Origin of the sequence: Flavobacterium swingsii (assembly GCF_900111965.1) — a bacterium.
GTDB classification, from domain to species: domain Bacteria; phylum Bacteroidota; class Bacteroidia; order Flavobacteriales; family Flavobacteriaceae; genus Flavobacterium; species Flavobacterium swingsii.
Genome location: NZ_FOJT01000004.1, coordinates 1 through 437,658, shown reverse-complemented (window position 1 = coordinate 437,658; position 437,658 = coordinate 1). Strand labels below are relative to the sequence as shown.

General features: G+C 33.2%; 373 protein-coding genes, 8 tRNA genes and 1 pseudogene. 179 read left to right on the top strand and 203 right to left on the bottom strand.

The window, feature by feature from the left end:
- The first annotated feature begins 609 nt into the window (after nt 1-609).
- The 12 genes from BM053_RS09090 (at nt 610) to BM053_RS09030 (ending at nt 11,366) form a co-directional block, all read left to right on the top strand.
- Nucleotides 610-1,335 carry an Abi-alpha family protein gene (locus BM053_RS09090; protein WP_091476623.1) on the top strand — a complete coding sequence of 242 codons (726 nt, stop codon included), beginning with the start codon at nt 610-612 and terminating at the stop codon, nt 1,333-1,335.
- Nucleotides 1,336-1,497: 162 nt separating this feature from the next.
- Nucleotides 1,498-2,880, top strand: a complete 1,383-nt coding sequence (locus BM053_RS09085) for an AAA family ATPase (protein ID WP_244148517.1) — start codon at nt 1,498-1,500, stop codon at nt 2,878-2,880.
- 3 nt (nt 2,881-2,883) lie between these two features.
- A complete protein-coding gene (locus tag BM053_RS09080) occupies nt 2,884-3,504 on the top strand; it encodes a DUF4276 family protein (RefSeq protein ID WP_091476619.1) in 621 nt (206 codons plus the stop codon).
- 290 nt (nt 3,505-3,794) lie between these two features.
- A complete protein-coding gene (locus tag BM053_RS09075; RefSeq protein ID WP_091476616.1) occupies nt 3,795-4,334 on the top strand; it encodes a hypothetical protein in 540 nt (179 codons plus the stop codon).
- A gap of 253 nt (nt 4,335-4,587) precedes the next feature.
- Nucleotides 4,588-4,896 (top strand): helix-turn-helix domain-containing protein, encoded by a 309-nt coding sequence (locus tag BM053_RS09070; protein ID WP_034098013.1) that lies wholly within the window; start codon nt 4,588-4,590, stop codon nt 4,894-4,896.
- A complete protein-coding gene (gene dcm, locus BM053_RS09065) occupies nt 4,886-6,172 on the top strand; it encodes a DNA (cytosine-5-)-methyltransferase (RefSeq protein ID WP_091476613.1) in 1,287 nt (428 codons plus the stop codon). The genes BM053_RS09070 and dcm overlap by 11 nt, the downstream gene beginning before the upstream one ends.
- The gene (locus BM053_RS09060) at nt 6,156-7,556 is read left to right on the top strand and encodes a Sau3AI family type II restriction endonuclease (protein ID WP_091476611.1); all 1,401 of its coding nucleotides are present in this window, start codon (nt 6,156-6,158) and stop codon (nt 7,554-7,556) included. Before dcm ends, BM053_RS09060 begins: the two co-directional genes overlap by 17 nt.
- A 172-nt stretch (nt 7,557-7,728) precedes the next feature.
- Nucleotides 7,729-8,127: a hypothetical protein gene (locus tag BM053_RS09055; RefSeq protein WP_091476608.1), complete on the top strand. Its 399-nt coding sequence runs from the start codon at nt 7,729-7,731 to the stop codon at nt 8,125-8,127.
- Between the two features lie 283 nt (nt 8,128-8,410).
- Nucleotides 8,411-8,815 carry a hypothetical protein gene (locus BM053_RS09050; protein WP_091476605.1) on the top strand — a complete coding sequence of 135 codons (405 nt, stop codon included), beginning with the start codon at nt 8,411-8,413 and terminating at the stop codon, nt 8,813-8,815.
- 35 nt (nt 8,816-8,850) lie between these two features.
- The gene (locus tag BM053_RS09045; protein ID WP_091476601.1) at nt 8,851-10,017 is read left to right on the top strand and encodes a transglutaminase domain-containing protein; all 1,167 of its coding nucleotides are present in this window, start codon (nt 8,851-8,853) and stop codon (nt 10,015-10,017) included.
- Between the two features lie 24 nt (nt 10,018-10,041).
- Nucleotides 10,042-10,707, top strand: a complete 666-nt coding sequence (locus BM053_RS09040; protein ID WP_091476599.1) for a hypothetical protein — start codon at nt 10,042-10,044, stop codon at nt 10,705-10,707.
- Between the two features lie 287 nt (nt 10,708-10,994).
- Nucleotides 10,995-11,366: a hypothetical protein gene (locus tag BM053_RS09030; protein ID WP_091476595.1), complete on the top strand. Its 372-nt coding sequence runs from the start codon at nt 10,995-10,997 to the stop codon at nt 11,364-11,366.
- A 459-nt stretch (nt 11,367-11,825) separates the two neighbouring features.
- Here BM053_RS09030 and rpoN read toward each other — a convergent pair whose 3' ends face one another.
- The 3 genes from rpoN to BM053_RS09015 all read right to left on the bottom strand — a co-directional run bounded on the left by rpoN (nt 11,826) and on the right by BM053_RS09015 (nt 17,414).
- Nucleotides 11,826-13,292 carry an RNA polymerase factor sigma-54 gene (rpoN, locus tag BM053_RS09025; protein ID WP_091476593.1) on the bottom strand — a complete coding sequence of 489 codons (1,467 nt, stop codon included), beginning with the start codon at nt 13,290-13,292 and terminating at the stop codon, nt 11,826-11,828.
- 81 nt (nt 13,293-13,373) lie between these two features.
- Entirely contained in the window at nt 13,374-14,807 is a 1,434-nt protein-coding gene (gene asnS, locus BM053_RS09020; RefSeq protein ID WP_091476591.1) for an asparagine--tRNA ligase, read from the bottom strand.
- 189 nt (nt 14,808-14,996) lie between these two features.
- Entirely contained in the window at nt 14,997-17,414 is a 2,418-nt protein-coding gene (locus BM053_RS09015) for an efflux RND transporter permease subunit (RefSeq protein WP_091476588.1), read from the bottom strand.
- Between the two features lie 174 nt (nt 17,415-17,588).
- On the opposite strand from BM053_RS09015, the gene BM053_RS09010 reads away from it, so the two are divergent.
- Entirely contained in the window at nt 17,589-19,859 is a 2,271-nt protein-coding gene (locus BM053_RS09010) for a cation:proton antiporter (RefSeq protein ID WP_091476585.1), read from the top strand.
- A 2-nt stretch (nt 19,860-19,861) separates the two neighbouring features.
- On the opposite strand, the gene BM053_RS09005 is transcribed toward BM053_RS09010, so the two are convergent.
- The 8 genes from BM053_RS09005 to BM053_RS08970 all read right to left on the bottom strand — a co-directional run bounded on the left by BM053_RS09005 (nt 19,862) and on the right by BM053_RS08970 (nt 30,210).
- Nucleotides 19,862-22,114: a DUF5686 family protein gene (locus tag BM053_RS09005; RefSeq protein ID WP_091476583.1), complete on the bottom strand. Its 2,253-nt coding sequence runs from the start codon at nt 22,112-22,114 to the stop codon at nt 19,862-19,864.
- Nucleotides 22,115-22,216: 102 nt separating this feature from the next.
- Nucleotides 22,217-23,023: a hypothetical protein gene (locus tag BM053_RS09000; RefSeq protein ID WP_167357329.1), complete on the bottom strand. Its 807-nt coding sequence runs from the start codon at nt 23,021-23,023 to the stop codon at nt 22,217-22,219.
- Nucleotides 23,024-23,189: 166 nt separating this feature from the next.
- Nucleotides 23,190-24,428 (bottom strand): MDR family MFS transporter, encoded by a 1,239-nt coding sequence (locus tag BM053_RS08995; protein ID WP_091476580.1) that lies wholly within the window; start codon nt 24,426-24,428, stop codon nt 23,190-23,192.
- An 82-nt stretch (nt 24,429-24,510) separates the two neighbouring features.
- Nucleotides 24,511-25,593 (bottom strand): Ppx/GppA phosphatase family protein, encoded by a 1,083-nt coding sequence (locus tag BM053_RS08990; protein ID WP_091476578.1) that lies wholly within the window; start codon nt 25,591-25,593, stop codon nt 24,511-24,513.
- Between the two features lie 155 nt (nt 25,594-25,748).
- Nucleotides 25,749-26,312: a ribosome recycling factor gene (gene frr / locus BM053_RS08985; protein ID WP_091476576.1), complete on the bottom strand. Its 564-nt coding sequence runs from the start codon at nt 26,310-26,312 to the stop codon at nt 25,749-25,751.
- A 104-nt stretch (nt 26,313-26,416) separates the two neighbouring features.
- On the bottom strand, nt 26,417-27,124 hold the full coding sequence (gene pyrH, locus BM053_RS08980; RefSeq protein WP_091476573.1) for a UMP kinase: 708 nt from the start codon (nt 27,122-27,124) through the stop codon (nt 26,417-26,419).
- Nucleotides 27,125-27,368: 244 nt separating this feature from the next.
- A complete protein-coding gene (locus BM053_RS08975) occupies nt 27,369-28,016 on the bottom strand; it encodes a queuosine precursor transporter (protein ID WP_091476572.1) in 648 nt (215 codons plus the stop codon).
- A 79-nt stretch (nt 28,017-28,095) separates the two neighbouring features.
- A complete protein-coding gene (locus BM053_RS08970) occupies nt 28,096-30,210 on the bottom strand; it encodes a response regulator (protein ID WP_091476569.1) in 2,115 nt (704 codons plus the stop codon).
- A gap of 189 nt (nt 30,211-30,399) precedes the next feature.
- Here BM053_RS08970 and BM053_RS08965 point away from each other — a divergent pair, with 189 nt between their 5' ends.
- Entirely contained in the window at nt 30,400-31,476 is a 1,077-nt protein-coding gene (locus BM053_RS08965) for a T9SS type A sorting domain-containing protein (protein ID WP_091476567.1), read from the top strand.
- A 75-nt stretch (nt 31,477-31,551) separates the two neighbouring features.
- Here BM053_RS08965 and tsf read toward each other — a convergent pair whose 3' ends face one another.
- The 10 genes from tsf to BM053_RS08915 all read right to left on the bottom strand — a co-directional run bounded on the left by tsf (nt 31,552) and on the right by BM053_RS08915 (nt 43,086).
- Nucleotides 31,552-32,376, bottom strand: a complete 825-nt coding sequence (gene tsf / locus BM053_RS08960) for a translation elongation factor Ts (RefSeq protein ID WP_091476565.1) — start codon at nt 32,374-32,376, stop codon at nt 31,552-31,554.
- Nucleotides 32,377-32,475: 99 nt separating this feature from the next.
- Nucleotides 32,476-33,276 carry a 30S ribosomal protein S2 gene (gene rpsB / locus BM053_RS08955; RefSeq protein WP_091476562.1) on the bottom strand — a complete coding sequence of 267 codons (801 nt, stop codon included), beginning with the start codon at nt 33,274-33,276 and terminating at the stop codon, nt 32,476-32,478.
- Nucleotides 33,277-33,415: 139 nt separating this feature from the next.
- Entirely contained in the window at nt 33,416-33,802 is a 387-nt protein-coding gene (rpsI, locus tag BM053_RS08950; protein WP_091476560.1) for a 30S ribosomal protein S9, read from the bottom strand.
- Nucleotides 33,802-34,257 (bottom strand): 50S ribosomal protein L13, encoded by a 456-nt coding sequence (gene rplM, locus BM053_RS08945; protein WP_091476558.1) that lies wholly within the window; start codon nt 34,255-34,257, stop codon nt 33,802-33,804. Before rplM ends, rpsI begins: the two co-directional genes overlap by 1 nt.
- A 252-nt stretch (nt 34,258-34,509) precedes the next feature.
- The gene (locus BM053_RS08940; protein WP_091476555.1) at nt 34,510-37,362 is read right to left on the bottom strand and encodes a T9SS type A sorting domain-containing protein; all 2,853 of its coding nucleotides are present in this window, start codon (nt 37,360-37,362) and stop codon (nt 34,510-34,512) included.
- An 87-nt stretch (nt 37,363-37,449) separates the two neighbouring features.
- Entirely contained in the window at nt 37,450-37,902 is a 453-nt protein-coding gene (locus tag BM053_RS08935) for a GNAT family N-acetyltransferase (protein ID WP_091476552.1), read from the bottom strand.
- 9 nt (nt 37,903-37,911) lie between these two features.
- The gene (locus BM053_RS08930; protein ID WP_091476550.1) at nt 37,912-38,502 is read right to left on the bottom strand and encodes a hypothetical protein; all 591 of its coding nucleotides are present in this window, start codon (nt 38,500-38,502) and stop codon (nt 37,912-37,914) included.
- 148 nt (nt 38,503-38,650) lie between these two features.
- Complete coding sequence (locus BM053_RS08925; RefSeq protein ID WP_091476548.1) at nt 38,651-41,074, bottom strand: ribonucleoside-diphosphate reductase subunit alpha; 2,424 nt, start codon at nt 41,072-41,074, stop codon at nt 38,651-38,653.
- A gap of 216 nt (nt 41,075-41,290) precedes the next feature.
- On the bottom strand, nt 41,291-42,268 hold the full coding sequence (locus BM053_RS08920) for a ribonucleotide-diphosphate reductase subunit beta (RefSeq protein ID WP_091476545.1): 978 nt from the start codon (nt 42,266-42,268) through the stop codon (nt 41,291-41,293).
- 248 nt (nt 42,269-42,516) lie between these two features.
- Nucleotides 42,517-43,086, bottom strand: a complete 570-nt coding sequence (locus BM053_RS08915; RefSeq protein ID WP_091476542.1) for a DUF3109 family protein — start codon at nt 43,084-43,086, stop codon at nt 42,517-42,519.
- A 319-nt stretch (nt 43,087-43,405) separates the two neighbouring features.
- Between BM053_RS08915 and BM053_RS08910 the strand changes: the two genes are divergently transcribed.
- From BM053_RS08910 to BM053_RS08900, 3 genes are all read left to right on the top strand, one after another.
- Complete coding sequence (locus tag BM053_RS08910) at nt 43,406-43,984, top strand: MarC family protein (protein WP_091476539.1); 579 nt, start codon at nt 43,406-43,408, stop codon at nt 43,982-43,984.
- A 130-nt stretch (nt 43,985-44,114) separates the two neighbouring features.
- Nucleotides 44,115-44,315, top strand: a complete 201-nt coding sequence (locus BM053_RS08905; RefSeq protein WP_091476536.1) for a hypothetical protein — start codon at nt 44,115-44,117, stop codon at nt 44,313-44,315.
- Nucleotides 44,316-44,317: 2 nt separating this feature from the next.
- Nucleotides 44,318-44,926 (top strand): FAD-dependent oxidoreductase, encoded by a 609-nt coding sequence (locus BM053_RS08900; protein ID WP_091476534.1) that lies wholly within the window; start codon nt 44,318-44,320, stop codon nt 44,924-44,926.
- 24 nt (nt 44,927-44,950) lie between these two features.
- Here the strand turns inward: BM053_RS08900 and BM053_RS08895 are convergent, their stop codons facing one another.
- The 4 genes from BM053_RS08895 to BM053_RS08880 all read right to left on the bottom strand — a co-directional run bounded on the left by BM053_RS08895 (nt 44,951) and on the right by BM053_RS08880 (nt 48,658).
- On the bottom strand, nt 44,951-45,523 hold the full coding sequence (locus BM053_RS08895; protein WP_091476531.1) for a hypothetical protein: 573 nt from the start codon (nt 45,521-45,523) through the stop codon (nt 44,951-44,953).
- Nucleotides 45,524-45,612: 89 nt separating this feature from the next.
- Nucleotides 45,613-47,187 (bottom strand): S41 family peptidase, encoded by a 1,575-nt coding sequence (locus tag BM053_RS08890; RefSeq protein ID WP_091476529.1) that lies wholly within the window; start codon nt 47,185-47,187, stop codon nt 45,613-45,615.
- Between the two features lie 105 nt (nt 47,188-47,292).
- Nucleotides 47,293-47,721: a deoxycytidylate deaminase gene (locus BM053_RS08885; protein ID WP_091476526.1), complete on the bottom strand. Its 429-nt coding sequence runs from the start codon at nt 47,719-47,721 to the stop codon at nt 47,293-47,295.
- A gap of 343 nt (nt 47,722-48,064) precedes the next feature.
- On the bottom strand, nt 48,065-48,658 hold the full coding sequence (locus BM053_RS08880; protein ID WP_091476523.1) for a HupE/UreJ family protein: 594 nt from the start codon (nt 48,656-48,658) through the stop codon (nt 48,065-48,067).
- Between the two features lie 148 nt (nt 48,659-48,806).
- On the opposite strand from BM053_RS08880, the gene BM053_RS08875 reads away from it, so the two are divergent.
- A complete protein-coding gene (locus BM053_RS08875) occupies nt 48,807-49,238 on the top strand; it encodes a tellurite resistance TerB family protein (protein ID WP_091476684.1) in 432 nt (143 codons plus the stop codon).
- 79 nt (nt 49,239-49,317) lie between these two features.
- Here the strand turns inward: BM053_RS08875 and BM053_RS08870 are convergent, their stop codons facing one another.
- Nucleotides 49,318-50,142, bottom strand: coding sequence for a universal stress protein (locus BM053_RS08870; protein ID WP_091476521.1), 825 nt, complete (start codon nt 50,140-50,142; stop codon nt 49,318-49,320).
- A 174-nt stretch (nt 50,143-50,316) separates the two neighbouring features.
- On the opposite strand from BM053_RS08870, the gene rimP reads away from it, so the two are divergent.
- From rimP to BM053_RS08825, 9 genes are all read left to right on the top strand, one after another.
- Nucleotides 50,317-50,781, top strand: coding sequence for a ribosome assembly cofactor RimP (rimP, locus tag BM053_RS08865; protein WP_091476519.1), 465 nt, complete (start codon nt 50,317-50,319; stop codon nt 50,779-50,781).
- 15 nt (nt 50,782-50,796) lie between these two features.
- The gene (gene nusA / locus BM053_RS08860) at nt 50,797-52,038 is read left to right on the top strand and encodes a transcription termination factor NusA (RefSeq protein WP_091476516.1); all 1,242 of its coding nucleotides are present in this window, start codon (nt 50,797-50,799) and stop codon (nt 52,036-52,038) included.
- Nucleotides 52,039-52,091: 53 nt separating this feature from the next.
- Nucleotides 52,092-54,968 carry a translation initiation factor IF-2 gene (infB, locus tag BM053_RS08855; protein ID WP_091476512.1) on the top strand — a complete coding sequence of 959 codons (2,877 nt, stop codon included), beginning with the start codon at nt 52,092-52,094 and terminating at the stop codon, nt 54,966-54,968.
- Between the two features lie 239 nt (nt 54,969-55,207).
- Complete coding sequence (map, locus tag BM053_RS08850; RefSeq protein WP_091476508.1) at nt 55,208-56,026, top strand: type I methionyl aminopeptidase; 819 nt, start codon at nt 55,208-55,210, stop codon at nt 56,024-56,026.
- Entirely contained in the window at nt 56,026-56,799 is a 774-nt protein-coding gene (locus BM053_RS08845; protein ID WP_091476506.1) for a class I SAM-dependent methyltransferase, read from the top strand. Before map ends, BM053_RS08845 begins: the two co-directional genes overlap by 1 nt.
- A 58-nt stretch (nt 56,800-56,857) precedes the next feature.
- Nucleotides 56,858-58,111: a type IX secretion system plug protein gene (locus tag BM053_RS08840; protein ID WP_091476505.1), complete on the top strand. Its 1,254-nt coding sequence runs from the start codon at nt 56,858-56,860 to the stop codon at nt 58,109-58,111.
- Nucleotides 58,112-58,181: 70 nt separating this feature from the next.
- Nucleotides 58,182-58,568, top strand: coding sequence for a Co2+/Mg2+ efflux protein ApaG (gene apaG, locus BM053_RS08835; protein ID WP_091476503.1), 387 nt, complete (start codon nt 58,182-58,184; stop codon nt 58,566-58,568).
- 358 nt (nt 58,569-58,926) lie between these two features.
- A complete protein-coding gene (pruA, locus tag BM053_RS08830) occupies nt 58,927-60,552 on the top strand; it encodes an L-glutamate gamma-semialdehyde dehydrogenase (protein ID WP_091476502.1) in 1,626 nt (541 codons plus the stop codon).
- Between the two features lie 131 nt (nt 60,553-60,683).
- Nucleotides 60,684-63,755 carry a T9SS type A sorting domain-containing protein gene (locus BM053_RS08825; protein ID WP_091476500.1) on the top strand — a complete coding sequence of 1,024 codons (3,072 nt, stop codon included), beginning with the start codon at nt 60,684-60,686 and terminating at the stop codon, nt 63,753-63,755.
- Nucleotides 63,756-63,796: 41 nt separating this feature from the next.
- Here the strand turns inward: BM053_RS08825 and rsmG are convergent, their stop codons facing one another.
- Nucleotides 63,797-64,426 carry a 16S rRNA (guanine(527)-N(7))-methyltransferase RsmG gene (gene rsmG / locus BM053_RS08820; RefSeq protein WP_091476497.1) on the bottom strand — a complete coding sequence of 210 codons (630 nt, stop codon included), beginning with the start codon at nt 64,424-64,426 and terminating at the stop codon, nt 63,797-63,799.
- A 105-nt stretch (nt 64,427-64,531) separates the two neighbouring features.
- Between rsmG and BM053_RS08815 the strand changes: the two genes are divergently transcribed.
- The 12 genes from BM053_RS08815 to BM053_RS08760 all read left to right on the top strand — a co-directional run bounded on the left by BM053_RS08815 (nt 64,532) and on the right by BM053_RS08760 (nt 72,244).
- Complete coding sequence (locus tag BM053_RS08815) at nt 64,532-65,629, top strand: fatty acid desaturase family protein (RefSeq protein WP_091476494.1); 1,098 nt, start codon at nt 64,532-64,534, stop codon at nt 65,627-65,629.
- 67 nt (nt 65,630-65,696) lie between these two features.
- Nucleotides 65,697-66,884, top strand: coding sequence for a pyridoxal phosphate-dependent aminotransferase (locus tag BM053_RS08810; RefSeq protein WP_091476493.1), 1,188 nt, complete (start codon nt 65,697-65,699; stop codon nt 66,882-66,884).
- A gap of 50 nt (nt 66,885-66,934) precedes the next feature.
- Nucleotides 66,935-68,098: a formate-dependent phosphoribosylglycinamide formyltransferase gene (purT, locus tag BM053_RS08805; protein ID WP_091476490.1), complete on the top strand. Its 1,164-nt coding sequence runs from the start codon at nt 66,935-66,937 to the stop codon at nt 68,096-68,098.
- A gap of 162 nt (nt 68,099-68,260) precedes the next feature.
- Nucleotides 68,261-68,581 (top strand): DUF6370 family protein, encoded by a 321-nt coding sequence (locus tag BM053_RS08800; protein ID WP_091476487.1) that lies wholly within the window; start codon nt 68,261-68,263, stop codon nt 68,579-68,581.
- Complete coding sequence (locus tag BM053_RS08795; protein WP_091476484.1) at nt 68,581-69,156, top strand: Crp/Fnr family transcriptional regulator; 576 nt, start codon at nt 68,581-68,583, stop codon at nt 69,154-69,156. The genes BM053_RS08800 and BM053_RS08795 overlap by 1 nt, the downstream gene beginning before the upstream one ends.
- A 78-nt stretch (nt 69,157-69,234) precedes the next feature.
- Nucleotides 69,235-69,951, top strand: a complete 717-nt coding sequence (locus BM053_RS08790; RefSeq protein ID WP_091476682.1) for a pirin family protein — start codon at nt 69,235-69,237, stop codon at nt 69,949-69,951.
- 5 nt (nt 69,952-69,956) lie between these two features.
- A complete protein-coding gene (locus BM053_RS08785; RefSeq protein WP_091476480.1) occupies nt 69,957-70,241 on the top strand; it encodes a GNAT family N-acetyltransferase in 285 nt (94 codons plus the stop codon).
- A 2-nt stretch (nt 70,242-70,243) separates the two neighbouring features.
- A complete protein-coding gene (locus BM053_RS08780; protein WP_091476477.1) occupies nt 70,244-70,651 on the top strand; it encodes an OsmC family protein in 408 nt (135 codons plus the stop codon).
- A gap of 2 nt (nt 70,652-70,653) precedes the next feature.
- Nucleotides 70,654-70,881 (top strand): (4Fe-4S)-binding protein, encoded by a 228-nt coding sequence (locus BM053_RS08775; protein WP_091476473.1) that lies wholly within the window; start codon nt 70,654-70,656, stop codon nt 70,879-70,881.
- Nucleotides 70,881-71,288: an AtaL-like protein gene (locus BM053_RS08770; RefSeq protein WP_091476468.1), complete on the top strand. Its 408-nt coding sequence runs from the start codon at nt 70,881-70,883 to the stop codon at nt 71,286-71,288. The genes BM053_RS08775 and BM053_RS08770 overlap by 1 nt, the downstream gene beginning before the upstream one ends.
- A complete protein-coding gene (locus tag BM053_RS08765; RefSeq protein ID WP_091476465.1) occupies nt 71,288-71,809 on the top strand; it encodes an NADPH-dependent FMN reductase in 522 nt (173 codons plus the stop codon). The genes BM053_RS08770 and BM053_RS08765 overlap by 1 nt, the downstream gene beginning before the upstream one ends.
- Nucleotides 71,810-71,827: 18 nt before the next feature.
- Complete coding sequence (locus BM053_RS08760; RefSeq protein ID WP_091476463.1) at nt 71,828-72,244, top strand: OsmC family protein; 417 nt, start codon at nt 71,828-71,830, stop codon at nt 72,242-72,244.
- Nucleotides 72,245-72,287: 43 nt separating this feature from the next.
- Here the strand turns inward: BM053_RS08760 and BM053_RS08755 are convergent, their stop codons facing one another.
- A complete protein-coding gene (locus tag BM053_RS08755; protein ID WP_091476459.1) occupies nt 72,288-73,916 on the bottom strand; it encodes a hypothetical protein in 1,629 nt (542 codons plus the stop codon).
- Nucleotides 73,917-74,014: 98 nt separating this feature from the next.
- Between BM053_RS08755 and fabD the strand changes: the two genes are divergently transcribed.
- Complete coding sequence (fabD, locus tag BM053_RS08750) at nt 74,015-74,887, top strand: ACP S-malonyltransferase (RefSeq protein WP_091476455.1); 873 nt, start codon at nt 74,015-74,017, stop codon at nt 74,885-74,887.
- A 54-nt stretch (nt 74,888-74,941) separates the two neighbouring features.
- Here fabD and BM053_RS08745 read toward each other — a convergent pair whose 3' ends face one another.
- From BM053_RS08745 to BM053_RS08735, 3 genes are all read right to left on the bottom strand, one after another.
- On the bottom strand, nt 74,942-75,847 hold the full coding sequence (locus BM053_RS08745; protein WP_091476452.1) for a DMT family transporter: 906 nt from the start codon (nt 75,845-75,847) through the stop codon (nt 74,942-74,944).
- 72 nt (nt 75,848-75,919) lie between these two features.
- Nucleotides 75,920-76,933, bottom strand: a complete 1,014-nt coding sequence (gene galE / locus BM053_RS08740) for a UDP-glucose 4-epimerase GalE (protein WP_091476450.1) — start codon at nt 76,931-76,933, stop codon at nt 75,920-75,922.
- A 61-nt stretch (nt 76,934-76,994) separates the two neighbouring features.
- Nucleotides 76,995-78,125, bottom strand: coding sequence for a DegT/DnrJ/EryC1/StrS family aminotransferase (locus tag BM053_RS08735; protein WP_091476447.1), 1,131 nt, complete (start codon nt 78,123-78,125; stop codon nt 76,995-76,997).
- Between the two features lie 140 nt (nt 78,126-78,265).
- Here BM053_RS08735 and BM053_RS08730 point away from each other — a divergent pair, with 140 nt between their 5' ends.
- The 3 genes from BM053_RS08730 to BM053_RS12175 all read left to right on the top strand — a co-directional run bounded on the left by BM053_RS08730 (nt 78,266) and on the right by BM053_RS12175 (nt 82,163).
- Nucleotides 78,266-79,495 (top strand): 3-deoxy-D-manno-octulosonic acid transferase, encoded by a 1,230-nt coding sequence (locus tag BM053_RS08730; protein ID WP_091476444.1) that lies wholly within the window; start codon nt 78,266-78,268, stop codon nt 79,493-79,495.
- 69 nt (nt 79,496-79,564) lie between these two features.
- Entirely contained in the window at nt 79,565-81,706 is a 2,142-nt protein-coding gene (locus BM053_RS08725) for a S46 family peptidase (protein WP_091476440.1), read from the top strand.
- A gap of 202 nt (nt 81,707-81,908) precedes the next feature.
- Nucleotides 81,909-82,163: a hypothetical protein gene (locus tag BM053_RS12175; protein ID WP_167357328.1), complete on the top strand. Its 255-nt coding sequence runs from the start codon at nt 81,909-81,911 to the stop codon at nt 82,161-82,163.
- A 271-nt stretch (nt 82,164-82,434) separates the two neighbouring features.
- Here the strand turns inward: BM053_RS12175 and BM053_RS08715 are convergent, their stop codons facing one another.
- The 4 genes from BM053_RS08715 to mutS form a co-directional block, all read right to left on the bottom strand.
- On the bottom strand, nt 82,435-82,800 hold the full coding sequence (locus BM053_RS08715; RefSeq protein ID WP_091476438.1) for a DUF1508 domain-containing protein: 366 nt from the start codon (nt 82,798-82,800) through the stop codon (nt 82,435-82,437).
- Nucleotides 82,801-82,949: 149 nt separating this feature from the next.
- A tRNA-Leu gene (locus BM053_RS08710) sits at nt 82,950-83,034 on the bottom strand.
- Between the two features lie 44 nt (nt 83,035-83,078).
- A tRNA-Gly gene (locus BM053_RS08705) sits at nt 83,079-83,151 on the bottom strand.
- Nucleotides 83,152-83,291: 140 nt separating this feature from the next.
- Nucleotides 83,292-85,892 carry a DNA mismatch repair protein MutS gene (gene mutS / locus BM053_RS08700; RefSeq protein ID WP_091476436.1) on the bottom strand — a complete coding sequence of 867 codons (2,601 nt, stop codon included), beginning with the start codon at nt 85,890-85,892 and terminating at the stop codon, nt 83,292-83,294.
- 147 nt (nt 85,893-86,039) lie between these two features.
- Here mutS and BM053_RS08695 point away from each other — a divergent pair, with 147 nt between their 5' ends.
- Nucleotides 86,040-86,576, top strand: coding sequence for a DUF1573 domain-containing protein (locus BM053_RS08695; protein WP_091476435.1), 537 nt, complete (start codon nt 86,040-86,042; stop codon nt 86,574-86,576).
- Nucleotides 86,577-86,642: 66 nt separating this feature from the next.
- A complete protein-coding gene (locus BM053_RS08690; protein ID WP_091476432.1) occupies nt 86,643-87,185 on the top strand; it encodes an RNA methyltransferase in 543 nt (180 codons plus the stop codon).
- 8 nt (nt 87,186-87,193) lie between these two features.
- On the opposite strand, the gene folK is transcribed toward BM053_RS08690, so the two are convergent.
- Nucleotides 87,194-88,330: a 2-amino-4-hydroxy-6-hydroxymethyldihydropteridine diphosphokinase gene (gene folK, locus BM053_RS08685; protein WP_091476430.1), complete on the bottom strand. Its 1,137-nt coding sequence runs from the start codon at nt 88,328-88,330 to the stop codon at nt 87,194-87,196.
- 124 nt (nt 88,331-88,454) lie between these two features.
- On the opposite strand from folK, the gene sppA reads away from it, so the two are divergent.
- From sppA to BM053_RS08670, 3 genes are all read left to right on the top strand, one after another.
- Entirely contained in the window at nt 88,455-90,218 is a 1,764-nt protein-coding gene (gene sppA / locus BM053_RS08680) for a signal peptide peptidase SppA (RefSeq protein WP_091476428.1), read from the top strand.
- Between the two features lie 159 nt (nt 90,219-90,377).
- Nucleotides 90,378-92,993, top strand: coding sequence for an AsmA-like C-terminal region-containing protein (locus BM053_RS08675; protein WP_091476425.1), 2,616 nt, complete (start codon nt 90,378-90,380; stop codon nt 92,991-92,993).
- Nucleotides 92,994-93,017: 24 nt separating this feature from the next.
- Nucleotides 93,018-93,803: a hypothetical protein gene (locus BM053_RS08670; protein ID WP_091476422.1), complete on the top strand. Its 786-nt coding sequence runs from the start codon at nt 93,018-93,020 to the stop codon at nt 93,801-93,803.
- 34 nt (nt 93,804-93,837) lie between these two features.
- On the opposite strand, the gene BM053_RS08665 is transcribed toward BM053_RS08670, so the two are convergent.
- A complete protein-coding gene (locus BM053_RS08665; protein WP_091476679.1) occupies nt 93,838-94,632 on the bottom strand; it encodes a DUF2797 domain-containing protein in 795 nt (264 codons plus the stop codon).
- A 101-nt stretch (nt 94,633-94,733) separates the two neighbouring features.
- Here BM053_RS08665 and BM053_RS08660 point away from each other — a divergent pair, with 101 nt between their 5' ends.
- The 3 genes from BM053_RS08660 (at nt 94,734) to BM053_RS08650 (ending at nt 98,718) form a co-directional block, all read left to right on the top strand.
- Nucleotides 94,734-96,242: a GH3 auxin-responsive promoter family protein gene (locus tag BM053_RS08660; protein ID WP_091476419.1), complete on the top strand. Its 1,509-nt coding sequence runs from the start codon at nt 94,734-94,736 to the stop codon at nt 96,240-96,242.
- Between the two features lie 195 nt (nt 96,243-96,437).
- Entirely contained in the window at nt 96,438-98,000 is a 1,563-nt protein-coding gene (locus tag BM053_RS08655; protein ID WP_091476415.1) for an OmpA family protein, read from the top strand.
- Nucleotides 98,001-98,319: 319 nt separating this feature from the next.
- On the top strand, nt 98,320-98,718 hold the full coding sequence (locus BM053_RS08650) for a hypothetical protein (protein WP_167357327.1): 399 nt from the start codon (nt 98,320-98,322) through the stop codon (nt 98,716-98,718).
- Here BM053_RS08650 and BM053_RS08645 read toward each other — a convergent pair.
- The 9 genes from BM053_RS08645 to BM053_RS08605 form a co-directional block, all read right to left on the bottom strand.
- Entirely contained in the window at nt 98,713-99,399 is a 687-nt protein-coding gene (locus BM053_RS08645) for a porin family protein (RefSeq protein WP_091476408.1), read from the bottom strand. The genes BM053_RS08650 and BM053_RS08645 overlap by 6 nt on opposite strands.
- Before the next feature lie 82 nt (nt 99,400-99,481).
- Entirely contained in the window at nt 99,482-101,287 is a 1,806-nt protein-coding gene (locus BM053_RS08640) for a cytochrome c oxidase subunit I (protein ID WP_091476405.1), read from the bottom strand.
- A 30-nt stretch (nt 101,288-101,317) separates the two neighbouring features.
- Nucleotides 101,318-102,490 (bottom strand): cytochrome c oxidase subunit II, encoded by a 1,173-nt coding sequence (locus BM053_RS08635; protein ID WP_091476402.1) that lies wholly within the window; start codon nt 102,488-102,490, stop codon nt 101,318-101,320.
- A gap of 18 nt (nt 102,491-102,508) precedes the next feature.
- Nucleotides 102,509-103,984 (bottom strand): cation-translocating P-type ATPase, encoded by a 1,476-nt coding sequence (locus BM053_RS08630; RefSeq protein ID WP_091476399.1) that lies wholly within the window; start codon nt 103,982-103,984, stop codon nt 102,509-102,511.
- A 25-nt stretch (nt 103,985-104,009) separates the two neighbouring features.
- Nucleotides 104,010-104,555 (bottom strand): c-type cytochrome, encoded by a 546-nt coding sequence (locus BM053_RS08625; RefSeq protein ID WP_091476395.1) that lies wholly within the window; start codon nt 104,553-104,555, stop codon nt 104,010-104,012.
- Nucleotides 104,556-104,563: 8 nt separating this feature from the next.
- Entirely contained in the window at nt 104,564-105,088 is a 525-nt protein-coding gene (locus BM053_RS08620) for a DUF3341 domain-containing protein (RefSeq protein WP_091476392.1), read from the bottom strand.
- A gap of 6 nt (nt 105,089-105,094) precedes the next feature.
- Complete coding sequence (gene nrfD, locus BM053_RS08615; protein WP_091476388.1) at nt 105,095-106,501, bottom strand: NrfD/PsrC family molybdoenzyme membrane anchor subunit; 1,407 nt, start codon at nt 106,499-106,501, stop codon at nt 105,095-105,097.
- 93 nt (nt 106,502-106,594) lie between these two features.
- Nucleotides 106,595-109,624: a TAT-variant-translocated molybdopterin oxidoreductase gene (locus tag BM053_RS08610; RefSeq protein WP_091476386.1), complete on the bottom strand. Its 3,030-nt coding sequence runs from the start codon at nt 109,622-109,624 to the stop codon at nt 106,595-106,597.
- Between the two features lie 33 nt (nt 109,625-109,657).
- The gene (locus tag BM053_RS08605) at nt 109,658-110,977 is read right to left on the bottom strand and encodes a c-type cytochrome (protein WP_091476384.1); all 1,320 of its coding nucleotides are present in this window, start codon (nt 110,975-110,977) and stop codon (nt 109,658-109,660) included.
- A 217-nt stretch (nt 110,978-111,194) separates the two neighbouring features.
- Between BM053_RS08605 and BM053_RS08600 the strand changes: the two genes are divergently transcribed.
- Nucleotides 111,195-111,584 (top strand): SPOR domain-containing protein, encoded by a 390-nt coding sequence (locus BM053_RS08600; protein ID WP_091476383.1) that lies wholly within the window; start codon nt 111,195-111,197, stop codon nt 111,582-111,584.
- Between the two features lie 4 nt (nt 111,585-111,588).
- Here BM053_RS08600 and BM053_RS08595 read toward each other — a convergent pair whose 3' ends face one another.
- The 3 genes from BM053_RS08595 to trmB are packed head-to-tail and all read right to left on the bottom strand — an operon-like array spanning nt 111,589 to nt 113,241.
- Entirely contained in the window at nt 111,589-111,921 is a 333-nt protein-coding gene (locus tag BM053_RS08595) for an MGMT family protein (protein ID WP_091476380.1), read from the bottom strand.
- A 3-nt stretch (nt 111,922-111,924) separates the two neighbouring features.
- Nucleotides 111,925-112,566, bottom strand: a complete 642-nt coding sequence (locus BM053_RS08590) for a lysine transporter LysE (protein WP_091476377.1) — start codon at nt 112,564-112,566, stop codon at nt 111,925-111,927.
- Nucleotides 112,567-113,241 (bottom strand): tRNA (guanosine(46)-N7)-methyltransferase TrmB, encoded by a 675-nt coding sequence (gene trmB / locus BM053_RS08585; protein ID WP_091476375.1) that lies wholly within the window; start codon nt 113,239-113,241, stop codon nt 112,567-112,569. It abuts the gene before it with no gap.
- Between the two features lie 120 nt (nt 113,242-113,361).
- Here trmB and BM053_RS08580 point away from each other — a divergent pair, with 120 nt between their 5' ends.
- Nucleotides 113,362-114,186: a UDP-2,3-diacylglucosamine diphosphatase gene (locus BM053_RS08580; protein WP_091476373.1), complete on the top strand. Its 825-nt coding sequence runs from the start codon at nt 113,362-113,364 to the stop codon at nt 114,184-114,186.
- On the top strand, nt 114,186-115,241 hold the full coding sequence (locus tag BM053_RS08575; RefSeq protein ID WP_091476370.1) for a glycosyltransferase: 1,056 nt from the start codon (nt 114,186-114,188) through the stop codon (nt 115,239-115,241). The genes BM053_RS08580 and BM053_RS08575 overlap by 1 nt, the downstream gene beginning before the upstream one ends.
- Before the next feature lie 42 nt (nt 115,242-115,283).
- On the opposite strand, the gene phoU is transcribed toward BM053_RS08575, so the two are convergent.
- The 8 genes from phoU to BM053_RS08535 form a co-directional block, all read right to left on the bottom strand.
- Nucleotides 115,284-115,949 carry a phosphate signaling complex protein PhoU gene (gene phoU / locus BM053_RS08570; protein WP_091476367.1) on the bottom strand — a complete coding sequence of 222 codons (666 nt, stop codon included), beginning with the start codon at nt 115,947-115,949 and terminating at the stop codon, nt 115,284-115,286.
- 50 nt (nt 115,950-115,999) lie between these two features.
- Nucleotides 116,000-116,758 carry a phosphate ABC transporter ATP-binding protein PstB gene (pstB, locus tag BM053_RS08565; protein WP_091476363.1) on the bottom strand — a complete coding sequence of 253 codons (759 nt, stop codon included), beginning with the start codon at nt 116,756-116,758 and terminating at the stop codon, nt 116,000-116,002.
- A 24-nt stretch (nt 116,759-116,782) separates the two neighbouring features.
- Nucleotides 116,783-117,730 carry a phosphate ABC transporter permease PstA gene (gene pstA, locus BM053_RS08560; RefSeq protein WP_091476359.1) on the bottom strand — a complete coding sequence of 316 codons (948 nt, stop codon included), beginning with the start codon at nt 117,728-117,730 and terminating at the stop codon, nt 116,783-116,785.
- Nucleotides 117,731-117,733: 3 nt separating this feature from the next.
- Nucleotides 117,734-118,915 (bottom strand): phosphate ABC transporter permease subunit PstC, encoded by a 1,182-nt coding sequence (gene pstC / locus BM053_RS08555; RefSeq protein WP_091476358.1) that lies wholly within the window; start codon nt 118,913-118,915, stop codon nt 117,734-117,736.
- A 59-nt stretch (nt 118,916-118,974) separates the two neighbouring features.
- Complete coding sequence (locus tag BM053_RS08550) at nt 118,975-119,808, bottom strand: phosphate ABC transporter substrate-binding protein (RefSeq protein ID WP_091476355.1); 834 nt, start codon at nt 119,806-119,808, stop codon at nt 118,975-118,977.
- Between the two features lie 31 nt (nt 119,809-119,839).
- On the bottom strand, nt 119,840-121,132 hold the full coding sequence (locus BM053_RS08545) for a porin (RefSeq protein WP_091476352.1): 1,293 nt from the start codon (nt 121,130-121,132) through the stop codon (nt 119,840-119,842).
- Nucleotides 121,133-121,259: 127 nt separating this feature from the next.
- A complete protein-coding gene (locus tag BM053_RS08540; RefSeq protein WP_091476349.1) occupies nt 121,260-122,318 on the bottom strand; it encodes a sensor histidine kinase in 1,059 nt (352 codons plus the stop codon).
- Entirely contained in the window at nt 122,318-123,004 is a 687-nt protein-coding gene (locus tag BM053_RS08535; protein WP_091476346.1) for a response regulator transcription factor, read from the bottom strand. Before BM053_RS08535 ends, BM053_RS08540 begins: the two co-directional genes overlap by 1 nt.
- A 180-nt stretch (nt 123,005-123,184) precedes the next feature.
- Here BM053_RS08535 and BM053_RS08530 point away from each other — a divergent pair, with 180 nt between their 5' ends.
- The 3 genes from BM053_RS08530 to BM053_RS08520 all read left to right on the top strand — a co-directional run bounded on the left by BM053_RS08530 (nt 123,185) and on the right by BM053_RS08520 (nt 127,873).
- Nucleotides 123,185-125,959, top strand: coding sequence for a TonB-dependent receptor (locus tag BM053_RS08530; RefSeq protein WP_091476344.1), 2,775 nt, complete (start codon nt 123,185-123,187; stop codon nt 125,957-125,959).
- A 175-nt stretch (nt 125,960-126,134) separates the two neighbouring features.
- On the top strand, nt 126,135-127,304 hold the full coding sequence (locus BM053_RS08525) for a hypothetical protein (protein ID WP_091476340.1): 1,170 nt from the start codon (nt 126,135-126,137) through the stop codon (nt 127,302-127,304).
- A 221-nt stretch (nt 127,305-127,525) separates the two neighbouring features.
- Complete coding sequence (locus BM053_RS08520; protein ID WP_091476337.1) at nt 127,526-127,873, top strand: toxin-antitoxin system YwqK family antitoxin; 348 nt, start codon at nt 127,526-127,528, stop codon at nt 127,871-127,873.
- Between the two features lie 98 nt (nt 127,874-127,971).
- Here BM053_RS08520 and BM053_RS08515 read toward each other — a convergent pair whose 3' ends face one another.
- The 3 genes from BM053_RS08515 to BM053_RS08505 all read right to left on the bottom strand — a co-directional run bounded on the left by BM053_RS08515 (nt 127,972) and on the right by BM053_RS08505 (nt 130,168).
- Nucleotides 127,972-129,120, bottom strand: a complete 1,149-nt coding sequence (locus BM053_RS08515) for a cystathionine gamma-synthase (RefSeq protein WP_091476334.1) — start codon at nt 129,118-129,120, stop codon at nt 127,972-127,974.
- A 145-nt stretch (nt 129,121-129,265) separates the two neighbouring features.
- Nucleotides 129,266-129,721 carry a DinB family protein gene (locus BM053_RS08510; RefSeq protein ID WP_091476331.1) on the bottom strand — a complete coding sequence of 152 codons (456 nt, stop codon included), beginning with the start codon at nt 129,719-129,721 and terminating at the stop codon, nt 129,266-129,268.
- A gap of 9 nt (nt 129,722-129,730) precedes the next feature.
- Nucleotides 129,731-130,168: an acyl-CoA thioesterase gene (locus BM053_RS08505; RefSeq protein WP_091476327.1), complete on the bottom strand. Its 438-nt coding sequence runs from the start codon at nt 130,166-130,168 to the stop codon at nt 129,731-129,733.
- Nucleotides 130,169-130,291: 123 nt separating this feature from the next.
- On the opposite strand from BM053_RS08505, the gene BM053_RS08500 reads away from it, so the two are divergent.
- The 9 genes from BM053_RS08500 to BM053_RS08460 all read left to right on the top strand — a co-directional run bounded on the left by BM053_RS08500 (nt 130,292) and on the right by BM053_RS08460 (nt 138,514).
- Nucleotides 130,292-130,648 (top strand): arsenate reductase family protein, encoded by a 357-nt coding sequence (locus BM053_RS08500; RefSeq protein WP_091476324.1) that lies wholly within the window; start codon nt 130,292-130,294, stop codon nt 130,646-130,648.
- Entirely contained in the window at nt 130,641-131,522 is an 882-nt protein-coding gene (locus BM053_RS08495) for a DMT family transporter (protein WP_091476321.1), read from the top strand. The genes BM053_RS08500 and BM053_RS08495 overlap by 8 nt, the downstream gene beginning before the upstream one ends.
- 58 nt (nt 131,523-131,580) lie before the next feature.
- A complete protein-coding gene (locus BM053_RS08490) occupies nt 131,581-132,441 on the top strand; it encodes a YicC/YloC family endoribonuclease (RefSeq protein WP_091476319.1) in 861 nt (286 codons plus the stop codon).
- 14 nt (nt 132,442-132,455) lie between these two features.
- On the top strand, nt 132,456-132,953 hold the full coding sequence (locus BM053_RS08485; RefSeq protein ID WP_091476316.1) for a MepB family protein: 498 nt from the start codon (nt 132,456-132,458) through the stop codon (nt 132,951-132,953).
- 21 nt (nt 132,954-132,974) lie between these two features.
- Nucleotides 132,975-133,547, top strand: a complete 573-nt coding sequence (gene gmk / locus BM053_RS08480) for a guanylate kinase (RefSeq protein WP_091476312.1) — start codon at nt 132,975-132,977, stop codon at nt 133,545-133,547.
- A 103-nt stretch (nt 133,548-133,650) separates the two neighbouring features.
- The gene (locus BM053_RS08475; RefSeq protein ID WP_091476309.1) at nt 133,651-134,829 is read left to right on the top strand and encodes an acyl-CoA dehydrogenase family protein; all 1,179 of its coding nucleotides are present in this window, start codon (nt 133,651-133,653) and stop codon (nt 134,827-134,829) included.
- Nucleotides 134,830-135,093: 264 nt separating this feature from the next.
- Nucleotides 135,094-135,432, top strand: a complete 339-nt coding sequence (locus tag BM053_RS08470; RefSeq protein WP_091476306.1) for a nucleotide pyrophosphohydrolase — start codon at nt 135,094-135,096, stop codon at nt 135,430-135,432.
- Entirely contained in the window at nt 135,429-137,621 is a 2,193-nt protein-coding gene (locus BM053_RS08465; protein WP_091476302.1) for a DNA/RNA helicase domain-containing protein, read from the top strand. The genes BM053_RS08470 and BM053_RS08465 overlap by 4 nt, the downstream gene beginning before the upstream one ends.
- Nucleotides 137,622-137,899: 278 nt before the next feature.
- The gene (locus BM053_RS08460; RefSeq protein WP_091476299.1) at nt 137,900-138,514 is read left to right on the top strand and encodes a hypothetical protein; all 615 of its coding nucleotides are present in this window, start codon (nt 137,900-137,902) and stop codon (nt 138,512-138,514) included.
- An 80-nt stretch (nt 138,515-138,594) separates the two neighbouring features.
- Here BM053_RS08460 and BM053_RS08455 read toward each other — a convergent pair.
- Nucleotides 138,595-138,676, bottom strand: a tRNA-Leu gene (locus BM053_RS08455).
- A gap of 176 nt (nt 138,677-138,852) precedes the next feature.
- On the opposite strand from BM053_RS08455, the gene BM053_RS08450 reads away from it, so the two are divergent.
- On the top strand, nt 138,853-140,241 hold the full coding sequence (locus BM053_RS08450; protein ID WP_091476296.1) for a dipeptidase: 1,389 nt from the start codon (nt 138,853-138,855) through the stop codon (nt 140,239-140,241).
- A gap of 12 nt (nt 140,242-140,253) precedes the next feature.
- Nucleotides 140,254-140,805 (top strand): class I SAM-dependent methyltransferase, encoded by a 552-nt coding sequence (locus BM053_RS08445; RefSeq protein WP_091476294.1) that lies wholly within the window; start codon nt 140,254-140,256, stop codon nt 140,803-140,805.
- A gap of 50 nt (nt 140,806-140,855) precedes the next feature.
- On the opposite strand, the gene BM053_RS08440 is transcribed toward BM053_RS08445, so the two are convergent.
- Nucleotides 140,856-141,671: a hypothetical protein gene (locus BM053_RS08440; protein WP_091476291.1), complete on the bottom strand. Its 816-nt coding sequence runs from the start codon at nt 141,669-141,671 to the stop codon at nt 140,856-140,858.
- Between the two features lie 250 nt (nt 141,672-141,921).
- Here BM053_RS08440 and BM053_RS08435 point away from each other — a divergent pair, with 250 nt between their 5' ends.
- Entirely contained in the window at nt 141,922-143,022 is a 1,101-nt protein-coding gene (locus BM053_RS08435) for a DUF4407 domain-containing protein (protein WP_091476288.1), read from the top strand.
- Nucleotides 143,023-143,080: 58 nt separating this feature from the next.
- Here BM053_RS08435 and BM053_RS08430 read toward each other — a convergent pair whose 3' ends face one another.
- Genes BM053_RS08430 through ruvC form a run of 7 tightly spaced genes read right to left on the bottom strand, consistent with a single transcriptional unit; the run spans nt 143,081 to nt 147,553 of the window.
- Complete coding sequence (locus BM053_RS08430) at nt 143,081-143,803, bottom strand: PH domain-containing protein (RefSeq protein ID WP_091476285.1); 723 nt, start codon at nt 143,801-143,803, stop codon at nt 143,081-143,083.
- A gap of 56 nt (nt 143,804-143,859) precedes the next feature.
- Complete coding sequence (locus BM053_RS08425) at nt 143,860-144,225, bottom strand: MmcQ/YjbR family DNA-binding protein (protein ID WP_091476283.1); 366 nt, start codon at nt 144,223-144,225, stop codon at nt 143,860-143,862.
- A 4-nt stretch (nt 144,226-144,229) separates the two neighbouring features.
- The gene (locus BM053_RS08420; RefSeq protein WP_091476281.1) at nt 144,230-144,631 is read right to left on the bottom strand and encodes a GNAT family N-acetyltransferase; all 402 of its coding nucleotides are present in this window, start codon (nt 144,629-144,631) and stop codon (nt 144,230-144,232) included.
- Nucleotides 144,628-145,380, bottom strand: a complete 753-nt coding sequence (locus tag BM053_RS08415) for a cyclase family protein (protein WP_091476279.1) — start codon at nt 145,378-145,380, stop codon at nt 144,628-144,630. The genes BM053_RS08420 and BM053_RS08415 overlap by 4 nt, the downstream gene beginning before the upstream one ends.
- A gap of 54 nt (nt 145,381-145,434) precedes the next feature.
- Complete coding sequence (locus BM053_RS08410; protein WP_091476276.1) at nt 145,435-145,812, bottom strand: GxxExxY protein; 378 nt, start codon at nt 145,810-145,812, stop codon at nt 145,435-145,437.
- 50 nt (nt 145,813-145,862) lie between these two features.
- Nucleotides 145,863-146,996 carry a radical SAM family heme chaperone HemW gene (gene hemW, locus BM053_RS08405; RefSeq protein ID WP_091476274.1) on the bottom strand — a complete coding sequence of 378 codons (1,134 nt, stop codon included), beginning with the start codon at nt 146,994-146,996 and terminating at the stop codon, nt 145,863-145,865.
- Nucleotides 146,997-146,998: 2 nt separating this feature from the next.
- Nucleotides 146,999-147,553: a crossover junction endodeoxyribonuclease RuvC gene (gene ruvC / locus BM053_RS08400; protein WP_091476271.1), complete on the bottom strand. Its 555-nt coding sequence runs from the start codon at nt 147,551-147,553 to the stop codon at nt 146,999-147,001.
- 54 nt (nt 147,554-147,607) lie between these two features.
- On the opposite strand from ruvC, the gene BM053_RS08395 reads away from it, so the two are divergent.
- Nucleotides 147,608-148,534 carry a lysylphosphatidylglycerol synthase domain-containing protein gene (locus BM053_RS08395; protein ID WP_091476269.1) on the top strand — a complete coding sequence of 309 codons (927 nt, stop codon included), beginning with the start codon at nt 147,608-147,610 and terminating at the stop codon, nt 148,532-148,534.
- Complete coding sequence (locus BM053_RS08390; protein ID WP_091476266.1) at nt 148,522-149,634, top strand: glycosyltransferase family 2 protein; 1,113 nt, start codon at nt 148,522-148,524, stop codon at nt 149,632-149,634. The genes BM053_RS08395 and BM053_RS08390 overlap by 13 nt, the downstream gene beginning before the upstream one ends.
- Nucleotides 149,635-149,769: 135 nt before the next feature.
- Here the strand turns inward: BM053_RS08390 and BM053_RS08385 are convergent, their stop codons facing one another.
- Nucleotides 149,770-150,243 (bottom strand): hypothetical protein, encoded by a 474-nt coding sequence (locus BM053_RS08385; protein ID WP_091476263.1) that lies wholly within the window; start codon nt 150,241-150,243, stop codon nt 149,770-149,772.
- A 69-nt stretch (nt 150,244-150,312) separates the two neighbouring features.
- Here BM053_RS08385 and BM053_RS08380 point away from each other — a divergent pair, with 69 nt between their 5' ends.
- On the top strand, nt 150,313-150,819 hold the full coding sequence (locus BM053_RS08380; protein ID WP_091476262.1) for a DUF456 domain-containing protein: 507 nt from the start codon (nt 150,313-150,315) through the stop codon (nt 150,817-150,819).
- A 277-nt stretch (nt 150,820-151,096) separates the two neighbouring features.
- Here the strand turns inward: BM053_RS08380 and BM053_RS08375 are convergent.
- The 7 genes from BM053_RS08375 to BM053_RS08345 form a co-directional block, all read right to left on the bottom strand.
- Nucleotides 151,097-151,170 (bottom strand) — tRNA-Asp (locus tag BM053_RS08375).
- A gap of 86 nt (nt 151,171-151,256) precedes the next feature.
- A complete protein-coding gene (locus BM053_RS08370) occupies nt 151,257-152,183 on the bottom strand; it encodes a DUF58 domain-containing protein (RefSeq protein ID WP_091476260.1) in 927 nt (308 codons plus the stop codon).
- 82 nt (nt 152,184-152,265) lie between these two features.
- A complete protein-coding gene (locus BM053_RS08365; RefSeq protein WP_091476255.1) occupies nt 152,266-153,579 on the bottom strand; it encodes an OmpA family protein in 1,314 nt (437 codons plus the stop codon).
- Nucleotides 153,580-153,590: 11 nt separating this feature from the next.
- A complete protein-coding gene (locus BM053_RS08360; protein ID WP_091476252.1) occupies nt 153,591-154,055 on the bottom strand; it encodes a hypothetical protein in 465 nt (154 codons plus the stop codon).
- A gap of 6 nt (nt 154,056-154,061) precedes the next feature.
- Nucleotides 154,062-154,625, bottom strand: a complete 564-nt coding sequence (locus BM053_RS08355) for a hypothetical protein (protein ID WP_143076477.1) — start codon at nt 154,623-154,625, stop codon at nt 154,062-154,064.
- A 10-nt stretch (nt 154,626-154,635) separates the two neighbouring features.
- Nucleotides 154,636-155,412 carry a hypothetical protein gene (locus tag BM053_RS08350; RefSeq protein WP_091476242.1) on the bottom strand — a complete coding sequence of 259 codons (777 nt, stop codon included), beginning with the start codon at nt 155,410-155,412 and terminating at the stop codon, nt 154,636-154,638.
- Between the two features lie 213 nt (nt 155,413-155,625).
- Entirely contained in the window at nt 155,626-156,213 is a 588-nt protein-coding gene (locus BM053_RS08345) for a hypothetical protein (RefSeq protein WP_091476241.1), read from the bottom strand.
- A gap of 157 nt (nt 156,214-156,370) precedes the next feature.
- On the opposite strand from BM053_RS08345, the gene BM053_RS08340 reads away from it, so the two are divergent.
- On the top strand, nt 156,371-157,075 hold the full coding sequence (locus tag BM053_RS08340; RefSeq protein ID WP_091476240.1) for a LytR/AlgR family response regulator transcription factor: 705 nt from the start codon (nt 156,371-156,373) through the stop codon (nt 157,073-157,075).
- A complete protein-coding gene (locus BM053_RS08335) occupies nt 157,072-159,144 on the top strand; it encodes a tetratricopeptide repeat-containing sensor histidine kinase (protein WP_091476239.1) in 2,073 nt (690 codons plus the stop codon). Before BM053_RS08340 ends, BM053_RS08335 begins: the two co-directional genes overlap by 4 nt.
- Nucleotides 159,145-159,197: 53 nt before the next feature.
- Here the strand turns inward: BM053_RS08335 and trxA are convergent, their stop codons facing one another.
- The 6 genes from trxA to BM053_RS08305 all read right to left on the bottom strand — a co-directional run bounded on the left by trxA (nt 159,198) and on the right by BM053_RS08305 (nt 167,137).
- Nucleotides 159,198-159,515: a thioredoxin gene (trxA, locus tag BM053_RS08330; protein ID WP_091476238.1), complete on the bottom strand. Its 318-nt coding sequence runs from the start codon at nt 159,513-159,515 to the stop codon at nt 159,198-159,200.
- Nucleotides 159,516-159,727: 212 nt separating this feature from the next.
- Nucleotides 159,728-160,369 carry an ABC transporter ATP-binding protein gene (locus BM053_RS08325; protein WP_091476236.1) on the bottom strand — a complete coding sequence of 214 codons (642 nt, stop codon included), beginning with the start codon at nt 160,367-160,369 and terminating at the stop codon, nt 159,728-159,730.
- Nucleotides 160,362-161,258 (bottom strand): hypothetical protein, encoded by an 897-nt coding sequence (locus tag BM053_RS08320; RefSeq protein WP_091476233.1) that lies wholly within the window; start codon nt 161,256-161,258, stop codon nt 160,362-160,364. Before BM053_RS08320 ends, BM053_RS08325 begins: the two co-directional genes overlap by 8 nt.
- Nucleotides 161,258-165,784: a DNA polymerase III subunit alpha gene (gene dnaE / locus BM053_RS08315; RefSeq protein WP_091476230.1), complete on the bottom strand. Its 4,527-nt coding sequence runs from the start codon at nt 165,782-165,784 to the stop codon at nt 161,258-161,260. Before dnaE ends, BM053_RS08320 begins: the two co-directional genes overlap by 1 nt.
- Before the next feature lie 160 nt (nt 165,785-165,944).
- Nucleotides 165,945-166,343, bottom strand: a complete 399-nt coding sequence (locus BM053_RS08310; protein WP_091476227.1) for an RNA recognition motif domain-containing protein — start codon at nt 166,341-166,343, stop codon at nt 165,945-165,947.
- A 119-nt stretch (nt 166,344-166,462) separates the two neighbouring features.
- The gene (locus BM053_RS08305) at nt 166,463-167,137 is read right to left on the bottom strand and encodes a DUF6252 domain-containing protein (RefSeq protein WP_091476225.1); all 675 of its coding nucleotides are present in this window, start codon (nt 167,135-167,137) and stop codon (nt 166,463-166,465) included.
- 189 nt (nt 167,138-167,326) lie between these two features.
- Here BM053_RS08305 and BM053_RS08300 point away from each other — a divergent pair, with 189 nt between their 5' ends.
- The 3 genes from BM053_RS08300 to BM053_RS08290 are packed head-to-tail and all read left to right on the top strand — an operon-like array spanning nt 167,327 to nt 169,205.
- Nucleotides 167,327-167,896, top strand: coding sequence for a 30S ribosomal protein S16 (locus tag BM053_RS08300; RefSeq protein ID WP_091476219.1), 570 nt, complete (start codon nt 167,327-167,329; stop codon nt 167,894-167,896).
- A gap of 17 nt (nt 167,897-167,913) precedes the next feature.
- The gene (rimM, locus tag BM053_RS08295) at nt 167,914-168,438 is read left to right on the top strand and encodes a ribosome maturation factor RimM (protein WP_091476216.1); all 525 of its coding nucleotides are present in this window, start codon (nt 167,914-167,916) and stop codon (nt 168,436-168,438) included.
- 59 nt (nt 168,439-168,497) lie between these two features.
- A complete protein-coding gene (locus BM053_RS08290; RefSeq protein WP_091476212.1) occupies nt 168,498-169,205 on the top strand; it encodes a tRNA1(Val) (adenine(37)-N6)-methyltransferase in 708 nt (235 codons plus the stop codon).
- Between the two features lie 51 nt (nt 169,206-169,256).
- Here BM053_RS08290 and BM053_RS08285 read toward each other — a convergent pair whose 3' ends face one another.
- Nucleotides 169,257-169,913, bottom strand: a complete 657-nt coding sequence (locus tag BM053_RS08285) for a T9SS type A sorting domain-containing protein (RefSeq protein WP_091476207.1) — start codon at nt 169,911-169,913, stop codon at nt 169,257-169,259.
- Nucleotides 169,914-170,000: 87 nt separating this feature from the next.
- Nucleotides 170,001-171,317 (bottom strand): adenosylhomocysteinase, encoded by a 1,317-nt coding sequence (ahcY, locus tag BM053_RS08280; RefSeq protein ID WP_091476204.1) that lies wholly within the window; start codon nt 171,315-171,317, stop codon nt 170,001-170,003.
- 226 nt (nt 171,318-171,543) lie between these two features.
- Here ahcY and BM053_RS08275 point away from each other — a divergent pair, with 226 nt between their 5' ends.
- The 5 genes from BM053_RS08275 (at nt 171,544) to arfB (ending at nt 175,572) form a co-directional block, all read left to right on the top strand.
- Nucleotides 171,544-172,185: a 4'-phosphopantetheinyl transferase family protein gene (locus BM053_RS08275; protein ID WP_091476201.1), complete on the top strand. Its 642-nt coding sequence runs from the start codon at nt 171,544-171,546 to the stop codon at nt 172,183-172,185.
- A gap of 12 nt (nt 172,186-172,197) precedes the next feature.
- Nucleotides 172,198-172,914 carry a phosphoglycerol geranylgeranyltransferase gene (locus BM053_RS08270; RefSeq protein ID WP_091476198.1) on the top strand — a complete coding sequence of 239 codons (717 nt, stop codon included), beginning with the start codon at nt 172,198-172,200 and terminating at the stop codon, nt 172,912-172,914.
- 62 nt (nt 172,915-172,976) lie between these two features.
- Complete coding sequence (gene pnuC, locus BM053_RS08265) at nt 172,977-173,609, top strand: nicotinamide riboside transporter PnuC (RefSeq protein WP_091476197.1); 633 nt, start codon at nt 172,977-172,979, stop codon at nt 173,607-173,609.
- Complete coding sequence (locus tag BM053_RS08260; protein WP_091476195.1) at nt 173,561-175,168, top strand: DUF4301 family protein; 1,608 nt, start codon at nt 173,561-173,563, stop codon at nt 175,166-175,168. Before pnuC ends, BM053_RS08260 begins: the two co-directional genes overlap by 49 nt.
- Nucleotides 175,168-175,572, top strand: coding sequence for an alternative ribosome rescue aminoacyl-tRNA hydrolase ArfB (gene arfB / locus BM053_RS08255; protein WP_091476191.1), 405 nt, complete (start codon nt 175,168-175,170; stop codon nt 175,570-175,572). The genes BM053_RS08260 and arfB overlap by 1 nt, the downstream gene beginning before the upstream one ends.
- Nucleotides 175,573-175,575: 3 nt before the next feature.
- Here arfB and BM053_RS08250 read toward each other — a convergent pair whose 3' ends face one another.
- The 3 genes from BM053_RS08250 to BM053_RS08240 all read right to left on the bottom strand — a co-directional run bounded on the left by BM053_RS08250 (nt 175,576) and on the right by BM053_RS08240 (nt 177,851).
- Nucleotides 175,576-176,343 carry an enoyl-CoA hydratase/isomerase family protein gene (locus BM053_RS08250; RefSeq protein WP_091476188.1) on the bottom strand — a complete coding sequence of 256 codons (768 nt, stop codon included), beginning with the start codon at nt 176,341-176,343 and terminating at the stop codon, nt 175,576-175,578.
- 72 nt (nt 176,344-176,415) lie between these two features.
- Nucleotides 176,416-177,165, bottom strand: a complete 750-nt coding sequence (locus tag BM053_RS08245; protein ID WP_091476677.1) for a uroporphyrinogen-III synthase — start codon at nt 177,163-177,165, stop codon at nt 176,416-176,418.
- A 20-nt stretch (nt 177,166-177,185) separates the two neighbouring features.
- Entirely contained in the window at nt 177,186-177,851 is a 666-nt protein-coding gene (locus BM053_RS08240) for a DUF4271 domain-containing protein (protein ID WP_091476184.1), read from the bottom strand.
- Nucleotides 177,852-177,949: 98 nt separating this feature from the next.
- On the opposite strand from BM053_RS08240, the gene BM053_RS08235 reads away from it, so the two are divergent.
- The 3 genes from BM053_RS08235 to BM053_RS08225 are packed head-to-tail and all read left to right on the top strand — an operon-like array spanning nt 177,950 to nt 180,480.
- On the top strand, nt 177,950-178,675 hold the full coding sequence (locus BM053_RS08235) for a polyprenol monophosphomannose synthase (protein WP_091476183.1): 726 nt from the start codon (nt 177,950-177,952) through the stop codon (nt 178,673-178,675).
- A 34-nt stretch (nt 178,676-178,709) separates the two neighbouring features.
- Nucleotides 178,710-180,047, top strand: coding sequence for a dihydroorotase (locus BM053_RS08230; RefSeq protein ID WP_091476181.1), 1,338 nt, complete (start codon nt 178,710-178,712; stop codon nt 180,045-180,047).
- Nucleotides 180,048-180,051: 4 nt separating this feature from the next.
- Nucleotides 180,052-180,480: a DUF4296 domain-containing protein gene (locus BM053_RS08225; protein WP_091476177.1), complete on the top strand. Its 429-nt coding sequence runs from the start codon at nt 180,052-180,054 to the stop codon at nt 180,478-180,480.
- Here BM053_RS08225 and BM053_RS08220 read toward each other — a convergent pair.
- Nucleotides 180,477-181,463 carry an NAD-dependent epimerase/dehydratase family protein gene (locus BM053_RS08220; protein WP_091476173.1) on the bottom strand — a complete coding sequence of 329 codons (987 nt, stop codon included), beginning with the start codon at nt 181,461-181,463 and terminating at the stop codon, nt 180,477-180,479. The genes BM053_RS08225 and BM053_RS08220 overlap by 4 nt on opposite strands.
- Nucleotides 181,464-181,551: 88 nt before the next feature.
- On the opposite strand from BM053_RS08220, the gene tyrS reads away from it, so the two are divergent.
- Nucleotides 181,552-182,847 (top strand): tyrosine--tRNA ligase, encoded by a 1,296-nt coding sequence (tyrS, locus tag BM053_RS08215; RefSeq protein WP_091476171.1) that lies wholly within the window; start codon nt 181,552-181,554, stop codon nt 182,845-182,847.
- Between the two features lie 30 nt (nt 182,848-182,877).
- On the opposite strand, the gene BM053_RS08210 is transcribed toward tyrS, so the two are convergent.
- Nucleotides 182,878-182,957 (bottom strand) — tRNA-Leu (locus BM053_RS08210).
- 256 nt (nt 182,958-183,213) lie between these two features.
- Here BM053_RS08210 and BM053_RS08205 point away from each other — a divergent pair.
- The 8 genes from BM053_RS08205 to BM053_RS08170 all read left to right on the top strand — a co-directional run bounded on the left by BM053_RS08205 (nt 183,214) and on the right by BM053_RS08170 (nt 191,457).
- A complete protein-coding gene (locus BM053_RS08205; RefSeq protein WP_091476169.1) occupies nt 183,214-184,155 on the top strand; it encodes a ribose-phosphate pyrophosphokinase in 942 nt (313 codons plus the stop codon).
- Between the two features lie 30 nt (nt 184,156-184,185).
- Nucleotides 184,186-184,797, top strand: coding sequence for a 50S ribosomal protein L25/general stress protein Ctc (locus BM053_RS08200; protein WP_091476168.1), 612 nt, complete (start codon nt 184,186-184,188; stop codon nt 184,795-184,797).
- 135 nt (nt 184,798-184,932) lie between these two features.
- Nucleotides 184,933-186,579, top strand: coding sequence for a glucose-6-phosphate isomerase (gene pgi, locus BM053_RS08195; protein WP_091476167.1), 1,647 nt, complete (start codon nt 184,933-184,935; stop codon nt 186,577-186,579).
- Nucleotides 186,580-186,638: 59 nt separating this feature from the next.
- A complete protein-coding gene (locus BM053_RS08190; RefSeq protein ID WP_091476166.1) occupies nt 186,639-187,115 on the top strand; it encodes a hypothetical protein in 477 nt (158 codons plus the stop codon).
- Between the two features lie 195 nt (nt 187,116-187,310).
- Entirely contained in the window at nt 187,311-188,132 is an 822-nt protein-coding gene (gene blaOXA, locus BM053_RS08185; protein WP_091476674.1) for a class D beta-lactamase, read from the top strand.
- A gap of 79 nt (nt 188,133-188,211) precedes the next feature.
- The gene (gene nadD / locus BM053_RS08180) at nt 188,212-188,793 is read left to right on the top strand and encodes a nicotinate (nicotinamide) nucleotide adenylyltransferase (RefSeq protein ID WP_091476164.1); all 582 of its coding nucleotides are present in this window, start codon (nt 188,212-188,214) and stop codon (nt 188,791-188,793) included.
- 244 nt (nt 188,794-189,037) lie between these two features.
- On the top strand, nt 189,038-190,204 hold the full coding sequence (locus BM053_RS08175; RefSeq protein ID WP_091476161.1) for an iron-containing alcohol dehydrogenase: 1,167 nt from the start codon (nt 189,038-189,040) through the stop codon (nt 190,202-190,204).
- Nucleotides 190,205-190,461: 257 nt separating this feature from the next.
- On the top strand, nt 190,462-191,457 hold the full coding sequence (locus BM053_RS08170; protein ID WP_091476160.1) for an NAD(P)H-dependent glycerol-3-phosphate dehydrogenase: 996 nt from the start codon (nt 190,462-190,464) through the stop codon (nt 191,455-191,457).
- A 189-nt stretch (nt 191,458-191,646) separates the two neighbouring features.
- On the opposite strand, the gene BM053_RS08165 is transcribed toward BM053_RS08170, so the two are convergent.
- Nucleotides 191,647-192,993 (bottom strand): DUF5689 domain-containing protein, encoded by a 1,347-nt coding sequence (locus tag BM053_RS08165; protein ID WP_091476671.1) that lies wholly within the window; start codon nt 192,991-192,993, stop codon nt 191,647-191,649.
- Between the two features lie 12 nt (nt 192,994-193,005).
- The gene (locus tag BM053_RS08160) at nt 193,006-195,765 is read right to left on the bottom strand and encodes a carboxypeptidase-like regulatory domain-containing protein (protein WP_091476157.1); all 2,760 of its coding nucleotides are present in this window, start codon (nt 195,763-195,765) and stop codon (nt 193,006-193,008) included.
- Nucleotides 195,766-196,097: 332 nt separating this feature from the next.
- On the opposite strand from BM053_RS08160, the gene BM053_RS08155 reads away from it, so the two are divergent.
- The 3 genes from BM053_RS08155 to BM053_RS08145 are packed head-to-tail and all read left to right on the top strand — an operon-like array spanning nt 196,098 to nt 198,196.
- Complete coding sequence (locus BM053_RS08155; RefSeq protein WP_091476153.1) at nt 196,098-197,201, top strand: endonuclease/exonuclease/phosphatase family protein; 1,104 nt, start codon at nt 196,098-196,100, stop codon at nt 197,199-197,201.
- Nucleotides 197,202-197,224: 23 nt separating this feature from the next.
- Nucleotides 197,225-197,635 (top strand): hypothetical protein, encoded by a 411-nt coding sequence (locus tag BM053_RS08150; RefSeq protein WP_167357326.1) that lies wholly within the window; start codon nt 197,225-197,227, stop codon nt 197,633-197,635.
- A 27-nt stretch (nt 197,636-197,662) separates the two neighbouring features.
- Entirely contained in the window at nt 197,663-198,196 is a 534-nt protein-coding gene (locus tag BM053_RS08145; RefSeq protein WP_091476146.1) for a 3-hydroxyanthranilate 3,4-dioxygenase, read from the top strand.
- A 17-nt stretch (nt 198,197-198,213) separates the two neighbouring features.
- Here BM053_RS08145 and pbpC read toward each other — a convergent pair whose 3' ends face one another.
- Both pbpC and BM053_RS08135 read right to left on the bottom strand, forming a co-directional pair.
- Entirely contained in the window at nt 198,214-200,589 is a 2,376-nt protein-coding gene (gene pbpC, locus BM053_RS08140) for a penicillin-binding protein 1C (RefSeq protein WP_091476143.1), read from the bottom strand.
- 58 nt (nt 200,590-200,647) lie between these two features.
- Nucleotides 200,648-206,302: an alpha-2-macroglobulin family protein gene (locus BM053_RS08135; RefSeq protein WP_091476142.1), complete on the bottom strand. Its 5,655-nt coding sequence runs from the start codon at nt 206,300-206,302 to the stop codon at nt 200,648-200,650.
- A 333-nt stretch (nt 206,303-206,635) separates the two neighbouring features.
- Between BM053_RS08135 and BM053_RS08125 the strand changes: the two genes are divergently transcribed.
- The 18 genes from BM053_RS08125 (at nt 206,636) to BM053_RS08040 (ending at nt 221,937) form a co-directional block, all read left to right on the top strand.
- On the top strand, nt 206,636-207,001 hold the full coding sequence (locus BM053_RS08125; protein ID WP_091476137.1) for an NADH-quinone oxidoreductase subunit A: 366 nt from the start codon (nt 206,636-206,638) through the stop codon (nt 206,999-207,001).
- Nucleotides 207,002-207,064: 63 nt separating this feature from the next.
- Nucleotides 207,065-207,613 (top strand): NADH-quinone oxidoreductase subunit B, encoded by a 549-nt coding sequence (locus tag BM053_RS08120; protein WP_091476134.1) that lies wholly within the window; start codon nt 207,065-207,067, stop codon nt 207,611-207,613.
- Nucleotides 207,614-207,617: 4 nt separating this feature from the next.
- Complete coding sequence (locus tag BM053_RS08115; protein WP_091476132.1) at nt 207,618-208,139, top strand: NADH-quinone oxidoreductase subunit C; 522 nt, start codon at nt 207,618-207,620, stop codon at nt 208,137-208,139.
- A 24-nt stretch (nt 208,140-208,163) separates the two neighbouring features.
- The gene (locus BM053_RS08110; protein WP_091476130.1) at nt 208,164-209,402 is read left to right on the top strand and encodes an NADH-quinone oxidoreductase subunit D; all 1,239 of its coding nucleotides are present in this window, start codon (nt 208,164-208,166) and stop codon (nt 209,400-209,402) included.
- 5 nt (nt 209,403-209,407) lie between these two features.
- The gene (locus tag BM053_RS08105) at nt 209,408-209,938 is read left to right on the top strand and encodes a complex I 24 kDa subunit family protein (protein WP_091476127.1); all 531 of its coding nucleotides are present in this window, start codon (nt 209,408-209,410) and stop codon (nt 209,936-209,938) included.
- Nucleotide 209,939: 1 nt separating this feature from the next.
- Nucleotides 209,940-211,307, top strand: a complete 1,368-nt coding sequence (gene nuoF / locus BM053_RS08100) for an NADH-quinone oxidoreductase subunit NuoF (protein WP_091476125.1) — start codon at nt 209,940-209,942, stop codon at nt 211,305-211,307.
- 18 nt (nt 211,308-211,325) lie between these two features.
- On the top strand, nt 211,326-212,375 hold the full coding sequence (locus BM053_RS08095) for an NADH-quinone oxidoreductase subunit G (protein ID WP_091476123.1): 1,050 nt from the start codon (nt 211,326-211,328) through the stop codon (nt 212,373-212,375).
- Complete coding sequence (nuoH, locus tag BM053_RS08090) at nt 212,368-213,399, top strand: NADH-quinone oxidoreductase subunit NuoH (protein ID WP_091476120.1); 1,032 nt, start codon at nt 212,368-212,370, stop codon at nt 213,397-213,399. Before BM053_RS08095 ends, nuoH begins: the two co-directional genes overlap by 8 nt.
- An 8-nt stretch (nt 213,400-213,407) precedes the next feature.
- Nucleotides 213,408-213,959 carry a NuoI/complex I 23 kDa subunit family protein gene (locus tag BM053_RS08085; protein ID WP_091476118.1) on the top strand — a complete coding sequence of 184 codons (552 nt, stop codon included), beginning with the start codon at nt 213,408-213,410 and terminating at the stop codon, nt 213,957-213,959.
- Complete coding sequence (locus BM053_RS08080) at nt 213,959-214,471, top strand: NADH-quinone oxidoreductase subunit J family protein (RefSeq protein WP_091476116.1); 513 nt, start codon at nt 213,959-213,961, stop codon at nt 214,469-214,471. Before BM053_RS08085 ends, BM053_RS08080 begins: the two co-directional genes overlap by 1 nt.
- A 1-nt stretch (nt 214,472) precedes the next feature.
- Nucleotides 214,473-214,793, top strand: a complete 321-nt coding sequence (gene nuoK, locus BM053_RS08075; RefSeq protein ID WP_091476113.1) for an NADH-quinone oxidoreductase subunit NuoK — start codon at nt 214,473-214,475, stop codon at nt 214,791-214,793.
- Nucleotides 214,794-214,799: 6 nt separating this feature from the next.
- Entirely contained in the window at nt 214,800-216,683 is a 1,884-nt protein-coding gene (gene nuoL / locus BM053_RS08070; RefSeq protein ID WP_091476111.1) for an NADH-quinone oxidoreductase subunit L, read from the top strand.
- A 12-nt stretch (nt 216,684-216,695) separates the two neighbouring features.
- Nucleotides 216,696-218,144, top strand: a complete 1,449-nt coding sequence (locus BM053_RS08065; RefSeq protein ID WP_091476110.1) for a complex I subunit 4 family protein — start codon at nt 216,696-216,698, stop codon at nt 218,142-218,144.
- Between the two features lie 41 nt (nt 218,145-218,185).
- Nucleotides 218,186-219,556 carry an NADH-quinone oxidoreductase subunit N gene (locus tag BM053_RS08060; RefSeq protein ID WP_091476108.1) on the top strand — a complete coding sequence of 457 codons (1,371 nt, stop codon included), beginning with the start codon at nt 218,186-218,188 and terminating at the stop codon, nt 219,554-219,556.
- Nucleotides 219,557-219,593: 37 nt separating this feature from the next.
- Nucleotides 219,594-220,181 (top strand): hypothetical protein, encoded by a 588-nt coding sequence (locus BM053_RS08055; protein ID WP_091476106.1) that lies wholly within the window; start codon nt 219,594-219,596, stop codon nt 220,179-220,181.
- Between the two features lie 212 nt (nt 220,182-220,393).
- Nucleotides 220,394-221,053, top strand: coding sequence for a 50S ribosomal protein L21 (gene rplU / locus BM053_RS08050; RefSeq protein WP_091476105.1), 660 nt, complete (start codon nt 220,394-220,396; stop codon nt 221,051-221,053).
- Nucleotides 221,054-221,083: 30 nt separating this feature from the next.
- Nucleotides 221,084-221,344 (top strand): 50S ribosomal protein L27, encoded by a 261-nt coding sequence (gene rpmA / locus BM053_RS08045; RefSeq protein WP_091476103.1) that lies wholly within the window; start codon nt 221,084-221,086, stop codon nt 221,342-221,344.
- Nucleotides 221,345-221,484: 140 nt separating this feature from the next.
- The gene (locus BM053_RS08040; protein WP_091476102.1) at nt 221,485-221,937 is read left to right on the top strand and encodes a 6-pyruvoyl trahydropterin synthase family protein; all 453 of its coding nucleotides are present in this window, start codon (nt 221,485-221,487) and stop codon (nt 221,935-221,937) included.
- 57 nt (nt 221,938-221,994) lie between these two features.
- Here BM053_RS08040 and BM053_RS08035 read toward each other — a convergent pair whose 3' ends face one another.
- Nucleotides 221,995-222,606, bottom strand: coding sequence for a hypothetical protein (locus BM053_RS08035; RefSeq protein WP_091476100.1), 612 nt, complete (start codon nt 222,604-222,606; stop codon nt 221,995-221,997).
- Nucleotides 222,607-222,810: 204 nt separating this feature from the next.
- Between BM053_RS08035 and lepA the strand changes: the two genes are divergently transcribed.
- Nucleotides 222,811-224,607, top strand: a complete 1,797-nt coding sequence (gene lepA / locus BM053_RS08025; protein ID WP_091476097.1) for a translation elongation factor 4 — start codon at nt 222,811-222,813, stop codon at nt 224,605-224,607.
- Between the two features lie 203 nt (nt 224,608-224,810).
- Nucleotides 224,811-225,857 (top strand): thiamine-phosphate kinase, encoded by a 1,047-nt coding sequence (gene thiL, locus BM053_RS08020; protein WP_091476096.1) that lies wholly within the window; start codon nt 224,811-224,813, stop codon nt 225,855-225,857.
- Between the two features lie 61 nt (nt 225,858-225,918).
- Here thiL and trpS read toward each other — a convergent pair whose 3' ends face one another.
- Nucleotides 225,919-226,893, bottom strand: a complete 975-nt coding sequence (gene trpS, locus BM053_RS08015) for a tryptophan--tRNA ligase (protein WP_091476668.1) — start codon at nt 226,891-226,893, stop codon at nt 225,919-225,921.
- A 132-nt stretch (nt 226,894-227,025) separates the two neighbouring features.
- On the opposite strand from trpS, the gene BM053_RS08010 reads away from it, so the two are divergent.
- Nucleotides 227,026-227,772 (top strand): lysophospholipid acyltransferase family protein, encoded by a 747-nt coding sequence (locus BM053_RS08010; RefSeq protein ID WP_091476094.1) that lies wholly within the window; start codon nt 227,026-227,028, stop codon nt 227,770-227,772.
- Nucleotides 227,773-227,810: 38 nt separating this feature from the next.
- On the opposite strand, the gene BM053_RS08005 is transcribed toward BM053_RS08010, so the two are convergent.
- From BM053_RS08005 to BM053_RS07990, 4 genes are all read right to left on the bottom strand, one after another.
- Nucleotides 227,811-228,218 carry a hypothetical protein gene (locus tag BM053_RS08005; RefSeq protein WP_091476092.1) on the bottom strand — a complete coding sequence of 136 codons (408 nt, stop codon included), beginning with the start codon at nt 228,216-228,218 and terminating at the stop codon, nt 227,811-227,813.
- 115 nt (nt 228,219-228,333) lie between these two features.
- Entirely contained in the window at nt 228,334-229,338 is a 1,005-nt protein-coding gene (gene recA, locus BM053_RS08000; protein WP_091476091.1) for a recombinase RecA, read from the bottom strand.
- A 132-nt stretch (nt 229,339-229,470) separates the two neighbouring features.
- Nucleotides 229,471-231,786: a T9SS sorting signal type C domain-containing protein gene (locus tag BM053_RS07995; RefSeq protein ID WP_091476089.1), complete on the bottom strand. Its 2,316-nt coding sequence runs from the start codon at nt 231,784-231,786 to the stop codon at nt 229,471-229,473.
- Nucleotides 231,787-232,065: 279 nt separating this feature from the next.
- Complete coding sequence (locus BM053_RS07990; RefSeq protein WP_091476088.1) at nt 232,066-237,579, bottom strand: T9SS sorting signal type C domain-containing protein; 5,514 nt, start codon at nt 237,577-237,579, stop codon at nt 232,066-232,068.
- A gap of 229 nt (nt 237,580-237,808) precedes the next feature.
- On the opposite strand from BM053_RS07990, the gene BM053_RS07985 reads away from it, so the two are divergent.
- Entirely contained in the window at nt 237,809-238,279 is a 471-nt protein-coding gene (locus BM053_RS07985) for a regulatory protein RecX (protein ID WP_091476086.1), read from the top strand.
- 47 nt (nt 238,280-238,326) lie between these two features.
- Here the strand turns inward: BM053_RS07985 and BM053_RS07980 are convergent, their stop codons facing one another.
- From BM053_RS07980 to surE, 7 genes are all read right to left on the bottom strand, one after another.
- Nucleotides 238,327-239,517, bottom strand: a complete 1,191-nt coding sequence (locus tag BM053_RS07980; RefSeq protein WP_091476085.1) for a beta-ketoacyl synthase N-terminal-like domain-containing protein — start codon at nt 239,515-239,517, stop codon at nt 238,327-238,329.
- Nucleotides 239,518-239,650: 133 nt separating this feature from the next.
- Complete coding sequence (bioA, locus tag BM053_RS07975) at nt 239,651-240,922, bottom strand: adenosylmethionine--8-amino-7-oxononanoate transaminase (protein WP_091476084.1); 1,272 nt, start codon at nt 240,920-240,922, stop codon at nt 239,651-239,653.
- A gap of 61 nt (nt 240,923-240,983) precedes the next feature.
- On the bottom strand, nt 240,984-241,616 hold the full coding sequence (gene bioD, locus BM053_RS07970; protein WP_091476080.1) for a dethiobiotin synthase: 633 nt from the start codon (nt 241,614-241,616) through the stop codon (nt 240,984-240,986).
- Between the two features lie 180 nt (nt 241,617-241,796).
- On the bottom strand, nt 241,797-242,276 hold the full coding sequence (locus tag BM053_RS07965; protein ID WP_091476077.1) for a hypothetical protein: 480 nt from the start codon (nt 242,274-242,276) through the stop codon (nt 241,797-241,799).
- A gap of 27 nt (nt 242,277-242,303) precedes the next feature.
- Entirely contained in the window at nt 242,304-243,425 is a 1,122-nt protein-coding gene (lpxB, locus tag BM053_RS07960; RefSeq protein WP_091476075.1) for a lipid-A-disaccharide synthase, read from the bottom strand.
- A gap of 14 nt (nt 243,426-243,439) precedes the next feature.
- Nucleotides 243,440-243,712: a hypothetical protein gene (locus BM053_RS07955; RefSeq protein WP_091476074.1), complete on the bottom strand. Its 273-nt coding sequence runs from the start codon at nt 243,710-243,712 to the stop codon at nt 243,440-243,442.
- 3 nt (nt 243,713-243,715) lie between these two features.
- Complete coding sequence (surE, locus tag BM053_RS07950) at nt 243,716-244,489, bottom strand: 5'/3'-nucleotidase SurE (protein WP_091476072.1); 774 nt, start codon at nt 244,487-244,489, stop codon at nt 243,716-243,718.
- 150 nt (nt 244,490-244,639) lie between these two features.
- Between surE and BM053_RS07945 the strand changes: the two genes are divergently transcribed.
- The gene (locus BM053_RS07945; RefSeq protein ID WP_091476069.1) at nt 244,640-246,820 is read left to right on the top strand and encodes a carboxy terminal-processing peptidase; all 2,181 of its coding nucleotides are present in this window, start codon (nt 244,640-244,642) and stop codon (nt 246,818-246,820) included.
- A gap of 122 nt (nt 246,821-246,942) precedes the next feature.
- A complete protein-coding gene (locus tag BM053_RS07940; RefSeq protein ID WP_091476067.1) occupies nt 246,943-248,976 on the top strand; it encodes a ComEC/Rec2 family competence protein in 2,034 nt (677 codons plus the stop codon).
- Here BM053_RS07940 and BM053_RS07935 read toward each other — a convergent pair.
- From BM053_RS07935 to BM053_RS07915, 5 genes are read right to left on the bottom strand one after another with little or no spacing between them, the layout of a single operon-like run.
- Nucleotides 248,971-249,525: a thioredoxin family protein gene (locus BM053_RS07935; protein ID WP_091476064.1), complete on the bottom strand. Its 555-nt coding sequence runs from the start codon at nt 249,523-249,525 to the stop codon at nt 248,971-248,973. The two genes, BM053_RS07940 and BM053_RS07935, sit on opposite strands and share 6 nt — an antisense overlap.
- Before the next feature lie 60 nt (nt 249,526-249,585).
- Nucleotides 249,586-250,041, bottom strand: a complete 456-nt coding sequence (locus tag BM053_RS07930; RefSeq protein WP_167357325.1) for a thioredoxin family protein — start codon at nt 250,039-250,041, stop codon at nt 249,586-249,588.
- 37 nt (nt 250,042-250,078) lie between these two features.
- Nucleotides 250,079-251,827: a peptide MFS transporter gene (locus tag BM053_RS07925; protein WP_091476061.1), complete on the bottom strand. Its 1,749-nt coding sequence runs from the start codon at nt 251,825-251,827 to the stop codon at nt 250,079-250,081.
- A gap of 11 nt (nt 251,828-251,838) precedes the next feature.
- Nucleotides 251,839-253,344, bottom strand: a complete 1,506-nt coding sequence (locus BM053_RS07920) for a peptide MFS transporter (RefSeq protein ID WP_091476059.1) — start codon at nt 253,342-253,344, stop codon at nt 251,839-251,841.
- Between the two features lie 20 nt (nt 253,345-253,364).
- Nucleotides 253,365-255,536: a S9 family peptidase gene (locus tag BM053_RS07915; RefSeq protein WP_091476057.1), complete on the bottom strand. Its 2,172-nt coding sequence runs from the start codon at nt 255,534-255,536 to the stop codon at nt 253,365-253,367.
- A gap of 169 nt (nt 255,537-255,705) precedes the next feature.
- On the opposite strand from BM053_RS07915, the gene BM053_RS07910 reads away from it, so the two are divergent.
- Together BM053_RS07910 and BM053_RS07905 are read left to right on the top strand one after the other, a co-directional pair.
- The gene (locus BM053_RS07910; protein ID WP_091476055.1) at nt 255,706-257,022 is read left to right on the top strand and encodes a hydroxymethylglutaryl-CoA reductase, degradative; all 1,317 of its coding nucleotides are present in this window, start codon (nt 255,706-255,708) and stop codon (nt 257,020-257,022) included.
- Nucleotides 257,023-257,081: 59 nt separating this feature from the next.
- On the top strand, nt 257,082-257,993 hold the full coding sequence (locus BM053_RS07905) for a GYDIA family GHMP kinase (protein WP_091476052.1): 912 nt from the start codon (nt 257,082-257,084) through the stop codon (nt 257,991-257,993).
- Between the two features lie 74 nt (nt 257,994-258,067).
- On the opposite strand, the gene BM053_RS07900 is transcribed toward BM053_RS07905, so the two are convergent.
- The 5 genes from BM053_RS07900 to BM053_RS07880 form a co-directional block, all read right to left on the bottom strand.
- Entirely contained in the window at nt 258,068-260,173 is a 2,106-nt protein-coding gene (locus tag BM053_RS07900; protein WP_091476050.1) for a peptidylprolyl isomerase, read from the bottom strand.
- 95 nt (nt 260,174-260,268) lie between these two features.
- The gene (locus BM053_RS07895) at nt 260,269-260,463 is read right to left on the bottom strand and encodes a hypothetical protein (RefSeq protein WP_091476048.1); all 195 of its coding nucleotides are present in this window, start codon (nt 260,461-260,463) and stop codon (nt 260,269-260,271) included.
- Nucleotides 260,464-260,477: 14 nt separating this feature from the next.
- On the bottom strand, nt 260,478-261,035 hold the full coding sequence (gene lptC, locus BM053_RS07890) for an LPS export ABC transporter periplasmic protein LptC (RefSeq protein WP_091476046.1): 558 nt from the start codon (nt 261,033-261,035) through the stop codon (nt 260,478-260,480).
- A 9-nt stretch (nt 261,036-261,044) separates the two neighbouring features.
- Nucleotides 261,045-262,292 (bottom strand): BamG family beta-barrel-assembly machinery protein, encoded by a 1,248-nt coding sequence (locus BM053_RS07885; RefSeq protein ID WP_091476044.1) that lies wholly within the window; start codon nt 262,290-262,292, stop codon nt 261,045-261,047.
- Nucleotides 262,285-263,019 (bottom strand): type III pantothenate kinase, encoded by a 735-nt coding sequence (locus tag BM053_RS07880; RefSeq protein WP_091476041.1) that lies wholly within the window; start codon nt 263,017-263,019, stop codon nt 262,285-262,287. The genes BM053_RS07885 and BM053_RS07880 overlap by 8 nt, the downstream gene beginning before the upstream one ends.
- Before the next feature lie 100 nt (nt 263,020-263,119).
- Between BM053_RS07880 and BM053_RS07875 the strand changes: the two genes are divergently transcribed.
- Nucleotides 263,120-263,192 (top strand) — tRNA-Phe (locus BM053_RS07875).
- Nucleotides 263,193-263,303: 111 nt separating this feature from the next.
- Nucleotides 263,304-263,990, top strand: a complete 687-nt coding sequence (locus tag BM053_RS07870; protein WP_091476039.1) for a hypothetical protein — start codon at nt 263,304-263,306, stop codon at nt 263,988-263,990.
- A 164-nt stretch (nt 263,991-264,154) separates the two neighbouring features.
- Here the strand turns inward: BM053_RS07870 and BM053_RS07865 are convergent, their stop codons facing one another.
- Complete coding sequence (locus tag BM053_RS07865) at nt 264,155-265,696, bottom strand: glycine--tRNA ligase (protein WP_091476036.1); 1,542 nt, start codon at nt 265,694-265,696, stop codon at nt 264,155-264,157.
- A gap of 226 nt (nt 265,697-265,922) precedes the next feature.
- Nucleotides 265,923-266,783, bottom strand: a complete 861-nt coding sequence (locus tag BM053_RS07860; protein WP_091476033.1) for a hypothetical protein — start codon at nt 266,781-266,783, stop codon at nt 265,923-265,925.
- 71 nt (nt 266,784-266,854) lie between these two features.
- Between BM053_RS07860 and BM053_RS07855 the strand changes: the two genes are divergently transcribed.
- Together BM053_RS07855 and BM053_RS07850 are read left to right on the top strand one after the other, a co-directional pair.
- Entirely contained in the window at nt 266,855-267,538 is a 684-nt protein-coding gene (locus BM053_RS07855) for a ComF family protein (RefSeq protein WP_091476030.1), read from the top strand.
- 87 nt (nt 267,539-267,625) lie between these two features.
- A complete protein-coding gene (locus BM053_RS07850; RefSeq protein ID WP_091476027.1) occupies nt 267,626-269,227 on the top strand; it encodes an Ig-like domain-containing domain in 1,602 nt (533 codons plus the stop codon).
- Between the two features lie 54 nt (nt 269,228-269,281).
- On the opposite strand, the gene BM053_RS07845 is transcribed toward BM053_RS07850, so the two are convergent.
- Nucleotides 269,282-269,950, bottom strand: coding sequence for a hypothetical protein (locus tag BM053_RS07845; protein ID WP_091476024.1), 669 nt, complete (start codon nt 269,948-269,950; stop codon nt 269,282-269,284).
- 84 nt (nt 269,951-270,034) lie between these two features.
- Between BM053_RS07845 and BM053_RS07840 the strand changes: the two genes are divergently transcribed.
- The 3 genes from BM053_RS07840 (at nt 270,035) to BM053_RS12170 (ending at nt 272,123) form a co-directional block, all read left to right on the top strand.
- Nucleotides 270,035-270,847, top strand: a complete 813-nt coding sequence (locus BM053_RS07840) for a DNA/RNA non-specific endonuclease (RefSeq protein WP_091476020.1) — start codon at nt 270,035-270,037, stop codon at nt 270,845-270,847.
- Between the two features lie 366 nt (nt 270,848-271,213).
- Nucleotides 271,214-271,882: a hypothetical protein gene (locus tag BM053_RS07835; protein ID WP_091476017.1), complete on the top strand. Its 669-nt coding sequence runs from the start codon at nt 271,214-271,216 to the stop codon at nt 271,880-271,882.
- Between the two features lie 64 nt (nt 271,883-271,946).
- Complete coding sequence (locus BM053_RS12170; RefSeq protein ID WP_167357324.1) at nt 271,947-272,123, top strand: hypothetical protein; 177 nt, start codon at nt 271,947-271,949, stop codon at nt 272,121-272,123.
- A gap of 464 nt (nt 272,124-272,587) precedes the next feature.
- Here BM053_RS12170 and rodA read toward each other — a convergent pair whose 3' ends face one another.
- Genes rodA through purH form a run of 6 tightly spaced genes read right to left on the bottom strand, consistent with a single transcriptional unit; the run spans nt 272,588 to nt 279,735 of the window.
- Entirely contained in the window at nt 272,588-273,844 is a 1,257-nt protein-coding gene (rodA, locus tag BM053_RS07825) for a rod shape-determining protein RodA (RefSeq protein ID WP_091476010.1), read from the bottom strand.
- Nucleotides 273,845-275,785, bottom strand: a complete 1,941-nt coding sequence (mrdA, locus tag BM053_RS07820) for a penicillin-binding protein 2 (RefSeq protein ID WP_091476007.1) — start codon at nt 275,783-275,785, stop codon at nt 273,845-273,847.
- The gene (locus BM053_RS07815; protein ID WP_091476004.1) at nt 275,782-276,288 is read right to left on the bottom strand and encodes a rod shape-determining protein MreD; all 507 of its coding nucleotides are present in this window, start codon (nt 276,286-276,288) and stop codon (nt 275,782-275,784) included. Before BM053_RS07815 ends, mrdA begins: the two co-directional genes overlap by 4 nt.
- Nucleotides 276,281-277,111, bottom strand: coding sequence for a rod shape-determining protein MreC (mreC, locus tag BM053_RS07810; RefSeq protein WP_091475999.1), 831 nt, complete (start codon nt 277,109-277,111; stop codon nt 276,281-276,283). Before mreC ends, BM053_RS07815 begins: the two co-directional genes overlap by 8 nt.
- Nucleotides 277,112-277,120: 9 nt before the next feature.
- Entirely contained in the window at nt 277,121-278,149 is a 1,029-nt protein-coding gene (locus BM053_RS07805) for a rod shape-determining protein (RefSeq protein WP_091475996.1), read from the bottom strand.
- A 53-nt stretch (nt 278,150-278,202) separates the two neighbouring features.
- Nucleotides 278,203-279,735, bottom strand: a complete 1,533-nt coding sequence (gene purH / locus BM053_RS07800) for a bifunctional phosphoribosylaminoimidazolecarboxamide formyltransferase/IMP cyclohydrolase (RefSeq protein ID WP_091475993.1) — start codon at nt 279,733-279,735, stop codon at nt 278,203-278,205.
- A 290-nt stretch (nt 279,736-280,025) separates the two neighbouring features.
- Here purH and BM053_RS07795 point away from each other — a divergent pair, with 290 nt between their 5' ends.
- Nucleotides 280,026-281,276, top strand: coding sequence for an ABC transporter permease (locus tag BM053_RS07795; protein WP_091475990.1), 1,251 nt, complete (start codon nt 280,026-280,028; stop codon nt 281,274-281,276).
- Between the two features lie 174 nt (nt 281,277-281,450).
- Here the strand turns inward: BM053_RS07795 and BM053_RS07790 are convergent, their stop codons facing one another.
- Nucleotides 281,451-281,930, bottom strand: coding sequence for a hypothetical protein (locus tag BM053_RS07790; protein WP_091475986.1), 480 nt, complete (start codon nt 281,928-281,930; stop codon nt 281,451-281,453).
- A gap of 165 nt (nt 281,931-282,095) precedes the next feature.
- Nucleotides 282,096-283,331 carry a GTPase HflX gene (gene hflX / locus BM053_RS07785; protein ID WP_091475984.1) on the bottom strand — a complete coding sequence of 412 codons (1,236 nt, stop codon included), beginning with the start codon at nt 283,329-283,331 and terminating at the stop codon, nt 282,096-282,098.
- Between the two features lie 176 nt (nt 283,332-283,507).
- Between hflX and BM053_RS07775 the strand changes: the two genes are divergently transcribed.
- From BM053_RS07775 to BM053_RS07765, 3 genes are all read left to right on the top strand, one after another.
- Entirely contained in the window at nt 283,508-289,528 is a 6,021-nt protein-coding gene (locus tag BM053_RS07775) for a fibronectin type III domain-containing protein (RefSeq protein ID WP_091475978.1), read from the top strand.
- Between the two features lie 66 nt (nt 289,529-289,594).
- On the top strand, nt 289,595-290,509 hold the full coding sequence (locus tag BM053_RS07770; protein ID WP_091475975.1) for a PorP/SprF family type IX secretion system membrane protein: 915 nt from the start codon (nt 289,595-289,597) through the stop codon (nt 290,507-290,509).
- Between the two features lie 17 nt (nt 290,510-290,526).
- Nucleotides 290,527-292,401, top strand: coding sequence for an OmpA family protein (locus BM053_RS07765; protein ID WP_091475971.1), 1,875 nt, complete (start codon nt 290,527-290,529; stop codon nt 292,399-292,401).
- A gap of 337 nt (nt 292,402-292,738) precedes the next feature.
- Here BM053_RS07765 and BM053_RS07760 read toward each other — a convergent pair whose 3' ends face one another.
- From BM053_RS07760 to greA, 4 genes are all read right to left on the bottom strand, one after another.
- Nucleotides 292,739-293,926, bottom strand: a complete 1,188-nt coding sequence (locus BM053_RS07760) for a C1 family peptidase (RefSeq protein ID WP_091475968.1) — start codon at nt 293,924-293,926, stop codon at nt 292,739-292,741.
- Between the two features lie 126 nt (nt 293,927-294,052).
- Complete coding sequence (locus BM053_RS07755) at nt 294,053-295,954, bottom strand: S9 family peptidase (protein ID WP_091475966.1); 1,902 nt, start codon at nt 295,952-295,954, stop codon at nt 294,053-294,055.
- A gap of 63 nt (nt 295,955-296,017) precedes the next feature.
- A complete protein-coding gene (locus BM053_RS07750; protein WP_091475963.1) occupies nt 296,018-296,404 on the bottom strand; it encodes an HIT family protein in 387 nt (128 codons plus the stop codon).
- A gap of 57 nt (nt 296,405-296,461) precedes the next feature.
- Nucleotides 296,462-296,938 carry a transcription elongation factor GreA gene (greA, locus tag BM053_RS07745; protein ID WP_091475959.1) on the bottom strand — a complete coding sequence of 159 codons (477 nt, stop codon included), beginning with the start codon at nt 296,936-296,938 and terminating at the stop codon, nt 296,462-296,464.
- Nucleotides 296,939-297,102: 164 nt separating this feature from the next.
- Between greA and BM053_RS07740 the strand changes: the two genes are divergently transcribed.
- Nucleotides 297,103-297,531 (top strand): Rieske (2Fe-2S) protein, encoded by a 429-nt coding sequence (locus BM053_RS07740; RefSeq protein WP_091475956.1) that lies wholly within the window; start codon nt 297,103-297,105, stop codon nt 297,529-297,531.
- Nucleotides 297,532-297,751: 220 nt separating this feature from the next.
- A complete protein-coding gene (locus BM053_RS07735) occupies nt 297,752-299,284 on the top strand; it encodes a hypothetical protein (RefSeq protein ID WP_167357323.1) in 1,533 nt (510 codons plus the stop codon).
- A gap of 200 nt (nt 299,285-299,484) precedes the next feature.
- Here BM053_RS07735 and BM053_RS07730 read toward each other — a convergent pair whose 3' ends face one another.
- The 4 genes from BM053_RS07730 to BM053_RS07715 all read right to left on the bottom strand — a co-directional run bounded on the left by BM053_RS07730 (nt 299,485) and on the right by BM053_RS07715 (nt 304,714).
- Nucleotides 299,485-301,620 (bottom strand): TonB-dependent receptor, encoded by a 2,136-nt coding sequence (locus BM053_RS07730; protein WP_091475951.1) that lies wholly within the window; start codon nt 301,618-301,620, stop codon nt 299,485-299,487.
- A 220-nt stretch (nt 301,621-301,840) separates the two neighbouring features.
- Complete coding sequence (locus BM053_RS07725) at nt 301,841-302,593, bottom strand: UDP-2,3-diacylglucosamine diphosphatase (protein WP_091475948.1); 753 nt, start codon at nt 302,591-302,593, stop codon at nt 301,841-301,843.
- 139 nt (nt 302,594-302,732) lie between these two features.
- Nucleotides 302,733-303,203, bottom strand: a complete 471-nt coding sequence (locus BM053_RS07720; RefSeq protein WP_091475946.1) for an Lrp/AsnC family transcriptional regulator — start codon at nt 303,201-303,203, stop codon at nt 302,733-302,735.
- A gap of 140 nt (nt 303,204-303,343) precedes the next feature.
- Nucleotides 303,344-304,714 (bottom strand): saccharopine dehydrogenase family protein, encoded by a 1,371-nt coding sequence (locus tag BM053_RS07715; protein ID WP_091475943.1) that lies wholly within the window; start codon nt 304,712-304,714, stop codon nt 303,344-303,346.
- A gap of 84 nt (nt 304,715-304,798) precedes the next feature.
- Between BM053_RS07715 and BM053_RS07710 the strand changes: the two genes are divergently transcribed.
- A complete protein-coding gene (locus BM053_RS07710; RefSeq protein WP_091475939.1) occupies nt 304,799-305,185 on the top strand; it encodes a DUF423 domain-containing protein in 387 nt (128 codons plus the stop codon).
- A 70-nt stretch (nt 305,186-305,255) separates the two neighbouring features.
- On the top strand, nt 305,256-306,881 hold the full coding sequence (gene pckA / locus BM053_RS07705; protein WP_091475935.1) for a phosphoenolpyruvate carboxykinase (ATP): 1,626 nt from the start codon (nt 305,256-305,258) through the stop codon (nt 306,879-306,881).
- Nucleotides 306,882-307,026: 145 nt separating this feature from the next.
- Here the strand turns inward: pckA and rnpA are convergent, their stop codons facing one another.
- The 7 genes from rnpA to pdxA all read right to left on the bottom strand — a co-directional run bounded on the left by rnpA (nt 307,027) and on the right by pdxA (nt 312,566).
- Complete coding sequence (gene rnpA, locus BM053_RS07700; protein WP_091475932.1) at nt 307,027-307,401, bottom strand: ribonuclease P protein component; 375 nt, start codon at nt 307,399-307,401, stop codon at nt 307,027-307,029.
- Between the two features lie 106 nt (nt 307,402-307,507).
- Complete coding sequence (accC, locus tag BM053_RS07695; protein ID WP_091476665.1) at nt 307,508-308,854, bottom strand: acetyl-CoA carboxylase biotin carboxylase subunit; 1,347 nt, start codon at nt 308,852-308,854, stop codon at nt 307,508-307,510.
- Nucleotides 308,855-308,942: 88 nt separating this feature from the next.
- On the bottom strand, nt 308,943-309,422 hold the full coding sequence (gene accB / locus BM053_RS07690; RefSeq protein WP_091475929.1) for an acetyl-CoA carboxylase biotin carboxyl carrier protein: 480 nt from the start codon (nt 309,420-309,422) through the stop codon (nt 308,943-308,945).
- Nucleotides 309,423-309,501: 79 nt separating this feature from the next.
- Complete coding sequence (locus BM053_RS07685; RefSeq protein ID WP_091475927.1) at nt 309,502-310,503, bottom strand: beta-ketoacyl-ACP synthase III; 1,002 nt, start codon at nt 310,501-310,503, stop codon at nt 309,502-309,504.
- A gap of 161 nt (nt 310,504-310,664) precedes the next feature.
- A complete protein-coding gene (rpmF, locus tag BM053_RS07680) occupies nt 310,665-310,859 on the bottom strand; it encodes a 50S ribosomal protein L32 (protein ID WP_011964469.1) in 195 nt (64 codons plus the stop codon).
- A 9-nt stretch (nt 310,860-310,868) separates the two neighbouring features.
- Nucleotides 310,869-311,432, bottom strand: coding sequence for a YceD family protein (locus BM053_RS07675; protein ID WP_091475924.1), 564 nt, complete (start codon nt 311,430-311,432; stop codon nt 310,869-310,871).
- Between the two features lie 84 nt (nt 311,433-311,516).
- A complete protein-coding gene (pdxA, locus tag BM053_RS07670) occupies nt 311,517-312,566 on the bottom strand; it encodes a 4-hydroxythreonine-4-phosphate dehydrogenase PdxA (RefSeq protein ID WP_091475921.1) in 1,050 nt (349 codons plus the stop codon).
- Nucleotides 312,567-312,623: 57 nt separating this feature from the next.
- Between pdxA and BM053_RS07665 the strand changes: the two genes are divergently transcribed.
- Entirely contained in the window at nt 312,624-313,220 is a 597-nt protein-coding gene (locus BM053_RS07665; protein ID WP_091475918.1) for a riboflavin synthase, read from the top strand.
- 83 nt (nt 313,221-313,303) lie between these two features.
- On the opposite strand, the gene BM053_RS07660 is transcribed toward BM053_RS07665, so the two are convergent.
- From BM053_RS07660 to BM053_RS07635, 6 genes are read right to left on the bottom strand one after another with little or no spacing between them, the layout of a single operon-like run.
- Nucleotides 313,304-314,257: a DUF3078 domain-containing protein gene (locus BM053_RS07660; RefSeq protein ID WP_091475914.1), complete on the bottom strand. Its 954-nt coding sequence runs from the start codon at nt 314,255-314,257 to the stop codon at nt 313,304-313,306.
- A 54-nt stretch (nt 314,258-314,311) separates the two neighbouring features.
- Nucleotides 314,312-314,818 carry a DUF2480 family protein gene (locus BM053_RS07655; RefSeq protein WP_091475911.1) on the bottom strand — a complete coding sequence of 169 codons (507 nt, stop codon included), beginning with the start codon at nt 314,816-314,818 and terminating at the stop codon, nt 314,312-314,314.
- A gap of 1 nt (nt 314,819) precedes the next feature.
- Nucleotides 314,820-315,143: an iron-sulfur cluster assembly protein gene (locus BM053_RS07650; RefSeq protein ID WP_091475910.1), complete on the bottom strand. Its 324-nt coding sequence runs from the start codon at nt 315,141-315,143 to the stop codon at nt 314,820-314,822.
- Between the two features lie 6 nt (nt 315,144-315,149).
- On the bottom strand, nt 315,150-315,569 hold the full coding sequence (locus BM053_RS07645; protein ID WP_091475907.1) for a SufE family protein: 420 nt from the start codon (nt 315,567-315,569) through the stop codon (nt 315,150-315,152).
- Nucleotides 315,569-316,072 (bottom strand): hypothetical protein, encoded by a 504-nt coding sequence (locus BM053_RS07640; RefSeq protein ID WP_091475904.1) that lies wholly within the window; start codon nt 316,070-316,072, stop codon nt 315,569-315,571. The genes BM053_RS07645 and BM053_RS07640 overlap by 1 nt, the downstream gene beginning before the upstream one ends.
- 18 nt (nt 316,073-316,090) lie before the next feature.
- Nucleotides 316,091-317,305: an aminotransferase class V-fold PLP-dependent enzyme gene (locus BM053_RS07635; RefSeq protein ID WP_091475901.1), complete on the bottom strand. Its 1,215-nt coding sequence runs from the start codon at nt 317,303-317,305 to the stop codon at nt 316,091-316,093.
- 196 nt (nt 317,306-317,501) lie between these two features.
- On the opposite strand from BM053_RS07635, the gene BM053_RS07630 reads away from it, so the two are divergent.
- On the top strand, nt 317,502-318,845 hold the full coding sequence (locus BM053_RS07630) for a serine hydrolase domain-containing protein (protein WP_091475899.1): 1,344 nt from the start codon (nt 317,502-317,504) through the stop codon (nt 318,843-318,845).
- 34 nt (nt 318,846-318,879) lie between these two features.
- Here the strand turns inward: BM053_RS07630 and sufD are convergent, their stop codons facing one another.
- The 5 genes from sufD to BM053_RS07605 form a co-directional block, all read right to left on the bottom strand.
- Nucleotides 318,880-320,196 carry a Fe-S cluster assembly protein SufD gene (gene sufD, locus BM053_RS07625; RefSeq protein WP_091475895.1) on the bottom strand — a complete coding sequence of 439 codons (1,317 nt, stop codon included), beginning with the start codon at nt 320,194-320,196 and terminating at the stop codon, nt 318,880-318,882.
- Nucleotides 320,197-320,282: 86 nt separating this feature from the next.
- Nucleotides 320,283-321,023, bottom strand: coding sequence for a Fe-S cluster assembly ATPase SufC (gene sufC, locus BM053_RS07620; protein ID WP_091475892.1), 741 nt, complete (start codon nt 321,021-321,023; stop codon nt 320,283-320,285).
- A gap of 9 nt (nt 321,024-321,032) precedes the next feature.
- Complete coding sequence (locus BM053_RS07615; protein ID WP_244148516.1) at nt 321,033-321,536, bottom strand: flavodoxin family protein; 504 nt, start codon at nt 321,534-321,536, stop codon at nt 321,033-321,035.
- Nucleotides 321,529-322,977: a Fe-S cluster assembly protein SufB gene (sufB, locus tag BM053_RS07610; RefSeq protein WP_091475888.1), complete on the bottom strand. Its 1,449-nt coding sequence runs from the start codon at nt 322,975-322,977 to the stop codon at nt 321,529-321,531. The genes BM053_RS07615 and sufB overlap by 8 nt, the downstream gene beginning before the upstream one ends.
- 52 nt (nt 322,978-323,029) lie before the next feature.
- Entirely contained in the window at nt 323,030-323,359 is a 330-nt protein-coding gene (locus BM053_RS07605; RefSeq protein ID WP_091475885.1) for a HesB/IscA family protein, read from the bottom strand.
- Between the two features lie 277 nt (nt 323,360-323,636).
- Here BM053_RS07605 and BM053_RS07600 point away from each other — a divergent pair, with 277 nt between their 5' ends.
- The 5 genes from BM053_RS07600 to BM053_RS07580 all read left to right on the top strand — a co-directional run bounded on the left by BM053_RS07600 (nt 323,637) and on the right by BM053_RS07580 (nt 330,210).
- The gene (locus BM053_RS07600) at nt 323,637-324,605 is read left to right on the top strand and encodes a YjgN family protein (protein ID WP_091476659.1); all 969 of its coding nucleotides are present in this window, start codon (nt 323,637-323,639) and stop codon (nt 324,603-324,605) included.
- Between the two features lies 1 nt (nt 324,606).
- On the top strand, nt 324,607-325,680 hold the full coding sequence (locus BM053_RS07595) for a M48 family metallopeptidase (RefSeq protein ID WP_091475882.1): 1,074 nt from the start codon (nt 324,607-324,609) through the stop codon (nt 325,678-325,680).
- Between the two features lie 48 nt (nt 325,681-325,728).
- A complete protein-coding gene (locus BM053_RS07590) occupies nt 325,729-326,589 on the top strand; it encodes an MBL fold metallo-hydrolase (protein WP_091475879.1) in 861 nt (286 codons plus the stop codon).
- Between the two features lie 71 nt (nt 326,590-326,660).
- The gene (locus BM053_RS07585) at nt 326,661-328,268 is read left to right on the top strand and encodes a S8 family peptidase (protein WP_091476657.1); all 1,608 of its coding nucleotides are present in this window, start codon (nt 326,661-326,663) and stop codon (nt 328,266-328,268) included.
- 79 nt (nt 328,269-328,347) lie between these two features.
- Entirely contained in the window at nt 328,348-330,210 is a 1,863-nt protein-coding gene (locus BM053_RS07580; protein WP_091475876.1) for a M1 family metallopeptidase, read from the top strand.
- Between the two features lie 34 nt (nt 330,211-330,244).
- On the opposite strand, the gene BM053_RS07575 is transcribed toward BM053_RS07580, so the two are convergent.
- Entirely contained in the window at nt 330,245-330,574 is a 330-nt protein-coding gene (locus BM053_RS07575) for a 2Fe-2S iron-sulfur cluster-binding family protein (RefSeq protein WP_091475874.1), read from the bottom strand.
- A 62-nt stretch (nt 330,575-330,636) separates the two neighbouring features.
- Here BM053_RS07575 and BM053_RS07570 point away from each other — a divergent pair.
- Nucleotides 330,637-330,710 (top strand) — tRNA-Ala (locus BM053_RS07570).
- A gap of 37 nt (nt 330,711-330,747) precedes the next feature.
- On the opposite strand, the gene BM053_RS07565 is transcribed toward BM053_RS07570, so the two are convergent.
- From BM053_RS07565 to BM053_RS07545, 5 genes are all read right to left on the bottom strand, one after another.
- The gene (locus BM053_RS07565; RefSeq protein ID WP_091475871.1) at nt 330,748-332,832 is read right to left on the bottom strand and encodes a PAS domain S-box protein; all 2,085 of its coding nucleotides are present in this window, start codon (nt 332,830-332,832) and stop codon (nt 330,748-330,750) included.
- A gap of 104 nt (nt 332,833-332,936) precedes the next feature.
- Complete coding sequence (locus BM053_RS07560) at nt 332,937-336,407, bottom strand: efflux RND transporter permease subunit (RefSeq protein ID WP_091475868.1); 3,471 nt, start codon at nt 336,405-336,407, stop codon at nt 332,937-332,939.
- 84 nt (nt 336,408-336,491) lie between these two features.
- The gene (locus tag BM053_RS07555) at nt 336,492-337,634 is read right to left on the bottom strand and encodes an efflux RND transporter periplasmic adaptor subunit (RefSeq protein ID WP_091475865.1); all 1,143 of its coding nucleotides are present in this window, start codon (nt 337,632-337,634) and stop codon (nt 336,492-336,494) included.
- Between the two features lie 17 nt (nt 337,635-337,651).
- Nucleotides 337,652-338,995, bottom strand: a complete 1,344-nt coding sequence (locus BM053_RS07550; RefSeq protein ID WP_091475862.1) for a TolC family protein — start codon at nt 338,993-338,995, stop codon at nt 337,652-337,654.
- A 10-nt stretch (nt 338,996-339,005) separates the two neighbouring features.
- Entirely contained in the window at nt 339,006-339,599 is a 594-nt protein-coding gene (locus tag BM053_RS07545; protein WP_091475859.1) for a TetR/AcrR family transcriptional regulator, read from the bottom strand.
- Between the two features lie 143 nt (nt 339,600-339,742).
- Here BM053_RS07545 and BM053_RS07540 point away from each other — a divergent pair, with 143 nt between their 5' ends.
- Together BM053_RS07540 and BM053_RS07535 are read left to right on the top strand one after the other, a co-directional pair.
- Nucleotides 339,743-340,717 carry a polyprenyl synthetase family protein gene (locus BM053_RS07540; protein ID WP_091475855.1) on the top strand — a complete coding sequence of 325 codons (975 nt, stop codon included), beginning with the start codon at nt 339,743-339,745 and terminating at the stop codon, nt 340,715-340,717.
- Between the two features lie 78 nt (nt 340,718-340,795).
- Nucleotides 340,796-341,149, top strand: a complete 354-nt coding sequence (locus BM053_RS07535) for a hypothetical protein (RefSeq protein WP_091475851.1) — start codon at nt 340,796-340,798, stop codon at nt 341,147-341,149.
- Here BM053_RS07535 and BM053_RS07530 read toward each other — a convergent pair.
- A complete protein-coding gene (locus tag BM053_RS07530) occupies nt 341,146-341,718 on the bottom strand; it encodes a hypothetical protein (protein WP_091475848.1) in 573 nt (190 codons plus the stop codon). The genes BM053_RS07535 and BM053_RS07530 overlap by 4 nt on opposite strands.
- A gap of 84 nt (nt 341,719-341,802) precedes the next feature.
- On the opposite strand from BM053_RS07530, the gene BM053_RS07525 reads away from it, so the two are divergent.
- From BM053_RS07525 to BM053_RS07515, 3 genes are all read left to right on the top strand, one after another.
- Entirely contained in the window at nt 341,803-344,574 is a 2,772-nt protein-coding gene (locus BM053_RS07525; protein ID WP_091475842.1) for a 2-oxoglutarate dehydrogenase E1 component, read from the top strand.
- Between the two features lie 38 nt (nt 344,575-344,612).
- On the top strand, nt 344,613-345,827 hold the full coding sequence (gene odhB, locus BM053_RS07520; protein WP_091475838.1) for a 2-oxoglutarate dehydrogenase complex dihydrolipoyllysine-residue succinyltransferase: 1,215 nt from the start codon (nt 344,613-344,615) through the stop codon (nt 345,825-345,827).
- Nucleotides 345,828-345,906: 79 nt separating this feature from the next.
- Nucleotides 345,907-347,133, top strand: coding sequence for a TCR/Tet family MFS transporter (locus tag BM053_RS07515; protein WP_091475834.1), 1,227 nt, complete (start codon nt 345,907-345,909; stop codon nt 347,131-347,133).
- An 87-nt stretch (nt 347,134-347,220) separates the two neighbouring features.
- Here the strand turns inward: BM053_RS07515 and BM053_RS07510 are convergent, their stop codons facing one another.
- The gene (locus BM053_RS07510; protein WP_091475830.1) at nt 347,221-347,904 is read right to left on the bottom strand and encodes a zinc metallopeptidase; all 684 of its coding nucleotides are present in this window, start codon (nt 347,902-347,904) and stop codon (nt 347,221-347,223) included.
- A 94-nt stretch (nt 347,905-347,998) separates the two neighbouring features.
- Nucleotides 347,999-350,998 carry a leucine--tRNA ligase gene (locus BM053_RS07505; RefSeq protein WP_091475826.1) on the bottom strand — a complete coding sequence of 1,000 codons (3,000 nt, stop codon included), beginning with the start codon at nt 350,996-350,998 and terminating at the stop codon, nt 347,999-348,001.
- Between the two features lie 288 nt (nt 350,999-351,286).
- Between BM053_RS07505 and BM053_RS07500 the strand changes: the two genes are divergently transcribed.
- Genes BM053_RS07500 through BM053_RS07475 form a run of 6 tightly spaced genes read left to right on the top strand, consistent with a single transcriptional unit; the run spans nt 351,287 to nt 354,975 of the window.
- The gene (locus tag BM053_RS07500; RefSeq protein ID WP_091475823.1) at nt 351,287-352,162 is read left to right on the top strand and encodes a cell division protein FtsX; all 876 of its coding nucleotides are present in this window, start codon (nt 351,287-351,289) and stop codon (nt 352,160-352,162) included.
- A 43-nt stretch (nt 352,163-352,205) separates the two neighbouring features.
- Nucleotides 352,206-352,439 (top strand): DUF3098 domain-containing protein, encoded by a 234-nt coding sequence (locus BM053_RS07495; protein ID WP_091476653.1) that lies wholly within the window; start codon nt 352,206-352,208, stop codon nt 352,437-352,439.
- Between the two features lie 7 nt (nt 352,440-352,446).
- The gene (locus tag BM053_RS07490) at nt 352,447-352,926 is read left to right on the top strand and encodes a hypothetical protein (RefSeq protein ID WP_091475820.1); all 480 of its coding nucleotides are present in this window, start codon (nt 352,447-352,449) and stop codon (nt 352,924-352,926) included.
- Between the two features lie 6 nt (nt 352,927-352,932).
- Nucleotides 352,933-353,742 carry an undecaprenyl-diphosphate phosphatase gene (locus BM053_RS07485; protein ID WP_091475817.1) on the top strand — a complete coding sequence of 270 codons (810 nt, stop codon included), beginning with the start codon at nt 352,933-352,935 and terminating at the stop codon, nt 353,740-353,742.
- A gap of 6 nt (nt 353,743-353,748) precedes the next feature.
- Entirely contained in the window at nt 353,749-354,450 is a 702-nt protein-coding gene (truB, locus tag BM053_RS07480) for a tRNA pseudouridine(55) synthase TruB (protein ID WP_091475814.1), read from the top strand.
- Nucleotides 354,451-354,975, top strand: a complete 525-nt coding sequence (locus BM053_RS07475) for a hypothetical protein (RefSeq protein WP_167357322.1) — start codon at nt 354,451-354,453, stop codon at nt 354,973-354,975.
- Here BM053_RS07475 and BM053_RS07470 read toward each other — a convergent pair.
- A complete protein-coding gene (locus BM053_RS07470) occupies nt 354,965-355,594 on the bottom strand; it encodes a thioredoxin family protein (protein WP_091475811.1) in 630 nt (209 codons plus the stop codon). The genes BM053_RS07475 and BM053_RS07470 overlap by 11 nt on opposite strands.
- 73 nt (nt 355,595-355,667) lie before the next feature.
- Between BM053_RS07470 and BM053_RS07465 the strand changes: the two genes are divergently transcribed.
- Entirely contained in the window at nt 355,668-356,222 is a 555-nt protein-coding gene (locus tag BM053_RS07465; RefSeq protein WP_091476649.1) for a DNA-3-methyladenine glycosylase I, read from the top strand.
- Nucleotides 356,223-356,320: 98 nt separating this feature from the next.
- Here BM053_RS07465 and aat read toward each other — a convergent pair whose 3' ends face one another.
- The 3 genes from aat to BM053_RS07450 all read right to left on the bottom strand — a co-directional run bounded on the left by aat (nt 356,321) and on the right by BM053_RS07450 (nt 358,336).
- On the bottom strand, nt 356,321-356,953 hold the full coding sequence (aat, locus tag BM053_RS07460; protein ID WP_091475808.1) for a leucyl/phenylalanyl-tRNA--protein transferase: 633 nt from the start codon (nt 356,951-356,953) through the stop codon (nt 356,321-356,323).
- 126 nt (nt 356,954-357,079) lie between these two features.
- On the bottom strand, nt 357,080-357,457 hold the full coding sequence (locus tag BM053_RS07455; protein WP_091475806.1) for a DUF3127 domain-containing protein: 378 nt from the start codon (nt 357,455-357,457) through the stop codon (nt 357,080-357,082).
- 3 nt (nt 357,458-357,460) lie between these two features.
- Nucleotides 357,461-358,336 carry a flavin reductase family protein gene (locus tag BM053_RS07450; protein ID WP_091475803.1) on the bottom strand — a complete coding sequence of 292 codons (876 nt, stop codon included), beginning with the start codon at nt 358,334-358,336 and terminating at the stop codon, nt 357,461-357,463.
- A gap of 104 nt (nt 358,337-358,440) precedes the next feature.
- On the opposite strand from BM053_RS07450, the gene BM053_RS07445 reads away from it, so the two are divergent.
- From BM053_RS07445 to BM053_RS07405, 8 genes are all read left to right on the top strand, one after another.
- Nucleotides 358,441-359,586 carry a sensor histidine kinase gene (locus BM053_RS07445; RefSeq protein WP_091475800.1) on the top strand — a complete coding sequence of 382 codons (1,146 nt, stop codon included), beginning with the start codon at nt 358,441-358,443 and terminating at the stop codon, nt 359,584-359,586.
- The gene (locus BM053_RS07440; RefSeq protein WP_091475797.1) at nt 359,583-360,695 is read left to right on the top strand and encodes an NAD(P)/FAD-dependent oxidoreductase; all 1,113 of its coding nucleotides are present in this window, start codon (nt 359,583-359,585) and stop codon (nt 360,693-360,695) included. Before BM053_RS07445 ends, BM053_RS07440 begins: the two co-directional genes overlap by 4 nt.
- Nucleotides 360,695-361,438 carry a monofunctional biosynthetic peptidoglycan transglycosylase gene (gene mtgA, locus BM053_RS07435; protein WP_091475793.1) on the top strand — a complete coding sequence of 248 codons (744 nt, stop codon included), beginning with the start codon at nt 360,695-360,697 and terminating at the stop codon, nt 361,436-361,438. Before BM053_RS07440 ends, mtgA begins: the two co-directional genes overlap by 1 nt.
- 237 nt (nt 361,439-361,675) lie before the next feature.
- Nucleotides 361,676-363,313, top strand: coding sequence for a S41 family peptidase (locus tag BM053_RS07430; protein WP_091476646.1), 1,638 nt, complete (start codon nt 361,676-361,678; stop codon nt 363,311-363,313).
- A 687-nt stretch (nt 363,314-364,000) separates the two neighbouring features.
- Complete coding sequence (locus tag BM053_RS07420) at nt 364,001-364,261, top strand: hypothetical protein (RefSeq protein ID WP_143076475.1); 261 nt, start codon at nt 364,001-364,003, stop codon at nt 364,259-364,261.
- 87 nt (nt 364,262-364,348) lie between these two features.
- Entirely contained in the window at nt 364,349-365,071 is a 723-nt protein-coding gene (locus tag BM053_RS07415) for a hypothetical protein (RefSeq protein ID WP_091475784.1), read from the top strand.
- 155 nt (nt 365,072-365,226) lie between these two features.
- On the top strand, nt 365,227-365,502 hold the full coding sequence (locus tag BM053_RS07410) for a protein tyrosine phosphatase (protein WP_091475780.1): 276 nt from the start codon (nt 365,227-365,229) through the stop codon (nt 365,500-365,502).
- A gap of 20 nt (nt 365,503-365,522) precedes the next feature.
- Nucleotides 365,523-366,350, top strand: coding sequence for an OmpA family protein (locus tag BM053_RS07405; protein WP_167357321.1), 828 nt, complete (start codon nt 365,523-365,525; stop codon nt 366,348-366,350).
- Here BM053_RS07405 and BM053_RS07400 read toward each other — a convergent pair.
- The 12 genes and pseudogenes from BM053_RS07400 to BM053_RS07340 form a co-directional block, all read right to left on the bottom strand.
- Nucleotides 366,347-366,466, bottom strand: a pseudogene (locus BM053_RS07400) (GNAT family N-acetyltransferase); the annotation flags it as partial. The gene BM053_RS07405 and the pseudogene BM053_RS07400 sit on opposite strands and share 4 nt — an antisense overlap.
- Nucleotides 366,467-366,651: 185 nt before the next feature.
- On the bottom strand, nt 366,652-370,170 hold the full coding sequence (locus BM053_RS07390) for a T9SS type A sorting domain-containing protein (RefSeq protein ID WP_091475776.1): 3,519 nt from the start codon (nt 370,168-370,170) through the stop codon (nt 366,652-366,654).
- A 24-nt stretch (nt 370,171-370,194) separates the two neighbouring features.
- A complete protein-coding gene (locus tag BM053_RS07385; RefSeq protein ID WP_091475773.1) occupies nt 370,195-371,100 on the bottom strand; it encodes a hypothetical protein in 906 nt (301 codons plus the stop codon).
- Between the two features lie 124 nt (nt 371,101-371,224).
- Nucleotides 371,225-371,677: a GNAT family N-acetyltransferase gene (locus BM053_RS07380; RefSeq protein ID WP_091475770.1), complete on the bottom strand. Its 453-nt coding sequence runs from the start codon at nt 371,675-371,677 to the stop codon at nt 371,225-371,227.
- 188 nt (nt 371,678-371,865) lie between these two features.
- Nucleotides 371,866-373,968, bottom strand: a complete 2,103-nt coding sequence (locus BM053_RS07375; protein ID WP_091476640.1) for a LysM peptidoglycan-binding domain-containing protein — start codon at nt 373,966-373,968, stop codon at nt 371,866-371,868.
- 106 nt (nt 373,969-374,074) lie between these two features.
- Nucleotides 374,075-375,262, bottom strand: a complete 1,188-nt coding sequence (locus BM053_RS07370; RefSeq protein WP_091475766.1) for a phosphoglycerate kinase — start codon at nt 375,260-375,262, stop codon at nt 374,075-374,077.
- 125 nt (nt 375,263-375,387) lie between these two features.
- Nucleotides 375,388-376,359 carry a PorP/SprF family type IX secretion system membrane protein gene (locus BM053_RS07365; RefSeq protein WP_091476636.1) on the bottom strand — a complete coding sequence of 324 codons (972 nt, stop codon included), beginning with the start codon at nt 376,357-376,359 and terminating at the stop codon, nt 375,388-375,390.
- A 46-nt stretch (nt 376,360-376,405) separates the two neighbouring features.
- Nucleotides 376,406-386,344, bottom strand: a complete 9,939-nt coding sequence (locus tag BM053_RS07360; RefSeq protein ID WP_091475763.1) for a T9SS type B sorting domain-containing protein — start codon at nt 386,342-386,344, stop codon at nt 376,406-376,408.
- Nucleotides 386,345-386,456: 112 nt separating this feature from the next.
- Nucleotides 386,457-389,861 (bottom strand): PorP/SprF family type IX secretion system membrane protein, encoded by a 3,405-nt coding sequence (locus BM053_RS07355; RefSeq protein WP_091475759.1) that lies wholly within the window; start codon nt 389,859-389,861, stop codon nt 386,457-386,459.
- Nucleotide 389,862: 1 nt separating this feature from the next.
- Nucleotides 389,863-391,323: a T9SS type B sorting domain-containing protein gene (locus BM053_RS07350; protein ID WP_091475756.1), complete on the bottom strand. Its 1,461-nt coding sequence runs from the start codon at nt 391,321-391,323 to the stop codon at nt 389,863-389,865.
- A gap of 135 nt (nt 391,324-391,458) precedes the next feature.
- Nucleotides 391,459-392,751 carry a hypothetical protein gene (locus tag BM053_RS07345; RefSeq protein ID WP_091475754.1) on the bottom strand — a complete coding sequence of 431 codons (1,293 nt, stop codon included), beginning with the start codon at nt 392,749-392,751 and terminating at the stop codon, nt 391,459-391,461.
- A gap of 34 nt (nt 392,752-392,785) precedes the next feature.
- Nucleotides 392,786-393,223 carry a hypothetical protein gene (locus tag BM053_RS07340; protein WP_091475752.1) on the bottom strand — a complete coding sequence of 146 codons (438 nt, stop codon included), beginning with the start codon at nt 393,221-393,223 and terminating at the stop codon, nt 392,786-392,788.
- Nucleotides 393,224-393,664: 441 nt separating this feature from the next.
- On the opposite strand from BM053_RS07340, the gene BM053_RS07335 reads away from it, so the two are divergent.
- The 4 genes from BM053_RS07335 to BM053_RS07320 are packed head-to-tail and all read left to right on the top strand — an operon-like array spanning nt 393,665 to nt 396,421.
- Nucleotides 393,665-394,813 carry a DNA polymerase III subunit gene (locus BM053_RS07335; protein ID WP_091475750.1) on the top strand — a complete coding sequence of 383 codons (1,149 nt, stop codon included), beginning with the start codon at nt 393,665-393,667 and terminating at the stop codon, nt 394,811-394,813.
- A gap of 4 nt (nt 394,814-394,817) precedes the next feature.
- On the top strand, nt 394,818-395,201 hold the full coding sequence (locus BM053_RS07330; protein ID WP_091475746.1) for a DoxX family protein: 384 nt from the start codon (nt 394,818-394,820) through the stop codon (nt 395,199-395,201).
- Between the two features lie 48 nt (nt 395,202-395,249).
- A complete protein-coding gene (locus BM053_RS07325) occupies nt 395,250-395,807 on the top strand; it encodes an RNA polymerase sigma factor (RefSeq protein WP_244148515.1) in 558 nt (185 codons plus the stop codon).
- A 2-nt stretch (nt 395,808-395,809) separates the two neighbouring features.
- Nucleotides 395,810-396,421, top strand: coding sequence for a cupin domain-containing protein (locus tag BM053_RS07320; RefSeq protein ID WP_143076474.1), 612 nt, complete (start codon nt 395,810-395,812; stop codon nt 396,419-396,421).
- A gap of 9 nt (nt 396,422-396,430) precedes the next feature.
- On the opposite strand, the gene BM053_RS07315 is transcribed toward BM053_RS07320, so the two are convergent.
- The 6 genes from BM053_RS07315 to BM053_RS07290 all read right to left on the bottom strand — a co-directional run bounded on the left by BM053_RS07315 (nt 396,431) and on the right by BM053_RS07290 (nt 406,461).
- Nucleotides 396,431-398,704 (bottom strand): helix-turn-helix domain-containing protein, encoded by a 2,274-nt coding sequence (locus BM053_RS07315; protein WP_091475741.1) that lies wholly within the window; start codon nt 398,702-398,704, stop codon nt 396,431-396,433.
- Between the two features lie 211 nt (nt 398,705-398,915).
- Nucleotides 398,916-399,488: an OmpH/Skp family outer membrane protein gene (locus tag BM053_RS07310; protein ID WP_091475738.1), complete on the bottom strand. Its 573-nt coding sequence runs from the start codon at nt 399,486-399,488 to the stop codon at nt 398,916-398,918.
- 271 nt (nt 399,489-399,759) lie between these two features.
- On the bottom strand, nt 399,760-400,608 hold the full coding sequence (locus tag BM053_RS07305; RefSeq protein ID WP_091475735.1) for a class I SAM-dependent methyltransferase: 849 nt from the start codon (nt 400,606-400,608) through the stop codon (nt 399,760-399,762).
- A gap of 61 nt (nt 400,609-400,669) precedes the next feature.
- Entirely contained in the window at nt 400,670-402,541 is a 1,872-nt protein-coding gene (gene mnmG, locus BM053_RS07300) for a tRNA uridine-5-carboxymethylaminomethyl(34) synthesis enzyme MnmG (RefSeq protein ID WP_091475733.1), read from the bottom strand.
- 151 nt (nt 402,542-402,692) lie between these two features.
- The gene (gene ybeY / locus BM053_RS07295; protein WP_091475730.1) at nt 402,693-403,112 is read right to left on the bottom strand and encodes an rRNA maturation RNase YbeY; all 420 of its coding nucleotides are present in this window, start codon (nt 403,110-403,112) and stop codon (nt 402,693-402,695) included.
- Entirely contained in the window at nt 403,105-406,461 is a 3,357-nt protein-coding gene (locus BM053_RS07290) for a coiled-coil domain-containing protein (protein WP_091475727.1), read from the bottom strand. Before BM053_RS07290 ends, ybeY begins: the two co-directional genes overlap by 8 nt.
- Before the next feature lie 109 nt (nt 406,462-406,570).
- Between BM053_RS07290 and gltX the strand changes: the two genes are divergently transcribed.
- On the top strand, nt 406,571-408,076 hold the full coding sequence (gene gltX / locus BM053_RS07285) for a glutamate--tRNA ligase (RefSeq protein WP_091475724.1): 1,506 nt from the start codon (nt 406,571-406,573) through the stop codon (nt 408,074-408,076).
- 40 nt (nt 408,077-408,116) lie between these two features.
- Here the strand turns inward: gltX and BM053_RS07280 are convergent, their stop codons facing one another.
- The 4 genes from BM053_RS07280 to BM053_RS07265 form a co-directional block, all read right to left on the bottom strand.
- Nucleotides 408,117-408,860: an outer membrane beta-barrel protein gene (locus tag BM053_RS07280; protein ID WP_091475721.1), complete on the bottom strand. Its 744-nt coding sequence runs from the start codon at nt 408,858-408,860 to the stop codon at nt 408,117-408,119.
- A gap of 27 nt (nt 408,861-408,887) precedes the next feature.
- Complete coding sequence (locus tag BM053_RS07275; protein ID WP_091475719.1) at nt 408,888-409,472, bottom strand: hypothetical protein; 585 nt, start codon at nt 409,470-409,472, stop codon at nt 408,888-408,890.
- Between the two features lie 5 nt (nt 409,473-409,477).
- Nucleotides 409,478-410,206, bottom strand: coding sequence for a hypothetical protein (locus BM053_RS07270; protein ID WP_091475716.1), 729 nt, complete (start codon nt 410,204-410,206; stop codon nt 409,478-409,480).
- A gap of 103 nt (nt 410,207-410,309) precedes the next feature.
- Nucleotides 410,310-410,969 (bottom strand): hypothetical protein, encoded by a 660-nt coding sequence (locus BM053_RS07265; protein WP_091475714.1) that lies wholly within the window; start codon nt 410,967-410,969, stop codon nt 410,310-410,312.
- Nucleotides 410,970-411,073: 104 nt separating this feature from the next.
- Between BM053_RS07265 and BM053_RS07260 the strand changes: the two genes are divergently transcribed.
- Nucleotides 411,074-412,066: an SPFH domain-containing protein gene (locus BM053_RS07260; protein ID WP_091475711.1), complete on the top strand. Its 993-nt coding sequence runs from the start codon at nt 411,074-411,076 to the stop codon at nt 412,064-412,066.
- A gap of 28 nt (nt 412,067-412,094) precedes the next feature.
- On the opposite strand, the gene BM053_RS07255 is transcribed toward BM053_RS07260, so the two are convergent.
- The 6 genes from BM053_RS07255 to BM053_RS07230 form a co-directional block, all read right to left on the bottom strand.
- The gene (locus tag BM053_RS07255; protein WP_091475707.1) at nt 412,095-412,349 is read right to left on the bottom strand and encodes a DUF6327 family protein; all 255 of its coding nucleotides are present in this window, start codon (nt 412,347-412,349) and stop codon (nt 412,095-412,097) included.
- Nucleotides 412,350-412,351: 2 nt separating this feature from the next.
- A complete protein-coding gene (locus BM053_RS07250) occupies nt 412,352-412,702 on the bottom strand; it encodes a competence protein (protein ID WP_091475704.1) in 351 nt (116 codons plus the stop codon).
- Nucleotides 412,703-412,711: 9 nt separating this feature from the next.
- Nucleotides 412,712-413,041 carry a YtxH domain-containing protein gene (locus BM053_RS07245; protein WP_091475701.1) on the bottom strand — a complete coding sequence of 110 codons (330 nt, stop codon included), beginning with the start codon at nt 413,039-413,041 and terminating at the stop codon, nt 412,712-412,714.
- 297 nt (nt 413,042-413,338) lie between these two features.
- The gene (locus tag BM053_RS07240; RefSeq protein WP_091475698.1) at nt 413,339-415,720 is read right to left on the bottom strand and encodes a T9SS type A sorting domain-containing protein; all 2,382 of its coding nucleotides are present in this window, start codon (nt 415,718-415,720) and stop codon (nt 413,339-413,341) included.
- 301 nt (nt 415,721-416,021) lie between these two features.
- Nucleotides 416,022-418,397, bottom strand: a complete 2,376-nt coding sequence (locus BM053_RS07235) for a T9SS type A sorting domain-containing protein (RefSeq protein WP_091475696.1) — start codon at nt 418,395-418,397, stop codon at nt 416,022-416,024.
- A 77-nt stretch (nt 418,398-418,474) separates the two neighbouring features.
- Entirely contained in the window at nt 418,475-420,157 is a 1,683-nt protein-coding gene (locus BM053_RS07230) for a glutamine--tRNA ligase/YqeY domain fusion protein (protein WP_091475693.1), read from the bottom strand.
- A 147-nt stretch (nt 420,158-420,304) separates the two neighbouring features.
- On the opposite strand from BM053_RS07230, the gene folB reads away from it, so the two are divergent.
- Together folB and BM053_RS12165 are read left to right on the top strand one after the other, a co-directional pair.
- Nucleotides 420,305-420,664, top strand: a complete 360-nt coding sequence (gene folB / locus BM053_RS07225) for a dihydroneopterin aldolase (RefSeq protein ID WP_091476632.1) — start codon at nt 420,305-420,307, stop codon at nt 420,662-420,664.
- A 105-nt stretch (nt 420,665-420,769) separates the two neighbouring features.
- A tRNA-Cys gene (locus tag BM053_RS12165) sits at nt 420,770-420,840 on the top strand.
- A gap of 148 nt (nt 420,841-420,988) precedes the next feature.
- On the opposite strand, the gene BM053_RS07220 is transcribed toward BM053_RS12165, so the two are convergent.
- The 6 genes from BM053_RS07220 to BM053_RS12120 all read right to left on the bottom strand — a co-directional run bounded on the left by BM053_RS07220 (nt 420,989) and on the right by BM053_RS12120 (nt 428,167).
- Nucleotides 420,989-421,645 (bottom strand): GldM family protein, encoded by a 657-nt coding sequence (locus tag BM053_RS07220; RefSeq protein ID WP_091475690.1) that lies wholly within the window; start codon nt 421,643-421,645, stop codon nt 420,989-420,991.
- A gap of 62 nt (nt 421,646-421,707) precedes the next feature.
- Nucleotides 421,708-422,385 carry a GldM family protein gene (locus BM053_RS07215; RefSeq protein ID WP_091475687.1) on the bottom strand — a complete coding sequence of 226 codons (678 nt, stop codon included), beginning with the start codon at nt 422,383-422,385 and terminating at the stop codon, nt 421,708-421,710.
- A gap of 72 nt (nt 422,386-422,457) precedes the next feature.
- A complete protein-coding gene (locus BM053_RS07210) occupies nt 422,458-423,141 on the bottom strand; it encodes a LysE family translocator (RefSeq protein ID WP_091475683.1) in 684 nt (227 codons plus the stop codon).
- 56 nt (nt 423,142-423,197) lie between these two features.
- Nucleotides 423,198-423,875 carry a head GIN domain-containing protein gene (locus BM053_RS07205; protein WP_091475680.1) on the bottom strand — a complete coding sequence of 226 codons (678 nt, stop codon included), beginning with the start codon at nt 423,873-423,875 and terminating at the stop codon, nt 423,198-423,200.
- A gap of 6 nt (nt 423,876-423,881) precedes the next feature.
- Nucleotides 423,882-426,059 carry a ribonuclease R gene (rnr, locus tag BM053_RS07200; RefSeq protein ID WP_091475677.1) on the bottom strand — a complete coding sequence of 726 codons (2,178 nt, stop codon included), beginning with the start codon at nt 426,057-426,059 and terminating at the stop codon, nt 423,882-423,884.
- A gap of 629 nt (nt 426,060-426,688) precedes the next feature.
- Nucleotides 426,689-428,167, bottom strand: a complete 1,479-nt coding sequence (locus tag BM053_RS12120) for a T9SS type A sorting domain-containing protein (RefSeq protein WP_143076473.1) — start codon at nt 428,165-428,167, stop codon at nt 426,689-426,691.
- Between the two features lie 126 nt (nt 428,168-428,293).
- On the opposite strand from BM053_RS12120, the gene rpiB reads away from it, so the two are divergent.
- The 4 genes from rpiB (at nt 428,294) to BM053_RS07175 (ending at nt 433,525) form a co-directional block, all read left to right on the top strand.
- Entirely contained in the window at nt 428,294-428,722 is a 429-nt protein-coding gene (gene rpiB / locus BM053_RS07190) for a ribose 5-phosphate isomerase B (protein WP_091475674.1), read from the top strand.
- Nucleotides 428,723-428,758: 36 nt separating this feature from the next.
- A complete protein-coding gene (locus BM053_RS07185) occupies nt 428,759-429,010 on the top strand; it encodes a hypothetical protein (RefSeq protein WP_091475672.1) in 252 nt (83 codons plus the stop codon).
- Between the two features lie 2 nt (nt 429,011-429,012).
- Nucleotides 429,013-429,912, top strand: a complete 900-nt coding sequence (locus BM053_RS07180; protein WP_091475669.1) for a cation diffusion facilitator family transporter — start codon at nt 429,013-429,015, stop codon at nt 429,910-429,912.
- 166 nt (nt 429,913-430,078) lie between these two features.
- On the top strand, nt 430,079-433,525 hold the full coding sequence (locus BM053_RS07175; protein ID WP_091475666.1) for a pyruvate carboxylase: 3,447 nt from the start codon (nt 430,079-430,081) through the stop codon (nt 433,523-433,525).
- A 64-nt stretch (nt 433,526-433,589) separates the two neighbouring features.
- Here the strand turns inward: BM053_RS07175 and BM053_RS07170 are convergent, their stop codons facing one another.
- The gene (locus BM053_RS07170; protein WP_091475664.1) at nt 433,590-433,853 is read right to left on the bottom strand and encodes a DUF1294 domain-containing protein; all 264 of its coding nucleotides are present in this window, start codon (nt 433,851-433,853) and stop codon (nt 433,590-433,592) included.
- Nucleotides 433,854-433,920: 67 nt separating this feature from the next.
- Between BM053_RS07170 and BM053_RS07165 the strand changes: the two genes are divergently transcribed.
- Entirely contained in the window at nt 433,921-436,047 is a 2,127-nt protein-coding gene (locus BM053_RS07165) for a Tex family protein (RefSeq protein ID WP_091475660.1), read from the top strand.
- Between the two features lie 59 nt (nt 436,048-436,106).
- On the opposite strand, the gene BM053_RS07160 is transcribed toward BM053_RS07165, so the two are convergent.
- On the bottom strand, nt 436,107-437,658 hold a 1,552-nt coding region (locus BM053_RS07160; protein ID WP_143076472.1), incomplete at its 5' end, for a T9SS type A sorting domain-containing protein.

The following is a 437,658-nucleotide window of genomic DNA, read 5'->3' as shown; positions in this document are numbered from 1 at the left end:
ACGTTATGCGGGAGTTGAAAAAAGAGCATTTCGGTTAAAATCAGATATTTAGCAACAATTCAATTGCTCATAAAACCTAGATTCAGAAACTTAAAATTGGGTTTTTAAATTGGAGTTTTTAATCAGAAACTAGAAAAACAGAACTTGAATATTGGAGTTTCTAAACTGAATCTGAAAAAGCAGAAACTTGAAAAGCAAACTTGAATTTCGGAGTTTCTAAGCTGAATCTGAAAAACGGAACTTGAAAATTGGAGGTTTAAATTGGATTAAGAAACTGAAACATAAATATTGAGTTTCATTGCGAATAAAAATAAACAATCGTTTTGATTGTGAAATTGAAACGAAAAAAGGGAATAAAATTTAGCCAAGATTTAGGCAAGAATTAGGTTTTTAGTCGGCAAAGATAAGGCTGAAAATCGAGTAATAATTAGGAATACTTGCTAGAAACAACCCCCGCATAACAGCCACTACAACGGATTTGGGCATTAGGCTTAATGGAAAGATGGTTTTGTATTTGGGATGATTTGGCAAATCCGAAAATAGGGCTTAATTTAGTCCCAAACCCGCTGTAGTGCCAAGACGTTATAGGACATTTAATACGAATTCAGTATGGATAGAAATCTTTTAGAAAAATATGAAGATAGTAATGTTCTTAGAGCGTTAGTAAACTTTATTCCATATATTGGAGGCTCTTTGGATATCTTATTATCAGCTAAAGGATCTATATGGAGGGAAGAAAGATTAAAATCATTTCTTTCAATTCTTGATAAAAGAATTAGTGAACTTGAAAATCAAGAAGTTATAATCAAAATAAGTGAATCAGAAGAATTTTATGATTTGTTAATTCAGTCTATGAACTCTGTTATTAAGACTAGACACCATGAAAAAATAGAATGTTATGCTAATATCCTAACAAATAGTTTGATAAATCATGGATCCTCAATCAGCAGTGAATTATTTATCTCAACTCTTGATATTATAACAATTGATGAAATAAAATATTTAGCTGAATTAAAGAAGAATTCATATCAAATCCATATTGAGATAATAGACAGAAAAAAAGTCTTATGGCAAAAATATCTAAATCAATTGGAAACAACTGGTGATACAAACGTAAGCGATGAATGTATTTTCAAATTAGATATTGATTTGATATGGAAATTATTGAGCGATAAGAACCTCATAACTATAAATGGTATAAAACATCATAGAGATTTGGATTATACATATAGTACAAGAATGTCATCAATTAAAAGTTCTGTATTATCTACTAAAATGATTTCTTATAACATTACTGAATTTGGAGAAGAATTTATAGAATGGATATCAAGATAAACGTCCTATAACAGCGGTTTGGCAAGATTTGGGTTTTGTGTTTAATTTAAAGTTGGTTTTGTACTTGGGAAAGTAGTGATAAACTGAAAACAAATCTTAATTTAGTCCCAAACCTCGCCAAGCCGGCGGGACGTTAGGCGATATTTAAAGAAAAATGACAATATGATAAATAAAATTGAAGTTGAAAACTTTAGAAGTATTCAACATTGTAAAGTTGACCTATCACCATTAACCGTAATTGTGGGAGCAAATTCAACGGGAAAAAGTAATTTAATTAAAGCTATTGATTTTATATCTGATATTGCTCAATATGGCCTATTAGATGCTATTTATAATAGAGGAGGCTTTGATGAAATTTTACCAAAACAATATAAAGATTTAAAAGGCAAGGAAATAAAATTAAATTTAGAATTTAAAATTAACCCTCCAAAAAAATGGCCAACTGAATATGGCAACTTAATAGCAGAATATTCTATCACTGTTAAAAAATTAAGGGGTAATAATATAAAAATAAGTCAAGAAAAATTAAGTTTAAATTCTGTATTTTTATTAGCATATCATTTAGAGCATAATAGCAATATTAGTAGTTCTAAAAACAAGGAAAAAGAAGAACTTAACGAAGAAACTCTTCTCACTTATAAAGATTCTTCTATTTGTTTTTATAGAAATTCAAGAGATAAATTCAAATACCAAACAAATTTTGAATTAAATTCCGATAATTTAAGGCTTTTACTTAATTGGATTGGTTTAAGGGGGATTTTTTCTGAGGATATCAATATAAAAAAAGTAGATACCTTAATAGATAACATAATAGGCAATATAAGAAACCATCAAGAACAGACATCTTTACTATCGACTGATAGACATTTAATAAACTTTAGCCAACATTTAAATAAATTAGTTAAAGATATGAAATCAATATCGAGATATGATTTATTTATCAATGAATTAAGACAAGAGCAAAGTATTTCAAATACAAATAAGGTTAGTACTTCTGGAGATAATATTCCAAACGTTGTTAAAAAGTTTGTAAAAGATAATAAGATTGCATGGAATAGAATCATTGATACAATGTGTAACATTTCTCCATATTTCACCAAAGTATATTCAGAAACATTAAGGGCTGGTAAAGAATATTTAGTATTTGAAGAAATATTTGATGGAAGACCTATAGAATCTTGGGAAGCATCTGATGGAACTTTAAGAGCTTTAGCTATTTTATTATGTTTAGAATCACATGATGAAGGCTCAACCATTTTAATTGAAGAACCAGAGCATGGTTTACATCCATGGGCGGTAAAAGATTTGATGCAACATATCAGAGGTACAATTGAACAAAAGAATATTCAGGTTATATTGACAACTCATTCACAACAAGTTTTAGAATGTCTAAAACCAAACGAATTATTAATTACTGAAAGAGATGAAACAGGAACTCATTATAACAAAATAAAAGACATTGTTCGTCAAGAAAATATTACAATGGGAGAGATTGGTAGCCTTTGGACAAAAGGATTATTAAATGGCGTGCCTAAATCAATATAAGATATGGTAGATTTAGGACTCATTGTTGAGGGTCATTGTGAATATGATTCATTCCCTTCTATATTATCAAAAATACCAAATACACCATATTACGTGCCTATCGTAAATGCTGGAGGAATTGGCAATATAATGAAAAATACGCATGAAGAATTATTATCTATAATTAAACTCTATGCTCCAAAAAAGATTGTAATCAGTCTAGATTATAGAGATGCTTTACGAGAAGGATTGGTTAATAATTGTGTTGAACTAAAAGAAATTGTAACACAAAACTGCAACGATTTTATTAAATCACAACAAAATGGAAGTTTAATTCTGCCTGAGAGCATTGTAGTTGTTATTGCTGATAGAACTTTTGAAAGTTGGATATGTGCAGATATAATCTCCTTAAGAAATAATGAAAATTTTAATTCTGTACTTTTGGTCGAGGAGTTTGAAAATGTTGATATAGAAATACCTAATCCTAGTCAATGGCTTCATTCAAAACTAAAATCGGATATAGATATAAAAAACAGAAGAAATAGGGTCAAAATTTATAAAAATATAGATCCAAATATATCCAGAACTAAATCTAAATCTTTTGATAAATTTTATAGAGAAGTTACAAATACTAGAACCGAATAAACATCGCCTAACACACGCTACAAGCAATTTGGGTATTAGGCTTAATGGAAAAATGGTTTTGTATTTGGAAGATTTGGCAAATCCGAAGAATGGGCTTAATTTAGTCCCAAACTACTTGTAGCGCGGGAACGTTAGGCAAAATGCCCGAAAGCATTTCACCTAACAGGCGGGCACTTCGCCTAACTCGACGCTTGAAAAAATCTCAAGCGACTTCGTCAAGCGCCCGCCTGTTAGGCGTCAGTTTGACCGAACAGAATGCAATAAGAATGTTGATTTTAAACGAAAAATAAATGAATATTTTCAGTAAACTATTTAATAGCAACGAAAAGCCAAATTTAAATGTATTGTTCGAGAATGAAAATTTCAAAAAATTCATTTCAAAAGCAGAAGATGTCTCAATTGGCTATAGCGAAATAAATATATTCAAATTAGAAAATATTGAAAAAGAACAAATTGGATACAGCGTAACAGAAAATGGAAAATCGCTAGTCGGAAATAGTAATGGAGATTGGAAAAAGAATTGGATTGTAATTGCAACAGATAATATGGATGACCCAATATTTGTCGATATTAAAAATCCAAACTTGCCAGTTTTTATTTCTGAACACGATAATGGGCAATGGGAAGAAAATTACATTGCAATTTCAATTGAAAAATTTTCATCAATCTTAAACGATTTAAAGATTTTATCAATCAACAGACAAAATCCAGTTAAAATAGAGAAAAATCCGATTTCAGAAACTGAATTAGAATTGTTTTTAAATAAAACTAAAAATGATAATAATTGGATGGATATTGAATACTGGAAATTATTCTTAGATAATGATTAATAAAAACCGAACGCCTAACAGCTACTACAACGGATTTGGACAATTGGCTTAATGGAGAGTTGGTTTTGTATTTGGGATGATTTGGCAAATCCGAAGAATGGGCTTAATTTAGTCCCAAACCCGCTGTAGTACCAGAACGTTGGCAGTAATACCCCCAAAAATCTGCAGAAAACGAGAAATCTGAAAAAATAAATCCTTGAAAAATTGTTTCTAAAATTAATTTGACTATTTTTGTCAAAACAAATTTTGTCTTATGGAAACATTTGGAGATATTATAAAAACTGAAAGAGAAAGCAAAGGTCTTTTATTAAGACAAGTTGCTTCTGCACTCGAAATTGATCAAGCGATTATAAGCAAATTTGAGCGTGGAGAAAGAAAACCAACAAAAGAACAAGTTGAAAAATTTGCTGAATTTTACGATTTAGACAAAAATAAATTAATCACAAGTTGGTTAAGCGATCAAATCGCTAATACAATTCTCTATGAAGAAAATATTGGAGAAGTTCTAAAAGTAGCCGAAGAAAAAGCATTATACCTAAAAACTATTCACAATGGAAAATAAAATAAAAGTAGTCGAATTGTTTGCAGGAGTTGGTGGTTTTAGACTTGGTTTAGAAGGATGGAATAACAAATCTGCATCATCAAATTATAAAGAAAATTTCGAAAGTCCTTACGAAGTAGTTTGGAGTAATCAGTGGGAACCGTCAACCAAAGTGCAACACGCATCAATGGTTTATGAAACTCGTTGGGACAAAAAAAGTCATTGCAATCAAGACATTTCAACCGTAGAAGTTACTGAAATTCCTGATCACGATTTATTAGTTGGCGGTTTTCCTTGCCAAGATTATTCGGTTGCGACAACGCTAAAAAATTCCAAAGGATTAATTGGAAAAAAAGGCGTTTTATGGTGGAGCATTCACAAAATTTTGAGCGAAAAAGAAAACAAAACAAAATATTTGTTTCTTGAAAACGTGGATAGACTTTTGATTTCGCCATCAGGACAACGAGGAAGAGATTTTGCAATAATTCTAAAAAGTCTAAACGACTTGGGTTATGCCGTTGAATGGCGAGTTGTAAACGCATCAGAATATGGAATGCCACAGCGAAGAAAAAGAATTTTCATTTTGGCTTATTTAAAAGATTCTACGATTTATAACGAAATAAAAGAAACAACTTCAAAAGATTGGATTCTAAAAGATGGAACTTTAGCAAACGCTTTTCCTGTTCAATCCGATGATATTTTATTCCCAAACGAATTTAAACTCAAAGGAGATATTGTTGATATTTCAGAAAATTTCAACAAAAACGGCAAAAAAGGAATGTTTGAAAATACGGGAATAATGATTGATGGAATTGTTACGACAATCAAAACAAAACCAAGTTACGAAGACAAATTCACAATCTTAAAAGACATAATTCAAAACGGAGAAGTAACCGAGGAATTCTACATAAAAGAAGAAGAATTAGACAAATGGTTTTATCTAAAAGGTGCAAAAAAGGAAATGCGCAAAAACGCACAAGGTTTTGAGTACAATTATAGTGAAGGCGGAATGATTTTTCCAGATTCATTAGATAAACCATCAAGAACAATAATAACGGGCGAAGGCGGAAAATCCGCATCTAGATTTAAACACGTTATAAAAGTTGAAAAAGGTTACCGTAGATTATCGCCAGTTGAATTGGAGAGATTAAATATGTTTCCAGATAATCACACAAAATTTGACGGAGTAACAGACACAAAACGTGCTTTTTTTATGGGTAACGCATTGGTTGTTGGAGTTATAGAAAAAATAGGTGTCGCATTAAACCAAAAAATAAATAATGAAGTTACCGTATAATCCAAGCGATAAAAACTCCATAATTGAGTATGCAAAAAAACTAAAAGGAAAATCTTTAAGACAAGTTTGTGATGCAAAAATTTTAGAACATTCCTATTCAGGAAAGGGAAACTTTGGACAAGTTTTGGAGAAATTTTATTTTGGATATGAGCCAAACTCATTAGCAGAAGCAGATTTTGCTCAAATTGGAATGGAGTTAAAATCTTCACCTTTAAAACAATTAAAAAACAATGAATATCGCTCTAAAGAGCGATTAGTTTTAAACATCATTAACTACGTTAATGTTGTTAATCAGAATTTTGAAAATAGTGATTTTGTCAAAAAGAATGCAAGCATTCTTTTGATATTCTATTTACACCAAGCGGGTTTTGATATTTTGGACTATTTGATAAAACTTGTTGATGAATGGAGTTTTCCATCCACAGATTTAGAAATTATCAAGAAAGATTGGGAATTAATCACAAAGAAAATAGCCGAAGGAAAAGCACACGAACTTTCAGAAGGCGACACTTTTTATCTTGGAGCTTGCACCAAAGGCGCAAATGCTTTGTCGGTTAGAAAACAACCTTTTTCAGAAATACCAGCAAAACAAAGAGCCTATTCTTTTAAGCAAGGTTATGTAAATCATATAATTGCCTCGATTGCAAATGAAAGCAAAGAAATTTATGGAAAGTTAATTCCAAACGTTCAAGTTGCTAAAAAACAAACCATTGAAGAAATTGTAATTTCTAAATTTAAACCGTTTTATGGAAAAACGGAAGAAGAAATTATAAAAACTCTGAAAATCAAAATCAATACAAAAGCTAAAAGTTTTTACGCAAATTTAACAAAAGCAATTCTCGGAATTGAACTTGATAAAGAAATTGAAGAATTTGAAAAAGCAGAAATTATTGTAAAAACAGTTCGTTTAAAAGAAAATGATTTACCAAAAGAAGATATTTCATTTCCAAATTTTAAATACGAAGAAATTGTAAATGAAGATTGGGAAGAATCTGATTTCAAAGATGTTTTAGAACATAAATTCCTTTTTGTATTCTTTCAATTCGAAAACAAAAAACTTGTTTTGAAGAAAGTTAAATTTTGGAATATGCCATATCTTGACATATTAGAAGCCGAAAAAGTTTGGACAAAAACAAAAGAAATTGTTGCGAAAGGCGAAATTGTAAAAGAAATAAAAACTAACAAAAATGGCAAGGAAATTCGTTTCACGAATTTTCCTAGCAAGAAATTTAGTTCTGTTTCTCACGTTCGTCCTCACGCAAAAGATTCTTCCGACACTTTTGAACTGCCGAAAAAAGACAAATTAACAAAGCAAAATGAATACACTAAACATTGTTTTTGGCTGAACAATACTTATGTAAAAAATGAAATTTATCTGAAATAGAAACCGATAGGTACTACTGCCAACACACGCTACAAGCAATTTGGGCATTTGGCTTAATGGAAAAATTGGTTTGTATTTGGAAGATTTGTGTTTATCCGAAGATTTGGCTTCCTTAATCCCAAACTGCTTGTAGCGCGAGAACGTTGGCGGTAATTATACAACAGACATAAAAATGAACAATTTTTCAAAAAATATTTATATTGAGATTCTTCTTAAATTTCCAAGTTTGAATTTTGAAGATGAAACTGATGATGATTTTTTATTGATTCATTGTAAAAATTCAAATACAGCCGAAATTGGCGGAATTGCAATAAGAACTACAGAAGATAATTCAATATGGATTCAAAATCATATTCCAAATTCGTCATATTCAGTTGATAATATTGATGAACTTGAAATGTTAATTGAAAAAATTACTAATGAAGAAATATTTTGGGTCATTGCAAATAAGAATGGAAATTGGTATGAAACCACTTTGACTAATGACATAACAAAAATTGAAAAAGAGCCAAATGTAAATTATAAAATTCTTTCTTGGAGTGGGGAAAATGATCAAATAATAACAAAATAACTACCGCCAACAGCCGTTACACGAGATTTGGGCATTAGGTTGAATTTAAAGATGGCTCAGAATGGGAGACTGTTTGTGGTAATGAAACAAAAACATATGAGCGAGTCAAATAATACTACCGCTAACAACGGTTTGGCTCAATAGCTAAATTTACAATAAGCATCACGTTCGATTTTCCGCTGGAAAATCTTATATTAGCAAGAAAATAATCGTTCACGAAGCCGCTACTGCGCCAAGCCGCGGAACGTTGTGTGCTAGTTTAACCGAACAAAATCGTAAAAATATGACAAGAATAATTTTGATAACTTTTCTTTTTCTGTGTTACAACGTTAAAGGACAAACAAAACAGGATATTAAAACCTATAATTTTAATTACTGCTACGTCAGGGTCACAGATGCTTCTAGTAATTCATTTATAAAACCATGGGCTAGAGATGTTGAAATTATTTATGACCAATTTCTGAAAAGTATTGAAATCTTATATACAACCAATGAATTTGAGCGTGTAGCAAAAAGGCTATCATTTGTTAGCAAACAGCCAAATGGAATGTGGTATATGAAAGACAGTAGTAACGTCAATTATTATGTATTAAATCAATTGGAAAACAGCCTATTTATGTTCATGCTTGCAGAAAAAAAGCAAGGTGTAATTTTTCAGTTCGAAATGAGTAATGATTTAAAAGAATAATCTGCACACAACAGTAATATTAAACATTCTTAATTATGAGTAAACTAATAACATTTAAATTTTCCATAATATTAGTTTTAATCTCAACTTTTAGTTACTCAAAAGATGTTTTTTCTAGCAGTACTATTGAAATTTTTCAGGAATATAAAAATAGTGATGTTGTTGACCGAATTTTAAATCCGAAAAAGAAATCTATTCCCAAAAAGAAATCTACAATTTCAGTTAAAAAAACAATTCCAGTAGTTGTAAAACCAGACAAATTTTATATTCTTGACACCTACGCAAGAAATACTCCAAAAGAATACGAAAAAGACATTAAAACATTGACTCAATATTTAATTGCTCCGGCCAAAACTGATTTAGAGAAAACACGCCTCATTTTCGTTTGGATTACCAAAAACATAAACTATGATGATTATGCTTATAACACAGGAAAATATAAAGCTTATTCAGATGCAAATATTTTAAAATACAGAAAAGGAGTTTGCGATGATTTTAGTAGTTTATTCAAATCAATGTGTGTTGAAGCTGGTCTTGAAGCTGAAAAAGTAACAGGGTACGCAAAAGGATATGGTTATAAAATTGGAGACAAATTCAAAAAAGTTGACCATGCTTGGAATGCAGTTAAAATAGAAAAAAAATGGAAATTATTCGATGTTACTTGGAGTGAAGGACCCGCGATAACAAGAAAAGGGAAGTTAGTTTCTGTGAAAAAATTTGATTCCTATTGGTTTGACGTAAATCCAAAAGAGTTTATTTTTTCTCATTTCCCAGAAGAAGAGAAATGGCAAAAAACAGGTAAATTAATTACTTTAGAAAAATATGAAACAATGCCCTGGTTAATGAGTGATTTTTTTAAAATTGGTTATGATTCAAACAAAATATTTGAAGAAGCAATAGACAACAATTTCACTAAATTTGTCCCAACATATTCAACCTCTGACCCATCTTTAAAATTCATCAATTTACCTTACACCAAAAACCTAATTAAAACAGACACTTTAAATTTTCAGATTAAATCCCTTTATGCTCATGAAATAGTATTGATAGATAATAACAAATGGCTTAAATTCACTAAAAAAGACAGCGTATATTCTATAAAACACAAACCAAAAGGAAAGAAAATTCAAATTTGTGTTAAACGATACAGAAAAGGTGGTTATGAAACTGTTGCTGTTTATAGTATGGTTTCTAGAATTTAGTATTAACTAAAAACGTTATGAAAAATGATAATAAAAATTACAGACAAAAATCAATTCAATTCTGAAAGTTGGCAAATAAAAATGAGTTCTCTACTACATATTTTCATTCATAAAACTAATAACAAAAGTTATTTATTTGAATTCAAGGAATGGAAATTCTTTAGTTATAAAACACATTTCTCATACACAAGCAATGAGGTTATAGAATATGCAATAAATGGTTTTTTTGACAAACTAAATGAATTCATTAAGCAAAAAGAGAAATGGGAAATTGATTTTCTAAAATTTGAAAATTTAAAATTTAAAACAATCTTATATTTCAATGAAAATTATAAAGATATTTCTGCAAATGTCTTTTCTCCTCAAGAACACGAACCTTTTGGTAAAAGTGAAATCAAAAAAGTAGAGATGAAACCAAGTGATAAAGCTTTGTTTGATGCAACTGAACAAATCAATATTGGAAATCTAGATGAAGGGTATAAAATTCTTTCTTTTGCAAATCTACTATATGAAAAAGATATAAATATTTTATTTCTATTAGCAAAAATCTCAATGGTATTAAAGAAAACCGAAGTAATACCTAGCCATGTTATTGCTTTAATAGCAGAAAAAGAGAACAAAAAGTTTACTTTAGAACAAGAAGAAGAATTTAATAATATACTAATGAATTATCAAAAAAATTTCATGTAAAAAACCAGCACACAACAGCGGTTTTGTGCCATTGCTAGGCTTGGGCTTCCTTTGGAAAAAACTCCGTTTTTTCCAATCTGGGTTTTGTACTTGGAAAGTTTTAGCTAAATTTACGCAACGGCGACAAAGCCGGCGGGACGTTGGAGAAAATCCTTCGGCTTTCCTCCAACGATAGGGGGATTTGCGTCGGAAAGCCCGAAAACGGACTTCCTCCAACCAGAGATTTGCAAAAGCAAATCCCTTCGCAAATCCCCCTATCGTTACCTGCAAGCTTAAAAGAAATCACGATGGAAAACAAAATCACGACAAATTTGGAACTTTATGATTTGGTCGAACTTCATACTACAAGCAACAAAATAAAGCAAATTGCCGAACTGTTTTTAACAGCGATGAATGATTGGCCAACATTTAACCTAAATGAAATTACAGACTTTATTAAAGAAGTAAAAGAATATTTTGGTTCACCTTTGACACTTGAAAAAATTGACGCTAAAAACAGAAATGAAATTGACGAAGTGAATTTTTGGCGAATTGAATCAGGAAGTTCAATTGCCGAAATGATCGAGCTTTCAAAATTATATTTTAACGAAACTGACTTTGACAAAATTGTGAGTGATATTTTAATTTATTACAGCAAAAAAGAAATAAGCAAACCATAAATAAAAAAGCCTGCAGGTAACAGCCACTACAACGGATTTGGGCATTGGGCTTAATGGAAAGATGGTTTTGTATTTGGGATGATTTGGCAAATCCGAAGATAGGGCTTAATTTAGTCCCAAACCCGCTGTAGTGCCAAGACGTTAGTGAAAATTCATAAAAATACGAATGGGTAAATAAAGTCATATCGATTCGGAAAATGAAATCCAAAAACTGGCGCAACAAAACTCAATACGAGCGAAGCTCGATTTTTTTTTATGTTTATGAGTTTAACACTTGTCAAATCCCTGTAAAAAAGAATGAGAAACGTTGTGCAATAGAAACGGCAAAACACGCAGCAAAAAACTCATTTTTCTCTTTGTGTGTCACAACCCCACGACAATAGTGGTTTGTGTTAATCATATGTGTTTGATTCCCCTCTAAATAAAATGATTTACCAAAGCTTATTCAGGGAAATAGAATTACATTTTTTTTCTCATTCTCGCCACAGGAATATCCAATTGCTCACGATATTTTGCAATGGTTCTTCTGGCAATAGGATAGCCTTTTTCTTTAAGAATATCAGCCAATTGGTCGTCTGGCAAAGGTTTATTTTTGTCTTCTTCTGCAATGACAGATTGAAGGATATTTTTAATTTCGATAGTAGAAACTTCTTCGCCTTGATCATTGGTCATCGCTTCCGAGAAGAATTCTTTAATTAGCTTGGTTCCGTAAGGTGTATCTACATATTTACTATTGGCAACTCTAGAAACGGTCGAAATATCCAACCCAATCATATCGGCAATATCCTTTAGAATCATTGGCTTTAGGTTCGCCTCGTCTCCATCAAGAAAATAGTCGCGTTGAAAATGCATGATAGCATTCATCGTAACATACAATGTTTCCTGACGTTGTTTTATAGCATCGATAAACCATTTTGCTGAATCTAATTTTTGTTTGATAAACTGAACAGCATCTTTCTGAGCTGTCGATTTATCTTTAGAATCCTTGTAGGTTTTCATCATGTCCTGATAATCTTTCGAAACATGAAGTTCGGGCGCATTTCTTCCGTTTAAGGTCAATTCTAATTCGTCATCTACAATTTTTATAGCAAAATCAGGAACAACGTGCTCTGTCATTTTGTTACTTCCTGTATAAGCGCCACCTGGTTTTGGGTTTAATCGTTCAATTTCGTCGATTCCGTTTTTGAGTTGTTCTCTCGAAATTGAAAATTTCAACATCAATTTGTCGTAATGTTTTTTAGTAAAAGCTTCAAACTGATCCTGAATAATATTCATCGCCAAAGCAACAGATTCAGTAGGTGTTTTATGCTTTAATTGCAACAACAAACATTCTTGCAAATCTCTTGCTCCTACACCTGAAGGTTCTAATTCGTGAACAATATGTAGTATTTTTTCGACTGTTTTTTCATCGGTATAAATACCTTGTGTAAACGCCATATCATCGACAATATCTTGTATTGTGCGTCTAATATAACCCATATCGTCGATACTTCCCACAAGAAACTCCGCAATATCACGCTGCTCATCAGTCAAGATAAAAGTATTTAATTGATTGATTAAATCTTGATGAAAACTAACTGGTGCCGACAATGGTGATTCTCGATCTTCATCATCATCGCTATAATTATTAGCTTGGGTTTTGTAATCTGGTGTTTCGTCGTTGCTTAAATATTCGTCTATATTTATGTCGCCAGAGTCAATATTCTCATTGTCGTCATAATCATCGTATTCATCATTGTTGTCAAACTCATCTTTTTCGTAAATTTCTTCTTGGTCATCACCGCCTTCCAATGCTGGATTTTCGTTCATTTCTTCCAACAAACGTTGTTCGAAAGCTTGCGTAGGCAATTGAATTAACTTCATCAACTGGATTTGTTGTGGAGATAATTTTTGAGATAATTTGAAATTTAGAAACTGCTTGAGCATTGAGTTTAATCGTTAATTCGGTTAATCGTTTATTTGTTTAATCGATTAATCGAATTAACGATTAACCGAATCAACATTCAATTAAAATTCTGCATTCATAGGTGTTCTAGGAAAAGGAATTACGTCACGAATGTTTGTCATTCCTGTTACAAACAACACCAATCTTTCGAAACCAAGTCCGAAACCTGAGTGAACGGCGCTTCCGAAACGACGTGTATCTAAATACCACCACAATTCTTCTTCATCGATTCCTAAGGCTTTCATTTTTTCGACAAGAACATCAAAACGCTCTTCTCTTTGTGAACCCCCTACGATTTCTCCAATTCCTGGAAAAAGGATATCCATCGCACGAACTGTTTTTCCGTCTTCGTTCAAACGCATATAAAATGCTTTGATATTTGCTGGATAATCAAACAAAATTACTGGACATTTGAAATGTTTTTCAACTAAATAACGTTCGTGTTCTGATTGTAAATCAGCTCCCCATTCGTTAATAATATAGTTGAATTTTTTCTTTTTGTTTGGAGCACAATCTCTTAAAATATCTATCGCTTCGGTATAAGAAACACGTTTGAAATTGTTTTCTAAAACAAAATTTAGTTTTTCTAACAAAGCCATTTCACTACGTTCTGCTTGTGGTTTTTGCTTTTCTTCTTCTGTCAAACGACTTTCTAGGAATTTTAAATCGTCCTGACATTTATCTATCGTATATTTAATCACATACTGAATAAAATCTTCCGCCAAGTCCATATTATCATTCAAATCATTGAAAGCTACTTCTGGTTCGATCATCCAAAACTCAGCCAAATGGCGAGAAGTATTTGAATTTTCGGCTCTAAATGTTGGTCCAAAAGTATAAATCTGACCCAAAGCCATCGCAAAAGTTTCGCCTTCTAATTGTCCTGAAACCGTTAGATTGGTTTCTTTTCCGAAGAAATCTTTTTTGTAATCTATTTTTCCGTCTTCGGTTCTTGGTGTGTTATCGAAAGGCAAAGCGGTAACTTTAAACATTTCTCCAGCACCTTCAGCATCTGAACCTGTAATAATTGGCGTATTTACATACACAAAACCTTTTTCTTGAAAATAATTATGCACCGCAAATGACAGTACCGAACGTACTCTCATAATCGCTCCAAAAGCATTGGTACGAACACGCAAATGTGCATTTTCACGCAAAAATTCCAATGAATGTTTCTTTGGTTGCATTGGAAATTTCTCAGCATCAGAATCTCCCAGAATTTCTAATTTAACTACTTGTATTTCATATTTTTGTCCAGCACCTTGGCTTTCTACCAAATTTCCTGTTACTGAAACTGCTGCTCCAGTTGTAATTCTTTTTAAGGTTTCTTCTGGCGTGTTTTCAAAATCGACTACACACTGAATATTATGTATCGTCGAACCGTCGTTTAATGCTATAAACTGATTGTTTCTAAAAGTTCTTACCCAACCTTTTGCATTTACTTCTTGAAGCGTTTTTGTACTATTTAGTAAGTCTTTTATTCTTGTATGTTTCATTGTAATTTGATAATTGTAATATATAGTTGCAAATATAATTGATTTGTTATAATTTTCAGAAGCTTTTTCCCGCTATCCGTTACAATCTTTTGCTTTTTAAAGGAAAAATCAAAAGGATTTCCACTTCTATCGGGGCTATAAAGTTATACCTGACAGTTTTTTTTAAACCTATCAGGTATATATTAATTCCTATTTTTTATTTTCCATAGCATCAACTTCTTCATCTGTATGTTCCAAAATATCGATGGTTGGTTTTATAAATTCTTGTTCGTTCGACAATGTTTTGTTCAGCGATAATACAAGTGCTGGAAGTAAAACTAAGTTAGACAACATTCCGAAAAACAAAGTTATGGCAACTAATCCACCAAGAGCTACTGTACCTCCAAAACTGGATAACATAAACACCGAAAATCCGAAAAATAACACAATAGAAGTGTAAAACATACTAATTCCAGCATCGTTAAATGTGGCAATAACTGATTTTTTTATCTTCCAATCGTTTCGTGCGAGTTCCAATCTGTATTGAGCAAGGAAACGCAAAGTATCATCGACCGAAAGTCCGTAAGCGATTCCGAAAACTAATATAGTTGATGGTTTTAGCGGAATTCCTAAAAAACCCATTAATCCTGCTGTAAGAACCAGTGGCAATAAATTGGGAATTAACGATACCATTACCATTTTGACAGAACGAAACATAATTAAAACCAACAAAGAAGTAATAACAAAAGCAAAAGCTAATGAGGATAGTAAATTATCTAACAAATACTGTGTTCCTTTCTGAAAAACCGAAGCTTTTCCTGTGATAATCACATTGTATTGTGGCGATGGGAATAATTTATTGGCTTTAGCTCTGATTTGAGCTTCAATAGCATTCATTTTTTCGCCGTTTTCGTCTTTAATAAAAGTCGTAATTCTGGCAAATTGTCCTGTCGAATCTACATAACTTTTCATCAAGTTTTCTTTCGAGTTTTGCGTAGCATTTTTCGCATACGACAAGATAAAAGCTTGTTCTTGTTGCGTTGGCAATTCGTAATATTCTGGATTTCCGTTATAATAGGCTTGCTTCGAATATTTAACTAAATTTACTATCGATAATGGTTTTGCTAGCTCAGGAATTTCTTGAATGGTTTCTTCGAGTTCTTCCATGCGTTTTAGCATCGATAATTTCATGACACCTTTTTTGCGTTTGGTATCAATCATAATTTCTAATGGCATTACCCCATCGAACTCTTTTTCGAAAAATCGAATATCATCAAAAAAAGCAGTTTTCTTAGGCATATCTTCGATAATACTTCCAGAAATTCTCATTTCATAAATACCAATTATTCCAAAAATTAATAATAAAATAGTAGTGATGTAAACTCCAACTCGATTGTACTTTACGGTTCGCAAAATCCAATCCATAAATGAGGTAAGATATTCTCGTTCTAAATGCCCTAAATGCCTTGGAATTGGCGCAGGAATGTAACTGTGAAATATTGGAATAATAATTAAACACAAAACATAAAGCGCAATAATATTTATCGAAGTCACGACACCGAACTCTGTTAGTAAAACATTATTAGTTGCAATAAACGTTGCAAATCCTAACGCTGTTGTCAGGTTTGTCATTAGTGTTGCCGTTCCTGTTTTTGTAATAACACGTTGTAGGGCTTTGGCTTTATTGGCGTGAATTTTGTATTCTTGATGGTATTTGTTAGTCAAGAAAATACAGTTAGGAATTCCAATAACAATAACTAATGTTGGGACAAGTGCTGTTAATACTGTGATTTCGTAACCTAATAATCCTAACAACCCAAAAGACCACATTACACCAATAATCACAATTATTAATGAAATAATTGTTGCTCTAAATGATCGGAAAAAAAAGAAGAAAATAAGCCCTGTAATTAGTAATGCTGCTCCAATAAACAAACCAATTTCGTCTAGAATTGTTTTTGCGTTAAGCGTTCTTATGTATGGCATTCCTGAGGTTCGAAGATCGACACCAGTTTCAGTTTCGAACTTTGCTATTTGAGGAATTAGTTTATTTAATACAAAATCTTTTCTTGCTTTTGTGTTGATTATTTTTTTGTCTAAATATATTGCCGACCGAATTGCACCCGATTTTTTATTAAACAACAAACCCTCATAAAACGGCAAATTATTTAACAATTCGGATTTTACTTGAGATAAATAGTCTAAATTTTGGGTTTTATTGGTATTTATTAATGGTTTTAATTCAAAACTTTCTAAAGAATCATTTTTAACCAATTTCTTTAAGTTACTAATAGAAATAACTAAATCGACCTCTTTGTTAGATTGAATTGTAGTCATCAAATTATCCCATGCTTTATAAACTTTTGGAGTGAATAATTTTGGATCTTTTGTAGCAATGACAACAAGATTTCCTTCTTCTCCAAAGTTTTTTAAGAAAGATCTATAATCAACATTTATCTGATCATCAAACGGGATAAGGTTGGCTTCTGTTTGTGTGAATTTTATATTTTTCCATTGCATGGAAAACAGGATTGTAATGATTACAATTCCTGATAAAAAAACAACTCTATTTCTTAGAATTACTCGGGCAATAAACTCCCAAAACCCTATGCTAAACATTTTTTTCATAAAACCTAAAATGGAAAGCAAAGGTAATTAAAACCTATAAAATTTAACGGTTTAAACAAAAAGTTTTGATGGATTTATGGTCTTAATATTAAATTAATATGATTAATTTATTTAATACTTTTATTTGTATGGTTATTTTGCCATCTTTGTGAGAGAAAATTGCTTATTTCGGATATGAAAAAATTAAAGAATGCCTTATTTTATTTCACTGTTACTGGTGGTTTTACGGCTTTAATGTACTGGGTTGTTGGACAAGGCAAAAACCTAGAAATAGGCAGAAAAGTTATTACTCCTTCTACAAAAAACACACAGTGGAACCAGTTTTTAGATTCGCTCACACACAATTTACACCATCCTTTAGCCATTTTATTAGGACAAATAATTACCATAATTATCATAGCTCGTTTTTTTGGTTGGATTTTCAAAAAAATTGGTCAACCATCGGTAATTGGAGAAATAATTGCTGGTATTTTCCTAGGACCATCGGTTGTAGGAATGTATTTTCCTGAGTTTTCACTGGCATTATTCCCAACAGAATCCCTTGGAAATCTTCAATTTTTAAGTCAAATTGGACTAATCCTATTTATGTTTGTCATAGGAATGGAATTAGATATGAAAGTCCTGAAAAATAAAGCCAATGAAGCTGTAGTTATAAGTCATGCCAGTATAGTTTTTCCATTTGCACTAGGAATTTCTTTGGCCTATTTTGTTTATTACAGGTTTGCCCCACAAGGTGTCGAGTTTCTGTCTTTTAGTTTATTTATGGGAATTGCAATGAGTATTACTGCATTTCCTGTTTTGGCAAGAATTGTACAAGAAAGAGGTATTCACAAAACAAGATTAGGAAGTATCGTTATTACTTGTGCCGCTGCAGATGACATTACCGCTTGGTGTTTGCTTGCGGCCGTTATTGCTATTGTAAAAGCAGGAACATTTGTAAGTTCCCTTTACGTTATTGGTTTAGCAATATCTTATGTTTTATTAATGTTATTTCTGGTAAAACCATTCTTCAAACGAGTGGGCGATTTGTATTCGAACAACGAAAATTTAAGCAAACCCGTTGTTGCCATTTTTTTTCTAACACTTATTTTATCTTCTTATGCAACCGAAGTTATAGGAATTCACGCACTTTTTGGTGCTTTTATGACAGGTGTTATCATGCCAGATGTAGCTAAATTTAGAAATATTTTTATAGAAAAAATTGAAGATGTTGCCTTAATACTATTACTTCCTTTATTCTTTGTTTTTACAGGATTGCGCACCCAAATAGGATTAATTAATGATCCGTATTTATGGAAAATTACGGGAATTATTATTTTAGTTGCAGTCGTTGGGAAATTTGTAGGAAGTGCACTTGCCGCTAGATTTGTAGGACAAAGTTGGAAAGATAGTCTAACCATTGGCGCCTTAATGAACACCCGTGGATTGATGGAGCTTGTGGTACTAAATATTGGTTACGATTTGGGTGTTTTAAATTCTGAAATATTTACCATGTTGGTTATCATGGCATTAGTAACTACATTCATGACTGGTCCAGCGTTAGATTTGATAAATTATGTTTTTAAATCGAAAGAAGTATTAACTCCTGAAGAAGAAATTGAAACCAATAAATATAAAATTCTTATTTCGTTTGGCAACTACGAAAAAGGGAAATCATTACTTCGACTGGCAAATAGTTTGGTCAAAAAACAAAAAGATGTTTCTACCATAACGGCGATGCATTTATCTGTAAGTGATGAGATGCACGGATTTAATTTAGAAGATTATGAAAAAGAAACTTTTGTTCCTATCCTCGAAGAATCTAAAGTATTAAATCAAGAAATAAACACCATATTTAAAGCCACTATAGATATTGAAACCGATATTGCAGAAGTAGCCAATCATGGCGATTATGACTTACTTTTGGTAGGTTTAGGAAAATCTATTTTTGAAGGAACATTACTTGGAAAAGTATTAGGATTTACCACAAGAATCATAAATCCAGACCGATTATTAGATAAAATAACAGGAAAAGAAGGTTTGTTTGCCAATTCGATTTTTGATGAAAGAACACGTCAGATTATTGCAAAAAACAAAACACCATTAGGTATTCTTGTAGATAATGAATTGAATTATACTGACAAAATTTTTGTTCCCTTTTTCGGAACTGAAGACGCTTTTTTAGTAGATTATATCCAGAAATTTGTTTACAATAACAATTCGAAAATAAAAATTATTGATGTAAACAATCAAATTGAAAATAACTTTTTGATAAAAAATGCTATTCAAACTTTAGAAAAAACGTATCCAGATAACATTACTTTAGTTAGTGATTATCAGATTTTGAAACCATTTTTAATCAAACAAGATTTAATGATGATTAGTTTAGATAGCTGGAAAAAGCTAGTCGATTCGCAAAGTGTTTGGCTAAGTAATTTGCCTTCGGTATTAATTATTAAGCCTTAAGTTTAAAATCCTAAATCTATTTTAATACTTAATTTTACAGCAATATTATCTTCAAAATCCGGTAATTGATTTTGTCCGTATCTGTAAAAAGCCACGAATCCCAATCCTTGATATATTTGATTTAACTCGAAGCCAGATTCCATATAACCTTTTTCTAAGGTTTTAAAGTTTAGATTTAAATGCCTGTCTAGATTCTGTAAACTTCCAATTCCGTATTTGGTAACAAGAGAAAAAACAGGTTTAATTTTTTTGCTGATTTCAAATTTAGGAAACTGATGTTCTAACTGAAAAAAGGCATACTTATTAGAGAAAAACTCATTATAATACATAGTTTCAAAACTATCTCTTCCTGCAAACGTGATCCTTTGTATGATTTTATCTTTGGTCAAATTATTTGGTGAATGGTTGTAAACATGCGTTATCGGAATATCGCCAAAAGCGTAACCACCTTCCATCAGAAACATTAGTTTGTGGTTGGAGTTAAACTTTTTTTGGTAATCAAATCGAAAATCTACTTTACCAAAATCGAAATCATTTTGACCTAATTTAGAAATCGTTTTTGAGAACTGAAAAGTAAATTTTGGATAATTTTTATCAATTTCGATTGTTTTATTTGGAGTTTGCATATACTTGCTAAACGGATTCCATTGCAAGGAAACGGTTAGTAAAGTTGTCTTAAAATCGTTATACAAATTATCATTTAGTTTGTACAAATAATCAAATCTCGGGATAATATCGCTTTGGGAAATTTGCCAAATACTTTCGGTTTTGGGGATAATTTTAGTTTCTACAAACCCTCTCCAAGTCACATGATTATAAAAAGTACTAATATTAAATGGTCGTGGATCGTAAATTTTGAAAGTTCGTTTGTCTACTTCAAAAGAAGTGCTTGCTATTTCGTTTACGTCGTCCTTGTACGAAAAACCCAACCAAGTTTCCGAGCGATTGTCTACACGAAATGAATTTGCAACATATCCTTTAAAAAAGCCGTCTTTTGTTCCGTAAACATAATACCCTTCTAATTTGTAATTTTTAGATAACTTTTCGTTAGTAACACCACCCAATCCTAATCTAAATCCTTCGTAGTTGTTGTAACTAAAAATGTAACGTAAATCGACATCGAAAAAACCAACTGGATAATAGCCTTTTAGCACCTTTCGCCCAATTTTAATTTTATTTTCGTACTTTCTTTTCTGAATCAAACTATCTAACGAAAAATAGGTTGTACTGCTTCTCACATCAGTCGAATCATTAAAATAATTATACCAAAGTGGTTCTTTTTTCGAAATAGCATTTTCGCTTATTGTGATGGCAATATCTGGATTTTTTATTTTTGGAGTTTCATTAAATCTTGGTTCAAAATAAGTTGTATTAGATTTTATTTCGACAAAATCTGAAGCATATTTTTTTCCTTTTGGATTTAATTTAGAATCATTTCCTTCAAAAGTAATGGTTTCGCCAAGTATTTTTATAGGTGCTTTACTATTTCCTTTTTTTATAGAAAGATTACTTTTTGTAGGAAACCAATTGCCTAATTCTTTATCGTACTGAAAATAATGATTGAATTTTATTTGTACTAATCCCGAAACTTTTAACTCGATTTTGGCGATGCTATATTTTTTGGCATCAATAAACAAAACACCCTCCAACTGATCGGTTTTAGATTTTTGTTTGGGTTGAAATAAAACTTTGTAAGCTTTTCGACCATCTAAAACAGTAGTTTCTAAAAAAGTGTAATTGTATTTTCGAGTTCCTTTATCGGAAATTGGGCTTGTGTATTCTTTTTCTACTAACGAATATTTATTATCATAAACCGAAAATGGTTGTAATTGTAATGCAAAATATTCGAAAATAGGCTCTTTGAAACCTGCCATTTTTGTAGCCAGAATTCTTTCTTTTCGGTGGTTATTTACAACTTGAAATTTTGAAATTTTTTCTGTTTGATATAAATGCTGTTTTGCTATAATTTTTTTAAAAAAATAGTCGGAAGAATCTATCTTCGATAATACTTTTTTCTTGCGTTTGCTAACAAAAACAGAATCTATTCTTCCTTCAATTAAGTCCGGATTTGCAGTTATTATAAGTTTATTATATGCTGTAAATTCGTAATTTTTAGAATTGTTTACAGGTTTATAAAGAATTACTTTCTTGATAATAGTATCGCCCGTAAATGAATTTTCTTGCGCAATAGTTTTTATATTAACAAAGAGCAGAATAAAAAAACATATATAAGAAAGTTGTCTTTTTGAAACCATAACTTTTTTGTTCCTTTTTTCAGGAATACTTACAAATATAGTTTTATTAAATAAAAAATCCGAACAAATCGGATTAGTTATATCTTTTAAAACAAAAACTAGTTACGACAAAGTAACTGCCGAATTTAGAATTAGTTTAGACTTATCGAAAACATTTATGAATAAAATACCATCTTGTAAATCAGTTACTGGTATTTCACATTCTACTTTTATAGTTTTATTTTTATAATTAACTTTTCGTGAAGCACTGTAATTTAAAGTTTCTTTACCGAATTTTTCGACATTTTTACCTCCCAAAACATTATTTTTGCTGTCAATAATTTGAATATAAAAATCTTTGCTAGTCGATTTTATTAAATTGTTTTCGGCAATTATAAAACTAACTTTTATTAAATCTATTTTACTGGCTTTATCTGTTTCGGTTAGTTTTCCGGAGCCTTTTGATTTATAGAAATTTGTTTTAAAATCATAAAAATACAATTTTGAAGCCTCGGTAATTTTCTTTACTAACTTCTTGTTAGAAACTGTTAGCGTGTCATTTTTTGTTTTTTCTTTAGTCAGGCTAGCACTCGTTTTTGTTAAGTTGACATTGGTTTTTGCTAAAACGACATTGGTACTGTCTATTTTGTTTTTGTAAGAGCTTATTTCATTAAGTAGTAATTTAATTCTATTATCTACATCGTCTGCTGTTTGTTTATAATCTACAATATTTTTTTCGGTTATGTTTTTCGAATTCAAATCCAGTATAAGTTGTTTTACTTTGCCTTGTTCTGAAACTAATTTGCTAGATAATGATCTATTTGAAGTCATTACTTGAGTTAAAAACAATTGAGATTTTTCTAAATCTTTTAGCATATTCTCTTTTTCTTCTCTAAGAGAGATAATCTCTTTTTTTGATTTGCTAGACATTTTATAGATATAAAAAAGACTACCCAGCATTGTAAAAGCTAACAGAATAATTATAATTTTAAAACTTTTGTTGTTTTGTTGTTTTTTATTTTTTTTCGACATTATTTTTAAGCTGTTTTTTTTTATAGTACGGCGATTATTTTAATCGCTAATTTAAAGCATATTATTAAACTTCTTTAGCGAGCGTTTCAAATCTAACATTTTTATCTAATTTGTAATAGAGCATGATTCCTATAAGCCCTATAACTCCCATTAGCAACCAATTTGAAAAATAATTAAAATTTTCGATGACGCTAAAACCTATTTTTGGACTTAATATTTGCGCGGCACTAAAACTCATGGCATAAAAAGCCATATATTTTCCTTCTTGCCCATGAACAGCTCGAGTAAACGCAAAACTGTTGGAAAATGAAAAAAGCAATATTTGCCCTAACGTTATTAGAAAAATACTGACAACTAATATAAATACTGATTTTGAAAACAACAAAAAGAAGAAACCAGAAGTCATAAATACAGAACCTAGTAATATTATCTTAGTCGCTTCGAAGGTTTTTCTTTCTAGAAAACCTATTAGTGGCATCTCGAAAAGGAATATCAATAATCCGTTTAGTGCTAAGAGCATTCCTATTTGAAATTCATCAAGCTTCAATTTATCAGAGTTGTACAGCGGTATTGTTGTAAATAATTGAAAAAACAAAAAGGCTGTTAAAAAACTAGCGAATAAGAAAATAACAAAATTTATATCGATTTTTTGATTCGTAGTTATTACTTTATTGAGTTTTCTTTCTCTATGAATTTTTCTTCTGGCTTTGTATATTTTACTTTCATCAATTAGTAACATAAAAACTGAAATTGCAATGATACAGGTTAGTCCGTCTATCCAGAAAAGCATGTCATAATTATCTTTTTGTATCACTAATCCTGCGATAATTGGCCCTGATACAATACCAAGATTTACTGCTAGTCTGACTAAGGTTAATGCTCTAGTTCTATTTTTTTTGTTGGTAAAATTAGATACCGCTATATACATTGCGGGTTTATACGTGTCGGCAATTGCTGTTACTAGAAACAAACCGATACATATTTCTACAAAATCATACAAAAACATTAAGGAAATAATACCAAACCCTGTTAGAAAAAGGCTACCTAACATAACTGTATAAAATCCCAATCGATCTGTTAATTTCCCTCCTATCCAGTTGCCAAATAAAGCGCCAACTCCTATACAGAAAAGCATCCAACCTATTTGCGTTAAATTGAAAAAGAGATTGTCGTGCAAATATTTGGTCAAAAATAACATTACCATCGCCCCTGCGCGATTGATATAAGTTATCAATGTCAAGACCCAGACTTCTTGCGAAAAGCCTCTAAAATTATCAAAGTAGGCATTTAAATAATTTTTCATTTAAATAATTTTTTTATCAATATGAAACTATTGGGGAAATATCAATATTGATGATTTTCTTTTTTTATATATAAAAATGAATTTAGTAAATCTTTTTAATTTTTTTAGATCGGTCAGCAATATAAGACACTAACCATGCTATTTGCCCTTCCTTAGCGAAGTATAATTTTTTATCATTTATTCCTGGAATTGCTTCAAGACAAACTAGAAGAATGTTACTACCTGAAATTAGATATTTTTGAGAATAAGTTTTTAGTACACGCTCTACATCTTTATCTGTTTTAGCTAATTCCTCAAATCTTTTAAAATTATTTTTCAAAACCGCATCATAATTAAGAACGTCTTCTAAATTAAATTGATTAAAAGTTTCCTTTGCTGCACCATTATAAAGTGTATAAAAAGCCCATACAGCACCACCTGACATAAATACTTTTTCTTTTTCTAAAGCAACCGGACTTGTTCCGTACATAGCATTTATTTGATCTCTTAATGTAGGAAGAAAACCGAATGATTTTTCATTGTATTCTGAAATATCCTCTTTTCTTGTTTTTTTAATTACTGCTTCTGTAAGCGTTATGGTTCCGTAGCTAACGCTTAAAGGGAAAAACACAAAATTATCATTGTTTTTTACATCGATATATCCGCCCTTAGTGTTTCCGCCACCTATATCTAAAATCATAGAATCTTTATAATCCGAAGGAGGAACACAACCTTTTAGCAACATTTTTCCTTCTGTCTGAGCATCAATAAAATCTAGATTTTTATTTGTTGACAGTTTTACTTTATCAATTAATTCTTGTGTATTTTTCGCCATAGCAACACCAGAAGACCCAACTATAAATATGTTGTCCTCAGTCACTTTAAACTCATTTTTTATTTTTATGTAATTAGAGTAAACTACCGCAGCAGCTTTGTCTATATCTTCTTTAGCTAAATTACCATCGATGGCGATTCCTTTTGCGATACCAACATTTTCAGACCAATATGATTTAATAACAAAATCTCCTCTTTTGATGTTTTTAACATCTAAAACAGACATTTTGATTCCTTTACTACCTATTTCTATTCCTGCAAATAGGTTTTCGGGAGTTTCCTGAGAGAACAATGTATTTGGTAAAAAGAATAAAAAAACAAAAGTGCTAAGAAGTATTTTTCTAATGTTCATCGTAGGTTAAGTTTAAATTAAAAAATAGTTTTTAGTTTATCTAGCCAGTAAAAATATCAAAAAAAATAATACAAACACCTTAAATTCTTTTAAATATGAAAAAATCCGTTAAGTTTAAGAAACTTAACGGATTTTTAGGTTTTATTTAACGAAAGTTAGACCTTCATTATCTCGGCTTCTTTTACTACTAATAGCTCATCTATTTTTCTAATAAAAGTATCGGTTAGTTTCTGAACACTTTCTTCTGCACTTTTGCAAATATCTTCAGAGGTTCCGTCTTTTTCTAATTTTTTGATATCCGAATTAGCATCTTTACGAACGTTACGAACACCTATTTTAGCGTCTTCTGCTTCGGTTTTAGCTTGTTTAGCAAGATCACGTCTTCTTTCTTCGGTAAGTGGCGGAACGCTAATTATGATTACATCTCCGTTATTCATTGGGTTAAAACCAATATTGGCTATCATAATTGCTTTTTCAATTACTTGCAACATGTTTTTCTCGAAAGGCTGTAATGTGATTGTTCTAGCATCAGGCACACTAATTTTTGCTACTTGAGAAAGTGGTGTTGCCGAGCCATAATAATCCACAAAAACACTTCCTAGCATGGCTGGAGAAGCTTTTCCGGCACGAATATTTAAAAATTCTTTTTCTAAATGAGCAATAGAACCTTCCATAGATTCCTTGGTACTATCGAGAATAAAATCAATTTCTTCAGTCATTTTTTTTAAATTGTTAGATTTTAAGACTTACTTAGATTTTTTAGACTTACTTAGATTTTTAGATTTTCTGTCTAAAATATCTAATTGGTCTAAGATGTCTAAACTTATATATTTACTACTGTTCCTATGTTGTCTCCTTTGCAAATTTTAAGTAAATTTCCTTCTTTGTTCATATCAAAAACAATGATTGGCAATTTATTTTCTTGACTTAAGGTGAAAGCTGTTGTATCCATTACGTTTAGTCCTTTTTTAAGCACATCTTCGAACGAAATATAATCAAATTTTACGGCATCTTTGTTTTTTTCTGGATCTTCAGAATAAATACCATCTACACGAGTTCCTTTCAGAATAACGTCAGCATTTACCTCGACTCCTCTTAAAACGGCTGCGGTATCGGTTGTAAAATAAGGATTTCCTGTTCCTGCACCAAAAATTACAATTCTATTTTTTTCTAAATGTCTTACAGCCCTTCTTTTGATGTAAGGCTCGGCAATGGCTTCAATTTTTAAGGCCGTTTGCAAACGAGTAAGCATTCCTTTTTCTTCGAGTGCGCCTTGCAATGCCATTCCGTTTATAACTGTGGCAAGCATTCCCATGTAATCGCCCTGAACTCTGTCCATACCATTACTTGCTCCTGCGATACCTCTAAAAATATTTCCTCCTCCAATAACTATGGCAATTTGAACTCCTAACTCATGAATTTGTTTTATTTCATCGGCATATTCTGCTAAACGTTTTGGATCTATTCCGTATTGACGGTCTCCCATTAGTGCTTCGCCGCTTAATTTTAGAAGAATTCTTTTGTATTTCATTGCAATTTTGTGGTTGTTTCGTCCTGCAAATATAAAGATATTCTTCCGTTTTATAAAAATGGTTTTTATTATTTATAGATGAATTCTATTTAGTGTGGAATTTTGCGTTAGGGATAGTAGTGAAAATCCTTTTTTTGGGTTTTTTCTTGGTCAGTTCGCTATCATTCGTGTCTCCCAAAAAAAGATTGTAACGAATAGCCCGACCCTTGTGGTAACGCCCAAATTTGGGTTTTAGAATAAATTATTAATCTTCCGAAATATGTTTTTTAATAATGTCGTGCCCCAAATAAATTAGCGGTGTTAAGGCGATTGCAATAATTAATTTGAACGTATATCCTGTGAGCGCAGAAGTGATAAATGTTTCGAAATTTATTTTTCCAGGTAACCAAAATGCGATTCCTAAAACGATAAAGGAATCGAATAATTGCGAAATTACGGTTGATCCAGTGCTTCTTAGCCAAATCATTTTGTTTCCAGTTTTGTTTTTGAAGAAATGAAATAGCGCCGAATCTATTAACTGTGAAATTAAAAAAGCGATGATACTTCCCGCGATAATCCACATACTTTGCCCGAAAACGGCTTGAAACTGATTATCACTTACAGGACTAATTCCTTTGGCTGCTGGAATTGCGATTGCAAATAATAAAACAATAAAGGCATAAGTGATTAAACAAGCGGTTATAAAAGATAGTTTTCGCACTCCTTTTTCTCCGAAATATTCGTTTATTAAATCGGTGGTGATAAAAACGATTGGCCAAGGCAATATTCCGATACTCATAACAAATGGGCCAATTTGTATTAATTTTCCGCCAATAAGTTCTGCAACAACGGCATTGGTAATGAATATTCCTGCTAGAATTACAAAAATAAGTTCTCTTTTGGTTTTGAACATAGATTGGTGTTTTACCAAAGTTAGGGATTTTATTGTTTTTAGTAATTGAACAAAAGTTAATTAATGAAAACATTAATTTTTAAATCAAATTCCCAAAACGCTCGTTTAATTTTGAAAAAAAGTAAGTTGCATTCGTAATTCCAATACTCTCGGCTATTTCTTTTTTTGTAGCATAAGGATTCTCTAATAATACTATTTTTGCTTTTTGAAAACGAGCTTCCATAATCAGTTCTTGTGTCGTTTGCCCTAAAATTGCTTTCGTTTTTCGGTTTAAAGTACTTTTAGAAATATTTAGGTGTAAAGCAATATCCTCGACTCCAAAAGTTGATGAATGCATGTGAGTATAAATAAGTTCATTTAATTCAAGATTAAATTTATTTGCAAAAACGGACAAACTTTCCTTTTCTTCTGTAGCCAAAGTAGTTTCAAATGATTGCAAAATATCTAATGATTGCAACGATTTTTTTATCATTAAATGCAACTCTTCTTCTACGAAAGGTTTATTTAAATAGCCATCAATCCCCAATCGAAGCATATTGAGCTTTCCTTCTTGATCGCTTCTTGCCGTTAATACAATTATTGGTGTTTTTAGCTCCAATTCTTTGATTTTTATAACCAATCCTTCCCCATCTAAAACCGGCATCATATAATCGGTAATAATAATATCAAATGATTGTTTTTGAAGAATTTCAATTGCCTCTTGACCATTTTCGGCTTCGGTTATTTGATAATTTTCTAAAACTTCTTTCAAATAATTTCTCATTTGTGAATTGTCTTCTACAATCAAAACGGATCTGTTTAAAGTATTTGATTTATTGATACATATTTCTTTCGAAATGCTTTTTTTAGTACTATTCGTACTCATTTTCGCTTTTGTTGCACCGTATTCAATAGCTTTTTTGGGAATGGTAATCGAAAATATTGTTGCTTCGTTTGGAACACTAGACAACGAAATTTCAAACTGATGCGCCTCTACTATATTTTGAGTAAAAGACAAGCCTATCCCACTACCCTGACTCTTGGTGATGTCGTTTTTAGATTGAAAAAAACGATCAAATACTCTTTCTAAATCATATTTTGGGATTCCAATTCCTGAATCCTTTATTGTGATAATCAAATCTTCTTCTAAAAGAACTTCGATTTCAACAATTCCTTTTTTAGGCGTAAACTTTAAAGCATTGGACAGTAAATTATTGATAGATTTCGACATCAAATCCTCATCTATAAAAACATAAATTTCAGGGATATTCATTTTTAAATTAAATTGAATTTCCTTTTTTTGAAATACTTCTTTAAATTCTACATAATGCTTTTTTAAGAAAGGCTGCAAAGAAACCATTTTAGCATCAATTGTAAATTCATTAGAATCAATTTTACTCAAATTAATAATATCGCTTATAATACCTTGAATCTGTTGGATTTGACTATTAATGACGCTAATTTTTTCTTGATTTTCTTCGACAGAACCTTTTAAATTAATTCTTGATGCATTTCCTTGAATTAAAGTTAATGGTGTTCTGATTTCGTGTGAAAAATTGACAAAAAAATGCGATTTGAATTCATTCAGTTTATCGAGTTTATTTTTTTGCTCTTCTAAAACAACTTTATCAGCAATAACTTTATCTCGCTCTACTTTCAATAGATTTTCTGTTTTTATATTTTGCTTTTTAAAATAATTAGTCAAAATATAAAACAAAATGAATAAGCAAACTAAAGCTGGACTATAAAAATTAATAGTAGCGTAATGTTTGAAAAAAGAATTTGGAATAGCAAAACACAAAAGTGCAAGAGTAAAAATGCTGTAATTTATTTTCTTATTATCAGTTAGTACTAAACTTACGGCAGGCGCTAAAATTAAGTAAAATTCTAGCAATTGTCCTTTTTTGAGAAAATTTCCAAAAACAAAACTATTAACAATGAGCATCATAGCAAACATAAATCGCGCAGTTTCATACTTTCCTCTGGCGTGCAAGTATTGAGCTAAAATAATAACCATTAATTGTAAAAAATGCACAACAACATTCAAGTAAAGAATGGGCGTTTTGATTAAATAATTTAAAAGTAAAATTACCGCAGTAACATACCAACAATAGCAAAATGCATTGAACAGCTTGATTCTTTTAACTTCCGAATTGGATTGTATTGAATTACGAATTCCTAATGACACGAATGTGTCAAACCTACTTTTATTCATTTTATTATTTCAAATAATTGGATCCAATTTTAATCAAAAATATACTTTTTATGTGAGAAAACTCAATTTTGAATCAAATGGAAGTTTTGAGACACAAATAAAAGCCAAATGAATCAAATGATTCTATTTTGATTCATATCGAATTATCAAATCCTGCAAATTTGTTTCATAAACTATTAATCAAATCTTATGAAATCAAAACTATTTTTTTTAGTCCTTTTATGCTCTTTAAAAGCATTAGCACAAATACCTACTACTAATTTAGATAGTGAGTATAAATTTACAAACAATATTTTAGACACTTTTGGCACAGCCGAAAATTTGACACGAACAGGAAGTGCAGCTACCTTTACAACCGATAGATTTGGAGCAGCATCAAATGCTATAAATCTAGCTGGCGACAATTTGAGTCGTGTTCCAGTACAATCAGCAACAAGTCTTAGTATGAGTTTTTGGGTAAAAACGAGTACTAACGATGCTAATTACAGAACTATAATGGAACAATCGCAACGAGTTAATACAGCAAATGACTCATCTTCGAGAGGTTGGTATGTTTATTTACGAAACGGAATTGTTAGCTTATCGTGTAATTATTTATGGCGATGGACTGCTAATGGAGGTTTAAATACCTACACAGGCCATACAGGTTGGTGGGATTGCACTTCAAACACCAATATTGCTGATAACAATTGGCATCATGTGACAATAACTATAACCGGAAGAAGCTATTACAATTATGCTGGGGCACCAAACTGGGCATTTGAAAATGTATATAAAATTTATGTGGACAATGTGCTTAAAAATACAATAACACGAACTTATAATGCAACTACCGCTACAGGTGGAAACGGCACTAGTTCTCCCGACTTTTTACCAAATAACAATGTTGTAATAGGAAATAATAGTTATGGTAATTTAGCTGCTGCAAATAGATATACAGATACGATTGATGATATTCGATTTTATAAAACTACATTAACTCCTGCAAACGTTACGAGTTTATTCAACGAATCTGCTCCATTAAGTAGAAACGATTTCAATTCATTTTCTAATTTTAGTATCTATCCAAATCCAACAAATGGAATAGTGTCTGTAAGAAGCGTAGAAAATATCGAAAATATTGAAATTCTTTCATTAGAAGGAAGAAAAATAAAATCTTCTAATGAAGCGAAAATCGATATTTCAGATTTATCAAACGGAATATATCTGATGCAGATAAAAACTATTGATGGGAAATTTGGAACTAAAAAACTAATAAAAGAATAGGCAAATTATTTTCATAAAAAAAATCCCATTTCAACTAAATGAAATGGGATTTTGTATTTAAGTTTTAGAATAAGATTATCCTAAAGCTGCTCTTTTGAAACCTGTTACAACTAAGTTAGCATCGATAGATTTAACATAATTAGCAACGCTCATAGAGCTATCTTTAATATAATCTTGGTTTACTAGTGTGTTATCTTTAAAGAAACGACCTAATTTCCCTTTTGCAATATTTTCGATCATTGCTTCTGGTTTTCCTTCTTGACGAAGCATGTCTTTAGCAATTTCTATTTCTTTAGCAATAACTTCTGCGTTAACTCCAGCTTCGTCTAATGCGATTGGATTCATTGCAGCCGCTTGCATTGCTACGTTTCTAGAAGCTTCTTCAATACCTTCTGCTTTTGCAGAGAATGAAGTTAAAGTTGCAATTTTGTTTCCTGAGTGAATGTAAGATCCAACAAAAGCACCTTCTAATTTTTCGAAAGTTCTAATTTCTAATTTTTCTCCGATAACTCCTGTTTGCTCGATTAGTTTATCAGCAATAGTAATACCATTAAAATCAGAAGCTAAAAATTCTTCTTTGTTGTTGAAGTTTAAAGCAAGATTTGCCATTTCAACAGCCATTTTCACGAAGTTTTCGTTCATTCCTACGAAGTCAGTCTCACAGTTTAATGTGATAACAACTCCAGCGGTATTGTCAGCGTTTACAACAGCGATAGCAGCCCCTTCAGTAGATTCTCTATCTGAACGGTTTGCAGCTACTTTTTGTCCTTTTTTACGTAAGTTTTCGATTGCTAAATCAAAATCTCCATCTGATTCAACTAAAGCTTTTTTACAATCCATCATTCCAGCTCCGGTGATGGTTCTTAATTTATTTACGTCTGCAGCAGTGATAGTTGCCATATTGTTTATTTTTTAGGTTATAAAAAAAATTACGAATTACAAATTACGAATTAGGCTAAAAAAAGCGTAATTGATAATTCGTAATTCGTAATTAAATAATTACTCTTCTGTTTTAGCAGCTTCAGCTACAATTGCTTTTTCTTCAGCGATTGTATCAGCAGCTTCTTCTGGAGCAACTTCTTCAGTAGTAGCGTCCGCTTCTTTATCTGATGTTCTGTTTGCAAGACCATCAATAATAGCTTCAGTTACTAATGTTAAAATTTTATCGATTGATTTAGAAGCATCATCGTTTGCAGGGATAACGTACTCAACAAGACGTGGGTCAGAGTTGGTATCTACCATTGCGAAAACTGGAATGTTTAATTTTTGAGCTTCTTTAATTGCGATGTGTTCAGCTTTGATATCTACTACAAATAATGCAGCAGGTAATCTTGACATATCAGAGATAGAACCTAAGTTTTTCTCTAATTTTGCACGCAAACGATCCACTTGTAAACGTTCTTTTTTAGACAAAGTCATAAAAGTTCCGTCTTTTTTCATGCGGTCGATAGTCGACATCTTCTTAACAGCTTTACGGATTGTAACAAAGTTTGTTAACATTCCACCAGGCCATCTTTCAGTGATGTACGGCATATTTGCAGCAGCAGCTTTTTCAGCTACGATGTCTTTAGCTTGTTTTTTGGTAGCTACGAAAAGTATTTTTCTACCTGATGCAGCAATTTTTTTAAGAGCTTCATTAGCTTCTTCAATTTTTGCTGCAGTTTTATATAGATTGATAATGTGAATTCCATTACGCTCCATATAGATGTAAGGAGCCATGTTTGGATCCCATTTTCTAGTCATGTGTCCGAAGTGAACACCTGCTTCTAGTAAGTCTTTAACTTCTATTTTATTTGCCATTTTGTAATAGTTTACGTTCTGTTGTATTAGCAATGATTAAGTAGCGATTGTGCAATCAGGTCTTAACCATTTAGATGCTAAACTAGTTTCCAGCCTCAGCCGGAAGAGCAACAATAACTTAGTTTTTAATAAAAAAATATTAACGTTTAGAGAATTGGAATCTCTTACGAGCTTTCTTCTGACCGAATTTTTTACGTTCAACCATTCTTGGGTCTCTCGTTAGTAATCCTTCTGGTTTCAAGATTGCTCTGTTTCCTTCTCCAACTTCACACATTACTCTTGCTAAAGCCATTCTTACTGCTTCTGCTTGTCCTGTGCTTCCACCTCCGTAAACATTTACTTTTACGTCATAGTTAGTTACATTTTCTGTCATAGACATAGGTTGTAAAACTTTGTACTGTAAAGTAGCTGTTGGGAAATAAGTTGCAAACGCTTTTTTGTTAACAGTGATTACTCCTGTTCCTTCCGATACATAAACACGTGCAACTGCACATTTTCTTCTACCGATTTTGTGAATTGCTCCCATTACTTAAGATCGTTTAGGTTAACTGTTTTAGGTTTTTGAGCGCCTTGTTTGTGCTCTGATCCTACAACAACATTTAAATTTCTAAAAAGCTCTGCTCCTAATTTGTTTTTAGGTAACATTCCTTTTACTGCCTTTTCTACTAGTAGAGCAGGATTTTTTGATTGCAAAACTTTTGCAGTCAAACTTCTTTGTCCTCCTGGGTAACCTGTGTGACGGATGTAAGTCTTCTCGTCCATTTTGTTACCTGTAAGGTTGATTTTTTCTGAGTTGATAACGATTACGTTATCTCCGCAGTCCACGTGTGGTGTGTAACTTGGCTTGTACTTGCCTCTAAGAATCATTGCGACCTTTGATGCAAGACGACCTAAGTTATGACCATCAGCATCTACAACAATCCACTCTTTTGTAACGGTGGCTTTGCTTGCTGATTGTGTCTTGTAGCTTAATGCGTCCATAATATTATTTTAATTAAACATTCCATTCCCAATAAAGGGAGTGCAAAAGTACGATTATTTATTTTAAATGCAAATAGGAAAGTAAAAATTCTTTTTCTTTGCTTTTCAATGAGTTACAAAGGGTTTTAAAATTGATTTCTAGTTACTCTAAAAACATAAAAAAAATGGAATAAATTTTCTGCTCTTCCTGCTTTTTTATTAAAAACCATTAGAACTAAAGAAAATTTATTCCAAAAATTGAATTACACTGTATTAATTATTTATAATTAATTTTTTAGTTGCTTCGAAATTATTTCCCGATATTTTTAAAATATAATTACCTGAACTCAAATTTCCTAAGTTGATTTTTTGTTCAGAATTATCTAAACTAATTGTATTTGAATACACATTTTTACCAGTCATATCAAATAAATTTAGTTTTGTTGAACCAAAATATTTGCTTGACGAAATAGTTACATTTCCGTTGTTTACCGTTGGATACACATTAAACTCACCGGCAGTAATCTCATTTTCATTAACAGACAACACAGCGCTTGTAAACACTCCAGAAAACACACCTCTACCATAAGTCGCGGCGTAAACTGCATTATCATTTCTAACTTGTAAGTCGGTTACTTTTACATCACTCATACCGTTATAAGACTGATTCCAAGTTGGCGAAGCTGCACTAAAAGTATTTGTGTACCAAACTCCCAAATCTGTCCCTATAATAACTTCAAGCGGATTTAATGGGTTTTGTAAAATACATTTTACAGGAATATTAGGAAAATTTCCTTCTTTATTTTGCCAAGTAACTCCTCTATTAGCGCTATACCACACGCTTACTACTCCGTAGTTATGGAAAGTAACAAAAATATCGTTTTCGGTTGCTCCAAACTCTACATCAGAAATACTTCCTACAAAACTTGCTCCAGTTATATTTGTCCAAGTTGGCGCTGCTCCATCTGCATTTGTTACTAATAATAACCTTCCGTTTTGACAACCCACTAACAATGTTGTTGACGCAGTTGTGTATTTAGACACTCTAAATGCAGTAGGCTCTCCTGTTAGGAGTGCATTTGTTAATGTAGTTCTTGTTATAGTAGGACCTTTCACATCTGCATACCTTCTTATTTGGTAAGTAGAACCAGTTGTATAATCAGAGTATAAAATATCTAAACTTGAATCTAATCCCATAGGACAAATAAAATCTCCGTAACTATTTCCTGTAGGATCAATAGTCGCATTGTTAATCACTGTACTAGTTGACGTTGCATAATTATATAAGTTTATACTTAAATTATAAACATAGTTTGTAATACGATATCTATCTGTTCCTACTATATTTTGATCAAAAAAACTATAAGCCCCATCTCCACCTTGCGCTTGCGCGCTCGCTCCTGCTCCTGCTCCTGCATTTAAAAACATCTGAGAACCATTGTCTTGAGCTCCCGCTACAAAATTATCCCCAGCCATACCGTTTGTTGTTGGCGCAACTCCTATGCTATAAAACTGAGTTACATTATAACTCGCATTTCTAGAAGGAATTACCGCCGAAGTACCTGCTGAAGATAGATTTGAAGCATAAAACACTCCTCCATCATTTCCAAAAACCGCCTCGTTTGAAGCTCCTGGTCTAAAAGACATTACATGCTGATCTGCATGAACTAACGAACATGTTAAAGCAGCTAAATTATTATTGTTAGACCATTTAGAAATTTGAGTCCAAGCACCACCACTATTTGTAGATCTAAACAAATCGATACCACCTATATAAAGAATAGCATCATTAGTTGGATCGCACTCAATCATTAAATCATAAAATGCTTGACCTCTTGTAAAATCGGTTGCCGCAATTCCCGTATCTGCATCATCAGGTTGTGTTATTGTTGTTGGCGCTGTAGCGAAAGCATCTGTTGTTACTCCTATTGCTGGTACGGTTGCATTTGTTTGATATAGAACATAGAATTTATTTGCATTAGTTGAAGAAGGTTCTAGTTCGGTTCTTCGAGCATTTGCTATTGTTTCTTCTAGTGTCCATGTGGTTCCGTTTGTAGATTTGTAGATTCTACCACCTCCCGTACCAAAAATAGTACGAGTAGATGAAAACCATAAATTACCCAAAGCATCTTTTTCTAAATCATTTGGTATAACATAATAGTTTTTACCTCCTGATGCTGTTGCAACCATATTTGCATCTTGGTTTCTAGTCCAAGTTGTTCCTCCATTTACTGATTTATACAACCCTGCTTGTTCTGCTCCTGACCATTGATTTGGAGAAGCTGATCCATATATAGCCGATCCTACTCCAATAAAAATTTCGGTATTTCCCGCATTATTCCACGCAATAATATCTTGTACGTAAAATATTCCAGCAAGAAATAAATCGCCAGAAGTAAATGTCGTTCCAGCATAACTAACAGGAACATTTACCCATGTTGTACCACCATCACTAGTTTTATAAACCCCGTTACCTACTGCATCTCCACTTGTATATTGTTCTCCAGTTCCTAAATACCAAATATTAGAATTGTTTGGATCTACAGTAATACAAGATACATTTAAGTTTCCCGGAACACCTGCTACTCTTGTCCAAGCTGTTGTAGTTGTTATGTCTGTTTTTACCCAAAGACCACCACTAGCTGCTCCAGCAAAAACTCTTTTATTGGTTGCGTCGTTTGGATCAAATAATAAAACTCTAGTTCTTCCTCCCACATTTGTAGGCCCTCTTTCAACCCAATTGTTGTCAGATGCATCTCCAGGCGTTCTATTTGTTAATCGCTCTTCGTCTAATTGTTTTTGCAATTGCAATACATTTGTTTGTTCTGTATTTCCAGTTGCTGGGTTAATAGATAATTCCCATTGTCTTTCGTAATACTTATTAGGAGGTAATCCTGCCGCTTTTCTATCTTCCTTTGACAATTGAAGTGTCTTTTTGAAAGGGCTATTTGCTAAAAATTTAGCATGCTTTTTTCTTAAAATTTTTGTTTTGCGATCAGTTTTAACACTTGCAGAAGCAGTTGTTTTTGAGTTGTTTTCAGCTAATTTCTGATTTTCAGTCGTTTGCGAATTACCATATGTAAAAACTAAAAAGGCACACAATGATAGTAGTAGATTTTTTTTCATTTAATTTTTTGGGAGTTAAAAATTTTGCGCAAAAGTATCTCTTTTATTTTAATAAAAAAAATGGCAGTTACTGGTATAACATTTTCTTTATCTTAAGACTTTCTTCATGCAAACACTATTTTCCATATTAGTGTATTGCCCATAATTTTTGGTAATTGAATATCCTGTTTTTTTGTACAATGCAATCGCTTCGGGCTGATTTATTCCTGTTTCGAGAATCGTTTGAGTATAGTTTAATTCCAAAACCCAAAGCTCGAGTTCCGCTAATATTTTTGAAGCAATTCCTTTTCCTCGATAATCAGGAAGTACAAACATTCGTTTTATTTCGGCTGTTTGAGAATCTATTTCTCTAAAAGCACCGCAACCAACTGCAATGTCGTTTTCGTAACATACAATTACATTTTTTAAAACAGCAGTTTTATTTATCTGAGCATAAAATTCATGCTCTTCGCCATCACGAATTTTTAAATCCGCGTCTAATAATAGTACGAGATTTGTGAAATCTTGATTTTCGGAAGTTGTACGAGTTAGTGTTTGCATATTTAAAAATTATTTAAGAAACGATTTTGTATTTAATATTTTCTTTAGATAATTCATTTCGCCGTTTTGACCAAAGCAAGTCGTACGCATATTTGTTCCTACAAAGACATGTGAAAAATTTCCCATTGAATTTAATTTTGCTATTCCAATTATCTTATTATTCTTCGAGAATATAAATACGTCAGTATACAAAGGCGCAACTGAAGGTATCATATCTTGATCGAAATCACATTTTTTTTCAATTAAAATTTTTGACTTAAGAACGTCGTAGTATTTACTCTCAATTAAAATTTTAGTTTTTTTGATTTCATTAAACATTTTTAGGAATCTGACATCATCTGTTTTTTCTGGCGAATACAATTTTAAAAAAGAATTCCATTCTCCTTTTTTACTATTTTCTATTGAATCTTTTATGCTTTTTGAAGGTAGTGGAGGAGAACATATTTTATCTATTTCTGAAATTGATAAATTGATTTTATAATATTCAACTTTATCAAAATCATAAAATGTTTTTGATAAGATTTCCTCACTCAATTTTGAGTTGTCGTTTTTACAACTTAGAAATAATAATATGAATGTAAAATAAATTATTTTTCTCATTTCTTTATTTTTTAGCCCCGATTGCAGTGGAAATCCTTTTTTGAGGCTTTTCGCCGAAGAAAAGATTGCAACGTAAAGCGGGATTAGCTCCTAAAACAAATACAGCCATCAAATTTGACAGCTGTATTTGTTTTTAATTTTTAATTAATTACGATCCACACATTTCACAATCTTCAGGGCCAGCATTTTTGGCTAGCTCGATCATGGCGCGGTATTCTTCGTTTGTCATTGCGGTAGTTACCACTTCGACCTCAGCTAAAACTGGTTGCTCTTTCACTTCGATAGCAGCAATTGGCTCGGCTTTTTTGTCGTTGTTTAGCGTGAATTTTATCGCATCGACAGCCGCTTTTGTTCTCAAATAATACATTCCTGTTTTTAAACCTGATTTCCAAGCGTAAAAGTGCATCGATGTTAGTTTCGAATAATTTGCGTCTTGCATAAACAGGTTTAACGACTGTGATTGATCTACGAAATAACCTCTGTGGCGTGACATATCGATAATATCTTTCATAGACATTTCCCAAACGGTTTTGTACAAATCTTTCAAGTCTTGCGGAATATCAAGATTCTGAACTGAACCGTTTTCACGCATTAATTGCTGTTTCAAATCTTCTGTCCACAAGCCTAATTTTACTAAATCCTCGAGTAAATGTTTGTTCACTACGATAAATTCGCCAGATAAAACACGACGTGTGTAAATATTTGAAGTATATGGTTCGAATGCTTCGTTATTACCCAAAATTTGTGAAGTTGATGCTGTTGGCATTGGCGCAACCAAAAGTGAATTTCTCACTCCGTTTTTCATTACTTCCTTACGCAAACTTGCCCAATCCCAACGACCAGAAAGGTCTTCGTCTTTCAGTCCCCAAAGGTTGTATTGAAATTCCCCTTGAGAAATTGGCGAACCTGCAAAAGTAGAATACGGTCCTTCTTCAATCGCCATTTCCATAGATGCGGTTACAGCTGCGAAATATAAAGTTTCGAAAATTTCTTCATTCAATTTTTTTGCCTCATCGCTTGTAAATGGCAAACGCAACATGATAAAAGCATCTGCCAAACCTTGCACACCAAGTCCAATTGGACGGTGGCGTTTGTTAGAATTTTCTCCTTCAATTACTGGATAATAATTTCTGTCGATAACTTTATTTAAGTTTCTTGTTACTCGTTTAGTTACGGTAAATAACAAATCATGATTGAATTTTCCGCCTTCAACGAACATTGGCAACGAAAGTGAAGCCAAGTTACAAACGGCAATTTCATCTTTCGATGTATATTCCATAATCTCGGTACACAAATTCGACGAACGAATGGTTCCTAGATTTTTTTGGTTCGATTTACGGTTTGCTGCATCTTTGTACAACATATATGGCGTTCCAGTTTCGATTTGCGATTCTAGAATTTTTTCCCACAATTCGTGCGCTTTGATGGTTTTTCTTCCTTTTCCAGCTGCTTCATACGATGTGTAAAGTGCTTCGAATTCTTCGCCGTGCACATCATACAAACCTGGACATTCGTTAGGACACATCAAAGTCCAGTTACCATTTTCCTCGACACGTTTCATGAATAAATCCGATGTCCACATAGCGAAAAACAAATCTCTAGCACGCATTTCCTCTTTTCCTGTATTCTTTTTCAAATCCAAGAAATCGAAAATATCAGCATGCCAAGTCTCGATATAAATCGCAAAACTTCCTTTACGTTTTCCTCCACCTTGATCTACATAACGAGCCGTATCGTTGAAAACACGTAACATTGGCACAATCCCGTTCGATGTTCCGTTTGTTCCACGAATATAAGAACCTGTTGCACGAACATTGTGAATAGAAAGTCCAATTCCTCCAGCCGATTGTGATATTTTTGCCGTTTGTTTTAACGTATCGTAAATCCCGTCGATACTATCGTCTTGCATTGCCAAAAGGAAACAAGATGACATTTGAGGTTTTGGTGTTCCCGCATTGAATAATGTTGGCGTAGCGTGAGTAAAGAACTTTTTCGACATTAAGTCGTAAGTTTCTATCACCGATTTTAAATCGTTTAAGTGAATTCCAACCGAAACACGCATTAACATGTGTTGCGGACGCTCTACGATTTTTCCGTTTATTTTTAGCAAATAAGAACGTTCTAGCGTTTTGAAACCAAAATAATCATAATTAAAATCTCTTGTATATATAATGTGTGAATTTAAAAATTCAGCATTTTCTTGGATAACATTATGTACTTCTTCCGACAAAAGTGGTGCTTCTTGCCCATTTCTAGGATTTACGTAATGATACATTTCGTTCATCGTTTCCGAGAAAGATTTGTTCGTATTAGAGTGCAAATTCGAAATTGCAATTCTCGCCGCTAGTTGTGCGTAATCTGGATGCGCAATGGTCATAGAAGCCGCGGTTTCTGCCGCTAAATTATCTAATTCTGATGTCGAAACACCGTCGTAAAGCCCCTCAATTACTCGCATAGCTACTTTTACAGCATCTACTAAATCATTCAATCCGTAACACAGTTTTTTAATTCTTTCTGTGATTTTGTCGAACATTACAGGCTCTTTGTGCCCATCTCTTTTTACTACGTACATAATTTGTTTGTTTTGTAAAAAAGCAAATCCCTTTGCTCTTTCGGGTTATTTGTATTATAATTTTAGGAAGCTAATCCCGCTGTCATTCCAAATCTTTTGTCTCGTTCCAAAAAACGAGACAAAAGGATTTTCCCTTCCATCGGGGCTAAGCTAATTTTCAGATTTGGGGGCTTTACTGAAAATTTTGGTATTTATTTAGTGGTATTTGATTTTTTTCTAAAAATCAGCGTCAAAACTAATTTTTTGCGCTTCAGAATCGGTATTCATAACTCCTGCTTTCTGATATTCGGCAACTTTCTTCTCGAAGAAGTTTGTTTTTCCTTGCAACGAAATCATATCCATAAAGTCGAACGGATTTGCTGTATTGTATTCTCTATCACAGCCTAATTCTACTAACAATCTATCGGCAACGAATTCTAAATATTGTGTCATTAAAACTGCATTCATACCAATTAACGAAACTGGAAGTGATTCAGTAATAAATTCTCTTTCTATGTTTAAAGCATCAACAATAATACTTCTAATTCTTTCTTTCGGCACTTTGTTTACTAAATGATGGTTGTGCAAATGCACTGCAAAATCACAGTGAACACCTTCGTCACGCGAAATTAATTCGTTCGAAAAGGTTAATCCTGGCATTAAGCCACGCTTTTTTAACCAATAAATAGAACAAAACGCACCAGAAAAGAAAATTCCTTCTACAGCTGCAAAAGCAATTAAACGTTCTGCGAATGAGTCAGATTCAATCCATTTCAAAGCCCAATCTGCTTTTTTCTTAATCGCAGGAAAAACTTCTAAAGCATTGAATAATTCATCTTTTTCAGTTTCATCTTTTACATAAGTATCGATTAATAATGAATATGTTTCAGAATGAATATTTTCCATCATGATTTGAAAACCATAAAAGAATTTTGCTTCAGCATATTGCACTTCATTGACGAAGTTTTCTGCTAGATTTTCGTTTACAATTCCGTCCGACGCAGCAAAAAATGCTAAAATATGTTTTACAAAATAACGTTCGTCATCAGAGAGTTTATTATTCCAATCGTTTAAATCTTGAGACAAGTCGATTTCTTCGGCCGTCCAGAAACTAGCTTCCATTTTTTTGTACCATTCCCAAATATCGTGGTGCTTTATCGGAAAAATCACAAAGCGATTTTTGTTTTCTTGTAAAATTGGTTCTACGAAAGACATAGTGTATTGGTTTTTATTGTATTATAAAAATTGATTTTTGCAACGATTGGGGTTTACAAAGATTGGAATTTGAATCTATAAATGAAAGAGATAGTTATTCACAATTGCCTTGAGTTTTTAACAAAGCACGGTTTTGTAAACACTTTCTGTAAAATTATTAAATAACTGTAAATCACTTATTTAAAAACGTAAAAAAAGGCAAGGTATTGTAGAATAAGGGATTTTATTTTAATTTTAAAAACTAAAAATTATTCGTTTTTTAGCTCTTCGGCAACCTTCTCAAGTTCGGCATACCAGTTTTCGCCAAAGCGACGAATAAGTGCTTCTTTTACAAATTTGTAAACTGGAACTTCGAGTTCTTTTCCTAAGGAACAAGCTGGAGAGCAAATGTCCCATTTATCATAATTTACAGCTGCAAATTCGGTAAAATCTTTGACACGTATTGGATACAAATGACACGAAACTGGTTTTTTCCAATCGATTATTCCTTGATTGTACGCTTGTTCGATGCCGCAAAGTGCGGTTTTACCATCGAAAATGACATAAGCACAATCTTTATTGTCTATTAATGTAGTTTCGAGTGTTCCGTCAGTCCCAATAACTGATGTTCCTAGCGCTTCGATAGCAGCGATGCCTTCTTTGCGAAGAAATCGTTTTACTTTTGGATATATTTCTTCTAAGATTCTAACTTCGTCTTCTAATAAAGGTGCGCCAGCATCTCCATCGACACAACAAGCGCCTTTGCAAGCTGATAAGTTGCATACAAATTCTTTTTGAAGAATGTCTTCCGATACGATGGTTTTTCCTAGTTGAAACATTTTGCAAAGGTAGTTTAAAGTTTTTGAGTTACAAAAATTTATTGTTAATAGTCGACTTGCTTCGCAAGTCTTTTCATTATGGTTATTACACAAAGATTCACGGAGTTTACACAGAGATACGCGGATTTTTACTAATTGTTAAATACTGATTTTCGGGTTGATTGCGTGAGTGATAGTAGCGGAAATCCTTTTGCGAGGAACGAGCTAAAGATTGTAACGGATAGCACGACCCGAGTTTTTCCGCGAGGGTCACGCCCATACTTCGACTACGCTCAGTATAAAAATTTAATCGTACTTTTGTGGCATAAAAATTACTACTATGTTTGAACTTAGTCTAAAAGAAATTGTAACGGTAAGTATGGTTTTGTTTGCCGTGATTGATATTATTGGGAGTATTCCTGTAATTGTTGATTTGCGTAGTAAAGTGGGACATATTCATTCGGAAAAAGCGTCGATTGTTGCGATGTTTATTATGATTACGTTTCTTTTTGTGGGTGAAGAATTGCTACATATAATAGGAATTGACGTGAATTCGTTTGCTGTTGCAGGTTCGTTTGTCTTGTTTTTTCTGGCGTTAGAAATGATTTTGGGTATTAGATTGTATCGCGATGAGGAAGCAAAAACGGCTTCAATCGTACCTATTGCTTTTCCGCTAATTGCTGGCGCAGGAACGATGACGACTTTGCTTTCGCTGAAATCTCAGTTTCATACTATTAATATTATTATTGCAATTTTACTGAACATAATTTTGGTTTATGCGGTTTTGAAATCGTCTTCTAAAATCGAAAAAATGCTAGGTGTTACTGGTTTGGGAATTATTAGAAAAGTATTTGGAGTCGTTTTATTGGCTATTGCTGTTAAATTATTTGCGGCTAATGTTAAAGGCTTGTTCCTATAACCGAAATTTTAGTATTTTTGACCTATAAATAAATTTGACATGAAATATTTATGATTCCTAAATCGCGAACACAAACGAAGATTTCCTCATAAATATACCATATTCCAATAACAAAAAATATTATCTACATATGAAAATTTTCACATATATTATTATTGCGTTAGCCATTGTTTTTATTGGTATCAATTTTACTAGATTAGATTTTAACAATTTACTTGAAGGCGAAAGTCTAATTGCACTTATCGGAATTATCGCTATAGTTTGTGCCGTAGTTATTTTACTTATTTTTAGATTGTCTAAATCTATCGAAGAGAAATTAAAAAATCAATAATCGTGTTTGATGTTTTAATTATTGGCGGAGGCGTTTCGGGAGTTTCGTGCGCTTTAGTTTTAGGTTCTGCTCACAAAAAAGTTTTTGCTCAGGACAAAAATATTGCCATTATTACACATCAAAAAGCATCGTCACTTCAAGATGCTATTTTTTATAATGCTTATGGTATTTCTTCTGGGAAATTAGGCTCCGAAATCCTTACCGAAACCACCACACAATTACAAGAAAATTATCCTCATATTACGCAAATAGAAGACGAAAAAGTAGTTTCGGTTTCTGGCGAAGCGGGAAATTTTGTGGTTGTTACCAATAAAAACACGTACCAAACTAGAATCATTGTAATAGGCGTAGGTTCTTCCAGTTTATTTTCGATTGAAGGTTTGCAACACTATATTGAGCCCCACAAAAAGTCATTGGTAGAAAAAAATAGGATTCAACTACAAAATAACGACCAAAAAGTCGCTGATGGAATTTATGTTGTTGGCACTTTAGCCGGACACAGAAGTCAGCTCGCTATTGCCGCCGGAAGTGGTGCTGCGGTTGCTACAGATATTCTTACTTTATGGAATAACGGCATTGAAACGCATGTTCATGATAGTGTGAGGGAGTAGGTTTTTATTTACAACAAACCGCTATTAGCCACTAGTTTTTGATTTCAATGCTTTAATTTTTTCAGCGTAATCTTTCTTTTCAAAATCACTCATTTTTTTTGGTAATTTATATTTTACACAAAACTCGTCAAGAGAATTATTTAAGTCAGATGTTTCGCTAACTAAAGACTCAACTAATACGATTCCTCCTTTTAGTTTTTCTCGATCGAATATTTCACTTTGATTCGGATCATTTATGTGTTTAATAATTGGCAGTATAAAATCGTCTGATATTTTCTCAACAATTTCCAAATACTTTATTGTTTTTTGTTTAAGGTTGATTTTATTATCAATTTCAACTAATTGATTCAGAAGTTCTTTATTTGCTTTTAAAGTAGATTTACAATTATTGTATTCGTTCATTGATAAACTTTCTATATCTCCATTATTAAGAATAGTGTTTATTTTTTTAATTAAAGGATTTATACTATTGCTAGAAGTTTCAATAGAAAATTCAATAGAATTTTTAAAATTTAACTCTTTATTATTCTTTTCTTGAGAACAACCGTAATTGGAAATAATAAAAAGTAAAAAGAATAAATATTTTACATTCTTCATATATTATAAGTATTAAGTTTAGTTGGTTTAAAATTAGTGCTAACTAATAAACTTGTGTAAGTTATAGTTAAAAAAATCAAGTCAAAGCCTTAATTCTTCAAAGCTTCCTTAATCATTACATCGTCTTTTAGAACAACCTGATAATATTGGCTTTCTCCTAATAATTGTCGGCAAAACTCAGCAGCAATATAACGTTTGATGTAGTTTTTACTCGAATCTAAATCAATGAAGGAATCATTCAATTCGATCATTTTTTTGAATTGATTATAATACAAATCCGAACCTTCTATTTTAGTAATAATTTGGGCGAAATTTAAGTTAGAAAACTGGTTTCTGTGACGGTCTAATTCTTTAAAAACAAAGTTGGAAACCAATCCAGACTGCATAATCATAGGAATTACTTCGTTTCCTTTTGTAGATTCTAACGGAACAAAAACATCTGGTACAATACCGCCACCGCCATATACAATTCTTCCTTTTGGTGTTTTAAATTTTAATGTGTCGGCAATTTTTATACTGTCTTTAGCGTATAATTCGCCGTTTTTGTAGCGATTCATAAACTCGTTTAGATATTCTTCGCTTCCTTCTTTATACGATTTCTGAATAGATCTTCCAGTTGGCGTATAATATCTCGCAACAGTTAATCTTACTGTACTTCCGTCTTGGAAAGGCATTTCTCTTTGCACTAATCCTTTACCAAAAGAACGACGACCAACGACCAAACCTCTGTCATTATCTTGTATGGCGCCAGCTAGAATTTCGCTTGCCGAAGCAGAATTTTCGTTAATTAGCAACGTTACTTTTCCGTTCTCGAAAACACCATCGCTTGTAGCGAAAGTTTTGTCGATGCGTTTTTTCTTATTTTTAGTAAAAACAATAAGTTTTTTGTCTTTCAGAAACTCATCGGCTATAGAAACTGCCTGGTCAAGATAACCACCACCATTGTCCCGAAGGTCTATAACTAAAGAATTTGCGCCTTGTTTTACTAATTTATTTAACCCAACTTTAAATTCCTTATAAGTGGTTTCGGAAAAGCGATTTACTTTAATATATCCTGTTTTTTTATTGAGCATAATAGCAATATCGACGCTTTTTAGCGGAATAACATTGCGGATTACTTTTAGATTGAATTTTTTGTTTGTCGATTTTCTAAAAATTGACAAAATTACTTCGGAGTTTGGTTCTCCTTTTAATTTTGAATACAATTTTTCGGTGGTAATTTTTTTACCAAAAAGTTTTTCGTTATTGGCAGACAAAATCCTGTCACCAGCCTTGATTCCTGCTTTTTCAGAAGGACCACCTTCTACAGGTTTGATGACTGCAACAGTATCATTATCGACAAAAAAGTTGACACCAATACCTACAAAATCACCTTTCATACTTTCGGCAACACCTTGCGCTTCGTTTTTTGCGATATATACCGAATGTGGGTCGAGTTTACCTAAAATTCCGTTTACGGTTTGGTCTACAATCGAATCAGTATTTACATTGTCTACATATTCGTCGTTTATAAAATCGATAAGTTTATTGAGTTTTTGTTTGGATTGATTCTCAGTATTTAGCTTTGCCGAAACCGGAATTCTAACAAAAATTCCGCCCAACAAAAAACCAACAGCTATTGCTGTAAAAATGAGTAACGGAAAATATACTTTATCAACTTTCATTTAGAAAATGTATTATTTATGCGAATCAAGGCTTGAAATAGAACGCTGATATTCATTTATTATACCTGACAGGTTTAAAAACCTGTCAGGTATATTTCGTATTATTTATTCAATTTCTTGAATATGATCTACTTGAACACCCGCTTTTTCTAGAAATTCTAATCCAGAATTATCTTTGTAGCCTTCTAGATACACAACTCTTTTTATTCCCGATTGGTGTATTAATTTGCTACATTCTTTGCATGGCGAAAGCGTAATATATAAAGTGGCGCCTTCGCAGGTTTGTGTCGAACGAGCTACTTTTAGTATTGCATTTGCCTCGGCATGAAGTACATACCATTTTGTAAGTCCTTCTTCGTCTTCGCAACAATTTTCGAAACCTGATGGCGAACCATTGTACCCATCGGAAATTATCATTCTGTCACGCACAATAATCGCGCCAACTTGTTTGCGTTTGCAATAGGAAAGTTTGCCCCATTCTTTTGCTAATCGCAAATAGGCTTTATCGTATTTGTTTTGTTTTTTCTCTTTCATCTCGTTTTTTGAACGAGACAAAAGTAAATCATTTTTTGAGTTGAATGATGAATTGGGTGAATTTGACAAAGATTTAACTAAAAAATGTGGAGTTGTCAGGTTGAGCGGAGTCGAAACCTCATGAATCCTTCGACTTCGCTCAGGAAGACAATTAGTTGTTATTTATTTCAAAAAATATTTACTGAAGTTAAAATGGTTTCTCTAATAGCCCTGATTGAAATGGAAATCCTTTTTCGTCAGTTCGAGTAGCTCGAAGAGCGTATCGAGAACAAGAAAAAGATTGTAATGAAAAGCAGGAATAGGGTTTGCAAAAATGCCCAAGCTTTTCGCTCCTAAAAATGAATTATCTGCTCCAAACTGGACTTTGAATGATTAGCGGAATAACTACTCCTATTATAAATGCCGACATGACGAGCGTCCAGTCTCTTTTGGAGAATCTGAAAACGGTTTGTACAATATAGGAAATAATTAGAATGACAAAAACGACGATTACTTGAGCGGTTTCTATTCCTAAAGCAAATTCTGACAAAGGAAGTAATTTGTCCGTTGCGTTTCCTGGTAAAATGGTCTTGAAATAGTTGGAGAATCCTAATCCGTGAATGATTCCGAAGAATAATGTTATAAAAGCTAAAAGGCTAATTCCTTCGCCTTTGTTATTTTTTCCTGCTGTAAAAAGATTAAATAATGCTACCAATAGGATTGTGATGGGAATTATAAACTCTATAAGATTGGCTTTGATATAAACGACTCCAAATACCGAAAGAATTAAGGCTAATGTGTGTCCTAGTGTAAAAAGCGAGATGAGTAGTAACAGTCTTCGCCAATCTTTGAAAGCATACGGGACAGTTAGTGCGATTAGAAATAAAACGTGATCGTAAGCATTTATATCGAGTACGTGTTTTAAGCCGATATTAAAATATAACCAGAATTCAGACATAACAATAAGGTTTGGGTTTACCAAACTTACAAATTATTTTTTGTTTCTGACTGCTTTTTTAGATTTGATTGTTTTGAAAACAATTTTGAAAATGATTTTAAAGAAAAAAGAATATGAGTATCTTTGTGTAAATATAAACTATAACATTATGTCTTTTTCAGATTTATTCGATAGCGAATTTAAAACAAGAAATAAAGGTCATTTTTCTGCCATTGTTCGTGTAGCAATTGCTGATGGTGATTTGAGTACAGAAGAAAAACAATTTTTAGACAAACTAAAAACACGTTTAGAAATTTCTGATGCCGAATATGAAGAAATTTTAGAAAATCCTCTAAAATATCCTATTAATCCACCAGTATTACACACACAAAGATTAGAGCGTTTGTACGATTTATCTAGAATGGTTTATGCCGATCATATTCTTGGACCTAAACAAAAAGAGATTCTTATTAAATTCACATTAGCACTAGGATTTACGCCAGGAAATGTAAGCTATATAGTAGATAAAGCTTTTTCACTTCTTATGTTAAATGTAGATTTAGATACATTTTTGTACGAAATGCAACACATGAACAAATAAAAAAAGTTGTTATAATTTCAAAAAAAACCACCGCAAATTGCGGTGGTTTTTTTATTATAAAGATTAATTTCTATTAAAATTAAATTTTAAAAGTAACAACTGGTTTACTAGCATGATTTACTAAGCCCTCGCTAATACTTCCGTTAAAGAAATGATACAAACTTGTTCTTCCGTGTGTGCACATGCCTATTAAATCCGCATTAACACTACTTGCAAAATTCAAAACGCCAGTTTCAATATTTGCATCATTATATATATGTAACGAATAATTTGTAATTGAAAAATCTGAAACAAACTCCTTCATTATTTTTTGTGCCGCATGAGAGGTTTTAAAACTATTTGGAGTATTTATCATCACTAAGTCTAGGTGTGAACCAAAAACATTAGCAAAAGCAATAATTTTTTCGAAAGGTTTTTTTACTTCTTTAGAAAAATCTGAAGCAAATACAAAACGATCAGTCTTAAAATTATTTGTATCATGCTTAATTACTAAAACCGGAGCTTCCGATGTTCTCACTATCTTTTCGGTAGTAGAACCTATAAGCAATTCTTGGAAACCTGATGTACCATGAGAACCCATTACCACAAGATCTATATCGTGTTTTTTGCTAGATTTTATAATCCCTTCAAAAGCACTTTCAAGCTTAACTGCTTCGCTAACATTAATTCCTTCCAGATAATCACGAGTCAGAACTTCTTCTAATTTTTCGTGCGCTTTATTAATAAAAAAGGCAATTTCTGGAATTGCTGCACCACCGCTCACAGCATCTGCCATTTGCGAAGGAATCTCTAACATGTGTACTAAAAAAATTTCTCCGTTTGTATCTCTTGCTATTTGCGCAGCCACTTTTAGAGCGTGTTCAGCATTTTCTGAAAAATCGGTAGGAACTAATATTCGTTTCATAGTCGTTGGTTTTTAGGGTTAATAATGGTTAATCTTTTAATTATTTATTAAAGGTAGGAAATTATTTAACATAAATCAAAATTTCGTAAATTAAAAAAAAGTAGTATATTTGCACATTATTAAGCAGTTTATCTAAATAATGAGGGAAGCACTGCTTCCCTCTTTTTATACAATATGGCATTTAAAGAAAAAGTAAAAGAGTTGTTAGAACAAGGTTTGGCAGAATATCCAAGCTTATTTTTAATTGATTTAAATATCAACGATGCAAACAAAATTGTTATAACTTTAGATGGTGACAATGGCGTTCAATTACAAGATTGTATCAACATTAGTAGAGCAATCGATAATAATTTAGACCGAGAAGAAGTAGATTTTGCTTTAGAAGTTGCTTCGGCAGGCGTTTCATTACCATTAAAGTTAGTTCGTCAATACAAAAAAAATATTGGAAGAACTTTAAAAATAAAAACGGCAGCTCAAACCATCGAAGCTTTGCTTTTAGAAGTTTCGGACGAGGATATTACAGTAGAATGGAGTTCGAGAGAACCAAAAAAGGTAGGAAAAGGAAAAGAAACAGTAGTGCATAACGAAAAAATCGCTTACGCGGATATTCAAGAAGCTATAGTTATAATCATATTTTAAATTAAAAGAGTTGGCATGGAGAATTTAGCATTAATAGATTCATTTTCAGAATTTAAGGACGACAAATCGATAGATCGCCCAACGCTTATGGCGATTTTGGAAGATGTGTTTAGAAACGCATTGAAGAAAAAATACGGTTCAGACGATAATTTTGATATCATTATCAATCCTGATAAAGGTGATATGGAAATCTGGCAGAGAAGAGTAATTGTAGCTGATGATGATTTAGATTTAGATCACCTTGAGATTACACTTACCGATGCAAGAAAAATCGAACCCGATTTCGAAATTGGCGAAGAAGTTTCTGAAGAAGTAAAATTAATCGATCTTGGAAGAAGAGCAATTTTGGCATTGCGTCAAAATCTTATTTCAAAAATTCACGAACATGACAATACAAATCTTTACAAACAATTTAAAGATTTAATTGGAGATATATATACAGGAGAAGTGCACCACGTACGTCCAAGAGTAGTAATTCTTGTAGACGACGAAGGAAATGAAATCATCTTGCCAAAAGAAAAACAAATTCCGTCTGACTTTTTCCGTAAAGGAGATAACGTTCGTGGAATTATTGAATCTGTTGAATTAAAAGGAAACAAACCACAAATTATTATGTCTAGAACTTCAGAAAAGTTCCTAGAAAAATTATTTGAACAAGAAATTCCAGAAGTTTTCGACGGATTAATTATGGTGAAAAACGTAGTTCGTATTCCTGGCGAAAAAGCAAAAGTAGCTGTCGATTCTTACGATGATCGTATCGATCCAGTTGGAGCTTGTGTCGGAATGAAAGGATCACGTATTCACGGAATTGTTCGCGAATTAGGAAACGAAAATATCGATGTTATCAATTATACGACTAACATACAATTGTATATTACAAGAGCGTTAAGTCCTGCAAAAGTATCTTCTATCAAAATTAATGAAGAGACAAAACGTGCCGAAGTTTTCTTGAAATTAGAAGAAGTTTCAAAAGCAATTGGTCGTGGAGGACACAATATCAAACTAGCTGGACAATTAACTGGCTATGAACTTGATGTAATTAGAGAAGGAACCGTTGCCGCCGACGATGATGTAGAATTAACAGAATTCTCAGACGAAATCGAAGCTTGGGTTATCGAAGAATTTGCGAAAATTGGTTTGGATACAGCAAAAAGCATCCTAAGTCAAGATGTAAACGACTTAGTAAGAAGAACCGATTTAGAAGAAGAAACTATTCTTGAAGTAGTTAGAATATTGAAAGAAGAATTTGAAGAATAAATTCTTGATCAGCATACGCATACCACAATAAAAAGATAATATAAAAAGATTTTATGTCTGAAGGTACAATAAGAATAAACAAAGTTTTAAGGGAATTTAATATCTCGTTAGAAAGAGCCGTAGATTATCTAAAGGATAAAGGACACGTAATTGAGTCTAATCCTAATACGAAAATCTCTGACGAAGTGTATAATGTCCTGTCTAATCAATTTGCTGGAGACAAAGGAAATAAAGACGCTTCAAAAGAAGTTGGCGAAGAAAAGCGAAAAGAAAAAGAAGCTTTGCGTGTAGAAAGAGAACACGAAATAGAGGAAAAACGCAAACATGATGAAGAGCGTCAACGTCAAGAAGTTATTAAAGCAAAAGCTGTTGTAACCGGACCTAAACAAGTTGGAACAATTGATTTATCGCCTAAAACGACTATCAAACCAACAATTGCTCCAGAAGTAAAAGCAGAGGTAAAAACTGAACCAAAAGTAGAAGTAAAAGCCGAGCCAAAAACTGAAACACCAGTTGCAAAAACTCCTGAAAAAACAGAGCAACCAAAACAAAACGTAGTAAAAGAGGCTCCTATAAAAGAGACTCCTATTGCTAAAGCGCCTGTTAAAGAAACAGCAAAACCAGTTGTCGAAAAAACACCAGAAGTAACTTCAAATCCTTCAGTTGAAGAAACTCCAGTTGTTGATGAGACACACGAAACTAAATACACAAAACTTTCTGGACCCACTTTTTCAGGTCAAACTATCGATTTATCGCAGTTTAACAAGCCTAAAAAAGTAATTGAGCCTAATAAAGGAGCAGTAAAACCAGCAGGAGCGGGAAATAACAATAACGCAAACAAAAATAAACGCAAAAGAATTCCTACTAAGCCAGGCGAAGCAAATGCAACGCCTAGAACACCAGGAACAAACTTAATTAGACCAAACACAGGTGGCGGAAACGCGACTGGTGGAAGTTTTAATCGTGCAAATAAACCAGGTTTCGTAAAAGGAGCAAGACCAGCTATTGTAGCTAAAGTTGAGCCTACCGAAGAGGAAGTAAAAAACCAAATCAAAGAAACTCTTGAGCGTTTGCAAGGAAAAGGAAGCAAATCGAAAGCGGCAAAATACCGTCGTGACAAAAGAGATACACACCGTCAGAAATCTGATGATGAGCAAAGAGAAATCGAAGCTGGAAGTAAAACTATCAAAGTAACAGAATTTGTTACCGTTGGTGAGGTTGCAACCATGATGGATGTGCCGATTACCAAAGTAATTGGAACTTGTATGTCACTTGGAATCATGGTTACCATGAACCAACGTTTAGATGCAGAAACATTGACAATCGTTTGTGATGAATTTGGATTTGAAGTAGAATTTATTACTACCGATCTAGAAGAAAATATCGAAGTTATTGAAGATGCTGCCGAAGATTTAGTTCACCGCGCACCGATTGTTACCGTAATGGGACACGTCGATCACGGAAAAACATCTTTACTGGATTATGTTCGTAAAACAAACGTAATTGCAGGAGAATCTGGAGGAATCACACAACATATTGGTGCTTACGGAGTAGAATTAGAAAACGGTCAAAAGATCGCATTCTTAGATACACCAGGTCACGAGGCGTTTACCGCGATGCGTGCACGTGGAGCTCAAGTTACCGATATCGCTATTATTGTAGTTGCTGCCGATGATGATATCATGCCTCAAACAAAAGAAGCAATATCTCACGCACAAGCGGCAAATGTGCCAATTATATTTGCTATCAATAAGGTAGACAAGCAAAATGCTAATCCTGAAAAAATAAAGGAAAAATTAGCAGCAATGAATTTCCTTGTAGAAGACTGGGGAGGAAAATACCAATCGCAAGATATATCTGCAAAAACAGGTATTGGTATGAAAGAATTATTAGAAAAAGTATTGCTTGAAGCAGAAGTTTTAGACCTGAAAGCAAACCCGAATAAACCAGCAACTGGAACAGTAGTTGAAGCATTCCTTGACAAAGGTCGTGGATATGTATCAACAGTATTAGTACAATCTGGAACCATGCGTGTAGGAGATTATATCCTTGCAGGAAAAAACCATGGAAAAATCAAAGCAATGCAAGATGAACGTGGAAATAATGTTACAGAAGCAGGTCCATCAACACCAATATCTATATTAGGTTTGGCTGGTGCACCAACAGCAGGTGACAAGTTCAATATTTTTGCCGACGAAAGAGAAGCAAAAGCCATTGCAGCAAAACGTACCCAATTAATGCGTGAGCAATCAGTACGTGTACAACGTCATATTACACTTGATGAAATTGGTCGTCGTATCGCATTGGGACAATTTAAAGAATTGAATATTATCCTTAAAGGAGACGTTGATGGTTCGGTAGAAGCATTATCAGATTCATTCTCAAAATTATCTACACCAGAAATACAAATCAACATCATTCACAAAGGAGTTGGAGCCATTACAGAAACTGACGTTATGTTGGCTTCAGCATCAGATGCAATTATTATTGGATTTAACGTTCGTCCAGCAGGAAATGCTAAGCAATTAGCCGATAAAGAAGAAATCGACATCCGTCATTATTCTATTATCTACGCCGCAATCGACGATTTACGTGATGCAATGGAAGGCATGCTTTCTCCAGAAATGAAAGAAGAAATTACAGGTCTTGCAGGAGTTAGAGAGCTTTTCAAAATCTCTAAAGTAGGAACTATTGCAGGATGTATGATTACCGATGGTAAAATATTAAGAGCAAACAAAGTTCGCGTAATCCGTGACAATGTAGTTATTCACACAGGTGATATTATTGCACTGAAACGTTTCAAAGACGATGTAAAAGAAGTAGCAAAAGGTTACGATTGTGGTATCCAAATAAAAGGATTCAACGAAATCGAAATCGACGATATTATCGAAGGATTTACAGAAGTAGCTGTAAAACGTAAACTGAAATAATATTCAAAACTATAAATCTAAAACCCAACAGAAGCAATTTTGTTGGGTTTTTTTCTTACACTGAGCTTGTCGAAGTGAGGAGCTATTTCCAGCTTTCCTCTTCAATCTTTTGCTTTCTAAAGAAAAAAGCAAAAGGATTTCCGTTGCAATCTGGGCTAGAAAGCACATTGTTCTAAAATCCAAATTTCTCCTATCAATCAAATAAAAATTCTTACTTTTGCAACCTGAAAAATGCCCATATGATAATCGCAAAAACCCGTGAAGAAATAGAATTAATGCGTGAAAGCGCCTTAATCGTATCCAAAACATTAGGAATGATTGCTTCCGAAATAAAGGAAGGAGTTACCACTTTGTACCTAGACAAACTCGCCGAAGAATTCATTAGAGATCACGGAGCAGTTCCAAGTTTCTTGGGATTATATGATTTTCCGAACTCACTTTGTATGAGCCCAAACTCGCAGGTTGTTCACGGAATACCAAATAACACTCCTTTACAAAGTGGCGATGTCATTTCGGTCGATTGTGGTGCTTTCAAAAATGGTTATCATGGCGATCACGCCTATTCTTTCGAAATTGGAGAAGTAGCGCCAGAAACCAAAAAATTATTACAAGTTACTAAGGAATCATTGTACATGGGAATCCGAGAATTCAAAATTGGAAACAGAGTTGAAGATGTCGGGAATGCCATTCAAAAATATACCGAATCTCATGGTTATGGAGTTGTTCGCGAATTAGTAGGTCACGGTTTGGGTCAAAAAATGCACGAAGATCCCGAAATGCCAAACTACGGAAAACGTGGTCGCGGAAAATTATTTATCGAAGGTATGGTAGTTGCTATCGAGCCAATGATAAATATGGGAACCAAAAACATCAAACAGCACAAAGACGGTTGGACAATTACTACTGCCGACGGAAAACCATCTGCACACTTCGAACACGATGTCGCAATTATCGACGGTAAACCAGAATTACTTTCAACATTTGCCTATGTTTACAAAGCTTTAGGAATTGTGAGTAATGAAGAAGATGAATTTAGAAAAGTGCCGTTTGTCATATAATGAAAAAACTCTTTAAACTAATCCTCAATACAATCCCACGTCCAATCTTAATCAGATTGAGTTATTTAGCACGTCCTATTTTAGCATTACTATTAAAAGGAAGCAAATTTACCGACCCAATCGACGGAAAAAGTTTCCGCATGTTTTTGCCTTATGGCTACGGAACACAACGAAACAATGTATTATCTCCAAGCACACTTTCGTTAGAAAGACATCGATTATTGTGGTTGTATCTTCTAAATGAAACTGATTTTTTTACATCAAAAGAAAAGAAAAAAGTACTGCATTTTGCGCCAGAACAAGCGTTTTACAAATTATTCCGGAATCAGAAAAATCTAGAATATACTACAACCGATTTGTTTTCGCCTTTGGCCGATGTAAAAGCAGATATTTGTAATTTACCTTTCCAAGACAATCAATATGATATCATTTTGTGTAATCATGTTTTAGAACATATTCCTGACGACACAAAAGCCATGCAAGAATTATTTCGAGTATTAAAACCTAACGGAATGGCAATTTTGCAGATTCCACAAGATTTATCTCGAGCAACTACTTTTTCGGACGATACTATTGTTGACCAAAAAGAACGTGCTAAAATATTTGGACAATATGATCATGTTCGCATTTACGGTCGAGATTATTTCGATAAACTAAGAAGCATTGGTTTTACAGTAATTGAAGAAGATTACACAAACAAAATATCTCTCGAATTAGTCGAAAAATATTGTTTGGCAAAAGGCGAAATTATTCCTGTTTGTTTCAAAAAATAATAAACTGGCACAATATTCGTTCTAAAATCATATATTTACTTTCGTTGAAATTAAAATCATGGCAAAAAGAGTATTTTTCTTTTTTATAACAATCTTTTTTGTGAATTCAGTTATTGGTCAAACAATTTCCGAAACCTTTCCGCCATTTAATATAAAAACGGTTACTTTCACACAAAGCACCAATAATGTAATTCCAGTTTTTAGATTAGGCGAACAATTTCAACTGAGTTTTGATGATTTATTTGGCACCGAAGAAGATTATTATTACACCATCGAGCAATACAATTACAATTGGACACCAACCGTATTATCTAAAAATCAATACCTAAACGGAACCGATAATCAGAGAATTCAAGACTACGAAAACTCGTTCAATACACTACAAATTTATTCTCATTACCGACTAAATTTTCCAAATAATTATAGTCAAATAACAAAAAGCGGGAATTATCTGGTTTCCATATTTAACAGTAATCGAGAACTTGTGTTTACTAAAAAATTCATTGTTTACGAAGACATTGTCGATGTAGAAATGCAAGTAAAAAGAGCACGAAATGTGGCCGATAATAAGTACAAACACAATCTTGATTTCAGTATCAAATCGAATCAAATTCTGTTTCAAAATCCAGTTCAAAACGTAAAAGTTATTTTGCTACAAAACGGGAAATGGGACAACGCCATTGTAAATGTAAAACCACAATATACTATTGGCAACGATTTAATTTTCAAATACGATAAAGAAACGCAGTTTTTTGCAGGAAACGAATATTTATATTTTGACAACAAAGAAATTCGAGTAGCAACAAATACAATTGCTAGAGTCGATTCTAACAGTGGTTTGTACAATTCGCATCTATATACCGATACTGCTCGAAAATACAAATCATACACTTTTTATCCTGATGTAAACGGAAATTTCAGAGTTCGAAATCTAACTGCTCAAAACAATGAAGTCGAAGCCGATTATTCATGGGTTTATTTTACGCTTTTTGCAATAGATTCTCCAGCAAATAGTAATATTTATGTAACAGGAATGTTTAACAACAACATACTTTCGCCCGAAAATAAAATGGATTATAATGCAGACAAAGGGATTTTCGAAAAAGCAATTCTAATAAAACAAGGATTCACAAATTACAATTACACCATTTTAGATTCACAAAATAACATTTCAGACAAAGATGCCATCGATGGCAATTTTTACGAAACCGAAAACCAATACACAGCCATTGTTTATTATCGTCAAAACGGAGAATTGTATGACAGAGTTATTGGTAAAGGCGATGCAAATTCTGTAAATATTACCAACTAAAAAAAATAACACTACAATAACACATTTGCTTTTATAAAATTTATAACTTTGTGCAAGTAGACAAACAGTTATGGTAATTCAAATTACAAGAGGTATCAAGATTTCGGTCTTAACAACTTTTGAAGGCACTTACTTCAAAAATAACAAAATGCACTTTGCTTTCAGTTACCATATTACTATCGAAAATCACAGCAAAGACTCTGTACAACTCACAACCAGACACTGGGAAATATACGACGCCCTAAATTATCTCGAAATTGTAGATGGCGAAGGCGTAATAGGTAAAAAACCAGTCCTGAAACCAGGAGAAACACACACCTATAGCTCAGGCTGTTTGCTTTGCGCACCATTTGGCACGATGAAAGGGCATTTCGAAATGATCAATTTCACCACCACAAAATCATTCAAAGTAATCGTTCCTGCCTTCAGACTAAATGCACCGTTTGCATTAAACTAGAAGCCATTCCAGCTGTCCATTGCAAGTTTTCTTGTCTTGTTTGCTTTTTTCTAAGCAAAAAAAGGAGCTCCTATCGTCGCTCTTTTTTCACAAGAAAAAATGCAACAAGACCTCAAAAAGCTTTCCATTCCCATCTGGGCTAAAAATCGAAACTACAATCATATTTTTTTGTCAGGTTGAGCGAAGTCGAAACCATTCTGTCCTTCGACTCCGCTCAGGAAGACAATAATATAAATTATTCATTCCAGTAAAATCAAAACAAGAATGGCGTTATATATGATTTAAAAATTTCTATTATCAAATTTTCCTTTGTACTTTTGTGTAGATTTTTAATCATTCAAACTTAAAATTATACCTCATGTTAAAAGGATTTTTCAATATACCAAAAGCGGTAAACGAACCCGTAAAATCATACGCACCTAACTCACCCGAAAAATCAGCAGTTCAGGCAGCCTACAAAAAAATGTGGAACGAAACCATCGATGTGCCATTATACATCGGTTCAGAAGAAATTCGTACAGGAAACACAAAAAACATGTCAGCGCCACACGACCACCAACACATTGTTGGAACGTACCATTTAGCTGAAAAATCTCATATCGAAAAAGCCATCGCCAACGCTTTAGAAAGCAGAACAAAATGGGCAAGCATGGCGTGGGAACAACGCGCAGCGATTTTTCTAAAAGCAGCTGAATTAATCGCTGGACCATACAGAGCAAGAATAAATGCAGCAACAATGATTGCGCAATCTAAAACGATTCACCAAGCAGAAATTGATGCCTCTTGCGAATTAATCGACTTTTTACGTTTCAACGTAGAGTTTATGACACAAATTTACCAAGACCAACCAGCCTCAAATTCAGATATGTGGAACAGAGTCGAATACAGACCTTTAGAAGGTTTTGTTTACGCTGTAACACCATTCAACTTTACGGCAATTGCAGCAAATCTTCCTGCAAGTGCAGCATTAATGGGTAATGTTGTCGTTTGGAAACCAAGTGATAGCCAAGTATTTTCTGCAAAAATCATTATCGATGTCTTCAAAGAAGCTGGAGTTCCAGATGGTGTAATTAATGTTGTTTTTGGTGATCCAGTTATGATTACTGATACCGTTTTAGCTTCTCCAGATTTTGCTGGAATTCACTATACAGGTTCGACATTTATTTTCAAAGAAATTTGGAAAAAAATTGGAACTAACATTCACAATTATAAAACGTATCCAAGAATTGTTGGTGAAACTGGTGGAAAAGATTTCATTATCGCACATCCATCGGCAAACGTAAAACAAGTTACAACTGCGATTACTCGTGGTGCTTTTGAATTCCAAGGTCAAAAATGTTCAGCAGCTTCAAGAGCTTATATCCCACAAAGTATGTGGTCAGCAGTGAAAGAACAATTAATTACCGATGTAAAATCAATGAAAATGGGTTCTCCAGAAGATTTTGGTAACTTTATCACAGCAGTAATTCACGAAGGTTCATTTGATAAATTGGCAAGTTTTATAGACCAAGCTAAAAAAGATACTGATGCTGAAATTATTGTTGGTGGAAATTACGACAAATCGAAAGGTTATTTTGTAGAACCAACAGTAATCGTAACTACAAATCCTAAATATGCCACTATGGAAACCGAACTTTTTGGTCCAGTAATGACTATTTATGTATATGAGGATAAAAACTGGTCAGAAACATTAAAATTAGTTGATTCAACTTCAGAATATGCTTTGACTGGTGCGATTTTAAGTCAAGATCGTTATGCAATCGAAGAAGCTACGGTAGCTTTACAAAACGCTGCTGGTAATTTCTATATCAATGACAAACCAACAGGAGCTGTGGTAGGAATGCAACCATTTGGTGGCGCTCGTGCTTCAGGAACAAATGACAAAGCAGGTTCCGCACAAAACTTATTACGTTGGGTTTCGCCTAGAACTATCAAAGAAACTTTTGTTACTCCAGAACATTATAGCTATCCATTTTTGGGATAATTTCATACAAAAAAATTAAACCCCGAGCCACGCAATTTGCGTGGCTTTTTTATTTTACACAAATTAAATATGTATATAAAAACTTGTTAATTATTAAATAATTTATATATTGTGTAAGAAATTTATTATGCATGCATAATATTTTAACTAAAAAACAACCAAAAACCAAAAAACCAGTTGACATTATGAAATTAAAATACTTATTACTTTTCCTGCTTTCTGCAGGAATTTCACAAGCTCAAGAAAAGAAAAAAGTAGATTTTTCAAAATTAGATCGAAGCGGAATGAAAACATCTTTGCTTCTCACAGATGTAAAACCATTTTCTGTATTAGCACAAAAAAACGAAACATACGGAATGTATGGTTTTCATCAATCTTACAAAGAATTAGGATTGTCGGATACTCAAAAAAGATTTTTAAATGGGGATTTAATTAAATCTGAAATGAGATTAGAAACAACTTCTCAAGCTGTTAAAATAGGTTTAATTCATACAGACTTCGAAATTATAAGCAAAAAAGCTTACGACGAAGGATTAATAAAAATTACTAATAATGTAGTAACTCGCAATTCTAATAATTATATTTTTGACGAATACTCAAATACGATAATTGCACCACTTACGTTACGAAAAAAAGGAGTTGAAACTACTTTTTTGTTAGATAGTAAAATGTTTGTAAACACCACTTCAAACAAAATTGCTTCAGTAAAAGCAGATTTCGGAGATGGAAAAGGACTGATTAATGTATCTTTCGACAAAAATATTTCAGTCGTTTACCCAAATGAAGGTCAAAAACAAATAGTTTTTAATATTTTATTTGAAAATGGAGATTTGAAAATTAGAAAATCTTCATTAACCGTTACTTATTCGAATGAAGATACTTTAAGATTATTTAGACGAGCGCCATCATTAATCACGGCAACAAGAAATCCCGACTTAGCAATTTATGGCGTTACCGATTTATCACCAGGGAAATGCGAATATGAAGTTTTTTTAAGTACCGACGGAATTCTTGACAAACCAATTTTTGTAATTGACGGTTTCGACCCATCAGATTCTAGAAACACGGCAGCCGTATATAATTTACTAACTTATACTGATGCTGGTGGCGTAACCAGAAACTTAGGGGATAAAGTAAGAACCGAAGAAGGCTTTGATGTTGTTATTGTAAATTTTCCAAATTACACCAATGCCGCCAATAATATTATAGATGGTGGTGCCGATTTTATAGAAAGAAATGCATTATCAGTCGTAACTGTTATAGAATTAATTAACTCCCAAAAAACTGGTACGGAACAAAATGTCATTATAGGACCAAGTATGGGCGGATTAATTTCTAGATATGCTTTGCGTTATATGGAACAAAATACTCTAAATCATCAAACAAGACTTTGGGTATCCTTCGATTCTCCTCATTATGGTGCTAATGTGCCTATTGGTTTGCAACATTTATTTAATTATTTCGCTTATGGCTATGGAGATTCCGATGCAGTAAAACCATTAGTAGATGGCATGTTACGCTCTCCTGCAGCACGACAAATGCTTGTAGATCATTTTGATGCACACACCACAAGCATTGTTGGAGTAGACGATCCAAGAGCACCCACGACAGGATTACCGTTAACTCCAGCTGGTGCGCCAAATTATAGAAATAATTTTCAAAATAGAATGAATGCAATGGGCTTTCCACAAACGACTAGAAATGTTTCTATGACTAACGGAAGTGGTGTAAATGCAAAATTTAAATCAAAAACTGGAACAGATATACTTCCAGGATTCGATGTAATAGGAACGGCAGCAAGCCCTGCTAACATAGATACTGGAGATGTAATTGGTTTTATAAATACAAGAGCATTAACTTTTTGCGAATTTATGCCTAATGCTGGTGTAAATGAAGAAATAGTAAATGTAGCTATTCAAGCTCAAATTTTCTTTTGGGTAACCCAAGACACTTTTATTGCTAGAGCAACACAAAGTGCAGGCACAGCTGGTGTAGATTCAGCACCTGGCGGTTTATTTGACATGGGCGGTTTAGCCGCTTCCTTAGGGACTGGAAATGCGGTTCTTACAAATTTTCTTGGCGCTATGAAATCTGATTATTTTAGTTTTATCCCGACAGTTAGTGCTATGGCTCTTAATGTAGGTGGTGTGATTACTGCCAATCAACCTAATTATTATTTTAACATTAATTTAGGGACAAAAGACACGCCTTGGGACGGAATAAATACCGCAACATCAAACACGACACCTTTCAAAAACTGGTTCATGCCTCCTACAAACGAAGGTCATGTTAAAATCACACAAGGTAATGTTGATTTTATTTGGTGCGAAATTGTAAAACCAGATTTCAATTTTGCATTAAGTACAGCAAGTTCTATTGTGGCTTGTAATGGAAGTAATGCTTCATTTACGTTCAATCACAATAATTTACACGGATGTTTGTCTACAACAACATTTTCTACAACTGGAGCACCAGCGGGTTCGACAGTTACATTTAGTCCCGCAAGCATTTCTACAAGCGGAACCGTAACTATGAATGTAACGAATATTGCTCCCGGAACTTATACAATTATGGTTTCTGCAAACAATAATCCTACAAAAACAGTTCCTGTTACAATAACAATTTACCCTAGTAATCCTAGCTTAAACGGGCAAACACAATCAAGTGTAAACAGTGCGAGTTTTATTTCTGGAACAAGTGTAACTGTTAACCAAGGCGCTAATCTAGAATTAAATTTACCTACAAGTTTATATGCAGGAACTATCGAATGGTTTGATCCTACAAATGCTTCAAGAGGAACTACAAATCCTATAATTACTAATATTCAAGACAATAGTAATGATGAAGGTATTTGGAATGCAAGAGTTACTTTTACAAACGATTGTGCAAGAATGGCAATAACTAGCGTTCCTTATCAGGTTATTGTAGATAATATTTTGGGAATAAATAATAATGAATTTAAAGGATTGTCAATTTATCCAAACCCAAGTAACAGAATAATTACAATTTCAAGTAGTAGTAATTTGTCTGATGCAAATGCTCGAATTGTCGATTTAAGAGGACGAACAATTTTAGATAAAAAGCCAATTGTTTTAAATCCGAATAATCTGCAAATAGACATTTCAAACTTATCGCAAGGTTCTTATTTTTTAATCTTAGAAAACGATAGTAATAGAACCGTGAAACAAATTATAAAACAATAGATTTTAAACAAAAAAGCTCCGAGATTTTCGGAGCTTTTTGTTTATACTTTATACTTCAACGGTACGTGAACTACTTTCTTAGTTTCGAAAAATTCATCTTCAAAAAATGCTGAGATATTATATTCCGTGGCTTTAGGGAAATCTTGTAGTTCTTCCGTCAAGTCGCCACCTTTTAAATACAAAATTCCATTTTTTAGTTCGTGTTTGTTAGTTTTTTTGATTTTGTCTTTTATCCAAGAAACAAAATCCGGCATATTTGTTACGGCACGACTTACTATAAAATCGAAATCTCCTTTTACGTTTTCGGCACGAATTTGTTCTGCTTTTACGTTTTTAAGTTCTAACGCTTCGGCAACAGCCTGAACCACTTTTATTTTTTTTAGAATAACATCTATCAAATAAAAACGGGTTTCTGGAAACAAAATCGCTAACGGAATTCCTGGAAAACCACCACCTGTTCCAACATCGAGAATGTAAGTTCCTGGCTCAAATTTTTGAATTTTGGCAATAGCCAAAGAATGCAAAACGTGTTTAGTATATAATTCGTCGATATCTTTACGAGAAATAACGTTAATTTTTGCATTCCAATCCTGATATAAGGCTTCTAGTTTTTCAAATTGACTAATTTGAGTGTCTGTTAAATCAGGGAAATGTTTCAAAATCTCTTTCATTCTTATTTTTTTAACAAAAGTAATACTTTACAATCGAAATATTTATCTCAATTTTAACTATTAAAGTTTTTTAATAATTACCTTTGCAAATTATACATTACTATTATGAATACAACAGCCCCAACATTTGCCCGTAACGATTCGATGAAGTTCTTTAGAACTTTAAATTCTCGTGTTAACTCTTATTTTAAAGACAATAATATTCAAAAAACTGGAAACTGGAAACTACACCTAAAAACTGTAATTATGTTTTCTTTGTTTTTCTTACCGTTTTTTGCAATTCTTTATTTTACTAATATGCCTTTTTGGGCTTATTTCTTATCCTCTATAGTCATAGGAATCGGAATGGCTGGCGTAGGAATGAATGTGATGCATGACGGAAATCACGGTTCTTACTCTTCGAAAACATGGCTAAACAAAATCATGGGTGGAAGCATTTATATTTTAGCAGGAAATGTTTACAACTGGCAAGTACAGCACAATGTTTTGCACCATACTTACACTAATATTCCTGGTCACGACGAAGATTTAGATGCAGGACGTGTTATTCGTTTTACTAAAGAAGCAACATGGTACAAATTTCATGCTTTTCAACATTATTATTCTGTTTTTCTTTACGGATTACTAACCTTCAACTGGTGTTTGACTACCGATTTTAAACAAATGGGGGGGTACTTAAAAAGAAAATTATCTTACGGTGATGAACCAAACCCTACTAATTTATGGACAGGATTAGTCATTTCTAAAATAGTTTATTTTGGATTCTGGATTGTAACACCGCTTGTATTGGGAATTACTTGGTGGAAAGTTTTAATAGGATTTACCGTAATGCATTATACTGCTGGACTCATATTAAGTATCGTTTTTCAACTAGCACATATTATAGATGATACTACAAACCCAAATCCTAACGAAGAAGGTGAAATAGAAAACACCTGGGCGATACACCAATTATTTACTACCGTAAATTTTGCTCCAAAAAACTGGATTGTAAACTGGTACACAGGCGGCTTGAACCATCAGATAGAACACCACATTTTTCCACACATTAGCCATGTTCATTATGGCAAAATTGCAGAAATTGTAAAACAAACTGCACAAGAATGTGAATTACCATATCACGAATACAAAACAATGACAAGCGCTGTTTTGGCTCACTTTCGTCATTTAAAAGATTTGGGACAAAAACCCCAATTTGCATAATACTTAAGACGCCATTGTGCGTCTTTTTTTATATATTTGAACTTAAATTAAACTACAAACACAACAAATGAACAATTTTCTTTCAGACAGAATTAACAAACTATCAACATCGCAAACGCTTGCAATGGCAGCATTAGCCAGAGAATTAAAAAATCAAGGAAAAGATATTATCAGCTTAAGTTTGGGTGAACCCGATTTTAACACACCCGATTTCATCAAAGAAGCTGCAAAAAAAGCCATCGATGAAAATTACAGCACCTACACACCCGTAGAAGGTTATGCCGAACTGAAAGAAGCCATTTGTCGCAAATTCAAAAGAGACAATAATTTAGATTACAAACCATCTAACATTGTTGTTTCTACAGGCGCAAAGCAATCATTATACAACATTGCACAAGTAATGATTAATGAAGGTGACGAAGTAATACTTCCAGCACCATATTGGGTTTCTTATTACGAAATCATCAAAATGTCTGGCGGAATTCCAGTCGAAGTTCCAACATCTGTCGAAAGTGATTTCAAAATTACACCAGCACAATTAGAAGCAGCCATTACTCCGAAAACCAAAATGATTTGGTACAGTTCCCCTTGCAATCCAAGTGGTTCAGTATACAGCCGTGAGGAATTAACGGCTTTAGCTAAAGTTTTAGAAAAATATCCAAACATTTTTATCGTTTCAGACGAAATATACGAACACATCAATTTTTCAGGTACATTTTGTAGTGTAGCTTCAATCCCAGGAATGTTCGACAGAACCATTACTGTAAACGGAGTTGCCAAAGCATTTGCTATGACAGGTTGGAGAATCGGATACATTGGTGCACCAGAATTTATTGCAAAAGCATGTACAAAAATGCAAGGACAAGTAACTAGCGGAGCCAATTCGATAGCACAAAGAGCCACCATTGCTGCGGTCGATGCCGATCCAAGCGTTTTAAACGGAATGGTTTCAGCCTTCAAAGGTCGTCGCGATCTAGTTGTAGGATTAATTAAAGAAATTCCCGGATTAAAACTAAATACGCCAGAAGGTGCCTTTTATGTATTCCCAGATGTTTCTTCTTATTTCGGAAAAACATTAAGAGGAACAACTATAAACAATGCCGACGATTTCTCGATGTATTTATTAGGCGAAGCCAATGTAGCGACCGTAACTGGCGACGCTTTTGGCAACCCAAATTGCATCAGAATTTCGTACGCAACCAGCGAAGAAATCCTTACGGAAGCCATTCGAAGAATAAAAGAAGTCTTAGCTTAATATATTGCCTCAAGAAAACTTGAGGCTTTTTTTATAAAAAAACATTACAAATGTCAAAAATATTACTACTTGGTTCAGGCGAATTAGGAAAAGAATTTGCCATTGCAGCACAACGCATCGGTCAAACTATAATCGCTGTCGATAATTACGAAAATGCCCCTGCAATGCAAGTCGCTCACGGTTTTGAAGTCATCAATATGCTTGATGGCGCCGAATTAGATAGAATCGTTGCCAAACACAAACCCGACTTCATCGTTCCAGAAATCGAAGCCATTCGCACCGAACGTTTTTACGATTACGAAAAACAAGGAATTACCGTAGTTCCTTCAGCGAAAGCGGCAAATTTTACCATGAACAGAAAAGCGATTCGTGATTTAGCTTCCAAAGAATTAGGCTTAAAAACTGCCAATTATCGTTATGCAACTTCTGCCGAAGAGTTACAAAAAGGTGTTGAAGCCGTTGGAATGCCTTGTGTAGTAAAGCCACTTATGTCATCTTCAGGAAAAGGACAATCGACTATAAAATCTCAAGAAGATATTGCCAAAGCTTGGAATTATGCTGTTGAAGGTTCTCGTGGTGATGTCGTAGAAGTGATTGTAGAAGCTTTTGTAAAATTTAATTCCGAAATTACTTTATTAACGGTTGCTCAGAATAATAATCCCACTTTATTTTGCGCACCAATTGGTCACCGTCAAGAACGTGGTGATTACCAAGAAAGTTGGCAACCAGCAAGAATTTCTGACAAAGATTTACACGAAGCACAAGATATGGCGAGAAAAGTTACCGAAGCACTTGGTGGCGCAGGACTTTTTGGTGTCGAATTTTTCTTGACCGACGAGGGTGTTTATTTCTCAGAATTGTCTCCTCGTCCACACGATACTGGAATGGTAACCTTAGCTGGTACACAAAATTTTAACGAATTCGAATTGCATTTGCGAGCTATCTTGAGTTTACCAATTTTCGAAATTACTTTAGAAAAAGCTGGAGCAAGCGCTGTTATTTTGGCTTCTGAAAACAGTGAAAATCCAACATATTCTGGCATAGAAAATGTAGCTTGTTTACCCAAAACCGATTTTAGAATTTTTGGCAAACCAACTTCAAGACCGTATAGAAGAATGGGCGTAGTTTTAACAAATGAGACTTTAACAACTCCAATTGAAGAAATTGTAGAACGTGCTAAAAAAATAACTACTTTAGTAAAAGTAAAACCCTAAATCATGAAAAAGGTATTTTTAGCACTCCTAACATTGTCATTATTGACTTCTTGTGGCCCGCATAGATTAAGTTGTGGCCCTGGAAAAAGATGTGTTGAGAGTTCTAAAAAGATTAATTTTAAGAAAATTGAAAAAATTAACAAAAAAGAAAACACTTAGATTATGAAAAAAACATTCTCATTATTATTACTTTTTACAGCATTTCTAATGAATGCTCAAGAGAAAAAAAACGCTCAAAAAACTCAATTTGTTGAAGTTTCTTGCGGTCAATGCAAGTTCGGAATGAAATCTGGCGGTTGTGATTTAGCCGTTCGCATCGACGGTAAATCTTATTTTGTAGATGGTGTAAAAATAGACCAACACGGAGATGCTCATGCAAAAGACGGCTTTTGTGAAGCAATTAGAGACGCTGAAGTTGTTGGCCAAGTAAAAAACAATCGTTTTGTTGTATCTTATTTTAAATTACTTCCTAAGGAACAGTAATGGCGTTAATTCTTAAAAACATTTCCAAACATGTTTCTCTTACACCTCAAGAGGAACATGTTTTTTTATCAAAAATCGAAACAAAAAAATACAAAGCAAAAACCATTTTACTAAGTTCTGGTGAGATTTCTAAAAGCACTTATTTTGTAAATTCTGGCATTTTAAGAAGTTTCAATATCAATGATAATATTATAGAACATGTATTGCATTTTGCCTGCGAAGGTTGGTGGATTGGCGACATGTATAGTTACATTTCTCAAAAACCTGGAAATCTTTTTATCGAAGTTCTAGAAGACGCTGAAATAGTCGAAATTACCAAAGAAAATCAACAACAACTATATCAGGAAATTCCAAAATTAGAACGATTTTTCAGAATTCTTGCCGAAAATTCATTGGTTTCTCACCAAGAACGACTCATGGATAATTTGAGTTTAACTGCTGAAGAGCGTTTCGAGAAATTCTGTAAAAAATACCCAACTTTAATTCAAAAAGTTTCTCAAAAACACGTTGCCTCTTATATTGGCGTCACTCCAGAATTCTTCAGTAAAATGAAAGCCCGTTTATTAAAAAAATAATTTCTTAATCTAGGTTAAGTATTCTTCTTTTCTCTTCGATGTAAATTTGTAACATAATAATTACTAAATTTATAGATGATGAAAAATACAGTTTTACACAAAGCAAATACAAGAGGTCATGCAGATCATGGTTGGTTAAACGCATACCATAGTTTCAGTTTCGCAAGTTGGTACAATCCAGAAAGAGTACAATTTGGAACTTTACGTGTTTTAAACGACGACACTGTTGCAGCCGGAATGGGTTTCGGAACGCATCCGCACGATAATATGGAAATTATCACAATTCCTTTGGAAGGCGATTTGGCGCACAAAGACAGTATGGGAAATACAGAAGTTATCAAAACTGGCGATGTACAAGTAATGAGCGCAGGAACTGGAATTCAACACAGTGAATTCAATCCAAATGCTGATTTACATACGAAATTATTCCAAATTTGGTTGTTTCCAAAAACTAGAAATGTAGAACCGCGTTACCAACAAATTACGTTAGATGTAACGGAGCAAAAAAACAATTTTGCACAAATTTTATCTCCAAATGCAGATGATGCTGGAGTTTGGATTCATCAAGACGCGTGGTTTCATTTAGCGGATTTCGACAAAGATTTTTCTAAAACGTACGAATTGAAAAAAGAAGGAAACGGAATGTATGTTTTCGTAATTTCAGGAACAATTACTGTTGACGGACAAGAATTAGAAACTCGCGATGGTTTAGGAATTACAGATTTTGAATCCTTAGATATTAAAGCAACTACAGATGCGAAGTTTTTATTAATGGAAATTCCAATGGAACACTAATTAAGATGAACGAAGAAGTACAACTAAGAATCAATGATAAAAACGGTGCTTTTTATATTGAAGTAGACGGAAAACAAGAAGCATTAATGACGTTCGTTTTTGCTGGTGATGATAAAATAATTATTGATCATACGGAAGTCAATCCGGGAAATAATGGAAAAGGTTTAGGTAAAAAAATGGTAGCAAAAGCCGTTGAATTTGCTAGAGAAAAAGGAATTAAAATTATTCCCCTTTGTCCGTTTGCGAAAAGTATTTTTGATAAAACTCCAGAATTTAGAGACGTTTTATAAGTATGGAAAATCTTTTAGAAAATAACATAACAGGAAAAATTGGTACACAGAAATATTTGTGTACCATTTCTTGGCGTAATGGAACTTTCGTAATGGATGAACCAGAAAGTATTGAAGGAAAAGACCTTGGTCCAGATCCATATTCAACGCTTTTGGCATCTTTAGCTGGTTGCACGTTGTCGACTTTGCGAATGTATATTGATAGAAAAGGTTGGGATATTCCAGAAATAAACATTTCATTAAATTTATCTCAAGAAAATAACCCTGAATTAACTACTACAATTTCAAGAACCATTACTTTTTCAAACGAAATTGAAGAAGATATCAAAAACAGGCTGTTAATCATTGCTGAAAAATGTCCTGTTTCGAAAATTCTAAAAAATCAAGTTTTAATTAACACAACTATATAATCATGGACCCAAAAAACTTAAAAAAGGAATATACAAATGGTGAAGTAACCATTGTATGGCAATCTGGAAAATGCATACATTCTGGAAATTGCGTGAGAAATAATCCGGATGTTTTTAAACCAAAAGAGCAACCATGGATTACACCAGATAATTCAACTACGGAGAAAATTATTGAAACTGTGAAAAAGTGTCCGTCTGGCGCTTTATCATTTTATTTAAACAATAAATAATGGTGCAATATTCAACAATTGTAAACGCTTCTTTGGAAAAAGTTTGGGAACATTTAATTCTTAAAATTGAAAAACCAGAAAACTTTGTTCCAGGTGTAAGCGATGTGATTATTTTAGATAAAAACGAAGATTTTGTAAACCGAAAAATGACGATAACTGTAGAAGGAAATGCGACTACTTTAGTAGAAAAAATTACTTTCGTACCATATAAAGTAAGATTTCTATTGTTAGAACATCCAAAATTTGAAGGTTATGTAGATAATGATATTAAAGCGATTTCTGATACTGAAACGGAAATGACTTTCACCATAAATTGGAAAGATAAAACCACGCAATCTGAATTTGATAATACAGAAATGGTGAAAAACGCTGTATTAAAAACTAAAAATTATATAGAAGAAAACTAATGAGAAAAATCATCGCTTTTGCAGGTTCGTCAAGTAAGACATCCATAAATAAACAATTGGTAACGTATGCTGCTAATCAATTTGAAAATGCTTCTGTGGAAGTTTTAGATTTAAACGATTATGAAATGCCAGTTTTTTCTGTGGATAAACAAAAAGAACACGGAATTCATGCTTTGGCAACGGAATTTTATGCGAAATTAGGTAGCGCCGATTTAATCGTCATTTCGTTTGCAGAACATAACGGGAATTATTCAACAGCTTTTAAAAATGTTTTAGATTGGACGTCAAGAATTAATGCGAAAACGTTTCAGGAAAAAGAAATGTTGTTATTAGCAACTTCTCCTGGAGCTCGTGGTGGAAGTTCGGTTTTAGATATTGCCACAAAAAGATTTCCGTTTCAAGGCGGAATTGTAAAAGGAAGTTTTTCTTTACCGAGTTTCAATGATAATTTTGATGCTGAAAAAGGAATTACAAATGAAGAGTTGAAAAATCAATTATTAGAAATTATAAAATCAATATAACTACTAAAAAATTAAATTATGAAATTTACAAGAACAGCAAACGCAAATTGGAAAGGTTCCGGAATGGAAGGAAAAGGGCTTGTTAGTACGCAAAGTACAACATTGAATAATACACAATATTCTTTCAAATCTCGTTTTGAAGAAGGAGTTGGAACGAATCCAGAAGAATTAATCGGAGCAGCACATTCAGGTTGCTTTACGATGCAATTAAGTTTTTTACTAACAGATGCCGGATTTGTACCAGATAATTTGGATACCACTGCGAAAGTTACTTTTCAAGACGGAACAATTACTTTAATTCAGTTAGAATTGAATGCAAAAGTGCCAAATATTTCAGATGGAGAATTTCAAGCCATTGCTCAAAAAGCAAAAGAAATTTGTCCGATTTCAAAATTATTAAATACAGAAATTACGCTTCAAGCAAATTTAGTATAAAACCAAAAGGGAAGTTCTGATTTAGAAACTTCCCTTTTTTATTTTATTTTTTCAAGCTAACATTCTCAAATGTCGAAACATCATTAATTTCTTCATTATCTAAATCGAAAGAAATTTTTACATTATCACCAACAGCAGTAATTGGTAATTGGTTAGATATTTGTGACGAACCTACAAAAATGTTTGGGTAATCTTTCACCGTGAAATAGTAAAAACTGTTTCCGTTTTTTACATCATTTTGAATTCGAACTACAACCGATTCAACTACTTTTTTAGCTGATTTACTCTCTGGATTTATTTTATTTCCAGAAGAATTGAAAGCCGTTTTATAAGCTGTTAAGGCTTCACGCATCGTATTTCCAGTTCCAACAATCGTGTAATCTGCAATAGAAACCATCGCATACATTTTTACCAATCCACCATTATCTTTCAATGTCATCACGTAAGTTGGAATGTTGTTAATGTTATACGGAATTGGCAACGAAGCCACAAAACCTTTTTCTTGCACTTTACCTTGTGCCGAGCTTTGTGCTGCAAATTCTGTAGCACCACTTTGTTTGTAAAAAGTTGTTTCTTTTGTTCGGGTATCTACTAAAACAAATCCAACTGCCGATTCGTCTTTTCCAACAGAAGTAATTCCTGTATACCAATATGATTTGTCGTCTTTCCCGTAAACTAAAGTCAAATCTTCTGTGATTTGAAGTTTGTTTTCATTAGAAAAATTCCAATATCCTTTTACATATTCACCCCAATCATTTAATTGATCTTTGATAAATGAAATCGGTTGAATTCTGTCTACCCAAGTTGGTGTGTTTTTAATATCATATTCTGTAATATCACCAGTTTGTGCGTTTAAAACCACAACTCCAGTGGCGTTATTTCCAGAAAAACCAACTTCTTTTTTATATTTAGTCGCTACCCAAAAAGGTGTTCCTTTTTCGTCAATTTCGAAAATAAAATCAGCTAAACCAACTGTGCTATATCCGTTGAAGTATAAATGTCTGCGCGTATCACTTTGAAAATACGCTTCGTCTTGATATTTTAATCGAATTGGTTTTCCATTCATTTCTTGAACCAATTTTACATCACGTTCATTAGTTGCCGAAACCATTACGTAACCTGTTGTTCCTTCAGAATTGTTTAACCATTTGAAAAAACCTGAATGTACTAAAGGTGCAATCCAATATAATTTTCCGTTTACTTTCTGAATAAAAAATTCACCCAATTGTGCCTGACTTCCCAATGCTGGTTGTGAACCTAATATTTTTTCACCTAATAAATACGCTAAATCTTCATCAACCACTCTAATTTCATTCATTGAAATTGGTGCAATATGATTCGTTAATTTATCGCCATCTTTTACTTTTCCAATTAAATTTCTGTAATCTTGATTTCTAAAAATTGGGCTTGAAGTAAAAAAAGGCAATACGAATGCATATAAAATCGCCACACAAATTAATAAAGCTGGAATTTTCCAAAATACGGCTACTGGTTTATAACTTTTTCCATCAGAACTAATCGTAAACTTAGAAAAAGAGAAAAATAATAAAGCGGCAATAATAAGTAGTAAAACGGTAATACCCGAAAAACCATAACTTAAAACAGGTAACGAAACATAAAAAAAGAATACTGTTATAAGAATAACAAGTAGAATTGGTAATAGTTTTTTCATTTAAATTTAGATTAGATTTTGCAAATATTAGACATTAATTTGATGAGATTGTTACAAAATAAGTACTTTTGTTTTTGAAAAACTTGAAACAAAATAATATGAAAGCATACATTTTTCCGGGGCAAGGCGCACAATTTTCAGGAATGGGAAAAGATTTATATGAAAATTCAGAATTAGCAAAATCATTATTCGAAAAAGCAAATGAAATATTAGGCTTCAGAATCACAGATATTATGTTCGAAGGAACTGCCGAAGAATTAAAAGAAACGAAAGTAACACAACCAGCAGTTTTTTTACATTCAGTAATTTTAGCAAAAACATTAGATAATTTTAAACCAGAAATGGTAGCGGGACATTCTTTAGGAGAATTTTCTGCATTGGTTGCTAATGGAGCTTTGTCATTTGAAGACGGATTAAAACTAGTTTCACAAAGAGCAATTGCTATGCAAAAAGCATGTGAAATAAAACCTTCTACAATGGCAGCAGTTTTAAATTTGGACGACAAAATTGTAGAAGACATTTGTGCATCAATTGACGGCATTGTCGTAGCTGCAAATTATAACTGCCCAGGACAATTGGTTATTTCCGGCGAATATAAAGCCGTAGAATTGGCTTGCGAAAAAATGAAAGAAGCTGGAGCAAAACGCGCATTAATTTTACCAGTTGGCGGTGCTTTTCACTCACCAATGATGGAACCTGCTCGTGAAGAATTAGCCGCAGCAATCGAAGCAACAACCTTCTCTACTCCTATTTGTCCTGTATATCAAAATGTAACAGCAAGTGCAATTTCTGATCCAAATGAGATTAAGAAAAACTTGATTATACAGTTGACTGCTCCTGTAAAATGGACACAATCTGTACAACAAATGATACAAGATGGCGCGACTTTATTTACAGAAGTTGGCCCAGGAAAAGTATTAGTTGGATTGGTTGGAAAAATTGATAAAGAAGTAGAAACTGCAAGTGCTTAGTTTCATTTTTAAATTAATAAAAAAACTCCAAATTCAATACTAATTTGGAGTTTTTTATTTTACTACAACTTCATTCTTTCTATAATTAATAATAAAAACACCCAGAATAATTAACGCCGTTGCAATAATAAAATCACTAGTAATTACTTCATCAAGAAACAGCCAACCTAAGAAAACAGCAATAATAGTATTAATGTAATTTAAGATTGAAACCTGAATGGCAGTAACTCTTTTCAAAGCATATAAGTAACAGAAAAATGCCAGAACTGATCCAAAAATTGCTAAATATAAGGTTGCAAAAACGCTTCTAAAACTCCATAAACTTACATCTACATTTGGAGAAAATATAAGTGCTAGAAAAAACTGAATAATCGCTGCAATCGCAAATTGATAAAACAAATTGAGTGCAATATTATTAGATTTATGAATATGCATTTTAGAATAAACCGTTCCTATCGACCAACTTAAAATGGCAATACTCAAAAACAAAATTCCAGTTTTGTAATTGGGTTCTAAAATAGCTCCTAGTCCATCTCTAAAAATAAAAACAACACCTAGAAATCCAATAATTACGCCAATAAACCCTTTGATACTTGGTTTTTGCAATCCAAATAAAATACTTCCAACAAAAATAACAACTGGAGACAAAGCACTTAATATCGATGTCAAACCACTTGGAACACTTTTTTCGGCAATAGTCGTAAAACCATTGGCAATAACAATCATTAATATTGATGGTATAAATTGAAGTTTAAAATTTTCCAAACCTATCCAAGACAATTCTTTTTTGTAAAGTAAAATACAAAGTATAATTAATGCTGCCAAACCTTGTCTTATTGAAGTAATGTACCAAGGTGGAATAGTTTCCACAGCCACACGAATTCCAAAATAAGTAGTTCCCCAAACAATTGCCACTACAATTAGGCAGAATAATAATTTGAAATCAGTTTTTTGATTCATTTTTTTTAGATAAAAGACGGATAGATGATAGACTTTTAGATAATCCTCATTTCTGTGAAATTGCTTGAAAAGTTAACCTCTAATTTTTTGTTCCCATTTCCAAGCACTTGCTAAAGCTTCTTCTAATGTAGATTGCGCTTTCCAACCCAAAACTGCATTGGCCTTATCTGTATTTGCGTAAGCAGAAATGACATCGCCTTCACGACGAGGAACAATTTTATAAGGTAATTTTTGTTCTGAAACTTTTTCGAAAGCAGTGATAACTTCTAGAACCGAACTTCCTGTTCCTGTTCCTAGATTGAAAGTTTCTACTTTATCTAAGTTTTTCTTATTTAACAATCGTTGCAACGCAATAACATGCGCTTTTGCCAAATCGACTACGTGAATGTAATCACGAATACAGGTTCCGTCTGGCGTTGGATAATCATCCCCGTAAACCGATAATTCTTGACGCAAACCTATTCCTGTTTGCGTGATGTACGGAATTAAATTTTGTGGAACTCCAATAGGTAATTCGCCTATTTCGGCAGTTGGATGCGCTCCAATTGGGTTAAAATATCGCAATAAAATTGAATTTATATTACTGACTTTGCAAACTTCGGTAATAATTTCTTCGCCTATTTGTTTTGTGTTTCCGTACGGAGAAATGGCTGGTTGTATAGGCGCATTTTCGGTAATTGGCATTTTTTCGGCTTGACCGTAAACGGTACAAGACGAACTAAAAATAAAATTAGTTTCGGTTTTTTGTTGCAATTCTTGCAGAATATAAACCAAGGTATTAATGTTGTTTTCGTAATACAACAAAGGATTTTCGACACTTTCGCCAACTGCTTTTGATGCTGCAAAGTGAATTACTCCATCAATATCGTTGTGTTTTTTGAAAAAATTTTGTACCAATGCTTTTTCTCTTAAATCTAATTTTTCGTACAAAGGTGTTTTGCCTGTAATGGCAACAATTCCTTTTAAGACTTCTTCAGATGAGTTTGAAAGATTATCGATGATAACCACTTCAAAACCTTCATTTTGTAATTCGACAACGGTGTGAGAACCTATAAATCCGAGACCTCCTGTTACTAGTATTTTCATGAAATGTTGATTTGGTTATTCGTTGATTTGGTTATTCGATTGAACAAATCAACGAATAAACCTATTTTAAAAACTCTAAAACAGAATCGGTTATAAATTTTATTTGTTCGTCGTCAAGTTCTGTGTGTATTGGCAATGCAATTACTTCTTGAACTAATTGATTGGTTACTGGAAAATCTTCTTCTTTGTATCTAGAATCTAAATAAGCCTTTTGAGAATGCAACGGAATTGGGTAATAAATAGCACAAGGAATATCTTTGTTTTGTAAATAAGTTAATAATTCATCTCGTTTTCCGTTAGTGATTCTAATTACGTATTGATGAAAAACATGATCATCACCATCATAATCAAAAGCTGGAACTACAATATTTTTATTTACAGAAAGTGCTTCGTTGTATTTTCTCGCTGCTGTTTTTCTCGCCTTGCAATAATCGTCTAAATGTGGTAGCTTAGCATTTAGAACTGCTGCCTGAATACTATCTAAACGAGAGTTTACACCCACCACATCGTGATGATATCGCTCATACATCCCGTGATTTGCTATACCTCGCAGGGCATGTGCCAAGTCATCATCATTGGTAAAAATAGCACCACCATCGCCATAACAACCTAAATTTTTTGAAGGAAAAAATGAGGTCGACGCTACGTTTCCTATTGCTCCTACTTTCTTTTTAGAACCATCGTTCGAAGTATAATTTGCACCTATTGCTTGTGCATTGTCTTCAATTACAAACAGGTTATTTTCTCTTGCAATTTGCATAATCGCGTCCATATTCGCAGCGCGACCAAACAAATGTACCGGAATAATAGCCTTTGTTTTAGGTGTTATTGCATTTTTAACGGCTTCGATATTAATGTTCATATTGTACATATCAACATCGACTAAAACTGGTGTCAATTGCAAAAGTGCAATAGTTTCGACAGTGGCTGCAAATGTAAAATCGGCAGTAATTACTTCATCACCAGGTTTCAATCCCAATCCCATCATGGCTATTTGTAAAGCATCGGTTCCGTTTGCACAAGGAATTACGTGTTTTACGCCTAGATATTCTTCAAGATTTTTCTGAAACTTGTGAACTTCTGGTCCGTTTATATAAGTATTTGTATCTAAAACTCCTTGAATTGAAGCATTTACAGTGTCTTTTATTTTTTCGTATTGACTTTTTAAGTCAACCATTTGAATTTTTTTCATCTTTTTCTTTTAACCACCAAGTTCACAAAGTTTTCACTAGGCTCACAAAGCTTTGAATTTATAACAAAAATAGGAATTTTAGATTTATACTTATTATATAATGTAAAGAAAAATGTATTTTTGAAATCAAATTTTATTTAATGATTTTCATTTATAATTTAATAGTTCAACTTGCTGGTTTTTTATTAAAAATCGTAGCGCTTTTCAGTCCAAAAATTAAACTTTTTGTTGCTGGTCGAAAAACTGTTTTTACTACTTTACGAAGCAAAATAAATTCAGCAGATAAGACCATTTGGTTTCACGCTGCTTCTTTAGGCGAGTACGAACAAGGTTTGCCCGTAATTGAAAAAATAAAAGCAAAATTTCCTTCTCACAAAATTGTAGTTACTTTTTTTTCCCCTTCTGGTTATGAAATTAGAAAAAATAATACCGTTGCCGATGCTACAGTTTATTTGCCTTTGGACACCAAAAGTAATGCGAGGCAATTCTTAAAATTAGTCCATCCAGAAATGGTTTTCTTTATCAAATATGAATATTGGCCTAATTATTTGAATGAACTCAAGAAACAGAATATTAAAACCTATCTGATTTCAGGTGTTTTTAGAGAAAAACAAGCTTTTTTCAAATGGTATGGTGGTTTTTACAGAAATGCTTTACAATCTTTCGATTACTTTTTTGTACAAAACGAAAGTTCGAAAAAACTCTTGCAAAGTATCGGTTTTACTAATGTGAAAATTTCTGGTGACACGCGTTTCGACAGAGTAGTTTCTATTTTAGAACGTGATAATTCATTAGATTTTATAGCACAATTCAAAAACAATACAACTACTATTGTGATTGGAAGTTCTTGGCCAAAAGACGAAAATTTATTGATAAATTATATTAATCAATCATCAAACGAGGTCAAATTTATTATTGCGCCGCATAATATTAAGCCGGAGCAAATTCAAGAATTGAAAAAATCGATTTCAAAAAAAACCGTTTTATTTTCAGAGAAATCAGATAAAAATCTATCCGAATACAATGTTTTTATTATTGACACCATCGGGATTTTAACAAAAATATACAGTTATGCCGACATTGCTTATGTAGGTGGTGGTTTCGGAAATCCTGGCGTTCACAATATATTAGAACCCGCAACTTTTGGTGTTCCAATTGTTATTGGCTCAAATTATTCTCATTTTGCCGAAGCAACCGCATTGGTAAATATGACTGGTTGTGTTTCGATTTCAAATCAAAAGGAATTGAATGAAATTTTCGATAATTTAATTCAAAATCCAGACGAACGATTTGAAAAAGGGCATATTTCTAGCACTTTCGTGAATATGAATAAAGGCGCAACAGATGTAATTTTAAAACATATTTCTTAATCAAATCTTAAAAAAAATAACCCAAATAAATTAAATTCCTACATTGCAACCTTCAAAAAAACAGTACTTATGAAATTTATTAAACTACTACTTTTATTATTTGTCATTCAAACCCAAGCGCAACAAGGCGGTATGTGGATTCCTTCGTTGCTGAACGGAATGAACGAAACAGAAATGAAAAACTTAGGCATGAAAATCTCTGCCGATGATATTTATTCGGTAAATCATTCGAGTCTAAAAGATGCCGTTCCACATTTTAATGGTGGTTGTACTTCGGAAGTTATTTCGCCAAAAGGATTAATTCTTACCAATCATCACTGTGGTTTCGATGCGATTCAGAACCATTCATCAACGGAACACGATTATCTAACCGATGGTTTTTGGGCCATGAAAATGGAAGATGAATTACCAAATGAGAATTTAGTAGTAACATTTATCGTAAGTATAAATGATGTAACAACTCAGGTTTTAGATGGTGTTGCGTTGATTACTTCGGAAGCAGAAAAACAAAAGAAAATTCAAGAAAATATGACTAAAGTTTCTGCAAGTTTCCCAAAAGAAGCTTGGCAAGAAAACAAAGTCCGTACTTTTTTTGAAGGAAATCAGTACATTTTATTTGTAACCGAAACCTTTAAAGATGTTCGTTTGGTTGGCGCGCCACCAAGTTTGATAGGGAAATTTGGTTCGGATACAGACAACTGGGTTTGGCCACGTCATACGGGAGATTTTTCGATGTTCCGGATTTATGCAGACAAAAATAATCATCCAACAACTTATTCTAAAGACAATATTCCTTATACCCCAAAACACTTTTTACCAGTTTCTTTAGACGGTATTCAGGAAGACGATTTTACTATGGTTATGGGTTATCCTGGCAAAACACAGGAATATTTACCATCATTTGCAGTAGCGCAAATTGTAAACGAAACCAATCCTGCAAAAATAGAAATTCGAGATGCAGCGCTAAAAGTACAAGATGGTTTTATGCGAAAAGACAACGCAATCAAGATTCAGTACGCTTCAAAATATGCTGGAGTAGCTAATTATTGGAAAAAATGGATTGGTGAAAGTCAAGGTCTAAAAAAATCGAATGCGATTGGTATCAAACAAAATTTCGAAAAAGATTTCCAACAAAAAGTCATCACAGCTGGCAAACAAAACGAATACGGAAACTTATTAGCTGAATTCGGAAAAAACTATACCGAAATTACACCATATGCAGTAAGCAGAGATTATTTCTCGGAAGTAGTTGCAAAAAATACCGAATTATTAAGCTTAGGATACAAATTATACCAACTAGAACAAGTATTTGCAACCAAAGGCGAACAAGCATTTAATGATAGAAAAGAAAATTTAATAAAATCTCAAGAAGATTTCTTTAAAGATTTTAACAAAAATGTAGATGAGAAAGTTTTCGAACAACTCATTGCTCTTTACGGAAACAAAGCACCAAAACAGTTTTTGCCAGCTTCATTAATAAATGCAGATTACAAAAAACTAACAACCTTAATATACAGCAAATCGAAATTAGTAGATTATGCGAAATTTAAAACACTTTTAAGTGGTGATTCAAAATCAGTATTAAAAAAATTGAATGCAGACAAAGGTTATGCTTTTGTAAAATCGTTAGCGGATAATTACAATAAAAATGTAGCTCCAAAATACGACGAAATCAATTTAAAAATTACTGCTTTGCAAAGAACTTATATGAAAGCACAGTTAGAATTATATCCTAACTCACGTATTTTTCCAGATGCAAACAGCACTTTGCGTGTTACTTACGGAAAAGTAAAAGGTTACGCACCAAAAGATGCTACCTATTATAATCCCGTTACCTATTTAGATGGTGTTATGGAAAAATATGTTCCTGGTGATTACGAATTTGATGTTCCTAAAAAACTAATTGAACTTTATAACAACAAAGATTATGGGCAATATGCTGATAACGGAAAATTACCAGTTTGTTTTATTGGTACAAATCACACAACAGGAGGAAACTCAGGAAGTCCAGCGGTAGATGCCGAGGGAAATCTTATTGGATTAAATTTTGACCGTGTTTGGGAAGGCACCATGAGCGACATACATTATGATCCATCAATTTGCCGAAATGTAATGGTCGACATGCGATATGTTTTGTTTATTGTAGACAAATTTGCTGGAGCAAAACATTTAGTTGATGAAATGAAATTGGTTCACCCAAAGAAAAAATAAATCATTAGTATTCAATATCTTAAAAAAACATTGAAGATTTATATATTTTTTAAACTCGTGAAGTTTTGGCACAGAAATTGTAATTAAACTAGATGTTAGCAAAGAGTAAAAAAATTTAAAAAAAAGTAAAAAAAAAGTTTTACATATTAAAAAATTTATATCTTTGCAAAGAATTAATAATTAACCTTTATAATTAAGTAAGATGAAAAAAGTTGTTTTAAGTTTAGCTTTAGTAGCTATGATGAGTGTTTCTTTTGTATCATGTAAAGATGCTGCTGCTGAGGCTCCAGTAACTGAAGAAGCTCCAGTAATGGAAGAAGCTGCTGTTGAAGCTGTTGACACTGCTGCTGCTGTTGCAACAGAAGCTGTTGATGCTGCTGCTGCTACTGCTACAGATGCTGCTGCTACTGCTGTTGACGCTACTGCTGACGCTGCTAAAGAAGCTGTAAAAAAATAATTAGAATTCAATTCTAAAAATTTTAAACCACGCCATTGGCGTGGTTTTTTATTTATAATAGTTTTTAAACATCAATTTAAAACCACATAACACTATTTAGTATTTGAATTTACTGGAATAAAAAACACTCAGCTATCATTCCGAGGAACGAAAAATCTCATAACGACAATTCTAACTTCAGACCAGAGTCCGAAAGCACGAACTGGCGAAGCAATGATAAACTACCCATAAATATTCCTGTGTTTTTTTAAGTTTAACCGATATAAAACAACTATTCTTTTTCCTCTAAACTATCAAAGAAAGCAAAATCATTATTAGAGAAGTCGAGTATTTCCGATTTTGATGCGTATTTTACAATCTCATCAATCCCTTTTTGCAACAAAAGTTGTGTAGTATATTTTCGACTAATAGCCATTTCTTTTTCGTGAATAATTAATCTGAAGAAAAACTTACCTCTTGAAGATTTAAATTTTAAAAAAACGGCATCTCCTACAGAAGCCTTTAGGAATTCAATTTCATTCTCACATTCAAATTTCAGTTCAAAATTATTACTCGTAAAAATCACCTTACCTCTTCTAGAAGTAAATTCAAATTTATACTCGTCATTAATCCTTTTGCTAATTACAAATGTGCTCATAATCCTTAATTAATTTCGAGTCGAAGATAATTTACATTTACCTTTTAAAAACTATTGATTGTAGAAAAAAATCAAAATGTTATAAACAAAAAACATTCCCTAACAGTTTTAAAACAAAAAAAAGCTCCAAACATAGTTTGAAGCTTTTGTACTCGGGACGGGACTTGAACCCGTACGACCATTACAGTCACTGGATTTTAAGTCCAGCGTGTCTACCAATTTCACCACCCAAGCAGTTTTATTTTTCAAAAATCAAATATGATTTTTGTTTGGTATAGAGCGAAAAACGGGGCTCGAACCCGCGACCTCGACCTTGGCAAGGTCGCGCTCTACCAGCTGAGCTATTTTCGCGTTTTCAAATTTTAAAAAGAACTGCAATGCATTACTGTATTGCGAGGGCAAATTTAATACATTAATTCAATTATACAAGGCTTTTTCAATAAAAAAAAATACTTTTTTATAATACTCTGAAAATCCTTGTTTTAGAAACTTTATTTTTTGCTTAACATCCGTTTTATCTCGTTCAACTTCATTAAAGCTTCCACTGGAGTTAAGGTATTGATGTCTAAATTTAGTATTTCTTCTTTAATTTCTTCCAAAAGCGGGTCGTCGAGATTAAAAATACTGAGTTGCATATCATCTTTATTCCCTTTTATTCCATTTAACGCTTCGGCCGAATGATTTTTTTCTAATTTTTTTAGAATCTTTTCTGCTTTCTGCAAAACGATTTGTGGCATTCCCGCCATTTTTGCTACATGAATACCAAAACTATGCGCGCTTCCGCCTTTAACCAATTTACGAATAAACAAAACAGTGTCTTTTAATTCTTTGACAGAAACATTATAGTTTTGAATTCGAGGCAACAATTCGCTCATTTCATTTAGTTCATGATAATGCGTTGCAAACAACGTTTTGGGTTGCGCTGGATTTTCGTGTAAAAATTCGGCAATTGCCCAAGCGATTGAAACTCCGTCATAAGTACTGGTTCCACGACCTATTTCGTCAAGCAAAACCAAACTTCTGTCAGAAATATTATTCAAAATAGAAGCCGTTTCATTCATTTCGACCATAAAGGTAGATTCCCCCATCGAAATATTATCACTCGCACCTACTCTCGTAAAAATTTTATCTACAATTCCCATCTGAACGCTTTCCGCAGGAACAAAACTTCCCATTTGTGCTAACAATACTATGAGTGCCGTTTGCCTCAAAATAGCCGATTTACCCGACATATTGGGTCCTGTAATCATAATGAGTTGCTGCGTTTCTCTATCTAAATATACATCGTTAGCAATATACGGAACGCCAATGGGTAACTGTTTTTCGATAACAGGATGGCGTCCGTTTTTTATATCTAAAGCAAATGAATCGTTAATTTCTGGACAGATATAATTGTTATCGATAGCCAATTGCGTAAACGAAATTAAACAATCCAACTGCGCTATTAAATTTGCATTTAACTGAACTGGCTTGATATAAGTAGCAATCCAACTGACTAATTGTTCAAATAATTGGTTTTCTATCTGTTGAATTTTTTCTTCGGCTCCTAAAATTTTAGTCTCGTATTCTTTGAGTTCCTCGGTAATATATCGTTCCGCATTCACTAAGGTTTGCTTACGAATCCATTCCGTTGGAACTTTATCTTTGTGTGTATTTCTGACTTCGATATAATATCCAAAAACATTATTGAACGAAATTTTTAGTGATGAAATTCCTGTTTTTTCAGATTCTCGTTTTTCAATTCCTTCTAAATATTCTTTTCCTAAAGTTGAAATTCCTCGTAGTTCGTCTAATTCAGCATTAATCCCAGACGCAATCGCATTTCCTTTACTTATAGCAACTGGTGCTTCTTGGTTTAGTGTTGTTTTTATTTTTTCTCGCAACAAATCGCAACTATGCAAACTATCTCCAATTACTTTTACAGCTTCTTGTTTGCTTTGCAATGCCAATTCTTTTATAGGAATAATAGCATCTAAAGATTCTTTCAGGTAAATAATTTCTCTTGGACTAATTCTGCCAGCCGCTACTTTAGAAATTAATCGTTCTAAATCCGAAATTTGCTTAATCTGATTTTGAACCTTTTGAAGAATTTCTTGATTTTCTTTAAAATAAGCCACCACTTCGTGACGAGATTTTATTTTATTGGCATCTTTTAGCGGAAGCGCCAACCATCGTTTAAGCATTCGTCCGCCCATAGGCGAAAGTGTTTTGTCGATAATATCGAGCAAAGTCACTGCGTTGGGATTGTAACTATGGTATAATTCGAGGTTTCGAATCGTGAATCTATCCATCCAAACGTAAGCATCTTCGGCAATACGATGAATTGAAGTTATATGCTGAATTCGGTTGTGTTGTGTTTCTGATAAATAATACAAAATCGCTCCAGAAGCAATGATTCCATGAGGCAATTCTTCGATACCAAAACCTTTTAGAGAATTAGTTTGAAAATGATTTATTAAAGTTTCCGTAGCATAATCTTCTTTATAAACCCAATCTTCTAGGTAAAAAGCATGAAAATTATCACCAAATTTTTCTTTGAAATCACCTTTGTTTTGTTTTGGCACTAAAATTTCGCTTGGGCTAAAGTTTTGCAACAATTTGTCGATATATTCTTCGTTCCCTTCGGAAGTAAGAAATTCTCCGGTAGAAACATCAAGAAACGAAACTCCAATTACTTTTTTACCAAAATAAATAGACGCAAGAAAATTGTTTGTTTTCGAATTTAAAACTTCATCATTCATCGAAACTCCAGGAGTAACCAGTTCTGTCACACCACGTTTTACAATGGTTTTAGTCATTTTTGGATCTTCTAACTGGTCGCAAATCGCAACACGAAGTCCAGCTTTGACTAATTTAGGCAAATAGGTATTGATAGAATGATGCGGAAATCCAGCCAAAGCTGTTTCGGTAGGTGAACCAGCACCACGTTTTGTAAGTGTTATTCCAAGAATTTTTGATGCACGAACTGCATCTTCGCCAAAAGTTTCGTAAAAATCACCTACACGAAATAGCAAACAAGCATCGGGATATTTTCTTTTTATCTCGTTGTATTGTTTCATTAATGGCGTTTCTTTGATTTCTTTTGCAGACAAAATTTTGAATTTTAATTATAAGCGACGAATTTACTTATTTTACCTAAATATATAAGCAAAATTTTAACAACAATTTTAGATAAAAAAAGTAATGCAATTCGATTTTATTTTTACATTTGTTATGTTAAACAATAATTAGAATTAAAAATGAAAAAAATCATATTTATTTTATCTGCAATTGCTTTTTTTGGAGCGAATACAGTTAATGCTCAAGAAGTTGCTACCAAAGCAAAAATGGAAGTAAAAAAAACTACGAAAGTAAAAAAAGCTAAAAAAGTGGCTGCCGTAGCAATTCCAAAAGTAGAAGGTGCTGGAATGGTTTTTGAAAACGAAACTATCGATTACGGAACAATTGCACACAATGCTGACGGAAAAAGAGAATTTGTATTGACAAATAATGGAAACAAACCTCTTATTATTACAAATGCTCAAGGATCATGTGGTTGTACAGTACCAACAACTCCTAAAGACCCTATTGCGCCTGGAACAAAAGCTATTATTGGTGTAAAATATGACACCAACAGACCAGGTCCTTTTACAAAAACAGTAACAGTAACTTCAAATGCAGAAGGTATGCCAACAAAAATATTAACTATTAAAGGTACTGTTTTACCAGATGCAGCTCCAGCTCCAGGAACTACGCCTATGACAGTAACACCAGTTGTTGAGCCTACAAAAAGCTAAATAATAAAAAATAATATCACTAAAGCTTCCTAAATATTTAGGAAGCTTTTTTTATAAAACAGTATCATGCGCAAATTAGAAAATAGGGAACTAGACAGAAAATCGATTTCCGATTTCAAAGAAGCTACAAAAACTCCAATCATAATTATTCTGGACGACATTAGAAGCTTACACAATATTGGTTCAGTTTTTAGAACTGCCGATGCTTTTCTCATCGAAAAAATATATTTGTGCGGAATTACTGCAACACCTCCCAACAAAGAAATTCACAAAACTGCACTTGGTGCAACTGAAACCGTTGCGTGGGAGCATCACGAAAATGTTTTATCAGTGATTGAAAAGCTAAAAAAAGACGATGTCGCTGTTTTTGCTATTGAACAAGTAGAAAATTCGATATTTCTTAATGATTTTGAAGTAGAAGTTAATAAAAAATATGCTTTGGTGTTTGGAAACGAGGTTTTTGGCGTAAACCAAGAAGCAATAAAATTATGTGACGGAACAATTGAAATTCCGCAATTAGGAACCAAGCATTCGCTAAATATTTCGGTAAGTGCAGGAATTGTAGTTTGGGATTTGTTTTGTAAATTGAATGATTTAAAAATTGAATGATTTAAAAATTAAATTTCTAATTTTTCCTGAATTGCATCTAAAATCTTTACGTAATCTTCTTGTTTTTCTACAAAATCAAAATCAGAAACATCAATTACTAAGACATTCAAGTCAGTTTGAGATTTGATATAATCTAGATAACCATGGTTTATTTTTTCTAGATATTCGGCTTCAATTTCTTGTTCGTAACTTCTTCCTCTTTTTTTAATATTTTGCAGTAATCTGTCTGTATTTTGGTATAAATAAACGTACAAATCAGGTTTTGGCATTTCTTTATAAATTATATCAAATAGGGTTTTGTATAATCTGAATTCATCTTCTTGCAACGTAACTTTGGCAAAAATTAAGGATTTGAAAATATGATAATCGGCAACAACAAAATCTTTAAACAAATCAAATTGCGATAAATCATCAGATAATTGCTGATATCTATCAGCTAAAAATGACATTTCTAAAGGAAAAGCATATCGATTTTGATCTTTATAAAATTTGGGCAAAAAAGGATTGTCAGCAAAACGTTCTAAAACTGTTTTAGCATTAAAATCTTCGGCAATTTTTGTGGTTAGTGTTGTTTTTCCTGCACCAATATTTCCTTCAATAGCAATGTAATTTAATTGATTTATGCTGTATTTTTTCAAAACAGAATCTAAATTTGAAACCACTTTACAATCACTTTTATCCTCACAAGTTTCGATTAATTCTTGAACTGATTTTTGCAGAATTGGATGTTGCCATTCAAGCTTCAAATCCAGCATTGGTAACAATACAAAAAGCCTGTTTTGCATTTGCTCATGCGGAATATTCAATGTTTCGGAATTGTGTATTTGTTCATCAATCGCAATAATATCAATATCAATAATTCTAGCTTGGTAATCATTAGTATTTTGTCTGACTCTTCCTAGCTCTTTCTCTATTAATGTGATTTTTTGCAATATTTTATCTGCAGAAAAAGAAGTATGTAAAACCAAAGCACAATTATAAAAAGCATCGCTACTAAAACCCCAAGATGGTGTTTCGTATAAGTTAGAAACACGAAGGATTAATCCAATTTTCTGATGAATAAGTTGGATACAATTTTTGATATTTTCTAGGCGATTCCCTTGGTTGCTTCCAAGCGATAAAACTACTTTTTGCTGCGTTTTCATATATAAAGCAAATTAACTAAAAAGAAATTTACAATCTTATTATATTTGCCAAGTGTTAATAACTAATTTGGTTTGTAACAAATTCAATAAAAACACGACTCATAGGTATTAAAATAAATTAATTATGAAATTTTTAGGAAACGTATTGTCAACCATTGTTGGTTTGTTTGTTTTTTGCATGCTGTTCTTTTTTGGAATACTAATTATTGGAGCCATCTTTGGAGGTGGTTCAGGAACAACTTATGTCGAAGACAATTCGGTTTTAGAATTAAATCTGGAAGAAGTAACTAATGATTATGGCGGAAAATTTAATTTTGAAGAAATTGGATATTACGAAGCCAATCATGACGGATTAACAGATGTTCTAAAAGCTATTGAAGCGGCAAAAACCGATGAAAAAATAAAAGGGATTTCAATTCTAAATAACACATTAGCACTTGGTGTTGCACAAACTAAAGCCTTGCGTGACCAATTGGAAGACTTTAAGAAATCAGGAAAATTTGTGATGGCTTATGGTAATGTATATTCACAAAAAGATTATTATTTGAATTCAGTTGCGAATACTGTTTATTTAAATCCTGTTGGAGAAATAGATTTTAAAGGACTTTCGACCGAAGTAATGTATTTCAAAGATTTTCAAGACAAAACAGGATTAAAAATGGAAGTAATTCGCCACGGAAAATACAAAAGTGCAGTTGAGCCATTTTTACTAAGCGAAATGAGTCCTGAAAACAGAGATCAAATCACAACTTTCTTAACTTCTATTTGGAATGCGATGGCTTCCGATATTTCGAAATCTAGAAATATTCCAGTGGCACAATTAAACACTATTGCTACGGGATTATTGGCAAGAACACCAGAATTGGCTTTACAAAATAAATTGATTGACAAAATTGCTTACGAAGATGTGTACCATGACGACATCAAAAAAGCACTAAAAGTAGATGCTGACGATGATTATAAAACGGTTAATATTATGGATTATGCCCAAGATATAGCCACATCAACTTCTGATTTTAAAACAAAAGACAAAATCGCAATTATTTATGCTCAAGGCGAAATAGGATCAGGTGAAGGCGATATAAACACAGTTGGCGAAGGTTCGATGCGTCGTTCGTTACAAGAAGCTAGAAAAGATGACGATATAAAAGCTATCGTATTGCGAGTAAATAGTCCAGGAGGAAGTGCTTTAACTTCTGATTTGATTTGGAGAGAAATCGAAATTACTAAGAAAGTGAAACCTGTCATTGTATCTATGGGGAATTTAGCGGCTTCTGGCGGTTATTATATTGCTTGCAACGCCAATCAAATTTTTGCTGAATCGAGTACAATTACGGGTTCTATTGGAGTTTTTGGTACTTTGCCAAACTTATCACAAGTTACTAAAAATTACGGAATAAATTCCGAATTGGTAGAAACCCACGAAAATGCATCAGGTTATAGTTTATTTAAACCACTTGATGATAATTTTAGACAGTTTACACAAGAAAGTGTAGAACATATTTACAATGTTTTTGTAACTCGTGTTGCTACAGGAAGAAAAATGACTTTTGCACAAGTAGATGCTATTGCGCAAGGGCGTGTTTGGGCTGGTTCTGATGCTTTGCGATTGGGATTGGTTGACAAAATTGGCGGTTTAGACGCTGCTTTGGCTTATGCTTCTAATTTGGCTAAAGTAAAAGAATACTCGACTGTAGATTATCCTAAATATGAGAAAGATTTTAAAGATTTATTTGGCGGAAGCGGTTTGCCTTTTATGAAATCTCGCGAGAATTTAATTAAAGAAGAAATTGGTATCGAAAATTATAAAATTATCGAACAAATTAGAAAAATGAATTCTCAAAAAGGAGTTCAAGCAATAATGCCATTTGAGGTGAATGTTAAATAAGATTTAAAATAATCTATTAAAAAATCCGTTTTACCTATTATAGGTGAAACGGATTTTTTTATGAAAACTTTACAACGCACCTAAACTATAAATGCTATTTTTGTAAGAAATTAAGGCAAGATTTTTGCTTTGAGGTATTTAGAATTAAATTCAAACGAGATGAAAAAGAAAATTTTTATAGGAATAGGTGTTTTTTTATTGGTAATTATTGCTTCATTAGCGGCAATTCCTATCTTTTTTAAAGACCAAATAAAAGCTAAAATCGAGCAAAGCATCAATGAAAATGTCGATGCTAAAGTCACTTTTACTGATGCAAGTCTGAGTTTGTTCAAAAATTTTCCGCAAGCCAATGTGGGAATTCAAAAACTAATCATCATCAATAAAGCACCTTTTGTTGGCGACACATTGGTAGCTTTTGAAGAGTTAAACCTTCAAATGTCTATCAAAGAATTATTCAATGACGAAAACGAACCCATGACATTAAAAGCAATTTCTGTCAAAAACGGAAAAGCAAATATCCTTTTCAACAAAGATGGAATTGGAAATTTTGACATTGCCATAAAAGACGATAAAAAAGACGATTCGAAAAGCAAACCATTTGCGATGAATATTCAGAATTATTCTTTAGAAAATTTCAAATTCAAATATTACGACGAACGTTCTAAAATTAAAATGGTTATTAATGAACTGAACCACGAAGGAACTGGGAATTTTGCTTCAGATGTTTTAGATTTAGATACAAAATCGACAGCAAAAATTTCACTCGATATGGACAAAATGAATTACATGAAAAATGTAGCCATTTCGCTCGATGCAGTTCTTGGAATCGATTTAGGAAAAAGCAAATACACGTTCAAAGACAATACGGCAAAAATTAACGAATTGCCATTACAATTTAACGGATTTATTCAATTATTAGAAGATGGTCAGGATTATGACTTAACTTTTAAAACGCCAACATCCTCATTCAAAAACTTCTTAGGACTTGTTCCTGCAGCTTATGCTGGCGATTTGAATACCGTAAAAACCACAGGAAATTTTACAGTAGCAGGTTTTGCAAAAGGAAAACTAACAGACACAACGGTTCCTAAATTTAATATTGCTATTGCATCAAACAACGCTTCATTTCAATATCCAGATTTACCTAAATCGGTTCAAAATATTATTATTGACACGAAAATCATCAACGAAACTGGCTTGATGAACGATACTTATGTAAATCTAGACAAGCTTTCTTTCAGAATAGATCAAGACGTTTTTACTGCCAAAGCCAATATCCGAAACGTGGCTACAAATGCTCTAGTCGATGCTGCGCTAAAAGGAACAATCAATTTAGCCAATGTAACCAAAGCGTATCCTGTAAAATTAGACACACCACTTTCTGGAATTTTAAAAGCTGATGTGACTACAAAGTTTGACATGAAATCGGTAGAAACCAGTCAATATCAAAACATTCAAAATGCAGGAAACATGACCCTTACAGGATTTAATTATACTGGTGAAGGCATGGCAAAACCAGTACAAATTAAGCAAGCGGTTGTGGCTTTCAATCCAAATCAAATTCGTTTGAATCAATTGGATATGAAAACAGGAAATTCCGACATTCAAATGACTGGAACTTTAGACAATTTCTACGGATTTGTGTTTAGAAATCAGATTCTAAAAGGGAATTTTAATATGAATTCTAACAATTTCCTTGTTTCCGATTTTATGGCGCCAACAGCTGCAAAAGCTGGTGAAAGCACAAAAAGTGAAAACACAAAAACTAATAAAGAAGCCGTAAAAATTCCTGCTTTTTTAGATTGTACTATATCAGCCAAAGCTAATACGGTTGTTTATGACAATTTAACGATGAAAGCCGTTTCTGGAAAAATGATAATTCGTGACGAAGCAGTAACCTTACAAAACGTAACAACCAATATTTTTGACGGACAAATTGGATTAAACGGATTGATTTCGACTAAAGGAAAAGTACCAACATTCAACATGAATTTAGATTTAAGCAAAGTAGATATCGCCAAGACTTTTACCCAATTAGACATGTTGAAAAAAATCGCGCCAATTGCTGGTATCATTAATGGAAAATTGAATTCAAATATCAAATTATCAGGAAATCTTAATGCAACAGAAATGACACCAGATTTAGCAACCATTTCGGGTAATTTATTAGGTCAGTTATTATCGACTACGGTCAATTCTAGTAATTCGCAAATGTTGTCGGCTTTGGGTTCTCAAGTCAAATTTTTAGACGTTAGCAAATTAAATTTGAATGATGTAAAAGCTGCTCTTTCTTTTGATAATGGAAAAGTTTCAGTAAAACCATTCAAAATAAAATACCAAGATATTAATGCCGAAATTGGTGGTTCACATGGTTTCGACCAAAACATGAATTACAATATCAAAATGGATGTTCCTGCAAAATATTTAGGTGCCGAAGTAAATAAATTACTAGCAAAACTAACGCCTGCCGATGCTGCAAAAATTGAAAACATTCCTGTAACTGCCTTGATGACAGGAAATTTTTCAAGTCCAAAAGTAAGTACCGATATGAAGCAAGCGTCGACAAACTTGGCTTCTCAAATCGTAAAATTACAGAAAGACAAACTACTCAATCAAGGAACTTCGGCCTTAGGGAATTTACTAGGTGGTAGCAAAAAAGATCCTGCTGACACTACTAAAACAAAAGACCCTAAAAAAGATGCTGTAAAAAATGCGGCTGGCGATTTGTTGAATGGTTTGTTTGGGAAGAAGAAAAAACCAGCAACAACTCCTTAGTTGGCAATAATCTAAAAAAAATTGATGAAAATAGAACTTTCAGAAGTAAAAAAAATAATCCAACATCACAAAAAAGAACATACTGAGTTAGGTAAAATTATTCTTCCAATTATTGAAAAATATAATTTACCCGATAAGGAAATTCTTGAAGTATGCCAAATCGGAAAGTTCGTCTATAAAATAAATTCTGAAATAAAAATTCTCGAAAAACCTAAACCGCCAGATCCTGATTTTATAATTGAATATCAATCTAAAACGATTGGACTTGAACATACAAGAATTTTTACTGAAGACGTAATAAATTATAATAAAGTAAATTCGCTAATAAAATATTCAGAAAAGCTATTCGCAAATAAATTTCCTGATGAAAAAATTTTTGCACAAATTTCTATAATTGATGACAAATTAGATTATAAAGAAACTGAAAAACGAAATTTGGCAAACGAAATAGTTACTTATATTTATAACTTGGCGAAAGGAATCGACGAAATTAAGCCGCCATTTATTTCAAAAGTTAAATTAACTATTCATTCTCAAATAAGTTTTTCTTACAATGAAAAAAATTGGCAAGGGCCATTTTTAACTCAAGCAAGGCTAGAAAGAGAAATAAGAAAAAAGGAACGGAAAATAAAAAATTATAAATCAGGCAACACGAATATTTCAGAATATTGGCTAGTATTATTTATTGGCTCTCTGTCTTCTATTTCTTATCAGTTTGATGAAAATGAAAATTATGAAACCAACACAGAATTTGATAAAGTCTTTTTGATGACAGATTTTGATGCTGAAATCACAATGATCAACAAATAGACTACTATCATCGGTTTTAAGCAAGTGGAGAATTTTACAAACTAATCTTCACCACATAACCTTCAAAAGTTCTGATATTAAAAACAGTTCCGTCTTCAAAAATGAGATATTGCCCTTTTATTCCTGATAATTTTCCTGAAAAATTAGGTGATTTATCCAAATTTAGACTGGCAACTTTTTTAGGATATTGCAAAACGGGATATTGCAATTCGCACAAATCATTTTTATTAATATCGAAATATTCTTGTACTTCTTTGGGAATCAAATATTTTAAGCTGGCTCGTTCTTTTATCAAATCGGCAGCTGGAACCTCATTTTTTAGCATTTTCTGCCAATTGGTTTTATCAGCATAATGATTTTTTAGGGCAACTTCAGTAATTCCCGCTAAGTATCTATTAGGAACTTCAACAATCGGAATTGCTTGCACAGCACCTTGATCTATCCATCTGGTTGGAACTTGCGAACCACGAGTTACACCTACTTTTACTTCGCTAGACAAAGCCAAATAAACAATATGTGGCTGCAATTGTACTTTTTTTTCGTAAACTAAATCGCGATCTTCAATATCTAAATGTGCTGTCGAAAGTTCGGGTTTCATGATCCAATCACCAGCTGAAGCGCTTCCCATAAAGCAATCATAACAAAATCCTTGTCGAAAAATTTTCTTTTTTTTGTTGCAATTCAAACATTGATACCCTTGAAAAGTTATTTCTAATTCTTTTCCAAGTAACTGATTTACATTTAGAAAACTGTTTTCAAATATCAAATAATACTGAATTGGATTCCCAATTTCGGTTTGCATTTTGGTTAAAACTCCTTCGTATTGCATTTGGTATTTAAGATTTAATGAATTAGGATTTTTAAAAAAAAACCTTATTTTTGGTAAAGTTATAATTCGTAATTCATAATTCATAATTCGACATTCAAAAAATGCCTTTACCAATCATAAATTCTATTGCTTCTTGGTTTTTGAAACAACGCATTCATCAGATTGAGTTGTTTTTAAAATACCCTAATGAAGTACAAGAAGAATTATTGATGAATCTTATTCGGTCGTCAGAAAACACAATTATTGGCAAGCAATACGGCTTCGATTCGATGAAATCTTATAACACTTTTCAGGAGCGAGTTCCTGTTTCAACTTACGAAGATTTAGAACCGCTAATTGAAAGAACAAGAAAAGGCGAACAACACGTTTTTTGGCACGAACCTATCAAATGGTTTGCAAAATCGAGCGGAACTACGAATGCTAAAAGCAAATTTATTCCCGTCAGCAATTCCGCACTAGAAGATTGCCATTATAAAGGAAGTAAAGATTTGTTGTGTTTGTATTTGAATAACAACGAGAATTCTCAACTATTTACAGGAAAAAGTTTGCGTCTAGGCGGAAGCAAGCAATTGTACGAAGACAACAATACATTTTTTGGTGATTTGTCGGCAATACTAATAGACAATATGCCGTTTTGGGCAGAATTTAGCAGTACTCCAAGCAACAAAACGTCACTCATGAGCGATTGGGAAACTAAATTACTCGCCATTGTAAACGAAACAAAAATAGAAAATGTAACCAGTTTTGCGGGCGTTCCGTCATGGATGATGGTTTTATTAAACAAAGTTTTAGAAGAAACCGGGGAAAGCAATTTATTTGATGTTTGGCCAAATCTTGAAGTTTATTTTCATGGCGGTGTAAGTTTTGATCCGTATCGTGAGCAATACAAAAAAATATTACCCAAACAAGATTTCAAATATTACGAAATTTACAATGCTTCCGAAGGTTTTTTTGCCATTCAGGATTTGAATAATTCTAGTGATTTACTGTTAATGTTAGATTACGGAATCTTTTACGAATTTATTCCGATGGATGTTTTTGGCACACCAAACCAAAAAATAATTCGATTGGCTGAAGTAGAAATCAATAAAAATTATGCCATAGTTATTACTACAAATTCTGGTTTGTGGCGTTATTTAATAGGAGATACAGTGCGATTCACCTCTTTAAATCCGTACAGAATTAGAATTACAGGAAGAACAAAACACCATATTAATGTTTTTGGAGAAGAATTGATGGTCGAAAATACCGATATGGCTATTGCCAAAACTTGTAAAATGACAAATGCCGAAGTCAAAGATTATACCGTTGCGCCCATCTTTATGGAAGGCAAAGAAAAAGGTTCGCACGAATGGATTATCGAATTCAGAAAACAACCAGATAATATCGCGTTTTTCACAAAAACTTTAGACGAAAACATACAAGCTTTAAATTCCGATTACGAAGCCAAACGTTACAATAACATGACGTTAAATCAGCTTACTATAAATGTTGCTCGTGAAAATCTTTTTTATGATTGGTTAAAAAATCAAGACAAATTAGGTGGGCAACACAAAATTCCTCGTTTATCAAATAAAAGAGGTTATTTGGAAGAATTACTATCATTATAAATTCTATTTTCAATTATTTCTCTTTATTTCTTCTGTTTTTATTACATAATTAGCACAAAACCCAATTTATTCTTACACCGAAGTGTCGTTCATCGATTATTTTTACACTTTATCTAATTTTATGTTCGTTATTGATTGAGAATCATACTTTTGCACATTATTTGCAAAAAAATTCCAAAATATCAATATGTTTTTATGAAAAATTCAATATTACTAGTTACATTATTACTTTTATCTAATATTATATTTGCACAAGATTCATTTATTAAAAGTGAAGATTCAGAAACTTCAACTATTTCAAATTTCGACGAAGCCAAAGATTTATATACTGTAGTTGCCACTGCAATAAACACTAAATTATCAGATGTAGGTTCTACTTTTTTTATGGGTAAATACATTATGTATTCTTCTAGAAAAACTGGTGCAATTGGAGCCGGAAGAGATGAGAATACCAACAATCCTTACAATGGTTTGTATTGTTTGAATATGGATAGAACAGGAAATTTATCTAAACCAAGTTTCTTCGCTTACGCTTTAGACTCTAAGGGGAACGAAGGCGGTTTGGCATTTTCTCCAGACGAAAAAACAGTATATTATACTAAAAGTGCCGAAGGAAATTCTAAAAATTATCAGTTATACAAATCGATTTTCGACAATGCAAAATACACTTGGATAAAGGAAATCGCGGCAGATTTTAACAGCGTTAGCTATTCTATCGAAAATCCTTCTATTACTCCTGATGGCAAAAAAATGTATTTTTCTTCAAATATGCCAGGTGGTTTTGGAGGTTTTGATATTTATGTTGCCGAAATTAATAAAGATGGGATGCCAATAAATCCTACTAATTTAGGACAAACCATAAACACTAATAAAGACGAAAAATTTGCTTATGCTTCACCAACCAACAAAGAAATCTATTTTTCTTCAAATGGTCACAATGGTTATGGCGGACAAGATGTTTTTGTTTCAAAAATAAAAACTACTCGTTACACAACACCTCTAAATCTAGGAAAAACAATAAACACATCTGCCGACGAAGTGGCTTTTATCCTTGCAACAAAAAACAGCGGTTATGTAACATCAAACAGAGCCGAAAGTGCAGGTTTATATGACATTTATCACTTCGAATTACAAAAAAATACTTTAACATTAAAAGGCTTGGTGACTGAAAAACAAAGTAAAATTGTTTTGCCAAATACTAAAATTAGCTTAATTGATGAAGACGGAAAAGAAGTTGCAACACAAATATCTAGTAACAATGGAAGTTATAATTTTGAAGTGGAACCATTAGAAAACTATACAATTACAGCTAAAAAAGATGGTTATTTAGATTTCGAATTGCCTGTAATTACTGCTAATGGGAACTCGACAGCAAACATCGAATTAAATCAGACAAAAGCCGAAATTAAAGAAAATACAATTGCTATCGAAAATATTTATTTCGATTTTAATAAAGCTTCGATGAAAACAGAATCTACTTTATCATTAAACAAAATTCTTGAAGTTTTAAATACTAATACGGAGATGAAAATTGTGATAAATGCACATACTGATGCTAGAGGTTCAGATAAATACAACATGATTTTATCTGACAAAAGAGCGCAAAAGGCGAAAGAATATCTAATTACAAAAGGAATTAATCCTGATCGATTAGAAGCCAAAGGTTACGGAGAAACTAAACTATTATCTAATTGCAAAACAAACTGTTCTGAAGCTCAGTTTGACGCTGACAGACGTGTTGAGTTTGTTATAAGATAATTTTAAATTTTATTGAAAAACTTACAAATCCTATTTGGTCAAACAAATAGGATTTTTTTTGATTAAATTTTAAATTCAAAAAAGTATATTTGCTAAAATCGCTTTTGTCTTGAAAAGAATTCTTCCATTTTTTTCCTATCTCTTCCACCCTATTTTTATATCGGTGTTGGCCACTGTTTTTTATTTTTTTATAACTACAGATAGGTATTTTGTTTACGAAGCAATTTATTTATACACCATACAAGTATTATTAGTCACTGTATTTATTCCGCTAGCCATTTTTTATTTGCTCATTATGTTAGGCAAAATAGATTCGGTAATGGTTACGAACGTATCTCAAAGAAAAACTCCATTAACTATTCATATAGCATTGCTTTCGGTTTTAATCACAAAAAGCATAACAAAAGAAACTATTCCTGAATTGTTTTATTTCTTTTTAGGAAGTATAACTAGTAGTCTAATCGCTTTATTATTGGTTTATTTCAGCAAAAAGGTAAGTTTACACATGTTAGGAATGGCTTCTTTGACTGTTTTTTGCATTAGTCTTTGTATGCATTTTCAAGTTCGTGAAGTAATTATTATAAGCGCATTACTATTTTGTAATGGTATTGTAGCTGCATCTCGACTGTATATGAAAGCACACACTAATAAAGAATTAGTTTTAGGATATTTAATAGGATTGTTTCCGCAGTTGTTATTACTATTTTTTTGGCTATAAAATATAAAACATCAATCCTACATTTAAAGTACTTAACTCGATAGGATTCCCGTTTAAACTTCCGTTTTTAAACATGTTTTGCAATCCGTAATAAGCATACAAATTCCAAGAATTATATCCTGCAGAAATATACGCTCCGTAATGTATTTTATTAATATCAGGATTATTATCTATTTTAAAATTTTGATTTGCATCAAGATATCTTGACTGGCTTAACAGCAAATAACTCAATTTAAAACCTGTATAAACCCTCCAAAACTTGTGCGATTCGAAGGTAGATGTTCTCCAACGAAACTCGATAGGCAAATCGACAAAATATAGAGCCAATTTATTTTTTTCATAATCAACTCCTGATGGTATTATGCTATAATTGATGCTCCCACCAACATTATCAACCACAAGGTTTTCTTTGTAATTATTGTAGGACAAACCCAAACCTGGAGCAATGGCAAAAGTTCTATTTTTATTGATAGGAAAATCTCTTAAAAACCCAATATTTAAACCCGTAGAAAAAGAGTTTTGAGAAACGTCTTTTGGTCTCAAATTTAATGCATTATAAGTCACTCCAAAATAAAACTGATCTTCACGATACAATGAATCCACAGCAGAAAAATTAGGTTCTTCCTGCGAAAAAACATTTATACAAGAGAGCAATAAAATAATTTTAAAAAAATTTTGCATGTGTTTTATTTATGGCTTAAAGTTAGTAAAATACTTTAAACTAAAAATGCCTTCCGTTAAGAAAGGCATTTTTAAATTTTATTTATGAATGATGAAGTTCTTCTTCTCCATCTTTCATTGGTACTGTTTGAGGGACAAAATCTTCGTCGTGCCCTGGTTTGCTATAATCATAAGGCCATCTGTGAACCTCTGGAATAGCACCTGGCCAGTTTCCGTGTATGTGTTCTATCGGCGCAGTCCACTCAAGTGTGTTAGATCTCCATGGGTTTTGTACTGTTCTTTTTCCGTAAAAAATACTGCTAAAGAAATTCCACATAAATACTATTTGAAATGCTGCTCCTACTAATGCAAATCCTGTAATTACTTGATTCACATCCGCTAAATCATCAAACAAAGGGAAGTTAGAGTTTGTATAATAACGACGTGGTAAACCAGCCATTCCTATAAAGTGCATTGGATAGAAAACACCGTAAGCACAAATTGCTGTTACCCAAAAGTGAATATAACCTAAATTTTTATTCATCATTCTTCCAAACATTTTAGGAAACCAGTGATATACACCAGCAAAGAATCCGTACAATGCAGAAATACCCATTACTAAGTGAAAGTGAGCTACAACGAAATAAGTATCGTGAACATTAATATCTAATGTACTATCTCCTAAAACGATTCCTGTAATTCCTCCTGATATAAAGGTAGAAACCAATCCAATAGAAAATAACATCGCAGGATTTAACTGTAAGTTACCTTTCCAAAGTGTTGTAATATAATTAAATGCTTTTACCGCAGATGGAATTGCAATTAATAAAGTTGTAAATGTAAATACCGAACCTAAAAATGGATTCATTCCCGAAATAAACATGTGGTGACCCCAAACAATTGTCGATAAAAATGCAATGGCTAATATAGAAGCAATCATCGCACGGTATCCAAAAATCGGTTTACGAGAGTTTGTTGCAATAACTTCAGATGTAATTCCTAAAGCTGGTAACAATACAATATAAACTTCTGGGTGACCTAAGAACCAAAATAAGTGTTCGAACAATACTGGAGAACCACCTTGGTAATGTAAAACTTCACCTGAGATAAAAATATCTGACAAGAAAAATGAAGTGCCGAAACTTCTATCCATTATAAGCAATAATGCTGCCGATAATAGTACTGGAAACGAAATAATACCAATGATAGCTGTAACAAAGAAAGCCCAAATAGTAAGTGGCAATCTTGTCATAGACATTCCTTTTGTTCTTAAATTAATTACTGTAACAACATAATTTAATGATCCCATTAATGAAGATGCAATAAATATTGCCATAGAAACTAACCACAAAGTCATACCTGTTCCAGAACCTGGAATTGCTTGTGGCAAAGCACTTAATGGCGGATAAATTGTCCATCCTGCCGATGCTGGTCCAGATTCAACAAAAAGAGATGACAACATAACCACACTCGATGTGAAAAATAACCAATAAGAGACCATGTTCAAGAATCCTGATGCCATATCTCTTGCACCAATTTGAAGTGGAATTAGTAAATTACTAAAGGTTCCAGACAAACCAGCGGTTAGTACAAAGAAAACCATGATTGTACCGTGAATGGTAACTAATGCAAGGTAAATATCATTACGCATTACTCCTCCTGGCGCTAATTTTTCACCTAAAAGAAAGTCAAAAATAGCAAATGGTTGTTCAGGCCAAGCGATTTGCATTCTAAAAAGTAATGACATGATAACTCCAATGATTCCCATGATAATACCAGAAATTAGGTATTGTTTAGCAATCATTTTGTGATCTATACTAAAAATATATTTAGTTATAAAAGTGTCTTTATGGTGGTGTTCGTGATCGTGATCATGTGCGTGATCGTGGTCATGAGATGCTGCTGCCATAGTTTTTTATTTTAAATTTTAATTGTATAATTATTTTACTGCAATTGGAGTTGCAACTACCGCAACTTTTGTTGAATCTACTTTTTTAGCAATTACTGGTGTTGCCACTGGAGCATTTTCGGCTGCTTTAGCTATTTTTTCATCAATAACTGTTTTTGCAATTGTTGGCTGGTTTTTTAACCAATTTTGATAGTCTTCTGGAGTATCTACAACTATTTTCATTTGCATATTGTAATGAGATGCACCACAAATTTTATTACACAACAATAGATAATCAAAAGTGTAAGGATCTAGTGGCGATTCTCCATTAGCAACTAATTCGGTACTTTTTTTAGAGCGAATTTTGTTAATGTTATGTACTTTTTCAATCATGTGTTCTGTTTGACGCATTTCGTCAGTAGTCATGATTGGTCTGAAAGCAAATTGAGTTACCATTCCTGGTACACAATTCATTTGTGCTCTAAAATGCGGCATAAAAGCAGAGTGCAATACATCTTGCGAACGCAATTTGAAAACAATTTTTTTACCTTTTGGAATATGCAATTCTGTTGTTGCAATATCGTCTTGAGCATTTGGATCTTCCATGTCAACACCCATGGTGTTTATACCTTCTATCAAACGTACATTAGCTTTTCCTAAGACATTATCCTTTCCTGAATAACGTGCTGTCCATGCGAATTGTTTTGCATATAACTCGACATACATAACATCTTCATCTTCATCAACAAACATAATATTTGTCCAAGTATATAATCCGTAAAGGATTAAACCCGCCAAAACGAATACTGGAATAATTGTCCAAATGAATTCTAACTTATCATTATCTGCGAAGTAAACTGCTTGTTTTCCTTCTGCTCCTCTATATTTGAAAGCAAAATAAAACAAAAGTGCTTGCGTTATTGCAATAACAAAAAATACCACTCCAAATGTTATCCACATTAAGTTGTCATAATCGGTTCCGTGCTCTGATGCAGGATCAATTAATACTAAATGACTCCATGCAAACAATCCGTAAATTACGAAAATGTATAGAAAAACAAGGAAACCAAACATTAAATATCCTTGAATATTATTGTCCTTATTATCTGCAATTTGAGAACGATTTCTGTTTGCTCCAACTTGAGTCAAATCGAAAATCTTCGTCATTTGCCAAATTGCAACACCTACTAAAAGTAAAACTATAATTACCAACAAACTTGTCATCTGTTTTTTGTTTAAATATTAATAATGAAAATGCTTACTTTCGTCGATAAGTGGATTTCCTTTTGGCAATAATGGTTGTTTTGCAAGTGTAGTAAACACTACAAATATAAACAATCCTAAAAAGAATAATATCGAACTTATTTCTGAAATTCCAATAAACCATTGATCACCAACTGTTGCTGGATAAATCATATTATGAAAATCTAAATAGTGACCACATAATATTACGATTCCAGCCATAGATATAATCCAAGGAACACGTTTGAAATCTGTATTTATTAAAATTAAAATTGGAAATACAAAGTTCATAGCTACCATCCCGAAGAAAGGCAAGTTATAATGTTCGATTCTAAATTTAAAATAAGTTACTTCTTCAGGGATATTTGCATACCACATTAACATAAATTGAGAGAACCATAAATAAGTCCAGAATACTGAAATACCAAACATAAATTTAGCTAAATCGTGAAAATGACTGTTGTTTACATTTTCTAAATATCCTTTAGATTTTAAGTATAATGTTGTTAGTGCAATTACAGTAATTCCGCTTACGAAGAAACTTGCAAATACATACCACCCAAATAAAGTACTATACCAGTGTGGGTCTACAGACATAATCCAATCCCAAGACATCATAGATTCTGATACCAAGAAGAAAGCTAAAAATGCTGCCGATGCTTTGAAGTTTTTCTTATAATAAGTCGCATCATTTGTTTCATCTAATAATAAAGCATTTTTACGAGTGTATTGACGGTAAAATATCCAACCACCCATAAAAATGGCAGCTCTGATTAAGAAAAATGGCACGTTTAAATAACCTGCTTTTCCTTGAATTAATTCATCGTGTTTTACAACTTCAGGATCCATCCAAACAAATAAATGATTGAAATGTAAGCTTGATAAAACTAACAATACATAAACAATTATAGCTCCAGGAACTAAATAAGACGTTAATGCTTCCATCACTCTAAATAAGACTGGCGACCAACCTGCTTGTGCAGCGTGTTGTATAGCATAAAATGCTAAAACTCCTAGTGATATTAACATAAAGAATAAAGCAGCAACGTATAAAGCAGCCCAAGGTTTGTTTTGCAACTGATGAAAAACGTGTTCAACATGTTCAGCGTGTTCTGCATGTGCATCGTGAGCAACTTCATTACCTTCAGATTTTGCTTCGTGAGTATCATGAGCTGGTGTAGCAACAGCAGCAACATGCCCTTCTTCAACATTTTTTGAAATCGAATCTAAATGATTTACTGCTAAAGCTGCAGAATCTTTAACAATTTCTGTCACATGTACTTCTTCTTTGTGAGCTGGCTTAGCTTCATGTTTAGATGCTGATGCTTCATGATGTTCACCATGACCTGATGCAAGAATAGCTTCTACTTCCTCTGTATTTTTAGGGGCAGTGAAAAAACCATAACCAATTCCTAATGCTCCTAAAACCATTAAGATAAGTGACAGATTTTTTAATTTGCTTGAAAATGTATACATAATTTATAAATAGATTGTTTTACAATTATAATTCAGACTTAAGTTTCAAAACATAAGCGGCAACTTGCCATCTTTCTGTTTGCGACAATTGATTTGCATGAGATCCCATAGCATTTAAACCATAAGTTTCAACATGATAAATACTTCCAATAGAAACATCTCTGTCTGCATAACTAGGAACTCCAAGAAATTTCTCTCTTTTTGATAAATTCCCTTTTCCATCTCCTTTTTCACCATGACAAATAGCACAGTAAATCTCGAACAATTCTTTTGCTTTTTCAGAATCGACCGCAGTTGAATCTAATGGAGAAGTAGTGATGCTTTTTGAAGCTAAATAACCAGCAGGTGTATTTGGTATTTCATAAGGAACAAAACCTCTTTTTATAGAACCTTGCACAGGAAGTTGTCCTTCTTTTCCGTTTTTGAAAGCGCCAGATTCTGAATAAGTTTCATATCCTGCTGATTCGTACATATTAGGAAAAAATTGATAGTTAGGCTTTAACTTATCTTGACATGAAAACAGCAATGAAGATAACCCCATTAAAACTGCTAGTGTGTATACTTTTTTCATAGTTCTGATTAATGCTTTTCTACTACTTTAACTTCTACAGCCCCTGTGTTTTTTAGGAAAGAAGTTAATTCATCTTCATTATTATTTACTGCAACTTCCATCAAGAAGTGATCGTCTGTTGTACGAACATCTGGATTTTCTGCTGTTTTAAATGGCCATAATTTACTTCTCATATAAAAAGTAATAACCATTAAGTGGGCTGCAAAAAATACTGTTTCTTCAAACATAATTGGCACGAATGATGGCATATTTTGAATGTAAGAAAAACTTGGTTTACCACCTATATCTTGTGGCCAATCTTGAATCATGATATAATTCATCATCCAAGTTCCAAAAGACAAACCTGTTAAACCATACAAAAAGGCACAAATTGCGATTCTTGTTGGTGCCAATCCCATAGCTTTATCTAGCCCGTGAACTGGAAACGGTGTGTAAACCTCTTCAATATGATGGTGTGCTAATCTGGTTTGCTTTACAGCATCCATCAAAACATCGTCATCATTATATAGTGCATGTATTACTTTATTACTCATGACTTATTAGTGATTATCGTGATTATGTCCATTTTGTTCTCTTTCTCTTTTGTAATTATCTCCCGATGATTTCAAGATAGTTTTTACTTCTGCTTGAGCAATCACTGGGAATGATCTAGAATAAAGTAAAAACAACACGAAAAAGAATCCAATAGTACCTATAAAAATACCTATATCTACAAATGTTGGCTGAAACATCGTCCAAGAAGACGGCAAGTAATCACGGTGTAACGAAGTTACAATAATTACAAAACGCTCAAACCACATTCCTATATTTACTACAATTGATATAATAAATGAGAACATAATACTTGTTCTTAATTTTTTGAACCACATAAATTGTGGAGAGAATACATTACAAGTCATCATGGCCCAATATGCCCACCAGTAAGGCCCAGTTGCTCTGTTTAAGAACGCATATTGCTCATATTCAACTCCTGAATACCATGCTACAAAAAGCTCTGTGATATACGCACATCCTACGATAGAACCTGTAATCATGATTACAATATTCATTAATTCGATATGTTGAATTGTGATATAATCTTCTAAGTTAGATACTTTTCTCATAATAATAAGTAAAGTATTTACCATTGCAAATCCTGAGAATACTGCTCCAGCCACGAAATATGGTGGAAGAATAGTTGTATGCCAACCTGGTACGATTGACGTAGCAAAGTCAAAAGATACAATCGTGTGTACAGAAAGTACAAGTGGTGTTGCTAAACCTGCCAAAACAAGTGAAACTTCCTCAAAACGTTGCCAATCTTTTGCACGACCTGACCAACCAAAACTTAATATTGAATATACTCTTTTATTAAACGGTGTTACAGCTCTATCACGAATCATAGCAAAATCAGGCAACAATCCTGTCCACCAGAAAACTAATGATACAGAAAGGTATGTTGAGATTGCAAAAACGTCCCAAAGTAATGGCGAGTTAAAGTTTACCCAAAGTGAACCAAACTGATTCGGGATAGGTAAAACCCAATATCCTAACCACGGACGACCCATGTGGATAATTGGAAACAAACCTGCTTGCATTACAGAGAAAATTGTCATTGCTTCTGCAGAACGGTTAATCGCCATTCTCCATTTTTGACGGAATAACAATAATACCGCCGAGATTAATGTTCCAGCGTGACCGATACCAACCCACCAAACGAAGTTAGTAATATCCCAAGCCCAACCAATTGTTTTATTTAATCCCCAAGTTCCAATACCTGTTGTGATGGTATAAATCATACAGCTTAATCCCCACAAAAATGCAGCTAAAGCTATATAAAATACTGTCCACCATTGTTTGTTGGCTCTACCTTCTACTGGTCTAGCTACATCTACTGTAACGTCATGATAACTTTTGTTACCAAAAACCAAAGGTTTTCTAATGGGTGCTTCGTAATGAGACGACATAATTTAATTTTAGATTTTAGATTTTAGATTTCAGATTTATAAAAATCATCTTTCTTATCTATATTTTACAATTCTACTTTGTACCTATTATTACTAATTTCTAACTTTTACGTGGTAAAATACATTTGGTTTTGTGCCAATGTGCTCTAACAAGTGATACATTCTTTTATCTTCTGATAATTCTGTTACTTTGTCTTCTTTGTTGTTTACATCTCCAAAGACCATCGCTCCAGAAGTACAAGCATTAGAACAAGCAGTTTCAAACTCATCGGCTTTTACTTCTCTTCCTTCACGTTTTGCTGTTAGAATTGTTTTTTGTGTCATTTGAATACACATAGAACATTTTTCCATTACTCCACGAGAACGAACGTTTACATCAGGATTTAATACCATACGACCTAAATCGTCATTCATATGATAATCAAATTCATCGTTTCCGTTGTATAAGAACCAGTTAAAACGACGTACTTTATAAGGACAGTTGTTTGCACAATATCTTGTACCTACACATCTGTTATAAGCCATGTGGTTTTGACCTTGACGAGAGTGCGAAGTTGCTGCCACAGGACAAACAGTTTCACAAGGTGCGTGATTACAATGCTGACACATTACTGGTTGGAAAGCAACTTGAGGATTATCCGACGGTGTTTCCATTCCACGTAAAGTAGCAACAGAATCCATCAATCCTTCGCTTCCTTCTTTTAATTTATTATCTCCTTCAAATGTTGTTGCAGCAGAATAATATCTATCGATACGTAACCAGTGCATATCACGACTTCTTCTTACTTCCGATTTTCCAACAACTGGTACATTATTTTCTGCATGACAAGCGATAACGCAAGCTCCACAACCTGTACAAGCATTCAAATCTATCGAAAGATTAAAGTGATGTCCTACTGAACGATCAAAAGATTCCCATAAATCAACACTTGTAGCTGGCACTTCTTTATGATCTAAAGAAACCATAGGAACAAGATTCCATTCTCCAGCTTCTTTTGTATTAAATATATCAAGGGAAGTTTCTTTGATAATATCACCACGACCCATTAATGTTCTTTGTAGTTGAACACAAGCAAATTCGTGCTCACCATCTTCTTTAGCAATACTTACATTTTGTACATTACTAAAGTTATTATATAAAGTATAGGCATTTACTCCTACTTGCATTTCTTCTTTCATAGCCGCTTTACGACCATAACCTAAAGCCAATCCAACCGTTCCTTTTGCTTGACCTGGTTGAATAATTACTGGAACTTTTTCCAATTTCACTCCATCAACAGTCAAGGTAACGTAACTTCCGTTAAGTCCTCCGTTAGCTACATTCCAGTTTTCGATTCCTGAAGTAGTTGCATCTGCTTGTGATATTGTTAAATAATTATCCCATGATGCTCTTGTAATTGGATCTGGAAATTCTTGTAACCAAGGATTATTTGCTTGCTGACCATCTCCTAAACCAGTTTTAGTATACAATACCAATTCTAATTTTGATGCTGCGGCTTTCGCCAAAGTTGAAGCAGCTCCGTTAAAATCAGCACCAGCTCCAGCAGAAGCTGAAACTCCTTCTGTAACCGCTACACCATCATGAACCAATTGGTTCCATGATTTTGCACCTGACCAAGAAGCACGAAGATAATCGTAATAAGTTTGTGTATTTCCCGTCCAAGATAACAACGCATCTTGAAATTGAACTGTATCAAATAAAGGACGAATAGTAGGTTGTGTTAAAGCATAACTGCCTTTAACAATACTTACATCTCCCCAAGATTCTAAATAATGTGGTGTTGCTACTGCGATGCTTGAAATAGCAGCAGTTTCATCTTCTTTCATTGCAAAAGCAACAGAAAGTTTTACTTTTTTCAATGAATCTGTAAATTCTTTTCCGTTTGGCAAAGAATAAGCTGGACTTACACCATTCATAATTAATGTATGAACAGCTCCCGATTTCATATCAGCCAAAAGTTGTTTTACATCAGCGTTATTTCCTTTACGGATTTGACGTGTATTTACTGTATTAAAAGCTTCACTTGACAATGCTCTATTGATAGCTAAAACTAACAATTGCGCATTTTTATCATCAATACCACAAACTAAAACACCTTTGCTTCCAGCGGCTTTTAGTTGTTGTGCAGCTTTCATTACCGCTTCATCTTTGGCAGAACCTATCGAAGAACCAGTAATTACGTTATATATTTGAACTAATGCTTGTTTTTGATTTGCAACAGTCATTGGCACACGCTTATCAGCAGCAGCTCCAGACAAAGTCATGTTTGATTCAAACTGAAAGTGACGTGACATTTTTCCGTTTTGAGGAATACGACCTTGCGCATATCCTGAATCGAAACCACCACCTTGCCAATCTCCTAAGAAATCTGCACCGATAGAAACAATTACATTAGCTTTTGAAAAGTCATAATCAGCTAAAGCTCTTTCTCCATAAACCATTTGAAAAGCATCTAACGCTTCTGATGAAGAAACCGCATCATAAGTTACATGTTTTGCATTTGGATTTGAAGCTAAAAACTGAGCAATTAATCTATCAGTAGATGGACTTGCAGCAGTATTTGTTAGCAATACAACTTTTCCTCCTTTTGCTTTAGCATCAGCAACACTAGCTTTAATTTTAGCATTTGCTTGATCCCAAGTTGCGTCTTTACCAGCAATTTTTGAAGTTTTCAGACGCATATTATCATATAATGACAATACCGACGCATGAACACGTGCATTTGCATGGAAATTTGCACCAGCAATTTTATTATTTTCTATTTTGATAGGACGACCTTCACGAGTTTTTACCAAAATATTAGCAAAATCGAAACCATCGGCGATAGTTGTAGCATAATAATCAGCTACTCCAGGGATAATTTCTTCAGGTTGAACTACATAAGGAATTGTCTTATGCACTGGACCTTCACAAGCTGCAAGTGAAGCAGCCGCCGTAGTAAATCCAACGTACTTAAGAAAGTCACGACGTGTTGTAGAAGATGTAGCTAAAGTAGCAGCATCACCTAAAAATTCATTTGTTGGAATTTCTTCCACAAATTCGTTATTTCTAAGCGTCTCAACAATAGAACTATTTTCGTTTAGTTCTTCAACACTTTTCCAGTATTTTTTGTTTGATGACATATTGTATATAAAAATTAGCTTCTTAGTAATATATTAATAGTGACATTTACCACATTCTAAACCTCCCATTTGCGCCGCAGTCAATTTGTCTACACCGTATTTTTTAGAAAGTTCTTCGTGAATTTTTTTGTAGTAATCATTTCCTTCTACTTTCACATCCGTTTCGCGGTGACAGTTTACACACCAACCCATAGTTAATGGTGCAAATTGTTTTTGAATCTCGAAAGTTTCAACTGGTCCGTGACATTTCTGACACTCGATTCCAGCCACAGTTACGTGTTGTGAGTGATTGAAGTAAACAAAATCAGGCAAATTATGAATCCTAACCCATTTTACCGGCTTGGTTTTTCCTGTATATTTTTGAGTTGTTTTATCCCAACCAACTGCATCATATAGTTTCTGAATCTCTCCTGTGTAGTATTCTTTTGTGTATTCAACGTAAGTTGAATCTTTATCTCCTTGGAATTCAGAAATGTTTTTATGACAGTTCATACAAACATTTAATGAAGGAATCCCAGCTGTTTTACTTGTTCTTGCAGATGAATGACAGTATTTACATTCGATACCGTTATCACCAGCGTGAATTTTGTGTGAATAATGTATTGGCTGAATTGGCGCATAATCTTTATCAACACCTATTTGAGATAGGTAACCGTAAACAAAATAAGCACTTGTTAACATTAAAAATATAACTGAAACCAATACTAAAAACTGATTTTTAGCAAATGATTTCCAGATAGGTAATGTTTTTGCTTTTTCAGCTACTTCGATACCGTTTTCTTTTGCAATTTTATTCAAAACATTGTTTACCATAAACAACATAGCTACTAAAACAGCTAAAATACCAGCTAATAATCCTAAGATTAAGTTGTTTGATATACCGCCTTCAGCACCTTTATCAGGACCAGGAATAGTATCTCCCTTATCTGGCGTTTCAATCACAGTATCAGTATAAGCCAAGATATTATCTATATCAGCGTTTGATAATTGTGGAAAAGCAGTCATTACAGATTTATTATTTTCATTAAAAACCTTTACAGCATCTGCATCGCCTGAAGCGATAAGTTCCGAACTGTTTTTAACCCATTTATAAATCCACGCTTTGTCGTATTTTGCAGTAACGCCACGCAAAGCAGGCCCTGTCATTTTAGCATCTAACTTATGACAAGCCGCACAATTTGCATTAAAAAGTGCTTTTCCCTGTACAGCATCTCCACCAGCGGCAGGAGCTGTAGTTGCAGCAACAGCTGAAGCAGCTTCTTGCGCAAAGGAATTGAGAGAAATGGACATTACAAACGCTAAACTCAGCGCTATTATCCTTGAAATCGATTTATGGTTACCCACTTTTTTCATATATTAAATGATTAACATCTAAATTAGGCCCTGATTTTGCTACGATTTTCGTAAAAAACAGAATTTGCCATTTAAAAAACTTCGACAAAAATACGACTTAAGAACTATTCTCAAAACCTTAAATATATCTTAATTATTAATTTATATCTATTCTAAATAATATTTTTTGATTTCTTTAAGAAGTTAAAATGTATTTTTGCGTAAAAATATATTCATTATGAGAATCTTAAGTTTCAAAAGAGGCGTTTGCTGCATTGTTTTTTTACTGTTTTTGTCTTCCAATTGTTTTTCGCAAGAGGCAAAAACTTCTATTTCACAAGATGCTAGATTCGAACAACTTTTGAACGAAAAAAGAAAAATAAATTCGTCGATAACGATAAATAACCGTTATAAAATTCAAATTTTCACAGGAGATAGTGAAAATAGTAAAAAGGCGTTGACCGATTTTAGAAAAGACAACAAAAAAACCGATGCTACAATCGTTTTTAACACACCTATATATAAAGTTTGGGTTGGAAATTATAAAACCAGAATAGAAGCTGAAAATAAACTTCAATCTTTAAAAAAGAAATATCCGAATGCTTTTTTGGTAAAGCCTAATAAGTAAAATATTATTTAGTCATAGTTGGCTCCCAGAAGACTTTCTCAAAATCCTGAATCTGATTGTCAATTACTACGATTCCTTCGTTTTCTAACAATTGTTGCATCAAATTTGTTCCTTCAAAATGATGCTTTCCTGTAAGCAATCCTTTGCGATTTACAACTCTGTGCGCAGGAATATCTTCTAGGTTATGAGCTGCATTCATCGCCCAACCTACCATTCTGGCAGAACGAGCAGTTCCTAAAACTTTTGCAATAGCACCATAAGAAGTAACTTTTCCGTAAGGAATTTGTCTTGCGACAACATAAACTCGTTCGAAAAAATTATCTCCTACTTCTGACATAATTTAAAAATAAAAATAAAATTTTATAATATGATACAAAGCCAAAATAGCAATAGTTCCCGTAACTGAACCTATTATTGTATTCATGTTTTTAACAAGATAATCGGTTTTAGATTCTATCTTCTTAAAAAAATAAATATAACCGTAAAAAACAGCAAACGAACCCAAAACAACACCTATCACAAAACTATATATTGAAGTTGTATTGAAATTAAAATATCCGAATGACGCCAAACTCACACTGGAAAAAACATAATAAGGAACAGGCAAGAAATTGATTGTAGAAATAAACATTCCCAGAAAAAATCGACTTTTTTTACTTCTTATCTTCAATTCCTTTTGTTGCTTTTTTTTAGGCTTTTTCGCAATCCAAAAAAAGTAAATGGTTAAAATTGTGAAAACGCCAAACCCGATTTCTCGAAGCAAATTAACTACTTCCTGATGATCTGCAATGTATCTAGCAAAAATCAAAGCAACGAGTGTCTGAAAAAAAACAACCACCAAAGCTCCTGCAGTAAACAACAAAGCGCGGTTTTTTCCGTCTTGTGTGCTAATTTTTGCCGCCGTCATATTGATAATTCCTGGCGGAAAAACTCCTACTAACGAAGTAATAAAACCTAAAAAAAGTGGCGTGATAATGTTCATTTATTTAATCTTAAAACGAATATAAGTAATAGATTTGTTAATTTCCAAATATTGCTTTTCGTAAAATGTCTGAATTTCAGTTACTTCCTCTGGCGCACCTTCGTTTGTATATACGTTATGATTGGCGTATAAAACTTCGTGACCTTCGCCATGCAATAATCCCAAAGTGTAACCATGCATAAACTCCGAATCAGTTTTTAGATTCATAATACCATCTGGTTTTAGAATTTTTTTGTAAAATTGCAAAAACTCCGAATTGGTCATTCTGTGCTTGGTACGTTTGTATTTTATTTGCGGATCTGGAAAAGTAATCCAAATTTCATCCACTTCGTTTTCGTCAAAAATATGATTGATTAACTCTATTTGCGTGCGAACAAAAGCAACATTATGAAGTCCTGTTTCGACAGCAGTTTTTGCACCACGCCAAAAACGAGCGCCTTTTATATCGATACCTACAAAGTTTTTGTTCGGAAATTTTGCTGCCAAACCAACTGAATATTCGCCTTTTCCGCAACCTAATTCTAAAACAATTGGATTGTCATTCTTAAAAAAATCTTGATTCCATTTTCCTCTTAGTTCAAACGAATTTGACACTACTTCCTCACGAGTTGGCTGAAAAACGTTACCAAACGTTTCGTTTTCCCCAAATCTCTTCATCTTATTTTTACTTCCCACTTTTATTAAATATTTTGGCAAAAATAGGAAAATATAAATCAATAGATATAAACTTATGATAATGTTTCAGTAACGTTTACATTATGAAAAATCGTTGTCTTTGTATAAAATATTTTTATTTTGAAAAAAAGAAAACTAGACGTTGTTGTTATTTCCGATGTACATTTAGGAACTTTTGGCTGTCATGCAAAAGAATTATTACAGTATTTATCTTCCGTGAAACCAAAAATATTAGTTCTAAACGGCGATATCATAGATATTTGGCAATTTAGAAAATCGTATTTCCCTGCTAGTCATCTAAAAGTCATTAAAAAATTAATTTCTTTTAGTACAAAAGGCACAAAAGTTTACTATTTGACTGGAAATCATGACGAATTTTTAAGAAAATTTACCGATTTACATCTTGGAAACATTAGCTTATTAAACAAATTAGTTCTTCCTTTAGATGGTAAAAAAGCTTGGATTTTTCATGGTGATGTTTTTGATGCTTCTATAAATCATGCGAAATGGCTAGCAAAACTAGGCGGTTGGGGTTACGATTTTTTAATTTTAATTAATAGATTTTTAAATTGGTGTTTAGCTAGAATGAGCAAAGAACCATATTCACTTTCAAAGAAAATAAAGGATAATGTAAAATCGGCTGTAAAATTTATCACTAATTTTGAAAATGTTTGTACCGATTTGGCCATTGAAAACAATTATGATTATGTAATTTGCGGACACATTCATGAACCAAAAATAGAACAAATTACAACCGAAAAAGGTAGTACAATGTATTTGAATTCTGGCGATTGGATAGAAAACCTAACTGCCTTGGAATACAATAATAAAAAATGGAAGATTTACAAACATGCTCCAAATGAAGTATTGAAAGAAGACGAAGAAATGCATTTTGAATATGAAAATGAACTTGCAGAACAATTTATCACACTATTAAAAAGATAATGAGTAAAAACATTCTAGTCGCACCACTTAATTGGGGTTTGGGTCACGCCACTCGATGCATTCCTATAATTAGAGCCTTAGAAACGGAAGGCTTCACACCTATTTTAGCTTCCGATGGCGTGGCTTTAGAAATTTTGTGTAAAGAATTTCCGCAACTTCAAGCGATAGCATTGCCTTCTTATCATATTGAGTATCCAAAGAACGGGTCATTTTTTAAACTAAAAATGTTAGCCAATAGTCCAAAAATGGTATCTGCTATTCTTTCGGAAAAAAAGCGAATCAAGAAAATAATCAAAGAATATGATATTTCTGGTGTCATTTCCGACAATAGATTAGGCGTGCGAAACAAGAAAATTCCGTCTGTTTTTATCACGCACCAACTAAATGTGATGACAGGAAATACCACTTGGCTTACCAGCAAAATGCATCAATATATTATAAAAAAATACGACGAATGTTGGGTTCCTGATGTAAATACCATTCCCAATCTTACTGGAAAACTAGGTCATTTAGAAGAAGATATTAAAACCGTAAAATATATTGGACCACTAAGCAGATTACACAGAAAACCGTTGGAAAAGAAATATGATTTGATGGTTATTTTGTCTGGTCCAGAACCTCAACGTACTTTTTTAGAAGAAAAACTAATTGTAGAATTAGAGAATTATGTTGGTGATGTTATTTTTATAAAAGGTAAAATCGAAGCCAAACAAATTATTGAAACCAAAAATAATATCACTTTCTATAATTATATGAATTCTGAAGAGCTTGAAAATTCTTTTAACGAAAGTGAACTAATTTTGTGTCGTTCTGGATATACTACTGTAATGGATTTAGCACAATTAGAAAAGAAGGCGTTTTTTATCCCAACTCCTGGGCAATATGAGCAAGAATATTTGGCTAAAAAATACAAACAAGAAGGTTTGGTTCCTTATTGCAAACAAGAGAAGTTTAAAATCGGAAAATTATCGAAAGTAGAGTTACATAAAGGATTAAAGGATTTTAATACTAAAATAGATTGGAAAGTTCTTTTTGAGATTTTTGAAAAAAAATAACCCTTCCAGAGTTTTAAACTCTGGAAGGGTTGACAATATATACTACTCAAATTTAGTTTTTTCGTGCTTTATTGTTTTTGCATTAATTACAAAATAAATAGATTCTGCAATATTTGTGCAATGTTCACCTATGCGTTCCAGATGTTTTAAAGCCAAAATTAAATTGGTTCCAGAACCTACCGCTTTTGAATTTAGTTTCATTTCGACAACAATTTCTTCAATAACTTTTTCGGTTGCAACACGAATTGCTTTGTTTAAAGCAAAAATTTCTTCGATGGTTTTTTCTTGTTGTGTTTCGAAACATTCATTGGTTTTTTCAGTAATCGCTTCAACGTTTTTTGTGATTGATGCCACATTAAATTTTACAACCAAATCGTATTTTTCTTTAACACTTTTAGAGCTTTTTATCACACTAATAGCTAAATCTCCTATGCGTTCTATCTCGCTAGAAATTTGCATTGCCGACATAATAAATCGCAAATCTGAAGCTACAGGTTGTTGTAAGGCAAAAATATTTTGACAAATTTCGTCGATTTTTACATCAAGTTTGTCAATTTTATTTTCGTTTTTTTTAAGCTTTTTACCCTTTGTATTTGGATCAGAAAGCAAGGTTTTCATCGCTTCAGCAATTTGACTTTCTGATAAAATACCAATTTTTATGATTGCATTTTTTAATTTTGTTAATTCTATTTCAAGTAATGATGCCATAATTTAAAATTTTAGATTGCAGATTGTAGATTGTAGATTTATTCATAATCTTATCCAAATCTTCCTGTTATATAATCTTCCGTTTGCTTTTTTGATGGTTTTGTAAAAATAGATTTTGTTTTGTCCATCTCTATTAATTCTCCCAAATAAAAGAACGCTGTATAATCGCTTGTTCTTGCCGCTTGTTGCATATTATGCGTCACAATAATTATCGTGTATTGCTCTTTTAATTGATGTACTAATTCTTCTATTTTTGAAGTAGAAATAGGATCAAGTGCACTCGCCGGTTCGTCCATAAGAACAATATCTGGGCTTACCGCCAATGTTCTTGCAATACACAAACGTTGTTGTTGTCCGCCAGAAAGCCCCATTGCTGAATCTCCTAATCTGTCTTTTACCTCATCCCAAATTGCAGCTTGACGTAATGATGTTTCTACAATTTCGTCTAGTTGCTTTTTGTCTTTTATTCCATTTATTTTTGGTCCGTAAGCGATATTCTCATAAATAGACTTTGGAAACGGATTTGATTTTTGAAAAACCATTCCGATTTTTTTCCTAATGTTTACAACATCAACATTTTTATCATAAATGTTTACGCCTTCCACAAGCATTTCTCCTGTGATTTTTACATCTGGAATCAAATCGTTCATTCGGTTGATACTTCGCAAAAATGTAGATTTTCCGCAGCCTGAAGGTCCGATTAATGCGGTAACTTTATTGCGCGGAATTTGCATTGAAATTTCGTTTAATGCTAATTTCTCACCGTAATATAAGGATAATTTATTTACTTCTATTTTGATATCTTTCATATAGATATTTTATTTTTTTAACTATTACGAAACTTTCTTTCTTCTAATTCTTGAACGGATTATTACTGCTACAATATTTAACGATATGGTAAGCATTAATAAAACCAATGTGGTTGCAAATTGAATAGGCATTGTTTTTTCGACATCGGACGATTGTGTCGACATGATATAAATATGGTAACCCAAATTCATAAACTGATCACTCACCGATTTTGGTAAAGTAGCTAAATAATACGCTGCTCCTGTAAACAAAATAGGCGCTACCTCTCCAGCTCCTCTACTCACTGCAAGAATGGTTCCTGTCATAATTCCTGCAACAGATTCTGGCAAAACTACTTTTCTTATGGTTTGCCATTTTGTTGCTCCCAAAGCCAAACTCGCTTCACGTAATTCTCTAGGAACTGTTTTTAAAGCTTCTTCGACCGAAACGATAATAACTGGTAAGGTTAATAATGCCATGGTTAAACTCGCCCATAAAATATTAGGTTGTCCCCAATGTAATTGGCCTGCATTAAAAGTTTTATCTATTCCTGTTCCTATAAATTGAATAAAGAAACCCAATCCGAATAATCCGAATATAATGGAAGGTACAACTGCCAATGTTCTTACAGAAAACCTCACAGCGGCTGCAAATTTCGAATTTTCTGCTGCGTATTCTGTCAAATAAAGTGCTGTTATGGTTCCAAAAGGAACTGCGGCAAGCGACATCACGATTACCAATATAAATGTTCCTATAATGGCTGGAAGAATTCCGCCTTTTGTCATACCATCGGTTGGAAAAGAGCTAATGAATTCCCAAGAAAACATATCCCAACCATTGTAAACAATAATCCCAATGATGAGAAACAAAACGGCAATGATAAGAATCACGGCAGCTAGTGTCGAACCAACTATCAATCTTCCTTTTAAATCGGAGGATTTAGTATTGCCTGCAAAAAACAAGCTTTTTTCTTCGGTTGTAGTTGTATTCATGATTTATTTACCTTGAATTTTTTTAATTAATTTTCCTTTTACATAAAACTCCGCCAATGCATTTAATCCAAAAGAGAAAACAAAAAGCAATGAACCTATGAAAAACAACACACTATAATGGGTTTCCCCAAAAACAGTTTCCGCCATTTCCGATCCAATTGTTGCTGCAAATGTTCGCACACTTTCAAAAGGATTTGCGGAATTTAGTGCTGCATTTCCTGTTGCCATCAACACAATCATGGTTTCACCAAAAACACGTCCAATTCCTAACAAAATGGCAGCAAAAATACCCGGAATAGCTGCTGGTAAAGTGACAAAAAAAGCGGTTTGCCATTTGCTTGCTCCTAGTGCTAGACTGGCCTCGGTATAAGTTTTAGGAACTGCCGAAAGGGCATCTTCAGAGATTGTATAAATAATTGGAATAGCGGCAAGTGCCATTGCGACTCCTCCTACAAATGCATTTAATCTTGTTTCATAACCAAAAAGATTTTGGAAAAATGTTGCCATAATCATTAAAGCAAAAAAACCAATCACTACTGATGGGAATGCTGCCAGTAGTTCGATAACGGGTTTTATAATTTCTTTAGCTCTTTTTGACGCAAAAGTAGAAGTGTAAAGCGCTGCTAAAACACCTAATGGCCCAGCAAATAACATGGCAATTATGGTAACCTTTAGTGTTCCTATAAGTAAAGCAATTAACCCAAATCGTGGGTTTTCCGAAACAGGAAACCATTCGCAACTTAAGAAAGTACTCCAAGTATTGTTTTTTCCTTCTTTGTTTGTCTCGGTTATTTTAGGCGTTTCTTCTTCAGTTCCAACAGTTAGCTCTTCAACGGCTTCTCCGTAGGTTTCTGGTTCTAGCTCATTAGTTTCAACGACATCAATTGCGGTTAAATCTTCGGTTGGTGTCCCGTAAGTTTCTGGTTCTAAATCTTCCGTTGGCGCTCCATATGTTTCTGGCTGGGTAGTTGAAGTGACTTGAATTTCTGTTTTTTCGACTGTTTTTGAACTGCTAAACAAAGGCAATGATTCCTTAAATACAAAAATGAAAATCAAGAAAATAATAGCTATTGACAAGAAAGCAACGCCAGAAATAATTTTTTCTGCTAGAAATTCAGACCAACGAAATTGCTTTTTCAGGCTTTCTTTAGTAAAACTGAAAGTTGTAGGGTTTTGAGAACTCATCTTAATGATTTAAAAATAAAACTCCCGCCAAAATTATTGACGGAAGTTACGTAATTTTATTATTTTATTGGATAATATCCAACTTCTACAATCACTTTTTGTCCTTCGGCACTTAATATCCAATCGATAAACTTTTTAGTATCACCCTTTGGTTTTTCTTTCAAGTACATATACAAATATCTTGCAATTGGATAGGTTTTGTTTTTTATAGTTGCCGCAGTAGGTAAAACTCCTTTGCTTTTAGCATCTTTTTTTACTTTACAGTCTTTTACACCTTCTGCATAAGCTGCACCACCATAACCTATTCCGAATTTGTCTTTTTTTACTGCATTGATAATTGCAGCCGTTCCAGGTAAAGTTTGACAAGCGATTGCAAAATCAGTTTTTACAACATGTTCTTTAAAAAATTCGAAAGTTCCAGAACTACTTTCTCTTCCGTATAATTGGATTTTTACATCAGGTCCGCCCACTTGTTTCCAATTGGTAATTTTACCCGAAAAAATATTTCCTAGTTGTGCAATGGTTAATTCTGAAACAGGATTTGATTTGTTTAAAAAGATAGATAAGCCATCTTTAGCGCAAGCGATTTCTACAACATTTTTATTGTATTTTGCTTTAATTTTTTCCATTTCAGCCGGTTTTATTGGACGGCTAGAGTTGGCTATTTCAGTCGACCCATTTATTAATGCCGCGATTCCTACACCAGATCCTCCACCTGTAACTTGAATCACGGTTGCTGGATTTTTCTTCATATAAATTTCAGCCCATTTTTGAGATAAAATTACCATGGTATCAGAACCTTTAACAGTTATTTTATTTACTGTTTTAAAAGAAAACCCTATAGTCATGATTACCGCTAATAGGACTATTATTTTTAATTTGTTTGTTTTCATTTTTTTAAAGAATTAAATTATTTGTATACTATTAAAAATTAAATTGTGCTTGTAATCTTAATAAATTTCCTTGTTGTCTGTTGTTTTTCAAAGCGCTATCTTCAAAAGCTCTATCAGAAATAACCCATTCTGCTACTAGTTCAAATGCTTTGAATGGTTGCCATTCTAATCCAAGTTCATAATCTCTTACTACATAACTTCTGGCATCTTTTTCAAATTTCTTCCCTCCATTATAATATTGAAACTTTGCAAAAGGATATAAAAATTGTTTTCTTGGTAAATCCCATTTGTAGTTTAAGGTAACGTAACCACCCTCTAAATGAGATTCTTCAACCGTGTTCGTTAATTTATCATATCTTGGGCCTCTTCCTATATTATATTCTGCTTGAATTCCGAAGGGTTTTGGATAAACTACTAACGAAGCTGCTATTCTTTGGTCTAGAGTATTCTCTTTGTTTTCCGTCTTTACTCCTGCTGATAATTCACTCCCAAAAGCCCATCTCCCAGTGTATGCTTGAATTCCTGGTTCGATAATTTGATTTCCAATAGCAAAAGGATATGAAACCCTAGTTACAACATGCAAGTTTCTATTGGCTTCTGTTTTATTAGCCGTTTGTCCATTATAGGCTCCAAAGGCAAAAACACCATAATCGCCAGACCCCTTGTAACCATCTTTTACTAACATAGCAAAACGCTCTCTTATTTTACTAGGTGCCCAATAGAAAAACGCTCCTAAATCACGTTCGTTTGCAACGGCGCTATTCAATCCGTCATTTCTATCTAAAGTCAAACGGTTTTGGCTAGATTGCAAATTTTCGAAACCAAAAGGCACTTTACTTTGACCAATTCTAATTCTATATTCTTTCTTTTTATCGAATGATACATCTACATAGGCATCTCTAAGTTGTGCAAAATTATTTACTCCAGTAGATGGTGAACTAGCAAAATCTGGTTGGATATAAAAATACACGTTCGGGTGCACTTGTCCTGAAAAAACAATACGAGCACGTCTTATAAAAAATCCATCATTAGCTTTTGCATCTGGTGCTGTCGAGGTTGTTCCCCAAGATTTATCACACTGATCACAAGACACTTTATCATTTGTAGACAAAAGACCGTTGTAACGTACTTGTGCATATCCTCTCACAGATATACTCTCGTACCAATGTTCTTTTTTTACTATACTTTTTTCTTGATCAATCTTAACTTTATTAATTGAATCTAAGGCATGTAGTACTGCTTTAGTAATTTCGCTTTGCTTAACTTCCTGTGCATTGACACCAATGGTAACTAATAATGCGAATAAGGTTATTCTAATTTTCATCTTTGTAGTTGTGCTGTTTTGTGCTGCAAAGATGAATTGCTAATGTTAAGATATTGTTACTTAAATATTAAGTGTATATAAATTTAATGTTATGAAGGTTTAGCCCTTGTAAACAAAGGGTTTATTTTTAGTTAATTGCTTTTTGAAGTGTAAATGAAAATTCAGACCCTACACGAAATTTACTTTCTACAAATATTCTTTCGTTGTGTGCTTCGATAATATGTTTTACGATAGCCAGGCCAAGCCCAGAGCCACCTTCGGAACGAGCACCACTTTTGTCTACACGATAAAAACGTTCGAAAAGACGTGAAATATTTTGTTTTTCGATTCCTTCTCCGTTGTCTTTTATGTTTATTAAAATTTTGTTATTAATAACCTCTTCAACTCCTATTTCCGTCGAGCCGCCAATTTTTCCGTATTTTATAGAATTCTCAACGAGGTTTGTAACTACTTGTTGTATTTTTTCATAATTCCCTAAAACCATAATGGGTTTATGGTATTTAGCATCAAAAGAAAGCATAATTTCTTTTTTATTTGCTTTCATTTCGAGCAAATCGAATACACCCTGAATTAGACTTATGATATCAAAATTAGTCATTTCGATTCTGCCTTCGGATATTTCTAATTTTGCAATTGTATCTAAATCTTCTACAATATAAATGAGTCGCTCTACTCCTTTTTCGGCACGTTCTAAGTATTTTTTACGGATAACTTTATCTTTCATCGCGCCGTCTAACAAGGTCGAAATATAACCTTGCACAGTAAATAATGGTGTTTTTAGTTCGTGCGAAACATTTCCTAGAAACTCTCGTCTAAACTCTTCACGATCATTAAGTGTTTCTATTTCTCGTTTCTTTTCGGTTGCAAATTGTTGTACTTGAGTCGTAATTTGAGACAAATCGCTATTTATAGGCTGATTTAAGATCGAATTTGTATCTAAAAAAGAAATCTCTTCGTATAATTTTTTAACCCTTTGGTATATAAATTTTTCTGTACGATATTGCATCGCAAAAAGAGAGAAAACATAAATTGAAATACTAAAAACTGAAGTTACTAAAATTAAATTATTAGTTTCAAATTTTACGAAAAAATAGCCTAACAAACAAACAAATCCTGTTGCAAAAAGGGTTATATATAATGCTGATATTACAGCAAATTTGTATGTTTTTTTGAAATTAAAATTCATTATATCTCAAATTTATAGCCTATCCCTTTTGTGGTTTTAAAATATTCGTCGCCAATTTTTTCTCGTAATTTTCTGATGTGAACATCGATGGTTCTTCCGCCCACTACGACTTCGGTTCCCCAAACTTTATCGAGTATTTCTTCTCTTTTGAAAACTTTTCCAGGTTTTGAGGCTAACAAATAAAATAGTTCAAATTCTTTTCGAGGTAAAATAATTTCAATACCGTCTTTTATTATTTTGTATTCTTCTCGATTTATTTCTATTTCCCCTACATTTAGCGTTTCACTTTTCGGGTTTTCGTCGTCTTTTAATCTTCGTAATAAAGCTTTTACTTTACTAACCAATAATTTTGGCTTTATGGGTTTGGCAATATAGTCATCGGCACCAGCATCAAAACCTGCTACTTGCGAATAATCTTCGTTTCTAGCAGTAAGAAAAGTAATGATAACATTGTTTAATTCTGGCACTTTTCTAATAATTTCGCAAGCTTCCATACCGTCCATTTCTGGCATCATAACATCCATAATAATAAGATGTGGATTGTATTTTTTTGCGCTCTGAACTGCTTCTTTTCCGTTTTCGGCAGTAAAAATTTGATATCCTTCTTGCGACAAATTATAACCTACTATTTCTAATACATCTGGTTCGTCATCGACAAGTAAAATTCTTATTTCTTTCTTTTTCATATTGAAAATTAGCTTTTTTATGATGCAAATGTAAATCTATTTTAAACTAAAAAAATCAAGGTTACACAAATTTAATATAGTAACATTAAGTTAACAAATATAAAACAAAATCGTAATAATCCTGTAACACAGACTTTACTCAATAGCGTTTCCTTTGCAAAAAATAAATATACAAATACGATGAAATTTTCTATTACTTTTTTACTCCTATTAATTACTACAAGTATCTTTGCCCAAAACGCTACTATATCAGGTTTTGTTTTAGACAAAGATCTGAAAGACGAGCCGCTTCCTTTTGCAAATGTTAATATAAAAGGAACATCATTATATACAACTACTGATATAAACGGAGCATATTCTATTGATGTTCCTAATGGAAATTACGAAATCGTTTTTAGTTTTGTTGGTTACGAATCTAAATCGGTGTTATTTAGTGTTTCCGATAACGAGAAAAAAACAATTAGCCAAAGCATTGGTTCTAGTAGCGTAACAATGGACGATGTAGTTATAAAAGCAACAACAAGTCGCGAAAAAGAAACGGCATTATTACTTGATCAAAAAAAGGCTGTAGAAATAAAGCAAAGTATTGGTGCGCAAGAAATGTCACGAAAAGGGATTAGTACTGTTGAAGCTGGCTTAACAAAAATTACAGGTATTAGCAAGGTTGAATCTCGTGGCCTTTTTGTTCGCGGATTGGAAGAGAGATATAACAATTTGTTAATTAATGATTTACAAGCACCTTCTAACAGTCCTTTCAAAAAAATAATTCCATTAGATTTGTTTCCAACAGATATTGTTGGGGTTTTAAATGTTTATAAAACTTTCAATCCTAACATTTCGGGCGATTTTGCTGGAGCAACCATAAATATTGAAACCGCACAACCAAGAACTAGTATTACAAAATTAACGACTGGTTTTGGCTACACAACAGGAAATAATAATGAAGATTTCCTTATCTCTGAAGACGCAAATACAACGCAAGGTTTTTTAGGTTTTTTAGGAAAAGACAGGAAATTATCTTCTGCTTTTGGAAATGTCCCATCTGGCGTAAAAATGTCTACCACACAATATGAGGAATCTGCAAAACAAAATTCTTGGAACACCACTAAGACAACAAGCCCTATAAATAATAGTTTGAGCTTTTTGCACGCAGAAAAATTTAGCTTAAATAACGAAAGAAGTTTAAATTATATATTCTCTTTCAATGGAGATAACAAATACCAAATTAGAGATGGAATTGCAAGAACCTTCAACCAAGGACAAGGTAATTATGATAACAATCTTAGATTTACAAACTACAACTACGCGACAAGTTTTTCAGGATTGGTTGGGTTGCGATACAAATCGAAAAGGTTTGGCATTGCATTAAACTCATTTTTACTACGTTCAACATCAAGCATGATAGAGGACCAGTTGGGTTATACTAATAGTTTGTCTACAAACCCAAACATACTAATAAGAGGAAACCAATTTGAAGAATCTAAATATTGGAACAATCAAGTTTTAGTTAATTACGACATTACCGAAGACGGAAAACATAGCGCAAAAGGAGGTTTTTCTTATGTAAAAACTGCTTTCGGACAACCTGACCGTAAGTTTATAACTGGCGAAAAAATAAATGAGACCGATATAAAAACTACTTATGGTGGAAACAATTTAATTCGTCAATTTCTTGACGTATCAGGCGACAGGTATTTTTCAAGTATGTTAGAATATAATCTAAAACTAAAAGAAAACGAAAAGTTGAAGAAAATTTCGATAGGATACAATGGCTTTAATAATGAGGAGATTTCATCATACCGATTTGTTTTTGGAAAACCAATTATAGCAACTTCTTATGTTGTAAATATTAGTGAAATTAACAGCAACATTGCAACCGATGTAAATTCTGGTTTATTAAAATTTACCGAAGAATCTACAGGAGATTACAAATCGAAACTTCACCAAACTGTAAATGCTGGTTATGCAAATGTTTTTTTCAATTTTACCGATAAATGGGAAATAAACGGAGGAGCAAGAGTTGAAAGTTCAATTCGCGAAATTAAGTATCGAGATATTGGAGATTCTTTTACTGACAAATACCGAAAATTAACCAAAGAAAAGTTAGACATATTACCATCGTTAAATATTAAATACCTACTTAACGAGAAAAAAAACATTCGTTTTGCATCGTCAAAAACAATTACAAAACCAACATCAATCGAAGTTTTGCCTATACAGTACGTGAATCCCGACGGAACTGTCGAATTAGGAAATCCAAATCTTGAAAACAGTGACAACTTAAATTTTGATTTAAAATATGAATTATTTCCTAATTCAAAAGAAATGATAGCTTTAGGTGTTTTTGGAAAACAAATTACAAATCCAATAGAAAGAGTATTTATTCCAACAGCAAGTAGTGGCGGACAAATAACTACTTATCAAAACTCTAAACAAGCCACACTTTTTGGAGCAGAATTAGAAATCTTATTACAACTAAACAAAATAAGTTCTTTATTAAATGATTTTTCTTGGGGTTTCAATACTTCATTAATGAAAACAAATGTAGCTGTCGATTTGATTAAAAACCCTTTAGAGAATAATTCTAAAAGAGATTTACAAGGTGCTTCTAATTGGTTAATTAATTCTGATTTGAAATATGATTTCCAGTTTAATGAAGATATGAAAAATACAATTTCTGTAGTATATGGAATATCAGGAAAAAGAATATACGCGGTTGGTACAGCAGGATTAGACCATATTTACGAAAAACCATTTAGCAAATTAGACTTTGTGTGGTCAAGTAAATTATCTAAAAATATTGAAGCAAAATTATCAGTAGATAATATTTTAAATCCATATTTCAAAAGAGAATTAGGAAACGAAAGTAAAGTGAACATTACCGAATCGGACTTAGTACTAAAACAATATAAAAAAGGAACTGGATTTTCTTTAAACATCGGATACACTTTTTAAAATAACACACCTTGAATATATAGTAAAAGCGGTCGTTTCGGCCGCTTTTACTATTTCAATTAACATTCTATTTACAATTGCTTTTTTATATAATAACCATACTATAATACTACCATAACACAAATTAAAAAGCTTGAACATAAATTTGTACCAGATAAATTAAAACAACACAACAATGAAAAAATTAGTATTTAGTTTAGCTTTTTTAAGCTTAATCTTTACAGGTTGCACATCAAGTGATGATGAAACTGTTACTCCAATAACTCCAGCAGGTAGCGGAGAAATTACAGGAGACCAAACTACAAGCAAAACATTTATAAAAGGAAGTTATACTCTAAAAGGTATTGTAAAAATTCAAAATGGAGTAACACTAACTTTCGATGCTGGATCTACCATTACTGCCGATGTTACAAGCGGTGTTGATGCACTCGTTGTATTAAATGGAGGTAAATTAATTATGAATGGTACTGCTGCCGAGCCGATTATATGTACCGAAGTTTCAAGCACACCTGGATCTTGGGGAGGAATTATCATGTATGGAGACGCCCCAATTGTAGGAGCAGCTGGTGTTACAACTGCAACTTCCGAAGACGGATTAGCTTTGCCTTATGGCGGTACAAATGACACACATAATGGTGGTTCTTTAAAATATGTTCGAGTTGAGTATGCTGGTAAAAAAATTACTGATGGAACAAGCGAAATGAATGGTTTCTCATTTTACTCTGTAGGTTCTGGTACTGTATTAGAAAATCTAGTTTCTTATAAAGGAGCTGATGATGGTTACGAATTTTACGGAGGAACAGTAAGTTTGAAAAACTCTATTTCTTACGGAAATTCTGATGACTCTTTTGACTGGCAAGATGGCTGGAAAGGTCAAAACAGTACAAACTGGTACGCTTACCAAGTAGGAACAGGAAATTTTGGTATGGAAATCGAAGCAAAATCAGTTAACAATGCATTCTATCCAGTAGTGTCAAACATTACACTAAAAAGAGCGGCAGGAACAGTTACTGAAGGTGGTACATCAGCAGCCGAATATGATGCCATACAATTTAAAAAACAAGGAAACGGAGAATTTACTAATATAGTAATCTCAGGATATACAACAGCAGGAGCTACAGCTGTACGTATTCAAGATGCAACTACAAATACTGATCAAGTAAATAGCAGCAAGATTAAATTACTTAATGTAAAAATTAACGATGGTACTTCTCAATATGCTGGAGCTGGTACAGTTAGTCCATCATTTGCTCCAGCAAACTACACAATTAGTACTACAGTAGGTGGCGCCTCAATTGCAACTGGGGCTTGGACTGTTGTAAGTGGTGTAAACTTGATTCAATAAGAAAACACAAAATAAATATTCCTAAACCTGCTCAAATTGAGCAGGTTTTTTTTGCAATAAACTTAAATACTAAAGCTTTTATTTAGCAAATTCGTCTTAAAAAAGCATTTCCAATGTTAAGTTTTTATCAATGTTACTAAATTGTTAAGCAAATGTTTTTTTATTGTAAACTTATTCAATACATTCGTAATGTAATTTGTTTAACCTTAAAGACATAAGCTATGAAAAAGTATATGATAATGAGTGCGTTGATTTTATCAGGAGTAATTTTTGCTCAAGAAATTGAACCAAAATATGAAATTGAAGGGAACTTGATAAAAGCTACTTCTTTCTATGAGAATGGTCAGATAAAGCAAGTAGGATTTTACAAAGATGGTAAAGTTCAAGGAAAATGGATTTCATTTTCAGAAGTTGGCGAGAAATTAGCACAAGGTGAATATAACAATGGTGTAAAAACTGGCAAATGGTTTTTTTGGAATCAAAACACATTAAGCGAAGTTGATTACTCTGACAACCGTGTTGCCGAAGTAAAAAAATGGGCTAAAGAATCCTTAGTTCAAAGAAACTAAATAAAATACCAAATCTATCTTTTCTAATTGAAAAGGTTATTTATTCAAAAATGCCGAGATTTTTCAATCTCGGCATTTTTAATTTACAAATAGAATATTTACAACAATGCTTGTTTTAAATCTTCAATTAAATCTTCCGCATCTTCTACTCCTACGCTTAGTCTTACTAAATCGTCCGTAATTCCTATTTCTTTTCTCTTATCTTCTGGGATTGAAGCGTGTGTCATCAATGCTGGATGATTAGCCAATGATTCAACACCACCAAGAGATTCGGCCAATGTAAAGACTTTTACTTTTTCTAAAAACGAAATCGCATCTTCTTTTTTACCTGATTTGAAAGTAAAAGTTACCATACCACCAAAACCACCAATCATTTGCTTTTTAGCAACCTCGTGGTACGGATGCGAAGGCAAACCTGGATAATATACTTTTTCAATTTTTGGATGATTCAACAAAAATTCTGCAATTTTTGTTCCATTTTCGCAATGACGTTGCACACGAAGATGTAATGTTTTTATTCCTCTAAGAACCAAGAAACTGTCCATTGGCCCAAGTGTTGCGCCTGTTGCAAATTGCTGAAAATGCAATTGACTTCCTAATTCTTCATCCTTGACGATTAATGCTCCCGCAATAACATCTGAATGTCCTCCTAAATATTTTGTTGCCGAATGCATTACGATATCCGCTCCTAAATCTAACGGTTTTTGCAAATATGGTGTTGCAAAAGTATTATCGACTGCAAAAAGAATTTTATGTTTTTTTGTGATTTTTGCTATTTCGGCAATATCAGCAATTTTCATCAGTGGATTAGTTGGTGTTTCTACCCAAACTAATTTTGTGTTTTCGTTGATTAATGATTCGAATTTTGCCAAATCATTCATATCTACAAAATGAAATTTGATTCCTGAATTTGCATAAATACGTGTAAACATTCTGTACGTTCCGCCATAAAGATCGTCCATTGCGATGATTTCGTCACCCGCTTTAAACGAACGTAAAACACAATCGGTAGCGGCTAATCCTGACGAAAAAGCCAAACCACGTGTTCCGTTTTCGATACTTGCTAAAGCGTTTTCTAGCGCAGATCTTGTTGGATTTGCGGCACGAGAATATTCGTAATCTGGATTTAATGGTTGTCCCGGACTGGTTTGCACAAAGGTTGATGTTTGATAAACTGGTGGCATTACTGCTCCTGTGCTCGGATCGTGGTGCTGACCACCGTGTATAACTTTTGTATTGAATTTCATCTTATTAATTTTTGAATGGCAAATTTACTTTTTATTCTTAGGAAAATTATGAAGTTTAACGATTTTTTAGCCCTGATAGCAGTGGAAATCCTTTTGTTTTTTTCTTTAAAAAATAAAAGATTGCAACGGATAGCAGGAATAGCTCCTAAATAAATTTCTTAATCTGCATCATGATTCCTGTATGCAATGCTTCGTGGTAATTATTAAATTCTACTGCGGATTTTGCGTTTTTGATGGTAAAACCTACGCCTGTTGTGAATTCCATATATTCATCGAAAATGTCGTTTGCAAAATCTTCTTTTGTTTGTTCTAAAGTTGAAAATAACAGTTTTTTTATTTCATCTACTTCTTCTTGCTTAATTTCTCTTTCTGGTTTTGTTCCTTTTTTGTAAGTATCGACCATTTCGTCCGAAATCATCATACCTAATCCAGACAATTTGTAAACCAACATTTGCTGTACGGTTACGATATGACCAATATTCCAAATAATATTGTTGGCAAATCCTTCTGGGATTTTATTTAATTGTGCTAAAGAATGGTTTTCTAGAAACTGTAATAATAGGTTTCTACTGGTTTTGTTAATTTCAAAAGTTGATTGCATGGGTTTTATTTATAAAATTATAAAATCTTCGGTTTTTGGAAATGAATTCATGACCTGCTGAACAATTTCCGGTGTCGGCTGCGCCAATTTTCTCAATTTCGTGTCCATCCAAGCTCCATCAATAGTTAAAATTGCGCAAATTGCTCCTTCACCATTCCTTAACTCGTGAATGATGGTCCATCGGGAAGCATCCTCTTTCAGTTTTCCGACTTTGGTACTGATTAAAATCGTATCGCCCAAACGAATTTCTTTTCGAAAAACACATTCTTCTCGAAAGATTATTGGACCAAAATGTTGTTGTTGCATGATTTTCATCGTTAAACCCTGTTGTTCCAGAATCTCAATACGATGCTGGGCACCAAAATCGTAAAACACACTATGACGCATATGAAAATTCGGGTCTAAATCCGACCACCGAATGGAAATTTCTTTTGTAAAAACACTCATTGCTTGTAAAGTTTATTCAAAAATACTGAGAAAAATTAATATCTGTACTTCGATTGCATTTAAATTGAATCTATTTTGACTAAAACCGTATTTTTGCAAATGAAATTGATAAAAACCCAAATAATGGACAAAATATATTATCTCGCTTCTTGCGACACGTGCCGAAAAATTATAAAAACTTTACCTAATGCGAATAAATTAACTTACATAGATATTCGTCAGAATCCAATTTCGGAAGCAGATTTAGAAGAAATGTACCAACTTTCGGGAAGTTATGAAGCACTTTTCAGTAAGAAAGCCCAATTATACAAATCGATGGATTTGAAAAACAAAAATCTAACCGAAGCTGATTATAAAAAATATCTTTTGGAACATTACACCTTTTTGAGTCGCCCAGTCGTTATTCTTAATAATGAAATTTACATTGGAAACACACAACCCAACATTCTGAAGTTAACGAAAGCCATGACAAGTGTCTAAAAGAAATCTCGCGCTTATTGGCGCAACAATTGTCTCTATAATATACGGTGTAACCTTTACGATTGCTAAAGATGTTATGCCAAAATACATAGATGCTTTTGGCTTTATTTTACTTCGAGTTGGCGGTACAACCTTACTTTTTTGGATAATTTCTTTGTTTATTAAAACAGAAAAAATCGAAAAAGGGGATTTCCCTAGAATTATAGCCGCTGCATTTTTTGGCGTGGCACTCAACATGCTTACTTTTTTTAAAGGATTAAGTTACACATCGCCCATTATGGGAGCCGTAATCATGGTTACAACGCCCATGATTGTGTTAGTTTTGTCTGCTGTTTTGATAAAAGAAAGAATGAAAACCAGAAAAATTCTAGGTATTATCTTAGGATTAGCAGGAACATTATTTCTCATTTTGTACGGAAAATCGATGAATAATGCCCCAAAAGCAGGTTTGGGAAATTTATTGGTTTTTATCAACGCTGTTTCTTACGGATTTTATCTGATTATCGTTAAAAAATTAATGGATAAATACAGCGCTTTCTCGTTTGTAAAATGGATTTATCTGTTTGGTTATTTAATGGTTTTACCTTTCGGATTCAATGAATTCCAAGCTGTAAATTGGTCGAATGTTCCTATTGACATTTTTTGGAAAATAGGTTTTGTCGTGATATTTTCAACTTTCTTGACTTATTTATTGAATTTACTTTCTATGAAAGAACTCAAACCTACAACAGTTGCCGTTTTCATTTATTTACAACCTTTATTCGCAACAATTTTTGCCATTGGTTTAGGAAAAGACGAATTGAATGCAATAAAAATAGGTTCTGCAATATTGATTTTTTCGGGCGTTTATCTCGTAACTCAGAAGAAATCCTAAATCCTAAATCCTAAAATCCTAAATTTTCAATACATTTGTAGCTATTACAATTTTATATATGATACAATCCATGACCGGTTTTGGGAAAGCTTCTTTGCAATTACCAACAAAAAAAATAACAGTCGAAGTAAAATCTTTAAACAGTAAAGGTTTAGATTTAAATACAAGAATGCCATCAGTGTACCGTGAGATGGAATTGGGTTTACGCAACCAAATCGCACAACAATTAGAACGAGGAAAAATCGATTTTTCGTTATTTATCGAAGTGACTGGCGAAGAAACATCGACCAAAGTAAATGCTCCAATCGTAAAAGCATATATTAGTCAAATGCGTGCTATTTTAGCTGATGCTGATGAAACTGAACTAATGAAAATGGCAGTCAGAATGCCTGATGCATTAAAAACAGAACGTGACGAAATAGACGAAAACGAGTGGAAAGAAATTCAGAAAGTAATCGTTGAAGCATTAAATAACATATTAAATTTTCGTCAAGCGGAAGGATTATCTTTAGAAAAAGAATTCTCGTTACGAATAGCTAATATTCGCCAGTATTTAAGCGATGCTATTGCATTAGATCCAGAAAGAATTCAAAACATAAAAGACAAATTACAAACAGCAATTACCGAACTAAAAGTAAATGTTGATGAAAACAGATTCGAGCAAGAACTCATTTATTATTTAGAAAAGCTAGATGTAACCGAAGAAAGAGTTCGTCTAAACAACCATTTAGATTACTTTTTGGAAACTATTGCTGGGAGCGAAGCTAACGGAAGAAAATTAGGATTCATTACCCAAGAAATGGGAAGAGAAATAAATACATTAGGTTCAAAATCTAACCATGCTGGAATGCAAAAATTGGTGGTAATGATGAAAGATGAGTTGGAAAAAATTAAAGAACAGGTTTTAAACGTTCTTTAGATAAATAGATTTATATGAATTCAATTTTAATTGATACCAAAAACTCACTTTACGATCAATGCAGTTTTGAATTATCAAATATTGAAATCGAAAAAGAAAGTTCAGAATACTCTGCACATCGATTTGAGATTAATAATCTAAAAGTTTTGTTTCGTCAAGCAAAAATTACGCCAACTAAAGTTGGTCAATTTGTAACTTTATGGAAACGAAAAAAAGATAAAGATCCTATTGAACCTTTCGAAATTACTGATACTATTGATTTATTTGTAATAAATGTAAAAACAGAAAAACGATTTGGTCAATTCGTGTTTCCAAAATCAGTTTTAATAGAAAAAGGAATTGTCTCAGACAAAAAAGAAGGAAAGAGAGCCATTCGAGTTTATCCTCCTTGGGATAAAACAGAAAACAAACAGGCTCAAAAAACGCAAAAATGGCAATTGGCTTATTTTTTAGAAATTCCTTTTGATAAAATAATAAATATTAATCAAGCTAAAACACTTTATTTTCAATAGACCGTAAATAAAAAACATACAATGAACAAAGGCAAATTACTCGTATTCTCAGCCCCGTCAGGCTCTGGAAAAACAACCATAGTTAGGCATTTATTAAAACAAGAAGATTTAAACTTAGAATTTTCTGTTTCTTGTACGACTCGTGAAGCCAGAGGCGAAGAAGTAAACGGAAAAGATTATTATTTTATTTCGCTCGAAGATTTCAAAAAACACATCAAAGCCGAGGAATTTGTAGAATGGGAAGAAGTATACCGTGATAATTTTTACGGAACACTAAAAAGCGAAGTCGAACGAATTTGGGCAAAAGGAAAAAATGTGATTTTTGATATTGATGTTTCTGGCGGATTGCGAATAAAATCAAAATTTCAAGAAGAAACATTAGCCGTTTTTGTGAAACCACCAAGTATTGATGAGTTGAAAATTCGTCTCAAAAAACGCTCTACCGAAAGCGAAGAAAAAATAAATATGCGTATTGCAAAAGCATCGGTCGAACTAGCAACAGCTCCACAATTTGACAAAATCATCAAAAATTATGATTTAGATGTCGCAAAAGTAGATGCTTATGAATTGGTTAAAGCTTTTCTGAATAATTAATACCTCAAAAACTATCCATTGGCAAATTAAAATTTATAACATTTCTTCATTGATTTGTCATATTTGTTTTTGTAAATTTGCATCGATTTAAAAAACCATTAAAATGAAACCAGATTTATTCCAATCTCCTGATTATTACTTATTAGACGACTTATTGTCTGACGAACATAAATTAGTGCGTGACTCAGCTCGTGCATGGGTTAAGAAAGAAGTATCTCCAATTATTGAAGAATATGCTCAAAAAGCAGAATTTCCAAAACAACTTGTAAAAGGTTTGGCGGAAATTGGTGGTTTTGGACCATATATTCCTGTAGAATATGGCGGTGCTGGATTAGACCAAATTTCTTACGGATTAATCATGCAAGAAATTGAGCGTGGTGATTCAGGTGTTCGTTCTACTTCATCAGTACAATCTTCTTTAGTGATGTATCCAATTTGGAAATACGGAAACGAAGAACAAAGAATGCGTTTTTTACCAAAATTAGCTACCGGAGAATTCATTGGTTGTTTCGGATTGACAGAACCAAACTACGGATCTGATCCAGGAAGCATGATTACCAACTTTAAAGACATGGGCGACCATTATTTATTGAACGGTGCTAAAATGTGGATTTCGAATGCACCATTTGCTGATATTGCAGTAGTTTGGGCAAAAGACGAAACAGGAAGAATTCACGGATTAATCGTAGAAAGAGGAATGGAAGGGTTTACCACTCCAGAAACACATAACAAATGGTCACTAAGAGCTTCTTCGACTGGAGAATTAATTTTTGACAATGTAAAAGTTCCTAAAACCAACTTATTACCTAACAAATCTGGATTAGGAGCGCCACTTGGTTGTCTTGATTCAGCGCGTTACGGAATCGCTTGGGGAGCAATTGGAGCTGCTATGGATTGTTATGATACGGCTTTGCGTTATGCAAAAGAGCGTATTCAGTTTGACAAACCAATTGCTGGAACACAATTGCAACAAAAGAAATTAGCTGAAATGATTACCGAAATCACCAAAGCACAATTACTAACTTGGAGACTTGGAGTTTTGAGAAATGAAGGAAGAGCAACTTCTGCACAAATCTCGATGGCAAAAAGAAACAACGTAGACATGGCAATACATATTGCTCGTGAAGCACGTCAAATGTTAGGCGGAATGGGAATTACTGGAGAATATTCAATCATGCGTCACATGATGAATTTAGAATCTGTAATTACTTATGAAGGAACTCACGATATTCACTTACTAATTACAGGTATGGATATTACTGGAATTGCAGCTTTCAAATAAGATAAAAAAATACATTAAAATAAAAACCCAACTTTTCAGTTGGGTTTTTATTTTGCCACAACTTTTTCAGAATTGAAATTTATTATAATTATACAATCTATCATTCTATTGTTCCTCAACTTTTTATAATTGTTGTGGAACAATGTGTTTTTATCATCGCAAGACACGAAGTAGATTGGTGCAGTAATCTAACTGAATTTAGTGATTGTGTAGGAGTTTTTTTATTGGTAAGTTTGGGAATCATATAATAGAAGTTATTTAAGTATGGATAAATATAGTAAAGTAGTTGAGGAACTAATTCAATTTAGAAATGATAGAGAGTGGGAACAGTTTCATGATTCTAAAAACTTAGCATTAGCAATATCTATTGAAGCTGCGGAATTAAACGAACTTTTTTTATGGAAAAAAGAAGAAGAGGTTGAAAATATTAATAAAGACCGTTTAAAAGAAGAACTTGCTGATATACTTTCTTTTTCTTTTTTACTTGCCGAAAAACATAATTTAGATGTCTTTGACATTATTTCTGAGAAAATTAAAAATAACGCACTCAAATATCCGGTTGATAAAGCCAAAGGAACTGCTAAAAAATACAACGAATTATGAGTGTATCGTTCGAATTATCTATAGAAGTTTCGGAACAATATGACTTTAATAAAGACTCATTACATAAAATAGAACAAAATACTTGGGTAAGAAACCAATGGCCTTTGGTTTATTTTATTCAAAATGATACTGAACGAGTTGCTTATGTAGGTGAATCGACAAATGCTTCCAGTAGAATTAAAAATCATTTAGCTAATCCAAAAAAAGCCAGTGTTTTTAATAAAATATCAATTATCGGGAGTGATAAATTCAACAAATCAGCGACTTTAGATATTGAATCTAATTTAATACAATACATCACTTCAGAAGGAACTTATCAGCTTCAAAATGGGAATTATGGGCTAATCAATCATAATTATTATCAACAAGATTTATACAAAGACCTTTTTAAAGAAATATGGAATCAACTTATTGATAAGAAAATTGTCAGTAAGTCACTTTCAGAAATTGAAAATTCTGAACTCTTTAAATACTCTCCTTATAAATCCCTTAATGAAGACCAATATGCCTCTGTACTTGATATTCTGGATGGATTGTGTGCAAAAGAATCCAATCGGATATTTATTAAAGGAAGTGCAGGTACTGGCAAAACAATACTCGCAACGTATTTAATAAAGTTATTGTATTCTGATGTTTCAGATTCTATTTTAGAAGAATTTAATGACGATGAATTAAAAGAAATAAACTATATCAGGACATTTCAATCCAAATATCCTAATGCTAAAATTGGATTGGTTATCGCGATGACGTCTTTAAGAGAGTCATTGCAAGCCGTTTTTAAAAAAATACCAGGATTAAAATCTTCTATGATTATTAATCCATCGGAAACCTTTAAATTAAATCAAAAATATGATTTATTGATTGTGGATGAATCCCATAGATTACGACAATATAAAAATATCAGTTGGATGGGAGCTTTCCGAAAAAACAATCAAAAACTAGGTTTAGATGATACTGGTAATGAATTGGATTGGATTCTTGCCAACAGTAAAAATCAGATTTTCTTTTATGATTCAGCACAATCAGTTAAACCATCGGATATTAATGAAAATCATTTTGATGAATTATTGGGAGATTACAACACATTAAAACTTCAATTGACTTCCCAAATGCGAGTGCTCGGTGGTACTAATTATATTTCTTTTGTAGACCAACTGCTTCATGTGACAAGAAATGCAACGACTATTTTTAAAATTAAAGGTTATGAATTATTAATCTTTGATTCCCTACAAGATTTATATAATGAATTAGGAGAAAGAGAAGAGCAAAATGGATTAAGTAGGTTAGTAGCTGGTTATTCATGGCCATGGGCATCTAAAATTAATAAAGATGCTATTGATATTGAAATAGAAGGATTGCAATTCCAGTGGAATCAAACGGATAAAGATTGGATTAATTCACCCAACGCTTTCAAAGAAATTGGCTGTATTCATACTACACAAGGATATGATTTAAATTATACTGGAGTTATTTTTGGTAGAGAAATTAATTATAATAAGTCGACTGGAAAAATAGAAATAGATCCTAAACTTTATTTTGACCAAAATGGAAAAAAGGGAATTCCTAATAAAGATGACCTCAAGGCGTATATAATCAATATTTATAAAACTATCATGTATAGAGGTATTAAAGGAACCTTTATCTATGCCTGTAATAAAGAACTTCGCGATTATTTAAAAGAAAATATAGAAACTTACAAAAAGGAAATACCTTTTAGAATTTTACCTTTTGAAGAAGTCAAGCCTTACGTTAATTCCGTTCCTCTAGTAGATATAACTGCTGCTGCGGGAAATTTTAGTAATTTACAAATTCATTCTGATTTTGATTGGATTGAATTGCCTTTTAGTGTAAGTGCGAAAGAAGGTTATTTTGTCTGTCAAGTGATTGGAGAGTCTATGAATAAAATCATTCCAAATGGCTCTTATTGTTTGTTTAAAAAGGATTTTGGAGGTTCAAGAGAAGGCAAAATCGTATTGGTTGAAAGTACAGCGATTCAAGACGCAGATTTTGGTTCTGGCTATACTGTGAAAGAATATCATAGTAAAAAAGATGTTGAAAATGATTTATGGAGTCATCAGTCGATTACTTTAAAACCATTGTCAAATGATTTAGAATATGTAGCAATTGAATTGGAAGAAGATGAATTGAGCAGTTTGAAGGTTGTTGGGATTTTTGAGCGTATTTTATAAAAAAATTAGGCAACCAAAAAATAAAACTATCGTTACAACAAGAAGCGGAGTGGGAAGAGTATTTTACCACCGAAGCCACGAAACTAAAGGCAATAAAAACCCAAATAACCACCACTGACAAAGCTATTGATGCGATGGTTTATGAGTTGTATGGGTTAACACCAGATGAAATAAAAATTGTAGAAAATTAGAACCCGTTGGGAAAATTAGCCCTCGCAGGGTTTTAAACCCTGCGAGGGTTGAGGAAGTTCAAAAAGTTAAAACTAAAAAAAACCAAAATGGAAGCAAAAGTTCCTCTTACTCACGGAAGCTATTACCACATATACAATAGAGGAAATAACGGAATAGATGTGTTTTTAGAAACCGAAAACTATTACCATTTTCTACGTTTGTACGCGAAATATATCGAGCCTATTGCCGAAACGTACGCTTGGTGTTTGCTAAAAAATCATTTTCATATCTTAGTAAGAATAAAAGATAAATCCGAAATTATAGAGAGTGAACTAACTTACAGCACTACCGAAAAACCTAAGGTTATTGAAGCATCGAGACAATTTTCGCATTTTTTTAATTCCTATACTCAAGCTATCAACAAACGACACCATAGAACGGGAAGTTTGTTCGAAAAAAACTTTGAACGCAAATTAGTTACCTCAGAAAAATATTTTCAACAACTCATTTTTTATATCCATAACAATCCTGTTCATCACGGCTTTGTTAAACAAATGAATTTATATCCTTGGTCGTCTTATGAAACAATAGTTTCCAACAAACCAACTATGCTAAAAAGAAATGAAGTAGTTGCATTATTTGGTGATCAAGAGAATTTTATTTACTATCACAATCAGCAACAAAACACGAATGAAATTAATGATTTGATAATTGAAATTTAGACCTTTAACCCTCTCAGGGTTTTGTAATTTTGCGAGGGTTGCAAAACAAAAAAGCTTCTCAAATTGAGAAGCTTTTTTTGTGCGGATAATAGGACTCGAACCTACACGCCTTGCGGCACCAGATCCTAAGTCTGGCATGTCTACCAATTTCACCATATCCGCGAAATTTGTGAGTGCAAATATAAACATAATTTTGAATTATAGATTATGAATTATGAATTTTTTTATTGTATTTTTGATAGATAATATTAAAAATCAATCCCCAACATAAATCATAATATTTAAATCATTGATTTTTAGAATTTTAATTTTAAATCTCCAATTTCAATTAATAAAGAATGAATACTATAAAACAATACGTACAAGAAAATAAACAACGTTTCATAGACGAATTAATCGAATTATTAAAGATCCCTTCTGTAAGTGCTGACGCAGCTTATTCTAAAGATGTTATTAGAACTTCTGAAGCTGTAAAAATAAGCCTCGAAAAAGCAGGTTGCCAGTTTGTCGAAATTTGCGAAACACCAGGTTATCCAATCGTTTTTGGAGAACACATTATCGATGAAAATTTACCAACTGTTTTAGTTTACGGACATTATGATGTGCAACCAGCCGATCCTATCGAATTGTGGACATCGCCTCCTTTTGAACCAGTAATTAAAACAACCGATATTCATCCTGAAGGTGCTATTTTTGCTCGTGGATCTTGCGATGACAAAGGACAAATGTATATGCACGTTAAGGCTTTCGAATACATGATTGCTAACAATAATTTGCCTTGCAATGTCAAATTTATGATTGAAGGTGAAGAAGAAGTTGGTTCAAAAAGTTTAAGTTGGTTCGTAGAGCGCAACCAAGAAAAATTGTCTTGCGATGTTATTCTAATTTCAGATACTGGAATGATTTCTAACCAACAACCATCTATCACAACAGGTTTGCGCGGATTAAGTTACGTTGAAGTAGAAGTTACAGGTCCAAACAGAGATTTGCACTCTGGATTATATGGTGGCGCAGTGGCTAATCCTATCAATGTTTTAGCAAAAATGATTGCTTCGCTTCATGATGAAAATAACCATATTACTATTCCTGGTTTCTATGATAATGTAGAAGAATTATCATTAGAAGAAAGAGCTGAAATGGCAAAAGCACCATTCAATTTAGATAATTATAAGAAAGCACTTGACCTAAACGACATTTATGGAGAAAAAGGTTATGTCACTAACGAAAGAAACTCTATCCGACCAACATTAGACGTAAACGGAATTTGGGGCGGATACACAGGCGAAGGTGCAAAAACCGTTATTGCAAGCCAAGCTTTTGCAAAAATATCGATGCGATTGGTTCCTAATCAGGATTGGGAGCATATTACAGAATTATTTACCAAACATTTCGAAAGCATTGCTCCGTCAGGTGTTACTGTCAAAGTAAAACCGCATCACGGTGGTCAAGGTTACGTTACTCCTATCGATAGTATTGGTTACAAAGCCGCAAATATGGCTTACACCGAAACTTTTGGAGTTCCTGCCATTCCTGTTCGTTCTGGTGGAAGTATTCCGATTGTAGCCTTGTTCGAAAAAGAACTAAAAAGCAAAACAATACTGATGGGATTTGGTTTAGATAGCGATGCAATTCACTCACCAAACGAACATTTCGGAATTTTTAACTACCTAAAAGGAATTGAAACCATTCCGTTATTTTACAAGTATTTTGTAGAATTAAGCAAATAATCACAAAATACTTTGAGCAAAAAAAAGTTTATCTCAGAAGTTTTCAAATCAGGAGGAACTATTGGTGCTTTGTCACCAAGTTCCTCTTTTCTTGCCGAAAAAATGCTGAAACCTATCCATTTTGATACTGCAAATTGCATTGTTGAATACGGCGCTGGAACTGGGATTTTTACCCATAAATTATTAGAAAAAATGAATTCGAATGCTATATTATTAGCATTCGAAATCAATACTTCATTTTACGAAGAGTTAACAAAAATTGAAGACAAGAGATTAGTTGTTATTAATGACAGTGCCGAAAAAATAGAACATTATTTAGATATTAACCATCAAAAGAAAGCAGATTACGTGATTTCTTCGCTTCCATTTGCTATGATTCCGGATCAAGTGGTCGATGTGATTCTGAAAAATTCATTCGAAGTACTGTCGGAAAAAGGGAAGTTCATTCAATTTCAATATTCATTAAATGCTTTGTCGAAACTAAAATCTATTTACAGAAAGGTGAATATTAATTTTACCTTTTTGAATCTTCCTCCAGCATTTATATTTGATTGTAGTAAATAAAACAAGCTAAATATTTGGGTGTGGCAAATAAAACCACACCCAATTTATTTTTATTTCTGTAAACCAACAACCGAGCGATAAATATAATCGGAATGAATTTTAGAGAAATATTTATTCATTTTTTTGTCAAATTCATCTCTTGATTTCTCGTCTTTCCATTGTGCTTTAAACAATTCATCGTCTTTGGCAAATGCTTTTTCTATATCTCCAAGATTATCGACAACATAAACTTCAATAAAGTCAGTACTATTAGAGCCCCAAGCATGTCTGTACGGATAATAGGCTTTAATAAAATCGTTTTTATTTGTAACGGCATCGATAAATTGTTTGTTTAGATCCCCAAATTCTTTCTCTGTACCATCTTTTGGATACGCAAAATTGCCTTTCCTAACGTAATAAATCATTTCTTTGTCAGCTATTTTACCCATCTTTTTTGACCCTACCATCGTTTCATATATTTCGTCCGAATGATGGTTGTCATAAAAACTACTTCGTTTTTCAAAAAACTCTTTTCGTTTTTTCTCATCTGGCCAAGCCAATTTTTCTAATTCTTGATTACGAATCCAAGATTTGTCTATAGCAGACCAATTTTCATATAAGGTAACAAAAATTATCTCAGTATTATCTTCCGTAAAATAGTGTGAGACAACATTTGAGCCTATAATAAGTTCATTTTTGTTTGTAACCTTATCAAAATATTCCTTCTCGATTGCCTTCCATTCGTCTTGAGATAAATCATCCTTTTGGGTATTCCTATGCATCGTTGTTGCGGTCAAATAATAGATCTTTTCTATCTGAGAAACGACCGAATTACTACACATAAAGAAGAAAAGCACTGCTAAAAATCTGTAATGAATTGTTTTCATGATTTCAAAAATTAACGTTTTTAATTTGTAGGAATTTAATTAAAATCTGAGGAGGTTAATTTTGAAGGAAATCAAGTACAAATATATGAAATAAATTTTAACATATTACTAATCAGTCAATTAAATTAATCTAACAGACTAAATAATTTAAAATTAAAGTGTAAAACTTAAAAAAAATATTAATCTAAATATAACAATATTAAAAAATTGGCGCTAAATTTGTATATCATCAATCAAATCAAAATCAATCATGTTAAAACGTTTTTTTATTCTGTGCTCCGGCGCAGATGAGGATTTACTTTCCTCTTGTTCCGAAGGCGAACAAACCAAGTATGTGGGCATCGGGGCAACGGTTTTCTTTACCGCAATCATGGCATTTATCGCCAGTAGTTATGCCCTTTTTACTGTTTTCGACAGTATTTACCCTTCCGTTTCTTTTGGTATTGTATGGGCTTTTCTTATTTTTAATCTCGACCGATTTATCGTTTCTACCATTAGAAAACGGGACCGATTATGGAACGAATTCTTGCAAGCAACACCGCGAATTATTTTGGCTATGATTATTGCCATCGTAATTTCAAAACCATTAGAAATTAAAATCTTCGAAAAGGAAATAAATACCGTTTTACTTAAAGAAAAAAACCAATTGGCTATGGCCAATAAAAAGCAGGTATCTGATTATTTTAAATCCGATTTAGAAAAAAACAAATCTGAAATAGATAGTTTGAAATCTCAACTTTCGAAGAAAGAAAAAGAGGTAAATACTTATTACGAAACCTATATTTCCGAAGCCGAAGGAACTGCTGGCACCAAAAAACTAGGAAAAGGCCCTGTTTTTAAAGAAAAAATTGCCAAACACGATTTAGCCAAAAAAGAATTGGATACTTTACAAAAAACCAATTTAGTAAAAATTGCCGAAAAAGAGAAAAAAGCAAAAATTCTGCAAGCTGATTTAGACAAAAAAATAACCGAAACACAACCCATTATTGATAGTTTTGATGGCTTGATGGCGCGAATAAACGCCTTAGGAAAATTACCTTGGCTTCCTTCCTTTTTTATTATGCTATTATTTTTAGCAATTGAAACCTCTCCAATTATTGCTAAAATGTTATCTCCAAAAGGAGAATACGATTACAAATTAGAAGATAACGAAACAGCGCTAAAAACACATATCGAACAAAATAATCACCAACGAAATCTTCAAAAACAAACTGACGCTTCGATTTATGATAAAATTTATGCCGATATAAAAGAAGAAAAAGACCTTTATGAATACAAGAAAAAAGGCGCTATCGAACTATTGAAACTACAATCTGATAGTTATGTTGAAAAACAGAAAAGCGTGATGTAAATCAATAAAAAAAAGCCAAAATTTAATTTTTGGCTTTTTTTATGAGGCATAATTTATTTTACATATAACCTAAAATCTCTTTTTTATATGTATCATATTCTCCTTGAAGAATCAATCCGTTATCGAGAAGTTTTTTGTAATTCTGTAATTTTTCAAACAATTCGTCTTGTGATAAATCCGCTAATGTTTTCTCGGTAGAAGTTGTGTTTACTGATTCAGGAACCGGCTCAGAATAAGTTGGAATTACTGGCATAATTTCGGCAAAATTAGTTACTTCTTCCGTTTCAAATTCTTCAATAATTTCTTCTTCGTAAGGAATAGTATCTAAAACGGGAATAGGCTCTTCTTCGATAATTTCTTCAACAATTGAAGTAATAATAACCGGATTTTTTAGCAAATCCATTTGTTCTTTTGCAAAAGTGTGCAATTTTCGAGCTTGATTTTTAGGAATATAATCGATGCTAATAACCAATTCTGTTTTAGTCGAAAAAGAAAATTCAGATCCTAAAATATTTTCTTTTACAAAAGCACCTGCAATATCGTCCCAATCGTAATCTACGAAATCCATAGACAAACCTAGGTTTTTAGGCTTGCAGATAATGATTCTCTTGTTCGTCATTACGATACTATCAGGAAAAATAGTTACCGCTGGTTTTTTTTGCACACCAATGTAACCTACTTCCTCGTTTTTCATTAATAAAGATTCCAATTTTGCTGTAATTTTTTCTATAGCTTTTGGATCTTGGTCTTCGTTTAGTATTTTCTTTAAATTATCGATCATGTTGTTTTAATAATTTTTATAATTATTGAAATATGAATCAAAAGTAATGCCTTTTCTTAAGATTCGTTTATTTCGTTTTGAATTTTTTTAGTCAAACTTTTAAAGACCAAATCGTATGAATGATTTATCAATTCGTATAGCATTTTATTGGGAACGTCTTTATTCAAACTAATAGTATTCCAATGCACTTTACTCATGTGATAACCTGGACTAATGGCTTCATATTCCGCCCGAAGTTCGAGTGCTTTTTCGGGATCACATTTCAAATTCAACGAAGGATTTCCACTTTCAAATTCTTTCAATGAAGCCAAACAAAACATTTTCCCACCAACTTTAAACACCAATGTATCTTCATCGAAAGGAAAATGTTCGGTAACTCCTTTTTTAGATTGGCAAAATTCATATAATTGTTGAATATTCATGTTTCTATTTTATAATTTTTTCCATCATTTTTTCTGGTGTTGCCAAAGCATTGAATCCGAATTTTTTATACAAAAAATGTGCATCGGAAGTTGCCAATCGCCAAATTTTGACTTCTTTCAACTTTGGTTCATTCATCATGCTTTCTATAAGAATCGACGAATAACCTTTTCCTCGATGTTCTTCAGTTATAAAAACATCCATAACATAAGCAAAAACAACATAATCGGTAATCACTCGACAGAAACCTATTTGATTGTCATCGAGATAAATTCCGAAGCAAAAAGAACTATCAATCGTGGTTTGAACTTCTTCAATTGTTCTTCCTGCCGCCCAATACACGTCTTTCAGAAAATTTTGAAGGAACGGAACATTTAGTTTATTTTTATCGGTAGAAACGGTAATCATGTTTTATACAAAATGGGTTTACTAGGACTGGCATCATTCTCAAACGACGCAATCTGTAGGTTTAGTATATAACTTCCGTCAAGTATTGAATTGTCTACAAAAATCAGTTCGGTAATCGTGCAATTTAGTCTTGCATCTTCATTTAGATCATTGACATTTTTTACATTCCAAAAGGCTTTGTGTGCCAATAATTTTCCTTCGTCTTCTTCCCGATCTACACTTGGCAAATCGATTAACAAATGTTGAATTCCGATTTCTCGAATAAAAACCGCAGCATCTTCAGCCAAATACGGCGGATTAGTATGTGAATATTTTTTGTGTTTTTTATCTTCTATATTGGGTAATGTTCGGATAACAATTGCTTCTGGCGTTTTATTATTTAAAGCATTTTCGATTTGTTCTTTGGTAATAACCAAATCACCATTGATACTTTTTGGTTCGACCGAAACCAATTCAGCAGTAAAGAAAAACTGTTTCAAACACTGATTAATGCTATAAAAATCTCGCGTAATGTGTCCTAAGCACTCGGTATGTGTTCCGTGCCCGTGTGGATTAAAAGATATATTATTAAAATTTGTCGATGATTTTCCTTCCGAAACTTTTCCTATCCAATCGCCTACTTTTACAGGTTCTATTTCGGGTTTGTCGAGATACCAAGCGATAGGATTTTCGTCCGTATTGGTTAACGGAATGGAAATATCAATGGGTTTTGATAAATCGATTTCTTGATTGTTGATGAGTGCTTTCATATTTTTTTAACCGCAAAGAGCGCAAAGTTTTACGCAAAGTTCGCTAAGCAATATTTATAGATTATTAACTATTCTTCTTATACCATTTTTTATTAAAGTAACATTAAAATTCATCAGCAACCCTAACTTACAATTTGTTAATTTCAAATAAGTAAGCAATTGGGCAAAATGAATATCGTTCAAAGTTTCAACAGATTTTATCTCTAAAATCAGTTTGTTTTCTACTATAATATCAAGCCTATATCCAACATCTAGTTTTACTTCTTCATAAATTAAAGGCAGTGGTTTTTGCTTTTCAACTTGAAGTCCAGTTTTCTTAATTTCATAAAACAAACACTCTTCATAAGCACTTTCTAATAATCCAGGCCCTAAATTTTGATGCACTTTCAAAGCACAATCAAATACAATTTTTGATAATTCGTTTTCTGTCATAATTTACCTTTGCGTTCCTGGCGTAAAACTTTGCGAACTTTGCGGTTAGCTTACTCCAAATTTAACCAAAATAAGTCTGATGCAATTCCGTCACAAAAGAATTTTCCTTTTCTGGTTGTTCGTAAAATATTATTTTCTAAAATAAGTTTTCCGTTATCTAAGTGTTTTTGTGCATTTTGAATGAGATATTTGAGATACTTCTCTCCAAATTCGTTTTCAAGTTTATTTAAAGAAACGCCCCAAATAGTGCGCAAACCAGTCATTACATATTCGTTGTATCTGTCAGTTTCTGACAAAGTTTCGGTTTCTAATGCCAATTGATTTTCAGAAATTGATTTTAAATAAACAGCATTGTTAGATACATTCCAGCTGCGATTTTTTCCGTCATAACTGTGCGCAGACGGACCAATTCCTATGTATTTTTTGCCCAACCAATACGCCGAATTGTTTCTGGAAAAATAATTTTCTTTCCCAAAATTAGACAGCTCATAATGAATGAATTTACTTTTTTCTAAAGTATCAACCAGAATTAAAAATTGCTCGTGCGCCACAGCATCATCAGGTTGCGGAATAATTCCGTCTTTAATAAATTTATGCAAAGCTGTTTTGGGTTCGATCGTTAAAGCGTAACTCGAAATGTGTGGAATATTTAAATTTAAGGCAGTTTGAATATTTTGCAACCATCTTTCGTTATTCATACCTGGCGTCCCGTATATTAAATCGACCGAAATATTATCGAAATATTGTGTAGCAATTTCTAAACATTTTTTGGCTTCCTCCGAATTATGAGCCCGATTCATCAGTTGTAAATCTTCTTCAAAAAAAGATTGAATTCCTATGCTTAATCTATTTATTGGTGTTTTTGATAATTCGATAATTCGCTCTTCGGACAAATCATCAGGATTGGCTTCGATGGTAATTTCAGGATTTTCAGCAATATTATAATGCTTATAAACTTCATCAATCAAAAACTTTAAATCTGAAATTTCTAGAATACTTGGTGTTCCGCCACCGAAATAAATAGTTTCTACCGTTTCATTTTCAAACTCATTTTTGCGCATCGCGATTTCTTTGGCAATAGCCAAAACCATTTCGTCTTTCTTTTTCAACGAAGTCGAAAAATGAAAATCGCAATAATGACAAGCTTGCTTGCAAAAAGGAATATGTATGTAAATTCCAGCCAAAATTATTTTTTTACTCGTTCTTCATTCTGCTTTACAAAAGCGTCCCAACCTGTATAACTTGTGGTGCCAACTACTTTTCCAGAGTTGAAAAAATGACAAACTGCTGCCGCCAAACCATCGGTACTATCGAGATTTTTGGGTAATTCTTTTAGTCCTAACAATTGTTGTAGCATTTTCGCCACTTGTTCTTTGCTGGCATTACCGTTCCCGGTAATCGCCATTTTTATTTTCTTGGGTTCGTATTCGGTAATGGGAATATCTCTAGAAAGTCCTGCTGCCATAGCAACTCCTTGCGCTCGTCCTAACTTGAGCATCGATTGTACATTTTTTCCAAAGAACGGTGCTTCAATAGCAATTTCGTCAGGATTATGTGTGTCGATTAATTCGATAGTGCGTTCGAAAATCACTTTTAGTTTCTGATAATGGTTGTCGTATTTACTTAGAATTAATTCGTTGAGTTGCAGAAACTCCATTTTTTTATTAATGACTTTTATGAGTCCGAAACCCATAATGGTCGTTCCTGGATCGATTCCTAATATGATACGTTCGTTTGCCAATGTTTTATTTGAAAGTTTAAAGTTTAAAGTTCAAAGTTTTGTTTCTTTGCACCAATGATTTCAATTTCTCACAAAGCTAAACAATTCCTCATACTTGCCATCAAACTTTTGATTGTTGTTGGCGCATTTTATTTTATTTATGAACAATTAGCAACCAACGACAAGTTAGATTGGAATAAATTTATTTTTTTGTTTAAAAAAAATCAATCTGTTGGCGGAATCCTTTTTATATTATTTTTGAGTTTTGCCAATCGTTTTCTTGAAATTTTGAAATGGCAAAATTTAGTTTCTTCTTTCAAAATAATTACTATTGGTGAAGCTACTAAACAAGTTTTAGCTTCACTTACTGCTGGGATTTTTACACCAAACGGTATTGGAGAATATGCAGGAAAGACTTTGTATTTCGAAAAAAATAAAGCCAAAAAAATTGTGTTCCTTAACCTTCTTTGCAACGGAATACAATTAATTTTGACGGTTATTTTAGGAACAATTGGTCTTTTGCTTTTAGGTTATACGTTTTGGGTTTTGGTTATTTTGGCTCTAGCCTTTGGGTTTTTGAGCGTAGCTTTTTTTACAAAAAAAATCGATATTAAAGGATATTCTGTTTCGAAATTCATAGAAAAGTTGAACAAAATTCCGAAAAACATTCACCAAAAAAACACTTTGTTGGGAATCGCTCGTTACCTTATATTTTCGCATCAATATTATTTTTTGTTTATCGCTTTCGATGTTCATTTGCCTTATTTTACACTAATGGCAACCATTGTAACCGTTTACTTTTTGGCTTCAGCACTGCCTAGTTTTCAGTTTTTAGACTTTGCTGTAAAAGGCAGTGTCGCCGTTTATTTTTTCTCTTTATTGGGCGTAAACGAATGGATAGTTGTTTTTGTAACGACACTTATGTGGTTTCTAAATGTGGTAATTCCTGTGATTATTGGTAGTTTTTATGTTTTAAATTTCAAACCACAATGGAAATCGTAAGTTGTCTTTTTGTTTGTATTACGATTTGGTATTTACTGAATATCATTTGGTTGATTTATGGATTTACGAAAGTGAAATCTTTTGAAAATGAAAATTTAAAGCCAAAAACCAAATTTTCGATTATTATTCCGTTTAGAAATGAGCAGGAAAACTTGCCAAAGCTTTTGTCGTCAATCGAAAAATTAAATTATCCGAATGATTTGTTTGAAGTGATTTTAGTTGATGATGAGTCAGATTTTAGATTTCAGATTTTAGATTTTAGATTTCTTCAGATTACGCTAATTGACAATATTAGAAAAACAAATTCTCCAAAAAAAGACGCTATAAATACGGCAATATCGATTGCGAAAAATGATTGGATTATTACCACCGATGCCGATTGTTTGGTTCAACCCAATTGGCTCGCCACCTTTGATGCATTTATCCAGAAAAACAATCCTAAAATGATTGCTGCTGGTGTTTTTTACAAAAAAAAGAATGGTTTTTTAGATGCTTTTCAGCAATTAGATTTTTTGAGTTTGCAAGGGACAACGATTGGAAGTTTTGGAAACAAACAAGCATTTATGTGTAATGGCGCTAACTTTTGCTACCAAAAAACATTTTTTCACGAACTAAATGGTTTTGATGGAAATGATAAAGTTGCGAGTGGCGATGATGTTTTCTTATTGCAAAAAGCAATTATGAAAGACCGAAACAATGTTTATTTCTTAAAATCGGAAGTGGCAATTGTACAAACAAAAACGGAAAAAACTTGGAAAGATTTGTTTAACCAAAGAGTTCGCTGGGCTAGTAAAACTGGAAATTATAATAGTTTGTACAGCAAACAATTGGGCATTTCTGTTTTGGTAATGAATCTTTTTTGGATTCTGAGCTTTTGTTTTCTGCTCTTGGGGATGATTAATACAGATTATTTTGTGTTACTCCTATTCTCAAAATTTCTTGTTGATTTCGTTTTGCTTTATAAAACCAGTTCTTTTTTTAAAACACGTTTAAACTACGTTTTATTTGGTAGTTTGTTATATCCATTGTTTTGTGTTTCGGTTGGATTTTATTCTTTTTTTGGAAGTTATAGTTGGAAGGGAAGAAGTTTTAAAAAATAAATATTCCTAAAAACCGGAATGCCCTAGCCCTGATGGAAACGGCATCCTTTTTCTTGTCTCGTTTTTTGGAACGAGACAAGAAAAAGATAGAGTGTCCCGATAGCTATCGGGAAGCAGGAAATAGCTCCTAAAAATTTATTTTAAAATTATTGGTAAAACGAACTGTGATTTTACTTTTATTCCTCTTTTTATAGCTGGCTCTACAGCTGGAAAATCTGATAGTTTTGACTGTAATATACTATCTAATCTTGTTGCGTCATAAACCATATTATATTTGGTGAGATTGGGTTCAAATTGCATCTTAGCATTAGCAAAAACCGTGATTTTTAGAGGAATAGTGTCGATTTTTGGGAATAAGATTTTGATAGAATCCTGAATTAATTTTTCTTGAATATTGTTTGTTACAAAATCGAAAAAACATTGTTTTCTGGCTATTTTATCATTGATAGAATCGCATTGAGTTGTGCTCGGAAAATCATCGACTTCATCCCAATTTATTTTTTTTAATTCCTGCTGAAGCAAATCTTCTTTGACTGGTACATTTTTCTCAAAATACTGACAACCTTGAAAAATAGAAGCCAAAAAAAGTATTATTATTAATTTTTTCATCTACAAACGGTGTAAATCGTTAGGGTTTATTGTGTAATTTTATTTTTCAAAAATAGTGAAATTTAATTTATGGATACTTTATTATTCCTTATGGGTTTTATTTGTGTTATTATAGGCGTTTTTGGTAGTTTTTTACCCGTTTTACCTGGCCCAAGCGTTAGTTGGGTTGGATTGTTATTATTGTATCTGACAAATGCCGTTCCTAACAATTACTGGATTCTTGGATTTACGCTGGCATTAACTATTATTATTTCGGTTTTAGATTATGTAATTCCATCGAAAGGAACGAAAAAATTTGGCGGTAGTTCTTATGGAATTTGGGGAACAAACATTGGACTCATTTTAGGTTTGTTGTTTATTCCTATTCCTTTTGGCTTTGTTATTGGGGCTTTTCTAGGAGCTTTTTTAGGCGAAATGATTTATAATTCTCAGGACAAAAAACGAGCTTTAAAAGCAGCTACAGGTTCATTGCTAGGTTTTCTGGCTTCTACTTTTATGAAATTTATGGTTTGCATGCTGTTTTTAGGCACATTTATATACGTGACTTGGCAAAACGCAGGAAAATTATTTGGATAAGAGATTAAAAGTAGTGTGCCTTTTTTTATTTTGGGTATGCCTAAAAGTGTGCCTTTTTTTGAAGTAGAAACTTCTGTAAAAACAAAAAAGCCATTCACAATAAAGTGAAAAGCTTTTCATTGGTCTAACTACTAAACCTGTTTTTCATTTCCTCTTTAAGGACGAAATTACTAAACGTGCTATGGGTTACAAAGCCATAGCTTAAACAACACAACTAATCTTAAAAACCTTTATTGGGCAAAAAAGGTTTCTATTTCTAGAAACCTTTCCCAATTAGCGGTCTGGACGGGACTCGAACCCGCGACCCCGTGCGTGACAGGCACGTATTCTAACCAACTGAACTACCAAACCTCTGCTTAATTGCGGTTGCAAAGATACAATGTTTTTTAACTTGCGCAAATGTTTTTTGAAATATTTTTGAAATTTTATTTCGCATATTAGCCAAATTTTTGTTTTTCAACTAGATACGTTGTCATTATTTTTTCGAAATTTTCATTGACAGAGACAGGAACGTACTTTATTTTATACAAAGAACAGGTGTTTGCTACTTTTTCGAAGTAATTATTTACTGCTTTTTCGTAGTCATTTTTTATATTTTCGGCAAAAAGGTTTACCTCATCACCTGTTTCTAGGTCAATAAATTTACGTGGTGCGTTATCATAATCAAGATTTAGCTCTGTCTTTTTATCAATAACGTGAAACAAAACCACTTTGTGCTTGTTATGTTTTAGGTGTTGTAAAGCTTTAAACAAGCGCTCATCGTCTTCTCCTTGAAACATATCGGTAAAAAGGACAATCATCGAGCGACGGTGCATTTTTTCGGCAATTTGATGCAGGAAAGTAATCGCGTCGGTTTGTTTGGTTTCTTTTGGTGTTTGCAGTGCGTTTTCTAGTTTATTTAATAACATGCGATGGTGACGTTCACTTCCTTTTTCGGAAGCGTAATATTCGTAAGTATCAGAGAAAATGCTTAATCCAACAGCGTCGCGTTGTTTTTTGAGTAATTTCATTAAAACTGCCGATGCCAAAACCGAAAATCCGATTTTATTTTCATAAAAAAACTGATTTTCTTTTAGTTTAGGATAATGCATCGACGACGAATTGTCTATAATAAGATGGCAACGCAAATTGGTTTCTTCTTCGTACTTTTTAGTATACAAACGATCGCTTTTAGCAAACAATTTCCAGTCAATATGCTTGGTGCTTTCGCCTGAATTATAAGTTTTATGTTCCGCAAATTCGGCAGAAAAACCATGAAACGGACTTTTGTGCATTCCGGAAATAAAGCCTTCTACGATTTGGTTGGCTAGTAGTTCGAGATGCTGAAAACTGGATATTTTTGCTATTTGGTCGTCTATATTCATACATCAAATATAATTGGAAATTTCTAAACTAAATCATAAAAAAGGTCCAACTTTCGTTGAACCTTCTGTAAAAAACTAATTGCTATTTAATAATTTTAAATTCTACTCTTCGGTTTTGTTTTTTACCTTCTTCTGTGTTGTTTTTTGAAACAGGCTGTGTTTCTCCTAATCCAAATATTTGAATGTTATCTTCATTTAAATCAAACTTTCGAACCAACTCGGTTTTGACCGCCATTGCTCGTTGTTCCGATAATTGCAAGTTTTTCTTCTCATCGCCATCACTATCTGTATGTCCAGAAATAGAAACTTTAATTTTTGGATTGTCTTTTAAAACAGTCCCAATTTCATCAATAACTTTTGAACTTGACGGTTTAATTGTTGCTTTACCATAATCAAATAAAATTTCGTTGGTAACAAAACTTCCTGTTTCTAATAATTTATGTCTCGTATCTCCAGTTGCTTCAGCTAATCTGAAATTTGAGATGTAATATTTATCTTCTTCATTATGATAATCGTGAATATAAAACACTACACTATTATATTTTACTTGTTGAAACGCATTTGGTAAATCCCAAACTTTTTTATCACCAATATACATTCTAAGTCGGTTTTTTTGTCTCCAAATTTGAACTTTTACATGATTATTCTTTGTATAATTAAAAGCCGGCGTATCTAAATCATTTCCTATAATTTTTTCTCCTTCTGAATAAACTCTCACTTCAGATCTACCTAATTTTCCTTCTTGAAAGGCATCTGCTACCGTTGGAAACATTCGCATAAAAACACCTTCGCTACCATTTCCATACTCTTCCCATTTGATGTAATCATTTTTCTTTTTAGATTCAACAATTCCAACATTTAAATACGATGAATAAAACGAAAACGAACCTTCATTTACATACACTTCAAATTCGAGCGTGAAATTTTCTGGTAATTGTTTGATATCCGTTATGGTAAAAGCGCCTTTGTTTGATAATTTCAACCAACGTTGCGGAGTGCCTGAAATAGTTACTACTTCACCGCTACTATTTGTTAGCCAATTTACAGGAAAATCGCCAATTGCATCTTGTGAAAAATCTTCAAAAACTAAAACTTTATTTCCAGGAACGAAATCTTTTGCAGATTTTACCTCAGCTTTTTTTGATGTTTTTTCTTTTTTAGATTTAGGTTCATTTGAATTTTCTTTACTTGAATTCGTTTCGCCAGAAGATTTTTTCTTCGGGTTTAGCACTTTATCAGAAGCATCACCAGTAGTTTTTTCTGATTTTTCTTCTACTTTTCTTTCTACAGTTCTTCCAGCTGCTTCAATAGCTTTATCACCTAGTTTTCTAAGAAACTGAGCTTGACTTTGCACTGAAAAAAAGAGTACGACAATAATTATGAATATAGTTTTCATACTAATAAAATTTATTCAGGAATATTTAGTGTTTTACAAACTTCACTATAGGACATTTTTTGAAAATCCGACGGTGTTGTTTTACCCGAAACAGAAACACCACCAGGAATAATGATGTAGCGGAATGAGTATGAACTACGATCATTCATAGAATATATGTAAATTTGACCAATTTCATAAATAATGCTAATATAATCACTTCCATTTACATAATTTAGTGGAACAGCAACTGGATTACTTGAATTACCACGCATATATACTAAAACCGTTCCTTTGTTAACAATGTCCTCAGTGATTTTTGGTGCAATAATTGTTGCTTTCCATTCTCCAACATTTGTAAAGGTCGTCGTAGCCCAATCGCTATAAATAACATTAGCTGTTCCTGTTGGCCCCATAGCTCCATCATCTGGCTTACTACAAGAAATTACAAAAATTGATAAAATTGTAATGACAAAAAATTTTTTAATTGTTTTCATAATTGTTTAATTTTTAAAAAAAGTTAATTCACCCGAAACTGTTCCGTCAGATTTTAAATCGTCTGCATTGTACATTTCTGCACTCGTTAATACAATATTTTTAAGAATACATTTTACTTCGTTCCCATTGTATGCAAATTGAATAGTCCCTTTTGCATTATCTGAACCCCAAGAATTCATTTTTTTTGATAAAACTTCTGTAAAACTTACTGAAACTTCATCTGCTGAACCATTTCCTTCTTTAGAATAATCTTTAGACTCAATTTTATAAACCTTTCCGTCTTCAGGAAAACCTTCACCATTAAAAGTCATTGTAAAAACTTTGGCTGGATTTGTTTTATCCTTCACAGCAATTGCTAATTCACCCATTGACACTAAAGCGCCACATACCCCTTCTGCAACAAATTCTTTATTATTACAAGTAAGAATTACTTTTCCTGAACCTTCTTTAGCTACTACTTCCGTAGTCTCTTTTACTTCATTAATTACATCATTTACATCCTTCGTTTCTTCTTTTTTACAAGAAACCATTAAGAAAACACCAGCTAAAATTGTGATTAAATTTTTCATAGTTTTAAATTTAAATGCGTTCATATAAATATGTTGTACTTGTAGAGGTGCTATTAAATGACATTGTTTTTTTTGTTGGATACCCATCGTCATTATATTGATAAGTATAATTAACAGTACTCCCGCTAGATTGAGTTTGCCCTGGATTATTTACAAATAAATAAGGTTCATGAAACACCAATGGTAAACCTGCATAAGGTGTTTTTTTAGCGTCATAATTAGAGTAAATATTGGTATAACTCAATTGTCCGTTTGGTGTATTGGCACTGACTCCAGTATAAACAGAATAGGAAGTGGTGTTTCCATTAGCTATGCTATAGACAGTTCGGGTTGTAGTCCCATCTTGTCTAAATTCAGCTCTTTCTACTACATTAGGTGTATTGTAGTCAAAAAATATCTGCGAGAAATTGTCATAAGTACCTGAACCTGTATACTTTTTTACAATAATGGTTACCAATTTACCTGCATTGTAAGAATAAGCATACTTAAATCCATAAGAAGATGATCCTGTGTAATCTGTCACAACCTCTGCAACTTTTCCATCAGTTCCGTAAGTATAATTTTCAACCTTCTGAGTGGTACCAAAACCAAGATCTCCAATTTCTATAATTTTAATCAGTTGGTTACTGGCGTTATATGTAAACGTTGTAGTTGTGTTTTCATCGACTTCCTTTGTAATTCGATTTTCTCGTATTTCATGAACTGGCGAGTTGTTGTCATCGCTACTGCACGAAACAGCAAATAGTGCAAATACAACTAGTGCAAATTTATTTTTAATTGTTTTCATAATTTTAGATTTTAATTTGTTAATAGTTTTTTACATGACAAAGGTGTAACAGTAATTACTTTAATAAAACCATAAAAGGACGAACGACATTTTAAATACACCAATATCCATTTTAAAACAAAAAAAACTCCACATCAAACAATGCAGAGTTTTTTATTATAATTCCCTAATGTAATTCTACTATTGGCAGAAGGACAAATTAGTTGATTACTATTAATTTTTGTAAAAAGTAAGCGTTCCTGTCATAGCTCCATTATTAGCAAAAGCCCCAACATTTCCGCTAGTAAAAACACCAGGGTTCGTTTCTGGATACAATGTAATTCCAGCAAGATTTGCAGTTACCTTATTTCCTTCAACAACTAACGTTAAAGTACCTGATGTCGTCTTAGAGTTCCAAGCAGTAAGCACATTACCTGAAATTTCAGTAATATGCATTGTAATATGTGTCGAATCAGTGTCAGAAGAATCCTCTACCAAAGTGTAAGTTGTAGTTACTGTTGGTAAGGCATCTATATTAAAGTAAGAAGAAAAAGTCTTTAAATTGTTATCCGCTTGATTGGCACCAATATATTTCCTGCCGGCAGCAACTGCCCATCCGCAAGGCCCATTAATTTTATATTCTTGTCCGCCTGCAGTAAGTGTGATATCAGCTACTCCTGCTGGTGATTGTGCCAAAGGAGCAACACCACCATTATTATCATCTTTATCACATGAAAACATTAGCACACTTAACATTGTCGTTACTACATAAAGCAATCCTTTTTTAACATTAGTTTGAAAATTAAATTTTGTATTTCTCATAATTTCTAAGTTTTAAAATTAGTTTTTTTTATAATTCTTGGACAAAGGTGAAAAATTATAAATGTGAAAAAAAAGACAAAAGGACGAACGACATTTAAAATACACTAATGGAAATTTCATTCGAAATTTTCTTATATTTGAATTCAAATATGACCAAATGAAGGCTTTTAATTGCATAATTGTTGACGATGATGAAATGGACAGGCTTGTCGTAGTATCGTATACAAAAAAAATTCCAACCTTAAATATTGTTGGTGTTTTTGAAACTGCTGAAAAAGCACTTACTTTTTTAGAAACAAATACTGTAGAAGTAGCTTTTTTAGATATTGAAATGCCTGGTGCTTCTGGGCTGGAATTACGTCAAAAAGCTCTTGAAATTCCCGTTTGTGTTTTTATTTCATCACATACAGAAAGTGCCGCAGAAACTTTTGAATTGCAAACTCTAGATTTTATTGTAAAACCATTTAAGTTTCCACGATTTGAACAAACGTCAAAACGTATTGAAGAATTTATGGAAGTTCGACTAAAAGCTAGCTTATTCGAATCAACAATTGGTGGTGATGCCGTTTATGTTAAAACCGGACATGATCAAATTAAAGTCAAACTTCACGAAATTTTGTACCTGGAAGCTTTAAAAAATTACACCATTTTAGTAACTGAAGGCAAACGCCATTGCGTGTTATCTAATTTAGGTGAAATTTTACAAGAAGAAAAATTCCAATCTTTTGTTAGAATACACCGAAGTTTTGCGGTTCAAAAACAATTTATACAGAAAATAGGAAGTCAAGAAATTGAATTAAAAAACAACATTTCCATCCCCATAGGTAGAAGTTATAAAGATACTTTAAATTTAATGGCATGAGAAAAATTTTTATTTTAGTTCTAATTTTTATCAGTTACTTTTCTTACGGACAAAAAGAACCTAATCTTTCTAAATTTAAAACTCAAAAAGAAAAACTACAAGTTTGGGTAAAATATTGTGACGAATTGTTTGAAAATGGAAATACAGAATTATTAAAAAAAAATGCAAAAAAAGGATTTGTCTTAATAAAAAAAGATGATTTTGAACACCTTTCCCTTTTTAATTTCTATTTAGGAAGTACTTTTGATTATTTAATAGAAGTAGATAGTGCGGTTTATTATTTAGAAAAGTCTGAAAAATTTTTAAACAAAGCAAAAAACAAACAAAACACTGCCCGATTATATAAAGAGCTCCTTTTCGTTTATAAAAATGTAGGATTAGTAAACAAAAGAGAACGAATAATTTTAGACTATAAAAAAATTATTGACTCAACAAAACAAGAAAATCAAAAATATCTTTTACAAGAAAATCTAGCTGATTATTACATATCTGTAGGTCAATATGAAAAAAGTTTAAAATATTATCTTAACGGAATTCAAACCCGTAAAAAGGCGTTGAACGGTAAAAGTCTAAAAAAAGACTCCATTGCAATTGGTGTAAAACTAGTAAATATAACTGACATCTATTTGAATCTGGAAAAAACCAATGAAGGATTAGAAAGCATCAAAGAATCTGAAATTTATATTAAAGATTACAAAACAGGAATGGCCTTTGTTTACAAATACTTAATTGCGATTTATGTAAATAAAGATGATATTAACGAGATTGAAAAACAATATCTTAAATTATCCAAATTAGTAAATTCTGGCGCTGAAAACAAAGCATGGGATGCGTATTTAGCTAGTGATTTAACTATTGCGGATTATTTAATTACCAAGAAAAAACAATTTCACTCCGCCTTAAATTATATTAACCACGCCAGAAGTTTGGCCCCTAAATATGCCAGCAAATATATGCTCGGTAGTATCGATTATATGAGTGGCGAAGCATATCTTGCATTAAAACAATATGACAAGGCTTTGTTTTATTTAAAAAAAGCAGAACCTATTGTTAAAGAAGATGATCCAGGAGCATATAGTTGGTTAAAAAATGCTCTTTCTAAAACCTATGCAGCAAAAGGATTGTGGGAATTAGCATACAAAAACCAAAGTGAATATTCCAAAATAAAAGACACAATACTAAATGAAGTATCAAAAAAGAATATTGCTGAAATGGAAGCCAAATATCAAAACCATTTAAAAAAACAAGAAATAGCTAATAAAAATCTTCAAATTGACACCGCTAAAAAACAAAAGTATTACTTCATTGGCGGAATTTTTCTTTTAGCGATTATTGGAAGTTTACTTTTCTACCAAAGTCGAAACAGAAAAAAAACAAACGAAAAATTACAAGTATTAAATACCGAATTAGACGAAGCAAACAAAGCCAAAACTCGTTTTTTCAGTATTTTGAATCACGATTTACGCGGTCCGGTTGCCAACTTGGTTTTCTTTTTACAACTTCAAAAAGAAAGTCCAGAAATGTTAGACGAAGAAAGCACGAAACGCATGCAAGACAAAACTATGGCTGGAGCCGAAAATCTTTTAAATTCGATGGAAGATATTTTGCAATGGAGTAAAAGCCAAATGGAAAATTTCAAACCGCAACCTAAAAATATTGCTGTAAATTCGATATTTGACGATACGGCAAAACATTTTTCCAGCGTGGAGCATGTGAAAATCACTTTTGAAAATACAGAAAATCTTCAACTTATAACCGATGAGAATTATCTAAAGACCATTATCCGAAATCTAACCGCAAACTCCATAAAAGCATTAGAAAAAAAACCAACCGCAATTATTGTTTGGAAAGCCTGGCAAGAAAATGGGCAGAATTATTTATCAATTACCGACAACGGCTCCGGCGGAACTCAAGAACAATTCAAAGCATTATATGATGAAAAAGAAGTCGTCGGGATAAAAACAGGATTGGGTTTACACCTTATTCGTGATCTGGCCAAGGCCATTGATTGCGAAATTACCGTAGAAACAAATCAAGACACTGGAACAAAATTTACTTTAACATTATAATAAAAAAAGGCCTAACTTTCGTTAGACCTTTTTTTATTATTCCGATTTGTTTCTTACAACAAAGCAGTCAAGCTATCCGCGTAAGTTTGCTTAGGCGCAACACCTACTTGTCTTCCTACCACTTCTCCGTTTTGGAAAACTAAAACTGTAGGAATATTTCTAACACCGTATTTTGCAGCAAATTCTTGGTTTGCGTCAACATCTACTTTTCCCACAACTGCTTTTCCTTCAAATTCAGTTGCAATTTCTTCGATAACTGGACCAACCATGCGACAAGGACCGCACCAAGCTGCCCAAAAATCTACTAATACTGGTTGTGATGATTTTAATACAACTTCCTCAAAAGTTGCGTCTGTTATTGTTAAAGCCATTTTGTTTTTCTTTATTAATTGTTTGACAAAAGTAGAATTTTATTTTGAATAGTTTCACTTTTAAAAATCAGTTTTAACTATAAATGTATTGATGATTTTTATGAGGAGCAATTTCCTGCTATTCATTACAATCTTTTTTGTCTCGTTCTCGATACTCTCTTTGCAAGCGAACTCGAACTGATGACAAAAAAGGATTTTCACTACTATCAGGGCTAGGGCATTATCGTAAAAATAACTTCTTCAATTTCGTTAAAATTATCTTTTTCAAATTTTTTAATATTTCTATCTTTAATTACAAATATCGATTTGCAATTGGCATATAAAATTTCCAAAATATGCGACGAAATAAGCACAATTGAATCCTTACTTTTCTCTTTCAAGAAATTCATCAGAACATAATTTGACTCTAAATCTAATCCATTAAAAGGCTCATCAAGTATATAAATTTGATGATTGTTTTGAAAAATTGCATTCAAATAGGTTTTCTTTTTCATTCCTGTCGAAAAGCTTTTTAACAATTTATCTTCAGGAACATCAAACAATAAATTAGTTGTTTGCCTTTTGCAATTTGTCAATTCTTGATAAAAATCATAAAACTCATAAGCGGTCAAATCTTCATACAAATCTGGTTCGGTTGGACACCAAGCAATGTTTTTTAGCACTAATTTTTCGTTATTGAATTCGATTTTTCCATCAAACACATTTAAACCCAAAATACACTTAAACAAGGTTGTTTTTCCTTGTCCGTTTTTGCCAACAAAACCATAAATTCCTTTTTCGACAATATCGAAATCGATGTTTTCTAAAACTGTTTTTGAATCGTATTTTTTCTTCTGAATTATAACATTAAGCATTCTGAATGATTTTCAAATTTTTAACTGATTTTATATAAAGTAAAGGGATAAAGAGCAAGGGAAACCCGTATATCATATTTCCAACAAACAAAGCAAAAAAGATATTGTGAACAATTTTTCGTTCAAAAAAAGTGTACTTGAAAAGCAAATTTATAATTGGAAAGAATAATAATAACGGAATGAAAAACAGAATTTGAAATTGTTTTAAAATCAAAAAAACTATCGAAATAGGAATTAAAACAAATGCCGAATTGTAAGCAATTGTTTTTATTTGTTGCCGCAGATAATCTTTTCCAATAAACGAACTTGCTTTTACAAAATGCAGTTTTTCTCTTTCGCTCGACGAAACACACAAAATAACTCCCACAACCAACAAAGCGGCATAATACAAATTAGGATTTTGATTTTTGAAACCCATGTAAGCCAAGAATCCAAGAACAGGAATTACTAGAAATAATTTATATTTCCTGAATGAAATTGTCCAAAAAGGATCAAACATTTTAAACGGATACCTAAATGCTTTTGCAGTTGATTTATTGATAAAAGTGAGTGCGAAAATCGAAATTAAAAATCCTAAAAAACAAATCCATTTAAAATTTAAAATCAATAAAATAAGGATTGGTAAACTTAAAATAGTATATTCAAAAAAAAGAATTAACCTGAAATTAGTATTCAAACTTAAGAGTTCAATGTCTTTTCTATTTATTTGAAGAGACAAAATTTGCAATAAAAACAACATTGCATAATTTATAAATTGATGCAACTTAACTTGAAACAAATACATTGAAACCGCAATAGCTAAAACAAAAAGCGCAATAGCTAGATTATCGTCTTTTGCAAATAATTTTCTGAATCGAATTGTTATTAAATATTTAAGGATTTTAAGCATTAATTCAACTTAAAATTAACCTGTAATTTTTCCAATTCATTTAACAATTCGGTCGAGATGTTAATTTTCAACTTACGACTATTCATCGAAATTTTATTAATTATTTTGGTTTCTTCGACTTCAGTAGGAGCTACTGTTTCTGGATTTTCGTCTTCTATAATATCTCCATTTTCGTCCAAAACAATTTCTATATCATCAGTTTCAACAGGTGCGGCTTCAATCTGTTTTTTTATTTTTTCTAATTCCATGATTTCAAAAGAAACCGTGTTATCGCCTTTATTCGCATTAAAAACCGCGGTTAATTTAGACACTAACTCTTCTCGCAAATCTTTTATATCTAAATGAATGACTAGTTTTTTTGCAAAAATCTTCAAAACATCTTGTATCGATTCTACTTGCAAAAAGTTAATTTGCGGATCCGATTTTTTACCCGTTTCACGGTTTACCCAACCATCTTTTATATTAACCTTAATATACACAAACTGATTTTGAACCAGAAAATGCCTAAATTTCAGGTATTCTTCATTAAAAATTCGAAACTCATTAGTCTCGTCATATCCTTCTAAAACGAATGTCGCCCAACCTTTTCCGTTTTTGGCCGTTCGGTGTTGCACATTGGTTACAATTCCTCCAAAAGAAAGGTTTTTACCCACAAATTGTTCTAAATTTTTTAGAGATTCGAGTTTACTGTTGCAAAAATATTTCATTTCGAACCTATAATCATCTAGCGGGTGACCTGAAATATAAATCCCAACAACTTCTTTTTCTTTGGCTAATTTTTCCATAGTATTCCACTCTTCGCATGGCGGAATTATAGGTTCGGAAATTTGCACATCACTCGTATCGCCAAACAAACTTACTTGCGATGAATTTTCGTTTTCTTGAAACTTCGCGCCAAATCGTATGGCTTTTTCGTAAAATGTAATTCCGTCACCATCAGTATGAAAATATTGTGCCCGATGCGTGTTTGCAAAACAATCGAAACCACCAGCAAGAATCAAATTTTCGATGGCTTTTTTGTTGGCCGCTCGTTGATCGACACGTTTAGCTAAATCGAAAATAGATTTGTAGTTTCCATCTTTTCTGCTTTCGACAATCGTATTTACAGCTCCCATTCCAACACCTTTTACAGCGCCTATTCCGAAACGAACAGCATAATCATCATTAACAGTAAATTTATAAAATGACTCATTTACATCTGGACCTAAAACCGCCAATCCCATGCGTTTGCATTCTTCCATAAAGAAAGAAACTTGCTTAATATCGCTCATATTATTAGACAAAACCGCTGCCATATATTCCGCTGGATAATTGGCTTTTAAGTAGGCGGTTTGATAAGCAATCCAAGCATAACAAGTAGAATGCGATTTGTTAAAAGCGTACTCTGCAAAGGCTTCCCAGTCTTTCCAAATTTTTTCTAATTTGTCCTCGGCATGACCTTTGGCAGATGCTTGAGAAAGAAATTTAGGCTTCATTTTATCTAGCGTTGGACGGTCTTTTTTCCCCATGGCTTTACGCAAAACGTCGGCATCACCCTTAGAAAAATCGGCTAATCTTTGTGACAAAAGCATTACTTGCTCTTGGTAAACGGTGATTCCGTAAGTATCTTTTAGTAATTCTTCGCAAGCTTCAAGGTCGTATTCTATAAGTTCTTCGCCATTTTTTCTTTTAATAAAACTTGGAATATAAGCGATTGGTCCGGGACGATATAAGGCATTCATGGCAATTAAATCATTGAAAACCGTTGGCTTCAATTCCTTCATGTATTTTTGCATTCCAGCACTTTCGTACTGAAAAATCCCTACCGTTTCGCCACGTTGAAACAATTCATAAGTTTTTACATCATCAATAGGAAATGTATCTGGATCTAGAATTTTTCCTGTTCTGTATTTTACGAGTTTTACAGTATCTTTTATTAATGTTAGGGTTTTTAGTCCCAAGAAATCCATTTTTAACAATCCTGCACTTTCTGCGACCGAGTTATCAAATTGAGTGACATATAAATCGGAATCTTTCGCAGTGGTTACAGGAACAAAATTGGTAATATCACTTGGTGTAATAATCACTCCACAAGCGTGAATTCCTGTATTACGAAGGTTTCCTTCTAGAATCTGTGCTTGTTGAATGGTTTCGCCACTTAAATCTTCTTCCTTAGAAAGTAATATTAATTCTTTCATTCGGTCGAAATCCTCTGGACGCAAAACTTTTCGGATTTCGGCTTCGGTGTCGTTCATAAAACGAGCCAAATTCCATTTTCCGGGAAGCATTCCGGGCAATAATTTGGCAATTTTATCGGCTTCAAAAAGCGGTAAGTCTAACACTCTTGCAGTGTCACGAATCGCTGATTTTGCCGCCATTGTACCATACGTAATAATTTGTGCTACTTGCTTCGAGCCATATTTTTGAATCACATAATCCATGACTTTACTTCTTCCTTCGTCATCAAAATCGATATCGATATCGGGAAGCGACACACGATCAGGATTTAAGAATCTTTCGAAAAGTAAATTGTATAAAAGTGGATCTATATTGGTAATTCCCAAGCAATACGCCACTACCGAACCTGCTGCAGAACCACGACCTGGTCCAACAGAAACATCCATTTTTCTGGCTTCGGCGATGAAATCCTGAACGATTAAGAAATAACCTGGATAACCTGAATTTTGGATAGTTAGCAATTCAAAATCTATTCGTTCTTGAATTTCAGGAGTTATTTCAGGATAACGTTTGTTTGCTCCAACCATTGTTAGGTGTCGCAAAAATGAATTTTCTCCTCGCTTTCCTTCGTCGGTTTTGTCTTCTTCTATTAAAAATTCAGTTGGAATTTCAAATTTTGGAAGTAAAACATCTCGGTATAATGAATAAATTTCAACTTTATCTACAATTTCTTGAATATTGACAATCGCTTCGGGCAAATCAGAAAATAATTGTTTCATCTCATCTCCAGATTTGAAATAATATTCCTGATTGGGTAATCCAAAACGATAACCGCGACCACGACCTATTGGCGTTGCCTGCTTCTCCCCTTCTTTGACACACAGTAAAATATCGTGCGCATTAGCATCATCTTGAGAAATATAAAAAGTATTATTGGTCGCAATGAGTTTTACATCATGCTTTTTTGCAAAGGATATTAAAGTTTGATTGACACGATTTTCGTCTTCTTGATTGTGGCGCATCAATTCGAGATAAAAATCATCTCCAAATTGAGATTTCCACCAAAGTAAGGCTTCTTCTGCTTGATTTTCTCCAAGATTTAAAACTTTACTAGGAATTTCTCCATACAAGTTTCCTGATAAAATAATAATATCTTCCTTATATTGTTCAATAACATTTCTATCGATTCTTGGCACATAATAAAATCCTTCCGTATAGGCAATAGAAGACATTTTGGCTAAATTATGATAGCCTTTTTTATTTTTTGCCAAGAAAACTACTTGGTAACCATTGTCCTTTTTGGTTTTGTCTTTGTGGTTGCCGCAAACAAAAAATTCGCAACCCACGATTGGTTTCATTTCAACTTCAGTTGCTTCTTCTCCATTTTCTAACGCAGTGGCATTTTTAGCGGAAGCTATTTTATTTTGATTTAATACATCCCGAACAAAATGAAAAGCACCCATTAAGTTAGCATGATCGGTCATGGCAACGGCCGACATTTTATTTTTTGCGGCAGCAGCAACGAGTTTAGCCACCGAAATTGTAGATTGTAAAACCGAAAACTGTGTATGATTGTGCAAATGCGCAAACTTTGCATTTGCTAAATCTTGAGTAATTTCGGCTGAAATCGGCATTTTAGTTTCAACTTTTTCAGCTTGTTGAAAACGTTTGGCAATTTCGGCAGAAGCTTCTTTAAGATTTATATGCCTTAAACCTATAAGTTGAATTTCTCCTTGATTTTTACTCTGAAATTCATGAAAATAACTGGCTTCTACATCAAGTTCTTCTTTGGTAAAAACTTCTCTTTTAATTAATTCTAAAAAACAACGCGTGGTTGCTTCGACATCGGCAGTAGCATTGTGCGCTTCTGAAAATGGAATTTTAAATAAATATTGATGAAGTTCTGTTAATGTTGGCAGTTTAAATCTTCCGCCACGACCTCCAGGTAATTTTAATAATGATGCCGTAACTTCGGTACAAGTGTCCAGAACTGGCATTTTAACCATATCTGAACCAATATTGGCACGATGAAATTCGCAACCCATAATATTGACATCGAAACCTACGTTTTGTCCAACTATAAATTTAGTTTTTGATAAAGCAATATTGAATTTTTCTAAAACTTCTTGTAAAGCAATTCCTTGTTCTTGTGCTAATTCGGTAGAAATTCCGTGAATACGCTCGGCATCATAAGGAATATTAAATCCTTCTGGTTTTACTAGATAATCCTGATGCTCGATAAGGTTTCCCATCTCGTCATGCAATTGCCATGCAATTTGGATACAACGCGGCCAGTTGTCAGTATCCGTTATTGGTGCCGACCAACTGCGTGGTAACCCTGTGGTTTCGGTATCGAAGATTAAATACATATTTTCTTAAAGCTTTAGGCTTTAGGCGATAAGCCGTAAGCATTTTAGACAATTACAAAAATACATTTTATGTGGTTGTTTGTCAATTTTAGTTATTAACAAACACAAAAAAACCATCTCGATTGAGATGGTTTGATATATTTTAGAAAAATAAGTTAGATTAGTATCCGCCTCTGTTTCCACCACGGTCGTTAGAACCACCACGGCTGTTTCCACCACCACTGTAACCTCCACGAGAATCACCACCACGGCTGTTTCCACCACCATAACCACCACCGCTTGGGCGACTGTTATTGAAGCTTTTTCTTTCACCTTCTGGTTTTGGCTCTGATTTGTTTACTACAATAGCACGTCCGTCAACAGTTGCACCATTTAACTCATCAATAGCTTTTTGACCTTCTTCGTCATTTGGCATCTCAACAAAACCAAATCCTTTACTTCTTCCTGTAAATTTATCAGTAATAATTTTTACTGATTCTACAGCACCATAAGCCTCGAAAGACTCTCTTAAATCTGCTTCCTCTATACTCCAAGGAAGACTTCCAACAAAAATGTTCATATATTATATTTATTATATTAGGACAAAGGTAAGTTATTAATATTCTAAATTACACGATGTTACTGTTTTATTTTAAAATAACCTCTTTTTCAATACTTTAGAAGCATCTATATTTAAAATTAATTTACTGGAATCTTATAAAAAACACCATTTTGACAACCCGCTGTTTTTTTGTTTACTGCGTCATATGCTGTAAACTTAAAATTACCTGAAATTGTTGCTCCATCATATTGCGTAATTGTAATTTCTCCATTACTATTGGCTACATTTTGTACGATAAATTTTGCATCTGCATTTCCAGTTACAATTGTAACTAAATCTCCAGCTCTGTAATTATTTCCTGGTGCATTTACTACAACACGAGTAACTACTCCGCTTGTATTTGCATCAATATCTACTTTTAGTCCTGTTCCTGAACCACCTGATGTAAGGACAAGATTTGAAGTCGTATAACCTGTTCCTCCTGCCGAAAGTACTATTTTATTTACCGGTGATGGAGTTATTCCAGTAGTATAATTGAAAGCATTCAATGTATAAGAAGCAAAATTTGAAGTATTGGTAGTTCCCAAAACACGTGTTCCTAATGTGGTTGAATTTATATTTAATTCTACATTTCCAGCAGCAATCCCTTTTATTGTTATTGCTCCCGACGCACTTTTTGTAGCCGAAGAACTGGTTGCTTTCCATACCGAATTATCAATTAATCCTTGAAATGCTGGATTATTAAATTCGACATTTTTTTCACATGATGTTAATACAATAGCTGAAAGAAATAGAAATAGGAGTTTTTTCATTTTTTTTAGTTTAAAACCTTAATTAGTAGCTACAAAAATAACCGATTACAATTAAAAAACTAACAATCGGTATAAATATTTAAAGCAAAAAGCAAAAAATGAACACTTTAACTTTATGTATCAGAAAAATATGTATATTTGCACCCTTAAATAATCGAGGTCGAGTACCTCAAAATTAATCATAAGATTATGTCAGTAAAAATTAGATTACAAAGACACGGTAAAAAAGGAAAACCTTTTTACTGGGTAGTAGCTGCAGATGCACGCTCAAAAAGAGATGGTAAATACCTAGAAAAGATCGGTACTTACAACCCAAACACAAATCCTGCAACAGTAGATTTGAACCTTGATGCTGCCGTACAATGGTTGCACAACGGAGCTCAACCAACTGATACAGCTAGAGCAATTCTTTCTTACAAAGGAGCTTTATTAAAACACCACCTTGATGGAGGAGTTCGTAAAGGAGCGTTAACACAAGATCAAGCTGATGCAAAATTAGCTGCTTGGATTGAAGCTAAATCTGGAAAAGTTGATGCTAAAAAAGATGGTTTATCTAAAGCTCAATCTGATGCTAAAGCTAAAGCATTTAAAGCTGAAACAGTTGCAAACGAAAAACGTATCGCTGCACAAACTGAAGCTGCTAAAGCTCCAGAAGCTGTAGTTGAAGAAGAAGTTGCTACTGAAGAAGTTGTTGAAGCTGCTACAGAAGTAGAAGAAACTCCAGCTGCTGAAGAAGCTAGCGAAGAAAAAGAAGCTTAATATTTAATTTTTGCAAGATGCGTAAAGAAGATTGTTTCTACTTAGGTAAAATTGCAAAAAAATTTAGTTTCAAAGGGGAAGTTTTGATCTATTTAGATACGGACGAACCTGAAATGTATGAAGATTTGGAATCAGTTTTTGTTGAAGTAAACAAAAATCTGGTTCCATTTTTTATTGAAAATAGCAACCTACACAAAGCTGATTTTCTTCGCGTTCGTTTTGAAGACGTAGACAACGAAGAAGAAGCCGATGCTATTATGAACTGCGAAGTTTATCTTCCGTTAAAAATGTTGCCGAAACTTACAGGCAACAAATTCTATTTCCACGAAGTAATTGGTTTTGAAATCGAAGACCAACGTGTTGGCGTTTTTGGAAAAATTGTTTCTATAAATGACACTACGGCACAACCACTTTTTGAGGTTTTAAACGGTGAAGTTGAAATGCTAATCCCAATGATTGATCATTTTATTGTAAAAATAGACCGAGAAAACAAAAAAGTCATTATGAATTTACCAGAAGGACTTGTCGAAATGTATCTTTAGAAGTTTATTCGGGGATTTGGTTATTCGTTTATTTATAAAAATCTGAAATCATCAATCTCATGTTTTCATTCAAAAAATTTTCTGTCCAGCAAGACAAAACAGCCATGAAAGTTGGAACTGATGGAGTTTTACTTGGTGCTTGGACTCCTATAAATCATAATCCAAACTCTATTTTAGACATAGGTACCGGAACAGGTCTTATTGCAATAATGCTGGCACAACGCACTTCAGCCGAGCAAATAGATGCTTTAGAAATTGATGATAATGCCTACGAACAAGCAACCGATAATTTCGAAAATTCACCTTGGAGCGACCGTTTGTTCTGTTACCACGCAGGTTTAGACGAATTCGTCGAAGAACCAGAAGACGAGTATGATTTAATAGTTTGCAACCCCCCATTTTACACCGAAGACTACAAAACCGATAACGATCAAAGAGATTTGGCACGTTTTTCAGACGCCATGCCTTTTGAAGAACTAATCCAAGCGGCCGATTTATTACTTTCTGAAAATGGAATTTTTTCGGTTATAATTCCATTCAAAGAAGAAGAAATATTTATTGCTTTGGCAAACGAATTTGAGTTATATACTATAAAAATAACTCGAGTAAAAGGAACACCAACTTCTGAAATCAAACGTAGCTTATTGGCTTTTAGCCGAAGCAAACAAGATAATTTCCCTATCGATGAATTAATTATCGAAACTGCTCGACATATTTATACCGAAGAATATATTGCCTTGACAAAGGATTTTTATTTGAAAATGTAATTTTTAAATAAAACCTTCACATTTTTGTTTGATTCTTTATTATTTTTTTTATTAGTTTTTTATTAGTTTTTTATTAGTTTTTTCTTCGCCATTAATTATTTCCAGTTGATAAACCCCAGAATTTAAACTTGAAACATCTAGAATATCAAAGTTTTCATTAATCTCTTTATAAATTAATAACCTTCCATTAATATCATATAATGAAACATTATATTTTTCATTTTTTAGATTATTAAAATTAACAACATCATTTACTGGGTTTGGGTAGATTGATATACTGCTACTTGAAAAACTTTCATTACTTAAATTGTTTTGCCAAGTAACATCTAAATTCATACAAGCATTACCCGTTAGACAAGGAAATTCATCTACAATAATATTAAGAATTCCTGTATAATTAGCAACCCAAGTTATTTCTGAATATACACCACAAAAATCATCACTATAGCCTAAAACCATTGTCCCTGTTGAATCGTATAGTGTTAATTGTGAATCCTCAAATCCTGTATTATTACAAAGTGAAACAACATAAGTTTCACCAAAAACAACATTTGAAGTAACTAAGTCGCCTCCAAAAACGCAAGCATCACTAGCCGTTCCTCCTTCAGAAGCAGGCGTTAGGTTAATATAAAATGTATTATTAAAAGGGCATTGAGAAAAAGCAGTTATACTTAATGACAGCACAAATAGAAAAGTAATTTTTTTCATGTTAATTTTGTTAAATTTAAATGTAAATATAAACAAAAAACCCTCACATTTCTGCAAGGGTTTTATCTTAATACTTAGTCCTAAATACTAGTATCTGTAATATTCTGGTTTGAATGGTCCGTCAACTGGAACACCAATATAATCAGCTTGGTCGTTACGTAAAGTTTCCAATTCAACACCTAATTTAGCAAGGTGTAAGAAAGCCACTTTTTCGTCCAAATGTTTTGGTAACATATATACGTCATTGTTGTATGCCGCGCTGTTTTTCCATAATTCGATTTGAGCTAAAGTTTGGTTTGTAAATGAGTTACTCATTACAAAACTTGGGTGACCTGTAGCACAACCTAAGTTTACCAAACGACCTTCTGCCAAGATAAGAATGTCTTTTCCAGCAATAGTATATTTGTCAACTTGTGGTTTGATTTCAATTTTAGATGCACCGTGGTTTTTGTTCAACCAAGCCATATCAATTTCGTTATCAAAATGCCCAATGTTACAAACGATAGTTTTGTCTTTCATTTGTTCAAAGTGAGAACCTAGAACGATATCTTTATTTCCAGTAGTTGTAATGATGATATCAGCATTAGCGACAACAGTGTTTAATTTTTTAACTTCAAAACCGTCCATTGCAGCTTGTAAAGCACAAATTGGGTCAATTTCAGTAACAGTTACAATAGATCCGGCACCTCTAAAAGAAGCAGCAGTTCCTTTTCCAACATCACCGTAACCACAAACGATTACTCTTTTTCCAGCCAACATAATATCAGTTGCACGACGAACTGCATCAACAGCAGATTCTTTACAACCGTATTTGTTATCGAATTTCGATTTAGTAACCGAGTCATTTACGTTAATAGCAGGCATTGGTAAAGTTCCAGCTTTTACTCTTTCGTATAATCTGTGAACTCCAGTAGTAGTTTCTTCAGACAATCCTTTAATTCCATCAACCAAATGAGGATAACGGTCAATAACCATGTTAGTTAAATCTCCACCATCATCAAGAATCATGTTCAATGGTTTTCTGTCTTCCCCAAAGAATAAAGTTTGTTCGATACACCAGTCAAAATCAGGCTCATTCAAACCTTTCCAAGCGTAAACCTGAATTCCCGCAGCAGCAATAGCAGCAGCAGCTTGATCTTGAGTAGAGAAAATGTTACAAGAAGACCAAGTAACTTCAGCTCCAAGAGCAATTAATGTTTCGATTAAAACCGCAGTTTGAATCGTCATGTGCAAACAACCTGCAATACGAGCACCCGCAAGTGGTTGTTCGTTTTTGTATTCAGCACGAAGCGCCATCAATCCTGGCATTTCAGCTTCTGCTAATTCAATTTCTTTTCTTCCCCAAGCCGCTAGAGAAATGTCTTTTACTTTGAAAGCCACGTAAGGCATAGTCGCTGTACTCATATTTATAGTATATTTGTATTATAAAATTTTTGCAAATTTACGTAATAAGTTTATAAAAAAACTATTTTCAGGAATATTTATACATTGTTTAACGGTCTAATTTATAGACCACTATAATTAATATTTTTTAGGAGCTATTCCCGCTATCCGTTGCAATCTTTTCTTTTCTAAAGAAAAAAAGAAAAGGATTTTCACTACTATCGGGGCTAAAAATCAATTACACAACATGCCTTTACACAAAATAATTACACACAATGCATCGACCAAAATTTATATTTGGAAAATAGAAGAATCCTTCGAAGATTTATTCGATGAAGTTGTTCTAAACGACATAAACCTCATCAGACTAAACACGATGAAATCCGAAATGCATCAGCGAGGATTTCTTAGCGTTCGCAAACTATTGCAAGAAGCTGGTTATTCCGATTTCGACTTACATTATGGTCAAGACGGAAAACCGCATCTAAAAGACAACCAATTTATTTCAATTTCTCATTCGTCCGAATTTTCAACTATTGCGATAAGCGACAAACCAGTAGGAATTGATATTGAATTGGCTAAAGAAAAAGTTCTAAAAATTGCCTCTCGCTTTATGGATATTTCACATTTAGAAGGCTTATCCGTTTCAGAACAAATTAGAAAAGCGACTGTTGTGTGGGGAATTAAAGAATCTGTTTTTAAAATTAAAAACGAAAAAGGCATCAGTTTTCCAGATCATATTTTCGAAAATGCTTTTTTATTATCCGACAAAAGAGCAACGGCTCAATTATCTTTCAACAATCTAATTGAATCTTTCGATATATTTTTCGAAGAAATAGACTCAAATAATAGTCAAAATTATACGTTAGTTTATGCATTCGAAAATTAGAAGTAAATAAAAATGAGTACTATTTACAATCAAATCTTAAAAGCTAAAACAGAAAACAAGAAATTACTTGCTGTTTTGCTCGACCCTGATAAAATCGATTTAAACAACATTCAACAATTAATCGAAAAAATTAATCAGTCTCCAGCGACACATATTTTTGTTGGCGGAAGCCTTGTCGAAAATAATATTCTTGACGAATTGGTTTTAGAAATCAAGAAAAATTGCGATTTACCAATTGTACTTTTCCCAGGAAATCCGTCGCAAATATCTAACAAAGCCGATGCAATTTTGTTTTTATCCTTAATCTCAGGAAGGAACTCAGATTACCTTATAGAACATCAGGTAAACGCCGTTCCAATTTTAAATAAAACCAGTCTCGAAATTATTTCAACAGGATATATTCTCATAGAAAGCGGCGCAGAAACAGCTGTTGAAAGAGTAAGCAAAACAAAACCATTAAACAGAAATAATCCAGAATATATTCTTCAAACAGCACAAGCTGGCGAAATGTTAGGCAAAAAACTCATCTATTTAGAAGCCGGAAGCGGTGCGAAAGTTTCTGTTTCTAAAGAGATTATTGCTTTGGTTTCTAAAAATATTACTATTCCATTAATTGTTGGTGGCGGAATTACAAATTTTAAAGACATTGAAAAAACCCATAAAGCTGGTGCGGATTTAGTCGTTATAGGAACTGCTTTTGAAAATAACTTGAATTTTTTTAATAAATAATTTAAATACAAATTACACAGATTTTTTAATTCTAAAATCGTTAATCAACAATATAAAATCTAATGATAGAATATCTTTTTTCTCAATACAAAGATTATCCAACCTACGAAATTACACTTGAATTAGTCGCCATTATTTTTGGATTATGGAGCGTTTGGTGTGCAAAAAAAGATCATATTTGGGTTTTCCCAACAGGATTAGTCAGCACATTTATATATGCTTATTTGCTATGGAAATGGGAATTATTAGGCGACTCTATGATAAATGGTTACTATTTCATCATGAGTATTTATGGTTGGTATCATTGGACTCGAAAAAAAGGAGATGTCGAAGAATTTCCTGTTTCGGTAACAATAAATAAAGAGAAAATAATAGCGTTTATTATTTTTGTATTAACACTCGTTTTTGTTATCATTGTATATCTTTATTTTGGTAAATTTACGAGTTGGTTTTCTTATGTAGATACCTTTTTGACAGCAATATTTTTTGTCGGAATGTGGCTCATGGCAAAAAGAAAAATTGAGAATTGGATTTTCTGGATTGTCGGCGATCTTATATCAATTCCTTTGTATTTTGCAAAAGGATATACATTTACCAGTTTACAATTTCTAGTATTTACAATTGTTGCCGTTTACGGTTATTTAGAATGGAAGAAAATATTACAGCAAAAAACAGTACCACAAAAAATAGTTTAATAGAAACTTACGGTTTCAACAATTTCGATTTTCAGCAAATTGAGGAGAAAGGAATTTCATTAGATACAATTTCAAATCAACTTTCTATTTTTAGAAATAAAATCCCCAAAATCACTTTGCAAAGTGCTGCGACTTTACAAAACGGAATTTGGAATTTATCCGAAGAAGAATTTAAAGAAAAAGTTGCTTTTTTTGACGAAAGAAAATCAAATTTGAAACTAGAAAAGTTTGTTCCAGCTTCTGGAGCGGCAAGCAGAATGTTTCAGTTTCTGAATGAATTTCTGAATAATTTTGATATTGAAATCGATACCATAAACGGATATATTAATAAAAACCAAGCAACAAGTCTGACTGTTTTTCTAACCGGAATAGAAAAATTCCCTTTTTTTGAAGCTATAAATCAAAAACTTGCAGAAACTTTTCCGGACTTTCATTCTTGGACAACAGATAAGAAGAATTACTACTTCATAAAATTTCTAATTGGTTCCGAAAATTTCGATTTTGCTAACAAACCAAAAGGGATTTTGCCGTTTCATCAGTACAAAAATCACATTGCCACTCCTATTGAAGAACACCTAAACGAAAGTGCTTGTTATGCTTCGTCAAACGGAATTTCTAATTTGCATTTTACCGTTTCGGAAGAGCATCAGAAGGAATTTGAAGAAATTTTATCGGAAGTAAAAAGCAAAATAGAAGCCGATAATAATACCAAAATAAACATCAGCTTTTCTTATCAAAACGAAAAAACAGATACACTTGCCGTCGATTTTCAGAATAATCCTTTTCGTGATGAAGACAACAAATTAGTATTTAGACCGGGAGGACATGGCGCTTTAATCGAAAATCTAGATAATATTGATGCCGATATTATTTTTATCAAAAATATAGACAATGTGATTCAAAATCATATTGAAACCATTACGCTTTACAAAAAAGCATTAGCAGGAATTCTGATGCAGTTACAAAATCAGATTTTCACTTATTTAAAAAACATTGACCATAATTTAGTTGCCGAAAATGACCTAGAAAAAATTGTTTCTTTTGCAAAAAACAAGCTGAATATTGTAATTTCAAATAATTTTGAAAAAGCTACTTTTCATGATAAAATTACCTACATAAAAGAAATTTTCAACAAACCAATTCGAGTTTGTGGTATGGTAAAAAACGAAAATGAGCCTGGCGGTGGTCCTTTTTGGATTCGTAATACAAATGAAGATATTTCGTTGCAAATTATAGAAAGTTCTCAAATAGACTTACAAGATGAAGAGCAATTACAAATATTCAAATCAGCAACACATTTTAATCCAGTTGATATTGTTTGTGGTGTTAAAAATTATAATGGTAAAAAAATTAATTTACACCATTTTATAGATGAAAAAAGTGGTTTTATAGTCGACAAAAACAAAAACGGAGCAAATTATAAAGCATACGAATTACCAGGTTTATGGAACGGCGCCATGGCAAATTGGCTTACTGTTTTTGTAGAAGTTCCGCTTATCACTTTCAGCCCTGTTAAAACGGTAAATGATTTACTAAAACCTACGCACCAACCACAATAATGGAAACGGAAAAAATAATAAACGAATTAACTTATAAAGCCGTGCGAAGTTCTGGCGCTGGTGGACAAAACGTAAATAAAGTATCTAGCAAAGTGGTTTTGAGTTTCGATTTACAAAATTCTAAAGCGCTTTCGGAAGAAGAAAAAGAGTTGATTTTAAACAAATTAGCCTCAAGATTAACTTCAGAAAATATATTGATTTTAAATTGTGATGAAGATCGAAGCCAACTAAAAAACAAAGCTATTGTTACAAAAAGATTTCTAGAATTAATTAAAAATGCTTTAATCGTACCCAAAATTAGAAAAGCAACTAAAATTCCAAAATCGGTAATTAGAAAAAGAATAAAAGACAAAAAAAATATTTCTGAGGTTAAGAATAATAGAAAGAAACCGAATTTGGATTAAATTTTACTTCTTAAACTGATTCAAAGCATTTTTAGTAAAATCCGACAAAACCAATTGCCCAGAAATAGATGCTCTATCATACAATAAGGTATTCCAGTGTTCGGTGTTTTCCCAAAAAACTTGTTTCATTTCTTGTAAAGCTTCTGGATTATAAGAAGATAATTTAGAGGTAAATATTGTTAACGATGAATCTAAATCTTCTATTGAAGAAAAAATTTCCGAATACAATCCGTTTTCGAAAGCCCATTTAGCACTTTTCCAATCATGAGCGGCAAGTGTAAGTTGCGACATGCCTGTTTTTCCTATTTTTCTAGAAACTGCAGGTTCAATTACAAATGGACCAATTCCTATAGCAAGCTCAGATAGTTTTACCGATGCATTTTCAGCAGCAAAAACATAATCACAAGCCGAAGCCAAACCTACGCCACCACCAACTGCTTTGCCTTGCACTCTCCCAATAATTATTTTTTTGCAGGTTCGCATCGCATTAATCACATTCGCAAAACCACTAAAAAATAATTTACCGTCTTCAAAATTATCTATAGAAAGTAATTCATCAAAAGAAGCACCAGCACAAAAAGCACTATTGCCTTCACTTTTCAATACTATTACCGAAATCGAGTTATTATCACTCAACAAATTTAATTCAGCTGTTAAATCCTTTAATAAATTACTTGGAAAAGAATTGCTAGCAGGATGACTAAAAGTGATTGTTGCGGTTTTATTATCGATTGTAGTTGCAATAAATCCGTTTGGGCTTAATGTATTCATGTGATTTTTTTAGAACTGTAAATATAAAAATTAAAGCTAAAAAAAACATCCGCCGAAGCAGATGTTGTGTTTTTATTTTCCTTTGTTCGCTTCCGAAACATATTTCTCTAAAGCCATAGTCATAGAAGGTGTTTCTGGTGTTGGCGCCAAAATATCTATTCTTAGACCATGTTCTAAAGCTTCTTTTTGAGTTGTGCTTCCAAAAACAGCGATTCGAGTATTGTTTTGTTCAAAATCTGGAAAGTTTTTAAATAATGATTTTATTCCTGTTGGACTAAAAAACGCTAATACATCATAGTAAACATCTTTTAAATCTGACAAATCACTCATTACTGTTTTGTAAAAAGTTCCTGGAACCCAATCGACTTTTAAGTTATTTAACGTTTGAGGAATATCGGCATTTAGTTGATCTGACGATGGTAATAAGTATTTTTCGTCTTTATATTTTTTGAATAAAGTAGACATATCTACAAAATCCTTCTGACCTACATATATTTTACGTTTTCGGTACACCACATATTTTTGAAGATAAAATGCCACCGCTTCCGATTGGCAAAAATATTTCAAATCTTCTGGCACTTTATAACGCATTTCTTCGGCCACTCTAAAAAAGTGATCTACAGAGTTTTTACTGGTTAAAATAATAGCCGTAAAATTGTTCAAATCTATCTTTTGTGTGCGAACATCTTTTGCCAAGACACCTTCCACGTGAATAAATGGTCTGAAATCAACTTTAACTTTGTGCTTATTTTGTAACTCAAAATAAGGAGAGTTTTCAACCTTTGGCTCAGGTTGCGAAACTAAAATTGTTTTCACTTTCATATTAAACATTTTCTAATGCGCTACCTTTTTGTAATAATATAATACATAAAGTAATAAGGCGCTATTTCGAGTGCGCAAATATATAAAATAAAATAAAACAACTTACTTAATAATAATTTTTGATAATTCTTTAATGAAACTAAATAAGTTACTGCATTAATTATCAATAACATAATCATAACGCCAATTATAGCATAAGTATTCATAATATTTGTATAATACATAATTATGTTAACTGGCAATAATAGCAATCCTATATAAGTTCTGTAGCTTACTTTGAACAAATTGAACTGTTCTGTAAAATTTTCGATATTAAATGATGTGGCAATAATCTTCTCAATCAAGAATTTTGATAATATAAAAAAGCTTAAAAAAGTAAATATTTGTATAAATGTGACCCAATTTGTTTTAGTCGTATATCCAAAATAACTTAAAACTAATTGCAAGAAAAAGGACATTGAAATAAGCTGAACAACAAACAAAAGTATTGTAAACCAACTCATTAAATTACTACTATCTTTGTATATTTTTAGATATTTATCATTAATTAGTAAATTTACAAAATCTCTAAAACGATTTTCGAAAGCGGTTTTAGTAACAACAAGCAATGTAAAAGCAATAATAAACAAGATGGTTACCCAATCTTTGTTTTCTACAATTCGAGGAATAAGTTCAGTTTTACTCATAGTGCAAAATTACAAATTTTTTAAACTATTATTTAATTATAAATAATTTAAGAAACTCATTTGCGAAAAAGCTTATTTTTGCATCAGAATTTTACATTATGAAAGACGGAATTGTAATAATCCCAACCTATAACGAAATAGAAAACATCGAAATTATCATTCGAGCTGTCTTCTCGTTACCCAAAAAATTTCACGTTTTAATTGTTGATGACAATTCCCCAGACGGAACTTCTAACAAAGTAATCGAGCTGCAACAAGAATTTAGCGACGGATTATTTCTTGAAACCAGAAAAGAAAAATCAGGATTAGGAACCGCTTATGTACATGGTTTCAAATGGGCTTTGCAACACGATTACGAATATATTTTTGAGATGGATGCCGATTTTTCTCACAATCCGGCCGATTTAGAAAAACTATACAATGATTGTAATACAGGCAAAGCAGGAATGGCAATAGGTTCTCGTTATGTAACTGGCGTAAATGTCGTAAACTGGCCACTAAACCGAGTGCTCATGTCTTATTTTGCTTCGATGTATGTTCGATTTATAACTGGAATGAAAATACACGATGCAACAGCTGGTTTTATTTGTTACCGAAGAGAAGTTCTAGAAACCATCGATTTAGATAAAATAAAATTTACTGGTTATGCGTTTCAAATAGAAATGAAGTATCGTACTTTTATAAACAAATTCAAAATTACCGAAGTGCCTATTATTTTTACTGACAGAACCAAAGGCGAATCGAAAATGAGCAATGCCATTATTAAGGAAGCCATATTTGGCGTAATTATGCTTCGAGTAAGAAAAATTTTTAATCGATTATAAGTTTGATTTTACCAAAAAACTAAAAACCAAAAAAATGAAACAAGTTTTAATAAAGAATGCAAAAATTGTCAACGAAGGAATCATATTTGAAGGCGATGTTCTTATTGAAAATGAATTTATTATAGAAATTGCCGAAAACATCAGTCCAAAATCGTCCGATTGCAGAATTATTGATGCTGAAGGAAATTATTTAATTCCCGGAATGATAGACGACCAAGTTCATTTCCGCGAACCAGGACTTACTCACAAAGGCGATATCGCTTCAGAATCTCGTGCAGCAATTGCTGGCGGAATCACTTCCTATATCGAGCAACCCAACACTGTTCCCAATGCCGTAACGCAAGAATTATTAGAACAAAAATATCAGATTGCAGCGCAATCATCGTATGCAAATTACTCATTTATGATGGGTGCAACAAACGATAATCTTGAAGAAGTCTTAAAAACAAACCCTAAAAATGTTGCAGGAATCAAAATTTTCTTAGGCTCATCGACAGGAAATATGTTAGTTGATAATGAAGCTGTTTTAGAAAAAATATTTTCGAGCACAAAAATGCTCATCGCTGTACATTGTGAAGACGAAACAACGATACAAAACAATTTAGCAAAATATAAAGCAGAATACGGGGACGATATCCCGATGGAATTTCATCATCTTATTCGTAGCGAAGAAGCGTGTTATGTTTCGTCATCAAAAGCAGTAGCTCTGGCACAAAAAACTGGCGCAAGATTGCATATTTTTCATGTTTCGACAGCAAAAGAAACAGAACTTTTTTCGCATATTCCGGTCGAAGACAAACAAATAACCGCCGAAGTTTGTATTCACCATTTGTGGTTTACCAATGATGATTATGCAAAAAAAGGCACACTCATAAAATGGAATCCAGCGGTAAAAACACAAGCAGACAAAGACGAACTTTGGAAAGCCTTACTCGATGACAGAATAGATGTTATTGCTACCGATCACGCGCCGCACACACTTGAAGAAAAACAGAATCTGTACACTACAGCACCATCTGGCGGACCATTAGTACAACACGCTGTTGTGGCTTTGTTTGAAGCTTTTCATCAAGGAAAAATTTCGATTGAGAAGATTGTCGAAAAAACAGCACACAATCCTGCCAAAATTTTCAAAATAGATCGTCGTGGTTTTATAAAAGAAGGTTATTATGCCGATTTGGCTATTGTAAATACAGGAATGCCGTGGCGCGTAAACAAAGACAATATTTTATACAAATGTGGTTGGTCACCGTTTGAAGATTTTACATTTACCTCAAGAATCACGCATACTTTTGTGAACGGGGAATTAGTTTTTCATAACTCCAAAACCAAAGAAATTCATTGCGGCAAGCGATTAGAATTTAACCGATAATACGATGAAGAAAATTATATTATTACTATCTATTTTAATTATTATTAGCGCTTGTTCTAATAAAAATGAAATCCCAAAACCTGCAAAACCAATAGACAAAGCGGTAATGGAAAACATCTTGTATGATTTGGCTTTGCTACAAGCATTAAAGAGTTATAGTCCTGAAAAACTGACTAAAAACAGCATAAACTCCAAAACTTATATTTATCAGAAATACAAAATAGATAGTTTACAGTTTGTAGAAAACAACAAATACTTCGCTTCAGATATTGAAACTTATAAATTAATGTTCGAAAATGTATCTAACCGATTACAAAAGGAAAAAATAGAAATCGACAAGGTTCTCAGTAAAGAATTAAAAGTTAAAACTAAAAAATCGCAAGATTCATTGGAAAAAATAGTCAAAAAATCTAAAGTTATTGCTAGAGGTTAATTTTTTAGAATGTTTAAATAAGCATCTGTTTCTATAAACTTATAATCTAATTGTTTTATTATTTTCTCGTTAGAGTAAACATCTTTACTATGTAAAGCACTTGCTAAATCTTTTGTCAAAGTTCTTTTTTTACCAAAAAAAGTTGCTAAAAACCAATCGACTCGCCAAGCAAAACTAGTAAGAAATTTCCCTGCATGCAATTTTGGTTTTTTTACTTGTAACGTTTCGGCAATAGCAAAAACTAATTCTTGATACGTTTTGTTTTCGGAAATCAGGATAAATTTTTCTCCTGCAATGTCACTTTGCATCAGTAATGACAAAATAGTTACTACATCACCCACACAGACAAATCCCGTACTTCCTTTAGTATAAAAAGGCAAACCGTTTTTTACTTTAGTATAAATTTCTCCGCTTCCATCTATCCAAAAAAGCGGCCCAAGAATAACACCAGGATTTACAACAATTACATCAAGCCCTTCTTGTTGTGCGCGCCAAACTTCCATTTCGGCACCATATTTAGAAATCGCATAATCATTATGTTGCATTTCAGGATTCCATTCACATTCTTCTGTAACAATTGTTTCGTGTGGTAATAAATCTCCCAAAGCAGCAATAGAACTAACGTAACACAATTTTTTTATTTTAAAATCGATACAAAAACTAATAATATTTTGAGTCCCTTCTATATTTATTTTCCTGAGATTTTCTTCATCTTTTGGATCGAAAGAAATTAAAGCGGCACAATGATACACATAATTAACATCCTGAAAAGCAACTTCGAGCGAAGGAATATCTAGAATATCGGCTTGACACCAGTGTATTTTACCAAACAACTCTTGTTTATTATAGTGTTCGAAAACCGTTTTTACTTTTTGTTTTCCTTTTTTGCTTCTAAATAAGGCTTTCACCGTTTGACCTTGCTCTAATAAGTGCAAAACCAAATGCGAACCTACCAATCCTGTTGCTCCTGTAACTAATACCATAATCCAAAGATATTAATAAATATTGTTATTGAAATTGATTTTTGACATTGCCATCGAATTGTTATCTTTGTCAAAATTGATTTTGAAAATGAAGAATTTAGTTGAAGAATTAAAATGGAGGGGTTTGTTTCACGACATGATGCCTGGAACCGAAGAACAATTAACAAAAGAATCGACTACTGCATATATAGGTTTTGATCCCACTGCCGATTCCTTACACATAGGAAGCATGGTTCAAATCATACTTTTAGTTCATCTTAAAAATTTTGGACACAAACCTATTGCTTTAATAGGTGGTGCGACAGGAATGATAGGTGATCCTTCAGGAAAAAGTGACGAGAGAAATTTGCTCGACGAAGCTACTTTAAATAAAAATGTTGCAGGAATAAAAGCAGTTTTATCTAGTTTTTTAGATTTTAATGCTACCGATGCAAATGCCCCAATTTTAGTAAACAACTACGATTGGATGAAAAACTTTTCGTTCATAGATTTTGCTCGCGATATAGGAAAACGAATCACAGTAAATTATATGATGAGCAAAGATTCTGTCAAAAAACGACTGGGAGCAGATGGAGAAGGCATGTCATTTACAGAGTTTACTTACCAACTAATACAAGGTTACGATTTTCAGCATTTGTACAAAACTCACAATTGTTTGTTGCAAATGGGCGGCTCGGACCAATGGGGAAATATTACCACGGGAACTGAATTAGTTCGTAGAATGGGCGGTGAAGGAGCAAAAGCTTACGCACTAACCACACCGCTAATTACAAAAGCTGATGGCTCTAAATTCGGAAAATCCGAAGGAGGAAATGTTTGGCTAACTGCCGATAAAACTTCGGTTTATAAATTTTACCAATTTTGGTTAAACACTTCCGATGAAGATGCCGAGAAATACATCAAGATTTTTACTTTTTTAGATAAAAATACGATTGATGCTTTGACCGAAGAACATAAAACCGCACCTCATTTGCGTGTTTTGCAACGCAAATTAACCGAAGAAATTACAATCTTAGTTCACGGAAAAGAGGAGTTAGAAAAAGCCATAAAAGCTTCCAATATTTTGTTTGGAAACTCAACATCAGAAGATTTAAAAGGATTAGATGCGGCTACTTTTCTAGAAATTTTCGATGGTGTTCCGCAAGCCGAAATCTCAAAATCGGATATCGAAGCCGGAATAAATATTGTTGATGTGTTAAACGAAAAATCAGGTTTTTTAAAATCTAATGGTGAAGCGAGAAGAGCACTTTCGGCTAATTCGATATCAGTAAATAAAGAAAAAGTAACCGAAGAATTCACATTATCTGCAAAAGACATGATAAACAATCAGTTTGTATTATTGCAAAGTGGGAAGAAAAATTATTTTGTTTTGAGCGTAAAATAAAAAAATCCTCTTCTTTCGAAGAGGATTTTGTACCCGGAGCCGGGCTCGAACCGGCACGGTTTCCCACTGGTGTTTGAGACCAGCGCGTCTACCAATTCCGCCATCCGGGCTTCATGTAGACAAAATTAAAACCCATATTGGGCAATGATTTTTGTTTCGTGACTGCAAATGTAAATATTTTTTCTGCAATTCATAAAAAAATACTTAAAAATTATCTTTTTTACTCCGATTTAATTCCTAAATTTGCACCTCGGTAAAACGAAACACAACTAACTAACTACACCCGAGGCGCTTATCCGCATGATGCTTTAAACAAAAAACGAAGCCGAACTGTATGGAGCGTAGCGGAATAAAAACAACGAATTAATGCCACACCTAGAACCCGAAGCAAAAGTATTTGCCTGTTCGCAAAGTGTTTACCTAGCCGAAAAAATAGCTGCAAGCTACGGAACAACGCTAGGAAAAGTAACGTTCTCGCAATATAGTGATGGTGAATTTCAGCCTTCTTATGAGGAATCAATAAGAGGATTGCGTGTGTTTATTGTATGTTCTACATTTCCAAGTGCAGATAATCTGATGGAATTGTTACTTATGATAGATGCTGCAAAAAGAGCTTCAGCAAGACACATAACAGCAGTTATTCCATATTTTGGATGGGCTCGTCAAGACAGAAAAGACAAGCCAAGAGTCCCAATTGGAGCAAAGCTAGTTGCAAAATTATTGGAAACAGCAGGTGCAACACGTATCATGACCATGGATTTACATGCAGATCAGATACAAGGTTTTTTCGAAAAACCAGTAGATCACTTGTTCGCATCGACCATTTTCTTGCCTTATGTAAAAAGCTTAGGTTTAGAAAATTTAACAATTGCATCGCCAGACATGGGAGGTTCTAAAAGAGCTTATGCTTATTCTAAATTTTTAGAATCGGACGTGGTAATTTGTTACAAACAAAGAAAAGTAGCCAACGTAATTGATACGATGGAATTAATAGGTGAAGTAAAAGGTCGAAATGTAATCTTAGTAGATGACATGATAGACACCGGAGGCACTTTGGCGAAAGCTGCAGATTTAATGATAGAAAAAGGAGCATTAAGTGTAAGAGCAATATGTACCCACGCTATTTTATCTGGAGATGCTTACGAAAAGATAGAAAATTCAAAATTGCTTGAATTAATAGTGACCGATTCTATTCCGTTAAAGAAAGAATCAAACAAAATAAGAGTCGTGAGTTGTGCACCTCTTTTTGCAGAAGTTATGCACATGGTGCACCACAACAATTCCATTAGTGGAAAATTTTTAATGTAAATTATTATTTATTAACTATATTTTTTTAAAATGAAATCGATTACAATTAAAGGATCAGAAAGAGAAAGCGTAGGAAAAGTTGCGACTAAAGCCTTACGTAATGCTGGAGCGGTTCCTTGCGTATTATACGGAGGAGATCAACCAGTGCATTTTTCGGCAGACGAAAGAGCATTCAAATCATTGGTTTACACTCCAAACGCACACACAGTTGTGATTGAAGTTGAAGGCGGAAAATCTTACAACGCAGTTTTGCAAGATATCCAAGTACACCCAGTTTCTGACAAAATTTTACACCTTGATTTTTATCAATTATTTGATAACAAAGAGGTTACTATGGAAGTTCCTGTAAGAATCATCGGAACATCTCCAGGTGTATTATTAGGTGGTGTTTTACGTCTTAACTCACGTAAACTTAAAGTTAAAGCTTTGCCAGCTAACCTACCAGATTTCTTAGATGCAGATATTTCTCCTCTAGAAATGGGTAACAAAATTTATGTTACAGCTTTGGCTAACGAAAAATACAAAATCCTACACCCAGACAACACAGTTGTTTGTCAAGTAAGAATTTCTCGTGCTGCAATGAAAGCTGCTCAAGAAGCTGCAAAAGCTGCAAAAGCACCAGCAGGGAAAAAGAAAAAATAATTTTTCGACATACTTTTATAAGAAGCGCTCCAATTGGAGCGCTTTTTTTATGGATTTTAATTTTTTTTCTTATACCAAAGTTTGGCTTAAATTCGTAAATTCGTATTTTATTTTAAATTAACAAATCCGACAGAAATGCCTTTGCAAAATACAAATCCCATCACTACAAAAGCTTGGCAGGAACTCGAAAAACATTTTCTAGAAATAAAAAACATTTCTATGCAGGAGATGTTTCAAGAAGATAACAATCGGGCAGAAAAATTTCACATTAAATGGGAAGATTTTCTTGTAGATTACTCGAAAAACAGAATCAATCAATCAACCATAAATTTACTTTTAGATTTAGCTAACGAAGTTGGATTGAAAGACGCTATCGAATATTACTTTACTGGTAAAAAAATTAATAAAACCGAGGACAGATCGGTTTTGCATACGGCACTAAGAGCTAATAAAAATGATATTGCTTTAGTAGATGGCGAGGATGTAATTTCTGAGATTTTTGAAGTAAAAAATAAAATAAAATTATTCTCTGAAAACATTATAAACGGAAACAAAAAAGGTTTTTCAGGAAAATCATTTACCGACATTGTAAACATAGGAATTGGCGGTTCGGATTTAGGACCAACTATGGCTGTAGAAGCACTTCAGTTTTACAAAAATCATTTAAACGTTCATTTTATATCCAATATAGATGGCGATCATGTGGCCGAAACCATCAAAAAACTAAACCCAGAAACTACCCTTTTTGTTATTGTTTCTAAAACATTTACAACACAAGAAACACTAACAAATTCCGAAACGATTAAAGATTGGTTTCTAAAATTTGCTACTAAAGAAGATATTGCCAAACATTTTGTTGCCGTTTCTACCAATATAAAAAACGCCACCGATTTTGGAATCGATAATGACAATATTTTTCCCATGTGGGATTGGGTTGGCGGACGATTTTCGTTGTGGAGTTCGGTTGGACTTACAATTAGTCTAGCGGTTGGTTTCGATAATTTTGATAAACTATTGTGTGGCGCAAACAAAATGGACAATCATTTTAGAAACACACCTTTCGACAAAAATACACCTATTATTCTTGCCTTATTAAGCGTTTGGTACAATAATTTTTTTGGTAGCGAAAGTGAAGCCATTATCCCTTACACACAATATTTACAAAAATTCGCACCTTATTTACAGCAAGCCGTTATGGAAAGTAACGGAAAAAGTGTAGATCGTAATGGAAATCGAGTAAATTACCAAACAGGAACAATTATTTGGGGAGAACCTGGCAGTAATTCTCAGCATGCCTTTTTTCAACTCATTCATCAAGGAACAAAACTAATCCCAACAGATTTTATAGGGTTTATAAAACCATTATACGATGACAAAGAACATCATGACATGCTTATGTCTAACTTTTTTGCACAAACAGAAGCGCTACTTCATGGTAAAACAAAAGCCCAAGTAAATACTGAACTAGAAAAGCAAGGACTTTCTAAAGAAAAGTCAGATTTTTTGCTTCCATTCAAAATTTTTGAAGGAAACAAACCTACAAATACAATTTTAATTAAAGTGTTAACCCCAGAAACACTCGGCGCACTAATAGCGATGTACGAACACAAAATCTTTGTGCAAGGTGTTATTTGGAATATCTTCAGTTACGACCAATGGGGCGTTGAACTTGGCAAACAACTAGCTAGCTCTATTTTGGAAGAAATTAACACTACAAACGTTAAAAATCACGATGCGTCAACAAGTTTTTTGTTAGGTTTTTTTATAAAAAATAGCCATTAGACTGATAACATCAGACAAATTTCAATGTTAGCCGTTATTTTACCTGAACAACAAGAGAAATGAAAAAATCAACCAAAATTTTCTTTTTAATCCTTCTAATTTTAATAATTGGAATTTTCATTCATCCTCAGAAAGTAATCTATGAGGCAAATGTTGAAGGAAAGGTAATTGACGAAAATAATAAGCCTGTTATCAATGCAACTGTTTACAGAATCGAAAAAGAGTATTATATAAATGAGAAAATTGGCTCGAATGAATCAAGAGATTTAAGAACTGAAAATGTTAAAACTGACAAAAATGGAAACTTCAAGTTTTATGAAAAAACAAGAATAGATTGGTTTCACACTCCATTAGATTTGCCAATTGGCTACTGTTATGCGGAATTCGAAATTGAAAAAAGTGGATATAAATTTTATAAAACAAAGTTTGGTGATTTTGAACAATACAGAATTGAAAATTGTTACGCTTGCGAAAAAGTATTATTTAAGCCAATCATTACTTTGAAAAGTCTACAAAAAAACAGAAACAAAAACTGAATTGAAAACAGAACTGAATAATAAAAACAACGGCTAACACACGCTACAAGCAATTTGGGGATTTGGCTTAATGGAAAAATTGGTTTGTATTTGGAAGATTTGGCAAATCCGAAAAATAATGCTGATTTAGCCCCAAACTACTTGTATGTGCATCATCTTCGAGCGACAGAAAACCTGAAAGAAAAACAAATTAAAATGAGAAAAATATTTATACTTTTAAATCTGATTTTATTAATAAATCTGAATGGTAATTGCCAAACTAAAAATCAAAAAATCAAAGAAATTGTAAAAAGCGAGTTTGGAAATATATTAGACAGTTTAAAAGTAAAAGGGGCCATTTTAATTTACGATGTAAAAAATAAAACGTATTATTCTAATGATTTTTCGTGGGCAAAAACGGGGATAATTCCAGCCTCGACTTTCAAAATTCCGAATTCAATTATTGCGTTAGAAACAGGAGTAATTAAAAATGATTCTGTTGTTTTTAAATGGGGTGGCGAAAAACGTAATTTTAAAAAATGGGAAGAAGATTTGACTTTCAAAAAAGCATTTCAAGTTTCTTGCGTTCCTTGTTATCAAGAAATTGCCCGAAAAGTTGGAGTAAAAAGAATGAAATCTTATTTAAAGCAATTGAATTATAAAGGAATGGTTTTCGATACTTTAACCATTGATAATTTTTGGTTGTACGGGAAATCGAAATTTTCTCAAATGCAACAAATTGAATTTTTAGAAAGATTGTATTTTTCAAAATTACCTATTTCAAAAAGAACCGAAAATATAATGAAAGACATCATGCAAATTGAGAAAACGAAAACTTATGTTTTAAGCGGAAAAACAGGTTGGGCAATGCATAATGAAATGAATAATGGTTGGTTGGTTGGATATTTAGAAACGGATAATTCTGTTTATTTTTTTGCAACAAACATCGGCAAAGAAGAAACAACTATGGATGAATTTCAAACAATTCGAATGCAATCAACTAAAGAAGCATTTAAAAAACTAAAGTTGATTAAATAAACATCAAGATTGGCTCATATAAAAAACGAACATGCAACAGCGTTTTTTGTACATAACCCTATCTCTTACTAATCAAATTATGAAAATAGGCTTATATTTCGGAACCTTTAATCCCATTCATATTGGGCATCTAATTATTGCCAACCACATGGCCGAACATTCTGATTTAGAACAAATCTGGATGGTTGTCACGCCACACAATCCGTTAAAAAAGAAAGACACTTTGCTCGACGATTATCATCGTTTGCATTTAGTGAATTTAGCCACGGAAGATTATCCAAAAATCAAACCGTCAGACATAGAATTTAAACTGCCTCAACCCAATTATACGGTAAATACTTTGGTGCATTTACAAGACAAATTCCCGAAAAATGAATTCTCATTAATTATGGGCGAAGACAATTTAAAATCATTTCATAAATGGAAAAACTACGAAGCGATTTTACAAAACCATGAGATTTATGTATATCCAAGAGTTTCTTCCGAAGCAGATAATATAGAATTCAAAAACAATTCGAAAATTCACATTATAAACGCTCCAATTGTAGAAATATCATCGACTTTTATTCGTGAAAACATTAAAAACAAAAAAAACATTCAACCCTTATTACCATCTAAAGTTTGGGAATATATAAATCATAATAATTTTTACAAAAAGTAATATTGCTTTTTAGATATTGCTAATATTTAAAAATTGCTTGAATATTAAAAGGAGTTTGTCATTCTGAGAAACGAAGAATCTCAATAGTTACTCAATTTATGAGATTTCTCCTTCGTCGAAATGACAAAAGGCTTTGGTTTTTTATATAATCTACAATATTCTAAAAAATAATATTTTCAATTAACATAGTTTTATAATTCTTCCGAAGAAACTTTCATAACTTTAAAAAAATAAATAAAAAGTCATGTTAAACTTCGAATTATACAATCCGACCAATTACATTTTTGGCAAAGGACAAATAGAAAAATTATCAAAATTAGTTCCAAAAAACGCAAAAATCCTTCTAGCTTATGGTGGCGGAAGTATTTTTAAAAACGGAATCCACGAACAAGTAATCAAAAATTTACAAGGATTCGACATTATCGAATTTGGTGGTATCGAACCCAATCCGCGTTTTGAAACTTTAATGACTGCTGTCGAAATTGTTAGAAAAGAAAAAATAACTTTCATTCTTGCCGTTGGTGGCGGAAGCGTTATCGATGGCGTGAAATTTATTTCGGGCGCAACGAATTTTGAAGGAAATCCTATCGATATTCTTAAAAACAAAGTATTATTTACTGATTTATCTAAAGTAATTTCTTTCGGAACCGTTCTTACATTACCCGCAACTGGATCGGAAATGAATTCAGGCGCAGTGGTAACCATCGAAGCGACTCAAGAAAAACTCGTTTTGGGCGGTAGTGCTTTGTTTCCAAAATTTTCTATTTGTGATCCAACAGTGATTGCTTCATTACCCAAACGCCAATTAGAAAATGGTGTTGTAGATGCATTTACGCATGTTATGGAACAATATTTAACCTATCCGCACGATGCTATTTTGCAAGACCGAATCGCCGAAAGCATTTTGCAAACATTAGTAGAAATTGGTCCAAATGTTGTAGAAAATCCAACGGATTATAAGTTGGCTTCCAACTTTATGTGGTGTGCAACAATGGCGCTAAACGGATTAATACAAAAAGGAGTTCCTTCAGACTGGGCAACGCACATGATTGGTCACGAACTAACCGCTTTGTACGAAATAGATCACGCCAGAACATTGGCAGTTATTGCGCCAAGTTTGTATAAAGTAATGTTTGAAACCAAAAAAGACAAATTAGCACAATATGGCGAAAGAATTTTTAATGTTTCAGGAGATTCAATCGAAGAAAAAGCTGAAAAAGCGATAGAAAAAACCATCGAATTCCTTCACAAAATGGGAATGCAAACCAAACTGTCGGAATATACCGAAGATTACAAAAAATCGGCAGACTTTATTGTAAATCGTTTCGAAACAAGAGGTTGGAAAGCATTGGGTGAGAAACAAAATATCACTTTGCAAAGAGTAAAAGAAATTGTAGAAGGCAGTTATTAGAAATATTAACTCCTAAATTTCAAAAGGCGTTCAAGAAACAATCTCCTGAACGCCTTTTTTTCTAAACACCAAAAACAAAACTTATTTTTAATATACTTAACTAACTTGTAACTATAACGTTAGAAATATTTTTAAATTGTATAAAAAATAAAAAACTAATGTTAAATTTTATAAAGCCTTTATTCTTGTAGCATTACAGCAATAACTTTCATGTTTACACTATTTTGCTTACTTTTGAAACACTAAATTTTTTTGTAATGACTACAAAACCAAAATTTGCCGTAATTGGCGGAGGAAGTTGGGCAACTGCCATCACTAAAATGTTATGCGTAAATCTAGACGAAGTATCTTGGTATATGCGTAACGAAGAAGCTGTAAACCACATTAAAACATACAAACACAACCCAAATTATTTAACTGGTGTTGAATTTGACACAAATAAATTGCGCCTTACAACAAATATAAACGAAGCGGTTGCTTATGCCGATTATATTATTTTTGCTATTCCATCGGCATTTTTGGGTGGCGAACTCGAAAAAATGACCGAAAGCCTTGAGGGTAAAATAATTTTTTCGGCTATTAAGGGAATTGTTCCTGAAACGAGTCTTATTGTTGGCGAACATTTTAATAAAACCTACAACATTCCTTTCGATAATATTGGCGTCATTACAGGGCCATGTCACGCCGAAGAAGTAGCATTAGAGCGTTTGTCATATCTAACCATTGCTTGTGGCGATGCTAAAAAAGCAAAAATAGTAGCCAATTGTTTGTCTGGACATTTTATTAAAGCAAAAATTTCTGATGACATTATAGGAACGGAATATGCCGCAATGCTAAAAAACATTTACGCCATTGCAGCAGGAATTGCTCATGGTTTGGGTTATGGTGATAATTTTCAATCGGTATTGATGAGTAACGGTATTCGTGAAATGAAAAAATTCATCAAGAAAGTGCACAAAATGAAACGTAACATAAACGATTCGGCTTACTTAGGCGATTTGTTAGTTACAGGATATTCGGTGTTTTCTAGAAATAGAATGTTTGGAAATATGATTGGGAAAGGATATACCGTAAAATCGGCTCAAATGGAAATGAGTATGGTTGCCGAAGGTTATTATGCAACCAAAAGTGCTTGGAAGCTAAACCAAGATTACAAGGCTAAAACTCCTATTATCGATGCCGTTTACGAGATTTTATACGAAGGAAAAAGTGCTAAAAAAGTATTCGAAAAACTAACTGATAAGTTGGATTAATAAAAAAGAGTTACAAAATGTAACTCTTTTTTATTTTTATTCTTGTCGCCTTTTACGATTGGATTTTATCCTTTTTGTGGTCACGGGTTGCAAATTTACGCTATCGGGTTTAATAAAAAATTAAATAATTAGGGTTATAAAAAAAGAGTTACATTTCTGTAACTCTTTTTTGCTTAATTATTAAAACGCTTAGTTTATAACAATATCATCTAACTGAATAGTTGTTGTTTTTCCTGTCGTTCCGTCATATTCGAAAATGAAATAACCATTTCCTGCTAATGATGGAGGAATAGGATAAGTTCCACTATTTGTAAAATTTGTTGCATAACCAGATGTAGATCCTGTAGATATTGCAAAGTTAGATGTAATATCAACAAGTGTAGCTTGACTCATATTTCCACTAGGAACATAATCCGTAGAATAGTAAACTTTTAAAGGATTCCCGTCATTGAAACCGTCTTTTGTTTTAAATGAAAAACCATTTGCAAGAGCAAAATTTACTGGCACTACAAAATAAGCTTTGGTACAACCATTGTTAAATGCAGATACCTGTATGTATTTGTTACTACTAAACAAAACAACATCCCAATATTTGAATCCTACTGCCGCATCATTTACATATTTAGGTAAATTTGCTCCTGTTGTAGTTGTAGCATAGCTAGTAAAACCTTCGTTTAGAGTTGCGTCGTATGTGATTGCGCTTCCTCCTTTTGGCAATGAAACTACTTGGATTCTAGGTCCAGTCATTTTCACATCTCTTTCGTTTCTAAGAACAAGTTGGTACCCGTTGTTATATTTAGCTAAAACCCCTCTAATAGTACCTCTTCCAGATGGAACATAATTTCCTGCAAAGTTTGCAAAACGACTTGTTCTAACGTCTAAAGTTGTTGTTGTTATTCCGTTCGTGATTTTTAAACTGGTATCAAAATCTTTTTTGCTGTATGTAGCACAATCAGTTTTAAACTGAACATCGCTTATTTCTACAAGTGTATTTAAATAAACATCGCTTAAAGCTTGAGAAATTGTAAGGCGTTTTACAAAAACCTCTTCGTTTCCAGATTCGCATGAAGGCAAAATACTTCCTTTGTAATTAGCCAATCTGTCTACAGCATAAATATCTGTTGGAGGTGCCCCAAAAGTTAAGCCTCTATCAAAACTTGTTGGATTTGCATAAGCAAGTCCTTTTAGTTTTACGAACACTTTTCTTCCTGGTTCCATATGTTTCGTATAAACGTTTACTTCATCTATAGAAAGAATGAAACCTTTAGATCCATCCGTAGGTTGCAAATACATTTTTTTGTAGAAATTTCCGCCTTCATCACTAGAGATTACATAAGCTTCGATAATATCATCTGCAGCATAAATAGCTGTAGTATTAGTAGCAACGGTATAAATATCGCTTACTTCTTTGGTTTTTACCAAACCTGAACTAATACAATCGTCTTGTTTTGGATCTTCAAAAGTGTCGTTTACACAACTAGAAAATAGACCGAAAAGAGCAACTATAGAAAAAACATTTTTTATATTATTTTTCATAATCATTATTTTTTAGAAAGTTAAATAAACATTTACCATATAAGTTCTTCCGTAACCATAAAAATATTTTGGTGCAAAAACACTTGGTCCGTTAGATTGATGGTCTTCATAATCTTGTTTGTATGATGCATTTCTTGACTGTTCGAAACCTCCTGTTTTATATTTAAAATCTAAAACATTGTTTACGTTTGCAAAAAGACCTAATGTCTTGTCTTTTATTCTCCAAGATTTTCCTCCTACTAAATTAAACAAACGAATTGGATTAAACTTCTCTTGTGTCAAATATTTATCGGCAAGATTTTGATCAATAATTATACCAGTGTTATTTAATGGGTCATAATAATTTGAAGTTCTTCTGATAGTAGAAACATCTAAATAAGTATCTGCCATATAGTTTGCATTAGCACCAATCCACCAGAATTTAGGATCTCTATATTCTACCCCTACTGAATAGGCTTGTTGTGGAGTTCCTGATTGTTTGTATCCCGTCATTTTAGCCACACCATAAGATGTAACTGTTGCAGTTGCATCATTAGTAAGACTTACATTAGGATCATTTATAAGTGTAAATTCTCCGTAAGCAGCAACTCCAGTAAGTTTTATAGTTGATGTTACTTGGTACTCTAAACCAACTTCAACACCTCTATTTTTCTTATTTATTCCAGTAACAATTTCCGATACAAATGCACCACTATCTAGTCCTAAACCATCAGCATAATAAAAATTGATGTCGGTAGCATTAGATGTTTCTGAGAAATATCCTGTAAAACGAGCTTTGAAGCTTGGCATTTTGATGATATAACTTAAATCTACTCCTTTTATGTTTTCATTTGTAATATCTTCTGTAACAGAATTATTTACACGTGCATTAGGGAACACATCTTTTGTATTTGGCGCTTTTGTCATGTAAATACTATTGAAGTCGATAAAGTGTCTTCCAGAGATTTTGTATGTCATTCCTCCTTTGAATCCGAAGTTATCGAAACTCTTTTTTTCACTTTTTCCTAAAGAAGTTGTTGGGTAATATCCGTTTTTATAAAAACCTTCTCTTTGGTATCCTGAACGAGAAAATGTTTGAGCCAAATAGAAATCTACTTTTTTGTAAACAAATTTGAATTGTGTAAACGCTTCTAATTTAGTTGCATCAATATTATAATTATAACCATACTTATCGCTAACTCCAACTGTTCTGTTTGGATTGTTCAAATCAGATTGTTGTTGTGGTCCAAATCCAAATGTACTAATGTCTGTAAAGTAAGTTCCTCCTAAAAGATCAAGCATATTCTTGAAATTTTTAGTTTTAGACATTTGATAAGTTGCACCTGCATTTAATACTATATTGTCAGATAGTTGTGAAAACAAATTAGTACTTGCTGTAGCAATATTTTCGTCGTTTCTGTCTTCGTATTGTACTATTCTGCTTCCGTTAGCAATACTTTCAGTATTTATTCTGTAAATATTTTTCCAATCTAATTGCTTGTTAGCAAGGAAAGATTCTTTCAATTCAGCTGCAGCAGCAATATTAGCAGGTGTATTTCCTAGATAAACATTATCAAAAAACTCATTTGCTTTGAAACTTGGTAATTTTCTATAGTAAGTTGGGTCTGGATTATCAGCTTTCATATAATCTAAACGACTATTTCCTATTTGTCCTATTTGATAAGATACTGTAGTATTTAAATTCGTTTTAGGATTTACTTTCCAGTAATGAGTTAACATCATTATTGGCTCTTCTGAGTTTTTGAAACGTGAATTTCTTTTTTCACCTTCTTGGTAACCCCAATAAGAATTATATTTTATTCCTGCTAAATCAGATTGCTCATCAGTGTTTGGAGAATTTTTCCCTCTTTTGTTTTGAGCATAAATCGAAGTAAAATTCAAACTATGATTTTCGTTTATTTTTTTCTCAACACTAGCAAAGAAAGAGTTTGCACTGTAGTTAGTTCCTTCAAAATAACCATTTTCTGCCCAACGTCTTCCTGCCGAAATAACATAAGCCCAACCATCTGTTCTCATACCAGAAACATGGGTTGCCATCATTCTGAATGCGTAATTTGTGTTGGTATTAAGAAACGAAAGTCTAGTTCCTTTTCTGTACAAAGAAGCTCTTGTATTTATTTCTTGTGTTCCTGCAATTCCTCCAAAAACATAATCAGAAGGCGCAGAACCGTTTGTGAATTCTTGGTTACGAGTTGCATCGTTTAATCCTCCCCAATCACCATATTGTGGTCTTCCATCCGCAACACGATTCATAGAAAGTCCATTAATCATAATATTAGAATACTCATTATCAATACCTCTAACACTAAAACGAGCTTGACCAAAATTATAGGCAGCAGCTTGCAAAAAAGTATCACGTGAAGCTTGTAATAAACTTGCAGTTCCTTCAGAACCACTTCCTTCATCACCTAAATCATTTTCGGTAATGGTAATTAAACTTGTTTGTTGCTCCTGAGTAATATCTTCCTCTAAAACAACAACACCTAAATCTAGCATTTGGTTCTCTAAAATTTCAACTGGAAATAACTGAGTTTTGTAACCATCACTCTTGATTTGTAATAATTGACCGCCTTTTGCAAGTCCCGAAAACGTAAATTTACCATCAGCATTAGACATCTGAGTGAAATTTGTGTTTTGAATTGAAGCAACAACATTTTGTAATGGTTTTTGCGATTTAGCATCTACAACTCTACCAGTAATTCCAGTAGTAGTTTGAGCGAAACCAAAAAAAGCTTGTAATACAAATAGTGTACTAAGAACAAATTTTTTCATAAATTAAATTAAAGTTAATCCCTATTTAAGTTCATAATCAAATTAAATGGGGCGACAAATTTACAAGATTAAATTACATTTTGAACATTTTTTACAAAACTTATGTTAAATTTGATGTTATATTAACCTTAGCAAGCTAATTCTGGGGAGTTTTATTCGTGTTTTTTTCATCTGTTTATCAATAATATATAAGGTTAGCAATGCTTTTGTGTTATTATTTTTTTAAAATAAGCATTTCTTAACAAATGAAAATTAGGCTATATCTAATATTATTTTACATTTGTAACCCCAAAAGCTAAATTAGCATTTGTAATAACTAATAATATTATTTTATGAAAATTAGAAATTTTTTCACCCTTTTATTCCTTTTGTCTCTTACAATAGGCGCAAATGCACAAGCCAAAAAATACGCTGTTCACACGGTTGCTTTTTATAATTTCGAAAATCTTTTTGATACTATAAACAATCCGAATAACGACGAGGAATGGTTACCCGGCGGCGCTCAGAACTGGACATCAACAAAATACAAACAAAAATTACACAATTTAGGTAGAGTTTTATCTGAAATAGGAACCGGTGATAACAATAAAAATTCACCTGTCTTTATTGGTGGTTGTGAAATTGAAAACAGAGGCGTTCTTGAGGATTTAGTAAAAGACCCGCAACTTATAAGCAGTGATTATGGTATTGTACATTTTGATTCTCCTGACAAACGTGGAATTGATGTAGCATTTTTGTATCAGAAAAAACATTTTCAACCAACAAGTTATGTAAATGTTCCTTTATATGTTTACAGAAATAATGATAAGACCAAGAAAAAAGAAGAAGAAGAAAAAACAGATGATGTTATTGTTACGACAACTGAGGATACACGAGTTTATACTCGTGATCAGCTTCTTATAACTGGACTTCTTGACGGAGAAGAAATAAATGTTATTGTAAACCACTGGCCGTCACGCTCAGGAGGAGAAAAAAAGAGTAGCCCTTTTAGAGAAGCTGCAGGCGCTTTAAACAGAAAGATTATTGATTCACTTATAAAAATTAATCCAAATGCAAAAATAATCACCATGGGTGATTTGAATGACGGAAGTTATAACAAAAGTGTAAAAGAAGGTATTGGCGCAAAACTAAAAAAATCGGAACTAGAAACTCCAAGTGATATTTATAACCCATTCGAACAAATGGCAAAAGACGGAAACGCTTCGTTGTTTTATCGTGATGCAGGAGATATTTTTGACCAAATAATGGTGTCAGAAACATTAGTAAAAACTGACTTTTCTTCCTTCAGATATTGGAAAGCAGGAATTTACAACAAGCCATTTATGATAACAAAAGTAGGTCCATACAAAGGTTATCCACTGCGACATGGTAATAATGAGATCGGGTTTAGTGATCACTTTCCTGTTTATATTTATTTGATTAAAGAAGTAAAATAAAATTATTAAATCCAAAAAATCGAATGTCTAATAAAAAAGACATTCGATTTTTTATTTATATTTACCCTGTTATGAAAAATATTTTTACATTATTTCTTTTCCTCTTTTCTTTAAACAGTTTTTCGCAAGACACCATTACAACTGCAAAAGCGAAAAATTATATAAACAGTATCGCTTGTGTAACAGGAAAAGTAGTCTCATACAAATTGGCTTCTGGAGGAAAAACTACAAATTATATTAATCTAGACGCTGCTTATCCCAACAATGTTTTTACTATCGTAGTTACAAATGAATATTTAGAAACATCAAAAATAAAAATAGAAACCTTAAAGGATAAAATGATTTTCGCTTATGGACGTATTACAACTTATAAAAACGACCCAAAACAAATTCCACAAATATTTAATCCTAGATGGATTGAAGTAAAAAAATAGTAATTTTATACTTTAAAAAATAAAATTATGGCAATTGCAAGACCTTTTAACCTCAACAAATGGATTGACGAAAACCGTCATTTACTAAAACCACCCGTAGGAAATAAAAATTTATATGTAGATTCTGGTGATTATATTGTTATGATTGTTGCTGGACCCAATGCACGAAAAGACTACCATTATAACGAAACCGAAGAATTATTTTATCAATTAGAAGGCAATATTACTGTTTATATTCAAGAAGATGGTAAAAAAAGAGCCATGCAGCTTTCTGCAGGTGACATGTATTTGCATCCCGCAAAAGTCCCGCATTCGCCAGTTCGCTCCGCAAATTCCATCGGATTGGTTATCGAAAGAAAACGTAATGATATGGGAGCCAAAGACGGATTACTTTGGTTTTGTGACGAATGCAACCACAAACTGCACGAAGTCTATTTTGGATTAAACGATATTGAAACCGATTTCCAGAAACATTTCAAATATTTTTATAATTCGGAAGCGTTGCGAACTTGCGACAATTGCAACCATGTGATGGAAGTAGATTCTAGATATATACTTTAAATCATTTTATTTTAAAACTATTCTCTCACAATCTCAATTTTTTTTCTAATCTCATAGCCGCTTTCATCAACCACAGTGATATAATGAAAACCTTCCGTTGGTGTTATTGGCATTTCATGAAACGTTTTGGTCGAACCTTTATACACATTATCTACATACCAAAAAACTTCGGTTTCTCGATTAGAATGCGCTATTTTTAGGATTACAGGTTGCACTTCGCTATTAAAGTTTTTGGTCAAATATATTTTACTGTTTGTTTTTGGATAAATAAAATCCATCGAAGCTGTTAGTGTTCCTGTGCAATCACTTCTACAAGGAGGCAAAGGCGAATAGTCAACATGTTGGCTTTTATAATACCATTCCATCACGGGAGGAAGTACAAACCATTTTTTTGTCACAATATTTTCGACATTTTCGCAACTGCTGTTTACTCTATATTTTTCGGTTTTATCTAAATGCACCGTTTTGTGATAAGGGCAAATAGATGTTGATTTCCCTTTTAGTGGAACATATTGTTTAATTTTCGGACAATCTTCTTGCGCCAAATGACCACTGAGTTTGCAAATTTCTACTTCTGTTAAATCTAACAAAGGCGTGTCGAACCATTTTTGTCTTGGTAACAAATTAAACACATCAAACAATATAGGAGCAGCACTGGTAACACCAGTCAGCGTTGGTCGTCCTTCGCCCGAAGCATTTCCTACCCAAACACCCACAACATATCGAGAATTTGTACCAACAGCCCACGCATCACGATTACCAAAACTAGTTCCTGTTTTCCATGCGATTTTTAGTGAACTGTCATAAAATTTCCAAGCTTCGTCTCCTTCAGGACGATTCACTTCCTCCATCGCATTATAGGTTTGCCAAATAGCTCCTGCACCCAAAATGGTTTTTTGCTTACTATCGGAACCAAAATCGGGTGTGAAATTATGATCGTAATTGAGTTCTACAAATTCTTTGGTTCTGTAATTACCGTTGTTTTTATTAAAATAATCTACTGTCGATGACATTCCTGCATACGTGCGGCATAAATCCCATAAATTACTTTCGGCACCACCAAGGATGAGTGATAATCCGTAATGATCTGGTGATTTCGAAATATCTCTGAGTTTGAATCTCTGCAATTCTTCATAAAATTTATTGACACCAAAATCTTGTAACATTAAAACCGAAGGAATATTCAAAGAACGAGACAACGCCCTATGTGCTGGAACGGCGCCATCGAATGTTAAATTGAAATTTTGTGGCGTATATCCTGAAATCTGAGTCGGAATATCGGCAATTAAAGTATTCGGTAAAATTTCGCCTTCATCGAGCATTGCTGCATATAATAAAGGTTTCAAAATACTTCCAGTACTTCGAGGTGCATCAATAATATCTACATCTTTCTGATGATTCAAATCGGTTGGAGAATTACCAACGTAGCTAATTATATTTCTAGTTTTAATATCAATAACAATAATAGCTAAGTTATTGATTTCGTTTTGTTTATACTGATTGTAATAATACTTCGCCATTTGATTGACACGATTTTGTAGGGCAATATCGACGGTAGTCTTCAATCGAGTTCCTTCTTGGTTTTTAGCAACTCGTTGCAACAAATGTGGTGCAATTTGGGGTAAATCGTAAGGTTTTTGTGGCAAAGGTTCATCGATAGCCAATTCATACGTTTGGGTATCAATAATACCTTCGGTTTTTAATTTTAATAAAAGATTGTTTCGCTTTTTAAGCAGTTTTTGTTGGTTTTTTCCAGGATAAATTAAGCTTGGGGCATTGGGTAAAACTGCTAAAGTGGCACTTTCTGCCCATGATAATTGATGTGATTGCACACCAAAATAACGCCAAGAAGCCATTTCTAAACCTACTACATTGCCGCCAAAAGGAGCATGGGCTGCATATAATTCTAGAATTTTATCTTTTGAATGACGCGATTCTAAACGAGTCGCTAAAATCATTTCGATTACTTTTTCGAAATAAGTTCTGTTTTTTCCTTTTCGAGACAAACGAATTACTTGTTGTGTCAGCGTGCTTCCACCACGAACTACTTTGCCTGCTTTTTGATTTTGTTTAATGGCATTGACCATTGCCACTGGATTGAATCCGGGATGTTTGTAGAAATATTCGTCTTCAAAATAAACAATGCATTTCTTGAATTTATAAGGAACACTGTCTTGTGCTGGAAACCGCCATTGACCGTCTCGAGCAATTTTAGCGCCTAATAATTCGCCTTCTTTACTTTCGATTACGGTGGAATAAGGTTCTTGAAATAAGGTTCTAGGCAACGAAAAATAATAAACTATCAAAAGTACAAACACGATTGATGATTTTATTTTATTCCGTTGTATTATATCGATTATCCGTTGTAAAAACGCTTTGAATTTTGTTTTCAATTTATTTTGAGTTATTTAACCCTTCCAGAGTTCGAAACTTTGGAAGGGTTTTAAACTATTATTTTACTACTTCAACCCAAAAACCTTTAGTTCTAGCCAAAAATGTATTGTCGTACATCGCTTCGCATTGCAATCCAGGTAAATAATAAGTACCTAAATAGGAAGCGTTAAGTAAAACTCTAAACGTTTTGGTTTCGCCAGATCCTAATGGAAAATAGAAATTTGTTCTGTCATCTCGAATGTCAATATGGTCGGCAACATTGTTTGTGGCATCACCAAAATCGGTAAAACGTGTGTTTACAATTTCGAAACCTGAAGGTAAAATTTGAGATAATGCTACATTATCAACTCGTTCATTTTTTAAGTTTTTAATCGTAACTTCTGCAATAAACTCGGTCCCTTGATTTATTTTAGAAACATTGATAATACTTCCTTTTCTGTTTTTGAAAACAACTTTGGCACTCAAATTATTTTGAACAACTTGCTCTTGTCCCACAGGCAAAATACCAGAGTTTAAAACGCGAACATATAATGTATTGTTTTTGTTGTTTTTAATTGTGATTCCGTTTACACCATTTTTAATAGTTAAACTTCTTTCTGCCAATGTTTTATTAGTGTTAATTCCTAAAGTTTTTCCGCCATCGTTAAACTGAACATTAATCCCTTTCCCTCCATTGAATTGGGCAAATTTTGACATCGAATACAAGCAATAAGCAGTAGTTTGTGTACTCATCCATTGGTCAGCAGACATTTGTTTGGCCAGTTTATTTGCCATACTAAATGCTTTTTGTTTCTGACCCAATAAGATTAAAGTTTCCAATGACATCGCTCGATTACGGTCGCTAGAACCATAATAGTAATAGCTGTAATTATCATTATAATCTTCATCTATTTTAGATTTTAATAACAATGACATTCCTGCTTGTTTTTGTCCTGCTAAAACATAAGCGGCAGCCAATCGCAATTTACTTTCGTTAGAAATTCCTGAAGTTTCACGCAATCTGTTCATCGATGATAAATCAGGTGAACCAGCTAATGCTAAAGTGTACAAACGATATGCTTGCGCAAAATCATTGCCATATTTGGCCTCAAAACGCCATTTTTTAGCTTCTTTTTGTTGGTATGAAATCCATTTTTGTTTGAAATTTATTGGTAAAACATACCCTTTTTTCTCAGCTTCAATCAGGAAATGTCCAGCATAAGAACTTCCCCAATCATCGGCAGAAGTATCGCCTTGCCAGTAAGACATACCGCCATTTGCCAATTGAAACCCTCCCAATCTTGTAATTCCTGCCGTTACATTTTTCTGAATTAATGCTTTACGATTGGCATCGATATCGGCAATGTCATTCAAATATAATTGTGGAAAAACCGACGAAGTAGTTTGTTCGACACAACCATGTGGATACTGAATTAAATATTGTAATCTTCCATTAAAATTAATTGATGGCATAGACGAAACTTCCAATCTTGCTTTATTGCTTCCAGCTACTCCAAATGTTTTCCAAGAAATAGATTTAGAACTATTTGGCTCTAAAACGAGATCCGTATAAGTATTGGTTACAGGATTTGGATTGGTCATATCAATCTCTACATCATAAGTTGACTTTTCTTTACCAGAAGTTGCAATGACTTGTACTTTTGCAATTCCCGTAGTAGCACCAACTTCAAGATTGAAATACGTCATTTTTTCATCTGGACTTGTAAAAGTTAAATTTTGAATTGCTTTACCAATAATTTTTAAACCAGGACTTGTTTTTATTTGTACTGAAACATTTTTTACATGATTTTCCATAGCAAAAATCGTTACAGGAATCGTTACTTTTTCTGATGGAGAAATTTTTCGTGGCAACGAAGCCAATGCCATCAAAGGACTACGAACAGGTGTCGCTTTTTCGACAGCACCATAAGCACTTGTTTTAGCATCGCCAGCCACTATCATTGTTCTAACCGAACCAATGTATTTTGGTAATTTTATTTGATGGGTTTTGGTATTGCCAGCCTCAAGTTTGAATGGCCCAAGATAAATGACTACAGGTTTGAAACGATTGGCTTTTTTCGCTTTGCCTCCACCCAAATCTTGATCTCCACCAATACTAAATATCTGGTTTACTTTTCCGCCATAAGCACCTATTACATCATCGTAAATATCCCAAGTTTTTACACCTAGAGCTTCACGAACATAGAAACTATCCCAAGCATTTGGTGTTTTAAAACGAGTTAAATCTAATAGTCCTTCATCGACAACTGCAATAGTATAGGTCATCGCTTTTCCAGATTTTTCACTCACTTTTACGTTAAATGTTTGTTCTGGTTTCAGAACATCAGGCATAATAAGTTTTGGTTCTAAAATTGTGTTTTTATCAATTACTTCAACAGGAATAATTCCGTACATTCTTATTGGCGAATCGTTTTTAGTCGAGGCATGAGGTTGTAATAATGTAATATTAAAATACACGTTTGGCGCCATAGCAGCGGTTATAGGAACTTCGACTTTAGTCTCTCCTTTTTTGGTTTTTGCCCAAAGTGTTTGTACTACTTTTGCACCGTTTTCTATCGATATTAATGCACGTCCGCCTTCACTCGAAGGGAAAGATATTTGTGCTTTTTCGCCTACTGCATAATTCTTTTTATCGGTAGAAAAAACCAACATATTTGCTGTTGAAGCATCGGTATTTCTTGTTTTTCCTGACCAATAAGGATAATCGATATTTACAGTTTGTGCTGTGGAGTGACCATCTGTTGGATCGGTAACTCGAATCATATAACGTCCCCATTCTTCATCAGTTAATCCAAATTGAAAACTACCTTTTCCGTTGGCATCAGTATTCACTCTGAGTGTTCTATAGGAAGTAGTTGCGTTTGATGAATTGTAATTTGATACGTCATCGTTTGATGAATCCCACCACCAGCGCCATTCTACTTTAAATACTTTTACTTCTAAGTTTTTTACCGATTTTGGACGGCCTTTTTCATCGACAGTAACTACATCAAAGCGATTGCTAACTCTCGTTTCCAACATTTGATATTTTGTTAATTCAGGCAATTTCAATCCTACATACGTTTTGTAAGGAGAATATGTTGTTGCCATAACATCAGTGCTAAAATCGCCCCCTTCCTCATAAACTTTAGTCATAAATGCTGCTTTTAGCATTCCTGGCGCTTGACCTTGTAATTTAGGATCGATAGTTACTGAAGCTTTTCCGTTTACATCTACTTTTCCTGAAAAAACATTAATTTCTTCGGTACTAAATTGACGAACTTCGTCATCAAAATCATATTTCTCATACCCTTTGAAATTAGTTACATCTTGTGAAAATTTGGCTTGCATTTCAACCTTTAAATTTTTTGCCACAGCACCATGAAGCCAATTGACTTGAAGATTACTTGTGTTTGGATATGAAGAAGAAAGTACCGCGTTTTTAAAAACATTTTTAATTTTTAAACGATTGGGTTTAATGGTTTCAATTTTAATATTTTTATAAAATTTCGCTCCACCAACGCTAACCATCGCTTCCCAGCTTCCTGTTGGTGCATCGGCATCAGTAGGAACTATGAAACTGTAATGATTGAGTTCGCTCGATTTTTGAATCGTTTGATACGTTATTTTTCCGTTAGGATCAGATAATCTAAACTTGATTGGATGTGAGTTTGGAATTTTATTAGCCGCATCATTAAAAATAAATGATAAATACAAATTATCGCCAGGTCGCCAAACGCCACGTTCTCCGTATATAAAACCTTTCAATCCTTTTTGCAAAGCTTCTCCAGCGACATCGAAATTACTTACGGAAAGTGAGTTCCCGTCATCTAATTTTACATAAGTAGATTGGTCGCCAAGTGTAATAATCGCAAAATAAGCGAATTTATCGAGTTCGAATTGTGCAATTCCTTCGCTATTCGTTGCTTCGGTGGCGAGTTTTTGTTGCTGAAAATTGTATAACTCTACTTTTGCATTCGAAACTGGTTCGGTGGTTACAATATTATTTACAGCAAATAAATAGGATTTGTTTTCGCCACGTTTAGCGATAACTCCTAAATCCGAAGCTAAAATATTTGTTCCAATAGTTGTGTTGTAAAAGTAAGATTGCGAACAAGCGTCTTCGCTTTCTCGCCAGTCGTAATCTTCATAATAATAGTCGTCATAGCTATTTTCACTATAATTTACGTCGTTTTCATCCGTTGCTTCTTCTTCAGTTGCTTCTTCCTCGTCGGTTGAACCATCGCATTTATAAAGAGAATATTTCTTTTTGAATGAAAATTCGACACGATATATCGCACCCGGTTCTGGTGTAATTATTTTTGATAAATCGAGCGCAAAAGTGTTCCATTCGCTAAAGTTAACCAACTTATTTTCTTTTAAGTTAATAGTGCTTTTAGCAATAGGTTGCGCTACTTTTTTTAGATTTTGTGCACCATTTAGATCATTATATTGCAAAAACTGAAGAATGTTATTTTTATATATTTTATAAATCTTAACATCGACAGCACTTAGATTTACTGCTTCAAAATTGAGCTTCAAATTATTAGAGCTTGGTAAAATAGTTCCGTTTTTGGTAAACTTTACACTTGGTTTTATTTGGTCGAACGAAACGGTTGTCGAGAAATTTTGCTTCATTTTGTAACCATTCTCACTTTCAATTCCTTGAAAAACTTCAACTAAAACATTCCCAGATAGTATTTGCTCAGCAGTTGTGGTTTCTTCGATTGGTTCTACATATTCGACAGCTTCGTCAACTTCAACAGCAGCCGAATCGACAGCAACAGTGTCAATTACTTCAGCAATTGCTTCTGTAATGACTGGTTTTATTGACTCTTTTTCAATTTCATTATTAAAAAATACCTTTAATAAATTACCTTGTGTGCTAAATTTTAAATTTTTTGTGTTTTGAATAGATACCAATCCTTTAAAATCTTGCCCTTTTTGTAAAGCATCAGAAAAATTGATTAACAACGTTTGATTGTCGCCTTCGGGAATAGAAACATTGACCACTTTGAAATTGTCTTTTCCAATAATAGTATAGTCAATTTTGCCTTTTTGATCTATGTCAAAATCATTTCCATCGTATAAAATCTCGAGATTACTATCGTTATCTGAGCGTTGAATACTGTCTATAATAAATTTGAATTCGGTAGACGTACTTGTAGATTTGATGAATTTTACGGCAATATTTTTACCATTTTGTTCGGCAGTTACTAATTTTTGAGCAGTTTCAAAATCTATATTATCAGCAGTTTTTAGCGTACAATTTAAGTATTGATAATCTTTGCTGTAAGATTGAATGTCTTGTGTGGTTACAAGAAAATCTTGTTTTAGAGTTTTTACAGTAAAGTTAAATTCCGCTAATTCTTTTTTGACAGTTGTTAAAAGTTTATCAACTTTCAACGTGACTTGATATTCTGTATCTGGATCTAGCTTTTTTTCTGGAATAAAAGCAATAGTATTTGCGGAAAGCACCACTACTTTTCCGTTTACACTTGGAGAAATATCAAATAAATCGTTGTCTAAAACCTGATTTGCCTTCCAATCTTTTTTATCGAAAGCAAGCACGACTCGAATATCGGATTGCGCCGAGACGATGCCTCCTGTAAAGTTTGAAATAATACCCTTAAATAACGAAAAATCTGAATTAAAATCGGCGGCTGATTTTCTGCCACAAGCTTGAAAAATAAGAACTGCAAGGAACAAATAAACAAATTTTTTCGTTTTCATTTGGATTAAAAATTAAGAGTAAATAGATGGTTAAAATTTCACTAAAACTGCATCAAAAATAAGACCATTTTTGTTAATTTTTTAAACTATATTAGATTTATTTGTAGTTATTTTTCAAATAAATCTAATTGCTTGTGTTTTGAGTTTTTTATTGATCTTAATTAGCAATTTTTGTTTAAAATCGAAGAAAAATTTAACATTTAAAATTTCGTAATTTAGAAGCAATAAAAATAAGTAGTTAATTTGGGTTTTTTTAATCGAAATTATCATTTTTGGTTGTGATTTAATTCCAGCCATGTATCTTTGTAGGTGATTAAAATAATTTATTAAGCAATGCAATCAAATCAATTAGATTATTTACCAATATTTATGCAAATGGGACTTGCTGTCGGATTTGTGGTGTTAACCATAATTGGATCCAGCTTTTTAGGACCTAAAAGGTCATCTGTAAACAAAGATAAAAACTTTGAAAGCGGATTAGATTCGATAGGTAATGCTCGTATTCCATTTTCTGTTAAATATTTTCTTGTAGCTATTTTATTTGTCCTTTTTGATGTCGAGGTAATATTTTTATATCCTTGGGCAATCAATTTTCAAGAATTAGGAATGGAAGGCATGATTAAAATGGTGATTTTCATGTCATTATTATTAGTTGGTTTTTTCTACATTATCAAAAAGAAAGCCCTAGAATGGGATTAAAAAACAATTTTTTTCTTATATTTAAGTAATGATTTTTTCAGAACTTAATAATTAAATATTAAAATGAGCAATTCAAATATAAACATAGTAGAAGCTCCGGAAGGAGTATCAGGTGAAGGTTTCTTTGCAACAAAATTGAATGATGTTGTAGGTTTAGCCCGTGCCAATTCTATGTGGCCATTGCCTTTTGCAACTTCTTGTTGCGGTATCGAGTTTATGGCAACAATGGCTTCACATTATGATTTAGCGCGTTTCGGGTCTGAGCGTGTGAGTTTTTCTCCTCGTCAGGCAGATATGTTAATGGTTATGGGAACTATTTCTAAAAAAATGGCGCCTATTTTACGTCAGGTTTACGAACAAATGGCAGAACCTCGTTGGGTAATCGCTGTTGGCGCTTGTGCTTCGTCAGGAGGGATTTTCGATACTTATTCTGTTTTACAAGGAATAGATAAAGTAATTCCAGTAGACGTTTACGTGCCAGGTTGCCCTCCAAGACCAGAACAAATTGTAGACGGCGTGATGCGTTTGCAAGAATTGGTTAAATCCGAATCTGTTCGTCGTCGTAGTTCGCCAGAGTACCAAGAATTGTTAGCATCTTATAACATTAAATAAGAAAATGGCTTTAGAAAACACTCAAATTCAAGATAAAGTAACAGAAACTTTCGGAGAAAGCGTAATGCATTTTCGTCAAGAAAAAGACATTTTCACTTTCGAAGTATCGGCTGATAAAATAACTTCAGTGATTCTGTTTTTGAAGAACGAAGAAACGTTAAACTTTCACTTTTTAACCGATGTATGTGGGATTCATTATCCGGATAGCAATGTAAACGAACAGTTTGCAGTAGTCTATCATTTGCATAATTGGATTGAAAACAAACGAATCAGAATCAAAAGTTTTATCAACGGAGAAACTCCTGAAATTAAAACCATCTCAAATATTTTCTTGAGTGCCAACTGGATGGAACGTGAAACTTACGATTTCTACGGAATCAATTTCATTGGTCACCCACAATTAAAAAGAATTCTGAATATGGACGAAATGATTTCTTTTCCAATGCGAAAAGAATTCCCATTGGAAGATTCAGGAAGAACAGATAAAGACGACAGATTTTTTGGTAGAACGCCATCAAACTGCTAACATATAATTTTTCAGATTTACTAAATGTCAGAACTATTATTACCACCAGAGCATCGATATGCTAAAATAATTAAAGAGCGTCTAAACGAAGACGGAAGCGAGCTTTCGATTCTGAATTTAGGACCAACTCACCCAGCTACTCACGGTATTTTTCAAAATATCTTGTTGATGGATGGAGAGCGTATTTTGGATGCTGAACCAACTATTGGTTACATTCACCGTGCGTTTGAAAAAATTGCCGAAAATCGTCCTTTTTACCAAATCACACCGTTAACGGATAGAATGAACTATTGTTCTTCCCCGATCAATAACATGGCGTGGTGGATGACATTGGAGAAACTATTGGATATTGAAGTGCCGAAACGTGCACAATATTTAAGAGTTATCGTCATGGAATTGGCGCGTATTACGGATCACATTATCTGTAACTCGATTTTGGGTGTAGATACGGGTGCGTATACCGGTTTCTTGTATGTATTCCAATTTAGAGAGAAAATATACGAAATCTACGAAGAAATTTGTGGAGCTCGTCTAACAACCAATATGGGTCGTTTGGGTGGTTTCGAAAGAGATTGGTCGCCAAAAGCTTTCGAACTATTAAATACATTTTTAGAAGAATTTCCAGCTTGTTGGAAAGAATTTGAAAATCTTTTCGAAAGAAACAGAATTTTTATTGATAGAACTGTAAATGTAGGAGCAATTTCTGCGGAAAGCGCCATGTCTTACGGATTTACAGGTCCAAATTTACGTGCTGCGGGTGTCGATTATGACGTTCGTGTAGCAGAACCATATTCTTCTTATGAAGATTTTGAATTCATTGTTCCTGTTGGAAAATCAGGCGATACTTATGATCGTTTCTGCGTTCGTAACGCAGAAGTTTGGGAAAGTTTAAGCATTATTCGTCAAGCATTGGCTAAAATGCCGGAAGGAAACGAATACCATGCGAATGTTCCGGATTATTACCTTCCGCCAAAAGAAGATGTATACAATAACATGGAAGCCTTAATTTACCATTTCAAAATTGTAATGGGAGAAGTTCCTGTTCCAGTGGCTGAAATTTATCACGCTGTAGAAGGTGGAAACGGAGAATTAGGATTCTATTTAATTACCGATGGAAGCCGTACACCGTACAGATTGCATTTCCGTCGCCCTTGTTTTATATACTATCAAGCATATCCTGAAATGATTAAAGGAGCATTATTATCTGATGCCATCGTCATATTATCAAGTCTTAATGTAATTGCCGGCGAATTAGACGCTTAATAATTATGGAAAAATCACAGATCAAACAAAATATAAATATCACGGAAGCATTGACGACTCGAATCAATGAGTTAATCAGTCATTATCCGGATGATAAAAGAAAATCAGCATTATTGCCTGTTTTACATGAAGTACAAGATGCTCATGACAACTGGTTGAGTATTGAATTACAAGATAAGGTTGCTGAAATTCTTCACATTCTACCTGTTGAAGTATACGAAGTGGTGACATTTTACACGATGTTTAACCAAAGACCAATTGGTAAATACATGTTCGAATTTTGCCATACGTCACCTTGTTGCTTAAATGGCACCGAAAACTTAATGGATTACACTTGTAATAAATTAGGTGTGAAAGTTGGAGAACCTACTGCTGATGGTATGTTTGAAGTTCGCGGTGTAGAATGCCTCGGAGCTTGTGGTTATGCACCAATGATGCAGTTGGGAGATTTCTACCAAGAACATTTAACAGAAGCAAAAATAGATCAGTTAATCACTGATTGTAAAGACAATAAAATAATATTACACGATAAATAAGATGTCAAAAAAAATATTATTAGAAAAAGTAAACATTCCAGGAATTAAAACCTACGAAGTATATCGTCAAAATGGCGGTTATACATCTGTAGAAAAAGCGCTAAAAACCTTAACGCCTGACGAAGTGGTTGAAGAAGTAAAAACTTCAGGAATTCGTGGACGTGGAGGAGCTGGTTTTCCAATGGGAATGAAATGGAGTTTTATTGATAAAAAATCAGGAAAACCAAGATATTTAGTTTGTAATGCTGATGAATCTGAACCTGGAACATTCAAAGACAGATATTTGATGGAATTTATTCCTCACTTATTAATTGAAGGAATGATTACTTCAAGTTATGCATTAGGTGCAAACTTATCTTACATCTATATTCGTGGAGAATATATGTGGGTTTATAAAATTTTAGAAAAAGCCATCGCCGAAGCAAAAGCTGCTGGTTGGTTGGGTAAAAACATATTAGGAACTGGTTACGATTTGGATTTATATGTTCAAATTGGCGGTGGAGCCTACATTTGTGGTGAAGAAACCGCATTAATCGAATCGTTGGAAGGTAAAAGAGGAAATCCTCGTATCAAACCACCATTTCCTGCAGTTTCAGGACTTTGGGGAAATCCAACAGTTGTAAACAATGTTGAAACTATTTCTGCTGTGCCTTGGATTGTGAACAATTCTGGTGCTGCTTATGCAGAAATAGGAATCGGGCGTTCTACAGGAACCAAATTAATTTCTGCCTCAGGAAATATCAAAAACCCGGGAGTTTACGAAATCGAAATGGGATTATCTGTTTACGAATTTATGAATTCCGATGAATATTTGGGTGGAATGAGCACCGACAGACCTCTAAAAGCATTAGTACCTGGAGGAAGTTCAGTACCTGTTTTACCAGCACATTTAATATACAAAACAGCCAATAACGAAGACCGATTAATGTCTTACGAAAGTCTATCTGATGGTGGTTTTGCTACAGGATCTATGTTGGGTTCAGGAGGGTTTATTGTGTACGATGACAGAGCATGTATTGTTCGTAATACCTGGAATTTCTCTCGTTTTTACCACCATGAATCTTGCGGTCAATGTACACCTTGTCGTGAAGGTACTGGTTGGATGGAAAAAATATTACACAGAATAGAAACTGGAACAGGTCGTGAAGAAGATATCGATTTACTATTGAGTATTCAAAGTAAAATTGAAGGAAACACAATTTGTCCTTTAGGTGATGCAGCAGCTTGGCCAGTAGCAGCGGCAATTCGTCACTTTAGAGAAGAGTTCGAATATCATGTTCGTTTCCCAGAAAAAATAAAAAATAGAGATCACTTTGTTGCTGAACCTTTCGAGAAAGTGAAGCATTTGGTTTCTAAATTAACAGTATAAAGTCAAGAATTTACTATAATGAAAGTAACAATAGACGGACAAAGTGTAGAAGTAGCCCCAGGAACAACAATCCTGCAAGCTGCACGTATGATTGGTGGAGAAGTAGTGCCGCCAGCCATGTGTTATTACTCAAAATTAGAAGGTAGCGGCGGAAAATGTCGTTGTTGTTTGGTTGATGTAACAAAAGGTAGCGAAGCAGACCCAAGACCTATGCCAAAATTAATGGCGTCTTGTGTAACAGGTTGTCAAGACGGAATGGAAATAGCTAGTAAAGCTTCTCCAAGAGTTCAAGAAGCAAGAAAATCGGTAACGGAATTTTTGTTGATTAACCACCCGTTAGATTGTCCAGTTTGTGATCAAGCAGGAGAATGTGATTTGCAAAACTTAAGCTTCGAACACGGGAATCCAAAATCTCGTTTTATCGAAGAAAAAAGAACATTCGAACCAGAAGATATTGGTCCGAATATTCAATTGCACATGAATCGTTGCATTTTATGTCAAAGATGTGTTCAAGTAGCAGATCAATTGACAGACAATCGTGTTCATGGAGTAATGGATCGTGGAGATCACGCAAATATTTCGACTTGTATTTCAAAAGCAATCGACAATGAGTTTTCTGGAAATATGATTGATGTTTGTCCGGTTGGAGCTTTAACTGACAAGACATTCCGATTCAAATCGAGAGTTTGGTTCAACAAACCATATAATGCACACAGAGATTGCGACAAATGTTGCGGAAAAACTACGGTTTGGATGTTTGGTGGAGAAATTCAACGTGTTACAGGTCGTAAAGATGTGTATCATGAAGTGGAAGAATTCATCTGTAATGGATGTCGTTTCGACCATAAAAATGTAGAAGATTGGATTATCGAAGGACCTCGTGAATTCGAGAAAGATTCTGTTATCAATCAAAACAACTATACTCAGAAATTAGAAAAAGTAGAAATCGCTACCGAAAAATTAATTTTGGAAGGTAGAGAAATCGACCATAAGAAAATCAGTATGTCTGAAATTGATTACAACGAAAAAATTGACGGCAACCTTATAGATTCAAAGAAAAATGGATAGTGCATTTATAATAGAAAAAAGCGTTGTTATTTTAGTGGTTTTTGCTTTAACAATGATTATGGCGATGTATTCTACTTGGGCTGAGCGTAAAGTAGCAGCATTTCTTCAAGACAGAGTTGGACCAAACCGTGCAGGTTGGGGTGGATTATTACAACCACTTGCCGATGGATTAAAATTGTTTTCGAAAGAAGAATTTTCTCCAAACACACCTAATAAATTTTTGTTTGTTGTAGGGCCAGCTATTGCGATGAGTACAGCTTTAATGACCAGCGCAGTGATTCCTTGGGGAGATAAATTACACCTTTTTGGAAGAGATATTTTATTACAAGCTACCGATATTGACAATGCCTTATTGTACATTTTTGCAGTAGTTTCTGTTGGAGTCTATGGTATTATGATTGGTGGTTGGGCATCAAATAACAAGTTCTCGTTAATGGGAGCGGTTCGTGCGGCTTCACAAATGGTATCGTATGAAGTAGCCATGGGATTGTCTATGATTGCTTTATTAATGATGACTGGAACTTTGAGTTTACGAGAAATTTCAGCGCAACAAGCGGGAATGAATTGGAATGTTTTTTACCAACCAGTTTCGTTTTTAATCTTTTTAATTTGTGCTTTTGCAGAAACCAACAGAACGCCTTTCGACTTAGCAGAATGTGAATCGGAATTAATTGGAGGTTATCATACAGAATATTCATCCATGAAAATGGGATTTTATTTATTTGCAGAATATGCGAATATGTTTATTTCATCAGCAATTTTAGCTGTCTTATTCTTCGGAGGATACAATTATCCAGGAATGCAATGGATGGTTGAAAATGTTGGAGTAAACACTGCAAATATTTTAGGTTTCTTAGCCTTGTTTATTAAAATATGTGGCTTTATTTTCTTCTATATGTGGGTTCGTTGGACGATTCCACGTTTTAGATACGATCAATTAATGCATTTGGGTTGGAAGGTTCTAATCCCATTAGCAATTCTAAATATTATGGTTACAGGAATTTGCCTTTTACTGTTTAAATAAAAGATTTTATGTCAACGACTATACAAAATATATCATTATCAGGTAGAAAAAAACAAGTTTCCAACAAGGAAATGACTTTTTTAGAAAACCTTTATCTTGTGGCGATTGTAAAAGGTTTGCTAATTACAATCAAACACTTTTTTAGAAAAAAAGTGACCATTCATTATCCAGAACAAGTACGTGAAATGAGCTCGGTTTATCGTGGTCAACATCAGTTGAAACGTGACGAGCAAGGACGTGAAAACTGTACTGCTTGTGGACTTTGTGCACTTTCTTGCCCTGCGGAAGCTATTACAATGAAAGCTGCCGAAAGAAAACCAAATGAAAAACACTTGTACCGTGAGGAAAAATATGCCGAAATATATGAGATAAATATGTTGCGTTGTATTTTTTGTGGTTTGTGTGAAGAAGCGTGTCCGAAAGACGCTATTTACTTAACAACTTCAAAAGTTTTGGTTCCTTCAAGCTACGAGAGAGAAGATTTTATCTTCGGAAAAGACAAACTGGTTATGCCTTTAGATATCGCAATGCAAAATGCACAACTTAAAAACGCTAACTAATGAGTACATTATTAATTATTTTCTACTTTTTGTCGGCCATTACATTGGCAACAGCATTTTTAACTATCATTAGTAAAAACCCTATTCACAGTGCTATTTATTTGGTAATTTGCTTCTTTAGTGTAGCAGGTCATTACTTATTATTTAATGCACAATTTTTAGCAATTGTACATATTATAGTATATTCTGGAGCGATTATGGTCTTGTTTTTATTCACGATTATGTTGATGAATTTGAACAAAGAAGGCGAACCTCATAAAAAAATCGCTACGAAATTAGCCGCAGTTATTTCCTTCGGATTGGTTTGTTTCGTAATGTTAGCCGTTTTCATCAAAGCAATGCCAAAAATGGAAACGTATAGAACTTCTGGTCAAGATTTTCAATCGATAAAAGTTTTAGGCAAAGTATTACTTAATGAATATATGGTTCCTTTCGAATTTGCTTCTGTTTTGTTATTAGTAGCAATGATGGGCGTGGTATTATTGTCTAAAAAAGAAAAAACAATTCAATAAAATGAATAATATATTAGTACAAATAGGAATTGAAAATTACATCTTTTTGTGTGTGGTTTTGTTCTGTATCGGAATTTTTGGTGTTTTGTATCGTCGAAATGCCATCATCATGTTTATGTCTATCGAAATTATGCTAAATGCGGTTAATTTACTTTTTGTAGCATTTTCAACTTTTCATCAAGATGCACAAGGACAAGTTTTTGTATTCTTCTCGATGGCTGTGGCTGCTGCCGAAGTTGCCGTAGGATTGGCGATATTAGTGTCAATATTTAGAAATTCAAGTTCTATTGATATTGATAATTTAAAAAATTTAAAAGGATAAATACTAATGGAAAAAAATTTAGCTTTAGTATTATTGTTAGCGCCACTTTGTGGATTCTTATTTAATGTTTTTCTTGGAAAAAAAGCAGGAAAAACGATTATAGGTGCGATAGGAACTTTATCGATTCTAATCTCATTTTTTGCAACAACTTACTTTTTTGCATTGATTCAGTCGAATGCAAAACCAATTCAAATTGATTTGTTTCAATGGATTTCTTTAGAAAAATTCAATGTTAACTTTTCGTTTTTATTAGATCAATTGTCAATCATTTGGTTGTTATTCGTAACGGGAATTGGAACATTAATACATCTATATTCTATTTCTTACATGCATGATGACGAGAATATGCACAAGTTTTTTGCTTATTTAAATCTGTTTGTGTTTTTCATGGTAACCTTGGTCATAGGAAGTAACTTATTAGTTATGTTTATTGGTTGGGAAGGCGTTGGTTTGTGTTCTTATTTACTAATTGGTTTTTGGTACAAAAATCAAGAGTATAATGATGCCGCCAAAAAAGCTTTTATCATGAACAGAATTGGAGATTTAGGTTTGCTGATTGGAATTTTCATCTTAGGATATTTATTCAACACTTTAGATTATGCTACTTTAAAAACTGGCATTTTAGCGAATAGTGATATTTTATCAAATCCTTTACTTTCTATAGCTGCTTTATGTTTATTCATCGGTGCTTGCGGAAAATCAGCACAAATTCCATTATACACTTGGTTACCAGACGCGATGGCTGGACCAACTCCAGTTTCGGCATTAATACACGCTGCAACAATGGTAACGGCTGGTATATTTATGGTAACAAGAATGAATTTCTTATTCAATTTAGCGCCATATGTTCAAGATATTATGGCAATTGTTGGAACAATTACTGCAATTGTAGCTGCTTCGATAGGATTGGTTCAAAATGATATTAAAAAAGTATTGGCTTATTCTACCGTTTCTCAATTGGGATTAATGTTTTTAGCATTAGGTCTTGGTGCTTATGAAGTAGCGGTTTTTCACGTTATCACACACGCTTTCTTCAAAGCTTGTTTGTTCTTAGGTTCTGGTTCGGTAATTCACGCTTTGCACGGAGAACAAGATATGCGTAATATGGGTGGATTGAAAAAAGTGATGCCAATTACTTTTTGGACAATGATGATTTCAACTTTAGCCATTGCGGGAATCTTTCCTTTTGCAGGATTTTGGTCTAAAGATGAGATTTTGATGACTGCTTTTCATGGAAATATGATACTTTGGATTATTGGTTCGATTGCATCAATCATGACGGCGTTTTATATGTTCCGATTAATGTATTTGACATTCTTCAAAGAATTTAGAGGAACCGACGAGCAAAAACATCATTTACACGAAAGCCCGAGTTTAATTACTATTCCATTGATAATATTAGCATTTTTAGCTGCGATTGGTGGATTGATTAGTTTGCCAGGAAACAGTTGGCTGAATCATTATTTAGCTCCATTATTTGGAAAAGTTGGTCATGCAGAACATCATTTAGACGGAACTGCGTATGTGTTGATGGCAATTGCAACCGTTGGTGCTTTGGTTGGAATTGGAATTGCCTATTCTAAATACATCAAACAAAATCAAGTGCCTGAAGAAGATTCTAAAATTACTGGTGTTGCTAAAGTTTTATACAACAAATATTATGTCGATGAAATTTACGATGCGATTATCGTAAATCCATTATATAAAGTATCGCATTTCTGTAGAAAATATATTGAAACAGCGGTTTCTGGATTTGTTTTCGGTTTAGGAAAAGTAACAAACGAAATTGGAACTCAAGGAAAATTAGTTCAAAATGGAAGCATCGGATTGTATCTTTTTGCTTTTGTATTGGGTGTTTGTTCGATATTTATTTATTTATTTTTAGTTTAATAATTACACACAATGAACGTATCATTTATACTCATATTTTTATTATTCGGTGCTGTGGCAACTTATTTTGCTGGAGATAAACTGGCAAAAACGGTAGCTTTATTTTTCAGTTTAGCGTCAGTTGTTGGATCAATATTTATATTAAATCAATACAATCACGGAATCAATTCTGATTTTATTGCCAATTGGATTTCAAATCCGAACTTATACATTGCTTTAAAAGTTGATGGATTGTCATTAGCGATGTTGCTTCTAACGACAGTTTTAACATCTATAATTATATTTTCTTCTTTCGGAAATCAATACAAAAACAGCAAAAGCTTCTATGCTTTAGTATTGTTTATGTCATTTGCCATGGTGGGAACATTTCTTAGCGCCGATGCATTTTTGTATTATATTTTCTGGGAATTGTCATTAATCCCAATTTATTTTATTGCGCTTGTTTGGGGTAATGGCGATGCTGAAGAACGTAAAAAAGCGGTAATCAAATTCTTCATCTATACTTTAGCAGGTTCATTGTTTATGTTAGTTGCTTTTATCTATTTGTTCCAAAAAGTTGGAAGCTTAATGATTGGTGATTTATATACTATTCTTCTGACTCAAAATGAGCAATTTTGGATATTCTTAGCGATGTTTTTGGCGTATGCTATCAAAATTCCAATCATACCTTTCCATACTTGGCAAGCAAATGTGTATCAAAAGTCACCAACAGTTGGTACGATGTTGCTTTCAGGAATTATGCTGAAAATGGGATTATATAGTGTCATTCGTTGGCAATTACCAATAGCTCCTTTCGCAGCAAAAACATATATGACAATTCTTATTGCATTGAGTGTTGCTGGAGTAGTTTATGGTTCGACAGTAGCTTTGAAACAAAAAAATATTAAAAAATTATTAGCTTATTCATCTCTTGCTCACGTTGGATTAATTGCCGCTGGAGCTTATACTTTGACTTTAGATGGTTTGCGTGGTGCGGTTTTACAAATGATTGCGCACGGATTTGTAGTTGTTGGTCTTTTCTTTGCTGCCGAAGTAATAGAAAGACGTTTCAAGACACAAGAAATCTCTGAAATGGGCGGAATTAGAATTCAAGACAATAAGTTTACTTCGATGTTTATGATTATTATGTTGGCTTCGGTTGCATTACCAGGAACATTCAATTTTGTTGGAGAATTTACTTTGTTATATAGTTTATACAGTGCTAACATTTGGTTTGCAATTATTGCAGGAACAACGATTATATTAGGTGCAGTTTATATGCTAAAAATGTTTCAACATGTGATGTTGGGCGAAGCTAATGCAAAAGTATTTCAATCGATAACGACAAATGAAACTATCGTTTTTGTAGTAATAATTGTTGTTTTGTTATTTTTTGGATTGTTTCCAAAGCCAATTACAGATTTAATTACACCAGCATTGCAAGAAATTGTTGCCAAAATAAATATGCAACTTAATAGTTAGGAATTTGACTTTGTCAAAAAACCAAAATATAAAAAATACAAATGAATACATTAATAGCGATATCAGGATTAGGAATATTATCACTTCTTGCGGAGATTTTTAATGCAAGAAAAGCCATTGTTCCCGTTACAATTATTGGACTTTTAGCCATTTTAGGTTTTAATATATCTACTTATAATCATTTAGGGGCATATTATAATAACATGATGATTACCGATAAATTTTCGGTAGCTTTTTCGAGTTTATTTATTGTAATTACAATTTTTTTAGTGGCGTTAAGTCATGAATTTTATAAGGATCAAAAAACTAAAATTTCCGATTATGTAGGAATAAAAGTCTTTTTATTAGCAGGGACTGTAGCTATGGTTTCTTTCGGAAATTTATCTATGTTCTTTTTAGGAATCGAAGTTTTGTCTATTTCTCTATACATTCTAGCAGCAAGCAATCGATTGAATTTGAAAAGTAACGAAGCAGGAATGAAATATTTCCTTATGGGTTCATTCGCTTCAGGAATTATACTTTTCGGAATCTGTTTGATATATGGTGCAACAGGAAGTTTCGATTTGAATACGATTCTGCTTGTCATAAGCACACAAGCTTATCCACAATGGTATTTTATAGGAATTATATTTTTGCTAATAGGAATGTTGTTTAAAATCGCAACGGTTCCTTTCCATTTTTGGGCACCAGATGTTTACGAAGGCTCGCCAGCGCTAACTACTGCAACTATGAGTAGTTTGGCAAAAATCGTGGCAATGGCAACATTATACAAATTAGTAATGGCACTTTTGCCAGTTCAAATGTATTCTTTCCAGCTCATTATTGTTTGTGTGGCAATTGCATCGATGGTTTTAGGAAATATTATGGCATTACGTCAGAATAATGTAAAACGTATGTTTGCTTTTTCAGGAATATCACATGCAGGTTTTATGGTTTCGACACTATTGTTGATGAGTAATGCTGCAAATACCTTATTATATTATGCTTCAGCTTATGCAGTGGCAGGAGTTGCATTTTTTGCAGTGGTAATGTATGTGACTAAAGACAAAGAAAACGAAACCATTGATAGTTTTAATGGTTTTGGAAAATCACATCCATTATTAGCGGGAATATTAACAGCTTCATTATTATCTATGGCAGGAATTCCTATCTTATCTGGTTTCTTTGCTAAATTTTTCTTGCTAAATCAATTGGTGCATACAGGTTGGTTGGTTTTGGTAATTGTAGCCATTATAAGTTCTATTATAAGTGTGGGTTATTATTTTAAAATAATCCTTGCGATGTACACAAAAGACAGCGAACATACTTTACCAAAGGTTCCTGTAATGTATCAAATCGTTGCCGTTGTAGCTTTGATATTAAATATTGCTTTGGGATTATTTCCTAATGTAGTTTTGAACTTGTTGGGATAAGTTACCAATTATCTTTTAATGAAATTTATTTAAAAAAATGAAAAAATCAATTCTGTTATTTTTTTTAATTTTTTCTCCCTTTGTATCTGCGCAAAGATTTGATATTCTTTCCGGGGATTTAAAAAACCTAAAAGATATTTCAGAATACAAAGTTACATTTGATTATTCAAATTTAGTCGTAAACGGATTTGACTCCGAAGAAGCTTATTTGAAAGACAAAATGGGCAAGAGAGATCATATAGAAGGGAAAGCAGAAAAATTTAAAGAAAATTGGTACTCTGATAGAGAAAATAAATATGAACCAAAATTCATAAATTATTTTAATAATAAATTTGAAAATAAAGAAGTAAAAGTTGCTAAAAATATTGATGCTAAGTACACCATGAATGTAAAAACAACATGGATTTATCCAGGCTATGTCTTGGGTAAAGTTGAACCGGCAAAACTTAGTGCAATAATTACTGTTTTTGAAACTGAAAATCCTAAGAATGTTTTAGTCAAAATCAAATTCGAGAAATTAATAGGATTAGCTTACGAACTTAATTCCGATCAAGGTTATCGAATTGCTGGAGCTTATGAGAAACTAGCAAAAAACTTTACAATACAGTTAAAAAGATTTTTATAGAAAAAAACTTTTTTTTTTAGAAAACCTCTTTTCTTATAATTCTTTTATCATTATTTATCATATAACCATGTTTTTTTTACAAATGAATTAGTTTCAGATAAGTAAAATATGACTATTTTCAAAAAATCAATTAAAAAATTTAATCCCAACTTGCTTGTATCATAAATAGTTGTATATTTGCAGTCTTAAAAAATTAACTAAACATCATTGTTATGTACGCAATCGTAGAGATAGCAGGGCAACAATTTAAAGTAAGCAAAGACTTAAAGGTTTATGTTCACCGTTTATCTAATGAAGAAGGATCAAAAATTTCTTTTGACAAAGTTCTTTTATTAGATGACAATGGCACAATCACTTTAGGCGCCCCAGCTATAGAAGGTGCTTCTGTTGAAGCAAAAGTGTTACAACACTTAAAAGGAGATAAAGTAATCGTTTTCAAAAAGAAAAGAAGAAAAGGTTACAAGAAAAGAAACGGTCACAGACAGTATCTTACTCAAATTTTAGTGGAAGGCATTACTGCAACAGGTGCTAAGAAAGCTGCTCCAAAAGCTGAAAAAGCTGTGGAAGTAAAAGCTGAAAAAATCGCTGAAGTAAAAGCTCCAAAAGCTTCTAAAAAAGGTGACGATTTAAAAATTATTGAAGGTATTGGACCAAAAGCTGCTGAAGTATTAGTTGCTGCTGGAATTGATACATTTGCTAAATTAGCTAAAGCTAAAGTAGAAAAAATCAATGAAATTTTAGATGGTGCTGAAGCTAAAGTGCAACATTTAGATCCAACTACTTGGGCGCAACAAGCACAACTTGCTGCAGATGGTAAAATGGACGAATTAAAAAAATTACAAGATGAATTAAACGGTGGTAAAGCTGTTTAATTAATTATTAACTTATAAAACCAAAACGTCATGGCTCACAAGAAAGGTGTCGGTAGTTCGAAAAATGGTAGAGAATCAGAATCAAAACGCTTAGGTGTTAAGATTTATGGTGGTCAAGCTGCAATAGCTGGAAATATCATTGTTAGACAAAGAGGTTCTAAACACAATCCAGGAGAAAACGTTTACATGGGTAAAGATCATACTTTACATGCAAGAGTTGACGGATTAGTGAAATTTCAGAAAAAAGGTGAAAACAAATCTTACGTTTCTGTAGTTGCTTTTGAAGCTTAGTCTAAACTAACTTATAGTTTACAAAACGTCCAATTATATTGGGCGTTTTTTTATTTAAAAACAAATCACAAAGTAATACTTAAGCCGTAATTTGTCATAATTCGTCTTTATTTAATACCTTTGAATACAATATATTTTCTATGAGCAAAATAAGAATTACCAAGCAATTTAGTTTCGAAACCGGTCACGCCTTATATGGTTATGACGGAAAATGTAAAAATGTGCACGGACATAGTTACAAGCTTTCGGTAACGGTTATAGGGACACCTATTTCCGATAGAAACAATGTAAAATTCGGAATGGTAATCGATTTTTCTGATTTAAAAAAAATAGTGCGAGAAGATATTGTAGATGTTTTTGATCACGCTACTGTTTTCAACGAAACTACGCCGCACATAGAATTAGCGCAAGAACTTAAATCTCGTGGTCATGAAGTAATTCTAGTAGATTATCAACCCACGAGCGAGAATATGGTAATCGATTTTGCTGAAAAAATAAAACGCAGACTACCAGAATCTATAAAACTACATTCTTTACGATTACAAGAAACCGAAACTTCATTTGCAGAATGGTTTGCAGAAGATAATGCATAAAAAAATCGCCTTTAATTAAAGGCGATTTTTGTTTTTATAAATATCAGTTTCTAGATATTATTTGTATGCTTTTTTCAAAAGAAGTCCAGCTAATGATTTTCCTGTTTTAGCAAATCCTTCTCCAATTCTAGATTCATTACTAAAATTGTTTCCGTATTGGTCTCCAGGTGCATTTTCGCTAGAAATTTCTAACAAAACATTCGATTTATTTGCTGTTTCCACAAATCTTAAATTTGTCGTAACTTTTGCCGGTTGCTTCATAACCATAGCATCCCATCCTGGAAAAATCCAAGCAGCTTCAACAATTAATGTGTATTTTGCAGACGTTAATCCTTCTTGAAAAGAAACTTCTTTTTTCTTTTTAGCCAATACAATATTTACTAATTCTAAAAATTTTGGCTGCCAAATAGACTCTTTAGCTCCACTCCATTTCTTTTTCCAAATATCTCCAACACCTTTGGTCTTATCGTTAAGTTCTTTAGAGCGCTCAGCAATATATTCTGCTTCCGTTTTCTTTTCTTTCAATAAAGTCAACTTACTGTAATCAAACTCGATGTTAATGTCTTTCTGACCAGCTAGAAAAGCGAAATCTCCTTTTACAACTTCCATTTTTTGAGCCGTCATCATCGACGAAACTAATAATACTGCTAGCACTAATACTTTTTTCATTTTTTTGTTTTTTTTGTTAACTCAACAAATCTACAATAAAAAATTAAAACCTTCAAAATCATTTTTCTTTTAAAAATCACGGCTTTGATGCTGACTAACTTTGCGTTATCTTTGTAGACTAAACACGAAAGTGTTCTAGAAAATTTGATACAGAAGATGGCATGCGGAGCATTACATGTTCCAAAAAAGCAATAAAGAATACACATGAAACATATTAGAAATTTTTGCATTATTGCACACATTGACCACGGAAAAAGCACCTTGGCAGACCGTTTATTAGGCGCAACACAAACCGTAACTGCCCGCGAAGAAAAAGCACAATTGCTTGACAACATGGACTTGGAGCGCGAACGTGGTATTACCATAAAAAGTCACGCCATACAAATGGAATATACATATCAAGGACAAGAATATATCTTGAATTTGATAGACACGCCGGGTCACGTAGATTTCTCTTACGAAGTTTCTCGTTCTATTGCTGCTTGCGAAGGCGCATTGCTAATTGTAGACGCGGCACAAAGTATTCAAGCACAAACTATTTCGAATTTATATTTGGCACTCGAAAATGACTTAGAAATTATTCCAGTTTTAAATAAAGTCGATTTACCAAGTGCTAATCCAGAAGAAGTTTCAGACGATATTATCGATTTATTGGGTTGTAAACTAGAAGATATTATTCATGCTTCAGGAAAAACTGGTTTTGGTGTCGAAAACATTTTGGCAGCCATTATCGAGAAAATTCCACATCCAAAAGGAAATGTAGACGAACCATTACAAGCTTTAATTTTCGATTCACATTACAATCCGTTTCGTGGTATCGAAGTTATTTTTCGCGTAAAAAACGGTCAAATAAAGAAAGGTCAGAAAATAAAATTTATGGCCACTGGCAACGAATATTTTGCTGATGAAATTGGTACATTAAAACTGAATCAAGTCCCTAAAAATGTTATTTCTGCTGGAGATGTAGGTTATTTAATTTCTGGAATAAAAGAAGCGAAAGAAGTAAAAGTTGGTGATACACTAACCGATGCTAAAACACCTACAACCAATATGATTATTGGTTTTGAAGATGTAAAACCAATGGTTTTTGCGGGAATTTATCCTGTTGATACGGATGATTATGAAGAACTGCGCAACTCGATGGAAAAATTGCAACTAAACGATGCGTCGCTAGTTTTTGCGGCAGAAAGTTCGGCAGCATTAGGCTTTGGTTTCCGTTGCGGATTTTTAGGAATGTTGCACATGGAAATTATCCAGGAACGTTTAGAGCGTGAGTTCAATATGACTGTAATTACTACAGTTCCCAACGTTTCGTACTTGGCTTACACCAAAAAAGAACCTGAAGTTGGCATGATTGTAAACAATCCTACCGATTTACCTGAACCGTCAAAACTAGACCGAGTTGAAGAACCTTATATAAAAGCTACTATCATTACCAAAGCCGATTTCGTAGGAAATGTAATGGGTTTGTGTATCGAAAAACGTGGTGTAATTACCAATCAAACATATCTAACGACTGAAAGAGTCGAATTAAATTTCGATATGCCATTGGCAGAAATTGTATTCGATTTTTATGACCGATTAAAAACAGTTTCTAAAGGTTATGCTTCTTTCGACTACTCTCCTATTGGAATGAGAACTTCTAAATTAGTGAAGCTAGATGTATTGTTAAACGCTACTTCGGTAGATGCTTTATCGGCATTAATTCACGAGAGCAATGCCTATCACATTGGTAAAAAAATGTGCGAAAAACTAAAAGAATTAATTCCACGTCAGCAATTTGACATCCCGATTCAAGCGGCAATTGGAGCCAAAATTATTGCTCGTGAAACGATAAAAGCCTTAAGAAAAGACGTTACAGCTAAATGTTACGGTGGCGATATTTCTCGTAAACGTAAATTGTTAGAAAAACAGAAAAAAGGTAAAAAGAGAATGCGTTTAGTAGGAAATGTAGAAATTCCGCAAGAAGCATTTATGGCCGTTTTGAAACTGAATGACTAGGAAAGGCACTTAGGAACAAAGGTTCTGAGGTTCTAAGGAAAACCCATTAAAATAATAAAACTCGATTGCGAAAGTGATTGGGTTTTTTGTTCCCACAATATTGTCATACTGACGAACTAGATTGAATACACACGCCATTGGAATGACAAGTTTGATAAAAAACTTTGTACCTTTGCACCTCAAAACTTTGTACCTCAAAAAAAATGATTGAAGATAAAACTCCACAAAGAACAAGTATAGCACAATTAGGGGAATTTGGTTTGATAGACCATTTGACTAATCAATTTGAAATCACACAGCCATCAACCTTAAAGGGAATTGGCGATGATGCTGCTGTTTTAGATTTTGCAGCCAAAAAAATAGTCGTTTCGACCGATTTATTAATTGAAGGTGTACATTTCGATTTGGCTTATATGCCACTCAAACATTTGGGTTACAAAGCGGTCGTGGTTAATATTTCTGACATTTGTGCGATGAATGCTCGAGCGACTCAAATTACAGTTTCGATAGCAGTTTCTAATCGTTTTCCGCTAGAAGCTTTAGAAGAATTATTTGCAGGAATAAATCTAGCTGCGCATGAATATAAAGTTGACGTTATTGGTGGTGATACGACCTCATCACAAAAAGGATTAATCATTTCGATTACTGCTTTGGGCGAAGCCGATGAAGATGAAATTGTGTACCGAAATGGCGCTAAAGAAACCGATTTATTAGTGGTAACTGGCGATATTGGTGCAGCTTATATGGGATTACAGGTTCTGGAACGTGAAAAACAAGTATTTAATGTTAACCCAAATTCGCAACCCGATTTAGATGCTTATACGTATCTTATCGAACGTCAACTAAAACCTGAAGCTCGTAAAGATGTTCGTACTTTATTACATGCTTTGGAAATAAAACCAACTTCGATGATTGATATTTCTGACGGATTATCATCGGAAATTATGCATTTGTGCAAACAAAGTAAGGTAGGTTGTAATTTATACGAAGACAAATTGCCCATAGATCCTCAATTTATTTCTGTTTGTGAAGAATTTAATATTGATTCGACAACGGTAGCCATCAATGGTGGCGAAGATTACGAATTGCTATTTACCATTGCAATGGAAGATTTCGAAAAAATAAAAGGCAACCCTAATTTCACAATTATTGGTCACATGACCCAAGAAAGTGAAGGAATTCATTTAGTAACTCGTGCCAATACAAAAATTGCTTTAAAAGCTAGAGGCTGGGACGCTTTGGAAGAATAAAAAACAATAAAGCCCAAATTTTAATTAAATTTGGGCTTTATTTTGTGAGATTTGGGAATAATTAATACCCCAATTTTACTCTTACACGTTGCAAAACACCATTCGCAACATTAGCTGCTTTTTGAGCGCCTACTTTCAATATTTCTTCTAATTCTGGAAGATTATTCATATAATAATTATACTTTTCTCTTTCGGTCGAAAATTTTTCGGTAATCAATTCGAATAAGGCTTGTTTGGCATGACCGTAACCATAATCTCGATTTACATTTTTATAATTTTCAATCATTTTCTCTATTTGAGATTCATTGGCTAATAATTTATACAAAGCAAAAATCTTACACGTTTCTGGGTTTTTAGGCTCTTCAAGTGGCGTGCTATCAGTTTCTATACTCATAACTTGTTTGCGAAGCGCTTTGTCATCAAGAAAAATATTTATAATATTATTTCGAGATTTACTCATTTTCTGGCCATCGATTCCAGGAATAAGCATTGTGTCGTCTTGAATTTTCGAGTCTGGCAAAACGAATGTTTCTCCCATCTGATGGTTAAACCTTGAAGCTACATCACGAGTGATTTCAACATGTTGCAACTGGTCTTTTCCTACAGGAACAACATTTGCATCATACAGTAAAATATCGGCAGCCATAAGCATTGGATAAGTAAATAATCCCGCATTTACATCTTCTAATCTATCCGCTTTATCCTTAAAAGAATGTGCTAATGTTAGCCTTTGAAACGGAAAAAAACAACTCAAATACCACGATAATTCGGCAGTTTGTGGTACATCTGACTGGCGATAAAAAACAACTTTATCACTATCTAATCCACAAGCAAGCCAAGCCGAAGCGGTGCTGTATGTGTTTTCTCTTAATATTTTTCCGTCTTTTATTTGAGTAATCGAATGCAAATCGGCAATGAAAAGAAATGATTCGTTTTCGGGTTTAGCTGACAATTCTATCGCTGGGATAATTGCGCCTAATAAATTTCCTAAATGTGGTGTTCCCGTACTTTGTACTCCTGTAAGTATTCTTGCCATTTTGTTTTGGTTTGCCACATTGGTTAATAAAGAGTTTGTATAAATCTCATTAATACTGTGGTTATTTTTTAATTTTCATACAAAGTTAATTCTTTTATCAAATTTATAAAGCAATTCCTTATTTTTGACGCTATGAGATTATTTAAAATTATTTTTTGGGCTTTGTGGCGTGTTTGGTTTTATGTCCTAATGGCTGTTCCTATTATCGTTATGTTTCCTTTGCTATTTGTATCAATACTAAAAGAAACTTGGTATCCTTACTTTTTTAGAATCGCAAGAATTTGGGCAAAAATCATTTTGTTTGGCATGGGATTTTATTACAAAATCGAGAAAGAACAAGAGATTGATTCTAAAAAAAGCTACATGTTTATTGCCAATCACACATCGATGACAGACATTATGCTGATGCTCGTTACAGTAAAAAATCCGTTTGTATTTGTAGGAAAAAAAGAATTGGTAAAAATTCCTTTGTTTGGATTTTTTTACAAACGCACTTGTATTCTAGTTGATAGAGACAATCCTAAAAGTAGAAATGAAGTTTTTACTCGTGCCCAAAAACGAATTGATCAAGGATTGAGTATTTGTATTTTCCCCGAAGGAAAAGTACCAGATGACGAATCGATTGTTTTAGATGAGTTTAAAGATGGCGCTTTTAGATTGGCGATAGAACATCATTTACCCATTGTTCCGTTGGTTTTTCCTGACAACAAAAAAAGATATTCTTATACTTTTTTTAGCGGAAGTCCTGGCAAAATGAGAGTTAAGATATTGCATTTTATAGAAACCGCAGACAAAACTTTAGATAACAGAAAAACCATAAAAGCCGAAGCTAGACATCTTATTTATGATGAACTTATGGTTTTTGAGTCTTTAAAATAAAAAATCTTTGTGCTTTTTTGTATGAGTTCTAATATGAATTACGGTACAACTGGAATTTCTATTTCTTCGAAAACATCAGCACCACTAGCATCTGTTCCTTTCCAAAGTTTAAAAACATAACTGGCTTCCGTTGTAGGTATAAATTTTAAAATTTCCGTAATTGGATTTACCGTTGCTGGCTCACAATTATTTTGTTCTATAACGCTGTTTTTTATTGCAATTATTCTAACGTTTGAGTTTTTTTCATAATAAAATCCTTCAAAAATATGACATGTACTAGGTCGAATATAATTGAAAGGTAGCTCGTAAAGACTGTCTTTTTTTAATTCGACAGGAAGAACCGCACTATCTATAGGTCGTAATTCAAAACTAAACTTATTCCCTTCATCTTTGCTACAGCCAATAATGCTAAGGGCAACTATAATTAATAATGCTAAATTTTTCATGGTAGGTTTATTTTATGAATACTTATAACACATTTATATTCTAAAGATACAAAAAATGTAAATCACGTTGCGTCTGAAAATAAAAAAACCCAAAATTTCTTTTGGGCTTCTTTTCTTATTGATTAGATTCTTTGATAAAATCTTTTATTTTTACTTCAAGTTCGTCTGCTAATTCCGGATTATCTTTTATTAATCCTTTTACAGCATCACGCCCTTGCCCTAGTTTTGTATCACCGTAACTAAACCAAGATCCTGCTTTTTTGATGATTTCGAATTCAACCGCAAGGTCAAGAATTTCGCCTGTTTTAGAAACACCTTCTCCGTACATAATATCGAATTCGGCAGTTTTAAAAGGCGGTGCTACTTTATTTTTTACCACTTTTACTTTGGTTCTGTTTCCTAATACATTATCGCCATCTTTTATTTGTGTCGAACGACGGATATCTAAACGAACCGAAGCATAAAATTTTAATGCATTTCCTCCTGTTGTTGTTTCAGGATTTCCGAACATAACACCAATTTTTTCACGCAATTGATTGATGAAAAATACGGTACATTTTGTTTTGCTGATTGTTCCCGTTAGTTTTCTTAAGGCTTGCGACATCAAACGAGCGTGAAGACCCATTTTAGAATCTCCCATTTCACCTTCAATTTCGCTTTTTGGTGTAAGAGCAGCAACCGAGTCAATCACGACAATATCTATCGCGCCTGAACGAATTAAATTTTCAGCAATTTCCAAAGCTTGCTCTCCGTTATCTGGTTGCGAAATGATTAAATTTTCAATATCTACACCTAATTTTTCAGCATAACTTCTATCGAAAGCATGTTCCGCATCGATAAAAGCGGCGATTCCTCCTGCTTTTTGAGCTTCGGCAATAGCGTGTAAAGTTAAGGTCGTTTTTCCTGAAGATTCTGGCCCGTAAATCTCGATTACACGCCCGCGTGGGTAACCACCAACTCCTAATGCTAAGTCTAATCCTAATGATCCTGAAGAAATTGTTTCTACTTCTTCTACGGCTTTATCACCCATTTTCATTACGGTTCCTTTACCGTAAGTCTTGTCTAATTTATCTAATGTAAGCTGTAATGCTTTTAATTTGGCTTCTTTTTCTGAACTCATTTTGTCTGTGATTATTTTTAGTAAAAATAGTTGTTTTCTTTGAGATGTTGATTATAAGTTTTCAACAAAAAAGAAAATCCCGCTTCATCCATTTTGAAGCGGGATTTTCTTATGTTAAAACTTTAAACGAATCTAGAATATTATTTTCTTAGTTTCTGTTTGACCGTTTTCTAAAACAATTTTTACAATTAATGCTTGGTTGTTTTCTATAATTGAATTCACAACCGATTGATTTGTATTTACATTGTTTTTAGTAATTAATATTTGTCCTAAAACATTATAAATTGTATAATTTTTGATACTTTCTAGACTAGAATTTATTTTAATTTCGTGGTTTGAAGCAAAAACAGTAATTACATTCTCGGTCAAATTAAGATCCGCATTATTTGCAGTTTTATTGGTATAACGTAACACGAAACGATTGTTTGTTGTTCCTTTGTTTGCTGTAAATTGATATGGAGCATCGGTAATATCATTCATTGTTTTTAGTAATTTATCTTCAAGATATACTTTCTGACCTTCCAGAAACAACCCATCTAAATGATCTATCCCTATCGATAACTCTCCCGAAATATTTGTCATAAAACCTATTGAGACCTCATCAACATCAGAAAAAGGCAATGCTCTAGCTTGTATTGCATAAGCATCATTTTTTAGCAAACTATATATTGCAAACTCATTGTTTCCGAAATACAAGCCATCAAAACCAGAATTATAGCCATTAGTCGCTGTTTCTATATAACCAATTAATGCTTGACTAAAGTTTGAATTATTATTGGTTAAATTTAGCCATATTCTATGTTTTTCTAATGTTTTTTCTGATTTTTCAGTATTAGAATTTTTATAAAAATTAGTGTTGTTTGTACCTATTCTCATATTATTTCTAAAACTCACATTTCCATTACTAACTTGGTTTATAAAAATTCCTTGACCTGCGGCAATGTATTGTGTTGGCGCCGTTGTGTTTCCCGTACCAGTTGAAACCGCTGTTCCTCCAGAGAGATTATAGGTTGCATAATCCGCTTGGGAATAATTATTCCCTGTCAAACTATGATTGTGTGTCCAAAAATACAAAGTTCCAGAAATGGTTTGATTAATAGTTCCTGTACCAACAATATTTGCGTTTATAAATGCATTTGCATCTAATGTTGATGGATACGGATTCCCAAGCAACCTATTAGAAATAGGCGGACCTAATGACACGTTAATATCAACATCTCCATTATTGGGTACGCCAACAAATTGATGTGGCAAAACGGTAGGCACACTAGGACTAGTGGATTGTGGCACCCATATTGCATAACCCAAACCTTTTACAAAGACATCAGCGCTAGGATTTGCACTTAGCCAACTATTATGGTACGTAAAAAATCTATTTATAGAAGTGTTTGGCGAAAAACTTAACAGTGTTTGAGTCCCCGAAGTAGGCGAAGACCAAAAAGTATAATCAAATTTGACTACAGGAGTTGAATTCCTATTATAAATAATATCTCCTGTATTTGTGGTATTGTTAACTTGAACCAAACTTGCCGTATTATTGAAGGTTAGCGTTCCTCCTGCTACATTCAACTCATTTATTAAATTTAACGTGTGACCTGCATTAAAAACTACACTTCCACTATTCACAGTACAGCTACATCCTGAAAGATTACCGGTTGAAGAATAATTACCGCTAAAAATTAAACTTGACGCAGGTGTGGGAGGTATACTCCATGAAGATCCGTTCCAAGTCGAAATGGGATTGACTGCTGCCGTGATCGAAACTCTTGGTGTAGTAAATTCGCTGGGTGGGTAATATGCTTCCGCATAATAAATAGTCGTAGCTGAAATTACTGGAGTCGTATAAGTATTTGAATTAGAAAGAAGAAGGTTTCCTCCAGTAGGAGCATCATACCAACTTACTTCTGCATCTTTTGATGGAACTGGATTAGCAGTTAAAACAAAACTCCCTGAACCACAAATTGCTGTAGGTGAAGCTGTAGGTCTAACAATATTATAACCCCCTTGAGTTAATAACTCTAAGAAACTATAGTCTGCTCCAGCATTTCCATTACAACTAGCAATTAAAACTCCCCCGATATAAATCCTTTCAGAAGCGTTACAAGATTGTCCTGTAAGACCCGCACCAGGCTGAAAAATAATGGAAGACCCGGCATCAAGAAGCAAATAATCATTCCCTGACGAAAAATCTAATGTGGCATTATTTCTAACAATTAACTGAATAGCCCCTAGACAAGTTAAATCCAAAACAGCATTCATAGTTATTGTCGTAGGGTTTGTGCCATCGCCAATATACAAAATACCATTGCAGGAACTTAGAGGCGCAGTCCCACAGATTAAGGCGCTTGCATTTATTGTTGGAGATGTTGTTACCGAACATTGCGCATTTATTTGTTGAGAAATAAGAATAGTAAATAGGAGCGAGAATAATAGTACTTTTGATTTCATAATTTTTACTTTTTAAAAATTCAATTCATTATTGAAAAAACGGCACACAATCTATAAGGTTTAGATTGTAGTACATCTGTTTTTGAAAAAGCAGAACATTATGTGGTATTTAATATAAATGTTAATTATTTGCTATTTATATATCGTAAATATAATAATTAAAGTTTGTACTCTAATTTATTTGTTAATATTTTGAATAACATTTCGATATACTGCAAAAAAAAACCGCTCAAAAGTATTGAGCGGTTTTTTTTCAAACTAAATGATTTATATTTTAAATTAAAATAGAACTTTCTTAATAACTGTCTGTCCGTTTTCTAATATAACTTTTACAACCAATGTTTGGTTACTTTTCATTATAGAACTTACTGCAGATTGGTTTGCGTTTACATTATTTTTACTAGCTAATATTTGACCTAAAACATTATAAACCGTATAATCTTTAATGTTTTCTAAACTAGAATTTATTCTTATTTCATTGTTTGAACCAAAAATAGATACGCCGTTTCCTACCAAAACATAATCGTTATTACTTAGAGCCTGGTTAGTATAACGTAGCACAAAACGATCGTTTGTAACGCCTTGAGTTGCCGTAAACTGATAAGGCGAATCTGTAAGATCATTAATAGTATTTAACAATTTGTCTTCTATATAAATTTTTTGTGTTCTATCAGCAAACAATCCATCAACCGTCGCAATAGCAATGGAGTAAGTTCCGTTTGCAGGGATTTTTATTCCCATTGGCACTCTATCATTTACATCAAATGGCAAACTTCTTCCTTGAATAATATATGGATTATTATTAATTATAGAATAGAAATTTTGACTTGGTTTATAATCTGTAAATGCATCGAACGTATTGTCTAATCCTTGAGTTGCTTCTTCTACATATCCTACTAATGTCCTTGTAGTTTCTGTTGGTGATACTAAATCGACCCAAATGCGGTGTTTCTCGACAGTATTAGTATTGGTTGCATTTGCCAATTTCCAAAACTGATTGTTAGCAAATGTTTTACTTCTCATACTATTATTGAAAGTCACTGTCGATGTAGTTGCTCCACCAGGAACCATCAAAACCATAAACCCTTGTCCTGATCCTACTTTATAATCTCCAGGACCGCTTGACAAACCAGTTCTGTTATAAGTATTATAATCGTTTACATAATAATTAGAAACAAAGTTTTGATAGAAAGGATCTACAATATTTGTTGGCAATTGTGCATGTGTCCAAATTTTTACAAATCCTTCTAATTGCGGATTAGCATCTAAAAAACCTCCTGTACTTACTACATCTAATGCCGAAGGGTAAGGATTTCCTAGTAAATTCCAGTTATCATCAGTTGCGGTTCTCATAATTCCTTGTGTTCCTGTTCCTGAATAATCGTTTCCTCTGGCTATTGTCACTGTCGAATAAATACCATTGTGCGGAACTCCTGTAAAAGAAGTAGTCACGCTTGCCGGAGTTGAAGCATTAGTTCCTGTCGCTGCTCGTACAATATATCCCGAACCGGCTGACATTGCTCCTGAATAATTTAGCCAAGTTCCTTCACCTCCATTTGCATTTGCATTTGTTGGCACCCAACGCCACATATAATTTATTGGTGTTCCGCTAAATTTTGTAGATAATGTTTGTCCAGTTACTGGCGCTGACCAATATACATAATCTTGCAAACGGACATCTGTAGTTCGGCTATAGGTAATATTTCCATTATTAACACCCGTATTACTAATTTGAACTAATGATCCATCGTCTTGAACATTTAAAGTTCCGTTAACCGTCAAATTATTTTGAATGTTAATATAATGATTAGCCGTTACCGTAGTCGTAAATGTCGCATTAACAATTAAGCTACAGGTATCAATATCTCCATGAGCAGTTGTATCATAAGTTCCGTTGATAATAGCAGACTTTGCTAGAGTTGGAGTTCCATTACTCCATGAAGTTCCGTTCCATATTGTAGCGCCAGTGTTTACTTTTACGGCAACTGTAGCCACATAACACGTCGCACTATTTTCTCTAACTTGACAATAGTACTGATAACCTTCTAAGGTTGCTACCGAAGAAATATTTAATGTATTAGTTGTAACACCAGAATACAATCCTCCATTACTTAAAGCTGTCCAGTTACTTGTATTTAGAGCAACTTCATACCATTGGTAAGCCAACACATTACCACCCACAAAACCTTCGGTTGCTGTAACGTTCATAGTTGCTGAAGTAGAAGTACATGTTAGCGCTAAAGTAGGTTGCGCCGTAATTGTTGGAGTTGACGAAATCGCCACATACGTTGCAATATTAGAATAATCATCGCTGCAACTATCCCAATCCGTTATAGTCCAATCTGAACTTAAAAAAGTAGTTGATGGAGCCGAAACAGTGTTTTTTCGTTCAAAATCGTACCCTTTATCACCCAATCCTAAATCTGTAATCCAAAATCTTGTATCATCGTCAAATCCCCAAAGATCAATTACTGTACCTCCTTTAACCAATTTTACCGAATCATTATTATTAATACCTGAATGTGCTCCTGTTTGATTGGCCAAACTACCATCTGCACCCGTCACACTGCACCCGGCGCCAACAGTAGTAGCAAAAATAAATTTATTTCCTGATGCCAAAGTTCCTGTTAAAGGCAAATCAACATCTTGCCCTGGGTTTCCATCGCCAAGAGTTGTATTGTAATTTGTAATACGAACTGCATAATTTAAAGCAGCCATATCAATAGTACCAGCTGTACCATTATAAATCTCAACATAAGTCAAAGATCCCGAAGACGCATCGGTTACTTCCGAAATAAACAAATCAGTAATTAACGAACTTCCTTGACAAGAAGTTTTAATCTGGTCTATCACTGTAAAAGAAATAGCTGCAGGACAAGGCTGACTATCTGTTATAATTAAATTTCCTGTTGTAGCTCCCGTTGGAACAATTACAACCAGTTGTGTTGCTGAACTTGATACAACAGTAGCAGTTGTACCGTTAAAAGAAGCTGTAGCTCCAGTTAAATTTCCACTAGAAACAGTAATCGTTACTTGAGTCCCTACTGGTCCTGAAGCTGGCATTACTGAAACTATTGTTGCAGATGTGCACGCAGTAGCCACAATGGTTTGTGTATTTCCTAAAGCAATTCCATTTTTAATTCCTGAAGGGTTTATAACAGCTGTTAAATTACTATTAGGTGATAAATCAACTTTTATATTTCGCCCAATGATCGCAGTAGGAGATATATCGGCAACTAATAAATACTTTCTTTCGATTAAAATCCCTGTTTGACCACTTAAAGTAAAAGTCATGCTATTGTTTAAAGCGATTCCAGCTCCAGAAACTGAAACTTCACCACCATCAATAGCGCCGTTACCATTTATGTCATAAAAAATTCTAAAATTAGAAATATCTGTTGCTGCCACTGTCGAAGCAGCTGCTTTTGTTAATGTGATAGCAGAAATATCATAGCTTGTAGCACATGCTGGTGTGGTTGTAATTCCCATAATCACCGCATTTGCCGTTCCGGTATTAATGTTACCAGTTGCTGGACTTCCTACATTACTTATATTTAATGAACTACCAGCAGTAACCTGAGCTGTAAAAGCTGATGTTTCCGCAGTAGCATTAAATGCCAAAACTCTCAAATAATAAGTAGTTCCAGCAGTTAGTGCCATGCTTATAGTTTCTGTGGTTGAAGTCCCATTCGAAGTATCTAAATAGGTTGCAGATGACGGACAACTACCTGAAAACAATTCGATATCAATATCACCCGTAAATCCTGCTACGGTAATAGCGTGCGTACTCGAACATGTAGCTGTAAATTTATACCAACGGTCAGTTTTGTTGTTAAATGGTGATGCCGTTCTTGTAGCACCAGTCATATTTCCAGAAATGGCTGGCGCATTAACTGTTATATCTGTAGCATTAGTACAAAGGTCATTATTTATAACAGTGGCAGCTGTAGCAGTAATGTCAAAATTATAGAGCGCTTCGCTAGTATCGTTGCTGTTAATGTTTAGCGTATTGGTAAACGTTCCTCCAATAGCACTGTTAAAAGTAACCGTGAAATTTATTGAACCTCCTGCTGTAATAGTAGCAGAAGCTGGTTGCGTGATTGTGAATTCCTGTGGAGCCGAAACATCAGTTAGTGTAATTGGCAAACTTAACACCAAATCAGTAGTTCCTAAGTTTTTGATTGTAAAGGTTTTTACAATATTAGTACTTAGTGTTGTCGTACCAAAACTAGTATTATCTGACGCAATTGGAGTTGTATCGCCATCAGGAATTGAAACTGTATTCCCTTGAACATCTATTTCTGGACCAACAATAACAGGACCACAGATAACGTTTACATCATCAAAAGCTAAATTTCCTGCACTTTTAGTATAGGTAAATCTAAATTTTTGAAGATTTATAGGTAATTGTGGTATTGAAGATGCATTATATGTTTTTGTTATTCCTGTAGTTGGTATAGAACTGGTTATATTATCAATAATTACCCAACTTACTCCGTCGTAACCTTCAATTAAAAGTGCAGAAGTCGCATTAGTTCCATTTCCTCTAAGCCAGAAACTTAATTCTGTTGCATTTGTAACAGTTGGTGTTTCAACAATATCGTTGGTATTGTCTAATTGTAAAGAAGGAGACGAAGCTCCAAAATTTCCAGCTGAAGTATAAGTTCCTCCAATATTTGTAAAAATCCACCCGGTTGGAGCCGATGCTCCCGCGGAAAAACCTTCGCTCAAACAAGGTCCTGCTGGTGCTGTTACAAAACTCACACTAATTGTATGTGTTGCTGTTACGTTAGTAAATGTATAAGAAGTTACCGCTCCTACCGAAACACCATCTACTAAAACATCTTGTACTACATAACCACCACTAGGCGTAATTGTGTAGGTTTGGTTGCTCCCACAATTTACGTTAGTTACACCATTTGGACTTATTGAACCATTTGCGCCTGCACTTGCTGTAATCGCATTTGTTTTTATTGTATAAACTGCCGTAACAGTATGATTGGCCGTTATGTTTGTAAATGCATAAGGATTTGTATTTCCTGCATTAGCACCATCAACAACCCAATTCGTAAAATCATAACACGAAGTAGGCGTTGCTGTAAAATTTTGATTACTACCATTTGCGTATGATGCTGTTCCTGGTGAAATTGTCCCACCTGTAGCTTGAGTTACAGTAATGGTGTTACCAGATATAGGTGTCGTAGTTCCATTTAAAACAACATTAACAACATTGGTTGTCGTATCAAAACCACCTGTTCCAGCAGCAGTTGTTCCTCCATAACCATAAATTCTAAAAGTTGTTGCCGTAGTTATATTGGTAAGACCTGTAATAGTAATCGTATTTCCTGTGGTTATTGATGCTACCATTCCAACAACACTTCCAATATTAGAGACATATCCATCTACAGACGAACGAAGAGTAACACTCTGAGGACCTGCAGCAGACCTATCCCAACTAAAAACAAAAGAAGTTGGCGTAAATGAAAATCCTGCATTTGGAGTTACCACAAATTGTAAATAATCATTTCCTGTAATAGCTTCTGCTAGCGTAGAATTTGTAGAATTTCCCGTATTCCACCAAGCATTTCCTCCAAATCTATTAGCATTAGCAACCGCCATTATAGTCCCTTGAGTTAGATTAGTCGCTGAAACATTTACATCGTTAGCAACACTAGGCTCCGTTGTTTCGGTTCCTGCATTACCAAAAGTATTCCATTGTAACAATTGTGCAGAAACATTATTTGTAAAACACAAAGAGCACAACAACGAAAAAATAAGTAATTTAATTTTCATAATTAATATTTTATATTCTCCTCATTTTGACTTTCAATATGTTATAAAAAAATAAGGGAACCAAACTTACTGCAAAATTATTGAAAAAAGAAGCTTTATACGCAATTCTTTGTTATCTTATCGTTAATATTTGCCATTCGTCGATAAAACTTGGGTATTTGGAATAATTTAATAAAGTGATTTTACTTGTTAAAATTTTAAAATCAGTGATTTTCATTAGTTTTGTATTATGAATTCAAAAGTTTACTCCGTTACCGAAGCTACTCTAAAATTAGAATATTATTGTTCGTATCAGGAAAGATGCCACCAGGAAGTCGTTGCTAAACTGTATGATTTAAAGATGATTCCTCAGGCTATCGATATGATTATCGTACATCTTATAGAGCATAATTTTCTAAACGAAGAGCGTTTTGCTTGTAGTTTTGCTCGTGGAAAACACCGTATAAAATCTTGGGGGAAAATACGAATTGTAAACGAATTAAAATTTCGTAAAATATCACAATATAACATAAATACAGCGCTTAAAGAAATTACGTCCGAAGAATATTTAGAAACTTTTCATAAACTAGCTGAAAATCATTGGGAAACCATGAGAGAAGCTAACGTTATAAAAAAACGAAAGAAATTTTGTGATTTTTTGTTGCGAAAAGGTTTTGAGAGTAATTTGATTTATGAGAAGGTAAAGGAGTTGGAACTTTAGGTTTTGGGGCTAACCCTTCTAGGGTTTTAAACCCTAGAAGGGTCGAACTACAGACTCAACAACACAGAAACAGCATTTCCTCCAAAGCCAACGGCATTTACCAATACTTTTTTAATAACCCTTCTAGGGTTTTGAACCCTAGAAGGGTTGAATGGAACTCCAATAAACTGATTGTGCTGCATCATTAGAATTGCCAACTCGACACTTAACATACCAGATGCACCAAAAGTGTGTCCAATCTTCCATTTATTAGTTGTAAGCATTGGTAAGTTTTCACCACCCGAGACCAAAGGTCGAATTGACGAAGTAAATACTTTTTGAATTGCTTTATATTCTGATAAATCACCTTTTACAGTTCCTGGCGCATGCATAACAATCGCATCAATTTCGGATAAATTAGTGTTTTGCAATGCCATTTTCATCGATTTCTGGAAGCAATCTGCTTCGGTAGAAATAGAGATTCCGTGTTCTAAAATATCGGTAGCATAACCTATTCCTTCTATATAAGCAATTGCGTTTTCTCTTTCGCCAATTTCTAGACAAATCACGGCCGCTCCTTCGCCGAGAACCATACTGTTTTTGGTTTTATGTAAATCGAAAGCACGACATTTATAAGCATTTTCTTCTTTCGAATAAATTTTTAAAGCTTGCATTTGTGCGATGGTAAAAGACGTGAGTGGCGCTTCGCTTCCGCCAACGAGGAATTTATCTGCCATGTCTGCACGAAGCCAAGCAACTCCGTTTAGCAAAGCATGCAAAGCTGTAGAACAAGTAATAGAATGCGATATTTCTGGTCCAGAAGATTTCAAGTCATGAGCAATCCACGAGGAAATATTACCTAATGTTGTCGTTGGCGAGGCTAATGTTCCTGTTTTTCCGGTTTCGATAAATTCTTGGTGGTGTTTTTCGAATAATTCGGTGGCGCCACGTGAGGAACCAATATTGATTCCGAAGATGTCATTTTGTGTCCAACCAGCCTTTTTTACAGCTTGTCGTGAAGCTAAAATAGCATACAAAACCGAGTTGTCTAACGATTTGTATTTCTGATCTGATGCTTTTAGTTCTTCAACTTCCTTTTTTAATTCTTCCGAAATAGTGGCTACGGGAATGGTTTGATTCCCAATTTGTTTTTCGGAAATTAATGATGTTTCCTTTAGGTATTCTTGCCAAATTAATTCGGGTTGATTGCCTAATGGTGAAAAAGAAGAAATGGAGGTTATGGCTATTTTTTTATTCAAAACATGATTTTTTAGCCCTGATTACCTCACTTAATTTCCATTTTCATCGGAGTTCGGTGAACTTCGTTTGCAGTGGAAATCCTCGCCATTTTTCTTGGCGAGATTGCAACGGATAGCAGGATTAGCTACAAATTTAAACTATTTCTAGTGCTTCTTCTATAGTTTGATATACTTTTTGCAATTGTTCGTTTGTAATAATATAGGGAGGCAAAATGTAAATTATGTTTCCTACGGGACGAAGAATTACTCCTTTTTCGATAAAGAAATTGTAGAGTTTGTTGCGTAAACCTCCGTAATAACTGGCTTTCGAATCAGTTTTTATTTCTAAAGCAAAAATAACCCCTAAAACACGTGTTGTACTTACTTTTGGGTGTCGCTTTATTTTTTCTTGAAATTGTAAATGTCGTTTGTTTACTCTTTCAATATTTTCTTGCATTTCATCGGATTTTAGCAATTGTATACTTGCCAAAGCCGCCGCACAACCTGTAGGATTTGCAGTAAATGTGTGTCCGTGAAATAGTGCCTTATTTACATCGTCATCATAAAATCCGTCGAAAATTTCTTGTGTAAATGTGGTAATCGCCATAGGAATTGTTCCGCCAGTTAAGGCTTTAGACAAACACATTATGTCTGGTTTTCCTTCCAGATAATTGCAAGCAAATGTTTTTCCTGTTTTACCAAAACCGGTCATTACTTCGTCGGCGATGGTAAAAACTTGGTTTTCTTTACAGATTTTCATTAGTTTATCCAATTCCGAAGCTTCGTACATGACCATTCCTGCTGCTCCTTGTACTAACGGTTCGAAAATAAAGGCTGCACAATCGTATTCTTTTATGGCTTTCGCCAAAGCATCTAAACTTTCTTTTTCGTTACCAATAGTTGGGACAGGAATTCTAACAACTTGGATTAATGAGCCTTTGAATGCTTCGGTGAAAAATGAAATCCCACTTGCCGCCATCGCTCCAAAAGTATCGCCATGGAAGGCATTTTCGAAAGCAATTATTGTGGTTCGTTTTTCGTTTTTATTATAAAAATATTGCATGGCAACTTTTATCGCAATCTCAACTGCTGTCGAACCATTATCTGAAAAAAAGATTTTTTGTTGATTTTTTGGTAATATTTCTATTAGTTTTTCTGATAATAAAACGGCTGGTTCGTGTGTAAATCCGCCAAACAAAACATGCTCTAAAGTTGTGAGTTGTTTGTAAATCGCATCGGCAATAAATTGATTAGAATGTCCGTACGGATTGACCCACCAAGAAGCAATCGCATCGATATATTCTTTATTATTTTCGTCCCATAACAAGGCTCCTTCTCCTTTTAGAATGGCGATTTCGGGTTGGGAAGTTTTGTGCTGCGTATATGGGTGCCAATTATGTTTTTTATCTCTTTCGGAAAGGTTCATTTTGGTAATAATTTTATTTTACAAAGATACGAGAAGAAAAATACAGGGATTCATAAAGGTTTTATAAATTTAGAAGGTTTTCACGAAAAATATCGGCATATTCTAAAATTACATTTTTGTCGAAATAGGGTTCTTCACTGATTCTTCCTATAACTTTTATTCCTGTTTTTGATAAAATAATTTCTTCTGTTGATTTGTTTTCATTTCCATTAAAAATGATTCCCGCAATATTTATTTTTCTGTTTTGTAAAGCTTCGATTGTGAGTAATGTATGATTGATGCTTCCTAAATAATGGCGAGAAACCACAACGACTTTATAATCTGGTTTTATCAAATCGATAATACAATCTGTATCATTTAACGGAACGAAAAGTCCGCCAGCTCCTTCAATTATGAGATGGTTTTTATCCCGATAATTATCGGGATTTGGTTCTATTATTTGATTTAAATCGATGGTTATTCCATCCAATTTTGCCGCAAGATGAGGACTCGCAGGCGTGTTTAGCAAATAACTATTTTCGTGAATTACCGTTTTATTATTAGATATGTAAGATTCGATTTTATGACTGTCGGAATTGTCTAAATCGCCTGCTTGAATGGGTTTCCAATAATCAGCTTCTAATGCTTCGACTATAATTGATGATGCGATGGTTTTACCTACATCGGTTGATATTCCTGTTATAAATAGTTTCATAATTATTTTGCTTCTCAGAACGTTTCGCAGTTTGAAAACAGTTACGATAAATTGTTCACAGACCACAACAAAAATACCTAAAGTTTTTAATGAAAATAGTGAATTGAAGAATAAAATATGTTCAAGAAAGTTTTCAGAATGAAACCAAGCAATTGTTACAAACCGCTGTTGTGCGTTCGGTTATTTTTTTATTTCTTTTTTATAGACATTAATTAACCCTCTGTTATCAATCAACATTTCTTCGTTTTCAATTTTTAGTATTTTTTCGTCAATTCTTTCATAGTAATTTCCATTACTTGATTTAACCGCTAATTTTTGTCTGATTAAATCTTTACCAACAAAACCTGTACTGTCAATATATAAATCGTGTTCGATTGTCATTGTTTCTTTATTAAATTTCCAATTTCCAGTATCAGTGTTTTTCGGAGTAAAAACCATATTGTATGTGAAGTCTGAATTGTAGATAAGTTTTGGCCCTGTAGCTTGAACAGTTCCAAAACTCCCTTCATAGTTTTCTAATTTATTCCCACTTGGATCTCTGGTTTCTACAAAATCCCAAGTTCCAATTATTACTTTTGTCCAATCTTTATTATCAGTTTTAATCTTTTGAGAACAATTTGCTAAAAGTAAAACACTAAATATGCAGTAAATATATTTCATTCTAATTTTTTTATTTCGATTTTGTAGTTAACTGACGCATAACATATCACTAACAATAAGATGTGCCGTTTTATCGCTTGCTCCTGCTCCGCCTAATTGTTTTTCTAACAAATCATAATTGGCTAAAAGCGTATTTCTGTATGATGGTTCTATTATTTTTTCGAGTTCTGCTTTTATTTTTTTCGAGTTGCAATCTTCCTGAATGAGTTCGGTAACGACTTCTTTATCCATTATTAAATTGACTAACGAAATGTACTTAAGAGTTATAATGCGTTTTGCTATTTGGTACGAAGCCCAACTTCCTTTATACAAAACAACTTCGGGAACTTTAAACAAAGCTGTTTCGAGCGTTGCCGTTCCTGATGTAACTAGCGCTGCATGAGAAACACTTAATAAATCATAGGTTTTATTTGATATAAAATGTACTTGATCATTCGTTAAAAACTGCTCGTAAAATGAATATTCCTGACTCGGTGCGCCAGCAATTACAAACTGATAATTAGGAAAGTCTTTTACAACGGACAACATCTCGGATAACATTTTTTCAATTTCCTGTTTTCTGCTTCCTGGCAAAAGCGCAATAATAGGTCTTTCGTCTAAGTTGTTATCTTTTTTAAATTGTTCTGCATCGGTTTTCTTACGATTATTTATAGCATCAATGAGCGGATGACCTACAAATTCAACTGGAAAATGATGTTTCTTCTCGTAAAAATCTTTTTCAAACGGAAGAATAACATACATCTTGTCGACATCGTTTTTTATGGATTTGATTCGGTTTTCTTTCCAAGCCCAAATTTGTGGTGAGATATAATAATGATTTCGTATTCCTAGTTTTTTAGACCATTTTGCAATTCTCATATTAAAACCTGGATAATCTATAAAAATGATAGTATCTGGTTTGAAATTTAAAATATCATCTTTACAAATTTTAATGTTATTAAGAATGGTTTTCAAATTAAGAACCACTTCTAGAAAACCCATAAACGACAAATCCCGATAATGTTTTACTAAGGTTCCGCCTGTTTCTTGCATCAAATCGCCTCCCCAAAAACGAATTTCTGCCTGAGAATCTTCTTTATAAATGCCTTTCATAAGGTTCGAACCGTGCAAATCGCCCGATGCTTCGCCAGCAATAATGTAGTATTTCATCTTTTGTCGATTATTTAAACAAACATTGTAATTATAGCCAAAAGTATGGTTGCCAATACAACGCCGCGAGCCATGAGTTCTTTATTTATTTTGAGCAATATAAAAAAAGTAAAAAGATTTAGAATAGCGCCTAATGTGATTACTTTTCCTAGAAACCCTTGACTTTTCATGCCTTTCACACCTTCTAAAAAGCTATACTCAGTACAAAAAGTAAAGAAAAGATACGTTCCTAAAAAAGCGGAAACAAATCCTATTATCATACCAATAAGCAAATCTGTTTTTTTCATAATTTAGTTGTTTAAATTCCAATTATTTAATTGCTGAATTGCGTGATGTGCCGTCATGTCAAACTGAACTGGCACTACCGAAATGTATCCGTTTTCCAAAGCCCATTCGTCTGTATCTTCACCTTTGTCTTGATTCACAAATTCGCCCGTGAGCCAGTAATAATCTTTGCCTTGTGGTGTTTTCCTTTTATCGAACTTTTCTTCCCACATGGCTTTGGCTTGTCGGCAAATTTTTATTCCTTTTAGCTCTTCTTCTTTTCTTTTTGGAAAATTGACATTTAGAACCACACTATCAGGCAATCCTTTTTGTAGAACTTCGAGCGCAATTTTTTTTATGTAAGGTTTAAAAGTTTCAAAATCGGCATTCCAATCATAATCTAATAAAGAGTACCCAATGGCAGGAATTCCTTCGATACCAGCTTCGACAGCGGCACTCATCGTGCCCGAATAAATCACATTTATAGATGAGTTTGACCCATGGTTTACACCCGAAACGCATAAGTCTGGTTTTTGTTTCAAAATTTCATTCACAGCCAGCTTTACACAATCTACAGGAGTTCCTGAGCAACTATACTCGGTTACTGGTGCATTTTCGAGCGAAACTTTATTCAAATGCAAAGTGCTGTTTATCGTTATGGCGTGTCCCATAGCGCTTTGTGGACTATCTGGTGCCACTACAACAACAGTTCCTATTTCTTGCATAACGGCAATAAGTGTTCGTATTCCTGGTGCCGAAATACCGTCGTCGTTTGTAACTAATATTAATGGTTTACTCATTTTTATTTATATGAAAAGCTAAATTTAACAGGAAAAAGTGACGCTAAATTAAGCATTTTTACTTGCAAGTAACTAATTTTACATCTTTAACAAAAAATTATAGTCAAATTATTATTATGGCATAGTTTTTTATGTACTTTAGTAAATATTATGAATGCAATTTTGAATTATATGAAAAGGAATTATAAAGTAATTTTAGCTGTTCTTGCTATCTCTGCCACTTTGTGGAGTTTTATGCCAAAGAAAGAAAATGACCCGGAGAAAGACAAAATGCTTTTGGATTTGATAACATTTGTTATAGAAAAAGGTCATTATGATCCGATTGCTATGGATGACAAGTTTTCTCAAGGAGTTTATAAAGATTATCTTGACGCATTAGATCCTTCAAAAAGATTTTTTGTACAATCTGATATCGATGAATTTAAAATCTATGAATTACAAATAGATGATATGATTCATGATCGTGATTTAACATTTTTTAAACTAACCTATGAACGTTTGCAAAAACGTATGAGAGAAGTCGAGGTGGTTTACAAATCGCTAAACGAGAAACCGTATGACTTTACGACCGATGAAACTATTAATATAGATTCCGATAAAAATGCTTTTGCCAAAAATTATTCTGAATTAAAAAACAGATGGCGTCTGCAAATGAAACTTTCTATTTTAGCCACTGTGGTAGAAAAAGAAAAATTAGAAGCCGATAAAAAAGCAAAAGACCCAAAATATATTGCAAAAACTTTTTCACAACTAGAGAAAGAAGCAAGAGAAACAACACAAAAAACACTAAAAGATTATTTCGCTTTTATCAAAGAATCTAACGAAGATGATTGGTTTGTAGCCTATGTAAACGCAATAGTTACCCAATTTGACCCGCACACTTATTATTTTGCTCCAGAAGAAAAAGAACGTTTTGATGTGAGTATGAGCGGGAAATTGGAAGGTATTGGCGCAAGACTTCAAAAAACAAATGACTTTACGGAAATTTCGGAATTAATTTCTGGCGGACCCGCTTGGAGAGGAAAAGAACTCGAACCAGGCGATTTAATCCTTAAAGTGGCACAAGGCAACGGCGAAGCAGTCGATGTTACTGGAATGAGGCTTGATGATGTGGTGAAAAAAATAAAAGGACCTAAAGGAACAGAAGTAAGACTTACAGTGAAAAAGGTAGATGGATCGATAGTGATAATATCAATCATAAGAGATATTGTAGAAATCGAGGAAACCTATGCAAAATCTAGTATTGTCGAGAAAAATGGTGTAAAATATGGCGTGATTTATTTACCTAAATTTTATATCGATTTCGAGAACAATGACAATCGTGATGCTGCAAAAGACATTGCTCTTGAAGTTGAAAATCTTAAAAAAGAAGGCGTACAAGGAATCGTAATGGATTTACGTGACAATGGTGGCGGATCATTAAAAACAGTTGTAGATATTACTGGATTATTTATTGAAGAAGGACCTGTCGTACAAATAAAATCATCTAAAGGGAAAAAAGAAGTTCTCTCTGACCACGACCCAAAAGTACAATGGGACGGACCGCTTGTGGTGATGATAAATAATTTTTCAGCTTCCGCTTCCGAAATTTTTGCAGCTGCAATACAAGATTATAAAAGAGGTGTTGTTATAGGTAGCAAACAATCTTACGGAAAAGGAACAGTTCAAAATGTTTTCGATTTGAATCAGTTGGTTCGTAATAATGCTTCGATGGGAGATTTTGGAGCTTTAAAAACTACAATTCAAAAATTTTATAGAATAAATGGTGGCTCTACGCAACTTGAAGGAGTTTCTAGCGACATTACTGTTCCAGACCGTTATTCTTATATAGAAATTGGAGAACGTGATGTAAAAAATGCAATGCCTTGGGACAAAATTGATGAAGCTCCGTTTGAATCTTTAAAAGCTATAAATAATTTTGAAGCCGTAGTTGCTAACAGCCAAAAGAGAATATTAGAAAACGCTCAATTTAAGCTAATAGATGAAAATGCAAAATGGATTAATGACCGCAAAGAAGACAATTTAATTAGTTTGAATCTTAATAAATTCAAAGCAGAACAAGCATCAATAGAAGAAGGAACTAAAAAATTTAAAGCAATTTCAAAATTTCAAAATTCGCTTAAATTTACTTCTCTCCCTCAGGAAATGGAACTTATTAAAAAAGACTCGTTATTAGGTCAAAAAAGAAAAGATTGGCACGAAAGTTTGTCTAAAGATGTTTATGTTGAAGAAGCTATAAATGTACTTAGTGACATTAAAAAACCTATCGTTGCCAGTAAAGAAAAGGTTTTGAACATAAAAAACAGAAAAGACAAATTAGTAAAATCCTAATAAAATTTAATTAATTAAAAATGCCTCAGAGATTTCTGAGGCATTTTTGTTTTGTAGCCTAATTCTCCTTAATTTTCTTATTGCATTTAGAATACAAATGGATATTTCATTATCTTAGTCAAATGAAGATATTACAATTTCCAATAGTTCGAATTTGTTTTTGGCTTATTTTAGGCATTATTGCCGCTTATTATTGCCCTCTAAATATTAATTACGTTTTCGGTTTATTAAGCATATCTACAATTATTTTTGGCTATTTTTTATTTCAATCTTATCATAAATTTGAACAGAAAAAAGCTTTTTCAATTTCCTTATATTTTTTATTTTTCGCTATCGGAATCACAACAACATTAGTTCACAACGATACTTTTAGAGCAAATCATTACACTCATAACACAACAAATTTCGAATCAAATCACTTAATAACGGCTACTGTTATTGAAAAATTAAAAAATACAACCAGTAACAATCGATATATTGCCGAAATAACCCGAATTGACAATAAAATCGCTTCTGGAAAAATCTTATTAAATTTAAAAAAAGATTCAATTACCAAAGACTTTGTTATCGGAACTAAACTTAAAATCGAAGAACAATTAGTACGAAATTTTAAACCTAATAATCCAAATCAGTTCGATTATGGAAAATATCTAGAAACAAAAGGAATTTATGCACAACTATTTGCAGAAACTTCACAGCTAAAAATTAGTACTCATATCGATAAAAATATATGGTATTATACTTCAACATTTCGGAATAAAATTATCCTAAATTTAGAAAAAAGCGGGTTCAAAAAAGAAGAGTTAGCAGTAATATCAGCACTAATATTGGGTCAGCAACAGGATATTTCGCCCGAAGTATTACGTGATTATCAATATGCTGGTGCAGTTCATATTCTTTCGGTTTCGGGCTTGCATGTTGGGTTTATCCTTTTGTTTATTACCTTTTTATTAAAACCATTACCAAAAAACAAATACGGAAATTTTATTAGGTTAACAATCATTTTAATCTCCTTGTGGTTGTTCGCATTGGTTGCAGGATTAGCACCATCGGTAGTTAGATCGGCAGCGATGTTTAGCTTTGTGTCAATAGGAATGTTTCTAAATCGAGAGACGAACATTTTCCATACGATGCTCGTTTCTTTGTTTTTAATTCTGCTTATCGAGCCTTTATTTTTGTTCGATATTGGATTTCAGTTAAGTTATATTGCACTATTTTTTATTCTTTGGCTACAGCCAATGCTGAAATCGCTTTGGGAACCAAAAAATAAAATCGTTACATATTTTTGGGACATTATCACCGTTTCTTTTGCAGCACAAATCGGAGCTATGCCACTCAGTATTTATTATTTCCATCAGTTTCCAGGATTATTTTTTGTGACAAATTTGGTGCTAATTCCTTGTCTTTCCGTAATTATGGCAATAGGTGTTCTTCTTATGATATTGGCATATTTTGATTTTGTTCCTCTTTTCCTTTCTAAAATAGTAGAGTTGAGCATCACTTTTACCAATACTTATATTAAATGGATTGCTTCTATTGAAACTTTCGTCATCAAAGATATTCCGTTAAGTTTTTCGTTACTTATTGCTTCTTATCTCCTTGTTTTTACTTGGATAATTTGGTTTATGAAACCCAATTTCACAAAAATTATTTTGGCTTTCAGTAGCGTTTTAATTTTTCAGTTATTGCTTGTTTCTACAAACTGGCAATCAGAAAACAAAAAGGAGTTAATCGTTTTTAATGCCAAAAGAAATACAATTATTGGCGAACGAATAGGCAAGGAAATCACTCTTTGCACAAACAATACTTTAACAGAAAACGGTTTTGAGAAGAAAATGATTCAATCATATGTAACAGCTAATTTTTGCGAAATAAACAACCCTAAACCGCTCACAAACACGATTTATTTTAACAACAATAAAATTTTGATTATTGACAAATCTAGTATCTACAAAAACACAATGAATCCTGATATTATTATTTTAAGAGATTCTCCAAAAGTAAATTTAGAGCGATTGTTGTCTTCAACAAAGCCAAAAATTATTATTGCCGATGCTTCTAATTACAAAAGTTATATTACAGCTTGGAAGCAAACTTGTGCTAAAGAAAAAATCCCTTTTCATAGTACTTACGAAAAGGGATTTTATAAATTATGATTTGGCCTTTTTGAGCCTAGGAGGTTTTGATCCTTTTTTTGAATTAGGAACATATTTTGCAATAATCTGATCTGCTCCCGAAAGCCAAGCACTTGGTCCACCAGCAACATATCCTGTGCTTCCTAATTGTTCGAAATTTACTTTTCCTGCTTTATCATTTGCTTTCGCAAACCACACTGTTGGAAAACCTTGTACCCCAAAAGCTTGTTGTAATTGATTGTTTTGGTTTTTCATTTCGGCAGTTTGTTCTGTTCTTCTAGGAAAATCTAACTCTACCAAAACTACTTTTTGTTTGGCCCAAGCTTCAAATTCTGGAGTTTTAAAAACTTCTTTTTGCAAGCGAATACACCAACCACACCAATCGCTTCCTGTGAAGAATAAGAATAATGGTTTGTCTTGTTTTTTAGCAATTTCCATTGCTTCTTTAAGGTTTGTGTGCCAAACTAAATCTTCTGTGATTTTATTTGTTGCTTTATCTGAATTAAAACTTGAAAAAAATAACACAGCAACAACTGGAACTAAAAAAAATAAGTATTTAAATTTATTCATGAGTTTTAATTTTAAATGAATTTAGTAAGTAAATGTAAAAAAGAAATTAGAAATAAAAGATTATCTTAATATTTTTAACAATTCTTCATGCGTTTTATAACCTATTATTTGTTGTTGTGTATCGCCATTTCTATCTATAATATACATCGCCGGATAACCTTGAACCTTAAGATAAGAAGTTAGTTCGTGAGCGCTATTTCTTCCTTTTCGGTTAGGATCGAATCCCGGATTAGAAAATTTATTTCCTTTAAAAGCAACTACAGAATTTCCTTCGGCATTAAACTTAACAGCGTAATAATTTTTATTAATAAAATCTATAACTTCAGGATCTTGAAAAGTTTCTTTATCAAGCATTTTGCAAGGTCCATACCAATCGGTATAAACATTCATAAAAATGGGCTTTGGACTCTTTTTTTGTCTAGCCATCGCCTCGTCGAGCGTCACCCATCTAATCTCTTGTGCTTGAATAGACATTGTTCCTATAAATAAGAATAAAGCTATGAGTATTTTTTTCATCATTCCTTTTTTCATTTAACAATCAAAAACAATGCCATTACCTAACGCCGTGCATCAATTTTTTAATTATTGGCGACATTACAAATGATAATGCGGCAACAATAAGAGATACAATAGCTAACATCCAGAAAAAATAACTCAATCCTTTTTCATCAGCAATTTTATCTATGTTTTCTCCAAATTTTGCAGCACCTTTCATACCTATTGCAACGGCTAAATACCAAATTCCGAACATCATGGCTATCATTCTAGCTGGAACTAATTTACTCACATAAGACAATCCCACTGGGGATATACAAAGTTCGGCCATAGTTACAAAAAGATATACCAATATTAAATAAATCATACTTACCGAAGCTGTTTTTGCTCCAGGCGCAATTCCGTTTGCACCAATGGCTACAGTTATCATACCGATTGCTAAAAACACCATTCCTAGTGCATATTTCATATTGGCAGATGGATTGTATTTACTTTCCCACCATTTAGAAAAAAGTGGTGCTAAAGCAATAATGTATAAAGAGTTTAGAGATGAAAACCAAGAGGCTGGCACTTCTAATGAATCTTCTGAAAATTGATTTTTTAACATCCAAAAAGCAATTCCCCAAATTATTACAAAACTCATTGAGAGTACAATGTTTGCAACAGAATATTTAGCAAAAGTTTGTTTAAATAATAATAATAGAACCCAAGTAATAATTCCTAATGGAACAAGTACTATCGCTGCATTAACAAATTTGAATATCATACCCGCATTTCCTACTAAAACTCTATTGGTATAATCATCTGCAAAAATCGTAAGTGTTCCAGGAGATTGCTCAAAAATTGCCCAAAAGAAAATGGTTAAAAATGCAAAAAACGAAACGGCAATCATTTTTTCTTTGGTAATTTGAGAATAATTACTCAATCTGTAAAACAAAAGAAAAAGGAATAATAAGATAGCTAATAAGATGGTGAAATTATTTCCAGACAATCCGAACACTTCAAAATTAAATATATCTAAAGCACCATTTGTGATGATTTTAGCTGGTTCGAAAATAATCCAAGCCAATCCTAAAGTTGTCATTAAGCCAATTAAAGCGATTTGCCAAACTGGGAACGGGTTTAATTTGTCGTTGTTTTCATCAGTTAGCATTACTTCTTTTTTGACAGGTTTTAAACCTATATCACCAAAAATATCTTGAGACAACCAAAACTGAATTAATCCGAAAAGCATAAAAACACCTGCTAAACCGAATCCCCAATTCCAACCAACTTGTTCTCCTAAATAACCACAAAGCACAATTCCGAAAAAAGCTCCAGAGTTTACACCCATATAGAAAATAGTATAGGCTCCGTCTTTTTTCTCTGGTCTGTCTTTGTACATTTCAGATACAATTGATGTCATATTTGGTTTGAAAAATCCATTTCCAAAAACTAATAAAATTAAACCTGAGTAAATGAAAAACGGAGATTCTAATGCCATCGATCCATGTCCTAATGTCATTAATAAAGCTCCAATAACAACTGCCCATCTGTAACCTATTTTTTTATCCGCAAAATATCCACCCATCATAGTCGACAGATAAACAAGTCCCACATAAGAACCAAAAAGTGCCATCGCTTGTTCTCTTGTCCAGTCCCAACCTCCTTCTAAAGCAGTAGAGGTAAAAAACATTACTAAAAGGGCTCTCATCCCGTAGAATGAAAATCTTTCCCACATTTCTGTAAAGAAAAGAACAAATAAACCACTTGGGTGACCTAAAACGGTGCTTTTAAAAAATTGGTCTGTTGAATTTTCTGTATTCATAATAATTTAATTTATTTAACTTCTTGCATTAATTTTTTAATCAAAGGCGAAACTACAATTAGTAGTGTTCCAGCAATTAAAGCATATATTGCTAATTGATAATACCCATCTGTATAGCCTTGTAATTTTGTCACTAGAGATGCGTTTTCATCAGGTGATGACATTCCTGCTCCCAATAAACCCGCAGCATATTGCCCATAAGCGCTTGCTAAAAACCACATTCCCATCATCATTCCTGACAATCTTTTAGGTGATAATTTTGTCATAATAGACAATCCAATTGGCGACAAACAAAGTTCTCCAAATGTAATTACCAAATAAGCCAATGTAAAAATATTTAAAGAAGTCATTCCTTCCGCATTTGCAAAAAACTTAGTGTAATAAAACACATAAAAAGCTGCGGCTAAAAACAAAAATCCTAAACCAAATTTCATTACAGTATTAGGTTCTATTTTCTTTTTTGCCATAGCAAGCCAAATTAAACCTAGTATTGGACTAAAAATAATTACAAATAATGAGTTTGAAGTATTGTTTACAATATTTGGATTGATGTCGAAAAAGAATAAATTATGGCTCAGATTATTTTTAGCAAAAAGTGCTAACGAACCACCACTTTGTTCAAAAAACGCCCAAAAAATAACTGAAAACAAGATAAATACAAAAGCGGCAATTAATTTTTTTTGTGCTTTTATATCCTTCTCTTTGAAGGTTTCATAAAGAAAAAACAAAATAGCCAACGGACCAATTGTGTACATGAAATAATCAGTATAATCTGTATTTTTGATCATTATAAAAATTAGCGGAATACTGATTAATGATCCAACATATACCGCAATTTCTCTCATTGTTCTTTTTTGAGGTTCCAAATTTAATAAAGGAGAATCTCCAATTGGGCCTAATGATTTTTTTGTAAGAATAAAAGTAATCAATCCGATAACCATTACTATTGCAGCAGATAAAAATGCATAACTCCAACCGTAATCAGGACTTGTTCCTAAGTAAACACAAACTGCTCCACCAAGTAAAGCACCAATGTTTATTCCTGAATAAAATAATCCAAATCCGGCATCTCTTCTACTATCCCCTTCTTTATACAATTCACCCACCATTGAGGAAATATTTGGTTTAAAAAACCCAGTTCCAATAATAGAAAGTGTGATTCCTAAATAAAACATTTCTTGTGGAGAAAAAGCAATAATTAAATTCCCCAGAATCATAACAGTACCACCAAAAAGAAGTGATTTTTTAAATCCTAAAATTTTATCAGCAAAAATTCCTCCAATGAATGTAAAAGCGTATACAAAAGCTTGAATAGCTCCATATTTTAAATTGGCATCTTTGTCAGATAATGCTAATCCTAAAATCTGATCGGCCATAAAAATGGTTAAAACACCACGCATTCCGTAAAAACAGAAACGTTCCCACATTTCAACTAAAAATAAATACCAAAGTTGTTTCGGATATTTACCTTCAAAATTTTGAATTTCTTCTAATGTAAGTGTATTTGTATTATTCATATTTTAGTTTTGGTTTTTAATTATAATTTTTCTTTAATAAAATTGGTCATTTTAGTGTACAATTGTAATCTTGTTTTTCCGCCATAAATCCCATGATTTTTATCTGGATATATTGCCCAATCGAACTGTTTGTTGGCTTGTACCAAAGCTTCAATCATTTTCATTGTATTTTGTACATGTACGTTATCATCGGCAGTTCCGTGTATTAGAAGAAAATTACCTTTTAGTTTACTCACATGTGTTATTGGCGAATTATTATCGTAACCACTTGCATTTTCTTGCGGTGTTTGCATATATCTTTCAGTATAAACGCTATCATAATATCTCCAAGAAGTTACTGGCGCAACGGCAATGGCTGTTTTGAAAACATCGGCTCCCTGAAAAATACAATTCGAAGCCATAAAACCTCCGTAAGACCAACCAAAAATTCCAATTCTTGATTTATCTACATAAGCATAAGTTCCAAAAACTTTCGCAGCATCAATTTGGTCTTCTACTTCTAATTTTCCTAATTCTTTTTGGGTACATTTTTTGAAATCAGCTCCTTTAAAACCTGTTCCTCTTCCGTCGACACAAGCTACGATGTAACCTTGTTGCGCCAACATCATAAACCAGTAATCGTCTGAAGCATTCCAATCATTGTTTACTTGTTGTGATCCTGGACCAGAATATTGATACATAAATACTGGGTATTTTTTGTTTGCATCAAAATCTTTTGGCTTAATCATCCAAGCATTTAGTTTGTTTCCTTTTTCAGTTGTTAATTCAAAAAACTCTTTCGATGGTAAATTGTAAGAAGCTAATTTAGTTTCTAAAACTTCGTTAGAAACAATAGTTTTAATCGTTTTTCCAGTTTTAGATTCATTCAAAGTGTATTTTGGTGCGTTTTTAGCACTAGAATATGAATTGATAAAATACTGAAAGTTCGGGCTAAAAGTCGCTACATTTGTTCCTGTCGAAGAAGTTAAACGAGTTTTTCCACTTCCGTTTAATTTGATGCTGTACACATCACGATTTATCGAACCATTTTCTACCGATTGATAGTAAATTGTTCCCGCTTTTTCATCAAAACCATAATAATTAGTTACTTCCCAAAGACCTTTTGTGATTTGGCTTTTCAGCTTTCCTTCTTTACTATAGTGATAAATGTGGTTGAAACCATCTTTTTCAGATGTCCAAATGAAACTATTGTCTTTTAGGAAAGTTAAGTTATCCGTCACATCAACATAAGCCTTCTCTTTTTCGTTTAGAACTACTTTTGTTGCTCCCGAATTTCCGTCTACAAACAACAAATCCAGATTATCCTGATGACGATTTAAGACTTGAGCGCTTAAGGTATTGCCCTCATTGGTCCATTTCATTCTAGCGATATAAAAATCGCTGTATTGGTCTAAATTTACTTTTTTGGTTTCTCCAGTTTTTACATCATAAATATGCAATGAAACCAATGAATTCTTTTCTCCAGCTTTTGGATATTTGAATCTTTCGGTAACTGGATATAATTCTTGTCCGTAAACATTCATCGAAAATTCAGGAACATCGGTTTCATCAAAACGAATAAACGCAATTTTGTCTGAATTTAAATTCCAGTCATACGCTTTTACAAAGGCAAACTCTTCCTCATAAACCCAGTCTGTAACTCCATTAATAACGGCATTTTTCTTACCGTCTTTTGTAATTCGTGTGTGTTTTTTAGTCGCGATATCGTACAAATACATATTGTTTTCGAAAGCGTAACTAATTTTAGTTCCATCTGGCGAAAAATTAGGCTCTTGTACTTTGTAATCAGCTAATTTGACTAATGTTTGTGCTGTAATATCATAAATGAAATAATTCGCCACAAATGAATGACGGAAAATTTGATCACTGTTATTTGCAATTAAAATTTTCTTTTCGTCTTTGCTAAAGGTATAACTATCTATACCTGTTAATAATTTAAAATCTTTAGAATCTACAAGTGCGTACACTTTGTTTAAAGTAGCAAAATCATACAAATCGATTTGCATTGTTTTTGATTCTTTGTCAAAATTAAGAACAGTGTACTGATTTGTGTTTTTCAAAGCTGCCAACTCAGTCATTCCTTGAGTTCTGAAGGCTCCGCCCCAAATTTCTTCTAAAGTAATTTTTTGTTGCGCAATTGCTGATAATGAAGTAAATAAGAATAAAACGAATGCTTTTTGTATTGTTTTCATGTAAAATTATTATAAACGATGCCAATTTTAGTGAAAAATTCGGACATAATCGCAATTATGACTGTTAAAAGCACGAGTTTAGACAATAAAAAAATATTTTCCGTTGCAAATCTCATCCAAAAATCAAACTTCAAACCTTATATTTGCATTTCAAACAACAAGAGTCGATATGACAAAAGCGATTTCCGGATTCTCAAAATTAACCAAAGAAGAAAAAATAAATTGGATTGCTTCTACTCATTTTTCTAATGCAGAAGAAGCAACAAAAACCATCAAAAAATATTGGAATTCTGATTTAGAATTGCAAAAATTACATGATGAATTTATCGAAAACACCATTACAAATTTCTATTTACCACTTGGTGTTGCTCCTAATTTCTTGATAAACGGTAAAAATTACACCATTCCGTTTGCTATTGAAGAAAGCTCTGTCGTTGCTGCAGCTTCTAAATCGGCAAAATATTGGGGAACTCGTGGCGGATTTAAAACCAGAGTCCTTAATTCCGAAAAAATAGGACAAGTTCATTTTATTTTCAAAGGCAATTCGGAAAATTTAATTGCTTTTTTCAATCAAATAAAATCAAAATTCTTTAGCCAAACCGAAAGCATTACTAAAAACATGCAAAAACGCGGTGGCGGAATTCTCGATATCGAATTGCGTGATAAAACATCTGAATTAGAGAATTATTACCAACTGCACGCCACTTTTGAAACTAAAGATTCTATGGGTGCCAACTTCATCAATTCTTGTTTAGAGCAATTTGCCAAAACACTAAAAGAAGAAGCATTACAATCTGACATTTTATCCGAAGAAGAGAAAAATATCGAAGTCGTAATGAGCATTCTCTCTAATTATGTTCCCAATTGCATCGTTCGCGCCGAAGTTTCTTGTCCAGTTTCAGAATTAGCAGAAAAAAATATAGAAAAGCCACAAGAATTTGCCGAAAAATTCATTCGCGCGGTCAAAATTGCCGAAATAGAACCTTTCAGAGCCGTAACGCACAACAAAGGCATCATGAACGGAATTGACGCTGTGGTCCTAGCAACAGGAAACGATTTTCGTGCAGTCGAAGCCGGAATTCACGCTTACGCTTCCAGAAACGGACAATATTCTAGCTTATCGCACGCCAAAATAGAAAATGATATTTTTACCTTTTGGATAGAAATTCCGTTGGCATTAGGAACCGTTGGTGGACTCACCTCGTTGCATCCGCTGGTAAAAATGTCGTTAGAAATGTTAGGAAAACCGTCGGCACACGAGCTCATGCAAATTGTGGCTGTCGCTGGATTGGCGCAAAATTTCGCAGCTTTACGAAGCCTAACCACCACCGGAATTCAGCAAGGACACATGAAAATGCACCTGAATAATATCATCAATCAGTTTGAAGCTACTGAAAACGAAAGGATTTTAATAAAAAATCATTTCAAAGAAAATACAGTTTCGCATTCGGCAGTTGTTGCTTTTATTGAAGATTTAAGAAAGTAAATATTTTAGACAACCCTTCTAGGGTTTGAAACCCTAGAAGGGTTAATAAGAAAAGAAACTTGAAAGAAACATTTTACAGTAACGGAAAATTACTCATTACGGGCGAATATGTCGTTTTAGATGGCGCATTAGCTTTGGCTTTGCCTACAAAAATGGGTCAGAATCTTATTATAGAAAATGGTTCAGATAAAAAAATCGTCTGGAAAAGTTATGATTCCGATGATAGTATTTGGTTTAATGATACTATTTTATTTTCCGAGATTGTAAATAAAAAATCATTTGAAGACAATGTAGTAAAAACAACTTTAATCGAAATTCTGCATGAATCTTACAAACTAAATTCTTGTTTTATTACTAAATCTGATGGCTATATTGTTTCTACAAACCTTACTTTTCCTAAATTTTGGGGATTGGGCACTTCATCAACTTTAATAAATAATATTGCTAGTTGGTTACAAATTGATGCTTTTACTTTGCTTAAAAACGCTTTCGGCGGAAGTGGCTACGACATTGCTTGTGCGCAAAATAATTCGCCGATTTTGTATCAATTGGCAAACGAAAAACCATTGGTAAAACCAATTTATTTTAATCTAACATTCAAGGAAAACATTTACTTTGTTTACCTTAACAAAAAGCAAAATAGCAAAACAGCCATTGCAAATTATCGAAGCAAACAAAAGAATCTTGCAGATTCAATTTCAACAATAAATGAAATTACAGAAGCTATAATAAACGCAACCGAGTTAGACGAATTTGCTAAACTAATAGAAAAACACGAAGTTTTGATGACTAAAATCTTAGAAATGCAACCTGTAAAAGAAGTTTTATTTCCAGATTTTGATGGCTCTGTAAAAAGTCTTGGCGCTTGGGGCGGTGATTTTGTAATGGTTGTTTCTAAGAATAATCCAACGGCTTATTTTTCATCAAAAGGGTATAATGTTGTGGTTTCTTATGATGAGATGATATTGTAATAGAATTTTGACTCTTTATTAAAACAAAAAAATCCCGATTGCTCGGGATTTTTATATTTATAAAACTTAACCTATTAGTTAAATTGAGCTCTGTTATCTTCGATAGTAGCATCTTTTCTAAGTGCATTGTAAACTCTTCCTGGAGCAGATCCTTTAGATTGTCCGTTTAGTCTTGTTACAATATCTGTATAGCTTGCAGCAGCTGGTGCTTTTGTGCTAGATTTTACTTTAATTTTAAATACTCCAGAATTTCCATCGATAGTTGGAGAAACAACGCCTGCTTTTAGAGAAAATGCTGTTCCTACTACTCTAGGTTCTGCACCAATAGTTTGTATGTAAGCATTTGCAGCAACTACATCTAAAGCTTCTTTTACCGGAGAACCAGTCGCTTTTGAAACTGCTTCAAGCGTAAATCCAGCCATTTTAACTTTGATTTGTTCTGCTTTCTTTTGGTTTCTTAATTTAGGTCCAATAGCAATTTTTGCTTCTTCGATAGTTAACAAACCAGCTTCGTTTACTTTTTTCAAACGAGCAATTACATGACCCGCAGGAATATTGAAACGTTTTACTTCTCCTTCTTTTGCACCAAATGCCCAACGAACAATTTCTCTTTGATTTCCTACACCTTGTACGTTTTCGTCAAGAGCCAATAGTTTAGCAACTGGAGCAACTGTTAGTTTCATTTCTTTGGCAGCAACATCAAATGCTTTTTCGTTTGCAGCCATTTCAAATTTAGTTGCAGTTGTAAATACTTGATCACTTGTTGTTTCTGATGGTGAGATTTTTTGTGCAATAGTAGCCAAACGAACCGCATCTTGCTTATCAGTTACATTAATGATATGAAAACCAAAATCAGTTTCTACCATTCCAATTTTTCCAACTGGGTTTGAGAATACAAAATCATTAAATGGTTTTACCATTTGTCCTTGACCAAAATAACCTAAATCTCCACCTTGTTGAGAAGATGAATCATCAGAACTTGTGTAAGCCAACATTTGGAATGCCGATGGATTTGCTAAAACTTGAGCCAACAATGATCCTGCTTTTGCTTTTGCTTCTTCTTTTGTTCTTTTTTCCTTTTTATTTGGCACCTGTGTACCTTCATAACTTATTAAGATATGACTAGCTTTTGCATTTGCACTTGCTTTTCTTCCTAAAGTTCTTGTAATACAGTAGTAATCACCAAACGTATATGGTCCGTAAACTTGTCCTGGTGCTAAATTAAATAATGCTTCTGCGTGTTCTGCTGGCAAGTCCTTTTTAGCAACATAAGTAGAATCGTATTTTATATCTGAATTTGCATTCACGAATTCTACTAAATTTGGTGTGTTTCTAAATCCAATTTTAGCTTCATTTACAGTTGCAGTCACTGGATTGTCTTCTACAGAATTTAATAATCCGTTTACTTTGTCTTCTACTACTTTTTTGTCTTCTGCCGATGCTTTGTCTTCGATTAAAACAAATTCTAACTCACGAGATTCGTCAGCTTTGTATTTCTTTTTGTCTTTTTCCATAAAAGCTATTAGTTCAGCATCTGTAGGCTCTACCTTTTTATCATCAATAGTTGAATATGGTACAGAAACTACGTCGAAAGTAACTTTATTATTCTCTAATTCGTAGTTAAATTTTGCTTCTGCTTGTGTCGTATAAAAACCAGATTGAACCATTGTGTTATACATTTGCTCAGCAGCACCTTGCATAATTCTTTTTTCATCCTCTAACCATTTCCCCCATTGTTCTGGGCTATTTTTCTTTAAAGACAATAATGCTTCGTTAAATTTTGCTTTATCAAATTTCCCTGCAGCATTCAAAAATTGTGGCGTTTGTGAAAATTGAGGATCTTCCTTAATTATATTAATTAATTGATCATCACCTATACGCAAACCTAATTTTTCGCATTGTTTTTGAAGCAAAACTCTTCTTACTTCTTGATCCCAAACACCATTTGTTGCTTGAATAATAGACATGTTTTGTCCTTGCTGGCTTTTTTGAGCCATATCTACTTTCCCTCTAAATTCTTCAAAAGGAATATCAACACCATTTATTGTTCCTGCATTTCTAACGGTTTGTCCGAAACCACCATTTTCTATTAATGCACCAATTATAAATGCAAATAATGCTAATCCTACTACTGCTATAACTAGAAACGATTTTTGTCTAATTTTTGATAAAACTGCCATTTTCTTAAAATATTTTTTATTCAGTGAGCGAAAATACGATTATCTATCAAATATCAAAAGGCTAAAGCTTTTATTTTGATAGAAAGTTTAATTTTTTATTGATTCTTGTCTTGATCCTCAAATTTTTTAGCGAATTTTCTGCGAAAGAAAAACATAAATACCGCAGTAGCAGCAAGTATAAAGCTTAAATACGGCATATCTGTGCCTGAATTTAATTTTGAAAATCCGTCGTATGCAAAAAATAGTGCCGCAACTAAATATACGTATTGTGTGTATTTTAAATAATTCATTTTTTTATTTTTTTTTAAATGCTGTAAATCCCCGTTATACTTTGTGTATCTAAAACCTTGAAATCCTTACTAAAATCTATTCCTAATCCTTCGATGACACTTCCTTTATTTGTAAATTTATATGTTTTTTGAGTAAAAAACCATTCGTTTTTTTGGTCGTAATACAATTGCTCTGTTTCTAGTGTTTTTCCGTCGTGCGTGGTTATTTTTACTTTTCCACTCAAGTCGATTAAATTCGAATTTGCATAAGAAATGGCATAATTAGAAGTTACAAAACTTTTGTTTGCTCGCTCATCATAAATAGTGACTTTTATGCCTTTTGGAAATTCGGTAAATGGAAATTCTAAATGAGAAAAATCTAGCATTTGTGGCGACACTAAAACTGCTTTTATTTTTCCAGAATCGGTGTATTTTAGATTAAAATCTTTAGCTTCACCAACTGGATTAAACTCGACAACATTTATTTTTCGAACTTCATTAATATTACTTTCACAAGAAATAAAAAAAAGTGTTGCTACAGTAAGTAGCATCACTTTTTTTATTGTTTTTAATATTTGAAATCTTATTGTCATTTATTGAAATTAATCGTATTTGCGTTTCACAAACCATCTGTCATTAAACGATAAACCAACAGAAATGTTTAAATAATTTTCTTGTATAAGACCTACATTTGTAGTTCCTCTTTTTCCGTATTCTAATCCCACATTAACATTAGAAAAATTACCTCCTACTGGCATTCCAAATCCTAAAGTAAGTGCAGTGTCATTGATAGATTTACTATTAATTACTAAACCTGTGTTTTCGTGACGAAAACCTGCTCTGTAAGTTATTTTATTTAAATAATTTGAAAAAGAATTGTAATTAGGTGTATAATATCCTCCTAATGCTATTTTTGTTGCACTTTCGAAAGACACATTTGAAGCATACGCATTTCCTGAATTACTTACCCCTTGAAATGTCGTTTCGAAACCTACGAACCATTTCTTAATGTGACCAAGTCCTGCTCCAAAAGCAAATTTAGTAGGTATTTTTATATTAGAATCTGCAACAGGAACTTCTACAGATCTTCCAACAGTTGGAGTATAGGGTATTGTTGAAGTGGTTCTTGTGTTTTTAGATTTTAAGTTTGTTCCTGGAGAAAAAGTAACGCTAGAAACTAAATCATACTTTTTTAGTTTCGATTTGTAAATCGCACCTGTATTAAAACTTAAACCATTAAGCGCAGAAGTGTTTACTTCCATTGTAGCTAATTGAATATCACTTCGTGAATAAACAGAGTTTGTTTCTATTTTCCCAAAATTATATCCCAAGTCCGCACCAACACTTAGTTTAGGTGTAACTTCATATCCAGCACCAACAAACACTTTATTTACTCCTCCGCTTCCGTAGTTTGATGAAATTTCGGAGACGATTTGCGATGATGGTAATGTAATGTTTTTTTCGCTTTTAATTTTATAACCAACTGATGAGTAAGGCATTAATCCTAAACTTAAACCTAATTTTCCAGCAGGAAAAGCCATTGCAAGATAATCGAGCGTGGTTCTTCTAGCTTTCTCTGTTGTCGTTTCGTTTTTTAATTTTAAAGTATTGTATGTGCCCCCAATTCCATACGTGGTTAATTTTAATGCTGATAATGATGCTGGGTTTTGCAAATTCATATGAATACTATCTGGCAAAATACCCAAACCTCCCATAGATTTATTTTCGACAGTTCCCTGAAATTTTACAACCCCAATTCCGTAGTAAGAATAAGGCGAAGCAGTACCTTCTTGAGCAAAACTATGTAGCGAAAGCAGTATAAAACTACTTAATAAAAATTTTTTAATCATTTTTTATTTGATATTGATAAAGATTGTTCAAACTCTCTAAAAGAAAATTTGAATTGGCAAATATGGTATTTTTTAATCGTTTAGCCAAAAAATTAGCGTCTCCGCCAGTTAAAATTATGATAAAGTTTTCATTTTTGCTCATTAAGGAGTTAATATAACCTTCAATTTCGAAAGTCAAACCATTTATCACGCCTGAATGTAAGGATTCGTTTGTAGAATTTCCTATTATATTTTCTGGTTCTTCAATACTTAACAAAGGTAGTTTTGCAGTATAATTGTGCATCGCTTCGTATCGCAAACGAATTCCTGGAGAAATTGCACCGCCTTGGTAAATATTGTTTTCATCAACAAAATCATAAGTAACACAAGTTCCTACGTCAATTATAAGTCGATTTTGTTTTGGGAATTGTAAAACCGCACCAGCCGCCAAAACCATTCTATCAATTCCTAACGTACTTGGCGTTGCATAGTTATTTTGAAATGGAAAAGCACTTTCTCTAGAAATAAAATAAACTTTTACCCGGTTTGAGAACGATTCGAAAGCTTGTTTTTCTAGTTTTCCTACCGAAGCTATTACTAAAATGTTTATTTTTTTGTTTCCGTTTAAAATATTTTCAATTTCTGTCTGAAAATTTTCATTAGAAAAAACAGAAGCTTCAATGAGCGTATTGTTCTCAAAAACAGCACTTTTAATCCTTGTATTACCTACATCTATCGTTAGAATCATTTGTTTAATATTGATTTTGCGAAGGTACGAATAGATTTTTTTAAAAAATTGTTTTGGATAAACGAAAAATCATTCTATATTTGCACCCGCATCAAGCGACGGTACCTTAGCTCAGATGGTAGAGCAATGGACTGAAAATCCATGTGTCCCTGGTTCGATCCCTGGAGGTACCACGAAACCCGAATAGCAATATTCGGGTTTTTTGTTTTAAATTTTATACTTATACATCTATTATCCCAAAGTTATCGGATATTTTCGTGCTACGGAATAACAATTGAAATTAAATGAAAAAATCAGAATTAAAAGAAGAAATAATAATCTCTTTTTACTTTAATATACCAATTTCTGTAATCACTTATTTGACAACTAAAAATTTACTAATCTCATTAATTGCTTTTTGTCTGATTACATTTTTTGTTATCTCATTTGGGCTTTTAACAAAAAAACTGGGATATAAAAGGCATTGTGAAATAATTGAAAGTGAAAGTTTTAAAAAGTTAATTTCACTTGGTTTTAAAGTAGAAAAAGTAAATAAATATAGAGGGATAACTGGAAATTACAAAGGTTTTATATTTGATATATATTATGATTGGTTAACTTATGTTGACAGAAATCGTTCAAGTGCTTTAATATTTAATGTGTATTTTGAGCGAATTGAAACCGAACAAAATATTATTAATCACAAAAAACTAACTGAACTAAATACAAAATATGCAAATTCAAAATGGAGTTTATTACCTTGTAAATATTTAATCATTTGGAGAAATGGAAATATAATTATGAAAACTCCAATAATAATAAATAAACTAACTTCGGATTTCATAATCAAAAAAATGAATGTTGCAATTGAAATATTGAAAACAGAAAATCTACAACCTGTTAACGAATTGAAAATTTCAGAATGGAGAAAAGAAGATGAATATGTTAATACACCTGAAATATTAGTTTACAGAAAAGAAAACATCCGCTAACAGCGGTTTTATGGAACTGCTAGGCTTGCTCTGTATTTGTAATATTTTGTGGTAAATTTCCGCAACCGCCATAAAGCCGGCGAGACATATAAGGCTCAATATACCACAAAAAAATCCGAATATTGCTATTCGGATTTTTGTTTTTTAGTAAGTTTTAAATCAAACTACATTTTCATTAACCAGTTTTTTACTGAAACTTCATTGTTAATGATATTTCTTAGTTCAGAAATTTTAACTCGATCTTGTTTCATAGTATCACGATGACGAATAGTTACCGTTTCGTCTTCTAAAGTTTGATGATCGACTGTGATACAAAATGGTGTTCCCAAAGCATCTTGTCTTCTGTAACGTCTTCCAACGGCATCTTTCTCATCATAAGCCACATTGAAATCCCATTTTAAATCTTCTATGATTTTTCTGGCAACTTCTGGCAAACCGTCTTTTTTTACCAATGGTAAAACGGCAGCTTTTGTAGGCGCTAAAACCGATGGTAATTGCAAAACTGTTCTTGTTGAACCGTCTTCTAAAGTTTCTTCTTTTAATGAATTTGAAAAAACTGCCAAGAACATTCTGTCTAATCCTACCGATGTTTCTACAACATACGGCGTATAATTTGCATTGGTTTCGGTATCAAAATATTGTAATTTTTTTCCTGAAAATTTCTCATGTGCTTTCAAATCGAAATCAGTACGAGAATGAATTCCTTCTAATTCTTTGAATCCAAATGGAAAATTAAACTCGATATCGGCCGCTGCATTTGCATAATGTGCTAATTTTTCGTGGTCATGAAAACGATAATTTTCTTTTCCTAATCCGAGTGATAAATGCCAGTTTAAACGCGTGGTTTTCCAATATTCGTAATACTTCATCTCTTCGCCTGGTTTTACAAAAAATTGCATTTCCATTTGTTCGAATTCACGCATTCTGAATATAAATTGACGGGCAACGATTTCGTTTCTAAACGCTTTTCCGGTTTGTGCGATTCCGAAAGGAATTTTCATACGACCCGATTTTTGAACATTTAAGAAGTTTACAAAAATACCTTGTGCTGTTTCTGGACGCAAATATAAATCCATCGCAGATTCTGCCGATGCTCCGATTTTTGTGCCAAACATCAGGTTAAATTGCTTTACTTCAGTCCAATTTCTCGATCCTGAATCTGGACAAGCAATTTCTAATTCTTCGATTAATGCTTTTACGTCGGCTAGATTTTCAGTTTCTAACGAACGAGCCATTCTTGCTAGAATTTCGTTCTTTTTAGACAGATATTCGACCACACGAGCATTTGTAGTTACAAATTCCTCACGATTAAAGCTTTCGCCAAAGCGAATACTTGCTTTTTCGATTTCTTTTTCGGCTTTCTGGTTTAATTTCTCGGCATAATCCTCGATTAAAACGTCAGCTCTGTATCTTTTTTTGGAATCTTTATTGTCTATTAATGGATCATTGAAAGCATCTACGTGACCGGAAGCCTTCCAAGTCGTTGGATGCATTAATATTGCGGCATCAATACCTACAATATTTTCGTGCATTTGCACCATCGATTTCCACCAATATTCTCTAATGTTTTTCTTTAGTTCTGCACCATTTTGAGCATAATCATATACTGCGCTCAAACCATCGTAAATTTCGCTCGACGGAAAAATAAATCCGTATTCTTTTGCGTGCGAAATTACGTTCTTAAATAAATCTTCTTGTTTTGCCATGTTGCAAAAATAAGAAAAGGGAATGAAAAATTTAGAAAAAATTTTTAGCGCGTGACAAAAAATGAGTTTGGTTATTTTTAACGCAAAAGTCCCAAAAGAAATGGTTGTGTATTTCTTAGAAAAGAAAATTTAATTTTAAAAAAAATACCGAAAATTCGCTAATTAAATAAACCAATCTAAATTACTTAACTTGCGAATTTGCGGTAAAATATTGTTTTTAAACTTATTATTTGAGGGAAAAAACTGTGTTTCCTATTAAGTTGATTCCCGAAAAAATATTTATTTCGTAATCTCCTTTTACTATATCATTTTTATTGGGATCTACAAAAACGCAAACATCGAGTTGGTCGTTGTTATAAAAAACATTTGTTTTTGCAGTATAGTCTAATAATTTGTTTTTGTCTTCTACAAACTCACCATTTTTGCTTACAATTTTATTTTTCGGATTTACAATTTGAATGTATAAATCTTTGTTTCCTTTTAGAGCGGCTTTGTTTTCTAACAAAGTAAAACAGATTTTTATTTGCTCGGTGTTACTAAAACGTTTGGTTTCGATGATATTGTTAGACACAATTTTCATTGCTTTTGCATACACATTTATTGCTGTTAGATTTTTAGTAACCGTTATCGTATTTTCGTTATTCGAGCTTTGCTTTTGTAATTCTCTGTTTTTATTAATCAAAATACTTACCTGATTCGTAAGTGATTTATTCTCATCACTTTGCTTTCTTAAACTAGTTTCTAATGAATCTATTTTACTTAAAATAGGATTGTTTTTAATTAATTCAGAGCTATCATTTGAATCTCGAACGATTTTTAAATCATTTTTATTAATAATAGTTTCTTTTCCTTGTTTTAAAATACTCGAAGATTGAATTAAGTTTTTGTTTTTTAGCAATTCAGAATCATAACGATTGAAAATTTCTTTCAAATCATTCGCATAGGTTTTTTTGTCTATTTGAATTGTTTCCTTTAGCTTTTTGTTTTTACTTTGGCTATCGTAATATTTTACTGCAAAAACCATAGTTGTAGATACAAAAACGACGGAAGAAAGCTTTATCATGGTTAGGGTAGTTCTTAACGTCATACCTGAGGAAAATTTATAGTTCTGAATAAAATTATAAATTATTTTAAATCATCACAAATAAAATCGACAAAATGCTTAAAAAACTGATAAAATTATTCTTTCCAAATGTTTGCTCTGGTTGTTCGGAAATGCTTTTGCAAAACGAAGACACCATTTGTATTTCATGCAGACACAATCTACCATTAACCACCGATTTTTTACGTTCTGGTAATGAGTCTTTTAAGAAATTTTACGGTCGAATTCCCGTCGAGCACGTTTCGGCAATGTTGTATTATCATAAAAAAGGAATCGCCCAACAGCTCATTCACAATTTAAAATATAGAAACCATCAAAAAATAGGATTTATTTTGGGAAATTGGTATGCTAATGAATTGAATGACATTCAAATACTACAAAACATCGATTATATTATTCCAGTTCCTTTGCACAAAAAAAGATTGAAAGAACGTGGCTATAATCAGGTAACAACTTTTGGAAACGCTATTGCTAATGGGTTGAAAAAAGAATTTGACGATACTGTTTTAGTCCGAAACGAATATGCCGTAACACAATCTAAAAAGAATCTAATAAATCGAAATTCCGTATCCGAAAACACTTTTCAAGTACAATTTTCGAACATTCACCACAACAAACATTTCTTACTTATAGACGATGTTCTTACCACTGGCGCAACACTCGAAGCCTGCGGAAAAGCTGTTTTACAAATTCCTGGAGCAAAATTAAGTATTGTTACCATTGCCATGTCGCAATCCTAGATTTATTTGAAAAAGGTTAAACAAATTTAAAATTATTTCGTTTCCACTAAATATAGTCGTTATTTTGTACTGATTAAATTAAGTTTCATGAGAAAAATTCATATCCTAACAGTTGTTTTTTGCACGTTGCTTATTGTGGTAAGTTGCGCAAAAAGAGGCACAATAACTGGTGGTGACAAAGACATAATGCCGCCTAAAATCACATCTAGTTTTCCTGAGAATTTTTCTACAAATTTCGACAAAAACACCATAAAAATCACTTTCGATGAATATGTAAAAATCAAAGATTTACAAAAACAACTCATCGTTTCGCCACCTATGAAAACGCCCATAACGGTTTTACCACAAGGAAGTGCAAGCAAATATATTACCATTAAAATTAACGATACTTTGAAGCCAAACACCACTTATAGCTTCAATTTCGGGAAAAGTATTGTCGATTATAACGAGGGAAATCCTTATCCGCAACTAAAATATGTGCTTTCTACAGGAACATATATCGATTCGCTTTCTATAGAAGGAATAATTAAAGATTCCTACGAAAAAAACACTGACAAATCTGTAAATGTAATGCTTTATGAAGTCGACGAAAAATACAATGATTCGATTATTTACAAGCAAACACCTCGTTATATAACCAATACAGCTGATAGTTTAAAATCTTTTAAAATAGAAAATATTAAAGCTGGGAAATACAAATTAGTTGCCCTAAAAGAAAAAAGTGACAACTACAAATTTGACCCAAATAAAGACAAAATAGGATTTTATAATCAAATAATTTCTGTTCCGGACAAATCTGTTTTTGAATTAGAGTTGTTTAAAGAAGAAGCAAAATTTAAAACAAAAAAACCATCGCAAGCCTCAGGAAATAGAGTAATTATTGGTCACGAAGGGAATGCGAAAAACATAAAAATTGAAGCCAAACAAAACAACAATATTATAAAAAACAGGTTGACTAAATTTGAAAATAAAGATTCAGTTCAGGTTTGGTTTGCGCCGATAAAAAACGATTCCATTCAATTAAACATCGAGAATGGAAACTACAAAAAGGATTATATTGTTAAATTAAAAAGCCAATATCAGGATAGTTTAAAATTATCTCCGAAACAAAGCGGAGCAATTTCATTTAAAGAGAATTTCAGTATTGTTACAAAAACACCTTTGGATAAGTTCGATTTAACGAAAATGACTTTAACAAAAAAAGACTCTTCAAAAGTTGATTTTAAAACCAATTATGACGAATACAATCAAAATTTGGAAATTTTATTTACCAAAGAACCAGAAGAAAAATACACTTTTTCCTTATTACCAAATGCTGTTGAAGATTATTTGGGTCATAAAAATGATAGTTTAAGTTTTAAATTTTCCACCAAAGTTCTTGCTGATTACGGGAACCTGAAAATAAATTTAAAAAACGTAAAATCCTTTCCTGTTATTATTGAATTGACTGATAAAAACGGTAAAATTTTAGCCACTGAATATTCAGAAAACAATACAACTATCGATTTCCTTTTGGTAGAACCGCAAAAATATTCGCTTCGTGTAATATACGACCAAAACAAGAACAAACAACGTGATACAGGAAGTTATTTAGAGAATCGTCAGCCCGAAGAAGTCGTTCATTACCCAACGGAAATAGATGTTCGTGCCAATTGGGACGTAAATCAGGATTTTGATTTGAGTAAATAATATCGCATTCCAAACATTTTATTATAAAAAAACCACCCGAAGGTGGTTTGTAATTTATTTAGATAACTTATTAGATTCTCTTTGAGCTTTTTCAATTCTTTTTTGTTGGTCTGCTGATTTCTCTTTCATTTTGGCTAATTTCTCATTCCATTTTGCAATGTCTTGTGGCGATAATTTTCCTTTTTTGTTTTGCTTGTCAAGTTTCTCTGTCTCTTTTGCAATGTCTTCATTAATATCTTGAAGCTTGTCTTTTTCACTCATGTACTTTTCTTGAGCTTTAGCAGCTTTTTCTCTGTCTTTTTCTGCTTTTTCTCTTTCTTTTTCCATTTTTTTCTGAGCAGCTTCCAATTTGTCGGCAGCTTTTTCAGCGTCTTTTATTCTTTTCTCTTCTTTTTTTATTTTGTTATCAGCTTCTTTTTCGGCACGTTTTTTTTCTTTTTCGGCTTTATCTAAATCTTTTTGAGCTCTGTCTTTTTCTTTTTCGGCACGATTACTTTCTTCTTCGGCACGTTTTCTTTCTTTCTCAGCGGTAACTTTATCTTTTTCAGCCTGAATTTTGTCTTTTTCAGCTTGCATTTTATCTTTGGTAGCCTGAATATTCATCAAAGAATCTTTTTGACGCACTAATTTTACTTGTTCTGGAGTTATCGTAGTTGTTTCCTGAGCATTTACTGTAACCCCTAATAAAAGTGTTAGTCCAGCAATAATAATTTTTGTTTTCATAATTTGTTTTTTATTTTTTTAGTCTAAATAGAAGCAATATCTTGTTATATTTACCTCATAAAAATACAATAATTTGATAATTTTATGAGATTTTATTATAATTTTTTAATCCTTACTACTTCTTTTTTTATGTTCTGTGGTTGTAGTAAGCAAAAATCAGACCAAAATAAAGATAGTGTAATTAAAAATAATCTTGCAAACACTACTGTTTCTATAAGTGATAAGAATTATTATTTGCCAACTTCGACCACAAATGAGATTGTCGAGCATGAGTTTTATACTTTATCCTATAGCGAAAAACATGAGCAAGCAGAATGGGTTGCTTATGAGTTGAAGAAAAATCAGCTGAGTCGTTCTAATTTAGATAGACCTTATTTTATTGATGATCCTGAGGTAGAAAGTGGTTCTGCAAGTTGGAAAAACTACAAACGTTCTGGTTATGACAAAGGCCATTTGTGTCCTGCTGCCGACCGTCGTTTTTCTCGTAAGGCTTTTGACGAGACTTTTTATACTTCGAATATTTCGCCGCAACTAAACGGTTTTAATGCCGGTATTTGGAACAACTTAGAACAAAAAACTAGATATTGGGCCGCAAAATATGATGGTGTTTATATTGTAACGGGTGGTGTTTTGACTAATAATTTAGAAACCATAGGTAACGAAGGCGTTTCGGTTCCTGAATATTTTTATAAAATATTGTTAGACAATTCTAGAGGAGAATATAAAGTAATTGCGTTCTTGTTGCCTCATGAAGATTCTGAAAAACCTTTGAATATGTTTGTAGTTCCGATTGATAAAATTGAAAAAATGACAGGAATTAATTTTTTTCCTAACCTTCCTGATGGTGTTGAGAATCGATTAGAAAAATCGGCCGATTATAAAGGCTGGAGTTTTTAGTCATTATTTTCGTTAGATTTGTAATGAATAATACGTTCTTATTTTACTGGTTTTTATGCCCAAAAAATGTCAAAAAACGCTATAAAGTGCAAAAATATAGATTTTTTATTTAGCGTGAGTCATTGTAATTATTGGAGTTAAGCAAATAAAGATTACTATCCTTTTGGTTCCCTGGTTCCAAATCGCCACGGATCAAGCACAGCCTACCGTTACGGGTTTAATACTCAAGAGAAAGTAGATGAAATATCAGGAGAAGGAAATCACTATACAGCTAAGTTTTGGGAATACGATCCAAGAATAGCTACAAGATGGAATCCCGACCCCGATGGCTTATCTTTCTGGAGTCCTTATGCGGTAAATTATGGGATGCCTATAAAATATAGTGATCCAGACGGCGACTGTCCTTGGGTATTAATAGCAGCTCTACTGTTAGTATCAGATATTGCAATGGCGCCAACTCTAGATAAAGCAGATAATCAAAGAAAATATGATGAAGCATCAACAGATCGTAGTATTGGTCTTATTACTATTGGTGCTGGACCAGCTGCTGGGAGAGTAGCTAATAAACTTATTCTTAAACCTCTTCTCAAGAAAGCTGCACCAATTCTAACTAAAGTAACTTCTAAAATTACATTAAAAAAGGCTGAAGAAAAAATTGTTGGTGAAGTTGAAAAAAAGCTTGTTGAAAAAGCAGGACAACAAGGGGAAGCGCAAATTGTAGAGAAAGTATCTGAAAAAAGTGCGTATGTGATTGCAAAGGAAGGAGGTTCTCATTCAGGATTTTACAAGACTGCGCTAAATCAAACAAAGGCGCAATTAGAAAAAGGAATAAAAAAACTACAAAGGCAAATAGATGAGCATACAGAATTAATTAAAAACCCAAAAGAAACTATGGAAAAACTGAAGAAAGGAGCTTGGGAATCTTTAGATCCACGTCAACAAAAAGCTTTAATAGAGAAAAAATGGCCAAGTGATATTCTACGTCAAAAAGAGCAACAAAATATATTAAAAGGAATTTTAACTGAGACAAAATAAAATGAGTAATTATAAGAATTATTTAGAAGACCTTGTGTCTATTCAAATAAAAAAGTTGAAAGATTTGGAGAATGATATATCTAATTGTAACGAACAAGATAAGGATTATTTAAAAGGTCAGATTATGGCGTATTATGATACTTTAACCATAATGAAATCTCAAGCCGAGTTATTTGATATTATAATTCCTCCTTTAAAAGAAGATAGGTTAGATTTAGAACGATATTTAACTTTAAAATAAAGACTACGGAAACGTACGATAGCGAATTGCATTCTGTTCCCACAAACAAAGTCAAGTACTACAAGTAAAAACAAAAGCAACAAGTAAAAATTGTTGCTTTTTTTGTTATAGTGGTTTTGAAAAAGAATTAGTTTAATTTTCCCCGCTCTGCGAAGAGTGAATAAACTTAGAACGGCTCTGCGAATGTCTCTGACTTCGCAGACGTAAATAAATACTCACTAACTCCGATAGTCCGTGCCCACAAAGAGAATAAAAAAGCAACTCATCAAGGGAGTTGCTTTTTCTTTTAATAACTCTTCGCAGAGAGAGGAATTTTAGCCCAGATAGAAACGGAAAGCCTTTTGAGTCTCGTTGTATTTTTTTCTGACAGAAAAGAGCGACTGCAAGAAGCTCCTTTTGTGGCTTGAAAAAAAACAAACGAGAGAAAAAAAGCTTGTAGTGTATAGCTGGAGTAGCTCCTTATATTACCATTCGTTTACTTTATTAGCATCCATTTTTATGAAAATGAATAACAAAATGGTAAATCCCCACAAACTCGAACCACCATAAGACATAAATGGAAGCGGAACTCCTATGGTTGGAAAAATTCCCACTACCATAGATATGTTTACAAAAAAGTGTGTGAATAATACAGCTGCGACGCCATAACCATACACTCGACTAAATTTTGTTTTCTGGTTTTCTGCGAGATAAAGCACACGCAAAATTAGTCCAACGAAAAGCAAAACTAATACGAGTGAACCTACAAATCCCCATTCTTCGCCTACGGTTGTAAAAATATAATCGGTGTGTTGTTCTGGCACAAAATTTCCTTTGGTTTGCGTTCCTTCTAGAAATCCTTTGCCAATCCAGCCACCCGATCCTATGGCAATTTCTGACTGGTTTGTGTTGTAGCCAATACCGTCCATATCGACATCTTTGCCTAATAAAATATTAAAACGGTCACGGTGGTGTTGTTTGAATACGTTTTCGAAAACATAATCGACTGAAAATACAAAACCTGACATTAGCACCAATACTATTGTGCTTGCTATTATATTTCGGTTAATTCTTCTAGATTTAAGATAGTGTAATGCAATACCTATAAAGGCTATTAGGATTACATATTGTGGTTTTATTACAAGTGTCATAACAAATAATATGGCCGCTATAAACCCTGTCCATAAGTACCATGACGGCAATCCTTCCCTATTTAGTACTAGTATAAACATTATAAATATTAGTGCGCTTCCTGGATCGGGCTGTGGCAAAATTAATAATATAGGCAATGCTATGATTAGTAAAGCAAGGATTTGATGTTTTATGTTTTTTAGGTTTACTTGGCTATCACTTAGGTATTTAGCTAAGGCAAGTGCTGTGGCGGCTTTTGCAAATTCCGAAGGTTGCAGCGTCATACTTCCTATGGCATACCAGCAACGCTGTCCCGCAATTGTTTTTCCGAAAACAAATAGTCCTAGCAACAATACTAAGGAAGCGCCAAATATTACGCTTGAGAATTTTTCGTAAAATTTAGAATCGATAGTTAAGATTACGATAATTAAAACAACATTTAGACAAATGAAGATAAGTTGTTTTCCGTAATTTTGATTGAAATCGAGATAATATTCGGAATTTGTAGTCATATCGGCAGAATAGATATTCATCCAGCCAATGACCACGAGTACCGTGTATATTGCAACGGTTATCCAGTCGATATTACTTGAAACGCTCTGGTTTTTCATTTACGTTGTAGGTTTGATTTTCTTAATCGAATCTAGTTTTTTTGCATTAATAACTCTTAAGATAGAGTCTTTACGAACCTTTACTCTATACATAGAATCGAGGTATTTTTTAGAAAATCGGTTGTATTCTCCCTGAAGACTAGTTTCCAAGACACGCTTTTCTCTATCCTTCATTAGTACTTTCTTATTAATGTATTTTTCAAGCATTAATGTAGTGATTGGACCTGCCACGGTTGAACCATAACCCCCATTTTCGACTAAAACAGCAATAGCAATTTTAGGGTTTTTTTTGGGTGCAAAGGCCACGAATACCGAATGGGGTTTTAGCATGACTTGTTTCCCATTTACTCGAGCAAAATTATCTGCAGTTCCTGTTTTTCCGCAAATTTCCATTCCGTCTACTTTTAGGAAATAGGCAGTTCCTGTCTTAAATACTTCGGCTAAACCTTCAATAACTGGTTTGAAATATTTCTTGTCGATAGTTGTTACGTGTTTGGTTCTAAATTTGACGTCTATATTTTGACCTTTAATTTTTTTAATGATGTGAGGTGTGTAATAATAACCTTCGTTTGCTACGATTGCCATCATGTTTGCCAACTGAATTGGCGTCATTAAAACTTCTCCTTGTCCTATCGAATTAGATACAGTTGCCGTTGCTCTCCAACCACCGTTTGGATACATTTTTTTATAGGTTTCCGATGTTGGAATCTTTCCTCTACGACCTGTAGGTAAGTCATAGCCCATAAACTGACCCATTCCAAAACTTTTTAGATGAGCACTCCAAGCATCAACACCTTCTGCTGTATTTGTATATTTATTAATAGTTCGTAAGTAAGTATTCCCAAAGTAAGCGTTACATGATTTTGCAATTCCCATGTGTAGTTTGCGAACACCTCCACCACAGTGACAGCCCATAAATCTCCCTCGACCATAACTAAAACCACGATTACAAACAAAAGAACTCGATGTATCTATAACTTGTGACTGCAATCCCGCTAGGGCTGTCAATATTTTAAAAGGCGAACCTGGCGGATATTCAGCCAATAAGCTTCTATCGTATAAAGGTTTTGCTAATGAGTCGTTGTATAGTTTTGTATAGTTTCGAGAACGTTGTCTTCCTACTAAAATCGCTGGATCGTATGACGGAGCAGTAACCAAACATAAAATTTCGCCAGTACTAGGTTCAATTGCTATAATTCCACCACGTTTATTTTTCATTAACGCTTCTCCGTATTTTTGAAGTTCAGCATCAATAGTTAGTGTAATATCTTTTCCTTGTAGCGCAATTGTATCGTATTTCCCTTCTTTGTATGGTCCTATTTCTTGGTTAAAACGGTTTCTCTGTATGTGTTTCACTCCTTTTGTTCCACGAAGTTCTACTTCATAAGTTTCTTCAACGCCTTGTTTTCCTAATAAATCGCCACTTTTATAATACGGGTTTTTTGCTACTATTGCTTCATTGGCTTGAGTTATAAACCCAAAAACATTAGCGCCAGCATTCAGTTGATAATCTCGTAGGGAACGTTTTTGAATATAAAATCCTTCGAATTTCCTTTCTTTTTCTTGAAAAGCTGCATATTCTAATTTGTTTAATTGTCCTAAAAATACCGATGGTAACATGGGACTGTAAACAACTGCTTTTTCTATTTTTTTTACAAAATCTTCTTTGGTAATGTTCAAAAGAGTACAAAATTCGACAGTGTCTATTTTTTTTATTTCTCTTGGCACCACCATGATATCATAAGACGGTTGGTTGGCAACCATAAGCTCTCCATTTCTATCATAAATATAACCTCGCTCTGGATAATCATATTTTATTTTTATCGAAATATTTTCGGATTTTAGTTTGAAAGTGTCATCTATAATTTGCAAAAAAAAGAGTCTTGCTATGATAAGAATACCAGCAACTATAACTATCCCTGGAAGTAATAGCTTTCTCATCGTTTGTTTGGCTTAAATAAATAGATAATTATAATACTTATTATTAATGTAAAAATGGCTGTAGCAATTGTTCTTAGCAACGCTTCTAAAATAAAAGTAAACTTAAAATACTCCAACATGAACAATATAAAATGATGGGTAAGTATCGAAATGAATATAAATGTAAATCTTTCTGGCGAAAGCCTGTCATTAATTTTAATGGTTTGATATTCATAACTTAAACCGAAAGCAAATTTAAAATAAGTTGGTCGCAAATAAGCTAATATTAAGCATGAAGCGGCATGAATTCCTCCAGAATTTGTAAACATATCGACTGTTAAACCCAACAAGAAACTGGCTACTAATAATCCTGCACGGTTAGAGTTTACTGGATATAATAAAATAAATAAAATGTATGGATATGGATTTATATAGCCAAACAAATCGATATTATTGAAAATAACAATTTGCGCCGCAAGCAGGAAAATAAAACGAACGATATTTAGTATCAATGCATTATTCATCAGCTTTGATTGTTTCTTTTTCTAGTTTTTTTATTTCGGCACTTTCTTTATTTGAGATAATATACACATGGTTTAGATTGGTCATGTCGTTAAATAATCTCACGTTTAGAGTATAATAATTTGTTTCGGTATCAGTATATACTTTATCGATAATTCCAACTGGGATATTTTCAGGAAATATTCTCGAGTTTCCTCCAGTTACAATGGTATCTCCTTTTTTTACCGATGCTAATCTTGGAATTTCAATTAGTTGCACATAACCTGCATTTTTTGCATTCCAAATTAAAGAGCCAAAATGGTTCGATTTTTTAACCTTGGCATTGATTTTAGATTTCACATTCAAAACACTTAATATGGTGGCATATTTTGGCGAAACTTTCTCGACTATTCCTACAATTCCTTGACTGTTTACCACACCCATGTCTTCTTTAATTCCTTGAAGAGCACCACTGTTTATGGTTAAATAATTTTCGGAAACACTGTATGAATTATTGATTACTCTAGACTGAATTACATCTATCTTATCGTAACCTTTTAAGCTGTCTTTCTTTAGAATTGTAGTACTGTCTTTCTGATTGAAAAGAATTTTGCGCAAACTAGCATTTTCTTGTGCTAATTTATTGTTTTGTTCTCTTAAGCTAAAATACGTATTTACTTCGCTCATTTTTTCAAAAACAGAACCTGTAAGTACATTTGTCGAATTTACAACGGTACTTCTGTGATAGGAATGTGATTGTATGGTGAGTGTTAATGAAGTTATCAAAAGCAGCAAAAACAGCAAACGCGTGCTGTTTTTAAATACAAAATTAATTATTTGCTGCATTTATACTTATTATTTTAAAAGAATACTTCTATATTTTGTAAGGTTTTTTAGTGCCATTCCTGTTCCACGAACTACTGCTCTTAATGGATCTTCAGCAATAAAAACTGGTAAATCTGTTTTTTGAGAAATACGTTTATCTAATCCTCTTAACATCGAACCTCCTCCTGCAAGATAAATTCCTGTGTTATAGATATCGGCTGCTAATTCTGGTGGCGTTTGCGATAATGTTTCCATTACAGCATCTTCAATACGTTGAATAGATTTATCTAACGCTTTTGCAATTTCACGAGAAGAAACCTCAACTTGTTTTGGTTTCCCTGTCAATAAATCACGTCCTTGTACCGACATGTCTTCTGGCGGAGAATCTAAATCTTCGATGGCTGCTCCTATTTCGATTTTTATTTTCTCAGCAGTTGTTTCACCCACAAATAAATTGTGTTGAGTACGCATGTAATAAATAATATCGTTTGTAAAAACGTCTCCCGCAATTTTAACTGATTTGTCGCAAACAATTCCACCAAGCGCTATAACCGCAATTTCGGTAGTACCACCACCAATATCGACAATCATATTTCCTTTAGGTTGCATAATATCAACACCAATACCAATTGCTGCTGCCATTGGTTCATGTATCAAGTACACTTCTTTTCCGTTTACACGTTCAGCTGATTCTTTTACCGCACGCATTTCTACCTCAGTAATCCCAGAAGGAATACAAATAACCATACGCAAAGCTGGTGTGAATAATTTCTTTTGCAAAGCAGGAATACTTCTAATAAGCATTTTGATCATTTGCTCCGAAGCATCAAAATCGGCAATAACTCCGTCCTTCAATGGGCGAATGGTTTTTATGTTTTCATGGGTTTTACCTTGCATCAAACTTGCTTCCCTACCTACAGCAATTATTTTGCCAGAAATGCGGTCGCGAGCTAATATTGACGGGCTATCTATCACAACTTTGTCGTTGTGAATAATTAGCGTGTTTGCGGTACCAAGATCTATCGCAATATCCTCGGTCATGAAATCAAAAAATCCCATATTTAGTCAGGGTTAAATTTATTTATATTAAATACTGAACAAAAGTAATAAAATTAATGTTTAAAATGACGAATTCCCGTAAATACCATTGCAACATTATTTTCGTTACAATAATTTATGCTTAATTCGTCTTTTATAGATCCGCCAGGTTGAATCACAGCTGCTATTCCTGCATTTTTTGCAATCTCGACACAATCTGGAAAAGGGAAGAAAGCATCACTCGCCATTACTGCTCCTTTCAAATCAAATTCAAACGAAACTGCTTTGTGAATTGCTTGAGTTAATGCATCGACTCTCGAGGTTTGTCCTGTTCCAGAAGCACACAATTGTTTGTTTTTTGCCAAAACGATTGTATTCGATTTTGTGTGTTTACAAATTTTTGATGCAAATAATAAATCTTCAATTTCTGCTGCCGATGGTGCTGTTTTTGTGGCAGTTTTTAAATGTGCTTCGCCATCGGTAATTAAATCTTTATCTTGAACCAAAATTCCGTTCAAACAACTTCTAACTGAAGTTTCTGGTAAGCTCAATTCTTTTTGAACCAGTATAATTCTATTCTTTTTTTCTTGTAATAAATCGATAGCATTTTCGTCATAACTTGGCGCAATAACTACTTCGCAGAATAATTTATTTATTTCTTCGGCTGTAGCCAAATCGATGTTTCCGTTAGCAATTAAAACTCCTCCAAATGCTGATGTTGGATCGCCAGCCAATGCGTCTAAATAAGCTGCTCTCATTGTTTTTCTTGTCGCAATTCCGCAAGCGTTATTGTGTTTTAAGATTGCAAATGTTGGCTCGTCATTTTTAAATTCTCCCATCAAATTTACGGCTGCATCTACATCAAGTAAATTATTATATGATAATTCTTTACCATGCAATTTTGTAAATATTTTATCGAAATCTCCAAAGAAAAATCCTTTTTGATGCGGATTCTCTCCGTAACGTAAAACGTCGGCTTTGGTTTCGCTAATTTTCAGAACAACTTCTTCTTTATTTGTATTAAAATAATTAAAAATCGCCGAATCGTAATGTGACGAAACATTAAAAGCTTTGGTTGCAAATTGCTTTCTTTGTTGTAACGTAGTTTGTCCGTTATTATTTGAAATAATATCTAAAAATAATACATATTCATTTACCGAAGGGATAATTACGGTGTCTTTGAAGTTTTTTGCAGCAGCACGAATAAGTGAAATCCCACCAATATCGATTTTTTCGATAATATCGGCATCGCTTGCGCCTGATGAAACTGTTTTTTCGAACGGATACAAATCGACAATAACAACATCTATTTGTGGAATGTCAAATTCTTGCATTTGTTGCACATCGGTTGCATTGTCCTGACGGTTTAAAATTCCTCCAAAAACTTTTGGATGCAAAGTTTTTACTCTTCCGCCAAGGATTGATGGATAAGACGTTACGTCTTCTACAGGAACTACAGGAATTCCTAGATTTTTTATAAAATCTTCGGTTCCTCCAGTCGAGTAAATAGTAACGTTTTGTTGGTGTAATTTTCTAACAATTGGTTCTAGACCTTCTTTGTCAAACACCGAAATAAGTGCCGATTGGATTGTTTTTGTAGTATTCATTGTGTTGTTGTAATTTATTTTGCAAAAGTAGTTTTTTTGTAATTAATTTTGAGATAAGATTGTAACAAAAATTTAAAATTATACACCTATTAGCTATAGCCTAAAAACACATTGCTTTTTTATTTTTTTTGCCACAGATTTAAAGGATTAAAAAGATTTTGCATCTAGTTGAAAAAAATCTGTGCTAATCTGTGTAATCAGTGGCTGAAAAAGAACACGCCTGTTAAGAATTAATTTTCTGTTAGGTTTTTTAACTAAGAATTAATCAATTTTACATTACAAATATTCCTATGATACTATACATGCGATTGCTTAAAGAAAGTTTCAGTTTTGCGATTAATGCATTACGGAATAACAAACTGCGTACTTTGCTGTCGTTATTAGGTGTTACTATTGGGATTTTTTCTATTATCGCCGTGCTGGCTGCGGTCGACTCGTTAGACAAAAAAATAAAAGACGACTTAAGCTCTCTAGATAAAAATTCTATTTACTTACTTAAAGATTCTTTTGGACCAACTGAAGTGCCAGACTGGAAAAAAGAGCAGTTTCCTAATGTTACCTATGAAGAATACGAATATTTGAGCAAGTCTTTGAATGACTTAGATGCGATGTGTTTCCAGATGTTTACCAAACAAGAAAACATTAAATACGAAGGAAAAACGGTAAGTTCTATTAATGTTATTCCGACAACCTATGAGCTTGAAGATATTCAGGCATTGAGTTTAAAAAAAGGTCGTTTTTTTAATGAATCCGAATCAAATTCAGGCACACCATTAGTAATATTGGGGCATGATATTGCTCAAAATTTATTTGAATCGATTGAACCAATTGGAAAAAAAGTACGATTATACGGTCAGACATTTACAGTAATTGGCGTTTTAAAAAAGAAAGGCGCCAGTGTTTTTGACGAACAAGACGATACAACAGCTTATATTCCGTCTAATTTTTTACGACGATTATATGGTGATAACAACGAGATGGTTATGCCAGCCATTTTAATTAAACCTGTAGATGGTGTAGATATTGAAGCTTTTAAAGGAGAATTAAAGCAAAAATTGCGCAATCACAGAGGAATTAAAATAGGCGAAATAGACAATTTTTTTGTCAATGTTCTTTCTGGTTTAACCGATATGATTGATGAAATAATAAGTCTGATGGATTTGGTTGGTATCGCAATAGCTTTCTTTTCGTTATTAGTAGGTGGTTTTGGAATTGCAAACATTATGTTTGTTTCGGTAAAAGAAAGAACAAACCTAATAGGAATACAAAAATCTTTAGGAGCCAAAAACAGATTCATCTTACTTCAATTTTTATTTGAAGCCATTGTGCTGTCTCTTTTTGGTGGAATTATTGGTATTTTTCTAGTTTGGATAATATCTCTTTTATTAACACACGCACTTGATTTTGAATTTGCGTTGGGTTTTATGAATATTATTATTGGGACCGGAATATCAGTTCTTATAGGTATTATTGCCGGAATAATTCCTGCTTATATGGCATCGAAATTAGACCCTGTTGAAGCAATTAGAAGTGGAATGTAAAATTACAGAAAATACAAATTAACACGGATTTTTTATTTATTAACGTTCTGGCGCTACAAGCAGTTTGGGACTAAATTAAGCCCATTATTCGGATTTGCCTAATCTTCCAAATACAAAACCAATTTCAAATTAAGCCAAATACCCAAATTGCTTGTAGCGTGTGTTAGTGGCAGGCTATCTTATTATTGTTGTCTTTGTCATTTTAACATCTTCAACTTTTCCGCCTTCTAGTATCAACTTATTCATCGCATTAATTTCCGCACTTCTTCCACCAATTTGAATTATAGTATTTCTTGAAGGTTTATTTTCAAAATAATCTTTAACTATTTGAATTATTATTTGAAAGGATTCAGTTTCATCGTATCTTTTCGACACTTCTTTTTTGTTTGGAAGTATTTCATTGTATTCTTCATGCCAATTTGCTTTTGATACCCAAAGTTGAGCAAAAGCTATCGGTAAAAAAATATAAATTTCGTTTGCTTCAAATTGAGTTATATTTTTTTTAGAAATTATCTCATAAAATAGATCATCACTGATTTCTGAGTCTATATTGTCTATTTCCTCAATCACTTCTACAACAGATAAAGAAAATGAGTCTGAAAGTATAATTCTGTCTTTAGTTTTTCTCCAAAAAATAGATTTCAAAAATTTCATATAAGCAGTATTTCGTTTTTAGCTTGCCACTAATGGGCGCGCGCTTTGCGCTGTTCCCAATTGCGCGAAAGCGCGTGTTGGGAGGAGGGCGCGCCCATTGGGAGGGAGGCGTTCGCGCCTTGCTCCCAACTTAGAGATTCGTGTAATTCGTGTTTGAAAACCTATCTAATCCTCTTCTTCCTCTTTATCTATAGCGTCTTCATAATCCGGATACAAAAACTTATTATAAGGAAATCTGGTAATGTGTATTTCCCGAACGGTTTCGTAGACTTTTTTACGAAATTCCTCGAAATTTTCTTTGTTTGTTGCCGATATAAATAGGGCGTTTTTTTCACCTACTTTATTCATCCAAGTGTTTTTCCATTCTTGAAGTGTGTAATGTTTACTGGTTCTTTCGGTCATTAAATCATCCGCATCAATCGTGAGGTGTGTATAAGCATCTATTTTATTAAAAACCATGATAGTCGGCTTGTCGGCACTTTTTATATCTAATAAAATTTTATTTACCGCTTCAATATGGTCTTCAAAATCTTGATGAGAAATATCGACCACGTGTAATAACAGATCCGCTTCACGAACTTCGTCGAGCGTGCTTTTGAAAGAATCTACCAGTTGTGTTGGCAATTTTCTAATAAAACCTACGGTATCCGAAAGTAAAAAAGGCAGATTTTTAATCACTACTTTTCTTACCGTTGTGTCAAGCGTTGCAAAAAGCTTGTTTTCAACAAAAACATCACTTTTTCCTACGGCATTCATTAAGGTCGATTTTCCAACATTGGTATAACCAACTAAAGCCACACGAACCATCGCGCCACGATTTCCTCTTTGTATCGATTGTTGTTTGTCGATCGTTTTTATCTTTTCTTTAAGTAAAGCGATTCTGTCACGCACAATTCGTCGGTCGGTTTCAATCTCGGTTTCTCCAGGACCACGCATTCCTATACCACCTTTTTGACGTTCTAGGTGTGTCCACATTCCGGAAAGTCTTGGCAATAAATAGATGCATTGCGCTAATTCTACTTGGGTTCTTGCGTAAGAAGTTTCGGCTCTTTGGGCAAAAATATCCAAAATAAGGTGTGTTCTGTCTAGGATTTTGCAATCGATAATTTTGGAAATATTTTTTTGCTGAGAAGGCGATAATTCATCGTCAAAAACAATAGTCGAAATACCATTTTCAATTACATAAAGATTAATTTCTTCTATTTTTCCAGTTCCTAAAAAAGTTTTGGGATTTGGGCGTTCCATTTTCTGAGAAAAACGTTTCACAACTTCCCCGCCAGCGGTAAAAGTTAAAAACTCTAATTCGTCTAGATATTCTTTTAGTTTTTCTTCGCTTTGATTTTGAGTTACGATACCAACAATGATAGTTTTCTCAAAATTTATAATTTCTTTTTCTAACATAATTATAATAAAGTACAAATCTACTCATTTTGAAACTAAAAAAATAGTTATTAATGGAATGAAAAATACATTTTTATTATCTAAAAGTTGTATTTTGTTAATTTTTGTTATTAAATTATTAATTTTTTTTATATTTGGAGATTGAATAAACCAATTAACCGAAAATATTAATAACTATGAAAAAAATTATTTTAGCATTTTTCATGATGATTCTTCCTTTTTTGGGATTTTCCCAAATAAATGAAGGATTTGAAGGAGCTACATTTCCACCTACAACACCAGGTAACTGGATAGTTTTAGATAATGGGGTAGGAACAGCAGTTGGCTGGGCCGAAACAACCGACCTAACAAGGGTCAATTCTGGCCTGAAAGCCGCAATTGTTGATCGTGAAAACATATTAGCAGGAAACACGTCAGAAGATTGGCTAGTGTCTCCTCAAATTACGGTGACGGTCAATTCGCAATTACGCTTTTTTACCAGACAAACAATTATACCTGACAATGGTACTACTTACGAAATTAGAGTTTCTACAAATGCGAGTCAAACCAACCAAGCGGCATATACAACGGTACAAACTTGGACTGATTTAACACTTAATACAGTAAACCCGCTTACTTATGAAGAAAAAATAGTTAGTTTGGCTGCTTACCCAGCAGGCACACAATTATATATCGCATTTGTTAAGGTTAATACACAACCAGCAGGTCCAACTACTGGTGACAGATGGTTAATAGATGATGTTAAAGTTGTTGAGCAATGTTTAAACCCAACAGCTTTAAATGTAACTAATTTAGCTTCAGTTTCCGCAACTTTAAATTGGACAAATGTTGGAAGCGCAACACAATGGGAAATAGAAGTTCTTCCAGTTGCTTCAACACCAACAGGAGCTGGAGTAATAGTTTCTGGAACGCCAACTTATCCTGCAACAGGACTTGCACCAGGAACTGATTATATTTTTTACGTTCGTTCTCTTTGTGCAGGAGGAGTTAATAGCGCTTGGATGTCGCTACTTTTTTCTACAAAACCTTTAGGATCAATCTGTGTATCACCTATTGTAATAGGTAGCTCAACATATAGTCACTCTAGTGATACTATTTTATATGGTGATGAGGTAGATGTACCGCAAGGTGGTGGATGTGCAGGTGGAGCAACGAATTATCTTCAGGGTTATGAGGTGTTTTATTCTTATACAGCTACAACGACAGAGAATATAAGTGTAACAATGACCCCAACAAACACTAACTCTGCTATTTTTGTTTATAATGGTTGTGCAAATGTTGGCGTGGCTTGTTTAGCAGGTGTTGCCGCCACTACTAATACACCTAGGGTTATCCCTAGTTTAGCGGTTGTTGCAGGTCAAACTTATGTTTTTGTTATTTCAACAAATGCTACGACGCAATCTACACCGTACACATTAGTCATTCAACCAGTAACGTGTACGCCTCCTGCGGGATTACCTACTACAAATATAGGAACGACTACCGCAAGTTTATCTTGGACTAATCCTACTGGCGCATCATCTTGGCAAGTAGCAGTACAACCAGCTGGAGGTTCAATTCCTACAGGAGCTGGTGTTACAGCCAATACAAACACAAACTTCCTTGTTAATACAGGACTCACAATAGGAACTGCTTATCAATACTGGGTAAGATCAGATTGCGGAGCAGGTATATTTAGCCCATGGGCTGGACCTTACCTATTTAACACTAATATTTGTGAAGTTGTAGATCAGTGTACTTATACATTTAGATTAGCATCAACAACTGCGCAATGGTCAGGTGCACAAATGGAAGTTAGACAAAATGGTTATGTTATAAAAACCTTAGGACCTCAATTTACAACAGGAACTTCATTAAATGTACCAGTTACATTATGTCAAAATTATCCTTTCGAATTAGTTTGGACAGTAGTGGGTACAGTTCCTACTAGGGTTAATATTTCAATCATTAATAACGCTCCTTTTTCACAAACGATATATACAAAACCGACAACAGTATTGTCTTTAGGGCAGTTATATGCAACTTCATTTAATTGTAGTCAGGCAGCGTGTTTAGACCCAACAAATCTAACAAACACAGCCATTACTACAACAACTGCAAATTTAGGTTGGACACCAAATGGATCAACGCTTTGGGATGTTTATTTAGTTCCTACAGGTTCTCCAGCGCCTACAGCAGCATCAACACCTACATATCCAGGAGTGACAACAAATCCTCTTGCTGTTACTTTACTTACACAAAATACAACTTATGATTTTTATGTAAGAGCAGTTTGTGGCGCAAGTAATAGTAACTGGTCGATAGTTAAAACATTTACAACACTACCTACGTGTTTAGCGCCAACAACATTAACAACTACAGCAATTACATCATCTACCGTTACTGTAGGGTGGACAAATGCTGGAGCTGCAACTTCATGGAATTGCATTGCATTGCCTTGTGGTTCTCCAGTGCCAACAGGAGCATCTACAGGATGGGTTCTTGCTCCTACAAATCCTTTCGTTATGACAGGATTAAACCCAGGTACATGTTATGATTTTTATGTAAGAGGTGTTTGTTCTGCAAGTGATACAGGACCATGGTCTGGAGTAAAAACTGCAACTACATTCCCTGGTTGTGGAGGAGGTTTCTTCGATACTGGAGGACCTACTGCAATTTATGGAAATAATGAAAATTCGGTTATTACAATATGTCCAAGTAATCCTGGTGATGTTGTTACAGTGACCTTTACATCATTTGACACAGAAACTAATTGGGACGGATTATATGTTTTTGATGGAAATAGCGTTGCTGCACCACAAATTGCTAGTGCAAATGGAGCAGGAAATGTACCTGGCGGAGTCGCTGGATCTTATTGGGGAACTGCAATTCCAGGCCCATTTACATCATCAAGTACTGATGGTTGTTTGACTTTTAGATTTAGAAGTGATAGTAGTGGTCAAGGAGCAGGTTGGACTTCTAATGTGACTTGTGGTCCACCACCACCATGTGCTAAACCAAAATTATTAACAGTTTCTAATATTACACAAACAACAGCAATATTAGGCTGGAACCAACCATTAAATCCTAATGGTAGTCAAGCCACAACATGGCAAGTATTGGTTTTACCTTGTGGATCACCAGCACCAACAGCAACAGCTACTGGCTGGGCTACTGCAACGACGAATCCATATATTACAACTGGATTACTTCCAGGCACTTGTTATGAATACTATGTGAGAGCAAGTTGTTCTCCTACTGAGGTTAGTCTTTGGGGAGGACCTAGAAGCTTTACTACATTACTTATAAATGATGAATGTATAGGGTCTATACTGGCACCGGTAAATCAAAATACAAATTGTTTACAAACGGTACCAGGAACTGTTAATGCTGCGACTGCATCACCTGAAGCCAATTCTTGTGGAGCAACAGCAGATAATGATGATGTTTGGTATCATTTTACCGCTACAGCAACCACACACCACGTCTCATTATTAGGACTAAATTATGCCACAAATCCTACAGGATTACAATATGCTTTATACACTGGTAGTTGTGGTGCCCTGACACAATTTGGAGGATGTGTAACAGCTACAGAATCAAACAATACAAACGGATTGATAATTGGACAAACGTATTATGTAAGAGTATATTCTACTAGTACAACTGCTTCGACAATACAATTTGATTTATGTATAGGAACAACGCAAATTACGTGTCCTACTGCCTTGCCATTGTGTGCTATAACCCCAGTTATAATACCAAATAATGTGGGAGTTCCTACATTACCTAACCCAGTTAGCCCATACTCTACAACTAGTACTACTGTAGGGTGTTTAGGAAGTGCACCAGCACCAACATTTTATTACTTAACAATACCTACAAATGGTAATTATACGTTTTTCCTAGAACAAAGTAGAAATAATACATTTACGGGAGCAGGTTTAGATGTCGATTTTGTAGCTTGGGGACCTTACGCTAGTACATCAATAGCATGTTCTTCAATAAGTACAGCTAATGCGGCTCCTACAGGAAATTTTTGTAGTTTTTCTGGTGCGGTTACAGAAACATTTACCGTAAATGGCGCTATAGCAGGACAAGTATATGTTCTTATGATTACAAACTTTTCTCAAGATAAAGGTTTTGTAAGAATTACTCAAACAACAGGACCTATTCCGACATTTTGCTGTCCTTATACTAACTTTAGTTATCCTGGATCATTTTTCTGTCAGGATGGGGCAAATATTTCTCCAACACTTCAATCAGGTGGTACAGCGGGAACATTTAGCTCTACGCCAGGTTTAGTAATTAATCCTGTAACTGGAGAAATAAATATTGGAGCAAGTACTTTAGGTTCTTATACTGTTACTAATACGATTTTGGGAGCAGGTAACTGTACAACATCAACATCAACATGGCTTATTAAGATAACTGCGCCTGCAAATGCTACTATTTCTTATAGTGCACCAGCATATTGTAGTAATGATACTGTTATAAAAACAGTAACACAAACAGGTACAGTCGGCGGTAATTATTATGCTGTCCCTGCAGGTTTAACTATTAATACTACAACAGGAGCGATTAACCCAAGTACTAGTACACCTGGCAATTATATCGTAAACTATGCTATTGCAACAGTTGCTGGTTGTCCAACATTTTTGACTACAACACCAGTAACTATTACAAGATTACCAATTGCAACCTTCAATTATGGTTTGTTACCATATTGTCAAAATGGAGGAACTGCATCTCCAACTTTTACAGGTGGTGGTGTTGCAGGAGCTTTTACTTCAACAACAGGTTTAGTGATTAATTCTACGACTGGAGTTGTAGATTTAGCAACAAGTACACCAGGAACTTATACGGTTACAAATACAATTCTTGCTTCTGGAGGTTGTGCAGATGTTATTTCTTCAAATACAATTACAATTACAACACTACCAATTGCAACATTTAGCTATGCTGGTTCTCCGTATTGCCAAAATGCAGGAACTGCATCTCCAACTTTTACAGGTGGTGGTGTTGCAGGAGCTTTTACTTCTACTACAGGTCTTGTTATAAATGGAGTTACTGGTGAGGTAGATTTAGCGGCAAGTACTTCAGGTACCTATATTGTAACAAATACAATTGCAGCTGCAAATGGATGTCCAAATGTATTTGAAACAGCAAGTATTACAATTAATGTAAATCCTACAGCAACAATAGCTTCATCTGATGCAGATGATACAATTTGTAGTGATGGCACAGCAACTATAATTGTAACACCAACAAATTACACTACTGGAGCAACATATTCTTGGACATTAGGAGGAAACCCTATTGCAGGAACGACTAACACTGTTCCGGTAACTGTAACAGGAACATATGCTGTAACAATAACGCTTAATGGCTGTACTAATGTTATACCTTTATCATTAGCATTTACAGTTAATGCAGTTCCGAACTTTACATTATCTGGAACAAATATTGTTAAATGTGTTAATGAGACTGCAGCATTATCAGTAGTTCCTAATAACTTTTCAATAACTGATCCAGCGATAACTTATACATGGAGTTATAACTCAATTGTAGATACTTCGCTTACAACAAGCACTATAAATGTTACAAATTATGGTACTTATTCAGTAGCTGTTAATAATTTAGGTTGTATATCGACACAACAAATAACTGTTTCTCCAGACCCTATAAATATTCCTATTGGAACAAATGGAGAATGTGCAGGACAAAATTATATCTTGACAGCATCTCCTATAAGTGGATCATATACACCAGGAAGTGGTAATGTTACATATATTTGGGAAAACGCATCAGGTACTGTAGTTGGTACAAATTCTGATACATTTAATGTTTCTGAATATGTTAGAAACAATCCGTCAACAACTATTCCAACAACATTTACGGTAACAATCACTACAATACCTGACGGTTGTACAGGTACTCAAGTATTTGATGTTATAACTTCAGTATGTACAATACAAAAAGGTATTTCACCAAATGGAGATGGCGATAACGACACTTTCGATTTGAGAGGATTAAACGTAAAACAATTGGAAATATTTAATAGATACGGAGCCAAAGTTTACAGTTTTGCTAATTACACAAACCAATGGAGCGGACAATCAGACAAAGGTCAGCAATTACCAGATGGAACTTATTACTATGTAATAGAGCAAAATAATGGCGAAACTAAAACAGGTTGGATTTACATTAATAAATAATAAAAAAGATAACGGTAGACTACTTAAAAGCAGTCTACCGTTTATTAAAATAAAAAACAGACTAAAATGAAAAAATTATTTTTCACGTCAATTCTTGCTTTAGTAGCTTTTTTTGATGCTCAAGCCCAACAAGACCCACATTATACACAATACATGTATAATATGAATGTTATAAATCCGGCTTATGCAGGATCTAAAGAGAACTTGTCGTTAGGATTGCTATTTAGAAAACAATGGGTTGAAATAGAAGATTCACCAACCACGTTTACCGCTACAGGACATTCACCAGTGGGTAAAAATGTAGGAGCTGGACTTTCTATAATTTCTGACAGGATTGGACCTGTTGATGAAACCAACATTTATGGAGATTTCTCATATACGTTAAATTTGGGTGGAGAACACAAATTAGCAATGGGGATGAAAGCTGGAGTTTCGATGTTAAAAGTAGATAATAGCTTTCGTAGTACTTTGCCAGTGCCAACTGATGGTTCTTTTGCCGCAAACACATCAACATCTAATCTAAATATTGGCGCAGGATTATTTTATTATACAAACAAATATTATTTGGCTTTTTCAGTTCCTAATATGTTAAAATCTGTACATCTAGATTATGATGGAAGACAATACGGCTCGGAGATTCAGCATTATTTTTTAACAGGAGGTTATGTTTTCGATTTGAATCCAACGGTAAAGTTTAAACCATTTTTTATGGTAAAATCGGCTATAAACGCACCAACTTCACTAGATGTATCAACAAATTTTATGTTTTATGACAAATTTGAAATCGGTGCAACTTATAGACTACAAGATTCCTTTGGAGCCATGGTAAATTGTAAAATCACAGATGGTATTCGCGCAGGTATTGCTTACGACCATATTGTTTCGGATTTGAAAGTTGCTACGCCATCATCATACGAAGCAATTTTGTTGTTTGATTTAAATTTCCCTAAGAAAGTATCAACATCGCCACGTTATTTCTAATATAATCGAAAGAAAAAATGAAAAAAATATATATAGCTTTAAGTTTTATTCTAGTCTTAACGACTGGTAAAGCACAAAATAAAGACACAAAAATAGCAGACAAACTTTATAGCAACTATGACTATGTAGATGCCGTTAAAGAATATTTAAAGTTAACAGATAAAGGCAAAGCAGATACTTATGTTTTCAAACAATTAGGTGATTGTTATTACAATGTTTTTAATTCCATCGAAGCCGAAAAATGGTATGCACAAGCTGTAACAAAACAGCAAGATGCCGAAACCTATTTCCGTTATGCTCAAATGCTAAAAGCCAATACAAAATATAATGAAGCGGCAGAGCAAATGAACAAATTTGCAAGCTTAGCTCCTAATGATAAGAGAGCACAAAGCATAAATGAAGATGGCAATTATCTGGCTAAACTATTAGGAAAGACAAAAATGTTTGATGTACATTCATTAGAATTTAATTCTAAGTATTCAGATTTTGGTCCTTACCTAAAAGATAATGTGATTTATTTTGTTAGCGCAAGAAATACAGCTCGAAAAACTTACGAGTGGAATGATCAACCATTTTTAGATGTTTACAAAACCGATTTCAAAGACGGAAAAGTAAATAGTAAATCTGTTTTGGTTGATGATTTGAATACTGCATATCATGAAGGCCCTGTTACTATAAGTACCGATGGAAATACTATGTATTTTTCTCGTGAGAGTTTTTTCGATAAAAAATTCGTTAAGTCTCAAGATAAAAAAACGAAAATGGGTAAAATGAACATTTTCAAAGCGACTAAAGAAAACGAAAAATGGACAAACATTTCTGCTGTTTCATTTAATTCGAAAGAATACAACACGAGTAGTCCTTCGTTAAGTAAAGACGGAAAAACGTTATATTTTACTTCCGATATGCCAGGAACATTAGGAAAAACCGATGTTTGGAAAGTAGCTGTAAACGGAGACGGAAGTTTTGGTAAACCAGAAAATTTAGGCGACAAAGTAAATACCGAAGGAAATGAAATGTCAGCATTTATAGCAGATAATAACACCTTATATTTTGCATCTAACGGAAAAAAAGGATTAGGTGGACTTGACGTTTTTGCTTTCGATACAACTAAAAATAACGAAGCAATAAATCTTGGAAAACCTGTAAATAGCGAAAAAGATGATTTCGGATTTACATTCAATCAAGAACAAAAAACCGCATTTTTATCTAGTAATAGAGATGGCGGACAAGGAGATGATGATATTTATCTTGCAATACCCGTTTGTAATGTAAATCTAATCGCTACAGTTCATGACAAAAAAACAGGTTTGGTTTTAGCAAATACAAACATCACTGTTGTGGATGAAAATAAAAATGTTGTTGGAAATGCCGTTTCAGACGATATGGGAAATGCTAATTTTCGCCTAGAATGTGACAAAGCCTATTTTCTTAATGTAGATAAATCTGGTTACACAAGCGATGTTTTCCCTATGGATAAATCTAAAGGAGGAGAAGTTGCTTTAAACACAGATTTAAGTCCTATTGAAGCTATTGTTACCGAAACTGAAGTTATACTAAACGAGATTAACTTCGAGTTTAACAGAAGTAATATTACACGAGATGGTGCAACTGAATTAGATAAATTAGTCGCAGTGATGAATCAGTATCCAGAAATGGTAATCTTTGCTAAATCGCACACAGATTCACGCGGTGATGACAAATACAATATGATTTTGTCTCAACGTAGAGCAAAATCGACTGTGCAATATGTAATTTCGAAAGGAATTGCAGCAGCAAGAATTTCGGGAGAAGGTTTTGGAGAATCTGAACCAAAAGTAGCATGTGATAAATGTACTGAAGAAGAACACCAAAAAAATAGACGTTCTGAGTTTATGATTATTAAAAAATAATCATTTTACTAAATACTAAAAAGGAAAGTCTCGAAGAAATTCGGGACTTTTTTTTGAGCTCTTCACAAATAAAATAATTTATCTTATACCATTTAAACTTTAAAAACACCAGAATATTTATGAATAATATTGTCATTCTGACGAAGGAAGAATCTCATAATGATAGTATTGATGAGATTCTTCCTTCGTCAGAATGACAAACTACCTGTTTTATTCAATTAAAATCAAAGCACAAAAGATGTTAAAACCACATGATTTTGATTCTGCTTTCTGTCAATAAAAAAAGGGAGTGTTCAAATTTGAACACTCCCTTTTTTTATAAATAATTCTATTAAAATTATACTTTCAACTTCTTAGCCATATCTGCAGAAATCGATTTTTTGTGAACCATAAGAGCCGTAGTTTTGTATTTTACAAACTCTTTACTCATATACAAATATCCTTTGTAATCGTTTGTAGTTCCCCAAGAATTCTTAACAATATAATATTCTTTACCTGTTTGATCTTTTGTTAAACCCACAATATGCATACCATGGTCGTCAGTTGTGTTGTAATTATCAAAACCTTTTTGACGCATTTCTTCGGTAACAACAGGTTCTTTCTTTGGACCATTAAACAAATCCGCTTTTTCTTCGGCAGTCATATCTTCAACTTTCTTTTCAGAAACAAAAGCAACACCATTTTTCCAGCTGAATGTTTTTTCGCTAACATCGCCAGCCCAAGCAACGGTATAACCATTTTTTAAAGCATTATCTGTAATATCTGTCAATTCATTAATCTGAACATTATATACTTGATCAAATGACCAGTTGTCTGGAACCATCAATACAAATTTCGAATAATAAGGATATTCTTGTAAAGAAGAAATTTCGATATAATCATCAGCATTTATACCTACAACTTCTTTTGCAAAAGTTTCAGGTGTGTATTTTTTTCCGTTATAATCGAAAGTTTTTGGCACAGTTCCTAGATAAGAATCGATAACTGCTGCATACGCTTTTTCCCAGTTTGGCGTCAACTCTCCGTTAGGATTTTTTACAACCGCAGCAAGTAAAGCTTCGCCTAAAGCTGCCATTTCGCCAAATTTATTTTTTTCGGTTCCGTAATTTAAACCTGTATAAACCGATTGTGGAACCGCACCGTACTTACGATACATATTCATCACATCATGAAATGCACCACCATCACCAAGTGTAACAGCGCCATGCATACGAACATAATTTCTTCCTTTTTCTACATACGCATTACGCGCTGAGAAAATTTGAGATAATTCTACCGGTTTCTTCCCCATTCGAATCATTTCTGACTCTAAAAATGAGTTTGCTGAATAACTCCAACAAGTTCCTGATGAACCTTGTGTTTTTACAGAAGTATTTTCTAGATTAATTACATCAGTAAATTTGAATGCTTCTTTGCTTTTTTCGCTTGCATTAATTTTTAATGAATTCACTAAATTGTCTTGTGCAAAACTTGAAGCACTAACTATTAATGAAGTCGCTATAACTATTGATTTAATTGTATTCATAGTTTTATTGTTTTTTAAAGATTGGTAAAATTAAAAAATGTTCTTTCTTATTTTTTAATTTAACAACAATTTAGGTTTTAATTAAGAAATAAAAAAACCTTCAACTTTAATTGAAGGTTTTTGATATTACAACGTTTCTTTCAACCATTTGTAAAATTCTTTTTGCCAAACCTGTGCATTTTGTGGCTTCAAAACCCAATGATTTTCTTCTGGGAAATACAAAAATCTGCTTTTTATTCCTAGCAATTGTGCTGCCTGAAATGCTTCTTGCCCTTGCCCGATCGGTACTCTAAAATCATTTCCGCCTTGTATAATTAGAATTGGTGTATTCCATTTTTCTACATAATTTATAGGATTGAATTTAGTATAGGTTTGTTGTGCAATTTTATTGTCTTTTTCCCAATAAGCACCACCAAAATCCCAGTTGTTAAAGAAAACTTCTTCCGTTGTACCAAACATACTTTGGGTATTGAAAACACCATCGTGGGCAATAAAACTTTTAAACCTGTTGTTGTGAATTCCTGCTAAATAAAATACCGAATATCCGCCATAACTAGCACCAACACAACCCAAACGAGATTTGTCTACATAATTTTCTTTAGAAACATCATCTATTGCTGATAGGTAATCTTGCATGACTTGTCCGCCCCAATCGCCAGAAATTTGCTCGTTCCAAGCTTGTCCGTGACCATACATTCCTCTTCTGTTTGGCGCTACTACGACATATCCTTGCGATGCCATAAGTGAGAAATTCCAACGGAAAGAATAAAATTGTGTCAACGGACTTTGTGGCCCGCCTTGACAATATAATAAGGTTGGATATTTCTTAGTTGCATCAAAATTAGGTGGAAGAATAACCCAAACTAACATTTTTTTGCCATCGGTTGTGGTTACATAACGTCTTTCATACTTTGGTAAATTTAATTTAGCGTAAGCATCATTGTTTACTTTCGTGAGTTGCAACCATGTTTTTTTCTTCAAATTGTATGAATAAATTTCTAATGCATGATTCATATCTGTTCTTGTAACAATCGCATTATCGGCAGTAATGTCTACAATATCATGCACATCAAAATCACCAAAAGTAAGTTGAGTTACCGTAACAGCAATTCTTGTTAGTCCTGGAAAATTAACTTCAAATAATTGTTGTGTTCCGTCTGTTGCTGCAAGGAAATATACTTTTTTACCGTCTTTACTCCAAGAAAAACTAGCAACTGAGTTATCCCAATTTGCGGTTAGATTCATTTTTATGCCTTTGAAATCGACAATAATATCGTTTTTATCGGCTTCATAACCATCGCGTTTCATTTGCAAATACGTTAAATTTCCTTGTGGTGAAAAAACCGGATTGGTATCGTAACCTAAATTGGCTTCGGTTCTATTGATGGTTTTTTGGGTTTCAAGATTGTATTCGTAAATATTCGTGTTGGTCGAAATAGCATATTTTGTTCCCGCTTCTTTTTTGCATACATACAAAATACTTTTGCTGTCTGGCGACCAAATATAATCTTCGTCGCCACCAAATGGTTTTTGAGGTGAATCGAAATTTTCGTCTTTCAGAATATCTATTCCAACCGAACCTTCTTTGTTTTCTTTATAAAAAACATGGTTAAATTTTCCTTCGTTCCAAGTATCCCAATGACGATAATCTAAACCGTTGTATATTTGAACGTTCGATTTATCTAATTCTGGATAATAATCTTTTCCGTGAACTTTATCAACTTTTACTTCTTCGTTGTAAACGATATATTTTCCGTCAGGAGAAATGTTTTTGTCAATTAATAAGTCTTTGGTGTCTTTTACTTCTGTCGCTTTTCCTCCAATTACTGGAATGGTATAAAATTTCGAGTCCGACTTATTTTCTTCTATTGATGGTGTCGAAACTTTATAAACTACGTTTTTTCCATCTTTAGAAATTCCTAAAGCAGTAACTCGTCCTAGTTTCCATAATAATTCTGGTGACATTGTATTTTGCGCAACAACGTTTAAACTCATTGTGAATAGTATTAAAATCAGTATTTTTTTCATGGTATTGTGGTTATTAAATTAAAAAACCATCAGTAATAACCGATGGTTTGATGTAAATAAAATTTATAAATTTCCTTGAATTACTTTAACCAAAGCTAAAAATTCTTCTTGTGTTAGACTTACTTTATTCTGAAAACGCATTTCGTCCATTTCGTTAAGCGGAATAAGATGCACGTGAGCGTGAGGAACTTCTAGTCCTATAACCGCCATGCCAATTCGTTTGCACGGAACCGATTTTTCTAAGGCAACTGCGATTTTTTTGGCGAAAGCCATCAATCCCAAATACAAATCATCGTTTATATCGAAAATCTTGTTTATTTCTTGCTTCGGAATACACAAAGTGTGTCCTTTTGCATTCGGATTTACGTCGAGAAATGCTAAAAAATTGTCATCTTCGGCAATTTTGTAACAAGGGATTTCTCCGTTTACTATTTTGGTAAATATTGACATTGTTTAATCGGTTATTCGTTTAATCGGTTAGCCAATTAAACAGTTAAACTTAAAAAATTAATCTCTTGTAATTTCTAGAACTTCAAATTTAAGAGTTCCGTTAGGAACGGTAATTTCGGCAATTTCTCCAACAGATTTTCCTAGTAATCCTTTCCCGATAGGAGAAGTTACTGATATTTTCCCTGTCTTCAAATCTGCTTCACTTTCGGCAACTAAATGGTAAGACATTTCCATTCCGTTAGATTGGTTTTTAATCTTCACATGCGATAAAACCAAGGCTTTTGAAACATCTAACTGAGATTCGTCGATTAAACGAGCGTTAGAATATACTTCTTCCATTTTCTTAATTTTCAACTCTAAAAGACCTTGTGCTTCTTTTGCAGCATCGTATTCGGCATTTTCAGATAAATCACCTTTATCTCTTGCTTCTGCAATATCTGCCGACGCTTTTGGGCGTTCAATTGCTTTGAGTTGTTCTAACTCGTCTTTTAGTTTTTTTAATCCTTCGGCTGTATAATAAGATACTGTACTCATAATTTATTCGTTATATATAAATAGAAAAAATCCCATCGCGACGGGATTTCTTTCGGCAAAGATATTATTTTTTATTTCAGTTTGTAATTTTATATGACAATCATACTATTACAAAGTTAATTAAATTAAATTTGTTCTAACAAAATAGGTTGAAAATTTTTAAAATGAAACGATATTTCCTCATAATAATAGCTATTCTTGCTTTATCTTGCCACAAAGATAAGGTTGTAAGTGACAATCCGTATTTGCCAAATTACTCTTTTTCAGTAGTTATAAATACGAATTTGCCTTCTTATAGCAACCTTAATTTTCCTAGCAATCCTGTTTTAATTACCAATGCTGGGGCTGGAATAAAAGGAATTATTATGATGAAAGTTGGTACCGATGATTATCGCGCTTTCGAAGCCAGTTGCCCAAACCAATACCCAAGTGATTGCACGCAACTTACCCTAAATGGGATTAACGGAAAATGTTCTTGCGACAGCAAAGAATACAGTTTGTACACCGGAGGAGTTGCAGTTGGCACAGGACAATATTCTTTAAAACCTTATAGAGTTGAAATTAGTGGTGCTAATTTGAGGGTTTATAATTAAAGGTTTAATTATAAACCCTCACAAAGCTATAAGTTGTATACAAGCTTACCAAAAATGACGAATGAAAGAAATCATACAAACAATATCAAAATTATATAATGGAAAATTAATTTTCTGTTTTATGTTATTATTCATATTTGTTCAAATTCCTTTTCTACAAATAATTCCTGATTATTTTCATCTTCAAAAAATTGAATCCGCAGAATCGTATATTTTAAGATTGTTTTCAATAATTATAGGGTTTTCAAGTTTTATTTTAACTATCCTGCTTGTTGTTTACAATGCTTTTTCAAAAAAAATTAGGAGAAATTCATTTGATTTCATTTTAGACAATACTTGGATTAAACTTACATTCAGTCTTTTTTGTGGTTCTCTTATATTTATAAGTTTATCAGTTTTTACAATTCAAATTGCAAATATTAATACAATTATCACTTTATTGTATTTTTCGAGCTTTATCACTTTTGGTAATCTTTTTATACAATTTCCTTTAATTATTTTATGCATTAAGCATTCTAGTTCTTATGACACAATAAAAGAATTAATTAAAAAAGTAACAGAAATTGATATTAGCAACTTATACGACCCAAATAATGAGAATGATGTAAATTTGATTGAAAATCTTGAAAAGAATAAGCTAATTCAACTAAAAGATATTGGTGTTTCGGCAATAAAAGAAAATGATTGGGGTTTGCCACAAACAATACTAAATGATTTATATGAAAAACTAATAATTCCGTTAAATAAAGAAACAGAAAAAAAAGTAATTTTTAAGAATTTATATGCTTATAATTTTATTTGCAGGCATTTTAAAAAAGTATCTGTTGAAGAAATTGATGAAATTACAGTAAGTGTACTTTTGAATAATCTTTTAAGAACTCATCTGCATTTAGCTAATAACGAAATTCGAATACTTCGAAATAATCCAATAGATGAAACAATAATTGATTTATATAGATTATTAATTGAAAACAATAATTTTTACAATCAACAATCATACTTGCTGAATAAAGTTATTTCTGTAATACAAGAACATATAAAATCTATGAATTATTCTGATGAAGAAGTTCCAACAATGGATTATAATATGCAAAACTTAAAAAAAGAACGAAATTATGAAATGACCATTCCTAAAAATTATTGGTTTTATTTAAAAACAGAATTACCAGATATCTTATTTAAACCATTACAAATTGCAATAGAAAATAAAAATAAAAATGTTTATTCAAATTTCTGTTGGCAATTAAATAATTTATTTGACACAATAACAAATTCAAAAACATTGACTGAATATCAAGAAAATGAAATTTTTCAAGAATATTCATATCGAGCAAGAAGAATTACTGATTTAGCAATCAATAATGAAATTTATAGAGGTATTGAGTTTTATCAACATCATCAAATAGAAGAATGGATAATACAAAAGAAAAAATATGGTTTAAGTACATTATACGATTTTTCATATTTACTAACAAAATTAAACAATAAGAAGAATTTGTATAACGATCATATCGATGATTTTTTTATGATTGCTAGAAGCATATCTTCAAAAAAAATTGATATTGAACTCAAATTAAATGTAATAAAAATAATTGTTGAAGATGCGTTTAAAATTTTTGAAAATAAAAAAAGTGAACAATACGTAAAAGATGAAATTGTTCGGCAACTTAAATGGTTAAATGATTATTTTTTAAGGGAAGAAGAATTATCCGAACTTAAAAGAGAATATAGCGATAAAATAGAAAAGTTATAAAAGCCTGCATACAACAGCGGTTTTAAGAAATTGGGGTTTTAGGACTTAATTTAAAGTTTGTTTTGTACTTTTGATTTTCAGTGCTTAATCGAAAGTTTAGGCTAACCAAATCCCCAACTTCTGCAAGCCACGAGATGTTGTTAAATAAAAAATCCATCAAGATTGTCTCTTGATGGATTTTTTTAATTTTAATTTTAACTCTAAAACTTCAGCGTCAAACCTGCTAAAACATTTGCTCCAGCTTGTGGATAATAATAAATATATCCTCCACCATAATCAGCGGCGTTTGAGACATAATTTACATTAAGAATGTTATTAGCCAAAAGATTTAAATGAATTGATTTAAAAATCTTAGTCGGTTTAAATTCATAATCAATAAGTAAATCTTGTATGAAATAATCTTTTAAGGTTGCGTTCGAATCTTCAATATTTGATAAGAATTGTTTGTCGACAAATTTTGATAATAGTCCAATTTGCAAAGGTTTTAATGGAGAAAACGTCAATATATTTCCAGCGACTATTTTTGGAGAAAAAGCAATGGTTGTTTTCCCTAAATTTGTTAAGTTTCCACCTTCATCATTGATGTAATCGATGTTTTTATTGTCACTTAATGAGAAATTCGGAGCGACTGTCCATTTTTCGTTAATTTGAAATTTAGCATTCAACTCAACTCCCAATCTATAACTGTTACCGCTATTTTTTCTGATTGGACTTCCTACTTCGTCTAAAGCTCCAGTTAAAACCAGTTGGTCTTTGTAAAACATATAATAACCATTAATGTTTAGTTGGGTTTTTGGAGTTACGAAACGCCAACCCAATTCATAATCATCTAATTTTTCAGGTCTTGGATTGCCATTTTTGTAATCGGTTCTATTAGGCTCACGATTGGCTCGAGCATAAGACGCATAAAAATTCGAATTTTGATTCAAACTATACGTTACTCCGGCTTTCGGATTGAAAAAATTGAAAGTTTCGTTTACAAAATCTGCCTGAACACCATTGGCTTTATAATTGACATTTCTTAGTTGTAAATCTCCGTAAATATTTAGTTTTTCGGTGATTTGATAATTGACTTTAGCAAAAACATTGGCATCGGTTTTAATACCATAATCATCATAATAGTGAGAAAAATTGGTAGAATTTGAAGCATATTGCCCCCAAATAACTTGTCCGTAATGCAAACCTTCGTATTTGTTAGCGCCACCACCAAGAATAACATCTAGTTTTTCGGTTTTATAATTCCCAGAGAAAGTCAGTCCGTAAAAATCATTATTCAACCATTTTCGAGTCACTAAGTTACTTTCGGTGATGGTCGTTGCATCTATAGTAACATCGTTTAAATTATAATCTGCAAACGTTGCCTTTTCCTGAAATTCTTCATAATATCCTTTTCCTTTGGTATAATGAAAAGCCAAATTAGTGTTGAATTTGTCAGATATTTTTTCATTCCAATGCAATTGATAATGATCTTGGTTGTAATTGTCTACCTGATTTTCATAAAACTGAGTATTGCCATCAGCGTCAGTATACATTCCTGCAGCATTAAAAGTTCGATCGCTTTCTAAAGTTTCTTTATCAACACCATACCAAGCTTGGTAAGTCACTTCTTTCCCTCCAAAAACCAAGGCTTTAATTTGTGTAGTTTTACCTGTGTATGAACCTTGTAAAAAATAAGAATTTAAATTAGATTTGGCTCTGTCTACATAACCGTCAGATTTTATTTTTGACAATCTTCCTGAAATTTCAAAATGATCATTCATCAAACCTGTGTTGAATTTTACGGTGTGTTTGTGAGTGTTGAAACTTCCAAATGAGTTTGAAATTTCTCCTCCAGCAATTTTGTTTGTTCCTTCGGTTAATACATTTAAACTGGCTCCAAAAGCACCGGCTCCATTAGTTGAGGTTCCAACACCACGTTGCAATTGAATATTTTCTGCCGAAGAAGCAAAATCTGGCATGTTTACCCAATAGGTTCCGTGACTTTCAGAATCATTGTATGGAATCCCATTGATGGTTACGTTGACACGAGTGGCATCGCTACCACGAACGCGAATTCCGGAGTAGCCTACGCCATTTCCAGCATCAGTAGTTGTCACAACCGATGGCAAATAGTTCATTAAAGTAGGAATGTCTTGTCCTAAGTTTCTTTTGGCAATTTCCTTTTTGGTAAAATTGGTGAAAGTAACTGGTGTTTTTTCGTTCGCACGAATCGCCTGTACCATGACTTCTTCCAGATTTTTGGTTTTTGTAGTGTCTGCTTCTTGTGAATAAGAAAGGTAAGAACCAAGAAGAGCGATTGAAAGCAAAAAGCTTTTGTAATTAAATAAATTTTTCATCCGTAAAGATTTTACGAATAAAAGGGGGAATTATTCTTTTTTTAAATTAATAAATTGATGTTTCAATGACTCGGATAACGTGCACATTATCTTTTTGTCATTATTCCCTTGGCAACATTACTTGCCCAGGTTCTTTGGGTATAATCTCAGCTCGTTATTTAGAGCACCCCTTTGAGACGGTGCAAAATTAGTTTTTAAAGACAGATTACACAAATTTCTTTTAATATTTCTTAAGTTCGAAAGTATTTCCGTCGAAAACACCATAAGTAAAATAGCCAATCCAGTCGCCTAGATTAATGTATTTTGAATTTTCACCCACTTGAATTTCCATAGGTAAATGACGGTGACCAAAAACAAAGAAATCATAGTGTTTGGTTTGTAGTTTGTATTTAGCATATTGCACCAACCATTCATTTTCTTCTCCAAGAAAGCGAACATCTTCGTCGCCTGAAATTAATTTGTTTTTTACTGATAAATATTGTGCTAGTTTTACACCAATATCTGGGTGCAACCATCTAAAAATCCATTTTGAAAATGAATTAGTAAAAACTTTTTTCATGCGCTTGTAGCCTTTGTCGCCAGGGCCCAAACCATCTCCGTGTCCAATAAGAAATGTTTTATTATTGAAAGTAAATTCTTTAGTCGTATGATAAACAGGGATATTGAGTTCTTTTTCGAAATAATCTCCCATCCATAAATCATGGTTTCCTACGAAGAAATAAATTGGGATTCCGCTGTCACGAATCTCGGCTAATTTTCCCAAAACACGAACAAAACCTCGTGGAACAACCGTTTTGTATTCGAACCAAAAATCGAATAAATCCCCTAACAAAAATATAGCTTCGGCATCTTGCTTTACTTCGTCGAGCCAAGCAACAAATTTTTGCTCTCGAGGAAAACTAGCTTCGGCAGTTGGCGCGCCTAAATGTTGGTCGCTGGCAAAGTATATTTTTTTAGATGATGAAATAGTCATTTGGTTTTGTTTGAAGCAAAGATAAGGATTTATACTAAAATTAAGAATATAGATAATAGATGAAAGACATCGTGCTAGGAATTAAAACTTAGATTAATTTTCTTTAGTCGTGATTTTTAATTCGTAATTTGTAATTGATTTACAACTGAATTTGTCTTTCTATTTGTTGGTCTAAAGAAATAAATGTTTCTGTTCTCGAAACACCATCAATAGGTTGTATTTTTTTGTTCAGCAAGTTCATTAAATGCTCATTGTCACGGCAAATAATTTTGATAAGAATACTCCAGTTTCCTGTCGTATAATGACATTCTAATACTTCGGGAATTTTTTTTAATTCTTTTACAGCTTCGGAATTACTTGATGCTTTGTCTAAATAAACGCCGACAAAAGCCATGGTATTGTAACCCAAAACTTTTGTGTTTACGATTAGTCTTGACCCAGAAATCACATTTGCATCTTCTAGTTTTCGCAATCGTTGGTGAATGGCTGCACCAGAAATTCCTATTTTATTAGCAATTTGAAGTATTGGTTTTCGTGCATCTTCCATCAGGAAACGAAGAATCTCTTTATCGATGCCATCTATTTCTATTTGTAGCTGATTTATCTTCATGAGTTATAAATTTAAATCAAAAATAGAGATTTAGTTTCAAACACAAACTATATTGCAAACAGAAATTCCACTTATTTACACGAATTAGTTTGTGTAAATAAGTGGAATTTCTGTTAAAAAAACAAGTTGCAAATATTTGTTTAATTTCTAACCTTATCGGGATTGTAACCCACATAAGGCATTTCGGTTTCTTTGAAATGGATACCAAATTCTTCTAATTCTTTTAGAATTGGTAAATATACTTCCTCTTTTATAGGCAACTGAACGCCAGGAGTTGTTATTTTTCCGTTTAAGATTTGTAAAGTCGCCATAGCTACTGGCAATCCTACTGTTTTTGCCATTGCAGTATAAGTTTGGTCATCTCCAATACAAACCATTTTAGAATCTATTTGGTGTTGTTTGCCGTTTAGTTCATAACCAAATTTATGATACATGACAATCATGTCTTTGTCTTCTGGTTGCAAAGTCCAACTATCGGTCAATATTTTTTCGAGAATTTGTGCTGGTGTGGCATCTTTTAGACCTACAATTTTGTTTTTGTTAAACAAATCGAGTTCTAATAATTTGTCCCACATAATATCATCTTGTTCAATACCTAGAGCCAAACGAAGTTTTATTTCGACAGAATCCGTTGGGTGATATGGTAAAAATAGGTTTACAAATTCGCGGTAACTTATCGTTTCAGAATCATCTATTATATATGAATCGTCGGTCATTCCTAATTGCACAAACATATTCCATGCTTTGGAATAGCCTACTTTTCTAATAGTTCCTCGATACAAAGTCAAGACATCATCTAAACCATAAATACTTCGGTATTTTAGAGAATCACGATTGGCATAACCTTCAAAACGACCATAGCCTTCTACTTCTAGAAATTCGGTTCTACGAAACAATTTGTGGTACGGAATATATTTGTAAGTCCCTTCTTGTATAAATTTTGCTGCTCCACCTTGTCCTGCCAAAACTACATTTCTTGGTGCCCAAGTAAATTTGTAATTCCATAGATTATTATCGGATTCTGGCGCTACTAATCCGCCACAAAACGATTCGAAAAGTATCATTTTTCCGCCTTTGCTACGAATCTCATCAATAACTTTCATGGCACTCATGTGATCGATACCTGGATCTAGTCCGATTTCGTTCATGAAAACCAAATTATTTTCTTTAGCAGCAGCATCTAATTCTTGCATGGCATCGCTAATATAAGAAGCGGTTACCATGTGTTTTTTATAGACAACACAATCTTTCGCCACTTCGATATGCATGTGCGCAGGCAACATAGAAATAACAATGTCTGCTTTTTGAATTTCAGTTTTTCTCTGATTTGCATCAAAAATATCTAAAGCAATAGCGGTTGCGTTTTTGTGGTTTTTGGTTTTGCGTTGGGCTAATTCTAGTGATAAATCGCCAATAGTAAGATGCAAATTTTCGCTTTCAGATTTGTCTAAAAGATATTTTATAAGTGATGAAGCTGAGCGTCCAGCTCCAATAATAAGTACATTTCTCATTTTTTGATTGTAAAAAAGTGACGCAAATGTAATGAAATGTTATATTTTTGACGAAAGAAAACAGAAGTTTTAATTAAAAAGATTATGGGCAAGAAAATCATTCTTACAGCATTAGTTTTTGGATTTGTTTCGATTGTGTTAGGTGCTTTTGGAGCGCATGCACTAAAAAAAGTTTTAACACCGGAACTACTTTCTTCATTTGAAGTTGGTGTAAAATATATGATGTACCACGCTTTATTTCTAATTTTTGTAAGCATGACAACATTCATGGAAATGAAACAAAAAAAGATTGTTTTTTACCTGACCTTGTTTGGAACCATTTTATTTTCAGGATCTATATTTTTATTGTCGTTAAGCGGAGTAATGGGTTTAAATTTTAAATTTTTAGGACCAATAACACCAATTGGTGGTTTACTTCTTATTACTTCTTGGGCATTTTCTTTTTATTATATAGGTATAAAAAAAGGATAATACTTAAGCTGTTTGAAATAATATTTATACTTTTGCGTTTTGTTAAAGTATTCAACACATACAACTATTTATGGAAACATATAAACAATCTACGAAATCGATTTCGTTAGAAAAGTACGGAATAACAAACGCTTCAGAAATAATTCATAATCCTTCGTTTGAATTTTTATACCAAGAAGAGTTAAATCCTGCTCTTGAAGGCTACGAAAGAGGACAACTTACAGAGCTTGGCGCTGTAAATGTAATGACAGGCGAATTTACAGGTCGCTCCCCAAAAGACAAATATATTGTAAAAGATGCGGTAACTGAAAACACAATCTGGTGGACTTCAGACAAAGCAGTAAATGATAACAAAGCAATTTCTCAAGATACTTGGAATGCGCTAAAAGAAACCACAGTTAAGCAATTATCTGGAAAAAGACTTTTTGTAGTAGATACTTTTTGTGGTGCTAATGAGAATTCTCGTCTAAAAGTTCGTTTTATTGTTGAGGTAGCTTGGCAAGCACATTTTGTAAAAAATATGTTTATCCGTCCAACCGATGCTGAAATGGAAACTTACGGAGAACCAGATTTCGTAGTAATGAATGGTTCTAAAACTGAATTTAAAGATTTTGCAGCACACGGATTAAATTCTGAAGTATATGTAGCATTTAACTTGACTGAAAAAATCCAATTAATTGGAGGAACTTGGTACGGTGGAGAAATGAAAAAAGGATTGTTCTCGATGATGAACTATTACTTACCACTTCAAGGAATGGCTTCAATGCACTGTTCTGCAAATAAAGGAAAAGACGGTGATGTAGCGGTTTTCTTCGGATTGTCAGGAACAGGAAAAACAACTTTATCTACAGATCCAAAACGTGAATTAATTGGTGATGACGAACACGGCTGGGATAACGACGGGGTTTTCAATTTTGAAGGTGGTTGTTACGCAAAAACAATCGATTTAAGTGAAGCAAACGAACCAGATATCTACAAAGCCATTCGTAAAAATGCTTTGCTTGAAAACGTAACAGTTGATGCTAACGGAAAAATAGATTTCAAAGACGGATCGGTTACTCAAAACACAAGAGTTTCTTATCCTATTGATCATATTGATAATATTGTAAGACCGGTATCTAAAGCAGGTCACGCAACAAAAGTAATATTCTTAACTGCTGATGCTTTTGGAGTTATGCCTCCAGTATCTAAGTTAACACCAGAACAAACTAAATACTATTTCTTATCTGGATTTACTGCAAAATTAGCAGGAACAGAAAGAGGTGTAACACAACCAGAGCCTACTTTTTCGGCTTGTTTCGGAAAAGCGTTTTTATCTCTTCATCCAACACAATACGGACAGGAATTGGTAAAGAAAATGGAAGAACATAAAGCTACGGCTTATATGGTAAACACCGGTTGGAACGGAACAGGAAAACGTATTTCTATAAAAGATACTCGTGCCATTATTGATGCTATTTTAGATGGTTCTATCGAAAAAGCAGAAACTAAAATAGTGCCAATTTTCAATTTTGCAGTTCCAACAACTTTGCCTGATGTGAACACAGATATTCTTGACCCAAGAAATACGTATGCAGATGCTTCAGAATGGACTACAAAAGCAGAAGATTTAGCAGGAAGATTTATTAAAAACTTTGTTCAATATACAGATAACGAAGAAGGAAAAAATCTAATAAAAGCAGGACCACAATTATAATACGTTATTAATTCGGTTTATAAAAAAAGAGTTACTCACTAGAGTAACTCTTTTTTGTTTTTCGTTTTTTTGTCATTCCCGCGCAGGCGGGAATCTATTTTGGCTTCCCACCTTCGTGGGAAAGACAGATCTTGAAAATAAACCGTTACTCTTTTATCGAAGCCACGAATTTCTCAAACAGTTGAATCGTTTTTTCATTAATCTCTTGATATGTCAAACGATCTTTGGTTTGATAAAAAAACATAAAACCGTACTTTTTTTCTGAATTTTCTAACAACAAATGTTTGTTTAAACGGTACGTTTCTCGCAAAACACGTTTGAAATAATTTCTATCTACTGCTTTTTTGAAATATTTTTTAGAAACCGAAACACCCATTTTTATTTGTTCCTCTTTTTCTAAATCGATAGGAACATAAACCAATCGTAAAGGGTATTTAGACACCGATTTCCCTTCCGAAAATAGTAAATCGATGGTTGTCTTGCTTTTTAGCTTTTCGGTCTTTGGATACGTGTTGTTCATTAATAATTATAAAAGGCAAAAATACGAAGTTAAAATGTATGATTTTTTCAAATTCCACTTTAATTTCTAACAAAAAAATCCCACTCTTTCGAGTGGGATTGTCAATTTATCTTGGCTCTTTCATTACAAAAGTATCCATAAATGCTGTGGTATAATCACCGGCAACATATCTTTCATCATCCATTAATTGTCTGTGGAAAGGAATGGTAGTTTTAATTCCTTCAATTACGAATTCGTCTAAAGCACGTTTCATTTTATTGATAGCTTCTTGACGTGTTTGCGCTGTTGTAATCAACTTAGCAATCATCGAATCATAATTTGGTGGAATTGTATAACCCGCGTAAACATGCGTATCTAAACGAACTCCATGCCCGCCTGGTGAATGTAAAACCGTAATTTTTCCTGGTGAAGGACGGAAATCATTATAAGGATCTTCCGCATTAATACGACATTCAATCGCATGTAATTGTGGTAAATAATTTTTTCCTGAAATAGGAATTCCAGCAGCTACCATAATTTGCTCACGAATTAAATCGTAATCGATAACTTGTTCTGTAATTGGGTGCTCTACTTGGATACGAGTATTCATTTCCATAAAGTAGAAATTACGGTGTTTGTCTACTAAAAACTCAACCGTTCCTGCGCCTTCATACTTAATATATTCGGCAGCTTTTACTGCTGCTAATCCCATTTTTTCACGAAGTTCATCGGTCATAAATGGAGATGGAGTTTCTTCAGTTAATTTTTGGTGACGACGTTGTACCGAACAATCTCTTTCTGACAAATGGCAAGCTTTCCCGAAAGAATCTCCTACAATTTGTATTTCAATATGACGAGGTTCTTCGATTAGTTTTTCAAGATACATTCCGTCATTTCCAAAAGCTGCAGCTGACTCTTGACGAGCACCTTCCCAAGCTTTTAGTAAATCTTCTTGTTTCCAAACCGCACGCATTCCTTTTCCACCACCACCAGCAGTTGCTTTAAGCATTACTGGGTAGCCAAATTCGGCAGCTAATGATTCTGCTTGTTCGTAAGATTCTAAAATTCCTACTGAACCTGGAACACAAGGAACTCCTGCTTCAATCATGGTAGATTTTGCCGAAGCCTTATCTCCCATCCTATCAATCATTTCTGGTGAAGCACCAATAAATTTGATATTATGTTCGTGACATATTTTAGAAAACTTAGCATTTTCAGACAAGAATCCGTAACCTGGGTGTATTGCATCTGCATTTGTAATTTCGGCAGCAGCAATAATATTTGACATCTTTAAGTAAGACAAATTACTTGGTGGCGGCCCAATACAAACTGCTTCGTCAGCAAATTTTACGTGTAAACTTTCAGCGTCGGCTGTAGAGTAAACCGCAACGGTCTTAATACCCATTTCTTTACAGGTTCTAATAATACGAAGTGCTATTTCGCCCCTGTTTGCAATTAATATTTTTTTAAACATCGTTTGAAATTTTAAATGTTGAATTTTAAATTTTAAATTTTTTTGAACGATGAAATTCATCATTCAAAATTTAGCATTTATAATTTCTTTATGATGGATCTACTAAGAATAATGGTTGGTCGAATTCTACTGGTGAAGAATCGTCTACTAAAATTTTAACGATTTTACCTGAAACTTCAGATTCGATTTCGTTAAATAATTTCATAGCTTCAATTACACAAAGAACATCTCCTTTTCCGATTGTGCTTCCAACCTCAACAAACATTGGTTTGTCTGGTGATGGTTTTCTGTAAAAAGTTCCAATAATTGGCGATTTTACAGTAATGTATTTAGCATTTTCATCTGCTGCTGGCGCAACTGGAGTTTGAGCAACTGGTGCAATTTGCTGTGGAGCTACTGCTTGTTGTAACATGTTTTGAGCAGGTATTTGTTGTACATAAGTTGTTTCTGTACTACCTTCTAAAGTTGTTCTAATTGTGATTTTTACATCGCCTGTTTCCAACTTTACTTCTGCAACACCTGAATTTGCTACAAATTTGATTAGATTTTGAATTTCTTTTAAATCCATGGTTATTCGTTTTAGTTATAGTTTTTATTATTTTAAAAATTCAAGAATCAAAATATTAATATTTCAATTCTTGAATCATTTAATCCTTTTTATTATATGCCCATTTTAAATAGATAGATCCCCAAGTGAATCCGCCACCAAAGGCAGCAAATATAAGGTTATCTCCTTTTTTTAATTGATTTTCGAAATCACTTAATAATAATGGTAAAGTTGCCGAAGTGGTGTTTCCGTAACGGTGAATGTTTAACAAAACTTTAGATTCGTCAAGATTCATACGTTGCGCAGTGGCGTCGATAATACGTTTATTTGCTTGGTGTGCTACCAACCAGTTTACATCATCATTCGATAAATTATTGCGTTGCATAATTTTTTCACTTACATCAGCCATTCCAGAAACGGCATATTTGAAAACTGTTTTTCCGTCTTGAAAAACGGTATGCAACCCATTTTCAACTGTTTCTTTTGATGATGGCAAAATAGAACCTCCAGCATCAATTTTTAAATAATCTCTTCCTATTCCGTCCGAACGTAAATACTCATCTTGCAAACCAAGACCTTCTGTATTTGGTTCAAATAAAACGGCTCCTGCTCCATCTCCGAAGATGATGCAAGTAGCTCTGTCTGTATAATCAATAATTGATGACATTTTATCGGCACCAATTAACAATACTTTTTTGTAACGTCCTGATTGTATGTAAGCGGCGGCGGTTGACATTCCATATAGAAAGCTAGAACAAGCTGCTTGCAAATCATAAGCAAAAGCATTTACAGCACCAATTTGGGTAGCAACAAAAACTCCAGTCGATGCCACTGGCATATCTGGTGTTGTGGTTGCCATAATTACCATATCTATTTCTGCAGGGTTTATTCCTGATTTTTCGATTAGGTTTTGTGCGGCTTTTATAGCAAGATAAGAAGTTCCTTTTCCTTTTTCTTTAAGAATTCTTCTTTCTTTGATCCCTGTACGAGTTGTTATCCACTCATCGTTAGTGTCGATCATGGTTTCTAACACTTGGTTAGAAAGAACAAACTCGGGAACATATGCGCCAACGGCAGTAATTGCGGCAGTAATTGTATTCATAAAGTTCAAATAATACTTTTAAAAACTTAGATTTTAAAAGACGATGAAGTTACAAAAAAACTTTAAAACAAAAGTTCTTTTATTTCAATTTTTATTTTCGGTTATAGTCAACAAAAAAACTCTCACTTAGTGAGAGTTAGGTGTTTTATACATAAAATGTATTAAGCAACAGCTGTTTGTTTGTCGATAACTACTTGACCTCTGTAGTACATTTTACCTTCATGCCAGTAAGCTCTGTGGTATAAATGTGCTTCACCAGTTATAGGGCAAGTTGCGATTTGAGCAACAGTTGCTTTATAGTGAGTTCTTCTTTTGTCTCTTCTTGTTTTGGAGATCTTTCTCTTAGGATGTGCCATTTTGCAAAATTATTTATCCGTTAATAGTGTTTTCAATTTGTCCCAACGCGGGTCTGTATTCTCTGCTTTTATTTCTGTTTCTTCTTGAACTTTTTCTTCCAGTGTTTGTTCAGTAACACTTATTTCTTTCAGTTTGGATAGTGCTTTAGTTTCTAAAGTACCATCTTTTATACCTGGATGTGTTTTTTTAAGCGGTATAGACAAGACAACCATTTCATAAATATACTGTGCGACATCTATTTGGTGCTCTCCTATGGGTAAAATGAGTAAATCCTCATTTTCGTCATTGAAAGTTTCACCAAATCTAACGATGAGTTTTAGACTTCCTTTTATTGGTAAATCAAAATCTTCGCTAGTTAAATCACACGGAACGTTTATGGTTCCTGAATGTTTGAAATTTAACTCAAGCATTGTGTTTTTCTTCTCTAATACTATGTTTACTTTGATGTTGGCGCTTTCAAATTCGTCAAACTCAAAGTGCTCAAAGAACGCTTTACTAATTTGGTATTCAAACTGATGTTTACCTAGCTTCAATCCTATGAATGGGATTAAAAATTCATTTGTAACTTTCATCTTAACAACAATTTGTTCCTTTATTAGGGAGTGCAAAGATATAAATTTTTTATAAACTTAAAAGCGTTATCAACATTTTTTTGTTTATAACTGCTTTTCTTTTGTTTTAAGCGGTCTAATTGTGATTTCGGCGTATTCATTTCTAGATTTAAAAATATCTATTGCTGCATATATTGCTTCTAAAAACGAATTATTATTAGCCATTCCTTTTCCTGCAATTTCAAACGCTGTTCCGTGGTCTGGTGATGTTCTTACTTTATTTAAACCCGCTGTATAATTGACTCCTTTTCCAAAAGATAAAGTTTTGAAAGGAATTAATCCTTGATCATGATAAGTCGCAATTATGGCATCATAATTTTCGTATTGATTGCTTCCGAAGAAACCATCGGCAGAAAATGGGCCAAAAACCAAAGTTCCTTCATCGAAAATTTTCTTTAATGTTGGTTTGATTAATTTATCTTCTTCGTCACCAATAACTCCATTGTCTCCAGAATGTGGATTGAGTCCTAAAACTGCAATTTTTGGTTTTCTGATACCAAAATCTTGAATTAACGATTTATTTATTGTTTTTATTTTTTTTCTAATTAATTCTTCAGTCAAATGTTTTGCCACATCGCTTAACGGAACATGATCTGTAAGTAATCCTACGCGTAAATTATCTTGAATCATAAACATTAGCGCATCGCCTTCTAATTCTTGATCTAAATAATCGGTGTGACCTGGGAATTTAAAATCTTCGGCTTGAATATTCGATTTGCTTATGGGTGCGGTAACTAAAACATCTATATCGCCTTCTTTTAAAGCTTTTGTTGCTGCCACAAAAGATTTTATAGCATATTTTCCCACTTCATTATCTAATTGACCGTAATTTATATTTACGCCTTCTTTCCAAACATTCAATACATTTATTTTACCAATAACCATTTGGTCTAATCTGTCTATTCCGTGCAAAGGCGCCTCTAATCGAAGTTCTTTCTTTAGAAATGAAAGGATTTTTACATTAGCAAAAATTATGGGCGTACATAATTCTAACATTCTCGAATCTTCGAACGATTTTAGGATTACTTCACTTCCAATTCCGTTTAAATCCCCTATAGAAATACCTACAATTATATTTTCTGCTCTTTTTGTCATCAGTTCAACGTATTTATTGCTAATTTTGAATGCAAATTTACTAAAATAAAACCAGCAATGTTCACAGGAATCATAGAAACTCTCGGTACGATAAAAGCTTTAGAAAAAGACGGTGAAAATATTCATATTAAAGTAGCGTCTAACATTACAAACGAACTTAAAATAGACCAAAGTGTAGCACATAATGGCATCTGTTTAACAGTTGTAAATATAGATAATGATGTTTATACTGTAACTGCCATCAAAGAAACAATTGATAAAACTAATTTGTCTTCTTGGAATGTAAATGACGTGGTGAATTTGGAACGTGCCATGAAACTTGGAGATAGACTTGACGGACATATTGTGCAAGGTCACGTAGATCAAACTGCGATTTGTACAAATATTGAAGAAGCTAACGGAAGCTGGTATTTTACTTTCGAATATGACAAAAGTTTACATAATATTACTATCGAAAAAGGCTCTATTACTGTAAATGGCGTGAGCCTAACGGTTGTAAACTCTAAAGAAAATGAGTTTAGTGTGGCGATTATTCCTTATACTTATGAGCATACCAATTTTCGCGATTTTAAAATTGGGACAAAAATAAACTTAGAGTTTGATGTTATCGGAAAATATGTAGCGCGATTACACGGTTTGCATCTTGATAAATAATATTTCATTCAGGGTTAACTATTTAAAACAAGAAAATCCCAACTATAATAGTTGGGATTTTCTTGTTTTAAAATATTTTTAATCTAAAAACCGTAATTTACTCCTAAACCAAACACTTCTCTAATTTGAAAAGCGCCTCTAGCATTATCATCGTACAGAGCTTGGAAAGCTACGTTTGTAGAAATATATTTATTTATTTTCATCACTAAATTCATTTGATAATCGATATCAACATTTTGTGGTTTGTCTAAATAATTAGAATATAAATTTAAAATATTTTCCATAGAAATGTTTTCCATCAAGTTTAATTTATAATAACCATTTATTGCGGCTCCAAATTCAAATCGACTAGATTTCCCTTGCTCTACACCAAAAGCAGAACCAAATTCAGTGAAATGATCATGAACATAGATTAAACGTGAGGTTGCTGGCGCAATATTTACTTTTAGATTGTCTGATTTTTTCCATAACATACCTGGTCCTGCCTGTAAATAGGCTGGTGAGAAAAAATGTGAGGTTTTGACATTCATACTATCGGAAAAATCATCTCCAAGGATTAAAGGTGTCCCGTTGTCATTTGTAAAAGTGACTTTCTTAAAGCCAGAATCCATTTGGGTTTTGAAATTTAGAAAAAATGAATAATACCAATATCCTTCGCCTGCTTTTTTTCCCAAAAGTGACGTAAATTCTAGTCTATCATCTGATTTTGTCATGTCTTGTCCTTTAAGTTTTGTTAAGCCATAAGAACCAATGATTTTATTGTCCAAAACTATTTTCCCTGCTTTGTAGTTAAAATCATAGTTAAGACCTAAATTCCCAGCCATATTTGCTGTCCCTCCACCTAACCAATCATTATTAAACGCCGATTGATTAAACAAAAACACGATATTTCCGCTGCGTTTCCAGCCCACATTTGTAGTGTCTTCTAATTTAAGGGCAGCTGTTACATTTTTGTCAAGTAATTCCTTTTCGTTTACTTGTGCGTTAGTATTGATTCCTAAAAGGAAAATTGCTAATACTAAAATTATTTTTTTCATCTTAATTTTCTTTAAATTTTGTGCAAATTTATAAAAAATAAGGAAAAAGTTAATTTATTTTCGTTTAAACAAAGGAACTGCAGAACAAGCCTCACCATACATTATGCTTTTTGCAAATGGTTGCAGTTTTTGTACAGCTAGAATATAAGCACTTTCGGGAACAGGCTTTTTAGAACAACCTTTTATAATTACGGGCTTGTCCTGGTACTTAGAATAATCGATGGTTGATAATATTTCTTGGTACAAACTGGTTTCTAAATCTTGCAAATTACCGCTTACCACTTTTTTGGCAAATGCCGAAGCGTGAATTGTGACCAAAATACTTGCCCACGCAGGAATAATGGCTTCGGTCGAACAATGTATAGCTACATAATGGTTCTCATATTGTGACCAATTATGTTTTTTTAGCGCTTCACGAAAGTCTTTTTCTTTTAATAAAAAACCTTCATAAAGCCACTGAGAAATATCTATTTGAGTTCGAATTTCTTTTGCATAATAATCCTCCAAATCGAAAACTTCGAGTACAGAATTAGCAACTTTGTTTATTATTTCGTCTTGCATTTTATAGCATTCCTAATTCTAATTTTGCTTCTTCGCTCATCAAATCTTTTGTCCATGGCGGATCGAATGTGATTTCGACTTCACAAGATTTTACCTTATCTATTTTTTTGATTTTGTCTTCTACTTCTCTTGGCAAAGTTTCGGCAACTGGACAGTTTGGAGAAGTTAGTGTCATTAATATTTTTACATCTAGTGTTTCATTTACAAAAACATCATAAATAAGTCCTAGTTCGTAAATGTCTACGGGAATTTCTGGATCGTAAATCGTTTTTAAAACTTTTACTGCCGCTTCTCCTAAATTGATTGTATCGTTAAATTCTTCCATAATATTTTAATTTTTAGCCTGAAAAGCCAATGCGTACATTTTTATTTGTTTTATCATCGAAACCAATCCGTTGGCTCGAGTTGGTGATAAATGCTCTTTTAATCCGATTTCGTCGATAAAATTCATATCGGCTTCAAGAATTGCCGTTGCTTTTTGGTTAGAAAAAGTTCTAATTAATATAGCGATAATTCCTTTAGTTAAAATGGCATCACTATCGGCAGTGAAAACGATTTTGTCTTCATCTTGTTCGCCTTGCAACCATACTTTTGATTGGCAACCTTTGATGAGATTTTCATCGATTTTGAATTCTTCTTTTATTAATGGAAGGTTTTTTCCTAAATCGATGATGTATTCGTAACGTTGCATCCAGTCGTCGAACATCGAAAACTCGTCTACAATTTCTTCTTGAATTTCTTTTATTGTCATTATTTTTTCTCTGAATAGGAAACTAATTTTGTAACTATTTTTGCAATTGCTGCTGGCGGATTACCACCATCAAAACCAGCTCCAGCATATACCTTCCCGTTTGATGTAATGGTTAGATTTGCATGTGTTGCGCCATCATACATTCTTTTTTCTGATGGTGCTTTTAGATTTGGCAATTCGTCTAGATTTACTGCTTTAATTAAGTTTGATATTACAGAAATATCTTCTTTAGTAAGCATAACAACGGTTCCTTTTTCTGGATTATTTCTATCGGAAGCAATTGTGATTTGGTTATTTTCGAAGATAATTTTGCTAAAAAATCCTCTAGACATTGCTTCGTACTCGACTTTTGTTCCTGTTTGAACTTTGTTTTCTGTCATTTCAGGTTTTATTTCTTCTGTTTTTACAACTTCGGCTACTGGAGCGTTTTCGATTGTTGTATTTTTTTGCTGACATGATTTTGTCAGGAATAAACTTAAAAATATTAATGCAATTGTTTTCATAATTGTGTAATTATTGAGTTAAGACAACATTGTTTTTGCTTTTTTGACAGCTTCTACAAATATATCAATTTCTTCTTTTGTATTATAAAACGCAAAACTGGCTCTTATAGTTCCTGGAATGTTGAAATAATTCATAATCGGCTGGGCGCAATGGTGACCTGTGCGGACTGCTATTCCTAATTTATCAATAATCGTACCAATGTCGTACGGATGAATCCCATCGATATTAAAAGAAATTACCGATGTTTTTGTTGCCGCTGTTCCGAATATTTTTAAGCCTTCTATTTCTAATAATTTCTCGGTTGCGTAGATTAATAATTCTTTTTCTTGCTGTTGAATGTTTTCGAAACCTACCGAATTCATATAATCGACAGCGGTTCCTAGTACAATTCCACTAGCAATATTGGGTGTCCCTGCTTCGAATTTATGTGGCAAATCGGCATACGTAGTTTTTTCGAAAGTTACTTCTTTTATCATTTCACCACCACCTAAATAAGGTGGTAATTTATTAAGCCAAGCTTCTTTTCCGTATAAAATTCCTACTCCTGTTGGTCCACACATTTTGTGTCCTGAAAAAACATAAAAATCACAATCTAGTTCTTGCACATCGGGTTTTAGATGCGGAACGGCTTGTGCTCCGTCAATTAGAACTGCTGCGCCTACTTCGTGCGCTTTGGTAATCATATATTTGATAGGATTTACAGTTCCCAATGCGTTCGAAATGTGATTTACAGCAACAATTTTGATTTTATCGGAAAGTAATCTTTCGTATTCGGATAGAATTAATTCTCCGTTTTCATCCATAGGAATTACAACCAGTTTTGCTCCTGTTTTTTCACACAACATTTGCCAAGGTACAATATTGCTATGGTGTTCGAGTGCCGAAACCATAACCTCATCATTTGGTTTTAAAAGTGAAGCAAATCCGTTGGCAACAAGATTTATCCCAAAAGTAGTTCCTGATGTAAAAAGCACTTCGTGAGCGAATTTTGCATTAATATGGTTTTGGATTTTAATGCGTGATTCCTCGTAAGCATCGGTCGCTAATTGGCTTAACGTATGCACACCACGGTGTATGTTGGCATTTATTTCTTCGTAATACGTAGCAATCGCATCGATAACTACTTGTGGTTTTTGAGAAGTGGCACCATTATCGAAATAAACCAATGGTTTTCCGTTTACTTTTTGTGAAAGAATGGGAAAATCGGTTCTTATTTTATTTATATCTAACATCTTATTTATAAAAATTCTAAATACAAAAGTAATCAAATAGAAACGGATTTTTATCAAACGTTTGTTAATAATTATATTCCTTATTTTTTGAACCACAAAAGTCACAAAAGATTTAAAAAATGCTTTTTTCTTTGTGGTTAACTTTTTAACAATCGAAACTTTATTTCATTAAATTGCATCAAAATTTTATTTGAAAATGAAAAAATTATTCAAAATTCTTGGTTTAGCGATATTCTTATTTTTAGTTTATTTTGGTTTTACAACGTATCCTAAACTGGATTTAATTTCTGGTTTCTCTGCCAAAAGTGTAGCTTCAGGACATTTTATTGATAATCGCTCGATTGAAATGATTGAAAAAGGTGACAATGACATTGATATGATTGATTTGGCAACTAATGAAGTTGATAATTCTGAAGGTTTTGCTATTTCTAAAGTTTATGGTTTGAAAGAACGAAAAGCAATATATCGAGTAGGTTTGGGTGCGACTTTAATAAATGATGATTTTGATGAATCTAAACCTTATGAAGTTCCGAAAAGAACAAAAACAAACAACAATTTGCCTTTTCCTTATGGAAATAATGAAGCTGAAAAAGTAGTTTTTGAAAATATTGATTATAAAAAATTAAACAGTGTTGTTGAAAATTCTTTCGATAAAAAAGGGCAAAAGAATAAACGAACTCGAGCTTTATTAGTCATTTATAAAGATAAAATCATTGCCGAAAAATATGATACCGGTTTTACAAAAGATTCTAAAATTTTGGGTTGGTCTATGACAAAAAGTATCACGGCGACTTATTTTGGAATTCTTCAAAAACAAGGAAAATTTGACATTAACAAACCAGCTCCAATTGCGGAATGGCAAAATGATGAACGCAAAAACATTACTACAAACGATTTGTTACACATGAATTCTGGTTTAGAATGGGAGGAGAATTATGACAAGATTTCAGATGCGACAAAAATGCTTTTTCAAGCAGAAGATATGACAAAATCGCAAATTGTAAAGCCAGCGAAGTTTAAACCAAACACGCATTGGAATTACTCTTCTGGAACAACGAATTTATTGTCTGGAATTTTAAGAAATCAATTTAAAACACACCAAGAATATTTAGATTTTTGGTATTCGTCGTTAATCGATAAAATAGGAATGAACTCGATGGTTGTAGAAACCGATATGGCAGGAAATTATGTTGGTTCTTCATACGGTTGGGCAACCGCTCGTGATTGGTCGAAGTTTGGATTGCTTTATTTACACAAAGGAAACTGGAATGGTGAACAAATTTTTAATGAAAGTTGGGCAAAATATGTAGCCACGCCAACTAATGATTCTAACGGAATTTATGGTGGACAATTTTGGCTAAACGCAGGCGGAAAATATCCTGATGCTCCAAAAGATATGTATTCGGCTAATGGTTTTCAAGGACAACATGTGTTTATTATTCCATCGAAAGATATTGTTATTGTAAGAATGGGATTAAGCGAGGAATTTGATTTTAATAGAATGTTGAAAGGTGTTTTGGAAAGTATCAAGAATAAGTAATAAAAAAGGTTGTCTTTTCAGACAACCTTTTTTATTACAAATCAAATCCCATTTTCACACCTAATTTGTCGGCAATGATTCGAGCGATTTTACTTCTTAGTTCTGGTATTTTGATACTTCCTGTTACTTCGCTCGTAAAAGCGTACATCAATAAAGCTTTAGCTTCTTTTTTAGGAATTCCACGTTGTTGCATATAGAACATAGCGTTTTCGTCGAGTTGTCCAATCGTACAACCATGAGAACATTTTACATCATCGGCAAAAATCTCTAGTTGTGGTTTTGCATTAATAGTTGCTTTGTCGCTTAACAAAATGTTGTTGTTTTTCTGGAAAGCATCGGTTTTTTGGGCTTCTTTTTCTACAAAAATCTTTCCGTTAAAAACTCCTGTTGACGCTCCGTCAAGAATCGTTTTGTAATTCTGATGACTTTCACAATTTGGCGTAGCATGTTGTACCAATGTATAATGATCTACGTGTTGCTTGTCGCCAATAATGGTTACACCTTTTAGAGTAGAATCGATTCTTTCACCTTGATGGTAAAAATTCAGGTTGTTTCTTGTAATGTTTCCACCAAAAGAAAAAGTATGAACCGAAACATGACTTTCTTGTTTTTGGGCGATGTATGTATTGTCAATCAAATTGGCAGTTTGCACATCATTTTGTATCTTGTAATAATCGACAATGGCACGTTTTTGGGCAAAAATCTCGGTAACTGAATTGGTTAAAACTGGATTGTCGTTTAAACTTTGATGGCGTTCGATGATTTGAACATGTGCATTTTCTCCAACAATCACCAAGTTACGAGGCTGCACCATGAGTGCTGCTTCTGAACCTGTCGAAAAATAAATAATTTCAATAGGTTTCTCAACTACTTTACTTTTCGGAATGTTTATGTAAGCACCTTCACTTGCAAAAGCTGTGTTTAAAGATGTTAAACTTTCTTCTTTGCTAGCTATTTTGTTAAAATATTCGTCGATGTATATTTTGTATTTCGGTTTGTTTAATGCCGATGACATCAAACAAACATCTAAACCATCGTGTGAGGTTGAAGATAAAAAAGAACTAAATATTCCGTCGATAAAAACTACTTTATAAGTATCTATTTCGTGTAGAAAATATTTTTTCACTTCGGCAAATTCGATGGTATTTTCCTTTTTAGGAAATACGCTAAAATCATTTTTTAAGATGGTATTTAACGAGGTATATTTCCAAGATTCTTCTTTTTTGGTTGGGAATCCTTTACTTTCGAAGTTTTTTATAGCTTGACTACGCACATCGTGAAGCTCTTGATGAAAATCTATTTTTTCTTCAAAAGCCATAAATGACGATATTAATTTTTCTTTCAATTCCATATTGCTGTTCTTTTGTCATTCTAAGAAACGAGGGGTCTCATGATGAGATGCTTCCTTCGTCAGCATGACAACTTGTGTTAAACTAATTATGCTTTAAGCCAATCGTATCCTTTTTCTTCTAATTCTAGAGCCAACTCTTTTCCGCCAGATTTTACGATTTTTCCATCATGAAGTACGTGTACAAAATCTGGGACTATATATTCTAACAAACGTTGGTAATGTGTAATTACGATTACTGCGTTGTCTTTGCTTTTTAGTTTGTTTACACCGTTTGCAACGATACGCAATGCATCAATATCAAGACCAGAATCGGTTTCGTCAAGGATTGCTAATTTTGGTTCGAGCATTGCCATCTGAAAAATTTCGTTACGTTTCTTCTCTCCTCCAGAAAATCCTTCGTTAAGAGAACGAGACAAAAATTTACGATCTATTTCTAATAATTCTGATTTTTCACGAATTAATTTCAACATCTCATTTGCAGGCATATCTTCTTGTCCGCGTGCTTTACGAGATTCGTTAATCGCTGTTTTCATGAAGTTTGTTACCGAAACACCTGGGATTTCTACAGGATATTGAAACGACAAAAACACACCTTTGTGCGCTCTTTCTTCTGGAGCTAACTCAGAAATATCTTCGCCTTCTAATAATATTTCACCATCGGTAACAGTATAATTTTCGTTTCCTGCAATAATAGAAGAAAGTGTACTTTTTCCAGCACCATTTGGTCCCATAATCGCATGAACTTCTCCTGCTTTTACCTCAAGGTTTATTCCTTTTAATATTTCTTTGTCTTCAATCGAAGCGTGTAAATTTTTTATTGATAACATCATGTTTTTTTATATAAAAGCTAATTCTATTTTATCTATTGTTGCAAATTGATCTGCATTAAAATGTTTGTCTCCAAGGTATTCCATGCCTAAATATTCTGCCGATTTTCGAAACGGAATATAAAAGTCGAAATCTATTTCATTATCGTGAGAATTTGAAAGTACCGCTACTTTTTTTCCACGAAATAATCTTCCTGTTTCTTTTTCTATCCGAATTAAATCCGAAAGGCGATCAAAAAACACTTTCATCACACCACTCATACTATACCAATACACAGGAGTTGCAAAAACTAAAGTGTCATATTTTTCTATTATTGATTTAATAAGCGGTAAGAAATCATCTTCCTTATTTTTACTTTCATAATCATAATAAGATATCTGATAGTTATTCAAATTAACCACATCAAAATCATATTGTGAAGCAATTGCATCAACTATCATGGTTGTATTTCCATTGTTTCGCGACGATCCAACTATAATTACTTTCTTATTTTCAATTTCTTGATTACCCAACACTTCCTTCTAACGAAATTTCTAATAGTTTTTGTGCTTCAACAGCAAATTCCATTGGAAGCTTATTTAAAACTTCTTTACTAAAACCGTTTACAATTAACGCAATCGCTTTTTCAGTTGGGATTCCTCTTTGGTTGCAATAAAAAACTTGGTCTTCTCCAATTTTACTTGTCGTTGCTTCGTGTTCTATTTTTGCTGAAGTATTTTTGCTTTCGATGTACGGAAATGTATTGGCACTGCAATTATTTCCCATTAAAAGTGAGTCACATTGTGAGAAATTACGAGCATTATCAGCCCCAGCACCTACTCGAACCAATCCGCGATAACTATTATGTGATTTCCCCGCCGAAATTCCTTTAGAAATAATCGTCGATTTGGTGTTTTTACCAATATGAATCATCTTGGTTCCGGTATCTGCTTGTTGGAAATTGTTAGTTACGGCGATTGAGTAAAATTCTCCAATCGAATTATCTCCTTTCAAGATACATGATGGATATTTCCAGGTTACGGCCGATCCTGTTTCGACTTGTGTCCAAGAAATTTTCGCGTTTTTCTCACACAAACCTCTTTTGGTCACAAAATTATAAACACCACCTTTTCCTTCTTTGTTTCCTGGATACCAGTTTTGTACGGTCGAATATTTTATTTCGGCATTGTCAAGAGCAATTAATTCAACAACTGCAGCATGCAATTGGTTTTCGTCACGACTTGGCGCCGTACAACCTTCAAGATACGAAACGTAACTTCCTTCGTCAGCAATAAGAAGTGTTCTTTCGAACTGCCCCGTTCCTGCTTGATTGATACGGAAATACGTTGATAATTCCATCGGACAACGAACGCCTTTTGGTATATAACAGAAGCTTCCGTCAGAGAAAACTGCCGAATTTAATGCAGCATAAAAATTGTCTCTTTGTGGCACAACTGTTCCTAAATATTTTTGAACTAATTCTGGATGTTCTTTAATCGCTTCGGAAATCGGACAAAAAATAATGCCTTTTTCTCCCAATGTTTTTTTGAAAGTTGTAGCTACCGAAACTGAATCGACAACAATATCCATAGCGACATTGTTCATCATTTTTTGTTCATCGATAGAAATTCCTAATTTTTTGTACATTTCCAAAAGATCCGGATCTACATCATCTAATGTTTTGTTGGGATCGACTGCTTTTGGTGCCGAATAATAGGAAATAGCTTGAAAATCTGGTTTTTCATAATGCACATTTGCCCATTCTGGCTCTATCATTTCTTGCCAAGCACGAAAAGCTTCAATGCGCCAATCGGTCATCCATTGTGGTTCTTCTTTTTTTAAAGAAATGGCACGCACAATTTCTTCATTTAAACCAATAGGAAACGTTTCCGATTCGATATCAGTATAAAATCCGTACTCGTATTCTTTGTTTTCGAGTTCGATTTTTAAATCGTCTTCTGTGTATTTACTCATTTTTTATCATTTAACCCTTCTAGGGTTTAAAACCCTAGAAGGGTTGTTTCGTTTATAAAGAAAAGCTTTCTCCGCATCCACAAGTTCTTGATGCATTTGGATTGTTAAAAACAAATCCTTTTCCGTTTAATCCGCCCGAGAATTCTAAAATTGTTCCTGCTAAATAAAGAAAACTCTTTTTTTCGACAGCTATTTTTATATTATTATCTTCAAAAACTTTGTCGTTTTCGCCTATTTCTTTATCAAATGTCAAATCGTACGATAATCCTGAACAACCACCACTTTTTACGCCCACACGAACGTAGTCATTGGTAGCATCAAAACCATCATCTTTCATCATATCGACAATTTTTTTACTGGCAGATTCAGATACTTTTATCATAACCTCTTTGTTATTTGTTTTTATTGGTGTTATGTAATTTGCATAGAAACAGTAACTTTAAAATACTATTTTTTCTAATGCTCATTTCATTGTTATTTTGATTTTGTCTAAATTAACCACAAAGATAAGTCATAAAATGCTTTTTACAAGTTTTACTAACATTTTTATAACTAATGATGAGATAGATAAAATTGATTTGGCTTTTTTTGCCAAATCAATTTTAAAAAACATTCTTATATTGCAATCAAATTATAAAAACAAACAACAAACAAACATTATGGAGCACACGGAAAACTCTTTATCTAAATTAAAAAACTACAAATTAGACTTTCACGGAAATGGAAGCGATTTTTTTGGAATATTAATCGTCAATTGGCTTTTAACAATCGTTACCCTTGGTTTTTATTATCCTTGGGCAAAGGCAAAAAAATTACAATATTTATACGGCGAAACTTCATTAAACGAAGATAGATTTGAATTTCACGGAACTGGAAAAGAAATGTTTAAAGGTTTTATAAAAGCGATTGGTTTATTTATCGCTTTGTATGGTGTCTTATTGTTTTTTATGTATTTAGAAATGCCTGCAATTGGTCTTATATTATTTTATTTAGCATTTTTCGCGGTACTTCCAGTTGCTATTCACGGATCGTATAAATATAGAATGTCTAGAACTTCTTGGAGAGGAATTCGTTTTGGATACAGAGGCGACCGAAACGAGTTGGTAAAAAACTTTTTCAAATGGATCGGTTTAACGATTGTAACTTTTGGTATTTACGGCTCTTGGTTGGCAATGAATTTGAGAAGTTATATTATTGGCAACATTAAATTTGGCGATATTGAAATGAAATATAAAGGTGATGGTGGAGATTATTTATTAATGAATATTAAAGGCTATTTTCTAACTATTATTACTTTAGGTATTTATATGTTTTGGTGGCAAAAAGACATGTTCGATTATTATATTAATAACTTAAGTTTACACAAAGACGACGAAAAAATCGAATTAGAATCTACTGTAACTGGTGGCGAAATATTTACATTAAGCATTGTAAATGTTTTAATACTAATTTTTACGTTAGGTCTTGGATCTGCTTGGGTCGAAGTGAGAACTATGAAATATCTTTTGTCTAATATTCATCTTGAAGGAACTATCGATTTAGATACAATAAAACAAACTGAAGAAAATTACAAAGACGCAACAGGAGAAGATATTGAAGACATGCTCGAAATGGATTTTGTAATGTAATATGATGATTATAAAAACTGCCGCAGTTTATTTTGACGGAGAATCTTCAACTCCTCAGAATGTCGAATTATTTTTAGATAAAAATAAAGAAATTTTTTATTTTGAAACTCAAAAAAATGACTGGATAAATTGGGGAATTAAAGAATCAGACTTTAAACAAAAGTCTGATTCTTTTATTATTCAAAACAAAGAAGATGTGTCTAAAAGCATCATTATAAAAGATTCTCTTTTTATAAATAACCTTAAAGCATATCTCAAAGAAACAGGAAATGTTAGTTGGCATCAAAAACTTATAAATCTAGGTTTCAAAGTTCATTCAGTTATTGCGATTACAATTCTAGGTTTTATAGGATTATCTTACCTATATATTATGCCTTACATCGCAGAAAAGGCAGTAGTTTTAGTTCCAGAAAGTTATGACACTAATTTAGGTAATCTAGTCTCTAAACAAAGTCTAATGACAAATACAGTAGATTCGGTAAAGTCCGAAAAACTAAATCAATTTGCAAAAGAACTAAAACTAAATAACAATAAGAATTTACATTTTACAGTCGTAAATTCGGATATTGTAAATGCGTATGCGTTACCCAATGGAGACATTGTAGTTTTTTCGGGCATACTCGATGCAATGAAAGATTATGACGAACTTGTAGCATTAATTGGTCATGAGGTTTCACATGTAAACAACAGAGATTCGATGAAAATGTTATGTCGAAACTTGTCTGGATATTTATTTGTCTCAGCAATTTTAGGCGACACCAATGGTATTATGGCAATAATAGGCGATAATGCAAACACGTTACAATCTCTTTCTTTCTCTAGAAAATTTGAACATCAGGCTGATATAGAAGGTTTTCAGATATTAATAACCAATCATGTAAACCCAAAAGGAATGTCAAATTTGTTTAAGCGTTTACAAGAAGACAAAAGTGATTTTTCAATACCTGAATTTTTAAGTTCACACCCAATAACAACCGAAAGAATAAATGATGTGGAAAAAATGATACAATCTAAATCTTTCTCTGTGAATGATAATCCAAAATTAAAAACCTTATTTGAAGAAATTAAGCAATAAAAAACTAATTTTATTGCTTAAATTTATTTTAACATTTCAATTAAAAAAATGAAACTTTATCCAATAGAAACAGGGAATTTTAAACTAGATGGTGGTGCAATGTTTGGCGTTGTACCCAAAACCATTTGGAACAAAACCAATCCTGCCGACGAAAACAATCTGATAGATATTGCCGCAAGATGTCTTTTAATCGAAGATGGAAACCGATTAATCCTCATTGATACTGGAATGGGCAACAAACAATCGGAGAAATTTTTTGGTTATTATTCTCTCTGGGGAAGCCATTCGTTAGACAAATCGTTAGCAAAATATGGTTTTTCTCGTGATGATATTACCGATGTTTTTATGACGCACCTTCATTTTGATCATTGCGGCGGAAGTGTCATCTGGAACAAAGACAAAACCGGCTACGAACCAGCATTTAAAAACGCAAAATTTTGGACTAACGAAAATCACTGGGAATGGGCAACAAAACCGAATAATCGTGAAAAAGCTTCTTTCTTGTCCGAAAATATTTTGCCAATGCAAGAAAGCGGACAACTCCAGTTTATTACCAAAGCCAGTTCTGATTTTGAAATGGCTTCCGAATTAAATTTTGACGTTTTTTATGTAGATGGTCACACCGAAAAAATGATGATTCCACACATTAAATACCATGATAAAACCATCGTTTTTTGTGCTGATTTAATTCCAACCGCGGGACATTTACCCTTGCCATATGTAATGGGTTACGACACCAGACCACTTTTAACGATGCCTGAAAAATCTAAATTTTTAAACTCGGCTGCCGAAAACAATTACTATCTATTTTTAGAACACGACGCACATAATGAAATAATTACCGTCGAAAAAACCGAAAAAGGAATTCGACTAAAAGAAACTTTTTCTTGTCTAGAAATATTAACATAATGTTAAAAAATGTAATTTTGAAACAAAAATTAAGACTTTTATACCAAAATATCGAACTAAATTATAATACCATGAGAATTTTAAAACCAATTTTTATTTCCGGAATAATCGCTTTCACATTGGCTAGTTGCGGTGGAACAAAAGGCGTGATGAGCACAAATGCTGCGAATATCGACAAGATGCCATTGAAAACAACACCTCTTTCTGAAGCCAACATGAAACGTTGGAGTCATTTAGATTTAGCCAAAGATACTGTTCCTGGAATGAGTGTCGATAAAGCTTATGCCGAATTGTTAAAAGGTAAAAAAGGAACAAAAATTATCGTTGCAGTCGTAGATTCTGGAGTAGATATCGAACATGAAGATTTAAAATCAGTTGTTTGGAAAAACCCAAAAGAAATCGCTGGCAACAAAAAAGACGATGACAATAATGGTTTTATTGATGATATAAATGGTTGGAATTTTCTTGGCGATTCAGATAACGAACAGTTAGAAATGACTCGTGTTGTTAAGAAAGGAAATGATGGTTCAACTCAATTTCAAGCAGCTTCAGCAGAATTTGAAAGCAAAAAAGCAGAACTTGATCCTCAAAAAAAACAAGTAGACATGCTTCTTGGAGCTGATAAAGCAGTTAGAACTTTCTTAAAAAAGGATAATTTCACATTAGCTGATGTAAAAGCAATGGAAACTACCGATCCAACTTTGATGCAATACAAAGGAATGTTCACACAGATTCTGACTACAACACCAAAAGCAGAATTTGACACTCAAATACAAGAATACAAAGACTATGTTTATGACCAATTAAATTACAACTTAAACACTGAATTTGACGGACGTAAAATTGTAGGAGACAATCCTAACGATATGAACGACAAAAAATACGGGAATAATAATGTGATTGGACCTAAAAAAGAAGGAGCAAAACACGGAACGCATGTAGCAGGAATTATTGCACAAGTTCGTGGAAACAATAAAGGAGGCGACGGAATAGCTTCAAACAACGTGCAAATCATGGCAGTTCGTGCCGTTCCTAATGGTGACGAATATGACAAAGACATTGCCTTAGCGATTCGTTATGCTGTAGATAATGGTGCAAAAGTAATTAACGGAAGTTTTGGAAAAAGCTATTCGCCAAACAGACAATGGGTTTATGATGCTATAAAATATGCTGAAACTAAAGATGTTTTATTTGTGCATGCTGCAGGAAATGATGCAAAAGATATTGATACTGCTCCTAATTTTCCTAATGATGCCGATGGTGCAAACCCAGAATATGCAGATAATGTATTAACTATTGGTGCTTTAAACTATGAATATGGTGCATCACAAATGGCAAATTTTTCGAACTACGGAAAAACAAATGTCGATATTTTTGCTCCAGGAGTAAAAATTTATGCAACAACACCAAAAAATACTTACGAATATTTGCAAGGAACTTCTATGGCATCGCCTAATGTTGCTGGAGTTGCAGCTTTAGTTCGCGCTTATTATCCAAGTTTAACGGCTTCACAAGTAAAACATATCATTATGGATTCTGGAACACCGCTAACTAACTCTTTCAATTTGGCTGGAGCCGAAGGAACTCAATCTACTTTAGCTTCTATTTCTAAAACAGGAAAAATTGTAAATGCTTATAATGCTTTGGTTTTAGCAGAGAAAATGGCTGCAAAAAAATAATTATTTATACTATCATTTAACCACGGAAAAACACTTTTAATTTAGTGTATTTCGTGGTTAATTTTTTTATACTTAAAAAATGAAAAAATATCTTTTACTATTAATTCCATTTGGGATTTTCGCTCAAAACAATCCAAATCCAGGATATTGGCAACAAAAAGTTGACTATAAAATGGATGTTTCGATGGATGTAAAAACCTATCAATACAAAGGGAAACAAAATTTGGTTTATACCAATAATTCTCCTGACACTTTATATCGCGTATATTATCATTTGTTCAACAATGCTTTTCAGCCTAATAGTTGTATGGATGCTCGAATAAAATCGATAAAAGATCCTGACGGACGTATGGCAACCAAAGTAAAAGTTGGTGATAAAGAAGTAAAAGAAAGTAGAATTGCAGCTCTGAAACCTAATGAAATAGGATTTCTAAAAATTTCGAACTTAAAACAAGACGGAATTGAACTTAAAAATAAGGTTGTGAGCACCATTCTCGAAGTAGATTTGGCTAAACCATTATTGCCTCACACTTCGACTACCTTTTCATTAGATTTTGATGGTCAAGTTCCAATACAAATTCGTCGTTCTGGTAGAAATAACAAAGAAGGTGTCGAACTTTCAATGTCACAATGGTATCCTAAAATGGCCGAATATGATTATGAAGGTTGGCAAGCAGATCCTTATATTGCACGTGAATTTCATGGCGTTTGGGGAAATTTTGATGTGAATATTACTATCGATAAAAATTATATTTTAGGAGGTTCTGGTTATTTACAAAACGGAAATCAAATAGGATATAATTACCAAGATACTGGCGTTATTGTAAAGCTTCCTAAAAAACAAAAAACAATCACTTGGCATTTTATTGCGCCAAATGTACATGACTTTACTTGGGCTGCAGACAAGAATTATATCCATGATAAATTAGTTACAAATTTCGGGACGACTTTACATTTTTTATACAAAAACAATCCAAACATTATTCAAAACTGGAAGAATTTACAGCCAAAAACAGCCCAGTTGATGGAAATTTACAACAAAACTGTTGGTAAATATCCTTACGAGCAATATTCTGTAATACAAGGTGGCGATGGCGGAATGGAATATGCGATGTGTACTTTAATTCTTGGCGAAGGAACTTTTGATGGTTTGTTAGGCGTAACGGCTCACGAAATGGCACATTCGTGGTTTCAGCACATTCTAGCTTCAAACGAAGCAAAAAATAGTTGGATGGACGAAGGTTTTACGACTTGGTTAGAAAATTATGGTCTAAACGAAATTGCCGATAAAAAACAAGAAAATCCTCATGCCGATTCTTATGCCGGTTATGCTTCGCTAGTAAAATCTGGCAAAGAACAACCGCAAACCACACACGCCGATCGTTATGACGAAAACCGCCCGTATAGTATTCAGGCGTATAGCAAAGGGAATATTTTCTTAACTCAATTGGAATATCTTATTGGTAAAGAAAATTTCATAAAAACTCTAAAACGTTATTATGCAGATTATAAGTTTACACATCCCACACCAAATGATATTAAACATACCGCCGAAAAAGTATCGGGAGCAAATTTAGATTGGTACTTAACCGACTGGACAAAAACCACAAATACGATTGATTACGGAATTAAAACCGTAGAAGGTTCTGGAGAAAACACAAAAGTAATATTAGAAAGAATTGGAAGAATGCCAATGCCACTTGATATTTTAGTTACTTATGAAGACGGAAGCCAAGAAAGTTTTTATATCCCACAAACTTTAATGCGTTGGACAAAAGAAAACCAAAATCCAGGTATAAAAAGAACTGTTCTTGAGGGTTGGGATTGGGCTTATCCTACGTTCGAATTTAACATTAATAAATATCCAGTAAAAAACATCACGATTGACCCAAGTGGATTCATGGCCGATGTGAATAGAGAGAATAATGTTTTTAAGAAATAATGTAAATTATTATGTCGCCTTCCTTTAGATAAGTCTAACTTTCTGGAGCCAATTCAATTTCTAACCCATCTATTTCAGTTGTAATTTGAATTTGACAACCCAAACGACTATTTTCTTTTACATTATAAGCTTCCCAAAGCATAGCGTCTTCATCGGCGCTTTTTTCTGGGATTTCAACATCATTTAGGACATAACATTGGCAAGACGCGCACATGGCCATGCCACCACAGATACCTATTGTTCCTTCGGGAGCAAGTTCGTACATGCGGACTAACTCCATGACATTCATACTCATATCTGTTGGTGCTTGTACTTGGTGTTTTATTCCTTCCCTATCGGTTATTTTTATGGTAATATCCTGCATTGTTTTTATTTTTAACAAAAGTATAAATTATTGGATAAAAACAATATATTTGGGAAAATATTGGGGGATTAGCTCATTTGGCTAGAGCGCTTGCCTGGCAGGCAAGAGGTGGTCGGTTCGAATCCGATATTCTCCACTATAAAACCAAAAAACCAAACCAAAAGCGAAACGCCTTAACTATAAGTTAAGGCGTTTTCATTATTTATAATCTGTTCCGATTCGTCTAGTAGTAAGATTATTTTGTCCGATGTAGCAACTAGTTTTTTGTATTTTTCTTCCGTTTTTTGTATTTCTCCTTTTGCTTTAAGATCTAAAATTTCTTTAACTAAATCATGTAACTTCTGCTGTTGTACTTCGAGTTTTTTCACAGATTCCATGTGACCATATTTTTTCTTTCCTTCGCTATAATACCATTTTCCAAAATCGCTATCCTGATGAGAAATGGCTTGATTTTGAGTTAAACTTCCTTCTCCGTCAAGAAAGTGGCGTATTTTATATTTCCATTTTAGGTGTTTTAATTTGGCATCAATAAAATCGGTATTAAAGATTTCTTCTTGATGTTTGTTGTTTTTAGAATGTGTATTTATAAAACTCGACAACTCTTTCGATGAAGAATCTAAATCATTCATTTCGGTTTTTATTATGTTTAGCAATTCGTTTATTTCGGTTTGATTAGAATCACCGTTAATTAAATCTATAACGCCAATAATATTAGTTAATGGCTTCCTGAAATGATGCGAGTTTTTGAATGCTAATTCCTCAAATTGGGCAATATAATTGGCATTTTGAAACTCATTTTCTTTCATTTCGGTAATATCGTGTCCTATCGAAAGTATTTCAACAACTTCTTTATTAGAATCAAAAAATGCAATTTCGTCCCATTTCATCCATCTTTTTTGTTTTAATGCATTTTCTTTAACAATAACTATACTTATTTTAGGATTTTCGTAAGATATAGTATCAAATATTTTTAAATAAAATTCATCAACCTTTTCGGGTTCTAATGTCCTGTAATTTGTTCCTATAAAATAATCCTTGTCTTTACCGAAAAAATCGTAAAACGCTTTATTTACATATTTTCTGTTTCCGTATTTATCGGTAATAGATATTAAATCTGTTTGGTTTTCTAACAACAAACTATATCGTTTTTCGCTTTCGGATAGTTTATCTACGGCTTCTTTTTCTTTGGCTTCTGCTATTTTTTTATCTGTAATATCTGTAGAAATTGTTAAGAATTTAGTAATGTTTCCGTTAGAATCTTTTACGGGAAGAATAGAAGAAAGAATCCAGAAATCGCTTCCATTTTTAGTTTTAATATTCGATTCACCTCGCCAAACTTCTCCAGAAACAATCGTGTTATTTATGTTTTCATAAAAATCTTGGTCGTGGTAATCTGACTTCAAAATATTTATATTATCTCCCAAAAGTTCTGCTCTGTTGTAGCCTGTTTTTTCGAGATATTGATCATTTATTTTTAAAATTTTTCCTTCAAAATCAGTAACAATCGAACTCAAATTATCATTTATCGCCATCTGATAGGAATACAATTCTTCGCTAGATTTTTTGACCAAAAAATCTAGTTTTTTATTAAAATCTGATAACTCGCTATTTACTGCTTTTAGTTTTTCGTCTGCTACTTTCTGATTTTCGAGCGAGGAATTTAGTTTTTCGAAATTTTTATCTAGTTTTTTCGAAATAGACAAGCTAATATCTACATTTATCATAGCCATAGAAAATACCATCGCTGCTGTTGTATAAGCCAATATGGTGTTTGTAATAGCATAATTTACTCTTTCATCAGGTACAAAAGGAGTTACAAAATCATAATATATATATGCAAAATATAGTAACGAACAAACAATCATGGTTGCATATGCCATTTTTCTTTCCTTAAATATAGATACACTATAACTTGCCAACGCAATATATAATAATTGAGCACCTGTTCTTCTGGTATAAAAAGTCCAGATAGTAATTGCGATTAGAATGCCGAATAAAGTAATATTACGAGCTATTTTATACTTTTTTTTGTGATTAAAGAACAAGGTGAAAAGTGGTACTGGTAAAATAATTAGAACTATATACCAATCACTAAAATTTAATAATTTATAAGTTATTGTTATAGCGGTGATGGCAAAAATTATTAATATAGAAATTGCATTTAATGTTGCTACACGCTGTCTTTCCAGATAGTGCAAATTATCTTTACGGCCTATGTTTAGCCCATCTTTCCATTTTTGTTTAAGGTATTTTATCATTAAGAATTCTCTGTAATAATTTTTATAACAAGTAAACGATTTTAAAACAAAAAAGCGATTTCTTTTTACAAAAATCGCTTAAGTGTTTGTTATGTCCGACGAAATTATGCTTCGGCAGTAACTTTATTTGCATTTCGTCTGTCACGCAACCAATATTTTGTTCTCTTAACTAGATAGAACATTACTGGAACCATTACCAATGTTAAAATTGTGGCGTAGCTTAATCCGAAAATAATAGTCCACGCTAATGGTCCCCAGAAAATTACGTTATCTCCACCCATAAAAATATGAGGATTCAAATTGGTAATTAAAGAGAAAAAGTCAAAGTTAAGGCCAATTGCCAACGGAATTAACCCTAAAATAGCGGTTAAAGCGGTTAGTAATACGGGACGCAAACGTGATTTTCCACTTTCGATAATGACTTCTTTTATTTCTTCTAAAGTTAAATCATCATGGCTTTCTACTTGTTTGTCTACAACTTTTTTGTCTAATAAAAGTACGAAGAAATCCATTAATACAATTCCATTTTTTACTACAATTCCTGCGAGTGAGATAATTCCCATCATGGTCATTAGGATTACAAAATCCATATTGGCAATCACATATCCGTAGAAAACACCACTAAAACTTAGTATTACGGTAAACAAAATTACCATTGTTTTAGAAACCGAATTAAACTGTAACACAATAATGATTGTGATTCCTGCCAATGCTAAAAATAAAGCATATAATAAGAAACTTTGATTTTTTCCTTGTTCTTCTTGAACTCCAGAAAACGAATAGGTTACCGTTTTTGGTAATTGATAATCTTTTAAATCAGCTTCGATATTTTTTGTAATCTCATCACCATTATAACCTGTCAAGACGTTAGAATAAACCGTCATGATTCGTTTCTGATTTTTACGTTTAATCTGGTTGTAAGTGGTTGTTTTCTCTGTTTTAGAAACTGCCGAAATTGGCACTTGCACTATTTGTCCGTTGTTCTGATTACGGAACGTTAGCGATTGGTTAAACAACACACTTTCGTTCTTGCGCTGATCATCTTGCATACGCATCGTAATGTTATAATCGTCATCTCCTTCTTTGTAAGTAGAGATTTCCTGACCATATACCGAACGACGCAAATTGAATCCCAATTGTCCTGTAGAAACACCCAAACTTCCTGCACTAACTCTATCTACTTTTACTTCTAGCTCCGGACTTTGTTTGTTTACATCGACACCCAAACGCTCTATTCCAGGAATATTTTTAGAATTAATAAAAGTAATCATTTTGTCCGCTTCTTTAAGCATTACATCATAATCGGTTCCTGTTAGCTGAATACTAATTGGGTAACCCGCTGGTGGTCCTGCGGCATCTTTTTCGACCGTAACTTTTGCGCCCGCAATAGCTTTTACTTTACCTCTAATTTCTTCTAGAATATCGGCAGTATTGATTCCTCTTCTGAATTTGAATTCCGAAAAATTGACCGTTACTTTACCTTTATACGGCGTTTCTGAAGCCGAACCAGCATCCACATTTGGATTTCCTGCACCAACTCCTACTTGCGAAACGATAGATTCTGCAAGGTAATTTTTGTTGGTTGTTGGATCGATATATTTACTTAGAATTGAAATAACTTGTTTTTCGACAAAAAGTGTTGCTTTATTGGTTTTCTCAATATCAGTTCCTTGCGGATATTCGATATAAGTAATCACTTGATTTGGAATATTATCTGGGAAAAACAATACTTTTCTTGGGAAAATTCCTAGCAATATAAATGAGAAAAACAACATTCCTATAATAGTTCCTAAAGCAATCCAAGCTCTTTTTCCTGTAAGGATTTTAGATAAAAAGCTTTTGTATTTTTCTTCCATTCTTGGGAAAAAACTATGTTGAAAATCTTGTGTCCATTGGTACAATTTTATTTTGTATAACCACATTAATCCCAATGATATTATAGCTAAATGCCCGATGGCTTTGGCGATTTTAGAATCATAAATGTTTCCTATTAATACAAAAATAACAGCTACAATGGTGAATATTATCGAATACGTTTTTGCCGATTTTTTAGATACATTTTTATCCTCAATGTCCATAGAACCACCAGTCATTGCAGCATTTACAACCATTGCTACGAATAACGAAGCTGATAAAGTTACGGTTAATGTGATTGGGAAATATTTCATAAATTTCCCCATAGTTCCCGGCCACAACGCAAATGGTAAAAATGCCATCAATGTTGTTGCTGTTGATGAAATTACAGGCCAAGCGATTTCTCCAATTCCAATTTTAGAAGCATCGATACGATTCATTCCTTTTTTCATATTGGCAAACACGTTATCGACGACGACAATTCCGTCATCGACCAACATTCCTAATCCCATTACTAATCCGAAAAGAACCATCGTGTTTAGTGTTAATCCAAATGCTGAAAGTATGGTAAATGCCATCAACATTGATAACGGAATTGCTGCTCCAACAAACAACGAGTTTCGTAATCCCATTGTAAACATTAATACAATCATAACCAGCACGATACCGAAGATAATGTGGTTAGAAAGTTCGTCAACTTGGTGTTCTACACGAGAAGATTGGTCGTTAGAGAGGTCTAATTTCAAATCCTTTGGTAAATAAGATTCTTTTGCTTTTTCTAATTTTTCTTTCACTTGCTCGATGGCAGAAATCATGTTTTGGTTGGAACGTTTTTTTACGGTAAGCATCACAACTTCGGTTCCTTTTTCGCGAGCATAAGTTGTTTTTTCTTTTTCTTTGAAACTTACAACTGCAATATCTTTTAGATAAACTGTTCCTCCGTAAGATTTTACAATTACGTTTTCTAATTCTTTTGGATCTTTAATTTCTCCTACGATTCTAATGTTATTTCGAGAACCTTGTGAGATTAAATTTCCTCCAGAAAGTGTCATATTTTCATATTTAACCGCATTCTGAATTTCATCGAAACTAACTTGTGCTGCTGTCATTTTGAAAATATCGACAGCAATTTCTACTTCTTTATCATCTACACCAAGAATATCTACTTTTTTAACTTCTGGAATTTCTTCGATATCATCTTGAAGTAATTCACCGAATTTTTTTAGTTGTTGTGTGGTATAATTTCCTTGTAAATTAATGTTCAAAATAGGCACTTCTTCCGAAATATTTAATTCGAATACATTTGGTTCTACTTTACTTCCATTGTCAAGATTTGGCCAATCGGTATCGGCTTTTATAACATCAACTTTGTCTTTAATTTTAGTTTTTGCTTCTTCTACCGAAACTTTATCGGCAAATTCGACAATAATCATTCCGTAATCTTGAAAAGAACTTGAGGTAATTTTCTCGACACCAGTAATGTTTTTAATTTCTTTTTCGAGTGGTTTTACGATTAGTTTTTCGACATCTTCGGCAGAATTTCCAGGGAAAACTGATGAGATGTAAATTTTGTTTTCGATAATTTCGGGAAAATCCTCGCGAGGCATTGTAACATAGGCAATAATACCTGTTACAACAATAAGTAAAGTTAGGATATATACTGTAACGCGATTGTCGACAGCCCAACTTGATATGCTAAATTCGTGGTTTTTGTGTTCCATATTTTTTTTGTTTAAAGTTTTTTGTTTACGGTTTTAAGTCTTGCGTTGCTGCAAAAACTTTAAACCTTAAACTTTAAACTTTTTTTAAAAATTAAGTTTTGTTCCGTCAGAAATCGTATTAATTCCTTCGGTAACAATCACATCGGTTGTTTTGATACCTGATAAAATTTCGGTAACATTTTCTGATGATTGACCCGTTTTTACGACTACTTTTTTAGCAACTCCAGTTTTTCCATTCACATTATTAGCGATGTAAACAAATTTTGTTCCGTCTCCGTTAGATTGTATGGTATTTGTTGGAACCACAATAGCATTTTTCTTAGTATAATCGATAATTTGAAGTTTTGCAACTTGATTAGGACGCAATAAATTTCCGGGATTAGGAACCGAAACTTCTATTCCGAAACTTCTATTGGCAGGATTAATATTGTTTCCTACTTGGCGAACTCTTCCTTGGTATGTTTTTCCTAAGCTTGTTAAAGAAACATTTACTAACGAACCTACTTTTAGTTTCCCGATATAAGTTTCTGGAACTTCTGTCGAAACATACATGTTAGATAAATTTACAATTCGCATTAATCCTTGTGGACTTGGCGCAACAACTTGTCCTCTTTCTACAAAAACAGCATCGATAACTCCTGTAAATGGTGCTTTTATTAATGTTTTAGACAATTGTGCTTTCATTTGTAAAACTGATTTTTGTAATCCAACCATTTGCGTTTGTGCTTGCAAAAACTGAATTTCTGAACCAATTTTTTGATCCCAAAGATTTTTCTGACGCTCGAAAGTTGTTTTTGCTAATGCATATTGGTTTTCTATCGATGCTAATTGTTGGCTCATTCCACCATCATCAGTTCTTCCTAAAACTTGTCCTTTTGCTACTCTTTGACCAGCAATAACGTTTAGCGAAACTAATGTTCCAGGCATTTCTGGCTGTACTAAAATATTTTCTTTTGTGTTTACATTTCCTTGTACTTCAAGATAATGATTGAAAACAGTGTCTTTTACTGTTAATACAGAAACCAATGCTTCTTGAGCAGTTTTGACATCTAAAGTGGCTAGTGCTGCATCTATTTTAGAAATTTCTGCTTGTAATAAGTCTCTTTTTGCTTTAATATTGGCAACATTTTTTGTTTCGATTAATGCATCGGTTGTTGCTGTATTTTCATTTCCTCCACATGAAAACAACATGGTTGTCACTGTAAATATTAAGATTATCTTTTTCATTTTATATAGTTGTTTGATTATTTTTTGTTTATTAATTTCTCTAAAGTTGCTTTTTTGTTTATCACATCAACCATCGATTGAAGATAAGTTTGTTGGGCTGTGTATAATTGTCGTTGGGCTTCGCTTAAATTGAAACTGGTTGACAATCCTTCTTTAAACTTAACTTGTTGTTTGTTTTCGATTCTTTCAGCAAGCTTCAAATTGGTTTTGTTTGTTGCAAATTCTTCGATAGTAAATTCGTAATCGCTTCTAGCTTTTTCGAACTGAAGTTTTAGATTTTGTTCTGTTTCTGTAAGTTTGGTTGTTGCTTGTTCTAAAGCAATTTTTGCTTGTTGTTTTCTGGCACTAGTACCTAAACTGCTAAAGATGGGTACATTTAAACTCACACCAAGATTGGCAAAATTATTCCATTTTTGATCTTTCGAGAAAAAGTTGAAATTATTTTCGAAAGCATTATAACCATAATTTAAAGCCGCGCCTAACGACGGAAGTTCTTTACTCTTCTCATACTTTAGTAATAATCTTTTGCTTTCTTGCAGGTTTTCTCCTATTTGATAATCGATATTATTGGTTGCTTTAAATTCTTCTTGAAGCAGTAATAAATCGACATTTTTTTGTGTTAGTTCCTCTAATTTTTCGGTCAATGTTAATTCGCTATCCAAATTAATCCCTAAAATAAGTTTCAACATATTTACAGCGATTGTTCTCTGGCGTTTTACATTGGCCAAAGCACTGTTTACGGAAGCTAACGTTATTTGCAATTGCTCTACATTTTCTTCTTCTATCAAACCATTTTTGAAAATTTGTTTGGTATCCGATAATGTTTTTTCTAGAACAACTTTATTTTTTTCAAAAATCAAAATGCTTTCGTCGGCAAGAAGTACGTTTCCGTAGGAATTAATAACAATTTCTCTTATTTCCTGATTGGTTTTTAGCTTCGCATTTTCGGATATTTTCAAATATACTTTGGCCGATTGTAATCCTACTAAATAAGAACCATCAAAAAGCAATTGACTCAATGTTACTCCAGCATTTGCGCTATGTTTTGTCCCAAAAGCAATGGTTGAAACCGAACCTGGCTCACCACCAAAAGCACCACCACCAGTAACTCCTTGTTTTGTGTATTGTAAATTATTTAGGTAACTAACCGTTCCGTTTATTTGAGGCAAACCTATTGTGGTTGTTTCCCATTTTCTGTGTTTTGCAGCTTCTATATCTCTATTTGCATTAACTGCTGAATAGTTGTTTTGAGTAGCATGTTCTATTGCTTGTTGTAAAGTAAAAGAATAGCTTTCCTTTTTTTCTTGAGCTTGCAAAATTGATGCAAACAAGAATAAAGTTAGTATGAGTTTGTTTTTCATAGATTGATGATTATATTAGGTTTGATAATTGTTTTTCGAGTTCTTTAATTCCTTCTGATGTTGCAATTGCTCTTGTGTGGTATTCTAGCGCATCTAACTCCAGTTTTAATGCTTCACTTTCTTTTTGTGTTGTTTCGTTTATTGAAAAAATTAGTGTGTAATAGAATTTTACATAAGTTTCGACATCAAGATTTTCTCTGTAAAGTCCTTGTTCGATTCCTTTTATAATGTTTTGAGTAAAAACCGTATTACAATCTTCTATTTCATTGGCCATCATTTTTTGATAAATTTCAGGATAATGCTTTTTTAATTGAAATAGTGGTGATGTGTCTAATGATTGAAACATTTCTTTAAACATTTTACGGATTTCGAAATTCTCCTCTATTGCATTAAAATTTTTAGCAACAATTTCATCAATTATTTTGTGAATATTCTGATGTATTATTTCTGTTCCTTCAGCGATTAAAACTTCTTTATTAGAAAAAAATTTATAAATCGTTTTTTTAGAAATACACATCTCGCAGGCAATGTCATCCATAGTTACGCTCTTGAAACCAAGTTTAAGGAACATATCTGTCGCGGTTTTGATGATTTTCTCTTTCATTTTATTTTAAATTTCTGGTGCAAATGTAGAAAGGAAACTTTTAACACCAAAATAGTTTCCAAAGTATTTACATAAATTTAACATTTCATTATGTTTTGCTGTTGTGACAGAATTAAAGTATTTTAGCAAAAAAAAAATAAAGCATGCATTCTATTTCGCATTACCAAGAACTTATTTCAGATTATTTTTCGGAATTGCATTTAACTAAAGAACCTAAAAATCTTTACAACCCAATTGACTATATTTTATCTCTTGGTGGAAAACGAATGCGTCCAATTTTGACATTAATGGCAACCGAAGTTTTCGATGTAGATTGCAAAAAATCATTGGCAGCAGCCACAGCTATTGAAATTTTTCATAATTTTTCGCTAGTTCACGACGATATTATGGATGATGCGCCATTGCGACGTGGTAACGAAACGGTTCACGAAAAATGGAATATCAATACTGGGATTTTGTCGGGCGATGCCATGCTAATTTTGGCTTACCAACATTTTGAAGAATACGAACCCAATATTTTTCGTGATTTGGCAAAATTGTTTAGCAAAACCGCTCTCGAGGTTTGCGAAGGACAGCAATATGATGTCGATTTCGAAACTCGTGACGATGTTACTATACCGGAATACTTGAAAATGATCGAATATAAAACCGCTGTTTTAGTTGGTGCCGCCATGAAAATGGGAGCAATTGTAGCGAAAACTTCTGATGAAAATGCCAATCTGATTTATGATTTCGGACTAAATTTAGGCATTGCTTTCCAGTTGCAAGATGATTATTTAGATGCTTTTGGCAATCCAGAAACTTTCGGAAAACAAGTTGGTGGCGATATTATCGAAAACAAAAAAACTTATTTGTATCTCAAAGCAATCGAATTTGCTCAAACCGAAGAAAAAGAACAATTGTTGCATTTATTTTCTATTCAACCTACTGATAATACTGATAAAATAGATTCTGTAAAAGAAATTTTTAATCAGACAAAAGCATCGGAAGCAACGCAAAAAGCGATTCAAGATTATACTTTTAAAGCTTTTGAAACTTTAGAAAAAATGAATGTTTCCGATGAAAAAAAGGAAATACTAAGGACTTTTGGTGAAAATTTAATGAGTAGAAATGTTTAAAAAAAAAAATTGCAAAAATAAATGTCAATATTTGGCTTCGATTTTTGATATTGACATTGAACTTTGATATTGAAAAAAATGAATTTTATATCTCCAAATACGACCGATTTATTACTTTCTGAAGCAGCAAGCGAGAATTTATATCTAAAATTGATTGAACAAATTAACAAAGATTTCAATTTAGCCAACGAAGCGATAGATTTCCCGATGAGCACTTCGCCCGAAGAACTCAAAATTCAGTTACACGAAAAAATTTACAGACTAATTCAATACAAATTTGCCGAATATCTTAATTTACTCTATATTATTGATGTCCCCGAAGACCAAATAAAAAAACTTGATGGTTCGGATATTTCGGAGCTTTCTGCTCAAGTAGCATTTTTAATCTTAAAACGAGAATGGATGAAGGTTTGGTTTAGGAACAAATACTAAAAATAAACTCTTATAAATGGCATAAAAGCATTGCTATACACATTGTCATTTTCACGATACAAAACATTATAACGCGCGCCAATAGTCACATTATTACTTCTATATCCTGCGCCAAGAAACAATCCTGTGTTCCAGAAATGTCTGGAAGGAATCTGGAAATAAGAGTCAAAACTAGTATTTACTTTAAGTTCTTCCAACTCTACCGAAAGCTGAATTTGTTGTATTGGATTTACCAAACCGATTAAGCTTCCGCCATAAATAAACGAATTATAATTATCTTTTATAGAAACATAACTTCCTTGCAACCCAACACCTAAAGAAAGATAATCATTTACGTTATAAATTGCACTTGGAGCAATGGCAATATCTGTAAAACCACCACCTACATTAAGTCCTAAGCCACCACCAATTTGCACTTTTTTCCAAAATTCACTTTTTTTCTTAACACTGGTAGAATCCTGAGAAAATCCGCTTAAACTAAAAGCAAATAAGACTAAAAACAAATAACTTTTTGGTGTTTTTTTAAGATTTTTTAAAATCATAATATAAATGTCTAAATTATTCACCATAAAAGTATAAAAAAACAGAATGTATTTGTTGCAAATGTTATATTTTTGCAACATATTTAATATAATGTTCATTTAACAAATAATATGGATAGGTTTTCATTTTTAAACGCAGCTCACACCGAATTTTTTGCACAATTATACGATCAATATCTTGAAAACCCAGATAGCGTAGAGCCTTCTTGGAGAAGTTTCTTTCAAGGTTTCGATTTTGGAATGACAACTTACAACGAAGAAAACGCTGTAAATCAGATGTCAAATATCGCTACAGCGAATGTTGGTAACGGTCAGGTTTCGGACAAAATTCTAAAAGAATTCAATGTTTTAAAACTGATAGATGGTTATAGAACTCGTGGACATTTGTTTACCGAAACCAATCCAGTTCGCGAAAGAAGACATTATTTTCCAACATTAGAATTATCAGATTTTGGTTTGACTGATGCCGATTTGAATACTGTTTTCGACGCAGCAAAAATCCTTGGACACCAGCCATCAACTTTACAAGAAATAATAGTTCATCTCAAAAATGTGTACTGCCAACATATTGGTATCGAATACATGTACATGAGAAATCCAGAAGTAATTCAATGGATTCAGAACAAATTAAACATAAACGACAATCAGCCTAATTTTGATGATAATCAGAAAAAAAATATCCTCGAAAAACTAAACGAAGCGGTTTCGTTCGAAAACTTTTTGCATACTAAATATGTAGGTCAAAAACGATTTTCGTTAGAAGGTGGAGAAACCATCATTGCAGGTTTAGATGCACTTATTGAAGCAGCAGCGGACAAAGGTGTCGAAAAATTTGTGATGGGAATGGCACATCGTGGTCGTTTGAATGTTTTAGCAAATATTTTCAGAAAATCGACACAAGATATTTTCTCGGAATTTGACGGAAAAGATTACGATCAAGAATATTTTGATGGTGATGTAAAATACCATTTAGGCTTAACATCTGACAGAAAAACACGTTCTGGAAAGAATATCAACATCAATTTAGCGCCAAATCCTTCGCATCTTGAAACCGTTGGAGCAGTTATCGAAGGAATTACTCGTGCCAAACAAGACAAATATTTCCCTAACGATTTCTCGAAAGTATTGCCAATTGCCGTTCACGGTGATGCTGCAATTGCTGGACAAGGAATCTTGTACGAAATTATCCAGATGGCACAACTAGACGGTTACAAAACCGGCGGAACGATTCATATTGTCATCAATAATCAAGTTGGGTTTACAACTAATTATCTCGATGCACGTTCGTCAACTTATTGTACCGATGTCGCAAAAGTAACTTTATCGCCAGTATTACACGTAAACGCCGATGATGCTGAAGCAGTTGTTCACGCAATGCTTTTTGCTTTAGATTTCAGAATGCAATTTGGTCGTGACGTATTTATCGATTTATTAGGATACAGAAAATATGGGCATAACGAAGGTGACGAACCTCGTTTTACGCAACCATTATTATATAAAATCATTGCAAAACACAAGAATCCACGTGATATTTATGCTGAAAAATTATTGGCACAAAACATTATCGATGGTAATTTTGTAAAAGAATTAGAAACTTCATACAAACAAGATTTAGATGATAATTTAGAAGCATCTCGTAAAAAATCATTAACAGTAATTACGCCATTTATGCAAAATGAATGGGAAGGATTTGTTCAGGTTTCTGATGATGTAATGCTTCAAAAAGTAGATACTAAATTCGATAAAAAAACTTTAGATTCGATAATCGAAACGGTTTCAACATTGCCATCGGACAAGAAATTTATCAATAAAATTTCTAAAATTGTCAATGACAGAAAAACGATGTACGACAACAATACTATCGATTGGGGAACTGCCGAAACATTGGCTTATGGTTCGCTTCTAACCGAAGGTTATGATGTTCGTATTTCTGGACAAGATGTAGAAAGAGGAACGTTCTCGCACCGTCACGCTGTTGTAAAAGTAGAAGATTCGGAAGAAGAAGTAATTTTAATAAATGATATAAAAGGAAAGAAAGGAAATTTCAATATTTTCAATTCACACCTTTCAGAATACGGAGTTTTAGGATTCGATTATGGTTATGCCTTAGCAAATCCGAATGCTTTGACGATTTGGGAAGCGCAATTTGGTGATTTCAGTAATGGAGCGCAAATTATGATAGACCAATATATTTCTTGTGGAGAAGACAAATGGAACAACCAAAACGGTATCGTAATGTTGTTACCTCACGGATATGAAGGACAAGGTGCAGAGCACTCGTCAGGAAGAATGGAACGTTACTTGCAACTTTGTGCACGCCACAATATGGTCGTTGCCGATTGTACAACGCCAGCCAATTTCTTCCATTTATTGAGAAGACAAATGCTTACAAAATACCGCAAACCATTAGTTGTTTTCACACCAAAAAGTTTACTTCGTGATCCAAGATGTGTTTCTACACAAGACGAAATCGCAAACGGTCAGTTTCAAGAAACTATCGATGATGTTTCGGTAAATAAAGCTGAGGTTAAAACCCTAGTTTTCTGTACCGGAAAATTCTATTACGATATTACTGCCGAAAGAGAAAACCTAAAAAGAAACGATGTTGCAGTGGTAAGAATCGAACAAATGTTCCCATTACCAATCGAGCAACTAAAAGTAATTGTGGCGAGTTATCCAAACGCAGACGATTATGTTTGGGCACAAGAAGAGCCTAAAAACATGGGAGCTTATAGCTTTATGTTAATGAATTTCGATTTCATAAAATGGAGATTGGCATCGCTAAAAGCATACGCAGCACCAGCGGCAGGAAGTTATACAAGAGCAAAACGCCGTCATGCTGATGCAATAAGAATGGTTTTTGACAAAGATTTGTTTCAATAGTTTAAAATATAAAATTCATCATTTAAAATAAATATACAATGATTTTAGAAATGAAAGTCCCATCACCAGGGGAATCAATCAAAGAAGTTGAAATCGCAACTTGGTTAGTAAAAGACGGCGATTATGTAGAAAAAGACCAAGCCATTGCCGAAGTTGATTCGGACAAAGCAACACTTGAATTACCAGCAGAAGCAAGCGGAATCATTACGCTAAAAGCTGAAGAAGGTGATGCGGTTGCGGTTGGTGCAGTTGTGTGTTTGATAGACACATCTGCTGCAAAACCATCTGGTTCAGCTCCAGTTATTGCTGAGGCTCCAAAAGCTGAAGTAAAAACTGAAGCTCCAAAAGTTGCTCCAGTAGCTGAGAAAACGTATGCTTCACAAACGCCTTCGCCAGCAGCAAGAAAAATATTAGACGAAAAAAATATACAACCATCTGACGTTGTTGGAACAGGAAAAGACGGAAGAATTACTACCGAAGACGCTGTAAACGCAGTGCCATCTATGGGAACACCGACTGGTGGTTCACGTGGTTCGGAACGTACAAAATTATCTATGTTGCGTCGTAAAGTTGCTGAGAGATTGGTTGCTGCCAAAAACGAAACTGCTATGTTAACTACGTTCAACGAAGTAAACATGACACCTATAAATAATATTCGTAATGAATACAAAGACGCATTCAAAGCAAAACACAATGGTGTTGGTTTAGGATATATGTCTTTCTTTACTAAAGCGGTAACTCGTGCTTTACAACTTTTCCCAGATGTCAATTCGATGATGGATGGTGATTATAAAGTAGCTTACGATTTTGCTGATATTTCGATTGCAGTTTCTGGACCAAAAGGTCTGATGGTTCCTGTAGTTAGAAATGCAGAATTATTAACTTTCCGTGGTGTTGAAGCTGAAATTAAGCGTTTAGCAATTCGCGCTCGTGACGGACAAATTACCGTTGACGATATGACTGGAGGAACATTTACTATTACCAATGGTGGTGTTTTCGGAAGTATGTTATCTACGCCAATTATCAATCCGCCTCAATCAGGAATCTTAGGAATGCACAATATTATCGAACGCCCAATTGCTGTAAATGGTCAAGTGGAAATTCATCCAATGATGTACGTGGCACTTTCTTATGATCACCGAATTATTGATGGTCGTGAGTCAGTTGGTTTCTTAGTTGCTGTAAAAGAAGCTTTAGAAAACCCAATGGAATTACTTTTAGATAACAATCCTAAAAAAGCATTGGAATTGTAATTAATTTCAAAATTTATATAAATAATCCCAAATTCTAAAATTAGAATTTGGGATTTATTTTTTTGTATTTTTACCAAATATGAAAGAAAACGAAAAATCTCCAGCCATTGGTTTTATCTTTATAACCATGCTAATTGACATTATTGGATTAGGAATTATTATCCCTGTTATTCCAAAATTAATCCAAGAATTAATTCACGGTGACATTAGCGAAGCAGCAAAATACGGAGGTTGGTTGATTTTTGCTTACGCCATAACTCAATTTATATTTTCACCATTAATCGGAAATTTGAGTGATAAATATGGTAGAAGACCCATCATTTTGATTTCATTATTTGGCTTTTCATTAGATTATTTGCTCTTAGCATTTTCCCCAACTATAACGTGGCTTTTCATCGGTAGAATAATTGCGGGAATCACAGGAGCAAGTATCACGACAGCATCAGCCTATATTGCCGATGTTAGTACACCCGAAAATCGAGCAAAAAACTTCGGATTAATTGGAGCAGCCTTTGGATTAGGTTTTATCATTGGCCCAGTAATTGGTGGTTTTCTCGGACAATATGGCGCTCGAGTTCCATTTTATGCAGCAGCAATTTTGTGCATGGTTAACTTTTTGTACGGATTTTTTATCCTTCCAGAATCATTATCTAAAGAAAATAGAAGAGATTTTAGTTGGAAAAGAGCCAACCCGATTGGAGCAATTTGGAATTTAAAAAAATACCCAAATCTAATTGGATTAATTGCCGCTACATTTATTTTGTATGTTGCATCGCACGCCGTTCAGAGTAATTGGAGTTATTTTACAATGTATAAGTTTGGTTGGAACGAAAAAATGATCGGTATTTCACTTGGAGTAGTCGGACTTTTAGTAGGTATTGTACAAGGCGGATTAATTAAATATACAAATTCTAAATTAGGTAATAGCAAGAGTATTTTTATCGGAATGGCATTGTATTGTTTGGGCATGTTTCTGTTTGCAATAGCATCACAAAGTTGGATGATGTTCGTGTTTTTGATTCCATACTGTTTGGGTGGAATTTCTGGACCAGCACTGCAATCTGTTGTTTCAGGTCAAGTACCAGCGACAGAGCAAGGAGAAATTCAGGGCACGATGACAAGTATAATGAGTGCCTCTTCAATTATTGGACCGCCAATGATGTCAAGTGTTTTTTATTTTTTTACACACAAATCGGCACCATTTCAATTTGCTGGAGCACCATTTGTTTTAGGCGGATTTTTGATGTTGGTTAGTTTAGTAATTGTTTATAAATCTTTGAAGAAAAACCGACAAACTTCACTTTAAATATATTCAAGTTTAGCTTTTATTAAAATTAAAAAATCCGCTTCTTTCGAAACGGATTTTTTAATTTTAAGATGTAATTATCTTCGATTACCTCCGATTCATATAAATAGAAACGTAATATAATAAGGTTGCAATAGATCCCAAAGCGGCAACTACATAAGTTCTTGCAGCCCATTTTAGTGAATCTTCTGCGCCTGAATATTCTGCTGGATTTAGCATGTTTTTATTTTTCAGCCAAGCCAAAGCACGATTACTTGCGTCATATTCTACTGGTAAAGTAACTATTGAAAATAGTGTTGTTGCAGCAAAAATCACGATTCCTATTAATAATAACGATGGAAAAGTGTTAACCATTAGGATTCCTGCAAGCAATATCCATTGCATGTAAGTTGAAGCAATATTTACGACAGGAACTAATTTAGACCTCATCGTTAGCCATTCGTAACCTACTGCGTGTTGTACGGCGTGACCACATTCGTGAGCCGCAACCGCTGCTGCTGCTGCATTTCGTTGGTTATAAACCGCTTCACTTAAGTTTACGGTTTTATCTGCTGGATTGTAATGATCCGTTAGTTGTCCTGGTGTCGAAATAACTCTTACATCACGAATTCCGTTATCTGCAAGCATTTTTTCAGCAATTTCTTGTCCTGACATTCCGTTTTGCAAATGCAATTTAGAATAGTATTCGAACTTGCTCTTTAGGCGTGAACTTACTAACCAACTTACGAGCATAATCGCACCCATTAAAATCATTGATGATAAACTATACATATTTTTTGTTTTTTAGATTGAATTATAAAATTACGTAAATAATATCAAATTACGAACCAATTTTTTTGAATGTCATTTTGACATTTATTTTTATTTATCCAACCAAGTTTATCACTTTTCCAGGAACAATAATCACTTTTTTAGGTGTGTTTCCGTCGAGTTGTTTGATGGTCCGTTCGTCTTTCATAATGATTTCTTCGATTTGTGCTGGTGTTAAATCCAATGGCAAATTGATAGTAAATTTCATTTTTCCGTTAAACGAAACTGGATATTCCTTGTCGCTTTCTACTAAATATTTCTCCTCGCAAATAGGAAAAGCTACTGTTGCAATAGATTCTGAATTTCCTAACTGACTCCATAATTCTTCGGCAATATGCGGTGCATAAGGTGACAATATAATAGCCAATGGTTCTAAAATCGCTCTTTCGTGACAGTTTTGTGCTCCCAATTCGTTTACACAAATCATAAACTGCGAAACTGAAGTGTTGAAAGAGAAATTCTCTATGTCTTCTGTTACTTTTTTGATGGTTTTGTGCAACGATTTCAAACTTTCTTTCGATGGTTCGTTGTTGGTTACAATTAGCCCATTATCATCAAAATACAAACGCCATAATTTTTTTAGGAATCCGAAAACACCTGTAATTCCTGCAGTATTCCAAGGTTTTGATTGCTCTAATGGCCCAAGAAACATTTCGTACAAACGCAAAGTATCTGCTCCGTATTCGTTACAAATATCGTCTGGCGAAACTACATTATATTTAGATTTGGACATTTTTTCGACTTCTCGATTTACTTTAAACTTTTCGTTTATTTTAAAAAACGTAGTGTTCTCAAAATTAGAATTATAAAGGGTTGATTTCTCAAATTCTTCTATTAATAACTCATCTGATGAATTAACATAATTAACATCTACATGTAATGGGGAAGAAGTTATTTCCTTAATTTCAATTTCTCCAATTTCAATTCCATTTAAAACTTTTTTGGTTTTTTCATCATCAATTGAATTGATATATAGTTTTCGTAGATTATAATCTGTTTCTGAATTAACTACATAATAATCATCTGAAAGACAAACTGGATTGCTTAATTTAAAAATATTATGTAAACCAATTTTAGGGCAACTAATCAAAATTTCAGTTACTTTTTTTACTAGCGCACTCATTCCCAAAATCATCCCTTGATTAATCAATTTTTTGAATGGTTCTTCGGTTGGTGCGTAACCTCTGTCTTTTAGAAATTTGTTCCAAAAACGAGAATACAACAAATGTCCCGTTGCATGTTCGCTTCCACCAATGTATAAATCTACGCTTTCCCAATATTTAAGTGCTTCTTTGCTGGCAAATTCGTTTTCGTTGTGTGCATCCATGTAACGCATCCAATACCACGAACTTCCCGCCCAACCTGGCATCGTGTTTAGTTCTAATGGGTGAATGGTTTCATTGTCAATCAAATCGTTATTTACCACTTGATTTGTTTTGGTATTCCAAGCCCAAACCGTTGCGTTTCCTAATGGAGGTTGTCCGTCTTCAGTCGGCAAATATTTTTCTACTTCTGGTAATGCGATTGGTAAATGTTTGGCATCAATCATTTGTGGCAATCCGTTCACGTAATACACCGGAAATGGTTCTCCCCAATAACGCTGACGAGAGAAAACAGCATCACGCAAACGGTAATTTGTTTTTCCTTGTCCTTGGTTTAAAATTTCTAATTCTGCAATTACTTTTTTGGTTGCTTCTTTATAATTTAATCCGTTCAGAAAGTCCGAATTGGCAATAATTACATTGTCTTTCGAACCATAGGCTTCCGTAGAAATATCTACATTTTCGAAGATGTTTTTAATTTCTGACATTCCGCTTTGTCCTTTGAAGAAATTGGCAAAAGCATAATCTCTTTCGTCACCACAAGGAACCGCCATAACTGCGCCAGTTCCGTAACCTGCCAGTACATAATCGCCTATCCAAACTGGGATAGCTTCTTTTGTAAACGGATGTTCGGCATAAGCACCTGTAAATACGCCCGAAATAGTTTTTACATCGGCCATTCGCTCTCTTTCGGAACGTTTTGCGGTTTTTTCGATATAGGCTTCCACAGCCGCTTTTTGTTCTGAAGTTGTAATTTTTGACACCAATTCATGTTCTGGTGCCAATGTCATAAACGTAACTCCGAAAATAGTATCGGGACGCGTGGTGAAAACTTCGATAACTTCTTTGTGTTCTTTCAAATTGAATGAAACCATCGCTCCTACTGATTTTCCAATCCAGTTGCGTTGCGATTCTTTGATGCTTTCGCTCCAATCGATATCGTTTAGTCCTTGTAGCAAACGCTCGGCATAAGCAGAGATTCGCATGCTCCATTGAGTCATTTTCTTACGAATAACAGGATGTCCGCCACGTTCGGAAACGCCATTTACGATTTCGTCATTCGCTAAAACGGTTCCCAATCCTGGACACCAGTTTACTTCGGTTTCTGCTAGATAGGTTAATCGGTATTGTAATAGTATTTTTTGTTGTTCGTCTGACGAAAAATTGTTCCAATCTTGTGCAGAAAACGGAACGATATTATCGTCGCAAACTGCATTTACATTTGCATTTCCTTGTGTTGAAAAAGTAAAAATTAATGTTGAAATATCTTCAGCTTTGTCAGTCGATTTATTGTACCATGAATTGAATAATTGGATAAAAATCCATTGGGTGTGTTTGTAATAATCGGCATTTGAAGTGCGTACTTCTCGACTCCAATCGAATGAAAATCCTATTTTGTCTAATTGCTCACGGTAACGGGCAATATTTTCTTTAGTCGTTTTGTCTGGATGTTGCCCTGTTTGTATGGCATATTGTTCGGCAGGAAGTCCGAAAGAATCATATCCTTGCGGATGCAAAACGTTGAATCCTTTGTGGCGTTTGAATCTTGCTACAATATCCGATGCGATATATCCTAACGGATGCCCAACGTGCAATCCTGCTCCTGACGGATAAGGAAACATATCTAAGACATAATATTTGGGTTTGTCTGACGTATTACTTGCGGCAAATGTTTGATTATTTGCCCAGTGTTTTTGCCATTTGGCATCGATTTCGTTTGGATTGTATTTCATCGTTAAGGTTCTGAGGTTCTGAGATGCAAAGGCTCAGAGGTTTTGTAAAATTCTGATACAAAAATGATTTGTCTTTTAGCCCTGATGGAAGTGGAAATCCCACGCTTTTTTGCGTGGATTGGAACAAACAGCAGGAATATGGTTGGCAAAAATGCGCAAGTCATTCGCTTCAAGAAAATATTTTATTGCGACAAATTTACATTTATTATAAGAAAATGGAAAGTTTGAACGTTAATAACTTTAAATAAAGAAATTCTTTGTTATTTTTACGCAATAATTTTATTTAGTATGAGTTCTTCTTTCGATAATTTTCAAAAACGTAGATTAATTACGTCTTATTTTTCGGTAGTGTTAAGTGTTTTCCTTGTATTGTTTTTACTGGGAATATTAGGTTTTTTTATTATAAATTCTAAAAAATTGTCTGACGATTTCAGAGAAGGAATCGCAATGTCGGTTTATTTTAAAGATGAGGCGAAAGACACGACTTTGGTTAATTTTAAAAACGAATTGAAGGCTTCGAAATATACTAAAACATTTACCTATGTGTCGAAAGATGTTGCTGCTAAACAACATACCGATATTATTGGGGAAAATTTCCTGGAGTTTTTAGGTATGAATCCTTTGCAAAATTCTTATGATATTCATCTAAGAGCGGATTATGTGGTGGCGGATAGTATTGCAAAAATTGAAAGTAAGTTGCGTGAAAATGCTTTGATTTCTGATATTGTTTACGACAAACAATTGGTAAATATGGTAAACGATAACGTGAAAAAAGTGAGTTTGTGGATTCTTATCATTAGCGGACTGTTTTGTATAATTGCTGTTTTGCTTATAAACAGTTCGATGCGTTTGTCGATACATTCAAACCGATTTATCATAAAAACCATGCAAATGGTGGGCGCAACAAAATCATTTATTAGAAGACCTTTTATTTGGCGTGGTGTAAAACTGGGAATGATTGGTGCCGGAATTGCTATTGTGGCTTTACTTGGCGTGTTGTTTTATATTGATACTAATTTTCCTAATCTTGGAATTTTTAATGATAAACTAACTATCGGCGCTATATTATTAGGTGTTTTTGGTACGGGTATTTTAATTACTTGGTTAAGTACTTATTTTGCAACTCAACGATTTTTGAATTTAAGAACTGACGATCTTTATTAATTTTAAATTGCTGATTTTAGATTTTAGATTTAAAAAAAATAACATGGAAAATAAAGAATCTGGATTTCTTTTTGAAAAAGTAAACTACAAAATTTTATTAATCGGAATTGCAGTTATTGCAGTCGGATTTATACTCATGTCTGGTGGCGGAAGCGATAATCCAGCGGTTTTTAATAAAGAGATTTTTAGTTTCAGAAGAATTAGATTAGCACCAACGATGGTTTTAATTGGTTTTGGAATCACGATATATTCTATTTTGAAAAATCCTAAGAAATAGAAGAAAAATGAAAATAAAATTATTGATTATTTTTATACTGATTTTTTATTCAAAAGCATTTTCTCAGAAAAAAACATCAGAAAATTTCATATTTAATGGAAAATCAACACCTGTGTCAAGGATTGATTATTCCGATCACGGAATTCTTCATTTTTTTATAAATGTTTACGAAGATGATTACCCCAATATGTTTGAAGAAAATGCAATAAAATGTTTAAATAACGAATATAATATATACCACACTCTTTACTTTTTTGTTAAACTTCCCAAAGGACTCACTAAGGATGATAAAGAGCTTTTCTTACTTGAACTTGTCAAAAACATAGATGCTAAAGAGAAAATAAAAGATGTAAATTATTTTGTAAATCTAGATTCTAATTTTATAAATCTATTTGTTGAAAAACAACCAAATCTTACTCCTAAAAAATTCCGTGCTGTTATAGACATAAATCCGACTAATATTTGTCGAGCATTACACATAAAATAATTTAAAATGGATTATTTACAAGCGCTACTTATTGCCATTATTGAAGGTCTTACCGAATATTTACCCGTTTCTTCAACAGGACATATGATTTTTTTAAGTTCTTATTTTGGGATTCAAAATGACGATTTTGTCAAATTATTTCAGGTATCAATTCAGTTTGGAGCCATTTTGGCTGTCGTGGTTTTATATTGGAGAAAATTTTTCGATTTTTCTAAATTCAACTTCTTTATCAAATTGGCTTGCGCAGTAATTCCTGCCTTAATTTTAGGGAAATTATTCGATGATAAAATTGAAGCTGTTCTTGGAAATCCTATTCCAATCGCAATTGTCTTAATTTTGGGTGGAATCGTATTGCTTTTTATCGATAATCATTTTCAAAATCCAACTATTATACAAGAAGAAGACATCACTATCAAAAAAGCTGTAACCATTGGTTTTTGGCAATGTTTAGCCATGATGCCTGGCACGAGTCGTTCGGCAGCATCTATTATTGGAGGCATGCAACAAGGATTATCACGACAAGCTGCTGCTGAATTTTCTTTCTTTCTTGCAGTTCCAACTATGCTTGCGGTAACTTGTTATTCTGTTTTTCTAAAAACATACGAAACTTCACAAATGAAAGGGTATGAATTGATTTTGAAATCAGACGAAAACATCAAAATATTCCTTATTGGTAATATTGTTGCCTTTATCGTTGCGGTTTTAGCTATCAAATTTTTTATTGAAATCATCAAAAAATACGGATTTAAACCTTGGGGTTGGTACCGAATTATTGTGGGTTCATTTCTATTGATTTATTTCACTTATTTAAAATAATTTACCTTGCTTACTCCTGAAGATTACCTAAACGGTCAAGTTTTATTGATAGACAAACCATTGAAATGGAGTTCTTTTCAAGCGGTAAATAAGCTAAAATATTCGCTTATAAATAAATTAGGATTACCCAAAAAATTCAAAATTGGTCATGCAGGAACACTCGATCCGTTAGCAACTGGTTTGCTCATAGTTTGTACAGGAAAATTTACCAAAAGCATTTCCGAAATACAAGGTCAAGCCAAAGAATATACAGGAACTTTCTATATTGGTGCCACAACGCCATCGTATGATTTAGAAACCGAGATTGATGCTACTTTCCCAACAGAACACATTACCGAAGCATTAATTCACGAAACGGTAAAACAATTTATCGGCGAAATAGACCAAAAACCACCTGTTTTTTCGGCCATTAAAAAAGATGGTGTTCGATTATACGAACACGCTCGTGCTGGTGTTGAAGTAGAAATTGCTTCTAGAAAAACTCAGATTCACGAATTTGAAATTACACGAATTGCTTTACCAGAAATCGATTTTAGAGTCGTTTGTAGCAAAGGAACTTATATTCGCTCTTTAGCTTATGATTTTGGATTGGCTTTGCAATCTGGAGGACATCTTACGGTTTTGCGAAGAACAAAAATTGGCGATTATGATGTGAAAAATGCCATCGATGTTACTTTGTTTGATGAGTCAATCGTTAGAAAAGGTTAAATGAATTATAAAATTATTCTATTCTTTTTACTGTCTAATCTTTGTGCTTTTTCACAAAAATTCGATTCTAGATACGTTCAATTTGAATTGTCTACGCCTTTTAAATCCAATACACATTATGGTGAAATAAATTCAGACGGAAGTAAAAACGAATATCAATTTATTCCAGACGGATTAAGCGCTAAAATGGGGTATGGAATACACTACGAAGAAACTATTTCTCTTGGATTACATTCAGGTATCGATTGGAAAATAAACGAAAAACTTGTTATAGTCCCTCTTTTTATTAATTCTAGACTAAATCTTGAGATTGGAGAAGGTGCAATAGCATTACAATTTGGTTGGGGAAAAGCATCGGCAATTGGAAAAGGAGACGTCTTTGGAACTTATAAAAGATTTAATTTAGGTTATCAGAATGATGATGATTTGACTGTTTTTGCCGATTTGTCTTTATATAATTTTACTGTAAATGGCGAAAAAGGCTTTGGTACAATAAGTTTAGGAGTAAGCAAAATTATTTTCTAGCATTATTATGTTCTAATTGCTCCAAATGATGCATCAAAGTAGTTAATTCATTTTGTGTACTCAACCCTTTGTCGTGCAAATACCACAATTGTAATTCTGCTTTTGCAGTTTCATCTACCACACCATATTGCTGCTTATAACTCCGTATTAGTTTCGATGCGCCTTCTGGTCTTGGCCCCCAAGTCCCCTTAACTTGCAAGGTTTCTTTTTCTAAAACAATAAGTTTGGGAATCGACCTACTTCCATTGGTAAGAAACATATCCATTAATGGTTTATTTTCATCTCTAAAAAGTAATTTTAACTCAACATTTTTAGAAGTATTTGCCATTTTATTAAAAATTGGAACCAGCTGAGCCGCATCGCCACACCAACCTTCAGCAAGAACCAACCAGTAATATTCATGCATAAGAGCATTTAATTCTTGTGTGGTTTCAATCCCAACATGAACCGTTTTATCTAACCGATTCATTCTGGTTTCGTTCAGTTTGCTATAAAGAAGTAAGTCTTCAGACTGCTCGTCTCCTGAAGATTTATCTTGTTGAATTAGCTCCGAAATAATCTTCCTATATTCCGAATAAGTAATTGCATTTAAAAAACTTTGGGCTATAACTGTCTTCATATAATTTAAATTGCTGTAGTAAATTTACAATTTTTTTTAAAACAAATTCTTACATTTGAAAAAAACTGCTTTTATGAAAAATCGCTGTGCTTGGTGTTTGTCTTCCGATTTATATAAAGAATATCACGATAACGAATGGGGAAAACCTGTTTACGATGATGCGACGATATTCGAGTTTTTAATCCTTGAAACTTTTCAGGCAGGCTTGAGTTGGATTACTATTTTGAATAAAAGAGAAAATTTCCGATTGGCTTTTGATGATTTCGATTATAAAAAAATAGCAGCTTATTCCGAAGCCAAACAAGAAGAATTATTGCAAAATGCAGGAATTATTAGAAACAAACTCAAAGTAAAATCGGCAGTGACAAATGCGATTGCTTTTATGGAAATACAAAAGGAATTTGGCAGTTTTAGCAAATATATTTGGGGTTTTGTAGATGGAAAACCGATTGATAACAAACCAAAAACACTAAAAGACATTACTTCGACCTCAGCAATATCGGATGCGTTGAGCAAAGATTTGAAAAAACGTGGGTTCAAATTTGTGGGTTCGACCGTGATGTATGCACACATGCAAGCAACAGGAATGGTAAATGATCATGTGGAAGATTGTTGGACGAGAGAATAATTTGATTTACTAATGTATTGATAAAATCACAAAACAGAAAAACCGCAGATTCGCAGATTTTTTTAATATAATAATCTGCGAATCTGCGGTTGATTATTTCATCTCAAATAAGATAAAAAATCTTCTCTTGGTATTTCTCGACAACCCAAACTATCTAAATGGTCATTGTAAATCTGGCAATCCAATAAGTTATATTGATTTGATTTCAGATAATTTACCAACGAAATAAAAGCCATTTTGGAAGCATTACTCACCTTGGAAAACATACTTTCACCACAAAAAACAGGAAACATATCTACACCATATAATCCGCCAACTAAAGTGTTGTTTTGCCAAACTTCAACCGACATGGCTTTGCCTAATTTGTTTAGTTTGCAATAGGATTCAATCATTTCATCGGTAATCCAAGTGCCGTATTGTCCTTCTCGTTTTACACTTTGACAATGCTGAATGACTTCCCGAAAAGCTTTATTGAAAGTAACTTGAAAAACATCTTTATTGATGACATTTCGCATGCTGTGAGAAACTATCAATTCTTCTAGAAATAAAACCATTCTTTCTCTTGGCGACCACCACATAATGGGATCACCATCTTCAAACCAAGGAAAAATTCCGTTTTCGTAAGCCAATAACAATCTTTCGGTAGATAAATCACCGCCAATAGCTAAAAGACCATCGGGCGAGGATTCATTTGTATTAGGAAAAGACAATTCTTCGGTTAAAAAATGCATAATTAGTGGTAATTTCAAAAATCAATGTCAGTATAGATTCCCGCCTGCGCAGGAATCCAAAATAAAAAAAGTCAGAAATAAATATTACTTCTGACTTTCTATTATCTTTCTTCTTTTTTCTAAAATTTAGAAAGGTAAATCGTCGTGCTCTTCTTCTTTAAAGCTTGCCGCTGGCTCGAATGTTTCGGCAGTTGGCATTGGTGGAGATTGTGTATTTGGTGCTTGTGCAGCTGCCAAACGCTCTATTCTCCAACCTTTGATACTGTTGAAATATTTAGTTTCTCCTTGAGGATTCACCCATTCTCTACCACCTAAATTGATAGATACTTTTACGTCTTCTCCAATGTTATAATTGTTCAATAAATCACATTTGTCTTGAACAAATTCGATCATTATCGATTGTGGATATTGCTCATCTGTGGTTACAACCAATTCTCTTTTTTTAAATGAGGCGCTAATTTGTTGCTCTGCCCCAACCACTTTAATTTTTCCTGTAACTTCCATAACTTATCGTTTTGCTAATAGTACTTTCCATGCTGAAAGTACGTCTTGATTATTCAAATATTCTTTTGCTTTTAACTGTACTTTTTGCTCATCATCTGAACTTAAAACACCTTTTACAGCAAAATTTTCGTTTACAAATATAGTAATTTCTTCTTCAGTAGGCAAAGCTTCAACATTTCCTAACATGCCTAAATCATTTCCATCAAAAACGGAACTTTCTTTAATAAAATTTGGAATGTTATCTACTCCAATTCCTAATGTTACCAATGGTTTTGGCACTTCAAACAGACCTTGATTAGAACGAGAATACCAATTGCCACCTAATCTGGAAACCAAATCGATTTTATATTGGTCGATAGCTCCTTTTTCGTCTAAAATTTCTTCATTAATGTGAATACGAACTACTTCGCAAATAATTAAATTTCCCGCACCACCTTCTTGTCCCAATTCTATAATTTCGTTCACTTTACATTCAAACTGAACAGGCGATTCTGCCACACGAAAAGGTTTTACAACATCAGAAGCAATAGGTGTTAAACCCGCTTTTAGAAATTCGTTAATCCCTTCAGCATATTCTGTACTTGATAATGAGGTTTGTTGTACAATATCATAATTTACCACATTTATAACCACTTCGCGAGTCGTTTTTGCATTTTCTAAAGTGTGTTTTGTAGTATTATCACGCACTCTTCTTGCTGGCGAAAAAATAAGAATTGGCGGATTTGCACTAAAAACATTAAAAAAACTAAACGGTGATAAATTTGGGTTTCCACCCGCATCTATTGTACTTGCAAACGCAATAGGTCTTGGGCTTACTGCTCCTTGCAAATAGCCTTGTAGTTGCGCTGTGGTAATGTCTTTTGGAGAAATGCTGAGCATGATTATTATATTTTTAGCAAAAATAAGAAAAGGTTTCCATTTGAAAACTAATTGTATTAATGATTAACGTCTTTTTTTATATATTTATACACTCAAGAAAAAATATGCAGTTTTCAAATAATAAAAATACAACTCGCTGGGTGTTAATACTCTCCTCTTTCCTAATCATTATATTGATTTTGTGGAATACTTACACTTTTTTTCAGATTTTTAAAAATGAAGAACGTTTAAAAATCGAATTGTGGGCCGAAGCACAAAAAAGCATCAACAATGCCACTTCAGATACTGATCTCGATCTTGCTTTTAACATTATTACAAACAACAATACAATTCCAATTATATTAACCAATCAGAAAGATAGCATTCTTCAATCTATTAATATTGATGAAAGTATTATCAAAGATTCGGTAAAAGCAAAAGCACTTTTACAAAGTTTCAAAAACGCCAACAAACGAGTTGAAATGGAATATGTAAAGGGAAAATTTCATTATTTATATTACACAAATTCCCCATTGCTGAACAAATTAAAATATTATCCTATTGCCTTATTATTGATAATTTTCTTGTTTGGCGCATTGGTTTATAATTATTACAAAACCAATAAAATTTCTGGGCAAAACAAACTTTGGGCAGGAATGGCAAAAGAAACGGCACATCAAATAGGAACGCCATTGTCATCTCTCATTGGTTGGGTCGAAATTATGAAAGCTGATAATGTAGATGAAACTACGGTCCAAGAAATAGAAAAAGACATACACCGATTGTTAAACATTACCGATAGATTTTCTAAAATTGGTTCCGAACCTGTTTTGGAAGAGAAAGATCTAGTCGAAGAAACCCAAAAAGCCTACGAATATTTGCAATCTAGATTTTCTAAACAAGTTGTTTTTACGTTTAAAGCGCCCGATCATCAAATTCCTGTTTCAATAAATCCGACATTGCACAGTTGGACGATAGAAAACTTGGTAAAAAATGCGATTGATGCCATGAAAGGCCGCGGTTCTATAGATGTAACAATTGAAGACGACTGGAAAACAACTAAGATAAAAGTAACCGATTCTGGTAAAGGAATTCCCAAAAAACAGTTTAAAACCATCTTCGAACCTGGTTTTACAACCAAAAAAAGAGGTTGGGGATTGGGATTGTCATTAACCAAAAGAATTGTCGAAGAATACCACAACGGAAAAATAAGAGTTTTACAATCTGAAATAAATAAAGGAACAACAATTGAAATAAGTTTTAAACGATGAATTTAAGTTATTGGGAAATAAAAAATTGGTTTACAAATGTAGATTATACGATTGTAGGAAGCGGAATTGTTGGACTTCACACCGCGTTGCGTTTGCGTGAAAAATTTCCTGAAAGCAAAATTCTTATCCTAGAAAAAGGAATGTTGCCAGAAGGTGCGAGTACAAAAAATGCAGGTTTTGCTTGTTTTGGAAGTTTGTCGGAAATTATCGATGACCTAAAATCACATTCCGAAGAAGAAGTGATTCAACTCGTACAAAAACGCTGGCAAGGTTTGCAATTACTTAGAAAAAATCTGACCGACGAAGCGATAGATTTTAAACCTTTCGGCGGATATGAATTGTTTCTAAAAAATGATGAATCTACTTACAATGAGTGTTTACAAAAATTACCGTTCATCAATGATATTTTGAAACCCATTTTCAAAGCTGATGTTTTCGAAAAAAATATCGACCGATTTGGTTTCCAAAACATACAAGAATATACCATTTTCAATCCGTTTGAAGCACAAATAGATACTGGAAATATGATGCAAGCTTTGCTGAAAAAAGCACAATCAAATGGAATTTTAATTTTAAATAACCAGACTGTTTCTAACTTTCATGACAATGGAAATGGTGTAGAAATTGAAGTAAACGATTTTACTTTTACAACAAAAAAACTACTTTTTGCTACCAATGGTTTTGCAGGACAGTTAACTAATAATGAAGTAAAACCAGCTAGAGCACAAGTTTTAATCACCGAACCTATTCCGAATTTAGATATAAAAGGAACTTTTCATTTAGACAAAGGTTATTATTATTTTCGAAATATAAATGATAGAATTCTTTTTGGTGGTGGCAGAAACCTTGATTTTGAAGGCGAAAATACTTCGCAATTTGGTCAAACTCAAATCATACAAAACAAATTAGAAGAAATTCTAAAAACCGTAATTTTGCCCAATACCGATTTCAAAATCGCGCATCGTTGGTCTGGAATTATGGGATTAGGTAATAGCAAAAGACCCATCGTCGAACCCTTATCAGAAAACGTATATTGCGGCGTGAGATTGGGCGGAATGGGCGTAGCGATAGGAAGTTTAGTAGGACAAGAATTAGCAGATTTAATATAATGGCAACAAAAAAAGCAACAAAACCAAAAGCAAAACCAGCTCCTAAAAAAGAAAAAACTAGTTTTGGGAGCAAAGTAAAAAGTTTCATATTCAAATGTATCATGTGGTTCGTAGGACTTTCGGTGCTTACGGTTATCATTTTTAGATTTGTACCTGTTTTTTATACGCCACTTATGATTATTCGAGCAGTAGAGCATAATGAAGCGGGAAAAGACATGGTTTGTAGCCACGAATGGGTTTCGCTCGAGGATATTTCTCTCAATTTGCCCAAAGCGGTTGTGGCGAGCGAAGACGGTCGTTTTCTAAAACACAATGGTTTCGATTTTAGCGCAATGAACAAAGCCTTTAATAGTAATTTGAAAGGCAAAAAACTAAAAGGAGGTAGTACCATCTCGCAACAAACTGCAAAAAATGTTTTCCTGTGGCAAGGAAGAAGTTATTTAAGAAAAGGATTAGAAGCTTATTTTACTGTACTTATCGAGCTTTTTTGGGGCAAAGAACGCATCATGGAAGTCTATCTGAATAGTATCGAAATGGGCGATGGCGTATATGGTGCCGAAGCCGCAAGCAAACACTGGTTTCACAAAAGTGCCAAAAATTTAACCAAATACGAAGCCGCTTCTATCGCAGCGATTTTACCAAATCCTAGAAAATATAAAGCAACAAATTCATCGGCTTACGTCGAAAGAAGGAAAAATAAAACTTTGCGAGTGATGAAATCCGTTGGAAAATTAGAATATTAGAAATTTGGCTATACTGAACTAATAATTAATTTTCGCCACAGATTTCACGGATTTTCACAGATTTCTTTATCACTTAAAATTCACTTTTTATTTAATCTGTGGAAATCTTTTAAATCTGTGGCAAAAGAACAAACCTATAATAATTAGCTGTATTAAAAATTTGGTTAATAATTTGTTAGCATTTACTAATTGGTAAAACTATTTAGTAATTTAGTCATCAATATCAAAACAGAAAAAATGATTCCACTTTTCAAGAAAAAATATATATTTCCCGTAATCGCAAGTGCTTTTCTCTTTGTTGGAGTAAGTTTTAAAGAAGATTTTTTCGAAATTGCCAAACAAATAGAAATCTTCACCACACTATTCAAAAACCTCAACATGAACTATGTTGATGAGACCAATCCTGGCGAATTAATGGACAAGGCGATAAAAAGTATGTTGGTGCAACTGGATCCGTACACCAACTATTTTAACGAGCAAGATGTTGTAAAAGCCAAGATAAACAACACGGGCGAATACACTGGAATTGGCGCAATATTATCGCGAAAAGATGGAAGACTTATCGTTCGTGAACCTTACAAAAATTATCCTGCGGACAAAGCTGGACTAAAAGCTGGTGACGAAATAATTCAGATTGGCGATGTGAATTTGATTGATTTCAAAGACGATGCCACACAATTATTAAAAGGTGGAAAAAACGCAAAAATCGATTTAAAATACAAACGAAATGGCGAAATAAAAACCACGCAACTCATTCTAGAAGAAGTAGATATTAAAGCCGTTCCTTTTTTTGGAAAAATTGATGACAAAACAGGTTATATTGTTTTAGAAAAATTTAATGCAAAAGCAGCATCAGAAACAAAAGCAGCATTAGAAAAACTTAAAGAACAAGGTGCCACACAAATTATTCTAGATTTACGAGGAAATCCGGGTGGTTTACTATCCGAAGCAGTAAACATTTGTAACTTATTCGTGCCCAATAACGAAATTATTGTAACCACAAAATCTCACATTGCCAAACACAACAATACTTATAAAACATCGAAAAATCCTGTCGATTTAGATATTCCATTAGCCATATTAATCGATGGTCACAGTGCTTCGGCTAGCGAAATTGTTTCTGGTGCTTTACAAGATTTAGACCGCGCCGTTATTATTGGTTCGAGAAGTTTTGGTAAAGGATTGGTACAGCGTTATGTCGATTTAACTTACGGAACCCAACTAAAAGTTACTATTTCTAGATATTATACGCCTTCCGGCAGATGTATTCAGGCTTTAGATTATACTAAAAAAGATGCTAATGGCAAAGCCATTCGTACCGAAGCTAAAAATTATAATGCTTTCAAAACCAGAAAAGGGCGTCCCGTTTTTGATGGCGGTGGTGTTTTGCCAGATATCGAATTAGAAGAAACAAAGACCAATACCATTATTGATGCTTTGGTAAGAAATGATGCTATTTTTAATTTTGTAACCCAATATTGTACTAAAAATCCAAATTTAGGCAACAAAATGCCAACCCTTACCGATACTGACTTTATAGAATTCAAGAAATTCCTAAAATCTCAAAACTTTTCTTTTGATACAAAAACCGATTTGGCTCTAAAAGACATGCTCGAAGAAGCTAAAAAAGAAAAAATAGACACGGCTATAAAATTGCAATACGACACTTTATTGGCTTCGCTTCAAAAAGCAGAAGACCTAGAAGTAGACAAAAGCAAGCCCCAAATATTAGACTTATTGCGTGACGAAATTATAGTTAGAAACCAGTACAAAGAAGGTTTGTATATTTATTATACCAAAAACAATTCTGAGATAAAAAAAGCAACACAATTGCTGAATAATACGGTTGAATATAATAAAATATTAAAAAAATAGGTTGAAGTTAGACCAAGTTTTAAGTTAGCAGTAATGCCACATGTCGCTAAAAAAAATTAAAAAGAAATGCAGAAATTTTCGGGTAATCACTTTTTATCACAAAACGGAATTTATATTTTAATCGTTTTCTGTTTTACTATTTCATTGCTCTTTGTTGACTTAAAATCCCAAAAAAATCCTGAAGGTTTTATTACAGGTATGTTTTTGATAAGCTTTTGCGTGTTTGCAGGACTTACATATCCCATGAATTATTTTATTCTAACACGAGATGAAATTATAATTAAAAACCCAATTTGGTTTTGGAAAAATGTAAAAATTCCATTGAAGGAAATCGAACGAATATCAATAGACCAACCTTTTCGATCACCCGTAAGACTAAATATTGAGTGTAGATTATTTCCGAAAAAATCGTTTTATGGGAGTAGTCTTAGAAAAAACACTTGGAGAAATTTAAAAATTGAATTACAGAAAAATAAAATTATTGTTGATGATTTTATATGTCAATAATATGCACTACTGCTAACAGCGGTTTTGTGCGATTGCTTGTAACCCGTTCGTCGGAAACCAAACGGTTTCCTCAAACCCTTCCCCACGCAGAAAAATTTTCGTAAATTGCCGCAACCGCAACAAAGCCACGGGACGTTATGCGTCAGTTTCGCGTGACGAAAAAGAAAACAGAAAATGATTATGCGTAAAACAGTTTATTTTTTACTAATTGCAATTTCAATACTTGGAACTTTAGTTACGCCATATGGAATTGTGAATACAATGGTTAGTTTGAAATATGAAACCGAAAATATTAATGATTGTGTTTCGAATGTCAACGGAATAAATCTTTGCGATACCATCAGAAATTTGAAAATAATCTTTGTTTTTTGTCTTGTACTTTTAGTTTTCCTTATCTATTTCAGAAAGAAAATACTAAACCCAAAATCGAATGCAGAATAATAGTAACTGAAAAACCGAACGCATAACAGCTACTACAACGTTAGCCTTCATTGTACAGCAACAACGCAAACATTGACCAAATAGAAAATGATAGACAATTTACCGACATATATTTCACTAACTTTTGGACTGACAACACTTGTGACTTTTTCACTTTTTATTTGGACAATAAAAAATTCAAATTCAGAACAAACTCGTAAAAAAGCAATACCAATTTTTATCGGTTTGACAATTTGGTTGACAATTCAAGCGTTTTTGACTTTGCAAAACATTTACAACTCGGACACAAATACTTTTCCACCGAAAATTATGCTGACAGGAATTTTTCCTGCTATTTTGACTATAACTTTATTATTTATAACTACAAAAGGACGACAATTTATTGACAGTTTGCCGATTAAAAACTTGACCTATTTAAACATTGTAAGAATACCTGTTGAGATAGTTTTATTTTGGCTTTTTCTCAACAAAGCAATTCCCGAACTTATGACTTTTGAGGGACGGAACTTTGACATTCTTGCAGGAATAACTGCACCATTCATTGCGCACTTTGGTTTGAAAAAACAGAAAATTAGCCGAAATGCAATTTTGATTTGGAACTTTATTTGTCTCGGACTTTTAATAAATATTGTAGTGAATGCTTTATTTTCAGCACCTTCACCAATCCAAAAATTTGCTTTTGAACAACCGAACATAGCGATTTTAAATTTTCCATTTAGTTGGTTACCGACTTTTATAGTTCCAGCCATACTGTTTGGACATTTAACATCTATTAGACAATTATTAAAACAGAAAACGAACGAAAAATAAACAACGAAAGGCTAACAGCGGTTTTGCGGGATTGCTAGGTTTAGTTTGTGTTTGAGAAATTCGCTAGCGAGAGCTTCTAGCGGGGAATATAATAAAATATTAAAAATAGGTTAAAAAATATATTATTCATTTGTAGCAGAAATAAATGGCGTAGTTTGACTGCAGAAACTATTTATAAAAACAATTCGGATTTTAATGTAAAATCCGCTGGAACCGAAAATTCTGCACGTATAAAAATTAATTCAAAATTACTAGTTTGGGCTAATTTGATTTTCGTGATGGAAAAACATCATAAAGAAAAATTAATTTTAAATTTTCCTGACGAAACTAAAAATGCAAAAATTATTATTTTAGAAATTCCAGACATTTATAGGTTTATGGATAACGAATTAATTGACGAAATACGAATTTCTGTTTCAGAATATTTATAAAAAACTAAAGAAAATAAAATATGAAAAAAATACAACACTTCTTCTTTTTATTTATTTTCCTTTCTTTTTCTGAGGCAATAATGGCTCAAGAAGAGATTATTCATTCGGTTTATTTCGATTTTGACAAATTTAAACTCGACGAAAAACAAGCAAACGAAACAGTCAATTTTATAAAAAAAATCGATTCTACTCGTATTGAATCGGTTCAAATTTTTGGTTATTGCGATGATCGTGGCAAAGAATCGTATAATTTCAAATTATCTAACAATCGTGCTTCCATAATTCAGAAAAAGTTAGTCGCAAGCGGCATCAAAAACAAAATTATTGTCACCATTGAAGGCAAAGGTCGTGTTATGATTGATGATGATATTTTAGAAAATCTTCCCGAAGTTCGTTCTAAAAATCGCCGTGTCGATGTGGTTATAAACATGAAACCATTGCCGAAAATTCAGATGCCTGGTATGTTCGATATGGTGCAGAAAAAACATATTGTGGGTGACCGGATTTTTTTAGGCGATGTACTTTTCCAAAAAGGAAGTAGCAAACTGAATGTTAATGCAAAAAATGATTTAGAAAAGATGGCCAAAGCTTTGCTTAAATATAAGAATTTACAATTCGAAATTCAAGGGCATGTTTGTTGCACGCCACCTTATCAGAAAGAAGCAATAGACAGAGATACTAGAAAAAGAGAACTTTCTTCCAATAGAGCTAAGGTTGTTTATAATTTTTTTGTAGTCAAGAAAATAGACAAAAACAGAATGATTTATAAAGGTTACGGAAACGCACAGCCATTGGGAAAAGAACCGCAATATGACCGTAGAGTAGAGTTAGTTATTACTAAAATTTAAGATTTTTTCATCTCAATATGTTCAATATCATCCTCCAAATACATTTCGGAAGTTTTAGTAAAACCATGACTTTCGTAGAATTTCTGTAAGTACATTTGGGCAGAAATTGTGATTTGGTTTTATATAAAAAGTTCAGAACATTAGAAGAACTAAAAGTGGAATCAAACAATACACTTTACAATAATGTAAGAATTAAACAAAATGAGCTCGATACAATATCGAGCTCATCATTATCAAAATTAATTATAAATTTGTCTAACCTTTTGGGTTCAGCCTATTTTTGGACAACCTCGTTTTAAAATTAGTTTTTAATTAATTTTTGGTACGTTATTTTTCCATCAGCTGTTTTAACAACCAACATATACATACCTACTTTATAATTACTAATATTTAATTGATGTGATTTTGCATTGATAATGTTACTCTCATAAACCGTTTTTCCTTCCATTGAAGAAATGATCATCGATCTAATCATCGCATTCTCTGATGAAATTGTTACCAATTCATTTGTTGGGTTTGGATATACAACAACCCCATTGTTTTGGATATATTCAGCCTCTTGAACAGCAATTTTTGCAGTTACGCAACTTTGAATTTTTGCAAGAAAAACAGATCCAGATTTAATATGACTGTTGGGTTTCAAATGAATGAAATTCCCAGCTGTCATGTTTACATCTTGTCCACTTGATACTGTGTAAGTATCATTTGTTAATATCCAATCCTGAACCTGATGCGTTACAGGCGTTGCAAATTCTGGATCTGACAGTGTCAAATCACCTACACAACTATTATTACAAGCTGGATCATTTTCTAGTAACACTTCAATGGTTATTGTTGCGTTTGTGGCGCAAAAACCAATACTTGGCGCAAAAGTATATGTAGTTGTCGCCGTATTATTTAATGCTGTCAACCATGTTCCTGTGATTCCATTGTTTGAAGTTGTTGGCAATGGATTTAGAACACCTTCAAAACAAATTGGAACAATTGGGGTAAAAGTTGGAACTACCTTTGGATCAACAATAATGGTCATAGTATATGGTGTCGCACATTGCCCATCTGTTGGAGTAAAAGTATAAGTCTGTGTTATCGTATTACTTAATTCGAGATCCCATAATCCTGTAATTCCATTGTTTGAAGTCGTTGGCAAAGGAGGTAATGTTTCTCCGCTACAAATGATTCCGTAGCCATCAAATTCTGGGATAACACCTGTTGCATTTACAACAGTAATCACATCACTAACTAATGTCCCACAACCAGAATTATTTGAATAAGATATAGTATGCGAACCTATTCCAGCAATAGTTGCATCAAATGAGTAAACACCTCCATTATTAACTACCCCTTGTCCTGAAAATGTACCATCAGACATAGCCGGAACTAAATAATTATTAAGATTAGAAATAATAGTTGTACTACATACTTGATTTGGTAAGTTTAATATTGGTTGTGTATAAGGAATTAAACTAACATTATCTACATAATAGTATGCGGCTTTATTAAAATTAGGGCCTGAAACGTTATAATTAACATTGGAACAACCAGGTAAGGATGCTCCAGGTGTCCTTTGTATATATTGCACATCTTTAAGGCCTCCAATATATAAATATTGTTCGCCAGAAATAGCTCCTGTTGTAAATGTGAATGAAACTCTTTCCCAACCATTTGTAAGATCTGACCCATCATCTGCAGTAGTAGAAAAAGAAGAATTAGTGAATAACATGCTAGGATTAGTAATCGGTATATTACCCACGCTATAAGTGGCTGGAATTTCTGATTGACTTAAATAAGCCTGAAATTTCATTGCAAACAAACTTGCCCCTTCTGCTAAAGAAACATCAAAACATAATTGATATGTGGTATTAGGCAATAATGACGTAACTAATTTTGTACTTATTGTTTCGTCGTAAGGCAATAATCCTCCATAATAAAAGGTATAATACTCACTAATATTCATCATACCCGCATAAGAATTACCTATGCCATTTTTAACATCTTGATATCCTAATTCATTACATGGAATATCCACTCTAGAAATAGGCGCTTGGTTATGAAAATAATCTGGTGAGGCAAAACCAACTTGCTTCCAACCACAAGCTCTATTAATTTGTGAAAGATTGCTAGGAACCAAAGAATATTGTTCAAAATCACCATTATACACTAAATTATTATTAGGTGGTACAATTGCACAATTCGTATTGTCATTTACATGAACATAAATGTAAGTTAGATTTCCTCTTTGTTGTGTGATGAAATTATATGGCACATATCTTAACAAATGCATTCCAGGGCTATTACTCTGATAAGTTATATTTGTATTTGAATCCCCAGATGTAGTTGATAAAACTCCTGCGGTTCCAACATAGTCATTTAAATTATTATAATTATAATTTACTAATTCTTCTAAGCATTCAAATCTTAAATTTTGAATATCGTTTGTGTTAAAATCACTAGAATTCAAATTTGTAAAATCATTAAGTAATATCCCAGTAATTAGTATATTCTGATTTAAATCTCCAGAGAAATCGAAAGTTTGGTTAACACTATTAAGTCCATCATTGATACCCGCTACTATATTATTATTAACAAATGTAGAATTATAATCTATATAGCTATTTTGAGCTGCATTTCCATATGTCATATTTACACTATATCCTATATCTAATAAGACATTGCGCTCCTCTGTTTTCAAAAATCTTTTAGTACTTGCAGATCCAATAGCATTACTCATTACAAAGTAGTTATTATTATTTGCTGGATTACAAGTTGGATATACTTCGTCCTCAAAATGACTTAAACTACTCCCATTTTCATAACAAACTGGTGTGTAAACTGGAACTGTTGACCTTCCAACATACTGTATAGCATTGCCACAGATAGTATGATCCGTATTTCCATTAAAAACACCATTAGGCAAACCACAACCAGGATGCAAAGAATTAACATTTGAATTTATATTAAACTTATAATTGTACATAGAACAACTATGATCATTATCATCAATCAAAAAATTATCATTAGTATCTTTTAGAAATCTATCATACCTACTATAGGCTCTTTTGCCAGTAAGTTTTGAAGTGCCATCATGATTTATTAAGCTTACAAAACCCAAAGCATGTGTAACTTCATGCAAAACAACACTATATAAATCTAATGAATCTAATGGTGCATTCGTCCCCAAATTAGTATGCCAGTTATTTGATAAATTGTCAAAATTAAAAGCCATCATACCATGATAAAAACCACTTTCTAAAATAGAGCCGTCAATTTCTGGAGATGCTAAATATAAAGTGCTTGTATAAGAATCCCTACCGCTATTTATTGTTTTCCATATCTCACCATCTGCAATGGGTCCAGTAAAGTTATAAGGGGAACCAGCTATTGAATAAAAACTAGATGCTAAACCCAAAACATTACTCGTTTCAGCTGGAGTTGGAAAACCAGTAACATTATTAATGTTTCTTATCCATATATTAACTTTAGCTGTGTTTGAAGGGTTTTTTAAAGGTGAATTAATAAAATTTGTTAAATCTTGAAAGACCTGACAAACCACTTCTCTTCTGGCATCATGAGTCGTGTTGCCAAGTATTTCCATACCACTACCTGCATCAAAATACAGATTAAACATTGATGTAGAGCACAATAATGCACCTCTATTATTTGCACTATTTACATTTTTGTTAATTTTAATATCTGCAGGGTTATATTTGTTTCCATAATGATCAAATAAAGTATTAGTCTTTATGCTATCTATTTCCTTAGTGTTTTGCCCAAAACCAACAACTCCTATCAATAAGAGCAGAAAAATATATAAGTTTTTCATTTTATTTATTTTAAAATTTAATGATTACTTATTTTTCTCAACTAAGCTTTTTACTAAAACTTTTAGCTCTTCAATTTCTTTGCTTTGTTTTTCGTTGGTTTTGTTTTGATCAATAATATACAAAGTTAATTCTTCAATTTTTTCTTGTTGAATGTTGATGATTTGACCTACTTCTATACCATTAGCTGCTACTTCTTTTGCAGAAGGAACATTTTTTAAATGCCCGTTTTGTTGAATATGTTTTTCAACTTCGCTAAGTGTTGCCAATTTATAATCTTTGTTGAAAACATAATCCGCCCAGTTTATTTTTAAATTTACTCTAACTTCCTCAGTAAGAATACCGCCTTTTACAAATAAATTGTATTTAGAAACATCTACTCCTCCAGCATATGTTGGATAATTTTCAAAAGCATAGCCAACACCTACTTTAGCATGGAATTTTAATTGGTTTTTTTCAAAATCTCCCCATATTAATGGATTTTTGTCTATACCGTTATCGATAATTAAATTATTATCAAGTTGATATTCACTAATTTGAGGCCCTATTAAAATATTTTTTGAACCTATTAATCCAAAACCAGTATTTTGACCTATTAGAATGTTTTCATTTCCATTAGAACTAGCCCCTGAATTTGTTCCAAGAAATAAATTGCCTTTTCCTTCTGAGCTTAACCCTGATTGATATCCGAAGAAATCACTAGAAGTACTGCTGCTGCCAGAACCCGAAAGAGCTCCTATGAAAGTATTGAGTTCGCTTTTTTCTGTACCAGATTTAAATCCATAAAAAGTGTTGAATCCAGTTCCAGTTGTTACACCTGCAGCCCCTTGACCACCGCTGACTGCGAACTCGTCTGACTGAACGTCTTGTGCATTAGTAAATGAAAAAGATAATATTAGTAAGCTTGTAAGTAAAATCTGTCTTGTTTTCATGTTTTTTTCGCGAATATATAAATTTATCTCCAAATCGATTTTATAAATAGAGACAGTTCAAAAAACAATCGACTAAAAGTATGTTTTATCGATAAAGTGCAAGTATACTCTTTTATTAACTGTTTTAATTCTGAAATATTTTCATCTCAATATGTTCAATATCATCCTCCAAATACATTTCGGAAGTTTTAGTAAAACCATGACTTTCGTAAAATTTTTGCAAATACATTTGGGCAGAAATTGTGATTTGGTTTTTACCAAAATATTCTTTTACTCCAGCAATAGCTTCAATCATAAGATTGTTTCCCCATTTCTTATCACGGAATTTTTGTGCCACAATAACACGTCCTATCGAAGCATTGTCAAAATAATCACCAGCATCAAACAATCGGCAATAAGCAGCCAATTTGTCGTTATAATAACCCAAAACGTGTAATGCTTTCTGATCTTTATTGTCTATGTCTTGATAAACACAGTTTTGCTCGACTATAAAGACTTCGCTTCGCAATCTTAGTATTTCGTATAATTCTTGAATAGAAAGTTCTTTAAACGGCTTAATTTTGAATGATAATGACATGGGCGAACTATGCTTGATTTGATGAAATAAATAATTCATATTGTTGTCTTCCTGAGCCTTTCGTCTTTGCTCAAGACGGGCTAAAGTCGAAGGAGAGAAGAGTTTCGACTCCGCTCAACCTGACAAAAAAACGTGAGATTTGTTTACTACAAATATAACAAAAAAGGGAATCTCACGATTCCCTTTTTTTATGCTTTTATTTTAAGTTTCATTCCTGGTTGCAGGTTTTCATCTTTTATTCCGTTTAGTTTTTTAATATCCGCAACTGTGGTGTGGTGCTTTTGAGAAATACTAAATAATGAATCTCCTTTTTGTACCACATATAATTTTTGTTCTTGGTATTTGTCTTTTTTCTTAGTGTCTTTCTTAGAAACTTCGGCAATAACTTCTGCTGTTTTTTCGATTTTTAGCTTCTCTCCTACTTTTACAACATTATTATCTAAGTTATTCCATTCTTTTAAATCATCAACAGTAACGTTATTGTTTTTAGCAATTAATGAAATATTATCTCCTTTTTTGATGGTATAAAAAGTAGTTTCCGTACTTGGTTTTGCCTCTTCATCTGCAACAGCAACAACTGGCGCGTTAGAAAGTTTTAGTTTGTCACCCAATTTGATATTTCCGTCTTTTAGGTTGTTCCATTTTTTCAAATCGGCAACATACAATCTATGTTCTTTTGCGATGCTGGTTAGGTTTTCTCCTTGTTTTACAATGTGTTCGTTAGCAACGACTTCTTTTTCTTCTGTTAATTCTGGTTTTTTAACTATTTCCTTTTTAACTATTTCTTTTTTAGAAACTGGTTTATCAAGAACAGCAACTGCTTTTTCTTCTGTTGATTCTGGTTTTGGTTCTACTTTAGTTTCTAAAATAGCTTTTGGTTTTTTAACTTTCTGAACTACTGCAATTCTGTCTTCGGTAATAATTTTTAGGCTTTTACCTTGTTGTACTTTATTGCTTTTTAGGTGATTCCATTTTTTTAAATCAGACATAGCAACATTGTATTTGTCGGCAATATCACTAAGGTTATCTCCTCTTTTTACTTTATAAAATTTAGTTCTAGAAACGTTTTTCATAATCGTTTTGGTTTCTACCAAAGCTTCTTCTATATTTTCATTTCCAGAAATAGAATCTTTAACAATCTTAACTTTAGGTTTTGCTGCAAAAGGTCTTTCTCTGTTTTTCTCTTGATAATTTACATAAGCATACATCTTGTCTTCGTTTGAAGCAAAAATGGCAATTTTATCTTTTGGTAAACACAAAAAGTGAGTTTCGTTCGTCACATACGGAATGACTTTCATTTTGTATGAAGGATTTAGGAACTCTATCTGAGCTTCTGGCATATCTAACAATGCCGAAATTTGTTTGAACGACATTTTGCTTTTTATAGCAATCGTATCGGTAGCAAAATGATTTACAACTGTTTTGTCAGGCACAATTCCGTGTTCTTTATGGTATTCGAAAATATACATCGTAGCTAGAAACATAGGAACATAAGCTGCTGTTTCTTTTGGTAGAAATTTCTTAATATTCCAAAAATTCTGGTGTCCGCCCGAACGACGAATGGCTTTGGTTACATTTCCTGCTCCCGAATTATAAGAAGCCAATACCAGTTCCCAATCGCCAAAAATTTTGTACATATTCCTCATATATTGCGCTGCCGCATCGCTTGCTTTTAGTGCATCGCTACGTTCGTCTACATAAGAATTTACATCTAGTTTGTATTGTTTTCCGGTCTCGTACATAAACTGCCACAAACCTGTTGCACCCATACGGGAAACGGCTTTTGGGTTTAATGCAGATTCGACAATGGCCAGATATTTTATTTCTAATGGCACGTTATATCTTGCCATCGCTTCTTCGAACATTGGGAAATAGTATTTAGAAATTCCCATTAGTCGCTCGTAAGAACGTTTTCTATTTTTTAGAAATGATTTGATAATGTTTTCTAAACCAACATTATATTCGATATTAAACGGCGATTTCTCGTCCATTAATCTCAGTCTTTCTTTCAAGAGTTCTGTTGATAATTCGAAATCGACCGTTTTATCTAAATCAATATTTTTAAAATCGGCTAATAATTCCTGAGAGATATCTTGATTTGTAAGTTCTGCAAAACATTTTTCATCTACGCAAGCAGACATTTCGTCTATCACGTAAGTGGTTTTTAGCGAGTCTAAAAAGGAGAGTTTTAGCTCTGGTTTTTTTATAGAATCGTGTGAAACAATATCTTGAGCGAATATATTTGTGACTGAAAATAGAAACAGTAAAAAAGCAAATTTTTTATTCATCATAACAGTAGGTTTTATAAAACATTGTATTTCAATACGTTGCGATTTGGGTGCAAACATAAAATCTTAAAACGGAAAAAAAGCAAAAATATTGTTAAAGTTGTGTTTTTTAGTCTAAAATAGCTGCAATTCCTGGTAAAACTCTTCCTTCTAACATTTCTAACATGGCGCCACCGCCTGTAGAAACGTAACTCATCTTGTCTTCAAAACCAAATTGTTTTACTGCTGCAACGCTATCGCCTCCGCCCACAAGCGAGAACGCTCCGTTTTGAGTAGCTTCGGCAATAAATTCACCTAATTGGATGGTTCCGTTTGCGAAATTTGACATTTCGAAAACACCTAAAGGTCCGTTCCAAAGTATCGTTTTTGATGCTAATATTACTTCTTTGATGCTTTCTAAGGATCTTGGTCCAGCATCAAGTCCTTGCCAACCGTCGGGAATAGTATTGATATCGATAATTTGAGTTTCTGCTTCATTAGAAAATGCATTGGCAGCAACAACATCGACCGGAAGGTGAATTTGTACATTTTTTTCTTTCGCCAAACGCAAAATTTCTAAAGCCAATTCCATTTTATCATCTTCACAAAGTGAATTTCCTATTTTTCCGCCCAATGCTTTTACAAAAGTAAAAGTCATTCCACCTCCAATAATCATGTGATCTACTTTGTCTAGAATATTTTCAATTACTGTAATTTTTGAGGAAACTTTGCTTCCACCCAAAACTGCTGTAACTGGTTTTTCGCTATTTTTAAGTACTTTATTTAAACTTTCTATCTCTTTGGCTAAAAGCGCTCCGAAACATTTATCATTAGGGAAAAATTGTGCAATTATTGTCGTCGAAGCATGTGCTCTGTGTGCTGTCCCAAAGGCATCATTGACATAAATATCACCCAGTTTGGCTAGTTTTTTCGAAAATTCGATATCACCAGCTTCTTCTTCTTCATAAAAACGAAGGTTCTCTAATAATAAAACCTCTCCTGGTTTTAAATCTGATGCTGCATTTTCTGCTTCTTCACCAATACAATTGGAAGCAAACTGAACTGAAACTCCTAAAATTTGGGATACTTTAGCAACAATATGTTTTAATGAAAACTGAGCTTGAACTCCTTTTGGTCTTCCTAAATGTGACATTAGGATTACGCTTCCACCATCAGCAAGGATTTTGTCGATTGTAGGTTTTGCAGCTTCAATACGAGTCGCATCGGTAACGTGGTGGCTTTCATTTAAGGGAACATTAAAATCTACTCTTATTAGGGCTTTTTTATTATGGAAGTTGAAGTCGTATATTGTTTTCATTCTGTTATGCTATTACTTGTTGTTATATAAATTTTGAACCATTAAATTATTAAGAAATGTTAAGTGCTTTACTTAATTTGACTTAATAATTTAATGGTTCAAATTGTTTTTAATTATTCAAAAACCTATTCGTCATTGTTTTCTTTTTGGGTACAAGGACAATTGCTTGCTTTTTGTAAGAAATCGAAACCTAAGGTTACCATGTGTGTTCCTGAGTTATAGGCTGCTAATTCGTTTAGTGTTAATTGGTACGAATAACCCATATAAAAACCTCCTTTTTTGATACCTAACATTGGCCCCACAGTAAGTGGTTTCATCGGTTGGTCGTTAAGGAAACGATAGGTTGCTCCTAACCAGAAATAACCAGTTCGTTGAGCGTCTAAATATCTAAGTTTAACGTTCAAATCGGTGCTAGAACGTCCGTCACTTTGAAAATATTGAAAAAATGCAGATGGTTCGATTTCCGTTCTACTATCTCTGTTTCCTCTAAACGTATATCCTGTGTATAGTTGGTAATTTCTTAACAAGTTAGGTTCTAAGTTTATGGGAGAAGATTTGAACTTTTCGATATTTTTATTTAACAAATTGGCTGTATTAAAAGCGGCATAAAAAGCTTTTCGTCTGTACAACAAACTGACATCAAAGTTATCATTTCCTGTATATCTGTCGTTTAGGACTAAAGGATTGTAATCTAAATTTTGAGTGTCAATTCTAAAACTATTAAAGTTATAAGAAATACCAAAAGACAAATATTGTTTCGAATAATAATCTAAGATAATATGGTGTGCAAACGAAAGTTTTAGACCTGTTTGTCTTGTGTAACCATTCTTATCGTTGTATAACGAAAGTCCAACTCCCGATTGATTGGCAATTCTAAAATCGGCATATAATGCTTGGTTTCTAGGCGCGTCTTTTATACCAACCCATTGGGCGAAACCGTTTAGTCTTATCCTAAAATTATCACCTATTCCTGCATAAACTGGCGCAATAACAAAAGGGTTGTCCGCCAGATATTGTGTTGCTGGCGGAACATTTAACTCTTGTGCAAAATTCTTTGTAAACGATAGTAAAACAATCGCAATCAGGAACTTTTTCATTTTAAATATTTTATTTAGTGACGTTGTCATAGTTCTTGAATTAAAATTATCTGTACAATGTAAAGTGACCTACAAATTCCTCGGCGTTGCTTTCGTCAACTTTTACAACATACCAGTAATCTCCTGATGGCAATTCTTGTCCGTTATACTTACCATACCATTGTTGTCCTTCTGGTAATTCCGCTACCATACGACCATATCTATCATAAATTCTTGTCATTAATTTAGGATAATTAGACGTGTTTAGTGGAGACCATCCGCCACCATCACCTGGTGTGTACACGTTGATAATTCTTATTGGTATGAAAGTTTTTGGGAATAGTTTCTCATCATAACATCCATCGCTATCAGTAACTCTAACTGTATAAACACCTGTTTCAGTTATTATGTAACTATTGGTACCATTATCATATCCGTTGAAAGTATATGAATTTCCGCCTGATCCCCCTGTTGAAGTGGCAACAATTTCATTAAGACCTCCATTGCTTACTGTTAGCACTATTGGTTGTACTACAGTAATCGGAACTCGTTTAATACAACCTGCAACATTAACATCAACAAAGTGTGCTCCAGGCGTAAGTCCGGTGAATGTGCTTACTGAATTATATGGTAACGCACCGTCTAAACTATAGGTAGCTACTTGATTAGGTGGCGTACTGTTTACATTAACTGTATACTGACGTGCATTCAAAATACATTCAGAGTCATAATCAGGTGCAAAATTTGCCGGTGTGTTTAGAACAACTGTTATTCTATCAGTACAATCGTTTGCATCTCTAATATAAACAATATGTGTACCTCCGTTAAGCACTGAAAAAGGGAATACTGTTTGTCCAACCGCACCTAAAATAAATGGACCTGTACTGCTATCTAAACTATAACTGTATTGCGGAGTACCTCCTGCAACAGTAATACTGAAAGTAGCTGTATCTCCTAAACATAGTGCCTGAACAACAGGTGGTGTAGTAGTATTAAGTGTTAGCGTTATTGGCTCTGGTCTCGTAATAACTAGATTTCGTAATTCATCACTACAACCCAATGGTCCGTTTTGCAATAAGATAGAATACCAATTTGAATATACCACTGGCGTTACTCCCGGAGGAGAGGAAACTGTATTAGCAGCCAAATTAGATATTGTAGCAGTCCACACACCCGAACCTGGTGCTGTTTCAGTAACTGGCAACTGTATAGTTTGCGAGTTATAAACCGGTGGTATAGCTGTTGATGTTGTTATAACATACGTTAGTGGCCCTACATAGCCTGTTATTGTAAGTATGATTTCACCATCGGTATTTCCAAAGCAAGTAGCTCCTGTTGTTGTAGCGGTTACATTAAATGGTGCCGTTGGTTGTGTTAATGTTACTAAAAGTGGTGGTATTACACAATCACCACTAACCACACTAACCTCATAATTTCCAAATGGTAAATTTAGGAAATTACCTGAGACCTGAGGACCTGTAGTAATACCTGTTCCTGTATTTAGTAATATATATTGGTAATTACCTAAACCTCCTTGAGCAGAAACATTGATTGCACCAGTCGTATCACCAAAACAATTTACATCTACTTTTGATATTAACGTTAGTGACAATGTATCTAAAGGTGAAATCGTCACACAAGATGGAGTGCTGGTTTTACAACCATTTGCATCTTGTACATAATAACAAAACACTCCTGTTGTTCCGACTGGAAGAATACTAATTTCGGTTGATGTTGGAAACATAAACGGAGTATATACTCCTCCTAGGGTGGTGCTATAACTATATGGAGGCGTTCCATCAAAACCAGTTAAGGTTAACACTGTTGGTTGCGTACAAGATATAGCTGTTGTAGTATTTAAAGCTGATGTCAACTGATTAGGTTGTGTAATAACTACTGGGAAATTACTAAAACAATTCCAACCATCTCTTATTTCAACATCATAATTTCCTATTGTAATACCTGAAATAGTCACTGTACCAGAAGCTGGTAAAGGGAATGGTCCAGAAGCTATTGTTGAAGGCAATGGTCCTTTTATTGTATACGTATAATTACTTCCTTGTCCACCGGTCACATTCGAGATATTGATAGATGTACTATCTCCAAAACAAGCCAATAACGGTGATGTTGCATTAACATTAGCCGCAATAGGTGATGGCAAAACAAGCGTAACAGGTTCTGAATCAGAACAAGTTAGTAAATCTCTAACTGTTATAGTATAAGCACCTGCTGGCATATTAGTGAATACGCCTCCTGTTTGTACCGCTCCTGCTGGTAAGCCTGGTGCTATAGTGTAAACATAAGATCCCCAACCGCCTGTTGCACTTGCGTTAATAACACCTTGGTTATTAGTACAAGTAACATTTGCAGTTTCAATCGCTGTTAATGTTAATGCTGCCGAAGGTCCTGCTACGGTAACTACGTTAGAAACTTTAACACAGAAAGGTGTTCCTGTTTCAGAAACTTGCACCGTATAACTTCCTGCTGGTAAACCAAATGGAGCTAGTGGTCCAACAGTCTGAGGGTTAGTTGCTGTGTTTCCTGGTCTGTTTATTGGTAAAACAGGATTGCCTAAACTATCAAAAATAGTATAAGTATAAGCGCCTGAATAACCTGTAACATTTATCGAAATTGCACCGTCAGTTCCATTAAAACAAGTAACTGGCGCAGTTGCAGTTGCCAAAACATCAATATTATTAAATGGTGCAACTACATAAGGTACGACTGCAAAAGTACAAAGCGTAGTAGTATCCGTAACCTGGAAGTTATAAGTTCCTGGTGCCGAAATATTAAACTGATTTGTAGTCCCTACTTGCGTAACATTTGCAGCTCCAGAAGGCAATATTTGATAAGTAAAGTTTCCTGAACCACCAGTTACAGTAAGCGTCACTAATTCTGGATTAGTACATGTAATTCTTGGTAATCCTAAAATAGTAACATTTGTAATTGTTGGTAATGGGTTTATTGTAACTGTATCAGTATCAATACAACCTTTCAAATCTTTTACATAAACCGTAAAGTTTTGAATTAATCCATTATCGATAATATTAAAAGTATTGGTTGTTAAATAATTTATTCCATCAATACTATAAGTATAAGCCGGTGTTCCTCCTGCTCCGCTTACAGTAATTACCGAAACTCTAACTGTATTATCTGGATTACAACCAAATGCTGTTGCAGACCCAGTAGCAACTACTGGTGTCGGTGTTCCTACAATAATATTGCTAAGTGTAAGTCTACAATCTCTACCTGAAACTACTTCAACAGAATAACTTCCTGCTGGCAATCCTGTAAACACATTCGAATTTTGTGGTACTGGGGTAGTAACTGGTCCAGTAGTAATTTGATACGTATAAACCGGATTGTTATTTCCTGCACCTAAAGTTATTGTAATGGTACCATCACTACCAGCATTACAATTAACCGGAGTTGTTGTTGCATTAAATGATATTGGTGTTGCAGGTGTTGGATTAAAAGGAATATTTACAATACAATTTGTAGTTAAATCTCTTACTCTAACAATATAACCTGCTACTGTTGCGGCATAACCAATAAAAATATTACTTGCTTGTGGTCCTTGAACAACCGTTGCAGGTGGCGTTAATAAAGTATATTCATAATTACCTGAACCACCTGTAGCAGTTACTGTAATTTCTCCATCAGGATTAAAACAAGTTGGTTGTAATGTAAATGCTGCCGAAACGATAAGTGGCGTTAGTATAGTTACCGAAACTGTATTTCCACAACCATTTCTATCTCTTACTTGTACCGTATGCACGCCTGAAGACAATCCTGAAATGGTAAATGGTGTAGTATTAGGTACAAAAGCACCACCATCTATACTAAAAGTATAAGGTGCAATACCTGCTGTAGGCATATCAACACGAATTTGGTAAGTTCCTTGAGCCACACAAGCATCTAATAAAGTTGCAGTAATAACTGGAGTAGGATCTAAACCAATAACAACTGTTACCATTCTAATACAACCGTAAGCGTCTCTTACATATACATCATATGTTCCACTTTCTCCATTGAATGGATTAGTAGCAGTCCAAGCTCCTGGCAAAGTAGCCGTTGGAGCAACACTTGGCGAAGGCAAATATTGATATAAATATGGTCCTGTTCCACCTGAAGCAGTAGGATTAATTCGTCCCGCATTTACATTACAATTGTCATTTGTAGTCGTTGCAGATAAATTTAAGGGCGTTGCTGATTCTACTATCGTAAAATTAGCCGATGTCACACCACAACCAGAAATTGGACCTCCATTTTCTGTAAACTGTATATTATATGTTCCTAGTGCCAATGGCCCTACGGTTACTGGAAATACAAATGGCGCAAATAATGTACCATTTGTTGCAGCACCTACCGGTAGGTTATTTGAAGCATAATGAACACTATAACTAATAGACGTTGTTCCTGCATTTATTCCTGTTAAACTAAATGTTACTGTTCCATTTGCGCCTCCTCTACATGGTACAGGATTAGCTACTAATGGTGTTACATTCATAGTAGAATTTGTAGATGTCGCTGAAGCAGTTTCAAGATATAAACATCCTGTAGTTGTATCTCTTACTACTATTGTATAAATAGCCCCTGGTGTTAATCCAGTGAATGTGTGTGAGAAGACTCCTAAAGGTTCTGTGAAAAATATACTTGCCCAATTTGGTATGGTTAAATCAAGAATACCAAATTGATAAGGTCCTGGGCCAATAGCACCCGAAATTGTAGCTGTTAAACTAGCTCCCAATGCACAATTGGCAACCGATGTAAATCCGAAAACAAGATCGTCAACTGGATTAGACATTATTAAATTCGATTTTACAATCGTACAACCATTAGCGTCTGTAACACTAAGCTCATATATTCCAAAATCTATGTTAATGAAACAATAATTAGCCCCCGTTGGATCAACGTGAGTTTGCGCTGCACCACCATTTGTTAAATCTACTAAAGTATAAGTAAAAGGTGCTGTTCCTCCTGTTAATGTATTTACACAAATCGATCCCAAAACATATCCTGTTGCAGGAGGTGTTGCACATGCAATAGGATTTACTACAGCGGTATAAGCAATTTGGAGTGGTGCTGTTATAGTAACACTTCCGTTGAAAGTACAAAACTTAGTATCTCTTACTATATATGGGTAAGTTCCTGCCGCTAATCCTGAATATGTAAATGTAGAAGTAAAAGGACTACCGTTAAAACTTATAACATAAGCTGGAACGCCACCTGAAGGCGTAATAGTTACACTTCCTGCAGTATCTCCAAAACAAAGATTATTTACTTGAGTAAATGTTGCTGCTACTGGAACAAGTGCATTAATTGTGTGTACAACAGATTGTACTATACAACCTCTTGAATCAGTAACTTGAAATTGATAACTTCCCGCTGTTGCAGTAGAATAAGTGAAAATATTTCCTGGAACTGCTGGAACTGCACCTAAATTAGTAAATACTACCGCTGGAAGAATTCTTACTTGATAAGTATATGGTGGATAACCGTTCCCTATTGTTCCCGTAATAACTGCATTAGGCGAAGCCGTACAATCTAAATCTTTAGTAAGTACTGTACTTAATGTAAGTTGTGGCGCAATAGTTTGTACTGGTAATGTTACCGTACAACCAAAAGCATCTGTTACTATAATAGTATAAGTACCTGGTGTTAAGTTTGAAAATACGTTTGATGGGTTTGTAGCACCATTTATAGTATAAGTATAAGGCGCAACTCCTCCTGATGGTGTAACCACAATAGTTGCTCCCGCTGGACTAGAATAACAGAAGTTTGATGCTGCCGATATAGTCGCGGTTGGTGGCGTTGCTCCTACTAGTGTAAACGTGTTTGATACTGCACAACCACCTGAATCGGTAGTGGTAACTGTATAAGTTCCTGCAGGAATATTAGAAAATACATTTCCTGCTTGTGTTATTCCTGGTGTAGGTGGTGCAATCGTATATGTATAACCGCCCCAACCGCCAGAAGCATTTACAACTACCTGACCATTAGCTAAACAAGTTATTGGGCTTGGTGTAATAGGTGCTAACAAAGCTGATGCTGGTCCAGCTATGGTAAGAGATGAAGTATAAGTACATTCGTTTGCATCATTATATACCGAAATTGTATAAGTTCCTGCTGCCACATTGTTTAAAGGAACTACGATTGTTGTAGATCCAGCAGCTGGTGTAGTACCATTTACTGTTGTCCCTGGAGGCGTAAGGGTATAACTATAATTTGTACTATTTAGAATCCCTGTAATTGTAAATTGTCCGTTACCTGTGTTTGTACCAAAGCATCTAACATTGTTTGTTACTTGTGGTGTGATAACCGCAGGTGGTGCGGCAGCGAATGTGAAACATTCGGTATAGGTACAATCGTTTCTATCAATTACTTCAAAACAATAAGTTCCAGCTGTCAGACCAAGAAAGTTTCCTGAAGAGTTATATGGTGAAACAAAAGGAGAAATAATTCTAAATCTTATAGGTGCAAGTCCTCCTGCAATAAGTTGTGCATTAAGATTCCCCGTCATTGTTGGACAAGTAATTTTATCTGTAATTCTAATATCTAGATCTCTTGGTCCATTTAGTGCTGGCACAACGATTGTGTTGGTTGCAAAAGTACAGCCTCTAGAATCTCTAATTATAATGATATAAGTACCTGCTGCTGTTATAGTAAATGTAGTACCAGCCTGATAAGTAGAGCCACCATCTATACTATAAGTATAACCTGGTGTTCCTCCACCAACTCCAGATACGGTAATAATTCCTGGATGTGTACAGGTATAATCAGTAGTTAGTGTTGCTATTCCTACTATTGCAGTAGCTGGTGCAATAATTATAGCTTGCGCAACCGTAGTACAAACCGAAGTTCCTAAAGTATATTGAACCACAACATTATATGTTCCGGCTACAAGATTATTAAATACATTTGAGTTTGAGAATGTAACACCATTATCTATACTATATAGTAATGTATTGCCGTTTGGATTAGTCACATTTATAGTAATAGTTCCTGTATTTGCTGGAGTTGAACAAACAACATCTGTTTTTACAATATTAAATACTGGTGGTGGTGATACCGCTACTGTTATTGATACATTTACAAAACAGTTATTATCATCTACTACTTGAATATTATATGTTCCTGCAACTGGTGCTGCAATTACTGTGCTTCCTGGACTTACTTGAGTAACACTAACTGCTCCTGTAACAATATAACTATATTGAGGTGTTCCGCCTGTTGGAGTAACTGTAATTTCTCCATCAGTACATGCTAAAGGTTTTGTTAAGGTAACCATAGCTGTTAGCAATGGTGGCTGATTAATTGTAAAAGGTGTGGTTTGTGTACAACCATCTTGTGTTGATACAGTATAAGTATAATTCCCTGGATTTAGATTATTAAATACAGTACTACTGCTATTTGTAGGGCCAAAAGTGCTAACCAGTGCATTACTTGGCATTTGGTTTATAGTAAAAGTATATTGTGGTAAAACACCATTTGCTGCCAAGTTTATAGTTCCTTTATCTGTACTACAAATAGGTTGTGTAATAATTGCCGAAACTGAAAACACTCTGTTTACAATAGGAATATTTGACACTGTAAAAACACAACCACCTACTATTCCTATTTGACGAATACATACCGAATAAATTCCCGCTGAAAGACCTGTGAAAACATTACCTGCTTGCCATGCTCCTGCACAATTTAATTGGTATTCATATCCTGCTGGAACACCTGTAATTGTTATTTGTCCTTGAGTAGTACAAACAACATCTCTTGGTGTAGCTATTGGATTTAATGTGTTTTGAAAAACATTAAAATAAAATATACGAGAACATCCGTTAAAATTTACAGTTACTCTATATTCTCCTGCTGTTGTAGCATCAAAATTTGGTCCTGTTACTGGATTAATCCAATTTCCATTACAAGCAGGGCTAGTGTTTGCACAATTAGGATTTACTACTGCAACACAAGCTCCTCCTAGATTTAGTTGTTCCCAAGTAATAGATGTTGCTCCCGAAATATTCGTTTGAATGAGTGTATGATCTCCGGCACCACACAAAAATATGAGTGGTAATTGCACACCGTCATTTGGACAAATTACAACAGAATCTGCATAAGGAATAACTGGATTTGTTAGTGCTCCTGCGCCAAAATCTGTAACATTAAATGTTTGTACAATCGATTTACAAGGCGTAAGACTAATAATATTATTTACAGTATATGTCCCTATTTGGTTTACTATTACTGATTGATTATTTGTTCCCGCTACTGGAGTAATTGTTCCTGGGCCACTCCACACATAACTTGTATAACCATTGGCTGCAGTTAATGTAATTGGATTGTTTCCACAAAGAACAACATCTGTAGTAAAATTACAATCATCTAGTCCTACTAAGAAGTTGGTTGGACTTGGTGGACTTAAATTACATGATGAGAAAGAGGATAAACTAGGATCGTCTGTTATTTGTGCTGTATTGATAACACCTTGATAACTTGCAAAAGCTTGATTTGTCACCACATTAGAACAAGCGTCATCTAGCTGATCACAAGTACAAACCACTCTTACTCTTAGTTTTATTTCTAACCTTGGATCGTTTACATTAACTAAGCCTGGCGGTATGCTAAAAACGATTGTTCTTGTTGCTGCTGTATAAACAAAAGTTACACCAGGAGGTAAAGCGCCAGGTAGTGCTAAATCTGCTGGATTAAAAGTTACATTTATTGGAAGTACATCTCTAATTGTAAAGTTAGTTGCGTCATCATTTCCTATATTTTGAAAACCAATAGTATAAACTAAATCTTGACATAAATTTACATCTGCTCCACCAATATCTACACCGGCTAAATTTTGTACTGTTTTAGTAAGTACAATATTTGGCTCGATAATATCGATTGCAAAAGCACTAAAAAACATATAATATTGGTCACCATCGGTTTCCATTCGTAATTTAGCGGCAGTTTCTCCGTTGTTAATTACAAGATTTCCTCCGTTGTTAATAATCGCAACCCCAGCATCATAACCCAAAGTATTTGTACTGTTTGGCGTTCTTGCTGGCATTATACCCACTGGGTCGGTAATGGTACTATTAAAAAAGTTATCTGATGCATTTGTTACTGTAGCACTTCCAGTAACTCTGGCTGGTGTTATTATCGACCAATAGGTGGTGAGAGGAACTGATGATACACCACGAATTCGCAATCTGTCTCCAGTTATTTTATTATCTCCTTCTAATGCTGAAAAAGCTGTTTTTGCTCTAACTGGGCCTATGGGAATTGTTGTAAATCCAACAATATCAATATCTTGTGTGTTTGTTCCGTTTATTCCTGCAAATCCATCAAAAGTGGTAAAATACCTACCTGGCAAATTAGGGTCTTCATATACAATATAAATACTCCAACCTGCGGCATAACCTCCAGGACATGAACCATCTCCTGTCGTCGCAGTTACATTCGCAACGGTATAAACCCCTTGTGGATTGGCTTGTGCAACGACCATAGCCGTTATGTCTTTATAAGCAGCATAAGGCTTACATGATGACCCTAATAAATTACCTGCAAACTCATCATATATTAAATTATCAGCGGCAATATCCACGTAAGTGGCACTCGTTGGTAATTTTAGTTTCACATTAGAAATAGGTGCTCTATTGTTATCTATATATGTTGCAGACCAATACAATGCTGCATATCTTATTCTATAACACGATGCACTAGCGGCAGGTATGGTAAGTGTTGCGCTACTTGAACTAAAGGTTGAAGCGTCAGAATCGACATCAATATAACTCATATTGATGGCATCATTAGCTGTTGCTGCTGCTCCTGTTAAATTATAGGGAGTGCTGTTTCCTGGTCCTGCGGGAAAATTAAGAATATTATTTCCTATGAGATGCATATCACCTCTTAAACTCTGATTGTTTCTAACAGCAAAAGGTCTTGCTAGTTGGGCATTTGCGCTTATTGTGTTTAGTATGAACACTAAAGTCAATAATATGTAGTTTCTTATTCTCATGGGGACAACTTTTTGATTCAGAAATGGGACTAAAGTTATTTATTTTTTATGTAATTAAGATTTTTTTAACATTTTATTTTTCAAATAAAATGCTAAAAAAATCTTTATGCTCTTATTTTTCTACCTTAACAATTACCATTTTTCCGTTGTAAGGTTTACTCCCTTTGGTTTCCATGGCGCTTGTAGCATCTTGTATTTCAGTTAATTTTTGATAATAGATATAGTAGGTTCCGTTACTTGCGTTATAGAAGAAATCTATATTTGTTTGACCAGCTTCTATTGCTTTTTTAACAAAAGCATCTCTTTTTGCAACATCTTTATGAGCCGCTACAACAAGATAGTATCCTTCAGCAATATTATCATTGTTTTTGATAATTTGAGTTCCGGCTTGTTCTTCTCCATAATCAAAATCTGTTGACGTATAGGTTTGTCCTGTTGGCGCAGTACTTAATTTTATTTGTTTTAATGTTTCTCTGTCTTTTTGGAATTTTGTATCATCACTATCAAATTGAGCTCGTTTGATTCTTCTTTTCTTTTCGATATCAGTTTCTGCCTTGATTGTTTCTAATTTGGCTAATAAATCTGCATTTTGCCTGTCGCTAATTAATTTATCTTGTTTTAATTTTTCAAGGTTTTTCAAATTACTTTGGTTGACAACATCATTTTTATTAGGTACTTTTTTCAACCTTTCGTTTGTAAGTGTTTCAAATTCTTTGATGAAATTACTTTGGTTTTTCGAGCTTTCAGCAATTTCTGTTTTTAAAGATTCTAGTGCTCTATTTGCTCCAGCAGTACTTTGAAACTCTTTGGCTTCGCTCACAATACCTTTATCAGACAAGTCATTTATTCTTCTCAGTTCTTTTAGTTCATCGTCTTTTGCTTTCGCAATAGAGTCCAATCTAGATAATGATTGTTTCTGATTTTTCTTAGAGTCTTCTAAAACTTGGCTTAAATTATCTAATTCTTTGTCTTCAGCAGTTTTGGCTGCATCAATTTTAGCTTTAGCTTCGGCTTCTTTACGTAAACGTTCTGCTTCTTCATCAGCTTTGGCTTTAGCGTCAGCGGTTTCTTTTTCTTTACGCAAACGTTCTGCTTCTGATTTAGCATTTGCTGCATCAGCTGCTGCTTTTTCAGCATCAAGTTTGGCTTTTGCAACGGCATCTGCTTTTTCTTTCAGTAAACGTTCCGCTTCGGCTTTAGCATTTGCAGCGTCAGCAGCAGCTTTTTCGGCAGCAGCTTTGGCTTTTGCAGCCGCTTCTAATTTTAGTCTATCTGCTTCAGATTTTGCTTGTGCTTTCGCATCGGCAAGTGCTTTCGCATCAGCATCTGCTTTTTCTTTCAGTAAACGATTCGCTTCGGCTTTGGCTTTGTCGGCTTCGGCTTTGGCTCTCGCATTTGCATCCGCAAGTGCTTTGGCGTTCGCATCAGCTTGTTCTTTACGCAAACGTTCGGCTTCTGCATTGGCTTTATCTTGTTCTGCTTTTAGTTTGTCGGCTTCGGCTTTTGATTTTGCATTCGCATCAGCTAGCGCTTTGGCATCAGCATCAGCTTTTTCTTTACGCAAACGCTCAGCTTCTGCATTGGCTTTATCTTGTTCTGCTTTTAGTTTATCTGCTTCGGCTTTTGCTCGTGCATTTGCATCAGCTAGCGCTTTGGCATCAGCATCAGCTTTTTCTTTACGCAAACGTTCCGCTTCTGCATTGGCTTTATCTTGTTCTGCTTTTAGTTTGTCTGCTTCGGCTTTTGATTTTGCATTCGCATCAGCTAACGCTTTGGCATCAGCTTCGGCTTTTTCTTTACGCAAACGCTCAGCTTCTGCATTGGCTTTATCTTGTTCTGCTTTTAGTTTATCTGCTTCGGCTTTTGCTCGTGCATTTGCATCAGCTAGTGCTTTTGCATTAGCTTCGGCTTTTTCTTTAAGTAAGCGATCCGCTTCGGCTTTGGCTTTGTCGGCTTCGGCTTTGGCTCTCGCATTTGCATCCGCAAGTGCTTTGGCGTTCGCATCAGCTTGTTCTTTACGCAAACGTTCGGCTTCTGCTCTAGCTTTGTCTGCTTCAACTTTTGCTCTCGCATTCGCTTCTGCATCGGCTTTTGCTTGTGCAATTGCATCTGCTTTTTCTTTCAGTAAACGTTCCGCGTCTGCTTTGGCTTTTGCAATTGCATCAGCTTTAGCTTTAGCGTCAGCTGCTGCTTTTTCGTTTTTCAATCTTTGTGATTCTGCTAGTGCATTTGCTTTGTCTTGTTCTGCTTTAAGTCTGGCTTCGTTGGCTGCATTGGCTCTTGCGTCTGCAGCTTCTTTTAGTTTTCTTTGTCTTTCGGCCTCTAGAACTGCTTTGTCTTTTCCTTGCAATGCTAATAATCTATCGGCTTCGGCTTTTTTAAGCGCAGCTAATGCCTCTGCTTTTTCTTTAGCATCGGCTATTGCTTTTTCTTTACGCAAACGTTCTGCTTCTAATTTTGCTTTGTCTTGTTCTTGTTTTAGTGCTAGTGCTGCTAATCTTTCTTTGTGAAGTTCGGCAGATGATTTTCTCTTAACCGCAGTTGATTTTGTTCCAGAATTTGTTTTTTTCGTTGCTTTAACTATTGGTTTGTAGTCTTCGAAATCTCCGTAACCTTTTAGTTTGTATGCTAACGTAATTTCGTGTGATAAACCAAAGTTTGATAAATTTCCTATTCCTTTTTCTATAGTATATCCTAAAGCTAATTTTTTTGAGATTGTAACACCTATTCCTCCAGAAATTCCGTAAAGGCTATTATATCCTGCTTGTATCCAACCTGCTTTTGGTGCGTTTAGAAGTAAATTAGTTCCGAAAATGGTTTTTCCTTTTGCGGCTTCTCCTTTTACTATCATCGAAAATTTACCGTTTTCTAAAAACCCAGAATTGTACATATAACCTGTGTACATAATGTGTCCTGCAAAACTTCTTGCTGGATCATCGGAAACTATATCTGAGCCTGAGAAATTATAGGTAAAAATATTGTTTGCAGATATACCAAAATCCATAAAACCAGAGCTATAATTTAATCCTGGATTAATAGTAATTAATGAATTTTTTGGTACGGTTTCTAACAATGGTTCAGCTTCTCCTGTGACAACTTTTCCTGTATTTAGTCCGCTATTTACGTAAGCCAAATTTAATCCGAAAGTAAAGTTACTGTCGTTTGAAAGTTCTACATTTCTTGCAAAGTTTCCGACGATTCCGAATGTGGTTAGCACACCATAATTTCTTTGAAATAATCCGAAACCGATTCCGTTGTCTTCTCTAAATTTTCCTGAATAACTTGCAAAATAAGCTTGTGGTCCGTTTTCGAGTCCTGAAAATTGTCTTTTGTTATACATGCTAACAAAAGATTCGTCTTCACGAACATAACTAAAAGTTGGGTTTATTAAGAATTTATTAAATTTTAATGAATTTTTTGCAGGCACATCGAACGAAACCACACCTCCTGTTGTTTGTGAGTGGTTGGGCAAAATGAAACCTAAAATCAGTAATAAACTTATAAATTCTTTTCTCATATTATTTTATGATTGTGATTGACCCTTTTTTTACTGGGCTTCCGTCTTTAGAAATAATGTAATAATATACCGGATTTGTCGATTTGAAAACGATTTCCTTGATAGGCCAATCGTTTTGATAATTAACCGTTTGAAGATCTACATTTCCTTGTGGACTAATAATCAAAACTTCGGTAGTTGCATTTATGTATTCTTGCGGAAGTATCCAAGTGTCGTTTTTACCATCGTCATTTGGGCTAATAAGGTTTGGAACTTCTTTTGGATTTATTCCTTCTTTAAGTTCAAATAAATATTCTTTAGTAACATCACAGCCCGTAGTTTGTCTTATTTTCACTTTATAATGACCAACATCTGGAGTACTGTAAGAATTTGTTGTTGCTAAAGGGATTAAAGCTCCATTTAGATACCACTCGAAAGTAGGGCTTGCGGCGTCTGTAGTGACTGTAATGGTTTTGGTTTCTCCGGCCGCAATAATATTTACAAGTGGTTCTTGCTGCACATCGATACTTGAGTTAAAACCTGTGGTTGACAAAACAAATGGCGCTGAAGTAGACAAACACCCTTGATTAACAACAACCGTGTAAGATCCTGCTTGACCAGTCACATAAGTATTAGCTGTTGCACCAGATATTGCAACACCATCTCGAGACCACTGATACTGATATCCTGCATCAACACTTAGTGTTGTTGGGCTTGAGGGACAAATTGTATTTCCTCCACTCGAAGCTATTGTAAATGTAGATCCTGTTGCAGCAATGTTTACGGTTACTTTTGCTGATTTTTCTATTTGTCCATCATCAAAAGTGGAGCAATCACCATAATCTATAAAGGCTTGGTAATCTCCTGATGAATTAATACTTAAAGAAGAACCTGTTTCGCCTGGAACAAATACCCCATTTTTTTTCCATCTGTATTTTAAGGCTGGAAAATCTACTGGAGAATCATTGGATAATGGACCGTTGTCTATAAGAAGCAGAAAGCTTCCGCTACTACAAACGTTTAATGGCGACACTCCTCCGTTTAAAGTAAAATCTATGTTATGTGATTTATAATAAGCGGCTATTGCTGGTGAACTTTGAGGGCCCGTTTCTGCGGGAGATACACCTCGTACTCTAAATCTGTAACTTTGTCCCGCTGTTGTTGTTGGAACTCTAAAAGTAAAGCTTCCGGGACTCGTCGCTAATTGTGATGAAAGTATCGTTATACCTGTTAATGTGGCGAAAGATCCGTTTGCGTCAGACATTTCTAAAACATAAGTGTTTGCTGTTGTAAATGTAAAATTTATAGTATATGAATTAAAAATAAATGGTGGGGTTGGAATTGAACCACCAGCACAGATTTGGGAAAAACCACCGTAAGTTGGAAATCCGATTTGCCCAAAAGTTTTTGTTGACGAAAAAAATGTCACTAAGACAAAAACGAAAATATACTTATTTATAAGAGTAGTAATTTTACTTTTCATAACAATTCATTTTATTTTTTACACAAAAAAATTTAAGCCCGACTACTTTTTTAAATCGAAATTTAATAAAATCCAAGAAATCCATTAAGAGAATTATCTCTTAATGGATTTTTTAAATCGGATATATTTATTGATTTATTTCGAATTAGAAGCGGTAATTTTACTGATTTTTATTCTAAAATCTGGATTGTTTTTAGCGTTATATAAGTCTAAAAACATTTCTTTATTGTCTGTGTTTTGATACAAATTATAAAAAGCTCCCATACCATAATAATCTTCTAGGTCTTCGTTTGTTGTTGTATTTTCAACAAAAATATTTCCTTTACAATTGTTAAAATATACTTCTTCGAATTTAATTTTCTTAAATGTGCTTGCTTCTAACTTGATCTCGTTAGATAAAATTGCTGCTGGATAAAACCCAGATACTACACTTCTTTTAATAGAAAAAGATGAATTATTTCCTACGTAAACAGCTTCTTTTACTAATCCTTTAGCAATATCATCGCTTAATGTTTGAGTAGTGTTTACAAGTGTACAATTTATAGCTACTACATTTGTTTGGTTTTTAGAAAGATCTGCTTCTTCTTTTTTCTCATAAGAAGCAATTTTCATACATCTTGATCTTGTTGATGAAGAATAAAGTGAGTGTCTAATTGCTAATGAATTATCTATTCTGCACTGTGTTCCTTGTGTAAACTCGAAGTCATCTCCACTAGCTCTTAACGACACTAATTTGCTTACTGTAAGGTCTCCTCCTAATATCTCGAAAGAATTTCCTGCAGCAAAACTACACATTACGTTTTCGATAACTGTTTTATTTCCTACACTTGCTAAAGAAAAAGCATTGTAATCTTTAAATCCTTTTATTTTTTTTCCTGCAAATTCTATTCTAAGGAATCTTACAACTCCAGAATTACTTGCAGAATTGGTACCTCCATAAATTGTTTGACTTGGATCTAAATCGAAGTTTAAAGACGAAGCGCCACCAAACTTATTCATTGGAGCGTCTCCAAGAATCGCAATTCCTCCCCAGTCCCCAGCTTTACGTTGTGGTCTGTTTGATGTGAAGATAATTGGATCAGTTTCCAAACCATTTGCCATGATTTGTGCTCCTTTAGTAATAATTAAGGCACCATTTGTTTCGTAATCTCCTTTTATAACCGTACCAGGTTCGATAGTAAGTATCGCATTGTTTGTCACATATACTGGTCCTTGCAAAAGATAGGTGTTCTTCTTGAATAAAGTAGTGTTAGTGGTTATCTTACCATACAAAATCTGATTCGTTTCGTTGTACTCAGCGTTTTGTGGCTTAAATTCCGTCCAATTGTTTAGCCAATTGCTGGCTCCAATTATACCTTTTTCTTGTTGTGCACTTGCAGTAAAAACTACAAAAAGCAACATCCATTTAATTTGTACTAGGTTTTTCATGTGGGTAGGATTTAAAAGTTATTACTTGGGATAATTACTCGTTAATTTGACTCAATTCCTTCAACATTGATTCGTAATATAATATAGAGCTTACTAAGTTACCTTTATCCGCATAAGGAGTCATGGCTCTTTGGAAATCTACAGTCGAATTAAGAAAAGTCTCTGTGTTTTGTTTTTGTAAAGATAATACTTTATTGTTCTCCGCGCTCTCAGGAACACCAACATCTTGCATAGTTACCCCTGCTTTTGTTGTTAAGGCGATGTAAGGTAGTGTATTTACTAGTACTTTGATACGCTCAATGTACAATTCTAACAACTGTCCTTTGTTCATTGTGTCTAATTCACTTTTTTCATAGAATTTTTTTACTGCAGCGCCAGAACTAATAATCCCTACTGGTTTAGTTGTTTTTTGAGCGTTTGCGTCGCTTACTGCAAATAATAAGAATAAGCTAAAAAAGATAATTTTCTTCATGGTAATTTGTTTAAAATTTTAATAATTTAAGGTTTAAATCGTTTCGAAAAACAAACTTTTAAATTACACTTGCAAGATTCTAATAACTTTTTAATAAAAAAAATTAAATTTACTTGTTTTAAAAATTTAAAAGCCGTATTAATTAAAACTGATTTTGTGTTTTTAAACTACGTTGCTAAAAGCGTGCCAAAAATTATTTGAACAATAAAAATATACAAATTTATTTTATAAATACGCATTTTTACTGTCTTTTTTATTTTTTAGCGGTTGCAAAAATATTTTTTATTATGATAACTTCCTAATATTGAGTTAAATTTGTTGTTAAAAAATTTACAAAAAACAAAAAACAACTTGTTATCTGATAATTTTTTATTACCCTATAAAATTTCTTATTAACAATAATCATATTGTAAAATTTATTGTATTCCCTATATTTGCACTATGCAGTTTAGCCAAATCGTAGGTCACGAACACATCAAAAGTCATTTAGTACAAAGCGCAACCGCTGGACGAATTCCGCATGCCCAGCTATTTGTTGGTCCAGAAGGATCTGGCGTTTTACTTACCGCCATTGCTTACGCACAATATATTTTGTGTAATAATATTGGTGGTGAAAACGCTGGCGGAAACGAAAGTTGCAACTTAAAATTTGAACATTTTTCGCATCCAGATTTACATTTTGTTTACCCAACGGTAACTACCGACGAAGTAAAAACCAAACCTAAAAGCTTAGATTTTCTTACCGATTGGCGAAAATTTCTTATCGAAAAACCCTACGGAAGCATTTTCGATTGGTACAATATTCTTGATGTAAAAAATAAACAAGGAGAAATTAGGGTAGAAGACGCTCAAGAAGTTCTCAAATCGCTTTCGCTAAAAGCTTATGAAGGTGGTTATAAAATCATGATTGTTTGGATGGCCGACAAGATGAATATTGCCGCTTCTAACAAATTGCTAAAACTACTCGAAGAACCTACCGATAAAACGTTATTTATTCTTATTACCGAAAACGAAGAAGATATTATACAAACGATTCGTTCCCGATGTCAAGTCTTGCATTTTTCGGCATTAAGTGAAAATGCAATTGCTGAATCATTGATTGCTAATGAAAATATCGAAGTCAAAAAAGCACAAAAAATTGCGCACAAATCGCAAGGAAATTACAACAAAGCATTGCACTTTTCTCACGAAATAAATGACGATTTACCGTTCGAAGAATGGTTCGTAACTTGGGTTCGTGCCGCTTTTAGAGCCAAAGGAAACGCTGCGGCAATTCAGGATTTAATTTTGTGGAGCGAGCAAATTGCTGGTTTGGGACGTGAAACACAAAAGAAATTCTTGCATTTTTGCATCGAAATGTTTCGTCAAGCTTTATTATTAAATTACGAAACCGAAAAACTAGTTTATCTAGAAACGGCGGTCGAAAAATTTAGTTTCGAAAAATTTGCACCGTTTGTAAACGGAAACAATATAAATGATATATTTAAAGAACTTTCTGATGCAATTTACCACATAGAACGCAACGGAAATGCTAAAATAATCTTAACCGATTTGTCGATAAAACTAACACGATTAATTCATAAAAAATAAACCCATGGAAAACCTTGCCTCACTTTTTGTTTTACTTTTTCTTGCCATTACTTTCTTGCAATCAGGATATGATAAATATACCGACTGGAACGGAAATTTGTCTTGGCTCACCGAGCATTTCTCAGGAACTATCTTTGCTAACAAAGTGCCTCTTGCGCTAAAAACTGTTTTGGTTTTCGAGATTCTCGCAGGGATTTTATGTGTAGTTGGTATGATAGAAATGTCTATAAGTGGCGGAACAACTTTTGGAAAATACGGTGCTTGTTTGTCTTGCGTTACTTTACTTATGTTGCTTTTTGGACAACGCATTGCCAAAGATTATGACGGAGCCAGAACTATTGTTATTTATTTTATTCCTGCAATAATGGGCGTTTATTGGTTGAGTTAAGTAAGATGTGAAAAACAAGCATAAAAAATCAATTAACACAGGGTAATTTTGAGAGAAAAAATAGTCTATAATCATGATGATTTGGTGATTTTAATAAAAAATCGAGATCAAAAGGCATTTGCTTATTTATACGACAATTATGCTAAAGCAATATTTGGTGTCATACATTCTATTATTGAAGATGTCGAGGAGTCTGAAGATATTTTGCAAAAAACATTTTTAAAAATCTGGGATAATTTTGATAGTTATGACACGTCAAAAGGAAGGTTATATACTTGGATGCTTAATATTTCTAGAAATATGAGTATAGACTACAAAAGGTCTAAACATAATAAAAACAAAATCCAAAACACCAATCAAAACGTATATACCTTAAACAATCTTACTACTGAAGAAGATTCGTTAGATACAATTGGATTGAAAAAAGTAGTTGGAAAATTAAAATCTGAACATTTAATTCTTATAGAGCTAGCTTATTATAAGGGATATACGCAGGAAGAAATAAGCAAAGAACTAGACATTCCCATAGGAACTGTAAAAACAAGGATGCGAAAAGCGCTTCTAATTTTGAGAGGACAACTAAAAGAAAAAACACAAGTACAATAAAAATGGATACTATACAAAATTATATAAATTCAGGAATACTAGAGTTGTATGTGTTAGGCATGACTACTGATGAAGAAAATATTGAAATCACAAAATTTGCTGAAGAAAATATTGAAATAAAAGAAGAAATTGATTCTATTTCAAAAGCCTTACAAATAACTTCAGAAGCGTTTGCTCCAGAAATTTCTCCAGCTTCAAAAGCAATGATAATGGCTACTATTGACTATACTGAACGTTTGAAAAATGGCGAAGAGTATGCAATTGCACCATTGTTAAATAAAAATAGTACTGTTGCCGATTTTAAAACATGGATTAACAGACCCAATATGCAGGTTTCTGAAGATTATGAAACCATAGATGCAAAAATTATTAGTGCTAGCGAAGAAGCAACAACGCTTATCGTTTGGCTAAAACACGGAGCTCCAATTGAAGTTCACGACAAAGAATACGAGCATTTTCTAATAGTTGAAGGTAGTTGTACCATAACAATCGGAGAAGAAGCACATGATCTTGTTGCTGGAAGTTATTTATCTATTCCTTTGTTTATAGGTCATAGCGTAGCGGTAACTTCGGATATTGCTTGTAAAATTATTTTGCAAAGAGTGGCTGCTTAATTTGTATAATTAACCCGCATTCAAACTCGATTTGTACATTTTTAACTCGTCCCAAGTAAATTCGTCGCCGTATTTTTCCTTGAGCGGGTTTAGGGTTTCTTCTTTGTAACCAAAAAAAGCTTCGGCTAAAGCTGCGATTTTGTCTTCTGGCAAAACATCGGTAATGGCGACAGTTCCAGATTCTATAAGCTTTGCGAAATGTCCGCCAATGGTTTGTGGTGTGAGTTTTCTAATTGCTGCAATTTCTTTGATAGAATTTTTTTCAATCCACAATTCGTAGGTTTCTTGCACCGTCGATTTTTTAGCTTCTTTCGGTTCTTTTTTCTTTTTTGCATAACGTTCCACGTCGAGATCATCATCAATTAGGGTGATGTTTAATCTTTTGAATTCTTCGTGAATCGCATCAATTTTATTGATTTTGTAAGATTTAATTTCTTTGGAAGTCAAATTTTCTTTAGAAATTATATCGCCCGAAGCTATTGTTTTTACCAGCAATTTGGCTTTCATCAATTTAAAAATAGCATTGATTTGTACTTCTTCTAAAACTGATAATTCATCGAACAACATTTTTGCTTTTTTGATGCGTTTTACTTCTTCTATTTTCCATAAAACATCATAAACAATGCTGTCCATTTGTTTGAAAAAATAATTATAAGCAGCATCGACTCTTTCTTTAACAAAATGAATATCAAAAGGTTCTGTGTTAAAAAGTTTGTCTAACTGACTCAAGAATTTTCTGGCTGGTTCCTGAATTTCGGTAATACTATCGGTTTGTTTTTTTGCCCAAATCGAATGTTTCGATTTTGTTGATGCTTCGCCTTTTTCGTTATAACTATACAAATGATTGCGCCATTCTTGAGCCAAATCGGCCCAATCGAAAGTAGATTTTAGGAAATTATGCAAGAATCTGGTGGTTTCTTGTTGCAATGATTTTTCTAATTTTTCTTCCGATGCTTTATTTTCGGCATAATCCATCACATCGATATCGTTCGAAATACCATTCATTTGTAACGGAGAAAGTAAAACCAAGCCCTCTAACGAGCGTAAACGCGATAACGCAACGTAGGCTTGTCCTGGCTGAAAAACTTGCGATACATCGAGCGCCGCTTTATCAAAAGTTAATCCTTGACTTTTGTGCACTGTAATCGCCCAAGCCAACTTAATAGGGTAGTGGACAAAGGTTCCCAAAGTTTCTTCTTCAATCTCTTTTGTATTGGCATTTACCGAATAGCGGATGTTTTGCCATTCGTATTTTTCGACTTCAATCGTGGTGTTTTCTTCAGGAAAATGTACTAAAATTTCTGCTTCCGATAAGGATTTGATAATTCCCATTTTTCCATTAAAATAACGTTTTTCGAAAGCCAAATCATTTTTTACAAACATAACTTGCGCACCTATTTTTAGTTGCAAATTCTGATCTATTGGGTAAATTTTTTCTGGAAAATCGCCTGTTATTTCTGGTTTGTACTGGTATTGTTTTCCTTCTAATTCTTCCAGCGCTTTAGCATTCATACCATCAGCTTTTGCGTTGTGCGTCGTTAGTGTGATGTAGCCTTTATTGGCTTTGAGATCGAAATTTGGTTTTACATATTCGTTTAAATTCTCAATATCTTGTGGCGAAATCCTGTTGTTTCGTAAATTATTTAAAATGGAAATAAAAACTTCATCGGTTTGACGAAAAATCTTTGATAATTCGATATATAACGGCGGATTTTGCTGAATAACGTGCGAATGAAAAAAGAATTTTCCTTTGTAATAATTGCGTAATGTTTTCCATTCTTCGTCTTTAATTACAGGCGGTAATTGCAATAAATCTCCAATAAAAAGCACTTGAACGCCACCAAAAGCGATTTTTTTCTTGCGAATAGATTGCAACATATGATCAATTCCGTCGAGTAAATCGGCACGAAGCATACTGACTTCATCGATAATTAGCAATTCCATATTTTTGATAACTGATTTTTTCAAACCACTCATTTTAAAATTGCGATTTAAAGTCGCTTTCGATTCAAATTTTATATATTCTGAAAATTGTGGAACAGTATTATCTGGAATAAATCCGCCAAAAGGCAACTGAAACATCGAGTGAATCGTAACACCACCAGCATTTAGCGCAGCAATTCCTGTGGGTGCCACTACAACACAATTTTTGTGTGTGGTTTGAATAATTTCCCGTAAAAGTGTCGTTTTTCCTGTTCCTGCTTTTCCTGTAAGGAAGATATTTCGCTGGGTTTGGTTGATGAATTGTAGAGTGTAATTGGCTTCGGCTGAGATGTTTTCCATTTTGGCTTGTATGTATTGGGCAAAAATATTGAATTTATTTTAATGTTTAATCTTAGATTGAAACTAATTACACAGAGATTCACGAAGAAAAAACACAGAGATTCACAAAGTTTTTTAATTTTCTTCGTGTATCTCTGTGGAATTTTTTAAATAATAAAAAACCTCCAACTAATTAAAGATGAAGGTTTTTTGAAATTATTTTTGAAAGAAATTATTTTTTCTCTGCTGCTTTTTCTTCTTTTTTATCCGTTTTTGGCTTTGCAGCATATTTATCGTTAATCATTTTTACTACATCTTTTGTAATATCATAACTGTCTTTTGCGTATAAAACAGTTGCTGCATCTCCCGTACCATAAATATAATCGTACCCTTTTTCTTTTCCGTAATCTTTGATAAGTTGTTTTACAGATTTTACTAAAGTATCCATTTCTTTTCCGCTTTCACCTTGCAATTGTTGCATCATCGCTTGTTGCGCATATTGCAATTCTTGTTGTCTTTGTTGCAATTCAGCTCCTTTTTGTTGTGCCCATGCTTGACCCTTTGCCATCGCATTTTGTTGGAAACCGTTCATTTCAGCTTTCAAGTTTTTTGCAGCTACTTCAAGCTCACGTCCCATTACTTCTCCTTTGGTTTTATACTTTTCGTCAAGTTCTTTTGCTTCAGTATAATCTTCCATCATTTTCTGAGTGTCGATGTAAGCTGTTTTATATTCTTTTGCTTCTGTAGTTTTGTTACAAGAAATTATTGAAAATGCAATTGCTGCTAATAATACTAATTTTTTCATTTTTATTTTTTTGTTGATTTTTAAATTTTGGTAAAAGTAATCTTTTTTTTGAAATGTTGATTTGGTTAATCGTTGATTTGGTTAATCGGTTATTTGGAAAAATTATGCCAATCTTTTTATTATAGTAAAATCTTATAATTTAATTTAAAAATATAGTTTTTTGCTATTAAAACAGGCTTTTATAAACTCGTTTTAAAAGAAATATTTTTTTCTTGCACTAATTTATATGTTTTTAACCTAAAACGTTTCTAAAAATGCTTTAAAATCATTTTTAGTTGTTTTTTATCACATAAATGTGGGAAGAATACTCTAAATTTTGTTTTGCTTTCAGATTTGACTTCAAACCGATGTAAAAGGCTTTTATGAAATTCATTTTTCCGTTTTTATATTTTTCTGATAAAAGTGACACATAAAAACTATCGAAAATCATTGGAAGGATTTTTATAAGATTCATATTCTCCTTAGCAAATAATTTTTCGATGGAAATTTTAGAGAAATGCCACAAATGTCTTGGCACATCATAAGCTGCCCAAAATTCTCCATAATATTTTGCGTCAAATGATTTGTAATTTGGAACTGCAATAATTATGGTTCCGTTTGGTTTTACTAATCTCTTTAAAATTTTAATTTGATTTTCTAAATCAGGAACATGTTCTAGAACATGCCACATCGTAATTACATCGAAAGAATGAGATTCGATACTTTCCAAATTTTCTGCAAATGATACACCTTTTGAAATTGAAATGGTTTTTGCCTTTTCATTAGGTTCGATTCCTGTAATTTGCCAACCAGCTTTTTTTGCTGTAGCTAAAAAATCGCCCGTTCCAGCTCCAATATCCAACAAGCTTCCTTTTTGTGGATGAAAAGAATTTATTAAACTTACTTTTTTATTTAAAGAATACGATTTGATAATCTGGTATAATTTCTCGAACAAAGATCGTTTACCATCAGTATGTGAAATATAATCTTCACTTTCGTAATATTTTGGAAGAACATCTAGCGAAGGTTGTGGATATGTTTTTAGTAATTGTAATTCTTTATCGAGAAGTAATTCGAAATTTTCTTTGGATACTGAATTGTCTTTTACTTTAATAAAAATGGATTTGTTTTCGAAATTCATATTATAATTTGCAATGAATGTTTGTTTTAATTTTAATTAAGTTTCACGTGGAACAATTGATTTATCTTCCAAGGAAAACCAACAATACCGAAATATCACTTGGCGAAACTCCAGATATTCTTGACGCTTGCGAAATGGTAACAGGTCTAATTTTAGATAATTTTTGTTTTGCTTCTATAGACATCGATTTGATTTGATGGTAATCGAAGTTTTCTGGGATTTTTAAATCTTCCAAACGTGTTTGCTTTTCGGCATTGGCTCTTTCTTTATCGATATAACCAGAATATTTTACTTGAATTTCTGCTTGTTCAAGAATTTCTTGATCTACATCACTATTAGCAACATATTCTGCGACATTATTAAATTTTAAAACATCTGCTAACTCTATTTGCGGACGAGAAAGTATTTTAAAAATCTTATCTGTCTGATTTACTTCGGCAGTTTCTTTAGCAATTAAAACCGGATTTGCTTCAGCAGGAGTAATGCTAGTTTCTCTAAAGAAAGCCACCATTTTTTCTGATTCATTCAGTTTGTGCTCCATTCGTTTCAAACGCGCATCAGATGCCAAACCAATTTTATTCGACATTGGAGTCAATCTAAAATCTGCATTATCCTGACGCAATAAAGTTCTGAATTCGGCACGAGAAGTAAACATTCTGTAAGGTTCTTCAGTTCCTTTGGTAATCAAATCATCTATTAAAACTCCGATATAAGCTTCGTCACGTTTTAAGATTAAAGGCTCTTGTTCTTTCACCTTGAGTGCAGCATTTATTCCTGCCATCAATCCTTGAGAAGCCGCTTCTTCGTAACCAGTTGTTCCATTTATTTGCCCTGCAAAATACAAACCTTCGACTAATTTGGTTTCTAAAGTATGTTTGAGTTGCGTAGGAGGGAAGTAGTCATATTCGATAGCATAACCAGCTCTGAAGAATTTTACTTTCTCGAAACCAACCACCGAACGCAATGCTTTAAATTGAATATCCTCTGGTAAAGAAGTTGAGAATCCGTTTACATAAACCTCACAAGTATTCCAACCTTCCGGTTCAACAAACAATTGATGACGGTCTTTATCTGCAAAACGATTTATTTTATCTTCGATAGAAGGGCAATATCTTGGGCCTAAACTTTTAATTCGACCGTTGAACATTGGCGAACGTTCGAAACCTTCACGCAATATATCATGAACCAAAAGAGAGGTGTAAGTCATGTGACAATCTCTCTGGTGCGCCAATGGTTTTGTTATATCTGAATACGAAAATTTAGATGGGTTTATATCTCCTGCTTCTACATTCATCTTAGAATAATCTAACGAACGACCATCTACTCGAGGTGGTGTTCCTGTTTTCATCCTTCCAGATTCGAAACCAGCTTTAACCAAATCTTCGGTAATTCCGTAAGCGGCACTTTCTCCAGCACGGCCACCACCAAATTGTTTGTCGCCAATATGTATTAATCCATTAAGAAAAGTTCCATTAGTAAGCACAACAGATTTGGCACGAATAGTCAATCCCAAAGAAGTTTTAATACCCAAAACTTTATTGTTTTCGATAACCATTCCCGAAACCATTTCTTGATAAAAATCAAGATTAGGAGTTCCTTCAAGCATCAATCGCCATTCTTCAGAAAAACGCATACGGTCACTTTGAACTCTTGGCGACCACATCGCAGGTCCTTTCGACTTGTTGAGCATCTTGAATTGAATAGCGGTTTTATCTGAAACAATTCCTGAATAACCACCAAGCGCATCAATCTCACGAACTATTTGTCCCTTAGCAATTCCGCCCATAGCAGGATTGCAAGACATTTGCGCAATGTTTTGCAAGCTCATTGTAACTAATAGGGTGGAGCAACCTAGATTTGCTGATGCCGCAGCAGCCTCGCAACCTGCGTGACCAGCACCAACAACTATAACATCATATTCTTCTAAAAACATTTTTTGATTGTGAATTGCGAATTACAAATTACGTCTTCTAATCGTTTTTGTAATTCAAATTATGCTTTGTTCCACGTGGAACTTTTCAATTAAAAATCATGAATTAAAAAATTGTTTCACGTGAAACATAATTCGTGATTTAGATTTTGCGTTATTGTTTCACGTGAAACAATTTTATTTTTTCGTCTTCCTTAGAGCGCATTAACAACTCGTCAGATTCAGATTTATCCTTGTAACCGCAGTAGTGTAAAACACCATGAATCATAACGCGTTTTAATTCTTCTTCGAAAGGGACCTTAAACTCTTCTGCGTTCTCACGGACTCTTTCGATAGAGATATAAATATCTCCGTGTATTTCATTTCCTAAAGAATAATCGAAACTTATAATATCCGTTAGTGTGTCGTGATTTAGATATTGTTGGTTAATTTCAACCAAGTAATCATCGTCGCAAAAGATATAATTTATCTCGCCTTCGGATTTGTTTTCTGAAACTATAACACTAGAAATCCAATTGGTATAAATGGTTTCTTCTTGTATTTCGAAATCTATTTCGTAATTAAAACTAATCATTTTTCTTAAAATATTCTTGAACCTTGCGGTCAAAATTCGAGCGCAAAGGTAGTGTTTGTCTATTTAAAATTTCAATACTATTCAAATATTCTTGAAGCTTTTGCGGTAGGGGATTTGCAGTATTGTTAAAATCTTTTTTATTTGTGTTAGATTGTCTTTTCGAATCTTGATTTTGTTCCTGAATTGCTTTCTCTAATTTGAGTAATTCATACTTCAAATTAAGTGCTTTCTGAATCGCATCGTTAGAAAACCCTTTGTTGATTAATTGCTTTTCTATCTGTTTCATTTGCTCTAAAGCATTTTGCCCAGCTCCGCCCAAACCATTTTTCTCGAGTTCTTTTTGCAAAGCATCACGCAATTGTTGTTGCTCTTTAAGAATTTCTAAAACTGCTTTTGCATTCCCTTCACCATCTTGTCCATTTTCGCCTTCTCCTTTTCCGTCACTTCCTTGACTAGATTTTCCTTCTTTTCCAGACTTGCCGTCTTTTCCTTCGCCTGGTTTTTCTCCGGGCTTATCTCCCGGTTTGTCACCTGGTTTTTCTCCTTTGGCTTTTCCATCTTTCATTTTCTCACCAAGACCTTGCTGCTTTTTGATAATATCTGGTAATTGCATTCCGCTGCCTTTTCCTTTTCCTGGTTTCGGTTTTCCTTTGCCCATTCCAGAAAGTGACATTTGCATACTGTTTAAAACATCACTTAAAAAGTTGGCTAAATTATTGGCGCTTGTTAAAGAAAATTGCTGACTTGATGTTCCTCTCGCGATTTGATTGTCGGAAAGCAAGTCGATACTTTTATCAATATTATAATGAACCTTTCCAATTTCGGTTGTTACTTGTTCGCTTATTTTTGGATTACGCAATGACATCGCAAACAAACTATCATCAACATGTTTGAATTGTTGTTTTAAATCTTGTTGTGTTTTTAAGTGTTTCGAAAATGCATTTGATGTATTGGTTATCGCTTTAAAATTTTTAATTAACGATTCTTGCGAAAAAGAAAACGCCAACAAATTATCTAGAATTTGACGAAGCATTGCTACGTCTTCTTCCATTTGCTCTTTCTCTCCACCTTCCATTTCTTGAGCCATTTTTTCGCTCATTTCTTTCATTTTTTTAGCGGCACTTTTTTGTTTAGGCGAAGCTTTGTCTTGCTGTTTCTTTTGTAATTCTTCCGATGCTTTTTGCAAATCTTTATCGATGCTTTCTTCCTTTTCTTTATCTTGAGGAATATCTAATGGCGATTTAAGTTCTTTATTTTCTTTATCTAATTCTTTTAATTCTTCCTGAATTTTATCAAACTCTTTGTTAATCTCGTTTTGCTTTTCTTCAGAATTTTCTTTTTTATCATCAGCTAACTTGTCTTCTTTTTCAGAAAGCTTATCTAACTTATCAGCTAGTTGTTCTGCTTTTTTCTCGACATAATATCTTTTAGTTAACTCAACCAATTGTTCTAAGGTCTTGGTTTGGTTTTTACTTTTTTGTTGAAACTTTTCTAATTTTTCTTGTATTTCTTCTTGATCTAATTTTTCGTTCAATCGTTTCAATTCGTCCAGAAGCTTTTGATTTTTTTCTAATTCTTCTTTCGATTTTTCTAAACGTTGTTTTAATAATTCTTTCTTCGGATCATTTTCTTCAGCTTTAAATTTTTCTAAATTATCTTTAATCTTTTCAGAAAATTCCTTCATCATTTCGTCTTGTTGTTTCTGACGTTTTACGAAGTCATCTAATTTTTGCTTGTCTTTATAATCTAAATCTTTTTTCTCTTTATTAGTTTTTTGTAATTTTTCTAACTCAGAAAGTTGTTTGTCTTGCTTGCTTAATGACTTTTCTAAAGCATTGATGTTTTCGTTTTGCTGTTGCAAATTTTCATTTTCCTTTTCTTCGACAGTAGATTCACGATATGAAAACTCAGATGACTTTGTGCTTTTATAATGATGAATGGCATCGTTATCAAAAACTTCAAAATAATATTCATACGCCACACCATCTACAATTGGCAACGTGCTTGGAAAAGAAAACACAAACTGATCGAAATTACTTTGCTTTACAGCGATGGTTCCACGTTTAGCAGCTTCTGGATTGTCTTTTGGAAAATAAACAACACTCAGCTTCGAAAACCCATAATCGTCCGAGATTTGGCCTAAAACATATTCTTTAGAGCCTTTTAAACTATCGGCAGCCATCTCCACTTTGATGGTTGGAAACTGATCTTTTACTACATTGATAGCATAATTGAGTTTTTCGTAGTTTTTTATCGATTTATTAGAAGTAAATATCTGATATTCTGTATTTTGAAAGATACTTTTACTTAAATTGAATGTATTTCCAGAATTTACAAACGAATACGATTTATTGGCTTCAATTAGATTGATGCTTTGAGTTGCAACCGTATTAATTCTCCAAGTGATTTGTGTGCCTTCGGGAACAATGGCATTCCCAGTTCCTTTGATAATTTCAAATTTCTTATTCAGATAATTAGGGAAATTAAGCAACATCTCGAAATTTGCAATGGCAGGAACGGTAATCACATTCAAAGTATAATTGATTGATGAAACTTCGTTGGCTTCAATATGAAAATCGATGTTTTGCATCGGTTTCGTCAATACAAACTGAAATTCTCCTTGCTTGGTGTTTTTCATAAAATAACTTTCGTCACCAATAAAAATCATGGCTTTTTCTGGAACAACATTTCCAACGGTTTTTACCTTGAGAATAAAATCTTTGTTTTGTTCGGTTTGCAGGTTTTTGTTTACCAAAGTAAATGCAAACGGCGCTGGTGGCAAAAATTGTTGTTTGTAATTTACCACACGATTCATACTTTCGGTAATCAGTTTTTGTTGTCCTGAAAGCATTAGAAACAAAACAAAAAACAAAGGAATTAATGCTAATGGCAAAAATTTTCTGTTCTTTTTAAAATCGATAGCATTAGAAAAAGGTATCGGTTGTAGTGAATTTGCTTTTTGGTTTATTGATGCTAAAAGTAATTCTGATTGGTTTTTGTCTTCTGATAATTGAAGGAAATTAGTCAGTTTATCATTCACCTCAGTGAAATGATTCCCAATAATTTTAGAAGCTTCGGTATAATCTATTCCTTTTTTAAGTTTAAATAATTGGAATATTGGAAATACTATAAATCTGACCAACAAGAATAATTGAACCAAAACAAACATCAAAAACAAAAATGTTCTTCCTGTTGGCTTCAACCAAAGGAAATATTCGATAAAACTGGTTACAAAAAGATACAGTAATCCCAAACCAACAAAGAAAATTGTTCCACGTAACAATTCATTGGTATAGAATTTCTTGATGAAATCTTCTAATTTTTGAAATATGAGTTTTGAATTTTCCAAAATAAAGCAATCTTTTTAACCTATAAAAGTAGTAATTTTAAAATTCTAATGAGTTAAAAATATATTAAACAGATTTTTAAACTTTATCTTTGCATCAAAATTTACAAAAATGTCTAAACAAGTTCGTGTGCGTTTTGCACCAAGCCCAACAGGAGCTTTGCATATAGGCGGTGTTCGTACTGCTTTATTTAATTATTTATTTGCCAAAAAACACAACGGTGTTTTCTTTTTACGAATAGAAGATACCGACCAAAATCGTTTTGTTCCTGGTGCCGAAGAATATATCATGGAATCATTAGAATGGTTAGGAATTTCTCCTGATGAAACGATGGGTAAGAACGAAAAATTTGGTCCTTACAGACAATCTGAAAGAAAACATTTATACAAACAATATGCTGACCAACTGATACATTCTGGTTGGGCTTATTATGCATTTGATACATCTGAAGATTTAGATACTTTACGAAAAACGACTGAAGCAGCAGGAAATACCTTTATTTACAATCATACCGTTCGTGAAACATTAGATAATTCGTTAACCAATTCTCCTGAAAAAGTGGCGGAAAGAATTGCCGCTGGAGAAGATTTTGTAATTCGTTTTAAAACTCCTGTTAATGAAACTTTACATTTAACAGATATTATTCGTGGTGATATTAAGTTTGAAAGTAATTTGTTAGACGATAAGGTTTTATTTAAAAGCGATGGAATGCCAACGTATCATTTGGCCAATATTGTCGATGATCATTTGATGGAAACTTCTCACGTAATTCGTGGGGAAGAATGGTTGCCTTCTATGCCACTGCATGTTTTGTTATACAGAGCATTTGGTTGGGAAGCGCCTGAATTTGCGCATTTACCATTGATATTAAAACCTGTAGGAAACGGAAAATTAAGCAAACGTGATGGCGAAAAACTAGGCTTTCCTGTATTTCCATTGCAATGGAAAACTGAGGAAGGAACTTCATTAGGTTATAAAGAAAATGGATTTTTCCCAGAAGCTGTAATTAATTTCTTAGCTATGTTGGGTTGGAATGACGGAACGGAACAAGAGCTTTTTTCATTAACAGAACTAACCGAAAAATTTGATTTAAATAGAATTCACAAAGCGGGAGCGAAGTTTGACCCTGAGAAAAACAAATGGTTTAATCATCAATATTTGGTTAAGAAAGAAGATAAAGCCTTGGCTGAATTATTCTTACCAATTGTTGAATCGAAAGGAGTTTCTTCAAATTTAGATTATGTAACTAAAGTAGTTGCATCAGTAAAAGAACGTGCTCATTTTGTAAACGAACTTTGGGATTTATCTGATTATTTCTTTGTAGCGCCAACTTCTTATGATGAGAAAGCAGCAAAAAACTGGAAAGAAGAAACGCCAGAATTAATGAAACAATTAATCGTGGTTTTAAATGCTATAGAAAATTTTACATCTGTTAATATTGAAACTATTGTAAAAGATTGGATGACTCAAAACGAAATAGGAATGGGAAAAGTTATGCAACCTTTCCGATTAAGTTTGGTAGGAAAAATGATGGGACCACATTTGTTTGATATCGTAGAAATGATAGGGAAAGAAGAAACAATCAAGCGAATTGAAAAAGCAATAGCAAGTTTATAAAAAAGAAAAAGCCTCGAAATTCGAGGCTTTTTTATTAAAACTATTTTCTTATTCTTTTCCAAAAAATATAAGAAACAGAAAAAGAAATGGTGTTTAGTTTTCCGCTAAGTGTTGGACCTGTATATCTGTTATACTCATCATGGTTATTTGTTTCAACACCTTTAAGACGATTATTTAGACCCTTTGTGTAACGTAAATCAAATCTAAAATCATTATAACCTCCTGTTAAACCAAGACCTGCGTCTAAATTTACTTGTGGCGTGTTTTCGAAACTTCCTTCGTCTAATAAATAAGGTAATAAATATTTGCCTTCTGTGTGGTTGTACTCATTATATGACTCTTCTGAGTAGTTATTAAAATCATACCCAACATTTTTTGTTTTTGCAGGTGTAAACTGCCCTGTAATAGCTGTTGCAAATCCTATTTGCGGTCCTAAAAAGAATTTATCTTCTTCTGGTTTTAGTATATAATAATTAAAGTAAAAACCAATATCTATTGTCTCTGATATATATTTTTGTTCACCCACTGTTTGATAATCGGCAGAGACAGTTTTAAAATTTAATGCTCTATGATTAAACAACATTTCTATTTGGTAATTATAATTTTCATGATAACCCATATTAAAATTAAGACCTGCCTTATAACCGATTCCTGGCGTAGACTGCAAGTCGGAAGATTTTAGCTCTGTTTGAGTTATTCCGGCAGTTACATAAAATCCTCTTGGAGCTTGGCTATATCCTGCGAATGTTGCTAAAAAGATAGCAAATAATAATGCTTTTTTCATTTTTGTTTTATTTCTATTTTTTATATTTTAATTACATTTTATATATCTCTGACTATCAAAAAAACCTAAAACGTTTAAGTGTTTTTCGTCTGTGTCTTCAAATTTTGAAAATTCGCTCATTACTTCCGGACAATCAGAAAAATGTTTGTTTATCATTGGCGAAATTTTCATTCTTGCTCCTTTGTAAACAAAACTTTCATTAAGTTTTACATAATCCAGAATGTTATTATTGTTATCTATGCAATAGATATTGTAGTATTTTGAAGAACCATACTTCCCTATTACCGTTACTGTATAAGATAATAGTTTTCTTTCCTTAGTTTCGGCTAAAACAAAAAAAGCGGTTTCTTTTTCTGACTTACCTTTTGCATTTATTAGTTTGAAAGATTTAAAATAATGTGGTCCTACAATAGCATAATCAAGATCTTTGAATCTGATATATTTTTCCCAACTCTTTCCAACTTCTGCATAAGATATTCTATCGTCTACAACTAAAATTTCTACCGTGTCATCACGCATAACTATTTTTTCGCCTTTTTTATTAAAAAAATAAGCGGTTTGTGCAAAAGATGATAGGCTTAAAAAACAAAGTAAAATAAATAATTTTTTCATAACTATTATGGTTGAGTAACTTTAGACATCGCTGTCATATCAAACGGTAAATCCGAATTAGTAAATAAAACATCACAAAAAACTGCAGATAATTTTCCACCTACATTTGTAACAAGTATTTTTCCAGAATTTGCTCGGCAGAAATAACCTGAATATACTATTGAAACACATACTTCATTATCAGATAAAAATGAAGTTGGACAATCGTTACTAAGATCATAATATCCAGGTAATGGAGTTGAAGCAGATGCAAATTCGATTGTTAAATCACCGTTAGATGCTCCAGCTCTAATTTCGAAACTTCCTCCACTCGTACTTGTGTAAACTGAATTAAAAGTCATACCTGTAAGTGATGAACGAGTAAAAGCCAATGTGTTATTGTTTGGCGTACAACTTACAACAGCCGGAATAACTTCAACAATATTTGAAGATTCTGGAGTTTCACAAATACCTTTTATCATTTTTACTTTATATTCTCCGGCCATAGCTGAAGTTACATTCGAAATTGTTGGATTAGCTAAATTAGACTCAAATCCGTTTGGTCCAGTCCATTTGTAAGTAACAGCAGTGTCTTCAGAAACTGGTGCTTCAAGAACAATTGTTCCTGTTTGAATAACTGGTGAATTAGTTGAAGAAGAAATTTCTGGAAGAATACATCTAACAGGTTCTTCTTTTTGGCAACTTGAAAACAAAATTGCTCCCAATGAAAGGGATACAAGTAATACTTTTTTCATAAATAAAATAGGTTAAAAATAAAATTGAGGTTTTGTAAAATACAAAATCGCGCAAATATAATTATTTGCGCGATTTTATATTAATTTTAGAAAATGTTTTTTCTTACAAATTAAACAACACTTGCCCACTTATAATTCCTAAATGACCTTTGAAATTACTGTTGTTGTTTTTCAATTTTAATTCTTCATTATTATTCAGATTATTCAGGAAATTATTCAAACCATATTGGTAATTAACAACGGCACGAATTCTTTTTGTTCCTGCCGAAATACCAACATAAGCATTTCCGTTAAGCTTTGTAACATCGGTAATTTCTTTAGCCGTTAACAAAGTTCCAGTAACATTATTTAGTTCTGATTTACTATTTATTTTTAGTTTGTCATTTATTTGTAAAACAGGTCCAAAATCTAACGAAAGATGGTTTTTTATCAAATTATAACTAGCCAATAACCGTACTTGAACACCCATTGTTTTAAAATTTACATCTTCCGAAGCGAGTGATAGCGGTTTGGTTGTAGCAACTATAATGTTATTTTCGAAAAATTGCATTCCAAAAATTGCACTAAAATCATTATAGTAATTTCCTCTTACAGCCATTCCTGCAACCCAACCATTTGCTGGTTTTGAAGCAAAATTTGATGTTGTTAATGTCGTTTGGGTAATTCCTCCCATTATTCCTATACGGTTTCCATCACGACGACTATGCTGTGCGGTAATTGTAAGTGAAAAAATGAATGTTAGTACTAAAAATATCTTTTTCATGTCTTGGGAATTTTTTGCGAAAGTAAATATTAATCTTTACATACGAATGTAACTTTTAGAATATTATCACGTATAACCAATATAACAAACTAAAAACTATTACAATGGACGTTATTTTTTATGCTTTTTTAATCTTCGGATTATTTATTTTCTTCTCTAGTTTTTTTACAGTCAAACAACAAACTGCTGTTGTTGTAGAGCGTTTTGGTAAATTTATTGGAATAAGACAATCTGGATTACAACTCAAATTGCCTATTATCGACAAAATTGCAGGTCGTGTAAATCTAAAAATTCAACAATTAGATGTCATGATCGAAACACAAACCAAAGACAACGTTTTTATTAAAATGAAAGTTTCGGTACAGTTTAAAGTTATTCCAGAACATGTTTACGAAGCTTTTTACAAACTAGAATATCCACACGATCAGATTACAGCTTATGTTTTTGATGTTGTTCGTGCCGAAGTTCCAAAATTAATTCTTGATGATGTTTTTCTTCGTAAAGACGATATTGCCGTAGCGGTAAAACGTGAGTTGAACGAAGCCATGACTACTTATGGATACGATATTATTAATACTTTAGTTACCGATATTGATCCAGATATTCAGGTGAAAAATGCCATGAACCGTATCAATGCTGCCGAAAGAGAAAAAACGGCTGCTATGTTCGAATCTGAAGCACAAAGAATTAGAATTGTTGCTAAAGCAAAAGCTGAAGCCGAAAGTAAAAAATTACAAGGTCAAGGTATTGCAGACCAACGTCGTGAAATTGCTAAAGGATTGGTAGAAAGTGTAGCGGTTTTGAATGAAGTAGGAATCAATTCGCAAGAAGCATCGGCACTTATTGTAATCACTCAACATTACGATACTTTACAAGCGATTGGAGCTGATACGAATTCGAATTTGATTTTATTACCTAATTCTCCGCAAGCTGCAAGTGAAATGTTAAATAGTATGGTGACAAGTTTTACAGCTTCAAGCATAATTGGTGAACAAATGAAAAAACAAACACCAAGAGTAAAATCTAAAAATCATACTTCGACTGATTATAATCCATCGGACACATCTGAAGCAAATGAAGCAGGTGAAATAAAATAACTGGAATGTTATTTACAAAAAAAGAGGCTTAATCGCCTCTTTTTCTGTTTAATAACCAATTGATAATATAGGGAATTGCCATTTTACCCATTGTTACATAGGAATCAGAAATTATTTCTTTATAAGAACCTAAAAATCCACTCACTATATTTTGAGGCGTAAAACTTTCCTTGGTTTTTTGAACACTTAGAACCAGTTTCTGATAATTGATTTCTTTTTCTAATTTCAAGATTTCCAGTTCTCTTTCTATTTCGGCGTAAGAAGCATATTTCTTGGTTCCCATAACTAATCGTTAAAAAAGATTTCTGAAAATTTCTCCAAAATGGTTCCTTCTACAATTTTGTCTTTTATCAAAAATAAAAACAATGAAAGAACAAAATAAATACCACCAACAATCAAGAATCCCATAGGATAATTTTCTAACGATTTGCCAATCGTCAATGCCCCAGCAATCGAACAAAACAACAACACCATTAAAAAACACAATAAAATTAAAGTGAATTTCAAAATCATTGTAGTAGATTTCATTGCCACCTTAAAACCCCACAATTTATAATAAGCCAAATGGCTATCGATATAAGCTTGAGCCTGATCTTGAATATTTTCGGTATTTTCTTTTAATTCTTCGAAAGCCATACGCTAAATTTAGTTTTGAAGTTTGGCATTGTGTTTTTTAAGATCTTTCAATTTATCTTCCAAAAAAGAAATTACTTCTTCCGTTTTATGATTAGTATGAGAAAGTAGTTCTTTGTACGTTTCTTCTAAATCGTGATTATTACTTGAAAACTTATGTTTCAATTCATCGGCAATACTTTCGAATTTATGTTTTATATTATTCTTAGTTTCGTCGAAACCTTCTTTAATTTTTTCTCTTGTTTTAGAACCTTTATCTGGTGCAAACAAAATTCCAAGTGTAGCTCCAACTGCGGCTCCTGCCAAAAGAGCATACATTGCTTTTTTTGTGGTAGTTTCCATATTTTTTAAATTTTAAAAGTTACTTCTCATAAAGATAGCGCTTTATTAATATTTCTATGTTAACAACGCGTTAAACTACATTTTTATTACACAAAAAGTAAATACAGCTGATTTTTTAAAATGTTTTTCTGAAAACACATATTGGCGTCTGAAAATTTAGAAAACGCCTTAAAATCGATTTATGAAGGTCGCTTTTTTAATAAAAAATCTATTTTTATTTAAGTTTTAATAATAAATATCTATAATAGAAAAATCCACTCGAAAGTGGATTTTTTATATATAAAAGTTATAATTTTTTTATTCTTTAATTAACTTCAAAGAAGTAATGCCTTTCTCGGTTTTAATTTTGGCAACATAAATTCCTTTAGGTAAAAATTCGATGTTAATTTCATTAGTAGTGTTTTGTTGGTGCAAAACTCTTTTACCAATTAAATCATAAATTTCTATTTCGTTTACCGCTTCATTACCAGAAATTGAAAAACTGTTTTTAACTGGGTTAGGGTAAATGGTTGTTTGATTTAAAGAATAGGTGTTTTCGTTTGTACTTAGAGCATTTTCAACTCCGAAATATTTAGCAAAAGCTCTAGTTGAACTATACACTACATACGGCACATTGTTACTACCTAGAGCAAGGGAAGTGTAAGTAGTTGCTCCAGCAGAAAAACCCACAGTACCCACCAATTCCCAATCCAATAAAGTACTGTTGTATTTTTGAACCGTAGCTTTATTTCCATTTGCTGCATCTTGATACACAACATACGGCACATTGTTACTGTCTAGAGCTAGGGAAATGTAAATGGCTCCAGCAGCAGAAAAACCTGAAGTACCCACCAATTCCCATGACGTACCGTTGTATTTATGAACTGTGGCAGCATTACCATTTACAGCATCTGAATACACTACATACGGTACATTGTTACTGTCTAGAGCTAGGGAAGTATAAAGGACCATTCCAGTAGAAAAACCTGCAGTACCAACCAATACCCATGACGTACCGTTGTATTTTTGAACCGTGGCTTTATGTCCATTTATACTATCTTGATACACCACATACGGCACATTATTACTGTCTAGAGCAAGGTAAGTGTAATTGGCTGTACCAGCAGAAAAACCTGCATTACCAACCAATTCCCAAGAGGTACCGTTGTATTTTTGAACCGTAATTTTATCTCCATTTGTAGTATCTGGATACGCCACATATGGCACATTGTTACTGTCTAAAACTAGGGAAAGGGAAGAAGTGGAAAGGGCTCCTCCAGTTGAAAAACCTGCAGTACCAACCAATACCCATGATGTACCGTTGAATTTTTGAACCGTAATTTTACTTCCATTTAGTTCATCTATATAAGCCACATACGGTACATTATTACTGTCTAGTGCAAGGGAAGTGTTACGGGCTCCTCCATCTGAAAAACCTGCAGTACCTACAAAATCCCACGACGTACCGTTGTATTTTAGAACCGTGGATTTACTTGCATTTACATTATCACGATACACCACATACGGCATATTGTTACTGTCTAGAACTAGGGAAGTATAAGTGGCTGTTCCAGTAGAAAAACCCGCAGTTCCAACTAATTCCCATAACGTACCGTTGTATTTTCGAACCGTAGCTTTAAATCCATTTCCAAAATCTTTACACACCACATACGGCACATTGTTACTGTCTAAAGCTATAGAAGGAGTATGTGCTTCTCCAGTAGAAAAAGCCACAGTACCCACCAATTGCCATGACGAACCGTTTAATTTTTGAACTGTGGCTTTTGATCCATTTACACCATCTTGATACACCACATACGGCACATTATTACTATCTAATGCTAAGGAAGTATCATAAGCTAATCCAGCTGAAAAAGCCGCAGAACCCACCAATACCCATGAAGTTCCGTTGAATTTTCGAACCGTGGCTTTATCTCCATTTGCAACATCTTGATACGCAACATACGGCACATTGTTACTCCCTAGAACTAGGGAAGGAGATTTGGCTACTCCAGTAGAAAAACCCGCAGTACCTACAAAATCCCATGACGTACCGTTGAATTTTTTAACGGTGGCTTTTTGTCCATTTGCATAATCTCTATACACCACATATGGTACATTGTTACTGTCTAGAGCTAGGGAAGTATCATAGGCTATACCAACTGAAAAACCCGCAGTACCAACCAATTCCCATAACGTACCGTTATATTTTTGAACCGTGGCTCTATATCCATTTGAAACATCACTAAACACAACATACGGTATATTGTTACTGTCTATGGTTATTGAAGTATAATAGGCAACTCCATTAGAAACAGCACCAACCAATACCCATGACGTACCATTGAATTTTTGAACTATACCTCTATCTCCAGCTGCAGCATCTCTATACACAACATACGGCACATTATTACTGTCTAGAGCTAGGGAAATTCCATTAGCTACTCCAGCAGAAAAACCTGCATTACCAACCAATTCCCAAGAGGTACCGTTGTATTTTTGAACCGTAATTTTATCTCCATTTCCATCATCTTGATACGCCACATATGGCACATTGTTACTGTCTAGAACTAAAGTAGTGAAATCGACTCCATTATATGACGCTTGATTAAAATCATCAGGACCAATAGGCCTCCAAGCCTCTTGAGCCACTAAAAGAGTGTTTATTAAAAATAAACATAAGAGAAAAGTTTTTTTCATTGACAAAAATATTAAAGTTATTTAAAAATGTTTATACAAATATAATGATTAAAATTCTTACAAAAATTAAATTTTTTTTGGTGTTTTTTGTATTTTATGTATTGTATTTAAGTTATTTACAGTAATTGTTTTTCTGAAAATATATATTGCGTCTAAAAATTTAGAAAATGCCTTAAAATTAATTTATGAAGGTTACTTTTTTAATAAAAAATCTATTTTTATTTAAGTTTTAATAATAAATATCTATAATAGAAAAATCCACTCGAAAGTGGATTTTTTATATATAAAAGTTATAATTTTTTTATTCTTTAATTAACTTCAAAGAAGTAATGCCTTTTTCGGTTTTTATTTTTGCAACGTAAATTCCGTTCGGTAAAAATTGAATATTAATTTCTTTGTTTGGATTTTGCTGATGTAATACTTTTTTCCCAACTAAATCGAAAATATCAATTTCGTTTACAGCTTCATTACCAGAAATTGAAAAACTGTTTTTAACTGGGTTTGGGTAAATTGATGTTTTGTTTAGAGAATAGGTGTTTTCCTTTGTGCTTAGAGCGTTTTCAATACCAAAATATTTAGCGTAAGCACCAGTAGATTCATAGGCAACATAAGGAATATTATTACTGTTAAAAACCATAGAAACACCTCTCGAATGCCCTGATGAAACACTTGTTCCAACCATTTCCCATGCTGTACCATTAAATTTTTGTACAAATACATGGTTGCCATTATTTAAATCACTGTAAGAAACATAAGGAATATTATTTCCATTTATTTTTAAGGTAATAAATTCGGCATAACCGGAAGAAAATCCTTGTAATCCAACAACTTCCCAAGCTGTTCCGTTAAATTTTTGAACAGTTGCTTTACAGCTTACGGTACAGTCAGTATAAGCAATAAAGGGGATGTTACTGCTGTTAAAAGCAAGGCATGTATTATTGGTATATCCGGCAGATATACCTGACACTCCTACAACTTCCCAATTAGTTCCATTAAATTTTTGAACAAATGATTTATTTCCAACACTTGAATCGTCATAGGCAACATAAGGAATATTATTAGAATCAAACTTCAATGTAATATAGCTCGCATATCCCGCAGAAAAGCCTGAAGTTCCAACCAATACCCAACTTGTGCCATTGTATTTTTTAACAACAATTTTTCCTCCAAATGAATCATCTTTATAAGCAACATAAGGTACGTTATTATTATCAATTGTTAATGAAATATACCCTGCAAACCCAGTAGAAAATCCTTGTGATCCAACAGTTACCCAACTAGTACCATTAAATTTTTTAACGGTTATTTTATAGGATAGCGGGTTGTCTCTGTAGGCTACATATGGAATATTATTATTGTCTATATCGATAGAAACAAAATCAGCCTGTCCGTTAGAAAAACCAGCTGTTCCAACTGTTTGCCAGGTTGTTCCATTATACTTTTTTACTGTTGCTTTATTACCATTAGTAAGCTCCCTGTATATAAAATACGGAACATTGTTATTATCAATTGCTAAAAAATTAGTATAAATTGCATCTGAAGTTTCAGCAAAACCATAATTACCAACCATTTCCCAAGATGTTCCGTTGAATTTCTGTACTCTTGCTTTTCCTCCATAATACGTTTTACTGTAGACCACATAGGGAACATTGTTGTTATCTATTGCAATGGAGGTATAATCTGCCATTTCAACAGATATTACACCCGTACCTACAGGTTGCCAGGCTGTTCCGTTAAATTTTCTAATTGTGGTTTTATCATTATTCAGCACATCTTTATAAACTATATAAGGCTGGTTACTACTATTGATCGCTATCGATGTATAATCGGCTGTACCTGCTGATATGCCCACAGTTCCAACTACCTGCCAGTTTATACCATCAAATTTTTGCACAGTAGCCTTATTTCCGTTTGCGATATCTTTATAAACAACATACGGTAAATTATTAACGTCTGTTGCTATAGCTATGTAATCTGCTCCACCGGCTGAAAATCCTGAAAGGCCAACTACTTGCCAAGCTGCACCATTAAATTTCTGAACAGTAACTTTATTGCTATTTGAAGCATCTTTATAGGAAACAAGAGGAGTGTTAGTATTATCAAAAACAATAGAGGTATAGTCAGCTCCACCAACTGAAAATCCAGCTGTTCCTACAAATTCCCATGCAGCACCATTAAATTTCTGCACGGTTATTTTATTAACGTTACTTGCGTCTTTGTATGTTACAAAAGGCACATTATTATTGTCAATTGCAATAGCTGTATAATCTGCTTGATCTGTTGAAAAACCAAGCGTTCCGACTACTTCCCAAAATGTTCCATTAAATTTTTGCACCGTAATTTTATTACTATTGGCAACATCTTTGTAAGCAACGTAGGGAATATTATTGTTATCAATTACTATGGAAGTATAATCGGCCTGACCTGTTGAGAATCCAGCAGAACCTACATATTCCCAATTAGTTCCATTATATTTTCTAACACATATTTTTTTAGCATTATTTTGATCACTGCATACTACATAAGGAGTATTATTATTATCGATTGCAATTTTGGTATAATATGAATAACTAAGAGATGGCTGATTATAATCATCTGGACCAATAGGCCTCCAATCGTCTTGTGCAAAAAGTGTAATACGTGTTAAAAGCAAACTGATAAGTAATATTTTTTTCATTTTATATATTTGAAAATTGTTGAAAATTAAAATAAAAGCCTTGATTAACAAGGCTTTTGAATGCTATTAAATAATTATTATTTACTTTCTACTTTTGCCCAAGTATCTCTCAAGCCAACCGTTTTATTAAAAACTAATTTTTCAGATGAAGAATCTCTATCAACACAGAAATAACCCAAACGTTGAAATTGGAAATGATCCAATTCATTTGAAGTTTGTAAACTTGGTTCTACATAACCTGTAATCACTTTTAAGGATTCTGGATTGATGTATTCTTTGAAGTCCACATCTTTATTTCCATCCGGATTTTCATGTGTGAAAAGTCGGTCGTAAACTCTAACTTCTGCTTCTTTTGCATGAGCGATAGAAACCCAATGAATAACTCCTTTTACTTTACGATTACTGGCTTCTGTTCCGCTTCCAGATTTAGAATCTACATCGTACGTGCAATGAATTTCTGTAATATTTCCTTCAGCATCTTTTACAACTGATTCACCTTTAATAATATAAGCATTTTTTAAACGTACTTCTGTTCCTAAAGTCAAACGGAAAAATTTCTTATCTGCTTCTTCTTTAAAATCTTCTCTTTCGATATATAATTCTTTAGAAAAAGGAACTTCTCTGTAAGTCATTACTTCTTCTTCAGAATTATTTTCGGCTGTTAACCATTCTTCTTTTCCTTCAGGATAATTCGTAATTACTAATTTAATTGGATTTAAAACTGCCATAACACGTGGTGCTATTTTATTTAAATCTTCACGAACACAGAAATCTAATAACGAAACATCGATTAAATTATCACGTTTTGCTATACCAATAGTGTTCGCAAAATTACGAATCGCTGTAGCGGTAATTCCTCGTCTTCTCATTCCAGAAATAGTACTCATACGAGGATCGTCCCAGCTGGTAACGTGTTTTTCTTCTACTAATTGAGCTAATTTTCGTTTCGAAACAACGGTGTGAGATAAGTTTCTACGAGCAAATTCTCTTTGCTTTGGTCGCACTTTAGTTTCATCATAAATTTGGTTCAAAAACCAATCGTATAATTCTCTATGAGGTAAAAATTCTAACGTACAAAATGAATGTGAAATTTGTTCTAAATAATCACTTTCGCCATGTGCCCAATCATACATCGGATAAATACACCAATCGTTTCCTGTGCGGTGGTGATGCGCGTGCATAATACGATAAATAATAGGATCACGCATGAGCATATTGTTGGCATTCATACTAATTTTAGCACGCAAAACATGAGTTCCTTTTTCGAATTCTCCGTTTTTCATACGTGTAAATAAGTCTAAATTTTCTTCGACAGAACGAGTTCTAAAAGGAGAATCTGTTCCTGAAGTTGTTGGTGTTCCTTTTTGAATAGCCATATCTTCAGAAGATTGACTATCCACATAAGCTTTATCTTTTTTGATTAATTCGACCGCCCAATCATATAATTGTTGGAAATAATCGGAAGCATAACATTCTTTATCCCAAGAATAACCTAGCCATTCTACGTCTTTTTTAATCGCATCAACAAATTCTTGCTCTTCTTTTGAAGGATTTGTATCGTCAAAACGTAAATTAACAGGTGCTTTATAATCTATTCCTAAACCAAAATTAAGGCAAATTGCACTGGCATGACCGACGTGTAAATACCCATTTGGTTCTGGTGGGAAACGAAAACGTAATTTGTCCTGAGGCAAACCCTTTTTTAAATCCTCTTCTATAATTTGTTCAATAAAATTGAGTGCTTTCTCTTCAGTTGACATAATTTTGTATAATTTTAGCAAAGATAAATAAATGTTGGCTATTTGGTTAATCGTTGGTTTGGTTATTTGATAAATGATGACTAAAAATCGAGTATTTAAGCAATATTGTCGAATAAACAAATTCACAAATCCACAAATAAACTCAAAATGGGCATTATAAAACTAAAAAACATACGTACTTTTTCTTATCATGGTTGTTTGATCGAAGAGGGAAAAATTGGTTCGGATTACAAAGTTGATTTAGAGATAAAAACCGATTTACGCCGTTCTTCTTTGTCAGATAACTTAAAAGATACGGTCGATTATGTACTTTTGAACCGAATTGTAGTCGAAGAAATGGCGATTCGTTCGCATTTATTAGAACATGTAGCCAACAGAATTATAACAAGAATCTTTTCAGAAATAGCTTCTGTTTCTAGAATTATTGTGGCTGTTTCTAAATTAAATCCGCCTATTGGTGGTGATGTTGAAGCGGTTACGATTGAAATGGAAGAATATAGAAACTAGAATTAATTGATAAATGATAATTATCAATTGATAATTTTTAAAAATTTGTAATTATCAATTGTTAATTATTAATAGTTTCTTATATTTGCAATCCGCTAAACAAAGGGCGTCGTGGCCGAGCGGCTAGGCTGGGCTCTGCAAAAGCTCCTACTCCGGTTCGAATCCGGACGATGCCTCAAGAAGAGATACAGAAATGTGTCTCTTTTTTTTGTGGAAAATTTTTAGAAAAAATTAATTAAATATATGGTTCGAATCCGTCCCGATGGCTATCGCGGGAGATACCTCTAAAACCTTCAAAGAAATTTAGAGGTTTTTTTATGGGATTTAATTAACAACTTTAAAAGATATAGGTGCTGGCGAACGGGGAAAACATGCCTCAGGACTCATATAATTTGTTTTAATATTTGAAATTATTAAATAATCTCTCTTTTTCGCAGAATTAATAATTTTTAGAGCCTCATTATTAAATTTATTTCCTTCAACAGTAATTGATTTATTGTTAATTGATAGATTGAATTGAGTTACTTCAGGATTAATATTAAATAAAAAATCAATCATTTTATAATTAACTATGGCTTTTTTTAATTCTTCTTTGGTAAATCTCAAAACACTACCGTTTGTAGAATATTCATCATTTAAAGTACCAATCGGTTTTGGTAAACCTTTTATCCTAAAAATATGTTCTTCAGTAACTTTAGCACCATCTAATTTTTCAATCTCAACAATCACTTTTGTTTCCGTTCCTGCTCCAGCACGTAAGACATATTTTCCATCTTCATTTTGTGAAACACCATCGCCAGTAATTTTATAAGATTTGGCATTATTTACAGCAATAGAAATAGGATTTTGAATACCTCGATAAACTACATTCATTCTATCAGCAGAAACGACAGAAATATTACCTTTTTTAACAGGAGAAATGGAGTCATTTTGAGGAAATACTACAATAGGAAATAGTAATAAAAACAATAGTTTTTTCATAATAAGACTTTATTTATATACTCTAGAAATTCCCTTTTATTATTTGTTTGAAGAGTTAAAAACTACTTAGTTTCCAATATTCTCCTAATCTTCACCACAGGAGTTTTCATGATGGATAAACCAATATCGGAGGCGAAAGTAAACTTATGAATCACAATTAAAGTAGCTTTATCGTTAGCGGCAATAGCTTCATAAATATCTTGTGGTATTTTGTCTCCTTTTACTTCAAAACTGTCTAAGAAATCACCATTTGAATTTGATAAATGAATTCTAAAGCTTGTAACCGTGATGTTATAATCTAACAGATAGTCGATTAATTTAACTGTAATTTCAGCATTTAAAAGCTCTTTACTTGACATTTCAATCGTACACTCTCCATTAATACAACCTTTTTTGTTTACAAGTAAAGCGGCATAGGGTAATTCTTTTGTTCTAAAAATGTGTTCTTCGATAACTTTAGTAGAATCGGATGTTTGTATTTCAACCTGAACTTTAGTGTCTTTTAATGTTTTAGGTTTGATACTATAAGTACCATCAATGTTTTGTAAAACCGATTCCCCTTTAACTTTGAAAGGTTTCGAATCTTTTACATTAACCAAAAAAGGATTTAAAATCCCTTTATAAACAAAATTTAGTTTGTTTAATCCAATTAATGATAAGTTTGGTTTTACTACTGGAATTGAATCGTTTTGAGCAAAAAGGGGTAAAGAAAATAATAATAAAAGTAAAAGTTTTTTCATAGTTGGTGTTAATCAAATTTTATAAAATCACTGAAATTAATTCAGCATAAATTGGGTGCAAAATAATAAAATTTACTTTTTCTCAATCTTCTCAATTGTATTGGTTACAAAGGTTTTGTCACTAGGAAACCAGCCTTGTGATAACAAAAAAATACCAAAAACAATTAATAAAATACTGCTTACTTTTTTAATTTTTATAATATTCTCTGTAGTTAATTTGTTTCTTAATTGTTTAGATAAAAGTATTTTACCAATATCTGTAATGATATAAGTAACGATAACCGTGGTAAAAAACCAAATAACATTAGAAAGTTCCATGTGCATTTTAGGTACAAAGGTTATAATGATTAACAACCAAAAACCCAAAACTCCTATGTTGATAAAATTGAGTAAAAATCCTTTTATAAATAGGTTTAAATAGTCTTTTTTGATTAATTCGACTGCTTCTTCTTCTACTTCGGCTTTGTGTGCTTTACGAAGTTTGAAATAAGAAATTAATCCATAAGTTACCATGATAATACCTCCGAAAATAAACAAAGCTGGATCGTCTTTTAGACTCTGAATTAATCGGTAACTTCCTAAATAGGCCACACCTATAAAAAAAACATCGGCAAGAATAACGCCTAAATCAAAGATTAAAGCAGCACGAAAACCTTTGGTAATACTAATTTCTAGGAGTACAAAAAATACTGGTCCTATCATGAAACTTAAAAATATTCCTAATGGGATTCCGTTACCTAAAATATATTGAATCATAAAGTTTTTTAATTAATATTCCGATGACGCAAGTTAAAATTTAAATTTTAAAATAACTATCGTTTGCTTATTATGATACTTCCTCCTAAAATTGTTTTCTCATCTACTTGTTTTGGATTACCGTAAATAGTTATTGTTCCGCCGGCTTTTACCTTTGCATCTACATAATCTGTTGCGGTAAAATCTGCATCGCCACCAGCAGTTATTGATACTGTTGCTTGAGATGTTGTACAGTTTTTTGCTTGCAAAGCTCCTGCTGTATTTAGTATTGCTTCTAAATTTTGAGTGGTTCCTTCTAATTTTATAACCGAACCTTGCATCGATTTTACTGATATTTTTTTGGAAGAAATGTTAACTTTTATCTGAGATCCTTCTTTCGCAATGAGATTAAAATTTGTCGCAGAAAGTACCGAATCGCAAGAAATATAACTTCCTTCATTTGCTTCAAGTGCTTCTAAATTTTTAAAATAAACTTTTGCAACAATATCATTTCCTTTTAATGCTTTTGATAAAGACATTCTTATTTTTAATTCATTTTTGATAGTTATAATTTCTACTTCATTAGCTAAATCTCCTGAAATTTCTATTTTATTTTCAGTTGAATCTATTTTTATTAACTGAACCGAAATTTTATCAAAAGCGGTTACTTTAGTAAAATCGCCAAGGTTTTTAGTTACTTGAGCTGAGATTACATTGGCTAAAATGAAAAATGAAATTATAAATAGTTTTCTCATACTTAATTACTCTTTTCTTCTTAAGAAATTAAAATCTAATTGTTTCTTCACTAAATCGGCATTTTTTACTTTAACCCAAACTTCGTCACCTAATTGTAATAAAGATTTAGAAATTTCGCCAACCAAAGCATATTGTTTTTCATCGAAAGTGTAATAATCGTCTTTTATATCACGAATACGAACCATTCCTTCGCATTTATTTTCGATGATTTCTACATAAATTCCCCATTCAGTCACGCCAGAAATTACACCCAAAAACTCCTGATCTTGATGATTTTGCATATATTTTACTTGCATATATTTTATAGAATCACGTTCGGCATTGGTTGCTAAACCTTCCATATTTGATGTATGCTGGCATTTTGTTTCGTACGTTTCCTCGTCGACAGATTTTCCTCCATCTAAATAAAATTGCAATAATCTATGAACCATAACGTCTGGATAACGACGAATTGGTGAAGTAAAATGAGAATAATAATCGAAAGCTAAACCGTAATGACCAATATTATCTGTCGAATATTTAGCTTTACTCATCGTTCGAATCGCTAAAGTATCAATAAGATTTTGCTCTTTTTTTCCGTTTACTTCTTCCATTAAAGCGTTTAGAGATTTAGAGATTTCGCCACCTCTAAAATCTATTTTATAACCAAATTTTGCAATTACAGCTTGCATTGCAAATAATTTATCTTCATTTGGTTCGTCGTGAATTCTGTAAATAAAGGTTTTCTTTTGTTTACCAATATATTCAGCCACTTTTCTGTTGGCTAATAACATGAATTCTTCGATAAGATGATTGGCATCTTTAGAAACTTTAAAAAAGACACCTTCTGGTTCTCCGTCTTCGCTTAAATTGAATTTTACTTCTACTTTATCAAAAGAAATAGCTCCGTCATTCATACGTTTGCGACGCATAATTTTTGCTAAATCATCTAATTTTAATGTTGCAGCTACAATTTCATCCGAAACTACATAAGAACTTCCTGTAATTGAAGTTTCGATAGGAATAGTATTGTCTTTGGTTTCTATGATATATTGCGCTTCTTCGTAAGCAAAACGTTGGTTCGAATTGATTACTGTTCTTCCAAACCATTGGTTAACAACGTTTGTTTTTTCATCAATTTCAAAAATAGCTGAAAACGTATATTTTTCTTCATTTGGTCGTAATGAACAAGCAAAATTTGATAAAACTTCTGGCAACATTGGTACAACTCTATCAACTAAATAAACTGATGTTGCACGTTGATACGCTTCGTCATCTAGAATTGTTCCTTCTTGAAGATAATGAGAAACATCGGCAATGTGAATTCCTATTTCGTAGTTTCCGTTTTCTAATTTTTTGAACGAAAGTGCATCATCAAAATCTTTAGCATCTTTTGGATCGATAGTAAAAGTTAATGTATCTCGCATATCGCGACGTTTTGCAATTTCGCTTTCTTGTATTGAAGTATCTATTTTTTGGGCAAAAACTTCTATTTCTACAGGGAATTCTGCTGGTAAACCATATTCTGCTAAAATTGCATGAATTTCGGTATCGTGTTCTCCTGGTTTTCCTAAAACTTTAATAACTGATCCAAAAGGAGAATCGGCTTTTTTAGGCCAATCTTCGATATGAACTAAAACGACATCACCTTGTTCTGCTTCTCCAATTTTTGCTAACGGAATAAAAATATCCGTATACATTTTAGGATTTGCAGTGCTTACAAAGGCAAAATTCTTCTGAATATCTATTACACCTACAAAATCGGTTTTGGCTCGTTCTACGACTTCTATAACTTCTCCTTCAGGACGTTTTCCTTTTCTTCGGTTATAGACGTAAACTTTTACAATGTCTTTATCTAAAGCGTGATTTAAGTTATTGGTTGGAATAAATACATCTTCTCCGAAATCAGGACAGATAAAATAAGCTGTTTTTCGAGAAGTCATGTCTATTTTTCCTTCGTAATAGTCTTGTGAAATGGCTTTTACAAGATATTTTCCTGGTTCGGTTTCAATAATAACTTTTTGTGAAGCTAGAATTTTTAAATCCTTAATAATTTCATTTCTACTTTTAGTATCATCTAATTCTAAAACAGCACATATTTGTTTATAATTAAACGGTTTATTGGCATTTTGTGATAGTATTTTTAATATTTTCTCAGAGAACGTTTTCTCTTTTTTTCCAAACTTTTTTGGCATTTTACTCATAATTCATTTTTATAAAGTTGAAATTTACGAATAAGATATTAGATTTCAGAATTTAGAATTCAGTTTTAAAGAAAATATAACTTTTAGATTTTTTTAAAGTTGTCAACATTTATTAAATATTACAAAAAGAAAATTTAAATTTAAATAATTTATTAATGGTTATGATAGCGTGTTAATAGTTACTATAACTTTAATTTTATTTGCTGTCATATTTGAGTTGTATGATTTTATAATGACTTATCAACATGTTTTTAAATAGTTAAAATGTTGATTTTAAACTTATTTTAAAAAGCTATTAACAACTGTTAATAATTAAAAAATTATACTTTTTGTAAATAAGATTTTCGTGAAATTTTGTTGATAAACTACTTTTTTATAATGATAAGTTTCATAAAAAAACACCAAACTAAATTAGGATTTTGATTCTCGGTTTTGGATTACAATTTAAATTTAAACTTCCAAAAAAAACTTCTAAAATTCTTTCTAAAGTTGTCAACAAAAGTTGTTAAGTTAGCGTTAACTGAATATCAAGGAATTGCGTTTGGTTGTTAACAATGTAAATTTTTAATGTTTTTTGTATAAAAAAAGCCGAGTATTTACTCGGCTTTTCCTTAAATTATTTTTTCAATTTATTGAATTACAATGGTTTTAGTTGCTTTTCCTTTATTGGTAATTATTTCAAAAAAGTAGCTTCCTTTTGCAAAACCAGTTACATTAATAATATTGTTTTTTTCGGTTTTAATGAATTGTCCTAACGTATTGTAAATAGTTACTTTTTCTAGTTGTAGGTTTTCCTGTAATGTAATGATTACTTTTTCTGAAGTAGGATTAGGGAATATTTTAAAATTCTCTAAAACAAAACTATCAGAAGATAAAATTGCAGATAAATTATATACACGAACATGACCAGAATCTGTACCGTTTCCATCATTTAATAAAGCTCCAATTGCTACTCTTGTTCCGTTAGATGATAATGACACTCCAAATCCAGAATAATCATCAGCAGCTTCACCATTAATATCTATCCCTCTTTGAATCCAATTAGTGCCATTGTATTGATAGATTCGGGTGCTTCCAGAACGGGTACCATTTCCGTTGTTTCGAGGAGCTCCAGCAGCTAATATTGTCCCATCAAAAGACAAACTTACGCTACTTCCTAAAGCGTCACCTGCAGCTTCTCCATAAATATTATTTCCTATTCGCACCCAGTTTGTGCCATTGTAACGATATACTTTAACTTGACCAGAATCAACACCATTACCATTATTAAATCGAGCTCCAACAGCTAAAGTAGTTCCGTCACCAGAAAAAGAAACATATCCAGAAAAATCACTTATTCCTTCTCCGTTAATATCGTTTCCCGTTTGTACCCAATTAGTTCCGTTATAGTCATATACTCTTACTTGTCCAGAACTCGATCCATTATCATCATTACCTGTTGCTCCAATTGCTAACCTTAAACCATTTGCCGCTATAGAAACTGATTCGCCAGAGAAATCTGCGTTTGCTTCTCCATAAATATTATTTCCCATTTGTACCCATTGACTTCCGTCATAATTGTAAACAACAACCCTTCCTATTCCATCTCCTGTCCCATCATGGTTTAAAGCGCCAATGGCTACAATTGTTCCGTCTGCAGAAAGAGCTGGAACAGAAAGATTTTCTGCGTGTGGTAAACCATCTATATCAGCACCTAATTGTACCCATTCAGTTCCATTATATGAATATATTCTAACATGTCCAGATGCAGGTGCGCTTTGACTATTTTGATTAGAGCCAATTGCAACAATATTTCCATCATCAGACAAACTAATTCCAATGCCAAATTGATCTACTGCCGCTTCCCCATCAAGATCAGCTCCTAATTTTATCCAATTAGTTCCGTTATAACGATATATTCTTGCGTGTCCTGAGCTATTACCATTTCCGTCGTTTTTATAAGCACCGATAGCTAATGTGGTACCATCGCGAGATATTGAAACACGAGAACCTGATTCGTCTCCCGCCAATTCTCCATTAATATCAGTACCTAATTGTGTTTGAGCGTTTAAAGAAGTAGTAAAGAAACTAAAAACGAATGATGCGATAAAAAGTAATTTTATTTTCATAAAAATTTAAATTAGCCGCAAAAATATAAAATTTATTGGCTTTAATACATCACAATTTAAACTTCGATAAGAACAGCTTCAATCTAAATACTTTCCTTAAATTTGTAATCACAAAACACAACTACAATGAAAATATCAATAGGAAATGACCACGCAGGACCAGATTACAAAAAAGCAATTGTTCAATTTTTAGAATCAAAAGGACATACTGTAACAAACCACGGAACAGATACTTTTGATAGTGTTGATTATCCGGATTTTGGACATAAAGTTGCTACCGATGTTTCTGAAGGAAAAGCCGATTTTGGTATTGTCATCTGTGGAAGCGGAAACGGAATTGCCATGTCAGCAAACAAACACCAAGGAATTCGTACCGCTTTGTGTTGGATAAAAGAAATTGCCGCCTTGGCTCGCCAACATAATGATGCCAATATTATAAGTATTCCTGCAAGATATACTTCGATTCAGCAAGCTATAGAAATGGTAGATGTTTTCTTAAACACCAATTTTGAAGGCGGAAGACACGCTACAAGAGTGGGAAAAATTAGTTGTTAAATAAAAAAATGTATTAATTTTAAATCAAATTAATTTATGACTGACAAAAAAGATTACTCAAATTTATCGCTAGAAGAGTTAGTATTAAAACAAACAGCTTTAACGAAGAGAAATAAAACATTTGTGATTATTTCAGTATTTTCAGTTGTATTTACCTTTTTTGCTATTTATAAAAAAAGTAGTGGTGCTATGCATGTTTTTTTAATATTGGGTTCTATGTTTTTTCTTGCTAATAACTCTACGGAATTAAAAAAAGTACAAATAGAAATTGAAAAAAGAAAAAATTAATTTTGTCACACAACCATTCACACCACGAAGTACAAGGTAAAAACCTTTTATTTTCGATAGTTTTAAATATTGTCATTACAGTAGCACAAGTTATTGGTGGCATTCTTTCGGGAAGTTTAGCTTTAATTTCTGATGCTTTGCATAATTTTTCCGATGTTTTGACTTTAATTTTTAGTTACATCGCCAATGTTTTATCAAGAAGAAAAGCCTCATTAGACCAAACTTTTGGTTACAAACGAGCAGAACTTATTGCGGCTTTTGTGAACTCGATTACCTTGATTGTGGTGGCGATATATTTAATTTTTGAAGCTTCACATCGATTTTCAAATCCACAAGAAATTAAATCTAATTTAGTGATTTGGATGTCCATTTTAGGGATTGTGATTAATGGTATTTCGGCATTAATGCTCAAAAAAGATGCAGACCATAATATAAATATAAAATCGGCATATATTCATCTTTTTACAGATATGATGGCTTCTGTCGCGGTTTTAATAGGAGGAATTCTGATGAAATTATATCAAATTTATTGGATAGACAGCGCTTTGACTCTCGCTATTGCACTTTATTTAATTTATGTTGGTTATGATTTACTGAAAGAATCTACAAAAATGTTGATGCTTTTTACACCATCCGATATTGATATTAAAGAATTGGTTCGCGAGGTTCACCAAATTTCGGGTGTAAACAAACTGCATCACATTCATGTTTGGCATCTTAACGATCACGAATTGCACCTCGAAGCACATTTAGATTGTTCGGAAGATATAAAAATGAGTGAATTCAATATTTTATTAGAGAAAATGGAAGCTGTTTTGTTAGAAAAATTCAATATTAACCACATTAATATTCAACCTGAATTTCAGAAAGAAGATTCTAAGGATTTTATCGTTCAGGATTAGTAAAATTATATAATTGACAATAATTAATCAAAAAAAGCATTTTTTATTGCGATATTATTTTTAATACCTATTTTTAGGTATAAATTATTTGCGTTTTTGAGCTTGTTTCTGTTTTTTTTGTAATTTAGTCAAAAATTAACACACACAACTCAATTTACTACTTCACATGACCGGAAATCTAACCATCAAAAAACTACTTGTTGCAAACAGGGGGGAAATTGCTATTCGCGTTTTACGAGCGGCTACAGAATTAAAAATCAACACAGTAGCTATTTATACTTATGAAGACAGGTATTCTTTGCACAGGTATAAAGCCGACCAAAGTTTCCAAATAGGAGACGAATCGGAGGCTTTAAAACCGTATCTAGATATCGAAGAAATTATCAATGTTGCCAAAGAGAATCAAGTAGATGCAATACATCCAGGTTATGGGTTTTTGTCAGAAAATGTAGATTTTGCAAGAAGATGTCTTGAAGAGGGAATCATTTTTGTAGGGCCACGTGTCGAAGTTATGCTCCAATTGGGAGATAAAGTTGCAGCCAAAAAAGTAGCAAGAGCAGTAGACGTTCCTTTAATTAAGGATTCTAAAATTCCACTAAATTCTGTAGAAGACGCCCTGTCTGAAGCAGCCGAAATAGGATATCCAGTTATGCTTAAAGCTGCGGCTGGAGGCGGAGGAAGAGGAATGCGCGTGGTTCATTCACCAGATATGATGGAAATGTCTTTTGGAAACGCAAAAAGCGAGGCGATAAAAGCATTTGGTGATGACACCATGTTTATCGAAAAATTTATAGACAATCCCAAACATATTGAAGTTCAAATCTTAGGAGATAATTATGGGAATATTGTGCATCTTTATGAACGAGATTGTTCGGTTCAGCGAAGATTTCAAAAAGTAATTGAGGTAGCGCCATCAATATTAAAACCAGAAACAAAAAAACGATTGTTCGATTATGCAGTAAAAATCGCCAAACACGTAAATTATAATAATGCAGGTACTGTCGAATTTTTAGTAGATAAAGAAGAAAATATTTATTTTATTGAAGTAAATCCAAGAATTCAGGTAGAACATACTATTACAGAAGAAATAACAGGAATAGATATTGTACGATCTCAAATTATTATTGCCGCAGGACATCCACTTACCCACAATCAGATATTTATTCACAGTCAAGATGATATAAAATGCAACGGATGGGCGATACAATGCAGAATCACAACCGAAGATCCACAGAATGATTTTAAACCAGATTACGGAACCATTATCGCTTACAGAAGCGCTGGCGGATACGGAATTCGTCTCGACGAAGGAAGTTGTTATTCGGGTGTTGTGGTTTCACCTTTTTTCGATTCAATGTTGGTCAAAGTTTCCTCGAGCGGAAGAACATTAAAAGGCGCTTCAGATCGTTTGCGTAGAACATTAGAAGAATTTAGAATTAGAGGCGTAAAAACAAACATTCCATTTCTTATCAATGTAATGTCTAACGATACTTTTAGAAGCGGAGAAACAACAGTCAATTTTATCCCAGACAATCCGCATTTACTTGTTCCAAGATATGAGTATTCTCAGGATAGAGGAACTAAACTAATAAAATATTTAGCCGAACTAAAAGTAAACGGTCATCCAGATATAAAAAACTATGATGCCAATAAAACTTTTAGAAAACCACTTATTCCAGCAATTACCAGTAAAGAATATCCAAAAGGAACAAAGGATTTACTAAACGAATTGGGTAGAGATAAATTTATTGAATATATAAAAAACGAAAAGAAAATATTTTATACCGATACTACTTTACGTGATGCACACCAATCGCTTTTTGCAACCCGACTAAGAAACCACGATATTCTTAAAGTTGCCGAAGGAATGGCAAAAAATTTTCCTCAATTATTCTCTATGGAAGTTTGGGGTGGCGCTACTTTTGATGTAACCATGCGTTTTCTACACGAAGACCCGTGGGAAAGATTAAGATTAATTAGAAAAGCAGCGCCAAACGTATTATTGCAAATGCTCTTTAGAGGAAGCAACGCTGTAGGATATGCCGCTTATCCAGACAATGTTTTAGAACAATTTATTATTAAAAGTGCCGAAAACGGGATTGATGTCTTTAGAATTTTCGATTCCCTAAACTGGATTGAAGGGATGCGACACAGTATTAAAATTGTTCGAGAAAAAACAAATGCCATTGCCGAAGCTTGTATTTGCTACACAGGAGATATATTAAACCCTGATCGACCAAAATTCAACTTGCAATATTATGTAGATTTAGCCAAAGAATTAGAAGCGGCGGGAGCTCATATGCTAGCTATTAAGGATATGGCGGGATTATTAAAACCTTATGCTGCCGAAGTGTTAATAAAAGAATTAAAGAAACATATTTCTATCCCAATTCATTTGCACACACACGACACATCATCTATTCAATCTACGACTTATCTAAAAGCGATTGAAGCAGGTGTCGATGTGGTCGATGTTGCTCTTGCTTCTATGAGCGGATTAACTTCACAACCAAATTTTAATTCACTAGTAGCTGCTTTACAAGGATCAGAAAGAGAAAATCCAATAGATTTAAAAAAATTAAATGAATATTCAAATTATTTTGAAGTCGTAAGAGAATATTATTATCCTTTTGAAAGCGAACTAAAAGCAGGAACGGCAGAAGTTTACAATCACGAAATCCCAGGCGGACAATATTCTAATCTGCTTCCGCAAGCTCGTGGTTTGGGATTGGAAGATAAATTTGAAACCATTAAACAAAATTATGTTGTAGTCAACGAGTTGTTTGGTGATATTGTAAAAGTCACACCGTCATCAAAAGTAGTTGGAGACATGGCTTTATTTATGACATCAAATAATCTGACGGCAAACGATGTGATGGAAAAAGGAGATACGCTTGCGTTTCCAGAATCGGTCAAACAATTATTTAGAGGCGATTTGGGACAACCTTTTGGGGGATTCCCTAAAGCACTTCAAAAAATAATATTAAAAGACGAAAAGCCTTATACTGAAAAGCCAAATGCACACCTAGAACCAGTTGATTTCAAATTAGAATTAAAAAAACTACACGAAAAATTTGATGATAAATTAACCACCGAAGATTTACTTTCTTACATCATGTTTCCTAAGGTTTTTAGTGATTTTTATGCATTTAGAAAACATTTCGGAAAAGTCGAAAAATTGGCAACACCAACCTTTTATTACCCTTTAAAACCGAACGAAGAAGTATTAGTAAATTTAGCTTGGGGAAAAAATCTCTTGATAAAATTTAGATACATGGGAGAGCCTAATGAGGAAGGATTTAGAGAAGTTTATTTCCAAATCAACGGACAAACTAGAAATGTTCTTGTAAAAGATAATGCAATAAAATCTACCAAAATAAGCAACATTAAAATTTCTGGATCCAATGATATTGGAGCACCGTTACAAGGAAAATTAGTAAAAATTATGGTAAATGAAAACGATGAAGTAAAGAAAAATACTCCTTTATTTGTTATTGAAGCCATGAAAATGGAAACCACAATTTGTTCCCTAAAGGACGGAATCATTTCTAAAATATTGCTAAAAGAAAACGCAATGATAGAGCAAGATGATTGTGTGTTGCAAGTAAATTAAATAGTTTTTATTCCTATAAAAAAGTTGCTTTGTAAAAAGCAACTTTTTTGTTTTTAGAAACAAACTAGGTGGTTTTTAATAAAAAAATAAATAAAATTTGAAGAACAATGACCCCAAAAAACTTCAATAAATAAGAGATTTTAGAAGTTTTATGTCTAAAGAAAAGCATCGCCAATCCGGAACCAATAACTCCGCCAAGAAGGACAATTAATAACAATGTTTTTTCAGCAATTCGATATTTATTCGCAACAGCCATTTTTTTATCATAACCAATTAGAAAAAATCCAATAATATTGATGATGAAAAAATAAATTAAAATAACAGTCATAATTTTTTTGAATAAGCGCAAAGGTATTATTTTTGGTAATTCTAATATTACAATCTAAAATTCCGCAATGACCAACATACAATTTATAGCCAAACAAGTTGCAACGACGCCAAAAAATATTGAAGCAACCGTAAAATTACTGGACGAAGATTGCACGATTCCCTTTATTTCTCGTTATCGAAAAGACACAACAGGAAATCTTGATGAGGTTTTTATCGAGCAAATTGCCAAGTTAAACAAGGAATATGATGTAATTGTAAAACGAAAAGAAGCTATTTTAAAAGCGATTACAGAACAAGGACAATTAACGGCAGAATTGAATAAAAAAATCTCTGAAAGTTTCGATTTACAAGAAATAGAAGATTTGTATTTACCATATAAAAAGAAGAAAAAAACCAAAGCCGATGTCGCTCGTGAAAATGGATTAGAACCATTAGCAAAAATCATCATGGATCAGAAAAATGATGATGTCGATTTTATAGCTACACAATATTTGAATGAAAATGTCATTAATGAAGAAGCTGCTCTGCAAGGCGCACGAGACATTATTGCCGAATGGATTAATGAAAACATATATGTTCGTAAACAACTCAGAAGATTATACGAACGAAAAGCTACTATAACAACAAAGGTTTCAAAAGCCAAAAAAGAAGAAGAAGCGGCACAAAAATTCAGTCAGTATTTCGATTGGAGTGAGAATTTAACAAAAGCAGCTTCACACAGATTACTCGCCATGCTTCGTGCAGAAAACGAAGGGTTTGTAAAACTAAAAATCGAAGTTGATCTAGATGAAGCTTATGATTTAATTGATGAAATTATCATCAAAAACAACAACAGTTCTGCCATTTCTCATGTTCAATTGGCTATTGAAGACAGTTACAAAAGATTGTTAACTCCAGCGATTTCGAACGAAGCTTTGCAAGAAGCTAAAGCCAAAGCTGATGCCAATTCTATTCAAGTTTTTGCCAATAATTTAGGACAACTTTTATTAGCGCCACCTTTGGGTGAAAAACGAATTTTAGCAATCGATCCAGGTTTTAGAAGTGGTTGTAAAGTAGTTTGTCTCGACGAAAAAGGGGATTTGTTGTACAACGAAACCATCTATCCGCACGCACCACAAAACGAAGATGCGATGGCGATGAAAAAAATTCGGTCGATGGTAAACGCTTATGCTATTGATGCAATTTCTATAGGAAACGGAACAGCGAGCCGAGAAACTGAGTTTTTTATCAAAAAAATTGCTTTTGATAAACCAGTTCAAGTCTTTATAGTTTCAGAAGCAGGTGCTTCGGTATATTCGGCATCAAAAATAGCAAGAGATGAATTTCCTAATTATGACGTTACCGTTCGTGGATCTGTTTCTATTGGAAGACGACTTTCGGATCCGTTGGCAGAATTGGTAAAAATAGATCCAAAAGCTATTGGAGTAGGACAATATCAGCACGATGTAGATCAAACAAAACTAAAAGAAGAACTAGATAATACGGTAATTCGTTGCGTAAATTCAGTAGGAATAAACATCAATACAGCCAGTAAACATTTGTTGAGTTATGTGTCTGGAATAGGCGAAAAACTAGCCGAAAATATTGTGCAATATCGTTCAGAAAACGGACCGTTTGAAGATAGAAAACAATTAAAAAAAGTACCACGATTGGGCGAAAAAGCCTACCAACAAGGCGTGGCTTTTATCAGAATTTCAAATGCGAAAAATCCGTTAGATAATTCGGCGGTGCATCCTGAAGCTTATGGAATTGTCGAGAAAATGGCAAAAGATTTAAAACTTTCTGTTCATGATTTAATTGCCAATAAAGAAAAAACCGCTCTAATAAAACCAGACAATTATATTACACCAGAAATAGGTTTATTAACCTTAAAAGATATTATAAAAGAGCTCGAAAAACCAGGTTTAGATCCGAGAAAATCGGCCAAAGTTTTCGAATTTGATCCCAATGTAAAAACCATAAAAGACCTTAGAACCGGAATGATTTTACCAGGAATTGTCAATAATATTACCAATTTTGGTTGTTTTGTAGATATTGGAACTAAGGAAAGCGGACTGGTTCATATCTCGCAACTCAAAGCAGGTTTTGTGAGCGATGTAAATGAAGTAGTCAAGTTACACCAACACGTTACCGTAAAAGTGACTGAAGTAGACGAAGATAGAAAACGCATTCAGTTGACGATGATTTTATAAAAACCTAAAAAAATTCCAATTATAAGTAGTTGGAATTTTTTTATTGGTAGTTTAAAAGTTTATTCTTTAATGAATTTTTTAGTTTCTTCTCCTTTTTCAGTTGTAACTTTAACCATATAAATCCCTGCCGAAAGATTACTTAAAGGAATTGTAGTACTTGCTGTTTCTTGTATTAGTTTTCCTTGTAAGTCGTGAATTTTTACAGCTGTAATTACATCATTGTCTAATGAATTTATGGTTAAAATATCCTTTACAGGGTTAGGATAAATTCCAAAACGATTTGAATCACTAAAATTTTCAGTAGCTAAAATTAAACCTGAATGCAATCCAATTAACATAGCCGATTGGTTATTACCTTGATAGGTTGTAAAATTACCTCCCACTAGTATTTTCCCATCGGTTTGTATAGTAATGGTAGAAACAAAATCATTAAACCCTGTTCCGGTGTTAAAAGTAGTATCTTTGGTTCCATCACTATTCAATCGGATAATTCCATTTTGGGTTACTCCTTGATAGGTTGTAAAACTACCTCCCACAAGTATTTTCCCATCGGATTGTATAGCAATGTCATCAACAATACTATTAAACCCTGTTCCAATATTAAAAGTAGAGTCTTTGCTTCCATCACTATTTAAACGTATAATATAATTTTGGGTTACTCCTTTATATGTTGTAAAATAACCTCCTACCAGTATTTTCCCATCGGGTTGTATAGCAATGGCAAAAACATAATTATTAAACCCTGTTCCTGTGTTAAAAGTAGTATCTTTCGTTCCATCGGTATTCAATCGGATAATTCTATTTTGGGTTACTCCTTTATATGTTGTAAAATTACCTCCCACAAGTATTTTCCCATCGGGTTGTATAGCAATGGCATAAACAGGATTATTAAACCCAGTTCCCGTGTTAAAAGTAGTATCTTTAGTGCCATCACTATTTAAACGGATAATTCTATTTTGGGTTACTCCTTGATAGGTTGTAAATAAACCTCCCACTAGTATTTTCCCATCGGATTGTATAGCAATGTCATCAACAACACTATTAAACCCTATTCCAGTAGTAAAAGTAGTATCTTTCGTTCCATCGGTATTCAATCGGATAATTCTATTTTGGGTTACTCCTTTATATGTTGTAAAATTACCTCCCACTAGTATTTTCCCATCGGGTTGAATAGAAATGTCATCAACACCAGCATTAAACCCTATTCCAGTAGTAAAAGTAGAGTCTTTGGTTCCATCACTACTTAAACGTATAATATAATTTTCTGTTCCACCATTATATGTTGTAAAATCACCTCCTAGCAAGATTTTCCCATCAGGTTGTACCGCAATAAGCTTAACATAATTATTAAACCCTGTTCCTGTGTTAAAAGTAGTATCTTTGGTTCCATCACTATTTAAACGGATAATATAATTTGTTACTCCAAAATCACCTCCTACTAGTATTTTCCCATCGGGTTGAATAGCAATAGAATTAACAGCATTATTAAACTCTGTTCCAGTAATAAAAGTAGAGCCTTTGGTTCCATCACTATTTAAACGGATAATTTTATTTTCTGTTCCACCATTATATGTTGTAAAATCACCTCCTACCAGTATTTTCCCGTCGGGT

Bases quoted from the DNA above. Each gene is read 5' to 3' on its own strand.
- BM053_RS08600 (WP_091476383.1), top strand. From the start codon at position 111,195: ATGAGAATCTTAAGTTTCAAAAGAGGCGTTTGCTGCATTGTTTTTTTA.
- BM053_RS07235 (WP_091475696.1), bottom strand. From the start codon at position 418,397: ATGAAAAAAATATTACTTATCAGTTTGCTTTTAACACGTATTACACTT.
- BM053_RS07860 (WP_091476033.1), bottom strand. From the start codon at position 266,783: ATGACGTTAAGAACTACCCTAACCATGATAAAGCTTTCTTCCGTCGTT.
- BM053_RS07645 (WP_091475907.1), bottom strand. From the start codon at position 315,569: ATGACAATAAAAGAAATTCAAGAAGAAATTGTAGACGAGTTTTCGATG.
- BM053_RS07885 (WP_091476044.1), bottom strand. From the start codon at position 262,292: ATGATTAAAAAATTTTTATTAAGTAGTTTTATACTGCTTTCGCTACAT.
- rnr (WP_091475677.1), bottom strand. From the start codon at position 426,059: ATGAGTAAAATGCCAAAAAAGTTTGGAAAAAAAGAGAAAACGTTCTCT.
- pdxA (WP_091475921.1), bottom strand. From the start codon at position 312,566: ATGACAAAAAGAGCAGAAAATATAATTGTAGGTATTTCTATAGGGGAT.
- BM053_RS07710 (WP_091475939.1), top strand. From the start codon at position 304,799: ATGGGCAAGAAAATCATTCTTACAGCATTAGTTTTTGGATTTGTTTCG.
- BM053_RS08655 (WP_091476415.1), top strand. From the start codon at position 96,438: ATGAAAAATTCAATATTACTAGTTACATTATTACTTTTATCTAATATT.
- BM053_RS08340 (WP_091476240.1), top strand. From the start codon at position 156,371: ATGAAGGCTTTTAATTGCATAATTGTTGACGATGATGAAATGGACAGG.
- phoU (WP_091476367.1), bottom strand. From the start codon at position 115,949: ATGGCATCATTACTTGAAATAGAATTAACAAAATTAAAAAATGCAATC.
- mreC (WP_091475999.1), bottom strand. From the start codon at position 277,111: ATGCAGCAAATAATTAATTTTGTATTTAAAAACAGCACGCGTTTGCTG.
- BM053_RS07575 (WP_091475874.1), bottom strand. From the start codon at position 330,574: ATGCAGGATATTACCATAAAAATAACCGATAGGGAAGGAATAAAACAC.
- BM053_RS08380 (WP_091476262.1), top strand. From the start codon at position 150,313: ATGGATACTTTATTATTCCTTATGGGTTTTATTTGTGTTATTATAGGC.
- BM053_RS08910 (WP_091476539.1), top strand. From the start codon at position 43,406: ATGTTTGAACTTAGTCTAAAAGAAATTGTAACGGTAAGTATGGTTTTG.
- BM053_RS08775 (WP_091476473.1), top strand. From the start codon at position 70,654: ATGGACCCAAAAAACTTAAAAAAGGAATATACAAATGGTGAAGTAACC.
- BM053_RS08060 (WP_091476108.1), top strand. From the start codon at position 218,186: ATGAATACATTAATAGCGATATCAGGATTAGGAATATTATCACTTCTT.
- BM053_RS07455 (WP_091475806.1), bottom strand. From the start codon at position 357,457: ATGGAAGTTACAGGAAAAATTAAAGTGGTTGGGGCAGAGCAACAAATT.
- BM053_RS08795 (WP_091476484.1), top strand. From the start codon at position 68,581: ATGGCGTTAATTCTTAAAAACATTTCCAAACATGTTTCTCTTACACCT.
- BM053_RS08605 (WP_091476384.1), bottom strand. From the start codon at position 110,977: ATGAAAAAAGTGGGTAACCATAAATCGATTTCAAGGATAATAGCGCTG.
- trxA (WP_091476238.1), bottom strand. From the start codon at position 159,515: ATGGCTTTAACAATAACAGACGCAACTTTTGAGGAAGTTGTATTAAAA.
- BM053_RS09030 (WP_091476595.1), top strand. From the start codon at position 10,995: ATGGAAAACAAAATCACGACAAATTTGGAACTTTATGATTTGGTCGAA.
- BM053_RS07550 (WP_091475862.1), bottom strand. From the start codon at position 338,995: ATGAAAAACAAACTCATACTAACTTTATTCTTGTTTGCATCAATTTTG.
- sufC (WP_091475892.1), bottom strand. From the start codon at position 321,023: ATGTTATCAATAAAAAATTTACACGCTTCGATTGAAGACAAAGAAATA.
- BM053_RS09080 (WP_091476619.1), top strand. From the start codon at position 2,884: ATGGTAGATTTAGGACTCATTGTTGAGGGTCATTGTGAATATGATTCA.
- BM053_RS07380 (WP_091475770.1), bottom strand. From the start codon at position 371,677: ATGTCATTATCATTCAAAATTAAGCCGTTTAAAGAACTTTCTATTCAA.
- BM053_RS08435 (WP_091476288.1), top strand. From the start codon at position 141,922: ATGTTAAAACGTTTTTTTATTCTGTGCTCCGGCGCAGATGAGGATTTA.
- rimP (WP_091476519.1), top strand. From the start codon at position 50,317: ATGGCATTTAAAGAAAAAGTAAAAGAGTTGTTAGAACAAGGTTTGGCA.
- BM053_RS07640 (WP_091475904.1), bottom strand. From the start codon at position 316,072: ATGAAAACAATTGCATTAATATTTTTAAGTTTATTCCTGACAAAATCA.
- BM053_RS08440 (WP_091476291.1), bottom strand. From the start codon at position 141,671: ATGAAAACAATTCATTACAGATTTTTAGCAGTGCTTTTCTTCTTTATG.
- BM053_RS07385 (WP_091475773.1), bottom strand. From the start codon at position 371,100: ATGAAAACAAGACAGATTTTACTTACAAGCTTACTAATATTATCTTTT.
- BM053_RS12120 (WP_143076473.1), bottom strand. From the start codon at position 428,167: ATGAAAATAAAATTACTTTTTATCGCATCATTCGTTTTTAGTTTCTTT.
- dcm (WP_091476613.1), top strand. From the start codon at position 4,886: ATGGAAAATAAAATAAAAGTAGTCGAATTGTTTGCAGGAGTTGGTGGT.
- BM053_RS08535 (WP_091476346.1), bottom strand. From the start codon at position 123,004: ATGAAAAAGAAAGAAATAAGAATTTTACTTGTCGATGACGAACCAGAT.
- BM053_RS08465 (WP_091476302.1), top strand. From the start codon at position 135,429: ATGAGTGTATCGTTCGAATTATCTATAGAAGTTTCGGAACAATATGAC.
- BM053_RS08595 (WP_091476380.1), bottom strand. From the start codon at position 111,921: ATGTCAGAAGTAGGAGATAATTTTTTCGAACGAGTTTATGTTGTCGCA.
- pstB (WP_091476363.1), bottom strand. From the start codon at position 116,758: ATGAAAGATATCAAAATAGAAGTAAATAAATTATCCTTATATTACGGT.
- BM053_RS08150 (WP_167357326.1), top strand. From the start codon at position 197,225: ATGTCTAATAAAAAAGACATTCGATTTTTTATTTATATTTACCCTGTT.
- BM053_RS07445 (WP_091475800.1), top strand. From the start codon at position 358,441: ATGCAGTTTTCAAATAATAAAAATACAACTCGCTGGGTGTTAATACTC.
- BM053_RS08105 (WP_091476127.1), top strand. From the start codon at position 209,408: ATGGAAAAATCACAGATCAAACAAAATATAAATATCACGGAAGCATTG.
- rplM (WP_091476558.1), bottom strand. From the start codon at position 34,257: ATGGACGCATTAAGCTACAAGACACAATCAGCAAGCAAAGCCACCGTT.
- nuoH (WP_091476120.1), top strand. From the start codon at position 212,368: ATGGATAGTGCATTTATAATAGAAAAAAGCGTTGTTATTTTAGTGGTT.
- BM053_RS09075 (WP_091476616.1), top strand. From the start codon at position 3,795: ATGAATATTTTCAGTAAACTATTTAATAGCAACGAAAAGCCAAATTTA.
- BM053_RS07660 (WP_091475914.1), bottom strand. From the start codon at position 314,257: ATGAAAAAAATAATTTTAGTATTAGCAATTTTCCTTTTAGGAATCAAT.
- BM053_RS09050 (WP_091476605.1), top strand. From the start codon at position 8,411: ATGACAAGAATAATTTTGATAACTTTTCTTTTTCTGTGTTACAACGTT.
- arfB (WP_091476191.1), top strand. From the start codon at position 175,168: ATGGAAACGGAAAAAATAATAAACGAATTAACTTATAAAGCCGTGCGA.
- BM053_RS08760 (WP_091476463.1), top strand. From the start codon at position 71,828: ATGAAATTTACAAGAACAGCAAACGCAAATTGGAAAGGTTCCGGAATG.
- BM053_RS07865 (WP_091476036.1), bottom strand. From the start codon at position 265,696: ATGGCAAAACAAGAAGATTTATTTAAGAACGTAATTTCGCACGCAAAA.
- BM053_RS09040 (WP_091476599.1), top strand. From the start codon at position 10,042: ATGATAATAAAAATTACAGACAAAAATCAATTCAATTCTGAAAGTTGG.
- BM053_RS07275 (WP_091475719.1), bottom strand. From the start codon at position 409,472: ATGAAAAAATTATTTATTTTACTTTGTTTTTTAAGCCTATCATCTTTT.
- map (WP_091476508.1), top strand. From the start codon at position 55,208: ATGATAATCGCAAAAACCCGTGAAGAAATAGAATTAATGCGTGAAAGC.
- BM053_RS08270 (WP_091476198.1), top strand. From the start codon at position 172,198: ATGAGTACTATTTACAATCAAATCTTAAAAGCTAAAACAGAAAACAAG.
- BM053_RS07335 (WP_091475750.1), top strand. From the start codon at position 393,665: ATGCAGTTTAGCCAAATCGTAGGTCACGAACACATCAAAAGTCATTTA.
- BM053_RS07955 (WP_091476074.1), bottom strand. From the start codon at position 243,712: ATGAAAAAAACAGATTTGCTTATTGGTATGATAATAGGATTTGTTTCC.
- BM053_RS08930 (WP_091476550.1), bottom strand. From the start codon at position 38,502: ATGAGAAAAATAATTTATTTTACATTCATATTATTATTTCTAAGTTGT.
- BM053_RS07910 (WP_091476055.1), top strand. From the start codon at position 255,706: ATGACAAAAGCGATTTCCGGATTCTCAAAATTAACCAAAGAAGAAAAA.
- BM053_RS08275 (WP_091476201.1), top strand. From the start codon at position 171,544: ATGCCTTTACACAAAATAATTACACACAATGCATCGACCAAAATTTAT.
- BM053_RS08120 (WP_091476134.1), top strand. From the start codon at position 207,065: ATGAGCAATTCAAATATAAACATAGTAGAAGCTCCGGAAGGAGTATCA.
- BM053_RS08895 (WP_091476531.1), bottom strand. From the start codon at position 45,523: ATGAAGAATGTAAAATATTTATTCTTTTTACTTTTTATTATTTCCAAT.
- nuoF (WP_091476125.1), top strand. From the start codon at position 209,940: ATGTCAAAAAAAATATTATTAGAAAAAGTAAACATTCCAGGAATTAAA.
- BM053_RS07985 (WP_091476086.1), top strand. From the start codon at position 237,809: ATGAATTCAAAAGTTTACTCCGTTACCGAAGCTACTCTAAAATTAGAA.
- sppA (WP_091476428.1), top strand. From the start codon at position 88,455: ATGAAATTTTTAGGAAACGTATTGTCAACCATTGTTGGTTTGTTTGTT.
- BM053_RS08940 (WP_091476555.1), bottom strand. From the start codon at position 37,362: ATGAAAAAAAATCTACTACTATCATTGTGTGCCTTTTTAGTTTTTACA.
- BM053_RS07390 (WP_091475776.1), bottom strand. From the start codon at position 370,170: ATGAAAAACTTATATATTTTTCTGCTCTTATTGATAGGAGTTGTTGGT.
- BM053_RS08915 (WP_091476542.1), bottom strand. From the start codon at position 43,086: ATGTTTCAACTAGGAAAAACCATCGTATCGGAAGACATTCTTCAAAAA.
- BM053_RS07930 (WP_167357325.1), bottom strand. From the start codon at position 250,041: ATGAAAAAAATACTCATAGCTTTATTCTTATTTATAGGAACAATGTCT.
- BM053_RS08010 (WP_091476094.1), top strand. From the start codon at position 227,026: ATGAGATTATTTAAAATTATTTTTTGGGCTTTGTGGCGTGTTTGGTTT.
- BM053_RS08880 (WP_091476523.1), bottom strand. From the start codon at position 48,658: ATGTCTGAATTCTGGTTATATTTTAATATCGGCTTAAAACACGTACTC.
- BM053_RS08905 (WP_091476536.1), top strand. From the start codon at position 44,115: ATGAAAATTTTCACATATATTATTATTGCGTTAGCCATTGTTTTTATT.
- BM053_RS08260 (WP_091476195.1), top strand. From the start codon at position 173,561: ATGGAAGAAAATATTACAGCAAAAAACAGTACCACAAAAAATAGTTTA.
- rpoN (WP_091476593.1), bottom strand. From the start codon at position 13,292: ATGCTCAAGCAGTTTCTAAATTTCAAATTATCTCAAAAATTATCTCCA.
- BM053_RS07310 (WP_091475738.1), bottom strand. From the start codon at position 399,488: ATGAAAAAATTAGTATTATTAGCAGCAATTGCATTTTCAATAATTTCT.
- BM053_RS07470 (WP_091475811.1), bottom strand. From the start codon at position 355,594: ATGAAGACAGTTATAGCCCAAAGTTTTTTAAATGCAATTACTTATTCG.
- BM053_RS07240 (WP_091475698.1), bottom strand. From the start codon at position 415,720: ATGAAAAAAACTTTTCTCTTATGTTTATTTTTAATAAACACTCTTTTA.
- sufD (WP_091475895.1), bottom strand. From the start codon at position 320,196: ATGGAATTGAAAGAAAAATTAATATCGTCATTTATGGCTTTTGAAGAA.
- BM053_RS07505 (WP_091475826.1), bottom strand. From the start codon at position 350,998: ATGAAATACAATCCAAACGAAATCGATGCCAAATGGCAAAAACACTGG.
- asnS (WP_091476591.1), bottom strand. From the start codon at position 14,807: ATGAAACATACAAGAATAAAAGACTTACTAAATAGTACAAAAACGCTT.
- BM053_RS08965 (WP_091476567.1), top strand. From the start codon at position 30,400: ATGAAATCAAAACTATTTTTTTTAGTCCTTTTATGCTCTTTAAAAGCA.
- BM053_RS07760 (WP_091475968.1), bottom strand. From the start codon at position 293,926: ATGAATACAATTAAATCAATAGTTATAGCGACTTCATTAATAGTTAGT.
- BM053_RS07915 (WP_091476057.1), bottom strand. From the start codon at position 255,536: ATGAAAACAATACAAAAAGCATTCGTTTTATTCTTATTTACTTCATTA.
- pnuC (WP_091476197.1), top strand. From the start codon at position 172,977: ATGATAGAATATCTTTTTTCTCAATACAAAGATTATCCAACCTACGAA.
- BM053_RS08115 (WP_091476132.1), top strand. From the start codon at position 207,618: ATGGCTTTAGAAAACACTCAAATTCAAGATAAAGTAACAGAAACTTTC.
- BM053_RS07835 (WP_091476017.1), top strand. From the start codon at position 271,214: ATGCCTATAAAATATAGTGATCCAGACGGCGACTGTCCTTGGGTATTA.
- BM053_RS07205 (WP_091475680.1), bottom strand. From the start codon at position 423,875: ATGAGAAAACTATTTATAATTTCATTTTTCATTTTAGCCAATGTAATC.
- BM053_RS07260 (WP_091475711.1), top strand. From the start codon at position 411,074: ATGGACGTTATTTTTTATGCTTTTTTAATCTTCGGATTATTTATTTTC.
- BM053_RS07925 (WP_091476061.1), bottom strand. From the start codon at position 251,827: ATGAATACAGAAAATTCAACAGACCAATTTTTTAAAAGCACCGTTTTA.
- BM053_RS08430 (WP_091476285.1), bottom strand. From the start codon at position 143,803: ATGATCGATAATTTAAAGAAAATACTAAACGAAGACCAAGATCCAAAA.
- BM053_RS08975 (WP_091476572.1), bottom strand. From the start codon at position 28,016: ATGTTCAAAACCAAAAGAGAACTTATTTTTGTAATTCTAGCAGGAATA.
- BM053_RS07770 (WP_091475975.1), top strand. From the start codon at position 289,595: ATGAAAAAATTATTTTTCACGTCAATTCTTGCTTTAGTAGCTTTTTTT.
- BM053_RS08725 (WP_091476440.1), top strand. From the start codon at position 79,565: ATGAAATTTATTAAACTACTACTTTTATTATTTGTCATTCAAACCCAA.
- BM053_RS07215 (WP_091475687.1), bottom strand. From the start codon at position 422,385: ATGAAAAAACTTTTACTTTTATTATTATTTTCTTTACCCCTTTTTGCT.
- BM053_RS07555 (WP_091475865.1), bottom strand. From the start codon at position 337,634: ATGAAAAAGATAATCTTAATATTTACAGTGACAACCATGTTGTTTTCA.
- lpxB (WP_091476075.1), bottom strand. From the start codon at position 243,425: ATGAAATACTACATTATTGCTGGCGAAGCATCGGGCGATTTGCACGGT.
- lptC (WP_091476046.1), bottom strand. From the start codon at position 261,035: ATGACAATAAGATTTCAAATATTAAAAACAATAAAAAAAGTGATGCTA.
- BM053_RS07165 (WP_091475660.1), top strand. From the start codon at position 433,921: ATGACCAACATACAATTTATAGCCAAACAAGTTGCAACGACGCCAAAA.
- BM053_RS07185 (WP_091475672.1), top strand. From the start codon at position 428,759: ATGACTGACAAAAAAGATTACTCAAATTTATCGCTAGAAGAGTTAGTA.
- rpsB (WP_091476562.1), bottom strand. From the start codon at position 33,276: ATGGCAAATAAAATAGAAGTTAAAGACTTACTAGAAGCAGGTGTTCAC.
- BM053_RS08790 (WP_091476682.1), top strand. From the start codon at position 69,235: ATGAAAAATACAGTTTTACACAAAGCAAATACAAGAGGTCATGCAGAT.
- BM053_RS07315 (WP_091475741.1), bottom strand. From the start codon at position 398,704: ATGGAAAACATCTCAGCCGAAGCCAATTACACTCTACAATTCATCAAC.
- recA (WP_091476091.1), bottom strand. From the start codon at position 229,338: ATGAGTTCAGAAAAAGAAGCCAAATTAAAAGCATTACAGCTTACATTA.
- BM053_RS08500 (WP_091476324.1), top strand. From the start codon at position 130,292: ATGGACAAAATATATTATCTCGCTTCTTGCGACACGTGCCGAAAAATT.
- BM053_RS07515 (WP_091475834.1), top strand. From the start codon at position 345,907: ATGAAAGAAAACGAAAAATCTCCAGCCATTGGTTTTATCTTTATAACC.
- BM053_RS08970 (WP_091476569.1), bottom strand. From the start codon at position 30,210: ATGAATAAAAGTAGGTTTGACACATTCGTGTCATTAGGAATTCGTAAT.
- BM053_RS08800 (WP_091476487.1), top strand. From the start codon at position 68,261: ATGAAAAAAACATTCTCATTATTATTACTTTTTACAGCATTTCTAATG.
- BM053_RS08310 (WP_091476227.1), bottom strand. From the start codon at position 166,343: ATGAACATTTTTGTTGGAAGTCTTCCTTGGAGTATAGAGGAAGCAGAT.
- BM053_RS07855 (WP_091476030.1), top strand. From the start codon at position 266,855: ATGCTTAAAAAACTGATAAAATTATTCTTTCCAAATGTTTGCTCTGGT.
- tsf (WP_091476565.1), bottom strand. From the start codon at position 32,376: ATGGCAACTATCACTGCTGCAGACGTAAATAAATTAAGAACCATCACC.
- BM053_RS08450 (WP_091476296.1), top strand. From the start codon at position 138,853: ATGAATACTATAAAACAATACGTACAAGAAAATAAACAACGTTTCATA.
- BM053_RS07635 (WP_091475901.1), bottom strand. From the start codon at position 317,305: ATGTTAGATATAAATAAAATAAGAACCGATTTTCCCATTCTTTCACAA.
- galE (WP_091476450.1), bottom strand. From the start codon at position 76,933: ATGAAAATACTAGTAACAGGAGGTCTCGGATTTATAGGTTCTCACACC.
- BM053_RS07510 (WP_091475830.1), bottom strand. From the start codon at position 347,904: ATGTATAGTTTATCATCAATGATTTTAATGGGTGCGATTATGCTCGTA.
- BM053_RS07485 (WP_091475817.1), top strand. From the start codon at position 352,933: ATGGATTATTTACAAGCGCTACTTATTGCCATTATTGAAGGTCTTACC.
- BM053_RS08355 (WP_143076477.1), bottom strand. From the start codon at position 154,625: ATGAAAAATTTAATCACAATTTTAGCTGGTGTTTTCTTAATGGTTTCT.
- BM053_RS07535 (WP_091475851.1), top strand. From the start codon at position 340,796: ATGAATTTTATATCTCCAAATACGACCGATTTATTACTTTCTGAAGCA.
- BM053_RS08225 (WP_091476177.1), top strand. From the start codon at position 180,052: ATGAAGAAAATTATATTATTACTATCTATTTTAATTATTATTAGCGCT.
- rpsI (WP_091476560.1), bottom strand. From the start codon at position 33,802: ATGGGAGCAATTCACAAAATCGGTAGAAGAAAATGTGCAGTTGCACGT.
- accC (WP_091476665.1), bottom strand. From the start codon at position 308,854: ATGTTTAAAAAAATATTAATTGCAAACAGGGGCGAAATAGCACTTCGT.
- BM053_RS08815 (WP_091476494.1), top strand. From the start codon at position 64,532: ATGAATACAACAGCCCCAACATTTGCCCGTAACGATTCGATGAAGTTC.
- BM053_RS07220 (WP_091475690.1), bottom strand. From the start codon at position 421,645: ATGAAAAAACTATTGTTTTTATTACTATTTCCTATTGTAGTATTTCCT.
- BM053_RS09060 (WP_091476611.1), top strand. From the start codon at position 6,156: ATGAAGTTACCGTATAATCCAAGCGATAAAAACTCCATAATTGAGTAT.
- rodA (WP_091476010.1), bottom strand. From the start codon at position 273,844: ATGAAAAACCAGAGCGTTTCAAGTAATATCGACTGGATAACCGTTGCA.
- BM053_RS08875 (WP_091476684.1), top strand. From the start codon at position 48,807: ATGTCTTTTTCAGATTTATTCGATAGCGAATTTAAAACAAGAAATAAA.
- BM053_RS07210 (WP_091475683.1), bottom strand. From the start codon at position 423,141: ATGATTCAATATATTTTAGGTAACGGAATCCCATTAGGAATATTTTTA.
- tyrS (WP_091476171.1), top strand. From the start codon at position 181,552: ATGAAGAATTTAGTTGAAGAATTAAAATGGAGGGGTTTGTTTCACGAC.
- BM053_RS07650 (WP_091475910.1), bottom strand. From the start codon at position 315,143: ATGGAAGAATTTAACGATACAATCAATTTAGGAGAAGCGGCAGTAAAA.
- ybeY (WP_091475730.1), bottom strand. From the start codon at position 403,112: ATGATTAGTTTTAATTACGAAATAGATTTCGAAATACAAGAAGAAACC.
- BM053_RS08695 (WP_091476435.1), top strand. From the start codon at position 86,040: ATGAAAAAAATCATATTTATTTTATCTGCAATTGCTTTTTTTGGAGCG.
- BM053_RS07730 (WP_091475951.1), bottom strand. From the start codon at position 301,620: ATGAAAAATTTATTTAATTACAAAAGCTTTTTGCTTTCAATCGCTCTT.
- mtgA (WP_091475793.1), top strand. From the start codon at position 360,695: ATGGCAACAAAAAAAGCAACAAAACCAAAAGCAAAACCAGCTCCTAAA.
- BM053_RS07355 (WP_091475759.1), bottom strand. From the start codon at position 389,861: ATGAGAAAAGAATTTATAAGTTTATTACTGATTTTAGGTTTCATTTTG.
- BM053_RS07900 (WP_091476050.1), bottom strand. From the start codon at position 260,173: ATGGCAGTTTTATCAAAAATTAGACAAAAATCGTTTCTAGTTATAGCA.
- BM053_RS08370 (WP_091476260.1), bottom strand. From the start codon at position 152,183: ATGAATATAGACGACCAAATAGCAAAAATATCCAGTTTTCAGCATCTC.
- BM053_RS07415 (WP_091475784.1), top strand. From the start codon at position 364,349: ATGATAGACAATTTACCGACATATATTTCACTAACTTTTGGACTGACA.
- BM053_RS08755 (WP_091476459.1), bottom strand. From the start codon at position 73,916: ATGAAAAAACTATTACCAATTCTACTTGTTATTCTTATAACAGTATTC.
- BM053_RS08095 (WP_091476123.1), top strand. From the start codon at position 211,326: ATGAAAGTAACAATAGACGGACAAAGTGTAGAAGTAGCCCCAGGAACA.
- BM053_RS08825 (WP_091476500.1), top strand. From the start codon at position 60,684: ATGCATAATATTTTAACTAAAAAACAACCAAAAACCAAAAAACCAGTT.
- BM053_RS08385 (WP_091476263.1), bottom strand. From the start codon at position 150,243: ATGAAAAAATTAATAATAATACTTTTTTTGGCTTCTATTTTTCAAGGT.
- BM053_RS07965 (WP_091476077.1), bottom strand. From the start codon at position 242,276: ATGAAATATATTTACTGCATATTTAGTGTTTTACTTTTAGCAAATTGT.
- BM053_RS08780 (WP_091476477.1), top strand. From the start codon at position 70,244: ATGGAAAATCTTTTAGAAAATAACATAACAGGAAAAATTGGTACACAG.
- BM053_RS08920 (WP_091476545.1), bottom strand. From the start codon at position 42,268: ATGTCTTTCGTAGAACCAATTTTACAAGAAAACAAAAATCGCTTTGTG.
- hflX (WP_091475984.1), bottom strand. From the start codon at position 283,331: ATGTTAGAAAAAGAAATTATAAATTTTGAGAAAACTATCATTGTTGGT.
- BM053_RS07725 (WP_091475948.1), bottom strand. From the start codon at position 302,593: ATGACTATTTCATCATCTAAAAAAATATACTTTGCCAGCGACCAACAT.
- BM053_RS07340 (WP_091475752.1), bottom strand. From the start codon at position 393,223: ATGAAGAAAATTATCTTTTTTAGCTTATTCTTATTATTTGCAGTAAGC.
- BM053_RS07230 (WP_091475693.1), bottom strand. From the start codon at position 420,157: ATGTCAACTGAAGAGAAAGCACTCAATTTTATTGAACAAATTATAGAA.
- BM053_RS08590 (WP_091476377.1), bottom strand. From the start codon at position 112,566: ATGAACATTATCACGCCACTTTTTTTAGGTTTTATTACTTCGTTAGTA.
- aat (WP_091475808.1), bottom strand. From the start codon at position 356,953: ATGCATTTTTTAACCGAAGAATTGTCTTTTCCTAATACAAATGAATCC.
- BM053_RS07775 (WP_091475978.1), top strand. From the start codon at position 283,508: ATGAAAAAAATTATTTTAGCATTTTTCATGATGATTCTTCCTTTTTTG.
- BM053_RS08065 (WP_091476110.1), top strand. From the start codon at position 216,696: ATGAACGTATCATTTATACTCATATTTTTATTATTCGGTGCTGTGGCA.
- BM053_RS08285 (WP_091476207.1), bottom strand. From the start codon at position 169,913: ATGAAAAAAATTACTTTTCTATTTGTGCTGTCATTAAGTATAACTGCT.
- surE (WP_091476072.1), bottom strand. From the start codon at position 244,489: ATGAGTAAACCATTAATATTAGTTACAAACGACGACGGTATTTCGGCA.
- rpmA (WP_091476103.1), top strand. From the start codon at position 221,084: ATGGCTCACAAGAAAGGTGTCGGTAGTTCGAAAAATGGTAGAGAATCA.
- BM053_RS08390 (WP_091476266.1), top strand. From the start codon at position 148,522: ATGGAAATCGTAAGTTGTCTTTTTGTTTGTATTACGATTTGGTATTTA.
- BM053_RS07940 (WP_091476067.1), top strand. From the start codon at position 246,943: ATGAAGATATTACAATTTCCAATAGTTCGAATTTGTTTTTGGCTTATT.
- BM053_RS08485 (WP_091476316.1), top strand. From the start codon at position 132,456: ATGAATTCAATTTTAATTGATACCAAAAACTCACTTTACGATCAATGC.
- BM053_RS07590 (WP_091475879.1), top strand. From the start codon at position 325,729: ATGAAACTTTATCCAATAGAAACAGGGAATTTTAAACTAGATGGTGGT.
- BM053_RS07935 (WP_091476064.1), bottom strand. From the start codon at position 249,525: ATGAATAAATTTAAATACTTATTTTTTTTAGTTCCAGTTGTTGCTGTG.
- thiL (WP_091476096.1), top strand. From the start codon at position 224,811: ATGATTGAAGATAAAACTCCACAAAGAACAAGTATAGCACAATTAGGG.
- BM053_RS08475 (WP_091476309.1), top strand. From the start codon at position 133,651: ATGAAACCAGATTTATTCCAATCTCCTGATTATTACTTATTAGACGAC.
- BM053_RS08870 (WP_091476521.1), bottom strand. From the start codon at position 50,142: ATGAAACGAATATTAGTTCCTACCGATTTTTCAGAAAATGCTGAACAC.
- BM053_RS08190 (WP_091476166.1), top strand. From the start codon at position 186,639: ATGAAAAAATCAACCAAAATTTTCTTTTTAATCCTTCTAATTTTAATA.
- rsmG (WP_091476497.1), bottom strand. From the start codon at position 64,426: ATGAAAGAGATTTTGAAACATTTCCCTGATTTAACAGACACTCAAATT.
- BM053_RS08620 (WP_091476392.1), bottom strand. From the start codon at position 105,088: ATGAGTAATAAAGTAATACATGCACTATATAATGATGACGATGTTTTG.
- BM053_RS08730 (WP_091476444.1), top strand. From the start codon at position 78,266: ATGATTTTCATTTATAATTTAATAGTTCAACTTGCTGGTTTTTTATTA.
- nuoL (WP_091476111.1), top strand. From the start codon at position 214,800: ATGGAAAAAAATTTAGCTTTAGTATTATTGTTAGCGCCACTTTGTGGA.
- BM053_RS07500 (WP_091475823.1), top strand. From the start codon at position 351,287: ATGAGTTCTTCTTTCGATAATTTTCAAAAACGTAGATTAATTACGTCT.
- BM053_RS08055 (WP_091476106.1), top strand. From the start codon at position 219,594: ATGAAAAAATCAATTCTGTTATTTTTTTTAATTTTTTCTCCCTTTGTA.
- purT (WP_091476490.1), top strand. From the start codon at position 66,935: ATGTCAAAAATATTACTACTTGGTTCAGGCGAATTAGGAAAAGAATTT.
- BM053_RS07720 (WP_091475946.1), bottom strand. From the start codon at position 303,203: ATGAAGATAAATCAGCTACAAATAGAAATAGATGGCATCGATAAAGAG.
- BM053_RS08675 (WP_091476425.1), top strand. From the start codon at position 90,378: ATGAAAAAGAAAATTTTTATAGGAATAGGTGTTTTTTTATTGGTAATT.
- BM053_RS09045 (WP_091476601.1), top strand. From the start codon at position 8,851: ATGAGTAAACTAATAACATTTAAATTTTCCATAATATTAGTTTTAATC.
- BM053_RS08670 (WP_091476422.1), top strand. From the start codon at position 93,018: ATGAAAATAGAACTTTCAGAAGTAAAAAAAATAATCCAACATCACAAA.
- pckA (WP_091475935.1), top strand. From the start codon at position 305,256: ATGGAAACATATAAACAATCTACGAAATCGATTTCGTTAGAAAAGTAC.
- BM053_RS07765 (WP_091475971.1), top strand. From the start codon at position 290,527: ATGAAAAAAATATATATAGCTTTAAGTTTTATTCTAGTCTTAACGACT.
- BM053_RS07465 (WP_091476649.1), top strand. From the start codon at position 355,668: ATGAAAAATCGCTGTGCTTGGTGTTTGTCTTCCGATTTATATAAAGAA.
- BM053_RS08155 (WP_091476153.1), top strand. From the start codon at position 196,098: ATGAAAATTAGAAATTTTTTCACCCTTTTATTCCTTTTGTCTCTTACA.
- BM053_RS07665 (WP_091475918.1), top strand. From the start codon at position 312,624: ATGTTCACAGGAATCATAGAAACTCTCGGTACGATAAAAGCTTTAGAA.
- BM053_RS09010 (WP_091476585.1), top strand. From the start codon at position 17,589: ATGAAAAAATTAAAGAATGCCTTATTTTATTTCACTGTTACTGGTGGT.
- BM053_RS08665 (WP_091476679.1), bottom strand. From the start codon at position 94,632: ATGCAATACGAAGGAGTTTTAACCAAAATGCAAACCGAAATTGGGAAT.
- BM053_RS07945 (WP_091476069.1), top strand. From the start codon at position 244,640: ATGAATGCAATTTTGAATTATATGAAAAGGAATTATAAAGTAATTTTA.
- BM053_RS08845 (WP_091476506.1), top strand. From the start codon at position 56,026: ATGAAAAAACTCTTTAAACTAATCCTCAATACAATCCCACGTCCAATC.
- BM053_RS08080 (WP_091476116.1), top strand. From the start codon at position 213,959: ATGAGTACATTATTAATTATTTTCTACTTTTTGTCGGCCATTACATTG.
- BM053_RS07895 (WP_091476048.1), bottom strand. From the start codon at position 260,463: ATGAATTATTTAAAATACACACAATACGTATATTTAGTTGCGGCACTA.
- mnmG (WP_091475733.1), bottom strand. From the start codon at position 402,541: ATGTTTTTAGAAGAATATGATGTTATAGTTGTTGGTGCTGGTCACGCA.
- folB (WP_091476632.1), top strand. From the start codon at position 420,305: ATGGGCATTATAAAACTAAAAAACATACGTACTTTTTCTTATCATGGT.
- BM053_RS08735 (WP_091476447.1), bottom strand. From the start codon at position 78,125: ATGAAAAAAATTCAAATGGTTGACTTAAAAAGTCAATACGAAAAAATA.
- BM053_RS08630 (WP_091476399.1), bottom strand. From the start codon at position 103,984: ATGTATACATTTTCAAGCAAATTAAAAAATCTGTCACTTATCTTAATG.
- BM053_RS08165 (WP_091476671.1), bottom strand. From the start codon at position 192,993: ATGAAAAATAATATAAAAAATGTTTTTTCTATAGTTGCTCTTTTCGGT.
- BM053_RS07685 (WP_091475927.1), bottom strand. From the start codon at position 310,503: ATGAATACAATTACTGCCGCAATTACTGCCGTTGGCGCATATGTTCCC.
- BM053_RS07715 (WP_091475943.1), bottom strand. From the start codon at position 304,714: ATGAGAAATGTACTTATTATTGGAGCTGGACGCTCAGCTTCATCACTT.
- BM053_RS07490 (WP_091475820.1), top strand. From the start codon at position 352,447: ATGAAAATAAAATTATTGATTATTTTTATACTGATTTTTTATTCAAAA.
- pruA (WP_091476502.1), top strand. From the start codon at position 58,927: ATGTTAAAAGGATTTTTCAATATACCAAAAGCGGTAAACGAACCCGTA.
- BM053_RS08550 (WP_091476355.1), bottom strand. From the start codon at position 119,808: ATGAAAACAAACAAATTAAAAATAATAGTCCTATTAGCGGTAATCATG.
- BM053_RS08125 (WP_091476137.1), top strand. From the start codon at position 206,636: ATGCAATCAAATCAATTAGATTATTTACCAATATTTATGCAAATGGGA.
- BM053_RS08085 (WP_091476118.1), top strand. From the start codon at position 213,408: ATGTCAACGACTATACAAAATATATCATTATCAGGTAGAAAAAAACAA.
- BM053_RS07250 (WP_091475704.1), bottom strand. From the start codon at position 412,702: ATGGCTTTCGAAGAATTAAAAGAAAATACCGAAAATATTCAAGATCAG.
- rimM (WP_091476216.1), top strand. From the start codon at position 167,914: ATGCGTAAAGAAGATTGTTTCTACTTAGGTAAAATTGCAAAAAAATTT.
- nusA (WP_091476516.1), top strand. From the start codon at position 50,797: ATGGAGAATTTAGCATTAATAGATTCATTTTCAGAATTTAAGGACGAC.
- BM053_RS07330 (WP_091475746.1), top strand. From the start codon at position 394,818: ATGGAAAACCTTGCCTCACTTTTTGTTTTACTTTTTCTTGCCATTACT.
- BM053_RS08545 (WP_091476352.1), bottom strand. From the start codon at position 121,132: ATGAAAATTAGAATAACCTTATTCGCATTATTAGTTACCATTGGTGTC.
- BM053_RS08575 (WP_091476370.1), top strand. From the start codon at position 114,186: ATGAGTAAAAACATTCTAGTCGCACCACTTAATTGGGGTTTGGGTCAC.
- BM053_RS07880 (WP_091476041.1), bottom strand. From the start codon at position 263,019: ATGATTCTAACGATAGATGTAGGTAATACAAGGATTAAAAGTGCTGTT.
- ahcY (WP_091476204.1), bottom strand. From the start codon at position 171,317: ATGAGTACAGCGACTATGCCTTACGTGGCTTTCAAAGTAAAAGACATT.
- BM053_RS08490 (WP_091476319.1), top strand. From the start codon at position 131,581: ATGATACAATCCATGACCGGTTTTGGGAAAGCTTCTTTGCAATTACCA.
- BM053_RS07755 (WP_091475966.1), bottom strand. From the start codon at position 295,954: ATGAAAAAAATACTGATTTTAATACTATTCACAATGAGTTTAAACGTT.
- BM053_RS08305 (WP_091476225.1), bottom strand. From the start codon at position 167,137: ATGAAAAAACTCCTATTTCTATTTCTTTCAGCTATTGTATTAACATCA.
- BM053_RS07995 (WP_091476089.1), bottom strand. From the start codon at position 231,786: ATGAAATCAAAAGTACTATTATTCTCGCTCCTATTTACTATTCTTATT.
- odhB (WP_091475838.1), top strand. From the start codon at position 344,613: ATGATTTTAGAAATGAAAGTCCCATCACCAGGGGAATCAATCAAAGAA.
- BM053_RS09090 (WP_091476623.1), top strand. From the start codon at position 610: ATGGATAGAAATCTTTTAGAAAAATATGAAGATAGTAATGTTCTTAGA.
- BM053_RS08395 (WP_091476269.1), top strand. From the start codon at position 147,608: ATGATTTCAATTTCTCACAAAGCTAAACAATTCCTCATACTTGCCATC.
- BM053_RS08505 (WP_091476327.1), bottom strand. From the start codon at position 130,168: ATGAGTGTTTTTACAAAAGAAATTTCCATTCGGTGGTCGGATTTAGAC.
- BM053_RS08360 (WP_091476252.1), bottom strand. From the start codon at position 154,055: ATGAAAACAATTAAAAAATTTTTTGTCATTACAATTTTATCAATTTTT.
- gltX (WP_091475724.1), top strand. From the start codon at position 406,571: ATGTCTAAACAAGTTCGTGTGCGTTTTGCACCAAGCCCAACAGGAGCT.
- BM053_RS07405 (WP_167357321.1), top strand. From the start codon at position 365,523: ATGAAAAAAATACAACACTTCTTCTTTTTATTTATTTTCCTTTCTTTT.
- BM053_RS08300 (WP_091476219.1), top strand. From the start codon at position 167,327: ATGTCAGTAAAAATTAGATTACAAAGACACGGTAAAAAAGGAAAACCT.
- BM053_RS09005 (WP_091476583.1), bottom strand. From the start codon at position 22,114: ATGGTTTCAAAAAGACAACTTTCTTATATATGTTTTTTTATTCTGCTC.
- BM053_RS08145 (WP_091476146.1), top strand. From the start codon at position 197,663: ATGGCAATTGCAAGACCTTTTAACCTCAACAAATGGATTGACGAAAAC.
- BM053_RS09000 (WP_167357329.1), bottom strand. From the start codon at position 23,023: ATGTCTAGCAAATCAAAAAAAGAGATTATCTCTCTTAGAGAAGAAAAA.
- BM053_RS08745 (WP_091476452.1), bottom strand. From the start codon at position 75,847: ATGAATCAAAAAACTGATTTCAAATTATTATTCTGCCTAATTGTAGTG.
- BM053_RS07345 (WP_091475754.1), bottom strand. From the start codon at position 392,751: ATGAAAAACCTAGTACAAATTAAATGGATGTTGCTTTTTGTAGTTTTT.
- BM053_RS08110 (WP_091476130.1), top strand. From the start codon at position 208,164: ATGTCAGAACTATTATTACCACCAGAGCATCGATATGCTAAAATAATT.
- BM053_RS07320 (WP_143076474.1), top strand. From the start codon at position 395,810: ATGGATACTATACAAAATTATATAAATTCAGGAATACTAGAGTTGTAT.
- apaG (WP_091476503.1), top strand. From the start codon at position 58,182: ATGGTAATTCAAATTACAAGAGGTATCAAGATTTCGGTCTTAACAACT.
- BM053_RS08245 (WP_091476677.1), bottom strand. From the start codon at position 177,165: ATGAAAGTGAAAACAATTTTAGTTTCGCAACCTGAGCCAAAGGTTGAA.
- BM053_RS08035 (WP_091476100.1), bottom strand. From the start codon at position 222,606: ATGAAAAAAGTATTAGTGCTAGCAGTATTATTAGTTTCGTCGATGATG.
- BM053_RS07600 (WP_091476659.1), top strand. From the start codon at position 323,637: ATGGAGCACACGGAAAACTCTTTATCTAAATTAAAAAACTACAAATTA.
- mrdA (WP_091476007.1), bottom strand. From the start codon at position 275,785: ATGAGAAAGCTATTACTTCCAGGGATAGTTATAGTTGCTGGTATTCTT.
- BM053_RS08325 (WP_091476236.1), bottom strand. From the start codon at position 160,369: ATGCTTAATGTTATAATTCAGAAGAAAAAATACGATTCAAAAACAGTT.
- BM053_RS08525 (WP_091476340.1), top strand. From the start codon at position 126,135: ATGAAAAAATTAGTATTTAGTTTAGCTTTTTTAAGCTTAATCTTTACA.
- BM053_RS08540 (WP_091476349.1), bottom strand. From the start codon at position 122,318: ATGAATTTTAATTTCAAAAAAACATACAAATTTGCTGTAATATCAGCA.
- fabD (WP_091476455.1), top strand. From the start codon at position 74,015: ATGAAAGCATACATTTTTCCGGGGCAAGGCGCACAATTTTCAGGAATG.
- BM053_RS08645 (WP_091476408.1), bottom strand. From the start codon at position 99,399: ATGCAAAATTTTTTTAAAATTATTTTATTGCTCTCTTGTATAAATGTT.
- BM053_RS07255 (WP_091475707.1), bottom strand. From the start codon at position 412,349: ATGGGAACCAAGAAATATGCTTCTTACGCCGAAATAGAAAGAGAACTG.
- BM053_RS09070 (WP_034098013.1), top strand. From the start codon at position 4,588: ATGGAAACATTTGGAGATATTATAAAAACTGAAAGAGAAAGCAAAGGT.
- nrfD (WP_091476388.1), bottom strand. From the start codon at position 106,501: ATGTCGTCTCATTACGAAGCACCCATTAGAAAACCTTTGGTTTTTGGT.
- BM053_RS08220 (WP_091476173.1), bottom strand. From the start codon at position 181,463: ATGGTATTAGTTACAGGAGCAACAGGATTGGTAGGTTCGCATTTGGTT.
- BM053_RS07245 (WP_091475701.1), bottom strand. From the start codon at position 413,041: ATGGAAACTACCACAAAAAAAGCAATGTATGCTCTTTTGGCAGGAGCC.
- BM053_RS07845 (WP_091476024.1), bottom strand. From the start codon at position 269,950: ATGAAAACAAAAATTATTATTGCTGGACTAACACTTTTATTAGGGGTT.
- greA (WP_091475959.1), bottom strand. From the start codon at position 296,938: ATGAGTACAGTATCTTATTATACAGCCGAAGGATTAAAAAAACTAAAA.
- BM053_RS07440 (WP_091475797.1), top strand. From the start codon at position 359,583: ATGAATTTAAGTTATTGGGAAATAAAAAATTGGTTTACAAATGTAGAT.
- BM053_RS07750 (WP_091475963.1), bottom strand. From the start codon at position 296,404: ATGTCAATATTTACCAAAATAGTAAACGGAGAAATCCCTTGTTACAAA.
- BM053_RS08175 (WP_091476161.1), top strand. From the start codon at position 189,038: ATGTTAAACTTCGAATTATACAATCCGACCAATTACATTTTTGGCAAA.
- blaOXA (WP_091476674.1), top strand. From the start codon at position 187,311: ATGAGAAAAATATTTATACTTTTAAATCTGATTTTATTAATAAATCTG.
- BM053_RS07450 (WP_091475803.1), bottom strand. From the start codon at position 358,336: ATGCTCAGCATTTCTCCAAAAGACATTACCACAGCGCAACTACAAGGC.
- BM053_RS08040 (WP_091476102.1), top strand. From the start codon at position 221,485: ATGAGCAAAATAAGAATTACCAAGCAATTTAGTTTCGAAACCGGTCAC.
- pstA (WP_091476359.1), bottom strand. From the start codon at position 117,730: ATGAATACAACTACAACCGAAGAAAAAAGCTTGTTTTTTGCAGGCAAT.
- BM053_RS07370 (WP_091475766.1), bottom strand. From the start codon at position 375,262: ATGAAAACAATATACGACTTCAACTTCCATAATAAAAAAGCCCTAATA.
- BM053_RS07795 (WP_091475990.1), top strand. From the start codon at position 280,026: ATGATACTATACATGCGATTGCTTAAAGAAAGTTTCAGTTTTGCGATT.
- BM053_RS08290 (WP_091476212.1), top strand. From the start codon at position 168,498: ATGTTTTCATTCAAAAAATTTTCTGTCCAGCAAGACAAAACAGCCATG.
- BM053_RS08005 (WP_091476092.1), bottom strand. From the start codon at position 228,218: ATGAAAAATTTAGCATTATTAATTATAGTTGCCCTTAGCATTATTGGC.
- pyrH (WP_091476573.1), bottom strand. From the start codon at position 27,124: ATGAAATACAAAAGAATTCTTCTAAAATTAAGCGGCGAAGCACTAATG.
- BM053_RS12175 (WP_167357328.1), top strand. From the start codon at position 81,909: ATGAAAAAAGTTGTTTTAAGTTTAGCTTTAGTAGCTATGATGAGTGTT.
- BM053_RS08420 (WP_091476281.1), bottom strand. From the start codon at position 144,631: ATGATTACCGTTTCTACCGATAAAAATAAACTAAATGTTCCGTTCCTT.
- BM053_RS07840 (WP_091476020.1), top strand. From the start codon at position 270,035: ATGAGATTTTATTATAATTTTTTAATCCTTACTACTTCTTTTTTTATG.
- BM053_RS07420 (WP_143076475.1), top strand. From the start codon at position 364,001: ATGCGTAAAACAGTTTATTTTTTACTAATTGCAATTTCAATACTTGGA.
- BM053_RS08460 (WP_091476299.1), top strand. From the start codon at position 137,900: ATGGAAGCAAAAGTTCCTCTTACTCACGGAAGCTATTACCACATATAC.
- BM053_RS08425 (WP_091476283.1), bottom strand. From the start codon at position 144,225: ATGAATATTCAACAATTATATGAATTTTGCCAATCTAAAAAAGGAGTT.
- BM053_RS08530 (WP_091476344.1), top strand. From the start codon at position 123,185: ATGAAATTTTCTATTACTTTTTTACTCCTATTAATTACTACAAGTATC.
- bioD (WP_091476080.1), bottom strand. From the start codon at position 241,616: ATGAAACTATTTATAACAGGAATATCAACCGATGTAGGTAAAACCATC.
- BM053_RS09055 (WP_091476608.1), top strand. From the start codon at position 7,729: ATGAACAATTTTTCAAAAAATATTTATATTGAGATTCTTCTTAAATTT.
- BM053_RS07475 (WP_167357322.1), top strand. From the start codon at position 354,451: ATGAATTATAAAATTATTCTATTCTTTTTACTGTCTAATCTTTGTGCT.
- BM053_RS08770 (WP_091476468.1), top strand. From the start codon at position 70,881: ATGGTGCAATATTCAACAATTGTAAACGCTTCTTTGGAAAAAGTTTGG.
- pgi (WP_091476167.1), top strand. From the start codon at position 184,933: ATGCCTTTGCAAAATACAAATCCCATCACTACAAAAGCTTGGCAGGAA.
- BM053_RS08625 (WP_091476395.1), bottom strand. From the start codon at position 104,555: ATGAAAAAAGTATACACACTAGCAGTTTTAATGGGGTTATCTTCATTG.
- BM053_RS08635 (WP_091476402.1), bottom strand. From the start codon at position 102,490: ATGACAAGTTTGTTGGTAATTATAGTTTTACTTTTAGTAGGTGTTGCA.
- BM053_RS07530 (WP_091475848.1), bottom strand. From the start codon at position 341,718: ATGGTGAATAATTTAGACATTTATATTATGATTTTAAAAAATCTTAAA.
- BM053_RS08470 (WP_091476306.1), top strand. From the start codon at position 135,094: ATGGATAAATATAGTAAAGTAGTTGAGGAACTAATTCAATTTAGAAAT.
- BM053_RS08520 (WP_091476337.1), top strand. From the start codon at position 127,526: ATGAAAAAGTATATGATAATGAGTGCGTTGATTTTATCAGGAGTAATT.
- BM053_RS07305 (WP_091475735.1), bottom strand. From the start codon at position 400,608: ATGAATTTCGAAAACAAATCCATTTTTATTAAAGTAAAAGACAATTCA.
- folK (WP_091476430.1), bottom strand. From the start codon at position 88,330: ATGAAAACGCAGCAAAAAGTAGTTTTATCGCTTGGAAGCAACCAAGGG.
- BM053_RS08240 (WP_091476184.1), bottom strand. From the start codon at position 177,851: ATGAGTAAAACTGAACTTATTCCTCGAATTGTAGAAAACAAAGATTGG.
- trpS (WP_091476668.1), bottom strand. From the start codon at position 226,893: ATGGCAAGAATACTTACAGGAGTACAAAGTACGGGAACACCACATTTA.
- BM053_RS07850 (WP_091476027.1), top strand. From the start codon at position 267,626: ATGAGAAAAATTCATATCCTAACAGTTGTTTTTTGCACGTTGCTTATT.
- BM053_RS07675 (WP_091475924.1), bottom strand. From the start codon at position 311,432: ATGAAAGTTACAAATGAATTTTTAATCCCATTCATAGGATTGAAGCTA.
- BM053_RS08890 (WP_091476529.1), bottom strand. From the start codon at position 47,187: ATGAAAGTTGATAAAGTATATTTTCCGTTACTCATTTTTACAGCAATA.
- BM053_RS08925 (WP_091476548.1), bottom strand. From the start codon at position 41,074: ATGTACGTAGTAAAAAGAGATGGGCACAAAGAGCCTGTAATGTTCGAC.
- BM053_RS08200 (WP_091476168.1), top strand. From the start codon at position 184,186: ATGAAATCGATTACAATTAAAGGATCAGAAAGAGAAAGCGTAGGAAAA.
- purH (WP_091475993.1), bottom strand. From the start codon at position 279,735: ATGAATACTACAAAAACAATCCAATCGGCACTTATTTCGGTGTTTGAC.
- BM053_RS09015 (WP_091476588.1), bottom strand. From the start codon at position 17,414: ATGAAAAAAATGTTTAGCATAGGGTTTTGGGAGTTTATTGCCCGAGTA.
- BM053_RS07990 (WP_091476088.1), bottom strand. From the start codon at position 237,579: ATGAAAATTAAATTACTTATTTTTTCGTTGTTGTGCTCTTTGTGTTTT.
- BM053_RS08335 (WP_091476239.1), top strand. From the start codon at position 157,072: ATGAGAAAAATTTTTATTTTAGTTCTAATTTTTATCAGTTACTTTTCT.
- BM053_RS08690 (WP_091476432.1), top strand. From the start codon at position 86,643: ATGCGCAAATTAGAAAATAGGGAACTAGACAGAAAATCGATTTCCGAT.
- BM053_RS08365 (WP_091476255.1), bottom strand. From the start codon at position 153,579: ATGAAAACTATATTCATAATTATTGTCGTACTCTTTTTTTCAGTGCAA.
- BM053_RS07525 (WP_091475842.1), top strand. From the start codon at position 341,803: ATGGATAGGTTTTCATTTTTAAACGCAGCTCACACCGAATTTTTTGCA.
- BM053_RS07175 (WP_091475666.1), top strand. From the start codon at position 430,079: ATGACCGGAAATCTAACCATCAAAAAACTACTTGTTGCAAACAGGGGG.
- BM053_RS08990 (WP_091476578.1), bottom strand. From the start codon at position 25,593: ATGAACATTAGAAAAATACTTCTTAGCACTTTTGTTTTTTTATTCTTT.
- lepA (WP_091476097.1), top strand. From the start codon at position 222,811: ATGAAACATATTAGAAATTTTTGCATTATTGCACACATTGACCACGGA.
- BM053_RS07495 (WP_091476653.1), top strand. From the start codon at position 352,206: ATGGAAAATAAAGAATCTGGATTTCTTTTTGAAAAAGTAAACTACAAA.
- nadD (WP_091476164.1), top strand. From the start codon at position 188,212: ATGAAAATAGGCTTATATTTCGGAACCTTTAATCCCATTCATATTGGG.
- rnpA (WP_091475932.1), bottom strand. From the start codon at position 307,401: ATGAACAACACGTATCCAAAGACCGAAAAGCTAAAAAGCAAGACAACC.
- BM053_RS08160 (WP_091476157.1), bottom strand. From the start codon at position 195,765: ATGAAAAAATTTGTTCTTAGTACACTATTTGTATTACAAGCTTTTTTT.
- BM053_RS07280 (WP_091475721.1), bottom strand. From the start codon at position 408,860: ATGAAAAAAGCATTATTATTTGCTATCTTTTTAGCAACATTCGCAGGA.
- BM053_RS08715 (WP_091476438.1), bottom strand. From the start codon at position 82,800: ATGAGCACATTTGTAATTAGCAAAAGGATTAATGACGAGTATAAATTT.
- BM053_RS08230 (WP_091476181.1), top strand. From the start codon at position 178,710: ATGAAACAAGTTTTAATAAAGAATGCAAAAATTGTCAACGAAGGAATC.
- BM053_RS07430 (WP_091476646.1), top strand. From the start codon at position 361,676: ATGATTCCACTTTTCAAGAAAAAATATATATTTCCCGTAATCGCAAGT.
- BM053_RS08170 (WP_091476160.1), top strand. From the start codon at position 190,462: ATGACTACAAAACCAAAATTTGCCGTAATTGGCGGAGGAAGTTGGGCA.
- BM053_RS08840 (WP_091476505.1), top strand. From the start codon at position 56,858: ATGGCAAAAAGAGTATTTTTCTTTTTTATAACAATCTTTTTTGTGAAT.
- frr (WP_091476576.1), bottom strand. From the start codon at position 26,312: ATGACTGAAGAAATTGATTTTATTCTCGATAGTACCAAGGAATCTATG.
- BM053_RS07630 (WP_091475899.1), top strand. From the start codon at position 317,502: ATGAAAAAATTATTCAAAATTCTTGGTTTAGCGATATTCTTATTTTTA.
- BM053_RS08650 (WP_167357327.1), top strand. From the start codon at position 98,320: ATGGTTACGAACGTATCTCAAAGAAAAACTCCATTAACTATTCATATA.
- BM053_RS07545 (WP_091475859.1), bottom strand. From the start codon at position 339,599: ATGAAAGAGAAAATCATCAAAACCGCGACAGATATGTTCCTTAAACTT.
- rplU (WP_091476105.1), top strand. From the start codon at position 220,394: ATGTACGCAATCGTAGAGATAGCAGGGCAACAATTTAAAGTAAGCAAA.
- BM053_RS07360 (WP_091475763.1), bottom strand. From the start codon at position 386,344: ATGAGAATAAGAAACTACATATTATTGACTTTAGTGTTCATACTAAAC.
- BM053_RS07540 (WP_091475855.1), top strand. From the start codon at position 339,743: ATGCATTCTATTTCGCATTACCAAGAACTTATTTCAGATTATTTTTCG.
- nuoK (WP_091476113.1), top strand. From the start codon at position 214,473: ATGAATAATATATTAGTACAAATAGGAATTGAAAATTACATCTTTTTG.
- BM053_RS07565 (WP_091475871.1), bottom strand. From the start codon at position 332,832: ATGATAAAATACCTTAAACAAAAATGGAAAGATGGGCTAAACATAGGC.
- accB (WP_091475929.1), bottom strand. From the start codon at position 309,422: ATGGATTTAAAAGAAATTCAAAATCTAATCAAATTTGTAGCAAATTCA.
- BM053_RS07375 (WP_091476640.1), bottom strand. From the start codon at position 373,968: ATGATGAATAAAAAATTTGCTTTTTTACTGTTTCTATTTTCAGTCACA.
- BM053_RS07740 (WP_091475956.1), top strand. From the start codon at position 297,103: ATGAAACGATATTTCCTCATAATAATAGCTATTCTTGCTTTATCTTGC.
- BM053_RS07580 (WP_091475876.1), top strand. From the start codon at position 328,348: ATGAAAAAATATCTTTTACTATTAATTCCATTTGGGATTTTCGCTCAA.
- dnaE (WP_091476230.1), bottom strand. From the start codon at position 165,784: ATGTATTTAATCTTCGATACCGAAACCACAGGGTTACCACGCAGTTGG.
- BM053_RS08320 (WP_091476233.1), bottom strand. From the start codon at position 161,258: ATGCTTAAAATCCTTAAATATTTAATAACAATTCGATTCAGAAAATTA.
- BM053_RS08640 (WP_091476405.1), bottom strand. From the start codon at position 101,287: ATGGCAGCAGCATCTCATGACCACGATCACGCACATGATCACGATCAC.
- BM053_RS08250 (WP_091476188.1), bottom strand. From the start codon at position 176,343: ATGAATACATTAAGCCCAAACGGATTTATTGCAACTACAATCGATAAT.
- BM053_RS07585 (WP_091476657.1), top strand. From the start codon at position 326,661: ATGAGAATTTTAAAACCAATTTTTATTTCCGGAATAATCGCTTTCACA.
- BM053_RS08785 (WP_091476480.1), top strand. From the start codon at position 69,957: ATGAACGAAGAAGTACAACTAAGAATCAATGATAAAAACGGTGCTTTT.
- BM053_RS08415 (WP_091476279.1), bottom strand. From the start codon at position 145,380: ATGAAAGCACTCATCAACAATCAAGAAATCGATTTATCAAAACCCATT.
- BM053_RS07655 (WP_091475911.1), bottom strand. From the start codon at position 314,818: ATGCAAGACGAAATAATAAACAAAGTTGCTAATTCTGTACTCGAAGTT.
- BM053_RS07270 (WP_091475716.1), bottom strand. From the start codon at position 410,206: ATGAAAAAAGTATTACTTGTATCCCTTTCATTGGGAGCAATTTTGTTT.
- BM053_RS07350 (WP_091475756.1), bottom strand. From the start codon at position 391,323: ATGAAAAGTAAAATTACTACTCTTATAAATAAGTATATTTTCGTTTTT.
- BM053_RS08765 (WP_091476465.1), top strand. From the start codon at position 71,288: ATGAGAAAAATCATCGCTTTTGCAGGTTCGTCAAGTAAGACATCCATA.
- BM053_RS08235 (WP_091476183.1), top strand. From the start codon at position 177,950: ATGAAAGACGGAATTGTAATAATCCCAACCTATAACGAAATAGAAAAC.
- rpmF (WP_011964469.1), bottom strand. From the start codon at position 310,859: ATGGCACATCCTAAGAGAAAGATCTCCAAAACAAGAAGAGACAAAAGA.
- BM053_RS09085 (WP_244148517.1), top strand. From the start codon at position 1,498: ATGATAAATAAAATTGAAGTTGAAAACTTTAGAAGTATTCAACATTGT.
- bioA (WP_091476084.1), bottom strand. From the start codon at position 240,922: ATGAACCTTTCCGAAAGAGATAAAAAACATAATTGGCACCCATATACG.
- sufB (WP_091475888.1), bottom strand. From the start codon at position 322,977: ATGAGTAAATACACAGAAGACGATTTAAAAATCGAACTCGAAAACAAA.
- BM053_RS07815 (WP_091476004.1), bottom strand. From the start codon at position 276,288: ATGAATAATGCATTGATACTAAATATCGTTCGTTTTATTTTCCTGCTT.
- BM053_RS07365 (WP_091476636.1), bottom strand. From the start codon at position 376,359: ATGAAAAAGTTCCTGATTGCGATTGTTTTACTATCGTTTACAAAGAAT.
- BM053_RS08510 (WP_091476331.1), bottom strand. From the start codon at position 129,721: ATGCAATCAACTTTTGAAATTAACAAAACCAGTAGAAACCTATTATTA.
- BM053_RS08995 (WP_091476580.1), bottom strand. From the start codon at position 24,428: ATGAAAAATTATTTAAATGCCTACTTTGATAATTTTAGAGGCTTTTCG.
- BM053_RS07790 (WP_091475986.1), bottom strand. From the start codon at position 281,930: ATGAAATTTTTGAAATCTATTTTTTGGAGAAAAACTAAAGACAGAATT.
- BM053_RS07805 (WP_091475996.1), bottom strand. From the start codon at position 278,149: ATGGGATTTTTTGATTTCATGACCGAGGATATTGCGATAGATCTTGGT.
- BM053_RS08345 (WP_091476241.1), bottom strand. From the start codon at position 156,213: ATGAGAAATACAAAATTTAATTTTCAAACTAATGTTAAAAAAGGATTG.
- BM053_RS07870 (WP_091476039.1), top strand. From the start codon at position 263,304: ATGAAAAAATCAGAATTAAAAGAAGAAATAATAATCTCTTTTTACTTT.
- rpiB (WP_091475674.1), top strand. From the start codon at position 428,294: ATGAAAATATCAATAGGAAATGACCACGCAGGACCAGATTACAAAAAA.
- pstC (WP_091476358.1), bottom strand. From the start codon at position 118,915: ATGAGTTCTCAAAACCCTACAACTTTCAGTTTTACTAAAGAAAGCCTG.
- BM053_RS07170 (WP_091475664.1), bottom strand. From the start codon at position 433,853: ATGACTGTTATTTTAATTTATTTTTTCATCATCAATATTATTGGATTT.
- BM053_RS07605 (WP_091475885.1), bottom strand. From the start codon at position 323,359: ATGATAAAAGTATCTGAATCTGCCAGTAAAAAAATTGTCGATATGATG.
- BM053_RS08410 (WP_091476276.1), bottom strand. From the start codon at position 145,812: ATGACAGAAAACGAATTATCAAAAATTGTATTTGATTGTGCTTTGAAA.
- BM053_RS08885 (WP_091476526.1), bottom strand. From the start codon at position 47,721: ATGAAAGAGAAAAAACAAAACAAATACGATAAAGCCTATTTGCGATTA.
- BM053_RS08810 (WP_091476493.1), top strand. From the start codon at position 65,697: ATGAACAATTTTCTTTCAGACAGAATTAACAAACTATCAACATCGCAA.
- BM053_RS08660 (WP_091476419.1), top strand. From the start codon at position 94,734: ATGCCTTTACCAATCATAAATTCTATTGCTTCTTGGTTTTTGAAACAA.
- BM053_RS08350 (WP_091476242.1), bottom strand. From the start codon at position 155,412: ATGAAAACAATTAAAAATAAATTTGCACTAGTTGTATTTGCACTATTT.
- BM053_RS08515 (WP_091476334.1), bottom strand. From the start codon at position 129,120: ATGAAATTCAATACAAAAGTTATACACGGTGGTCAGCACCACGATCCG.
- BM053_RS07265 (WP_091475714.1), bottom strand. From the start codon at position 410,969: ATGAAAAAGATATTTTTAGTACTAACATTCATTTTTTCACTTACAATT.
- BM053_RS08935 (WP_091476552.1), bottom strand. From the start codon at position 37,902: ATGCAAACACTAACTCGTACAACTTCCGAAAATCAAGATTTCACAAAT.
- BM053_RS07595 (WP_091475882.1), top strand. From the start codon at position 324,607: ATGATGATTATAAAAACTGCCGCAGTTTATTTTGACGGAGAATCTTCA.
- BM053_RS08205 (WP_091476169.1), top strand. From the start codon at position 183,214: ATGCCACACCTAGAACCCGAAGCAAAAGTATTTGCCTGTTCGCAAAGT.
- BM053_RS07920 (WP_091476059.1), bottom strand. From the start codon at position 253,344: ATGAATAATACAAATACACTTACATTAGAAGAAATTCAAAATTTTGAA.
- BM053_RS07560 (WP_091475868.1), bottom strand. From the start codon at position 336,407: ATGGAACACAAAAACCACGAATTTAGCATATCAAGTTGGGCTGTCGAC.
- BM053_RS08610 (WP_091476386.1), bottom strand. From the start codon at position 109,624: ATGTCATCAAACAAAAAATACTGGAAAAGTGTTGAAGAACTAAACGAA.
- gmk (WP_091476312.1), top strand. From the start codon at position 132,975: ATGAACAAAGGCAAATTACTCGTATTCTCAGCCCCGTCAGGCTCTGGA.
- BM053_RS08135 (WP_091476142.1), bottom strand. From the start codon at position 206,302: ATGAAAACGAAAAAATTTGTTTATTTGTTCCTTGCAGTTCTTATTTTT.
- infB (WP_091476512.1), top strand. From the start codon at position 52,092: ATGTCTGAAGGTACAATAAGAATAAACAAAGTTTTAAGGGAATTTAAT.